Source organism: Desnuesiella massiliensis (assembly GCF_001403615.1).
GTDB classification, from domain to species: Bacteria; Bacillota; Clostridia; order Clostridiales; family Clostridiaceae; genus Desnuesiella; species Desnuesiella massiliensis.
This window is the reverse complement of record NZ_LN879456.1, coordinates 1-461,373: the sequence shown is the minus strand read 5'-3', so window position 1 is coordinate 461,373 and position 461,373 is coordinate 1. Positions and strand designations below refer to the sequence as shown.

The following is a 461,373-nucleotide window of genomic DNA, read 5'->3' as shown; positions in this document are numbered from 1 at the left end:
ATGGATAAAATCAAATCTGGTTCCTTAAAGCAAGGTGCTGAAGTAATTCGTGATTTAACAAGAATGAATAGTATAAAAACTTTAAATTCAAGTGAAAAACAGATGTTGATGAATGCAAAAAGATTTTTAATTAGTGAGATGATTTTAATAAAAGGATTTACGGAAGAACAAGCAGATGACTTATTAAATGCCTGTTTTAATTAAAAACACTAATATATATGACCAAAGTAACTTGGAAATTACTATGAGAAATAACCCCTTTAGTAATTTTTAATTTTTTTATATTCTATTTCTATAGAAATTCCTGATTAATTGGCGGACTTTAAGATATTCATAGTTGCAAAATATGACAGAACTTTTGCAGGATATATAAAAGACCGTAGACTAATTTGCATTTATGCAAATAATCTACGGTTCTTCTTAATTAAGAAATAAGATTAAATCTTTTTAGAATCACTTCAACCATTATGTTAAAGTTCAAAAATATACTTTTTCTAAATTATAGTACAACTACGTTTGCAGCTTGATCTCCACGAGGACCTTGAGTTATATCAAAGCTTACTTTTTGACCTTCTTGAAGAGATTTATATCCATCACCTGCAATAGCTGAGAAATGTACGAATACATCCTTTCCATTATCAGCTTCTATAAAGCCAAATCCTTTTTCTGAGTTAAACCATTTTACTGTACCTTTATTCATATAAAAATACCTCCTAAAAATATCATTTAATATGTCAATTAATATTTTAAAATAAAAAATTCACATTTTATTATGAATTATATGTTACAAAATATAATTCCTAGTAAAATGTGAATTATAAATATCATTGCATACATTGAGGTCATTATAACACCTTTTTTTTAATAAGGCAACACTTTTATTTATATTATTTTAAAACATATATTATTTAGCATTTGGCTCTTTCATAAAAATCTACTCAGCACTCGCTAAAATCTTGTAACCATTAATATTAAGTTCACATATGATACTATTAGGTTTTCCCTAACCTAATATAAGCAACAACATTTTTCTCAACCCTACAAAATGGCTCAAACATTTTAAGCCTTAGTATTATATAATACTAGGGCTTAAAATATTTTAATTAATATCTATTATATATAATTATAGTATCTTGCTTTAAAGGATTTCTATTATAAATGTTGAATAAATTCAATTAAGGTGTAAAGAGGTAATATTTTTTATGAGGTGATATAAATGGAAAATAAAATTGGTAAAAATTTCGATAATCTTTCCCAACGTATAATATATAGTTACGTTGGAACATTTCCAAAATTTATACCAGTTAAATCTGAGGCAGCTACAGAGCATTCGCAGTATCAATTTTATAGCTTTATGAAGAACATTTTATTAAAGCTTTATAATAATCCTGAGCTGCTGGATATTTCTATGGTACCAGATGACTATTATGAGGATTGGGAGTTTCAAAATCGAAAACCTGAATTAATTGAAACCATGAGAAAATATAAGAAAAAAATTGATGATTTTTATATACTACTATTCAAGATTGGGGAGCATGGAGTAGCAAAAAATAATAAGCTATATGTTAGCAAAATTCATATGAAGGTTATAAGTAAAACACTTTCAAAACTTGATAACCTGGGATTAAAAAGTGAAAATCGTAAAGATGAATTTGTCTTTTGGAGTGATGAATATCCGGATATGATTTATGCTTGGAAGTTGCTTGTAGGTACCTCTTTGAAAAGTAATAAAGATTCACTACTTCTGTTTTCACGCTGTATGTTTGATAGTACATATTCTTATACTAGTGATATCTTTAAGAACCTATTAGAAAATAAATCTGCATTTCAAGTTCTGGAGGATTTCTTTGAGCAAAATGGCTATGAGCGCGTGGATATCAGGGGCAATGAAATTTCACTAGATTGGGTGAAGAATTATGGCAAAAAGGATGAACCCCTCAAAGCCTCTTGCTTAGAAAAGACATATGGTGGTATTTCAATTTATTATGATTATAAAAAGAAAAATCAAATTGTATTTGGATTAAGAATTCCAAGGTTTAAAGACCTACTGCTTCACTTTAATGAAATGGATAGTGAATTAAAGGATTTTGTGATTTTAAATACAAAAAAATGTAACAGTTGCGGATATTGCACACAAACAGATAAAACAGGCACAAGAAAGCCACAATTTCTTACTGTTATCTATAATGGTGAATATAATCTGTGTCAGCTTTTTCCAGGATACAGCTTTACCTGGACTTATGTCGATGATAAAGCTGCTTTGAATATTATTAAAATGCTTTCCTTTATGGATTTGATGCTTGAAAAAAGTAACACCGCTTAAAGAAATGCGTTATAAAAATATAAAGAAAGGAATCTAACTAAATTATTTGGCTAGATTCCTTGTTACTTTGGCTATTTCATTTTTTACAACATTTTTTATGGAGATAGTTTTGGTAGCCTTCGGCCTTACATATTTCATCTCCTTGGTATATTCCCTTTTTACAAAAATCACAGATATTATTATACATTGCTGTCTTTTCAGTGCCTTCAATGATCATAGGCTTAGTCTTCTCTATTTCCCTTTCTTTTTTCCATAAAAGATTTTTTACATTGTTTTTATTATTACTGCATATTAGCCAATTAATATAATTGTCCATATTCCCTTTAAACAAAATCTTTGCTTTTTCCTCTGCAATTTTAATAATATCTTCATCTAAATTTACTGATAGCCTTTTTATTCTAGAATGTTCCATTAAACTTCTCCTGCTAAACTGTTTTCTACTAGCAGAATATGCTTATATATTGAAATTTGTTACTAAATCTCTTTTCTCCATCTTCTTTTAAAATAACTTCTGGTAGCTTTGTCTATGATAGCTTTAAAATAGCTTCTTAATTCTTCATCAATAAATTTAGCAATGTTTTGTTCCGAAATAAAACCTTTATAGGCCAATATTCCCTGAAGATATTCATAGGCCATATCTGTAAGTTCTTCATGGGTAAAGCCTTTTATATAAAAGCAGGCTGTTATATCTTTAATCAAATAACTATATTCATAAATAAATATACCTTGATTCTTCTTTAACACATTATTACTTTCACCCATTTTTATTCCCCTTTCAGCATTACACAAACGTTAGTTCCTTCATTATTATTTTACCATAAATATCCATAATTGTTAAGCAATTTTATTTCATTGATGTTTTTGTTTGTGGGGAAACTAAGTGAAGGTAATACTTTGTTAAAAAAAGAAAAGATGCAGTAAGGTTATCTTTGTTAATTTACTACATCTTTTTAAAGACTAAACGTAAATTTGGGTAAATTAAATCTGTGTATATCTTATGTTAGCTACTTATGTAACAGTTCATAGTTTCTCATCAAAACTCCTCTTCCTCTCCAACTAAAAGCTCTATTTCTATATCTTCTTATGAATTCCTTATTAGATATTTGATCTAACTCCTCATAATCCATACTGTACATTAAATTTTCCTTGAACTCTTCTAATAAGGTTTTTTCTATCTTTAGATTATGGGGGCATACTTCTTGGCAAATATCGCAACCCCATACTAAATTATTCTTTTTTAATATTTCTATGTCCACAGTAGAAAGTTCCCGCTTTTTTTGGGTTATATAGGACCTACATTTTAAAGGGTTTATAGTAAAGTCCCCTAATATACACTGACCAGGGCACTTTCTTACACAGTTAAAGCACTGATAACAGGTTCGTTCCTGTGGCTTATCATGCTCAAAAGGATAATTGTTTAAAATATAGCCTATGAACACATAAGAGCCATATTTATCTGTTATTATATGGTTATTAATTCCCCAAAAACCGAGTCCCGCTTTATATGCTAAGTATCTATCGCTTAAAGGTCCTGTATCTACAAAAGCTCTATAATTAAAACCTTCTATTTTCTCACATAAAAATTTCCCTATATCTTCAAGCTTACTCCTTATTATTATATGATAATCTATGCTATAAGCATATTTAGATATAGTAGCTTCCTCTACATTCCCTATATAATAAGGAAATAGGCAAACTATCACTGATTTTACATCTTCTAAGGTTAAGCTGGGATGAATCCTTTTTTCAACATGCTTTTCCTCGAACCCCGATATATATCCTTTTTCAATCTGCCTTCTCCAGACTTTTTCAAAATCATAGTATGGTTCTGAAGGCGCTATTCCCACATATTCTATTTTTATAGAATTACAAAATCTTAATAGTTCGTCTTTCATATATATCCTTCCAATCACTGATTTATTTTAAAGTTTATATTATAATATTTTGTCTAGAAAAATCAGAACTATTCTTTGTTATTTATAGCAGTAAATCTTATCAAACCGCCCTCCTAGCCTGCTTAATATCTCATTTGTAATAGTATGAGCTTGTTCCGCAATTTCTCCCGCTGTTATTTCTAAGTCTCCAGATTTTCCAAGAATAGTAGCTATATCATTTTGTTTTACATTGCATATACTGGAAACATCAATAATCATTTGATCCATACAAATACGTCCAATAATAGGTGCCTTTTCTCCATTGATAAGTACATTACCAACCCCACAGGATAGACTGCGTGGAATACCGTCTGCGTAGCCTATGGATATAATTGCAATTGTCATGTTTTTAAAGGCTGTGAATTGTAGTCCATATCCAACAGTTTCCCCTTGTAACAGTTCTTTAATGGCCGCAACCCTCGCCTTAATTGACAAGATAGGTTTTAAATCCACAGCATATTTTGTTTTATCCCTTGAACTGCTTAATACCCCGTACATGGCTATTCCAATTCTTGCATAATTGCATTCTAATTCAGGATAATTCAATACGCCATAACTGCTTTGAATATGCTTTTTAGAACACTTGAATCCAATTTTTTCTAATTCTTCTATCATTCTATAAAATCTATCAATTTGTAAATGTGTAAAATCCTCATCCGATTTAATAAGGCTATCGGCCACACATAAATAAGTAAAAATTCCATCAATGATTAAGTTATGGCATTGGAACATCTTTGCAACATAAGTAATATTTTCAGCACGCTCTCCTAAACGATGCATACCGGTATCAATTTTAATATGTACTTTCACTTTCTTTCCATATCTATTGAGCATTTGAGCGTATTCATAATCAACCACTGTCTGCATAAGTCGAAACTGTTTCAGTAAGAAAAATTGCGATGGATGTGTATAGCCTAAAATCAAAATTTCCCCTTTAACACCGCCTTTACGCAAGTTTACACCTTCTATTATAGAAGCCACACAAAAGGCTCTTATTCCCAGCGCATTCAGTTCCTTTGATATTCTAACAGCCCCATGCCCGTAGGCATCACCTTTAACCGCTGGCATAAGTTCGCAGGTCGCCGGCAATAAGTTCTGTAAAACCTGAATATTATGACGTAAACTGTTCAAATCAATCTCCATCCACGCTCTACCTTTACAAAAGTTATATTTCTTTCTTAGGATACTCATAAGAGCAGTCTTCATTGAAAATAATCTCATGTTTATGCCTCCATATTGTAGCAATGAGCCCCTCTATGCTGTTGCCCTATAGCCATATGCCCCAATAATAAAATTTTCATTTTCTCACCGCCAATTCAATAAGTTTCCTAATGATTTCCTCAAAAGAAAATCCAATGCTTTTCAACATATTTGGATAGCGACTATGAGAGGTAAAACCAGGGATTGTATTTACCTCATTAAAGACAATATCTCCATCCAATGTTAAAAACATATCTACTCTTGCAAATCCACTGCATCCTAAGACTTTGTAGATTGCAGTAGCGGTCTTTTTAATTTCCTCTGCTTTTTCATAGGAAATTCTCGCTGGAACATGAATATGAGAGGTCTTCATGGTATATTTTTCTGTGTAATCGAAAAAGCCTTGTGATAACTCTATTTCATCAACATTTCCGATGATAAGTTCATCCGTACCCAAAACAGCGCACCCAACCTCGAAACCATTAATACTTTCTTCAATAATTACCCGATTATCATATTCAAATGCTATTTTGATTGCCTGAGGAAGTGTATTCTTACTGCTAACTTTCGTTATACCAAAGGACGATCCAGCCTTTACAGGCTTGACAAAAAGTGGATAACCAAGGTCTTCTGCTTCTGCCAATGCTATACCTATATCCATTTTATTTTGCAGAACATAGGAACGAGGTGTTTTTATACCTGCAGCATGCACAACTCTATGTGCCATATCTTTATCCATGCAAAGAGCTGAACAAAGACTATCACAGCCAACAATAGGAATACTGGCCAATTGCAATATTCCCTGTACTGTACCATCCTCTCCATTTTTCCCATGTAATACCGGAAAAGCAGCATCTAATTGGATGATATTAACTTCCTCTTTTCCAAAAGTCACAATGCCATGCAAGTGTTTACTAGGAGAGAAGACCGCCGGGATACAAGTTTCTACCGAAAACCATGTATCATTAGGTATATTATCAACTTTTCCCTTATAAAGATACCATTCGCCGTTTTTAGTAATACCGATTAAGACAGGATCATATAAATTTTTGTCCATATGAGTAATTATGGCATGAGCAGATTGAAGTGAAATTTCATATTCAGTAGAACAGCCTCCAAATAAAACTGCAACTTTCTTTTTCCTGTGCAGGCTACCTTTAATTCTATTCTCTTTCCTGTAACTGAAATCAGGCCATACCGAAACCTCATTTGTAATGCCTTTAAAAGTACTCTCGAATATCATCTCAAACTCTTTTGATTTATTCATTACCTTTTCCTCCTTATTGCTTCATATCATGTGATTATGCGATACAACTACATATTGCATTCTGTTTTTTCTTATATTTTTTATGGAACCTTTAATATCTAATGACTCACTTGTCCTATTTGGTTATAGATATTAAACGCATCTAGAATATGGAATTGCTTTGTCTTGTGATTTCCATTTGCACCGGCAGTTACCATGATGTATTCCTTTCCATTCACAACTGCTAAGCTGGCAAGACACAACCCTGCTTCTTCTGTATACCCTGTTTTTCCTCCCAATATTTTTCCTCCAGTTACATCTGTACGATCCATATATTTAAACATGGTATTGTAAAAAGTTATTCCATGGGGATTCAGGTTTGTTGGTTTGGTGCTATACCTATTACTGGTATAGATCTTACGGAACACATTGTTTTGAAGTGCATACTGTAGTAAAATAGCCATATCCTTTACGGTGGTATAATGCTGACTATCCTGTAATCCTGTTGAGTTACGAAAATGTGTACCTTTCATCCCTAATTTAACTGCTTTTTCGTTCATCATCTTCACGAAGTTTTCTTCTGAACCCGCAATTTCGTTAGCTAATCCAAGACAGGCCTCTGCACCAGAGGGCAGCAATACTCCATACAGTAAATCAATAACTTTCACTTTCTCATTAGGCAAAAATCCAGCCATTGAAGCATCTGAAGCATATAATCCTGGGAAAATATCAGATGAAAGTTTTATGGTCTGATTAACATCTGATACAGTATCAATTACAAGAATGGCAGTCATTATTTTGGTTAATGAGGCTGGATATATTTTTCCATTAGAGTTCTTTTCCATTAGCACTTGATTACCCTTTAAATCTGACAAAATGGCATTTGGACTATACAGTTTATTTGTCTTAATATCAATGGCTTCTTGCTTCTGATTTTTTTTAGGATCTTGATTTTTTTCTAGTATTTTATCATCATACTCTTTTTTAGCCGTATCTACTTCTCTAGGTAAATATGTTTTGTTAAACAGCACTGTCTTCCATTGAAGTAATAAAATTGCTATACAAGCGAACATAAAAATAAATAGACTGACTTTTAAATAACTACTTTTTTTCTTTATTTTTCTTAACATATTAAATTCCTTTCTTCTAAACTAATACTTTTTAGTGGAGTCGGCTTTCAATTTAATGACTATAATAACAGCTTGTTTCAAACAGGTCGAAGTGCAGCTTAATAAAGAAAAGCCTGTTCATATCGATAAAATCATTCTACCGAAAATGAACAGGCTAAACTTTAATATGAAATTGTTTAATTATTAAGAAAAGATAAAGATAAAATTGATATTCTATTAAGACTAATAACTTTATATATTTATGCTTTTTCTGGCTCATGCTGCTTAATGGGTAAAGCAACGTTAAAAACAGTGACCCCATTACTGCTTTCCGCAGAAATTGTTCCACCATGTAATGTGATAATTTCTTTTGCTATGGCCAATCCTAAGCCAGAGCCACCAGTATTTGTTGTTCGGGCTTCATCCAACCTAAAAAATTTTTCAAATATGTAGGTAAGCTTTTCTTTAGGAATTGTTTTTCCTGTATTTTTAAAAGATATTACAATATTATGCTTTTGAACTTCCGCCGAAATGTCAATAGTACTGTTATCGTCACTATAAGCCACGGCGTTTTTTAAAATATTATTAAATACTCTTGCTAATTTAATTGGATCTCCATATATGGTTATATTTTCATCAGCATGGATTACAGCTTTCTTTCCGTGTGGTTCAAGCAAGGGATAGAATTCATCTGTCATTTGAACCAGCATATAGTACAGGTCAATGGTTTCTTTTTCTAAAGTAATTGTTTGAAAATTGTATCGTGTAATTTCAAAAAACTCGTTGATCAGTTTTTCTAAACCATATGCTTTTTCTAAGGTAATTCCTATATATTTTGCCTTTTGTTCAATGGGCATATCCGGGGCCTCATCAAGCAAACTCAAATACCCAATGACAGAAGTTAAGGGTGTCTTTATATCGTGAGCTAAATACATTACCAAATCATTTTTTCTCTGTTCCGCTTGCTGTGCATTATGTTCCCTTATTTCCAAGGTTTGTTTTAAGGCATTTAACTTGTTTTCCATAAAACCCATCTCTGGTGACATCTCAATGTCTTTGTTTTCCCCTCTTATTAAAGCGTCAATACTATCATTCATTTCATCGAAATATTTTGTAAACCAGGAAAGAGACAAACGAAAGAATATGAGAAAAAATATGATAATTGTTATAAATATAAAAATATTTAAATTATTACGGAAAGTGTAGTGATAAATTTTAAATGCATCCTCATAATCTAGTAAAAAAGTCTTTTCTAAAAATCGAACAATCCACTCTCCAATATTCCCTCTCCATAAAGAACGTAAAAGCAAAACAGCAAAAACCGAAGCTAATATGATGAATAGCATCTGAAAAAATATTTTACGTTTTAATTTTAAATAATCAGGTCTTTTTCTTTTATTTTTCAATTTTATATCCTACTCCCCATATGGTTTTAATGTATTTTGGATTTTCCACGGAATCATTCATTTTTTCTCTTAAATGCCTGATATGGACGGTGATAGTATTATTGCTTTTGCTAAAATACTCATCGCCCCAGATTTCATGGAATAATTCTTCTGCGCTGACAGCATTACCTTTTCGCTGACACAGTATCCTCAATATAGAAAATTCAGTAGGGGTAAGTGTTAATGGTTTTTCATTCAACAGACACTGATGTGTATCTATATTGAGGACTAATCCAGAGTGAATAATGATATTTTCATCTTGTTCTGGAGCTATATTATATTTCAAATATCTGCGTAACTGCGCCTTAACTCTTGCCACTAATTCTAATGGACGAAAAGGCTTTGTAATATAGTCATCTGCACCCAGTGTCAATCCAGTAATTTTGTCAATTTCTTCTTCCTTTGCCGTAAGCATAATCACTGGATAAGTATATTTTTCTCTGATCTTTTGGCAAATTGTAAAACCGCTTATTTCAGGAAGCATAACATCTAAAATAGCAAGGTCGATTTTATTCTTTGAAATACAATCTAAAGCGTCTTTCGCAGAATAAAATTTATAAACAATATAATTTTCATTTTTTAAATATAACTCTACCAAATCTGCAATTTCCTGTTCATCATCTACCACAAGTACTCTTCCGTTCACAGTATTCACCTCTCTTATCTGCAATATATTATTTTACCACTAAATCTCATAGAGAATATTATTTTATTCTTGATAAATTATTAAGATTTTCCTAAGCTGGACTTCTTCTTGTATCAATAGACTTCAAAGATAAAGTATTCCGCTATTCATAATGTCCTCTGCTTTCTAAAGCTTGTATAAACATTTCACTATTACTGACCATTTTTCTTCCCCCTATATAAAGCTTTGTAAATATATCGGTTTTCTAGTTGTATATTTACATTAATTATACATAATATTCTATTGATTTAAAATACTTATGTATACATAGAAAAAGAAGTATTCAACTTTAGGTTTATTGAATACTCCTTTTGAATTTTGTATGTGGGTTTTCATTTCAGTAATATAACGTGCTTATTTATAAGATTCGTAGTTTTTGGTAATCTCCTCTACAAGTGCTTTATTTTCAAAGAGTGCACATCCTCCTTTATGCTCCTTTAGCAGTCCATGCATACTTTTTATTTCATTTAATAGTGGCGATTTTAATGCCTCTTTAAGAGTTAAGCTTTTTAAATTAACATCTGAATAAGGGGCAAAGGGGCATGGTTCCACTGCTCCTATTGAATTAATATGAATAAACCCTCTGCCAGCAGCTAAGCATCCACCAAATTCCTTCTCATCTCCTGGAAAAGCTATAAATATGCCCTTATATTTTTCTCTTAATTCTCTGAGTTTACCATCAAGGAATATCCTTTGAGCTTCAGATAACACTAGATTTTCTGTACTAGAATCAAAAGGAATATATTCGATAAAGAAGAATACCCTACAACCCTTATTTATATGATTTTTTATAAACCCTTCCTCCATAACACTTTCTATATTTTCTGAGGTAAGAGTTATTGATATTCCATAGAATATACTTCTCTCTTTAAGCAAATCAAAACTTTGAGAAATTTTTTCAAAAACCTTTTCGCCTCTTCGGTTATTGGTTTGATTTCTATCTCCTTCTATGCTTATTACAGGTATTAAATTTCTACAGGAAGCAAAAAAATCAACCCACTCTTTATTGATTAAAAGTCCATTTGTAAACATGGGAAAGATGATTTCAGGAAACTTTATGCACTCTTTGATGATGTTACTTTTCATAAGTGGCTCTCCACCTGCTAACAGTATAAAAGCTATTCCTAACTCCCTTGCCTGGAGAAAAATATCTCTCCACTGCTCTTCATTGAGTTCTGAAGAACAAGGATGATCTTTGATTCTATCATAACATCCCTTACATTTTAGATTGCAGGTACTTGTAATAGATGCTATCATAAAAGGCGGCACATGCAGTCCATTTTCTTCAAATTCATTTCTTATGCGCTCTGTATTTTTTTGTTTTAGCGCTATAGTGATGATACTTTTAGCTGAAGAAAAATCTTTAAGAGCTATTTTTATAAAGTCTTCAATAAGAAGGGCTATTGACTTGTTTAACATTTTTGTTAAGGTGCTATTTGATATTTCAGAATAATTTACCCTCTCCATTCTCATTCCTCCAAAACTATTTATTAGTAATGCTATCCCAGAAAAAGTCTATATGCTCGCTTATCTGCTTTTGAAGTCCATCCATATCAATATTATTCATATTCTTTAGCATAAATTCTTCATACATTTTATAAATTGAAAAAGCATGAAATTCCTGCGAAAGTAAATGGGGATCTCCTTTTTTAATAAGGCCTTTTTCCATAAGCTCCACAAGAAAATTTTCCATAAAGCTTCTTGGCTTTTGAATAAATTCTTCCCAAAAAAACTCTCTAATCTTTTGATTTTTAAATTGTTCCTTGATGATAATATTTAAAATATTAGTGATTTCTGGCTTTTTAAGAGTAGCTACAACACTATATAGCCCTTGTTTTAGCATAGCGGGGATTGAATTTTCTTTAATATGACCTTTATTTATATCAAATACCCTTTCACCTTGATAAAAATTTTTTCTATAATATTTAAATATCTCCTCAAGAATCTCTTCTTTGCTATTGAAATGATTATATATGGAGCTCCCTTTAATACCTACAATCTCAGCTATTTTTCGTATTGATGCATTATCATAACCTTTAGTTGCAAACTCCTGTATAGATACAGTTATTATTTTCTCCTTTGTATTAGCCTGTTTTAAATTTTCATCAAAAACTCTCTTCAAGTTCCACCCTCCTAACTAACAATGTTAGCATACCTTTATAATAAACTAACAACGTTAGTTTGTCAATAAATAGTAATTGCAAAGAATATTTTTTCAATACAAAAAAGTCTTTACTATAACGTTAATAAAGGAACATCCTTAAATTTACGTAAATAAATCTATGAATGTTCCTTTATTTATTGAATGTACCCTTTTATCCTTTTTAATAACTGCATGAGTTATTTCCACATCTGACTATAACCTATTACTTCATTACATCCCTTATTACCCTCAAAGCATTTTTATTGAATATTTTTTCTATATCATCATCACTAAAATCTTTTTTATGAAGAGCCCATGCTAATTTTCCCATTTCAGAAGCATCATTAATTTCTACTTTATTACCAATTCCATCAAAATCGCTACCTAAGGAGATTACATCTATGCCTCCAACCTTCACCATACGTTCTATATGCTTTACCATATGATCAAGAGTGGTAATATCACCTTGTCCCATAAAACTTAAGCAAAAGTTAAGTCCAGCCACTCCTCCAGCTTCACTAAGCTTTTTTATCATGTCATCAGTGAGATTCCTAGAAGCACCCCAGACTTCTCTTGAATTTGAGTGTGATGCAATAAAGGGCTTTGAAGAGTGCTTTATGACATCATAGAATCCATTGTCATTTAAATGAGATACATCTATTACCATACCTAGTCTGTTCATTTCCCTTACTACCTCTATGCCAAAATCCTTTAATCCTCTTGTAGCAGGCTCAGCAATTTTATGTGGAAATCCAATTTCATTTTCATAATTCCAAGTTAAAGTTATGAGTCTTACTCCTATATCATAAAATTCCTTTAACTTATCTAAACTACCTTCTATAGCTCCCCCTTCTTCTATGGTAAGAAAAGCTCCTATCTTTCCTGACTTTCCAGTGGCCATAAGTTCATTATAGTTTCTTACATGTTCTATATATTCAGTATTTTTATCTATCTGTTCTTTGAATTTTTTATAAAGCTTCATGGTTGTTTCATAAGCACTTGAAACTTCTTTTAATGGAAAAAACAAAGCAAAAAACTGAGCCATGGCCTCTCCCTTTATTAGTTTTTCTATATCCACCGATAAAGAATTGCTATAAAGCTCCTGCTCCTCTTGGTTTAGTAATATGCTTATAGTATCACAATGCAAATCAATAAATTTCATACTGGTATCCCCCTTAAATATTATATTATCTAAAACATTTCTGGTATGTAAGCTTCTGTTACGATAAACTATTTCTCTACAATCGTATATGCTCCTTAATAATATATTACCATATATAATTTCGTTTAAATATAAGGCATCTTCAAAAACATCCTTATGAGACATTTCAATGTTCCATATAAGTAGATACTGAAGAATAAAAAAGGGCTATTAATTAAGCCCTTTTTCATATAAGAGTTTTTTTTATTTCTCATTATTTTTCGTATTAGGTACCGCAAAAGGTTCGATAAGGACGATCCGATTTCGCAGGTAGTGTAGAATACTCTATCTGTTCAGAGGAATATGCATAGGGGCATGCGAGAACAGCAAGAAGCCTTTCCATTACACTGTAGTCTCCATATTTCACTGCGGCTTCTAATGCCTCTTCTACCCGGTGGTTGCGAGGGATTACAGCAGGATTGCTACTTTTCATAAGCTCATAGGAGCGCTCTTTTGATTCCTTCTGTCTACTTATTCTATCCTGCCATATCTCGTACCACTGAGCAAACTCCTTAGTCCCAAATAGAGCCGTATCTTCCAACTTGTCAAAAGTTAATGCGCGGAAGGTATTAGTATAGTCCGCACCATACTTCTTCATCATGCCTAAAAGGTCTTCAATAAGGCTTTCATCCTGTTGCTCTTGGTTAAACATTCCTAGTTTTGCCCTCATACCTTCTAACCAATTGCTGTGATATAGTTCATCAAAATCTGAAATGGCATCCTCAGCAATTTTCACAGCCTGTGATTCATCGTGATGAAGCAGTGGTAATAGAGCTTCAGCAAATCTTGCCAAATTCCATGCTGCAATATGGGGCTGATTGCCATAGGCATAACGACCATGAGCATCAATGGAACTGAACACTGTGGCTGGGTCATAGGTATCCATAAAGGCACAAGGACCATAATCAATGGTTTCTCCACTAATAGTCATGTTATCCGTATTCATAACTCCATGGATAAAGCCCACCAACTGCCATTTTGCAATGAGCAAGGCCTGACCCTTAATCACTTCCTTAAGCAAGAGAAGATATGGATTATCACCTGCCGCAGCCTCTGGAAAATGTCTTTGTAATGTGTAATCAGCCAGAGCCTGAAGTTCCTGGACAGTACCCCATTTTGAAGCATATTGAAAAGTTCCCACTCTAATATGGCTAGCAGCCACTCGGGTAAGAATTGCACCAGTTTGCTCAGTTTCACGGATTACTGACTCACCAGTTGTTACCACAGCTAGGCTGCGAGTGGTAGGAATACCGAGCCCATGCATTGCTTCGCTGATGATATATTCACGCAGCATAGGTCCAAGGGCTGCTCTTCCATCCCCTCCTCGAGAATAGGGGGTTTTGCCTGGGCCTTTAAGCTGAATATCAAATCGCTGACCTTGGGGAGTAATCTGTTCTCCAAGGAGCAAAGCCCTGCCATCCCCTAACATTGTAAAATACCCAAATTGATGGCCAGCATAAGCTTGTGCCAGGGGTAACGCAGCTTCAGGAATGTCATTGCCAGCAAACACAGCAACTCCATCGTTGCTTTGCAAAGACTGGACGTTTAACCCTAAGGATGTTGCTAAAGCATCATTGAGAATGATCAACCTCGGTGAAGGCACAGGGGTTGGGCTCAAGTTGGTAAAAAATAATTTAGGTAGACGAGCGTAACTGTTGTCTAAGTTCCATCCTGTTTCTATTATTCCTTTTCTTTCTACCATGTTATTTCCTTTCTTCTTCTATATTTTTATCCCTAACTTTTTTACATAAAACCAAAATCATAGATATTCCATGATAATTTTAGTCATCTTATTTATATATTAAAATAAGGTTTCTCTTTTATTATCTACTTGTGCTAGTTTATTATACCTTTCTAGTATAATTGTATAATTTCATTAGTCCTATTATTCTATCATTTGTCCCATGCATTAATAAGATAATAGATTAAGAATTTTCTATTTTGAAAATGAAAAGACTATTGCATTTATTTGTAGTCTTTAAATTTAAGCTGCAACAACCTTATTCGCAAACTTTTCCATATGTAATTCATATTAAAAATATAACTAGTACTATGGAGGGGGATTTCATGAGAAAAGTACTAATTACACTTGTTATTCTTATGCTAGCTATTCTTGTTTGGTATGGTAATAAAGATAAAGGGAAAATATTTTTAGATTTGACTACAGATAAAATTGAGGAGGCAGTGGTCACTTCTCCTGGCAAACAGATAAACAGGATATTAGACCATGAAGAAGTAACCTTTATTGTAAATCTGCTAAATAAATTAGATAAGAATTCTATTAAGGAATATAAAGGACCAAAATAACGCCTTTTACCTTAAATTTTTTATTCAAATATTACTATAATCCCGTTATTCTTCAACATCTTTTTACCCTTAACTAGTGCTGTTTCGGATTTATGTTTTGGTATATTTTTATCTATAAATTTTAAAATTTCAACTAATCCTGCTGTGAAGTTTCCAAATGCTATTTTAGAATTATCCCCTTTAAAAACAAGTCCTTTAAAATTAGAAAATATGATTGTTTCTATGTCAGACAACTTTATAGTTCTTGTAGAAAACATCTTTTTTGAAGTTATCTTATCCTTAGAAAGTATTATTTTATACTTAAAAAACATTATGATTAGTTTGATACCTATCAATACAAACAGTACTGTTAATGAATATCCACAAATATATAAGATATCTGTCATATTACTATTAATTCCATTTTCTTCAATAATTTCAGTAACATAATAATCCATAAAAATGGCACACAGAGAAAATATTAAAACAAGAAATATTCCTGAAAATAAAAGCAGTCGAGTTTTTTCGAAAACCATATCACCATCTTCATTGATCTTTGGTTTCTTAGTATACATATTAATTGTAAATTCATGCGATAATTTTGAAGTTATCATTGCTGTAGACAATCTGTTCACGCATCCTCTCTTGTTTATTATTGTTATTATTTTAACATAATGTTTATTATTTGTCATCAAGTGTAATAATTGGTTAAAGGTTCTTAAGAAACTTTTACTTCAATTCAAAAATCCCCTAAAGGCATTCTATGCATTAGGAGATTTCTACTTAAATTAAAAATACTTTTCTAATCCTTCTAATATCTCATCGCAATAAATCTTTTTACATAAAAAGTAATAACAAAATTGTATAAGTAAAAATGTAGCTGAAACTATTATATTAGAGTATATAAAATACTTTTTTAAATCGACAGAAGCATCTTTGTTAAATACTGTAGTATAAGCAAAAGCTAATACTATTCCAAGAATTGTTCCTATGAAAAGCAAGGGTTTAAGCTCACTGCCTATGAGCCTTCTTATTTCTTCCTCCGTAATTCCTATTCTATATAGACTCTTAAATTTTCTTTTATCAATGTCTACGTCTGCTAGTAATTTTAAAAATAGCACTATAGCTATGGCCAGGAAAAAGAATATTCCTAAATATGAGCAAGTAACTAATAGTAATATACTTCCTTGTTTATTATAAGTATAATGTTCTATTCTTGATGCAACCTTTAACAGTCTATCCTCGCTTTCATTTAAATACTTGGCATTAAAAGGTTTTGTATTTTTATTTGCTATAGACAACTCTTCTGTTAGTTCATCAACTATAGCTTTAGTATCCTTCCAGTTATTAAAATTATATAATTGAAATCTTCCAATCTCATAGCATTGCTTTTGTGCCTTAATAATATTATAATCCTCCTCATTTAAAACCATAATATGATTATAACTATAATTATTGCTATTGAATACGGCCTTAAAAACATTCTCCTGATTATATAACTCATATATTTCATTATAAAACGAAAGTCTAAGATTAAAGTTTTTAAAATTTTTCTTTTCACTTTCATTCATTTTTTCAAACTGATTTAAAAATATATATTTACCTTTAGTAACATTAAGATTAGTTTTTCCTAATTTATTTATTTCTTTATCCGTCATTATAATTTCATCATTTGGTCTTTCAATAGTTCCATAGTAATATAAGAATTCTAAGGCTTCGTGATTTATTATTTTCTCATCATTTTTTTCAGCTATAGTCTTTAACCTATCTGGAACTATTATATTTTTATCTCTAATTTCAGCATAAGATAAGTGATAAATATTTTCATCCACCGCAGCCTTTTCAGAGGTTACATAAAAGCTTAGCATAGTTCCTGTATAAAATATTACTACAGCAACTAAAAGAGAAAGCATGAATACTATTTTTTTGATCTGTCTAAACTTACTATTTAAGCTAGTTATAAATAAAAGTTCTTTATAATATATACCTTTTCTTCTTTTAAAATAATCTATTAAAAAACCTCCTAGTTGCGATATGAAGATGTATAAAGCTATTGATATTATGATGGTTATCAATAATAATATATCTCCATTTCCCTCATTAAATTTTCTATATAAAAAAATAAATGAACCTATAATTACAACTAGTGACATTATTGATAAAATAACACTATTAAATCTATTTTTTTGAATCTTTCTTTCAGCTTTTAAAAGATTAATTACTTCAAATTTATAGGTAGATATTATGGTAGTTATTAAATTTGCTAAGTAAATAGCGCTAAATATACCTATTGAAAATGCAAAATTCTTAAAGCTTATGATATAACTAATACTCTTTACTCCTAATAAGGATGTTATAATTATGAAAAATAATCTTGAAAAAACAAGGCCAGTTATGCACCCTAGCAATATTGAACCTATAGCTACTATTATATTTTCATAGATGATTATTTTTCTTACGTCTCCCACTGTCATACCTAGGGTCATATACACGCCAAACTCTTTTTTTCTCCACCTTATAAAGGAGGAATGAGCATAGCTTATAAAAAACAAAGAAAATAGAGCTAAAGCCACATTAGGTATAACTAGCACCTGCAAAACTCCCTTTTCTACTTGAGAACTTGTCCATAGGTTTTCATTAAAAATTAATACTGAGTACATAAAAAAGGTTGCTACTATGAAGCTATTGCATAAATAATAAACTAAATATTTTTTAATATTTCCCTTAAAATTTTTAATGGCAATATCCTTAAACCTCATAGCCCTCACCTCCAAGCAAAGCTAAGGAGTTAAAAATGCTGTCTAAGAATTCTTTTCTTGTACCTTTTTTAATTATTTCCGAATGAATCTCCCCGTCCTTAATAAATATAACCCTATTGCAAAAGCTGGCTGCAAAGACATCATGAGTTACTATTAAAATAGTGGCTTCAAGCTCTTTATTCATCTTTTCAAAGCATTCCATAATGCCTTTTGAAGACTTTGAATCTAGGTTCCCTGTAGGCTCGTCTCCAAAGATTATGGAAGGACTGTTCATAAGGGCCCTGCACACAGCGGTTCTCTGTTGTTGTCCTCCGGATATATTATAAGGATATTTATTACTTATATCATATATCTCAAAAAGCTTCATAAGCTCCTTAGCCTTTTTCTCCATATCCTCTGGTGACTTTTCATCTAAAATCATTGGCAGCATTATATTTTCTTGTAAGGTTAAGCTATCTAAAAGATTAAAGTCTTGAAATATATAGCCTATTTCCCTTCTTCTAAATAAAGCTAGCTCTTTTTTGCTCATTTTATATATATCCTTATTATTTATCTCTACTTTTCCTGAGGTTCCTCTGTCAATGCCGCTTAATATATTGAGCAAGGTTGTTTTTCCACTGCCTGAAGGCCCCATGATCCCTACAAATTCACCTTGTCTTACTGCAAAGGATATTCCATTTAATGCTCTTGTAGATTCCTCACCATTTTCACTGCCATATATCTTCGTTAAATTCTTTGCCTCTAAAATCTCCATAAAAGTCATCTCCTTTCAAGTATAATATTAAGATTATTTATTCCATATAAAAATTCATTTAAGTGAAAATAACCTTACATTTTTGAAAGGTATTTAAGAGTTACCTCTGTGCCTATGTTAACTTTTGACTCAGCAGATATTTCATGGTTAAGCTTCCAGGCTACTTCTCTAGCTATATACAATCCTATCCCTGTAGAATTTCTTAATTTTCTTCCATTTTCTCCTGTAAAAAAAGGCTCAAATACCTTTTTCAAATCATAGTCGGATATTCCAACCCCTTCATCTTTTATAGTTAAGAATGTATTATTCCCTTGCTTTTTAATATTAAAATATATGCTTTTATTACCCTTCTTTAGTGAACTGTATTTAATTGCATTTGTTATGATTTGCTCTATTACTACTCTGTTCCACTTTTTATCAGTCAATATTATGGTGCTTCTATCTTCACACTCTAACACTGGAAACACATTATTATTTATAAAAGCATTTCTATTGGTATTTATTATGCTTTTTATCTCATCATATAGATTAATTCTAGCAAGGTCAAAATCATTACTAAAGCTATCAAGTCTTATATAATTTAAAACTTGCTCTAAAGAATCATATAAATTATCATTTTCATAGGCTATATCCTTTAAAACTAATTGCAATTCTTCGTTCTTACTCTTGTTTTTTTCTATAATAAGTCCAATTACAGAAATATAATTTTTAAATTTATGTATGGCGCCACTTAAAAAATATATTTTATTTTTATATTCAGCTAAAAGCTCCTGCTCCTTTTCTTCATGTTTTAAAGTAATATATTTGATAGCTTTTGCCATCTCCTTCTGCTCTCTTGTCCATGCTCTTAGCCTATGATGTCTATCCAGTTGTATTGCTTGTATATCTTTATAAAAGCCACTATACCTAAACCAATCAATAATTAACAAAGAGGTCATAAGAAATAAGGTTATTATAAAAGGATATATAATTTCCACCTTCTGGCCTATGGTAAAGCTATAGAAGGCTGTCAGTAATAAAGAATTTACAACCATAAATATTATGTATACAAGTCTATCTATTAAAAAGCTTTTAATTCTGTTCCTCATTATTCTCTAACCCCTTTATTACATTATGGTCAAAAATATATCCTACTCCTCTTTTAGTTTTTATAATATTATAAATTCCTAGCTCTTTAAATATGTTCTTAGCTCTGGTTATATTCACCGTAAGTGTATTTTCATCAATAAAACACTCTTCATCCCAAAGCTCCTGAAAAAGCTCTCCTCTTTTAATTACCTTTCCTGGGTTTAATAGAAACTTATTAATGAGCTTAAATTCATTTTTAGTAAGCTCTATAGCTTTATCTTTAAAATGAACAGTAAAATCTTTTTCCTCTAAATACAATACCTTTTCTTTTGTCTCCTTTGAGGTATATGCGTATTCTCCATAGGTTCTCCTTAAAACAGCCTTAATTTTTGAATGTAGTATTTCTAACTTAAAAGGCTTAGTCACAAAATCGTCAGCACCTAAATCAATAGCTAAAACCTGATCCCGTTCCCCGCTTCTAGCAGAGATTATTATTATGGGAATATTAGACTTACTTCTAATATCCCGGCAGACATAATAACCATCAAAATAAGGTAGATTTATATCTAACAATATTAAATCTGGCTTTTCTCTATTTATTTCTTCTGCGATATTGATAAAATCCTCTACTATATGTACATCATATCCACTCTCTTCTAAATAACCTTTAATTAATTCACATAGTTTAAAATCATCTTCAATTATGCATAGCTTACTCATTTTTCCTCCTAATTCCAATAAACTTCCCCTAGCTTTTATGACTTACTACATATAAAAAACTAGAGAAACTTTTCTTTTAGCCTCTCTACAAAAGGAACATCTGCTGGGGCAAAGTTGTAACTATCTAGCTGCTCTCTTCTTACCCAAACACAGTTATCATGATCCACCAGCTTTATAGTCCCTGACATTATTTTGCATTTGAAGGCTATAAGTTTAATAATTCCTCTATCATATTGATGTATGTTTTCTCCAAAAAATTCTTTAACTTCTATCAAAACATCCATTTCTTCTTTTAGTTCTCTTACTAAGCTTTCCTCAGGTTTTTCTCCCTTATCTACTTTTCCTCCTGGAAACTCCCAGAAACCGCCTAATTGTTTCTCCTGTTTTCTTCTTGCTATGAGTATCTCTCCACTTCCATTTTCAATTATAGCAGCTACTACATCTATCATAATTACACTCCCTATCCTATTATAAAATATTTTCGCATTATATTGATAACCGAGACTTTCTCGTTCTATACTAATATTACCATATCTAAATTTATTTTTGCAAAAATACCCCATAGTGAACTTTATAAACTTCATAAAATTACTAAGCGGGAAGAAATTATGTTAAGTAAAAAAAATAAAAGAACAGACATCAATCTGTTCTTTCGCATATACTTTTATTTATCTATAAAAATAAATCAATAGAATTTTATATATTAGTGAAAATCACACTACTATTCCTTAATTCATTACACTCTCATAGTGCTATCTAAATAATCCCACATCTTTATATCTCAATAATCCATCTTCTCCTAAGGTATTAACCTCGCCTGTGATAAGGGGCTTTATGTAATTTATCATATCTTCTGTAACCCCATTTTTATACTCATTTATCCAATGTGCAGGTACACATTTTACCTTATTACAAACATCTTCAAGCTTAGAAAGCTTTGTAATACAATTATATTCTTCATGATTTTCTCTCTGTAGTGCAGCCATATATCCGGTATATCCTTCTAGTGCATAGTTTACTGAAGCTCTTCCAACCATTTCAGCCTCACTTAAATCAGTTTTAGATATACAGTGCATTGCACATCTTTGTATTACACCAATTTCTGATAACTTTACACTGCTGGTAATATTATTTTTTACTATTTGCTGAAGATATTTTCCTATACCTCCAAGCTGTTTATGTCCAAAAGCATCAGTTTCATAACAGTTATCATCTATATTTATATATTGTCCATTTTTTCCTTTAAGACCTTCCGAGGTTACTATTAAAAGTTTATTGTTATTTCTAAGACTTTTGTGTACATCTTCTAAAAATTTATTTCTATCAAAGATGACTTCAGGTAAGTATATAAGCTGATTCATGTTTGGTACTAATTTTTGCAATATGCCGGTGGATGCAGCTATCCATCCTGCGTCTCTTCCCATAACTTCCATTATCATAATGGAATCTTTTTCGTATGTATTTATATCAAACCACATTTCTAGACCAACATTAGACACATATTTAGCCGCACTTCCGAAACCTGGACAATGATCCGTTTCTACAAGATCGTTATCTATGGTTTTAGGAACTCCTATTACCTTTATATCATATCCTAAAATCTCTGCATACTTGCTTATTTTGTAGGCTGCGTCCATAGAATCATTTCCACCAATATAAAAGAAATATCTTATATCTAACTCTTTAAAAATTTCTATAAGTCTTATATAATCTTCATCATTATCCTCATAATTAGCAAGTTTGTATCTACAAGAACCTAAGGCTGAGGAAGGCATATACCTTAAAGCTTCTATTGAATCTTTAGAAAACTCCTCAATGTTAACTATCTTTCTATCTAGAATACCTTTTATGCCGTATAACCCTACGAAAGCTTTAAAAGGACTATCTAACGATAAAAACTCCTTTATTACACCATAAGCTGAAGAATTTATTACACTGCTGGGTCCTCCTGATTGGGCCACTAAGCAGTTCCCTTTAATATCCTTCACTTTAATACCTCCCTTTATATAGCTCAAAAGCCAACATTTTAAAAGTTGGCTTTTACAATTTTAAATAAATTTATAGCTTGTTTCTAAAATTTTATTCTTAATCCTTTTTGATATAGGTTGCAGCAATATCCTTCCCAGCTATTACTTTCTTTCCAAGGTTTGCTTCTATTGATTTATAAGTTGATTGATTGGTAAAAATAACTGGTGTAGTTAAATCATAACCCTTATCTAATAGGTATTCACGGTCGATCTCAATTATAGGTGTACCTGCTTCCACCTGTTCTCCCTCAGACACTAATGCTTTAAACCCAGTTCCTTTTTCCTTTACAGTATCCAATCCTATATGCACTAATATTTCTACTCCATTACTTAGCGTCATTCCATATGCATGCTTTGTCTCAAAAATCATAGTGATTACTCCACTATCACAAGCTACAAAGGTAGATCCTGTGGTATCAATGGCAAAACCATCCCCCATCATTTTCTCTGAAAATACGGAATCCTTTACCTCTTCTATTGCAATTACAGTACCACTCACTGGTGCAAGTAAATCAACACTATTTTTCTTTTTTAAAAAATTAAACATATAAACGCCTCTCTTTACTTTTCTACCTTTTCCCAGTCTTCTTTGAAAGTCTTTAATCCACTAGTAGTTAAGGGATGATTTAGAGATTTAATGAGCAGGTCATATGGGATAGCAGCGTAATCAATATGGTACATGGCTAATTGCTCTAATTGATAAAGATTTTTTATTGAAGCTGCTACCACCTTTGTTTTATAATTCTGATCTTTTATAATTTGTTGTATTTCATGAATTATTTGTAGTCCATCATTACCGATTTCTTCATTTCTCCCAACAAAAGGGAAAATATAATCAGCTCCTGCATTAATGGCTGCAATAGCTTGTCTTATATCAAATATCAATGTAATTGCTACCTTAATCCCAAGATTTTTTAAATATTTACAGAGTTTTAATCCCTCGGTAGAGAAATTTACTTTTATTACAATGTTCTTATTAATACATAAGATTTTATTAACCTCTTCTTTCATTTCTTCAAAGGTGTCTCCCATTACTTCACCACTTAAAAATTCTAGTTCTAGTGAAGAATACCTTTTTAGAAATCCGTAAAAATCCACGTTGTTTTTTAAATACATAGATGGATTAGCCGTTACTCCGCAAACACCCATGCTTAATGCAGCTTGTATTTGTTCTTCATTTGCAGTATCAATAATATATCTCATTGGAATTCTCCTTTTCTATATGAGCAATGAGTAAAATAATTTATGAAGTACTATAATCCCAATTTAGCAACTGATTCATCAATTGCTTTTCTGCATTTTTGAACACCAGCTGTAATTCCATCTTTTTCTCTGAATATAGCTGATGAAAGTACTATTACATCTGGATTGCATTCTATTAATGGTTCTAGATTATCTGAACGTAGCCCTCCATCTATGGCTAATTCACATTTAGGGTTTTTTTCATCGATCATTTTTCTTGCTCTTTTAACCATATCGATTACACTTCTTCTCCAGCCCCAGTTCTCTTGACCATCTGTTTCGTCAACTCCATGAGTAACTATGTGTAATCTATCTATATCATATATAGCCTCATCTACAAAGCATAATGGTGTATAGCAACCTACTGTTAATCCTACTTTCATTCCAAATTCTCTGCAGTAATTAATTATATAAGCTAAAGGCGCCCCTAAAAATTGCTCTGCTGGAATTATTAACATGTTACATCCTACTTTAGCTAATTTTTCTATAAATAATCTATCACATTCAGTTGTATATATATGACATTCAATCATCTTATCAGTTACTGGTCTTATGCCTTCTATTATTTGATGGCCTCCCATTAACTGCATATTCTTTAAATTGTACATATCAGCTGCATCTGAATGAACATAATCTGCTCCGGCATCCATTGCTTCCTTAACCACTGCTGCTATATTTCCATAGTTAACATGTGCTAATCCTGCTGCTATCTTAATATGTTTCATATATGACCCTCCTAGACTTTTTATTTAATTATTGTTTTATTGTTAATTATAAGAATTGAATTATAATGAGTTTTGAATCTAAACTCATCTTTATGTTACCTCCGTCAAAGCCTGTAGTCAATGGATTTACCACCTACAAAATCTACCTTTACATTGTGGCAAATTATAAATAATACTATGAATCTTCATTGATTATGAACTTTAAAATAGCCTTTGCCACCCCAGCATTATCGTTAGTATCAGTGATATAATCAGCCACTGCCTTTATTTCATCGCTGCCATTGCCCATAGCCACTCCTAATGCGGCATAATCTATCATCGATATATCATTTTCATTATCACCTATGCACATAATTTCACTTTTATCAATTTTAAGATAGCTGCTCAGTATTTTTATGGCTTCCGCCTTAGATGTACCAGCATTCATCACTTCAAAATTAAGTTCGTTAGAGCTTACTACTTCTAAATCACTATATTGTTTTAGCTCTTCCTTAGCATTTTTAACCATACCTATAAAATCCCTATTTCTATTAAAGGATATAGCCTTAAATATATCTCCATTATCTGCATCCAATAGATTATCTATTGATGCATTTTCAACAAATTGAATTCTATCTTCTTCTTTAAGCATAGGATTTACTCTCTTATAAGGATGATCTATTTCTACAGGCACATTACTAATAAGCTTATTGTATCCTTTGAAGTGAACTGTTAAATCATATTTAGATATGACCTCGTAAATCTTCTTTATTTGCTCCCTATTTAAATTCTTTTCATAGGATACATTCTTATACCTAAAATATGTTCCATTAGTTCCTATAACATGAACTTGGGGAGCTATAATATTTGCAAAGTATTTTCCAATATTATATGGCCTACCAGAAACTAATGCTATCTCTGTTCCTTTTTTTATAGCTTCTCGTAAAACTCTTATGTTTTCCGCTGGAATAGTAAAGTTACTGTCTAAAAGAGTGCCATCCATATCTATACAAACTAATTTATACATTAAGGTCTCCTCCTGATTTAATATGAGCTTCTGATAATATCTTGTAACTCTTCCTTACTTCCAAAAGGTAAGAATCCCAAAATTGGACACTGCAAAATCTCTTCTAATTGTTTCTCTGTTACACCAAAATCCTTTAAAGTTTTGTATAAACCAATAATCTTTAAGAACTTAACTAATTCATCATATAAAGCTTCCGCTGCCTCTCTATCCTCTGCCTTATATAGTTCCTTATTAAATTGTCTGGCAACCTTAGCAAACTTAGTTATATTATTGTTCCATGACCACTTAACAAAGGCTGGGAAAACTACTGCTAAACTTTCTCCATGTGATATGTTGGTTATGCCTCCTATAATTTCACTTAAAGGATGCGGAGTTGATGCACCTGAATTGGCTAAGCTGCATCCTGCTAAACTATCTGCTATTGCAAGGTTTTCTCTATATTCTAAGTTTTGCCCGTCCATAACAGCTTTTGGTAGGTTTTCTATTACCAGTTTCATGGCCTTAATTCCTTGAATATCTGTAAATACAGATGCTCTTTTATTTATATAGCTTTCAAAAGCATGGGTGAATGCATCAAATCCAGTAGAAGCAGTTATCTTTAGCGGAAGTGTCTTCATCAGCTCTGGATCTATTATACATTCATTTGAGAAGTTATTCGGATGAAATATTGTATTTTTTTCCAAACCTTTAGTAATCACTGCCGCTTGAGTAACCTGACTTCCAGTTCCTGATGTAGTGGGTACTACAATTAAAGGTAGTTTATATTCACTTAATGGCGAATAATTTTCAAAGGGATTTGTATAATTTGAAAATAAATTATCCCAATCTATGGATTCTAAGCCATTAGTTAAGGCTATTATCTTAGCTGTATCTATACTGGAGCCGCCCCCTACTGCTAAAATAAAATCCACCTTATGTTCTGCTGCTAACTTAAATCCTTCGTTAACAATCTCTACAGTTGGATTAGGTAATACCTTATCAAAATGAATTACTTCAATACCCTCTGAAGATAATAGATTCTTCACTCTTCCAAAAAGTTTATCTAATGGTTCCACATTTGGAGTTGTAACCAACATACATCTGTCCCCATACTTTGAAGATATTTTTGCTAGTTTTTCTAGCATACCTTGTCCAAAATGAATTTTTGATGGTTGAAAATAGTTAAACATCATTTTCCTCCCTTAATATTATTTTGATTGATTTAACATTATAACTTAATTATAATTAGCTCATATATAGCATTCAACATAGTTGACAGCAACAAAACTTAACTAAAAGATGTGGCAATTTATAGACAATATTGATTAAATTATTCTTGTCATCTTGATTTGTAAGGATACCCTTCAGTAGTTCTTTCCACCTTATTGTGGTAAATTAAACATTTAATGACCTTCGTAAAATAAATGTATTTTGTGTATAATAGTCCTAAAGATACTTTAATCTTCATAAACCTAGCACTTTCAAGGAGGTTGAATATGAACAAAAGAATAATATCGGAAGCTGAACTTTTGCTCAGTAAAAATGCTTATATGACAGTAAATACTATTGCAACCGCATTGAACTGCAGTAATAAAACAATTAGGAATGATTTATTGATTCTTGAAGAATGGCTTAAAGAATTTAATTTGACTTTAGATAAAAAGATAGGTGTAGGAATTGCCATTCGCGGAGATGAAAGCGTTAAACTTAAAGTTTTAAATAGCCTTGCTATAAAGTCAAACTTTATAGAAGAATATTCTCCAGAGGATAGAATAAACTACATTCTTGCAAAACTCTTTGTAAGTAATTCAAAACTTAGAATAAGGGATCTATCCAGTAGTCTTTATGTCAGTCGTGCTACCATACACAAAGATTTACTTGCTGTAGAAAAATGGCTAAAGAAATACAATATTAGGTTAGTTAGAAAAACTAATTATGGTACAGAAATAGATGCAAATGAAGAAAACCTAAGAGAAGCCATGTTCTATCTTATTTGTTCAAATAAAAGCTATCTAGAACTTTTAGATGTTTTAAACAATGGAGGGAAAGAAACCGGTATATCCTATACCCCTTTAAAAATTTTCAAAGATTTTATTGATATCGATTTTATTAAATTAAAAGATGCTGTGCTTTCTACAGAAAGTATTGTAAATTACAATCTATCAGACGAGTCCCTATTAGCTCTTTTAGTCAGTGTAATTATAATCTTTATCAGGGTATCATCAAATAAATATATTAATATTTCTGAAGAATATAAAGAAAAATTAAAGGGAACTTCAGAGTTTAATATCGCAACAGAATTATTTAGAAATTTAGAAGCAGCCTTTAACATAAATTTTCCAGAAGATGAGATATATAATTTAGTGCTGCACCTTCTATGTTCTAAAACAAATAATTTTATTAATAGTATGCTTAATATGGATAATGCAGATAATAATGAAGCTACAGAGGTTATAGCCATTGCTAAGGCTTTGATTCTTCACTGGGAAAACACAATTAGGGTTCCACTAAGTCAAGATAGTGAGCTTTTGGCATCTTTGGTGACTCATTTAAAACCAGTTATCAATGGCATTAAGTATGGAATATTCACCTCTAATCCAATTTTAGATGAGATTTTTAAATACTATCCAAACACCTTTAAGGTTGTAAAGGATTCTATATATATCCTTGAAGCATTTTTAGATGTTAAGATTAATGACGATGAAATCGGATATATAACGCTTCACCTAGCTTCGGCAATCGATAGAGCGAAGAAACCCCTTAAAACCCTGTTGGTTTGCCATGGTGGCACAGGTGAAACTATGTTTTTAAGAAACAAGCTCCGTCATGAGATTGGTGAATTAGATATAGTGATTACCAAATCCTCCTCCTTTATAAAGATAAGCGACTTAGAAGATATTGATATAATTATAAGTACTGTCCCCCTAAAGTTAAACATAGAGGTAGATATAATAAATATCTCACCAGTACTAAATAAACAAGACATCGTAAGATTGCGTTCCATTGTTAAAAATATATATACTATAAAAAATACTTTATCTATAAATAAATAATTTATATTATTAAATTTAGCAGCTTACTTTTATCAAGTAAGCTGCTAAAAACTTCTAACTAATTAAAATTAAGTTTAAATTTAGTGGTAATAAAGCTTACACTCTTCACTATTACTAATAAAGAAAGCAAAGAGTAAATTGATACCATATAATTTTTACTAATAAATCCTGAGGCAACTACCACAGTTCCATCTAATAAAAATAATATTACAGGCAGTTTTAAAAATTTGATCACTTTATTTATTAACATTGCAAGTAAATCAGTTCCTCCTGTAGCACATTCTCTTGTTAAAGCTATGCCGATAGCAGTTCCTACAAGTAATCCCCCGAAAATTCCAGCTATTAAAAGGTTATTCGTTATATGAACTTGTGGAATTAACTTTAAAAATATTGGAGTAGTTAATGTTATATATAAAGTTTTAATACCGAAGCTTTTTCCTAAGAATATTATTCCCATTATTAATAATGGCCCTGATATACCAAAGGATACATACTCCAAAGGTAGTCCTGTAATAGCATTTACAACTATGGACATTCCTGTTATACCACCCGGTGCTAATGTATGTTCTTTAAAAAAGAAGTTTACTGCAACAGCCATCAATAAACTTGATAGTGTTATTAAAAGATAATCCTTTACCAATTCCCTATTTTTCATTTTGTCACTCCTCGTATTTAGTTTTTAGCTTTTAGGTTTAGGCATCTCCAAAAAGATAACTAGTCAGTCTACTCGTATATTTGACTAGTTATTTTTTTACGATGCCTTATTCCTAAACTCTTTTTTATATTATCTTCACTAATACTTGCAGTCAATGGATTCAGCCCTCATAAAATCTACCTTTACAATGTGGTAAATTATAAATAATACTGCCTATTATTACTTATCTATAAGATTTATAGACGTAATATTGCCTCAAGATATATCTCTAAAGCCTTAAAGAAGCTCTCAACACTCATACACTCATTTTCTTTATGAGAATTTGGAGTTTCCCCTGCAAAAGTTGGCCCAAATCCTACACAATTAGGAATTGCCCTTGAATAGCTAGCGCCTCCTTTTGTTACTGGAGCAGGATGCTCACCCATGACGGTCTCATATGAGTCAAGAAGAGTTTTTACAAGATAACTGTCTGAAGGTATATATAAGCGTTCTCTTCTTTGAATAACCTGTACTGAAAGTTTGTCCTCCTCAGCCTGTAAAGAAAGTTTTTTTAGAATATAATCTTCTTCAATGCCCGCAGGATATCTAATATCAAAGCCCATAGCGAGCTCTCCTAAGCTATAAGAAAGGTAACAAAGGGCCATTGTAAGATATCCAGTTTCTTGGTGAGTATAGGATATTCCTATAGATTCACCAAAAGGCTTTTGTGGAAACCATTTGCCTATAATATAAAGTATATTTTTCAAAGCTTCATCTATATTTGAAAGATGAGAAAAATCTTCAAAAAAATCACACGCAGCATGAGGAGACCTTTGAGGGTTCCTCGAAAGATTTTTATTAGAAATATATTCAACTGTAGCGATATCTCCATCAAGACATACTCTTGAGGCTCCTTTTGCACATATTTCAATAGCTGCGTAGTCCTTTGTTTCTATCTCTACAACAATATGATTTAAAGCAAAGTCATGACTCTTATAGCATTGAATACCTACTAGCTTATGAGTTGAAGCTTTCGAAATCTTTATGTTTTTTCGTAATTCCCCACGTAATATTCCTTTCTCACAATTTACTACTGGAAAATCACAATCTGGAGAAAAAGCTATATCTGGGGGAGAATTTTTACTTAAATAATATTTCATGCACTCCCAAGTGGTTTCTTCTGCACCACCCACTATAAGCCTTATTTTCTTTTGGGGTTTATATCCTGCCTCCTTTAAAATTCTCATGATATACATTAAACCTATTATTGAAGCCTTATCATCATTAACCCCTCTTCCATACATAAATCCATCTCTTAAATCAAGCACATAGGGGTCTGATTCCCACTTTGAGATTTCTCCACAAGGTACAATATCTGTGTGGGTAAGAATGCCTACCACCTTTGTTGACTCACCATACTCTATATGAAGAGCATAGCCATCAAAAATCTCGCACTTTAATGAGAATTCATCAGCAATTTCTTTGATTAGATCAAAGGCTCTGCTTATCTCCTCTCCAAAGGGCATATTTTTCTTAATAGTGTTTTCATCTCTCACAGATGGCATAGCTACAAGCCTTCCAATATCTCTGATTATACATTCTTTGTAAAAATCTAACCTCTCTAAAAAGTACTTTTTTATCACTTCTCTATTTTCATCATGAGGCATTATCGGTTCCTCCCAAATAATTAGTAAATTTCTTTGGTAAAAAATTGAGTGATAGATTATTACTATCACTCAATTCAAATAACTTAAATTTATTAAATATTTTCTAATACATCTTTGACCTTTGTAGTCAACGTAGTGACACGAGTACCATAAATTATTTGAAAATATTTATTATTTCGCACAACTCCTAATGCCTCTAAATCATTTTTCCATACTTTTTCATCCGCAACTAGAGCTACATCCTTAACTGTTACACGAAGACGAGTGGCACAGCATGTTACTTCTTCAATATTAGAAGCACCCCCAAAAGCTTCTACAATAGCTTCTGGTAATTTATTTTTATTATCTGCCTTAGACTTTTCACCTTTTTTTATTTCATTATATTCTTTTTTACTCATAAATTTAATATCTCCCTCTTCATCGCTTTGACGTCCAGGAGTTTTAAGATTAAATTTCTCTATAAGGAATTTAAAAACGAAGAAATAAACTGCAAAAGTCAATGGTAAAAGGTAAATCAGTGCCATTGCATGAACCTTTTGTGGTTGTAAAAGGTTAGGTATCATAAAAAAGAGTGCATTTCCATTAATAGATACATTTGCCAACTCTGCAATTACATAGCACAAACCACAAAGGGGAGCATATACTGCGAAGTAAAGTGCTGGAGCAATGAACAGGAACGTATACTCTATTGGTTCTGAAATACCAACCAACATAAGTGTAAGAACAGCTGGTAATACTATTGAAAGAACTTTTTTCCTGTTTTCTTTTTTTGCCGTAAAGTACATAGCCGCTCCAACACCAGGAATACCAGCAAGTTGGAATAAAATACGACCAGTTGTAAAGTTTCTTGTTATATAACCTGTTGCACCAGCGGAGCCAGCCTGTCCATTAATTATATTTCTAACACCTTCAAATAAAGTTCCATCTATCATCATAGTACCACCAACACGTGTATACTCAATAGGGAATGCTATAAGATGATGTATACCAAATGGAAGTAGCATTTTATCCAAAGTTCCGAATACAAATGTTCCAAAAAGACCTGTGGATGTTATAAAATTAGTAAGGTATTGTAATAAGCTTGCAATTATAGGCCATACATAATAAGTGATAATAGAAAGAGGTACAGCCAAAAGAGAAACCATGATAATTACATATTTAGCTCCCGAAAAGAAAGAGAAAAGCATTGGCAATTCTTTTTCACACCATCTATTATTGGCCCATGCTGCCACAAGACCGCAAATAATACCGCTGAATATTCCCATATCAAAAGTGAATATTCCCGCAAAGTTTGTCCAAAGCGAATTAAAGTTCATAGCTTTTTCTTGAGTGTAGCCAGCTTTTATAAGATTATCTACAGTTACTGAACTTTCAGTCCATCCCATGTATCCTGCAAATTTGGAGATGGCTGTTATATATGCAAAGAATAAGAAAAGTCCTGCTAAAGCACCCCATCCCTTTTCTTTTTTAGAAAGGGTAAAGGCTATACCTACTGCAAACCATAAAGGTAGATAACGCATGATCATGAAACCGATTCCAGTTATGATATCAAAAATAGCATAGAGAATGTTTCCTTTTGGAAGGATATAATTTGTAAATGCACTACCAACACCTACATAAAAACCTACTATTACAAGGAGAATAACAGGAACCATCATAGCTCCAGAAAAAGTTTGAAGTTTACCTCTAATTGATTTCTTATTGTTCATTTTTCTTCCTCCTATAATTCAATATAATTCCTTTAAATAAAACTAAATTATAATTCAATTCTTAAATTAATTATATTTTAATAGTTTTTACAATTCAATAATGCTTATGTTTATAAAAAATACCATTATAAAATAGCAAATTGTAATCATCACTATTAAGCTTTAACATACCGATACAGTAAAAAAATTCCCTAAGGCTCACTTTCGCCTTAAGGAATTTTACTGTTTAAAGTTCTTTTCTTCGTTTAATCTTTTGGAATCTCTCCACGAATACACAGTTGGACATGACCTCAATATCCTCTTACTTCGGATAATGGAATTGCTCTTTCTGTAACCATAGCCATTACTTTTTCATTATTAACTAAATTAAAACAATCTTTAAAATCTTCCTTTAATGGGAATTTTTGTATATAAATTCTACTCATCATATAAACTCCTCTATTTCCATGAAATCACTATGAATTATTCACTCGTTATCTTATTTTTATTAATTCTACTACTTATACTAGCCAATTTATAGCTTATAAATCCTACTAATGGAACCAGTATTACATTATATAAAATACTATTCATAGCGCTAGGTGATATTTTAATTGAAAGCATTTGAACAAAAGATATGGCAATAGTATGAATTAAATAGATGCTTAAAGATTTTCCCCCCATTTTAACAAATATATTGTTCTTCTTAAAGCCTCTATAATTTAAAGCAAACTTAAAGAGATAGTATATCATTGGTATAGTAAATATATAATAATCTCCCCAAGTAGCATTAAATTTATATACTAAAATCCATCTTTCTAAAAGCATCAATATAGAAAATAATATAGAAAAGCCTAAATACTTTATTGAATAGTTTTTCTGTGGATTTTCTTCTTTTTGTGTGGCAATATATGAACCTAAGGATAGATAAAATAAAGCAAAATGTAATGTTTCCCTGGTCGTTAATGATGGATATTTTAAAAGCACATTATAAGATTGACCTGTTCCAAACAAGCCTAGTATATTTAGCGTAAAAGATATTAAAAGCACCCACTTTATTCTTGAAACATCTTTTCTGCATATAAAATATATTATGATTATCCCATATATAAAAGATAGTATATACCACATGGCATAGGAAGAAAAAGATAATCCTCCTATGAAGAAAGCAATGAATATTATCTCTAGTATATTTATCCTCCCCGAATTGATTTCTGATAAAAATATTGGCATTCCGGGTGCAGCCCCCCTAAATATTAAGTCTATACCTAAGTAAGCAATTAGAGAAAATATATATATCTTTATTAGTTTCACTATATATTTCTTAAAATAGCCTTCTTTTTTAATATTTTTAAAAAAGAAATAACCAGATACCGTAAAAAATATAGGCACCGCAAATCTTGCCAAGGTATTAATTATAAAATTTATGTCTTTGCTCACTCCAATGAACACAGCCGAATGAATACATATTATACCTATACAGCCCAATCCTTTCAAAAAGTCAAAAGAATAATTTCTCTCTCTCATATAAAACCCTTCCCTCATATAATATTGAATAGAAAGTTCTCACCCCAGTTTCTACTCTGTTAGAATGACTTAAATAATTTATGCTTAAGCCCCTATGAAGAAGTTATCATGGCTTAATACTCAAACCATGAATATGCTAGGTTTTTATCCAAATCTCTCTTTTTCACTTTTTTATTTTACTATAGCGATATAAACTCCTCCAAAATAAGATAAAACTAAATCCCAATTTTCATAAATCACCGAAGTATCCTTTATAAACAATCTAGGAACTGGTTCCATAGCAATAGTAGCTACTTTAACAGCTAATTCCTTTGCCTTTTGCGCATCTTTAACTCCATTAGTAAGTTTAGTGAACTCTTCAATAAACCAGTCTTTCTCATTCCTTATTCTTTCTCCTACAGCATAGCCCATTTCAGTCAAATTAACTTCTAATTCTTTTTTAATATTAGTAACTCCTTTCTCTATTATGATTTTATTGCCTTCTAAGGTTATCTCAATGTCTCTTTCATCCTTTGTTATTTTAAGGATCTCCAGAAAAGCAGCAGGAATTACTACTTTTCCACTTACAGAGCCACTACCGCTCCTATTAAAAGTCACTTTTGATTTCATCTTAGCTCCTTTAAAAATTACTTTTACAATTACATCATATGCTGCTTTTAGAATTACGTTACATTTTTATAAAATAATTTGCATCTTTTCTACCCAGATAGCCTATTCAACTATAGACTTTATTAGATATGAATGGTCATCCCTGTTTTTAACTCATCTAAATTGTTTATACTTTCTCTTAAGTAATTATAAACTTCTTCACCAGTACAATGACAGGTATAATACTTACTCACATTGCTGCTATTTAGAATATTCGAAAGTTTATCCAAAAAATCCTTATCATCTGAATTTTTAACCTTTATTCCCATCAAATGAAATCCACCGATTACTGCCCTCAAATTGCTATTTGTAATATTCTTAGCTCTATCAATTATATTAATGATACCCTTATGGGCACATCCGCAAAATAAACTATAGTTGTTACTTTCATTAATTAGTAAATTTATTTCATGTTCAAAATCATCTTTCTTAACTGAGCCATCATTATATTTTTTTAGTAATTTTTCATTACCTTTAGGTATAAATTCCTCACCTTTAACATTTCCAAATAAAATTAACTCATCATCTATTTTTTCTATTTCCTCTACAAATACAAATCTATTACTATTCAGTAGTTCTTTTCTCAATCCTATATCATACTTAATGAAACCTAATAATCTTATTAGATGATTGCCAAAAGCTCCTTTTCCAATATAAATCTTTGCTTTATTATTGATTCTTAAAAATTCTTCCAGCCCACCACCATGATCATAATGACCATGAGACACTACTGCTATGTCTATATCTTCTAATTTAATACCCAATTTAGAAGCATTATGGGCAAAGGATTCATCTGTTCCTGTATCAAATAATATCTTATGATTGTCTGTTTCTATATATAATGATAATCCATGCTTATGCTTATACTCTTTAGATATAGTTCTATTCTCTAACAGTGTTATAATCTCCATAAATATCCCCTTTCAAAGTTCCTATACCAATTATAACACTTACTTCCAATAATATGTGAGCTACTAATATATATTAAAATCTACAAATAAAAAATGGCTTATCAATGATGATAAACCATTTTTTATATCTACTTATATTCAATTTTCCTTCGTTGTCTGTTGCAAATTCTTAACTGTGCATTACCCCAATATCGCTTCTATAATACATATTCTCGAAATTAACCTCTTTTAATTCTTTATAGGCATTACTTTTAGCTTCTTCTAAGTTATCTCCAAGACTTACTAAGGATAGTACTCTTCCTCCAGTGGTTTTTAGAACATTATTCTTAAGCTCTGCCCCTGCTATAAATACTTTACCCTTTAGGCTTTTTTCTATATTTATAGGAAAACCTTTCTCATAAATCCCTGGATAGCCCGAGGAAGCTGCTACCACACAGCAAGCACTTTTTGACTTCCACTGAAGCTTGTAACTGCTTAAATTTCCTTCTAGGCAGGTTTCTATAAGCTCTAGCAGGTCATTTTTCATAAGGCTTAAAATTGCTTGGGTTTCAGGGTCTCCTAATCTCACATTATATTCAAGCAAGTAGGTTCCCTTTGAAGTTATCATAATTCCAAAGAAAATGATGCCTTTAAAATCCATATTTTCTGCTTTCAAGCCTCTTAGAGTAGGTTCCACTACATTTATATTAAAATCTTTCATAACTTCTTCATTTACATAAGGATTAGGGGCAATAACTCCCATTCCTCCTGTGTTTGGTCCTTTGTCTCCATCTAAAATTTGCTTGTGATCCTTAGCAGAGATAAAAGGTAGTATGGTTTCTCCATCTGTAATTGAGAGTATGGAGGCTTCTACTCCTTGAAGGAACTCTTCAATTACAATATCTTTTCCAGAGCCTTTAAATATATCCTCTAGCATAAAGGCATTTATGGTTTCTTCAGCCATAGCTTGGTTATCACAAATTACTACTCCCTTCCCAGCTGCTAATCCATCTGCTTTTATCACTATGGGATATTCACAATTTTTTATATACTGAAGTGCTGAACTAGCTTCTTTGAAGCTTTCATATGCTGCTGTCTTCACTCCATATTTTTTCATAAAGTCCTTAGCATATACCTTACTGCCTTCAAGCTTAGCTCCTGATAGTGCTGGTCCAAATATGTTTAAACCCTGACTTTTAAATTTATCTACAATACCCTTGGTTAAGGGCTCTTCAGGTCCTACTACGGTTAAATCTATTTGATTTTTCTTTGAGAAAGCCAGTAATTCGTCTATATCCAAAATATTTATATTTTCACATTTATCTTCTAAGGCGCTACCTCCATTGCCTGGAGCACAGTAAATCTTTTTTACAGAAGGATTTTGTGATATCTTCCACGCTAGGGCATGCTCTCTTCCACCGGAGCCTATAATCAAAATTTTCATAGGATATCCTCCTCTTTTTAATGTTTAAAGTGTCTTATACCTGTAAAAATCATGCTTATGCCAAGCTCGTTGCAAGCTCTTATGGATTCTTCATCTCTTACGGAGCCACCTGGTTGAATTATAGCCTTTATATCATGAGCTGAAGCTTCTTGTACTACATCTTCAAAGGGAAAGAAGGCATCTGAAGCTAAAACTAGTGCTCCTTCTCCTCTTTCTAAGGCTTCTTTTGCAGCCCATATTCTGTTTACTTGACCCCCTCCAATACCCAGAGCTTTTTTATCCTTAGCTACTACTATGGCATTGGATTTTACATATTTAACTACTTTCATAGCAAAAATAAGATCTGACATTTCTTCTTGTGTGGGTGCCTTTTCTGTTACTACCTTTAATTCTTTTATTAATTCTCTATCTTCATCTTGAACTAATATACCACCATCTACGGATACTAAGGCTTTATTATTTAATGGCTTCTTAAGACACTTTATTACCCTTAAATTTTTCTTCTTCTTTAAAATCTCTAAGGCCTCTTCATCGAAGTCTGGAGCTGCTACTATTTCTAAAAATATTTTATTCATCTCTTCAGCAGTAGCCTTATCTATTTTTCTGTTTACGGCTACTATGCCGCCATAAATAGATATTTCATCACATTCATAGGCCTTTGAATAGCTTTCTAGTATAGTGCTTCCAATAGCCACACCACAAGGTGTATTATGCTTTACAGCACAACAAGCTATTTCCTCAAACTCACATGCTACCTTCCAAGCTATGTCTAAATCCTTTATATTATTGTAGGAAAGCTCTTTTCCATTTAATACTTCTAAGTTATTCATAGCTCCTTCTTCTGTGGTAGACACATAATAAGCAGCGCTTTGGTGCGGATTTTCTCCATATCTTAAATCTTGGGATTTTTTGTAGCTTAAGCTTAGGTAATCTGGATAATAGTTTTCTTCCTGCTCTAATAAGAAGTTAGCAATGGCTCCATCATAGGCGCTCATTAAATTAAAAACCTTAGCTGCTAATATTTTTCTTTTTTCATAGCTTACTTTATTACTTTCTCTTAGTTCTTCCATAACAGGCTCGTAATCTTCAGGTTTTGTAATCACTAAAACATCCTTGAAGTTTTTAGCTGAGGACCTAAGCATGGTTGGCCCACCGATATCTATAAACTCTACCTTTTCCTCAAAGCTTAAATCTTCCTTATACTTTTCAAAGAAAGGATATAAATTTACCACTACTATATCTATAGGAGTAATATTCATTTTTTCTAAGGTTTCCATATGTTCTTTGCTATCTCTAATAGCTAGTATGCCCCCATGTATATTAGGATGTAGAGTTTTTACTCTGCCTTCTAGCATCTCTGGAAAATTAGTTGCGGAGCTTACCTCTATAACTTTAACTCCATTTTCCTTTAAATATTTATAGGTACCTCCAGTGGATAGTATCTCCACTCCTCTTTCCTCTAAAAATCTTGCAAATTCTAAAACTCCCTGTTTATTAAAAACGCTGATTAAAGCTCTTTTCATTTTTTCCTCCCTTTCCTCTCTTAAGAGATATACAGAAAATAAGGGTATATATATTTTTTAGATGATTTCCGTCCTGCCATTTATTATATTAGCCCTGCCCTGACTTATTAGTTTTATAGCCTCCGGCAGTAAATTATGTTCTTCCTTAAGCACTCTTTTTTGAAGTTCCTCTGGAGTGTCTTTAAACTTTACTTCCACTGGCCTCTGAAGGATTATGGCTCCTCCATCTATTTCCTCATTGACAAAATGTACTGAACAGCCCGTTATCTTAACCCCTGCTTTTATTACAGCTTCATGAACCTTTATGCCATACATGCCTTTGCCACAAAAGCTTGGAATTAGAGAAGGATGTATATTAATTATTTTATTATTGAACTTGCTTAATATTTTTCCTTTTAAAATAGAGAAAAACCCTGCTAGCACAATTAAATCCACACGTCCATCTATTATCTCCAGTACCTTGTCTCCAAAATTCTCACTATAGCTGTTTTTATCTAACACATAAGTAGGAATTCCTTTTTTACTAGCCCTTTCTACAGCCTGTGCTTTTTCATTATCACTTATTACTGCTTCAATAGAACAATTTAAGTGTCCTTTTTCTATGCTATCTATTATGGCCTGCAGATTACTACCTCCTCCAGAAACCAGCACCGCTATTTTAAACAAATGCCTTCACCTCCAGAGGTTATATAGCCTATTTCATAAGCCTTTTCTCCTAGAGAGTTTAAAGCTTCCATAACTTTTTCTTTAATTGAAGGCTCTACGCATAATACAAAACCTATTCCCATATTAAAGGTGTTGTACATATGATCATAATCTACTCCTAGACTATTTAAATAATCATATATGGCTGGTATTTCATAGCTGTGCTTATTAATCACTGAGGTTAATCCTTTAGGAAGCATTCTAGGTATATTTTCTATGAAACCTCCCCCAGTTATATGAGCCATACCCTTTATTTCAAAGCTCTTCATAAGCTCTAGTATAGGTTTTACATAGATTTTTGTAGGAGTCAATAAAATTTCGCCTAAGGTTTTTCCTTGAAATTCTAAGTTTAAATCTGGCATTGCCTTTCTTAAAAGAGAGTAGCCATTGCTGTGAAAGCCTGAGGAAGCTAGTCCTATTAAAACATCTCCCTCTTTAATGCTCTTACCATCAATTATGTTTTCCTTATCTACAATGCCTACAGCAAAACCTGCAATATCATATTCTCCTTCTTTATAAAAGCCAGGCATCTCCGCAGTTTCCCCACCTATTAAGGATGCATAGGACTGAATGCACCCTTCTGAAACTCCCTTTACTAGGTCAGAGGCCACCTCTGCTTCTAGTCTGCCGCAAGCTATATAGTCTAGAAAGAATAGTGGCTTCGCTCCGTGGCATAGAATATCATTAACACACATGGCCACGCAGTCTATGCCCACAGTATCATACTTTTTAGTTCTGAAGGCAATTTCAAGCTTGGTACCTACTCCATCAGTGCCAGACACAAGTACTGGTTTCTTATAGCCCTCTGGCAGTTCCATCATAGCTCCAAAGCTTCCAATATCATTTATTACTAAGGAACTCATAGTTTTCATGGCATATTCTTTAATGAGCTTTACGGATTTATATCCCTCTTCTATATTCACTCCAGCATCCTTGTAAGTTATCATAAAAACACTACCTTTCTAAATGATCTTTTGATGTTTCCATAGGAGTTGCCACAGGATAAACGCCCTTAAAGCAACCTAAGCAAAATCTTTTTTCTCCGCCAAAGGACTTTAATAATCCTTCCATGCTTATATACCCAAGGCTGTCTGCACCTATCTCTTCCCTTATCTCTTCTAAGGTCATATTCGCTCCAATTAAATCTTTTCTATAAGGTGTATCTATTCCAAAATAGCAAGGATACTTTACTACTGGAGAGGATACTCTAAAATGTACTTCCTTAGCTCCTACTTTTCGAAGTTGTTCCACTAGTCTTCTGCTGGTGGTTCCTCTTACGATAGAATCATCTATTAAAACCACTCTCTTGCCTTCAATGTTGCTTTTGAGAGGATTTAACTTTACTGATACAGCTCTTTCCCTCATTTCTTGATTAGGAGTGATGAAGGTTCTGCCCACATATCTGTTTTTTACAAATCCTATACCATAGGGTATATTAGAAGCCTTAGCATAACCAACCGCAGCAGATATACCTGAATCCGGTACTCCTACAACTATATCTGCTTCTGCTGGGCATTCCTTATAAAGCTCTTCTCCCATTCTTACTCTAGATTCATAAACATTAATGCCATCTATAGTGCTATCTGGTCTTGCAAAATATATATACTCAAAGGCGCAGGTTTCACATTGGGTTTTCTCTGCCCTATTTAAGCTTCTTAGCCCATCCTTATCTATAACTACTATCTCTCCTGGGTTTACATCTCTTACAAACTCTGCTCCTACTGCATCTAAGGCACAGCTTTCTGAGCATAATATATAACTTTCATTAATCCTTCCAATGCATAAAGGTCTAATACCATTATGGTCTCTTACTCCTATCAGTTTATCTTCTGTTAATATAACTATGGCATAGGATCCTTTTATGGCTTGTATAGCATCAAATACTGCTGTCTCAATGCCTTTTTTTGCATTTCTTGCTATAAGACTTAGCACCACTTCAGAGTCTATAGAGGTTTGAAAAATGCAGCCTCCATCCTCTAAAAGCTCTCTTATCACATCAGCATTTACTAAATTCCCATTGTGAGCTATGGCCATGGAACCTAGCTTGTACTTAGTTAATAAAGGCTGAGCATTCACTACATTGCTGGAACCCGTGGTGGAATATCTTACATGACCTATGGCTGAAATCCCCTTTAGACTATTTAATATTCCTTCATTAAAAGCTTCCGTTACCAAACCCATAGCTTTATGGCAAGTCACTTCTTCTCCATTGGATACTGCAATACCAGCACTTTCTTGCCCTCTATGCTGAAGGGCATAAAGTCCATAATAGGTAAGAGTTGATACATCTAAGCCCTCGGGAGAATATATACCAAATACTCCGCATTCTTCTTTGAACTTATCAATAATTGGATTTTTCATCTATTTAATCCTCACTTATTAATTAATTAGGCTTCTATTCTGTTTAAAATTTCTACATAGGCTTCTTTAACATCGCCCATGTCTCTTCTGAATCTATCCTTGTCCAATTTTTCATTGGTTTTTGAATCCCAAAATCTGCAGGTATCTGGTGATATTTCATCTGCTAATAATATTTCTCCCTCTGCTCTTCCAAACTCTAATTTGAAATCTATAAGCTTTATGCCTTGCTTTAAAAAGAACTCTTTTAATACTTCATTAACCTTAGCTGTAACCTCATAAATCTTTTCTAGCTCTTCAAAGGTAGTTAATCCTATAGCCACAGCATGATGATCATTTATAAGCGGATCTCCTAAATCATCATTCTTGTAGCATATCTCAAATACTGTGGTTTTTAATTCATAGCCTTCTTCTAGTCCTAATCTTTTGGCCATGCTTCCTGCTGCTAAATTTCTTACTATTACTTCCACAGGAACTATTTCCACTCTCTTACATAATTGTTCTCTCTCATTTAATTTTTTTATAAAATGAGTTTTGATTCCTTTGCTTTCTAAAAGCTCAAATAATTTTGAAGTTATGCTATTGTTAAGCATACCCTTGCTCTCTATTTGACCTTTCTTTTCTCCGTTAAAAGCTGTGGCATCATCTTTATAATAAACAATTACTTCCTTATCATTATCTGTTTCAAATATCTTCTTAGCTTTTCCTTCATATAACATTTCTCTTTTTTCCATTACAATTCCACTCCTTCACTATTTTCTTTTATAAATTTTTCTTTCATGTTTTTTCTATATTGCTTTAAAGCTTCTTTTAAGCTCTCATACTTTGTAGAAAGGATTTGCACCGCTAGCATACCTGCATTAAAGCTATTGTTGATTCCCACAGTGGCTACAGGTATGGATTTCGGCATTTGTACTATGGAGTAAAGGGCATCTAACCCGTTCAGTTCTGCCTTTACTGGTACTCCTATCACTGGTAATGTTGTGTGTGAGGCAATAACTCCTGGCAAATGAGCCGCTAAACCAGCACCAGCTATTATGCACTCATAGCCCTCTTCTTCTAAGGAATGTAAAACCTCCATAAGCTTTTCTGGCACTCTATGAGCAGACAGTATAAATGCTTTATATTCTACATTAAACTCCTTAAGAGCCTCTGCAGCGCCCTTCATCACATCTTTATCAGACTTACTTCCAAAAATTATAGCTACTTTCATATATTCATCCTCCTACACAATTCATTTATTTGAAATATTTTACCCCTGATCTAAACAAACCTTGATCAAAGTTTCCTGTTATATTTTTATATAAATTATTACCAATCCTTTCACTATGTCCCATCTTACCAAAAACTCTTCCATCGGGACTAGTTATGCCTTCTATGCCGTAGGCTGATCCATTAGGATTATAAGGCATATTTAAGGTTACTCTTCCTTCTAAATCCACATATTGAGTGGCTATTTGTCCATTATCCACTAGCTTTTTAATTAAATCCTCTGAGGCTATAATCCTACCCTCTCCATGGGATACTGGTATGTCGTAAACCCCACCTAATTCTGCTTCCATTAGCCAAGGTGAAAGCTTAGAGGATACCTTAGTTTTTACTATAGAAGACACATGCCGTCCTATACTATTATAGGTTAGGGTAGCCATAGGCTCTTCTATATCAAGGATCTCTCCGTAGGGCACCAATCCTAGCTTTATCAGTGCTTGAAAGCCGTTGCATATCCCTAAAACCAAGCCATCTCTCACCTTTAATAGCTCCATCACAGCTTCCTTTAGCTGTGGATTTCTAAACACCGTAGCTATAAACTTTCCTGAGCCTTCTGGTTCGTCCCCAGCACTAAAGCCCCCTGGCAGCATCATGATCTGACACTGATTTATTTCTTTTTTCATCAATTCAAGGGATTCCTTTAGTGTTTCCTTAGTTAGATTCCTAAACACTAAGCTGCTTACCTTGCTACCTTCTTTTTCAAAGGCTTTTATAGAGTCATATTCGCAATTAGTACCTGGGAATACAGGAATGAATACTCTAGGCTCAGCCTTTTTGTTAAATATGCTATAGCTTTTTCCACTAAATAATTTAGCTTCGAGACTATTTGTTTTTTCTAGCTCACTCTTTGAAGGAAAAACTCCTTCTAATGGCGCCTCCCAAAGCTTTATAAGCTCCTCTATATCTAATCTGTTTTCATTTATGATTATTGTTTCATCCTCTTGGGTACAGCCTAAGATTTCATAATCTATAGCTTCCATAAAATCTAAGGATAAGTTTGAAGGTATCTCCACTATAAAGGAACCATAACTTGGTTTAAACAGCTCTCTATAAGCTTTCTTCCAAGTAATATTAGCTCCTATTTTGTTACCAAAGCTCATCTTGCATAGTGCTTCAGCTACGCCGCCTTCCCTCAAGCTAAAGGCTGATATAATCCTCTTTTGATCTATAAGTCTCTTAATAGAATTTAAATTATTTCTTAAAACTTCAAAATTTGGTGTAAGATCTTCAAGTATTTCTGTTTTTATTAAAACTATTTTACTTCCTAAGTCCTTAAATTCTGGTGAAACTACATTCTTTGATTTATCTAAGGCTAGAGCAAAGGAAACTAAAGTTGGTGGTACTGTTATTTCCTCAAAAGTACCAGACATGCTGTCCTTTCCTCCAATGGCTGCTATGTTTAATTCTTCCTGAGCACATAGAGCACCTAGTAAAGCTGCAAAGGGTTTTCCCCATTTTTCTTTATGTTTTCCTAGCTTTTCAAAGTATTCTTGGAAGGTTAATCTTATGTTAGTATAATCTCCACCCATAGCTACAATTTTACAAACAGATTCTATCACAGCATATAGGGCTCCATGGAAGGGACTCCACTTAGCTATATCAGCGTTATAACCATAGCTCATTAAGGAACAATGATCCGTTTCACCTTGAAGCACAGGAATTTTAGCTGCCATACCTTCTGCCGGCGTAAGCTGATACTTACCTCCAAATGGCATAAGCACAGTTCCGCTTCCTATGGTGCTGTCAAATCTTTCTACCAATCCCTTCTGACTGCTTATATTTAAATCAGATAACATTAGCTTTACATTATCTTTTAAATCCTCACTATACTTAGCCTTGGCTTTTAAGAAGTAGTTATTTTCCTTAGAGGGTGCTTTAATAAAAGCCTCTGCGTAGCTTTTGGCTCCATTGGTGTTTAAGAAGTCTCTATTTATATCTACAATAGCTTCTTCTCTCCATAACATTCTTAACCTATTATTATCAGTAACCTGAGCTATTATAGTAGCCTCTAAATTTTCTTCTAAGGCTAAGTTTATAAACTTTTCAGCTTCGCTATTTTTTATAACCACAGCCATTCTCTCTTGAGACTCTGATATGGCTAGCTCCGTGCCATCAAGTCCCTCGTATTTCTTAGGTACTAAGTCAAGATTTATATCCAAACCATCACAAAGCTCTCCTACAGCTACTGCCACTCCCCCTGCTCCAAAATCGTTACATTTTTTAATTAATCTGCTCACCTCTGGATTTCTAAAAAATCTTTGTATTTTTCTTTCCGTTGGGGCATTTCCCTTTTGCACCTCGGCACCGCATAGATTTATGGATTCCTCAGTGTGTTCTTTGGAAGAACCAGTGGCACCACCGCAGCCATCTCTACCTGTTCTGCCTCCAAGAAGTATAACCACATCTCCTAAGGATGGTTTTTCCCTAACTACATTTTCCTTTGGTACAGCTCCAATTACTGCTCCTATCTCCATCCTCTTAGCTTTAAAACCCTCATCATAAATTTCTGCAACTTGTCCTGTAGCTAGGCCTATTTGGTTCCCATAAGAGCTATAACCCTTTGCCGCCCCTAAGGTGATTTTTCTCTGAGGCAACTTTCCTTTTAGAGTGGATTCTACATCCTCCCTCGGATCTCCACTTCCTGTTACTCTCATAGCTTGATACACATAAGCTCTTCCTGAAAGAGGATCTCTTATAGCTCCTCCAAGACAGGTAGCTGCTCCACCAAAAGGTTCTATTTCTGTAGGGTGGTTATGTGTTTCATTTTTAAATAATATTAGATACTCCTTAATTCCCTCTGTGGTTTCTATATCCGCCTTTATCGTGCAAGCATTTATTTCATCGGATAAATCTAAGTCTTCTAGTAATCCTCTTTTTCTCATTTCCTTCATAGCTATAGTAGCTATATCCATGAGAGTTATATCTCTAGGTTCCTTATAAACTAAGGATCTCAAACTTATATATTTGTCATAGGCTTTTTTTATAGGCCTTGAGTATAAATCTTCTTCAATATTTATGTTTTTAATAGTTGTTAGGAAGGTGGTGTGTCTGCAATGATCGGACCAATAAGTATCAATCACAGCTATTTCTGTGTAGCTAGGGTTTCTTTTCTCCTCTTTAAAGTAGCTTTGGCAAAGCTTTAAGTCCTCTAAAGTCATAGCTAATCCTAGCTTATTATGAAGTTTAATAAGTTCTCCCTCTTCCATAGTTATAAAGCCAGATACTTTTTCTATGGATCTTGGAGCCTCAAAAACATTTTCTATGGATAGGTTATTTAGAGATGCTTCTCTTGAATCTACAGGGTTTATATAGTAATTCTTAATTTTATCTACCTGATTATCATTTAAATTTCCTTTTAGAGCAATTATCTTAGAGCACTTAACTTCCGCTTTTTCTCCTTGGGTTAATATCTCTATACATTCCTCTGCAGCATCTGCTCTCTGGTCGTATTGACCTGGCAGATACTCCACCCCAAAGGCTATGTAATTTGAATCTAACTCTAACTTTTCATAAACCACATCCTGAGTTTTCTCAGAAAAAACAGTAAATAACGCTTTTTCATATACCTCTTCACTGATGCCTTTAACAATGTATCTATTTACAACTCTTACTTCCTCTAATTCCTTTATCAATAGGTTTTCTTTAAAATCTTTTAATAATTCTTTAGCTTCTACATCAAAGTTTTCTTCCTTTTCTACATAAACAACTCTGATATTATTATTCATTGCAAAATCTCTCCTTTATAAAAAATAAAATACCACTAAAAGATTATAGGCAAATCTTATAGCGGTATTTTATAGAGAAACAACTTCAGCTCAAGCTTATACATGCTTCTCTATAGTATGGCAAACAAATCTTTAATGCTTTTAAAGACTATATATGCTAAAGATTTACCCATAGACAGAAGGTTTGAGGCCTCCTCGTAGAAACTCCCGGACCCTATTACCAGGATTATATGGATAAAATTTATTCAATTAATCTACTTATAGATTAACATTGAAAATATATATAGTCAACAATATTTTTATATTTTATTCCATCATTCGTTATAATCCGAATAATACAAGATAATTTTTAGCCTCAAATTCGTGATTATTCAAACTTTTCCCTTTTATATTTATACTATACATAGTTTTACAAAAAAATATAGAAGCATTCATAGAATTGATTTTAACAAATCTATGAACGCTTCCATTTTAATCAGCTAAACCATAATCTCTAATAAAATACACTAGTTTATTAATCCAATCTTTTGTAAATCAGCTATATTTAAGTAAATCACAAAGGATTTTTTTGGTTTAGGAACAATATTCAATTTTTTAAGGTCTTCAAAGTTAAAATAATTTATACCATCCTCCCTCTTTACGCGGAGACCATCTATATTTACTTCCTTCTGATTATCAGCATCCTGCCAATTTGCTGGCCATTGACCTTTAAAAAGCTTTGATCTTACAAAGGTTTTCATATCATAAGGAGCATAGAATTGAAATTCTTCTATAAGTAGGTAGATACTTGTAGTTCTTCATACTATTCTATGGGCTCATTTAATTTCAATGACTTATTACTATCATTACCTGATTGGTCACAACAGCTTGACTTTTTATTATGGTTAAACATCATTGGTATCATTGAAATCATCATTATTGGACATAAAAATGGAGCTATTAATCCTAACACCTTAACAGCATTGGGACTAAATCTTGTTATTAAAGGCAAACTTCCTATAATGACTATAGGCAATCCACAACAGAGAATCATGTGCAGCATATGTTTTAATGGGCTGTGTTTATGATTACCTTTATTTCCTTTGTTATTTTCATGACAATTCATATACTTATCCCTCCAACAACCTTTCTTTTATTTAGAAAGCCTTTATATTTAACTGAAGTGCATAATATTTATATAATAAGATTATAATTATAACTCTATGAGTTAATATCCAAGAATAATGAATCTAAAACAACTTATCTTCTCATCATGGAGTTGTGCATATTCACCATATCTTGTCGGCTTATAGATTCCATCATTTTAGCCATACCTTCATAGCCATTGTTTTTCATTATATCTGTCATTTGATTATATTGCTCCTCTGTAATATTTCTCATAAAGTTATCCATTTCATCAAAATTTCTATTTTCCATAGCTTTAGACGCAGCCGCAAGATTATTATTTCTCATTACGCCTACTATGGGACTATACATTTCACTATTATTTTTATTTACATTATCCTGGTACATCGTATACTTGTCTAAGGCAACCTTATTTGAATTATTATTTTCCTTAGCATATACTACAGTCACTGCTCCTATAGTTAATACGGTAGTTGTTATTATTGCTAATATTTTTTTATTCATTAAAATCTCTCCTCTTTTTTATTTAATTTGCTTCTATGCCTATATTACCTTTAGAATGTGTAGGAATTATGAAAATTTAAAAACTACTATAATTACTACATCTGTTTCTTTATTTTATATTTCTATATTAGAAAAGAGGCAGATTTTCTGCCTCTTCACCTTATAATATCTATAATTATATGTATTTTTTTTGTATAGAGCTATCTGCTAATATAGGGGTTATATCTATCTTTAATTCTTTATTCTTATCAATACCTTCAGCATTGATAATGGTTATATTCATATTAGGTTTACCTATTATTTCAACTCCCTTTCCTTCACTGAATATAACAGGTCTCTTAACTAAATGATTATAAACCACCTTTAATAAGTCATAAAATATATTATGCTTTACATCCTTATTAAAGCCAAAATGCTCAATATTTCCAAATCCTAGTATACCTAGGGTTATGTCTTTTTTAGCTTTATATGTACTACCATAACCAATACGTTGGCCCTTTTTTACTTTATAAGTATTTATGATATGAGCCTTATAACAAAATATTTTTTTTAGTCCCATAATCTGTCCATCATATCCATATAATATGTTACCTACCCTAGTTATGTTGGTAAAATCACAGCACTTTCTATACTCTTCATTTAAAAAGCCACTGGAGTTTAAACAATGAATATGAGGAATTATCCCTATGTACTTAGACACAGCTTCTTTGAATATTTTTATTTGTTTTAAGGTAGCTTTTCTATTTTTAGTATTATGAAGATGAGTATATACCCCATCTACAGTTATATTATGGAACTCTTCTTTAATTCTTTTAAAAATCTTGTCCAATTCTTCAGTCTTAATACCCATACGATTCATACCTGTATCTATATATAGATGCACCTTATAGTTTAAATCCTTATCTATATACTCTAGTACATCTTCATTATCTATAGTATAGATAAGATTTTCCCTAGGATCTTTAAAATCCTCTTTATCTACTAAAGGGCTTAACAGCAATATCTCTTTATCCCCCTGCACTCTTTCCACCTCAGACAAGTCTGATACTGCAAAGTAGTCTACCTTGTCCTTTAAAAATTCAGTAATTCCCTCTATACCTAAACCGTAGGCATTTCCTTTTACTACTGCCATGACTTTTCCTTCAGTGTTTTTTCTGATTATATCTAAATTATTTTGTAATTTTTCTAGACTAATTTCACACCAAAACTTTTTCATAATTTCCTCCATATGTTACTCATCTTAAATTGTGCATATAGTATTTTTTAAATACTATATAAATTATATCAAAAAAATAGCCATCGGAAAATTCCAATAGCTAAAAAATAAAAATCCCTACGTATAAAAATCAAATATCTCTATTCCGGATATTTTAATTATTACCTTAAATAATAAAAAATATGCTATTTTTTTTGGAGACGCCTTATTTATTTCCTTCCCATTCTTCAAAAAATTCTTTTAAGAAGCCTTCCATGTACTTATGCCTTTCTTCTGCCATGGCTTTAGCGGTTTTAGTATTCATCATATCCTTTAAAAATAAAAGCTTCTCATAAAAATGATTTATTGTATTGGAATTGCTATTCTTATATGCTTCAAAGCTTTCATGAATCTCAGGTTTTATATCTGGGTTATACATCTCCCTTTGCTTAAATCCACCATATGCAAAAGTTCTAGCTATTCCTATAGCTCCGATGGCATCTAATCTATCTGCATCTTGTACAATCATTCCCTCTAAGCCCTTCATAGTGTTTTCTACCTTAGCTCCTTTAAAGGATACATTATCTACTATGAAGGCTACCTCATCATATATCGTCTCAGTTACTCCTATACTTTGAAGCCACTTTTTAGCCTCTCTGCCTCCTGCCTTCTCATCACCCTCATTAAATTTCCAATCTGCTATATCGTGTAATAAGGCTCCTAGCTCTACTTTAAAAGTATCAGCACCTTCCTTCATTGATATATGCTTTGCTAGCTGCCATACCCTGTATATATGCCACCAATCATGGCCAGAGCCTTCCCCTTCTAATTTATCTTTAATGTAATCAGCTGTATCTTTGATTATTTGTTCTTCATAGCTAGTCATATTTTATCCCACCTTTAAATTTAAATAAGTATGCTGCAAATTATGCCCATCTGCGCTATTACATAAGTTAGCCATATTAAAAACTCTGAATGTTTAATATTTTTATGTGCAATATCTTTTAGGGCAATTATGCCATCTGAAATCATAAATATTATAGCAGATAAAGTGGTCATCCACCAGCGTCCTCCCAAGGTTATATATAATAAAAACGAAGACAAGAACATATTAAAAATAATTCCGCCATAAATAATAGAATATTTTTTGTTTTTAAGCTCTTTACTATTTTCCTGTTCATTTTGTTTCTGCAAAGAGCTATAAATCATTCTACATATTAGCAAAATCAAAACTAATATTGCTATATAAAATCCTATTAAGTAGCTGCTATTTGTGTTATTCCATATGACAGCTAAATAGGCTATAGTATAACTAATATGAGTAAAACTGAACAAAAACATACCATAAGCTAATCTATTTTTTGTTTTGATTATAGCCGCCATTACTAGATCTCCAAAAAAAGAAAATAACATTCCTATAAAAATCATTATATTGGATCTTTGAAAGCTTGTTTGATTTAAAAACAATATTCCCGCCGTAATGACCATGGATAAGCTTAATAGGATTCTAGGGATTTTTCCAAAACCAAGTCCCTTATTTCTGTAATCCTTCCACTGAGCAATAGCTGTTATTAAAAATATACCTGCTTGAAAAATAATAATAAGATTTAGTACTAATAAATTCATGTATATCCCCCTTAAAAATACTTTCTATATGTTTATTATCTACAGTTAATATTTATAACTTTAGAAAATATTGTATCCTTTAATTAGGTTATACGTAATTGCTCTTTATACAGTATAAATTTTTTAGAAAAAAATTTGTCACGTAACAAGTACGTGACAAATTCTAATCAAAGTAAGCTATTTCTTTTCTACTAATTTAAATTTTTGCCATGGCTCTATATAGTCTAATAAGAAGATCTCTTCATCTATAATCTTTCCTACTACATTGGTTTTTCCTGAGTTTTTCATTTCTTTTCTAGCCAACTGCATTTCTCCTGCATATAAGGCATAAAGAGAAGTTTCTACCAATACATCTCCTTTTTTCATGTCTGGAGTATTAAAGGGATCAAATTGATGTCCTTTATATTTTACCCTGCTTTGAGTGGATCTTATTAAATAATCTGAAACGTCTCCTCTGTTGAAGTGGAACTCTTCTAATACTATCTTTCTTTCCAATGCTGGTGTATCTGGATGTAATTCTACTTCTAAGGTTAAAATTTCTGGATCTATTTCACTTAGGGCTTTAAGCTCCTCTTCTGAAGCAAAAGCATTTGCGATTATTACATCATCTATTAATCCTGTAGCAAAAAGATGTTTAGCTTGTACAGTTATAGGTAGTTCTCTATGCATTTCTAGAGAGCATAACCCTTCACTTACAGGCCATGGACCGAATTTTGCAGCAGATGAAGAAACAAAGGCCGCAGTAGTAATTCCTAAATCTTTAAATTGTTTGCTGGTTTTTATAAAATGTTCATAACTAAGTCCAGCATATCTATGAGGGTAGAAGTTTTGGCTAGCCAATATGTTATTCATATTAGGTTTGTAGCTAATCACATTATCTATATATTTTGTTCCAGAGCCCATGTTAAATTCAATTTTTAATCCATAAGGATTAAAGGTCATTATAGACTCTTCACTACCTGTAAAGCCCATGTCTAGTCTTAAGCCATAGGCTCCGATTTCATGGAAAAAGGATAGGTCATTATATTTTATTCCCAATTCATTGAAAACTCTTGGACTAACATCTAATATTACTTCCATGCCAAACTTATTAGCATGACCTATTATATCTTTAAATTCGCTAACTACTTTTTCCTTATCTCCATCTACAGATAGAAGGCAAGTAAATAATCTTTTATAGCCATACTTTGCCGCTAACTCTATATATGCTTTATTTTCTTCTACAGATGTGTGCATTGGATAAACTGATATTCCTAGTTTTCTCATAATTTAGCCTCCGTATAATTATTATTTTGGTATAATCACTATTTTCCTCTTGGAACCGGTGTTATATTACCTAAAATTACTCTTTCTTTTGCTCCTGTGGCATTTAATACATTGCCCGAATTTCCATTTAAGGTTTCATTAGCTAAAACCGCAAAGGCTATAGCCTCCTTAGCATCGGAAGAGTATCCTAAATCTTCTTGAATCATAACCTTACATTCTGGAAGCAGCTCTTTTATCATGGAAACTAAGGTATTATTATAGCTTCCTCCTCCTCCAAGAATTATCTCTTCAATTTTTGTTTTAGGAAAAATAAATTTTCTGTAATTATGCTCAATGGACTTAGCGGTAAACATTGTCACTGTAGCTATGATATCCTCTGCCTTTAGATTTCCATACTTTTCTATAAGTTTATCTACAAATTGACTTCCAAAAAGCTCTCTGCCTGTAGTCTTTGGCGGCACTCTATCCATGTATTCTTCAGCCATAAGCTCCTTAAGCATTTCCTCTATGATGGTTCCCTGAGCTGCGAAGGCCCCACCCTTATCATAGGATACTCCTTTAAGCCTCTTTGTAACCTCGTCTATTATCATATTTCCTGGGCCTGTATCAAAGGCGCTCATATCATCTAAACTGCAATGAGCTGGGATAACCGTTACATTGCCTATGCCTCCTATATTTTGAAGAGCTCTATTCTTATCGCCTTTATAAAGAAGATATTCTGTATATGGCACTAGGGGAGCACCCTCTCCTAATGCCGCCATATCCATAGTTCTAAAATTTGATACTACTAAAGTATTGGTTTCATAAGCAATTACCGCTGGCTCTCCTATTTGTAAAGTAGATTTTGCAAAGTTTTTATAAGGTACAGGTATATGGAAGGAAGTTTGTCCGTGTGATCCTATGAAATCTAAGTTCTTTATATCAAATTTTGCTTTTTCACAAACCGCTTTTGCAGCCTCTGCAAACAAATAACCTAGTTTAAAATTAAGGCTGCAAATAAGCTCCACATTAGATCTTTCTATGCTAAAGCTATCTCTTATTTCATTTTTTATATCCTCTGGTATTTGCATATTTAAGAATTCTACCAGATGAGCCTTTATGTTTTCTCCGTACCCCTTTATTTTAACTAGGGCTGCATCTACTCCATCTAGAGAGGTGCCGGACATAAGTCCTACTACATATTTTTCTTCTTTATCCTTATAATAAATACTCATATTAATTCCTCTCCTTTAAGGCGAAATAATAGGCACCCTTAGCCGCTGAAACATCTTCATCATGGATTTGAAGGTTCTTTATGGCTTTGCTTAAGTACTCCTTAAAGCTTTCCTTTACTAAATCGATTTTTGTGATGATGCTTCCCTTTAGGCCTATATGAGTAACACCCTTAATATCTAATTTCTTATATACCATTTCTGTTATTCTAGCTAATTCTGTTCCTGCAGTTTTTAGGATGTTTGTAGCTATTTCATCCCCAGCTTTAGCAGCATTAACCACTACGGGCGCTAGAGATGCTACTTCTGCTTTGCTCTTAGAATATATAAATCCTTTAATCTGATCTATCTCTTTAAAATTCAATGCTTTTAACATCTCTTTCGTTAGGGTGCTCCAAGGTAAATCTAGATCTTGTTCCTTAGTCATGTTTTTAAATGCCTCTATTGCTACATAATACCCGCTGCCTTCATCACCCAAAAGATGTCCCCAACCTCCTGCTCTAGCTTTTTTATTATTATATCTTCCAAAGCAAATTGATCCTGTTCCCGCAATGGTTAGGATTCCTTCTTCACCTTTTAAAAGTGCAGATAGTGCAATATCTGCATCATTCATAACCTTAACTTCACCTTTAAAGAAGGCTTCCACATATTCTCTTATCAGTTCTTTGTTATTACCTGAGTCCGCTCCAGCTAAACCTAAATATATAGTCTTACACTCTTGAGACTTTAATTCCTCTAAAAGACTTTTTATACATAGTCCTATGTTCCCTAAAGCTTCATCCTTATTCACTACTAAGTTACCAAAACCAGTGGTACACTGAGCTAATACATTGCCTTGAAAATCATAAGCCACTCCTTCAGTTTTGGTTCCTCCTCCATCTATTCCAATAACATAATCCAAAGATATCACCTCATATCCCTACATGTTTATTAATATTTCTAATATATTACCAATGTCATCTTGAGAGAAGTTTATATCGAGCTTCTCCTTTACGCCTCTAAGACTTCCTTCTAAATAAGCATATAAATCATAATGTCTAGAAAGTATAGTATTTATATTCCTACATTTTGGTCTTTCCTCTCTATTCACTAACTTTTGAACTAGACAACCAAAATGCATTAAAAGTCCATTTAGCTTTTCTCCATCTAAGTGTATTCCGTATATATACTTCATGGTACTTATGGCTTGCATAAACTCCTCTGCCACAAAATCTCCATGAGGCAGATCTAAATAATCTTTATAAACAGTCTTTATATTTTTTAATATAACTGCATTGTTTTCACTTTCTTCAAAGTCTTCTCCCAAAAAGTCTTTAAAGAATTTTTCCATGGAGATGTAATTAATTCCCTCTATTTTTAGATCAAAAGCACTTATGATTGAAACCACATTGCAATCTTTTCTTATGTTTTCTACCGCCCTTATAAATTCATTTTTATCCTTCATGCTTAGGTTAATCACATCATATTTCTCTTCACTATATTTTTTAAATATCATCTCTTTAATCTTTTGAGCGGTACCTTCTCCTGTGGTGCAGGCAGTTATTATAACATCTTTCTTATGCTTTATGTTATCACTTAAAAAATTTCCTAGATATTTGCTCTCTAAATCTACGGATTTTACAATCTCTTCAAGGCTTTGGAACATTATGGCCTTCCTCGTAGCTTCAATGACAGTAGCAGTAGTTACCATGTCTATGGCTTTAACTTTAATACCAGTGTTTTCAGTTATCATTTTATCAAAGAACTTTAAGGAACCCATATCTACCAGCAATATAGCTCCCATGCCTTCATTCTTCTCTTTAATGATATGCTGTATCTTATAAAGTGCTTCTTCTGGCTTCATAGATAGTGGCATATCAAAGCCTATGGCATGAGTGGTATTTAATAATGTATTTGTGACTTCTGCCATAGAACTAGCTGTAGATTTTCCATGCATAGCTACTAATACAGCTACTCTGCCTTTTTCCTCTTCTTCCTCTGCTGCAAAAAACATTGTAATAAAGCCAATTTCATCTATAGGTACATCTATATCATATTTTTGTTCTAGCTTATCTGATAGCACTATGGCTAATTTAAATTCCTTAGGATATTTTTTTCTTATTTCATCTATTTTAGGATTTTCAATTATCTTATTATCACCAATTCTTCCCAAAAACGTATCTATGTGAATAAGTAAGCCTAAAAAGGTATTTTTAGATATTTTTCTTCCTAATTTATATTCTGCGAAATATATAAAACTACTTAAAAAATCGTAAAGTTCATTGTTTACGATTCTCTTAATTTCGTCTTCTTTGTTGCTGCTTTTTATATGAGTTAAATAATTATTTATATAGCTTTCAACTTCATCGGACAATTTATTTTGTATTTGTTTTTCTTCTAAGCCTCTGCCTTTAAGGTACTCTTTCCTCTTTTCAATGAAGTCATAGATATTATTAGTTAAGCTATACTTATCCTCAAACTCTTCTTCATCCTCGTTGAATATATCATTATTGATTTCTAAGTTTAAGTAAACAGGCTTAACCTTCTTGGCTATTAGCAATCCACTTTTCACTTCATCAGGAAAGTCTCCTAATTCTACTTTTACTAAATTCTTTTCAAACATGCTTCTTAAATAGGCTTTTGCGCAAGCTATTTGTATATCGCTTTTCAATTGACCTATATTATTTAGGCATTCATAGTTTAAAAGTGCAGTAATGGAATCCTCACTTATATCTATTCTCTTCATTACTCTTTTTGATTCTTCTTCAAAGAAGCTCTCAATTAAACACATTCTTTCTTCTACAGTTCTTTCTCTGAGAGCGGGAAGAGAGATGGTTACTGGAATTCTTCTTGTAAAAGTTTTTAAAAGAGTTGAATTGATATCCTCTGTAGTAGCACATACTATCATTATGCTTATAGGAATATCCTTTGTACTGCCTAAAGGAGTATATTTTCCTTCATCTATTAAGGTAAACAGCATCTCCTGACCTTCCGGAGGAAGTCTGTGAACTTCATCTAAAAATAATACTCCGTCTCTTGCCTTTTCTATTATTCCCTCTCTATCCTCTACAGCACCGGTATAAGCGCCTTTTTTAACTCCAAATAGATGAGATATGAGCAGATGTGGATTATTAGCATAATCAGCGCAGTTAAAAACTGCAAATCCGTTGATATCCTTTATTCTGTTTATCTCAATAGCATATTTAAACATACATTTTGCAAAAAATGATTTACCTACTCCTGTCTCTCCCACTATTAGGGTATGGAGCCCCCTAGGAGGATATACAATAGCAGCCTTAGCTAAGGAAATAGGATGCTTTAAACTTGTATCTTTACCTATGATCTTATCAAAAACTGATAAGGGGCCTTCCATAGACCTTTCCACATTAAGTTTTTCAGGATTAATAAAATATAATACAGGTCTACCCTCTTTTTTGTCTACAAGTCCCAATTCTACAAGTTTTTTAAACTCTCTTAAGACATTGGGTCTTTTCATATTTAAAGCTTCGGCAACCTCTTCTGCGGAAATACCTATAACCTGGCCCTTCGCTTTTTGCTGCTCTATACATTGATGCTTTAAAATTTCATATACTTCATCTTGTTTCAAAAGGTAGTCCCCCTTTGTTTTATATAATAGTATTTATATATATTATACTATTTTTTGGGTTTATCAAACCTAACAATTCCTTTGATTTGATTGTTTTCAAACATATTCTTTGTTATTTCAAAAAACATGATGCATAATACACAGAATATAAGAATTAAAGCATTCCAAATTATACTGCTCATATTAGGAAAAGCTATTGCTGGTACTATTAATATAAGAAATGCTGTAAAAGCAACAATCCATCTATTTAATTTTACCTTCTTTAATAGAAACCTAGTAAAGGCTATGGAGCCTATTACCATTAACACAACAAATACTATATAAAGCAGCCTAATCATAATAACTACTCCTCACTTTATAGTTTATTTATTCTTTTTAATCTCTTTATACATTTCCACCATTTGTTCTATCAAGTTTTTTTCAGCTATGGCTGTCATCAATTGATCTTGTGCATGTACCATAAGTAAACTCATCTTTAAATCTTGTCCATTTATTTCTGCTTGTATTAATTTTGTCTGAGTATTATGGGCTAAGGTCATTTCCTCTTCACTTTTATCTAGTAATTCCTTTGCTTTTTCAAAATCTCCTTCTTTGGCAGCCTTTAATGCCTCGTAAGCAAACCCTCTTGCATCTCCACCATGAGATATTATTTCAAAAATTTCATTTTCCATTTTTTATTCCTCCAATTGCTTTATTTAAATTGTGTTAAATATTCCTTGTTTATCTCTAATAGATCTCTTAATAAATCTTTTGCCACACTTACAGAAGGCACTAAAGGATGCACTGATAGGGCTAGGAGCGCCTTTTGCTTATCACCTTTTACCGCTGCTTCTGCAGCTAAAACCTCATAGGACTTTACAGCCTGCATAAGTCCTAGAATTTCTGCTGGTACTTCTTCTTTTATATTTAAAGGAGTGGCTCCTCTTCTGTCTATTAAACAATTTGTCTCAATTACTGAATCATAAGGAAGTTCCTTAACAGTGCCTTTATTTAGCGTATTTACTGTATGGATCTCTTTCTTATCATTGTATATAGCACTTATTAAAGATACCGCAGCATCAGAATAATATGCCCCTCCTCTTTTTTCTAGTTCTTTAGGCTTTTCTTGTAAATTTTCATCTTTATATAATTCAAATAATCTTTCTTCTACTTTTTTTACTATTTCCGCTCTTGTTCCGCCAGCACCTTGCTTAGCTGCTTCTTTTTCTTCCTTTAATAATCTATCTGTCATATAAAAATATCTGTGATATGGACATGGTATCATACCAAGAGCATTTAAAAAATCTCCATCCCATTTTAAGTCTGAAATATTTTTCATACTCAAGCTAGCTCCATCTTGAAGCTTTTCTATAACTAATTTTGTTACATCTTTCTCTTTAACATAGGCTTTTCTGCCCCAGACTAGATGGTTCAATCCTATAAAATCTACATATACATCCTTGCTGTCTACATCTAACATGGCAGCAATATCCATCTTCATGTGTATTGGCACATTGCATAATCCTATACACTTTATATCAGTATACTTGTTTATGGCTTCAGTTACTAGTCCTGATGGATTCGTAAAGTTTATTAGCCAAGCTTCCGGACTTAATTCCTTAATATCCTTGCATATATTCATCATTACAGGTATGGTTCTTAAGGCCTTTGCAAAACCTCCTGGTCCCGTGGTTTCTTGTCCTAAAACATCATACTTTAGTGGAAACCTCTCATCCCTAGCTCTAGCTTCCAGACCTCCTACCCTAAATTGAGTAACTACAAAGTCTGCACCTTTTATAGCTTCTCTTCTGTCTAAAGTAAGCACTACATCTATATCAAGGCCTGCTTTTTTAACCATTCTTTTTGCTAGGCTTCCCACTATGTTTAGTTTTTCTTCTCCTGCTTCGATATCTACCAAATATATCTCTCCAAGGGGTAACTCATCTTTTCTTTTTATAAAGCCTTCTATTATTTCTGGTGTATAACTACTTCCCCCACCTATTATTGCTATTTTTAATTTCTTCATATTATCACCTCTCAAATCTTAACCTATAGTTAAAAGGGCCTTAATTTATTAGGAGTGGCACCATAGTGCCACTCTTTTTTTAATTAAGCTTAAACTCCGTTTTAAGCATCAGCATTTAATTTTTCTTCTTGAATCATCTTTCTTTCATACATCTTGAAGAAAGGATAGTAAATCAAGCCAGTTAATGCGATGTTGAATAATACTAAGAATACTACTCTTATATCACCATTAGTAGCTACATAAGCTCCTACTGGTGCTGGTAATGTCCAAGGTGCATTAACTGAGAATCTTCCAACCCATCCTGCAGATACAGCAATGTATGAAATTACAGCAGTTATTGTTGGTCCAACTATAAATGGTATTGCTAATATTGGGTTCATTACTAATGGAACACCAAATATCATTGGCTCGTTTATATTGAATATTCCTGGTACTATAGAGAATCTTCCAACCTTCTTTAAGTATTCTGATTTTGAGAAGCACATTAGTATACATAATGATAAAGTAGCACCGGATCCACCAATCCAGATTAACCATTGGAAGAATTGCTCTGGAGCAACATGTGGTAATGGCTGTCCTGCCGCAACTGCTGCTGCGTTAGCATCTAATAATACTAACCAGAATGGTCTAAGTATTGAACCTACAACAGATACACCATGGATACCCGCCGCCCATAATAGAGTTATTAATAGAACTGGAACTACAACTCCACCTAAAGAATCAGTACCCTTTAATAATGGTTTAAAGAAGTTCATAATTACAGCATGTACGTCTATGTTTAACCATACCCTTACAAACCAAACAAGAGTTATTATAACTGCTGCTGGTATTAAAGCTTCGAAAGATCTAGCCACAGATTCTGGCACTTGTTCTGGCATTTTTAATGTTATCTTGTATTTCTTTAATAACCTTAAGATTTCAACGGATAATATCATACAAAGTATTGCAACGAACATTCCTGCTCCACCAAGGTTACCCATTGGAAGAACCCATCCCATACCTGCAGCGCCTTTAACACCGGCTTTAGTAGCTGCTGCCAAAACACCATCAATATTTAGTGGTATAGTAGTTAATAAGAATGCTGATAAAGAAAGCACTCCACCACTTACTCCATCTAGCTTATAGGACTTAGCTAGTGAGTAACCCATACCATACACCGCATACACTGACATCAAACCGAAAGTAATTCTGTAAGGAATTAATATCTTAGCCTGAGCTCCTGATGCAGCTAAAGCATTTTTCCATGCATCTACTGGTGGCATAGCGATAATTAAGAAGAAACTACCTACGATAATTAATGGTAATGTAGAAATAATACCATCTCTTATAGCTCTTAAATGTCTTTGCTCCGCCAGCTTAGCCATTGGAGGCATGAACTTTTCTTCAAGCCATTTTAAAAATCTTTCCATATTAAATTTTCCCCCTTATTTTAATATTAATAAAATGATTGCCTATTAATTATTTTGCATGTTTTTTAATTTGCTCCAATACCTTAGGTGCTCCTATTGGAGTGTATCCCATAGGCACTATTAATTCTATTGGCACATTAGCTGCTGCTGCTTGCTCTTCAAACACTTTCATTCTGTGTTTTACTTGAGGTGCAACTATAGCTAAATCATAGGAACCTTCTTTTAATTCATCTTCAAATTCAGTAGTTCCTACTGCTTTGATTTCAAGTGGAAAACCTTGCTTATCAGCTTCTTGCTTTATAGCTTTAACAACTATAGCACTAGACATCCCACCTGAGCATACCATTAATACCTTCATATTTATTCCTCCTATCTATTTGTATTTGTTTTATCAACTACACTTTTATATAGCAAGTATCATGCCAACTCTTAAAAAGCTTTAAATAGCGCAGATAAAAAAACAGTGTATCATTTACTTGATAAATGATACACTGTTTTTGATACACTGTCAGTTACTTTTCTTTTTCCTTTAATATATCTGCTAAGGCAGCTATACTTCCTAAAGAAGAAACAGCTTCACTAGGTAATATTAGCTTATTAGCTGGTCCTTTAGCCATTTCTTTTAAGGCTTCTACTTGTTTTAAGGCTATAACCACTTCATTGGTGCCTGAGGCTATGATAGATTTATTAACCTTTGAAATAGCTTCTGCTTCCGCCTGTGCTATGGCCTCTATAGCTCTAGCTTTACCTTCTGCCTCTAAGAGTTGAGATTCTTTTAAACCTTCAGCTCTTCTTATATTAGCTTCTTTCTCAGCTTCTGCTTGAAGGATTTTAGCCTGCTTTTCTCCTTCTGCTCTTGCTATCTCACTTTGCTTTTGACCTTCTGCCTGTAATATTATAGCTCTCTTATCTCTTTCAGCCTTCATTTGCTTTTCCATTGCCTGTTGAATTTCTGCTGGTGGTATAATATTCTTTATTTCTACAGATAGAATTTTAATTCCATAAGCATCGGTGATTTCATCCACTACCATTAGCAATTCTGAATTTATTTTATCTCTTCCAGAAAGTACTTCATCTAAGGTCATATTACCTACAATGTTTCTCATATTAGTAATTGTAGAATAAACTATACCAGATTTATAATTCTCTATGTTATAAACTGCATCTTTTGCATTAAGTACTCTGTAAAATATAACATTATCAATAGATATTTTAACATTATCTTTAGTGATAACATTTTGAGGTTCAATGTCTAGTATTTGTTGCTTTGTTGATACTTTTTTTCTTATAAAGTCAGCAAAAGGTATTGTAAAATGCCAACCTGGTTCTAGCACCTTATAAAACTGTCCGAATCTTTCTAGAATATATACATATCCTGTATTAACAATTTTTATTGAAGATAATATAGCTATTATCACCACCAATAAAAATATTACAAATAATATTTGACCAATATCCATAATAATTCCCTCCTAATAAATATATATTATAAATAAGATTTTCTTATAATAATTTTGTTTCCTGAGATTCCTGTTACAATTACCTTATCTCCCTTTTTTATCATTTCACCCTCATTTTTTATAGTCCAATAAATACCATCAATTTTTATCATAGACTTTTCTATAATCTCTTCGTCTACAATTAATTCTCTACCCAAATACCCCTCTTCCACAGTTGAAAGCTTTTTTACATCTCTTTTGATAATCTTCTTTGCCAGTGGATAGCCTGCTGCAAATCCTATAGCACTGACTACCAAAAATACTAAAACCTGAACAACAAAACTAGCCTCTAGCATTAAAGCTGTAATTGCTCCTAAGCTTCCTAAGGTAAACCAAACAAATAATAATGTACTGGTAGCTATATCAAGCACTAGAGTTATTACTCCAATAATTATCCACATAATAAAATAATTCACATAGCCCCCTCCTTTCTCTACACTTATATTATACATCAAATTTACCCATAATTTAATGCATTCTAAAATTAATTAATTTTGGTTTATTTAAGGAATCTTATATCCTCATTATATGGTATATGTAAAAATTAATAAAGTTTATTTTATACCTATAATAGGTTATTTTATACCGTATTTTCTCTTTTAATACTCTATTACTATATATTTCATTGATTTTCTATTCATTTCATTTTATTATTTAATTAGAAAATGAGCAAAATAAATTATAACTATATAATTAAGGAAGTGAAACTATGAATTTCATCAGAGTTGGAGCCGCTTGTCCTGTAACAAAAGTGGCAGATATACACTATAATATTGAAAATATAAAAAAATGTATTGAAGAATCTTTGGCAAAGCATTGCAAAATTGTTGTTTTCCCTGAACTTTCTATTACTTCCTATACCTGCGGAGACTTATTTACTCAAAATCATTTAATAGAACAATCTATTAAAGCTATAGAAGAACTAGCACAATTTTCTAAAGATAAGGACATATTAATTGCCCTAGGTGCTCCTTTAGTACATAAGTATTCTCTTTATAACTGTGCATATATCCTACATAAAGGAAGAGTTTTAGGTATTTTACCTAAAAATTTTATTCCTAATTATACTGAGTTCTACGAAAAAAGATGGTTTACAGAAGGCAATGCCCTGTCAGAAGAATCTATAGACTTATATTTCCAAAAGGAAATACCCTTTGGAAGTAATTTGATTTTTAGTGATGGTATCAATAAAATCGCTTTTGAAATCTGTGAGGATCTTTGGGTTACAATCCCCCCTAGTTCTTTCTTATCTCTAGGTGGCGCAAATATCATTTGTAATCTCTCTGCCTCTAACGAATTAGTTAGCAAATATGAGTATAGACGAAACCTAGTAGCCTCTCAAAGTGCTAGATGCATGGCGGCCTACATTTATTCTTCTTCTGGAGTTTTTGAGTCTACTACGGATTTAGTTTTCAGCGGTCATTTAATGATTAGTGAAAATGGATCTATGCTAAAAGAAAATCATAGATTCCAAAGAGAAAATGAAGTGATATGTTCAATTATTGATATTGATAAGCTAAACAGTGAACGATTGAAAAATGTAAGCTTTAGAGATAGCACTAAAATCTACAATTATAATGTAAGGGAAATAAAATTTAGTTTTGATGACCTCAATTATGGTGAATTTGATAGATATGTGGATAAGCATCCCTTTGTGCCTTCAGGAGAAAAGCAGCGTGAAGAAAGATGCAAAGAGATATTTAATATACAAAGCGCTGCCTTAGCTAAGAGAATCAGTCATACTGGTTTAAATAAAGCTGTTATAGGAATTTCAGGAGGTCTTGATTCCACATTAGCCCTATTAGTTATCATTAAAACCTTTGACATGCTTAAAATACCAAGGAAAAATATATTAACCATTACTATGCCTGGTTTTGGCACTACGGATAGAACTTATAATAACGCAGTTTCCCTATGCAAAGCCTTAGATACCACCTTTAAGGAAATAAATATTGTTGATGCCTGCTTGCAGCACTTTAAGGACATAAATCATCCTATAGAAAACCATGATATAACCTATGAAAATGTTCAAGCAAGAGAAAGAACTCAAATTTTAATGGATATTGCAAATAAAGAGGGTGGACTTCTTATAGGCACAGGGGACTTGTCAGAACTAGCCTTGGGCTGGTGTACTTATAATGGAGATCATATGTCTATGTATTCCGTTAATTGTTCCATACCAAAAACCTTAGTTAGATATTTAGTAAATTATGTAGCAGAGCATGAAATGGAGAAGGAAGCCTCAGATATACTATTGGACATTCTTGATACTCCCGTAAGTCCTGAACTTTTGCCCAAGGATAAAAATGGAGACATTGTTCAAAAAACCGAAGATATTGTGGGTCCTTATGAGCTTCATGATTTCTTCTTGTATTATTTTATTAGGCAAGGTGCTACACTAGAAAAAATAGCCTTTCTCGCAAAAGTAGCCTTTAAAAATGAATATGATGACGCTACCATAGATAAATGGCTAGATAAATTTGTTAAGAGATTTTTCACTCAGCAATTTAAACGTTCAGCACTTCCAGATGGCCCTAAGGTAGGAACCATAAGTTTATCCCCTAGAGGTGATTGGAGAATGCCATCTGATGCAAGCTATAATTTGTGGGTTAAATAAATAAAAAGCGACCAACGTCGCTTTTTACTTATATATGTCCACAATAAGTCCTTGTATTTCATCAATAGTAGCTGCAATATTTAAATTTTCTTTTTCTTCACCTAGCAGCAGCTGTGTTAGCTCTTCAAGCTTTGCATCTACAGTATCCACAGTGATAAAATACTGAGTCTGCCAAAAACTAATATCCTTTCTAACACTATACATATAATTTAATACAGATTCTAAATATTCTTTTATGAGCCTCTTATAAGCCCTTACGTCAGCATAACACTTAGTAATGACTAACCTATTCCCTTTTTTCTTTATATCTTCAAAGAGTTCCTTAAGTTGCTCTTCATTTTTTCTATCTCTAGCAAAATTAAAATTTTGAGAAAAATCTTTTCTAGACTCAACCTTCTTTCTATCTGAGGTCACTGTGGTGCTTTTCCTAACTCTTGATATTTCCATCTAAACACCTTCCTATAATTTAAAGTTATAATTAAAGTCTTCAATAGATTTTTTAATGGACTGCAGAGTATCACTAAAAATAATACCCTGTTTGCTTAGCTTACCATTGCTAATTCTTATATCCCTAGCCTTATGCTTATACTTTTCTTCATCCTTTAAAATATACTGCTTAGCCACTTCTTCTAACTTCATATTTCTACATACTTCCAAGGCAATATCATAAGTGCTTAAATTATTTTCACTGCCAGTATGATATATTCCATAAGGCAATTCTAAAATTCTGGGGAAATTATCTAATAATTCGTAAACATAAGTCATGCCTCTATATTCATTAGTTGGAAAATATCTTTTTTCATTCTTTAAGAGAACGCTCGTTACATTCCATACTATATTAGCATTAACTTTTTTCTTATATTCTGGAAAACCAAAAAGCCAAGTTAATCTAATTATCCATAGCCTATCAATTATCTTTGAAATTTCTTTTTCAGCCTGAAGTTTATGTTTTCCGTAAACAGTATTAGGGTTAGGTATAGTCTCCTCTGTATAAGGACCACTTTCCTCATTTCCATTAAATATTTGCTCTGTACTTAGAAAAACCATTTTACATAAGCTTTCCTTGCAAGCCTCTGCTACATTTACTGTTCCTGTGACATTTACTCTATAAGATTCTTCTGGATTATCTTCGCATAACCCCGTATCTGCTATAGCAGCAGTATGTATCACTATATCTGGCCTTATATTATCTATCTTTTTCAAAACCTCTTCTCTATTAGTAATATCTAGTTCTTTTCTTCCTAATAAAGTTATATTATATTTATCCTTATATTGCTCATAAAATCTTGTGGCAAAAAAACCTTGTCCACCAGTTATAACAATTTTCAATACGCTCACCTCAATAATAAAAATAAACATTGTAAAATATACTTTATTATATCATATATTTTAATTTTATATAAACTAAATCATAGTCTAAATTATTATTTGTTTACTATGGAATAATTCTGTAAAAAATGTTAATTTATCTTTTTTTGTTGACATCTTATAGTAAGGCTTCTATAATAGTGTTATTAACTGAATAAAGTTTAAGCATAAGGGAGTAGCTTGCAGGACTGTTCCTGTTGCAAAGTCAACAACCGATGCATATTCATCTGGCTTTGTATTAAATAGTAAGACTTATGTATAACGATAAACCGTTATACATAAGTCTTTTTTAATATATATGATTAAGGAATGTTAAAAAACATAATAATATATTTAAGAATATTTAAGAATAAATAACTTTGTTGTTTATTTAAAATATATAATTTTATTACATAAATGAAAGGAGATTTTATAATGTGGTTTAATAAAAACCCCGAAGAAGTTGTTTCTGAGCTTCAAGTAGATGCCCTAAATGGACTTTCTACAGAAGAAGTAGGAAGGCGTATTGAAAAGTATGGCTATAACAAATTAGCGACTAAGAAAAAGAAAACCATACTTCAGATCTTTTTATCTCAATTAAACGATGCAATGATATTTATTTTAATTGGGGCTGCAATTATTTCTGGATTAGCTGGAGAAATCAGCGATTCAATAATTATCTTATTAGTTATTTTAATTAATGCCGTAGTAGGTGTTGTGCAAGAATCCAAGGCTGAAAAAGCTTTAGAGGCTTTAAAAAAGCTTTCTACTCCTAGAGCTATTGTTAAAAGAGATGGGGAGTTAAAAGAAATTGCTTCTGAGGAGGTAGTGCCTGGAGATATTGTAATAATCGATGCTGGAAGATATATTCCAGCAGATTTAAGGCTCATAGAAAGTGCAAATTTAAAGATTGAAGAATCTGCCTTAACGGGAGAATCTGTGCCTTCTGATAAGGAGTCAAATATTACTTTAGAAAGCTCCGACACTCCATTAGGTGATCAAAAGAATATGGCGTTTATGTCCACCTTAGCTACTTACGGTAGAGGTGTGGGTATAGCTGTAGGCACAGGAATGAACACAGAAATAGGTAAAATAGCAAAAATGCTTGATGAATCTGAAACCGAACTTACACCTCTTCAAAAGAGATTAGCAGAGCTTGGGAAGGTACTAGGTTTTGGTGCTTTAATCATTTGTGCTCTTATGTTTGTGGTTTCATTATTCCAAGGAAGAGATCTTTTTGAAATGTTCCTTACTTCTATAAGCTTAGCTGTAGCCGCTATTCCTGAAGGACTTCCTGCTATTGTGGCCATAGTACTTGCTATGGGTGTTCAAAGGATGATAAAGGAAAATGCTATTGTTAGGAAGCTACCCGCGGTAGAAACCTTAGGTTCTGTAAATATAATCTGTTCAGACAAAACAGGAACCTTAACTCAAAATAAAATGACTGTTACTAAGCTTTATGCAAATAATTCTTTAAATACTATTGATAAGCTAGATATAAAGGATAAAACCCATCAATTATTAATAGAAAATCTTATTTTATGTAATGATGCCACTTATTCTGAAGCTTCAAAAACTGGCGATCCTACAGAGATTGCATTGTTAGAAGCTGGTTTTAAAATTAATTTATTTAAAGATGCTCTTCAAAATGAACATGCTAGAGTCAATGAAGTGCCTTTTGATTCCGATAGAAAATTAATGACTACTGTTAATAAATACAATGAAGAATATTATGTATTTACAAAAGGAGCCATTGATAACTTATTAAAAATATGTAGTAAGGCTTTTATAAATGGAGAAATCTTAACTTTAGATGATGAAGTTAAAGATAATATTATGAAAGCTTCCAACAGCATGTCTGATGATGCTCTTAGGGTTTTAGGCGCAGCTTATAAAACTATAGCTTCTCCTCATGTTGAAATAGATAGTCTTGAAAACGACCTGATCTTCATTGGTCTAGTAGGAATGATTGACCCTCCAAGGCTAGAGGTTAAGGATTCTATAGCTACTTGTAAAAAATCCGGTATTAAAACTATTATGATCACTGGAGACCATAAAAACACAGCCTTTGCTATAGCTAAGGAATTAGGCATTGCAGAGAGCAATGAACAAGCAATTTCTGGTGCTGAGCTGGATAAATTTACTCAAGAAGAGCTAAATGGCCAAATAAGTAACTTCAGAGTTTTTGCTAGAGTTTCCCCTGAACATAAGGTTAAAATCGTTAAAGCCTTTAAATCAAAAGGAAATATAGTTTCTATGACTGGTGATGGTGTTAACGACGCTCCTTCCCTAAAGATCGCGGATATAGGAGTTGCTATGGGGATAACTGGTACTGACGTTGCTAAGGGTGCTTCAGATATGATTTTAACTGATGATAATTTTTCAACTATAGTTTCTGCAATTGAGGAAGGTAGAAACATTTATAACAATATTAAAAAATCTATAATGTTCCTCTTATCCTGTAATCTAGGTGAGATTATAGCATTGTTCTTTGCAATTTTATTAAGCTGGACTACACCTCTTAGACCTATTCATATTTTGTGGGTAAATTTAATCACAGATACCCTGCCCGCTCTGTCATTAGGAGTTGATCCTGGAGATAAGAATGTAATGGACAATGAACCGAGAGATCCTAAAGAAAGCTTGTTTGGAAAGGGCGCAGGAGTAAGCTTAGTTTTAAACGGTATTTTAATTGGAGTTCTAACTTTAATTGCCTTTAAAATAGGCGAATATACTTATGGTGTAGGAACTAATCATGCTCAAACTATGGCTTTCGTAGTTTTAAGCGTATCTCAATTGTTCCACTCATTAAATATGAGACACCCTGAAAAATCTATATTCCAATTAGGCCTATTCTCAAATAAGTACTTGATTCTATCAATTATAGCAGGTATATTCTTACAAAATATTGTTATTACTGTACCTGCCTTAGCTTCAGTATTTAAGGTTTATCCTCTAACCTTTAATGATTGGCTATTCGTAGGAGCTTTATCTATAATGCCATTAGTACTTAATGAAATAGCTAAAGTATTTATTAGAGCAAGAAAAAATAAATAAGAATTTATAAAATAAGGACCGCCATGAAGCGGTCCTTTAAACTTTATTCTATATATATTTTTTAATTTTTTCAACAACTTTAATCAGGTAAGCTTCTTCTAATTCTGTGAACCTATTTAGCTCTGGACTGTCTATGTCTAATACCCCAATAATACTATGATTTTTTACTATAGGAACCACTATTTCCGATCTTGAGGCTGAATCGCAGGCTATATGACCTGGAAATTTCTCCACATCTCCCACTCTTAATACCTTATTTTCTTCTATGGCAGTACCGCAAACGCCCTTTCCTATAGCAATTCTATTACAAGCTGGAAGTCCTTGAAAAGGTCCTAATACCAATTCTCCCTCTTTATATAAATAGAAGCCTACCCAATTACATCTATCTATAGCTGCATTAATTATAGCGGATATATTAGATAGATTAGCTATAAAATCCTTTTCTGAGCTTAACTGGCCTTCTGTTAAAATTAACATATATTTATATTTTTCTTCTTCACTCATTTTTTTCATAACATCTACTTTTATCATTTTCTCCCCCCTAGTGTATCTTTACTGCTTAGTTTATTCTAGCATGTTTTCTGCTTTTATTTCAATATTCTTATAATCCCTTCCCCTTATTATAATTGCGCCCTGCTTATCGGTTCTATATACCTTGCAATTCAATCTCTCTAAGTTTTTAATTACTCTGCTATCGGGACTTTCTTTTCCATCGCAGGTTATTAAAGCTATTTTAGGCTTTAATAGCTTTAGTAGATATCTAGAAGTACTAGTATCGAGTCCATGGTGCCCTATTTTTAATATATCACAAGGCTTAATTTCTACTTCTTTAAGAGTTCTCTCTTCTTCCTTCTCTGCATCTCCCATAAACATATAATTAATTCCTTCTATGGTTCCCTGCAGCACTATAGAATTATTGTTTTCTATTTTTTCATCTACTTTTATAGGAAGTATTGCTTTTAACTTTATCTCTTCATTATTAAGTTCCCAATTATTATAAATAAATTTCACTTTGATATTTTTATTAAAAAGCTCTTTATAAAGAATATCTCTATTTTTATTTTTGTGCATAGGTAGCAATACATTTTTAACCTCCATCCTATCACAAATATCTATAAGACTTCCATAATGATCATCATGATAATGGGTAATGATAATATAGTCTATGTCTTCCACATTATTCTGCTTTAAATAATTCATGATATAATTTCCCAATCCTATAGCTCCTGTATCAATCAATATGTTTTCTCTTCCCTTAATCAATATACAATCACTTTGACCAGTATCTAAAATATGTACTTCAGTGCTCTGTGCATCTCTAGCTAAAACATTAGAGCTTATGGAAAGCAAAAACATTAAGCTAAAAATAAAGGTAATAACAAATAACTTTTTAATTTTCATAGCTTCACCTTCTTTAAAATATATATCTAGTATTTACTATTAAATTTAAAATAGGCATAAAAATAAAAAACTGATAGAATTTTATATGCAAATTCTACCAGTTTTTTTATTACTTATATTTTCTTGAAAGCTCTATATAGCGTCTTGCAGACTCTAATAACTCTGCTTTATCTGCTTCGGAAAGTTCTCTTACCACCTTAGCTGGTGATCCCATACAAAGTACTCCTGAGGGTATCTTCTTTCCTGGAGAAACTACACTGCCTGCAGCTATAATGGTGTTCTCTCCTATTTCTGCTCCATCTAAAATTATGGATCCCATGCCAATTAAGCAATTATTACCTACAGTGCAGGCATGAACTATGGCACCATGACCTATGGTTACATTTTCTCCTATAATTGTTGGATAGGCTTTATCTGTTATATGTACTACAGAATTATCTTGAATATTTGTACCTTTCTTTACTATTATTGGTTCACCATCACTTCTTAATACAGCACCGAACCAAATATTCACATCTTCTTCTAGGGTTACATCTCCTATTATATCAGCACTTTGAGCTACGAAAGTATTATCATGTATTTTAGGATATTTATCTTCAAATTTATAAATCATTAGTTATCCTCCTTTTACTAATCCTACGGTATATTGTATCATAATTTAAAAAATTTAAAATAGTTTTGGTAATTTTATAGTCTCCAAAAATACTAAAAATAATTTAAATACTATAGATTGAGTTAATAAAATAAAGTTTGAAGAACTTCACCATAGATAAAATTAAATATTGATGGATAAGTTTTATTGATTATTATAATAATTTCTTATATAATAACAACATCACTATATATAGTATATTTTTCCTATGCACGATACTATATGTGGTACAAATCATCACACTCATAACAAGTAATAAATTTATAATATTTTGCAAATTTAGGTACTGTAATTATTGTATAGTATCTTACATATTGAATAGGGGGTTTCTTAATGAATTCATTAAAAGAAATTTTTAAACGTTATTATACAAAAGAACTAGAAAAAGATAAATCTAAATCTGTTTATGATCTTTTTTCCTGGAAAAAAGTTGACGTAATTCTAAAAGACCATAAATCCGGGAAAACTCTTGTAGATATGAAAGACTTAGAGTTCCCTTCTCATTATTCTCAAAATGCTTGCGACATTATAGCCTCAAAGTATTTTAGAAAAGCTGGAGTACCTACTCCTAGCGGCTCAGAAACTAGTATGAAAATGGTAGCTCATAGAATGGTTAATTTTTGGACTGAAGCCCTAAAAGATGAGGGTATAATAAAGAGTGCTGAAGATGCTCAAATCTTCTATGACGAAATGGTATTTGGCCTTTTAAACCAAATGTATGCTCCAAATTCTCCACAATGGTTTAATACAGGGTTAGCCTTAAGTTATGACATAAAGGGTTCTCCTCAAGGAAACTACTACTATGATGAGTCAAAAGAAAGGGTAGTAGAATCCTCAGATGCATATACTAGAACCCAAGCTTCTGCATGCTTCATAGTTTCTATAGAAGATAAATTACTAGGAGATCACTCTATTTCAGAACAATATATAACAGAAACCAAATTATTTAAATTTGGTTCTGGTACAGGAACTAATTTCTCCACCCTTAGAGCGGAAGGAGAAAAGCTTTCTGGTGGAGGCTATTCTTCAGGATTAATGAGCTTTTTAAAAGGCTTTGATAGAAATGCCGGAGCCATAAAATCTGGTGGAACTACTAGAAGAGCTGCTAAGATGGTATGCTTAGATATAGATCATCCTGAAATTGAAGAATTCATATCTTGGAAGGCTAAAGAGGAAGATAAGGTTAGAGCCCTAGCTAAAATGGGATATGATGCAGATTTCGAAGGTGAGGCCTATGCTACGGTTTCAGGACAAAACAGCAATAATTCCTTAAGAATCACAGATGAGTTCATGAAAAAGGTTTGTGAACTAGATAAGCATCCTGAGGAAACTATTGAACTTAAGGGAAGAATTGACTCAAGAGTAAACAAAAAAATAAAAGTTAAGGATCTTTGGGAATTATTTAATGAATCGGCGTGGAAATGCGCAGACCCTGCACCACAATTTTCTGATACCTTTAATGCTTGGCATACATGCCCTGCTGGAGAAGACGGCAATGTAAATGCCCCTTATAACAGACTTAACTCTACAAATCCTTGCGGAGAATATGCCTTTTTAGATAATACCTCTTGTAATCTTTCTTCTATAAATATTTTTAAATTTTACGATGAAGATAGAAAATTCTTTGATTTAGACGGTTTTTTACATATGATAAGCTTTAATCAGCTATTATTAGAAGCTTCAATACACTGGGGACAATATCCAACTGAAGATATTGCAAGAAGAACCTATTTGTTTAGAACTACTGGTCTGGGCATCGCTAATATAGCTTCCCTATTTATGATAATGGGCTATCCCTATGATTCAGAAGAAGCTAGGAATCTTGCCTCTTCTCTAACTGGTATTCTAACAGCTAGATCCTATGTGATCTCCTCTTTAATGTCAAAGGAAATAGGACCCTTTGCTAAATATGATATTAATAAGAAATTCATGTTAAAAGTTATGAGGAACCATGCTAGGGTATCAGGAGCTTTAAAGTCCTCTTATGAAGGTTTAGAATATACTCCTATGGAAGTAGATCACAATCTATTAATAGATAATAAATTAAAATTTCTAAGCGATAGTTTGAAAAAAGAATGGCAAAAGGTTCTAGAGTTTGGTGAAAAATATGGATATAGAAATGCCCAAGTTTCTGTAATAGCTCCAACAGGTACTATTTCCTTTGCTATGGATTGCGGTGCTACCTCTATAGAACCATTCTTTAGTCACATAGTTTATAAAAAGCTATCTGGCGGCGGCTATATGACTCTAGGTAACCCCGTTATAGAAAGCTCACTAAGAAATTTAGGTTATACTGATATAGAAATTAAGGATATTATTGAGTATATCACTAGAAAAGAAAAAGTATCTACTGGAGAATTTGAATACGAAAAAATTGTTGATGGAAAAATAGAGGGAGTTCCTCATTTAAAGGAAGAGCATCTAGCTATATTCGACACTGCTAATATTTGTGGCAGTGGCAAGAGATTTATCTCCCCTGAGGGTCATGTAAAGATGGTAGCGGCTATTACTCCTCTAATATCAGGAGCAATTTCAAAAACTGTAAATCTGCCCAAAAATGCTACTGTAGGAGATTTTAAGAATATAGCTTTACTATCATGGAAATTAGGAGTTAAAGGTATTGCTCTTTATAGAGACTCTTCTAAAGCTAGTCAGCCGCTAAATACTAATTTAGATGGTGACTCTTCCGTGAATTTAGAAAATATGAATTATCAACAATTATTAGAAAAAGCAAAAGAACTTCAATCCCTAGTCAACGTCTCTAGGAGAGATAAACCTCAAGGAATACGATATGGCACTACTCATCCTGCACAGATCGATGATGTAAAAATATATACTACAGTAAACAGAAATGTTGATGGCGATATATGTGAGATATATATTACTACGGACAGAGAAGGAACTATAATAACTGGTTTACTAAATTCCTTATCAAAATCCATCTCTGTTATGCTGCAATATCATGTTCCTGCTCAGGATATTGCTAGGATGCTTAGAGGGCAAAAATATGAACCTTATGGTTTTGTACAAAAACATCCATATATAAAATACGTATCATCTATTTCAGACTTAATCAGCAAGGTTATAGATATAGAAATGGGAGACTATTCAAGATGTCAGGTTAAGCCCGATATATATCAAAGTGTATCTCCCGCTAAAGATATTGCTCTAACCAGCTTATCTTCCTCCAACGCCGTTGATGCCTCACCTCATATACATGGTGGAGAAAGAATCTATGGCAGCACTTGCCCTACTTGCTCTAGCACTAGGATGGTTAAGAATGGCACTTGCATGGTTTGCCTAGATTGCGGTTCTACCACTGGTTGCAGCTAATATACTACTTAAAGTTCTATAACAAAATAAATTTATATTTACATTTAACCCTCTAGAGGCAGTTCTAGAGGGTTTTATTTTTTAAATAAATATAAATCTTTTGTTGCTAATTTCAGGATAACAAATATTATGTATTATAAGAGAAATTAATTATTTTTAAAGGATTGAAAACTTATGGGTAAACATAGTAAACATAAAAGCAAAAATGAAAATGAGATAAAAAAATATAGATATTATTGTGGCATTCCTCATTGCCACAGTATGTATTCCACTGGTGAAGGAAATCCTAGTGATGTTTTTAAATATGCCAAATCTAAAGGCTTAGATTTTATTATACTTACGGATCACAGTAGTTATCTAGATCAAAATACTAAATATAAAAGCAAAAATATTATTAAATGGGAATCCTCATTGAAGCACGCTGAATATTTTAATAAAAAAAACGAAAATTTCTTAGCTTTAGTAGGCTTTGAAGCTGATACTACCTGGGGGCATATGAATGTTATAAACAGCAGCAATTTTTTTAAAGGAACGGTAAAAGATATAGATAAACTTATACTCTGGTCCATAAGTAATTCTTCTATTATATGTATAAATCATCCTCAATCAAATATTTTAAAATTAAAGCATACCCCTATTATAAATGATAATATATGTCTAGCAGAAATAGCTAATGGTTCTTTTGATCATAAGTATAATAGATATGAAAAGTTATTTTATAAGCTTTTAGATGGTGGTTGGAGATTAGGTGCTATAAACGGCCAGGACAACCATAAAATGAATTTTGGAGATAGTGAAAATGTAACTATTATATTAAGTTTAAGTGATAAACTAGATAGAAATTCTTTAGTAGAAGCCTTAAGAAATAGGAGAATTTATTCTTCTGATTCAAAGACTCTTCAGCTTTCTTTTGCTATAAATAATACCATAATGGGTGGAATTCTTAAGGCAGAAAATAAAAGTAACTTAAGTTTTAACATCAATGCAAAAGACGAAAAAAATCCTATAGAAAAAATTGAAATCATAACCTCTGAAGGCAAAGTAGTAAAAGATATGAGCTTTCCTAAACAGGAGAAGGTTCGCTATTATTTCAATATAAAAGCATGCAATAAGGAAAGATGGTATTTGGTTAAAATAACCATGTTAAACAAAAAATACGCATACTCCTCCCCTATTTTTTTAGAATAGAGACCAGGTAAAGGTCAAAAAAATAATTCCCTATATATGGGGAATTATTTTTTATTTTCATTGCTTTTAGCTCTATTCGGTTTAGCTTTTGGTTTAATTTTTATCTTCTTTGTTTTATTTTTTCTATCCTCTGTAAACATATCAAAGAACCATAAAAATAATATAACAAATATTAGGGATTGAATTGGAATCATAATAGTCGGATTAAAATTAAAAATTGGTAAAGCAGGTACAAAAAAAACTAATACTGCAATAGTGAGTACTATCCATTTATTTATTTTAATTTTAGGCAGTACAAATATTTTTAATAGGTTATAAACCATCATGGCTATTAAGGCAAAGGCCACTATGTACAGTATCTCTTTAGCTAATGTCATATGTCTGTCACCCCTTTTAAAATTACATTACAAATACTATATTATTCTATATTAATATATATTTCAAGGATATTTTGATTATGCCCTGATTTTTTAAACATATTTTCAAAAATAATAAAACTCCTAATCCTAAGATTAAGAGTTTTATCACAAGTTGGTGGGGTACCAATTTGACAGCAATATACAATAGAATTAAACTTTGATATGCTATTAATAATATAATATTACTTTAATCCAAAAAATGCAATATAATTAATAAAAATATTTATTTTTTATTAATACCTCAATATAAAACCACATTTTTTTTAAAAAAATATTTTTTTTAAAAAAAATTGATTAATTTTTAATAATTTATTATGATTTTCTGATATAATAATATCAGAAAAAATTTTTTGCATAATTTAATAATACTTTATGCATTCAACATATAAATCAATAGAAAATGCCAGCTATATTTAATAAAATATAAGGCATAGTTTCTCATAATAGTTCTTACTGTTATGAAGTTCTGTGTAAATGGTATTGTAAACGAATTATGCAATTTTATTTTCATAAAAATTACATATGCATGGGGTGATTTTGTGTCTCTAGTATTAAATTCCCAATTAGACGAATTAGATCTACAGATTCTAGATATTCTTATTAAAGATTCTAGAACTCCCTACTTAGAAATTGCTAGGATTTGTCATGTAAGCGGAGGAACCATTCATGTTAGAATGAAGAAAATGGAAGACATGGGTATTATCAAAGGTACTAAAATCTTGCTAGATATGCCCAAGCTTGGTTATGATGTATGCTGCTTTGTGGGAATATATGTAGATAAATCCTCTTCTTTTGCTTACGTTAGTGAAGAAATGACAAAGATAAAAGAGGTTGTGGAACTACATTATACTACTGGTGATTATTCTATCTTTGCCAAAGTGATTTGTAAGAGTATTTCTGATCTCCAAGATTTATTGATGAATAGCATCAATACCATTACAGGAATTCAAAGAACAGATACTTTTATATCTTTATCACAGCCTATAGATAGAAACATTCAATTGTAATTTTAGCTTTATACAGCTTATAGTTTATACTATAGGCTGTATTTTATTATCTCATAAAAAATCTTCCTTTAAACACTTAACCATAGGTTTCTGTTACGAAACTTAACTTATATATGTCATAAAATAGGCAGCATTAAGCCTTTTTAGGGCATGTATAAGTTAATAGTTGAGTTAGAAACCCTATAGATAAATTTTTAAATATAAAAGCAAACAAAAAAATACTTATAAAATAATTAATTTTGCAAATAATAAATTTGTAAAGTCAAATTAAAGGAGATGGTGTTTAAATGAGAGCACTAGACGTTATTGCGCTTTTATTAGTTGTAATCGGTGCAATAAACTGGGGTTTAATTGGATTTTTCCAATTTGATTTAGTATCAGCTTTATTTGGTGAAATGTCTGCATTAACCAGAATAATCTTTTCCCTAGTTGGAATCGCCGGTCTTTATGCTATATCTTTCTTCGCTAAGGATAGATATAGAGATGTAGAATAATATCTAAGTAACATAATTAAGGGGGCTGTCGCATTAGCGGTTAAAAACCGCTAATGCTCAGCTCCTATTTTGTACTGTTTTATAGCAATTTTAAAGAGATTTGCAAATAAATTCATCTCTATACCTTAAAAATGGCGCACTTTAATAAGCCCTTTCGCTTAAGACTTTTTTCAGAATACTTGTTTTTTAAAAGTCTAAAATTAGGCAGTGCTTTTTAACAAAAAAAGGTGTGTTCCAGTTCTGTTTGACTGAATTTTGTTATGTAGTTTGTTTATGTTATGTGCCATAGCCAAAAGGATACTTTCGGACAAAACATTCTGCTTTCCTTTGCACAGAAATCTTCGAAATCCCATATCTTGCTTAATCTCTCCAAAAGAACCTTCAGCTTGTATGCTTCGATTCATTCTGAGTTCACAACCTTCTTTGCTTACAATTCTTTCGAGATCCTTTTTCCTCAGCATGTTAAATAACTTTGATGTTTCAAGATTTTTTAATCTTTCTTCTAATGGAGTTTTGCAGTTGTTTCCTTTTATACATCTACTTTTGTGTGAACAGTTACTGCAATCCTCGCAGATATATATGGTTTTCTCACTTTGATATCCAGTTTTACTTTTTCTTTTTATCGTTTTGCTAACTGTTAACTTTTTATTATTTTCACAAGTATAGTAATCACCAGCTTCATTGTATTCCATGTTTTCTATTCGACTGATGTCATTCTTGTATTTTCTTGTTTTAGATATTTCATAGTTTGATGGTTTGATAAATGCCAGTTGTCCATTTTCTTCAAGATACACATAATTCTCTTCGCTTTCATATCCAGCATCTGCAACCACTTTTTTATATCTAAATGTTAGGAACGCCTCCATACTTTTGAGAAATGGAATTATGGTGTTGGTATCTGTGGGCTGGTCGCCCACGGTAAGCCACACTATATATTCAGAGTCCACACCATGCTGCACATTATAGCCTGCTTTTAGTTGACCATTTCCCATAGCATCTTCCTTCATTCTCATAAAGGTTGCATCATTATCTGTTTTTGAATAGCTGTTACGATCACCACAAATATATATTTTCTGGGTGTATTCTTTTAATTTATCAAGGTATTCCTCAAGTTTTTCAATGGATCGCTGCAATGAAGTTTTTCTTTTTCCACATCCATGTACAAACTCTATCTTTTCTTTATGTTTCAGAGTATAAAGTTTTTTTCGCAGCTTTTTTACGTGTTTCATTTTTACTTTATTCTGATAAACAAGCTTGATGCCGTATAATTCCTCGCATTCAGCCACTAAATCTGCTAATTTAATTAGTAGCTTTTCTAAGTTTTTTGTAACAGCTTTTTTCCAAACAAAAGTATATTTGTTTGCACAAGCCTCAATTTTTGTGCCATCAATGAAAACAGCATCTCCAGATATCTCTCCTATGTTAAGAAGAAACTTTGTCATTTCAGCTAGAATTCTTTCAGCACAGGGTGCAAAGTGCAAGCTTCTAAATCTTGCAAAAGTTGAATGATCAGGTTTTGGTGAATTTTCAAGAAGGTACATGAAGTTAATATCACGATGACATGCTGTTTCCATGGCACGAGATGAATAACTATGATTCATGTAAGAATAGAGTACAATCTTCAGCATCTGACGTGGTGTTGCTTGATCTTCCCTAACTCGGGAATAAGTCGAATATAAATCTTCTAAATCCATCTCCTCTACAAATTGACTTAGCAAACGCACTGAATCATTTTCTGGGATCATACAATCGATATTTATTGGAAGTTTTAATTGAAAATATCTTTGATTAAGTGTATAATTTTTTTGTAAAATGTTATGTTTTAGCATACTAATATTTTACCATAAATCCCTTACTTCTCGAAGTTCGGGATTTATTTTTTTGCACAAAAAAGGAGCTACGCACTAATCACTTAGTGCGACAGCCCCTTTTTACGTTATATAGAATTATTATTTATAATTTCCATATGATATAATCATACTTGAAAGGAAGTGTTATCATGAAAGATTATAGTAAAGAAAGATATTTCCTTAAAAGCTTTACTTTCACTGACTTAGAGGAAATAGAAACAGATCAAGGGAAAAAGATCCCTGAACCACCTTTACAAAAAAGCTGTAATGATAAAAAGCTTATAGAGCTAATTACCCCACAAGATTTTCAATGTGGAACTATGGATTTATTAACTATACTGAAAAAACGTAAAAGCAGAAGAGTATTTTCTAAGGAGGCACTTACTCTAGAAGAGCTATCCTATTTACTTTGGAGTGCCCAAGGAGTAAAGAAAATAGTAAAGAATGGCTACGCCACTTTAAGAACAACTCCTTCTGCTGGAGCCCGTCATCCTTTTGAAACCTATATAATTGTATTTAATGTCCTTGAGTTAGAAAAGGGATTATATCGATATTTGCCCTTAGAGCATAAAATGGTTTTTGAAAAAAGCATAGATAATCTTGAATACAAACTAAACAAAGCCACCTTTGATCAAAATTTTGTTTCTAGAGGAGCTGCTACATTTGTTTTTACAGCTATACCTTATAGAAGCGAATGGAGATATGATACTGCTGCACATAAATGTATCGCCCTAGATGCTGGACATCTTTGTGAAAATCTATATCTTGCTGCCGAGTCCATTGATTGTGGCACCTGTGCAATAGCGGCCTATGATCAGGAATTGATGGACGAACTTTTAGGAGTTGATGGTGAAGAGGAATTTACAATCTATCTTGCTCCCATAGGAAAGCAAAATAGCGATTAAGCTTAAGGAGTTCTATGGATATATTGTATAAATTATTATTTTATTTTGTCATATACGCATTTTTAGGTTGGTGTGCAGAAGTTTTATATGCTTATTATAGGAAAGGTGTTTTTGTTAACCGTGGGTTTTTAAATGGTCCCTTTTGCCCTATTTACGGTTTTGGATGTCTTATTTTAGTAGTGGTTCTATATAGTTATAGGAATAATTTATTTTTACTATTTATTTTATCAGTTTTACTTACCTCTCTTTTAGAATATATCACTGGTTTTATATTAGAAAAAGCTTTCAATGCTAAATGGTGGGATTATAGTGACAATGCTTTTAATATCAAAGGAAGAATTTGCTTAAGCTTTTCTATATTATGGGGTGCTGCTTCTTTAATTGTGGTTAAATTTGTTCATCCAACTGTTGAAAATATAGTGTCTAACATCACTGGCATTTACGCATTAGTTTTAACATATGTGATAATTTTATATTTTTCTCTAGATTTCATAATTACTTTAAATTCAATCATGAAGCTTAATAATTTAATGCATCAATTAAATGAAATTTCAAAGGAAATTAAAACAAAGTACTCTTATATTAAGGGCTTAGCCATAGAAAGAGCCGAAGATATTAAAGATGCTGCTTTAGAAAAGGCTGAAGACATTAAAGGTGTAGCTTTAGAAAAAGCTGAAGATCTTGAAATAAGTATTAAGGAATTAAGACAAAGATATGAGCATTTGTTGGAGAATATTAATCTAAATCACGTTAGAATTATAAAGGCTTTCCCTACCATGACTTCTAAAAAATTTGATACTATTTTAAAAGAAATTCAAAATAAAATAAAGATAAAAAAATAACTGCCTTAAGGCAGTTATTTTTTTAGGTTTCTTATTATTTCGAAAAGTTCAATAGCCGCATTCCTAGGTCCTTCCTTTTCTAATCCAGAAATCCCTAAGCATGTTCTTATTTGACCTACTTTTACTTCGTGCTTAAATAAATTATTAAAGTAAGTTTCTAATAACACATCAGTTTCTCTTTGCTTTTGTGCTGGTCCAAAAGGGTTTGCAAAGTAAGAGGTAACTAAGCCTTTTTCACTAGTAGTTCCTTTAGCCATTCTAGCTCCAGACTTAAATACTTTAATAGCTTCTTCAGAGTTATTAAAATACTCTACAGCTTTCATGCCTGCCTCTACTTCTTCATAGTTATTTGCATATAAGAACAAGTCAACCTTATAGCCTTTAACTATCTCTTTATAGGTGGCTACAGGCATTACTAATCTAGCATTAGTTTTGTCAGGATTCATAAAAATACTTCTATCAATCTCTTTAAAAGCATAGCCTTGATCTAAATCATCCAATCTTACAAAGGCACCAATTTCAGTTCCATAACCTAATATCTCACCAGAATCCTTACATTTTAATACTCCCATATCATCGAAAACAATGGTCATATCACTTATATAATTTTCACTTAATCCTCTAAAAGCTTCTAAGCTTTCTGATTTACCAGCACCACTATCCCCTACTATTACTACATTAGCAGATTTTCCATTCTTCATCACAATATTTACCATTGCACCATGGATTGGTAGATATCCACGCTTAATCATAACTAGATTATGCAAAGTTAAGGTCATTTTCTTCATGTATCCAAAATAATCAATAGCCTCTCCATAACTTACATAACCTAACATTATATTATTTTTAACATCATCATAAAATACAGTTCTAACCTCTCCGCTTTCATCTTTCGCTCCAAATACATAAACTAAGTCTGGTTTCTTACCTTTATATTCTTCCTCTCTGGCCATTTCAAACAGATTACATAAACTTATTCCATGAGCCATAAAATCCCTATGGAAGAATATATAAGCTAGAAGTTCACCAACCTTAGCTGGATAGCAAAACCAATGGTCCTTATTAATAGCACAGTTTTTTAGCGGATTATTATGACTCTCTTTAAACATCCCATCTCTTGTATTCTTTTTAGGGTAAGTGATAAAAGGAGTCTCTAAGGCAATAGTATCAATAAAAGGTATATCCTTTAGAATTTCATATTCTATTGGGTAAGGCCAAATAGTATTATTTAGAATAATACCTGCATTTCCTCCAGCTGGAAGTTGTCTGTACACTTTTGGTTCATAGCCTAGTACACTTTCCTCTATCTTTCTGTATAGGCTTAAAATTAATTTAGTAAATCTACTATTTGCTTCTGTGAAACTTACATAAGCAAGGCCTTTATTAACTCTAGTTCTCTGTACTATGGTATACCTTTCCAATTTCCTCCAATAAGAGTATAAATCTTCAATGAAATCAATAAATTTATCTTTATCCTTTAATAACTTTTCATATTTTGAGTTTAATTTAATTATTTCATTACTATTAAATATGGTCAATAACTCAAATAAGCTAGTTATAGTATTAGATAATTCCTTTTCATTTTCTATGCTATTATATAAAAATTTAAAAATATTAGAGTTACGATTTTGCACCTTATTTAAGTATGCTTCTAATATCCTTTTGAAACCTTCACTTTCAAGTAAGTCCTCAAAGGTATCACAATATTTCGCGGTAAAATTCATCATTGCTTTTTCATTACTTAAAGAAAATTCTTTTTTCATTTAGCTTCCTCCATCTGCAGTAATTAAAGTTTATTTGTTTCATTTTATATTATGTACATAAACAATAAATACATTGTATCATAAAATTTGAAATTTTTCATTTTAATTTATTGCAATTTGTTATGAATTTAAAAATTTTTAAATTTTTACTTTATTATAACGTTTACATAATATTTATAGAATAATACTACTTAAGTTATATTTTAAAAATATGATAATATAATAATTAATCCATTTTAATATGAACTTTTTTATCTTTATAGTAGTTTAATATAATAGAAAGAGGTGATAGGTTGGAAGACTTGGAGCTAATTCTTGCAGCACAGCGTGGAGATAAGGCTGCGCTAAATAATTTATTAACTAATAATTTAGATATACTTAAAGGTTTTACTTTAAAACTAACAGGTGATATCCATTTAGCTAGCGATATTATTCAAGACACTATGCTAAAAGCCATAGTAAGTATTAATAAATTTACTCCTAAAGCAAAATTTTCAACTTGGCTAATTAAGATAGCTACTAATCAATATTTTGATTACTTAAGAAAAAATAAAAAATATGTTTCTGTAGAAGAATTACCGGAAGCCTCTGAAGCCATAAGTTTAGAGGATACAGTAATATGTAGACTTGAATATAAACAGGTTTTGGAAGTATTACAATCCTTAAATGAAGAAAAAAGACTTGTTTTTATTCTTAAGCATTATTATGGGTATAGCTACGAAGAAATTGCTGCTATAGTAAATTGTCCTATAGGTACAGTGCGTTCAAGGCTTCATTATTCTATTAAGCATATGCTTTCTGAATTAGAAAAAAGGAGGTTATTATGATAGAAGAAAAAAGAGAAAAGGATTTAGTTGATTATTACTATAACGAAAAGAAAAAAATTGAACTAAAATACGAAGATAAAATATTTTTAGATAATTTAGAAGCTTTATCTTCAAAAATGAATGCCTTAGATGATGAACTTCAAAAAATAAGCTTGGATGTTGATTTATCAAGTATAATAGAGAAAGCTGAACATAAAAACAGAAAAAGAAATTTTATTGAAGTCTTCGGCTTTGTGTCAATATCTTCAATACTGATAACAAGTATAGTATTTCTTATATTAAAAAGCAATCCCTCAATGTTCTTATATCTTCAAGTAGTTCTCTCTATGCTGCTTTCTTTTTCTTTGATTCCTTTTGCTTATTTTAATAAAAAAAAGGAGGAATTAAACTAAATGATGGAGAAAAAGTTAATTATAGCTTTAATAGCAGTAATTCCTATTTTGATAATTCAGGGTACCTGGATTTTCATAGATGCAAAAAAAAGAGGAGAAAAACATTACTGGTTATGGGGACTATTTGGCATAATACATGTTCCCTTTTCATTAATAATTTATTTAGTGGTAACTAGGATTATATATGACAAAAAATAAGTAGAGAGACCTTTTTATCTCTCTACTTCTTATCTATTTACTTAACTCTATAGCTTTTGCTATATATCCATCACTATCTTTTAGTAATTGTTCAGCTTTTTCTTTATTTAAGCCTGAAACTATCATTAAAATACTTAGCTTTACATTGAAATTTGTCTCTTCTAAAACCTTTGTAGCTTCCTCTTCACTCACTTCTGTAGCTAACATTACAATTCTCTTAGCTCTAGTAACAAGCTTTTCATTAGAAGCTTTAACATCCACCATTAAATTACTATACACTTTTCCAAGTTTAATCATAGTAGCTGTAGTTAGCATATTTAATACTAACTTTTGAGCTGTTCCTGCCTTCATTCTAGTAGAGCCCATAATTACTTCAGGTCCTACTACTACAGAAATCGGAACATCTGCTATGGCAGCCATATCACTTTGAGGATTCATTGTAACACATAAAACCGCAGCTCCTACGCTCTTAGCATATTTCATTCCGCCTATTGCATATGGCGTTCTTCCTGAAGCTGCTATTCCGCAAACCACATCATTAGCAGTTAAATTCTTATCTATTAAATCCTGTTTTCCAAGCTCTGCATTATCCTCAGCACCTTCTGCGGCTTTAAAAATTGCTGTATTTCCTCCTGCCATTAGACCTTGAACTAGTTCAAAGCTAACACCATAAGTTGGAGGACATTCTGAAGCATCTAGTATACCAAGTCTGCCACTAGTGCCTGCTCCCATATATAATAACCTTCCCCCTCTTTTTATCCTTTCAGTGATTACATCTACAGCCTTTACTATGGATTCCTTAGCTTCCTCTACTGCATAAGCCACCTTTTTATCTTCATTATTTATTTTTTCTATAATTTCTAAAGTTGATAATCTATCAATATCTAAAGTATTTTCATTTCTGCCTTCTGTTACTAGATTTTCTAATTTTTTAATCTCCATGACAATCCTCCTAATTAATTTGCGTTTTATACGACTTTTTATCATATGTCTAAGTATAGCATTTAATTTCATACTTATCAATATTATCTGAAATTTTTTTTCAAACACTCCAACAATATAAAGAAACAAACTCAAAGATTATATTTATGCATAGTAAAAAACCACTTAAAATTCAAGTGGTTTTATGTCTACTCTTCCATATTATTTTTTATAATTTCTCTTATAATTTCGGATAGGTTATTCTGATCTTCCCTAGAGAAGTCCTTTGGGTCTATAGGCTCACCTATAGTAACTTTAACTTTAGTTCTTTTTAAAGTTCCTGTCTCTTCAAGAGCTTTAAAGGTTCCATCTATAGATACAGGTATAACCTTAGTTCCTGATTTTGTAGCTAATTTTAAACTTCCTTTTTTAAAATCCATAACCTCATGGCTTTTACTTCTTGTTCCCTCTGGGAAAATGGCCATAGAATATCCCTTATTTAAATTATCTATGCCTTCATTGATCGACTTTATAGCTTCCCTAGGATTTTCTCTATCCATTAGAATGCAATGGAATTTTTTCATCCACCATCTTAGCACTGGTACCTTCTCTAGTTCTTTTTTAGCTATAAACCCTACAGGTTTTCCAACTATATGCAATAAAACTGGTATATCAAAATAACTTTGATGATTGGCTACAAATAGATAGGTTTCATCTTTAATATTTTCTTTACCCCTAACTTCTACATCTAACCCCATAGTTTTTATTGTGAACTTTGACCAGTTCATTACTATTTTTTCAATATATTTATTGGCTTCAGCCTCTCCTTTATATTTAAACAAATATTTTAATTTTATCCCTTTAATTCCTAGACCTATCATGTATAATATAAAATAGGCTGCTAAAAAAAATGTTCTCATAAGTATACCACCTTAATAATATTATAAGCATATTCATTATACTAAAAACCACTAACATAGTTCAAGCTTATAATTATGCATAAATTTATATTTTTAGGAAGGAGAGCTCCAATGAAACTAAACAAAATTAAATCATTCTATGCAGTTATAATCACAGTTTTTCTAATGCTGACGCTTACCGCCTGTGACTCTTCAACTGTGAATAGCCCTAACTCTAATGAAAATAAGAATGTTAAAATACATTATATTGACGTAGGCCAAGGGGATTCTACCCTAATTCAAGTAAGAGATAAAAATATATTAATAGATGCAGGTCCAAGAAGCAGTGCAGAGGATTTAGTTAAGTATTTAAAAGATATAAATATACAAAAACTAGATTACGTAATTGCTACCCATCCTCACGAAGATCATATTGGTGGTATGGTATCCATAATAAAAACCTTCAAAATTGGAGAGTTTTATGCTCCTAAGAAAACAGCTACCACAAAAACCTTTGAAAATATGATAAAGGAGCTTCAAAATAAGAAGTTAAAAATTCAGGTTGCCAAGGCAGGTAATGAAATTTCATTAAATAGCAATTCAAAACTTGAATTCCTAGCTCCAAATAGTTCTGATTATGAAGAGATAAATGACTATTCAGCAGTTACAAAATTAACTTATGAGGATAACAGCTTTATTTTTATGGGAGATGCTGAAAGGCTATCTGAAAAAGAAATATTGCAGAAGGGTTCCAACGTAAAGGCACAGGTTATAAAACTTGGACATCATGGAAGCAGTACCTCTTCTTCAAAAGAATTTTTAGATAAAGTAGACCCTAAGTACGCCATAATAAGCTGTGGTAAAAATAACGATTACGGGCACCCCCATAAAGAAACTATTAATGAATTAAAAAATAGAAATATTAAATATTTTAGAACAGATACTAATGGTACTATTGTTCTTTATAGCGATGGAAAAAATATTGAGTTTAAGAATAATAGATAAAAGTTGCCACGCAACTTTTATTAAATTCACAACGCACAGTGCACAATTTACAGTGAAGGAAATTTTTTCTCAGCTGATGCTGCAAACAAATTGAGAATTTATAAGGCGTGGCTAATGCTTAGCCACAGCTTTTTTCTTATATATCCAACCAATACATACCTTATCCCTATTTCATGTCCTTTTTATAAATCCCCATGCTATCAGACTTTAATCTTATATAATAGGTGCTTGTATATTCTTTTAATTCTTCCTTTTCTTCATTAAGCTTGTATTTCTCCTTTGCCACTACCTTTACCTCATTATGGTTTTCTAAATCCGTAATACTTTTTATTTCTAACAGCTCAAGATTTATAGAAGCATTTTTTTCTCTTAATCTTTTAATATCCTCAGTTATGTATTTATAAAACTCACTGTCTTTAATCACTACAGAATTTAAGTAGGATAAAGGAACTTCTTTATCCTTTACTAACTGACTATAAATAAAGTTAAAATTATTTATAATTTCTTCAACATAAGTTTTATCACTCTTTTCATTAGTTCCTTCTACAAAGCTAGTATCTTTTTTAGATTGGATTTCTTGTGACTTATTTTCCTCTAAATTATCTTTGTTACTTTCTACCTTTTCCTTATCTTTAACTTCTTTTTTTTCTTGTTCTAAGGCTGCATTAGAATTACCCCTTTTGTTATTTAAATTATTTAATATTAAAAAGGAGCTCAAAAATAATATTATAAAGACTATTAAATAAACTATGTTTTTCTTTTTCATTTTTCCTCCTTAATAAAATCAAAAGCGCAACCCCTTTGGTTTATGCGCTTTTTAATCTTTTATTTTATCCCAATTAATAAAAATATGAAATAAATTCACCACATCCTGTTCATTATAAAGAAGGATTCTTTCTATCTTCTCCTCAGGCATCCTTTTTATATAATCATTATCCTTCATGACCTTGCTAAAAGTTTTAGCTAGATTTGAGCCACTTACCAATTCACCTTCCCTAATGATACCAATCTTTTTTTCTAAGGATTTTAATCCTATATTTTCTTTCGTAGATTTTTCATATTCCTTTTGCAGATCCACTTCTTGAAATTGCTCTTTTAAATTTATTTTTATCCCATATTTATTAAAAAGATAGTTTATTACTGTAAAATCATTGTTTCCGGAAAAGGTAACAATATACTTCTTATTTTTATTTACAAGCATATCATTAAAGTACTGTGCTGCCATAATTAAAATATCCACAGATTCCTTCCTATTTTCGATCATATACTGCCTTACATTAATAGAAGAGGTAGCCTCATCAAAATAACCGCATCCAAATACGCCTACGCAAATGGGCTTTTTATAAACATAATGCTCTAAATCAAAAAAAATTGCTTCTTTAAACCTATCCCTTTCTCCTGATACTTCCAGAGAATTATCTAATGGTACATCTAATACTTCTATGGTGTTTTCTCTAATAATCACATTACCACTCTTTCCTATAAAATCTGCAGATTTTTGGGGTTGATGCTATATATAACATCTTTTCTTTCTACTACTATTTGGACCTTTTCACTTACAATTTCGTTGTCCAGGACCTTATTGATAAGCTCTCTTGTAGGATTTACACAAATAGGATTTCCAACTAACCCCAACATAGTAAAATCTCCTGCTGTATCTCCATAGGCGTAACTAGAGTTTAAATCTATATCATAAAGCTTTTGAAAATCATTTACTGCTTTTTCTTTACTTATGCTATCCCACATTGCTATGACTTCTCCAGTATATATATCGTCTTCGTTTATTGTATACACTGCTCCCATAAAATCATCAAATCCATATTTTTCGGCCATCTCCTTTACTAGTTCCTGAGGACTGCCTGATATTATAATGATTTTATGTCCTTGTTCCTTATGCCATTTTATTCTATCCCTAGTAAAAGTATATACTCTATCGCCCTTTTGATTTACAACCCTTTTAGCTATAAACTCCACCTGTGATTTATGAAGACCTTTTACGGCCTCGATATAAATCCCCGCCATTTTTAAAAGATAATTATCATAATTTCCCTGTCTTTTATCCCATTTTTGATATTCAGGTCTAACATCATTATACCACTTTTCAGGCTCTATAATTTCATATTTAACTAATTTTTTAAAAATCTCTGCAATCAATCCTTCTCTATACAAGGTTCCATCTATATCAAAAAAAGCTCCTATATTTTTCATATCTTCCTCCTATATAAATATTATTAATATAAAATATGCTTTATTTTTATATTATTCCATTATAAATAAAAAATAAAAAAAATAAAATACCCCTAAAATTTAGAGGTACATTTGCGCATCGATAAAGCTTCTTATTTTTTCAACTTGATTTTGATTTAATAAGAAAAATTCACAACCTACTATTTGCAGCTTTTCAAAATCTCTTATCCATCTTACTTGGCTTAGACACCAGAATGAAGGATTATTTCCTATTTTATTTAAAAAAGAAATAAAGTCTCCTTCTTTAAGGGAAATTCTACTTACAAAACAAATACCAGTTTCAGAAATATTTATTGCCTTTAATAAAGGTTCTAAATTATTATATTTAGTATAAACACTCTCATTATTTACGCAAGGATAGTATATATCCAAGCTAAAATCTTTTCTTTCTTTAAATCTTTTATTTAAAAAACACCCCACATCAATCATATTCATAAATCCCCTCCCCAATGATTATATACCAAAAAGTAACTAAATTCTATACTATGTTATTTTATTAACATGTATAAAAAACTATTGACTTATATATAACGAGGTGGTAATATATAATTGAAAATGATTTTCAATGCGAGGTGTTAATTATGTGCATTTGCGATTTAAAAATTGGTCAAAAAGGTCTTGTTATGAATGTACAAGGTAATGAAAAATTAGCTAAAAGACTTTTAGCCTTAGGTTGTATTGAAGGAACTGAAATCTTAATAAAAAGAGCTGCTCCTCTAGGAGATCCTATAGTAGTAAATTTTAGAGGCTTTGACATGGCTATCAGAAAAAATGATGCAAAAAATATAATAATAAGAGCTGCAGTATAATATTGTAGCTATTAAACAATTTATTTGTAAGGGGGACGAAAATGATTACTGCTGCTTTACTTGGTAATCCTAATGTAGGTAAAACTACGCTATTTAACGCCTTAACTGGATCTAATCAGTATGTAGGTAATTGGCCTGGTGTTACTGTTGAAAAGAAAGAAGGTTTTGCTAACAAATCTATAAAGGTAGTAGACTTACCTGGTATATATGCCATGGATACCTTCTCTAATGAGGAGAAAATTTCTAAAGAATTCTTAGAACACGGAAATGTAGATGTTATCATCAATATAGTAGATGCGTCTAATCTAAATAGAAATCTATATCTAACTACTCAATTAAAGCAATTTCATAAACCTATGATATTAGTTTTAAATATGCTGGATGTAGCTGAAGCAAAAAAAATTAATATAGACTTTAATGCGCTTGCTGAGAAGCTTAAAGTGACTATTATTCCTATAGTGGCAAGCAAATCTAAAGGAGTAAATGACCTTGTAAAAAATATAGAAAACAAGGATTTTTTAGGAGTAATTGATGATAATGATTATCATTTTCCTAACGAAAAGGCAACTTATGATTACATAGATAGTATTTTAAGTACTTGCGTAAAACTAGATAATAACACTAAAAAAATAGAATCTTCCACTGAGAAGATTGATAAAATTGTTTTAAATCCTATTTTATCTTATATTTTATTTATTGCCATCATGTTTTTGATGTTTAAAATAACCTTTAATTGGGTCGGACAACCTCTTTCAGATTTACTTGACGGTTTCATAGCAGAAAAGCTTTCTCCTTTTGTAGCTGGATTGCTTGAGAATTCAAGTCCTTGGTTTAATTCCTTAATAGTTGAAGGAATTATTGGTGGTGTAGGTAGCGTTATTGTTTTCGCACCTATAATCATGACTTTATTTCTTTTCATATCTATTTTAGAAGATAGCGGATACATGTCTAGAGTAGCCTTAATAATGGATAAGCTCATGAGAAAAATAGGTCTTTCAGGAAAGGCATTTATACCATTTGTGGTAGGCTTCGGTTGTTCTGTTCCAGCCATAATGTCTGCTAGAACCTTAGAAAGCGAGAAGGATAGAAAATTAACTGCTTTATTAGTTCCCTTAATGTCTTGTAACGCAAGACTACCCATATATGCCGTATTCACTGCAGCATTTTTCCCAAAGAATGCTGACCTAATTGTATTTGCTTTATACTTCCTTGGTATATTTATTGCATTTTTAATGGGATTATTATTTAAAAACACATTATTTAAGAAGGATGAAGAACCTTTCATTATAGAATTACCTGAATATAAAGTGCCTGAATTAAAAAATGTGGTTAGACATACTTGGGATAAGGGTAAAGGCTTCCTTAAAAAAGCTGGAACCATAATTTTTGCTATGGCTATAATAATATGGCTATTATCTAAATTTAATTTTGCAGGCTATACAGAAGAAATATCCGAAAGCTTATTAGCTTCTATTGGTTCTATTTTAGCTCCTTTATTTAAACCTCTAGGCTTTGGCGGTTGGGAAGCCTCAGTTTCATTGATTACTGGTTTTGTAGCTAAGGAATCTGTAGTATCTACTATGGGAGTAATATTCGGCAGTGAACTAGAAACTATATTGACCTCTCATTTTACTACTGTAGCAGCTTTATCTTTCCTAGTATTTACTTTACTATATACGCCTTGCATGGCCACAGTTGCAACTATAAAGAAGGAATATGGAAGTAAAATGGCTTGGTTTTCAGTTGGATATCAGTTAGTACTAGCGTGGATAGTTTCATTCCTAGTGTACAATATAAGTGCTATGATAATATAATTTAAATATATAAAGAAGGTGTTTTTATGATAATAGAAATATTAATTACTGCTTCTATATTTGCTTTCGCTGGATTTATGTTATATAAAAATTTTAAGAAATCTAAGTCAGGTAGTTGCGGTTGTGATGGTTGCTCATCTTCAACCAATTGCAGTGGATGCTCAAGCAATTTAATTTCTATAAATAAAAAGTAATAAAAGCTATAAATTAGCCTTAGGCTAATTTATAGCTTTTATTTTAAATATCATAAAAAAACTGCTCAGTATTCTTAATTATTTTCTTAAAGAAAATTTATTCTCTAATTTTTATAAAATAATCTAATAAATCTTCAATACTTACAATACCTTTTACTTTGAGATTATCATCAATTACAGGTAATGCAATAACATCATTTCTTCTAATTTTTTTAGCTACCTCCAGTACATCATCATTTTCACTGCAGGTAACGACTTTCCTATTCATCATATTCTCTACCGGATAAGTATCGTAATGACCTTCATCTCTTAAAAATCTATATATATCAGCTTTTACTATTATGCCTAATAGCTTATTATGTTCATCCACCACAGGTGCACCATTAATCTTATTACTTGTCATTATACTCAAGGCAGTTTTTATAGTATCCATATAGTTTATATTTATAACATTACTACTCATAATATTTACTACCTCCATGACTACACCTCCTAAATATTTTAAGCTTTTATTTAATTTAATTATATACAAATTAAAATCCTTAGTAAACCTTTCAGAAGAATTTTTTCAAAATATTCAAACTTCGTTTATTGTAATAGCTTTCACTATTTTTCTTTCTTATATTATAAAATAAAGATATCAAGGTACACACCCTGATATCTTTATTTTAGTAATCTTTATTTTTGTGTATATAATTTGCCTACATTCTTTCTACAGTTTCTATTCCCAATAAAGCAAGACCATTTTTAATTACTTGGCAAGTAGCTTCTACCAGCTTAATTCTTGTAGCTTTTAATGCTAAATCCTCTACATTTAATACGGAATGGGAATTATAAAATTTATTAAAGGCCTTAGCTACATTGATAATATATCTAGTTATCACTGAAGGTTCTAGCTTTTCTATAGCAGCCAAAACAGCTTTATTAAAGCTTTCTAATTCTTTTACAAGCTCAAACTCTTCCTTTGAATTTAATAATGAAAAGTCTACTTCTTTACTAATATCCCCAGCTTTTCTTAATACACTCTTACCTCTTGCATAGGTATATTGAACATAAGGTCCAGTTTCTCCCTCAAAGCTTAGCATATCATTCCAATCAAAAACAATATCTCTTTCTCTGCTATTTTTTAAGTAAGCAAATATAACTGCTCCTATACCAACCTTATTAGCCACTTCCTCTTTATTTTCTAATGTTGGATTCTTTTCATTAATTATCTCTAAAGTCTTTGCTACCGCTTCTCTTAATAAATCCTCTAGTAAGACTACATCACCTTTTCTAGTAGATAGCTTTTTATCTCCAAAAGTAACCAATCCAAAACCTACATGTTTGCAGTCATCAGCCCACTGATTTCCCATCAGCTTAAGAGTGGTAAATACCTGTTTAAAATGAAGAGCTTGCGGTGTTCCTACTACATATATATTTTGATAAAAGTCATAGGTTTTCTTTCTATATATAGCTGCTGCTAAATCTCTTGTAGCATATATAGTAGCTCCATCTGCCTTTTTAATGATGCATGGTGGCATGTTATATTCTTCTAACATAACTACCTTTGCTCCATTACTCTCTACTAAAAGCCCCTTACTTTCAAGGTCCTCTACTACGGAATCCATCTTATCACCATAGAAGCTTTCACCAGCATAGGAGTCAAATTTAACATTAAGCTTATCATATACTTTTTCAAATTCCTTTAAGCTTAGATCTTTAAACCTCTTCCATAGCTTAGTTTCTTCTTCGCATCCATCTTCCAGACGTTTAAAGTGCATTCTAGCTTCGTCTTCCAAGGAAGGATCTTTTTCCGCTTCATCATGGAACATTACATATATTCTTAGCAATTCTGCTATAGGATCCTTTTCTAAAGCTTCTTCATTAATCCATCTCTTATAAGCTGATATTAACTTTCCAAATTGAGTACCCCAATCACCTAAATGATTAATTCCAATACAATTATAGCCCTCAAAGGAGAGAATCTTATATAAAGAGTTTCCTATAGATGTACTAAATAAGTGTCCTATATGAAAAGGCTTTGCTATATTAGGAGAAGAATACTCCACTATAACATTTTTTCCATTACCTAAATCCGAGGATCCATAAGCCTCTTTTTCTGTTAATATTTTCTCTAATGTACTTTTTACAAACATAGATTTATCTACAAAAAAGTTTAAATAAGGTCCTAAGTTCTCAATAGTTTCAAAACCAGTAACATCTATTTTTGCCTTTAGCTCTGTAGCTATCATAACAGGAGCCTTTCTTAAAGCTTTGGATAGCTGGAAACAAGGGAAGGCATAATCCCCCATTTCAGGTTTAGGAGGAATCTCAATAAGTTTTTCAATGGTGTCTAAATCTAATTCCACATGGCATTTTATTCTTTCTGCAATTATCTTTTTATAATTCATATTAAATCTCCTCTCACTAAATTTACTCTAGCTTTTAAATAAAGTTATTATGATTTCTTAAAGAGTCATGTACCACCAGCTGAGCTGGTGGCTTGATTAAGCCCTATAAGGGCATGGTACTGGCGGCGCTACTCGCGCTCTGAAAAAACCGCCAATCGCAAAACTTTTACAGCGGCCACCCTCGTTGGGTGGCTTTTTTATTTGCTACCTTTTGCTGGCTCGCCCGTGAACGGGTCAATATATTCTTTCATACTTATCTGTTCTGCTGTTTGATCTTCTTGAAGTTGATTTTGTATATATTTTGCAACTGCAGTTTTATTTCTTCCAACTGTATCTACATAATATCCTCTGCACCAAAAATGTCTGTTACCATATTTATATTTTAAATTTGCAAATCTATCAAAAATCATCAAGCTACTTTTCCCTTTTAATATTCCCATGAATTTTGATACACTCATTTTTGGTGGAATACTTACCAGCATATGTACATGATCTGGACATGCATTTGCTTCTATTATCTCTACTCCATTTCTTATACATATCTCTCGTAGTATCTTGCCGATTTCTGCTTTATATTTCCCATATATTATCTGTCTTCTATACTTTGGCGCAAATACTATATGATATTGACACCTCCATTTTGTATGTGTTAAGCTTTCTATGTCGTTACCCATACGACACACCTCCTATGATATTTTGTTTTGCGATTGTCAGTCGCTTTCATTTTATCATAGGAGTTTTTTTGTTCAGAGCTAAAGCCATTTTATCCACTGGCATAGCCAGTGGTTATCAAAGCAATATAAAAAATCCGTCTCTTAGCAAAAGAGACGGATATATTCCGCGGTACCACTCCAATTGATTTATTTAAAGTATATAAATAAATCCCCTTTTCAATATAACGCTTTCTAGCGGCACTCCTTACTTTATTATATTTCAGAAGGCTTCTCTGAGACTCTCTTCCTTATATATATTCTTATAGGGCTTTCACTCTATCCCTACTCGCTTAAAGAAATCTATACAGTACTCTTCTCTTCTTTGAATTTCACTATTAAGTTGTTACATTTTATTATATATAAAATATGTTTAAAATGTCAATATTAAATAAAAACTATTTACAGGGTAATGTAAACCAAATCAATAATCCTTCTCCAACCTTACTTTTAGCACCAATGTCGCCACCATGAAGATTTATTATGGTTTTGCATATAGATAACCCTAGGCCTGTTCCTCCTTTTTCTCTCGATCTAGATCCATCTACTCTATAGAATCTATCAAAAATTTTATCAATATATGATTCTGACACTCCTATGCCATTATCTTTTATTTCAAAGCATACTTTATTATTGCTTTTAAAACAATTCATTTCTATATGAATATTCTCCCCTGCATATTTTATACTATTACTTATTATGTTCTGAAAAACTCTTTTAATTTTTTTATCATCCATAGGCAATTTAAAATCTTCTTCAATATTATGATATAAAGTTATATCTATTCCATACTCTTGTAGTTCCCGCTTAAAATCTTCATGCAGCTTTTTAAGAAAGTCCTTTACATTAATACTCTTAATATTTAACAAGGTATTTGAGTTAATATCTACATAATCCTCCAGTTCAAGTATTAAAGACTCTAGATCCAAGGACTTTTTTAATATAATACTATGGTATTCCTCTATTCTTTCTGACTTTACCTTTCTCTCAGTAAGTCTTTTCGAATAACCAAGTATTGAGGTTAGAGGAGTTTTAATATCATGCGAAATTGCTTGTATAAGCTCTTTTTGATTCTCTTCTGATATTTTTAGGCGCCTCCCCATTTCCTCGAAATTTCTGCATAGCATACCAAATTCATCATCTCCGTAATAAGGGATGCTGACTTCAGTATTTCCGTAGTTAATATTTTTCACCGCTCTACTCAATTTCTTTAATGGATCCGTTAATATTCTATAAATTATAAAAAATACTATAGAAGACACAAGCAAAAATATTAAAATAGCAATAATTCTCTTTCTGCTATTTATCATATTATCTATTTCCTCTAATTTTGTAGGAAAATAAGCATACATGATATGAGGATTTTTTCCGTTGCCTTTTATATATACCTGCTCCTGCACTTTATTTCTTTCAATGCTACTATAATCCTTTGTACTGTATATTACTTCTCCATCTATTTTTTTTATAATAAAATCAATATCATACCTTGTACTATACACCTTTATTATTTTTTCCATTCCAACTATATCATTTTTTGTTTTTTGCATTTTATTACTGATTTCTTTTAGCAGATATTGTCTCTTGTCGCCCTCTTTATTGATTTCTACTAAAACCTTACTCACCACTACTTGTCTATAGAATAGTCCTACAATGAAAATCTCAACAACAAAAGATGCTATTAAAACTAAAGAAATCTTTTTATAAATGCTATTCATTTTTTCTCTCACCTATAAACTTATAGCCTACTCCCCACACAGTTTTTATATATTTATCTTCTTTATCTAATTTTTCCCTTAGCTTTTTTATATGAACGGTTACGGTGTTTATGTCACCATAGTCCTCATGACCCCAAACACCGTTATATATCTGTTCTCTAGATAACACCCTATTTGAGTTTTCAGCTAAAAAAAGCAGTATCTGAAACTCTCTAGTGGAGAGCTCTATTTTGGTTTCACCTAAAGAAACCTCATAAGAGTTTTTATTTAAAACTAAATCTCCATATTCTATTACATTATTATTTTGAATTTCTACTGATATTTTATTGCGTTTTTCTCTTCTTAAATGTGCTTTAACCCTTGCCACAATTTCGCTATCATCAAAGGGTTTCGTTATATAGTCATCTCCACCGATCTCTAACCCTATAACCTTATCTAAATTCTTACTTTTTGCTGTTAAAAATATAATAGGTATAGTTACTTTATCTCTCACCTTTCTACAAAGCTCAAATCCATCTATATCTGGCAACATAACATCCAAAATTATAAGATCATACTTGTTATTGTTAATCTTATACAAAGCATCTTTTCCATTGTAGCAATGATCTGTTTTATACCCTTCGTCTTCTAATATATCCTTTAATAGATTTACAATATCCTTATCATCATCAACAATTAAAATATGATCCTTTTCCAAAACCCTTTCCTCCTCTTCATGAATCAATTGATCAAAGTAATAGGTCTAAACTCCTCCATATTGCTTTTAAGCTTTTTTAAGCTTTTAATATCTTCTATGATCTTGCTATAAAAATACTCTTGGCTATTTATATAATCTTCATCTTTAACTTCAGGTTTTATATATTTACCATCCTTGTTTAATACACGAGCCTTAACATTATCTTTTAGATAAACACTCAATATTTCTTTTAATACTTTAGCATTCTTTTTATCCTCTATAGGAAATAATATTTCTACCCTTCTGTCTAAATTCCTGCTCATCCAATCTGCACTGCTTAAGTAAATTACGTCATCACCATTATTATAAAAATAATATATTCTGCTATGTTCTAAAAATCTCCCAACTATGCTCCTAACCACAATATTTTCACTTAGCCCAGGCACACCTGGTTTCAAACAACATATTCCTCTAACTATAAGCTCAACGGTTACTCCTGCGTTAGAGGCCTTATATAGAGCATCAATTATTTCAACATCCACCAGTGAATTCATCTTTGCAATTATCTTTGCTTTTTTCCCATTACGAGAGTTCTCTGCCTCTCTATTGATTAAATATAAAAATTTCTTCCTTAAATTTGTTGGTGCAATATTTATTTTATTTAAATCCCTAATTTGAGAATATCCTGAAAGCATATTAAACAATGTAGATGCATCTGCTCCAAAATAGGGATTGGAAGTTATAAATCCAATATCAGTATATATATTAGCTGTAACATCATTGTAATTTCCAGTGCTCATATGTACATATCTTTTAATGCCATCCTCTTCTCGCCTTACAATTAAAAGTATCTTTCCATGAGTCTTTAAACCTACTAGACCATAAATAACATGGCAGCCAGCTTGCTCTAGCCTTTTAGCCCAATTGATATTATTTTCTTCATCAAATCTAGCCTTTAGCTCTAAAAGTGCTGTAACTTGCTTACCATTATCCGCTGCCTCTGCTAAAGCCTCTACAATAGGAGATTTCCCACTAACCCTATACAAGGTTTGCTTAATAGCTAAAACCTTAGGATCTTTGGCGGCAGCTTTTATTAGTTCCACAACAGAATCAAAACTTTCATAGGGATGATGCAAAACAATATCTTTATTAGAAATCACCTGAAATATATCATCACTTTGCAACAGCTCACTTGATATTACAGGTTTTATATCATCAAACTTTAATTGAGCATAACCTTCAATCGAATATATCTTAAATAGAAAAGTTAAATCCAAGGGTCCCTTTATTTCATATAAACTTTTATCTTCTATCTCCTCCTCTTCTTTAATAATAGCTAAAATTCTATCATCTAGTTCTTTTTCATATTCAAGCTTTATGGTAGCTCCCCAACGTCTTAATCTTATGCTTTGCTCTATGGTTTCTAATAAATCTTCTGCTCCTTCTTCATCAATGCTTAAATCCGCATTTCTTGTTAATCTATAGGCACCCATAGCCATAACCTTATAACCAACAAAAAGAGAATTTATATTTAACTTAATTATATCTTCTAATAGCACAAACTTCTTAGAATTATCTTCTGCAGGTATTTCTACTAATCTTTTTAAAACAGAGGGGACCTGCACCGTAGCAAATATAGTCTCTTCCTTGTTCTCACTATACTCTAAGAGTAGAGCTATATTTAAGCTTTTATTTAAAATTAATGGAAAAGGTCTGCTTTTATCTACCACCATGGGAGTCAACACAGGAAATACATAGCTATTATAGTATTTTTCTATATATAATTTATCTTCTTGGCTAAGTTCATTCAAACTCAATATGTAAATATGTTCCTTCCTTAAACAAGGTAATAGGGTATTGTTATAGCACTCCTGCTGCTCAACACTCATCTTATGAGCTCTATGCCCTATGCTTTCTAATTGCTCTATGGGAGTTAGCCCGGAAGGATCCTTTTCCTTAAAATTTGCCTGAACTTGATCCCAAATTGAACCTACCCTTACCATAAAAAACTCATCTAAATTTGAAGCAGTTATGGCTAAAAACTTCAATCTTTCTAGAAGGGGATTACTTTCATCCTTAGCTTCGTCTAATACTCTTTGGTTAAACTCTAACCAGCTTAGCTCACGGTTTAAATAATTATGATTATTCTTTTTATTCTTCATAATAGTCCTCACCTTTTTTAAAAGTCTCTATGTATTTTTAAAATTGCTTTGCAGCCCATTACCTCCTCAAAAAATTCACTCTTTGAGGAGAAAGACCATTCCTCTAGTAAAATATCATTCTTTACATATACATTTATGAAAATGCTTCTATGTTCTTCCATGCTAATGATTATTTTGCTAATTTTGTTCCGTCTTGACACATCTAAGGCCTCTGATAATTTTAAAATAGCTGCAAGTTTTGAAACTATAATTCTCTCATTAGAGTTTAAGGCATTATACTTTTTATCATTGCTGCTAGGAATTCTATTTCCATAATATTTTGCTATATTTGCTACTACTAATAATTCTCTATCAGAAAGCCCCATGATATCTTCAGATTTAATAATATTAAAACAATAATCTTCATGATTATTTAAATTAATATACTTACCTACATCATGCAAAATGGCAGATATCTGAAGGTATAGTTTTTCTCTTTCTCCAAGCTTATGTATAGGAACTGTGCTATCAAATAAAGTTATAGCTAAATTCTCTACAACTTTAGCATGATTTTCATCTACCCCATATTTGCTAGCTATGTATCTTACAGAACTTAATATGTCATTTAAAAACTCTTTTTTTCTAGGAGTATTAAGCTTTTCATCGATCATATCCACTAATACCCCATGTTTTAAAGATGCTCTAGGAGCAAATATGCCCTCTGCCTTTGTCATATTTAAAAATTTTATAAAAATTATCAAAGAAGGTAATATCAGTTCTGCTTTAACTAAGGGTATGCTATATTCTAACGATAATATTTCAACGTTCATGTTTTTAATCTTATCATATAGCTTTAAAAGAGCGTCCTTAGGTATAAAATTAGGATTTTTGTTATATTTGTTCTTTATGCACATGGAGGAAATAATAGAGAGGTCTCCTCCTAAACCGATATAATTTTTAATATTCAGCTTCTCTATATTATCTTTTAATACATATATTTTGCTATCTACGTATTCGCTAATAATATCAGGAAAATCCAAAGTTTTTGGCTTCATCTGAGATAGAAACTCATAAAGCCTCAAGGCACCAACCTTTACATAACGTGTAAATTTCAAATTACCTTCGCTATAAACTGAAGCTTCAACCCCTCCAGAACCTACATTGATAATCATAGCACTCTTATTAAATATAATTTCTCTTCCATTTGTTAAGTGCTCATCCAAAGCCTTGTGAATGTAAAATCTCTCTTCTGCATTATTTATATCTTTAACTTCTATGCCAGTTTTTAATCTCACTTGGTCTAAAATGTAGTGCTTATTTTCCGCCTCTCTTATACCACTAGTAGAAACAGCTCTGTAATTCTTTACTCGATATTCTTTCATCAACTTTGAAAAACCTTTTAGTGTTTCACAAGTGTTTTGTATGGTTTCAACTCTTATTTTTCCTAAAGTAAAGGTATCTTTCCCCACATCTGTAGGTTTCTCTAATTCCTCCAATATAAAGTATTCACCATTAGGCATTATCTGTGCAATTATAAGTCTGATAGCATTAGAACCTAAGTCTATAGCCGCCATAGTTTCCATGTTTGTAGGACCCATAAATACTCCCCTTTACAAAGCGATATGTATTATTTAAATGAATTATATCATATTTAATATAAAATAATTATTCCTATTATATTATTTAACATTTCTTAATCAATAAATATTCTCTGACATTTTAACATTATTTATTTATAAACCTTTAAATTCTTAACATTATTAGCGGAAGTACATAGTTTTTTTATTATATTCTTGTAAAACAGGTGTTAATTAAAGCTTGATTAAAATGTATAATTTAAATATGATTAAATTATACTTATGTTAGGTATTTATATATTTGACTTTTTAAAATATATACATGCCTTAACCAAAATAAAAGGAGTTTTTAGAAATGAAAAGATTAGGGGTAATAGACATTGGGTCTAATTCTGTAAGACTAGTTATATGTGAAATTACGGAGGCAGGTACTTTTAAAATAATAGATGATTTAAAAGAATCCTTGAGGCTTGGAGAGGATGTTGAGGATTTAGGTGTTATAGGAGAAGAGAAAATCCATAACACCTTAAGTACTCTAAAAACCTTTAAAGTTCTTTGTGATACTTTAAAGGTGGATGATATTTTAGCTGTAGCTACAGAAGCCTTAAGAAAAGCAGAAAATAGCTTAAGCTTTATAGAGAAAATTAAAGATTATACTGGAATATCTATTAGAGTTTTATCTGGAGAAGAGGAAGCTAGATACGACGCTTCTGCAGTAATGCATAGCATGTATACTTCTAACTCTATAATTGTGGATATTGGTGGAGCCAGCACTGAGCTAGTATGGGTTTATAATAATAAGATTATGGAATTTATAAGCTTACCTTTCGGTTCAGTAAATTTGACAAAGAGATATAATTTAGGAGATATTATTACCACTGATAATGAAGAAAGTTTGAAGAGTTTTCTTATAAATTCTTTTAAGAAAGTACCTTGGCTATTTAAAGCTAATTTCGATAATATGATAATTGTTGGAGGTTCTGCTAGAAACATAGGTAAAATTGATAGAAAAGTAAAACGATATCCTTTAGATATATCGCATAACTATATTTTAAATGACTATGATCTACAAGATATATATCATATGGTTAAAAGCAAAAACTTAAAGCAAAGGAAAAAAATCGAAGGGCTATCTAAGGATAGAGCTGATATATTTGTAGCTTCAGCTACTGTATTATACACTTTAACAGACATGCTTAAAATAAAAGAAATAAAAGTAAGTGGCAAGGGCTTAAGAGAAGGTTTGATTTACGAATACATGTATCAAAAGCCAAACTCTGAGGAAGATATCCTTGATTTTTCTATTAAAGGCATTCTTAAAAGTCATAATATTAATGAAAGTCATGCAGAAAACGTATATAATATATCTTTAAAGCTTTTTAGCTATTTAAAAGATCTTCATGAATTAGATGATTCTTTTATAAATATCATTAAAACCGCTGCTTACTTACATGATGCCGGTATCAGTATTAGATACTACGATCATCATAAACACTCTTTCTACATTATTTTAAATTCAGAGATAAATGGGCTTACTCATAAGGAATTGGTAATGAGTGCTTATATTGCGGCTTTTCATAGAAACAATGACTTTGATGTTAACCTATGTCAATTCAGTGGAATCATCAATAAGCTAGACTTGATAAATATTAAAAAGATAGGTGTGCTTTTAAAGATAGCAGAGAGTCTTGATAGGAGTATGACAGGCTCCGTAAAAGACTTCCAGTGCAATATTAATGAAGAAACTGTGGATATTAAAATTATAGCTGATAAGGAGATGGCTTTAGAATTAAACGACGCTGCAAAATCTGCTGGGAAGTTTAAAGAGATTTACAATAAAGAACTGAATATTTATATGTAAATTAGTAAAAAAGCGACGAAAGTCGCTTTTTATTAGTTTGTAGTATTTAGCTTTCCTATAAGAAACATGGTCTTCATTCCAAGGCTAGTAAACTTTTCTTCGTATTCTGTCATTATATTTTTATCAAATCCAGATTGATGTAAGTCATAGGTAACAAATTCTAAGCTAAAGCTATTGTCTTTAAAGTAGTCTAAAGAAGCTTCAAACAAATCTACATCATCGGTTTTAAACCAAATCTCTGTTTCTGGTTTTATAAACTTTTTATACTCTGTCAAAAGCTTAGTATGAGTTAGCCTTCTCTTGTTATGGCTTTTCTTAGGCCAAGGATTGCAGAAATTTATATATATTTTGCTTATTTCATCCTTATCAAACACATCTGCTATGAAACCTATGTTCATAGGTATAAATCTTACATTACTTAATTCGGCTTCTTGTACCTTTCTAACTCCGTACACCAAAACCTCATCCTTTAAATCTATTGCAATATAGTTGATATTAGGATTTTCCTTAGCCTTTTCGCAGATAAACTTTCCTCTCCCGCAGCCTAACTCTAAGTGGATAGGATTACTATTACCAAATTCCTCTTTCCATAAACCTTTCTTATCAAAAGGTCTTGTTATTACTATAGAACTAGCTTCCATCTCCGGTCTAGCCCACCATTTCTTTCTTAATCTCATAGAGTCTCCTCCTAGGTTGTTAAATTAAATTTTAGCAATTAAAGAAGTTATTTTTAGCAATTTTTCTAGAACAAATTCCGTTGGATAACCAATAAGTACATTTGATATAGGTGTCATTATAAATATTATTAGTATAACCATTTGATATCTATAAATAAAATCACCGAATTGATAAAATACTTTAGGAAATAAATCTCTTAAAATATGAAATCCATCTAGACCTGGAAGTGGTATCAAATTAAAAAAGAATAATATTATATTTATATAAATCACATTAAAAATTATTTTCCACAATATTGAGGCAAGGGAAGCATTAGGTATATAGTTACCAAATTTTAAATATATGCCAAATATAATAGAGAATACTAGAGCTACAATTAAATTAGCTAAAGGTCCTGCAAAGGAAACCTTTAAATCATCCTTATAATAACGCTTGTATGCACTAGGATTAGTCTGTACTGGTTTCGCCCAACCAAAGCCTGCAACTAATATCAGTAAAAAACCTATAGGGTCGATGTGTGCTATAGGATTAAAGGTTAGCCTTCCCTGAAATCTTGGAGTTTTATCTCCAAGTTTATCCGCCATGTAGGCATGAGCATATTCATGAAAGGTAAAAGCAATCAAAATTGCTGGTATTTTTAACACTATACCCTGTATATCCATTGAAAGTAAATTTCTCACGTTTTTTCCTCCTTGAAGCAAAGTATTTAGAAATATTATATCATTAAAATAATATAATTTAAAAGGAGCAAACTAAAAGCTGCCCCTTAGAATTTAGTTTTTATAAGTTTTCCTCCATTTATGCTAGCAATTCCGCCATTATACATATGCAAGAATTTGCCTTCATAAGAAACCTCTTTGCCAGAACTTAGCTCCTTAACTATACCTTTTAAATTGTCATTAATAAATATTTTCCCATCTAAGGATACATACACATCACTTAAGGTAACAGTTTCAGAATTTATCTCGCTTACTGACCATTTTTCAGTGCTATCCTTTAAGGTGCCATAGTGGATTTTCTTCACCTTATCACCATCCATTTGAGCTAGATAAATAACGTCCTCAGAATCTACGGATACCAAAGACAATTTATTTGCACCAGTTATAGTTATAGGATTTTTTACATTGGTAACGTGTATTTTATTATAAGTTAAATCCTCATAAACTAATTTATCCTCATGAGGTATCACTTCTATATTGCCAATTAAATAAGATTTTGTTTCTATCTTTCTCATATCTTCCATTATATTAAGCCAATATATACTGCTTCTATTTCCTGAATGAGCTACTTTTATATATTTTACATTAGTTAAAGTTGAGGCTTTAATATCTACCACTTCAGACTTTTGGTCTATGGATGCTAAATCTTTTATTTCCACCTTTTCTTTTCTATCTACATCATAATAAGAAAGCTTTAATGTAATTCCATTATTTTTAGTTGGAGCCTTTTCAGCTATGAGCATTCTATTTCTGTCATTCAACCATCTGTAAAAAGATATCTTTACTCCATCTTCAAAATTAACCTTTTGTATTTCTCCGTTATCTGTGTTTACCACATCTAGAATATCTCCATCATAATAAGATAAATACTTACCATCATAAGATAAATTAACATGTTTAGCATTTTGTGGTACGGAAATATCTATGGTTTTTTTTGGCTCAGGCTTTTTATTTTCTACCTTTTTAGCCTTAATGTCAGAAACATTATTAGACAAATAATAATTGTTTATATAAAACAGACCTAATAGCTGAAGAGATAGGGAAACTAAAATCCATATTAATATTCTTTTTAAATGCTTCATTTAATTCTCTCCTTTGTTACTTTACATAGACTACAGATGCCACGCTTCTTTCTCCCAAACTATCGGAAGGTCTATTTACAATCTCTCCGTCATAGTACATTGTAGTTGAAGAACCTCCATCTAGGTTAGTAGCGTTATAGGCCCCATATTGTATTAACACATCCTGTACTTCCTTTAATGAAGCCCCTACACTATACAAAGGTTGTCTGCCATCTATTACAAGTAGCAGCATAGCACCATCTTTTCTTTGTCCAATAGCAGTTCTAGGTGCAATACCCCATCCTCCATCTCCATTCTTAATAGTTGGTTGTCCATTTATTACTAAAGGAGGGCCAAAGGATATAGCTTCCATGGTTTTTAACTCCATTAATTCATTTACACTATATTTCCCTACCAGTAATCTTCCTTCTTTAGTTAGAGCCATCATTTCTCGCTTCTCATTATTATTAGCTAAATCACTAAAAACTAATTCCCCTTGAGACATTATTAGACCTGTAGGAGTGCCCCCAGTGCCAGTCCATTTACCATCAGAAGAAATATCTGTAAAGCCACCGCCATTTACTGCCGCAATAGCATCATTATCTTTGGCAATTTGGCTTGTTAATTGTCCTTCCCTTTTCATCTTTTTAGTGTATCCTACCTTAACTCTAGTAGGATCATTTATAACCAGTATATGTCCTTTAAACTTTTTACCACTTATATCATATCTCTCAATACTGCTGTCATGCTTTTTAGGTAGCTTTATATCATCTTGCTTTACTTGCTCAACCGATTCTACACTATCTTTGTTTAATATTGCATTAATTTTCTCTTCAGAAAGAAAAATCTTAGCAATATACTGATGACTTAATGTGGTCATGGCTGCTCCTACTATGGTAGTTTTTACATTTTCAAAAGGTCCATAAAAAACTAAAAGTGGAGCTGTAATTCCTGTAAACATAATTTCAAATACCAAAAAACATATTAACATCTTCCAAGAAAGCTTTTTCTTCCTTGGCTTCTTCTTCGTTTCTATATTAGGAGTTGAATTCATTCCTATATCGATCCTTTCTATTTTCACATTATATCAATTTGAACCCACTGTATATTTTACAATAATTAAGTACGTTTTTAAATAGATTTAAGTTATTAAATTTTTATAAATTTATTCATAAAAAGCAGATAAGTCACCTTATCTGCTTAATTATATAATCTTATACCTAAATTGTAAATCATATATTTATGATGCTAAAGTCTCTTAGCAGCTTCGTAGGCAAGAACAGATCTTTCACATTCGTCGAATTTTAAAGTAACTTGATAGCATAAAGGACTGCCTTTCATTTTTTCAGATGCGTAACATAATCCATTGGATCTAGAATCTAGAAAAGGTTGGTCTATTTGATCTGGATCTCCAATGAGAATAAGCTTGCTTCCTTCCCCTACTCTGGTAATAATAGACTTAACCTGCTTAGGAGTTAAATTTTGTGCTTCATCTATAATCACCCAATTTTTCACTATAGATCTTCCTCTAAGATAGGCCACCGCTTCTGTAGTAATAATCCTTCTCTGAAAAAGTTCATTTACCTTATCATCTAATTCCTTTTCATTTTTATATCTCTCTTTTTCATCAGAGTCAACTAATATCTGTAGATTATCATATACTGGTCTCATAAAGGGTGCAATCTTTTCTTGTTCCGTACCGGGTAAAAACCCTATCTCCTCATCCATAGTTACATTAGGTCTACAGATTAGTATCTTTCTATATTCTCCGCTTTCTTCTTCTATTATTTTATGCAATCCCGCAGCCAAGGAAAATAAGGTTTTAGCTGTACCTGCTGGTCCTTTTATTATCACTAAGGGTGCCTTTTCTGCATTACTGCACAAGCATTCAAGCATGAATCTTTGTCCTACATTTCTAGGGTTTATTCCCATAAGATTCATATCCTTAAATATTAGAGGTACTATATCCTTACCGTCAAATCTGCCTAAAGCCGTTTGCTTTGGATTATCCATATTATGCAAAATGACAAATTGATTAACCTCTAGCGTTGGTACTGAATACTTTTGATCTTCCTCTGAATAAAATAAAAGCTTCTCTAAAGATATTTTTTTTTCGTGAAAAAATTTTTCCAAGCTTTCCGAAGATAGATATACCTCAATTCTTCCAGTATATTGATTATCATACTCTGGCACTACTTTCTCATAAAAATCTTCTACTTTAATATTTACTATATCAGCTTTTATTCGTTCAAAGGTGTCCTTAGTTATTAAATATACATCTTCTCCTTTTTCCTTTAGGCCCTTACAAACTTGTATTATTCTATTATCAGCCTTTTTTTTGTCCCAGGTTATTGGAAGTTCTGTATCATAGTGGTTCATTTCTACCCTGAGTTTTCCTCCACCTGGCAAATCAACCCCTGTATTTAAATTTCCTAATTTCCTCAATCTATCAATTAGTCTTGCTGCATATCTAGCATTAGCACCTAAATCAGTTTTATCTTTTTTGAATGAATCTAATTCTTCTAAAACCACCTCTGGTATTACTACATCATTATCTCCAAAGGACATCAACGCTGCCGGGGAATAAAGAATAACATTAGTATCCAGTACATAAGTCCTCTTCAATGCCAAAAACCTCCTTCCCTTTGCTTATATAATATGTCTTCATATAAAAATTGTTAATTATATAGAATATAGTTATTTATATTTATTCCTTCTAATGATTTCATATGCTTTTAAAAATAAAAATAACCTATAACTTAAGATTTATAAAATCTAAAATTATAGGTTATTTTTATTTAATTTATGCCAATTCCAAAGCTACCTCAATCATTTTAGTAAAGGTTTCTTGTCTTTCCTTAGCACTAGTTTCCTCACCAGTAACAATGCTATCACTGACAGTTAAAATAGATAAAGCATTTACACCAAACTTAGCTGCTAAAGTATATAGAGCAGCTGTTTCCATCTCAATAGCTAGCACTCCAAATCTAGCCCATCTTTTCCAAGCATCTTGTTCGTCTTGATAGAAAGTATCCGAGGTCAAAACACTGCCCGCCTTCATATTTAAGTATTTCTCCATACCATAATCATAAGCTTTTTTTAACAACTCAAAATTAGCAGTAGGTGCAAAATCCATACCATTAAATCTTAATTTATTGATGCTAGAATCAGTACACGCACTCATAGCCAAGATTACATCTCTTACCTTAATATCTTCTTGTATTGAACCACAAGTTCCTACTCTTATAAGATTTTTTGCTCCATAGCTTTGAATAAGCTCATTAGCATAAATAGATATAGAGGGTACGCCCATACCAGTACCTTGAACAGAAACTGCCTTACCTTTATAATTTCCTGTAAAACCGTACATTCCTCTTACTTCATTATAACAAACTACATTATCAAGGAAGGTGTCCGCTATGAATTTAGCCCTTAATGGATCCCCAGGAAGCAACACTGTTTTTGCAATAGCATTATCTTTTGCTCCAATATGTATACTCATATAAATTCCTCCTATAAATTTCTTAACTACGATGTAAATATAATGATATTATATATATGCACTTATTTAAAGAGATTTTTTTAATTTTATACTTTATATATAAAAAATAACTAGTCACTATACTAATTACGGACTAGCTATTTAAGGTATCTTATTCTATTCCTCAGATAAATCATAGTCGTCATGTTCTTCGTCATTATGCTGCAATTTATCATTATTTCTCTGAGGAGCTTTATTCATATTATCTTCTCTTTTAATAATCTTCTTGGCACTTTTATTAGATGCTTTTTTATCATAATTTTTATATTGACTTATAATGTTTTTAAATGCATTATAATCATAGTCTTTTTTATCTATTATTTTATCATTATATATAAAATTATTTAATATATTGCTATTCTGCTTTTTATCCATTATTATAACCCAGCTACCTTTATAATTGCCACCTTCACATAACTCGCTTACTGGTATTTGCAATTGTTCAATGGTCATAGGTTTTATTTTAGAAACGGTATATCCATAATTAATAATAGTCATAGGTTCTATATTAGTTTTTATATAATTAGAAATTTTACTCACCATAGAAGGATAATTCCAAAAATTCATTGCTAATATTCTTTCACTTAAAAGCATCATCACTTCTCTCTGTCTCCTATTTCTTTCAAAGGATCCATCCCCAACTTTTCTTATTCTAGTATAAGCTAGTACTTGCTGACCATCTAAATGCTGCAAACCACTCTTTATAATCCTAGGTGATTTTTTTTCATTGACCTCGCCTATATACTTATTTATCTCATCAACCTCATAATCCTTTATACTAATATCAAGACCTCCCAAACTATCTACTATATCTTGGAATCCCCAAAAGTTTACCACCATATATTTTTCAATTTTTATATTAAGATTACTTTCTAAGGTCTTTAACAATAATTGAGCCCCTCCTAATGCAAAAGCTGTATTTATTTTCTGCTGTCCATGGCCTGGTATATTTACATAAGTGTCTCGCATTATAGATGTAAATTTTAACTTCTTGTTATTTTCATCAATAGTAGCTATAATCATGGAATCGGATCTGCTATTTTCATTTACTTCTCTAGCATCTAGGCCTATGAAAAGTATATTGGTAATTCCCTTTTGATATTGAAAGTTACTCTCCTCTTCTTCTGCATGCTCTGTCTTTTGTTCCATATTTCCTTTAATTTTTACTTCAATTTCATTTTCTTTAGGTGTAGCCTCATATATATTATTACGAATATTGCTATATAAACTATAAAAATAACTAAAAATACCTATAAAGAGAATTAGAAAAAGAATAATAATCTTCTTGAAAATTGATAATTTCTTCATAATTATGCCTTCTTCCGTAAAATAAAAACTATAATCTTATTATGTTCACTTTTTAAGCTTTTATATTATGTTTTTTATTCCATGAGAAGAAGCTTTTTATATTTTATTAACTATAAGTAAAAGAACCAGTTCTTAAAAAACTGGTTCTCAAAGGATTATCCTAATATTTCTTTTATGTCATTTTCAGCATTAGTTATTGGCGCAATTCCAAAATTGTCTACTAATACTTGTAAAACATTTGGAGATATAAAAGCTGGTAATGATGGTCCTAATTTTATATTCTTAATATTTAAGGACAATAATGTTAGTAGTATACATACAGCTTTTTGTTCATACCATGACAATATCATTGAAAGTGGAAGATCATTTACTCCGCAATTAAAGGCTTCTGCTAAAGCTAATGCTATCTTAATTGCTGAATAAGCATCATTACATTGTCCCACATCTAATAACCTTGGCAATCCAGCAACAGTTCCAAAATCAAGCTTGTTGAATCTATATTTACCGCAAGCCAATGTCAGTATTACTGTATCTTGTGGCAAGCTAGTAGCTAACTCTGTATAATAATTTCTTCCTGATTTAGCTCCATCACAACCACCTATTAAGAAGAAATGTTTTATAGCACCAGCTTTAACTGCTTCTATAATCTCGCCAGCATGGCTTAAAGTTGCATTTCTTCCAAAGCCAACTAGTATAGTCTTTTCTTCCTCAGTTTCTGACCATCCGCCTAGTTCAAGAGCTTTTTCAACTACAGCTGTAAAATCCTTAACTCCATTTACATCATCAATATGAACTACATCTGGCCAAGCCACTACACCTGAAGTGAAGATTCTATCTTTATAGTTATCTCTTGGTTTTTGTATGCAGTTTGTAGTCATTAAAACTGCTCCTGGTAAGTTATCAAATTCCTTTTGTTGATCTTGCCATGCTCCGCCATAGTTTCCAGCTAAATGACTATATTTTTTAAGTTCTGGATAAGCATGAGCTGGTAGCATTTCACCATGAGTATAAATATTTATTCCTTTTCCTTCTGTTTGTTCAAGTAATTGTTTTAAATCTTTAAGATCATGACCTGAAACCACTATGAAAGGTCCTTTTTTCTTTGTAATGGCAACTGGTGTTGGTTCTGGATGTCCATAAGTATCAGTATTAGCCTTGTCCAACAATTCCATAACTTTAAAGTTAACGGAACCTAATTCCATATTTAATCCAACCCACTGCTCTAGGGTTACACTTTGGTCTAAAGTTTTGCTTAAAGCTTTAAAGAAGAAGTTATTAACTTCTGAATTTTGGTATCCTAAAACATAAGCATGATGACCATAAGCTGCCATACCTTTTAATCCATAGATAGCTAATTCCTTTAGGGATCTTATATCTTCATTAAGGGAAGCATCTGACATAATATTAAAGGCCTTTGCATCTTCCATCATAGCGTCTATGTTTTCTGGAGCCACGTAGTCAGCACCTTCAAACACATTTTCTACTGCACCTACCATATTCTTAAGCTCTGCTTTTACTTTATTTCCCTCTAATACTATAGCTGCAATCTTTTCAGCATCAAAGCTTACATTAGTTAAGGTAGTGAATAATCCATCCATAACAAAGCTATTTATTTTATCACTAATGGTTAAACCATTTTCTATAGCAATATTACCATAGAATCCAATGCCCTTTAATTGATGTACTAATAAGTCTTGTAATGCAGCAACCCTTGAATCCTTACCACATACCCCTACCTTTACACAGCCTTTACCGCCAGCAGTTTGTTCACATTGATAGCAGAACATTTCATAGTTAGAACCTGTTTGAATATCCTTATTTAAATCCTTTAATAATTCATTTACATCTATACCATGGATTTGAGCTGCTTCTTCTAGAGACTCCATTTGTGAAGATGGACATCCAATGCATCCTAACCCTTTTGACATCAAAATTTCTGCTGCTTTTGGGTTTAATTTTAAAGCTTCTCCTATAAGAGTTTTAGCAGTTATCATTTATTTACTCCTCCTTAAAGTCATATTTATTAATTAATTTTTATTTTTTCGAACTTACAAGCTTATTGTACTAAAAATAACTTTCAATATCGGTAACATTGGTTACAGATAGAAAATTTTTATAGTTAATGTTATAATTATATGAATTAAAATCATAAAGGATGATAGCTATGAAAAGCATAATACTTGATCTATTAAAAAAAAGTTCAGATAGTCACATATCTGGTGAAGAACTAAGTAAAAGTTTAGGGGTAACTAGAGCTGCTATATGGAAATATATTAAAGCCCTTAAAGAAGAAGGTTATGAAATAAGCTCTGTATCAAATAAAGGCTATAAGCTTATTAGCAGTCCTGACCTGTTAACCTATGAAGAAATAAGCCCTCATTTAAAAACAAATATTATAGGAAGAAATATTTACTATTTTCAAAGTATAGATTCCACTAATGCTAAAGCTAAAGAACTAGCTAGACAAGGCGAAAAAGAAGGAACCTTAATAATTAGTGAAAGTCAAAGCTCTGGTAAGGGAAGATTGGGCAGAGCATGGACCTCTCCAAAAGATAAGGGAATTTGGATGTCTTTAATTCTAAGGCCTGATGTAGAGCCCTCCTATGCCTCTAAAATAACCTTAATTGCTGCTGCAGCAGTACATAAAGCCATAAAAGAATATTGTAATATCAATTGTGGAATAAAATGGCCTAATGACATAATTATAAATAACAAAAAGGTTTGCGGTATACTTACTGAAATGAGTGGTGAATTAACTAAAATAAATTATATTATCATGGGTATAGGAATAAATGCAAATTTAAATCTAGAGGATTTTCCAGAAGAAATTAGGGATATTGCGACTTCTATTAAACTAGAAAAAGGTGAATCTATAATAAGAAAAAATTTAATAGCTAAGATAATGAATGAATTTGAGCCTCTATACAACGAAATGATTAATTACAGCAATATAAATTCTACTATAGAGATATGTAGGGCTAATTCTATATTTATAGGAAAAGAGGTTAAACTCATAAATAAAAATGAAGTTATAATTGCAAAGGTAATAGATATTGATGACCAGGGAGAACTTATAATCGAGAAAGAGGATGGAACTATACTTCCCATAATATCTGGAGAGGTTTCTATGCGAGGACTTTATGGATACATATAAGAAAAAAGCGACAGAAGTCGCTTTTTATTTTTTAACTATAAAGTGAACATGCTCCGTAGCATCTCTATACTGAGGAAGTTCGCAATATTCCACAGCCTTTTGAACAAAATTATCATAAATCCCTGGCAGGGAGATAGATAAATCTGATAATTGTTTACCCATACCGCTTAAAAAACCCTCTGCTCCTGCATAAGATATAATATTGAATCCGCCATCCTCTATCTCATTCATAGCTAACTTTGGAGTGGTAAAGTAAGTAGCTGTGAAGCTTTCTTCTGGTGAAAACTTTAAATCACCTTTTATATATCTTTCAAAATGCTCTAAATCTTCAAAGACCTCTGGAAACTCACTAACTCCTGCTCTTAAGCATCCCCAAGTGTTAATATATGAGAACAAAGCAATTCCACCTTTTTTTAGTATTCTATAAACATCTTTTATAACCCTCAGCCTATCTTCTCTATGGTGCAAATGGTATAAAGGTCCCATTATTAAAATTCCATCATAAGTTTCGTCTTCAAAAATCTCTAATTCTAAGGCACTTCTACAATAATAGTTCCCAGCCTTTAACCCTGCTTCCTCTATTTTTGTCTTTGCTATTTCAAGCTCCTTAATAGAAATATCTAATAGGTGTGTGTCAAAACCTCTTTTTATTAATTCTAAAGAATATCTTCCTGGACCTGAGCCAATGTCAAGAATAGAACCCTCCTTAGGAAAATATTTATCCATTAAATACAAAGTACTTCTAAACTCTATTGTAGAATAAGGATTATTTAATCTATCCCACTCCACCTCAGCCATACTGTCATAATACTCTCTTACTTCATCAACCATGATTTTTCCCCCTCATAATATGATACTTCCTATAATAAGGCTATTCCATTGTTCTCACAAATATCTATCATTTTTTCAGGCCATATGGAAGCTTGAACCTCTCCAATATGCGCTTTCCTTAAAAAGTACATACAAATTCTTGATTGTCCTATACCACCTCCGATGGTAAAAGGCAGTTCTTCACTTAAAAGCATTTTATGAAAGGGCAATTCTTTCCTTTCAATGCACTCACTTACAGCTAATTGTTTTTCTAAAGCCTTCTTATCTACCCTAATTCCCATGGAGGATAGTTCAAGAGCTCTATCTAATACAGGATACCAAAGCAATAAGTCCCCATTTAATGTCCAATCATCATAGTCAGGAGAACGCCCATCATGCTTCTCTCCAGATCTTAGTTCTCCTCCTATTTGCATTAGAAAAACAGCTCCTTTTTCTTTGCAAATAGCATCTTCTCTTTCTTTTGGGCACAGTGATGGATATAAATCCTCTAATTCTTGCGAGGTTATAAAAAATATCTCTTCTGGAAGAATTTTATCTATTAAAGAATATTCCTTAGAAATATAGTCTTCCGTAGATTTAAACACCTTAAATATTTCAGTGACAATCTCCTTTAGGAACTCAATATTCCTTTGTTCTTTTATGATCACTTTTTCCCAATCCCATTGATCTACATAAATAGAATGAATATTATCCAAATCTTCATCTCTTCTTATAGCATTCATATCAGTATATAGTCCTTCTCCTGGTATGAAGGCATATCTATGAAGAGCCATTCTCTTCCACTTAGCTAAAGAATGTACTATCTCTGCCTTTTCTTCCTCTAAGGCTTTAATACTAAAATCTACTGGCCTTTCAACACCATTTAGGTTATCGTTTAATCCTGTTTCACCTTTTACAAATAAAGGTGCTGACACTCTTGTCAAGCTTAGAGACTTAGCTAATGCTTTTTCGAAAAAATCTTTTACTTTCTTGATTGCAATCTCTGTTTCCTTAAGATCTAATATAGTTTTGTAATCTTGTGGTATTATTAAGTCCAATTTTTGCATTTTATATCTCTCCTTTTTCTGCATAAATGGACTATCAATTTGGCCAAACCATAGTCATTTTTTTAATAAATTTTAAAAATAAAAAAAGCCCTTCATCCTATGAATAGGACGAAAGGCTATACTTCCGCGGTGCCACCTAAATTAACTTAAAAATAAGTTCTCTTAAATCAGTACAGAAAAAACACTATATACTGTCCTAGTTTTAACGGTAAGGCTCCGTCCAAGACTACTATCAATAATGAGTTCGTTTGGAAACTCCAGGCTGTTCTTCCTTATAAGCTTCGTATAGGCCTTTCACCCTCACCTACTCGCTGAAACTACTTCATATAAGTACTCTTCCTATCACTGTTTGTAACTTATTGTTTTTTATGATTATATATCAGCTTATGATAACTGTCAATACTAAATATCAGATTTTAAAATATATTCTTTAAGTATACCAGCAGACTCATGCAATTTACTTGATTCTTCCTCATTTAAACTAACTTCTAATATATTTTTAGCTCCTGCTTTTCCTACTACTGTTGGAATTCCCAAATATACATCGTCTATACCATATTGGCCTGTAAAAAGACTAGATATGGTTAAAATAGCATTTTCATCTCTCAAAATAGCCTCCACAATTCTTCTTACTGCTAAGGCTACAGCATAATTAGTATATCCTTTTCTATTTAATATTTCATAAGCTGCATTTTTTACTGCTTCTGGGATAGAATTTTTAAAACTACTATCACAATTTGCACACATCTTTAAACAATATTCATCCGCAGACATGCCAGCAATATTAGTTAAACTCCAAGCAGCAATCTCAGAATCTCCATGTTCTCCTATTATATAAGTATGAATATTCCTAGCATCTATGTTAAAATGTTCGCTTAGCATATATCTAAATCTAGAAGTATCTAGTACAGTTCCTGAACCTATAACCCTTGAACTTGGAAAGCCTGACAGCTTATAAGTTATATAGGTTAATACGTCTACTGGATTTGATACTACTAAAAGAATGGCATTAGGGTTATATTTAACTATCTGTGGAATCATGGTTTTAAAAATACTAATATTTTTGTTTATAATATCAAGCCTTGTTTCTCCTGGTTTTGGTCCAATACCTGCAGTGATAATAACTATATCTGAATCTTTTGTATCTTCATATTCGCCAGATATAATATTTACAGGTTTTACAAAGGCAGCTCCATGAGAAAGGTCCATAGCTTCTGCCATTGCTTTATCTTTATTAATATCTACTATAACTATTTCAGAAGCCAATCCCTCTAGCATTAAGGCATAAGCAGTAGTAGAGCCTACGAATCCTGCCCCTATTATAGAAATTTTAGTTCTTTTATCCATTATGTTAACCTCCAAGCATTAAATTTTGCATCATTATAATAATATTTTATTTCATTTGATAATAATTATCAATAAATTTATTGTAATTATTTCAATTTGTAAAATCATAATATTTTTTATTATTTATTATTATATTAATTTATTATTCATATATTTTTATCATTTTTATAAATAAAATTCTTAAATAGATACAACATAATATTATATAGAGTATTTTCAGAATATTTTTAATTATACATATTTTCATAAACCTCTTATATTTTTTTATAATTAATATATAATTATTTATTGTGCAAAATAAAAAATAGATATCAATTTCTATGAATAAGCTTTTTAAATAGTAGCTATAGAATTGTAATCTTTAGTATTGGAGGTGCTTCCCATGAATATAAATCTAATTGGCGTTCCACTTTTCTTTGGTTGTGATAAAGAAGGTGTTCAATTCGGTCCAAATACCCTAAGAGAAAACAATTTAATAAGTTTAGTACAAAAGTATAATCACAGAGCTTTTGATTTAGGTAACTTATATGTGCCTAAAACTGAAACTAAAGATAAATATTCTTCCCATGAAAAGATGAAATATTTATCACCTATTGTAGAAGTAAACAAAAATTTAGCTCATCAGGTTTATAGTTCTCTAGAATGTGGAAATTTCCCCTTCGTAATTGGTGGTGATCACTCATTAGGTTTAGGAAGCATTTCTGGAGCTAGTAAATTTTTAGACAATCTAGCCGTTATATGGATTGATGCTCACGGCGATATAAATACCCATGAAACCTCTCCTACTGGAAATGTTCATGGTATGCCTTTAGCTGCTGCTATGGGATTGGGTCATGAAGTTCTTACAGATCTTTATTATCAAGGTAGGAAGATAAATCCTGAAAATGTATATATAATAGGAGCTAGAGACCTTGATGAAGGAGAACAAGATATTATTAGAGAGTTTCATTTAAACGTATGGACAACTGAAGATGTAAAAAATCAAGGTGTTCATTCTATATTAAACAAAGTATTGCATAAATTAAATATGGATGGCATAAAAAATGTTCATTTAAGCTTCGATATAGATTCTTTAGATGCAAATCTAGTGCCTGGTACTGGAACTCCTGTGCAGGAAGGTATGGATTTGGATGAAGTAAAGGCTATATTAGAAATATTGTTAAATTCCGGACTTATAAGATCTATGGATTTTGTGGAATTTAACCCCTTAATTGATAAAAATAATAAGACATTAGAAATTGCTTTAGATTTATTAAATTTAATTTTTAGTAACCTTAAGTAACAAAGTGCTCTACAGTCATTTAGGTATAAGCATTATTATTGCGCCTATATGCCCGTAGGGCACTTTAGTCATCTTCAAAAAATTTATTTGAATTTCTTTATGCATTTATATTATTATATTAGTATGTACTAATCATAGGAGGAAAATAGATGAAACTTGTTTTTTTTGATACCGAAACTACGGGCATAAAACCAGGTAGTATTTGTCAACTAAGCTATATAATAGTGGATACAAGCGTGAAACCTAATAGCACCATGGGAAAAAATTTTTTCTTTACAGTAGATGAAATGGAGCCTAGTGCTGAAGAAGTTCATGGATTTTCTTTAGAAAAACTATATGAAATCAGTAATGGATTGTATTTTGAAGATCAGGTTGAGGAATTTCTAGAAGATTTCTTTACCGCAGATGTTGTTATAGGTCATAATGTAAGCTTTGATATTAAATTCCTAAAGCATGAGTTAGAAGGAATTGGGGAAGAATTTATCCCTAAGAATCAATTTTGTACTATGAGCTATTATAAAAATATTTGTAAGTTTTTAAATGGTCGCGGAGAATATAAAAATCCTAGATTGGAAGAGGTTATAAAATTTTTAGCTATTGATAAAAATGTTATTGATGCTGCCAGCAAGAAATTTTTTAGCGGCAGTGGAGATTACCATGATGCTAGATTTGACACCACAGCTACTTATTTAATTGTTACAGAAGGAATAAAAAAAGGATACATCCCAAAGCAGTACTTTAGTAATATGATTTCCAAAAAGTAAAAGATGTACTTTAGCTTAAGAAGAAACTCTTTTTTCAAAGAAAAACTTCTTAAGCCGAAGTACATTTTTATTGCACTACACTTCTAATCCACTTTTTTGATTTTACTCTCCATATTCCTATAAAAACTTTTACTACTTCCTCTAGCATTACCAAGGATACCACCATATAAACAGGCCACTTTAACAATAAAGCCCCTAGAAAAGCCAAAGGAACCCCTACAAGCCATACTGTACCCGTTTCTAAAAATAGTGAGAATTTAGTATCTCCCCCAGATCTTAATATTCCAACTACTAATAATGCATTAAAGGCTTTGATAGGCATGATTATTCCTATAATTCTTAATACTTTAATAGCGTCACTATAGGTTTCCGCTCTGACACTAAAGGCTTTCAGTATTAAAGGAGAAGCAATTATTAAAAGTAATCCCATAACTGCCCCCAATATTGGTACTATATATGAAAACTTTTTAGAATACTCTATAGCTCTGTGCTGTTTGCCCTCTCCAATTTTATTTCCTATCATTACTGCACAAGCATTAGATATTCCCATATTCATTACCATAAAAATGTTCTGAACCGTATTAGAAATTTGAACTGTAGCAATAGCTTCTGTACTTATCCTAGCATAAGCCATAGAGTACATGGTCATGCCTAAAGCCCAAAATCCTTCATTTAGGATAACAGGTATAGTTATTTTAAAGAAATTTGCAATAAATTCTTTTGATAAATCAAATAATTGCTTAAGGGGAGCTGCTAAGATGTTCTTAGTTGAATATACATAACCTAATATACATAAAAATTCAACAATTCTAGCAATAAGGGTTGCAATAGCCGCCCCTTCTATGCCTAAAAAAGGAAATCCAAACTTACCGAAAATAAGAAGATAATTTAAAATTGTGTTAGTCAATAATGCAATTATACTAATAAACATTGGAATCTTAGCTTGTCTTGTACTTCTCAAGGCGAAAGCATAGCTTAAAGATATAGCATTAATAACATAACTTAATCCCACAATCCTTAAATATTTGCTTCCTTGAATTACCACCATACTATCCTTAGAGAATGCTGACAATATAGATTTCGGAAATAGTACTGCTCCTAAAGTAAATATCAAAGCGATGCTACAACTTGTTATGAGACCAATTCCCTGAACTCTATGAATGTTTTTTATATCCTTTTTCCCAAAATATTGTGCAATAAAAATTCCAGAACCACTATTAATTCCAAAGAGAATAAGCACAAATAAAAAAAACAGTTGATTAGCTAATCCTGAAGCAGCAATATCTCTTTCCCCTAGAGCCCCTATCATAACAGTATCTACCATATTTAAAGATGAAGATACTAAATTTTGAAATGCTATAGGAATAGCTAAATGAATTAAAGTTTTATAAAAATTACGATCCTTTGCTCCTACCCCAAAGTTGTCTCCCTCCTACATAAATATTTAGTTTTTAATTATAATTTATCATAGCAAACTAAAATTTAAAACCGCTAGGAAAGATTATACCATACTTCTTAGTCTTTAATATAGTCTAAAGTTTTAAATTCATATCCTCTTTTTCTCCATTCTGTAATTAGTTCTTCCAATATCTCTGTATTGGTTTTAGAAATAGCATGTAATAATAATATGGCACCATTATGAGTATTTTTTAAAATATGATTTTTTGCATAGACTTTTTCTGGTTGTTTATTTACATCATAATCACCATAAGCAAAGCTCCAAAAAATATTTTTATAACCTAGCTTTTTTGCATAATACAAAGATAATTCACTGTACTTACCCATAGGTGGTCTAAAAAATTTAGCTATTTCCTTACCAGTTACATTTTTAAACTCTTTTTCTACATTAATTAATTCTAAAGAGAACTTCTCATAACCAGTTAAGGCCACCGATGCCATGGAGGGATGAGTGTCAGAATGATTTGCTACCAGATGTCCTTCTTTTACTATATTTTGTACTAAGGTCTTGTTGCTACTTATATAAGGCTTTGTAACAAAAAAAGTAGCTTTCACATTCATTCGTTTTAATACTTCTAATATCTTAGAAGTGTATCCATTTTCGTAGCCTTCATCAAAAGTTAGATATAATACTTTTTCATTCCCTCCCCCAGTAAAGTAAGCTAATCCGTTTGATATATAAGATTTTGCTTCTTTTGGCGGCTCTGGCAAATTTCCTTCTCCCTTAAATTTAAAGTACCAATCCTTTTCTCTTGTATCCATAGCTTTAATATCTGTATTATTTAACTCCGATTTTTCTTCTTTTTTAGGTTCCTCACTCTGCTTTTTTTCCTCTTCTTTTTTTTCCTCTTCCTTTTTTTCAGGGGCTGTGATCTGGTCTGTTACTGTAAAGGGTTCCTTCTTATCTATACTTTCAAGAGTATCCTCTTCTTTGTTTTCTGTTTTTGTGACCATAGTTATCTTATCTTTCCTAATAAATATTTTATAAAATACTAAAAAAGATATTGAGAATAAAAAAATTAGTAACAAAGAAAAAATTATTTTTTTTCTTCTATTCATGCTTTTCACCTCCAGCACTGTAAAATATTATATTTTAAATAGTAAAATTAATAAAAATGTACAGCTTAATTATACCTTTTATTAATGAAATGATTAAAATAATTATTTATATTTATAATACGTTAATATATTTTTAAAGTCTTTAATATATATAGCTACGACAAGATAATAATAGCTTTCTAATGAAAATATATCAATACTAGTATAAAATTACAATATTTGAAATGTAATTATTCTTAACCGAATTTGCGTTATACAATACCACATAATATAATTTAATTCATAATATATGAAGGGGGTTTTAAATCATGACAATTTCAGTTCAAATCATTATTGGGGTAGTTGTTACTCTAATAGCTCTTGTGTTACTTCTTTGGGTTATAGGCATAAGAATAATTCCCAATGACAAAGTAGCCATAGTTGAAAAATGGTGGTCCAGTAAAGGCTCCTTAAAAGAACAAATCATAGCTCTAAATGGGGAAGCAGGATATCAACCTGAGGTTCTTAGAGGTGGATTACACTTTCTAACTCCTTTACTATACAAAGTGCATATAGTACCTCTTGTAACCATCCCTCAAGGTAAAATAGCCTATGTTTTTGCTAGAGATGGTATGCCTCTTGAGCCTACTCAAACTCTAGGTACAATCATTTATGAATGTAATAACTTCCAAAATGTAAGAGCCTTTTTATCAAATGGTGGGCAAAAGGGACCACAAAGAGGTATTGTACGTGAAGGTACCTACGCCTTCAACTTAGCTCAATTTGTTATCATTACTGAAAACAAAACCTATTATCTTCCTATGGGAAATAAATCTGAGCAGGATTCTATTCTTGAGATGTCTAGAATTATCACCGAAAGAAAAGGTTTTGAGCCTGTTATTATAGAAGGTGTTAGCGATTTAGTAGGCATAGTAACTGTCCATGATGGACCTTCTTTAGGTAAGGACAATATTATTTGTCCTACGGTAGGAGATGATCCTGCTTCTGATAATTATCATAATAACTTCCAAGATCCCGAAAGATTTTTATTAGCTGGTGGGTATAGAGGTAGACAATATCAGGTGCTTGCAGATGGAACCTACTTTATAAACAGGTTATTTGCTACAGTAGAATTCATCAAGAAAATAGTTATACCTGTGGGTTTTGTTGGAGTAGTAGTTTCTTATACAGGCTCTAAAGGTGAAGATTCTTCTGGAGAAGATTATAAGCACGGCGAATTAGTAAAGCCTGGTTTTAGAGGAGTATGGAGTGAATCCTTAATGCCTGGAAAGTATGCTTTTAACACCTATGCAGGTAATATAATTCAAGTGCCTACTACTAATGTTATATTAAAATGGATCAGTAATCAGACTGGAAATCATAAGTACGATGAAAATCTTAAGGAAGTAAGTTTAATTACAAAAGATGCTTTTGAACCTTCACTTCCTCTATCAGTGGTATTTCATATAGATTACAAAAAGGCGCCTATGGTTATTCAAAGATTTGGTGATATTAAGATGTTAGTTGATCAAACTCTAGATCCTATGGTCTCTGCTTACTTTAAAAATATTGGTCAAACTAAAACCTTAATTGAATTAATTCAACAAAGAAATGAAATTCAAATACTATCCTCTAATGAAATGAAATCAAAGTTTAATCATTATAATTTAGAGTTGGAGGAAGTTTTAATCGGTACTCCTGCCAGTTCAAAAGCAGATACAAATATTGAGCAGATATTGACCCAATTAAGATCAAGGCAATTAGCAAGAGAACAGCTTGAAACCTATGCTACCCAACAGACTGCTGCTGAAAAAGAAAAGGAATTAAGGGAAGCTGAAGCAGTAGCAAAACAACAAACAAAACTTACAGAATCAGATATAAATATTAAAATCCAGGAAAATCAAGGTAAAGCTGAGCTTATGAAATCTAAACAGGATGCTGAAAAAATCCAAAGGTTATCTGAAGCAGATGCCTACAAAATTAAACAACAATCAGAAGCTGAGGCTTATAGGACCAGGATGTCAGCTGAAGCTCTAGCTTTCCAAACTAAACAACAAGCTGAAGCTGAGGCTTATAAGCTTAGACAGACTGGTGAAGCTGAAGCTATTAAAATTAAGAATATAGGTGAAGCTGATGCAGATAAGGAAGCTAGAATAGGTATATCAAAGGCCATTGCTGCCAAAGAACAAGTAAATGCCTATGGTGGTTCTCAATATAAGATAATACAAGATGTAATGAACAACTTTGCAGAAGCTATTAAAACCTCCAAGGTGGATATTGTTCCAAAAACTGTAATCACTGCTGGCAACAAAGAAGACAGTGGAAATATCCCTAATGCCTTTGAAAGTTTAATTATGCTACTATTAAGTGAAAAATTGAATTTTAATCTTCATGAAGTAAAGGAACTTTCTCCAGAGGTAGAAAAAATCAGAAATGAAATAATAAAGAATATATCTAAAGATAAAATAGATATTCAATCTTAGTTAAATAGAGGTTTGTCTTGTATGGCAAACCTCCGTTATTTATAAGCTTATTAATGATTCTGCGTATATTATGGATAAACATTACGTAAACTTAGTATATATGCGTTCTATATAAAGTATAACTAAACTTACTATAAAATTTGGTATTTAAACAATAAAATTAATTTTATAGTAACCAATTAAATTTTATGCTATAAAATACTTGTAAAGATATTTATTTTTATGTATAATAATAGTACATAATAAATGTTAATAAATATGTATTATTATTAAATAAATATTATTCATGTGTTATAAGGAGGAATTAAAATGCAAAAGTACATTTGTGTAGTATGTGGATATGTATATGATCCAGAAATAGGTGATGAAGATAACGGAGTAGCTCCAGGAACAGCTTTTGAAAATATACCTGAAGATTGGTTATGCCCACTATGCGGAGTAGGTAAAGATCAATTTGAACCAACTGAATAATATAAAAATGCAGTATCTCAATACTGCATTTTTTAATATATAGGTTGCAAGAATCTATATATATTCTATGATAGATAAATATTATCTTCAGCTTCGCAGATAATACTGATATTTTTGCCAGATAGATTTGTATTTAATATAATTTTGTTTCCCCAGAGTCTATAAATATATTTTAAGGTAGCCTTAGCATAATCTATGTTTAACTCCCTGCCGTCAAATACCTGCTCTAAGTGTAAACTTCTATCTTTTTTATCCATTTCAATTATTTTGATATGAGGAACTAAATTCAAGCCACAATTCTTACATATAAGATCTCTTATATCCTTCCATCCCTCTTCATCTGCTACATCTTTTACCAAATAATCACTGCCGATTTTTTCATAACTAAATAAGTTTAATTCATTACATAGCTCTTTCGTCAAATATCTTCTAATAAAAGATTCATCCCGTTCCAGTGCCCTTACTTCAAATATCTTCTCCGTGCCAAATCTTTTTTCTATATCTTCAAAAATCTTAAATCCTAAAAAATATGGATTAAGCATTCCTTTCATAGGCGCTATTACTGAGTTATGGACCTTTATAAACTCTAGATGTGATCCTTGATCCAGCTCTAAATTGTTTAATATTCTATAATGCCAAAAACTGGCCCAACCTTCATTCATGATTTTTGTTTCTATTTGAGGCATAAAATAATTTGTCTCTTCTTTTACTATTTCTATAATATTTTTTTCCCACTCTTGAAGTTCTCCGTATTCCAAAATAAAATATAGTAAATCTTCTTCATCCTCCAAAGGAATTTTACTTATATCCGGCATTACAATATTCTCTTTATCTTCATACCATTGTATTTTTTCTGCAGCCTTTTTATAATCCTCAATTATATTGTTTTTTTGCTTCTCATAAGGAATTCTTTTTTCTCCTATTACCCTTGAAGTCTGCAGCTTTATTGCATGAGCTGCATCTAATATTTTTTCCACGCTGCTATATCCAATACTTGGATCCCTTACATACTCTCTTATAGTGTCTCCATGACTTTTGAACATAGATAATACATACTTAGCTTCTAGTCCATTCTTAAATAATCTATTGTTTTTAAAAAAATCATTATGTCCAAATACATGAGCTATAGTAAGAATCTGAACTAATTTTGTATTTTCTTTCATCAAATAAGCTAAGCAAGGACTGGAGTTTATAACCATCTCATAAGGCAATCCTGTCAAATTATATCTATAAAGAGTTTTATTTTTTTCATAAGCCTTGCCAAAGCTCCAATGAGGATATCTAGAGGGCATCCCTAAATAGGCTTCATAAGATAACATATCCTTATAATTAATAATCTCAAATTCTTGTTCATAGCAATCTAATCCAAATTTACTTACTAACTCCTCTATATTAGAGCACCAAGCTTCTAGTTCTCCTATGGTGTATTCCATATTACACCTCCTTTATATCTTTTTTTAGCATGGCTTTTAATGCGGGCCATAGCTCACTTTTTTTCTTAACAGTCACTGCAGTAAAGTTTGGAAGATTTATTTCAGTTAAAAATCTTTCCTTTATGGTATTAGAATAATAAGCTGGCATCAGTTCTGCATAGCCTAACATATTACACAATTTGCACAATTCCTTTCCCTTACTTATAGCCTTTTCATTATCTTCAGACCAATTATCACCATCACTGACATAGAAAGAGTACACATTCCATAAGGAAGGATTATATTTTTCATTTATCAGTTCTATAGCCTTATTATAGCCACTAGATATATAAGTCCCTCCTGATTCACCTTTGTGAAAAAACTCTTCCTGACTAACTACTTTAGCTGTAGTAGTGTGAGCAATAAATTCAACCTTTACATTAGAATATTTTCTTCTTATAAACTTTGATAACACGAAGAAAAAAGATCTAGCTAAATATTTTTTCGTAGTATCCATAGAACCTGAGGTGTCCATGATACATATTATAACTGCATTGGACTCTCTTTTCAGAGTTTTTTTAACTCTAGAGTATCTCAAATCTTCTTGTTTAAATGGAAATCTTTTATTATCCCCTAAAGTTAACCTAATAAGGCTAACTCTTTTATAAGCTTGTTTTCTTTTGATTTTCTCCATTACTGTTCTCTTTTTAGAAAGTCTAGGTCTTATGCCATACTTTTGATATCCTCTTTTTCGCTTGGAGCTTTGTGTCAATATTTCAGAATATCGTTTTTTATCTAAATTGGGAAGTTCTAAATCCTCAATTAAGTAATTCATAATATCATCAATAGTGACCTCAGTTTCGTAAATATCTTCACCTTCTTCGCTACCAGCCATGCTGCCTTTTCCTGTACCACTTTCTTTATCACTACCTATCTTTTGCCCTCTTTTCTCATCACCTTCACCTGTAGTAGTTCCGTTATTATTTTTACCATATATGAATTGATACTCCTTTAGTCCTCTTATAGGAATTTTAAATTTCCTGTCCTTTCCTTCTCCTATAATACTCTCTTCAGACAATATATCTCCTAAATTTTCTTTTATAGATTTTTCCACTAATTCTTTATGACGTCTTCTATCTTCAATGGCCCTATCGTGATCCACAGGATTAAAATCCTTAAAAATAGCCATTAGTTAATCCCTCCATAAGTTATTGGCTGCATATTTTAGTATTACATCACAGCAATAATCACAATACCCCTTGGATTTCATTTCTTCTACCATAGCATTATATTTTTTATCTTGCTCCTTATCTCTAACCTTTGATTTTGTAATAATCCTTGAAATCTCTTTCACAGAAGCCATTAATTTCTTTTCTATAGCTTCTTTTAAGGGTTCATATGACTCATAGTTTAATTTGCCGCCATTTCTAACTAGGTAGAACATATAAGAGGTCACATCCGTTCTAAAGCCTTTAGCTGAACTTTCAAATACTCCTATTTGTTCTTCAATAGATTTCATAAATCTTTCATCCGGATAGAGCTCTTCTCCAGTGGATCTATCCTTTAGTTTAGTTTTATTTACATAGGCTTCTGCATTATCAATATAATTATTAAATAAAGATTCTGCCTGCTCTCTGAAACTATGAATAAAGGCTTTTGTTATTTCTTTTTCTAGAATCTTATTGTATTCCTTTCTAACATTATCTTGAACAAAATTTAAATATCTTTTCTTTTCTTCTTCTGCAATATCTAATTCCTTCACTGCTTTTATAATGCTTTCCATTATGCTTAATGGATTTATACAATGTTGCTCAGAACTAGATAATGCAGTATCTATAGCTTTAATAATAAACCTTGTAGATATGCCATTCATACCTTCTCTAAGTCCTGCTTCTTCTCTAAGCTCAGTGATATCTATCCTTTTAGTAGTACCCTTTTCTACTATCTCTTCACCATTATATATTTTAAGCTTAGTGATAGAATCCACTTTACTAGAAGGGCTCAGCCTGGTTAAGATAGCGAACATCGCCGCTGCTTCAATAGTATGGGGTGCAATATGAGCTTTAAAATTACTTTTATTTAATATCTTTTTATAGATTTTTATTTCTTCATTAAGCTCTAGGCAATAAGGTACCTCTACTTTTACAATTCTATCTAATATGGCTTCATTAGTATGGTCAGATTTAAATTTGCTCCACTCCGCTTCATTAGAGTGAGCTATAATTACGCCGTCAAAATAAATCATGGCACCTTTTCCTGGTGAAGGTATGGACTTTTCTTGTGTAGCAGTGATTATAGTATGAAGATATTCTACATCATTTTTGAATACTTCTATAAATTCAACAATTCCCCTATTCCCTACATTAAAAGCTCCATTTAAGGAAAAAATTCTTGGATCATCTTCGGAGTATAAATCCATTTTTGAAATATCTATGGATCCAGTTAATATGGATGTATCTTGATTATTCGGGTCCACAGGAGGCACTACTCCTATTCCCTTTCTTGATCTTATAGAAAAACCTTGCCTTATTACAGGAAATTTTTCATATTCGCCGTTAAATTCGTGCTGTAATCTATATTTACATACTGGGCAAAGATCCCCTTCTATTTGAATTCCTAGTAAATCTTCAAAATCTGCTCTAAGATGCTTAGGTATAAGATGAAGTGGCTCTTCTCTCATTGGGCAATCTTTTATCACATATATCGGAGGACATTGCTCCAATAATTTTTTTAAAGCTTCTACTAGAGAAGATTTTCCTGCACCTACAGGACCAACCAAATATAAAACCTGCCTTGCCTCTTCCCCCTTCATAGCAGCGGAATAGAAGTAGTTCATAATTTTCATTAGCACCTTTTCTATTCCAAAAAAATCTTCTTTAAAAAAATTATATTTTTTAATTATCTCGTTGCCAAAAAGCTTTCTCACTCTAACATTTTCTTCTGGCCTTAATATTTCTAAGTCTTTTTCCATTATTAAATCATAAATTCTTTTATGAGATAATTTAGAAGCTTCCTTATCCTCTTTAATTATTTCCAAATAGTCCAAAAGGGTTCCCTCAAATTTGTTGCTGCGCTCTTTTTCTCTATCTTCCAAAATCATTTTTTTAAAATCCATAAACTCAACCCCTAAATAATTATTTTAATATATATATATATTCCAAAATCAAAAAAAATGTAACGAGGTTTATCTTAAATAATAATTATTTAAAATAAACCTCGTTATCATCCATGTTATTCAATTATTTTATTCTTAAGAATAGTTTCTAACCTTTTACATTCTTCTCTATCCATAGGTTCTAAATCTTTTAACCTATAGGGTATACTCATAGTATCATATTTATTTACACCTAAAGTATGATAAGGCAGGAGTTCTATCTTTTCAACGTTTTTTATTTTCTTTATTATGTCAGCTAATTTTTCAATATGGTCTTGTTCACTAGTTATTCCTGGAACAACCACATGTCTTATCCAAAGCTTAGTTCCTTGCTTTTGGGCGGCCTCAAGAAATCTCCAGGACTCACTTCCATCTTGCCCAGTTAGGGATTTATAACCTTCTTTTGTTATATGTTTTATATCAAAAAGAATCAAATCCGTATATTTTAAAATTTCCTCATAATGTCCTTTTCCATATCCTGATGTATCTAAAGTAGTATGAATGCCATTGTCTTTACATAATTTAAGTATTTCTATTAAAAATTCAGGCTGCATTAAAGGATCTCCTCCAGAAAAGGTCACTCCTCCACCGGATTTTTGAAAATATGGCCTATATTTTAAAATCTTTTTTAATAAATCTTCAGGGGTATATTCTTCCCCTCCACTAAAACTCCAAGTATCTGGATTGTGACAATAGGCGCATCTTAATGCACAACCTTGGAAAAATACCACTACTCTTATACCTGGACCATCAACAAGTCCCATACTTTCTATAGAGTGAATTCTTCCTTTCATATAAACATTAACTCCTCTCATCTATCTTAATCTATAAGGTGTAAAGGAAGCCCATCTTATTCAAAGAGAGCTTCCCCTATTTAATTAATAAATATTACATTTTATCATGGAAAGTTCTGCTTATTACTTCTAATTGTTGTTCTCTTGATAATCTGTTGAAGTTAACAGCATATCCAGAAACTCTTATTGTTAATGTTGGGTATTTTTCAGGATGTTCCATAGCATCCATTAGTGTAGCTCTTTGAAGCACGTTAACATTTAAGTGATGTGCTCCTTGACCAAAGTATCCATCTAATACAGAAACTAAGTTATTTATTTGAGTTTCCCCGTCTTTTCCTAAAGCTTCTGGAACTATAGAGAAGGTATTTGAAACTCCGTCTTCACAACATGGTGAATATGGTACCTTAGCTACTGAGTTCAATGAAGCAAGTGCTCCTTCTAAATCTCTTCCGTGCATTGGGTTTGCTCCTGGGGCAAATGGCACTCCAGCATCTCTTCCATCTGGTGTAGCTCCAGTCTTTTTACCATATACTACATTTGAAGTTATTGTTAATACTGATAGAGTATGTTTAGCATTTCTGTAAGTTGGATGTTTCTTTAACTCACTAGAGAACTTTTTAACTAATTCGATAGCTATATCGTCAACTCTATCATCGTCATTACCATACTTAGGGAATTCTCCTTCGACTTCAAAGTCTACTGCTATCCCATTTTCTCTTATTGGTTTTACTTTTGCATATTTTATAGCACTTAAAGAGTCAGAAACAACGGATAATCCAGCGATACCGAAAGCCATTAATCTGCCTACTTCAGTATCATGTAAAGCCATTTGTCCTGCTTCATAAGCATACTTATCGTGCATATAATGAATTACATTCATTGTATTTACATATAGTCCCGCTACATATTCCATAGCTTTAAATAAGCTAGCTTTTACAGTTTCAAAGTCAAGAACTTCATCTTCTATTTTAGCTAATCCTGGAACAACTAACTTGCCTTTCTTTTCGTCCACTCCTCCATTTATTGCATATAGAAGAGTTTTACCTAAATTACATCTAGCTCCAAAGAATTGCATTTGCTTTCCAACTTCCATTGCAGATACGCAGCAAGCAATTGCATAGTCATCTCCGTATATTGGTCTCATAACATCATCATTTTCATATTGAATTGAGTCTGTTAATATAGACATTTCAGCGCAGAACTTCTTGAAGTTTTCTGGTAATTTTTCTGACCATAACACTGTCATATTTGGTTCTGGAGCTGGTCCTAAGTTAACTAATGTGTGTAAGAATCTAAAGGAGTTCTTTGTTACAAGTGCCTTACCATTTACACTAACTCCAGCTAAAGATTCTGTAACCCAAGTTGGGTCTCCAGCAAATAGTTCATTGTATTCAGGAGTTCTTAAGTGTCTTACTAATCTTAGTTTTATTACAAATTGATCAATGATTTCTTGTGCTTCTGCTTCTGTTATAGCTCCGCTTTGAAGATCTCTTTCAATGTATATATCTAAGAAAGTACTTGTTCTTCCTAAGGACATAGCTGCACCATTATTTTCTTTAACAGCAGCAAGATATCCAAAATATAAGAATTGAACAGCTTCTCTTGCATTTGCAGCAGGAACTGATATATCTACTCCATATTTAGCAGCCATAGATTTCATAGCAGCTAATGCCCTAATCTGCTCATTTAACTCTTCTCTTCTCCTTATTAAATCATCAAGCATATCGCCTTTTAATTCTTTTAAATCTTTTTTCTTTTGCTCTATTAAATAGTCAACTCCATATAGAGCTATTCTTCTGTAGTCGCCTATGATTCTTCCTCTACCGTAAGCATCTGGAAGACCTGTGATTAATCCTGCAGATCTAGCAGCTTTTATTTCATCAGTGTATGCATCGAAAACTCCTTCATTATGAGTTTTTCTGTATTTAGGGAAATATTCTGCTATATCTTTATCTAAAGTATATCCATAAGCTTCTAGAGATTGCTCAACCATTCTCCATCCACCAAATGGGTTAACTATTCTTTTTAATGGAGCATCTGTTTGTAAACCAACTATTACTTCATTTGCTTCATCTATATATCCTGCCTCATAGCTGTCAATTCCAGATATTCTATCCGTAGCTACATCCATTACACCTTTTTTAATTTCTTCTATTATAAGAGCGCTTGATTTTTCCCAAACCTTCTTTGTTCTTTCTGTAGTCTCAGCTAAGAAACTCTTATCACCTTCGTATAATGTATAGTTCTTTTGTATAAAGGTTCTTACATCTATAGCTTCTTGCCAAGAACCGCCTTTAAAACCTTCCCATTGTTTAAACATAATTTTTCCTCCTTTAGCCTCTGATTATTTATGCTAATCATCAGCACATTTATTTTTGAATTTTTAAGTATTTATCATTATATGTATATTGATTAAGTTTTCTATGTTTTTATTATACAATAACATTTCATATTTGTTAATACTTTAACGCAAAGTTTAAATATTCTGAATTTTGTCGTTATTATAAATACTTGTTGACACCCTATCTTCTATGTGATAACCTATATTAGGCTGTATAACAGTTTCGTCACAAAAATAATACAGTTATTATATTTTTATAAGCTATTTTTTATATCTGTTTATAACAAGCATAAATATTGTTTGTTAAAAAACTACTAATCCTCACTAATTTTTTTACATTAAAACAATGAAATGAAATTTCTATTTTTTTCATTATATGTCCTAAATTCTTCTATATTCGACCTTCTGTGGAGGGTATAATTCGTTATTTTTTTAACAATATTATTAAAAGGAGTATGCATTATGGAGAAAAGAATGTTAAAACCTATGGAAATTTGTGATGAAATTATTGAAGCTTATACGAAAAAGGCAGAATATCCTGTTATAAAGTCAATTATTTTAGGATTTTTATCCGGTGCTTTTATAGCTCTAGGCGGCTACGCTTCTTCTTTAGCTTCCCACAGCATCGACAATGTAGGATTAAGCAAATTTATTGCTGGCGTCATATTTCCTACAGGATTAATACTAGTAATACTATGCGGAACAGACTTATTTACGGGTAATATCTTACTTTCGGTGCCTTTAGTAGATGGCAAAATAACTATTAAGCAAGTTATAAAAAACTGGATTATAATTTATTTTTCAAATTTATTAGGTGCAATTTTTATTTCCTTCCTTATATATAATAGCGGTCTTTTAGAAACTAATTCATTTAAATTAGGCGGATATGCCTTAAAGGTAGCAGCCACCAAAGGCTCTCTTCCTTTTATGAAAGCCTTAAGCAGTGGTATTTTATGTAATATGATAGTTTGCCTAGCAGTATGGATATCCTTTGCAGCAAAAGATGTGGCAGGTAAGATTTTAGCAATCTGGTTCCCTATAATGGCCTTTGTGGTTGCAGGCTTTGAGCATAGCGTAGCTAATATGTACTATTTCTCTATAGCAATGTTTGCAAAGGGCAATCCAGCTTTTGCAGAAGCTATAAAATTGCCTGCTGAAAAATTACATTATATAGACTTAAATCATATTGTTTCTAACCTAGTACCCGTTACATTAGGCAATATAATAGGTGGCTCCTTATTTGTAGGAATAGCTTTCTGGGCGGCTTTTAAATATTCTCATAAATTCGATTCTCATAGTACACACAATAGTTCAAATAATACAAATAAAACAAATAAAGCTGTATAAATAAAAAAACTAAAGCTTACACTAAAAATATTTAGATGTAAGCTTTAATTTTATGTTTAAATATTATATATTGTAGATTTTTCTATCTTATAGAATGCGCTCTGCCTTTATGTCAATTTATCCATCGATTATTTTATAGCTCTACTTCCTGGCTTTACATAAGGAATTCCTTCCTTACATAGCGGACAATTCTCTTTTTCAAAGCTATCTATATTTAATTTAACAGCACTATATAAAGGATAATCTACTACTGCTCCATTACTTCTATCTACTACACAAGCTACTGCCACCACTTCTCCTCCATGAGCTTTTATTACCTCAGCTGCTTCTTTAAAGGATTTTCCTGTAGTTACTACGTCTTCAGTGATTATTACCTTTTGACCCTTCTTTATTTCAAAGCCCCTTCTTAAACACATTTCACCATTTTCTCTTTCAGTAAATATGGCAGGCTTACCTAATTGTCTTCCTAATTCATAGGCTACTATTATCCCCCCCATGGCAGGACCTACTACTAAATCAAAATCTAAAGCTTTTAATTCTTCCGCTACTACCTTTAAAACTTTTTCCGCTTTATCAGGATATTGTAATAACTTAGCACATTGACAGTATTTATTACTGTGTTTTCCTGAGGATAATAAAAAATGTCCTTCCAATAGCGCTTCACATTGTTTAAGTATATCTATTAGCATAATATATTCACCTCATACTATTTATTTAATTTTAATCATTATGAGCTATTCCTATTAGCTCTTTCATATCTTTTACACCTTGGTTCTTCATAAATTCTTCTATACCTTCTATCATTTCCTTACCTGCTATAGGATTTATAAAATTCACTGTACCAATTTGCACTGCTGTTGCTCCAGCCATAATAAATTCAATAGCATCCTGCCAATTCATTATGCCTCCGAGCCCTATGATGGGTACCTTTACTATATTATAAACTTCATAAACCATTCTAAGAGCTATAGGCTTTATAGCCGGTCCAGATAAGCCTGCAAAGATATTATTAAAAACAGGCTTTTTAGCTTTTATGTCTATGGCCATACCTTTTACTGTGTTTATTAATGAAAGGCTATCAGCCCCAGCTTCACAACATTTATAAGCCATTTCTAATATATTTTCTGCATTAGGAGATAGTTTAACCATAAGAGGTTTTTTACTTACTTTTCTTACCTTAGATACTACCTCATAGGCCACCTCTGATTTAATACCAAAAGCCATACCTCCACATTTAACATTAGGGCAAGATATATTAAGTTCCACCATTTGTATATCTGTAGAGTTTAATTTTTCAATAGCCTCTTCATATTCCTCTATAGTAGCTCCCCCTACATTAGCTATAATATTTGTGTTTAGCTCTTGCATTTTTGGAAGCTCTATTTTTATAAAATCTTCTACTCCTGGGTTTTGGAGCCCTACACTATTTAACATGCCTGAAGGAGTTTCAAATACTCTTAATCCTGCATTTCCGTCTCTAGGATTTAAAGTAAGACCTTTTGTACAGATTCCCCCAAGCTTACTAACCGAGTAAAAATCATTATATTCTTGTCCAAAACCAAAGGTACCAGAGGCTGCTATTATAGGATTTTTAAATTCTATTCCATTTATATCAATTTTCATATGTTCCTCCTATGAAGAAATTAATTAAAATACAATGTGTTCTCCTAAGAACACAGGACCGTCCTTACAGCTTCTTTTATTACCAAATTTGGTCTTGCAGGTGCAAACTAAGCACGCACCAACTCCGCAAGCCATATGCTTTTCTGTAGATACATATACTTTTACAGCTTTACTTTTACACGTTTCTACTACATTTTTCATCATTAATTCTGGTCCACAGCAAAATACTACATCATACTTACTAGGATCAAATATATCTGTAACAAAACCCTTATGTCCTCTGCTTCCAGTGTCTGTAGATATAGAAACCTTATTTACATAGGGTTTTATGTCATCAATAAGATAAATCTCATCTCTAAATCCTGAATATAAATCTACATTACTGTGAAGCCCTGCTTTATTTATGGATTTTGCTAGTTCCTTCATAGGGGCTATGCCAATCCCCCCTGACACTATTGCAATGTTTCCTACTGCCTCTCGAAGGTCAAAGCCGTTGCCTAAAGGTCCAAGTACATTGATATAATCTCCAGATTTTAATTTACTAAATATTTCAGTACCTTTTCCATATACCTGATATATAAATTCCAATCTGTCTTTGTCATAGCTGCATAAGCTGATAGGTCTTCCTAGTAGAGGTTCCATAACCTCTGCTTTCAACATATAAAACTGTCCTGGATTAATATCCATAGCCTCTTCTCTCTCTAATACCATCTTATAAATTCCGCTGCATAATTCTATATTTTCATATATTCTTAACTTTTTGTAATCAGGTTTCATCTTATGCCTCCATCTGTATATTAAGTAGTTATCTTGCTCATTATTTCATCATTCATTCTTATAGCTTCTTCTCTGGCACAGAGGGCAAAATCCCTACTGTTACGCTCTTTATAAGCTAAAAGAATTTTTCTTGATGAATTTACTACTCCGCCATTACCTGCCTTTAGATATAAAGCTACATCCTCTGCTTTACCACCTTGAGCTCCATAACCAGGTATTAGAAAAAATGTGCTATTGAGTTCTTCTCTAATTTGTTTTGCTTCTTCTACATGCGTACATCCTATTACTGCTCCTATAGAGCTATAGCCTTTTTCGCCTATCAAACCTTCACCTAACTTTTGAATCTTTTTACCTACAGTATTATATATTTTTTCACCCTGCGCATGTTCAATATACTGTATATCCTCGGCACCCTTGTTTGAGGTTCTTACTAGAACAAACACGCCCTTTTCCTTATTCTTTAAATAATCTACATAGGGCTCTATACTATCTAACCCCATATAAGGACTTAAAGTTATAATATCCGCTTCGAAATCCCCTTGGAAATGAGCTCTCGCGTACATTCTTGCAGTATCCGCAATATCTCCTCTTTTGATATCCGCTATGGTTATTGACCCTATTTCCTTTAAATACTTAAGAGTCCTTGAGTAGGCTTTTAATCCACTTAGCCCTAAAGCTTCGTAGTATGCTATTTGCACCTTAAAGCAAGCTACCTTATCCTCTGTAGCATCTATTATTTTTTTATTAAATTCAAATAATAAATCTTCTATATTATGAAAACTATTTTTTAACTCTTGTGGTATATAATCCAAACTAGTATCTAACCCTAGGCATACTATTCCTTTCCTTGATACGCTTTCATATAATCTATCCATTACATGCATTAAACTCCATCTCCTCTGTAAAGTATTCTACCTGCTTTTATGGTGGCCATAATCTTTCCATAACCTTCATATCCTATAAATGGACTATTGTGGCTTTTAGATCTAATATTATCAATATCAAACTTATACTTATTTTCTGTATCTACTAAAACAAAGTCTCCAGCATAGCCTATACTTATTTGTCCTTTGTTTAATCCCATTATTCTGCTGGGGTTATAGGACATAATTTTAGATAAAGCTTTGATATCTATATGTCCTTTTTTCACTAATTCAGTGTAGCATACCATAAAGGCACTTTCTAATCCAATCATTCCTGGGGCACCCTTGGCTTTATCTTCTTCGCTATGTGGTGCATGATCCGTAGCTATAGCATCTACATATCCTAGCTTAATAGCCTTTATTAAGAAATCCCTGTCCTCTTCCTTTCTTAAGGGAGGATTTACCCTATAACTATAGTCTTCAGTAAATGCTATATGATGAGGAGTAACTTCACAGGTTATATTCGTCCCTTCATCCTTTGCATCTATAATATATTTCATAGCTTCTTTGGTACTTACATGAGCCAGATGTAATTTAGCTCCAGTAAACTTTGAAAGCATTATATCTCTCCAAGTCATAGTGTTTTCAGCTAATCTCATATCTATCTCTGAAAGCTCTGGACTTTCAGCATGAGAAATAATTGTTATATTTTTTTCCTTAGCTTTATTCATAGCATCTATCATTACTTTAGTATCTGCAACACCTTTACCATCATCGGATATAAATTTCACATGAAAATCCTTTGAAATTTTATCTAAATGTGATATTTCACTTCCCTGCAAGTTCTCTGTTATAGAAACACATTGATGTATATCCACAAGATCATATTCTTTACTTTTATCCATTACAAGTTTTAAAACTTCGTTATTACTGCATATAGGATTAGTGTTAGCCATTAAGTTAACTGCTGTAAAACCTCCTTTTAAAGCTGCTAGGCTCCCAGTGTATATATCCTCTTTATAGGTATACCCAGGTTCTCTAAAGTGGCTGTGAAGATCCACAAAAGCTGGAAGAAGCTTTAATCCCCTTCCTTCTATGACTTCACAATTTTTATTTAGTTCTCTACCCATTTCCATTATTTTACCAAATTTTATATAAACATCCCCTATAAAATCCTGTGCATGGTCAATAACCTGTACATCTTTTATCAAAAGTTCCATAGTGCTACCTCCAAACTGCTTATTTTACTTTTTATATTTCTGATATCATTGCGACTTCATCACAGTAGCAGCATCTATATTCAACTTTCTCTCTATCTGCTAAATAAAATTCCTGTGAAATATTAGATTCTATAGTTGTTACACATCTTGGGTTCTTGCATTTTATTATATTTTCTACCTTACTAGGCAGCTCTAACTTTAGCTTTTCAACTATATTTTCCCTGTCTATAATATTTATAGTTATAGAAGGATCTAATAATCCTAGTACCGTATAATCTATATCTAGTTCATTCTCTATTTTTATTATGTCTTTTTTACCTAGCTTTGAACTAGGTGCATTCATTATCAGAGCCACAGTATAATTAGCCTTATCCAATTTGAGATAATTAAAGATCTTAATTCCTAATCCCGCTTGAATATGATCTATGACTATACCCTTTTTTATGCTATTAATGGTAACCATATTATTTCACCCCCAAGAGTTTTAGTATCAAAGCCATTCTAACATACATTCCATATTTAGCTTGTTTAAAATAGCAAGCTCTAGGATCTACATCTACTTCGTATGCTATTTCATTAACCCTAGGTAGGGGGTGTAATATCATCATATCCTCTTTTGCATTCTTCATTTTTGCGGCATCTAATATATAGCTGTCCTTAAGCCTTAAATATTCTTCTTCATTAAAAAATCTTTCCCTTTGAACTCTTGTCATATATAAAATATCCAGTTGTCCTATAACATCATCAATCTTTTCAACTTCTAAAAACTCTATGTTATTCTTTGTTAATATTTCTTTTGTTATATAATCTGGAACGCTCAATTCTTTAGGCGAGATGAGGATAAATTTATTATTTTCATACCTTGACATTGCTTTTATTAATGAATGAACTGTTCTACCAAACTTTAAATCTCCACACACACCAATTACTTTATTAGATAAATCTCCTTTTACGCAATTTATAGTCAATAAATCCGTTAAGGTTTGAGTAGGATGTTGGTGTCCTCCATCCCCTGCATTAATTACTGGAACTTCTGAATATAGAGAGGCTACTCTTGCAGAGCCTTCTTTAGGATGTCTCATAGCCACAATATCTGCATAGCACGCAACAGTTCTAATGGTATCAGCAATGCTTTCACCTTTGGCTACAGAGCTAGAGCTCGGCTCAGAAAAGCCTATGACACTACCGCCTAGTCTAAGCATTGCTGCCTCGAAACTAAATCTGGTACGAGTGCTTGGTTCATAGAAGAGTGTGGCTAAAATTTTGCCATCACAGAGATGAGTAAATTTTTCAGGATTGTTTGAAATTTCTTTTCCTAATTTAAGAACTTCATAAGTCTCTTGGATTGAAAAATCCATAGGATCTAATAAATGTCTACCTTTTAACATAAAATCACTCCTTTTTAACATCACAGTGTTAAATTTAAAGGGCATATAAAAAATGCCTTCCTTATTTAAGGAAGGCATAATTGTACCAACATGAAATAACAATCTAGCATCATTATACATTCCTTATTGACCTCTCAGGATCAAATTAAAGGCTTTCTTGCTATATAGCATAGCATTTAATATAATAGCTGTCAATATTTTTTATTTCCAATCATTATTTATTATATCCCAAACCATTTTACCGCACTTGGCCACAGTAACATTTCCGTAAACATTATTAGGAACACCTTTTGACATTACTGTAAAAGCAAAATTCCCCTTAGGGATTTGAATTATAGAAGTATCATTTTCTATCCCTTCTAAATCTCCTGATTTACTAGCTATAGTTTGCTTAAAATTCTCAGGTATATAGAAAGCTACTTTATTTTTTAGTTGTTGTCTTCTTAATATATCTATTAATTTATTGCTATGCTCTTCACTTAAATATGTATGTTTATATAAGTGTTTCCAGCATTTACATAAATCAAAGCTACTAGTTAAATTTTCTACTACATCTCTTACATTCTTTTCGTCCATTGTTTTTCTGTTTAACTCAGTATTACTTAATCCCATGTCTTTAATTATCTCATTAATTCTCTCAATGCCAAGCACGTCAATGATCTTATTTGCAGCTGTATTATCACTCTGAATTAGCATAGCTATTACTAGCTCTAAAACTGTATAATCTCTCTCACAAAACTCATGAATTATTCCTGTTCCAAATACCTTATCATCTCCGCAAATACTTAGCTTTGTATCTAAACTTATTTTATTATTTTCTATCTCTTTAAATAACGCCATGGCTACTGGGAGCTTCATACAACCTGCAGAAGTCATTTTAACGTTTTCATTAAAACCATAAATATATCCACCATCTAAATCTTCAAAGTAAAAACTATATTGTCCTATTCTGGATTCCAAGTATCTCTTAATTTCCTTCATTTTTACCTCCAGCTTTCTCTTTTATATTACTAAGATAATAATATCACAAAATATGCAATTGTTAAACATTGCTTTCAAAAATATTCAAAAACTATGAATATTTTCTTGCAGAACATTTCCTAATTAAAGGCACTAATTCTATAAGAATTAGTGCCTAAATATTAATCCCCGAAAGATATTCCAATTTTTCTAGCCACAGTTACTATTTCACCATTTGGATCTACATTTTTTGTATGTCCAATAACATTCTCTAAGCTTTCATAGGATATGGAATTTCCTTTTAAGCATACCATATTTCCAAATTTACCTTCATTTATTAACTCAACAGCGGCTACTCCATATCTGGTAGATAATATTCTATCATAAGTTGAAGTATTTCCACCTCTTTGAATATGACCTAAAATAGTGCTTCTTATTTCATTATCTTTTATCAATTGTTCTAAATCATAAGCTAATTTATTTGCAATACCACCTAATCTTATAGGATCTGGACTATCGGCCACCACTTTATTTACAACCACTTCACCATCTAGAGATTTAGCTCCTTCTGCTACTACTATAATACTAAATACCTTACCTTGTTTTTGTCTCTCTTTTATTTTTGCCACTATTTTATTTATGTCATAAGGTATTTCAGGAAGTAAGATTACGTCAGCTGAACCCGCAATACCAGCTTCTAAAGCTATCCATCCAGCATTTCTTCCCATAACTTCACATATCATTATTCTATGATGGGACTCTGCTGTAGTATGCAATCTATCTAAAGCTTCTGTAGCAACATCTATAGCTGTATTAAAGCCGAAAGTTACATCAGTAGCTGCCAAATCATTATCTATAGTTTTAGGAACACCGACAACATTTACACCTTTTCTGCCAAAATCTCTCGCACTAGTAAGGGTTCCATCCCCTCCAATAACTACTAGAGCATCTATTCCTTCTTTCTTCAAATTCTCTACCGCCACGTCTGAAACGTCTTTCTTTACAGAAACACCGTTTTCTTCTACAGTATAATCAAATAGATTATCTTTATTAGAGCTATAGAGTATTGTTCCGCCTCTATGAAGTATACCTGAAACTGTATCCAAAGTTAATGGAATTAGCTCATTATTATAAAGTCCTCTATAACCAAATTTATATCCTACAACCTCATATCCATACTGCAAAATCGCTGTTCTTGTTACCGCTCTTATAACTGCGTTTAAACCTGGGCAATCTCCGCCACCGGTCAATAGTGCTATTTTTTTTATCTTTTCTGCCATATCCAAATCCCTCCAAGCTCTATTTTATTTAATTATACACTCAAAATTCACTATATTGAACAAGGTCTGTGAAAATTTGTTATTCTTCTAAATATGACTATTTTTTTAAAAATATGATATATTTTTTAGTCTTATCTCCTCCTTTAGTGTAGCATATATATTGTTATCCAAAAGTATTTTTCAATAATAGTTTCTTCAACATTTATAAATTTATTTAAAAATATTTTAGAATTATATATAAGTATAAGCAAAAACTCTTTAGATTTACCAATCTAAAGAGTTTTAGAAAATAAATTATTGTACATAAGAAATTACTTTTGTAGATATTAAAATAATCAAGATAATTCCTATAAAAATTCTATATATAGCAAAAATCCTCATAGGCTTTCTTTTTAGGAAGGCGATAAACTTGTCTACTACTATTAAAGCTACTAAAAAAGCTACCACAAAACCTACTGCCAGTGCTATATAATGCGAACTATTAAAACCTGAGAAATCTGTTTTTATTAACTCTAACCCTGAAGCAGCTACCATAGTTGGAAGAGCTAAAAAAAACGAAAACTCTGCTGCTGCTGCATTAGATAATCCACTTATCCAGGCTCCCATTATTGTAGAAGCTGATCTTGACATACCTGGCCATAAAGCCAAGCATTGGAATAATCCAATTTTTATCGCTTGTTTCACATTAACATCCTCAATTTTTTTAGTGACAGCTCTTTTTCTGTAGGTCTTTTCAAAATAAATCATCATAAATCCTCCAAAAACAAGAGCTAGAGCTACAGTCAAAGAGTTAAACAACTTAGCCTTTATGGTACTATGAAGTAAAAGTCCTATAACTGCCGATGGTATAAAGGCTACTATTATCGATGTCCAAAGCTTAAAGCCGTATTCGCTAAAATGTTTCAAAGAATCCATGATCTTTTTCCAATAAAGCACCACAATGGCTAAAATGGCTCCCAATTGAATTACCACGTCAAACATTTCAACAAAGGCTTCCCCTGCTGTAGCTTTATAATTAATAATATCCCCAACAATAATCATATGTCCTGTTGAAGAAACTGGCAAAAACTCAGTAATTCCTTCTACTATTGCTATAATTATGGCATGTAATAATAACATTCTTATTCACTCACTTTCTGTTTTCCACTTAGTACTACCTATCCATTATAAAAGTCTCCTAGTCTAATGTCTATGCTTCTAAATAAAATTTATGAAATCTTTAAGAATTGCACTGGTAATGAAGGTTATTTTTCCTTATATAATATATTGTAAAGTCTACTTATATATTCCTCAAACTCAAATAGATCTATGAATCTGGCTTGTCTTAATCCCTCACTACCTTCTGTAAAAACTAATAAAGCTGGAAAAGTAAAAACTGAGTAGTTAGCTAATATTGATATATTTTCATTATGTTCTTCAATATTTATGTATTTTAGGTTAGGATATTTCTTTAAAACCTCCACTAGCTTAGGTCTTATCACTTTACAAACTCCGCAGTTTTTTGAAGAAAAATATAGTACCACTATTCTATTAGTTTTAATTTCATTATCAATAAAGTTAATATCCATATAGATACCTTCCTTTCTTTGTTGTTAAATGTATAGGTCTATAAGTCCATTAATATTTTTAAAATAATTTTATTAAAAAATCTCTGTATACCAATCATATCTATTTTATATCAACATATATATTAATAACAAATACTTTAATAGGTGGTATACATGTTAAAAAATAATTTAATCTCATTTATTATACATCTTTCCGTTGGGTTTATCACTTTTTACTCTTTTCTTTTTCTCGGTATACTTTTTGGTAACTTTGAAAGCAAAGTTTATGGAAGCATATTTTTTCTAGCTTCCTTAATTTTATATTGCTCCTTGATATATAAATTTACTTCTCCAGAAGCAAGCATCTATAAAAACCTTCAAAAGCAAATTTCTGTGTTCTCCGTAAACATCATTATATGGCTTGCTACTTTAATGTTTTTTTCAAAAGGATTATATGATATAAGCCTAAATATCAATTGGATTCCCTTTTATGTTTTTAATGCTTATAGCTTTCCACTAATAGCTTGTTTTAATATATCCAATGCCCTGGTATTAATATCATTTATTTTAATTCCTTTAGTAGTCTCTGTAGTGACCTTAGAAGCAAAAAAGCATATGTCTTCAAAATCTGTTTCCTCATAAATATACAAAAAATCCTGCAAAGAATTTCTATGCAGGATTAAAAATTATTCATTTTATAAATTTTGTGAAACTATATCCCAATCAATCACATTCCACCATGCGGATATATAATCTGGTCTTCTATTTTGATATTTTAAATAATAAGCATGCTCCCAAACATCTAATCCTAGAATAGGCTTGAATCCTTCTGAAAGAGGAGTATCTTGATTTGCAGTAGAAAGAACCTTTAACTCACCTTCTTTATCTACTACCAGCCAAGCCCAACCACTTCCAAACCTAGTAGCTGCTGCTTTATTAAATTCATTCTTGAAGTTTTCAAAACTTCCAAAGGCCTTATTAATTTTATCTAGTAGTATACCCTTTGGTTCCTCTCCTTTGTTTGGACCAAGTATATTCCAGAATAAGCTATGGTTAAAATGTCCTCCTCCATTATTTCTAACTATAGTTCTTATTTCCTCTGGTATCAGTTCTAAGGATGTTAATAATTCTTCTATGGATTTCTCTTGTAACTCAGGATATTTCTCCAACGCTGAGTTTAAGTTGTTTACATAGGCTGCATGATGCTTGCTATGATGTATATTCATTGTCATCTCATCTATATGTGGTTCTAAAGCATTATATTCATATTTTAGTTTTGGTAGTTCGTGTTTCATTATTATTACCTCCAAATTTAATCACTTATTTAATATGTAGTTCTTACATGTCATCTTTTATTAGTATTTTTCTTTGACAATTATTTCTTATCTATATACTATCACAATTGATATTAATAATCAATATTAATTAATATATTTTTTTAATTATTACCAATATATTAATATAGTATCCGATAAAAACCCTTTAATAGTAGACCCTTTAACGCTTTCAGATTGTTCTCTTATTTCAAATGATGCTGCTGCAGTAGTTTTATCCACCTTAGATTTTGCTAGATACGTAAAAGACGAAATTAAACTGATCCATAAAATATACCCTAGAGTGATAATTAAATCACTCTAGGGTATATATATTATATTAAATATTATTTTTTATATTCTATTATAATTTGTCTTACTATAGTTTTCCCGTCTTCCGATAAGACTATGATATTTTTACCCTCTTTAATAGCTACATCAATATACTTATTTACCTTGGACATTTCTGAGCCATTAATACTTACATAATACTCCTTTATCATAGCACTATCTTTAAACGCTCCTAAAACAAAATTCAAATTGCCATCCTTATCTTCCTTAGGATCCTTCTTCATTAGAATTAAAGTAGCTAAAGTATCGCTTTTATCATCTTTATACTCTATTTTAGGAGAACCTTTAAATATATCAAGCTTATTAACAAATATGGTAGGCTCTACATACTTATTGAGTATTTTTATTTCAGGTAATGTATTAGATGGAATATAGGTAATAAAGGAGTTGCTTTTTTTATTTATAGCTTTAGTATTATCTATAGAAATAGTATAGGAATAGAAAAATTTATTATTTTTAGATATATATTTCTTAGCATCTTTAACTCCTATAAGCTTAGCTCCTCCTAGACCTTTGTCCATTACCTCCGCTGCACTTAAAAAGCCATCCTTGCCTTCATAATAGCAATTGTTTGCTATATCTATGGCCATCCATTTTTTCTGAGCCTCGTTCCATACTTCACATATGTACAAAGATCCTTCCTTTTGAAATTGACTATCCTTAGCTCTAAACTCTCCTATTCTACTATAAACTCCTATGGAACTTAAAGTCTCAGAATATACTATAGCAAAATCCCTATCAGAGGCTTTTTTTGAGTCCTTAGTAGCTTCTAATATAGAAATAGCATCTTCTTTCCCTATAAAAGTCCCCTTGTTATATTGAAGTAATGTATGAACCCATTCCTTAATCTTTAGTGCTTTTTCAAGGTCATCCTTACTGTCTTTAACTTTATTATCCAGATCATATTTTGTATTTAAATTTTGCATATATGTACTTTTTGAATCTTCATAATAAAATCTTATATTCTTTCCTTCATAGATGTTATTCCATTGTGTAACAAACATACCTTTATCTTTACTTATGCCATTTTTGCAGCTAACCATTGTTATAGCAAAAATCATGATAAAAATTATAAATATAAATTTTCTAAGCCCTGCTTTAGCCATGATACGACCTCTTTTCTTAAAAAATTCTAACTATATTTAATTATACACTATAATAGAAGCAAAGTCATTAATCCTATAGAAAAAGAGCCTGCAATCTGAACTGCTCCCTGTCAAGTAGACAGTGAAAAAAATAAAAAAATTAGTAAAGTGCCAACCAAGAAGGTTGGTACTTTTTTATGATGAGATACCAAGAAGATACCTACGGTATTCCAGCGGTGTCATACAGTTTAAGCGCTTCTGGTAACGCTTATTATTATAGTAGTCTATGTATGCTTCAATAGCTTTCTTCAAACTCTCATAGTCATTAAACTTATGCAAGTAGTACATCTCAGATTTTAAAATTCCCCAGAATCCCTCCATAGGGCCATTATCTATGCAGCGAGATACCCTTGACATACTTTGTATCATTCCAGCCTTATCTAGCTTTGACTTAAATATTTTGCTGGTATATTGGAATCCACGATCGCTATGAAAGATGGGTTTTACATTAGGATAGGCTGCAACTGCTAAGTCAAAGGTTTCAAACACAAGAGCATTATTGTTTGAATGACCAATGACATAAGATACTATGCTTCTATCCCCAAGGTCAAGGATTGCACTTAAGTATGCTTTTTTTCCATCACCATACTTGAATTCTGTTATATCCGTGAGCCATTTCTCAAAGATATTTTCTGCCTTAAAATCTCGGTTTAGTACATTTTCAGCTGTAACTTCAGGAGTTGATTTTAGGTAGTTATATTTCTTTTTCCTACATACTGATTTCAGCCCAACTATTTTCATAAGACGATATATGCGTTTATAGTTTACCTTAAGGTTATGTTCACGACGAAGTTTTATAGTTATCTGCCTGTAACCAAGTATACCGTCTTTCTCCTCATAAGCTTCCTTAATAAGAATAAGGAGATTTTCGTTTTGAAGTTCATTCTGGCTTTTCTTCCTATGAAGCCATTTATAGTAAGCTGATCTGTTGATTTTAGCAATCTCACACAAAACCGAAACAGGATAGTGGCTTTGTTTTGAAAGCATCTTAATAGCCATGTATACTGTCTCCTGTTTAACCAGGCTCAGAACCGCCCCCTTTCTATTTCCTTGAGTTTTTTTAAGAAATCTATCTCCATCTGTTGCCTTTTATTCTCAGCTTCAAGAAGCTTGTTCTGCGCTCTTAACTTCTCAAGTTCAGACATTTCACCCTCAGGCTTTCTTTTACCCCTTCTGTCCAGAAGCGCTTCTATGCCATCTTTCTCATATTTTGTTGTCCATGCATAAACTTGCTGATATGATACCTTATATTTCTGCGCTGTCTCTGCGTAATTGCTATTGTTCTCAATACAGTATTTAACTATTTCAATTCTTTCATTGTAAGTTGTTTTGCGTCCTTTGGTCATGATAGTTCCTCCTGTTCCAGAAGCCTTTAACTCCTCATGACCATTATACTTCATAACCCATTGCCTGACAGTATCTTGACCTGGAATTTTGTATTTTACGGCAATATCTTGGAGTGAACCTTCTCCACTTAAGTAGGATTGAACAACCATTTCTTTAAACGCAGAAGAATATGAGTTATTTCTCTCATTGTTAATAAATGCCGTTTCACCTTGAGCCTTATATTTAGCAACCCATTTACGAAAAGGTGTACGACTTACACCATATTTACGAGCAATTGACTGAAACGAGCCATCGCCATTCATATACTCTATTACTGCCTGTATTTTTAATTCAGGTGATATTTTATCTTTTCTTCCCATAAAAAATACGCTCCCCTCTGTGGTAAACAGTTTTTATTACTTAAACTGTCTACTACAAGGGGAGCATATCAATCTGCAAGCTCTTATACCATAGCGTATTCTAATAAATCTTTATTTGCTTCTGGACCAGCATTTCTTATATCCTCTGTAACAGCCTTAAATTTTTTAAAGTTTTCATTAAATTTATTTGCTAATTCTAAGGCCTTGCTATTATAATTTTCTTTATTTTCCCAAAGGTTAACTGGATTTAGCAGTTCCGATGGAACTCCTTCACATTCTTCAGGCATTAAAACCTTAAATATTGGATGCTCAGTCCACTGAACATTTTCAAGCTTTCCTTCAATAGCAGCAGTTACCATGGCTCTTGTATAAGGTATATTTATTCTCTTTCCAATTCCATAAGGACCACCAATCCATCCTGTATTTATTAAGTATACTTGAGTATTGTGTTTTTCAATTTTCTCTCCTAATAGCTTAGCGTACACAGAAGGATTCATTAACATAAAAGGTTCTCCAAAACAAGCTGAGAAAGTTGCTTGAGGCTCCTTTATTCCTCTTTCTGTTCCTGCTACTTTGCTAGTATACCCTGACATAAAATGATACATTGCAGAGTTTTTATCTAATTTTGATATAGGAGGCAATACCCCAAAGGCATCTGCAGTTAAAAATATTATGATATTTGGTACTCCACCCTTACCACTTATCTCTATATTAGTTATATGATTTATAGGATACGCTGCTCTTGTATTTTCTGTTAAAGTACCATCCTCATAATCTGGACATCTATTTTCATCAAGAACCACATTTTCTAGAACTGTTCCAAACTTTATTGCATTATAAATATCTTTTTCTTTCTCAGGATCTAAATTAATAGCTTTTGCATAACATCCACCTTCAAAATTAAACACTCCATCTTCATGCCAACCATGTTCGTCATCCCCGATTAATCTCCTTTGAGGGTCTGCTGATAAGGTGGTTTTGCCTGTTCCAGATAGTCCAAAGAAAACTGCTACATCATTTTCTTTTCCTATGTTAGCCGAACAATGCATTGGAAATACACCTTTTAAAGGTAATAGAAAGTTCATAATTGAGAACATAGACTTTTTAATTTCTCCTGAATATTGAGTTCCACCTATTAAAACAATTTTCTTATCAAAATTTATTATAATAAAAGCTTCTGAATTAATTCCATCTGCTTTTCCTTCAGCTTTAAATCCTGGAGCAGATATAACTGTAAACTCTGCAACATGTTTTTCATTCTTATCTTTTCTTATAAACATTTGATTTGAAAACAATGCTTGAGAGGCATATTCACAAACAACCTTAATAGGCAATCTATATTTTTCTTCTGCTCCTACATATCCTTGAAATACAAAAAGTTCTTTATCTTGTAAGTATTTTGTTACTTTACCATACAAGTTGTCAAAAACTTCTTCGGATATTGCGATATTAACATCACCCCAGTTGATATTTTCTTCAATACTGCTTTGTTTAACTATAAATCTATCCTTAGGTGACCTTCCAGTATATTTTCCTGTATGAATTACTAAAGCTCCATTATCGCTTAGAATTCCTTCTCCTCTTTGTAGCGCATGTTCTACTAATTCTGATACTGTTAAATTCGTATAGATTTCTTTCGCTTTAATATTCAAATTATCCCCCATGATTTTCCCCCCAAAATATATTATCTGAATAAATTCCTTCATTTTCTCATGAAATCCTTTACTCAGTGCTCTTATTTCATTATGCCATATTATGCAGAAAATTGCAAGAAATATTTTATACTTCCGTAGTTTTGAGTCATTTTAGAATGCTTTCTTTCATAAGTATACACTTTAAATGTATATAGAGTATATTATTTATATTAAAAGTTATATAATTTGCATTTCCCACAATTATGAAATTCAAAAGAGCATAATGCTCTTTGAAGCATTATGCTCTTATATTTTGCTTTGATAACCACTGGCTATGCCAGTGGATAAAATGGCTTTAGCTCTGAACAAAAAAACTCCTATGATAAAATGAAAGCGACTGACAATCGCAAAACAAAATATCATAGGAGGTGTGTCGTATGGGTAACGACATAGAAAGCTTAACACATACAAAATGGAGGTGTCAATATCATATAGTATTTGCACCAAAGTATAGAAGACAGATAATATATGGGAAATATAAAGGAGAAATCGGCAAGATACTACGAGAGATATGTATAAGAAATGGAGTAGAGATAATAGAAGCAAATGCATGTCCAGATCATGTACATATGCTGGTAAGTATTCCACCAAAAATGAGTGTATCAAAATTCATGGGAATATTAAAAGGGAAAAGTAGCTTGATGATTTTTGATAGATTTGCAAATTTAAAATATAAATATGGTAACAGACATTTTTGGTGCAGAGGATATTATGTAGATACAGTTGGAAGAAATAAAACTGCAGTTGCAAAATATATACAAAATCAACTTCAAGAAGATCAAATAGCAGAACAGATAAGTATGAAAGAATATATTGACCCGTTCACGGGCGAGCCAGCAAAAGGTAGCAAATAAAAAAGCCACCCAACGAGGGTGGCCGCTGTAAAAGTTTTGCGATTGGCGGTTTTTTTAGAGCGCGAGTAGCGCCGCCAGTACCATGCCCTTATAGGGCTTAATCAAGCCACCAGCTCAGCTGGTGGTACATGACTCTAAAATTTCTTTTTCTACTTTTTCAATATTAGGCACATAACTCTTTAAAACTGATAAATTTCCTTTTATACTATACTGACCAAGAGTTGCAGGTATTAACACACTCTCTCCCTTTACTATGTTGAGTTCACCTTCATCATATACTATTTTTCCATGTCCTTCAGTACAAGTAAGTATATAAAAACGTTCTTTATCACTTATATCTTTTAAATTATTAGTTATATCAAATTTTTCTAGTGCAAAATGTTCACAGAGACAAAAATAAGTTTTAGTGTACCCAGGATATTCTACTTTAATACCTTTGCTCTTTCCTCCCTTTAATGAGAAATCTATGGTTTCTAATGCCTTATCTATATGTAATTCTCTCCCTCTATTATAGTCATATACCCTATAGGTTGTATCACTATTTTGCTGTATTTCAGCAATTATTACTCCTTCACCGATAGCATGTACTAACCCACTTTTAACAAAAAAAACCTCTCCTTTCTTAACCTCTATTCTATTCATATATTGGTCAAAGGAGCCTTTTTTAATAGCTTCTACAAACTGTTCTTTAGTACAATCCTTTGTTCCCACAACCAAGTTAGCTCCTTCAAAGGCTTCTAACACATACCACACTTCTGTTTTCCCAGGTTCTCCCTCTACCCTATAGCCATACTCATCATCAGGATGCACTTGAACAGAAAGCTTATCCTTTGCATTAATCAATTTTACTAAAAGCGGAAATCTATCTAAAGATATTTCAGTACCTACAACTTTTTCCTTCTCTTTTTCAATTAATTCTTTTAAAGATTTACCTTTATAATCCCCATTTGAAACTATGCCTGTACCATGAGGATGGCAAGCAATATCCCAGCTTTCTCCTATGTTACCTTCAGGCAGATTATCTCTAAATATTTCTAAATCTCTACCTCCCCAAATTTTATCAAAATAAATATTATTAAATTTTAAAGGATACATTAATATCACTCTCCTATAATTAGTGTAACTTATATATTATCAACTATATGACTTTTTATGGTATATTTTAAAAAGCCTAATGGTTCAAATTTAAAATCCCTCACTAAAGCTGCAAGGGATTTATAATCTCTAAATTTTATATTATAATCATATTCTTTCAGCCATAACCAATAAACATCAATAGAACAAAGTAAAATCAGGTACCTTTAAATTTTCATTTCCACTGCTGTTATTAAAGGAATCAACTAAAGTCTTAGCTTTATTATAATTTTCAGTTATTACATCCTTAGTATATTTATCTGTTTCTTCCACTATGCTTTCATAAGCTCTTTTTATATTATAGAAACCTCTATCTAAGTTTTCTTCAACAGTAATATAATATATACCTGCATTATTTAAATTTAATATGTCATTCTTATCTGCTTGATAAGCAGCTCTGGTCTCTTTAATTCCCTCATTCATATTGCCTTTAATCATATATAATGTACCTAAGGTCCTATGATATTTTGGTACAGACTCATCTATCTTTATACACTCTTTTAACAAGCTAATAGCATCATCTTCTCTTTTATTATTGATATGAATCATTGCCATATTATATTTTACTTCACCATCGTTAGGCTTTATCATTTCTGCAAATTTAAAATACTCTAGAGCTTTGTCACTATCTTGAGTAGTGTGCCAATAATAATTTGCTATGTTAACCATAATATTGTAATTATAGGGTTCTTTTCTCATGGCTGTCCTAAAATAAGGCTCTCCTTCATGACTTTTATTCATAGCCTTCATGATCTCTGGCATTAAAAAACCATAATTGTCTGGATAGTTCTTATTTTTTAATATAGATTGTTTACAATAATTTAAGGCCACCGTGTAATTTTTTTTATTAAAATAATACCAGGCTGCAGTATGAAGGACTCTGTAATCTGAATTATTATCAGAAATAATCCTATCTATCATTTCATCTGCCGCTTCAGGTTCCTTTGTGTTTTGAAGTATTGAAGCTCTAATAAGACTAGGTTCTATCTTCCCTATATCCCTATCTTTTACCTCTTCCAATATCTTAGTAGCCTCTTCTGAGGTTTCGCTTTTCATTGAATAAATCTTAGCTAACCACATTTTATAGGAGGTCTCAGAAGGATTTTTATTAATTAAGGTTGTTATTTTCTCAATCAAAGAATCCTTATTGTAAGCAGCAATTTGAGCAATAAAATCAAAAACCTTATATTCATCCTTATCTTTGTTCCAAGCCTCTTTCAAATAATCAAAAGCTTCATTCCATTTATCAACTATAGTAAGCATTCTAGCGTATTCTGCCATGTCATAGGCTGATTCTTTATCCAAAGGATAAGATGAAATTAAAGCCTTAGCTTTATCTATTTGCTTATTAGCCATATATACAGTAAACATAGTCTTGATTATATTCTTATTTGTTGGATAAAGATTTAAGGCTTCCTCACCATCCTTTAATGAAGCTTCATAATCCTTATTCATAAATTCAGTAAAAATAATATAATTTAATAAATCAGAATCCTTTTCTTTGAAATCTTCTTTCTTAGTTACAATACCATCTTTTATCTGATTATTTCTTAATTCTTTAGCTCTAGAAATAAAATTTCTAGAGTCTTCTAAGGATGCTTGTACAGAATATATTTCAGATATTTTTACTAACCATATTGGAGAATCATCAATTTCTAAAAGCTTTTCATACTCCTCTATAGCTTTGGTATAATTTACTTCATAAAAATATTGCTCTGCTACATTATCAGCAATAGTAATCTTCTCTTCTCTAACCCTATTACTGCTCATGTAAATAGTTGGTAAACTCACAGTACAGGCTAGTACTATTCCTGCTAATGGGAATAAAATCTTTGATTTAAACAATCCTCTATGCTTTATATCATTAAAATATTTTTTAATCATATTACACCTCATTAAATATGTAAAACAACCTAATATAAATAAATATAAAATTGTCAATAATTTAAAATAGTCATAAAAATATATATGACCATTTTATCAAATAATCCTCTTAAATGCTATAGTATAAATTTCTTAGAAAGCGAATTTTTTCTACATATAGTATTAAATTTTCCCATAGGATCCATTATGCATTGTGCATTAGTTTGTGGTATACTTATTAAATGATTCTCTATGTAAATAATATGAGGATGCACAATAAGAATACTGGAAGCGCGACAATTGATAATTGTTGCGTGCCAATAAGGAATGCAGGAGGGTACTTAAGTGAAGAAAAGGAAAACCTTAATTCTCCTTTTTATTCTAGCTTTAATTCTGTTTTTTTCTCTTGGATTTTATAGTGCAAAAAAGGATTTTAAGGGTAAATATCTGCTAGAAAATCTAAGTATATTTTTTAAAAAGTATTCCTATGAGCTTTCTAACAAATTCTCAAACACTAAAGAAAAAAGTACATCTCCCTTATCTGAAATATTCATAACTCTAGGTGGTAATATCAATTATAATTCTAAATCACCCTTGGATGAAGGTTTCTTATATGGTATAAATGGACTTAACGAAATATCTCAAATTTTATCAAATGATACCATTTCCTTGTCCTCTATGATTTTTTATGGCGAGGATAATAAGTATCAAAACACCTCTGTATTATTTAAATATTTAAAGGATCAATCTATTGACCTTTTAAACTTTTTAAATACAGATAACAAAGAGTTTATTAACATAAAAGAGACTTTAGAAAGCAATGGTACTAACTATTTACTCAGTAATTATAATTGGGGAATCCAAAGTAATGGCAGCAAATTAAAATTTATTACTTTTGACTTTTTAAATTATACTTATGAATTTATTGATAAATTGTCTAAGGATATAAACGAATCCAAAAAAAATAACGATGCTATTATAGTTATTTTTAATGCTAAAAATTTTTCAGAGGATGCTGATATTGAAAAAATCTTAAAGTATTCTATTGACATCGGCAGCGATGTAGTTATATTAAATAATTATAAAAACAACTCTATCGAAAAATATAAAAATAGGTTTATAATTAAATCTAACAATACAATTTTTAGTAATATAAAAAATTCTTATATGAATATTAATGAAAATTACTTATATCAATTAAGCTTTGTGTTTTCTGGTAAAAACTTAGTTTCTATTGGAATAAAAGCTTACCCTTATAGGCTTAATGAAAACAAAGGAGTATTTTATCCTTCTCTACTATTAGGGGATGAAATGAAAAAAGCTCTGGACAAACTAAGCACAGACAATTTTAAAGTAAGTGATAAATTTAATTTTATTCAATTAAGGCATCGTAAAAAAAATAACTAGTCAAAGATGCGAAGATATTTTGCGTAAGACAAGGACACAGGTTCCATTAATAGTGGAGCTATTAGTGGGTTCTAATATTAATTTGCATTAATATAGAGTTACTTTTGCGCGGAACGCAGGTGTCCTGCGGAAAGAGCGCAACTTTATAGTAACTCTTTTAATGCAAATTAATAGTGGACGCAGTATTACGCAAAATAGACGAGTAAACTGACTAGCTATTTTTGGGGAGATGCCAAAGTAAATTCTCTAAGGTGGTGTCTAAAATAAATATTAGAACGATATTTAGCATAATAGTTTCAAAAACGGTGTTAAGGATTTCTCAAAAATTTTTAAAAGGTGGAAGCAATTTTCCAGGAAGGGTTGCATTAAAATTGTCACCTAGCATACTAAAAGATATAAGTAAAAAGTATAAAGTTATACTTATAACCGGCACTAATGGTAAAACCACTACTACCAGTATGATATATAATATTTTTAAAGAAAATGGATTTAACACTATTACCAATAGCACTGGAGCAAATATGCTGCCAGGCATTGTTAGTTGTTTTATAGAAAATTATAGCTTCAATAAAAAAGAAATAAAGTATGCAGTAATAGAGGTAGATGAGGCTAATGTTAAGTTTATTACAGAGTATTTGTATCCTGAAGTAATAACCATCACTAATCTATTTAGAGATCAGCTAGATAGGTATGGAGAAGTATACACTACTCTAAATAAAATATTGGAGGGTATTAATAAATCACCAAGCTCCAAATTAGTACTTAATGGCGATGAGTCCTTATTAGGCAATTTAGAGCTCAAAAATCAAAGCTTTTATTATGGATTCGAAACACCTATAAATGATTCTAAGGAAGTAGAGATAAACGCTGATGCGAAATTTTGCAAATGCTGCAAAGCTCCTTATGATTACGAGTTTGTTACTTATAATCATCTAGGAAACTTTTACTGCTCCAATTGCGGATATAAGAGACCTTTACTGAATTTTTCAGTAAACTCTATAAAGGATATTAATGCTGAATTTTCTGAGGTAAAAATAAATCACAGAGAATTTTTAATAAACCAGCCTGGAGTTTATAACATATATAACGCCTTATGCGCTTATTCTATTGCAAAGATATATAATATAGATGATAAAATTATCTATTCTGCTTTAGAAAACCAAAAATCCAGCTTTGGAAGGCAAGAAACTATACATATAGATGGTAAGGAAGTAAAAATCGTTCTTGTAAAAAATCCTGCCGGTTATAACCAAGCCATCGATACTCTATGCCTAAATGATAAAAAAATAGGAGCTGCTTTTATGTTAAATGATAATTATGCAGATGGCAGGGATGTTTCTTGGATTTGGGATGTTAACTTTGAAAAGATCAAAAATTTAAATATAGACCAAATATTCATATCTGGATTAAGGACTTATGATATGGCTGTAAGACTTAAAATAGCTGGTCTTGAAGAAAGCAAATTTATAATCAAAGAAGATTTTGATGACCTTTTAGACTCTATAAAAAGTTCTTCTAACCAAACTATATATATACTTGCAACTTATACTGCAATGATTAATTTTAGAAAATCATTATATTCAAAGGGATATATACAAAAATTGTGGTAATTAAAGGAGTTGTTTTAATGGAAATAAATATTTGTCACTTATATCCTGATCTGTTAAATGTATATGGAGATCTAGGAAATATATTAGTATTAAAGCATAGATGTGAAAAAAGAGACATAAAAGTAAACATTCATAACCTTTCTCTTGGAGAGTATTTTGATGAAACTCTGTATGATATAGTATTTTTCGGCGGAGGACAAGACTACGAACAATCTATTGTTTCTGCTGATTTGGCACAGTATAAAAGAGAGTCCATAAAAAAATATATTGAGTCTGACAAAGTATTTTTAGCAATTTGTGGTGGATATCAGCTTTTAGGAAAATACTATACCACTCCTGCAGGGGAAAAGTTAGAAGGTCTAAATATCCTGGATATATATTCTGAGGGTGGAGATACTCGATTTATAGGAAATACAGTTATATATAATGAAGAGTTCAACGAAACTTATGTAGGCTTTGAAAACCACTCTGGCAGAACTTATATAGGAACCTTAAAGCCCCTTGGAAAATGCATTCATGGTTACGGAAATAATGGAGAAGATGGCTACGAAGGTTGTATATATAAGAATACTTATTGCAGCTATTTCCACGGTTCTTTACTGTCAAAAAATCCTGAATTAGCAGACAGACTTATATCTCAAGCTTTAACACTGAAATATTCTGAAATAAAATTACCTTCTTTAGATGATACTTTAGAAAAAAAAGCTAAGGAAGTAATTGTTAATAGGTTGAAAGAAAAATAACCTTATAAGAAAAAAGCGACGGAGGTTTTAAATGTTGCATTAAGACAATTTTTGAAAACATGATAGCAGCTTATTAGCAAAGGATGGAAAGTTATTTTTCCATCCTTTGTTTTTTAATTATGATATGTGGTTTATATTGAAAAATCAACCAAGATATACGCATATAGATTCCCCCTCCCCAAAGAAGAATTTTTTTAAGCGTTAACCTGTACGGAAATATACTACTGTATATTCATCAAAATCTTCGAGTAAGTTTGATCTTATAATACGCGTTAAGGTAAGCATCGAGTACTTAAGAACAGTAGTATCACAGCATAAGTATATAAGCATATAAGAAATGAGTGCTGAAAATACTTGTATTTTTATAGCATTTTCATTGTAGCCAATGAGTTTTTTTATTTTAAGGTTTTGCTTAATCCATTTGAAGAATAATTCTATTTCCCATCTATGCTTATAGATCTTTATTATGTCTGAAGCTGGTAAATCAAAAATATTAGTTATAAAGGTCACTGCCTCTCCTTCTTCATTAAAAGTCATGATTTCTCTATAACTTTTAGTAGTAAGATTCTTAGAATAGCTTGTACCCATAATAACTTCAGTATCATATATATCTTTAGAAAGATCTGATGATATCATTCGTTCCTCCATGACTATGGAATGCTTAGTAGCTCTTGTAACAAATTTTATTTCTTTCTTACTAAGCTCATCGTACCATTTATAGTCGTAATAACCTCTATCAAAAACATAGATGCAGCTGTTATGCTCAAAGAGGCCATCAATACATTTTCTATCATTTACCTTACCTTTAACTATGTTAATTTTCTCTGGAAATTCACCATTGAATAAAGTGCTTATCTTTATACCCGCTCTACTATTGTCCATTTGGAAATGTGGAGCAAGCTTTAGAGCAACTAAGATTACTGATGAATCAATAATTTTGATAGGAGGAATGTCCTTCATAAGCCTAACGGCTCCGCGTCTTCTTTTAGCCTTATCTACCAAATGATAAAATATATCTTCAAAAATTCTATAATCTCTCGCAGAATTTTTCCTGGAAAACTGGGAGACACTTGGTACATTAATAAGATTTTTAAGCTTTTTATTTGAAGAAATCTCACTTTCAGCTTCTCTAAGACTTTTGCAACCACGTATATTTAAATAAATCATTGAGTTTATATGAGAGCGTGTATCAAAATGCTGGCTTCTATAATCACCATTGTATTTTTTTATAGTATGCTTAACAAAACTTCCACCGATTTCCGCTATTAATTTATGAAAAACTAGTTTATTATTTTTATTAGATAACATAAATAAACCTCCTTGTGAATGGTTGCTTGTCACTTCCATTTAACCACAAGGAGGTTTTCTCTTTCATTATTAAATTTCTACCAATTAAAATGTGTCAATATAAAATTATTTCTTTAATGCAACAGTAGAAGACGGAGGTCGCTTTTTTCGATTCACGCAATTTTTATTTATTAAGTATTTTATATTTCTTTAACCTGCATAACTCTTCTTCTGAAATATCAGATAAGGTTTTAAAGGTATACCCTTCATTTTTTAGGTATGTTATTATATCCTGCAGCGCTTCTACTGTACTTCCTTTTGTTTCTGAGTCATGCATAAGTATTACAGGTATATCCCAGTATTTACATTGATTTATTACTGTTTTTTTTATGTCTTTAGCGTTTATATGGTAATTACCGGCATCCATAGAGCTTACATTCCAATCTAAATACTGTATTCCTTGCAATTGGAGCTTTTGCTTAATAGAATTTAAAACACTTGCACTACCCATCTCATTATCGGCCCCTCCCGGAAGTCTTATGAAGTTCATTGCTTTCATAGAGGTATTATCCTTTATAACAGAAATGCATTGATTTAAATCCTTAAAATATTCCTCTTCACTTTTATATATTCTTTTATAATCGTGACTGTAGGTATGAGGTAATATGCACATACCGCTATTCTCCATTTGATTTATAAGCTTCTTATTAACCTCCGCTTTTCTCCCTATCACAAAGAAGGTAGCCTTCACATTATTTGAATTTAAAATATTTAACACCTTAGGAGTATTATTATAGGAGGGTCCATCATCAAAGGTTAAAAATACCACCTTGGGGCTTGGAGCAGAATTATTAGATGCAATATCTAAAACTTCTCCTCCTCTTATCAATTCCTTTTGTTTGGGGTGATAAGACATATCCCAGCAAAAAGCTATTTTATTAACAGAAATAATAAAAAAAATTATACCAATACATATCTTGGAAAAATGCTTCAAACTTATCACCTTCTATCTTATATTTAATATTAGCATATCCATTTGTAAAGTTTTTAAGTATGGTAATTTATATATAGATTGATTATTTTTCTCAGCATAATTACAATAAAATTAAGAATAAAAAATGCTCTAAGGAAGAAACATAATAAATATTAGCTTTAAGACGAGGAGAGAAAGCCTATGAAAGACTGGCATAAGCCTAAACTATTTATAAGTAGATGCTTATTAAATATACCCTGCAGATATAATGGTATAGGGGCCCCAGACAAGATAATCGATAAATTAGAACCATATATAGAAATTGTAGAAACATGTCCTGAACAAGCTATAGGGCTTCCTACCCCTAGGGAAACCCTTCGTTTAGTTAAAATAGAAGAAGGTATTAGGCTACTAAAATCTAATAATGATGAAGATTTAACTGAGTCTATGAGTAATTTTTCAAAGGATTATTTGTGCAATTTGGGGGAAGTTGATGGCTTTTTGTTAAAAGGTAAGTCTCCTTCTTGCGGATTAAAAGAGGTTAGAGTATATACTTCCATTAAAAAAGGCTCTATCAGCACAAAAGGTAATGGCCTATTTGCTTCCGAAGTGATTAAGCTATATAATGGGATACCTATTGAAGATGAAGGACGGTTAAAAAATTTTAATATCAGAGAACACTTTTTTAATAGAATTTTCACCTTATCTCATTTTAGATATGTAAAATCACTTAGGAATATAACCTACTTAATCCGGTTCCACAGTAATAATAAGCTTCTTTTTATGGCATACAACCAAAAAGAACTTAAGAAGCTAGGCAATATAGTAGCCAATCATGACAAAAAGGAAATCAATGAATTGTTAAAGGATTATGAAATGCAATTGCTAAAGGTATTATCGAAAACTCCAAGATACACTTCAAATATTAATATGCTCATGCATGCCTTTGGATATTTAAGCAAAGGGTTATCAAAAGAAGAAAAGGCTTTTATCTTAGAACTTATTGAAAAATACAGGATAGGAAAAGTTCCCTTAAGCGTTCCAACCAATGTCATCAAAGCTCAAGCTATAAGATTTAAAGAAAACTACTTGCTTTCTCAAAGCTTTTTGGAGCCTTATCCTGAGGAATTAATGGATATCTCTGATTCTGGAAAAGGAGTATCGCATTAATGAAGGTCGGAGAAAATATTAATTGTATTAAATGTAAACATTATTACATAACCTGGGATAGTAAATTCCCTAAAGGTTGTAAGGCTTATGGTTTTAAATGCGCTGAGTTTCCATCTGCCATAGTTTATAGATCCACTAGTGAGAGATGTATAAGCTTTACTCCTAAAAAATAAATTTATAAAAATAGAAGTAAGAGCCTACGCCCTTACTTCTATTTTTATCTTAAAAAACTTTAAGCTAATAAATATTCTGCTAAATAAATTTATATTAATTAAAATAACTAATTTAAATTATAGCTCTTTATCCTTTATATTATTTACCCAGTTTTCTATTACTGATATCACAGATTTAATACTTTCTTCCTCAAAAGGAGAGGCTAAATTGGCTACCTTCACTAACTTTAGGAAGGATTTACTTCCTCCTTCCTTACATAACGCTACATAATCCTTCCACGCATCCTCCCTGTTTTCTAAAGATTTTTTCCAGAATTGGAAGGCACATATCTGAGCTAAAGTATAGTCAATATAATAGAAAGGAGTTGAGAATATATGTGACTGCTGATACCAATACCCTCCTCTTTCTAAATAATCATTCCCATCATAGTCTCTCTGAGGCAAGTATTTCTTTTCTATTTCTCTCCATTGACTTTTTCTCTCATCTGGAGTAGCCTCTGGATTTTCATATACAAAATGCTGGAATTCATCTACTAGCACTCCATAAGGAATAAAAGTTAGACTCTCTGTTAAATGAGTAAACTTATACTTATTCGTATCTTCTTTAAAAAACAAGTTCATCCAGGGCCAAGTAAAAAACTCCATACTCATTGAATGTATTTCACAAGCTTCATAGGTTGGGAACTCATACTCCGGCACCTCATATCCTCTGCTGCTATAAACCTGAAATGCGTGTCCCGCTTCATGAGTCAATACATCAATATCACCAGAAGTTCCATTAAAATTGGAGAATATAAAAGGCGACCTATATTTGCTTATATAAGTGCAGTAGCCTCCTCCAGCCTTGCCTTTTTTAGTAACTAAGTCCATTAATTCATTATCTACCATGAAATTAAAGAATTCTTTTGTTTCCTCAGAAAGCTCTGAGTACATAGTTAGTCCATTTTCTACTATCCATTCCGGATTTCCCTTTGGTACAGCATTACCATTTAAAAAAGTTAGTTTTTCATCATAGAATTTAAGTCTATTTAATCCTAGTCTTTCCCTTTGACGCTCATATAATTTAGAAGACAGAGGAACAATATAGGATAATACTGCCTTCCTAAAATTCGCTACCATGACGGCATTATAGTCCGTTCTTAACATTCTAGCATATCCTAATTCAACAAAGTTATTAAATCCTAGTTTTTTAGCAATTTTAGTTCTTACCTTTACTAGCTCATCATAAATCCTGTCAAATTCCTTTTCGTTCTCTGTAAAGAAATTATATCTAGCTTCATGAGCTTTCTTTCTCATTTCTCTATCTTTAGACAATTGGAAAGGTACCAATCCTGATAGATTTCTTTCCTCTCCTTCAAACATAATCTTTGCAGAAGCAATTAATTTTCTATATTCGCTGGATAATTTATTTTCTAATTGGAGATCCTCCACTATTTCTGGTGAAAAAGTTTTAACTGTTAATTCAGCAATATCAAAAAGCTGCTTACCCCATTTTACCTCTAATTCTTTTCTGAATTTGGATTTTGCTAGAGATTCATAATATTCAGACAGCATCCCTTGATATAGTGGAGTCACTTCATCAAAGTAATTTTGCTCTTTTTCATAAAATTCATCTCTAGTATTAACTGTGTGTCTTATAGAAACTATGTTATCCATACTTTCAAAGTCGCTTCTTAAAGTATTTATCTCTTTCATCAGCCTATCTTGTTCTTCAAAAGATATTGCTTCGTTAAAGGATTTAATTAAACCCTTAAGACTCTTTTCTAATGCTTCCATGTCTGGTCTTTCATATTTAAATTCGTTAAATTTCATTTAGTAGCCCCCTTTTTTAAATTATTGCTTCAAACTTCCCCACTGAAGCCTTCTATAAATTTATTATAAGTCTTTAAAATTTAACTTCAATGGCTTTTATATTGTTACAATACAGATTATTTTAAATTCTTATCCTTCATATAATTGAGCCAGCTTTCTATGGATTTTATCATAGTTTTTATGCTCTCTTCTTGGAAAGGAGAATCTAAGTTTGCTACTTCTATTAGTTTTAGAAAGGATTTACTCCCTCCTTCTTTGCATAGATTAACATAATCTTTCCATGACTCCTCTCTATTATCTATAGACTTTTTCCAAAATTGAAAGGCACATATCTGAGCTAAGGCGTAGTCAATATAATAAAAGGGTGTATAGAATATATGGGACTGTTGATGCCAATATCCGCCTCTTTCTAAATAATCATTGCCATCATAATCTCTATGAGGCAAATATTTCTTCTCCAAATCCCGCCATCTACTCTTTCTTTCTTCTGAGGTAGCCTCTGGATTTTCATATACAAAGTGCTGAAATTCATCCACCAATACTTGATAAGGTATAAGAAGCAAATTCTCTGTTAAGTGGGCAAACTTATATTTATTTGTATCCTCTTTAAAAAACAAATTCATCCATGGCCAAGTAAAAAACTCCATGGCCATAGAATGTATTTCAGAAGACTCGAAGGTAGGAAAATTATATTCTGGTATTTCAAATTCTCTACTGCTATAAACCTGAAAAGCATGTCCTGCCTCATGCGTTAACACATCTATATCTTCTGAAGTTCCATTAAAATTAGAAAATATAAAAGGTGCCTTATACTTGCTTATATAGGTACAATATCCCCCATCTTCCTTCCCCTTCTTACTAACCAAATCCATGAGCTCACTGTCTAACATAAAATTGAAGAACTCTTTTGTATCTTCTGACAACTCAGAATACATTATCTTTCCATTTTCAATTATCCACTGCACATCACCTTTTGGAGATGCATTTCCGCTTAAGAAAGTCAATTTCTCATCGTAGAACTTAAGCTCCTTTAATTCAAGTCTTTCCCTTTGACCTTCATATAGCTTTGAGGCTAAAGGAACTATATAGTCTAATACTGCCTTTCTAAAATTCGTTACCATAGCAGCATTAAAATCTGTTCTTAACATTCTGGCATAACCTAGTTTAACAAAGTTATTAAATCCTAACTTTTTAGCAATTTTAGTTCTCACTTTTACTAGCTCATCATAAATTTTATCAAATTCTCCTTCCTTATCTTTAAAGAAGTTATATCTAGCTTCATGAGCTTTTTTTCTCATTTCTCTATCCTTAGATAACTGGAAAGGTGCTAATTCTGATAGATTTCTCTCTTCACCTTCAAACATGATCTTAGCCGAAGCAATGATCTTTGTATACTCACTTGATAATTTATTTTCTAATTGAAGATCTTCTACTATTTCTGTTGAAAAAGTTTTAACCGTTAGTTCTGCTATATTAAAAAATTGCTGACCCCATTTAGCTTCTAATTCCGTTCTAAATTTTGATTTTGCGAGGATCTCATAGTATCTAGACACCTGACCTTGATATAATGCAATAGCTTCATTAAAATAATTCTGTTCCTTTTCATAAAATTCATCTTTGGTATCAATAGTATGCCTTATGAACACAATATTTGCCATGCTTTCAAATTCTCTTCTCAAATTATTTATTTCTCTCATTATTTTATCTTGTTCTTCAAAAGAATTTGCTTCATTAAAGGAATTAAATAAAAAATCAAACTTCTTTTCTAATTGATCCATACAAGGCCTCTCGTATTTAAATTCACTGAATTTCATATAAATACCCCCTTAAATGATAAAAGTATAGCTTCAAAACAAAATTTTGAAGCTATACCTTAATTATATATTATCATATAGTAAGTTCAATGGATTTCTCTTTGTTGCAATACAGATTATTTAATTATTTACCCCATCCTTTAAAAACTTCCAAGCTAATTTATCACCCTTTTTTAGCACATAGCTAGCCGCACCTACTCCTGGTTTATTATCATTTACATAATAACACCATCCACTAGCCTTTCCAGCACTCCTCTCCTTTAATCCAGCTATACTAGAGAAATATCCTGAGTTAGCCATATAAGATATTTTTTTAGATTGAAGTAACTGCAAGGTAGCCTGTTCTGCTGTAATTCCCTCTATATTCACAAAACCAGAAGCTAAAACCTCTCCTGTTATTTGGTTGACTACTATTATATTAGGCTCCTCTTTCTTTTCTGGGGTAACATTATCTTTTTTTTCATCCTTAGAAGTTTTTTCGGGCGGTGTACTAGTTTTGTTTTCTACTTTAGAAGTCTCCTTTTGAATTTTATCTTTGTTATCATCAGCTTTTGCTTTCTCAGGCTCCTTTTTAACCTCTTCTACCTTCGAGGTTTCACCACCAGATTTTTCTTCTTTCATTTCTTCTTTATTTTTGCTCTTATCTTCCTCATTACCTTGAGAAATGCTTTCTCCACTGGAAGCATAAAGCTTCTTTTGCTGAATTTTGTTAAATATAAAAATAGAGCTCATAGATATTAATAGCACAAAGGCTATTAATATAATTTTCTTTTTCATACTTTAATACCTCTGTTCTACTTATTTCTTTTAAGTAAAAGAACTGCACCTAATACTATAGAAATTATAGCTACACCTGTTAAAGAATTCATATTTATATTTGAACCTGTTTCAGGCAGAATCTTAGTAGGCTCAGTTTTATCTTCTTTATTATCCTTATTTTCAACAATATAATTTGGCAAGGCTTTAGCATCGATGTTACTAGCATAATAGTTATAAGCTCCAGTATTCTTAAATTCTTTTAATGACACTAAAGCTCTTAAAGCTTGTTCTGTAGCTATAGGATTATTTAATATGGTTTTATCATGGTTGAACATTCCACTGTTTCCTTTATAAGATAACAGTGCAGAAACCAAATCTCCTTTAGCTTTTGTAAATAAATCTCCCTGCGGATCAACACCTACAGAAACTAATCCTACAATTACAAAAGCATCTGTTTCACTAGCAGGTCCATATTGACCTAGAATATCTCCATTTTCGCTTTGCATAAAGGATAAGGTTTTTACAGCAGAATCCACAGCTTCTTTTACTTTGGAGTTATCTATGCCTTGAACTTTTTTGCCATTATAATAAGGAGATAATGCATTGATAGCTGCTGCGGTCATATCTGGGTCTATCTTATCACCAAACCAAGTCCAACCTTCTACCTTTTTTCCTTCTACTTCATAGCTTAACTTGTTTTTCAAAAGTTCGTTTACCAGCTTAGCCTCACTTATCTTATAGTCTCCTTGTATATTAGCATAGTTATACACAAATAAGGTAAATACGATCTCATTGTAATAAAAATCTTCTACATTCCTATTTAACAATTCTTCTACAAAATTATTTCCTTTAAAATTATAAGGGGAGTAACCTGAGGATACTAAACCCATAATCTTAGTAACTAATTCGCTGGCATATAGATCTTTCATTGACTTATTATCTAGTTCAGTAATCCATTTTGCTAAAAAATCATCCTTACCCTTAATCCCCAATTTACTTAAAGATACTTGAGCCCAAGGGTCTGATATATTGTTTTTCACATAGGCAGAGGTAGACTCTAATTCTTTTCCAATGTTCTTTACTATATTTAAATTATTATTTTCATTATATTTCTTATCGTTATAGTAAATACTTGGGGCCTTTTCGTTATCTATGATAAAAGTTCCTTTATCCATTATGACCTTAGAAATTTTACTTTTTTCATAACCGCTGATCTTATAAGTATGTTCACCTTTTCCTAGAGCTTCTACAGTAATGTAACCTTTATCATCAGTGGTATATGACTTCTCATCTATATTTACTATAGCATTTTTAATTGGAGAGATTACTTCTTTATTTGCTGTAAAATCAAAGCTTTTAAAGCTAAATTTCATCTTAAAACTTTGATTTTCTTTTACAATGTTAGGCTCGAAGGTTATATCATTTACATAAGGAGTATCAAAATTTCCATAGTAAACTATTATATTATCTCCTGGCTTTAACACATAGTTGTCAATGGAAGTAGCAGCTGCTTCTACATTACCAGCATTCTTTATATAATATAGCCATCCATCCCAGCCTCCAAAGGTTCCTCCTTTAATTCCACCAATACTTTCCATATACTTACCATACTGGCTATCTTTAAAGTTATATTTTATACTATTTTTCTTTAAAATATTTTCTAAAGCTTCATAAGCTGTATTAGCCTTTTCATTACCCTCTACTAGAGTTTTATCTAACCCTTCTACCCTAATGTATACCTCTTTTAAATTGTCAGCATGTACAATTTTATTAGATAGTGATAAAAATAAAATATTAAATGTAAATATTAGAATTAAACTATAGCATAATTTTTTTAAATTTTTCATTATAAATCCCCCTTATTTTAAATAGGTCACACTGAGCCTATTTTTAAATCTTAAAAATATCTTTAAAAATTTTTCATAAAATATCATAGCAAATATAAAATTACCTGTAGCATGAAGAATATCAAAGGTTATACCTGTTAAATAAGCTGCTCCAATAGTTTTTAAATTTATAGGTCTTACAAAGCCTATAATATGCCATAGGTTCATTATCCAATCAAATAAAAAACCGTAAGCAAAGCATATTAAAGCAAAAGTTTCAGCTTTAAGAAATTTTTTTCTTATTCTTAAAGCTCCAGATATAATGCCAACTACTCCCCACCCTAGCATTTGCCATGGAGTCCAAGGTCCTTGGCCTAGGAATATATTAGATATGAAGGCGGTGGTAGCACCTACTAAAAAACCCTCATAACATCCAAAAACATAACCTGCTAAAGCTACTACAAAAGTAGTAGGCTGCACATTTGGTATAGCAGCAAAAGGCACCCTAGCTGCTGCAGCAAAAGCACTTAAGGTAGCTATGAGAGCTATTTCCTTAGTTCCCATTTCTCCTTTTTCAAAATAGAAATAACTTAAAAACAGCATAAATAGAAGGCATAAGGTAATCACCAAAGATAACCTGTCATAGTCCTTTAATGAATAGTTAATATAAATCAATAGAATCATCATGAACACTAAAATAAAAGCTATTATTTTTTTCATAGGATGTTCTCCCTAATTAACAATATTTTTTAAATCCTCAAGAGAAATAAACGGGGCTTTGTTCCAAAATAGCTTGCTTACAGAGGACTTATAATATATTCCGTTTAAAAAAATCTCTCTAGGACTCCCTTCTGATACAATTCTACCGTTAATCATAATTACTATTTTATTTCCATACTCTGAAGCAAAATCCACATCATGAGTGATTACTAGAATTGTTTTTCCCCTTTGTTTTAATTCTCTTAATATATTTCCTAAATTTACTTTAGCTTGCCAATCTAACCCTCTGGTAGGTTCATCTAGTAGAATTACCTCAGGCTTAAGTACTAAAATAGAGGCAATAGCAACTCTTTGTCTTTCTCCTCCACTCAAATCTCTAGGATTCATCTTTGCTAAGTGTTCAATACCTAGCTCTTTTAATATAGCGTTAACCCTATTCTCTTCCACTTCCATACCATGATTATTTAAAGTAAACACAAGCTCATCATATACTGTATCCTTAGATATATAATCATTAGGATTTTGTGATACATAGCCAATATGCCTTGAAATTTCGTAAGTAGCTAAATCATTGTGATTTCCTAAAGGAGATTTTATAGTTCCTTCAAAAGGTACCAAGTTCATTATAGCTTTAAATAAGGAGCTTTTTCCCGATCCATTGGCCCCTAGTATGAAACAAAAATCATTCTTTTCTAATACAAAGCTCAATTGATCAACAGCTTTAATATCACCATAGTTCACCTTAAGTTTCTCTATTTGAAGCAAGCTTTTAGCATTATTTCTTTCCTTCATAGTTAACCTATGAAAAAAATTGCTCTCTTTTTTTATGACATTATCTTCAAAAGCTTTAGATTTAATATTTAAGCTTGAAATTATACCTCTGCATTTTTTAAAGTTCTCTGGAAAGACTTCACAGCCTAAGGCCTTATAGGCCTTTAAATAATTTGGAAAATAACTAACATGATTTTTTTCAAAAAGTTCTTTTTGAGTTCCTACAAAACCTAATCTTCCCTCTTCCATAATCACTATTCTATCTGCAAAGTCAAACCACTTATCTATCCTTTGTTCAATAATAATTATAGTAATCCCCAGCTCCTCGTTTACTTTTTTTATAAGTGAAATAATTTCTTCTGCTACAATAGGATCTAGCTGAGAAAGAGGTTCATCTAATACAATACAATTAGTGAGTACTGCTAAAGCCGAGGCAATAGCAACCTTTTGCTTTTGTCCGCCAGATAAGGTATTTATATCTCTATACCAAATATCTAATATATTACAAAACTGCATTGATTCCCATACTCTTCTCTTTATATGTTCTGAGTCTATTCCAATGTTTTCTAATCCAAAGGCTATCTCTCTATGTACTTTATTCATAAAAAGCTGTTTTTCCGGATCTTGAAACACCATAGTTGTTTCCTTTGCTCTTTCGTAATGAGTTAGATCCTTAAGGCTTCTATTATTAATCTTTATATCTCCCTTGATTTTACCACCATAGAAATTAGGGACAGCTCCTGTTAGTGCTCTAGCTAGGGTAGACTTCCCTGAACCAGACTTTCCTAATATAAATATAAGTTCTCCTTTTTCTATCTTTAGATTAATACTATCTAAGGATTTTTTATTGCTATTTGCATAGTAATAATCCAAATCTTCAATACTTATATATGCCATAGATAAAATCCTTCCTATTTATACTCTTTTGCTTTTACATCTTAATATCATAAAAATTATTATAAATTCTATAGCCAACAGCATAAGGAAAATTAAAGTTTTTAAATTCATTAAGCTTTCCAATTTATAATTTAAGGCTATACTATCCGTAGTTATAGAATTATAGCTCATAAAAAAGTATGTTAATCCCGTAATTATATTTATAATAAAAAATGTATCTATTAACTTAAAAGTAGTTTTTTCATAGATACTTCTTTTATTACTTAAAAAGCCTCTTACATAAGCAGACTCTGCTATGTCAAAAGAACCCTCTAAAGAATCTTCCAGTAATATTGATAGTAATGGCACAGAATTTATTATATTCTCTTTAATTCCCTTAGCGTCATAGTTTACCCCTCTCACCCTATAAACATCTTTCAATTCCTTTATTCTATTCTTCATGTTTGGAAGGAGTTTAAGTGCAATTAATATGGTCAAGGTAGCTTTAGGCATTATTTTTGAAAAAAAAGAAACCGCCTGATCCGAATCTATTATGAAATCAAAAACTTGAAAAGAAAGTAATATTAATAAAATCTTAAAACTCATTAAAAGAGCATAAATTAGTGTCTCTAAAGTAAAGGCTTTACTTCCAATAAAAAACAATATAGTACTTCCCATTTGAGAGAATATCATATTGATAATAGTGGTAATAATAGCTAAAGGAATAAAAAACTTAATACTATTTTTTAAATTTTTAACGCTATTGCACAATATGAAAATTTCAACAAGCCCTACAAATATAGCTAGTAATACTGCCAGATTATTTATAGATAATATCATTATTACTAAACTTATAATAAAAAAGATTGCTGGTACTATATGGAGCCCTTCAAAACTATTTCTCATAAAAATACCTTTCTTATAAAAAACTTTTCTATAGAATAACAAAAGCCAGACCGAAGTCTGGCAAAGATTTTTCTTTAAAAAGCAGTTTTCTGCATTAAACCTTTACCTTCCCTCCGAAGGCAGTTTCATAAATAAGAATTCTCATAAGATATCCTGGCTTGAGCTTCGTCCTCTAGATAACCTTCCCCAAAGATTTGAGTGGTTATAAGCATCCTTCGTCAGCTCTTACAGTAGCGGGGGCTGCTGCGGCCTTGAACCGCATTCCCTCATAAAAATTCATTTATTTAATTCTCTAGATTTAGGTTAACACTTTTTATCACTATTTTCAACTTAAAGTTTTATCAAACTATATTCCAAATAACACCTAATACCCTAAAGTTTCTCCTACAATTAAAACTGTCATATCATTTTTCATAGGTCTTCTCTTGAAAACAGAATATATCCTGCAAATCCTAGATTCACCTTTGCAGTCCATGCATATTCCTGTTTTAGTACAAGGATTTGGCATGTTTAATCTTATGTTATTTTTAGGACAGGCAATTTGCTTCAATCTTTCAAAGGCTTGGTCTTCATTCTTGCAAAGTTTATTTATGCCCACTACCACTATAACCCTCTTAGGACCAAAGGTCATAGCAGCTACTCTATTTCCTGATCCATCTATATTTATCAATGACCCTTCATCTATAGTTACTGCATTAGTGCTGCATAAAAATAAATCACTAGTTAATTGTGCTCTCATCACCTCTAGCTTTTCATCAGCATTTAAATTTGCATCTCCATGATCTAAAACTACAGCACCTTTTTCCTTAACCTTATTCTGCATATCCATAGCCTTTATGGTCATAGATCCGCCGAAACCAACTTTATCACCAGCTTTTACAAAATTAAGTATATAATCACTGGCTTCTTCCTTGCTATTAAAATATAGTGCTTCAAATCCATTTCTCTTTAAGGTTTCCACAGTTCTTTGTGCTATTAGTTCATTATGAAGAGTATTAACATCCATTTTATCTCCTCCATCCAATCAATGTATTATATGCATTATAATATAATTTTAACTAGTATTTTTATTTATATCAAGTTATATAATATTTCAATGTGGATATACTAATAACCATAAAATCTTTTTATTGGTGGTGATATTATGCAAATAACAAGTATATCCATGTCCTATTTCTTTTTAGTTGTGGGAGTTCTTTCTTTAATATTTTTTATTTATTTCAAATTTATAGTTATAAAAACTTCTTCTCATAGTGATAATAGAAGTAAAATTGTTGGAAATATGAAAGATCCAGATAGTTGGAGAAATTCCAACAATAAAATGTCCTATGTTTCTTTATTTTGGGCAATAGTATCCATTGGCGCTTTTATTTATTTAAAATTTTTTATAAGCGCCACCTTGATATCTATATTTATTCCTTTTATCTACTTGGCTGCAATAATAATCTCCTCATTTATTTTTAGTTCGAAAAAACATAAAGCATCTTAAGAAAAATAACTAGTCAGAAATACGAGTAACCTGGCTAGTTATTTTTTCATTACCTAAAAGCTCCTTAAGAAGTTTTTATTATTCATAACACAATTCTAATATTTTTAGAATATCTTCTTTATATAATTTTTTCATGCTTCCTATGGGAGATAATAGTGCTGCATTTTCTGCTAGCTTATTTAAATCTTCTCTTGGAATTTCAACTTCTTTTAAAGATATAGGCGCTCCAATCTCCTTATAAAACTCTTTTAGCTTTTCAATAGCCTTAATACCTTTTTCTTCTGGACTTCCTTCTTTAATATCAAAAATTCTTTCTGCAAATCTTTCAAACTTCTCCACATGACAATGCTGAACATATTTCATCCAAGCTGGGAATACTATGGCTAATCCTGCCCCATGAGAAATATCATAAAAAGCACTTAAAGAATGTTCTATCTGGTGACTTGACCAATCTCCTACTCTTCCTGTACCATTCATGCCATTTAAAGCTAAAGTTGAGCTCCATGTAAACTCACATCTAGATTCGTAATTTTCTTTGTCCTTTAAAAGAATCTTTACATGCTTCATCATAGTTCTAATTATGCCTTCTGACAATTCATCCATCATATCCGTATTTCTTGTTCCATCAAAATATAGTTCAAATACATGGCTTAAAGTATCTACTGCACCATTAACAGTTTGATTTTCAGGTAATGTAAATTGTATAGTAGGGTCAATTATTGATACCTTAGGATATAATAAAGGAGATCCGAAAGACCATTTTTTATTTTCTGCTTCATTTGTGATTACTCCTCCAGAATTCATTTCTGATCCTGTAGCAGAAATAGTTAGTACAGTGAATATAGGTAGCGCCTTATTTACCATAGCTTTTCTCTCAAATAGGTCCCATACATCACCCTCATAGTAAAATCCTGCTGCTGCAGCTTTAGCAGAATCAATAACACTTCCACCACCTAGTGCTAAGATAGCTTCCACAGAATTATCCTTCATAGCCTTTATGGCTTCTTTAACCGTTGAGAGAACTGGATTAGGTTTAACTCCCGAAAAATCTACATGCTGAACTCCACTGCTTTTTAAGGATTCCACCACTTTATCATAAACTCCATTTTTAATAACAGATCCCTTACCATACAATAACAACACCTTATTAATACCTTGCTCTTTTATCTGTTTTCCAATTTGAGATATGGTGTCCTTACCAAAAATCATCTTAGTGGGATTATAATAAGTGAAATTATTCATATTTTTCTCCTTTCAAATTATTAATTTTAAGTAATATAGTAAAACTTAACATATAGCTACCAAGATTTCAATATGGTATTTATATATCAACCTCCTTATTTTTTAATATATCCATAAAGGACTTTATTATCAAGGCCGTAAATCCCCATATAACGTATTGGTTATACTCATAAAAAAATTGATTCAAAGTTCCGTTAGAAAAATTATAATCCTTCCCTTTCTTTATTAGATGAAAAGGAAAATCCTCCATAAATCTTGGACCTATATTCATAGGATAACATTTAGGTTCTACTTCCATAAAATAGGTCAATGGCACTTTAAATATATGGTCTACCTCTGAAGGATTAGGCTTTATATCTTTCTTCTTTAGTAAGGCTATATGCGGATACATTATAGAGCCATAAGGACTTATAAAGTAATCCATAGGACCAATGTATTCCATATCTTCTCTCACTAGATTTAATTCCTCTAAGGTTTCTCTAACGGCAGTTTCCTCTGAGGTTTCATTTTCTTCCATTTTGCCCCCAGGTAAGCAAATATCTCCTGGCTGATGCCTTAAAGTTTTAGCTCTCACCTCGAAAATAATATAAATTTCCTCCTGGCACTTCTCTAATAAAATCATTACAGCACTTTTTCTAAATTTGCCTATTATACCAGGAGTTCTTCCTAAAAATACTCTCTTTATGTTATTTAAATCCAATTCCATCACCTCAAAATTAAATATAACTAAAAAATAATAACAAAGGTTGTTCTAGCTCTTTATTAATGTTATACTATACATTGTAATTCTATTAAAGTATAACATTCAATAATATTTTATTAAATGGAGAGATGCACTTTGAAGAGAAAAATTATATCAACTTTAGTTTTAACCTTAACCTTATCTTTTATAAATCCACTGTTAACTCTAGATGCTAAAGCAGAGGCTGCACCGCCAACTCTTAGTGGAAAGGCAGCTATTTCTATAGATGGACAAACCGGAGAAATAATATATGCTCAAAATATAGATCAAAAAATGTATCCTGCTAGCACCACCAAACTCATGACTGCACTACTCTTTGCTGAAAATAAGAAAAAAGAGGACGTAATACCCTACACAGAAAGTGCAAAAAAGCAGCCCCAGTATTCTCTTAATACCAATTTTAAACCTATAGCCATAGGCGAAACCATGAGTGCTCAAGATGTAATGAAAGCATTAATGCTTTTTTCTGCTAATGACTCTGCATATATGATAGCAGATAGTGTAGCAAATAACTCTGCAGAATTTATAAAATTAATGAATGAAAAAGCAAAAGCTTTAAATTTAAAAGGTACAAATTTCGTAACCCCTAATGGTCTTCATGATGATAATCATTATACCACAGCCTACGATTTAGCTCTTATACAAAAGGCTGCTTATGAAAATCCTTGGGTTAAAGAAACTATTGGAATAAAAAAAGATTCCATAAGAACCTCTGCCGGTACTGTGATTATCGTTGAAAATAGAAATAAGCTTTTAGGTAAGGATGGTAATATAGGCGGAAAAACAGGTTCTACAACCCCCGCAGGAAAGTGCCTGACATCAGTTTATGAAAGAGATGGAAGAACTATTATAGGTGTTGTGCTAAAATCAGTTTATGACAAGGATGACACCTTTGTATTTAATGATATGGAAAAGCTTGTTAACTGGAGTTTTGAAGCTAAACCAACTACTCTATTTAAAAAAGATACTGCTATAAAAACTGTTCCTCTAGAATATAAATTATTCAGATTCTTTGGGCCTACTAAAACTATTGAAGTTCCTTTAGTGCTTAAAGAAGATATGGTATATTATGACAACGAAATAAATAAAAAAGAAACTACTAAGGATGTACAATTAAATAATCTCAACCCATGGAAATTAACTAAGGATGCAAAAGCTGCTACCCTTGTAGTTTCAGAGAGAAATACTACAAAAAAAGCTGACCTTTACTCTGAGATCTCCTCTAAGGAAATTATTAAAGCTAATAGACTTGTATATATTGTTTCCTCTTTAGGTGCAATTATAGTTTTAATAGTTTTAGCTTTATTAATAGCAAAGATAAGCACAATGAGTAGAAGAAGAAGACGTAGAAGATATTAGTCATGTTAAAAAATCCCCTTCAGTCATTAAACTTCCTATGACTAAGGGGATTTTATATAATTTATAAATTATACTTTTCTAAAATTTCATTTATAAAATTACCATTCTCATAGAATAATTCACCATCAGCATAGATTTTACCACCATTTCTCATATCGCAAAGCATATCCCAGTGGATTGAGGACCTATTTTTTCCACCTGCTTCTGGCATAGAATCTCCTATGGCCATATGGATGGTGCCTCCTATCTTTTCATCGAATAGCATATTCTTCGTAAATTTTTTGATTCCATAATTTGTACCTATAGCTACTTCTCCAAAGGTTGAGGCTCCTTCATCAGTATTCAATATCGCTTTTAAAAGTTCTTCCCCTTTTTTAGCTTCACTTCTGATTACCTTTCCATTTTCTATTTCTAATCTTATTCCCTCTATTTCTTTACCCATATATATTCCCGGAAAACTAAAGGTAATATATCCATTTACTCCATCTTCTACAGGGGATGTAAATATCTCTCCGTCTGGAAAGTTTTCCTTACCGTCACAATTAATCCACTTTCTTTTTTCTATATTAACTTTAATATCTGTACCTTCAGATATTATATGAAGCTCTTTTTTGGTATCTAAATATTTTACCCATCTCTCTTGCTCTTTACTTATCTTTTTCCATTCAGATACTGGATCTTCCTTGTCTAAAAGCCCTGCCTCATATACAAATTCTTCATAGTCAGATAAACTCATGGAAGCTTCTTGAGCATCTGCATAAGTTGGAAATTGAGTGCCGCACCATCTAAGAGTACCATTACCCATCTTTTCTGAGTATATTTTTCTCCAGCTAGCTGCTCCTTTAGCAGAATACTGTAATTTTTCTACTGGTATATTAGAATTTACTTTTGTGTTCCTGTTTCCCCAAGCAGTTATCCAAACATCTGACTTTTCAAGGGTGGTTTTTAAAATAAAATTTTCCTCCTGTAATTGTTCTGGAGAACTATACTTAAGCTTAATTTCATTAATTTCACTAGAGTTTAGTAATGTTTCTACGTGCCCTCCTGCTTTTATGGCTTCTTTTACTACCTCAATAGCCCAAGGAGTTGTTACTTCATCTCCCATTACAAACACAAAATCTCCTGGCTTTACTTCTGTTGAATAATTAACCAACAGCTTCGCAAGTTTATTTAGTCTTTGGTCTGCCATATTTTCTCCCACCTTCCTATTTAATCTTCTTAATTTTATCAATTTTCAAACAACTATACAATAACATAAGAAATCTTTTTAATACTTACTATAAAATATTAAATTTTTTCTTGAAAAACTTCTTTATTAAACTTTCCATCCATATTTACAAGAAATACACCAGCTATTATTACTAAGCTGCCAATAACCTGCCAAAGAGTTACATTTTCTTTTAAAATTAATGCTGCTGCAGTAAGGCTTATAATAGGCTGTAAATTAATATAAGTAGTAATCACCGTAGCCCCTAGATTCTTTAAACAATAAATATATAAGATATAAGCAATAAAAGAACAGAGTAAAGAAAGGTATAGTATATTTAAGGCCGCTGGCAAAGATGGGACTTTAAGTTTACTGAAGAAAATAGAAGGACTTAAAAATAAAGTTCCCCACATAGCTTGATAAGCCGTTATGGTTATACTTTTATATTCTCCTTTAAACTTACTTGTGATAATATTGTAAATTACCCAGCTTAAAGCTGCTCCTAATGCCATTAGATCTCCTATAGTCCCTGAAGAAAACAGACTTATTCTATCTTTGGAAAGTACAACTATTATAATTCCAGTAAAGCTAAGCAGAGCTCCAAGAGTTTTAAATAGAGTAAACTTTTCTTTAAATACAATCCTTTGAGAGATCAATGTAAATACTGGTATAGAAGATATTAGTATTGATACATTAGAAGCTGAAGTAAAGGCTACTGAATAATTCTCAAAAAAGAAATATAAGGCTACTCCAAAAAACCCTCCTAAAGCCATTCTTAATTTATCTTCCTTAAGCACCTTCTCTTGGGGATATTTAGTTTTCATTAAAAAGAATAAAACTATAGAGGCTATAAAGAATCTGTAAAATGCGGTTAAGGTTGGCTCTACCTCTTCAACTACCACTTTTATACTTAAATAAGATACTCCCCATATAAACATAAGCAAAATCGCTAGTAAATGCGCTGTTCTTTTATTTTTCATCTTCTCCTCCTACATTACCTCATATTGTCTAGTACTTTTATATATTTAGGGAATAATAATGACAACAGATAATACTTTTTCATAATTCCCCTCCCCAAATACTACTTATATATTATAAGGTATCCTGAGAAAAATAACCAGCCAAGGTACCACGGAAAAATAGCCTGTAAATTTAATTTAAAATCCTAAAAAATACTATTGAAAATTTCTTATAACTATGATAACATTTTAGTAAGCTAATGTTTATTTAATAAGCAAATATTAAGGAGTATATTATGACAAGCAGAGAAAAAGAAATATTAGAGATTATAAAATCAAATCCCATGATTTCACAAAATGAATTAGCTGATAGCCTTGGAATAACCCGCTCCTCTGTAGCAGTTCATATTACAAACCTATTAAAAAAAGGCTACATCCTAGGCAAAGGATATATTGTGAAAGAAGAATCTTATGTTTGCATCTTAGGTGGAACAAACATGGATATTCAAGGATTTCCAAAATCAAATCTAATTTTAAAGGATTCCAATCCTGGAGAAGTTAAAGTCTCTTTAGGAGGTGTAGGGCGAAATATAGGCGAAAACCTTACTAAACTTGGGATAAATACAAATTTAATTACGGTTATAGGTGATGATGTATATGGCAACAAAATACTAGAAGAGAGTAGAAAATTAGGTATGAATATGGAGCATAGCTTAATACTTCAGGGTTATCCAACCTCTACCTACCTTTCTATACTAGATGACAAAGGTGATATGCAGGTAGCCATATCGCATATGGATATTTATGATAAACTAACTGTGGATTTTATAAAATCTAAAAAGCATGTCATTGATAACTCCAAGCTATGTATATTAGACACCAATATACCAAAAGAAGTAATAGAATATACAGTAAACAATCACAAAGATACCGTTTTTTTTCTAGATACTGTATCTACCACAAAAGCAAAAAAAATAAAGGATTTAGTTCATTACTTCCATACTATTAAACCAAACAAGTATGAGGCCGAAATGCTGTCAGGCATAGAAATAAATTCTGAAAAAGATTTTAAAAAAGCAGCGGAATTCTTTATAAATAAGGGTGTGAAACAAGTATTCATTAGCCTAGGAGAAAAAGGATTGTTTTATGCTAATGAAGATATCTCAAGTTTTATAAATAACCCCTCTGTGAAAGTAGTAAATGCTACGGGAGCAGGAGATGCTTTTGTGGCTGGTCTTGCTTACAGTTATTACAACGAATTTGATATAGAAACCACTGCAAAGACAGCAATGACCGCAGCTATTTTAGCTCTATCCCATGAAAATACCATAAATCCAAATATGTCAGTTAATAATATTAATAATAAAATGGAGGAATTAGGATTATGTTAGAAAAATACTTAGATATTAACCCAGAAGTTAAGGAAGCTTTAGAATCTGGAAAGGCGGTAGTAGCTTTAGAATCTACCATAATATCTCATGGAATGCCTTATCCTAAAAATGTGGAAATGGCAAGAAATGTTGAAAATATTATTAGAAGCAAAGGAGCAGTGCCTGCTACCATTGCAATTTTAAATGGAGTTTTAAAAGTAGGTCTTACAGCAGAGGAAATAGAATATCTAGGAAAAACTAAAAATATTATTAAAACCAGCAGAAGAGATATACCCTTTATTGCAGCAAATAAGTTAGATGGTGCTACTACAGTGGCTTCAACCATGATAATAGCTGCCCTAGCCGGTATAAAAGTCTTTGCTACTGGAGGTATAGGAGGGGTTCATAGAGGTGCTGCAGAAACCTTTGATATCTCCGCGGATTTACAAGAATTAGCTCAAACCAATGTAGCTGTAGTATGTGCAGGAGCTAAGTCTATATTAGATATAGGTCTTACTTTAGAATATCTAGAAACTCAGGGTGTTCCAGTAGTAGGCTTTAAAACTGAAGAATTACCAGCCTTCTATACAAGAAAAAGCGGTTTTAAAGTAGATTACAAGGTAGATTCTGCTGAGGAAATAGCAGCTGCAATAAAAGCTAAATGGGATCTTGGACTTAAAGGTGGTTTATTAGTAACTAATCCAATTCCTGAGCAATATCAAATGGATTATGATACTATAAATAAGGCTATTGAAGATGCAGTAAAAGAAGCTGACGAAAAAGGCATAAAAGGAAAAGAAAGTACGCCTTTCCTACTAGCAAAGGTAAAAGAAATAACTGGTGGTGCAAGCTTAGAAGCAAACATTCAATTGGTTTACAATAATGCTAGCCTAGGTGCTGATTTAGCTCTAGAACTTTCAAAATTAAAATAAAGATAACAAAGCATTGCGAAAAATTTTAATTCGCAATGCTTTTTTGTTATATCATAATTCCACTTTAAAACATAAAAGTATTTATATTTTATACCATAAGCTTTATAATTTATATATGCTAAAAATCAAATATCTAGTCAGAGATTGGTGGTAAAGAATATATTATGGAGCTTAAAAGAGTTTTTATAACTGTAAAAGGCATAGTTCAAGGAGTAGGTTTTAGACCCTTTGTTTACAATTTAGCTTTAAACAATAATTTAAAAGGCTGGGTAAACAATAATTCCGAAGGCGTTTATATAGATATTGAAGGAAGAGATGAAGATATAAATAATTTTATTTTTAACCTTAAACATACCCCTCCCCCTTTATCAAAAATAGAGAGCCTTGAAATTGAAGAAAGACAAATTATTCATTTTAAGGAATTCTCTATAAAAGAAAGTGAAAAAAATTCAGGTAAAATCACATTAATTTCCCCTGATATTGCTCTTTGCAAGGATTGTGAAGAGGATATTTTAAATCCCAAAAACAAAAGATACTCCTATCCTTTTACTAACTGCACTAACTGCGGTCCTAGGTTTTCTATTATTAAATCCATTCCCTATGATAGGGATAAAACCACCATGGAAAGCTTTAAAATGTGTAGTGACTGTAGAATGGAATATGAGAATCCTTTAAATAGAAGATTTCATGCTCAACCCAATGCTTGTGGTAGTTGTGGACCTAATATATATGTAACAGATAAAAATGGTGAGAAATTAAAAATGGCATCGGATCATATAGTAAACAGTAGTGAATATAATCAAGCCTTAATTAACTGGGTTGAAAAGAAATTAGAAGAAGGCAGTATTTTCGCTATTAAAGGACTTACAGGTTTTCATTTAGTTTGTGATGGTAAAAATGAAAATGCAGTGACCTTGCTTAGAGAGAGAAAAAGAAGACCGGCTAAACCCTTTGCGCTAATGATGAAGGATATTAATGTTATAAATCGATATTGTTATGTAGATAACAAGGAAGAAGAAGTGCTTACAGGTATGAGAAAACCTATAGTACTACTTAGTAAGAAAAATAATTTACTTCCCGAGACTATAGCCCCTACCCAGAATACCTTGGGTGTTATGCTTCCCTATACTCCATTACATAAACTTCTTTTTCAAGGCAATCTAGAAGTTTTAATTATGACCAGCGCAAATATTAGCGGCTTACCTTTAGAGCATGATAATAATTCCGCCTTAAATAATCTTAATGATTTGATTGATTACTATTTAATGCATAATAGAGATATTCATATTCCAGTGGATGATTCAGTAGCAAGAGTGCTTCAGGGAGAAGAGGCTATTATAAGAAGAGCTAGAGGCTATGCTCCAGAACCTTTAAAAATAAAGGATATTAAACCCATACTAGCCTGCGGAGCTAATATGAAAAATACCTTTGCCATTGCCAAGGAAGAGTTTGTATTCATAAGTTCTCATAATGGAGATTTAGAAAATTTAGAAACCATAGAGCATTATGAAAGAAATATAAAACATTTTCAAACTATATTTGAATTTGAGCCAAAATTTATAGCTTGTGACCTCCATCCTCACTATGGCTCCACCAGATATGCTAAATCTTTAAACCTACCTATAGTAGAAGTTCAGCATCATCATGCACACATTGTAAGCTGTATGGTAGATAATGATTACAAGGAGCCCGTAATAGGAGTAGCCTTTGATGGTACTGGCTATGGTACTGATGGTAGAATATGGGGAGGAGAATTCTTAATTTGCGATGAAAAAAGCTTTAACAGAATTGCTCATTTCGATTATATTACTATGGTAGGTGGTGATAAGGCCATAGTGGAACCTTGGCGTCTAGCAGTATCTTATCTGTATGCCACTGCAAAGGAATTAGTTTTTAAAGAAGAAGTTATCGAAAAAATACTATTAAAAATCATTGGAGACAAAGCTTTAAGCTTATTACCTATAATCAGAAAGAATATAAACACCATTGAAAATTCCAGCGTAGGTAGACTTTTTGATGCAGTTTCTGCTATTTTGGGTTTTAACCATAATATTACCTACGAAGGCCAAGCTGCCATAGAATTAGAAAATTTACTTTATCATTCTGATCCTTGTTCTTCTTACTATAATTTTAAAATAATAAAAAATGATGAAACTTTTATAGTAAAACCTCAAGGTATCATCTTTGATATACTTAAAGATATTCAAAACAATACAGATAAAGCTCTTATATCTAGAAAATTTCATAATACTATAGTAAAAATAGTGTATGATATTTGTATAAAGATTAGAGATATAAAAAATATAAATACTGTGGCTCTAAGCGGCGGTGTTTTCCAAAACAATTATCTTTTGAATAAGACAATTGAAATTCTTAATAATGAAGGCTTTAAAGTATTATTCCATAAGAAAGTTCCTACCAATGATGGTGGAATAGCTCTAGGTCAAATTATCATTGCTAATAATAATTTATAAGGGGAGAAGGATAATATGGATTATATTGATTTAAGAAGTGATACGGTAACCCATCCTACTGCTGAAATGAGAGAGGCTATGTTTAAAGCTGTAGTAGGTGACGATGTTTATGGTGATGATCCCACAGTTTTAGAGCTTGAAGCTTTAGCCGCTGAAATTTGTGGTAAGGAAGCTGCTTTACTGGTTCCCAGTGGTACCTTTGGTAATCAATTAGCATTATTCACTCATTGTCCAAGAGGAAGTGAGGTTATATTAGGAGATGATTGCCACATAGTAGTCCACGAGGTTGGTGCCGCTTCAGTAATTGCTGGAGTACAGCTTAGAACCCTAGCTAGTCAAAAAGGATTATTAAGCGCTTCTGACATAGAAAAAAGAATTAGAATAGGTGAAGATATACATTATCCAGCTACTTCCCTTATTTGTCTTGAAAATGCTCACTCTAGTGGAAGGGTTATACCCATTGAAAAAATGTCAGAAATCCGTACAGTTGCAAATAAACATAATATTCCTATTCATTTGGATGGTGCTAGATTATTTAATGCAGCTACTGCTTTAAATGTAGATGTAAAAGAAATAGCTAAGTATTGTGATTCCATAATGTTTTGTTTATCAAAGGGACTTTGTGCTCCTATAGGTTCAATGCTAGTAGGTAATAAAGCCTTTATTGAGAAAGCTAGAAAGAACAGAAAGCTTATGGGTGGTGGCTTGAGGCAAGCTGGCTTTATAGCTGCTGCTGGTATTATTGCGCTAAAGCATATGACTACAAGACTGCAAGAGGATCATACTAATGCTAAGATTCTAGCAGAAGAATTAAGCAAGCTTACAAGTGTTGAAGTAAATAAGGAAGATGTTCAAATTAATATGGTTTTCTTTAAGATCTTAAAAGATATAGACTCTGAACACTTAGTAAATTATTTCCATAAAAATGGTGTTAAAATAAATCCACCGGAAAATGGTGATATGCGTTTTGTAACAAATTATTGGATTAAAGAGAACCATATTCATCATGCAATAAATCTACTAAGAGACTATTTAAATTAAAATAGAAAAGGTGAACTCAAATAGAAATACAGTATAATAGTAAACAGGAGATTAGCTATGAATAAATTAAATTTTAAAGGCAGTGTTATGTTGAATCCTACTCCAGTAGTACTTGTTACTTCAATTAGCAAAGAAGGTAAAACTAATGTTTTTACAGTAGGATGGGTGAGCACTGTCTGCACTAAGGAACCTATTATAGCCATGGGTGTTAGACCTGAAAGACTTTCCTATGAATATATTAAGGAAAGTGGTGAATGTGTCATAAACCTGCCCACTGTAAATATGGTTAAAGTTGTTGATTACTGTGGAGTTGTTTCAGGTAAAAAAGTAGATAAAATTAAACATTTCAATTTACAACTTAGCGAAGGGGTGTCTGTTTCAACTCCCTCATTACAAAGCTCTCCAATAGCCCTAGAATGTAAAGTAAAGTCAATTACGCCACTTGGAACACACGACCTTTTTCTGCTGGAAGTTTTGAATGTTAAAGTAGATGAAAGTTTATTAGATTCAAATAATAAAATATGCTTCAATAAGGCGAAGCTTATATGCTATAACCATGGCGAATATTATGGTTTAAATTCAAAACCACTTGGGTCCTTTGGATATTCAGTTAAAAAGAGAAGCAAGTCAAAATCAACACTACAATAAGGAAGAACAACCTCTTTAAGAGCGGTGTACATAGTTCCATATTATTTATTGCATAAAAAAGTCGTGGCTAGCATCTAGCCACGACTTTACTTTGCAAATTATAATTTTTTATCAATTGCAATTGTTCACTGTGGATTAAAAAAGCTCCCCGTTCCAACCCCAGCTCCCATCTGGTATTTCCTCAAATATAACATAAATATTCTCCTTTGGAATATACAGCTCTTGCTCAAAGATTTCAGAAATCTTACTGGTGAATTTATCCTTACATCTTATATCTAGGCTTCCTAAAATCTTAACTTCTATGACCGCCGCAGCCTCCTGCTCAACTCCTCTAAAATATAAGGTTTGATTATCATGAAAACTTACCATTAAATAACTTTCATCTTTTCCAGGTAATTCATTTATTAAATCTCCAATAAATATTTTAAGCCTTTGTTCCATGGGCTTATCTAGTTCTATAGTTATTACGGATTTAACGTATGGCATAACCTACACTCCTTCATTGTAAAATTTAGTAGCTTACACCGCTTCTTCCTTTTCATTAAAATCACTTACTATCTTAACTAGCTCCATAATATTATGGACAAAATAATCTGGATTATGGCTTTTTAATAGCTCCAAAGGAAGTTCGCTGTAATTTACTGCACATGTAAAGCAACCTGCACTTTTTCCGCATAAAATATCATAATGACTGTCTCCTACCATTATAGCCTCCACAGGGTTTATACCTAGCATCTCGCAGGCTTTCAAGGCAGGTTCTCCATCTGGTTTATGCTTTTCAGTATTTTCTGGGGTTACCATTACATCTATATATACGTCAATACCTAAAAATTTAAGACCCCTTTGAGCCATGTTCTCTCTTTTAGAAGTAACCACAGCTATTTTTAATCCTTTTTCCTTAATGGCTATTAATGCTTCTTCTATACCTTCAAAGCCTTTGCATAAAGTATCATGATTTTCTTCGTTAAAGGCCTTATATGTAACTATCATTTCAGAAACATTATTTTCATCATATCTAGATAAAGTTTTTATTAAAGGTTCTCCAAAATATTTTGCCACATCTGATGGTGTTATTTCCATGTTTAAATGTTTTTTCAATGTATATTGATATGACTTTATTATAAGGTCATTTGTATTTATAAGGGTTCCATCTAAATCAAATAAAATTGCTTTAATCATCTGCTAATTCCTTTCTTCTATAGCTTATTTATTTGATTATAACAGAAACGTGTTATATTATCCAGTAACCCTCCTTTTTCTTAGAGATATAAAACAATTATCTATGTTTTTCAATATCTGATAAAAACACAAATTTAATCCCTTTGTTCTCAAGCTCTTTATACTTATTCTTAATCGCCTGTACTGTTATACTGCCTCCTTCTACACCTACATGACCTATGGCAATAGCATAGCCTTTTTCCAAGGCAACCTTGCCTGCTTTATCTAATTGTTTTTCAATAGACTTTACATCTTTTACATTATCTAAAAAAATGTCTCTACTATAATATTTTACTCCTTTGCTCTTACAACTTTCTCCTGCAATAGTTTTAGCCGTAGTCTTACTATCTAAAAAAAATAGATTATTACTAGCTGCAATCTCAATTATACTATCCATTACTCGCCTATCTTGAATTGCTTTTGATCCCATATGATTATTTATTCCCTTAGCCTTATCTAGCTCCTTTACCGCATCTTTTACTCTATTTTTTATCTCTTCATCACTTAGGGTCGTAACAATACCTCGAGGTCCAAGCCAACTAGCCTTACCTACTTCTGGCTCCATAGGCAAATGTATTATTGCTTCTTTTTTACTTTTTATAGTTTTTTCCATATCCTCTTTGGAGGTAGGCATAAAAGGCATTATAGCAGCAGTTATAGGTATATCCAAAGCAAGCATTGCCTCTGTTCCTTCGCTGTGATTTCCAAAATCATCTATCACTATGGCAATGACCCCTTGCTTAGACTCCCCCTTTGCATAGGTGTAATCACTGGATATTAATAGATTTATTAATATAAAGTATATGGCTAATAAATACAACAAATTTTTAAAGGTTGACTTTCTCATGAATATCATCTCCTAAAATATTATTTGTCTTATTTTAACCATTAGAAAATAAAAAAATGTAAGCTCTAATGCTTACAAACATCAGAGCTTACATTTTATTTAATAGTGTTATTAAGCAGCTTCGTTTTGTTTTCTCTTCTTATCATTTAAGAATAACGCAGCACCAACTATAGCTACTAACGAACCAAAGCTAACCATGGTAGTTGTGTTAACCATTGAACCAGTCTTCGGTAAATCACCTGGATTTTTAGTTGTGTCTTTTCCAGCAATTAGAGATGGTTCAAAAGTGAAAGAAACTTTCTTAGTGTTTCTTAATTCTTTAATTATAGCATCTCTAATTGGCTCTCCAGTATCTACAACCTTTCTAGCACCGGTAAAGTCATAGTTATCACCCTTAGCATACATAAAGTCATTAGTAACTACTGTATAATACTTATCCATTTCAACCTTAGTTCCATCTAAAAGTCTCATGGAAGTGATTCTATTACCTGCCTGTGCATCTTTGTCATAGTATACCTTTAATCCATAGAATTGAACCCATCCAATACTTTGGTTCATGATACCATTTTCTAATACTCTCTTAAGATCTGAACCTTTTAGTTCCATGGTTACTAGAGTATTGTCAAAAGGCATTAATTCATACATTGTACCTACAGTGATATCACCTTTAGCTATTGGTCTTCTTAAACCTCCGCCATTAGTAATACCAATTTGAGTTCCAGTAACTTTTGCCATTAACATAGTGGACCATTGTCCCATTACTGAAAGCCCTTCAAATCTATCATGAGTTAAGTCAACTTCTGTAGTTGCTATAACCTCATCAAGTATTGGTTTTAATTTATTATTATACTCATCAAATATAGTCTTTACAGCTGGGTCCTGAGATAATTTGTCTACTCTTTTATATAATTCATCTACTGAAGGTGTTATTCCCAATAACTTCCCTTCTAGATTAAAGTTAATAGATAATTTTGCTAAGGCTCTTCCATTGTACATGCCTTGAACAACAGGTATGCCATTAACGGTTCCACTTATTAATTGGTGAGTATGTGCTGTTATAACAGCATCTATCCCTTTAACAGCCTTTGCGAAGTCGGCACCTTCTCCAGTTATCTCCTTGGTTTTTGTATCCTGGAAGGTTCCTAGGTGAGTTAAAGCTATTACAAAATCAACTTTCTCTTGATTCTTTAAATAATTTGTCCAATATGAACCTGCTTCTACAGGATCTTTAAAATCAAAATTCTTAACTAAATCAGGTTTAGTTTTGAAAGCTGTTTCTGGTGTAGCTATTCCGATAAATCCTATTTTCTTTCCACCAACTTCAACAACTTTATATGGTTTAGCCCAAGCTACAGGTTTTCCTGTAGTTTTGTCATAAATATTTGATGCTAAGAAATCAAAATTTCCATCCTTAGCCCATTTAGCTATTTTATCTGAACCCCAGTCGAATTCATGGTTTCCTATAGCTGAAGCAGTGATTCCTATGGAAGCTAAGAATTTTGATACTGGCTCTCCATAAGTAAGATTTGACATAGCGCTTCCTTGATAAATATCTCCTGCTGAAACCACTACAGTATTAGGATTTAATCCTTTTAACCTATTTATTTCAGCAGCTAATTTAGAAACACCAATATTTTTTCCATCTTCCTTTAATTGACCATGGAAATCGTTGAAGGACAAAATATCTATAGATTTAGCTGATGCTTTTTGAACATCATCCCATGTTATGGATCTAACATTAGGAGTTCTTCCATCTTGTGATGTAGGTAAAGCTAACTTTCCTTCATTAACAAGTTTTACTACAGTATCTCTCTTAGTTTGATCCCAATTATAACCAATAAGCTTCCAGTTATTATCTAGCTCAGGTTTAATAATTTTTTGTTCTTCTATATATACTTTAATCATATCTCTTACTTGAGCAAGAGGTTCATTTGTAGAGTCATAAACCACTTCAACCTTTGCTAAGTCATCTTTAAACAAACCAGAATCTTTATTTAATAGAGTTGTATTCCCTCTATAGTTGTTTACAGTTAAATAAATCTCATCATCTTCTTTAACTGCTGTACCGTCCATATAAGTCAGATTTTCTATTCTTGATCCAGGATCTTTTGATATATTTACTTCATATTTAACTCCTGAGAACATATCGTAGTTATACATTCTTACATTTTCATTAAAGGAAATAGTCAAATCTCCTGGCTTAAAAGTATTATAATAGCTTGCTGACCATTCCATGTATTTCTTTAATTGCTTTCCATTTACCTTTAAAGTCATTAAAGTATTATCATATTGATATATATTTGAAGTTCCTGCCTTTGTTATATCTCCAACTTTAATGTTAGCTTTTGCATTAAATATAGCAGCTGCGGCTACATGATGTTTTGCTCCATCTACTTTTCCATACTTAAGTTGTACTTTATTTATTAAATCTACTAGAGCAGTATCCTTTACTTGTGCTTCTGGTATTCCATTAATTTCACTAACTGGAGTTAAATCTCCTTCAATAAGCTTACCAATCACTATTCTTGAATCTACTACTGCTTTTTCATGATACGGCTTAAGATCATTTAATAATTCCTGATCAGGTTGTGTATCTTTAAGTGCTATATTTGAAGAAATAACATCTGTATCGTTATTAGCTATTACAAATTTTCCATCTTTCTTAGTCAACTTAATATTTATTTTTGATAAAGTATCTCCACCATTTTTAGGCTCTATTATATTAGTTGTTCCTTCTTTATGATTAGCAAACTCATCATGCTTGTGACCTGCCACTATAGCAGCAAGTTCTGGAACAGCCTTCGCAATTTCTCTTGCGCTATCTCCGTTACCATATTCCTCATACTCTCCCATATGAACTACTGCAATCATTACATCAACTTTGTCTTTTATTTGATCTGCAACTTTTCTAGTTTCTTCTACAGGATTTTTTACGTCATAATTTACAAGATTTGGACCATCCCATTTTGTTATATGAGGTGATACCATACCTATAATACCAACTTTAACTACAGAACCATCCTTTTGTTTTAACTCAACAATCTTATAAGGTTGTCCTAATGTTTTACCTGTAGTTTTATCAAATACATTACCACAAAGCACTGTGCCATTAAACTTTGATGCTATTTGTTGAATCTTTGGCACACCCCAGTTAAATTCATGATTTCCAAATGTCCAAGTGTCATATCCTATTTTATTCATTGCTAATACCATAGGTTGTATCTCTTCATTAGAGAACACAGCATTAGAATTACCCTGTATTGTATCTCCGTTGTCCACCACTATAGTATTAGGATTAGCAGCTTTTAACTCCTTAACCTTTGTAGCAACATGAGCTAAACTTCCCTTAGTGTAAGCTGAATCAGTTGCGTAATCATAAGGATAAAATCTGCCGTGAAGGTCAGAGGTAGCTAATATCTGTACTTCTACAGATTCTTCTGCCGCCTTTGCGATATCAAAAGGCGTGATGATTGAAAAAAACATCATAAATGTTAAAAACAAAGATGTCCAATTTCTTCTTGATTTTAATTTTTTAATCAAGCATTTCTCCTCCTTTTATAAATTATTGGTTAATGCTTTTTAACATAAAAACGCTTACATAAATCTAATTGCTATAATTACATTAAAAAGCCTGTAGAGTTATTATATGCCTTTTTTCCTAGTTTGTAAATATAGAGTGAACATTTTTAATTTTCTTATAATAATATTTAAACCGATTTTTATAAACTTTACATAGATTTTTCTTGAAATTTAGAAATTATGCGGACACATTCCGTAAAAACTAATTTTATACAGTACTTTACCATAACTAGAATTTTTGAAAACGTTTAAAAGGCTGGAATTAAATTATATTATAAATATTGGTTAATGTAAATATATATTGCAAATATTTTTCCTATATTCCATTACTGTAAGCGGTTACCTATATATTTAAGTAATTATGAGATTCAATAAAGGATTAAAACTTTTTATACAGATTCAAAGGCCTTATTAATTGCACAAATTTAATATTAATGAACTTTTATTGCATTAAAATAAAGAAATATCTAGCTATTATGTTGTCTAGTTATTTCTTTATTTTCTAAATTAATTAGTGTATACTGCCGCCAGAATATTATCTTTTCTAAAATGTCTTATGCCATGTCTTAAATAGCAATAAGCTTTAATATCACTATTATTTATTTTTAAAACTCTTATCTTACGTAAAGTAATTTCTTCTCCTTTTAGGTACATAATATTAATTATCTTATGCTCACTCAAAGACGTTTTTAGTTCGTAATCAAACATTCTAATTCCCTCTTTCTAATAGAGCTTACAAGATAATTATACTACTACTCTTAAGGATATGCAAACATTTGTTCTGGTGCGTTATATTTTTTGGGCAAAGGCTAGTACATGTCCATCTAAGTCTAAGCCATAAGAAACATAGTCCCCCCAATTTCTAGACTCTCCTTTACTTATTCCGTTCCCTCCTGCATTTATTAATCTTCTATAATATTCATCTGGATCATCTACAAATATATAAATTTCACATCTTGGAATACCACTAGCTTTATTAGGATTAGGTATTTTACTTTCAAGAACTCTCATAATTCCTTCCTCTGGCATGATACCTAGTTTAGTGCTAGAAGACAACTGAAATTCAGTCATACCTGGAACATGTAATATGGGTTCTATTCCTAATAGCTCTTCATAAAACACTTTAGATTTTTCTTGATTCTCCACATAAATAATCATTATCATTTCCTGTTCTTTAGAAGTACTCATAGCATTATAACCTGCCTTTCTTTATTACTTATTATTATAAATATCTTATGACCCCTATTAAAATAAAAAATGGGTAACTAAGGGCTATATTCTACTTAAGCCTCCGTTACCCTGTAAACATTTATTATTTATATATATTGATCCATATTACATATTATTTAGCTTCAATTTTTCCTACAGGTGCTACATAAATTACAAACTCATTTTCCCCATCAAGCTTTAAAAAATTATCCATAGCCTTTTGATTATAAGCACCTATAGCTACGGTACCACAGCCTATAGCTTCGCAAGCTAAGTATAGATTTTGACATAGATGTCCGGAGTCCTGAAGAATGGTTTTATGTGCTGCTACACTATATCTCCACTCTGTTCTATAAGGAATACAGCTCCATATAAATGTTACTGGTGCAGAAGCCACAAATTTTTGTCCTTCACTGGCCTCTGTTACCTTTTCATCCATAGCCTCTTCATTAAATAGATAAACAAGCTTATGTTCTAAAGCTAGATATCTATATACTCCTTTTTTAAGTCCCTCTACTCTATTTATTACCAAATAAGTTTCAAAAGGATGTCTCGCTCCACCAGAGGGTACAGTTCTAAAGGTGGCAAAATTAGTTTTACCAACTACCTTTTTAACCCCTTGAGTAGCCCATAATAAAAAAGAAAGCTCTTCTAAAGAAATATCCTCTTCTTTGTAAACTCTATTGCTTTTCCTATCCATGAAGCAGTCAAAGACATCATTTTTCTTTATTACGTTTTTATTCACCTCTGGAAGGTCAATAATTTCTTCATGTTCTTCATAGGATTTTTGTATTGGTGGTTGAGGCAATTTTTTACCCTGATCTGTGTCCTCAGAATCTACTATGTCAAAATTAGATTTTAACCATTGCCTCTGTATTTTAATACTATCCATATTAGTTCCCCGCTTTCCATAATCTTATAATTATTAATATCATTTTCTTAGAAATAAAGCAATACTTTTAAAAAACTATACTTATGGAATATTATGAACCAGTGGATTTATAATGTCTAACACCAAAGCGCCATAAAACATAGCTTGGAAATAGAAATAAAATTGAGATTATTGGGGACAACATATAAAAAATGTCATACCCTTTATTTTTACCTATAATATATAAAAATGGGTAATAATTTATAAAGGCTAGGGGTACCACAAAAGTAAAAAATTTCACTACCCAATCCTTATATATATCTAAGGGATATTGAGCTAACTCTCTGCCACCATCTGTAAAAATATTCATAAATTCTAGCCCCTCCAAGGTAAAGAAGCATATAGCTGCATATATCATAAATAATGCGAAAAACAGGCAAATGCCACCTAAAATCATTAACGTAAGAGTTATTATCTTATCAAAGCTCCATTGGATACCGCAGGTTATAATAGCGTATATAAATACCATAAGGGCCTGAACAAGTCTTCCCATCCTTGAAAGCTCAAGTCGCGATCCTATAACCTGTAATACTTCACTTTGTGGCCTTACCATAATTCTATCAAATTCCCCATTAGATATAATTCCGGAAAAGGCATCAAAGCCTCTTCCAAAGCACTCTGCTAAAGCAAAAGACATAAATATGGTACTAAAGCATAGCAATACCTCATTAAAACTATAGCCTTTAACACTTCCAAATCTATGGAATAAAAAATACATACTTAAAAATGCAAAAAAAGTAGTGAAGCCCTGGCCTAAGGCCGTAATGAAAAATGAGGTTTTATATTCCATAGCGGAACGTAAATGCATGGAAAAATATTTAAAATATAATCTCATTGTCCTAACCCCCTTGTACTATTACACGTTTCAGAGCCTTGCCCATTAAGTACTTACCCAAGAAAACTAGTATTATGCTCCAAGCAATTTGTAAAAATATAGCCTTAATTGCCTGCTCCATAGGAATATTCCCGCTATATATTCTAAAAGGAATGTTCTGCATAGCCCCAAAGGGTGAAAGATAGATATATTTAGTAAGCCAATGCGGTAGAAAAGGCAGCGGCACAAGAGCTCCAGAAAGAAAGTCTGCGGTCATCACCAGTGCCATACGCACTCCCATGGATGATATAGTATAAAAGGTAAATATATATACTAACATACAGTAGGAAACCACTACTATAAATGCTAGCAGCATTGTGATAATAAACAAAATAAAAGTTATAAATGAGCTAGGTAAATTAAACTTATAAGGCTCCGGTAGAAGAAAGGCTATAAGGAGTATAGGAAAGCATCTTAAGATTGCTTTTGAAAGTCTAATAGCACAGTTTTTAGCAAACCATATATTATATACATCAAGAGGTCTACAAAGCTCATAAGCCACATTTCCACTGCTTATCAATGCAAAAATATCGTTATCTAAAAACCAAGTCATAAAAAGTGCTAAAAATGCTTGTTGAAGCCATATATAGCTTGAAAGCTGAGAAAATTCCATGGGCGCCATAGTAATATTGCTATTATAAAAGGTGTGGTACAGCATTATATACATGAAGCCCCAAGCAAATTGAGTGGCAATACCAGCATAGGCTGCAGCCCTATATTGAAGTCCATTTATAAATCTGATTTTAAAAAAACTCAAATAAGCCTTCATATTCTATACTCCTTATAAAGTCCCACTACTACGTCATCTACCGTTACAGAATCTACGGTAAAATCATTAATTTCAACCCTTTCAGCTAAATAAGCTATAGCTTTCGAAATTGACACTATCTCCGTATCCACAGAAATCACTGCACGGCTAGAGTACTTTTCAGCAAAGGTTAATCCAGGGCATAACTCTGTTATGTTACCTGAATAATCTATAGTTATAGTTCTGATCTTATTAAACTTTTGTTTTAAGTCTTCTAAGTTTCCGTCTAGTAGGACTCTTCCCTTTCCAATGAGGATAATGCGTTTTGTAAGCGCTTCTATGTCTTGTGTATCATGAGTTGTAAGTATAACTGTAGTTTTATTTTCCTTATTTATATTTTTTATAAAATCCCTAACAGCAATTTTTGATACTGCATCAAGGCCTATGGTGGGTTCATCCAAAAATAATATCTTAGGATTATGTAATAGCGAAGCTGCTATTTCGCATCTCATTCTTTGTCCAAGACTAAGCTGCCTTGCTGGAACCTTTATAATATCTTCAATATTAAGCAAATCCGTAAGCATTCTCATATTACTTTTGAAATCCCTATCTGATATTTTATAAATTTCCTTTATAAGCTCAAAGGAATCTGCCACAGGCACATCCCACCAAAGCTGCGATCGTTGTCCAAAAACTACTCCGATGTCCTTCACATGATTTATCCTGTTCCTCCATGGTACCTTGCCATTGATAATACATTCCCCACGGTCTGGATTCAAAATACCACTCATGATTTTTATGGTGGTACTTTTCCCTGCTCCATTAGGACCTATATATCCAACCATTTCTCCTTCATCAATGGTAAAAGAAACATCTTCAAGAGCTTTTATAACTTCGTACTCTCGCTTAAATAGCGACTTAAAGGCCCTTCCTAACCCTGCATTTCGTTTAGAGACTTTAAAGGATTTACAGATGTTCTTCATTTCAATCATTTTTGTTCACCTCCAGATTTCAAATAGGCATAAATAAAATTTTACCATATAATCTTTTAAAAACAAATTGCCCTAGTATAAAAATCCATAAAATCAATTAACTTACCTCCGTTAAAAGATTTATCAATATAAAGTTATAAATATTTGTACTATTTGCAAAGTAATTGGTTTAAGTCTATGGGATAATTACTTTGGTAAATTTTTACCTAAAATATAAATTATATATAACTATTGGGGGATGTATTTATGAAAAAATACGTTGGAGGTTCCAGTTCAAAAACACTGAAATTTCTATGGTCTTTTATCAAAAATTATAGGCTTTGCTTTATTATCACTATTGTTGCAGCTGCTCTTAATGCCTTATGCAATGTATTTCAAGCCTATCTAATCCAGGGGATGATCGATGGTGCTTTAAAGGGGGAAACCCAATCTATCCTAGTCTTTGCTTTGCTGATAGTATTGCTTATTGTAGTGGGTATGATTTCACAGTATGCTATAACCTATTCCTCTTCAAAGTTTGGCAGTTTTGGCATAAAGGATATGCGTGAATGCTTATCTAAGCACATACTAAACACAAAGGTATCCTATTTAGAAAAAACTCACTCTGCAGACTTGATGTCAAGGATGACTAGCGACGTAAATTCTTTAGAAGGCTTTATGACAGGAGACTTTTGGATGTTTATCTACATACCTCTTCTCTTCCTTTTTTCATTTATTTCTATGCTTTTTATAAATTGGAGGCTGCTCTTGGCTAGCTTTATAATAACTCCCTTCGCCGCCGCTGGAATGAGTAAGCTCTATAGACCTCTAAAGGAAGGACATAAAGAAATACATGAAAGCTTAGGAAAATCCAATATTATAGTGCAGGATGCTGTAAGCGGCATAAACATATTAAAAGCCTTTAATCTAGAAGGAATTCTATATGATAAATATAAAAATTCACAGCAAGAACTTATTAAAAACACCTTAAAGGTTCAAAGGTATGCATCCTTAGTTCATCCCTTTGGGATTTTAATGTACAGGCTTCCCAGTATTATATGTATATTCTATGGTGGATACTTAGCCATTAACGGTGTTATTAAACCAGGTGAACTAGTAGCCTTTCTTAGATTGTTAGGCTATGTAGTTGCTACCACCTTAAGCTTTCCTCAAAAGATAGGTGCTCTAAAGGCCATAGAGGGCATAGCCATTAGGCTCTTTGAAATATTAGATTATCCCACAGAACCTATTGGTACAGTGTGTTCCTTTGATAAGCTGAAAGATTCAGTAATAGAGTTTAAAAATGTAGAATTTTTTTATGATAAAGATAAGAAGGTCTTGGAGAATGTGAGCTTTAATGTTAATAAAGGACATACTGTAGCTTTAGTAGGCTCTAGCGGTTCAGGAAAAAGTACTATATTAAATCTGCTCTGTAATTTTTATGATATAAAAGGTGGACATATATCTGTTTATGGAAAAAACCTTTATGAGTATGATCTTAAAACTATACGCAATGAATTTTCTCTAGTATCTCAAGATAGCTACTTATTCCCTGTATCTGTAGAAGAGAATATCAGATTAGGTGCCTTAGAGGCTACAAAAGAGGAGATCATAGCTGCGGCTAAAGCTGCTAACGCTCATGATTTTATTTTAGAATTACCTGAAGGCTATGATACTTTAGTTGGAGAAAGAGGAATGAAGCTATCTGGAGGACAAAAGCAGAGAATTGCAATAGCTAGGGCTATACTTAAAAATGCTCCTATTCTTCTCTTGGATGAACCCACCTCTGCCTTAGATACACAATCTGAAGCTTTAGTACAGCAAGCCTTAAACAATCTAGGTAGAGATAAAACCGTGCTAGTTATAGCACACCGTCTATCTACTATTAAAGAGGCAGATGAAGTACTGGTTTTAGATAATGGAAGCATAGTGGAAAGAGGTAGTCATAGCTATCTCATGGAAAATGGCAGCTTATATAAACAGCTTTATCTAAAGCAATTTGCATTAAATTCAGAAGATGATTCAAAGGAAGAGGAGGGTTAACTATGTTTAAAAAGTTAGGATTTAAAGAATTCTTTCGTATGCTTTCACTAATGAAAAGAAGAAAATGGATGTATATATTCTGTTTATTAGGGCTCTGCTTAACCATAGCAGCTTTTGAAATTGCCTATGCTTTAGTAGATAAGGATATGATAAATGGTGCCATTAATATGCAAAGAAATCTTTTATATAGAGCAACCATTTTAATGGTAATCGCAGTAGGAGCTTCCTGTATAATCGAGCCTGCCTTCGATTATTTTCTTTCAAAGTGCATATGCCTTACTATGAGCGATATAAGATTAGCAGTATTTTCTCAGGTAGAAAAATTGCCTATAGATTATTATGACAAAAATCACAGCGCTGATATTATCTCTAGGCTTACCAGCGATATAAATGCTATGGAGCAGGCCATTGGCCGTAATATAGTTCTCATAATCATGAGGCTTATTGGAGGGATAGCAGCCCTTATAACCATGATGATTTTAAATCTTTACCTAGCTACCTTTACCATTATACTAGGTATTTCTATTACCATTTTAAATACTCTATACACAAAACCTGTAAGAAAAATTAGCGATGCCATACAAAAACATATATCCTTATCTGGTCAAAGGTTTTCTGACATGGTAGCCGGATTTAGAGTAATAAAAATGTTCTCCATGAAGGACTATGTACTTAAAAAGTATATGGATGAAAATCAAGCTATAGCTCAGTACACTTTAGATAGAGCATCTAAAAATGCTGAAATGAATGGATTAAATTATACCATAGGTACCTTAAGCTATGCTGGTCTTATAGCTCTAGGCTCCTTTCTAGTTACTAAAGGAATGGCAGATTTAGGTAGCGTAGTTGCTATAATATCTGTTCAAAGAGCTGTAACTAATCTATTTACCCAGATCGGAAACTTTGTAGTTCAACTACAGAACTCCTTAGCAGGAGCAGCTAGAGTATTTGAAATATTAGATGCCCCCTTAGAATTAAAAAGATATACCTTATGTGGAGAAGCTAATATAGAAAATATGATTCAGATAAGGGATATATGCTTTAAATATAATTCTGATAATCTAGCCTTAGATCATATAAATATCTCTGTTCCAAAAGGTCAAGTAGCAGCACTGGTCGGCGCCAGCGGAGGAGGCAAAAGTACTGTTCTCAAACTACTTCTAGGCTTCTATAAGGCAGAAGCCGGTGAAATATCCCTTAATGGAAAAGCTATGAGAGAATATGATTTAGAAGGCATAAGGAAACTGATAGCCTACGTACCTCAGGAATCCTATTTATTTCATGGCACCATCAAAGAAAACCTATTATATGGAAAGCCCTCTGCTTCAAAAGAGGAAATTATAAATGCTGCAAAAATGGCTAATGCTCATGATTTTATTTTAGAAATGCCTAAGGGATATGACACTGAAGTTGGGGAAAGAGGAAACAAATTATCTGGCGGTCAAAGACAAAGAATAGCCATAGCTAGAGCACTTTTGAAGGATGCACCCATTCTTCTTTTAGATGAAGCTACCTCTTCTCTAGACTCCGAAAGCGAACAACTTGTACAAGATGCCTTAAAGGTACTTATGAAAGGACGAACCGTTATGGTAGTGGCTCATCGACTGTCTACCATAGAAAATGCAGATATCATCTATGTTATTGAGGATGGAAAAGTAAAGGAACAAGGAAAGCATAAAGAACTCTTAGAATTAAAAGGGATCTATAATAAGTTGTTTAATATACAATTCAGTAACGGCATAAAAGAAAATGCTATGTAAATCATTTGACTGTTTTGTATCGTATTTAAGCAGAATAATCAAAAAACTTACTACCCGATTAACGGCAGTAAGTTTTTTTGATTTTATTCCCTATACATTACTTCTAAATAATCCTGAAGTCTTATTAACCTCCATAGAAAACATTATCCCCTTACCAGGCTCACTAATGTGTATAGTTTTATTTATAGACTCAATTACTAAATCCGCCTTTTCTTTCTCTATTAGTATCATAACTATTTCTTTTTCTGGTTCAATAGGCATTGAAAAAAACATACTGTTCTCATGTATCCCTGCTCCTCTTGCATTAATTATAGTTCCACCCTCTGCTCCAGCTGAAACAGCTGCATCTACTACTTCTTCTGCAAGCCCCCTATCTACTATAGTAAAAACTACTTCATATCCCATTTGATCCCTACCTCCTGTTTTTACTTCACTACTACCTGTACCACATTTTCTTGCTCCTAAAATCTTGTTGACAGGTAAAGAAAAGGCTATGCCATGATTAGGTTTATTAAGATAAAATTTTTCGGTTAGCTTTTCATGAATTTGATCTTCAAGCTTACTTTCTGAAATCATTAATACTATTTCTTTTTTTATTTCATCAAGACCTAGCACTTCTAAAACGTGATTTTTAGCTGCCCCTTTTCCTAAAAAAATTGTTCCTCCGGATACTCCTATATTCTTTGCTTCTTTTAAAACTTTACTTCCTGTACCAAAATTCACAACAACAAAAAATATAGTATATTCTTTTCTAATTCCCCCTAACTCCACTTACCTCAACTCCTTGTTTTATAGCTTTACGCTTATATATTAATCCTAAAACCTGTATGGCAATTAAAGGTATCAGCGCTACCATAGCAATTATTCCAAAGGCATCTATTAAAACATTAGCACCATCAATGGCCTCTGCGGCCCCTTGTGCAAAAGCTAAAATAAAAGTTGCAGTCATAGGCCCTGAAGCAACTCCTCCTGAGTCAAAGGCTATGCCAACAAATATTTTAGGCACAAAATATGACATAAGAATTGATAGTATATACCCTGGCAAAAGATAATGCCACAATTTAATCCAAGGTACCATTATCCTTATCATAGAAAGAGCTACTGCAAAGGCAACTCCAAGGGAAAGGGTATATAATATAACCTTCTTTTTTATGTGTCCGCTTGTAACGGTTTCAACTTGCTCATTTAAAACATATACTGCTGGTTCTGCAAATATCACTGTGAAACCAAGAATAAAACCTATGGGTACAAGGATCCAATTATGCTCAAGAACTGCAACTGCATATCCTGTAGCACTTCCCGCTTCCATAAAACCTGCATTAACTCCTGTTAAGAATAAAACTAACCCTATAAATGTATAACCTAAACCTTTTAGTATCTTAGTAAATTTCTTTTTTGATAATTTAAAAAAGAATATTTGAAATATACAGAACATTATTAATAAAGGAAGTAAAGCTATTGTTACTTCGAACAACATTTTAGGTATTTCTTCTATGAATGGATGTATTATACCTTTTGTAGTTGTAGAATCATAGGCTAGATTTCCCGTTAATACTTCTACTTTAGACAATATACTCATTATGAGTACTGATATGATCGGCCCTGTTGAGGCTATTGCAACCAACCCAAAGCTATCTTCTTCTGACTCTTTCCCCCCTTTAACTGAGGATACCCCTAAACCTAGAGCTAATATAAAGGGAACAGTCATTGAACCTGTGGTAGCTCCCGCTGCATCAAAAGATATGGCTAGAAAGCCTGATGAAGTAAATATGGATAATAAAAATATTCCTCCATATACTATAGTTAAAAGTTTAGATAAAGATTTGTTGAATACTATTCGCATTAATCCTACTACAAGTAATACCCCTACTCCCATTGAAACCACTAGTAATAGGCTAAATTTTGATATGGCTCCTGAGGTTACCCCACTTACCTGCCCTGCTAGCACTTGTAAATCTGGTTCTGCAATAGTTATGAGGAATCCAAGAACAAATCCAAAAACTATCATTATCCACATTTTCTTTTTTTTCGTAAGCGAGGATCCCATGAGAGAACCTATAGGCTGTATTCCTATATCAGCTCCAAATAAAAATATAGCTAATCCAATTATTATGAGCACTGCTCCCACAATAAATCTCCACACCAGATCTGTTTCTATAGGAGCCACAGTGAAGTTAAGTATTAATACTATAAGTGTAATTGGAAGTACAGCTAATATAACTTCTTTAAATTTGTTAAAAAGTACATTCAAATAGTATCAGCTTCCTTTCTGTATTAGATTAGAGTTACAATATAAACCATAACTGCACGTTCATTATAGCCTACTATTTAACTTTATGTAAACCCAAATACAAATATTGTTTAATAATTCAAAGAATTTTAAAAAAATTTTTATAAAAAATTTAAAGATAGCTTAAAGATCTCTCTTTAAGCTAATTATAAAACTAATCCTCTTTAATGCTAAAAAATAAAGTTCCAAGTTTTTCTTTAAGCTCTACAGCTTTATTGTAATCCATGTACTCCGTCTCAATCCAAATACCTTTAGCATCATTTCTCAAATAAACCTTTGTTCCAATAAAATTAGTATTTAATATACTATTTATATCTATTCCAGCATATCCCTCCCAAGCTGCTGAAAGATAATTTGTGACTACATAGTACTTTTTTTCATCAACTACTTGCTGGCCAGTTACTCCTTCAGCTATAGCTTTAGCTATATTATAAGCATTATATCTGTGACTATCTTCTTTGCTATCTACAAAGCCACATTCTGCTAATATAGCAGGTGCTGTGGTGTATTTAAGCACATAAAGATTGGCTACTTTTATACCTCTATTTACATAACCTAATCCAGCCAATTTGTTTTGAACCTTATCAGCAAACTCCGCTGCCTTTCCTCCATAGGATACTATATAAGTTTCTACACCCTGTCCTCCGCCAGAATTTAAGTGTATTGATATATACAAATCTAGATTATTGGCATTAGCTATATCAACACGTTTTGCTAAACTTTCAGCCACGCTATTGGCAGTATCTACAGTACAATCAATGACTTCATGTCCAAGAGATGATAAAAAATTCTTTAGGTGCTTTCCTATTTCTCTAGTACATTCTGACTCTTTTAATATTCCCACTGAACCGTAATCAGGTCCTGAAACCGTATGCCCCATATCTACACCTATCTTCATAAACCTTTACCTCCAAAACTATATATTTTATTAAATATATATACTTCTAAAGAATTAATTTATTTATAATATTTTATTTTTTCATAATTCGTTATACTTATTTTGTCACAGACAATATTAAATTTTCATATATATAAATTAAGAGTAATCTTATTTAGGAGCAACCCCTAAAATCCACAGGATAAGATTCGAATCTTGTATACTCAGAAACAAAAAAATCATGGGTTAGCACAACACTAATCCATGTTTTTTCATAAGGTTTAATATTAATAGATTTATTTATAAATTTATAATATCCAGATCATCAGGAACTAGAATATTTCCCTCAAAAAATTCCATCCCTTCCTCTGTGTATAGTTTTTTTCTATTTTCTATATTTTTGTCCTCAGTATGATACATAATTATAGTTTTTGCATTTAATCTAGTTGCATTTTCACAGGCATCCTTAACGGTAACATGATGTTTTTCATAAGGCTTAAAAATATCCTTTTGCGAATATAAACAAAACGCCTCATGAAGAAGGTAATCAGCATTATTAGCATATTCAAACAGCTCCTCTCTATAGGGCTCATCTCCTAGAAAGGTTATTTTCTTACCATTTGCAAGCATAGTAGTAAACCCAAATTGAAGCTGTTTTGTACTTCTAATATCAAAAAATTCTATATCCCACTTTAATATTGTAGTTTTACACCTATCATAAATTTCATTAAATATTATTCTCTCCCCAAAGCACTTTGTAAATTTCTTTTCTAAGAGAAGGCTTGCTATAGTCTTTATAGCCTCAATATTATCCTTATGACAGTATATTATTAAGCTTCCTTCATATTTATTATTTATAATTTGCTGAGCTACTGCCCGTATAATCCATATAACACCCATAATATGGTCATTATGTCTATGAGATACAAAAACATGGTGAATTTTGTTAATATCTATATTCAATTTTTCAAGATTTGAGAGAACAGTATTACCTCCACCTGTATCTACCAAAAAATGTTCATGTCCATCCGAAATAGTAAAGCATGTATTATAGCATTTTGTAACCATAGCACAGCCTGTGCCTAAAATATTAAGTGTTTCCATAATATCCTCCAACATATATCTTTTAATTTGTAAAGTCAACAACCTTAATACTATACTATTATACATGATTTTCAAAATATTTCATATTTCTAAGCTCAATATTCTAAGCTTTTATATCTTCAAGCTTATCTATCATATCTAAACACTTTCCTGCGCCAAGAGCCACACATTCAAGAGGTGATTCTGCAATATATACGGGTATATGCATTTCACTAAATATAAGCTTATCTAAACCCTTTAAAAGAGCTCCACCACCTGAAAGCGTTATCCCTTTGTCCATTATATCTGCTGCAAGTTCTGGATCCGTTTTTTCTAGTGTAGTTCTAATGGCTTCAATTACTAAAGCTACTGATTCTTTTAAAGCATCCCTTATCTCACTGTCCGTAATGGTAATAACCCTCGGAAGACCAGTCATTAAATCTCGTCCCTTTATCTCTATAGAATTTTCTTCATAATCTTCATCCTTATATGCAGATCCTATTTCAATTTTAATATTTTCAGCTGTTCTTTCCCCTATCATTAGGTTAAATTCTTTTTTTATATAGTTAATAATTGCCTCGTCTAGCTCATCTCCTGCAACTCTTAAGGTTTTACTTGTAACAACTCCTCCAAGAGAAATAACGGCTATCTCTGTGGTACCACCGCCAATATCAATAATCATACTACCAATAGGTTCGTTTACAGGAAGACCTGCTCCTATAGCAGCAGCCACAGGCTCTTCAATCAGCATAATTTTGCGTACTCCAGTTTCTCTGATTGCTTCATGAATTGCTCTCTTTTCTACCTCCGTAATTCCTGAAGGATGGCAAATTACAACTCTAGAACTTGCAAAAGAAGCTTTTCCTGTAACCCTTTCAATAAATTTTTTAAGCATTTGTTGGGTCATATCAAAATTAGCAATTACACCATCCTTTATAGGCCTAATAGTTATAATGTCTTCTGGCGTTCTTCCTATCATTTTCTTTGCTTCTGATCCAACGGCTAAAACTTTTCTATCGCTAACTTTTATAGCTACAACCGAAGGTTCCATTAGCGAAATACCTTTTCCTTTAACATATAATAAAGTGTTCGATGTGCCTAAATCTATTCCTATATCCTTAGAGGTTATAAAAAATTTCATCAAATTTCTCCTTTCAAATTTACAATATACCCTTCTTTTTAAGACTGAAAGTGCTGAAGGTAATATACCGAAAAGTGGATTTACATTTTTCATAAAGACTTCCTCTTAGATAAAAAGTAACTTTGCATTAGTATATATTTGATTACTCTATTTTTCAACGCATAAATAATCCCTCTAATTCTATAATTTATTAAAAATATAAAATTTAAGAACTATTTTTCCTAAAAAATTACATACAACCTAAAGCAAAAAGGCATGATTGGTTCTTTTTCCAAACATGCCTTTAAAATTATTAATGTTCATGAGTATGATGTATATCTGGTATATACTTGCGCCTATGAACTATTTCTTCATGACTATGAACATGGATATGTTCTCCATATTTCCTATTCTAGAATTCCTTCAAAAAAAGAGCTTTAACAAGAGCTCTTTTTACCTTATGTTTTGATACCTCATAATAATCTTTTCAATTAATTCATCATTAATATCTTCTTTTAGGTAATATTTTTTCTTATTCCTACAATCAAATTCAATTTCAATACAATCAATACGGTAACTCACAATAATTATATTTTTATTCCTCATACCCCTTTCAGCCCTACCGTCTTCTATTAACGATGATGGTACGAAAGTTATTGACTTGTCCCCTCTTTCTTGAATCATACAATCAATAATTTCTCTCATTTTAATCTTTTTAATCAAATGTTCTAGCAGAATTCTTATAACCTTAGGATGATTAGAATAATTCTGACTTTTGAAATAATCATTTAATGTTAAAAATTTATAACATATTTTCCTTGCGCCATTCAAAACTCTCACTCCCATAATATAACGCATTTCTTTGTATTACATAATAATATCAAATTATACCTACTTGTCAACCTATGAGATAATTACTTAACCTCCTTTTAACAAAGGTTTAAATTTTAAAGTAACAATTTTCTTTTAATTACATATAATAGTATTAGGGCTAAAGCCCGCCTAAACGCCACTCCTATATTAGCAATATGGGATATATAAAAAGCCATAGATTAGAACAAAACTAATCTATGGCTTTTCCATTTATACTTCAATGTTTCTAATTCTAACAATGAAATAAGCTTCCATTAACTTCTTCTAAGCTATCATCCAATAAATTTTGTCAGTTCCATATTGAATTTATCACGTTCTTCCCAGAATAATCCATGACCGCTGTTTTCAAAGGGAACAAGTTTAGAGTTTTTAATTCCCTCCTTTTGCGCTATAGCAAGTTGGAATGGGCAAACTTTATCATGAACTCCATGAAGAATTAAAGTGGGAACGCATATTTTTCCAAGATCAGAAAATAAGCTTTCGTCTCTAAGGGCCTCTGCAAGCTTTCCAGTGGAGTAACCTGCTGCCTGCAATCCAAGTTGAAAGAACCAATCTGAGAAAGCGCCAGTTATATGTTGGAAGAAGAACATATCTCCAAATCCCTGTAACATTTTTGGACGATCATTATAGGTCTCTTCAATGATTTTACTTACATCTTCTTTAGTTAACCCATAAGGAAAGTCTGGACGTTTGGTAAAGCTAGGTGCCGCAGCAGCAAAAAGCGCAAGTTTAGATACGCCATATCCGTTGTGGCGAGCCATGTATCTAATTGAAATGGCTCCTCCTACCGAGTGCCCTCCAAGGGTGAAGTTTTGCAATTTGAGTGTTTCAACTACCTTTCGAACATCGTCTGCTAATCTATCGTAAGAATATCCTCTCCAAGGCTTATCTGAATTACCGAAGCCTCTTATGTCAATGCCAATACATCTATAACCCATTTTAGGTAACTGATCAAATTGATATTCAAACAATTTGTGATTTGCTGGCCAGCCGTGTATAAACAATATCGTCTTACTGCATTCAGGATTAACATCTTCTACATATATTTTTACGTCAGGTTCTACTCTAACATAGTATCCCAATTACATTCCTCCATTAATAAAATTGTATTCATTAACATGTTATGCATCCTAAAATAAATAGGTGAATTCTTTATTTATTTCCATAAATCAATCTTTTAGCACTATACTTAATCTTTTTTTAATCACCCTAAATAATTCTTCACACTCTTCATTAATATCATATATCAAACTAATTGTATCTTTAAGCTCTGATCTTTTGGGATGTACTATAGAAGAAAGAGTTAAATAGTTAACTGAAGTTGATAAATTAAGAGAAGCTGTAGAAACCAAATATAATGTATTTACCAATGGAAAAACGCTATTATTAATATATTCAAGTTCACAGGGGTTTAAAGGTAATTTACATAGCTCATCTTTTATGGAATTTATATTTTTTAATGTATCTGCTGTTTGATTGATAGTATCGTTTATAGAGACCTGAGGGCAGTTTTCATCATCTGCTTTGCCTTTTATTAATATATCATTTATTTTTTTAGAATTCTCTATATCCGAAATTATATTACAAATACTTTGATTGCTTGCTTTTGCATCTTTACTTTCTGCCTTATCATCTAAATGCTTGCTTTGTAAATTAATATTTGAGGACTCATTGATAGGATTCTCTCCAGAAGGCTCAACTATGGAATTATTCATTGAAATACTATCACTATTCATTGTTACCTCCTTTGATATAGTCTGCCATAGCACTTAGCATTTGCAAGATATCTATACTTTTGCCAATTATATACTTATTTTATATTCAATAATTTTTTTAAAATTCCTTAAAAAATAAAAAATAAAGCAAAATGAAAAGACCTGTTACGGTCCTTTATCTTTCTTAATATTTTATAAATTCATTTTTACAGTTATTGCAATGTGACTTGCTATATTGCACTTATTAATATAGGGAAACAACTTCGACTATTAACTTATACATCTAAATCTTCCACAAAACCCATTTGCAGGTTGATAATTCATATTTAATTTCAAAAGTTTTTTCTATTCTATTAATCACACTTTGACATCTGAAAACAAGCATATTATTACCTGCAAGCTTCTCTTTTTGACATGCTATTATTTTATTTATAATTATTACATTATAAGTTTCATCGCTATTAACAATTTTAAATCTCACTGGATTAGGAGTCCCATCTTCCTTAAACCATGCAACCATTTGTATCGGTCTTGCCACTATTTTCATCTTGCACCACCCCAATTATAAAATACTTGTCATTACTGGATATTCCTCTTCTCCTACACCACCACTAAGTCCCTTAATCCCAGAGTTTATAAAAGCAGCTCTTATTATGGTTTTTGATCCAAACTTTTGTCTTAGCTCATCTATTGCTCTATCAATGGCCCTATCTTTTTCACTATTCTTCTCATCAAAGATGCTACTCTGACAATATTCATTGGTACAAAGCTCGCTAACTCTAACACCTAAATGCCTTACAGGTTCTCCTTTCCACACCTCATCAAAAAGGTCACAGGCTACCTTCGCAATTTTCCTAGTATTATCTGTTGGGTTATATATTTTTCTTTGGTGAGAATAGTTTATAAATTCATTGCTCCTAATGTTAATAGATATCAACTTACAACAATTTTGGCTATGCCTTAGCCTCATTCCTACCATCTCTGTAAGAGATAAAATAACTTTATGAGCTGTATCTCTGTCCTCTACATCAAATCTAATAGTGGTTGAATTGCCCATACCTTTCATTTCTATATGATTGCTTTTACGTACCTCAGAACTATCTATTCCATTGGATTATCATGAAAACTCCTAGTGTACCAGAATATAACTTTATAGATTAACATATATGGAGGTAATGTAACCAATGGGTTAAATCAAAGTTATGCTATTCGTTTGGGAATAAGTAAATGCAAGTCAATAAATTATTTAACAGAATAATACGCACTTTTCTTATAAATCGTCATTACTTTATATAGCATTTATTTTGAAAAACCATGCTTAATAACATTACAAAGCTTACCATTTTTTTAAGCACTACAAATTCTTTTATAGCAACGCCTTCAACTCCAAAAATTTACTTTCAACTGAAAGGGAATTAAAATCTCCATTTGCTAAAGGCATTGCTACTTTTCGTTTTACTTCTCCTAATTCTTTCCCAAGAGTATCTTTAGAAACTTCTGTGCCTGATATTCCGTAAATTATCCCATTCTACTACACTTGGATACACACCTGTACTTGTTTTGTTTTTACAGCCCACAAATGCAACTGTGAATATTAATAACAAACAAAGTGTTATTATAGAGTATTGGCATTCAGAGATCTATAATAATTAAGCCACTGAATGCTCATCAAAACTTTAGTTTATAATTTTGATAATATCTTAGAATTCGGATAATACTCTAGGAAAATATCCTTAGTCTCATCGTCTAGCTGCTCCCCTAACGTCTTTTTATTCCTTCTTAGTAATCCTGAATCTTTTTGTTCTATCAACCATTTCATTATATCTCTTTTATATGCTATCCTGTTAGCAGCTATTGCAACTAATAATAAATTATCATTAAATTTTTGCTTATTTTCTTGAGCTATGGAATTGGCTACTGCTTCCTTATTCTCTAGTATTACATTTACCGCACCTTCAATATTATTCACTATGCTTTTATATATAAACTCTAGTATATCTTCAAATAATATATCGTCAATAAAAGTTACTATCTGATAAGCTATTCGTCCTACCTGTTCATTGTTAGATTTACCTGAAAAAACCAAACTTATTAAGTTTGATATTGTAGATTTATTTATCTTTATCCAGTTATTTAACCCAAAATCATTCGCATCATTTTTAGGATACGATAATAAACACCTAATAACTTCATTACATTCTTCTATATCCATATCTTGAGATAAGTATCTCCATGTGAAAAGTAAAGCTTCTTTACTATTTTGTTCATCTATAGATGTAACTTTATATAATTCAGCAATTTGAGCTGGATTTAATTTAATACTATATTTTCTTATTAACTCTCCAACTTCGATACTATGATAACTCCATATTTTTAATGCAAGGTTTTTTATAACCTCTTGCTTATTTGCATCTGATGCTTTATTAGATACTAGGGTAATAAATGATTCAAATATTTTTGCTGAATACTCAGACGAATAATAGGAATTAAGATGATTTACAAAACTGTTATATATATTATTTGCCTCACTATCATCAATGCTGACAGTATCCCACCTACCAAGCAATGCTCTTGAAATTAGTTCGAAGTTCTTTGGATTGCTAGTATACTCCCCATGTGTGAATAAGTAATTTAAAAGTACATTAACTTCACTTTGAGAGACAAATCTTAACTTTGATGCTACTATTAGCATTAAACTAGAGATATACCTTACGTTAGAATAATTGTTATACATAACATTTATTACTCGCGCTAAATAAGAATTCACTGCAGATATTTTATAATCATCATCTTTAATATTATTTATAATTGTATCAAATATACTAAGTTCTCTTTCAGAATACTCGACATAATAATTATGAAAAATATTTAGTTTTGTAAATATTTTAGTATGTATATTGGCCGGTAATATACTGATATTTTTGCAAATCCACAAGATACATTCTTTTTCTAATTTTTCAAAAATACCTTCTATCCAAATATCCAACACTTGAGAAGCCTTATTCGTGTCATTATTCCAAACTATATCTATTGCCTTACAAGCTAGTTCTCCATAATTTTGTTGCTCAGCCCATATTATAGCCAATTTTTTTATTGAGTCAATTGAATTTTCATCTATACTATTGGCTTTGCTTAACACATAAATGAGTTTATAAGATAAATCCTTACACTTTTCAAGCCGCCATGAATCCTCTATTAATCCTTTTTCTATTCTACTTGAGAATGCCCTAATAAGTTTATTTACTTGAACACTGTCAAAGTAAGATATCTTTTCAATCAAATAATCTGTAGATAAATCTATTATGTCTTCACATTTTACGGCAAAAGATTCATCTAGCATATCGCAAACTATACTTCTACTTTCTTCTCCCCTTGACCAGGTATACTCAATAATATCTTTATAATTATCATGAAAATCATCTAGTTTAACATCTTCGTGGGCCTTCATATACTTTAGTCCTTCAATAGCATATGTAATTCCAATTGGCTTAAACAATACCTCCTTAAACTCTCCATACCATTCATATAATTTCGAAAAGTCAATATAATCTTCATCAATGCCATTATTAACTCTACGTTCTTTTAACCAATTAATTAATTTATTTTCGTGCACCTCAGTTAATCCTTCTTCGAAGTAAACTTTTAATACTACGGGAATTACTCTCTCAATTATGTCTTCTATATCATCATATGAGTAGGTTTCCCCCTCAGGAGTTTTAAAATCTATTTTGCCATTAGATATAATAAATTCATTAATTAATGCAGCTACAAGATCTTTCTTTTCTTCTTTTGAACACAACTTCATTATTTCAAATATCGTATCTATAGACATTCTCCATCTTAATATGTTAGACTCTACTAACTTTGATACGATAAAACTAATTATACTTTCAGTACCTTCTTCAAACATATTATTAAGTTTACCTAACACATATGCAGCATTTTCTACTCTGCTTGTAGTATCCCCCCCAATCTCCTCAATAATATCTTTTATCATATGAACATGTTCATAACTAAACACATTTTGGATTGAGTGCACATGTATTTCATCTAAGAATCCATTAACATCGCCCGAAACTAGTGCATCATATACACGAGTATTATCGCCAACTTTTCTAGATACAGAATCCTGAGATAATAATATAAACGGTTGCAATGTCTTTGGCATCTTAATTCCCTGAATACTTGCAAGATATTGTCTTAAATCTTTATAATTATCTTTTAGCTGACATTTTTCCAAGCTTCCGTATTTTTCTAACAAAATGCTTGACTTTGAAGAAGATAAATCGTTATTGTTATTCTGTATAAATACCTTCTTAAAATCATTTAAAATATTTGGTTCTTCTATCAAGTCATTATAAAAAAAATGATAATCAATTTTTAATACGGTAATAACTGCCAGAATTATCGGATAATTAGTTATTGTGCCTTGTAACAAACCTCCTGGACGATTTGACCCAGAACCTTCCCACTCCCTATGTTTAGCTATCCACCACGATTGCGCATAAGCATTTATTAGTTGCACTGCGTTTCTCGGATTTTGAACCTTTATATGAATTAATCGGTCTATTAAATCAGATAACTTACAATTACATTCCTCCAATTCTTTTTCAAACCCAGGCATTACTTCTAGTATTTTTTTGCTTGCATAATTACGCATATCTCTTTTAGGCATTGGTGGAACTTCTAACCGGAATTGAAATATCCTATCTAAATATCTTCTAGCTTCCTGTGGATCAATTTCTTTACCATTCTTTTTATTTGCTAAAGCATTAGCCACCTTATCTTCATCGCAAGATATAACAAATACAACACCTATCCCTTGAGGAATGTATTCCTTAGGTATGTCCATAAAAACTCTAACCGCATCCAATGCTGAAACCATTTCTTCTGATGTTAGTCTATCTAAGTCATCAATAAATATTACAATACGTTCGCAGCCATGATTTTCTTGCTTAAATTCTCTCAATTGTGCTATCAAATAATCTATGTACTGTTCAGCATTTGTGCTAGGAGGATATACTTTTGTAACAGTTGAATATAAAGGCACTAAAGGAGGCTTGTAAGAAGAAATTTGCTTCCAAATTAAAGTTGTTGCTAAAACAAAACCTCCTGTTATTGCGCTCGCCCACTTTAAATCTTTAATAAACCACATTAAAATAACAAAGCATATTATAAATACCAGAAGTATTAATAAAAGCTGTGCTGGATACCAAACAAAAGCTTGAAAAAAATCTTTTCCTATTTCTCTCCATGTTCTTTTTTTATTGAGATTTTCAGTAGTTTGATTATATAGTTTTCCTGTTAAATCGTCTTCTTTTCCCCCCAATGAAATGTATACATGTCTCAAAAGCACTCTTTTTATATCAAGACCACCATATCTCCATGCATTAAAAGTTACTGTATGTATTTTTTTCTTTCTATTTTTCCTATTATCATTGAATGTAGAATCTTTTAATTCCTCCAAATACATTTGCTTAATAGAACTTTTTCCAACTCCCCAAGAACCTAAAAGTCCTATAGAATATGGCGGATCATGTCCTTCTATTAAATTGGTTAATGCCTTCGCAATATGCCTATGACCAAAAGCGTCTTCTTTTGAGTTAGAAATTTCTCTATCAAGCAAAGACGGCATCTTATCTTGAGGTATATCCATAAACACTCCTCCTAGATATATTTTATATACTATATATTATAGTAATATAGACTCAAACAAACAATATAACTTAGTAAAATCCTTGATTAATTGGTAAAATAAAATAACTTTTATATAATAAATGAAAAGCTATCAGGCTATAACAGTATGACTTTATAGTGAATGCAACCTACATGCATATGTTGGTTGCACACACTACAGACTATGCTTTACTAAAACACTAACTAATAATCTGTTATTATAATTTATTCATAATATATAAGATTTTTATATTCAATTAATATATAATGCATATTATGTATCAATGAAGTTCGTTACCCCACTAATATCTAATTAGTAATTACTAAAAAATAAAAACAACGTTATTATATAATGTGTTCAATTTTTTATTGATAACAATTAAGCTTTTTATTAGCAAGTTACTCTCCCAATTTGCCTTTTTTCCAACGTATTAGTTAAGTGTTTTAGTTCTATAATAGGTATAATCTTCTGCGCTCCATGCTTAAGTACCCAATTATTATCTTCTTTGATTAAGCTCAATATTGTTCCATCCTTCAGTGTTTTTTTCTCATTTATATCAAGATCAACTAACCAGCATACAATATAATCAAAAGTCTCATAAGGATGCTCATGTTTAAATATATTGCTTAATTTATATTCTATTTCAACCAAAACTTTCTTTCCGCTATCACCAAAGCAAATCATATCAGTTGTTGAGTTATGTGAATAATGACCGATTTTTTCAATATGTTCTATATATTTTTTTGTTCCTGGGTTTGACATAATAGCAGTGCAACTTGCGATTCATTATCTGGACGTTTTGATATTGGAATCTCATCCAACAATAGGTCTTCTATTTTATCAAAACTATCAAGTCTGTTTTCTAATTGTTTCTGCTTTTCTCTTACCATATATTCAATTTCCTCAGATTTTCTTAAACTAAAATATCCCTCGTCAGCCAAAGGAATGATATCTTCAATAATTATTTTTCTTGCCTCATCAAAGACCCATTTAACCTTTTGGTCACTCTGATTTGATAAATCGTTTCTATCAGCAGTTAATTCAAAAGCTTGAGAGTTTATTAATAAGTGATAGTGGTTAAAGTTTAAATCTGGCATTAAATTTACCTTTTTAGTAAAGGGAATGAAATCTTTTGATAAATAGACACCAAATCTAGACCTTAGACTTTCACCTTGCTTTAATTTCACAACTTTCCTTCTACAATTTGTTCCAGAAACTGTACCATACATTTGAAACGAAACATATTCTCCATTAATATTTGTTGCTCTATGATAAGGACCGAAGTGCCTACAGTAATTTACAGATCTTTTGTAAATAAGCTCACATGGGTCAATTCTAGGTTTTTCTTGTGGCGGATGAAATTGATGTGTACCTGCAATTTCTTCTTTTATATTATTAATTTTGTCTTCAATAAAAATTCGAGGTGCTATCTGCATATTATGTATATACTTATGTAGTTCTGTGCAATTTGCAAAGTATGTTTTAAAGCTTCCTGCTGCAGTAAACCACAATACATAATCCTTAATTGTTTCAAAATTAAAGTATTTCTCTGGGTTATTAATCCTATACCCTTCAATCACTACACAAGTCCCTGCCCTACCAGTTTTGGGTAAGATTGTTTCAACCTCATATTCTGGTAATGTATTATTACACAAGAGCTCCCATGGGTGTTCCATTGTTACTTTATACGCCTCGCCACTTCGTGTTTGTGTTTGAAGTATTATTTTATCACTCTTAAAATATATTTTCGTTCCTAATCCTTTTTCCCCAATGCCTAATTTACCCTTATTAGAATCTCCTAAGTTAAAAAATCTATGAACATCACTTTTACTTAATCCCTTGCCATCGTCATAAATTTCAATAATAAATTTGCCTATGTTATTTCTATAAACAATTATTGAAATTGCTTTAGCTTCTGCATCATGACAATTACTAATAGCTTCTCTGAGAAGTTCCATCGGGTTAACCATATTCTGAGCTATTTCTCTAAACATTGAAATGTCTTTTACTTGAGGCCTAAACTTTTCCAAGATGTTCACCTACCTTCCATAATAATAATATTTGCACAAAATTTAAAAATATGCTAATCTAGCATATTTTTATAGGTTTTTTCTATTAAAATCATTACATAACATTTTTAGTTTTAAGGATGATAGTTATGTTAGTAAAAAATATTACTGGAAAGAGAATCAAAAAACTTAGACGATATAAGAAGGTGACTCAACTTCAATTAGCTGCTCGTCTAAATCTCCTTGGTATAGACTTTGATCAAACAACTATCTCTAAAATTGAAAATCAAACAAGAGTTCTTCTAGATTACGAAATTAAAGCAATAGCTCAAGCTCTTGGAGTTGATATAAACGATCTTTTTGATTAGATAATAGAACAATATTATAAAAATATAAAGGATAGTTAGTACACCTATCCTTTTATAAATTTCGATTTGTGTTTAACATATTCTTACCATAGTTTAAATAACTATCACTGTAAGTAATGTATAGAAAAATAAAGTCTGATTTCTATACCTTTCTTCTTGTCTACCTTCAATATTTGCTCTTCTTTCCTTAACATCTTTAATAATATCTTTTGCTCTTTTTTTATTTTTTCCCAAAATAATCTTAGTAAATGAATAACTACATAACATACAGTAATTTCATTTAAATCAGCCTTTATCTAAGAATCTTAAATAATTTTAGTGACTAAAGCAATCTAATCATTGATAAAATTAATTCTTAATACTAAGAATGTTGTTGCATTAGCTAAAATTAGTGTAATGGTAAATCCTATCTTTGTAATATATTTAATTTTTTAAAATTTTTAATTACGCTTGTAGTAATATAACTATTTCATTATGTAAAGCATATCTAAAATAGTTTTTATGGCAACATCTATTATCTGCTACTCTAGATTTTCTATTTTATCAAGATAGAAAATAATATAACTTTTTATTAGTATATATAATTGGCAGTTATGTTTTTATTTTATATAATATAATTATTAGTTATATTTATTTATAAACGCTTATATTAAAGGGGATTATTATTATGTTATCATTATCGCTTGAGCAAATAAAAGAAAATATTTCATATGCAAGAAAGAAAGCAGGAATGACACAAGAAGAAATGTATAAATTATTAGATATTACTCAACCCGCATATTCCTACTATGAAAAGGGTGAAAAACCTATCCCATTAAACAAAATCCAAAAAATTTGCGAGATATTATCTATTCCCATAAAATCAATACTTAGAGATATATCTCTTGATGAAAGTAATGAGGATACATTACTAAAAATTAGTAATAATTTAGAACGTATAGCTAACACTCTCGATAAACTATATGATTTTATTGCTAATAAGCAGTAAAACTCCTTTATAAAACTGATATTGTAGTTGTTTAACTAAATACTATATCAGCTGTTTATATTATAATTTATCAGAATTTAAATAGCTTTCATTAATCTTCTATCCTTCTTTTGAAGGTTACTGCATTCGTATATGAATTAGAAATCCCTACCTTTTCATTGTGTTGTGGCTGTAAAACACCTACAACCTTCCACCCTTCAGTTCCATAATCATTAAGTTCTTTTGGCAGCTCTACAGAATCTTTTAAACCCTCATATTTTTCAATTTGTATAACTTTATATTCCCACTTCATTTAAGTTTCCTCCTTTATTTTTTTCATTTTTGGAGTAATTTAATACTATTCTACGCTAATAAACTGTCTATCTAAATCTAGTACATAATATATAGCGTTCTGTGAACAATAACTTGGCACTTAGTACATTGCCAAATGTACTCCTTAGGATAATCCACTGAACTAAGAATTTTAAATCTTCGCATGTAAAGCATTCATAGATCTCTACATTATACCACGTTCCATCTTTACAGATTTTAGTTATTTCATCTTTTATTTTTTCTATAATTCCAATATAGTTCATTACTAATTGTCCTAGAATATATTTTCCATTTAAATTAGTAAAAGATATCTTCTCTTAAAAGACCATAAAAATATTTTTTAATATCATGTTTACACTTTTTCATTATTATACTCTTTAATTAATGTAAGATCTTTCAAGTGCACAAGAAAATTTCTTATAAAAATATAATTTAAGGAGGATTTTATTAAAATGTACGCATCAACTGCAAAACAAATATTATCAGAAGGAATAACATATCCTGGTGAAAGGTATTATGCTAATAATGGGTCAGGAGAATATGTTCAACTTATGAGTCATTACGCTGGTGCTACTATGTGGCAAACATGTGCTCAAGTATGCACTGATGGATGTGGATCTACACAAAGTCCAACGCATCAATCCACTACAACAATGGGCAACAAAATAAATGCAGATATACACCCTTATATAGTGTTACCCATGAACCATAATAGCAACATTAAGATTGGAGATTTAGGAGTTGTCATAGACACTGTAACAGATAGATCAGTATATGTAATATACGCTGAAAACGGTCCAAGTGGTAGAATAGGTGAAATGTCAGTTGCTGTTTTTAACAAGCTAGGTCTAGGCTATAGAAATGCCAATGGAACTTTTTATGGGTACAATGAGAAAAGATTTATTACAATTATGTTTCCTGGTTCAGGTAAAAGATATGGATATAATGTTTATAACAATGTACCAACTCCTAGTGAATTAATAACAAATGCAATAATAGAAACTCAAAACTTTCTTAACACTAGAGATAATATGCCACCAATCCAATAAATATTTTTGTATAAACTAAGTAAAATGGCTGTTGTTAAAATAATATTCTAAAAATCACTTTTAACAACAGCCACTTTTGCTTTAAATATTCTTAAATATTAAGTTAACTTTTGATTATAATAATGTTAACTATATCATCTTAAAAGCTCAATTTATAAAGTAATTGCAATATTGATCTAAAAATCTTTTTCTTCCAAATTTTTATAATACGATTCTACATAACTATAATCTTCTATTGGATTTCCTTTAAGTTTCAATTTTTTAAGATTTATAAGATTTTTTAAAGCTTGTATATTAGATATGTTATTATAATCAATCCATAATTCTTCCATAGAAACCAAATTTAATAAAGCATCAATGTTTTTTATTTTATTCGAAGTTAAAACTAATACTGTCAAGGCTTTTAAATTTCCCAATATTTCTATATTCTCTATTTGATTATAATATAAATTTAAATGTTTTAAATTAGTTAATTCCTCTAATCCCTTTAAATTATTTAATTTACCGTAGGCTATGTCTAAATGATTTAACGTTTTCATGTTTTTTATAGGCTCTAAATTTCTAATATTATTTTTTCCTATAATTAATTTTTCTAAATTAACCAATTGTTTTAAATGCGTTATATCACTTATTTTATTATCATACAAATTTAATTCTTTTAAATTTACTAAATTATATATGGATTTAACAGAGCGTATTTCCACATTATTTGCTAAATCTAATGTTTTTAGTTCAGTGAGTTTATATAAAGGCGATAGGTCGCTTATTTTATTTGCACAAAGGTTTAAATATTCTAAATTAGCCAAATCACTTAATGCTTCTAAATTACTTATATTATTTCTTCCTAAATTTAAATCCTTCAAGGAAATCAGCTTACTTAGTGATGTAATATCAGATATATTATAATTACCAAACAAATTTAAATAAGTTATATTGGTCAAATTTTTTAATGGTGTTATATCTTCTATGGTTCCATTGCTTAAATCTAAATAAGTTAGCTTTGTTAAGTTTTCTAATGGTATTAAATCATTTATCCTACAATTACCCATTGTTAGCTTTTCTAAATTGATTAAATTCTCAATACCCTTAAGATTTTCTATTCTTCCTGAACCTCCATAAGTATATTCAGTTATTTTTGCAACATCACTTTTTAAAATATTTCCTTTAGGCTTTTTGATTATTTTTCTTATGTCTTCTGTTAAATTTTCGTCTTCAAATGTAACTATTTCACCTTTTAAAGCTCCTAAAGCTTCCTCACTAACAAGTTGCGATTGACTAACGGTAGTTATACTTATATTATTTTCTATTGTCTTTCCACCACAGCCTACTAAAAATATAGATAATATAATTAAGCTAATAATTTTTTTCACCTAACTCTCTCCTTTTCTAAATATTGTATATTAATAATTATATAGGAAAATTTTCCTTCTTCATACTTATAAATACAAGTTTATATATAAATATTTTATTATTAATATTTTCAAGTATACACTCCCATAGTAACATGGTGGTTAAAATTATATATATAAATTCTTGTTTCCTACTTAAAACCTCATTTAGCACCTTAATGAATCAACTATTTTCAATAACTTTAATAACTTTTAGGTTATATAATCACCTCACATATTTGAAAAAATATGTGAGCACCTCCCTTATCCTTACGATTTTTATTTATGAATCATCAGCCATATCTATAAATAAAATTTGTATTTTAATTAAGTATTAGACAATAGTCATGTATTCCAATGAACTCAATCTTAAGATGTTTTATGGTATTTCTAACTCAATAAAATTTCATTAAAAAGTCTCTCATGAAATCGAATTAGTTTTATTATATAACTTCATCTTCTTAAATCATTTTTAATAGTTCTGTATTCTTTCTTGAACATTTGCTAGTTCACAATAGCTAGTCGCTATTCATTGTTTAATGATATCTACTAACATTGTATAGAGCTATCATCAGCATTTCGGCTACATCCTGTGATATTTGAGTAAATTCTTTCCTTTGCTCTAGCCTTAATAATTATCTAACTTTTAAATTCATATAAATTACCTAGTTTTTTCAGATATAGTTTGTACAGCATTTCTAAGATCATTGCTGCTTGATTAGCTATAGCGTCTTGTCATTTCTAGATTTTCATGTTCAGCTAAATATGCGATACGTTCTAACCTTACTCCTTTATCAACTAGATTCTTACAAAATCTATGTCTAAGAGCATAAGGAGATACATCTTCCAATCGTGCCATTTTTGTATATTTAACTACTATACGATAAGTGGAACGAGATGTTAACCTAGTATTTTTTTCACTAATAAATAAAGGATCTTCTTTATTTATTTCTCTCCTAAATTTAAGCCAATTTTATAAACTTTCTTTAACATCATTATTAAAAGGAACAATTCGAAATTTATTACCTTTACCATTCCGAACTATTACATCTTCTCTTTGTTTTTTTAGACATATATCATATATATTCAAGTCTGAAGCTTCTTGTAATCTTAATCAAGCACTCTCCAATATCTACATATGGCAAGATCTGACCCTTACCCACTTTGGTAGACACGAGGAACTCGTGTTATACTAAAAGTGAAGGGAATGATTTTAATGAATAACCATTATAGTGCAGAATTTAAATTAGAAGCAGTAAAGAGAATAGAGAGAACTAAGGAACCCGTTTCAAAGGTAGCAGCAGATCTAGGGATAAAACCTACAACACTTCAAGGGTGGGTAAAAAAATATAAACAATCTCCTAATGCTCCTTTCCCTGGTAGTGGTAATTTAAGTCCTGAAGATGAAAAACTCAGAAAGCTAGAAAGAGAGAATCGAGAGCTTAAAGAGGAAATTGAGATACTAAAAAAAGCGGCAGCTTTCTTCGCCAAGAACCTAAAGTAAAAAGGTTTGAATTTATCAAAGCTAACTGCAATAAATATCGTATAGCGAAGCTGTGTGAAGTCCTCTGTGTTTCTAGAAGCAGTTACTATGCATGGGATAAAAGACCTCAAAGTAAAAGAGAAATAGAAAATAGAAGTCTATTAAGAAAAATCCAAACTATCCACAATAAAAGCGGCAAGGTTTTTGGGTCTATTAAGATTACTCAAATTATAAATAAAGAAGAACCTAAGCCTATTAACCATAAAAGAGTAGAACGACTAATGAGTGAGAATGGTATAAGATCAAGGGTTTCTAAGAAATTTAGGGCAACCACTAAATCTAATCATAAGCTTCCAGTTGCAGAAAATATCCTTAATCGCGGTTTCTCTGTAGACAAACCTAATGTAAAAATGGTTAGCGATATAACCTACCTGTGGACAGATGAGGGCTGGCTATACATAGCTGGGGTTATGGATTTATGTGGACAGAAGATTGTTGGATTATCAATGAGTGAAAGAATGACTAAAGAACTAGTAATTAATGCCTTAAATGATGCTTATCAACGCGCTGGAAAGCCTAACGGCGTCATTTTACACTCTGATAGAGGGTCTCAGTACTGTTCTTATGACTATCAAAATCTTATAAAAAAGTATGGATTTATATGTAGCATGTCACGCAAAGGTAACTGCTGGGACAACGCTCCTATGGAGTCCTTTTGGGGTAAACTTAAGTGCGAATGGCTCTATGGAAAGCACTTTAAAACCCGTGATGAAGCTAGAGCAGCTGTTTTTGAATATGTTCAGATATTTTATAACAGACAGAGAATCCATGCTTCTAATGGCTATTTAACTCCAGATGAGTTTTATAATAGAGCAAATAAAAAAGTAACTGCAGCTTAAAAATGAAATAACTAGTTATTCTACGAGAAAATGAGATATAACGAGTTTAGTGTGTCTATTTTATTGGGGAAAGGGCAATCCTTAGCTTTTCGTTTTTCATTCTTGTTTTGTTCAATATCATGAAAGAATTTAGTGTTATCCTGCTTATACAACCATCTTGGAGCTGTATATTGAGCCATTATCCTTTTCATGGTTACTTTGCTCATTGGATTATATATTGTTAATTGAGTATCCATGGCGAATTTGAAATATTTTTTTAATGCAGCTATTATTTTATTTATTGTTGGTGCTTCCATTTTTTATATCTTATCACTTCAATCAGGATATTAATTTTTTAACTACATTTATATAATCCTTATTGTATTTTCACTTTTACTTTCATTTTTTAGTCAAGTAATATAATTATTAATCATAGTCATTAAATTAGTTTCCACTACAATCACCGTCTTATTAAAAATATGTAAAATATTAAAAGATAGAGCTTATGTATTCTCAGATATTATATGCATTACAATTATATCGTATCCTCGGTCTCTAATTAACTATTAAAAACAAAAACATGGCCGAAAATTCTATTTCTCAGTCATATTTTCATTGATTTTTAGAGTAATAAATTTTTCATATTTTTATATTAACAGATTCTTCAGCATATAAGAATAACAGCCTAATAATACTAAGTTATTTAAATAATGATATATTTGTTTTATACTTAATGTGTTTATTTTAATAAAATCGTGGTATAATAATGGTAGAGAACAGCACGCATGCGTTACTAAAATGAGTATCATTTGAGGTCAGGAAAATGCCGCCAAGCTATTTTTCCTGACTTTTGCTTTTTTGTTTAATATTTTTATTATTATTTACGTCTATACTAATCTCAGCATCTAATCCGCTTTTTCCAATCTTTGCTCCTCTGTCCATAGCTATATTCTTATTTTTACCTTTACCTGATGCATACAAAAGTACCATTCCCATTCCTAGCGATGCCACAGAGACTACTGCTAAGATGGCGATTATAATAATTGCATTACTCATAACCATAACATCCTGGCTCCGGCTTACTGGTGGGACTAATCCAGGAAAATGTTAACTCATTAAGTTTCCTAATTCATTATTTTTTTATCATAACATATTTTTCCGTATAAGAAGTAAAATATAAGGCAGATATGTAGTTTTTAATAGTCTTATTAATTATAAATTAAATACTTAAACTTTCTATTAAAATTTAAATTATGAATCTTTAAGATACGATTTTTGAATTAATTCAAAGGCCCTTGTCATCTTAGAATGTGTTTCATCATCCATATGGGTTAGTTCATTGTGCATAATATAATAAAATTTATCAAAACCAGATGAAAGCAACTCATGTTCTGTAACCGATCTTTCTGAAATGATTAATGCTCTAATGTCATTAATATTATTTTTTGTCTTATATGTAAGCCTATGGTTTCCATCAATAACAAGAATCCTATGCTTACCATTAAAAAAAAGAAACCATAACTATTGGTTTTTTAAAATTTGAATAAGAATTAACGTTTGTATCCACTGTTGCCTAGTTAATAGTACCATTTTCATTTACAAACTCTTCAATATCCTCCTTGTGTCATCATCTATATCTCAAAGTCCTGAATTAACTTTAATTATGCTTAATAAAATTCATATTTTCACATTCACTTACCTTTCTATAAAAAGTGTTAGTTTTTAAATTTAATATTCTCATAGCCTTTACAGCGGTTATTCGACAGGTCTTCAATCTAGTATATACTTCGGGAAACTGCCTTTCTGGTTCTTTTTTCTTTTTACCCAATTTAACCTCCCTTTTACGAGCTGATTCGATACCTTCTAATTGGAGCTCTCTTATTTTGTTTCGCTTATCTTCTACCATATAAGTTAGCAGCTGCAATACTAAATCTTTTATTAAAATCTCTAGACCGTGTATATTTTATATTTTAGTGTATCTAGTAGTGGCATACCTAATACTACTATATCCACTTGTTTTTTGTGTAATTTTAGCCCATTCTTCTAAGATTATTTGTTTATTTCTTCCTAATCTATCTAATGATTTAATATAAAGAACCTCCTATCTCTAAGCATAAGTTTCATGAGTTGGTATCTAGGTCCTAAAAAGTCTCTTCCACTTGCAACTTCTATAAATATATATTCCTTACTTATGTTGAGCTCCTAGACTACAATAATTTGTTTATCTGTATCTTCATCTCTACCACTACTCTAGCATAAAAAAATTCTCTCATTAGTTAATTACTCTCTATATGTAAATTATGCCTGTTCTTTTTTCAAAAGTACAATATACAATTTTGAAATGTCTTAATTTAATTAAGTAATACTTTTGAAAGCATTGTTTCAGAATATATAAACTCTTTCGAAATGTATACATTTTGGAAAAATTAATTGTAATTTTGAAACATATATGGAATTTATATATATATCTTCATATTAATATATTTATTACCACTATTTTTTATATTAAGGTTTACATTATTACATTTTTTCCATTTCTAATATAAAAATGGTGTTAAATTGGAGGTTTAATATGAAAAGTTTATACGAATCTATACATTTGTGTAAAGATGGTAATAAAGATATATTATTAGAAATTATTAATAAATTTAATCCTTTATTAAATAAGTATTCTAGGCTACTTAATTATGAAGATGCAAAATCCGATTTTACTTTATTTTTCATAGAACTTGTATATAAATTTCCTATTAATAATGAGGCCTTCATTCAAGATGCATATATAGTATCATACATAAACAAAGCTATAAAAAATAAATACATACATTTATCTAAGAAAAAGATGAATATAGAAAAATGTGAGGTAGAGCTTAATTTAGATATTGCTAATAATTTTTCTTACAATAATTCCTTAGATGATAAATTATACATTAATGATTTATTTAAATGCATTACTAAAAAAGAAAAGGAAATATTAGTGCTAAAGTATATAAAAGGTTATAGTGATGTAGAAATATCAAAAATATATAAGATTTCTAGACAAGCTGTAAATAGAATGAAAATTAGGGCATTTAATAAAATTGTATGTTTATATGGCAATTCGGAATCATATTTTACTGATCAATTTAAAAAACTTAATTAAACTTTATTAGTTTTATTAGCTTTTAATAAATTAAATAGGATTAATTAATAAAACACTTTATATTAAGTTTACAAATTTAAGATAAAAATCTTTTTATTAATTGTAATATTTCTTAACCGGTAAAGAGATATAAAATATAAAATTATTTTTAGGAGGATGTATATATGGCTACAGTAACAAAACCTTATATCAAACCAAGAAGTAGTTGGAACGCAAGTGCACCTACTTCATCTATGACAAGAATGTATAGCGTTAATAACTTAGTAATCCATCACTCAGAAGCTGTTCAACATGAAGGAACAGGGGATGCTGCCGCTAGATCAGTAAAAAGTATCCAAGAATGGCATCAAGGTTCGTCAAATGGTTGGGCTGATATTGGATACCATTATCTTATATCAGTTGATGGACAAATTTTTGAAGGAAGAGATATAAATTATCAAGGTGCTCATGTGGAAAATAATAATCAAAACAAAATAGGAATTTGTTGTTTAGGTAACTATATGAGTAAACCAATATCAGGTCTCCAACACAACAGCCTAGTAAAATTATTAGCTTGGCTTTTACAACAATATGGCGGTACCATTGTTGGTCATAGGGATGTAGGAAGTTCTAACTGCCCTGGTGATTCTTTATATGCTCAAAAGCCTCAAATTATCAAAGATGCTTTTGCATTACTTGGAATATATGAGTCATAAATAGAAGTTAATAGAAACAAAAGTTATGAATCGTTTAGATTCATAACTTTTGTTTTTGTTATTAATAAGTATATAAATTATTATATGAAGTTCCTAAAGCTACTCAAAGTATATATGACTTTTATTTAGCTGGATTATTAAAAATATCTGGTATACTAGAGTAATGCAAACCATTAAAGTCGTCAATTTTATATTTGATCACTAAATTATCTTTAAAAATTATAGTCAAAGCAGAATTATCAGCATTAGCTTCACTAGAATCTGGTAAATATATAAAAGCCTTATGTGAAGGTTCAATATCTTTAGGGCTTTTTAAATAAGCTATTTCATAAAACGGTTTTTTATATATATTAATTACCTGCTCCTCACTTTTACCTATCAGATCTTCTTTAGCATCTTTATTATAACTTTTTAAAAAAGCTTTATCAATAGGAGCTTTAGTTTTAGAACTATTTTCTTTTAATATATATATATTATTTACAACGGAAGTCTCTTTTTCATTTAAATTAGTACTTAGTACATTGCTTTTTTTATCACATCCTATATAAAATACGCTTAACAATAAAACTATTAATAATGATACTATTTTTTTCATTAATTTGCCTCCCTTTAATATTTTTTAAGTATGTAAGGTAACCTTTTATTATCAAGAAAGTCACCTTCTATTAAGGAAATACTTGGTTTTAATAAAATAGAACACGCTTTAAAGCCACATATCCAATATATCCCTTTATATATTATATATGTAAAATAACTAATCTTCAAGAAAAATTTAACAATCAAATCTTAAAGATCATCACAATTTTAACCCTAACTTACTTCTTTAAAATAGATTTAGTAGGTTTACAAATGCATCTAAATTTAATTTATTTATATTAAGATTAGATACTATTTAAAGGAGGTAAAGTATGGAGGCTGAGATGTTTAAAATTATGGCTACCCAAGGAGTATTTGCTCTATTGTTTTGTTATCTTTTGCTTTATGTATTAAAAGAAAACAGTAAAAGAGAATCTAACTACCAAGCAATAATAAAAGAGCTAACTAATGTTCTGCCAATTATTAAGGATGATATAGAAGAAATAAAAAAGCAATTATTTAAGTAATACTAATATATAATATTTAGACAATCATACATCATATCTACATTCTTATTCATTCAAATGCACAAATACAAGCTAAAATAAGAAGTTCTATTTCGTTTATAGGGGATGTTGCACAACTAACTAAACTAAATAGTTAGCTGCGCAGCAGCTTCTTTTTTTGTTCGAAAAATTAAAATGCGGTGCCCGTGGGCACCGCAAGTGTTGTATAATTATAGTATGCAAAAACCAAATTATCAACATAAAAATTATACTTCATCAAATGGATATTATCAACTGGTTCTTCCATTTGATTTTGAAATGTTGATACCTGAGGATGATTCAGTCCGCCTGCTTAGCCAAATATTGGAGGGATTAAATTACGAAAAATTATACAAGGCGTACTCTTCCGTTGGAAGAAAACCGGCAGTGGAACCTAAAATCCTATTTAAGGTATTAACATATGCTTATTCAAACAACATATATTCGAGTAGAAAGATTGAAACAGCATGCAGAAGGGATATTAACTTCATGTGGTTACTTCAAGGCGCGAAAGCACCGGATCACGCTACAATTGCTAGGTTTAGAAAAGAATATTTATCAGAAGCAGTGGAAGACTTGTTTTATCAGCTAGTTCAATATCTTCATAGTATAGGAGAAATCAATTTTGAGAATCTTTTTGTAGATGGAACGAAAATTGAAGCAAATGCTAATCGCTACACTTTTGTATGGAAAAAAGTTGTTAATAAAAATGAAAGCAAGATGTTTGAGAAGATACAGTCTTGCATTGAAGCTGTTAACTTAAGCTTTATGACAAACTTTGCTGTCGCAAAGGATAACACTGCTCAGGATATTAAGAAAGTACTTGACTTTATTAATCAAAAGATAAATGAAGAAAATATAGAGCTAGTTCATGGTATTGGTAAGCGCAAATCAAAGCTTCAGAAATTCAAAGAGGAGCTAGAATGTTACTATGAGCGTCAAGAGAAATACAACATGCATAATGGGATATTCAATGGAAGAAATAGTTATTCGAAGACTGACCATGATGCAACTTTTATGCACATGAAAGATGATCATATGCGCAACTCACAGCTAAAACCAGGTTATAATGTTCAAATAGGAGTAGAAAGTGAATATGTAACTGGTGTTGGTATATTTCAGGATAGAGCTGATATTACTACACTAATACCATTTCTAGATGATATGAAATCAAACTTAGGAGTTAAATATAAAAATATAATTGCTGATTCTGGTTATGAAAGTGAAGAGAATTATATTTACCTAGAAAATCAAGGGCAAAAATACTACATAAAACCTCAGACCTATGAAAAGTGGAAGAAGAAAAGCTTTAAGAAGGATATTAGCAAGCGTGAAAATATGACCTATAACGAAGAAAAAGATGAGTATACCTGCCATAATGGGAAGCATTTGAAAAAGATAGGTATAGCCCATAGAACTTCAGCTACTGGCTATAGTTCAGAGACAACTGTTTATGAATGTGAAGATTGCAGTAACTGCCAGTTTAAAGCAAAATGTACAAAAGCACGAGGAAATAGGAAAATGCAGGTATCTAAAACATTTGTAGCAAAGCGTCAGATATCCCTTGAAAACATAACATCCTCAGAGGGTATTATGTTAAGGATAAACCGTTCAATTCAAGTAGAAGGAGCTTTTGGAGTACTAAAAAATGACTACCAATTCAATCGTTTCTTAACACGTGGCAAAAATAGTGTTAAGAATGAGTTCCTTCTTCTTTGTTTTGGTTTCAATATAAATAAATTGCATTCAAAAATACAAAATGATAGGTGCAAAAAACATCTTCATGAAGTAAAAATAGCCTAAGAGTAAGACAAAATTTCTCAAAAAAGTGTTAGGCTTATTTAAGTGCATCAAAAAATCAAGAATCCATAAAAATTTGGGGTAATGGCCCTGTTTTTATAATCGATTTTTATTTGAATACAAAAAAGGAGTGGAGCAAACTACTTTTTAAAGTAGTTTTGCGACACTCCCTATAAAATTTAAATTCAGATTTATCAATCTTTTACTTTCTCTTCCCAATCCTCACATCTATCATTATTACCATATTCACATTAACCATGTTTCATATGAATACAATTAATACAATCTCCATCTAAAATATTAAATCTTTCTTCTTTCATATTTCTCATCCTGCTATTTAAATTCATTTATAGAATATTCAAAGTCTTTTCTAAAATATGCCTTTACTCCAGATTCACTCCAATCTTTAGGTAGGAATATAGTATCGTAAAGATAAATTTCTTTTTTAAACTCATTCTCAACCTCCTTGAATAATTCTTTATAATTTTTTACTCATAATCCACACTCTAAACATATGTAAGTATCTATTTCTTCGATATAATGATAAATAAAAATGGTATGAAAAAATGAAGGAGTAAAGGCAAAAATATGTGAAAAAAATTTTGGAAGCGGAGTTTAGATATAAACTAGATTTATATTAAGAGTCCAATATTGTCCAATAAATTCCTTTAAAATCCTTTACCTTTCTGCCTTAATATAATATAATATAATTTAGAACCTAGAACTTCGCCAATTCTTAATCCAGACTCATACATTATGCGTACAATAAGTTCATCTCTACGGGTGTAATCTTTCCTTATCACCGTAAGGATTCTATTCATCTCATCAACAGATATGTACCGAGGTACTTCTATAACTTCCTTTGGTTTTTTCTCATTATGTTTTTGTATATCTTTTGTGACATGAACATTCACATCATTTATGGTTATGGCAAAATTCTTTGTAGTTACATCATGTAAAAAATGATTGGTGCAACCTAAAAAGTTAAAATAATCTCTATAAGCCAACAAATAATTGTTTATTGTCTCAGGTCCTCTCCGTGTCTTTAGCTCAAAAGAGAACACTGCTCCAGATATACTTATTCCTTTTAGAAATGCCTTAAACCTTGTGAATTCATCCTGAGAAAATTTTCTTAGATCCTTTTTTATCATGTCCTGATAACAGAATAGTAACTTCAACGCCTGCATATGCTGTTTCTTTGTGTTAGGCTTCAATTCATCTATACGATGGTAATTTAAAAAATCAAATGCAGTTTCAATCACTCTCATATTGCTATCGAACAGTATCCAATAGGTCTTACCATCAACCTCTTTAGAAGCTGATTTACAATAATATTCGTTTATTGCTGTATCCTTGCCTGTTTCGTCAATTAAGTGTAACTTGTAATAAGTTTCATTACCTCTTTTGTATTCTCTTAAAACTATCACTAGAGTAGTCTCCTTCCAAGAAAAATAGCACACTCTTAAAATCATGATAGTAATATTATACATCTCAAGGTAAAAAAATACAAGAACATTCGTTCTCACTGTCTTATCACATCTAAATATTTTTTCAAAAAACTGTACCATTTTAAATATTGATTACAAAATAAAAAAGTCCTTATGTATCAAGGTCTTAACTCTGTGGTACATAATATCAGTTCATGATAAATTGGCATACTCCCAAATTAATTTACCTTGGCTTTTTAATGCTACCATTAAAACATTTAAATCATATGTTGCTAAATCACCTATAGAGTATATATTAAGCTTATTTAACTTAGGTAAAGTAGCTCTTCCTACCATGAACAAGTCCTGAACTGATAGAGTCCACATTTTTTCTTTTATCTCTTCAGGAAAAAGTGTATGAACCATATCTGGCTTCTTTAAATCTCCTGCCATTTTAGCCAAAAGTTTATTTGAAGAGATTCCTATATTTACTGTAAATCCAAGTTCCTTTTTTATTCTATCTTTTATTTTATGAGCCAAATCTACAGGGCCGGAATGTAAATGTTTAGTGTTGCTAAGATCTAAAAAGCTTTCATCTATAGAAAATCTTTGTATTAATGGAGTGTATTCCTGTAATATCTCATGCATTGCAGAACTGCACATCATATATAAGTCATAACGTGGTGGTACTATTATTAATCCGGGGCACTTTTGCTTTGCTGAATATATAGCTTCTCCAGTCTTTATATTATACTTTTTTGCTAGTGTACTTTTTGCTAGGACTATTCCATGCCTAGTTACAGGGTCTCCACCTATTACTGAAGGCAGTGTTCTTAAATCAATCTTATCTCCATGCTGCAACCTATAGGTAGATTCCCATGACAAATATGCAGAATTAGCATCAATGTGAAATATTAGATTTCTATGCTTATAATTCATAATAAACATTCCTTTTCCACAAGTATTTAATAATATAATATGACGAACTTATGTTTGTGTCAATATAATTATACGCACATTTGTTTGGTTTTATTCAAATCACAATTTATTTTTTATGGTGACTTTTATAAATTCCTCTTATCTTTAAGGTTATTTCACATTTTTACAAGCACCGCATATTCTAATATTGTAGCTAAATTACTCGGAGGTATATAAATGTATTATGAAAACGATAGTCTAAACAATAGTGATGACCTAGCTGAGGAACGTAATAAGTACCGTGATAATTATAAGGATTTTAACTCTTATCCTTTCGTGCATTACTGTCCAATGATGTCACCTTACGGAATGTATCCCTATATGAATCGTGAAGAAGAAAATATGGCTAGGTCCGATTATAGACCTGTTGGCGGTCATGGCGGCGGTTTTGGACATGGTGGAGGTTTCGGCGGCGGCTTTGGACACGGTGGAGGCTTTGGTCATGGTGGTTTCGGACCTGGCCACGGAGGATTTGGTCATGGCCACGGAGGATTTTTCCCAGGACATGGAGGATTCTTCCCAGGGCATGGTCGTCGTCCTTTCTTTAGACCATTCTTCTTCTTCGGTCCAGGTCCATGGCCTTATTACGATGACTTTTATGATGATTATGATGATTATGATGATTATGACGATGACTATTATGATGATTTCTACTAAACCATATAAAATAAATAATAACTGCAGTTTTTCTGCAGTTATTATTTATTTTATATAAGAGTTTTAAAAAAAGTCAAATGGATAATTCCTATATGCTTTCACCTTCACAGGTTGTATTGTAGAAATGCATTTTTTGAATCTATCATTTAGCACTCCCCAATTTATATTTTGAATGAATGTGGAAATATATTTTGCTTTGTCTGTTCCAAAGTCCATGAAATATGCATGTTCATAAAGATCCATGACCAATATTGGATAAGAGAGCCACACAGCCCCGGTATCATGCAAATCGCTTCCTATTATGTGTAACTTGTTATCAATTGAATCAATGGAAAGAACTGCCCATCCTCTCATAGATAATCCCACATTTGTAAGGTAACTGAGAAAATTATCATAGGAAGAAAATTGTTCTACTATGGCGTTAAGTACTGCACCGTGAGGAGTATTATTTCCACCAGTCATATTCTGAAAATAAAGCTCATGAAGCTTTGCTCCGTTTAGTGCATATGTTTCTCCAAGCTTTAAGCTACGCATTTTAGAATAAGTGGTATTGCTATCAGTATAATTACTAGGTATATATGGGGTATTCCAAATTTCATTTAATTTATTTACGTATCCAACATACAATTTGTAATGATCATCAAGCTGCCTCTTAGAAATACCTTTTATTGATTTTAAGTCAAAAATTTCAGGCTTAATATTACTCATTAAATCACCTCTCTTAAATATACTATTACATAATATGATAATATCTCTTCGAAGGTTCAGCTTTTAACTATCAAGTAATTATTTTTCGCTTAGAAGATAAAAATATAAAAAATAGCAGCAACAAAAATGCTGCTACTATTTTTACTATACAAACTTTTATGTTTATAATTATTAACTTAAATACCAGTAATCCTTATTTGCTTCCATTAAGTCATCTAATACAGCTTTAGCCTTTTCTGGGTTTACTACTGTCCTATTTAAGGTTAGAGCCTGTAAAGCCTTCGTATAGTTCTTTTCTAAAAATGCTTCAACGGTTAAGAGTTCGTAAGCATGCTGAGCCTCCATCAATCCCTTATAAAAAGGCTTTATGTTTCCATATTTGTAAGGGTTAGCCCCATCTTTACCTACTGTACCTGCAACCTCAACAATAGCATCTTTACTAAAGTTTGTTATAATGTCGTTATTTCTGCTCATAAGTATAAATTCATTGTGTAAATCGTAGGCTATAGATTCCGCTAGCTCTACCATTAAATCTCCAAAGACGCTGTTTGTTATTATTTCAATATCTTCGATAGAGTCAGTTCCTATAGCTTTTGAACATATGTCCCAAACTTCTTTTTCTCTACTGTCCTTTGCTTCATCAGCCCTTGTATAATTAGGATCGCTTTCTGCTACTATTTCCTCTGAAAAGAAATAATATTGTAAATAGGTAGTTGGTATATACTCATCAAAGAAATTCATATATTTATTTACTCTTAAATAAGTGTCAAGCCAAGATTTTGAGCGTTGCTCTGCATTATAAGGCTTAAAATCATAATCTCTTAAATAGGTTTTTAGACTTTCATAGTAATCCACTCCATCAGTGCCTTTAAGCTCTGTAAACCATCCAAAATGATTAAGTCCAAAGTAGGTGGCTCTTAAAATACTTTGCTCTACACCTAAAATTTTTGCAAAGGATCTCATAAGGGAGTATGGCTGATCGCATAGATTTAAAATTCTTTTATCATCAGGAAACACCTTATCTAGACCTAAAGCTACTATAGCCGCCGGATTCGTATAATTTAATATCCAGGTATCCTTTGAATGTTTACGTACCTGATTAACCATTTCTATCATATCACCTAAGGATCTCATGCCATAGGCGAAGCCTCCTGGTCCGCAGGTTTCCTGACCTACTAGTCCATACTTTAATGGAATCTTCTCATCTAGACTCCTCATCTCATTTTTTCCAACACGCATCTGACAGAATACAAAGTCAGTATTTTTATATGCCACATCTGGATCTGTAGTGAATAAAACCTCTGTTTCTGGAAAATATGTCTTTAAAACTAATCTTATATAGTCCTCCATCTTTGAGGTTCTTTCCATATCTATATCATAAAAAATAATCTTCTTTAAAGGAAATCTTTCCTTTAATTTAACTAAACTTCCCACTAATGCTGGAGTTCTAGCACTTCCTGCTCCTGTTATGGTTATTATATTGCTGCTTCTCATGTGTTCCTCCTTATACGTTTACTGCTAGCTTCTATGATCTTTGTAGCACTTCATCAACTTCATTTCTAACAAACTCAACCAATGGTCCATAAACTATATGAATATGCTTAGCTGCTGGGAAAAATACTCCTGTGCATCCTGAAGTTTCTAAAAGCTTACGATCAACTAGCTTAACATCTTCTAAATCTATTCTTAAACGAGTTATACAGTTATCAACATTGCTTATATTTGATTTTCCACCCAAAGCTTGTACTACTATTTTTGCTATTTCATTATATTTCTTTTCTCTTATAAGAGCATTATCTGTTGATGGAGAATCTTCCCTTCCTGGAGTTTTCAAATCAAATTTTATAATTGCCCAGGTGAATACAAAGTAAATTACCACCGCTAAAATTAAACCAATGATTATAAAACTTATCCAATTTGTTTTTTCATATAGCAATCCAAAGATTGCAAAGTCAAATATAGTTCCTCTTATATATCCTATGGCTACCCCTGCAAAGGAAAGAGCCACAGCGCCTAAACCTATGATTACTGCATAAATTACATATAATAATGGCGCAATAAAAACAAAAGAGAATTCTAATGGTTCTGTAACATTACCTAATAATGCCGTTAATACACATGTAACCATTAAAGATTTAACTAATTTCTTGTTTTCCTTGTAAGAGGTTTTATACATCGCTAAAGCTATAGCTGGAAATGCGAATAAAGTACAAAGCATTTGCTGCTGAGCCATGAATCTTGTTAAAGAAGGCATCATGCTCCAATATTCGCTACTAGGACCTAGTTTAAATAATACTTGATTTAATGTTGGAACTACACCAACAAAATTTTGTCCATCTATTACGTAAGTTCCTCCAGCCTCAGTAAATCTAAACAATGCATTCCATAGATGATGAAGACCAAAAGGTATAAATAATCTCTCTCCTGCCGCCGTAAAGAAAGGACCTACAGGGCTTAAAATTACCACTGATAGCTTAGTTAATAAGGCCACAAATATTTCCCATATAAATGGTATTACTAATCCTATAGCCATCATTATGCCCATTGTAATTATAGGTACTGATTTCTTACCAGAGAAGAATGCAAAAGCAATAGGTAGCTCAAGCTTGTAAAATTTATCTGTAGCCCAAGCAGCAACTAGACCAGTAATAATCCCGCCTAGTGCGTTTATATTCATTGTCTGTATTCCTAGAACCTTTATTTGTCCATACTGGCTCATAACTGCTGGATCCGCTAGTTTTCCAGTAACAACTAACCACACGTTCATAGATATTATTAAAATAAGATATCCGATAACTGATGCAAATACTGATATTCCCTTGTCTTTTTTAGACATACCATAGGCAACACCCATAGCAAACATTAATGGAATATTATCAAAAATTGCACTAGCTATAGTCCTTAAATTAACTAAAATAGTATTTAGGACATGATTCCCTAAAAACGGAAATCTAGCTATCATATAGGATTGAACTAAAGCACCTGTTATACCTAATATCATTCCCACAGGAGCCATAACAGCAATTGGCAGCAATAGCGTTCTACCAAATCTTTGTATCTTTTGACTAAAATCTTTTGACATTTCACTTCCCCCATTAATCAATTTAAATTTATTAACTTATGAATACGTTTAATAAAAGAGCACTCTTTACAAAAACTATTTTACATATATTTAAATCGCCTTACAATAATTCTGCATGATACTATTTTCCTTTATATATCCCTAGGTCACAAGAAATGAACTAGGTCATAAAAAATAACCCACCTATAAAAGTGAGTTATTTTTATTAAATTCTTTAATGGAGTTGACTAAAATCTCAATTACTACAAACATGCCTATTCTAGACAAGCTATCATTAAACTTTGTTTTTGTATCATCTGATACGCAGTGTAGGGTATAATCACTAAGCTTCTCTAGTTCATTAGCTCCAAAAGAAGTTATGGATATTATCTTAGCCCCTTTTACCTTTGCAATATTAGCTACTTCCAAAATTTTTTCAGTATTTCCAGACAAAGAAATCAAAATAACGGCCTCTTGACTACTAAGTGAATTGCTCACTAATGTAATCAAATTATAGTCTCTAATAAAGATACATTTTATACCTATTGTCAAAAGCAGGTGGTTTAAATAATCTGCAGTAGCTTTGCTTGTTCCTCTAGCAAAAACGTAAACGATATTTGCCTTAATAATCTCTTCAGAAATTTTCTTATATTTATCAATATCTATTACAGCAAAGGTTTTATCAATATTTTGCTTTATATTATATTGTAGATCCTCTGCAAATTTTATATCTTTATCTTTATTACTATTTGACTTCAAATAATACTTTAAATCTGAAAAACCTTCAAACCCCAGCTTTTGAGATAGATTAATAATCACAGTTTTAGAGGTATAGGTTTTTTTAGCCAAATCACTTATCTTCATTTTTATTATTTCTTCTTGATGTGAATAAACATAGGTAAATACCTTTTGTTCACTATTGGTTAATGTACTGAATCTTTTAGCTAAATTCTCCATATAATCCCTACTCTCTAAAAGTTAACATAAATGCTTTATTAAAAATATTTTACTATATTAAAAAGAAAAAGCAATGTTTTTTAAATCTTTTAAAAGCTCATCTTCTATATAGCCCTCGGTAAATATATAAAAGTCTGGTGAAATAAATTTTATTGTGCCATGTTCTAGGTGTATAAGTCTCAGATTTATAGCCGCTGTATCATACATATTTACAAAACCATAGCTTATTGTTTCATCCTTATTCGAATAAAGCTGTATTTTATCTTTTAAGTTGTTAGTTCCATATAATAATGATGAAGATGCCAAAATATCCATAGCCTCTCCGCCTACTTTATATTTATCAAAGGTTCCTTTTGAATTCTTTAATTTTACCCAATTGTTCTTAGGGCTTTCATCAAAATTAAAGAAGGATAAACATTCAAAAGGCTCAAAGCTTATAAGCTTACCCGTATTTTGCACTATTTCTGCGGTATGACATAATACTGGAACTCCTGGCAGCATTAAATAATATTGATTCACCTCTAATCCCTTAAAGTATTCATTGCTTTTTATTTGAAGTTTTACTTTAATACCTTCCCATTTATTTTTGAAGTTATCTTCAATGGCCACAAAATCTGCCTGTATATTTTCCTCTAAAACTGACCTAAAACTTAGCTCTTCTGGTAAGGTTACAATTCCCCCAAGCCAAGGATTAAACCAGGATTTTGGTTTTGGCGTGGGGAAGGAACTTTCAAGCCATTCATGATTATTATATTTTAAGGAATATAGTACAGGACTAAAGGTATCACAGACTTTAATTTCCATAATACCGTTACTTACAGTGTATATTTTATGCCCCTGCTCTTGAATTATTTTTGAATTACAGGAATTGTTCACAATTTTAAATATCATCTTATTCTCTTCTGAATAAATATTGTCAGTGTCTATTTCTAAATTTAAAATATCTCTTTCAACTTCCTTGTTTAAAGCAGGTTGAAACTCTGTTTCGAAAGCTTTATTTTCTTCACTTATAATATTAGTAATTTTTTCGAAGTTTTTATTCTTGGAGCTTATAGAGTACTCACCTTCTAAATAATAAGCTTCGTGCTGAGAAACCTTAACCCTAAAGCTTTCTTTTACAAAAGGATTGCCTTCATTAACGATCATTTCAAGAGAGTTGCTTAATACTAAATTATTTTCATCACTTTTCTCTAAAGCAAAGCTTCTAAAGGCCTTCCAATGCCTAAAGGCATCCAGTGCCATAAATATTGGCTTTGTAATCTTTTTCTCTTTAGGCTTCATTTTCCCAAGCTCATGTTCAAATACTATCTGCCGTCCATTTGATTTAACTTGTAAGTCCTTATGCCAGCATAGTCCTAAGCTTTCCCCTATATTTCTTACATATACCCAGTTTTCTGTTAAGTCATCAAAATTGAAATCTTCTATCCATTCAGAACTAGAATCTGTACTTTCAATAAACTTATGCTTTAATGGTAAAATAGCTCTAGTCAATTTCATAAATAAATTTTGAGATAAGCAAATTTCATTAGCCGTTTCGTATATTCCATCATTATAGACTTCATAATAATGCTCTGCTATGCCATTTTGAGAAAGCTTTAATATTGATTCTATCCTGATATCTTTGTAGGTCTCAGAGACAAAAGTTGTTTTTAATAGAATTTTATCCTTTTCCTCATAATGTTCTATACTATTAGGACTTATATTTGAAAACTCCTCTGAAAAAGGCCTTCCCAGCATTGGATAACATATATGGCTGCCTCTTTCATGCATCCCAAAGGCTTGTATTGATATTTTATTTTCTTCGTTTAGCTTTGCTGAGTATAAGCCATTGGCCACTATATAGAATTCCTCTGTTTTTCCGCCAAATCTTCCCTCTCTTCCTTTCAAAGGCGCTGTCAGTTCTTTTTCAAATAATACCTCTTTTCCATTCTTAAGCTTTACTTTTACTTGAATTACTTCATTGTAAAAATTAAAATTACTTAAGATATACTCAAGCCTTACAGACTTTCTTTTTACCATTCATATTATCAGGATTTAATTCTACTGACTTCCTGTAACTATCTAAAGCTAATTCCTTATGTCCACTTTCCAGATACATATCTCCTAAAGCATGGTATAGACCTGATTTTTCTGGGAACAGCATAATTGATATTTTTAATAATTCAATAGCCTCTTTAATTTTCTTCCTCTCTAATAGTTCATAAGCAATATAATAAAAACTATCTGCATTAACATAATAAGCTTCCAATGCTGCTTCTTTTATTAAACTACATTCCTTCATTGCAGTTTCAAAATCTTTATTAAGCATTATTTCTAGAGTATAATTAGCAAGATTCTCTTTTATACCTGAAGCTTTATGGCCTAAAACTATGTCCATAATGTTTGAGCCTATATAATTAATTGGACCATAATCACAGTTCATCATTAGAGCTACTGCTGCTTTAATTTCAGGTAAAATAACTAAATTGCTTAAAAATCCCGTGTCACAACCACTATGAGATCTAGCTTTAACCCCTTTATATTCTCCTAAAAACCAGGCTAATCCAACTTCTGATGTATATCCAGCCCAGCCTGTAGCTGCTTGTTCTCTCCATAGTTCTGAGTAACTTTGAGGTTCTAATATCTTAGTTTCTTGAAATCTTCCTTCATTTATATAAGCAATGGCATAATTACACAATTCCACTACGTTTGAGCATAAAGTAGAGCTCGGACCATGTGCACGATTATAAGGAAAAACTTCACTAACTTTTACTCTATATCCCTTCTCAAAATCTAAAACATGAGGAGCTGTAAGTAACTCTTTTGAAACTAAAGGCTTTAAAAAATTACTTTCTTTCATTTGAAGAACATTTAAAATATGCTCCTTCATATAATCTTCAAAGGACATTCCGGAAGCCTTTGCAATAGCATCTCCTAATATTTCAAAGGCAATATTGCTGTAAGCAAATTTTTCTCCTGGTTCCCACATCAACCCTTTATCTTTTAAATTTCTAACATATCTTTCTAGTGCCTCCTCATCATACTGTGGCTTATTCCATTCATAGCCCTCTTCATCCGGCATACCTGATATATGGTTTAGCATCTGACGAATAGTGATTTTCTTATACCTATCATCTTTAAGTTCAAAATAAGGTAAATACTCTATGAGGTATGAGTCTAGCTTAATTTTACCTTGCTCTACTAATTGCATTATTCCTGTAGCCACAAAGGTTTTTGATACTGAGGCCATATGGAATAGTGAGTATTCATTTACTGGCTCTTTAGTTTCTATGTTTTTTACACCAAATCCCTTTGTATAAATGACTTCATTATCATAAACCACACCCACGGCTAAGCCTGGAATAGGCTGTTTTGCCATATATTCATTGATTACTTTATCTAAATTTTCTATTATTTGATTTTTGGTTTCCATATATAATCTCCCCTTTTACATCTATTAATTTATTAAATAAAGCTTATTAAGCACACCTAATTAATCCCACTGAAGCATATTCTCAATAATTTTAGTTCCTATGCCTTGACCTTGATATTCTTTATGAACTAGCAACCTTAAAATATAGGCATGTTTAATTCCATCTGAAAGTATTTGAACGAAGCCTATTAAGTTATTATTTTCATCACGTGCTGTTATCCATCCCCAGGACAGCTTTAAGGAATTCTCTAATTTATCTACGTCTTTTATTCCCCAGCCTAGGGTACTCAATAATTCATTTAATTCTATTAAATCTATTTTTTCATTTCTTTCAATCCTCATAATTTTCGCTCCTTACTTATGTTTATCTTTAATTTTGCATATAATCTTTCTTTAAAATTGCCATTATTATCCCATCTTCTAATTTACCTTTTATTAAGTCACGTTCTCTCACAATGCCCTCCTGCGTAAAATTGACCTTTCTTAAAACCCTCACAGATGCATCATTTCCTGGCGTTATAAATGCCTCTATCCTATTTAAATTCATAGTTTTAAATGCAAAATCTACAATTGCTTTTATGGCTTCTGCAGCATATCCTTTATTCCATTGTGATCTCATTATGTCATAACCTATTTCGCACCTCCTAGCCTCCTCCACAAAGTCACCTAAGCAGCAAATACCAATTAGTTTATTGTTTTCTTTTAATGCAATGCCCCAAGTTATCTCTTCTTGCTGCTGAAATTCATCACTATATCTAGAAATAAATTTCATTGCATCATGCTGAGATTTTATTGGATAAAACCAATCATATTTTGCCACCTCAGCATCACTGAGTATTTCAAAGATATTTTTCACATCCCATGGATTGATTTCACGAAGAAATAACCTTTCTGTTTCAATCACCGGAAAAACCTCAAAACAGCTTTTATTCATATTCATCCCCCTTATTAAAATACTTATCAACTAATGTTATTCATTTTTCCTGCTCAATCCTCAAAATTTATAAACTTCCTCCCCTTCAAAAAAATTAAGGATGCAGATGAACATACTTCCATCTACATCCTTTTAAATTCCATTGTTATATATGGTTTTATCCAAATTTTTTTAGTAAAACTAAGGGCTGCTTCTTTAATTAAATATTAATTTATATATGTCCATAATCTCTTGAAGATTGGCATTTTGGAACATGTATAAGTTAAGTTTCACCTTTATTTCCCTGTAGAAGCCACTAATATAGTATTACTATGGATAAATATCTACCATATATTGATCTAAAATAAAAAGTTGTGTTATCAAAAACAACACAACTTTCCTTTCAAACTATTATTAAGCAAGACAAAGCTAAGGTGCAATTAAATATACAAGTAGATATATTTAATTATAACCACTCTAATCACTACCTATCGCTTTTATAACTTACTGTAATATTAATGAAAATTAAAGAATTGTAATTGATGTTGTTCATACTCTATATAATTAAAATCCTAGAAGTCATAATAAATAAACCTAAATAGATAGTTTACAAAAACATTTCTACTTAAAGTATTTTCACTATGATTTTATTATTAGACTTTTAATTTATTAGTATTGAAACAACATAATCATTCTTCCTATCTCCTTTAATATTAAGTATTTTTTTGTAACGACTTTTTAATGTCGTTATATTGATAATATTATATATTTTTACAATAGTCAATAATTTTTAGAAATTTCTAGATATTTAGAATTCGCTAATACTATATATCTTTAGCAATAAATATCAGTTAATAGTTACTATTATTTTTAATTTACTATTCACACATATCTTTTATATTAACATTTCAACTCCTCTTCACATATTATAAACTAAATTACATTTACAGGAGGAATTTGAATGAAAAACAAATTTATTAGTATTCTTGTTTTAGTATTAGCGTTAATTCTACCTCTATCCCTAATTTCCTGCAAGAAAGATACTAAACAAAAGGACCTTGTAAAAATTAGACTTAACGAAGTGACTAGATCCGTATTTTATGCCCCTATGTACGCAGCTATAAATAAGGGCTTTTTTAAAGAAGAGGGGTTAGATATAGATCTTTCCACAGGTCAGGGTGCAGATAAAACCATACAGCAAGTTATAAGTGGTGGTGCGGAAATAGGCTTCTGCGGCCCTGAGCAAGTTATATATATCTATAATCAACAAAGGGAAAACTATCCTATAGTATTTGCACAGCTTACTCAGAAGGATGGTTCTTTTATAGTTGGTAGGCAGCCTGAAACAAACTTTAAATGGGAAAGTCTTAAAGGCAAAACTCTAGTAGGTGGAAGACCTGGTGGAATGCCTGAAATGTCCTTAGAATATGTGCTAAGAAGCAAAGGATTAGAGCCTGGAAAAGATGTGGATGTAATAACCAACATTGCTTTTGCAGCTACTACCGGAGCCTTTAAAGGGGGAACTGGAGATTATGTTGCCCTATTCGAACCTAATGGCAGTATGCTAACTAAGGAAAAAGCTGGCTATATAGTAGAATCTGTAGGTAAGTCCGCAGGCACTATTCCTTATACTTGCTTTATGGCTACAAAAGAGTATATTGATAAAAATCCAGATTTAATTGAAAAATTCACTAGAGCTATATACAAGGGCCAAAAATGGGTACTAAGCGCTAGCGATGAAGAAGTAGCTAAAGCCATCATCAGCTTCTTTCCTGGAACCGATGAAGATATTTTAATTAATGTAACTAAAAACTATCGCTCTATAGACGCTTTTGCTCCTACTCCCTCTATTAAAGAGCAAGATTTTATTAGATTGATGGACATAATTCAATCCTATAAAGCAGATTTAATTCCTCAAAGACCACCTTTTAATAATATAGTTACTAACAAATTTGCAGATAAGGTTGTCAAGGATTTAAAGTAACCGAAAAAGTAGGTGAAAAAGATGCACAAATTAGAAATAAAGGATATCAATATGAATTATCACTCTTTAAAAGGTGAGACGGAGGCTATTAAAAATCTATGCTTTTATGTAGATGAAGGAGATTTTGTAAGTATAGTGGGACCTTCAGGCTGCGGTAAGTCTACTCTTCTTAATATTATTTGCGGTCTTATTAAGCCCTCTAGCGGAGAAATCTACTTAGATGGTGAAGAGATAAAAGGCATAAACCCCAAAATCGGTTATATGTTTCAAAAGGATCATCTTTTTGAATGGCTTACAGTTTGGGATAACATTCGCCTAGGGTTAAAGATAAAGCACCAATATACAAAAGAATCTGAAGTAAGAATCAAGGCTCTGCTAAATTCCTATGGCTTGTATCAATTTAGACTTCATCATCCCTCAGAATTATCCGGTGGCATGAGGCAGAGGGTAGCTCTTATACGAACCCTAGCCTTGAATCCTGAAGTACTGTTATTAGATGAACCCTTTTCTGCCCTTGATTATCAAAGTCGTTTAAAGGTTAGTGATGAAATTTATGAAATAATCAAGAAGGAAGGAAAAACTGCACTGATGGTAACTCATGATATTTCCGAAGCCATATCTACCTCTTCAAAAATTATCGTTATGTCAAAACGTCCTGCTTATTTAAAAAGAGAGCTAGATATAAGCTTTGATAATGGTTTTACTAGTCCTTTAAAACGAAGAGAAGCTCCTGACTTTAGAGTATACTTTAATACTATATGGAAGGAGTTGGATACAAATGAATAATTATAGTTTAGAACATAAGAATTATTTAAAGAAAATAAAAAGAGATAAGATAAAAGTAGCTTTAGCAAGATTTTTAATTCTAGTGCTATTCATTTTAATATGGGAGATATCAGGACATTACAAGTGGATAGATCCTTTCTTAACCAGTACTCCTTCTAGAATTATAAAAAGTATAGGTAGATTCTATGCTGAAGGTACACTTTTTAAGCATATATTAATTACTTGCTACGAAACTATATTGGGTTTTGTTTTAGGAACTTTATTAGGCACTTTAATATCCATTATACTATGGTGGTGGGACTTTGTCGAAAAAGTATTAGACCCCTATTTAGTTGTGTTAAACGCTCTTCCTAAAGTAGCTTTAGGTCCCATTATAATCTTTTGGGTAGGCAATGGAATGAGCGCTATTATCATCATGGCTCTTTTGATTTCCATTATTGTAACCATCATAAGTGTGCTTTCTGGCTTCAAGGAAGTAGATATAGATAAAATAAAGCTGATGCAAACCTTTGGTGCAAATAAGCTTCAAATTTTAAGATATTTAATCATTCCTTCCTCCGTACCTACTTTAGTATCCGCTCTTAAAATTAATGTGGGACTATCTTGGGTAGGGGTAATCATGGGAGAATTCCTCGTAGCTAAGGATGGTTTAGGTTTCTTAATAGTGTACGGCGGCCAAATTTCTCAACTAGATATGGTAATGATGAGTATAATCATATTATTAATTTTAGCCTATGCTATGTACAAAGGAGTATCCTTATTAGAAAATAAGCTAAGAAAAAAATATTAATCTTATTATTTAGAGGGAGCAGAATCCCTCTAAATTTTTTGTGCAGGGAAACATAATTTTAATTATATTGAAACAATTTTAAGTTGTTTAAGAATTCCTTTTCATAGTATAATATCCTTAGTACATACATTGCATTTATGAAAGAAATAATATTGACGGAGGAACTAAAATGATTAAGATGTCTAAACCCTTTTTAGAATTCATTTTTGTGTTGGCAGTAGCTGTATTAATTTATAGCTTTAATCTAGGCTTATTGGGTAATCTATTTTTATTATCCTACTTTGCCTATAAGGTTTATTCTATGAGGTATTTTGTTTACTCTATTAAAGGTAACAAGCTATATAGCCAAAGAAATACAGAGGAAGCCTTAAAATGGTTTAAAAAAGCTGCAGAGGTTAGAACCTGTAGACCTAGGGTTATAAGTGGCTATGGCTATTTGTTGTTAAGAGAGGGTCGTGTGGAAGAGGCTTCTAAAGTTATAGGCAAAGTTCTAAAGATGAATTTAGATCCTATGGAGAAATCTAATACAAAAATGACCTTAGCTTTAATTCATTGGAAAAACAACGATTTACAAGGCGCTATTGACATATTGGAAGAGATTTATAATACATATAAAAGTGTTACTCTTTATGAAAGCTTAGGATACTTACTAATTTTAACTGGGGACTATGATAAGGCTTTAAAATTTAACTTAGAAGCTCAGGATTATGATAGTTCAAATAATATAATATTAGATAATCTAGGTGAAACCTACTATTTCCTTGGTGAAAAGGATAAGGCCTTTAATATATATAAAGACTTAGTAGAAAAACCTATCACTTTTGCTGAACCCTTTTATTTTTATGGCTTAATTTTAAGTGAAAGAGATCGTAAGGAAGAAGCTAAAGAGATGTTTGAAAAGGCTTTAAGCTGCCGAGAAAGCTTTTTAAGCAACCTAAATAAGGATAAGATATCACAAGAGTTAGATAAGCTATCTAACGAAATAAATGATTAAAATTTATAAGGCTAAAAGCAATAAAGGTGCTTCCTCTTCATACAGGAAACACCTTTATTGCTTTTTATTTTATAAAGTTTTAGCTATAGCTACCTTCGCAATTTCATTTAAGTTATTTTTTTCATCTAAATTCAATGTTTTGTAAGCATCTTTGCTATAAGCTTTTGTTAACCCTAATACAAATGAAATAATATTTTTCATATCCTTTATGTCCTTACAAGAGTATATACTTTCTGATTCTATATATCTCTTTTCTCTTATAAGCTCCTCTAATTTAGTCTCAGCTTCTAATGCACTTTGATTATACTTAGGCTTTACTATATCATCCTCTAGGGCAAGTTTTAGGGTAATAAGAGAAAGTGCTGTAATCCTTTCATCAAACATAGCTCTGTCATTATCTAAATAGTCTATCATGAATTTTAAGGATTTATTTATTTGATTGATGTATATATTTATATCTTCATCACCCAATAGAAATGCTAATAAGGATAATACATTAGAGTTTAACTTTTTATATGCCTGCTTTTCTCCAAAATTATAGAATCCTCCATCTACAGATTGATATTTGGCTATAATTCTTAATAGATTTTCCCTATCATATTTTATTTTCTCTTTTGCTACATATTTATCTAAACCTTCCTCCTCCATAATTTCTCTTAAGTCTACTTCATATAAAAAGCTTGGAGAATCTAAGAAGTAAGCATCTGAAATATCTTGCATTGCTTCTTCCGTAATATTAACAGGTATTAGATTATTTATACTCATCCCTAGCACAGGCTCCTCAATTTGCTCTAACATTATAAAAGAAGTTTCTGAGCTTATTATGCTGGATTCCTTAGATATCTCTATAATTTTGCTTCTCATAGCCTCCGCTTTATCACCTTTTTCACCCATCATATGTTCTCTTATGGATTCAATTCTCTTGCGGCTCCAAGCTTTTTCTATTAATTCTATGCTTCCTTCTAAATCTATTTTATCCAGGTCTATGGCCTTTTCATAATCTCTTTCTCCAACCTTACCTTTAATTATTACCTTTCCGCCTATATCTCCTCTTACTTTGGCAAAGAAGGTAAAAGGTTCCCTATCATATAAGTACTCAATAGTTCTTGGATAGGTTTGCTCCACCTTTAGAGCTCCCCAATCTATAGACAATACATCTAATTGAGGGTTATTTATTCTATTAAATTGTCTTAAAATCATATCATCTATTCTTTCACCAGGATATATAAACTCTGGCTTTCCATAGCCTATATGAGCTAGCTTATTTATAAAATAACTATTTACAGAAGTGTCTATACCTATAGGGAAAATACGATTTTCTCCTAAATTAGCTTCAACAAAATCTAGTATTTCATTTTCATTTTCCACCATATCATCGGTAAATAATATTATGGTTCCCTGTTCATTGCTCTTTAGCGCTACCTTTATAGCCTCAAATATATTGGCTTCCTTACCTAAAATTAAGTTATTAATCCATTCTGTAGCCCTATATACATTATCTTCGCTATATTCTACATTTCCATCTTCAGAAAATATATTTAAATTTTCACTAAAAGCAATTAAGTTAAAGGTATCACCCTGATCTAAATTCTTTATACATAATTCTAAAGCATCTTTAGCCTCTTCAAATTTGTACCCTTCCATAGACTCTGATAAATCCATTAAAAAAATATAATTTTTACTGCTATCCTCAGAGGCTGCTTCTAATTTAGGTATTATTCTTAGATATAAAATCCCCTTATCATCCTCATCATATCTATATAGCATTCCGCTATATTCATTATTTTTACTTTCTTCCATTATCAAAGTAAAGTTTTTATCTAATTTTTCTTCCTTATGTAAGGTAACTCTATATAGAGTATCATTCTCACTCTGAATATTGATTATATGACTTGGAGAACTTATATTTAGTTTGCTTAAGGATTCAATCAACATATTAAAATTAAATTTATAATCCTTACTTTCTATATTAGTTTCTTCCTCCTCATTGATATTTTTAGGGGGAGTTATAGCAGGAAGATATAATTTGAATTTATTGTTTTCAAACAATAATTGGTCTAAATAAGATACAGTTATCTTCACCGTTTCTCCAGGCATTATGCTGCCAATGGAGATCTTAAATATATTTTCTTCATAACTTTCTATAGTAATAGGGTTCAAACCGTTTTGCACCCCTTCAAGAAACATTTTTTCTGTCTCTCTTCTATCCTCCACTAAAGCTTTTAAGGTTTTTCCCCCAAGCATAGCTTCAAAGCCAGTAATTACAGCCGTATCAGGTATTGGAAATATATAAACTCCGTCGATATGACTTTCTCCTTTATTTTCATACATTTGTGCAATAGAAAACTCTACAAACTCTCCACACACACTTCCGTTTATAGAAACCTGCCTTAAAATAACATCAGAATCTTGAATTTCTTGCCCATTGTATAATCCATATTTAACCATAACTAATTCTCCTTTCAACGCTCTGAAATTTGAAATTATTTGAATATTTTATATTTTAAATATTCTACGCATTATTTATTCTTTCCTCTTTTAAAAGCTAATGTTAATTAAATATTTACTATTTATTATATTGTTTAAATTTTCTTTATATTTTACCTTTTCAATTAAATAAAGATTTAACAAAAAAAGATGATACATTATAAGTATAGACTTTTTTAATTTGAGGTGAAAAATGAAAATATTAAGAGAGCTTTCAATCATATTATTTTTATACTTTATAGGTGAATTTATTCATAACTTGTTTAAACTACCTATTCCAGGCAACATAATAGCTATGATATTGTTGCTTTTATGTCTTAGCACAAAAATAATAAAAGTTGAGGCTATAGAAAATATAACTAATTTTTTATTAGATCATCTAGCCTTTTTCTTTGTACCTGCTGGAGTTGGCTTAATAACAGCTCTAGGTATACTAAGAGGGAACTGGATTAAAATTTTAATAGTTTGTTTTATAACTACTATAATAGTTATGGTAGTTTCAGGCCTAGTTGTGCAAGCTCTTAAAAAAACTGAATAAGGATGTGTTTAAATGCTAAAGATAATCGACTCTCCTCTGTTTGGCATATTACTTTCATTAATATGTTTTGAAATTGGCTGTTATTTAAATAAGAAATATAAAATAGCTATTTTAAATCCCCTTCTTATAAGTCAGCTATTAATAATATTTGTACTTTTAAAATTTAACATAAGCTACGAAAGTTATAGTAAGGGAGGAGATTTTATTTCCTTTTTCCTAGGACCTGCTACCGTTATTTTAGCAGTGCCTCTTTACAAAAAGCTAGCTTTATTAAAAAGGAATGCTTTGGCTATAATTCTCGGAATAGTAGCTGGTAGTTTCACTGGAATTATATGCATAATATTGTTATCTTATGCTCTAGGCTTAGATATGACTATAGTAAAATCCTTAGCCCCTAAATCCGTTACCGTGCCTATAGGTGTAGAAATTACTAAGCAGTTAAATGGAATACCTTCTATTACTGTAGTATCAATTATAATTACTGGAATCATAGGTTCTATAATAGCTCCTTTTATTTGTAAAGTATTTAAAATTAAAGACAAGGTATCCATGGGGATTGCCATAGGTACCGCTTCTCATGCCTTAGGTACTACAAAAGCTATGGAGCTTGGGGAAACTGAAGGGGCCATGAGTTCCTTATCCATAGGACTGGCAGGACTTATTACGGTTTTTCTTGTGCCAATTGTTATAAAGATATTGGGATTTTTTATTAATATATAATAAGAAAAAAGCGACGGAAGTCGCTTTTTTTGAATTCACAGTTCACAATGCACAATGCACAATTATGGAGGATTTTTCTCCGCTTCTCTACGAAAAATCTATAATTATATTTTTAGTGGCTTATCCACTCTAAAAGTCGTGGCTAAGCATTAGCCACACTTTATAAATTATTATTTTTTCTACGCTACGCGGAGAAAAAAATTTCCTTCATTGTGAATTGTGCATTAAAAAAGGCTAAAGAATAGACTTTTAAATAAAAGTTGCATCACAACTTTTATTCATAACTAACATTACTAATTCTCCAACTAAAATTATTACTATCTTTACTTTTTTCATAACTTAAATCTGCACTAAATTTCTTACCATTTTTGTCCGTTAATCCTTTTGATGATACTTTTCCATCTTTAAGCAGCTTTTTAACCATGGTTTTTGTAATTTTCTTTTTTAGTGTCTCCAAATATTTGTCTTCTTTCCATAGTACAAATTTGCATCCACTTTTCCAGTTGCTACAGCCAAAGCCCTTCTTTCCTTCTATGATATCATTGCCACATAAGGGGCATTTTCCTAGGGATTCTAAGGTTGATTTGTCCACTTTAGCTTTGCTTGCTTCCCTAGGTTTAACCTCACTAGTATTAGCGTAGATCAATTTATTCTTATCATTTTTTATATTCATCACTGCATTATAGGTAAATTTACAAATATGACTGAGAAATTGTGTCTTCTGAACTTTACCCTTTTCCATATCATAGAGTATTTTCTCTAATCTACCTGTGTATTCTAAGTCTAATAGATCTTTTACTGGAAAAATCTCAATAAGCTTTTTTCCTAATTCTGTACACATGAGATTTTTTTCCTTGCTATAAATATAGCCTACATCCTTTAATTTCTTAATAGTTTCTGCTCTGGTGGCAGGTGTGCCAATACTAAAACCGCTTAGTATGGCATTCATCATATCTTCACTTTCTACCTCTTCATTTTCTTCATCCTTATAGCTCTTTCCGCAAGTCTCCATAACTCTTAACAAGGTTTTTTCCGTATGGTATTTTGGTGGCTTTGTAGTGTGTTTAGATATCTTGCTTTGAACTAAATCAACCTTTTCATTGATTTGCACCAAGGGAAGTATGGTGTCTTTAGATTCTATTTTCTCAACCTTTTTCCATCCCTCCACTAACTGTACTTTTCCCTTAGAACTAAACACTCCTTTAATCTCTGCTTCAATAACTTTTGTAATAATAACGGTTTCCTCAAACTCAGCCACGGGCATAAACTGCATTATAAACCTACTTTTTATGGCTGTATAAACTATGAGTTCATCTGCTGTCAATCCTTTTGGCATCATATAAGTAGGAGTTATAGCGCTATGGCTCTCAACTTTAGAGTTATCAAATATACGCTTTGTAACTTGAAATCTTACTTCCTTTTCATAAGGTAGTCCCATCTTAAGCAAATTAAGCACCTTCTCTGCTCTTTCTGCTAAACTCTCTTCTAATACCACGCTAGCTGTTCTAGGGTAGGTTATAAACTTTTTTTCATATAGGGATTGTGCTACTTTTAGTACCTTGTCCGATGTCCACCCTTTATACTTACTAGTGACATAGCCCTGAAGATTAGAAAGGTTGAATAAATAAGGAGGATACTCCTTTTTCTTTTCAACTTGTTTGTCAACTATAATTCCGTTTTTACCTTCTATAAGCTTTTTAATATGGTCCAGTTTACTTTTATCCTCAAACTTTTCTACATTATCTTCAATATAGGTTCCTTCATATTCTTTATTAGCAGCAGTTTTAAACTCTGCAGATAATTTAAAGTAATTTTCTGGTATAAAGTTTTGAATTTCTTTATCTCTATCATATATTATTTTTAAAGTGGGTAATAATACTCTTCCAATGTTTAAAGGTCCATTTTTACCAGTTTGAAATTTTAATGTGGTCACAGTGGTTAAATTAATACCTAAAATCCAATCAGCCCATTGTCTGCTTATACCTGCATCTCTAAGACATTGCATTTGTTCATTGGGTTTAATGCTTTTTAGCCCTTTAAGCACTTCCTCTGCTGTCCATTCATTAAGCAATAGTCTATATACAGGCTTATTTGTTCCTAGATATTTAATTAGTATATCTCCAATTATTTGCCCTTCCCTATCAAAGTCACAGGCAGAGATAATGCCTTCTACCTCTTCTCTATTCACTAAAGACTTTATAATAGAAATCTGCTTTTCTGCTCCTTTATCATTTTTATCCTTGTGAGCAGGGTCGCATTTAACCTTATATTTAAATTGCTTCGGTATAAAAGGAAAGTTATTCATTTGCCATTTTGCCATTTTACTGTCATAATCCTTAGCATCATATAGCTGAAGCAAATGTCCAAAGGCCCAAGTAACAATAAAGTCCTTTCCCTCATAATACCCATCTTTCCTTTGATTAATTTTTAGGGCATCGGAAATATTCTTCGCTACTGAAGGCTTTTCTGCTATTATAAGTTTCGTCATAGAGCACCTCTTTTTAAGTTGTTGTTTTATAGGAGGATGTGAAAAACATAGGTATTCTTTTTCACGGGCCGCTGGTGGGGCTCCACGCGCGGTGTAGAGAAACCTATAGAATACCTTTTTTCACATCCTCCTATAGATAATTATGTACTTATACCTTTTATTCTAATACATATAGGTGTAAACTTTCAACTTTATGTATTAAAAACCTATCAAATGCAATATTTATAGTAAAGCATCGTAAAAAAACTGCCTCAAAAAGAAGCAGTCTTAAAATTCTTACTAAAACTATTGATTTGTAATATCATATACTATGTTTCCATCTATTATAGTATATAGAGTTTTTGTAAATACCTCCATAGGATTTCCATCAAATATTGCTATATCTGCGTCCTTGCCTACTTCTAAGCTACCAACTCTATCTGCTATATTAGCTATCTCCGCTGCATTTATAGTTATTGCCTTTAACCCGTCTTCTAAGCTTAAACCTTCTTTTACCGCTAGTCCTGCACAGACAGGAAGATATTGCTGCTCAATTACTGGGTGGTCTGTCATAATGGCTACCTTAACCCCTGCCTTTATTAACTCTGCCGGAGTTGTAAAGGACTTATTAGTTAACTCAATTTTAGAATTAAAGCTCATAGTGGGACCTACAATAGCATTGAAGCCTGAAGCTTTAATATGCTCTGCTATTAAGTGTCCTTCTGTGCAGTGATCTAATGTCATCCATAAATCAAACTCTTTAGCTATTCTTATAGCAGTTAATATATCATCTGCTCTATGAGCATGAGCCTTTAAAGGAATTTGCTTTTCCATTACAGGAATTAAGGATTCCATCTTTAAGTTTGCTTCAAAAAATTCTCCTTTTTCTAAAGCTCTCTCCTTCTTCTCTTTATAATTTTTTGCTTCTAGAAGAGTTTGTCTCAATAAAGCTGCAGTGGCCATTCTTGTGCTAGGCATCTTTCCTTTTCCATTGTAAACTCTCTTAGGGTTCTCTCCAAAAGCCACTTTCACAGCAGCAGGAGCTTTTATAACCATTTGGTCTATGCATTTACCATAGGTCTTCATGGCCACAAATTGTCCGCCCATCACATTAGCACTGCCTGGGCCTGTCATCACAGAAGTTATACCGCCCTTTATAGCCTTTTGAAAAGCCTCATCCATAGGATTTACCGCATCTAGAGCTCTAAGTTGAGGAGTTATTGGATCTGTCATTTCGTTGATATCACTGCCTTCAAAGCCCATATTAGCTTCAATAGCACCAATATGACTATGAGCATCTATTATTCCTGGTAAAATCCATCCTCCCTTAGCATCAATTATTTCTTCTCCTTCTAAGGGTTCTATGTTTTCACCTAGAGCTTTGATTCTTCCATTTTCAATAGAGATACAACCATTGTCATATATTTTTCCTGTCATGGTATATACTTTACCATTTTTAATTAACATTTGTATTCCCCCTTTTTATAAATGTTGTTATAGGAATTTATTCTATTATAACATTTGTTTTCCTCTTACTTTTTTATCCAATAGCACTAATTCTGTACTGCATCAGTGCAAATACTATTATCACTTTGCAATGCATACTACATTATTCTACATTTCATTAAACACCCAAATAAAATAGTTTAATACCGCTGCAAAGGCTACCCATAGAGTATAAGGAAGCATTAAAATTCCCGATATTTTGTCCACTTTAAAAAATTCTATGGTAGTGAGTATTATAAATATTAAAAGGAATAAAATTTCTATAAAGGCTAGCCCAAAAAGCTGATATTGAAAGAATATAAAGGTGCATAAAAAATTTAATATTAATTGAATAGTATATAAAACCAAAGCTTTCCTTACATTCTTCCCTTCCTTTCCCTTAAGCCAAATTCGGTAAGCTGCAATAGCCATTAAAGCATATAATATAGGCCACACTACTCCAAAAACCAAAGTAGGTGGAGAAAAAAAAGGTTTTGCTAAGTTTTTATAAATTTCACTAGAGTTAGGTGTAAACTTCCTTGCTACAAATCCCAATCCTTCTGAAATTAACAAGCTTATTATTAAGGCTCCAATATCATATTTCCCATTTGCCTTAAAGATATTTTTCATTATAATCGCCCCCATGCTCAAATATCTATTACTAATAATATGATTTTTATAATATTTTATACTTACTATGAAATTTATCGAACGGAAATCTTATATAGTGTACAATTCCCTTGTACCAATAAGTTTATTATCTCTTTCCTTTTAATACAAAAAACTATATAATAAAAATTATTATGATTTCTACACTAAAATTAAGAGGTGATTTTATGAATATTTTAATTGCAGAAGATGAACAGGATATAAGAGATTTAGTGGCTCTCCACTTAAATAAGGAAGGCTTTAACGTTTTTCAGGCAGCTGATGGAATAGAAGCTTTAAATATACTTTCTGGAGAAAAAATAGATATAGCTATATTAGATGTGATGATGCCTAAATTAGATGGATTTACTGTAGTAAGAAAGATTAGAGAAAGTAGTGATATTCCTGTAATATTCTTAACTGCCAGAAGTGAGGATAATGATAAAATACTAGGTCTGGGCTTAGGTGCAGATGATTACATGGTAAAGCCTTTTAGCCCCATTGAGCTTATGGCAAGAGTTCAGGCACAATTGAGAAGATATTATAGATACACCAATGGCAAGAACAATAATTTGCTTTCACTAGGAGATTTAACTTTAAACAAAGAAAGCTTTACAATACATAAGGGTGAGGTTCTCCTTGAACTTAATGCTAAGGAATATAGAATTCTAGAGCTGCTAATGGAAAATGTAGGCAAAGTATATACAAAAAAGCAATTATATGAAATAGTGTGGCAGGAGCCCTATTATGGTGATGATAATACTATCATGGTTCATATTAGCCATATAAGGGAAAAGATCGAAGATAACCCTAGAAACCCTACCTATTTAAAAACTATAAGAGGTATAGGCTATAAGCTGGAAAAGGTATAGTATGAGAGGTATATTTAAAAGAAAAAAAAGAGGAACTTTAGCTAATGTACTGCTAAAAAACTATATACTGTCCTACTTCATAATAACTCTTATATTAATAATTGGTATAACTATAACTATTATATTATCTATAGTCCTGTATTTTAACATTGAGATGGCTTCCTTAGAAAATGCTTATAATATTATGAAGGATGATTACACCGCTATTGACACCTCGGAAATAGAAAAGCTTAATGGATATATAGAGGTTATAGATAAAAATCATAATGTTATATATCAAAAGGGAGGTATACCTAATAAAAAAGAAAAATATCTCATAGAAGATTACAACAAAATTTTTGAATCTAACAGCATGATGTCTAAAAAGGACGAAGGACCATCAATTAATTTTGATTTAAATCCCGAAACCTACACTAAAAATGATAATGCTGCAAAAGATGCTTCCTTTATTTATAGGTTAGCATACAATAAAAACAAGGATTTCTTGCTTGTGGTGGCAATACCTAAGGCTGCCTATGAAAATTCTAATATAAAACTTCATTCATTAAAGCCTAAGCATTTTTTCTTAGTAGCTCTATTTACTGGAATTTTTATCTTAGTATTAGTCTTCATAATTTTCTCTAGAGTATCCTCTAAGAATTTTATTGTTCCTTTAAAAATATTAACTCAGGGTGCAAAAAAATTGTCTGAGGGCGATTTTAGTACAAGAATAATGCTAAAATCTGAAAATGAATTCGGTGAATTAAGAGACGCCTTTAATACCATGGCAGAAAAAATAGAATTGGAAAGAAACCTTAAAGAGAAATCAGAAGAAAATAGAAGAAGATTAATTCTCGATATCTCTCATGATCTAAAAAATCCATTATCAAGCATTATGGGATATTCGGATTTGCTTACTAAAAATCCTGATATAGAAATAGAAGAAAGACTAAAGTATTTAAATGTTATACATAGCAATAGTGTAAGGGCTAATAATCTTATTACAGATTTATTTGAGTTTTCAAAATTACAAAGTAACGACTTTCAGTTAAAGCTAAAGAGCAGTGACATTTGCGAGTTTATCCGTGAATTAATTGCTTCTTATATACCCTTAATTGAGGAAAAGAATTTTATTTATGACTTTAATATCCCTGAAGAGAGTTTTTACATAGCCTTTGACGAAAAACATTTAGATAGGGCCTTAAGTAATATAATATTAAATTCTATTAAATACAATCCTCAAGGTACTAAGTTACTTATTAGAGCTATTATTAAAGAACCCTACTTTGAATTAATTATTGAAGATGACGGCATAGGTATCCCAGAAGAATTAAAAGAAGAAATATTCAGCCCTTTTGTAAGAGTGGATAGTGCCCGTAATTCTAAAAGCGGAGGCACAGGCTTAGGCTTAGCTATAAGCAAATCAATCATCAATAAGCATGGTGGAGAATTATGCTTAGAGAGCTCCTCAAATCTTGGTTCTAAATTTACTATTATTTTAAAAAGTTAATGAAGCATGAGTTTTCGTTATGATTTTATAACGAAAACTTTTTTATTTTGATGAGTAATTTTATTTACTTTTAGTAACTATATATTTAAGTTCTATTTAAGATATGCATAAGAGCCATTTAAGAAAAGGCTGTTATTCTTAAATAGTAGTAAAAAGCTTAAATAAAACAATGGAGGAATTAACATGATTAAAGTAGTAAATGCTTTTAAAACCTATAATATGGGTAATGAAAGACTTACAGTACTAAATAACGTAAGTGTAAATATAGAAAAAGGCGAATTCGTTGCCATAGTAGGTCCTTCTGGCTCCGGCAAGTCAACCTTGATGAATTTAATAGGCGGCTTAGATACACCTACAAAAGGCTCTGTAATAATTGATGGTGAAGACATAAGTAAATTGAAGGATAGTAAAATGTCAAAGTTTAGAAATGAAAAAATCGGTTTTGTTTTTCAATCCTTTAACCTAGAGCCCACTTTAACTGCCTTAGAAAATATAATGATGCCCATGATGTTTTCAGGAGTTGGACAAAAGGAAAGAAAGATTCAGGCTTTTGAAACATTAAAGCTAGTAGATTTATCTGACAGAGCAAATCATAAGCCCACAGAGATGTCAGGTGGACAAAAGCAAAGAGTAAGTATAGCTAGGGCTTTAGTGAATAAACCTAAAATAATACTTGCTGATGAACCTACAGGAAATCTAGATTCTAAAACTGGTAAGAATATTATGGATATATTACAGAACTTCAAAAAGCAAGGTTATACCATCGTTATGGTAACTCACAATATGAACGAGGCCCGTTATGCAGATAGAGTAATAAAAATCAAAGATGGTTTAATTGAGGAGGCATAAAAACATGAAATTTAAGGATTATATAAATACAGCTTTTAAAAATCTAAAAAGGAGAAAAACCAGAACTTTTTTAACTGCCTTTGCAGTATCTATTGGTACTATGTTAATCATATTAATGGTAAGCCTAGGAGTAGGCGTTCAAAAGATAGTGATAGATGCTTTAAAAGCAAATACTCCTGGCACCTCTATAACTGTAAGCCCTTATAAGGTAGATGAGAATGCTAAGATTTCCACTGATTTAGATGATGAAGAGTCTCTAGAAGCCTTTGAGCCTAAATTTAAGTTCATAGATAAAAGTACCATCGAAGCTATAAAAGCCCTACCTAAGGTAGATGAAATAAGTGTTATGAGTAAGTTTGCTAAAGCAAATGTTGAAATAGACGGAGTTATAAAGAAAACCTCTTCTCTGCTTGGAATAGACTTAGATTATTCTATATTTCAAAAATCACAAATCGATACTGTAAGGTTAAAAGAGAAAAACAATTCACTTAACCCTATCACCTTTGGAAGAAATCTAGAAAAATCCGATGCTGCCACTGCTTTAGTTGGTGAAAAATTTTTAGAGAAGAGGGGCATAAAAGACTTTAATTCAGTAATTAATAAGGAATTAACCATATCACTTCCATTAAATGAGGATATGGGAGTAAAGAATACTAGTAATCAGACCTTTAAATTTAAAATTGTTGGAATTATTAATAGTAAATTTGATCTTGGCGATAAGATAGTTATACCAATAAAAGAAGCCTATAAAATTCAATCCTATTTTACAGCAGAAAAAGATTATGAGTCCACTAAAGGTCCTGATACTATTGAAGTTAACGTAAAGGACATAGTAGATGTAGCCCCAACTAGCGATGCCATTTCTAATATGGGTTATGGTGTCACCAGTATTCAATCCATGATAAAAGGAATAAAATCAATTTTCTCCATTATTCAAGCAGTATTATCAGTAATAGGTATAATAATTATTTTCGTTGCTTCCATAGGTGTAATAAATACCATGACCATGTCCATATATGAAAGAACTCGCTCTATAGGTATTATGAAGGCTATCGGTGCTTCAAGCAAAGATATTAAATTATTATTTATAACCGAATCTGGAGCTATTGGCTTTCTAGGCGGTATCCTTGGATTATTCTTTAGCTTTGTAAACGCTAAAATCATAAAAATAGCTTTAGACATATATCTTAAATCTAAAGGAGTAAAAGATATCCCAAACTTTTTCTCTACACCTCTATGGTTGATTTTAATTACCATTGGCTTCGCCATATTAATCTCTGTGTTAGCTGGACTTTACCCTGCTTCAAAGGCCTCTAAATTAGATCCTGTAGAATCTTTAAGATACGAATAATAAGAAAAAAGCGACGGTGGTCGCTTTTTTCATTTAAGCTTAAGTAATGTGCTCGTGATCCCTTAAGTGCTCACTGCAATACTCATGATGTCCATTACACTTAGAGCAATATCTAAATTCCATATCTGGATCAACCTTTTCTGTAATGCCGCATACTGTACATTTATGTATACTGCTGCTTTTAGTTATAGTCTTGCTTACAAATCTAGCTTTATTGTTTAAGGCCTTTGATCTAAAAAACCATTGCTGTATCAATTCTTTCCCAAAGAATATTAAGAAGTTAATCACCGGTGCTAAAGCTATAAGTCTAATATGCCAATTAGATGCAGTGACTACAGCGTATACTATATAAATCCAGTTTAAATAGGCCATATACTTTACTTTAATAGGTAAAACAAAAAACAAAAGTATTTCATAATCTGGATATATCCTTGCAAAAGCTAAGAATAGGGAAAGATTAATATAGGCTGAATTAGCACTCTCTTTAGTTATAAATGAAATTGCTATAGTAGCTAATACACCAAAAAGATAATATATATTAAACTTAAAACTTCCCCAAGCCTGCTCCAATCCTTTCCCTGCTAGATAGTAAAAATATAAAGTAAATACTATCCAAAAGGGAGATACTAGTGGTGGAATAAACACAAAGGTAAAAAGTCTCCACACCTCTCCTTGCATTACTAAATCCGGTTTAAGCAATAGCATATGATAATATGCCTCTTGACCTCCCATAGCTACAATTATATATACAAAGGCATTCATCATTACAATGAAAGTTATCAGATTACTTATAGCAAACTTTCCAAGCTTTCTTTCTAATTTATCTAGCCATCTCAAAATTATCAGCCCCTTTAAAATGTAATAGTCATCTCTATATTATAACATAGAAATAATTTCTAATACACATAAAATATTGCTAGACTAATTTATTTGCTAGCGCAATATATTTTTCTATATCTTTATTAACCATTTCCATGGAGCTTTTCCAAAAGTCCAAGTCATTTAGATCAATGTTCATAACCCTACCTAGATCCTCAATGGAAGATTTTCCAGTGAAAGATAATAATTTATCATATTGTTCCACAAAAGAGCTTTCTTTTATACAATATTCTCTATATAATCCTTTGGCAAATAATAATCCGAAAGCATAAGGAAAATTATAATAATTTCTTTCAGCATAATAATAATGAGGCTTATTTATCCAAGCATATGGATTTAATGTGCTAGAATCTATAGCATCCCCATAGGCTTCTTTTTGAGCCCAAAGCATTAATTCATTAATTTCTTTTGATGATAATGAGCTATGTTCTCTTCTTCTGAATAATTCATCTTCAAATAAAAATCTACTATAAATATCTACTATAACTTGTCCACAATTAGTCAACTCACCATCTAAAATACTGAAGGCTGTTTTTTCATCACAGTTTTTTATAGCAGCATTTCTTACTATGGTTTCGCAAAATAAAGATGCAGTTTCAGCAATAGGCATTGGATATTTACTATTTAAATAACTTTCATTCTTCAAAATATGACCATGATATCCATGCCCTAATTCATGAGCCAAAGTAGATATATTTTTAAAGCTTCCGGTAAAGGTACATAAAATTCTGCTTTCTCCTATGGAATGAAGATTATTGCAAAAGGCTCCTCCTCTTTTTCCCCTTCTTGGTTCTGCATCTATCCATCTTTTTTCAAAAGCGTTTTTTGCAAAGTCCCCTAGTTTTTTTGAGTAAGAGTTAAAGTTTTCTACTATAAACTCCTTAGCTTCCTCATAACTATATTTCTTTTGGCTGTTTCCTATAGGAGCAAAGACATCATAATAGGCCAAAGGACCATCATAACCCAAAACCTTTGCTTTGGTTAAATAATACTTTCTAAAATTAACTAAACTTTCTCTCATGACAGTTAACATAGCTTCTAGATTCTTTTCACTCATCCTTGAACTCTCTAGGGTATAGTGAAGAGGAGATTTATAGCCTTTTAGATTACATATAGTAATAACTTCCCCCTTTATGCCATTCAAAGCCGCTGCTATAGGTTCCTCTATAGCCTTATAGCTGTTAAGCTCCGCTTCATAAGCCCTTTTTCTTAGCTCCCTCTCTCCTTCGAATAACATGTTTTTTATTACGGTTAAGGGTAATTTTTTCTCTACACCATCAATATCAATGTCTACTAAATGATTAGAAGTTAAGTTTTTTTGTAGCTTCTCCCAAGAATTAGATCCGGTTAGCTTCATCTTCGTTAATACTATCTCTTCCGCTTCCTCTAGCATATACTTACTATTTTTTGATACTTCCTTTAAATAAAATTCATGCATTTTTAATGGTTCAGAGCTCTTTATTATCTCCTCTAAATTATCTATACCTCTTAGCCATTTATTAAAGCTTACTAAGGTCTTTACTATTTTTGTGTGTTTATTTTGAAGAATCTCCATAGCCTTCTGGGCTTCACCGTTAGCAGCATCCGCCGAGGAAGTTAAACTTGCAAATCCCCATAATTTATTATATAGCTTATAAAAATTATTTTGTATATTAATAAACTCTTCTATTTTAATGTTACTATTAGAATAGTCAGTAAAATTAATTTTGCTGTAATCATTAAGTGTATTAATAACTGCTTCTAGAGTATTTAAGTCTTGCTGAAACTCCTTGCAATTAAACCCGTCATAAAGTTCCTTTAGACTCCAAGTCATATTTAAAACATTACTTTCCATATAATACCTCCATTATCAATAGGAGGATGTGAAAAACATAGGCGATCTTTTTCGCAGGCCGCTGGTGGGACCCCACGTGCGGTGTAGCGAAACCTATAGAGTACCTTTTTTCACAGCCTCTTATAAAATTTAATACTAAGAACATGTTTTTCATTTAAGGCATCGTAAAAAAAATAACTAGTCAAAGATGCAAAGTATATTTTGCGTAAGACAAGGACACAGGTTCCATTGATAGTGGGGCTATTAGTGGGTTCTGTGGACGCAGTATTACACAAAATAGACGAGTAGACTGACTAGTTATTTTTTTGGAGATGCCTAAAATATCCACTGGTAAAACATCAAATATAAAAAATGTTTTACCAATGGATAAAGAAAAATCTTATTTAATGGCTTTTAATACCTCTATTAAGTAGTTCCACATTCTCTCAACGGAAGAGATGCTTACATGCTCATCAGGAGTATGAACATCATAAAGATTTGGTCCAAAAGAAATCATATCAATTTGGCCAAATTTCTCTTTAAATAATCCACACTCAACCCCAGCATGAATAGCTACTATTTCTGGAGTTTCACCTGTTAAATCTTCATATACTTTTTCGAATATCTTTCTTATCTTTGAGTTAGCATCATATTGCCATTCTGGATAAGCTGATTGAGTAGAAATTTTTGCTCCCATGAGCTCTGCAGTAAGTTTTGATTGAGCTAATATATCCTCCTTTAAAGTACCTATAGAACTTCTTATAGCGCTATCATAAGTAACTTCATTTTCATCAGTAGTTACTACTCCTAAGTTAGTAGAGCTTTGTACTAACCCCTTTATTTCTATGCTCATAGTTTGAATTCCATTAGGAATTAAATAAAGCAATTTTACAGCCTTTTCTGTGCTGTCCTTTGAGAATGCCTTTTGTGATTTATGTTCTAAAACTTCTAACTCTATTTTTATCTCTGGATCAGAAGCCTTAAGCTCATTTTTCAAAGTTTTATTCCAATGTTGAATCCTGTCTTTTAGTACATCTATTTTATCTTCCAATAACATAAGTCTAGCATCAAATTCTCTTGGAATAGCATTATTCTTTGAACCACCATTTAGAGAAATTACTCTATAATCTATTTCTTCTAATAAGTCAACTAATACTCTTCCCATGATTTTATTAGAGTTTCCTCTTTCTTTATTAATGTCCATTCCTGAATGGCCACCTTTTAATCCTCTAACCTTTAGTACTACTTCATCGCCCTTAGCACTAATCTCCTCATATTGAATAGGTAAAGTTATTTTATCCCTCAATCCACCTGCGCAGCTAACTAGAAGCTTTCCTTCTTCCTCTGAGTCGATATTTATTAACATTCTTCCCTTTATATCTTCAGGGTTTAAATTCATTGCTCCACCCATTCCAGTTTCTTCATCAGTGGTTAAAAGCACCTCTATAGCAGGATGAGCTATATCCTTTGAAGCTAATAATGCCATACCATAAGCTATAGCTATTCCATTATCAGCACCTAAAGTTGTACCTGTAGCATAAACATAATCTCCCTCAACTCTTAGACTTAAAGGATCCTTTTCAAAATCATGATCAGTACCTATATTTTTTTCACAAACCATGTCCAAGTGACCTTGAATAATTACAGTGGGCGCATTTTCATATCCTAAAGTTGCTGGCTTCTTAATAATTACATTTAAGGCTGAATCTTGAATTACCTCTAAGCCTAACTCTTTTGCAAAGCTAACTAAATAATCACTTATGCCCTTTTCATTTCCTGAGCCTCTAGGAATTTGAGATATTTCCTCAAAGTACTTAAATACTTCATAAGGTCTTAAATCTTTTAAAACTGATGTAGACATATACTTTACCTTCCTTTCAAAAACACTGTTTAAGGCATCTTTCAATAGTTATTTCTTCAAGACGCCTAATTTGAATTTTTCAAGTAAGTATTCTATTTTTATTGATAAAAATCCTTCAATAAAACATACTACTTTTACATTTATATATACAGTTTTTTTAATTCATATCCTCTTTAGTATTTTACAATTTTTAAAATTTATATAATATGGTACAATAAATATTAATATTTTAAATAAAATTTTTGGAATGAGGTAATTATATGATTTTTTACATAATTGACGCTTTTGCAGAAGAAGTATTTGAAGGAAATCCTGCTGGAGTATTGATTTATGAAAATTTAGATGAAAGTACTATGCAAAAATTTGCTAGAGAAATGAATTTTTCAGAGACAGTTTTTGTAAAGCTTGGTTATAATAATAATTTTAATGTTAGATATTTTACTCCGACTTCTGAAATAGATTTTTGTGGTCATGCTACCTTAGCAGCCTACCATGCCTTACTAGATTGCGGTTTAACAGAAGAAAAACCCTGCCACTTTCTCAATAACTCAGCCTCTCAATACTCAATTTTTAGAATGAAGGATTATATTATGATGGAACAGGCTCTTCCAAGTATTAGAGAAACTTTATATGATGAAAAAGAAATTTTAGAGCTTTGTGATTGTCTAAATATTTCAATAAACGATATAGGAGATAGAACTCATACTTTAAGCCCTCAGATTGTTTACACTGGGTTATATGATATAATCTTTCCCGTAAAAGATAAAAAAACCCTAAATAATATAAATCCTGACTTTAATAGATTAACTAATTTTTCTCAAAAGAAAAAAGTTGTTGGAGTTCATGCCTTTACTTTAGATGATAATAATTTTACCGCAAGCTGTAGAAATTTTGCCCCACTTTATGGCATTAATGAAGAATCCGCCACAGGTTCTTCTTCCGGAGCATTAGCCTATTATCTTCTTAAAAATAAAATTATTGATAGTGGAAAGGAATATATTTTTTCTCAAGGAGAAATCATGGATAGACCCTCAAAAATTCTTTGTAAGATTCTTAGTGATAGGAATAACTATAAGGTATTGGTGGGAGGAAAATGTAAGACTCTTCTTAAATGCAATGTAACCTTATAAGAAAAAGACGACTTCCGTCGTCTTTTTGAGTTCACAATTTTTATTTATTATGCTCTACGTCTAGCCTTGCTCTTTTGATCACTTTCTGCTTGGTTATCAGATTTTATTTGTTTCTGCTTAATATTTTCCTTCATTTTTTCGGTAATCTTATCCAATATCTCTTCAGCATTATTTCCATCATCTGGGAAGGTTACAGTTACAGAATCAAAAAAATAATTAGTAGCTACTGAATCTATATCCTTCAAATGGTTAATTTTTAACATTATATCTTTATTAAATTTATCCATCTGCTCCTTGTCACAGAAGGGATATACACCTAAAAAGGTCCTAGATCCATATTTACAGAAACGTCCTCCTTCTGGCATTGCCCCTTTTAATTTATTGTACATATAATCTGTTACTACCATATTATCATTATCATTCTGCAAATCTATAGTTACATCTTTTAGTGACTTAAAGAAAATTGTCATTATAACTGAAAGCTTATATGCTCCATTTCGAGCTTTGTTAATCTCTTCCTCAAAGTATTCATTAAAAGGTAATTCTTTAATATCCTTTTGTATAGCTTTTGAGGATTCAATAGAGTTATCCCCCTCTGCATGTCTAGTTACTCTATCTAAGAAAATCCTATCATCAAAAGGTTTTAGAAAATAATCTATAGCTCCCTCTTTAACTGCCCTGATAAAAGCATCTCTTGTATTTAAAGAGGTCAATACCATAAACGGGATATTTAAATTCTTTTTTTTAAGATTTCTCATAATCTCTAGCCCATCTTCGTCTTTTAAATTTATTTCAACGATAAGCAGATCTACCTCATTTTTCAACTCATTCAATTTAGTGTATAGTTGAGAAGAGTTGGACACTTCATGGACTAATATATCGTTTTTGGTAGCAATATCTCTTACTCTATATCTAATATAAGGTTTATTATCTAATATTATAATATTTTTCATATTTTATACCTCTCAAAACATTACCCTAAGTATTTGGGAGTTACTATTAAAATTTACTCGCTATATATATTTCGTCCATCTATAGCAAACTCTTTAATATTTTATAAAATTTTATTAAATTTATAGATAAACAACTTCAACTATTAATTTATACATGTCCCATAATGTCGTGAAAATTAACATTTTGGAACATGTATAAATTAAGTTTACGTATTGTTTATCTATAAATACAAAACTAAATATCTGAAAGTTCTATATTAACTTTTTCTTCGCCAATTCTATTGGTATCGACATCATTTAGAACTATCTGTTGTCCCTTTATAGTCTTAATTGGCATTTTTATGACAAATTCAGCTCCTTTATTTAGATCGCTATTCACTGCTATATTACCTTCATGTAGCTCTACTAGGGATTTTACAATTGATAGTCCTATACCACTACCGTTGCTATTATTAACATAGGGGTTATGAACTTGAGAAAATCTATTGAATATATCTTCTAATTTATCCTTAGGTATACCTACGCCAGTATCCCTAATCTTTATATAAACATGCCTATCCATTTCATACAAACCTACAGAAATTTTTCCTCCGCTAGGGGTAAACTTTATAGAATTAGAAAGTAGGTTCAGCATTATTCTTTCTATCTTGTCACTGTCACAAGCCATGATTAATTCCTCTACCTCAGTATCAAATTCTAACCTTATGCCTTTACTTTCCGTATATTCTTTTATAGATAAGGTTATATCCTCTACTACACTTACTATATTATAATTCTTTAATTGTAAACTATAAAATCCAGATTCTATTTTTGTTAAATCAATTAAATTATTAAAAAGTTTCATCAGTCTATAAGAATTTTGCTTCATTATCTTAATATATTTGGTTAGGTTTTCAGGATTTTCTTTAAAAAATGAGCTTTTATTATAAGATTCTAGCAGCTGTATAGTAGCACTTATAACGTTCAATGGCGTCCTTAATTCATGAGATACATTAGCAAAAAATTCAGTTTTAAATTTATCATATTCCATTACTTCTTCTAAAATCTTGTTATTTGTAATGTCTCTTATAGATCCTACTGCACCTGTAAAAATCCCATACTCATTATAGTTAAGTTTCCAATTTATATTTAAATATATCTTATTTCCTTCTTTAGTGACTCCAGTAGTTTCTACATAATCATATATCTTACTATTATTGAAAAAGTATTTCTCTATATCAATATCAACATACCTATAAATAAATTTATCTAACATTTCTGTGGAGTTATACCCAAAGATATCCTTGCTAGATTCACTAATAAATATGAATCTGCAATGGTTATTAATCTCAAAAATACTATCCTTTTGATTTTTTATAATTGTGCTTAATTTATTTTCATTTTCTATTAAATTATTTTGAATTATAATTAAATCCTTTTTTGACTTCTCAAAATACATTAATAGAAAATTTATGGCCACTAAAAACTCAAGACCTGTGGCAATAATAAATCCCCAAGGAGCAAAACCTTTAAAACTCTTAAGCCAAGGATAGTTAAATAGGTGCACTCCCCAAAGTATAAAACCTAATTTAAAACCATAGAAAGATAAGGTTTTAACTTTCCAATTATCTATAACTTTTATACCAAACCATATAAAAACTAAAGATATTAATGTAAAGGTAGGAACTGCAATTATAAAGCTCGAAAGGTTAAATAAAGTTCCAATTACTAACCAAGCAATTGCAAAAAAAACTAAAACCATATTTCTACTTTCAGCTTTTTTTTCTAAGAATCTATAGGCGCCTTTAATAACTAACATACTGCTGATGATCACAGAAAGCTGATGTATAAAAAATAAAATCTTTTCATTTTCAGGGCTTCTAAGCATAAAAAGTGTTGCCACTAATCCAATCAAAAATACTCCCCAACTTAAAGCCCATATACCTATAAAATCTTTATTCTCAAGAGTATATAAATATATATATATTATAATTAAAATAGTTGTCCCCCACATAGCAATTGCTATAGAAGGAATAAGCAAATCCATGTAAACGCCTCCCCAACAGCAAATATATACAAAATAATTACTTTAACTTTTTTATTATATCATATTTTTCATAATATTTAACATTTACATGACAAAAAAAATAAAAATTTGTCTAATTTTATACATAGATTTTTAATTTTTTAATTTATCTTGTAAAAATTTGCTTTTAGGAAAAAGCTTTAATAATTCTTCATAGAGCTCTTTGGCTTTTTTGCCCTCTCCTAATTCCTCATAGGCCTTACCTAATTTTAGTTTAACATCTATATCCTGTACTTTTTTACGTCCTTCTAACTCTTCCATAGTTTTTATAAATAATTCATAATCCTTTGTATAATAATAGCATAAGGCTAACATAATACTACAATTATAATTACTTTGCTTTTCTAAAATCTCTAGGCAGTGTTTTTTACAAGTTATATAATCTTCAGCTTTAAAATAGTTTATGGCCTTTTCCAAACATTGTCCTTCATAACTTTTATAATATTTAACCTTATTGAATAAATATAGGAGATATGCAACTAATATAATTAAGAATAGAGGATTTGCTATAGATAATAATATTATAATTAAAGCTGTTGCAATGTCGCGTCTCATGTTGTTCTTAGGACTCTTCAAATAAAATGGTTCTGCCTTGTTCATATTTATTCCTCCTAGAATTTTTGCTAGATAAATTATATCATATTAATATAGGTAGGTTTTACATAATCGATATAAATAATTTTTATAATATTATACAGACTAAAATAATGGTGGTGAAAATTATGAGATATGTTATTGTATGCTTAATCAGAGGGGAAGCCTTAAAGTTTCATGAAAAATTAGTTGAAGAAGTATGTGAAAAATTTCAAGTAAGACCTCAAAAGCTACCTGCCCATTTTACTATAAAGGCCCCTTTTAAAATTGAAGATGCTAATGAAATAATAAATTTAACAAAAAGTTTTTGTTCAAAACAAAACAGCGCTCCTATGAGCATAAAAGGCTTTGGATACTTTAGAAAAAATGTATTATATATGAAAGTTAATATGTCTGATGAAGGAAAACATATAGTAGACACCTACATGAAAGAGTTGCTAAAAATACCCAATTTGGAGTGGAAGGCAAATGAAAAAAAGGAAAAGGTATATCATTGTACTATTGTATCAAAACTTGAAGAAGCTACTTTTGACCAGATATATACTGATGTAAATAAACAACTTTGTAATTTTGACTTACTTTTTGATAATATAAGCATTTTAAAATGGGAAAAATATCGTTGGGTAACCTTTAAAGAGTTTAAATTAAAGTGAGGATGTCTATGCAGACATCCTCATCTTAATTATATTATATTTTATTCCTCAAATTTTAATCCTTTGAATTTGTCCTTTAATAAGTCTCCTAGGGTTACTCCATTATCGTTGTCATTATATTCGCTATAATCTATTTGAGGTTTTTCTATAGCTTCCTTAATGCTTAAGGATAGCTTTTTATTTTTAACATCTATCCCTAATATCTTTACTTTTACCTTATCGCCCACATTGACTATATCTGAAGCTTTAATTACTCTTTCTTCAGATAGCTCTGATAAATGCACTAATCCTTCTAAGCCAGCGCTAACTTCAACAAAGGCTCCAAAGTTCATTAATTTTGTTACTACACCTTCTACTATATCATTTACTTTTAATGTGGAAGATGCAAGATTCCAAGGATCCTCTTCTACAGACTTAAGGCCTAAGGATACTCTATTTCTCTCCTTATCAAAATCTATAACATAAACCTCTACTTTATCCCCTACAGATACTATTTCTGCTGGATCCATGACCCTCTTCCAGGATAAATCATTTAAATGGATTAATCCTTCTAAGCCGCCTAAATCTGCAAAAGCTCCAAATTTAGCTAACCTTGTAATTACTGCACTCCTTTTTTCTCCCCTACTTAATTCTGACCATATTTTATCTTTTGCATCTTGAGCCTGTTCTTTCTCAATTATCTTTCTTGACAATATTATCTTGTTATCATTTTCATTTACTTCAATAACCTTAACTTCTAATTCTTTACCTACAAAATCCTCTAGATTTTCAACATGATTCAAGCTTAATTGTGAAGCTGGAATAAAGGCTCTTATGCCCTTTATCATGGCTACAGCTCCCCCTTTAACAGCTTCTTTTACCTTAACTTTAATAATTGTACCTAGCTCTTTACTACTTTCCATCTCTTCCCAGACCTTAATAGCATCTGCTTGTTTCTTTGAAACCAGAACATTGCCCTCTCCATCATCGGTACTTAGCACTATAACATCAATCTCTTGTCCTTCACTTAAAATATCTCTAGGATCCAATTCTAGGTCATCGGTAAGTTCTTCTTTTGGAATAATTCCATCAGATATATAATTAATATTTACAAAAGCCTCTTTATCTGTAATCTTAATAATTTTACCCTTTATAATATCTCCCCTACGTATTCTCTTAAAATCATAGGCACCTTTAAATAAATCTTCCATTGACTTCTCTTCAAAATTTTCTATAGTCATTAATTCCCTCTCCTTTTGCAGTTATAGATTATTTGCTTTAAGGCATCTCTTGCATACCTAATAACTTTATTTTACATAAACCTTAGCAGTAAAGCAAGTTTCACTATGCTTTGAATAACTTAAATATATTATTTATTTTTGAATACAATATTATTATAAAATTAATATAACATAGTCATATTATTATGGTAGAATATTGATAATGAAAGGAGGAAAGCTTAAGATAATGTGCTTTGTAGGTCATATATTTTTATAAGTTTAATATGATAAGAAATCCTACAATCCATATAATATATAGTTCAGCATTAAACAGTATAAAATAACACTTAATCCAATATTCTTTTCTTTTAAACTCTTTGAAAAATGATGATATATAAAGATACATAGAGATATTTGAAGTTCTAGTAATTTATACTAATAAAATAGTATGAATTTACCTAAAACGAGTTAATTTATAGTTTGTAATATAGTATATTATAACTTATAATTAATTCATGGTTAATTCTTATTTACATAAATGATTATTTATATGTGGGGGTGAGAAAAATAAATAAAAAGCGCTTTTTATTTTCAATACTATTAGCTTTTACTTTTATGATAACTAGCTTTTATGGAGATAATCTATTAAATTTTGCAGGATATGAGCAATCTTATATGGTAGCAACTGCAGCTCCAAAAGCTTCTTCTGGTGGTTTTAAATCGGGTTCCTTTAAAAGTAGCACTCCTAAGAGTTCTACCCCTAAGACTACTTCCCCTTCAAAACCATCAGGCTGGTCAAATAATAGCTCCTCTAAGTCTTCTGGAAGTACTTCAAAATCTTCTTCTGGAGGGTTTAAATCTGGCAGCTTTTCTAATACACCAGCAGGAAATAAGAATAACAGCAGCTCCTCCAGCCAAAACAATAGTTCAAACAGTGGGAGCAGTTCCTCTAATAAAAATTATGGAAACCAGTATGATAAGCCTAAATCCTCATGGATTCCAATACCTATACCTATTCCATGGGGTGGGAGCAGATATAATAGCTCTGGGGGATATGTATCCTCAGGCTTTAGCTTAATCGGTTCAATCATTAGATTTATAATTTTTATAATCATACTTGTTTTGATTATAAAATTTTTAAAAAATTTATTTAGAAGAAAATAACAAAAATTTAGGAGGTTGTATTATGGGAATTTTCAACAGAATATCAAATATGTTTAGAGCAAAGGTCAATGACACATTAGACAACATGGAGAATCCAGTAGAACTACTAGATCAAAAAATAAGGGATATGGAAGAGAGTTTAAACAAAGCAAAATTATCTTCTGCTCAAATTTTAGGTAATGTGCATGAAATTGAAAAGAAGATGGAAGCTTCTATTAAGGAGTCAAAAGAATTTGATGAAAAAGTTAGATTTGCCATGGGCAAGGGAAATGAAGAATTAGCTAAGAAGGCCCTTGAAAAGAAATTAGAGGCAGATAAAAAACATGAGTCCTTAAAAGCTAGCTATGAGGAAGCTTCAAAGAAAGCCGAAGTCATCAAGAAAAATCTTAGAGATTTAGAAGAAGAAATAGAAAAAACAAGAAACTATAGAGATGAAGCAGCTGCAAGATATAACAATGCAGAAGCTAGCAAGAAAGTAAATGAAATATTAGCTAATGTTCAAACTAGCAATAACAGAATAAATATAGACGATATAGAAAGAAAGATTCAAAAGAAAGAAGCTATGGCTGAAGGTCTTGAAGACTTAAGAACCGATAACTCCTTAGATAAGGAATTTGAAAAGCTTAAGGAATTAGATCTAGATGCAGAATTAGAAAAATATAAACAACAATAGGTGACAGTATGGATAAGATGGAGGGGTTTTTAAATTCAGAAAGGGAGCGTTATGGTAAGCTCTTTGTAGATATAAACTATGCCATAGATAACGTATCTCCCTTTCTTGAAAAGCAAGATTTATCTAACAGAAAATATATAACAAAGTTACCAGTGTTAAAAAAATATATGGAATTACTAGATTCAGCTGAAAGGGATAGCAAAAAAGAGGGCTTTTTCTCAAAGCTTTTCAATAATGATAAATATTCTGGACTTTTAGAATCCTATAAAGCTGATAATCTAGATAATTTTAACCAACTTGAAAAATGTGGTAAATGTGCCTGCTTAAATTGTACCGCTACCTGCAAGTTTGATAGTTGTCTTGGCTGTAGACCTGGCTCAAAGATAGTTTATTGTGACCACGAAAAAATTAACGCTACCTTCCACGACAACTATATTTTAAACTTGACTAATGATAGAACTGGCGCTGAAGATAGGTATAAGGTACTGGCTACATTGCAAGATTGTGAGTTAGACAGAAAGTATATAATCATTCAAAGTCTCATGAGTAAAGACGAGAAGTTCATACTATATTACTATCCTGGAATCTCAGAAGATAACTTTGGAGAGATTAGTGACGAACAGGAATTTGACTTTATAGCTTCAGTTTATGAAAGTATAAATAAATAAATATAAGCTGTACCTATGATTATTAGGTACAGCTTATATTATTAGGGAGTAATATTGTAAATTTAGTTCCTTTTCCAACTTCGCTTTCTACCTTAATGCTTCCATTATGTGCTTCCACTATAGATTTTGTAATGGCTAAGCCTATTCCTGCTCCTCCAGTAAATCTATTTCTTGATTTGTCAACCCTATAAAATCTTTCAAAAATAAATGGCAAGTCCTCCTTAGAAATACCAATACCACTATCCTTTATTTCAATAATTCCAACATTATTTAATCTATAGCTTTTTATTAAAATATCACCTTTATCTTCTGTATATTTTATAGCATTTGAAATCACATTAATTAACACCTGGCTTATCTTATCCTTATCAGCACATAATGTAAAATCTTCAACGGAGGTCACTATTTTTATGTTTTTTGTTAAGGCCATTCCCTGAAAATTAATATTTATCTTATTTATTAATTCGCTAATATTAAAATTACTTCTGTTAAGTATTATATTATCTGCTTCATACTTAGCTAACTTTTCTAGGCTTCCTACCAAGCCCTTTAGCCTCACCACTTCTTCATAGCAGCATTCTATTCTTTCTTTCGTGGGCTCCCACACACCATCTATCATAGCCTCCATATGGCTCTGTAATGTGGTTAAAGGAGTTCTCAATTCATGAGATATATCTTCTGTTAGCCTTTTTCTTAAAAGCTCCTGTCTATTTAAAGTTGCAGCTAGATCGTTAATACTATTACTCAAACTGTTAAGCTCATTTATATTAGATTCTGAATCTACCCTACTTTTATACTTACCTTTCGATATATTATCCGTAGCACCTACCACGGTTAATATAGGTTTGCTCAAAGTTCTGCTCATGCCAATTCCGGCTAATATAGCTAGCAGCAGTGATATTATCTCTACCACAATAAATATATTATTTAAGGTCTTAAGAAATAGCAAATCATTATCATTATAATAATAAGGACCATAATAACCTATAGTAGCTGAACCTATCACAGTATTTCCTTTTTTTAAATCATATATTTTACTTACATATCCCCCTTTCCAAGTAGGATATCTTTCCATCATATTCTCAGCCATATGGGCAATCATAGCCTCGCATTTTCCATTGTTATGCTCTCTAGCATCCCATATTCTATTACCCTGAGCATCTTGAACCCTTAGTATTAACCCATTTTCTAAAGCACTCATGCCTACCCTTTCAATGATAGCCTTATTCCAGGTTCCACTATTGTACTGCTCCTCTACGGCTGTAGCAACGCTTCTGCTTTTATTCTCCAAATTATTTATTACATAATCTTTAAATTGTTTTTCCAAAAAAAAGTTTACTAATATGCCTATTAATAATATTGTTAAGGTTACTATAAATATATAGGAAAGGGTTAAATAATTTCTCAAGCTTATTTTCATCTATTCACCACCAAATTTGTATCCTACTCCATGAACAGTTTTAATATACTTGGGGCATTTCGTATCCTCTTCAAGCTTCTGCCTTAAATTCTTTACGTGAGTATCTATAACTCTGTCAAAGCCGTCATAATCATCTCCCATAGTCAAAAGAACCAATTCTTCTCTAGTAAAGGCCTTCTTAGGATATTTGGCCATGGTAATTAATATTTTGTATTCTGTATTTGTTAAATTGACTAAATTATCATTTTTCCTAACTTCGTGCCTAAAATTATCTATGATAAGCTCATTATCATTATAACTGCTTATATCACTTAATGTCATAATATCATCTTCACTGCGTCTTAATAGGGCTTTTACTCTAGCAATCAATTGTCTTGGGCTAAAGGGTTTAGTTACGTAATCGTCTGCCCCTAGGTTAAAGCCTTGAATTACATTATCTTCTTCAACCTTTGCAGTTAGCATGATAATTGGCACCCGGCTCTTCTTTCTAATAGTTTTGCATAGCTCTTCCCCTGATAAATCTGGAAGCATTAAATCTAAAATTACTAATGCGGGGTTAACTTCATCAAAAATCTGCAAAGCTTTTTTTCCATCCATAGCTTCATATACTTTATAGCCTTCTTTATTTAAGTAAGACTTAACTACCTCAATAATTTTAAGCTCATCGTCTACAATCAATATTTTTATATCCATTTATCCTCCTAAATGAAAAAATAAGCTTATAGGAGGATGTGAAAAAAGGTGTTCTATAGGTTTCCCTATACCGTACATGGAGCCCCACCAGCGGCCCGTGAAAAAGAACACCTATGTTTTTTACATCCTCTTATAGGGAAACAACCTTACAGATTACTGTAAGGTTGAATTTTATTATATATTTTCTATAGAAACTACTTCATAGCCTGCATCTTCTACAGCAAATTTAATCTTATCTTCGGATACTTCTCCTTCAAGTATTGCTGATTTGGATGCTAGATCTACATCCACTGAGCTTACGCCTTCCAATTCACTTAGAGCCTCTTTAACATGTTTTACGCAGTGTCCGCAGCTCATTCCTTCTATTAATAATTTTTTCTTCATAATACAATTACTCCTCTCTATTTGTAGATTTTATATTAAACAATTTTTCATTGTTTAAATTCTTAGTTTAATGGCTTAAAGGTTTTTAATCTTAATGCATTTAATAAAACTGATACTGAACTAAAACTCATGGCAAGAGCTGCAATCATTGGATTTAATAGATGTCCACCTAAAGCATACCATATGCCCATAGCTACTGGTATTCCTAAAGTATTATAACCAAAGGCCCAAAATAGATTCTGTTTTATATTTCTTATGGTGTTTTTACTAAGTTGTATAGCTGTGGGAACATCCATCAAATCACTTCTCATCAACACTATATCTGCCGATTCCATAGCCACGTCGGTACCAGAACCTATGGCAATACCTACATCTGCCATAGCTAGGGCTGGAGCGTCATTAATACCATCTCCCACCATAGCAACCTTGTATCCTTGTTCCTGAAGTTTTTTTACTTCATTAGCTTTATCCTGTGGTAATACCTCTGAAATTATGACATCAATACCTACTTGCTTACCTATGGCCTCCGCAGTTCTCTTATTATCTCCTGTGAGCATAGCTACCTTTATGCCCATGGAGTGCAGCTTTTCAATGGCTCTTTTACTGCTTTCTTTTACTGTATCTGCCACAGCAATTATACCTGCTAGCTTACCTTCTATAGAAATAAACATAGGGGTTTTACCTTCTAAAGCTATGGTAACGGATTTATCTTCTAGGCTGCTTATATCTATATTTCTCTCCGCCATTAATTTCCTATTTCCTAATAGAGTATTCTTATTTTTCACTATTCCTTCAATACCTTTACCTGCAATAGCATTAAAGCTTTCTACAGCCAAGAACTGGATTTGCTTTTCCTCTGCATATTTAACAATAGCCTCTCCTAAAGGATGCTCTGAAGCCTTCTCAATACTTGCTGCAATCTGTAATATTTCATTTTCATCCCCTAAATTAGTCACAATATCTGTAACCTTTGGCTTGCCTTCAGTTATAGTACCTGTCTTATCAAAAACAATAGTATTTATTTTATGAGAGGTTTCTAGGGCCTCTCCACTCTTAATAAGCACTCCATATTCTGCTCCTTTACCTGTACCCACCATTATGGCTGTAGGTGTAGCTAATCCTAGGGCACAAGGACAAGCAATGACTAATACTGATATAAAAATAGTTAATGCAAATACCGGAGTTTCTCCTACAAAGAACCAAACTAAAGCTGAAATTATAGCTAAGGATATTACTATTGGTACAAAATATCCAGATATGATATCTGCTAGTTTTGCTATAGGCGCCTTAGATCCTTGAGCTTCCTCCACCAGTTTGATTATTTGCGCTAAAGCAGTATCTTTTCCAACCTTGGTAGCCTTATACTTTATATAACCTGTTTTGTTTATACTTGCACCAATTACTTTATGACCTGGAGTTTTTTCTACAGGGATACTTTCTCCTGTTAGCATGGATTCATCAATGGAAGTCATACCTTCAATGACCTCACCATCTACAGGTAATTTTTCTCCTGGTTTTACTACTAATATGTCCCCTACCATAACGTCATCTATAGGAATAACGGCTTCTTTACCCTCTTTTATTATAGTTGCAGTTTTAGGGGCTAATCCCATAAGCTTTTTAATAGCTTCTGAAGTCTTACCTTTAGTAACTGATTCTAAATACTTTCCTAAGGTTATCAAGGTTAATATGGTGGCAGCAGATTCAAAATATAATTTATATGCATAATCTACATTTCCAATTATGATTTGATATACTGCAAATAGGCCATATAAGAATGCTGCCCAGGTTCCTATAGAAATTAATGAGTCCATATTAGGATTCTTCATATATAAAGACTTAAATCCAACTTTAAAGAACTTCTTTCCTTCATACATTACAGGTATTACTAATATCAATTGAACTATAGCAAAATTCATGGGGCTTGTCATGGGATCCAATATATCTGGCAAATGATATCCCAGCATATGTCCCATAGATATTACTAATAGAGGAACTGTAAATAGGGCAGATATGATAAATCTTTTCCATAAAGCTTTAATATCAGCTTCTTTTTTTAATTTATCCTTATCAATGGATTCTTCCTCTGAAGCTTTGTATCCGGCCTTTAATACTGCTTGTTTTATATCTTGTATATTTACCTTTGAAGGCTCAAAGGATACATTTAATTTTTCTGTAGCTAAATTTACATTAGCTTCTACAATGCCATCTAATTTCTTTACTGCTCTTTCTACAGCCCTAACGCAAGCTGCGCAGGTCATTCCTTCTATCTTTAACACTACATTAGAAGTATCTAGGAGAGCCTTGTATCCTGCTTTATCCACAGCCTTTTGAATATCCTCAATAGTCACTTGACTTTCATCAAAAGTTATATTAAGTTTCTCCGTAGCTAAATTAACCTCTGCACTTTCTACTCCAGTTACCTTTTTACAGGTTCTCTCCACAGCCTTCACACAAGCTGCACAAGTCATCCCTTCTATTTTTAGAATTTTATTCAAATGCATCACTCCTTATTTTTCCAGCAGCTTTTGAAATACATTCATTATCTCATCAACCTTTTCCTCACCAGTATCATTTAAAAAAGCTTCTTTTACACAGTGATTCATATGCTGCCTGAGAATCAACATATTGGCCTTTTTTAATAACCCTTGAGCAGCAATTATTTGATTAGAGATGTCAACACAATATCTTTCTTCCTCTAACATCTTTATTATTCCTTCTATCTGTCCTTTGCTAGTCTTTAAAGCTTGCAAAGCCTTTTTTCTTTCTTCGTTCATCTCGCACCTCCATACACCCCCTCCGGGGGGTATTATGGTATTATAATATACCTACCTGGGGTTATTGTCAATAGTTATTTTTTTATGATATATTTTTTACTTAACTTTTCCATACCAGCACTTTTTTCTATACTCCAGCCCGTTTCATCCATATTATTTCTATCTAATCCAGCCTTAAACAGAGGCTCTGGGTCTATATAAAAAATTACTTCTGCACTTTTGTCTTCTTCTTGGTATTTCCATTTAACCTCAAAAGAGCTTCCTAAGTCTAACTTATAATAATTATCTTCTCCCTTTATATTTGTTTTATCCATTTTAAAAAGCCTTCTTATAGCATCCTCTGCTCCATCAGAATTTTGTCTTTTATCACTAATATTTAAGGGTCTTATGAGCAAGTTGGAGTTCTCCATATTACCTTCCTTAGATGCTTTCTTAAATATAATCTCCTTACTATCTAGTTTATTTGTATCTAATCCAGCTTTTATGAAAGGATCCGCTAAAATTACCATGGCAAAGTCAGCTTCATTAGAAGAAGGATCCTTAGTCCATTCAAATTTTTCCTCCCCCTGCAGGCTTAAACCCCAATGAGACATTTCCGCATGAAAGCCTACTTTATCTCTATTTTCCTTAATTATAGAGTTAATGGACTTATATGCATTGTCATTAGCCGATGAGTTTCCTTTGCTGCAAGCTGATAACAAGACTATGCTAATTGTTACAGCAGCTAATAATGTTATGATTTTATTTTTCTTCATACCTATCCTCCTTAAACAATATATATCACTAATTTTGTATATAAGGCCTATGTTTCTAAGATTAAACTATCAATTTTTTATGTATTTTTTATGAAGAAAATAAAAAGACAGAGAATTTATTTATCCCTGTCTTAAAAATTTAAATTACTGTAAATTGATTTTTTTCTTCACTATAAACATATCCAATTTCTTTCATCTTATCTTTAATTTTTTCTTTAGATACATTAAAATCTTCACAAAGCATATCTAAGCTGCTAAACTCATCTCTAAGCTTCATATTCAATATACTTAAAACCATATTTGCATCCATTGATAGTATTTCTTCATAATTCATTTCAATCACCTATTCCGTCTGATTTCTTGTAAATATAAACTCTCCTTTAGAGGATAGCACTTCGTTATATCCATAGCCCTCTAAATCAAAGTTCTTAAGTTCTTCTAAATTTTCTATTCTATTTTTAATTATGTAAGAAGCCATAAGCCCTCTAGCTCTTTTGGCATATATAGCTATTATCTTATATTTCCCTCCCCTATATTCTTTAAATACTGGAGCAATGGTAGTTATACCTGACGTTAACTTTTTAAAATCTATGGCCTTGGAATACTCTTCTGATGCAAGATTTACAAGAACCTTAGAACTTTGCCTTTGAAGCTGTTCTAATAAATTTAATGTGAGTTTATGCTTCCAAAAGCTATATAGGTTATCACCCATATTATTCTTAACCTTAATCCCCATTTCTAACCTATAGGGTTTTATTAAATCTAAAGGCTTAAGCAGACCGTATAGTCCAGATAATATTCTTAAGTGTTCTTGAGCAAATAAATAATCCTCTTCCCCAAAATCCTGAACATTAATCCCTCTATAAACATCTCCGGTGAAAGCTATTATAGCTTGTTTAGCACTTTGATCTATATCCTTGCTCCAATTTTGAAATCTAAAAAAATTTTTTTCTCCTAATTCTTTACTAATACCCATAAGCTCACATAAATCCTCAGGACTATATTGCTTCAATATGGATGAAATTTCATGTGCTTCCTCTAGAAACTCAGGAATAGAATATTCACCTATTGCAAGCTTTCTGTCAAAGTCCATGGTTTTTGATGGAGAAATTATACATATCATATTATCACCTCTTTCAAGAAAAAAGCGACATAAGTCGCTTTTTTAATGTTTGTTTATTTTTTCGCTTCACACATACCATTATAGCAATAGTTAATTATATCACTTCTTTTAATTATGCCAATGAAGATACCGTTATCATCTATTACTGGCACAAAGTTCTGACTTACAGCTAAAGATATAAGGCTCTCAATATCAGAATTTATTGTTACTGCCTTATGCTTTATTTTTCTTGGTATCTCTTCTAATTTAACCTTCTCAGTATTTTTAAAATTAAGTTCTGGTGTATTTTTTAACTTCCAAAGCAAGTCTCCCTCTGTCAACGTACCCACATATCTTCCTTTATTATCAATAATTGGTATGGCAGAGTACCCGTGATATTCCATCCTCTCTAATACTTGTCTCATTGTAGCTTCTAAATTTTCAAAAATAACTTCACTCTTGGGTGTAAGAAAAAACGCTATATTCATACCTAATCCTTTCCACCTATAGGTTTCCAAACTAAACTTTTATGTACTCGGAACCTAAATAATAATATTTTATTTTCATTTGTTACACATATATATTTTATCATATTTATTTAAAAATAGAGTGGATGGTTTTCAAAATTCACAAATACTTAAAAAAGAATAATCTAATTCATAAGATATAATAAATACCACAGTTTAACTTGTTTCTATGCAATAATAAAATTCATAAAAATATACTAATTTTTTGTCAAAATTTATGATATAATTGTATTACAACATATATGAAAAAAAGCTAATCTATGGAGTATATACTATGAGTTTTAAATCTACGCAAATACCTTTATTTTTTAATAATAATTTTAATAATTTAATTTATAAAGAATTTTATCCTTGTGATAATCTAAATGACCAAGTATTCTGCTATTGGTATTTGAGGTCTAATCAAAGACTTAATCAGCCTTTTTCATTAGGTGTTATTCCTGATGGCTGCTTTAATATAGTTTTTGATTTAAATGAACATAATATTGAAAACAGCACTTTTATTCTAGGTGCAATTAATAAATCTTTTATAATGCCTGTGGATAGTGATATAAATCTTTTTGGAATAAGACTTTTGCCAGGAAGAAATTATAGTATGCTTAACCTTCCTGCAGATGGCTTTATCAATAAATTTACGCCATTAAAAAACTATGTACAAGATTTTCCAAAGTATGTTCCTCTTAATTTAATAGATATTGAAAATATCAATAATTATACAGATATAATTGATACTCATATTTTAGAATTTGTAAATGATAAGAATTGTAAATTTGAAAATTCCTTTGTAACTTTAAGCTTAGATTATATATATCAAAAAAAAGGTCAGATTACTGTAAATGAAATATGCGAGACTATGGATACATCCTTAAAAATGCTCCATAGAAAATACAATAAAATAATTGGTATTTCTCCTAAAACCTTTTGTAGAATAGTTCGTTTTCAAAATACTTTATATTCAATCAATGCATCTAATATGGTGGATTGGCTTGACATAGCCATTGACAATGGCTACTACGACCAATCTCACTTTATAAAAGAGTTTAAAGAATTTGTTGGACAAGTTCCTACAAATATCTTTAATTAGTGTCCATTTTTTACAATACAAGTAGCCTTTTTTATGATATATAATATATTATATTATATCTAAAAAATCATTTATTATGGAGGAGGATTAATTATGAGCCTTAAATCAATTTTAGAACAAAGAAGATTAGAAAAAGAGAGAAAATTAAAAATTAGAACTGCAAAAAAAGTTGCTACAGGAGCTGCAGCTGGAATTTTAGCTGGAATTGCAGGTGGCTTGCTTTTTGCGCCTAAGTCTGGAAAAGAGACCAGAGAAGATATATCAAATAAAGCTAAGGAAGTAAATGATTCAATTAAAACTAAAGCTGATGAAGCAAAAAAAGCTTTAGAAGAAAAAACTGAAGAAGTTAAAACTAACTACCAAGAAGCTAAAGAAAAAATAGTTACTTATTTAAATGAAAAAAAGGGTAAAAAATGTTGTGAGGGTTCTTGTGAAGAGAAGGAAGCTGAAATTAATAGCTGCGAAGAAGAAAAAGTTTGTGAAGAAAGCAAGTAGAGAGGTTTAATATGACTATACAGGTGTCTACACTAGGCTATCTTTTATTAGGAACTTTAGGCGCTGTAGCTATGGTATACTTAATTATAACACTGCATAAAGTATCTCAAGTTCTAACAAAGGTAAATAAGATCATTGATGATAATGAATCGAATATAAACAAACTAGCTACTTCATTACCTAAAGCCTCAGAAAATATTGTGTCCTTAAGTGAAAATCTAAAGGATGTAAGTGAGGTCATAACAGAAACCACTGCTAGTGCTATAGAAACTAAAGAGCATATAGGTGATTATGTAGAAACTATAAAAGATATAGTTGAAATCATAAGAAAAGTGTTCTTTAAATGGGGCTGTCGCACTAAGTGATTAGTGCGTAGCTCCTTTTTTGTGCAAAAAAATAAATCCCGAACTTCGAGAAGTAAGGGATTTATGGTAAAATATTAGTATGCTAAAACATAACATTTTACAAAAAAATTATACACTTAATCAAAGATATTTTCAATTAAAACTTCCAATAAATATCGATTGTATGATCCCAGAAAATGATTCAGTGCGTTTGCTAAGTCAATTTGTAGAGGAGATGGATTTAGAAGATTTATATTCGACTTATTCACGAGTTCGGGAAAATAAAGCAACACCACGTCAGATGCTGAAGATTGTACTCTATTCTTACATGAATCATAGTTATTCATCTCGTGCCATGGAAACAGCATGTCATCGTGATATTAACTTCATGTACCTTCTTGAAAATTCACCAAAACCTGATCATTCAACTTTTGCAAGATTTAGAAGCTTGCACTTTGCACCCTGTGCTGAAAGAATTCTAGCTGAAATGACAAAGTTTCTTCTTAACATAGGAGAGATATCTGGAGATGCTGTTTTCATTGATGGCACAAAAATTGAGGCTTGTGCAAACAAATATACTTTTGTTTGGAAAAAAGCTGTTACAAAAAACTTAGAAAAGCTACTAATTAAATTAGCAGATTTAGTGGCTGAATGCGAGGAATTATACGGCATCAAGCTTGTTTATCAGAATAAAGTAAAAATGAAACACGTAAAAAAGCTGCGAAAAAAACTTTATACTCTGAAACATAAAGAAAAGATAGAGTTTGTACATGGATGTGGAAAAAGAAAAACTTCATTGCAGCGATCCATTGAAAAACTTGAGGAATACCTTGATAAATTAAAAGAATACACCCAGAAAATATATATTTGTGGTGATCGTAACAGCTATTCAAAAACAGATAATGATGCAACCTTTATGAGAATGAAGGAAGATGCTATGGGAAATGGTCAACTAAAAGCAGGCTATAATGTGCAGCATGGTGTGGACTCTGAATATATAGTGTGGCTTACCGTGGGCGACCAGCCCACAGATACCAACACCATAATTCCATTTCTCAAAAGTATGGAGGCGTTCCTAACATTTAGATATAAAAAAGTGGTTGCAGATGCTGGATATGAAAGCGAAGAGAATTATGTGTATCTTGAAGAAAATGGACAACTGGCATTTATCAAACCATCAAACTATGAAATATCTAAAACAAGAAAATACAAGAATGACATCAGTCGAATAGAAAACATGGAATACAATGAAGCTGGTGATTACTATACTTGTGAAAATAATAAAAAGTTAACAGTTAGCAAAACGATAAAAAGAAAAAGTAAAACTGGATATCAAAGTGAGAAAACCATATATATCTGCGAGGATTGCAGTAACTGTTCACACAAAAGTAGATGTATAAAAGGAAACAACTGCAAAACTCCATTAGAAGAAAGATTAAAAAATCTTGAAACATCAAAGTTATTTAACATGCTGAGGAAAAAGGATCTCGAAAGAATTGTAAGCAAAGAAGGTTGTGAACTCAGAATGAATCGAAGCATACAAGCTGAAGGTTCTTTTGGAGAGATTAAGCAAGATATGGGATTTCGAAGATTTCTGTGCAAAGGAAAGCAGAATGTTTTGTCCGAAAGTATCCTTTTGGCTATGGCACATAACATAAACAAACTACATAACAAAATTCAGTCAAACAGAACTGGAACACACCTTTTTTTGTTAAAAAGCACTGCCTAATTTTAGACTTTTAAAAAACAAGTATTCTGAAAAAAGTCTTAAGCGAAAGGGCTTATTAAAGTGCGCCATTTTTAAGGTATAGAGATGAATTTATTTGCAAATCTCTTTAAAATTGCTATAAAACAGTACAAAATAGGAGCTGAGCATTAGCGGTTTTTAACCGCTAATGCGACAGCCCCTTCATTACTTTCTTCATCTTCACATTTGCAAACTTCTTTAGTCTTTTTATCTTTACTGATTATGGATACCATTGCCGCTATGGCTGCAATAGTAATAGCAATTTTAGACTTTTTCTTCATAACGTTCAACTCCTATACAAAAATACATTATTATTGTAACATATATCTCCAGGATATATCCATTTTTTTATTAAAAACATTTTACTTATAAATAAGATATTGCTCTCTCTGACGTTTGAAGTTGTCTAGCCCTTCCTTAAAGTAGTCTTCAATGTATGAAGGATCATATCCCTTTTCAAGGAACTCTCCAATTTTATCCGTACCCATTATTTTATCAAACATAACAATATCCTTGCCACTTTTAGGTATTTTAAAATCACTGATTTTTTTCGCATAATAAAGTATGCTTATTCCAGCCTCAAAAGGCTTAAATTCCTCATAGTTTATGATTTGCACTCTTACCCCTTCTGTATTATTAATATTCATGGGCACAAAGTAAACACCTTTTAAATTAGCGCTATTGAGCTTATCAGCTAATACCTTAGAGTTTATATTTTCTCCTCCGATAAAGCTAAAAAATTCCTTTTGAGTTATCCCTGTACCTTCTCCTAAGCCAGTAGCGCAATACAGGAATACGGATTTAATGTCTGGAATATTAGGAGAGCTCTGAACCCATTTTAACCCCGTATCTTCATATATCATTGAACGATTATAACCCTCCATGGGAATTACCTTGAGATTAGATCCTAAATTTCTGTTAAAAAACTTAGCTAATTCCCCAATGGTCATGCCGTGTATCATAGGGAGGTTATCTACTCCTACAAAGGATTTAAAGGAGTCTTCTAGTACTGGACCTTCTACTAACATTCCTCCTAAGGGGTTAGGTCTGTCTAATACCATAATAGGAATATTGTACTTCGCAGCTTCTGCCATGCAATAATTTAGCGTAGATATATAGGTATAAGTTCTAACTCCTATATCTTGCATATCATAAATCAATAAATCTATATTTTTTAACATATCCTTAGTTGGCCTTCTAGTATCACCATATAAGCTATAAACTGGTATATTGTACTTAGGATGAGTATAGGTCTTTACTGGTAAGCCGGCCTTCGCTTTTCCATCGATGCCGTGTTCTGGGGCATAGAGAGCTACTAATTTAGAGGATTTATAATTATAAAGCATATCTATGATGCTTTCACCTTTAGAATTTACCCCTGTTTGATTTGTTATAAGGCCTATTTTCTTCCCTTCTATAAGAGAGCTATATTTTTCAAACAATACTTCATTTCCTAACTTAAATTTTTCTTTATTTGCCATACTACTGACTTGCTTATCTGTTAATTCACTATTATTTTCTGTTCTATCTGATTTGTTAAGATAATCCTCTGTTATGATGAAAGATAGTACATATAGTAAAGTGTATAGAAAAACTATTGCTAACTTCTTATGGTTTACCTTCATGTAAAAATACTCCTTTCATGCCTATATATACATATATTATAGCCATTTTTCACAATAATAATGTTTCTATAATAAAAAAAATTGCTGAAGCATAAATAATTAAAATGTCTATCGTAACTAAAACGTCTATCTATGCCTCAACAAGTATAAAATTTAAATTTCCACTCTATTTCTACCCTTTTGTTTAGCTTTATAAAGCTTAATATCTGCTCTTGATATAATTTCATCAAAGCTTTCATTATAGCTTATAATTTCACATACACCAAAGCTGGCGGTTAGCTTTAATTGAAACTCCTCATAGTTAAAAGCTGTATTTTCCACTACCGCTCTAATATTTTCAGCCATTTGGAATGCCTTTGTCTCATTAGTGTCATTTAACACAACTACAAATTCTTCTCCTCCGTATCTGGCTACCCACGCAGTTTCCTTTGGCACATTTTCAATGATAATTTTAGAAAATTCTTTTAGAATGTAATCTCCCGCTATATGCCCATAGGTATCATTAATTTTTTTAAAATGATCTATATCTAGGAGCACTATAGAGATAGGCTTAAGATTAATTTTATTATTAACTATATCTACAGGAAGCTTTTCATTGATATACCTTCTATTATAAATACCTGTAAGTTCATCCTTTACTACTAAATTGTTCATATCCCTTATTGTTGTGCTTATCTCTTCTATAGACTTTGTTTCTATATTCTTTATTATACCAGTATTGGTTATATCCTTAAAAGTTTCCATTATATAGGTTTTATCCTTTATTATTATAGGTGTAGCCATCACCATATATATTTTCTCTTTATCATACTCAATCTTTACAAAAGTATCTTCTTCTACCATAGCTCTCATAGCCACACAATTTTCACAATGAGAACCTATCCTCCAAATCCCAAAACAGCTTTCTTTAGATATGTTAATCTGTTCCTCTTTATAATGTATTATTTTTTTGCTAAGAGGGTCCACTACTCTTATAACATCATATAAGTTTTTTAAAATCGATAAACTAGATAGCAATAAATCTTTTTCTTCCAAAATTCATTCCTCCAAATAAGCTGTTTAAGATAATTACTTATTTTATATTTAATACAATAATTATACACTAAAACCTATATTATAACAAAAAAGTTGTGCTAAATATTTACACAACTTTATAAGCTATCCTATATCCTTATATTTATAAGCATAATCTAAGTATTCCACTTCATTTACTATACTTCTACTTACTTTATACACCTTTTGCCCAGTTAGGGTTTTCCTTACTGTTATTTCATTGATAATTCTGCTTCTGCATCTTTTACAATAACATAAGGATATAAATCTCCAGTTAAACAATTTTAAAGGATACTCTACATTAACCTCGCTGCTGCATTTAGGGCAAATCAACTCTATTTTATCTTCTTCCAACTTAAAATTTTCATAATTTTTTATTGCAATAGCTGGCATATTTAATATATCTGTTATGATGTAGTTTTTAAGTATCCTGTGATTAAAAATTCTTCTAAATACTTCAGCAGTATAAAGGGCATCATTTAGAGCATCGTGAAGTTTTTCTTCTTCTAATCTTATTTTTAATTTTTCCAAAGCATTTTTTAAGCTTAAAGTTTTTCTTTCTCCTAAAACCTTAGTACAATATTCCTGCAAATCTATGTACTGCTTGATCCATTGAACATCTTGTATATCATGATAATTTGAATTTCTAATTATTTCAGCGATATCATCCTTTGCCCAAGAGCATAGGATATCATCATCACCTAGAAACTTTTTCAATTCTTCTAAGGCCTCATTAAAGCATACTCCATCTTTTAATCTCTCTTCCTCAATACCAGTTATCTCTGTTATTCTTGGATTTAATACTTTAAATATAGTAGGCTTTACATAAATCATAATTCTATCTAATTCCTTTAGGTACTTGTCCAATTTAACTGCACCTATCTGAATTATTTCATTAGGACATTCATTATTCAATATATTTGGATTTTCAACATAGAACTCTGGAAAGTATTTAGTTATCTCCATGGCATTATTAAATTCTAAATCAATTATGACATAACCCATAGTTCGCATCTCCTTAATATAGACTACATTTATATTATGCCATAAAAAAAATAATAAAAAAACAACCAAACTAAAATTAATCTGGTTATTTTCTATCTATCATATATATTTTCGAAGGTTATTAAGCTAATATTTCAACAAATTCTAGCTTCTCCCCGTCTGGTCCCTGGAAAAAGAATATCTTCTTCTTTCCGACAATATAAGGCTCTCCAGAAATTAGAGTTACATTGCATTCTTTTAATTTATTTACTTTCTCCTCCATATTTTCTACGGTAAAAGCTATATGCTCAACTACCCCTCTAGGCAGCACTTCTTCTACATTCTTTTTTTCTATCAATTCAATGGTCCCTTGTCCTGCTTTAAGAAATGTAAGAATAACTCTCTCATCTTCATGGATTCCTTCTAATTCCAATCCAAGAACCTCTAAATAAAACTTTCTAGATATTATTGAATCCTTTACAATTATTCCCACATGATTCATATGTAACATATAAACACCCCTTATTATACTTTAAATTTAGAAATAGAATCTAAAAGCCTATTCACACTTTTCTTAGCATTATTACTTTCTAAGCTAGCATTATTAGAATTCTCTCTAGCAATCAATGTGCTTTCCGCTATGTTAGAGGTATTATTAGCACTATCTCCGGCACTAGCAGTTATAGCATCAATAGCTTTATTTAAATTTTCTAAGGATTTGGCTACTTCCTTTGATACATGACTGAAATTAACCATGATAGACTTTACGAACTGGGCATCCTCACTATATTTAACTCCAATGTCCACCATATCCCTATAGTCCTTATTTACCTTTTCACTAATGAAGGATAATAATTCAGTAGACTCCTTTGATAAATTATCTACAGAAATTGTTACACCATTAATCAGCCTTTGAATTTCACTTACAGCGTTATTAGACTGTTCAGCTAATTTCTTAATCTCTTCAGCTACTACAGCAAAACCTTTTCCTGCTTCACCAGCTCGAGCTGCTTCAATGGAGGCATTAAGGGCTAAAAGATTGGTCTGACCTGCTATTTCAGCAATGGTATCTGAGAAAAGATTTATCTTTTCTACTACTTTACATTCTTCTATAGCTTTTTCTAAATTAATCTTAGAGCTTGTATATATATTTGAGGCTTCTCTTTGTGAAAACTGTGCTTTATCCTTGAGTTCTTCCGCCCTTTTACTTATGTTTATGGATGCATTAGCTCCTTCTTCAGCTTTATCATTTATTCTATTTAGAGAGGCATAGATATCATTAGCGGTAGCATTCATTTCTTCTGTGGAAGCAGCATTCTCCTCCATAGCTGCGGATAATTCCTCTGTAGATATATTTATATCATTAATTTTCATGTCTAAGGATCCTATGTTCATAGTTATCTTATCTATACTATCTACTGTAACAGCCATGGCTCCATAAACCTCTACCATAATTGTCCTTAAATTATCTGTAAATTTATTTACTATTGAAGCCAGCTCTCCTAATTCATCCTTTGATTTGATTACTATTTGCTTTGTTAAATCTCCTCCGCTTTGTGCCAAAGAATTAAATTCTTTTTTTAATATATTTATAGGCTTTAATATGCTTTTTAATATTAAAAATATTATGAATAAAGTTATGAGGAAAGCTGACACATTAATCCCTAATAATATATTTTTTGAAAGGTTATAATCTTTCTTACTGCTATTCATAGCCTCTTCTGCCTTAGCTTCATCGTACTGGACCAATTTAGTAATCTCATCATTAACTTTGTTAAATTTCTCCTTAGACTCAATGTTCATAACAGCTACAGCCTCATTAATGTGGTTTCTTCTGCTTATATCAATAACTGTTTTATTTACCTCTAAATATTCCTTCCATTTTGATACTATACTATCATATAGTTCTTTCTCTCCAGCTTCATTTATTAGGTTCTCGTAAAGCAAAATATGCTGCCTCAAACCTTCATCTAATTTTTGAATATCCTTTTCTGCCCAATCCTTAATTTCTGCTGAATCTGAAACTATATGCTCATATTCTAGTATTCTATAGTCCGATACTAAAGTGCTAATAGCCTGTGAAAGTTTAACTTTTTTAAGCCAATTTTCTGTTATATTTTCTGAACTTCTATTTATACTTTTAAGAATAGATTGGGAGTAAATGCACATGGATGTAATAATGATTATAAAGAATACCCCCAATGCTATAACCTTACTTTTTATTGTTAATCTCATGAATTTCTCTCCTATAATTTAATAAAGCTAATAATGTATGAATTTAAAAATTCTGCTACCTAGGCTTTACCACAGCTAAAGCTATACCTATGATAGAGGCATTATTATCTTCTATTACTATAGGAGAATATTTGGTATTTTCAGGCATTAATCTTACCAATCCTTTTCTTAAAGACAATCTTTTTAAGGTAGCACTTCCATCTAAGTCTACAGCTACAATATCATTATTTTGCGCAGAACTTTGCTTCCTTATTATTACATAGTCTCCATCTTGAATATTAGCTCCTATCATACTGTCACCTTTTACCTTAAGCATAAAGCAATTTCTCATATTCTTAATCCAGTATTTAGGCAAATAAAAACTATCTTGCAGCTCTGGATTAATGAGCAAGGGCTCACCAGCAGCTATATCCGTATACATAGGCAGTATGTCTAACTCATCCTGAGAATACACTTCATTTATTCCATCTTCTTTTACAATAATCTCATCAGCCTTGTTATTATCCCTTATAAAATTAAATCGCTTATTAAATCTTAAATCTTGGAATATATAGCTCTCCATAGAAAACGCTTTTAAATCCTGTTGCATAGGTGTCACTTCTCCAAAATTATATTTTAATATATTAATTTTAGGTCTTTCAGGAAAGCCTTTTAAATTTAATTTTCCGTTTTTCACAAAATAAGAATTTGACTCTTTATTATAAGTAAAATTATCATATATAAAAGTAAAAGTAGAATAATCCCTTTTTATACCTAGAGAAATCAAAAAATCAAACTGACATTTATTAAGCTTTTGAATACTATCAATTACAATATGAGTATATCCCTTTCCATAAAATCTAAGACTTTGTTCCAAAGCGAAAAGGCATTTATCCTCATGGTCTATAAAACCTTTTTCTCCTAGTTTTATGTTATACAAAAGCATTAATTCAAATATTATCTCTCTATAATTAGAATTCTTAACTATCCTTTGTGGACCTTGACCTTTATTTACCTTTCTCCCAGTTCTTTCAGCACATTGATACTCTGCTAATTCTGTTAAATTCATAGCCTTTATCCAGCTTATTTCTTCCAAGAAAAATTCTGCGTACTTAGTGTTTAATAATTTAGGCACATTGTATAAAGAATTTAACTCTATTATAGCTTCTTCAACCAGCCTTAATTTCTCTTCTTTTAGCGTTAATAATTTAAAATTCAATTCCTGAGCTAACATATATTTTTTGCAATATAAGTCTACAAGTTCATCTATAGAAAAAATATGTACATCCTTATCTTCCGAAGAAAACAAACTCAAATATTCTGATTTACTCTCAGTTAAAACTGTATCATATTTGTTTATTACATCAGTTTTATTTTCCGAAGCAGTGACGATTAGGATTCTATCCTCTTCATATAAACAATAGTTATTTTTTAAATAAAGAGCTCTATGTAAAGAAGTTGTAGTTTTTCCTGTATTTAAACTTCCCTTTAGCAAACTATATTTACAAGGTTTTGAATTAATAATTTTTCTTTGCTGTGTATTTAGTATCATATAAAATCCCCCCTTACAACAAAATACAGTACACCAAATTATATTTTTAATCCTACTTAATTATATAAAAATAATATAGATATGTATACCTTAATAGCTATATTTAGATAAATAAGATTTTAACAATGTTCCTAATAAATCTAAGTTTTCGTAGTGTTTATCTATAGGAGGATTTGAAAAACATAGGTGTTCTTTTTCACGGGCCGCTCGTGGGGCTCCACGCGCGGTGTAGGGAAACCCATAGAATACCTTTTTTCACATCCTCCTATACTATCCAAAGCCCTAATCCTTTTTCTTTACAGAGCTGTTTAATGACATGTATCTTTTCATCATCTCTTCTTTTTATATTTAATTCATCTGGGGGCAGCACCATAATAACACCCTTACCATTGTTAAGGACAAAAAAAATATCAACTAACATGATGCTTTCTTTCATTTTAACCTTAAAGGGATAATTTACATAGAAAATAACTTCGTCACATTTTTCTAATAGCAGAAGATAATCCTTTTGCAAAAGTCCTTTATAAAACACTTCCTTATTAAGCTTATGACTATAGTAACTAAATCCTTTGCTTCTCAAAGCCTCTTCAACGAAACTTAAGGTATTTATATTAGTATAATCAGTACTATGGAGGTTTTTAACCTTTAATGGCCATACTATGCTGCTATTTATTTTATTATAAAGCTCCTTTTGTTCAGCTATACTTTGTAAACTATTAATATGCTTATTATAGGAAGCATATATGGACTCAGCCTTCCATTCTACGTTTCTACCGTATAGTATTAAAACTATCACATGAATTATTAGCTTAGCATGTGTATCTGGGAATCCATATTTCACAAACAAAACTGTTCTTTCAATGAAATCTTTCTTATCATAAAAACTTAAGGTTTCATAAAGATAAAAATATATATTCAGTATATCATTATTATAATCAGCTCTTTTTAAGCTGCTATGTATTTTCCTCCCTATTCTGCTAAGAAGTTTATTTATGGATAATTCTACTTGTTCCCTAGGTATATTGTACTCACCACTAATAAAGGCCAGGGTGTAGAACTTTTCATTTATGCTATATCTCATTTTCAGCATTGCTGCCCATTGCTTTTCTAAAGCCTCTTTTTCAGCAATTTCATTTAATAGTATAATAAATTTCTCTCCATATTCCTTATAGATTTTACATAAACTATTGCTAATTAATATTTCTCCTCTAAATAGTTTCATTACATAGTCACTATCCATATCTCCTAGGGGGTTTTTAAAATTTTTACTTAATTGTTCTCTTCTTTCCTGCAATATATTATTTAATAGATTATCATCAATATCTTTGCAGTACTTTAAGTATTGCAGGTTATTTACTAACATATAATACTTCAGCATAATGCTTTTCTTTGTAGAAAAATCATTATAAATCTTATTTATATTGACCTTCCCCAAATCTTTCATATAGGCAATTCCCATTTCATCACATTTCTCAAGAAGAGCTGCATATCTTTTTTCTTTATAAATATCCTTTATTTTTATAGTATTAAGAATCTCCATATTTTCATTTGATCGGCTTTCATCAGCATTAACCTGTTGATTTACGCAATTTTCTTCTTTATTGTAGTTGCTTAATATTTCCTTGGCAATAGCTCTGTTATATTCTTTTATGTCATTATTCTTAATGCGCTCAATTATATTCATACTTTGCTCTGGAATATCTAGTTTTAACAGAGCCTTCAGAGAATATTGTGTAACCTGCGGTCCCATATGCTGAAGATTTTTCAAAAGGTAGGGCACCGCTTCATTACATTGCTCTTTATGTTTCTCTGAAAGTTTTCTTATGGCTGAAGCCGCTAAGCGTTTTTCATTGCCATTACCTTTGTTTAAATATTGTATTAAATAAGGTATAGCTTCAGCAGCTTCCGTTTCTCCTAATTCGTAGGGTGTCATATCTATTAAAGATTTCATAATTTTATCACCTTTATGCATAGAGATATTAAAACTTTAAAGTTTAGTAGCTTTATTTATGAATATTATATAAAAGCTTTTAATGATATACAATAGAAAGAGAGAATAGAAAAAATATGCATAGATAAAAGACCTTTTAAGCAATCTTTATCTATGCATAATATATTTTTTCATTAATTTTTTTATTGAGGTAAAAGCACAAATCTAACTATAAATAGCTTGTTAAAAGTTAACTACATATATATGTTGCATTAAAAATCTTACATTTCTTAGATTCAAAATTCCACCACTTAATAGGTTAGACCCTAGGAATTTTGAAGCTAAAGAAATGTACTTAGATTTTTGCAACCTATATAATAAAAAACCATTGGATACGAGCAAATCCAATGGTTTAAACTTCTAAATGCTTCCTTAATATATAATTTTGATTTAAGGAATTTGGATTCACCCATAGCTAGAGAATTTACGGTTCTCTTGTAGAAACTTCTGACCCTATATCAGATCTATATGGATGCATATTAAATTTCACATTTAGAGATAATACCACTTCATAATTTAAATGTCAATATAATATAATTCTAATAAGGATACTTTAGACTTTCTAAATTACAGCTACATGCTTTTTTTGATAGCCACCTATATTAACGCTAATCTTAGAATCATGTTTTACAACATGTCCTATATTTACAAACATCATATAACCATATCTGCCTTTATAGTCTTTTCGAGTTATCATTTTCCCAAATTTCGGGAGACTTAGTAAAGATAATTTTATTCCAGTTTCCTCATCTATAATGTGAATTTTGCTAATCTCTTTAGTAATAATACCAGTTTTGTTAATTTTAAAGCTAATGTTAATAATGTTATTATCAGCTGTTAGAACACAACCTATTACTTCAAAGGGCCTGTTCTTAGGAATCCAAAAATGATAATAATATACAAAGATAAGTGAAATAGTTATGGCTATTAACACACCTATAGTTACTAATATTGTAATCATATCCTACCTCATTGGAATATCTGCATCCAACAAAAGACATCCCTTTTAATTATTTTTAAATCTCAAAGCAAGTCCGTAATTTTAGAAACTGCTCATCTGCCTTTAGATCAGTGTTCTCCCCACAAGTCTGTACTTTGAAAAACTTATCATCTACCTCCTGATTAGTCTTAGGTCCACAAGGAGGATAAGGTCTCTCCTTTGGCAAATCAGTTTGAATGAATATTAATTGTCCTCCAGGATATACGCCATTATTGGTAACCTTGTAATCATCGTGGTTATGAGCAATATAAAACTGCGGAAAGAATAATCTATCTGAGGTACCGTAGTTCTGAACTTTGAAGTTTCCCGGGAACGGACATAATGTAGTACCACCTGCCTCTGGAGTGTTCGCCCATAGGGTGTCTGAATCACCAAATCCCGGCATAAAAGTACCTTCAGCTTTAGATTCTTTAGTTGCATCATCAACTTGAGTCATTAATGGTGGAAATCCACTTTTACCGCAGAAAATATAATCTTCATAATTCAACCGTTTATCTTCAGCAATAAATAGAAGATCATAGCTTTCTCCAGAGCCAACTAATTGAGTGAAGACCTTTTCCATATGCATATTCGGATGTGCGTCCTTATTAACTATCATTCCATGCCAACCATGAGTATGCCATGGAACTGGCTGATACCCCATATTAATGAGGCGAAGCAGGAATTTTTGCCCATTCTTAATATGAACATAAGAATCGTATCCTGCAGGAATTTTATAAGCCCCGCCACCTACAGCAGTTCCTGAAGGTAAGAGTGTATCAGGAAAAGCACGGCCATTTACTAGCCACCAGTCAGGTCTAAATTCCACAGGGTTAAAGCCAGTTTGATTTTGAACAGCATCGTGCCACCTAGAATCAATATCAGATAAGAGTATTACATATTCTTTATCGAAAAAACTGCTAGGCTCCGAGTTTGCAAAATTCCTATTGGTGATACCCTTTGAATTAATAAATTTGCGGACATCTGCAGCAGCTGGATATACTATTAGTCCCCCATACATTCCCATCTGAACATGCTCTGCAGCTTCTTGATGGCAGTGATAAAAATAACTTCCAGGAGTTTCTGGTTTGAAGTAATAAGTTATACTGATTGAAGGCTTACCTATAGGAGTTACCGGTACTCCGAAGGAAGTTTCCGGTACACCATCAAGCTGTGTTGCCACATGTCCACCATGAATATGAATACTATGAACATCTAAAATTGGTTCTTTAGCTCTTAGCAAACCCAAGTTAGTAAATGTTATAAACAGTTCATCATCCACATCCATTTTTATTAATGGGGATGGGATTACAGCTGTTCCTCTTAACTCATCTCGTTTTGTTATATTTGAAGGATCTAAGTCTGAATCACAAATTGTATATTTTCCTGTACATTTATCTTGAAATTTCCATAAACCTCCTACAAAACCAAAAACGTATATATTTCTACGTTCTAAGCATCCCGTTGGGTCAGTTGGGAGGTCAATAAAACCGTCAGTAGCATATAAGCTATAAAAAAGTTTCTTTGCCATAATACTTTTAACCTCCTAATTTTTGTTTATATTAATACTATATAGTATAAAATATTCAGTAATAAAACAAATGGTTACAAAATCTTTATTATTGCTAACTATTTATACAAAATTAAACATTACACAATTTCACTAAAAAATACCTGTACTAACAAAATAGGAGCTTTACTCGTTATAACTTTTAAAAATCAAAATAAAATAGATAATAAGGACTTTTTATTTTTAAACTTCCGACATGTTACGAAATTTGATGTTTATTTACTTTAAGCTTTTATTTAAGAATGCCACTACCAAAAAATAAAAAAAGGTAGCTCCTAGGCTTTGCCCTAAGAACTACCTTAAAAATTATTCTTCACTAATACTCCAAAATAACCTGCCTAACTTATCTTTAAGCTCCAAGCACTTAGAATAATCTAAGTATTGAGTCTCTATCCAAATTCCCTTCTCATTATATTTTAAATAGAATCTAACTCCCTTAAATAAAGCTACTATTGACTCCATATTCATGTAGCCCTTTGAATCTCTTTCTAGATAATTTGTGACTATATAATATTTTTTATTTATAACTGTAACTTGCTCAGTTATTCCTTCAGCTATGGCTTTAGCTATATTATGAGCATTATATCTATTGCTGTCTTCCTCACTATCTACAAAGCCACATTCTATCAATATAGCTGGTGCTAAAGTATTTTTAAGAACATAAAAATTGGCAGTCTTTACTCCCCTATCTTTATAGCCTAACTCTACTAGCTTACTCTGTACTTTACCAGCGAATTTTTCTGCCTGCCCTCCCCTAGCTACTATATAGGTCTCTGCTCCATGTCCTCCCCCAGAATTTAAGTGGATGGAGATAAATAAGTCTAAGTTATGACCATTAGCTAGGTTCACTCTTTTTGATAGACTTTCATTTATGCTGCTAGCATAATCTATAGTACAGTCTATAACTTCATTGCCAAGAAATAATAAAAGTTTCTTTAAGTGGGCACCTATGTCTCTAGTACATTGAGCTTCCTTTAATAATCCTTCTGCTCCATAGTCTGCTCCTGAAAGAGTATGTCCCATATCTATCCCTATTCTCATAATCTATTACCTCTTATATAAATCCTTTTTATTTCCCTCTTTAAGCTGGGATAATATTTCTATTAGCTTATCAGGTAGTGGCAAGCCTAACCTGCCAGCATTCTCTAATATACTTATGCCTTCATTAGCTATATAAAAATAACACGCTATAGTCCTAAAGACGCAAGTGCCTTGATTAATTAATCTATCAAGGAGCACTGAAACAATCAATACAATTATAATGGTAAACTTTCTAAGCAATCCATTAAAACCTATAGCACTGCTTAAATTCTTTTGAACTATGCCGCTTATGACCCCAGTGACATAATCAAGACTCATAAAGGCTACCAGCACTTGAAGTGATATATCCCAGGATCCGAATATATAAGTAAAAAAGGTTGCTGCTCCTGCTATAGCTACACTAAATATTTCTTTTTTGTCCAATTACTGCTCCTCCCTTCCTGGAAATTAAAGAAAGGCAAAATAAAAAGACCTGATGTTGGTCTATATTTCGCCTTTTAGCTTAGTTATATTTATTGAGCTAATTCTTTAAGCATCTCATATTCCTCATTTGATATTATTTCTAATGCCCATTCCTTAGGAATATGCATTTCGAATCTATTATCTATATTATGCTTTCTAAACAGTCTGTTCCAATGATATATATTAGCTAGCGTTCTAGCTTTATGCATAATACATATGAAAGTAGCTCTTTTACTTACTGTACCAAAAATTTGATAGTTATAAGCTGAACACCAGGCACATCCTTTTGCTATCGGACAATTAAAACACTCCACTGTGGATTGAGATTTCCTAGTTATACACTTTAGCTCGCAAATCTTACATTTTTGAGTTTCATTATACGCAATTCCATTATCAACATCCCCTATCACTATTGGTGGAACACCTGTCCCTAGCGAAGACTCCATATATCTTAGACAAGGGTATAGATTACCATTAGGGCTACATGCTAACATATTTCCAGTGCCTCCACACCAATTTTCATTATCTTCATTACTCATAGGCATAGATATATTTGTTTCAAATAGACTTAAATATATTTTTGAATATAATTCATTCTCTATTATATAATCTGATATTTTCTTTAACTCATTATAAAATATTTTTGAGTGTTGTACATTCCATCCTTTTTCAAATACACAGTTTGAAAATATGTCTTTATATCCAATATTTATTAAGTTTATGACTGCGTCAAAAGTATGTTGAACATTCTCTGGTGATAATGTCATTTTTGTTCCTATATTCCCATAATTCTCTTTAAAATGTTGAAATGCTTTTATGACAATTTCATAAGAACCTTCTCCGTTAGGAAATACTCTACAAGAGTCATGGAGTTGTTTATTTCCATCTATAGACAGAGAGAAACTTAATTTATTTAAGTTCTTTTTAATAAATTCTTGTACTTTAGGTTGAAAATAATTAACTCCATTAGATATTAATGAAATCATATAAGTTTTAGCCCATATATGTTTTAATGATATAGCTTTAAATTTAAAATATTCTACAAGATTATCTATTAATTCTATTTCTAGTAATGGCTCTCCACCTATAAATTCTAGAACTATACCTGGATTTTTATCTGAATTTATATATTCAGTATTTAATGACTGCGAGTCAAATAGCAAGTCTATAAGCTTTTTACCTGTTTCGAAACTCATTCTATTTTTTCCCTTATTTTGTTGATAACAGTATTTACATCTCAACTGACAATCATCTGTAACTTGAAAAGTTATTGTTTTAGCAAGTTTATCTTCATTCTTAATATATAATAATTTGTATAGCCGTCCAATCATATCCTGGTATTGTTCAGCTCTTATAAGAGATGGTTCAAAGATTAATTTTGTTGAATCCTTCTTCACAGCAATCACCCTTCTTAAAAAATTTAGCTAATCTAAAAGAAAATGTTATATTTACGTTCACATTTTTACCTATAAACTCTGGTGCGTATTTATTAAATAAAGCACTTATAGCTAAATCATACTCCATGCTAGCTTTTCTATAATCTTCTATATATTTATTATAAGTTTCTATATTATAGTTAAATTTATTATTTTCTTTTAATATAGATATCATTATATTTTCATATGATTTAAAATCAAAGAATAGAAATTCTATATATAGACATTCTTCTTCATCTAGTATAACTTCTTTTAAAACTTCTTCTTTCATATAAGTATCTCCTTTATTATAATTTTAAGCCTTCTAATACTACTTTATATAATGGAGAAAGCTTTTTTAATTTTTCATTGGTATTGGGTATTTTGTCTATAGATTTACTTACGTCATCTAAATATAACCTTAATAAACAATTTAAAAACTCTGTGGAATATATAACATCGTATGGCACAATTTTATCTATTATAAAGCAATCTTCTAATGCATTAACTTTTTCATCTATAGGAGTTAAAGGATCATTTATATCAAATATTATAATCGTAAAATATTTAGTATAGAAATCAACTTCTAATTGTTTTATATTATTAGATATTGAATTTAAATTTTTTTCTAATATAAATTTTACTTCTTCTCTTGATTTAAACTTAGATAATCCTACGCAAACCTCCCTTAATTTCATAAGTATTTTTGTACAAATGTTATCCTCATATTTATTAAATTCCTCTATTTGTAAAAATTTTGTCTTATAAGACTCCAGCAGTTCTCTTGGTGCAACTTCTCCTTTAGAAACTATTAAACAAAAGTCTGCAATAATAATATCTAGTTCTTGTTTTAAAAAATTCATCATATTTGTTTACCTCCATATTTATTAGTCTGCATTATTGTATCCACAACATCCATTTAAGCAACTATTAGCACAGTATCCTCCGCACCCAGTGCATCCACTGCAAGTACCAGTACATCCTCCCGTGCATCCAGTACATGCATCCCTACATCCAGTACATCCATCACAATTACCAGTGCAAGATGTAGAGCATGCGCCGCCACATCCAGAGCACCCATCACACCCTCCAGTACAAGATGTTGAGCATACACCCCCACATCCAGAACATCCATTACATCCTCCAGTGCATGACGTTGTACATGTATTAATGCACATTCCACTACATGCTGAAGCACAATCATTATTAGATCTTTCACCTCTAGGCTGAGCTTCAAAAGTTGTCATATTAGCTTCTAGTAAAACCATATAAGGCACGCTCTGCGAAAACTTTTTCGAAGGTAAGGCTACCTTAGCAGGATTAATTGCAGCCATTACATCTCGTATTTTAGAGTAATGCTCAATACTTATGGTATTTCCCTTCTTAGGGCTTTTACTGAAATCATATGACGCAGAAGCATATTGGGTTAAACTTCCATTTCCATTTCTTCTATTCATTTCATTTTTTACTCTATTTTTAAGATTTATAAAATCTTGAGGATTAAATGTACTTGATAATTTCATAGACATGCTAAACACCTCCTAAGCAAAATCAAATAAACCTATAGTCATAGGTATTATCTGAATATAATCTAAATTAATTTCGTACGCGCTAGATTGTTGTAAAAGTGTAATAACTATTTTTAATTGATTATTAGTAGCTTTTCCATTTTTATATTCAAATCCTAAGTAAAAGCACTGATAATCTGAAGTAGAAGAAAAGTCATTTAACTTTAAAGTTCCTGACTTTATGCTGGAGTAAGTTCCATTATTGTTTTTTTGTATGTCAAATTTTATAGCATCTGTAGTTCCAGTATTATTTGATGACTTAAGTCTAAACATAATACAATAATTTCCTAGCTTTAAATTATCTATAACTTTTTCTGTTAAAATCTTTTGTCCAGAAGCTAAAAAGGTATCAAATATACATTGAGAAAATTCTGTTAAATTATCTAATTTCTTATTTCCTGGTAAATTGCTATTATTTAATAAAGTTGATAAATGAGAATTTGTTTTAATATCATTAGAGTTATTAAAAAGTTGTTCAAAGTCACGTTGATCAAGAATTTTTCTCCAGCTTCCCCATGTTGTACTTTGGGATGTTCTATAATAACGACTTTCTCCATCATTATTTAACGGAGTCGCTATTTGCATACCGTGACCATTATTGTCAAAATGTCTTCCAATCTGTACATGCCACCAACCTGATTTAAATATTTGTGTTTCATCAACTTGAAATAAGCCATCGCCACTATTTGTATAAAATCCTGCTTCTAGCTTAGTATTTTGAAGTTGAATAGCAGTTAGTCTTTTTGTATTCGCCTTTTCTCCCAATTGCGTCGTAACACCCGCTATTTTTGTATCAGTATAAGCCTTTGCACTGCTCTCAGCAGTATTAGCTTTTGCTTGAGCTGCTGAAGGCGTTTCAGCCCCTAAATCGCTAGCTGTTAAGGTTACTGCACCAGTTTTGTTGTTTACGCTGATTACTGGTACCATAATATTACTAGCTTTATTATCTACTTCTTTTATCTTCTGATCTATGATATCCGCGTTATAATTAAGATCTTCTATATTTACTACATCTGTGCCCTCTGGCTTTTTTAAGCCATAATTTGCTGTAGTTTTCAAGCTTATCATCTCCTTATCCAAATACTCTTAAGGCATCCCAGATTTTAGAATTATTCCAGAGTAAGTTATTTTGATATAGCATATTCCAAGTAGTGTAAGTGAATTTAAAATCATAAGCTAAGTGAGCCGGCTTTATTGTATCTATCATATCTTTAAAATCTGTCAGATTTTTAGGAATACCTTTAACTCCTACAAATTTTACTGTGAAAGCATACTCTTCTGGGTGTTCTATAATATCTACTTCTCCACCACTAAAGGCTTCTGCGGTTTCCTTCAGCATTTTAGGAGTTACGGTTCCTTGTCCTCTCTTTTTAGCTTTTAATATCTCTCTTCTCTCTTCATAAGATTTATTACTATCGATTTTCACACCATATGAATCCTCCCATAGTGCTAACCCCCATGCAGAAGTATCTATGAAGCATTGCTCAAGAATGCTTTTGATATTCAATCTTAAAAGAACAATTTCATCCTCTACGATACTATATAAAGTTCTAAACTCTCTTACCTCTCTTAGAACTTGGGGTAAATAATATAATAAATTTGGTCTACATAATTTTGTCTCCTGGCTATCTCTCATGCTATTATCTCCATATTCTAATGAAGAATATTTTTCTGTATCATACAAGCATCATCCCTCCCTTAATGCCAATCCTCTGGATACATTTCTTACGCCTCCAATGCTAAAGCTTCTAACACTGGTATTTCATCCTCTTCTAAGCCCACGTTAGAGGTTACTCCATTTATACTTAGATTTTGATAATCCAAAACCCCAGGGGTATTTAAAAGAATATTTCCTACTTTGGCTATGCTTACATAGGAAAGTTCAAAGGCTATATCCTTTAGATAATCTTCAATTAACTTAGTGAATTCTTGCTGAACCTGAGCTATATTAAATCCATTGGCTAATATTACTTTGGAAGATACATTAATTTGCTTTTCTATAGCTCCAGCCACAGTAACCTTAGGACCTATAGGTTTAAGATTTTGTATGTGATTAAACACATTATTTATTAGTTCATCACTGGGAGCCGTTCTATTAGAATCAACTATAACAATCTTTACAGTTCCTTCACCCTTCCAAAGAGGAAAAACTTTTGCTTTTCCCACTCCGTTCACCTCTAAGGCCCATTGCTTATAATGATTAGAATTTCCCGAGGTTGTTGGGTTCTTTATCTTATTAGAAAGCCTATTGAATAGATCTTCTGCCGATTCGATGTCCTTTCCTCTCTCTAAAACCTCCCCGAGCTCTGCTACAGCTAAGCCTTCAATATAATCTATAGGAATTAACCTGCCTTCATATTCATTACCTATAGCTCCTTTTACTTCGCATTGTAGCTTATAGATACCCATAGATATTTTTTCTATAGCTTTAAAGTTTAAGCCTTCTATGGAAAATCTGTTGTCTATAGGTATATCCATAAGGTTATTTTTATCATCGAAAAACATAGCTTTTCTTAAGGAAAAGGTAGCTTGCTTTCTTTCTATACCTACTTCTAGGGCTCTCTTTTCAATATATTCTTCCGGTACCTCTAAATTAGGAAAAGCATATTCTAAGTATCTGTCTAAATCTGAATAGGCTCTTGCTAATTCTAAGGCTATAGGAGCCAATATATTAAATGCTACACTGCTTTCCCTCTTATCTTGATCTTCTAGCTTATCAAGCATTCTTCTTAAAATTTCATCCTCTTTATTGCCTTCTTGGAACAACTATATCACCACCTTTTCTTCGTTAAATTCTCCGTAAATAGAAAAGATAGTGAATTTTATCAAAACACTATCTTTATAATATTCAAATATAAAATCATTCACATCTTCTATCCTATCATCCTGCAGCAAGGCTTCTTTAATCCTTCTCTTTAACTCATTCTCTGCTATAGCTTTGTCCATGCCTATTAAGGTTTTAAGCTCACTGCCGTAGCTCCAGCTATATATAGGGTGTTCATATCTTTCTGTATTTAGGATTAAATAAGCAGCTTGTTTTACTGCATCTAACCCCTCTGCAAAGCCAGATATTTTATTATTTTTAAAATCTACTCTATAGGTTTTGCTAGGTTCTTTAAGTCTTATTAACTGCGAATTATTTAATTCTCCTTTAGGCAGAATACTCATTGTTACACCACCTTATCCAAAATTACATATTGCTGTCCACCCTGTACTCTCAATAGCAATAGCTTATCCCCTTGTTTAAGACCTTCTCTGATTACCAATTTAAACAAAGCTTTACCACTTACTCCAGGTTCGCAGCTATGGTCATGGGTTAAATCAACGTCATATCTTGTTAAACTTTCTGGTATAATAAGAAACTCCTTGGTCAGTATAAATCTTTGATCTATCCTTACTTCTAAAGGATCTAGACTTATCATTTCACCAAAGAGTATATTTACTGGATTGGCAGCTCCTACGGCCTCCATGCCAGCCTTTTTCATTATCTCTATCATGCCCATAATTACACCACCTTTAAATCCAAGCTCATGGTGTGGGTGTTTTGCGAAAATACGTGTGAGGCCTCTTCTATGAGGAAAATTTGCTTAAATCCTAATTCATCAATATCTACAAATACACCTGTACCAGCCCTGAGCTTTATATCATTAGCTAAATCATTCCCTATTAGCTCCAACTTAAAGGTCTTGCTTTCCTTATTTTTAAGTTTCATGATCTGATCCGCCATTTCCTTTATTTGAGCGGAATTCATATTTTCTTCAGCCTTATGATAGTATTGAAGCAGTCCCCACTTAGCAATATTTTTGCTGTCCTGAACAACATAAATATCTCTTTTTTTACTTTCTTTGTTATCCTTAACTACTTTTATTTTATTATAAGTATCATTATCTATGCTCTTTTTATAGTCAAAGTCACTCAAATTACTACTTGCATCTACTACCACTGTTTGTCTTAAATTGTTTATATTTTTAAGTGCTAGGCTACCAAAATCATCATAGAAAACATAATTCTTGCCTGTAGCTATAAGTGTCTTATCTAGTGCACTATAAATGATATCCAAAAGCTTTTTATTATCTTCAACCAAAGATGGAATCACATAGCCTGTATTCTCTAGATCACCTAGAGCTAATTGAAAATTCTTTGCTATGGTTTCAATAATTTGTGTTGCAGTTTTATTGGTAAATACATAAGTATCATTAGATAGTAAATATCTCATTTGATCATAGGCTGTTATACTTTTTTTATCCTCTTTTTTTGAGTAGCTTTCCGTAAAAATATATCCGTAAAATATATTATTGCCAGCTACGCTAAACCTTATGGGGTTCCCATTATTAGCTTTAAACTCATTAGCATTTATATAATTAAACTCTAAGCTAGCTGGTTTTCCTATACGCTTAGTCTTCCAGGTTATCTCTCCTGCTAGCTCACTAATGTTGAAAACATTACCATCTCTATTATCTACTAGTAACTCAATCATCTAATCACCTTCTATGGCAATATTATTATTTGTCCAACATAAATTAAGTCTGGATTTTTTATATTGTTTAGCTTAGCTATTTCTGGATATCTGCTGCCGTTACCTAAATATTTTTTCGCTATACCCCATAAGCTATCTCCTGATCTTACCACATGCTGTTTTGGAGCTGGTCTTTCAACTGGCCTTTGAGAGGTGCTTTCAGCTATTACTTTAATTTGTTCTTTATTTTCTGCTATAGATATACTATTTTGAAATACTACTTTCTTGGCTGCATAGAGCACATAGGTCTTAAGCTTTATTTCAAATTCAATATCTCCTACTGCTCCACCAACTTCACCATATTTAAAATCTTCTATACTAAATAAATCATTAATCTCTATAGGACCGCCTATGAATATGAATCTTATATATTTTTTATCCACTCTCCACTTTTCTATCAAGTTAATGTAAAAAGCTGGAGTAAATACCTTATCTGTATTGACATAAGGACCAGTGTGTAAAGGAAAATAGCTCTTAAAGGATATCTCTTTAGGCTTTGGAAGCTGTAATTTAGTTATCTCCCCTAAATTAATCACCTCAAAATTTTTGTTGTTGCTAGATGAGTCCATTCTGATTTCCTCAGGATTCACGGGGAGGATAAAACCTTCCTCCCCACCATTAACTCCTAGGTACATCTTGTAATCAGCCATTAAGCATACACCCCCTCAGCTTGTATAGCAAGCTCATTTTGCATGTAATTTTCAATTTTAGTTATTATTTTATTTATATCAGCTTCTTCCTTTATATCTCCAGTAGTCACTTGAACGGTAGGGGTTAAGGTTACAAAGTTTTGTATGCTCTCCTGCTCTGCTAAATCCCTTAAGAACTGTAGATTTTCATTACTAATACCTATGTTGTCATTTACTTTATCTAATTTGTCGTTGCCCATATTGAAATTATCTGTTTGCTGTGTATTCCAATCCTTTAGCAAATTGCTTTGGTCTTTTATTAAGGAAGATGTATCAGGCATTTTAGGCATCTTAAAACTGAATTTATCCTCTAAATTTTTACCAAAATTATACCCTGAATTGTATGCATCACCATAATCTACCCTTGCGTCAATTGTAGGCGCTTTTCTATCAAGTGTTATTGCCTTATCGTTTTTCCCCCATTCAAGCACATTATCTTGCAGAGAAGAAAGTGCTGATGTCCAACTTGTACCAAATATTGCATCAATAATTTTAGTGACTATTTTTCCAAGTGATAAAAACCATGAAATAATTTGACCAATTAGGTTGGCAACAGCATCACCAAAACTATTAAATCCACCATTTGCCACATTTAAGACCCATTCAATGATTCCAATAAATGGTTCAACAAAACGTGTCCAAAGATATTGAATTACCGCGTTAATTACACCTATAATGGTGTTCCAAATAAATGCACCTACAAATGCAATTGCGCCGACAATCATTCCTGTTGCGGATAAACTGGTTCCAGCAAAATGATTCACCGCTGCTACAGCAGCATAAAATAATGTAATCAGTATAATTATAGCAATTATAATCCAGGTTATAGGGCATGCTGCCAATGCAGCATTTAAGCCATCTTGAGCCACTATCAGCGCAAATATAGCCGCCGTTTCTGCCCAAGACACAACAGTACGCCAAATTTTAACAGCAATATCTTTCATGGTTGTTAACCAAGCAATCCCCATTGTGGCATTATAAACAATCATAGCAGCTGCAATCCCTAAGATTATTGGAGCTATAATGTCTAAATTATCAACCACTAAACTTGCTATCTTCATAAATATATCTGCCACACCTACTCCTAAATTTATTATTGTACTTAATCCAGCACTCATTATACTTATAAACCTTTGGAAATTGCTGCTTGAAAAGCCTTCATTTAACCTTATCATTAGTGGCGTTAAAGCTTGTAACCCAACTTCACCTATTTCTGCTAAAGAGGAGCTATAATTTTCCTTAAGTTGATCCAGCTGAGGCATAGGCAATCTATTGTACTCCGCTAATCTTTCCTCTGTAAGTCCCTTTTTATTAAGCAAAATATCAAATTTCCCTATAAAATCCTCCGTACTTTTAGAGGCTTTAAGTATCCCTGTATCCGTCTCATCAAAGCCAAAGTTCTCTTTGAGAGAGGAAAAATTTCCTGACATAGCTTCCTTTAAACTATCTCCTGAACCCTGAAGTCCTTGATTTGGATTATATAAGGTTAACCTTTCCGATAAATTTTCAAGCTTATCTAGACTATTTGTATTCTTAGTAATCTCCATAAAATTACGAGCATTGCTGGCAAAATCTTCAAAAGCAAAGGCACTACTATTAGCATGTTTCTTTAAATTATCAAAATAAGCTTTTCCAACCTCTTTGTTTCCCAGGGCTGTTTGAATATTAAATAGATCTTGCTCAGCTTTAGCTGCCCCTTCTATGCTTAACTTCATGCCTGATTTTAAATTATCAAAACCTAGGAAGCCACTTACTAAGCCCTTAACTTCCCCCAACAATTTCTTAATAGGATTAGAGCTTTTTTCAACTGAATCATTAACATTCTTTTGCCCCTTAGCAGCCTTGTCCTGAGCTCCAGATAGGATATTTAAAGATTCTACATAGGTATTGAAGTTACTATTAATAGCACTCATATCTATGTTTATATAGTTAACAAAGTTTTTAGTAATATTCTTAGTTAAACTTAAACTTTTATTAACTTGTTGGATAGAGCTACCTATATTATCAAAGATTACTAAAGAATTTTCTAATGAAGATATATTTATCACCTCTCTTTCATCTATCTCTTTGCTTTGTTCATAGCCTTTGCTTCTTTTTCCACATGCAAGTCTATGGAAGCATAAATAAAGGCTCTTTCTCTGTTATCTATTGGCTCTAGCGGGGATTTACCAGCTAATACCCCTGGTCTTATCTTTAATCTATGGAGGGCGTAGTGGGCATAATTAGCCTCACCATCGCCCTCCTTTATTAATTTTTTGCTTCTTCTATTAGCTCCTGCATGCTTAGATCATAGCCATTTACTTCTGATACTAGGTTAGTTAACACTGAATATTCTCCATCCACCATCTTTATTTTCATGGCCTTTAGGAGTTCTTCTGCTCCTATAACTCCCCAGGACTTCTGTAATTCTGCACTTTTAAAATCAGGGTATACCGTTGTCTCTATGATCAAATTAGCAATATACTTATCCTGATCTGTCTCTATCATCTTTTGTCCTTTTACCACAGAGACTTTTCTGCATTTTTTCCTTAGCTCATCGCCACGAGCAGCAGATATAGGCTTAAATTTCATAGGCCTGTCCTTTCCGCCGATTTTCAGAGTTCTTTCTATTACCTCTACTTCATCAAAGCTTTCCATTAAAAAATCTTGAAAATTACTCATTATTAATACCTCCTACTTCTATCCTAAGGTTGGATTGTTAAATTTATTTAGTAAATCTATGTCTGAGAAAGTAAATGCCATATCTTCTGATAAGAAATCTGCATCTGTGTCAAAAGCAGCCACAGTAACGTCATTGAAATTACAATGCTTTAATACCACCGTTTGTTTTCCTAAGGAACTTGTAGGATCCTCATTTATAACCATTATATCGAAATAGGTGTCTACCCCTGTTTTTACATATTTAAGCATAAGGTCTATAAACAAAGAAGTAGCATAATAAATAGTAAGAGTTCCAGTGCCCTTCCATCCTTTAGCCTTACTTTGAGTACCTCTTTTTCCTAAGGTTTTTCCTTCAGCTTTTTCTTTTTCTATTTTTGCTTCTATTTTCTTTGCATAGAACAGTTCTTCGTTCCTTCCATCAATTGTTATATAAGCTCTGGCCTCTTGACCGCTAATAGCATCTTCAAATTTAAAAAATCCCATAATATTATCGAACCTCCACTTCCATATATAATTTTTCCATAGAATCTACGGGTTGAGCAGCAATCTGAACAAACACAGAGTCTTTATCAATACCTGACAAAATTCCTACATCCTCTGCCACCACATTCTGCAAAGCGTTAACAGCCTGCATGCTTTCTAGTAATTTAATGATATCTTTCTTAAATAGATTTCTTCCATCTTCATTATTATGACCTTTGCCTACATATCTTGTGTCCCAAAGCCATTTGATCTCTTTATTTATTCCATCAAGTACTCTAAGTACTCTGTTTTTTCTAAAGTCTTTATTTCTCTCTTCTGTGAAAGTCTTTAGAGTATTAATATCCTGTTCAATAACCACCTTACCATTGTTTATAGTAAATACTATCTCTCCATTTTTAAGGGCACTTTCTATTTCAGCATTGGTATATCTAGTATCTACATCCATAGCTCCCTCATAGCTAACGTAAGTATTGGATTGATTTATATCAGCTCCTGCCGTAGCTCCAGCTACAAAGGCAACTGCTTTATCAGAGGTTATGATGGTGTTGTCACTTAGAATGACCCCGTTCTTTACACTTATTACCCCTTCATAATCAGCTTCAGGATATTTTTCTAGTACTACTTGTATTTTTCTTCCCTCTTGTTCTCTAAGCCTTTTCACAAAATTTACAGCTACAGCCTTTAAACTTGAGTCTGTAGTAGCTATACCCATGGTATTAAATTCATATAGCTCTATAGCCTCAAAATACTCAGTATAGTTTTGGTTAGTAATAGTTCCATCGGTACCACCTGTTAGATTTATTCCTGCTGTAGCTGCTAAAGTTCCTGTACCACTAAAAGTAACGAATTGATTGGCCTTCAAATCTGCTATAGTTTTTACAGCACTTTGCTTATCAATTTGCATATTTCCTGCCATGGTTATTACATCAAAGGCTGTATTATCAACTATATTAGTCTGAATTATGATCTTCACATTATTACCCTTAGTTCCGCTATATTTAGCCTCTATAGTTAAATTTTCATGAGTAGCCTTGGCTCTTTCCCCTGAGTTTAATCTATACAGTAATACTTTATTAGCTCTTTTTAATGCTTCACGGATTAATAATGCTGAACTATCATTTATATCAATGCCTACAACATCAAAGATATTAGTGCCTGTATTGACTTCCAGCACCTTTTTCTCAGGACCAAAGGGCAGAATTAAAGGTAAGGTAACTATCCCTCTCTCTCCTGAAATGTTTTCACCTTTCTTTTCAGATTTAAAATTTATATATGCTCCTGGTCTTACTTTATTTTGCTTTGTCCAATTGCCTCCAGCCATCTATTTTACCTCCTTATTATTAAAATTATCTAAAATTCCCTTAACTTCATGTAAAGTATATTGTTTATCCTCTAATAAAGCATTTAATATATCTCTTTCAATAAGCGAAAATTTATCTGAGGATACTATTTGTTCTTTACTAAACGCAGCCTGATTTTCAATGCTATTATTAACCTGTATTTTAAGATCCATTTTTTACACCAGCTTTCTGTGTTAATTTATTCATAAGCTCTGAAGTTTCAGCCTTCTTTATAAAATGATAACTATATTGAAGCGTAAAATGTAAAACATCCTCTACCACCTTATAATTCATGGCTGTAGTCCTATATAAACTATTATCTATGGGTAAATACTCAAGCACCTCATAAAGCTTGTCCCCAGTATCATTAAAATCTGAGTTTATACTTTCTTTATTGCTAAAATAACTAATGTCAAAAGTTAAGCTCCTAGTATATTTGCTGCTCAGCTCTTTACTTTGACTAGAGTTTAATACCTTAACAAAAAAGCAAGGCTTATTAAATCCCTGCTCTGTTCCTTCATCATATACACTTGTATTTGGAAACTCTATCGCTAGTACTTCCTTGATTTGTTTCTTAAAATCATTTGCGCTTATCATGTACTATATACAACCTCCAATTTAATGTTGCACTAATAAAGCAGTCATCTTTCTAATTTAACTATTTATTACAGGACCCAATTATTAAATCATCTAATCTGCCTTATGGCGCCACCCTTGCTGCGCTTATAGCACCTCTGAGACATAAGTTCTATTATATCTCTTTCTTTTAGCTCATCCTCCTTTTGCTGGTAGTACTTTACCTTAGATTTTTCTAAAGTGCTTTCAATATTTTGTTTTATATCCATTCCTACCATATCTCTTATTTGCATGCCCTCACCTCCCTCATATAATGAAATAACCATTCTTTAGATGTAATAAATAGTTGAAATGTAAAAAGACATCTAGTGAACTAGATGCCTTTAATATAGAATTATTTAATAAGGATTAGAAGCCCTAGCTCCGTTACCCTTATTTTCTATGATACTATACTAACACATGGTTTCTGTAAATGTTATAGAATTTTTAAGACTTCTTTCTGGATTTTTTACGGAATTAATTTGCATATTTATTGAAGACCCATACCAAAGGTATTATTTTATTTATAGCAGCTCTCTTAATTCTACAGCAATAATCCCCATCCATATTAAGTATCATACCAACCTTATTCCAGTTATATCCTTCAAAGCACCTTAATTCAATTATTCTCTTCTCTGTTTCTTCTAAGGTGCCCATGGCATTATCTATTTTAGATATAAGTCTTTTCTTACTTTCCATTTCTCTAGATAGCTTTTCCACTACTTTTATTTTATTTAAAACCTCATTTTCTACGCTAGAATTAAATTTATTTGTAGCTCCAGTTTTTTCTCCGTATGTAATATCACTTACTCCTTTATATTCAGCTTCCACTTCTTCTATTTCTAATAACAAATTATTAATTTCAGCTTTAATGGTTTTATAATTTAAAAGTACTCCTTCAGTTTTTTTAAGTAAATCTTTATTTATCATTTATATACCCCCTATGTACCTTCTCAAAATTAATTTTTATTAATCATTTTATGTGATTATATTATCATTTAAAATGATTGATGTCACATCATAAAAAATCATGTTATACATCATTTAAAATAAATAAACCAGTATTGCTAAATTTTTCTTGTAAATTCTTTAAATTATCATTGATTTTATCATTTAAAATGATAAAATATTGATAGAGGTGATTAATTTGTTGGGCGGTAAAATAAAAAAGCTTAGAGAAAGCAAGAGATTAACCCAAAAGCAGCTTGCTGATGTAATAGGAGTTGGTCAATCTACCATAGGTATGATTGAAAGCGGTAAAAATAAAGGCAGTAATGAAACCTTATTTAAATTATCTAAATACTTTAATGTATCCATTGATTACTTACTTAATTCAGAAGAAAAATCTGAGAATCAAGCCTATCCCTTAAGTAATAGAAATTATTCAGTTAAAGAGGAATACGAAAAATCTTCTATAGAAAAGCCTATTGATAGAATATCAAAGGTAGCTGCAGAAAATAAAATCCAGACCTTAGCAGCACATTTTAAAGGCGAAGAGTTTACAGACGAAGACGTAGAGGATATAGAGAACTTTATTAAGTTTATACTGTCTAAGAAAAAAAAGTAGAGTAAAGGGAATTGAGGGGTTTATATGACATATGACGAACTTTTATATGAAGCTGAAAAACAGGGCATAGAAGTAGTTGAAATGAAATTCAAGGGTAAAAGCAGCGGGTTATATGCAGATAATACAATAGCTTTAAATAAAAATATAGAAACAGTAAATGAAAAACGCTGCGTACTTGCAGAAGAGCTAGGACACCACTATACTTCTAGTGGAAATATCTTAGATGCTGCAAATATAGTTAGCCTAAAGCAAGAAAGGCGAGCTCGGTATTGGGCTTATAAAAGGTTGATTGGAATTATTGATTTGGTAAATGGATATAAATCCGGAGCAAAAAATAGATATGAATTAGCCGAATATTTAAATGTTACAGAAGAGTTTCTTGAGAATGCCCTAATAAATTATAAAGAAAAATATGGTCTATATTGTGAAATAGATAACTATGTAGTATATTTTGATCCATTGATTGTTTTAGAGATGTTTTAGTTCAATCCTTACAAAAATGTAAGATTAAAATCTTATTTTGTAATGTAATCATCTTTAACTATTAAGAATAATATTCTATAATAAAGTAGAGCCCTTAATAAGATATTTTTTTAACTAACTGTGCAGATATTTGTATTATATGAACTTTTGTTATATAATATATATTTGAATATTAATTAACAGGGGGATGTTATTATGAAAAACTTAAAAAATTCAATACCCAATCTGCTGACTTTAAGCAATCTATCCTGTGGAATAATATCTCTTATAATGACTTTTGAAGGTAATTATGCTTTAGCAAGCTTATTTATAATATTTGCAGGTATTATTGATAGGTATGATGGAAGAATAGCTAGGGCCCTCAATGTTTCTAGCGAAATAGGAAAAGAATTAGACTCTTTAAGCGATCTTGTATCCTTTGGAGTTGCTCCCGCAGTTTTAATCTTTAACATTTATAGTTTAAGAAATTTTGGGTTGATGGGATTTTTACCTCTATTGCTATTCCCTATAGCAGGAGCTTATAGGTTAGCTAGATATAATATTTCAAGCTTTGATGGAGTATTTACTGGAATACCAATAACCATAGCTGGAACCTTTCTTGCTCTTTATGCTTTGATACCAGCTAGAAAGCCTTTAATATGCAACTTTGGTATAATATTAGCCTTCGTACTGTCTTATTTGATGATTTCCAAGCTAAAATTAAGAAAGAGATAATTCTTTAAAAAGAGATCTTATGTAAAGGTCTCTTTTTATTATATATATAAATAATTAATTGCACTTCTTCATAGTTTCTACACATATACTTAATATACTATACATTGGATTAAACTTATTAAAGTTTTGGAGGTATTTTATGAGTGTTAGAAAAGTTAATGTAAAAGTATATGATATGACTTGTAACTCCTGTGAAAAAAAAGTTGAAAATGAAATTAAAAAAAATAAGGGCGTTATAAACGCCATGGCCAGTCACAAAGAAAGCAAGGTGCTAGTAGAATATGAAGATGATTCATGCAGCTTAGATCAAATCAAGAACTCTATTAAGAAATCTGGATATTCTCTTAATGATTCTAAAGAATTTAAGTTTTTAGGAATTTTAATTATTGCCCTTGCAATCATTATGCTTAGCAGAATTACCCAAGGCTTTGATATGGAATCAAAACTGAGTGGAGCAGGTTATATAATGCTTTTTATCATAGGAGCACTTACCTCTATCCACTGTGTAGGAATGTGCGGCGGAATAATGCTTTCTCAAAGCTTATCCTATAAGGGAGAAAATAAATTTCAAGCGATGATACCAGCCCTTCAATACAATATAGGCAGAATTGTATCTTATACTATTTTAGGGGGATTAATAGGTGCTTTAGGCTCTGTTTTTTCTTTATCAATTTTTACTAAGGGTATTATTCAGCTTGTCGCTGGGATTTTCATGGTTATCATGGGACTAAATCTTTATGGCTTTAAATTCTTTAAATCTATAAGCATAAAGCTTCCCTGGTCCTCTTGTTCTATGAAGAAAAACTCTAAAGCTCCCTTTGTAGTAGGTCTACTTAATGGCCTTATGCCCTGCGGACCCTTGCAAACCATGCAATTATATGCTTTAGGTACTGGAAGTGCCTTAAAGGGCGCTCTTTCAATGTTTCTCTTCTCCTTAGGTACCGTACCTTTAATGCTAACCTTCGGAGCTATTTCTGGATTGTTAGCAAAAGGCTATACTAAAAAAATATTGAAATTCAGTGGAATTCTTGTGATTATATTAGGTATTATAATGAGTAATAGAGGTTTTGCCCTATTTGGTATAAATTTAAACCCAATGGTTGCTATGGCTTCTTTAAAAAGTAATAATTCTCTTTCTTCAAATAAGTCTCCTTCTGGATATAAGGCTACATTACAAGACGGTGTGCAAATAGTTAATATGACCGCAGACAATAGAGGCTATACTCCAAATGTGATATATGTAAAGAAGAATACTCCTGTAAAATGGGTTATTGACGGCAAACAGCTTAATTCTTGTAACAATGCCATAGTTGTCCCTGCTTTAAATAAACAGCAAAAGTTAAAGAGCGGAGAAAATATAATAGAATTTACTCCTAAAGATCAGGATATTAACTTTAGTTGTTGGATGGGAATGATCAGAGGAGTTATTAAAGTAGTAGATAATCTGGATACTGTTGATACCTCTAAATCTGAAGATATACCCCCTTCCCAGGGAGGGAGCTGCTGCAGCACAGGAGGAAGTATGTTTTCTCCCGCTCCAGAAAATGATAAGAAAAGCATCTATGGAGATGATATTACAAAGGCCCCCACTGAAAAACTAGTTAAACTCGCAAAGATAGATAAAGATGGACAGTCTATTTCAATAAAAGGTCAAGGATATGAATTTGATCCTATAGTCACTGTGCTTAACAAAGGTTTAAATACAAAGCTGACTATAGACTTACGTAACTTTGATAATGTAGAAGGAACCTACTATTTATTTGATATTGATTCATCAAAAAACATCCTTTCCTTTAAAGGAAAGAAAGATATAATTAATTTAAATTTCACAAGAGATATTACAAGCACCTTAGGGATTATTAAGGATGGTCAATTACTTGGAATCTTAGAGGTGGTGGATGATTTAAATAAAGTTAATTTAGATGATGTTAGAAGGAAGTTTATTTACTAATTATCTCTTAACATAATTTAAGAAAAAAGCGACGTTGGTCGCTTTTTTCAATTCACAGTTCACAATTAAAGTAGTTTTTATTTATTATAAAGTAATTTTTAAGAAATTCTTCTTCCCTACCTGTAAAATACACTCTTCTTCTATTTGCATATTTTCAGTGATTTTTTCATTATTTAACTTTATTGCTCCTTGAGATAATAATCTTCTTGCCTCACTTTTACTTCCTGTTAACCCTGTTGAGGTTATGATATTTATTATATCTCTCACATCCCCTATATTGCTTTGAGATAGACTAATACTTGGAAGCTCTTTAGGTATCTCCTTACATTGAAATACCTTTTTAAAATACTCTTCAGCTGCTTCTGCCTGTTCTTCTCCATGGTACAACTTAACTACTTCCTTTGCTAATTCCATTTTAATATCCCTAGGATTAGCTTTACCATTTTCTAGCCTATTTTTTATTTCATTTATTGTATCTGGATGTATATCTGTGGTTAATTCAAAGTACTTTATTATCATAGAATCTGGAATAGACATGGCCTTACCGTATATGTCTTTAGGATCCTCATTAATTCCTATATAGTTTCCTAAGCTCTTGCTCATTTTTTCTTTGCCATCGGTACCCTCAAGCAAAGGCATGAATAATGCTACTTGGCTTTCCATTCCATAATCCTTTTGAATGGTTCTTCCCATTAAAACATTAAATCTTTGGTCAGTGCCTCCTAATTCAATATCAGCTTTAATACACACAGAGTCATAAGCTTGCATTAAGGGATAGAAAAATTCATGTATGCCTACACTTAAATTATTGTCAAATCTATTCTTAAAATCCTCTCTTTCAAGCATTCTTGCTACAGTATACTTTGAAGCTAAATCTATGACATCTCTAAAATTCATCTTAGATAACCATTCGCTGTTAAATCTCACTTCTGTGCTATCTTTGCGCAGTATTTTAAATATCTGTTCTTCGTAGGTCTTAGCATTTATTAAAACTTCTTCTTTGCTTAGCTGCTTTCTAGCCTTGGATTTACCTGTGGGATCCCCTATCATTCCGGTGAAATCCCCTATTATAATAATAGCCTTATGGCCTAAATCCTGCATTTGTCTTATCTTTCTTAAAACCACGGAATGACCTAAGTGAATATCAGGGGCTGTAGGATCTAATCCTAATTTTACTGTTAAGGGTCTATTTTCTTTAATTGATTGTTCTAATTTTTTCCTTAAATCCTGAATATCTATTATTTCCGCTGCTCCTTTTGAAATTATTTTTATTTGTTCATCTATACTAATCATTAAAATTCCTCCTAAAAATAGCGATTTATTTATATTGTTTATCTATGCTTATAATTTTTAAATTATATAAAACATTATAATAGGTCAGCTGCAGTCTGACCTATTATTTGTTATAAAATAAAAAACTCCCGCCCTCAAACTTACGTTTGAGGACGAGAGAATAACTTCGCGGTACCACCTCAGTTTATTAATACTTCACAGTACTAACCTTTTTAAGTACAGTGCTATTGCACGATACTCTAGCATTATAACGGATGCAAGGCAACCGAAATCAGCCTACTACTTCCTAAGGAAGGTTTGGTGAACAGCTCAGAGATGTATTCAAAAGGTTTCTCAATGCCCCTCTCAGCTAACGGGTGCTCTCTGTAAAAGAAAATACATTTTTACTCTTCTCATCATCGCTTTTTAATATATTAGCTTTTAATATACCGTATCATACTATACAATACTTGTCAACACTTTAAATGCCAATAAATTTTTAACTTATCTTTTTGGCTACTAAAACTAAATCAAATATATCAATAGCATTATCATTATTTAAGTCTAAAGTTTTATTCCAATTAGGATGTGTGCTATTTATATTAAAATTAGCTGCTATAGCAGTTAAATCTAGAATATCTACTTTACCATCCTTATTTACATCCTCACTGCCTATATTAAAGTATTCTTTTACTCCACTAACAATGGATGAAACGATCTTATCCTGATAGCTATCAGTCTTAATCTTTCCTTCTTCTTGCTCATTAGTTATAAAACCGCACTCTACAAGTATAGCAGGCATTTTAGTTTCTCTAAGTACTACAAAATTAGCAGTTTTTACTCCTCTATTTCTAGCCCCAGTATTTTTAATTAGATTATCTTGCACCTTATCGGCCAAGGCCTGTCCTTTATTATTACCAGAATAATGGTAAGTCTCTATACCATTAGCATTAGGATCTGAAAAGGAATTTTGATGTATGGATATAAAAATATCTGCATTGTTGCTGTTAGCCATAGAAGCTATATCACTTAATTCCACGAAGAGGTCATCACTTCTAGACATTAAAACCTCAAAGCCATAGCCTGAAAGAGTATTGTATAGCTTTTTTGCTATAGATAGATTTAAATCCTTCTCCTGAGTCTTGCTAAAACCTATAGAGCCTGGATCTTTACCTCCATGACCAGGGTCTATAAATATTTTTATATCTCCTTGAACATAATAATTTAATATCATGCTTGCATCATAATCTTTAGTAGATCCACCTTCTTTTACATCAACTTTAATGGTATAATTACCTGGTTTTGAAGGTGTCCATTTATAATTTGCAGAGGTTGAATAAGGCTGAACTACATTCCAGGAACTACCATCAGAAATAGAGAATCTATAGGATAAATTTTTTCCTGTAGCATTAGCATTAATATTTATATTAGTATAGGTTCTCTGAGGAGACGGTTTGTCCGCATTTATAGAATTTATAGTTACACTGCTATTTGAAGAAATATTGCTAGGATTACTTTCTACATCGGCTCTATTTACTGCAGCAACAGCATAATTATATAACTTATTGGACTCTATTTTAGTATCCAAAAATTTTAAAGAAGATAAACTATCTTTTCTTAATAGAGCTAAAATATGAGCAGGATTTTCCGTATCTAAAGACTGTCCTACTTCGCTTCTGTAGATAACATAATAATCCGTATTAGCATTATCATCTTTCCAGCTTAACTCTATACCGTTACCTGTTGTTAAAACAGCATTTAAATTAGGAGAGGTTGGCTTTTGAGAGCTAATATTGCTTACATTTGGAACAAGGGAAGGATATTTATACAAATCATTTTTTAATTTGTCCTTAATCCCTAGTTTATTTAAAGTCAAATCTTTTACACTGAAAAAGGCGCTTCCTTTAATCACATCGAAGGTTCTGTTATATCTTATTTGATTTGGAATTTCCTCCTCATTTAACCAAGGTTGTCCCGAAGATCCGTCCCCTATTTTATAGGCTGCATGTCCAATATAAAGTTGAGTTTTCTTATCTTTTAATTGCTGAGTCCACCAATTTATTAGTTTCTCATAATCAGCAATAGAGTAGCCAAAACTCCAATATATTTGAGGTATTATGTAATCTATATAATTTTCATTTACCCATTTTAAAGAATCTGCGTAGGTAGCATTATAACTGGTAAGCCCATTAGTCTCTGATCCATTAGGAGCCTCAGCGTTTTTATTTCTCCAGATACCAAAGGGACTAACTCCAAATTTCACCTGGGATTTTTGCTGCTTTATTTTTGATGAAAGTTCCTTTAAAAAGTTGTTTATATTATCTCTTCTCCAATCTCCTATATCTTTATAGCCACTGCCATAAGTGCTAAATTCTTTTTCATCAGGAAATTGAACATTATTTTTAGGATAGGGATAAAAATAATCATCCAAGTGCACTGCATCTATGTTATAATTATTAACTACCTCTAAAATGGTATCTATAACATATTGCCTAGCTTCAGGAATACCTGGATTTATCCAATGATATCCTTCATAATTTACAATCCATTCACCGTGGTTCTTTAAAGGACTTCCTGAAGGTAATGCACTTAAATATAGGTTTTTGTCAAAATTAGATTCTGTGGCGATTCTAAAGGGATTAAACCAAGCATGGAATTCTAGATTCCTTTTATGTGCTTCCTCTAAAGCAAACTTAAGAGGATCATAGCCCGGATTATTTCCCAAGGTTCCAGTTAAATACTTAGACCAAGGCGCATAATTAGAGGGATAAAAAGCATCTCCCTTAGCTCTAACTTGAAAAATTACAGCATTCATTGACATGTTCTTAATTTCATCATACATGGCACTAAGCTCTTGCTTCTGTGTTGTTGAACTTAATCCAGCCTTTGACGGCCAATTCACATTGTCCACTGTAGCTATCCAAACTCCTCTAAATTCATTCTTCTTAAAAATTGTATCCTTAGGAATAGTCAAGGCATTGACTTTTAAATTTATGCTTGGACTAAATATATTTAAAAATAATATTACTCCTAAAGTAATTGCAATTAAGCTTCTTTTATAGTTCATTTATACACCCACCTTACCATAATATGATTAAATATATTAAATTCACAATTAAATTCTACCATATAGTATAGCAATAAACAATTTTATATGAAAAAATACTAAGAAAAAATAAATTTCCTAATTTTCCTTATGATTCCTTAAAAGTTTTATATATCCTCTAAGCTCTCTCCTCTTATAATTGCTATATTCGATTTTTTTTGATAAAATAAACTAGAAAATGCCTTAAGGCATCGTAAAAAATAACTAGTTATTTTTTTGGAGGTGCCTAAATTTAAGGAGGATATTATGTTAGAAATAATTAATAAAGCCGAGAATACTCATGATTTAGAAAAAAGTGAACTAGTTGCTTTATTATCCTATAATGAATTTGATGAAGAGATTTTTAAAGCTGCAGATAGGGTTAGAAAAAAGTATGTTGGTGATGAGGTTCATCTTAGAGGTCTCATTGAATTCACTAATATATGTAAGAGAAATTGCCTTTATTGTGGCTTGAGAAGAGACAATAAAAACCTTAGTAGATATAGATTAACAGAAGAGGAAATTATAAATTTTGCTAGTAAGGCCGTTAGTTATGGCTACAAAACCCTTGTGCTCCAAGGGGGAGAAGATGATTATTTTACAAAGGAAAGACTTATAAACATTTTAAAAGAGATAAAAAAGCTTGATGTAGCCGTAACCTTGAGCATTGGAGAGAGACCATATGAAGAATATAAAGCCTTTAAAGAAGCGGGTGGGGACAGATTTTTAATTAGAATTGAAACCACAGATAAAAATTTATATGAGGACCTTGACCCTGGCATGAGTCATGATGAAAGAAAAAGATGCTTAAAGGATCTAAAAGAACTAGGTTATGAGGTAGGTACAGGCTCCTTAGTAGGCTTACCTAATCAGACTATTGACTCCTTAGCTGAAGACATTTTGTTTTTTAAAAGCATAGACGCAGATATGGTAGGTATTGGCCCTTTTATACCTAATGAAGATACTCCATTATCCAAGGAAGCTGGTGGTACCTTTGATATGGCAAGAAAGGTAATGGCCTTAACTAGACTGCTTCTTCCAGACTCTAATATTCCAGCTACCACCGCTATGGAAACCTTAAATAAAAACGGCAGACTATTAGCTTTGCAAAGTGGAGCCAATGTAGTTATGCCTAATGTAACTGAAGGTGAGTATAGAAAATTATATGCCCTTTACCCAGGAAAGATTTGTACTGGCGATACCCCTGCCCATTGTAGAGGCTGTATTACTGGTAAAATCAAAAGTATTAATCGTACCATAGGTGAGGATAAAGGATTTAGAAAATCACATAGATAACTAATATGTTTAAGGCTTAAGGAAATATCAGTATTCCTTAAGCTTTTTATACATAGCTTAATAAGTTCACCCGGAACCCTCTGAGCAAGTATTTCATAAATTATATTAGGCATCTCAAAATAATAAACCAAAGGTTAGTGGTATATTTTTAGAGATGCATTAATCAAATGTAGTCTATCCTATATAAAGGGAGTGATTATGAAATGCATTCAGATGAAGAGTGGTTTCACAGCATTTATTTGTATACTAAAAAGAAAATAAGAAAAAAATTTGTATACTTAGGTCAAGGTATCAGCAGAAAAGTATATGCTATAAATGATGATTATGTTATTAAAGTTGCTAAGGGCCATGATGGTTTATATCAAAATAAAGTAGAATACTATATATTTACTAACGCTTCTAACAACCTTAAAAAATATCTTTGTCCCATAATCTGGTTCAAACCTAGAATGATAGTTATGAAAAGAGCGGTGCCTTTAAGTGACTTAACTAATAATAAAGATATTGACTTAAAAATTATAAGAACTGAAAAAAACGCTTTCGAGGAACTAACAGAACTCTATGAAAAATTTTTTTTACTTTATGAAGATATAATATCTACTAGTTCTTGGGGAATATTAAATGGAGAAAAAGTTTTGATTGATTATGGCTGTACCAATGATTTAGGGGATTTATTCTATGATATTAAATTTTCTCTTATGAATGATAAAAATAAAGGCATTAGTTTTAACAATTAATGCCTTTATAAATGATCAAATATTTTATTCTTCTTATATTTTTGCTCAAATTCTCTTAAGTAATTTAAGAGAGTATCCTGTTTAGAACTTAGATTCTTATTGATAGTATCATTATTATTACATATGGTGTTCTCATTTAACAAGGATATGAAACTTAATACTGGAAAAATTGAATCTAATTCCAGCTGAAATGAAAGCTTTGCAAGTTCATAAGCTAGCTCTTCTTCTTGTATGTCATAGTCTAAATCCCTAACCAACTGAGTGATAAGATTATATTTTTGAAAATGCTTCTTTTCACTATTAATCACCACATCTTCTTTTCTCTCTAAGGCTAAAAGAAATTCTTTGGCAATTGCCTCAAGTTCTTTACAGGATTTTTCAATATCTATTTGTGACTTTAAATCTTCATATAACCGTTTATCCTTAAAGCCATCTCCAAAAACCTTTCTTTTGGATTTCCACTCTTTATATAACTGTGAGCCTAACAAAATTTCTCTTGCTTCTTCTACAGATTTTTCCTCTTTTAAAAGCTTTATAGCATATTTCATTATTTCATTATGATTTTTTTTGTCTTCCTTGAAGTTACCTTTCTCCTTAAATATATTCATCTCAATACCTCACAAAACACTATTTTTATAGATAAAGACTGCCATAAGGCATCGTAAAAAAATAGCTAGTCAAAGATGCGAAGTATATTTTGCGTAAGACAAGGACACAGGTTCCATTAATAGTGGGGCTATTAGTGGGTTCTAATATTAATTTGCATTAATTATAGAGTTACTTTTGCGCGGAACGCAGGTGTCCTGCGGAAAGAGCGCAACTTTATAGTAACTCTTTTAATGCAAATTAATAGTGGACGCAGTATTACGCAAAATAGACGAGTAGATTGACTAGTTATTTTTTTGGAGATGCCTAAAGCAGCCTTCATCCCTGTTGTTATTTTTCTATTTTGAAAGAACTCTTTAATGAGACTATTCTATTAAATACTAGTCTTTGCTCTGAAGTATATTTACTATCCACATTAAAATACCCATGTCTAAAGAATTGGAACTTATCTTGAATCTTTGCATCCTTTATATTACCTTCAATAAAACCTTGAAGTACTTCTAAGGAATTAGGATTTATTTGATTTAAGAAGGTCTTACCTTCCTCATTCTCTTCATCTAATATTAAGGGTTCATATAGTCTAAACTCCGCAGGAACAGCGCTCTTTGCATCAACCCAGTGTATTGTTCCTTTAACCTTTCTTCCAGTAAAGCCACTGCCGCTCTTTGTTTCTGGATCATAGGTGCAATGAACCTCTACAACTCTTCCCTCTTTATCCTTAATAAAATTTTCGCATTTAACGAAATAAGCGCCCTTTAATCTCACTTCGTTTCCAGGGAATAATCTAAAATATTTTTTAGGTGGGTTTTCCATGAAATCTTCTTCTTCTATATACAGTTCTCTTGAAAAAGGCACTAATCTCTTACCCATAGATGGGTCATCTGGACTGTTTTCTATCTCTAACATTTCCACCTTATCCTCTGGATAGTTGGTAATTATAATCTTTATAGGTCTTAAAACCCCCATAGTTCTTGGTGCTTTTAGATTTAAATCTTCCCTTATAAAATGTTCTAACATTTGACCATCTACAGTACTATTGCTTTTCGCTACTCCTATGGCTCTGCAGAAATTTCTAATAGCCTCTGGAGTATATCCTCTTCTTCTAAGTCCAGCAATAGTAGGCATACGTGGATCATCCCATCCATCTACTACATTTTCATCCACTAAAAGCTTAAGCTTTCTTTTACTCATAACGGTATTAGTTATATTTAATCTTGCGAATTCAATCTGTCTTGGTTTGCTTTCCATTTCACACTCATTTATTACCCAATCATATAAAGGGCGGTGGTCTTCAAACTCTAGAGTACAAATTGAATGAGTAACTCCCTCTATAGCATCCTCAATAGGATGAGCGAAATCATACATAGGATAAATACACCATTTATCTCCTGTGTTATGATGAGAAGCGTGAGCAATACGATATATTATAGGATCTCTCATATTAATGTTTGGTGATGCCATATCGATTTTAGCTCTTAACACCTTTTCACCATCTTTAAACTCACCTTTTTTCATTCTTTCAAAAAGCTCTAAATTCTCTTCTATAGTTCTCTTTCTATAAGGACTTTCTTTACCTGGCTCTGTTAAAGTTCCTCTATGTTCTTTTATCTCATCTGCATTTAAATCACATACATAAGCTTTCCCTTTCTTTATTAGAAGTAGAGCTCTATTATACATTTCCTCAAAGTAATTAGATGCAAAATATAAGCCTTCCCATTGAAAGCCTAACCATCTTACATCTTCTTCGATAGATTCCACATATTCAGTATCTTCTTTTATAGGATTTGTATCATCAAATCTAAGGTTTGTTTTACCTTTAAATTCATCTGCTAATTCAAAATTTAAAACTATTGATTTTGCATGACCTATATGTAAATATCCATTAGGCTCTGGAGGGAAACGAGTCACTATTTCCTGATGTTTTCCAGACTTTAGATCCTCAATTACTATATTTTTTATAAAGTTAGATGAAGTCGTTATATTTTCCATTGTTCACCATTCCTTTTCTGCCGCTAAATTTTCATATGAAAATACTATACCACAATACTTCATTTTTTTCTATATTATAGGTGTCAAATATTTTACTATATACATTAATTATTCCATATTTTGCTCATAATAATTCTCTAAATATAAAAGATCCCTTAACCTGAAGATAAAGTTATAATTAAATAACTTATGCTATCTCTCCTTGGTTAAAGGACTTTTTATAATTAATATTATTATAATTTAGCTTCAAATATTTCTTTAGACTTTCTTATATAAATGAATGCTATTATGGCCATTAAGAAAAATATAAACTCCACTACAAAAACATTATTTACCATCTTTAATTGATATAAAGCCGCTGGTACATCCATAATAGCATGTAAGATTACCGCTAATAATAGATATATTTTCTTTCTGCTTCTTATTGCATATAAAACCAATAGAGTAAATGCAATTTGAACAGTCATAGCAAAAACCCTTTCAAATCCTATGAGTAGAGATTCAGTTAAAGTAGTATTAATAATAGAATTCTTTAATTGTTCTCCTAATTCGCTAGGGAGCTTTTGTGTTAAAGTCTCAAAGGTTCCGTTATTTATCATAGAAGCATAAACTAATTTTTGTACTCCTGCCATACCAGCTAAAAGAATAGCTTCTATACCACCATGGCCTAAGCCAAAAGCTAATCCATCTTCCCACTGCCTTTTATCCTTTAAAAACAGATTAAAGAATATATATCTTCCCACTTCTTCAAAAATCCCTGCAGCAAGGGCTCCATAGGCTGCAAAGGCTATGTTATTTGTAAAAATATTATTGCTTATAACATATACATGAAGTATCTTTTCTAATATTTGAGAAAAGAAAATAAAAGTTGCAGCTCCAATAATTACAGGCTTAATGGAAATTCTATATCTCTTTCTTAAGAATATGCCTAATAGTATAGGCAAAAGAAATCCAATAATTGCTGAAAAGGCTATTGCCATCATAGCTGAATTTGATACCATATTTAATCACCCCTATTTAAATATATTTACATAGCTTAAACGTTATTCAATGAAAAAAGTTCATTAAAATATTAAGGAGTGCTCAAAATATTTTTAAGCACCCTTTGTTTAATATATTACTTACGCATTTTCTAAACCAATATTTATTTCAATAGGTATATTATTTACTGTTAGAGAAACAGATATTATTTTATCAATATTCATTTTCATTTCAAAATCTTCACCGAACATTAAAGTAGGTGTAGAAATATTTATGTTTGTTCCTATATTAGCAAAATTCATACTAGCTGTGGCGGTGAGCATATTGGTTAGCTCGGAAACTGCGCTTTGTGCCATGTCGTCAAAATCATTTACCGGAAAACCCATCATCATAACAGAAGCTATTTTTTTAGCACTATCTACATCTAGAGAGTAAACTACATTTCCTTTTACATCTCCCACTATGCCCAGTATAACCATTACTCCATTGCTTCTTATGTTTTTTTCTTTTAACACTAAAGATTGCTTTTTAACCTCTGAAAAACCTAGTTGAGGCATTACTGATAAAAAAGCATCTAAAAAGGGATTAATGTATTTTACGTCCATTCCTCTTCACCTCTTTTAAATCCTACATTGAGATATAGTTCACCGAACTCTGTACTTGCTGTTACTGAGGTTGTTTTCATCATAGCTTTAGATATACTTAAGGAACTTCCATGAAATATAGTAGGTGGAGCAACTCTTAATCCAAAGGCCTTATTATGACGATTTAAAATAGAACAAGCATTCCCAGATACTATATTAGCAAACTCTCCAAACATAGCTAAAACCTGTTCTTTAGTAGCAGAATCCTTCCTTAACATTTTGCAGGTCATGGTTTCTGCTGTTTTATAGGATACATCTAGTATCATTCTTCCAACAAATTTTCCAATTATACCTACAACTATAGAAATACCTTGAGAGGAATGCGCCTCATCAACTTCTAATTCCTCACCAAAATTTGTAGGAAGCTTAATCATTCTATTTACATTATCACTTAGGGCTTCTTTAAAAACATCAAAATATATATTTTGTAGCTCCTCCAATAAATCATCAGAGGCCATTAACCTCTTTATAACGGTGTATATTTCTTCAGCGTCTACAGGTTTTTGTACATAGGCAGAGGCTTTATTCTCCTTAGCCTTCTTCACAATTTCATCATCCATCATAGAGCTTACAATAACCACTTTTATATTAGGATTTAAGGTATGAATAGCCCTTGTGCACTCTAACCCATCTGTACCTGGCATAGTCATATCCATAGTGACAAGATCCGGCTTTTTATCTTTTATTACTTGAATGGTTTCTTCTAAATTAGATGCACTTCCCACTACTTCAAAACCTTTTTCAGTAAGGATATCTGTTAGCAAGGCGATGGAAAAAGGAGAGTCATCTACAATAACAATTCTAACATTTTTCATAATTCTACACCATCTTTCATTTCTTTGTGCTTTATAACAATAAATTTAACATTTCTTATTTTGAATTGTGTATATTAAAATTTTACCATAATTCGATTTCAATCGTCAAACAATATTATATATATTTACATTAATATGTAAATATATTAATAAAGTAATACTTAAAATAAGAAAGGTTGGAAGCACTTTTAATGCCTCCAACCTTTTAAAATTTACATTATTAGCTTATTGTAATTATTTATGAAAATCTCAATATTTGAAAAAATATTTTCTACTCCATCTTCAATATCACTTTCAATATTTAAAGCAAGTAAAGGTTCATGAAGAGATACTCTAAGTAAAAACCAGCCTTTTTCTTTATTGCAGTTTATCTTTATTCCTTCATAGTTTTTAGGCTCTATACTCCATCCCTCAATTTTAGAAACATATTCTTTTAAGTCTTCTATGACAGCCTGTCCGTAAGTTCTAAAATCTTCACACTTAATCTTTATTCTTTTTTCTTCGCTTTCTAAAGGATGCTTTAACTCTTTTATTAAGTAGGCTATATCCTTATCTTCTTTTTTTAGTCTCGACATCTCTATGAGGATTTTTACTATAAGATAAGCTCCATCATCTAAAAAATAATTCTCCTTTAAAGCTGCATGTCCTGAAGTTTCTATAGCAAGTGGACACACAATGTCTTCTCCATTCAATCTTTTAGCTTCATTTATAACATTTTTATATCCTCTTTTAAATCTATAGTGAACTCCACCTAAGTTACTTATAAATTCTGTTAGTCCTGTGGAGGTTATTGAGTCAGTAACTATGGTAGCTCCTTTATTCTCCTTTATAATTATACAAGATATTAGTGCTATAAGAGCATTTTTATTTATCTCTTCTCCAGTTTTAGAAACTATTGCGGCTCTATCTACATCAGTGTCAAAAATTATTCCAAGGTCTGCCTTAGAATTTAATACTGCATTTTTTATAGATTCCATAGCCTCCTTATTTTCTGGATTGGGTATATGATTTGGAAAGGTTCCATCTGGCTCTAAAAATTGACTTCCTTCTATGTTAGCGCCAAGACTCTTTAATACCTTAGTTGCAAAAAATCCTCCTGCGCCATTTCCTGCGTCTACTATTATCTTTGTTCCTTCTAGTGGTTTTTCAGAACCTACTGCTTCTCTTACCTTATTGACTAAAAGTTTTGAATAATCCTCTACTAAATCAGCTTTTCTTACTATTCCCTCTGCATTTTTTATAGAAGTTAAATTCTCTTCTAGGGCTAAATTAATTATTTCTTCTATATCCTCTTTTTCACATCCGCCAATGGATGTAAAGAATTTAAGTCCATTATAATAGTAAGGAAGATGGCTTGCTGTAATCATTATTGCACCATCACATTTATAATCTTCTAAAATTGTGGTCATAAACATAGATGGGGTAGTTGTAAGTCCACAATCATATACATTTATTCCTTCTTTAGTTAAAGCTTCTATTAATGAATCTTTTAATTTAGGACCTGATAATCTTGAATCCATACCTAGAGCTACTTTTAAAAATTCCTTATTATTTGTTCTGTTCTTAAGCCACTTTGAAAAACCAACTCCAAGTAATTTTACAATTTCGGGGCTTAGGGTTTCTTTATACTCTTTAGTTTCTATTGCTATTCCCCTTATATCTGTACCATTTTTCAGCTTTTTTAATGTAAGTTTTATATCATTTTCTACATTACATAAAATTGTGCTCATGGCTATTCCCCTCCTTAGTAATTACTTCTATTTATGAAATTCAAATTAGTTAGAAGTACAATTCCTGAAGTTGTCTATGATTTCACGAATCTTTCTCGCGTTTTCAGCGATATCTTCAGAACTGCCTTTGGTTAATAAGCCCCCAAAGCCACAAACATCAACGCCGTTTTCTAGCCACACATGCAAGTTGTCAAGAGTAATTCCACCACTTGCTAAAATCGGCATATCAGGAATTGGTGTCTTGAATACTTTTACTAGTTTTGGTCCATAGAAGTCTGAGATTGGGAATGCTTTGATGAAAGCAGCACCTAAGCTTAATGCATCAACTGCTTCAGTCAATGATGTGCATCCTGGTGCATAAGGAATCTGATATCTATTACAGATTTTTGCTACATCTTCATTGTAGTTTGGTGCAATAATGAACTGAGCTCCATGTAAAATAGCATGACGAGCTGTTTCACTATCTAAAACTGTTCCTGCTCCTACACAAAGTTCTTTACCATACTTCTTGCTGAGTCCTTCAATGATTTCTCCTGCATTATTCAATGTATAGCTCATTTCCATAACAGGGATTCCACCTTTAATACAGCCTTCAGCAATTTCAGATGCACGATCGAGTGTTTCTACTCTTACGATTGCAAGTGCTCCGATTTCTGCCATTCTATTTGTTATATTCATCTTTTTCATATCATTCACCTCTGTATTAGTATAAACCTTTATCAAATGTAGCTTTGTAAGCTTCAACCACACGTTTGATTTCTTCAAGTTTTTCACCAGTTGGCTGAGTTACAGGAAGACGTGCAGGGCCAACATTAATACCGTTCAAGACAACGGTTTGTTTAATTACTGATGGTATGGTTCCAAGCTTTAGGATACTGCGAAGCTCTTCAATACTGCTTTGTGCCTTTTGAGCCGCTTCAAGATCACCTTTAATGAAGTTATCATAAATTGCAACATCAATTTCTGCAAGGAAGTTTGCTGTTGCTGCAACTGCACCATGTCCTCCAGCCTTAAGGATATCAAGAATAAGTGAATCTGAGCCTGAGAATACACCAAAGTCTTCCCCTTTAGTTACTTCAAGATAAGCTTTCATGTTGTCCAATTTACCGCCGCTGTCTTTAATTCCGACAATGTTCTTAACCTTCGCCAACTCACGTACTGATTCAGGTTCAATATTAATTCCAGTTTTACCTGGCATGTTATACATCATGATTGGTAAAGTAACTTCAGCAGCAACAGCTTTGTAGTGTTCAATTAATTCTTGTTGTGTTGGCGGCACAAAGTATGGGGTTATAATGGATAACGCACTTGCACCTATTGCTTCCATTCTTTTAGATAAATTAATAACTTCACGTGTTGAATTACCACCTGTTCCAACAAAAACTGGTACACGATTATTGGTGTGTTCTATAACAATTTTTGCAAATTCAACTTTTTCATCATCTGTAAGTACATGGCATTCACCATTTGTACCTAAAATAAATAATCCATAAACACCTCTATCAAGCAAATAGTCAATTAATTCACGTGTTGCCTGTGGATTGATATTCTGATTTTCATCAAGTGGTGTAATCATTGCACATATAATACCTTTATATTCCATACAATTACTTCCCTTCTCTAATAGATTGTCCAAGACTTCCGCCTGGATGCCACTTTAAATACTGCTCAGCATTAAGTCCTTTAGCATATTGTAATGCAACACTTAACGACTGTAAGGCAATAGTTTCTGCAAGAATTGAGGCACGAGGAGCCTTATTAAGGTCATCGCCTTCCTGTTTAACTCCTGCAAATAAGAATGTATCAGAAGCGTTCTTTAACCAAGAATCAGCATTACCGCTCACCCCGATGATTTTTGCTCCATTTGCTTTTAAAGTTTCAATAGTTGCTTTTAGCTCTTGGGTTTCACCACTATTTGATATTGCAATAACCACATCGCCAGCAACCACTTGTCCACTTGAGCCATGCACTGCTTCTGTACCATGTAATGTGTATGCTGGTGTTCCAGTTGATGAAAGCAATGAAGAAATATATCCTGATACATGACCTGGTTTACCAATACCAGTTATGTGCACACGACCATGATTCTTTTCTGATTCAAGAATTAAATCACGTGCTTGATTAATAGCAGATTCATCGATTGAAGAAATAAATGTTGATACTTCATTAGACAGGATGTCTAAAAATGCAGGTAGTGTCTTTTCGATCATAGTTTGTCCTCCTTAAAGTTATAAGAGCCATATCTATGGCTCTTATATAATATTAATGCAGCTTAGATAGGTTTTATAAGTTGTAAAATCTTATGCAATATAGTTCCCACTACGTTATAGTCGATATTAGGGAATGTTGCACCTTCTATACCAAGTGTTCCATAAACTGGGTATAGTATTGTTGGTAAGAATGCAAGCAATAATCCAGCAACAAATGATCCTAAAATAGCACCTCTCCATCCACCTGATGAGTTACCGAATACTGCAGCTGTACCACCTGAGAAGAAGCAAATATGAGCAGCTGGAATAATGACTACAGGAAATACACTAGGTAATGCTGCCATAACAACGATTGCTAATAGACCAGCAGCATATGATGTTATAAATCCAAGAATTACTGCATTTGGTGCATATGGAAATACTGTTGGAACATCTAATGCAGGACGTGATCCAGGAATGTATTTTTCTGAAATAACAACGAACGCAGCAGTTATTTCAGCTAAGAACATACGAACACCTGTCATTAATACTGACATACCAGCTACGAAAGTAAACGCCTGCACAAGAGGGAAAACTAACCAGTGTTGTGAGCCAGCAATCTTTTGAGTAAATTCTTGACCAGCCTTTAATGTAGCGACATAGAATAAGATTAGCATAACTATTGATAGTCCCATTAAGAAATCTCTAAAAACTGATAACCATTTAGGGAATTTAATGGATTCTGTTGTTTCTTCTTTATGCTTTGAGAATAAACGACCTAGATAACCTGACAATCCATAACCAATCATGTTGAAGTGACCAATTGCTTGCTCATCTCCACCTGTCATTTCCCTCATAAATGGTTGGCAGAATTGAGGTAATGCCGCAGACATAAAGCCTAAAATAGTACCACCTACTAAAATTGTAGTTATATTACCGAATCCGTGTGCTTGCATAATTAATACTAGTACACAAGAAAAGAATAAACTATGACCTGTTGTAAAGAATATGTTCTTGAATCTTGTAATACGTGCAAAGACTAAATTCAATACGAATCCGAGAATCAACGTACATGAAACTGCGAAACCGTATTTACCTTGTGCAAGTGCTGTAGCAGCTTCAGGTGAAGCTATAACCCCTTTTATTCCAAAACCATATTGGAATAGTTTGTTAAAGTTTTGTAATGCCCCGGTCATAGCAGAAGCGCCAATACCAAATACTAAGAAACCGATAAGTGTTTTTGAAGCACCAGTGAATACTTCAGTAGCTGATTTCTTTTGAAGAATCAGACCTATACATGCAACTACACCAAGCAAAACAGCAGGCGTACTTAATAAACTTATAATAAAATTCATATATATTCCCCCTTATCCTATTGAGTTTTATTACTTTACTAAATTTTATTTTTGTTTTGAAGCAAGAAATTGTTCTAATGCTGTTTTAATTTCATTACGATCAACAATATTGTGAATTCCAATTACATCGAATTTTAAATTTTTCTTTTTTAATTCTTCTGCAACATCGATCAATGTTTCTACTGCATCTCCATTAAATCCATTTAATGAATCTAAAGAACCATGCTCCACTTCAATTGGAAAATTATTTTCTTTGATAACTTGTTGGGTTTTGATTTTTAACATTAAACTTGATCCAACCCCTGCTCTACATGCGATTAAAAGTTTATACATAACTAAATCCTCCTTTTATGATTCCTGTGATTTTATAAAATCAATAATTTCCTTAGGATCCTTAGCGCTATCCAAAGCTGCAAAGAACTCATCCATTTCAAATAATTCAACTAGCTCAGACATAGCACGTAAATGACTGTTATTGTCTATGGCACTTAGGCAAAATACATACTTTACAGGATCATTTTCTTCATTTCCAAACTCAATAGGATTTTCTAAAGTCGCAATTCCTATTGCAATTTCTTTTGCCCCTGCTTCTGGTCTAGCATGTGGAAGTGCCACATGTTTTGTAATTACAATGTAAGGGCCAGATTCTTTTGCTGTAGTAACTATAGCATCTACATATGCTTCAGTTGCTTTATTATTTTCAACTAAAACAGAAGCTGACTGTCTAATAGCATCCTCCCAATCTTTAGCTGGCACCTTTAGTTTTATGAGTGTCTCATTTGTAATATCACTTAACATAAGTCCTTCCTCTCCTTTAGACGTAAAATTCTCTATTTGTGTAAAATAGGATAATAATTCACTTGAAAGCGTACTTTCAGAAGTTACTTTCGCGTATTTTTTTATTATATCCATAACTTCATCTATTTTTGGTTGTCTTAAAAAAATATCACCTAATTGAATGTACACTTCACGTGTAATCCTATATTTTTCCTTTTGGGTCATAACAGGACTAACTTTAATTACTGGTACATCTATTTCTAAACCCTCTGCTTTATAATTAGTAGTAAACACAATATCTACAGGTCCAACGAAATCTTTTAGTTTAGAGGATTCTAATGGTGGTAAAAAGTGTAGTTCTGGAAATAAATTTGTAAGTTCTGCATGTAAGATAGCTGAACTACCAACACCGTTTGAACAAACTATTAGAGCTGTCCTTTTTCTAAGAATATCAAATTCTTTTCTATTTGAGAAAATAGCTGCAAAATGCATTGTTAAATATGCTAATTCCTCTTCTTGAATTTCCTCTCCAAATAGACCGCAGAATTCTTTCATTGCATTACTTACAATTCTGTATACTAATCGGTATTCTTCTTTTACCTTTTCACAAAGTGGATTGTAAACAGGTAATTTAAATAAAAGTCTGTAATAAGCTGGCCTAAAATGAGAGTATAGTTGTTTAAATATTTTTTCTTGACTTATATAATAAACCCCACTTAAATATTCAAACTTTGTCATCATTTTATCTACAATTTCTGAAATTACAGTCCTGTCTTTTGTATCTTCTTCATCATTTCCTACTGATATGCCCAAAATCCAAGCACTAATATACATTACGTCGTGAGATTTTATCTTATCTTTGCTATCATATACTTCTAATAATTCTTCAGCAAATTTATATTCCTTCATGGAGTTCATAACTGCAATATTAGGGATATCTACATTTTCTGAAGTAATCATTTTCTTTGAAAACATTCTTGCTTTTAAAAAAATGAATATATAGATAAATTCTACTAATCTGTTTTCAACAAAAGTAATTTCATGTTTTTTTACAAGCTTTGATATAATTTTTTTAGTTTTTTCAAAACTATCTAGTTTATACTCCTCAATAAAAATGTCAAAAACTCTTGAACCTTCTTCATTTGATAGGGTCTCTATAATATTTTTAATAAGTACTCTTCTAATTTCCATTTCAGACCCAACTAAATAATAGCCGTTTTTACGATTGTGCTTAATTTTAATACCTTTTTTCTCAATATCCGGTATCAAATCTTTAAAATCAAGATTTACAGTGGATCTACTTACCTTTAGAGAATATATAAAATGATTAATTGAAATATCCTCCATGTTAATAAAAAGCATTAAATACATATATAGAAGTCGTTCTGTTTTGCTAAAGTAGTAAGTATTTTTAGAATAGTTTTTTTCTAAAATTTCTTTTATGGCATCCTTTGTCTCTTTTTGAACAATAATATCTTTATTAGTTCCTAGAGATATAAGTGGTGCTCTTTTTACTTTAAACATATCATTAATTTTGTTCAGCCTGTAAGTAACTTGTCTCTTTGAAGAATTAGTTTCTTCTTGCAATCTTTTTGTAGTAATTAATGTACTATTTAATAAAATCTGAAGAATTGATACAATTTCTTTATCCATTTATAATAATCCCACTTCCCTATTAAGATTAGTTATAATCTCATCCTTGGATTTTATTTTTCCTCCCCTCCTCAATGTTTATTCTATTTGAAAAGTTTATCGTTTTCAATTTCATTTGAGTTCAACTTTTGTTTTAGCTTAAGACAAAAGTTGAACTTATCTGAAACAAAGAAGTGATGTTTCAAAATAGAATATCTTTATGAAATAAGAGTAACTTTGAATTAGTGCAAGTTACAGTAGAACCAAAAGAATACCTAGAGGAACTAGATAAAGATATAATGAAGATAGAGAGGCTCATGGTAAAACTCCGCTAAAAAAAAGACCAACCACCAGAAAAAGGGTTGGCTTTGATATAAATTTCATTGGATTAGATGCAGGGTATTTTACTAATTTAGTTCTAAAGAAATTAATAGCTAGAAATATTAAGCCAGCAGTAGCATATAGACTAGGGCCACATACAAATTGAGCGTAGTTTTGCGGATTCAAAAAATATCCATGGACTATGCTACGCTTATTTTCGCGGTCTAAGTAAAGTTCTAGAGCAGTGCTTTATAATTTACGCTACAAGCCCCAGCCTATTAGAAATAAGCTGGGGCTTGTAAGCAACCTGACGTTAAATTCTAATAGAATTTAGCGCTTTTCCTTTTTACTTATTATAATTTTTGCTCCTTATAATTTTCCAAGGCTTTTAACCACAATTCTTTTGGAGCAAATTTAACTGCTTCTTCTATTCCTAAGTTATAAAGTAGCAGTGCAAACATCTTAGCTAACTCTTCTCTTCCACCATATAATTTGCCTTCAGTCAATTGTGGTTTCTCTGGTGAAAGAGACCTAAATAAGGAATCGCTTATATCTTGTGGTTCAAGTTTCGGTTCTAATTTATAGCCTTCACTAGATTCATCATTAAATAGACCGCCTACGCCTTTAAGGCTATCTATATATTTTTTCATCAAATCATCATTTTTCATATAATACACACCTCTCTAAATTACTTAATTATTATCCGTTCATTAATATTATATTCTTGTTCTTCCTATATATATAAATATATCATAAATAATTAAAAAAATACATAATTTCTCTTACTATTTAATAATTATTATTAAATATTTTTATATTATCACATTGCTACTAATGATAGTTACTAAATCAGATACATTTTCATAAGCTTCCTTCAAATCTTCTTGCTCATCTACAATCTCAAACTCTTCTTCTCTTTCTTCAATAACCCATAATAGCTTGACCTTAACTCGCTCCAAAAAATTCATATAATTCACCTCTTAATGTAATTTTCGTTGTCTTTTATAATTACATTATATATAAAATTAAATTTTAAATTTGACATTATTTTAGATTAATATAGAATATTATTAGTGATAAATCTATTATTGGATTAATATAGTTTACTATATCTTATTTATGAGAGGGGGAATTATAGCTTAATATATTAAGCTATTTATTATTATGAAAGAATCAAAGAAGATTTTTAGCCACATTCAATTATGGGAAAGTTTATTTATACTTTTATCTTGTTGTGCACTAGTATTTTTTATTATTAATAAAAACTCATTTTATGCTTTTTATTCTATATTAACTATAGCAACAATGATTAGTCTTAGTATATATGTAAAAAAGATCAACTGTAATATTAATGAAGAACTATATTTATTAGTTTTACTATTTATTTTTTTATCTATGTTTTTAGGTAAATTATGTGATTTTTATTCTATCTTTCCATGGTGGGATAAAATGCTTCATACTCTATCAGGAGTATTACTATCTATTATAGCTTTATACTTATATAAATCCTTACGTGGAAGTGATGAATTACAAGTAAAAGATTCTTTATTAATTATTACTTTTATCCTTTGTTTTGCTATAGCTATGGGAGCATTGTGGGAAATCTTTGAATTTACCACAGATCTTCTTTTCAACTTAAATTCTCAAAAGGGCAGCTTACAGGATACTATGGGAGACTTGATAGCAGATACTGCTGGAGCTTTATTTACTTCTATTATTACTTATGCCTATATAAAAGGCTACAATATAAAAATATTAAATAAGCTATTAAGAGCTAGTGACAAAAATAGTTATAGAATAAAAGCTTCTAATGAATCATTTGTTCATCACCATAAATGAGTTTAAAGCATTTATGGTGATGGCTTTTAATAATGTTTTATATTTAGTCATATCTTAAAATCTTCTTAAATTTTAGGTTTAGGTATTTATTAATGAACCCACATAAATTATTATTTAATTATCGCTACTTAGTTTTTATTTTAGGAGATACCAATGAATACCAAACTTAAAACTACAAAAATAATGAAAAATTCTATGATTAATTTTAAAAAATGTTTTTATAGATCTTTTATCTTTGAAACCTTTTTTAAACTTATATCCTTTATCTTTATAATACCTTCTACAATGTTTATGTTTAAACTATTGACAAGGGTTCTAGGCCTTAAAGCCATAATAAATGCTGATTTTTTAAAATTTATCACAAAAATAAGAGGGCTCCTTTCAGTAATCATAATAGGCATTATCGCGTCCTTAATTATTTTCTTAGAATTTGGTGGTCTTATAAGTCTATCTCTTCAAAGCCATTCAACGGATGAGATAAGCATTTTAAAAGCTTTAAAGGCCTGTCGTTCTAAGCTCAGAAATATATTAAAGCCTAGCGCTTTAATATTAGTTTTATATATTATGATAATACTTCCGTTTATAAACATAGGTTTAAATTCAAGTGTGATTAAAAGTCTTTCCATACCTAAATTTATTATGGACTCTTTATATAGCCACCCTATGTACACAGTATTATATTTTATTTTTATCATAGGGGTATATTATTTATCTATAAGATTGATTTTTTCTATTCATCTTATTCTATGCAACAACCTTTCGGTGTCTCAGGCTATAAAGGAAAGTATTAAAATTACAAGAAAAAGAGTAATTAAAATAAGCTGGATACTTTTGATCTGGAAGCTAATTCTTTTATTTATAACGATTATAATACCCCTAGTTATATTAGGTTTAATATTTTTAATTTTAAGTGAATTAAACTTCAATATTTCCAGTATTATTAATATTATGGTCCCTTTAATAAGCTTCGGCAATGAATTATTCCTGATTTTATCCATTGCTTATGTACCTTCAAATATAATGCTATTAACGGAAATATTTACTGAATTACACCCTATTGAATATTCCGATTTATCACAAGAAAAGATATATATAAGCAAATATAGATTAGAAAAAAATTTTTTTAGATTTATTAAGAAAAATAAAAGTATACTTCTTCTTATTTCAACAATTATATTAGCACTAACTACCGCCTATACTGCTTCTAATATTAAAAAGGTACTTTATCCATCAAAGGTTAAAATAATAGCTCATAGAGGCTATAGCTTTAAAGCTCCTGAAAACTCCATCAGTTCTGTTAAGTCTGCCATAGATGCTGGAGCTGATATAGTTGAAATTGATGTTCAAGAAACAAAGGATGGAGAAATTGTATTAATGCACGATAAAAGCCTCAAAAGATTGACAGGTACTAATAAATCCATAAATGAATTGACATACAATGAGCTTATCACCCAGGATATAGGCAGTAGTTTTTCAGAGGATTTCTCCGGAGAAAAAATTCCTAAATTAGAAGAGATTATTAATATAACTAAAGGAAAAGTTAAACTATTGATTGAGCTTAAATCCTATGATAACAATTGGGACAGCCTATCAGAAAAGGTGGTTAAATTAATAGAAAAATATAACTTGGAGGATTCTTGTTTAATACACTCTTTAAACTATGATTCTATTAAAAAGGTTAAATCTCTTAACCACAATATAAAGGTAGGTTATATAGTTTATGCGGCTCTTGGAGATTTAAATTCAATGGACAATGTAGACTTTTATAGCTTAGAACAGTCAATTATAAGTGATAAGATCGTTAGAAACCTTCATTTAAAAAATAAGAAAGTATATGTGTGGACTCTAAATGAGGAAGAGGATATCTATGATACTATGAATTATAATATTGATGGTATTATCACTGACGATCCAACTTTAGTTAAAAGTCTATATACTGATTCTTTTAACTATGTTGATAACTTATTAAGATTAATTAATTAATTTTGTTATATATTTGTATAGGTAAACATAAATATAAGGAGCTGAATAAAATCAGCTCCTTGCTTTTATACTATTGTTCCTTATTTCCTTCAAAAGTATTTATATACATTTGCTTAATTTCGCTTATTAAAGGATATCTTGGATTAGCTCCTGTACATTGATCATCAAAAGCTTGCTCGCACATTTCATCTAAGGTTGCATAGAACTTTTCCTTTGAAACTCCAGCTTCACTTATAGTCTTTGGCATATTTACCTTTGCTTTCAATTCATCTATAGCTTCCATTAACAACTCGACTTTTTCAGCCTCTGTATTTCCACCTAAGTTAAGATAATCTGCTATTCTTGCATATCTAAATATAGAATTTGGATATTTGTATTGAGGGAAAGCAGTTTGTTTTCTTGGATTCCCTACTGCATTAAATTTAATAACTTCATTTATTAATAGAGCGTTTGCTACACCATGTGGTATATGATGCATTGCACCTAGTTTGTGAGCCATGGAGTGACACACTCCTAAGAAGGCGTTAGCAAAAGCCATTCCTGCCATAGTAGAAGCATGAGCCATCTTCTCTCTGGCCTTAATATTTGTAGTACCTTCGTTATAGGCCTGTGGTAAATACTTAAATATCAGTCTTATAGCTTCTAAAGCTAAACCATTAGTATATTCTGAAGCTAAAACAGAGACATAAGCTTCTATGGCATGAGTTAAAGCATCTACTCCTGAAGCAGCAGTTAATCCCTTAGGCATAGCAACCATAAGTTCAGCATCTACTATAGCCATATCTGGTGTCAATTCATAATCAGCTAAAGGATATTTTATTCCTGTCTTTTCATCAGTAATAACTGCAAAAGGCGTTACCTCGGAACCTGTGCCTGCTGAGGTTGGAATAGCTATCATCATAGCTTTTTCTCCCATCTTAGGGAAAGGATAAACTCTCTTTCTTATATCCATAAATCTCATAGCTAGGTCTTCAAACTTAACATCTGGATGTTCATATAATACCCACATGATTTTTGCGGCATCCATAGGTGATCCTCCACCAAGGGCAATTATGGTATCTGGCTTAAAGCTATGCATTTCTTCCGCACCTTTTCTTGCTGTAGCTAAGGTTGGATCTGGGGCTACATCTGAGAATATCTTAAAATCTACATCATTTTCTTCTAACACTCTTGTTACCATATCTACAAAGCCTAAATCATATAATACCTTGTCTGTAACAATAAAGGCTCTTTTCTTATTCATATCTCTTAATTCATTTAAAGCCACTGGTAGGCTGCCATATTTAAAATAAATCTTTTCTGGAACTCTAAACCAAAGCATATTTTCTCTCCTCTCAGCCACACTCTTCATATTCAATAAATGCTTAGGTCCTACGTTCTCAGAAACAGAGTTTCCTCCCCAAGAACCACAGCCAAGAGTTAGTGATGGAGCTAATCTAAAGTTATAGATATCGCCAATAGCTCCTTGTGAAGCAGGCATATTGATTATAGTTCTTGCAGTTTTCATTGCTGCACCGAAAGCTTCAATCTTGTCTCTGGCAGTTATTTGATCAGCGTATAATACTGAAGTATGACCAAATCCGCCTAATTCAATTAATCTAGATGCCTTTTTTAAAGCTTCTTCAAAGGTTTTAGCTTTATACATACCTAAAATTGGAGATAGCTTTTCATGAGAGAAAGGCTCTTCTAATTCTACAGAATCCACTTCTCCTATGAGCACTTTAGTTTCCTCCGGTACTTTTACCCCTGCCATCTCTGCGATTTTATAAGCTGTTTGACCAACTATTTTTGCATTTAGTGCCCCATTGATTAAAATTATATCTCTTACTTTATCTAATTCTGCGCCTTTTAAGAAATAAGCTCCTCTTTCCTTAAATTCTGACTTAACCTCTTTATATATCTTATCCATAACAATTATTGATTGCTCAGAAGCACATATAACTCCGTTGTCAAAGGTTTTAGATAATAATATAGAGCTTACTGCCATTCTAATATGAGCGCTTTCATCTATTATTGCTGGAGTATTACCTGCACCAACACCTATAGCTGGTTTACCGGAAGAGTATGCTGCTTTAACCATAGCTGGTCCTCCAGTAGCTAAAATTATATCCGCCTCTCTCATTACTACTTGTGAAAGCTCTACAGAAGGTTCATCGATCCATGCTATAATACCCTCAGGCGCTCCCGCTTTAACTGCCGCCTCCAATACTGTTCTAGCAGCCTCTACAGTAGACTTCTTAGCTCTTGGATGTGGTGAAAATATAATACCATTTCTTGTTTTTAAAGCTATTAATGCTTTAAATATCGCTGTGGAAGTAGGATTTGTGGTTGGAACTACTGCTGCTACCACGCCTATAGGTTCTGCTACTTTTGTAATACCAAAGGATTTATCCTCTTCAATAACTCCACAAGTTTTTTCATCTTTGTATTTGTTATATATATATTCTGATGCGAAATGATTCTTTATTACTTTATCTTCAACAACTCCCATACCAGTCTCTTCAACAGCCATCTTTGAGAGTCTTATTCTAGAATTATTTGCTGCCATAGCCGCCTGCCTAAATATTTCATCTACTTGGTGTTGTGTATAAGAAGCAAACTTTTTCTGCGCTTCCCTGACCTCAGATAATTTTTTCATTAATTGTTCTACATTTGTTACTGGCATACATTGCACCTCTTTACAAATTATTTTTTGTTAGTTAATTTATTAACAATGTAACTATAATATAACTTTGTTAAAATTTCAACATACTTTTTATATTTTTTTGAACTTTTTTTGCTTATATATGTTTTATTAAATGTTTACAATAGCATGAATGCTAGTTTTTTAACTGTAAAAATATTTTTGAATTCCTTGAATCCGCAACGTTTACAATGACATACTTATAAAAAAATATATTCACTTGCTATCCAAACAATCTATTCATTATAATTTCATAAATAGGTTATTTTTTTAACATTCTTTTTTTTGCTTAAAGCTTCCTCCTTTTACTTTGTTTTTATAATATTCATATTTAGTATTAGCATTTTTCTTAAACTTATAATTATTTTTTGGAGATGTCTTATATAAATAAAAAAAGAACTGCTAATGAGCAGCTCCCTTTTAATCTATAAATCTTTTAATCTTTCAAATATCTTAACCATAGCGTAGCTATCTAAACTACAGTATTTTACCAATTCCTTTTTTATGTTATTTTGTTCTTCTTTACTCTTGAGCCATAGCAATGTGTATATATTATTAGCCATCTCTCCATTTTTTATTTTTAACCCTTCATAGTTTAGCTTCGTATCATTAGGAAATAGAGCTGGTAATACATTCTTTATAGAATGACTACCCTTCATAGCTCTTACATAATAATATCTCCTTTGAAATATTATCATCATATCTTTTATATTTTCTCTTATTTTCATAAGATTAGAGCTCAGATCCTGAAACTGTAAAGCTAAATCCTTTATCACAGCTTTTTCTAAAGATTTATTATAAACAATTACAGAACCCTTAGTTGAAATATTATTTATTAAAGCTTCAGCTAAAGGCCTTCTAGGATCCTTACCTACACTAGCTATAAAATAATTATGCTTAAGTTCTCCTTCTGGTGCATCTATAGTATGCAGCGAATATAAGAAAGGAATTTGCTCATAGGGTTTAACCTTTTCAAACTGTGGAATAGGACTGCTAAAGGTTTCAAAATCTAAAAAGTAAAGCGGGTACTTTATTTCATTTAAAAAATTATGAATCTTATCCCTATCAATAACCTCTTCATCCTTAAGCTCACACAAAATTTGCATTTTCTGATTATCATTTAATTTTACTTTTCCCATAGCCTGCTCAAAGCTTATAATTCCTTCATTAAAATATTTAAACTTTAAATCTAAGGGGAAAGAGGTAATATCAAATATGGAGTTTTGAGGCACATGCCGCCAGCAGATGCTTTTAAACTCACAAACATAGGGCTTTAAACAATATTCTCCTAAAGGCTTATAAGGAGCTTTACAATCTTTGCTGTAGGCCCTGAGGCTTTTCATTGTATCCATATAATCTTCTTGAAACTTACATATATGCTCCGTTACTTCTTCAATATTAAAAAGAGCATGATAATCTAACTCATCTGTTCTTTCATAATCAGCATTGATATATATTATAAATACCTTTTCTATGGATATTCCAACCTGCTTTAAAAGAAATTTTTCATAGACTGCCTCTTCAATATGCTCTATCTTTACTCTATTAGAGGATTTAACAGCATAAAGCTTGTTACCCTCATGACTAAATTCTAAAATATCGCAAGTAAAAAATACGCCTTTAGTTTCAAAACCTGCATTGAATATGACATTATTATTTTCCCCTATTGCTTTTTTACTATCTTCAATAACTTCATCCCTTGTTTTTCCACGGGCATAAATTCTTTTCCCTTGAGGAAATAAATTAAAAGCACATTCTACTACCCAATCTTCTATTTCAAATTTTATAGGATTATTATTTTCTTTATTTTGCTCTCTAGCATGTAGCTGAAACCAAAGAGCTTTCTCGCATTTTTTGCCACTCAACAGCTGAGCCTTTGATATTTTCATTTCTTACACTCCTAAAATCCTAAAGAAAACCAATTGCAAAGATAAAATTAGCAATTGGTTTATAATATGGACCCTATTAACATATTTATGTATTCTTCTCTTTGACCTTTTTCACTTATATTTAAAATATGATTTTTATTTCCATAAGTTAAGGATACTACCTCACCGATGATAGGTCCTAATATACCTGAAAAGATTTGAAGATATTTATACTTCAAAATTCGTTCCTCTCTTATGCCAGTACTTTCCTTGATAAGCAGTGTAATAACATTCTCAAGCTCCTCATTTAAATAGACCTTTTGAATTAATATTGGATTATATTCTCTATCTTCTGTAGCTAAATTTGCTATTAATGCAATTAGTGCTGGATATTTAAACATGAATTCCATAAGACTATTAGTCCAGAGCACTAATTTCTCCTTAGGATTACTCCCTTCTCTTAATAATACATCCTTCATCATATTATATAAAATTTCAGCATAATAATTTTCTACTTCCTTAAGCAAATTATTCTTACTGCCAAAATGATAATTTATAGCTGCCACATTAACTCCAGCCTTTTCTGAAATTTGTCTTACGGTGATTTCGCCCCTTAGCCCCACTGCATCTATGGCTACCTGTAATATTTTACTTCTTGTATCTAATGAATTATTCATAAGCATCCCTCATATTAATTATTAACAATATACAATAATAATATCATATTAAACCCATATAATCATCATAATCAAACAATAAAATTTATTATTCTATGCCAAAATTTGACCTTTTTTATTCACCTTCTATAGCAATCAAAATATAATGATTGTAGGAGGTGATTTTATGATAACGTCGCTATTAATTACCTTCAGAGAGAGCCTTGAAATCTATATTTTTATATTACCCCTAATAATGTATATGTATAAGATAGGCAAACCTCAAGAAAGCAAAAGAATATATCTTGGATTAGCTACTGGTTTACTATTAACTGTTTTAACGGGTATAGGGCTAAATATGTTTTTCAGCACTCTTGAAGGAGGGGCTATCGACCTTGTAGAGGCAGGTTTACAACTATTTTTATCCATGCTTATAATTTATGCTCTAGTCATACTTCAAAATTTAAGTAAAAACTACGATTTCCTTAAGGTAGATGAAAATATCTCAATTAAATCTACGAGTTTATTTATATTAGCTTTAATCACTGTTTTTAGGGAAGGTTTAGAAGTTGTGGTATTCACCTTACCTAATATCATTACCAGCCCACTTTTAACTATATCAGGCATGGTTATAGGAGTAGCTGCTTCCACTATAATAATGCTTTTAATATTTAAAACCACTTTAAAAATAAATATAAATATAATATTTGTATTATCAGCTTTATTCCTTATTTATATAGGAGCGGAATGCTTTGGGGAAGCCTTGACGTATTTCTTCCCTAATCTCGGTATCTCTGTTATGGCAGGTGAAATATTATATGCTCTACCTCTGCTATATTTATTTATAAAGGCTCAGCTTAAAAGATATATTAAAAAAAATTTAAAATAAAATACATGGAGAAGGGTTCCCTTCTCCATGTATTTTATCTAAGATGTAAAAGCTTTAGTAAATTTATAGTTCTTACCCTTATAAGTAAAATTCACTTCCGCTGTGCCCTTTGTCCCTTTTTTAACAGCAGCTTTTGGTTGAAACCACCTATTTTCGTCTCCCGAAGTGTATTTTTCAGTTTTACTCTCTCCATTGTATTTTATGGTGATTGAATAACTTATATTTCTCGGACCATCTCCACTGGTGACTACTCTATAATTAAAAGCAGTAGGTTTAGAAGAAAGCTTAAAGGAATCTGGTACAAAGGATACTGTAAACCCCTTTACCGTTGATGTACCTTTGTCTTGAGCTTCGTTTTCAATTATCTGTATCATGCCATCTTTATTAACAACCTTAGGATAAGTAACCTTTGGCTTCTCTACTCCAGATGCACTACCTGTATTGGATTTACTAGCGTTACTAGAGGGCTTTTTAGCTTCTTCTTTTTCCTTGGCCATAGAAAGCTCTCTTTCATATAACTCCTTTAAATTCATAGCTTCAGTGTGTTTATCATCAATCTTAACTACTTCCGCTAATAGAGCTATAGCTTCTCCATACTTTCCATTAGCAGCTTCTTTCTTAGATGCTTCTATACTGGCATTTACATATTCTTCTTTGCACTTGCTTGTCCTCTCCTGCGCTATATCATAGAGATTGCTATACTTTTTAGACACATTTTTATAAGCTTCTAAGGCTTCTAAATACTTTTGTCCTTTATATAGCTCATCTGCCTTCCCCAGGTCCTCTTTAGCTTTATTATATTCTTCCATATCTTTTTTCATTGTATTAATCTTTTTCGAGCTTAATTTACTATAAAAGCTACCTTCAATTCCTTGTAAAAGAGTATAGGCTTCATCATACTTCTGGTCTTTATATAGAGTTGATAGCTCTTTAAAATCTTGTTTATAAAGCACATATCCATAAGAAAAAGCTCCGGAAGGAATAGCCACCACCGCTATTATTATTATTGGAATTATTATTTCTTTAACTACACTGTTTTTGGACACCATTCCACAACCTTTCATTTCTTGTTACTTATAGATAATAATATCATAATATATATGCACATTGAATACTTTTTCGAAAAAATACCTGTTATTTATTCCTTTTTTTATCTTTATATTCATATTTTTCAAATATTAATCTAAAAATCTTTTAAAAATTTATCGGATTTTGCAACTTCAAATTCTATTATATATTATATCTTCAATTAACCAAGGCAAATTATTTTCATATTGATAATTTTTTTTCCTTGTGATAAAATTTTACCATAAGAAACTCGTAAACAATTACATGAGGGGGATTTAAAATGAAAAAAGAAGTTATATCAACAAATAATGCACCAGGTGCCATAGGACCATACTCTCAAGCTATTAAAGTTGGAGATTTTGTTTACACTTCTGGTCAACTTCCTATAGATCCAATAAAGGGTGAAATGCCTGAAACCATAGAGGAGCAAACAAAGCAAGCTTTAGAAAATTGCAAGGCTATTCTTGAAGCCGCTGGTTCTTCTTTAGATAACGCTGTAAAGGCTACAGTTTACTTAAAGGATATTAAAGATTTTGATAACATGAATGAAGTATATAAGAATTACTTCCCAAGTAATCCTCCTGCTAGGAGCGCTTTCCAAGTGGCAGCACTTCCTAAAGATGCAAGAGTTGAAATTGAAATAGTAGCTATAATTAATAATTAACTAACTACTAAGATGGGGGATGAATTTTGTGGACAAGCAAAAAATATTATGCTTGCTTAAAAGAGAGATCGTACCAGCATTAGGTTGTACTGATCCTATAGCAGTAGCTTATGCTGTGAGCAAAGCCAGTGAAGTATTGGAAAAGAAACCTGAATTCATAGAGTTATATTTAAGTATAAATATCATAAAGAATTCATTAGGAGTAGGTATCCCTGGCACGGATATGATCGGTGTAGAAATCGCCGCTGCTCTTGGCGCCATAGCTGGAGATTCTAATAAAGGCTTAGAAGTGTTAAAAGGTGCCACTGCTGAACAGGTAACCTTAGCTAAGGAAATGGTAAATAACAAGAATATAAAAACCTGTTTGAAAGAAATTGAGGATAAGCTATACATAGAAGCTATTTGCAGAGCTGATAATGAATACTCAAAGGTTATAGTAAGAGGCGGTCATAGCAATATAGTGCACATAGAAAAAAATGACAACATTCTATATGAAGCTGAGTGTTGCATTAATTCTGGTAATGAAGAAATAACGCTCACCATAAAAGATATTTATGACTTCGCTCTATCCATAGACTTTAAAGATATTGAATTCTTATTAGAATCAGCAGAAATGAATAAAAATGTATCACAAGAAGGCTTAAAAGGTGATTATGGCCTAAAGGTTGGTAAAATGTTAAAGGAATCAGGAGCCTTTGCCTTAATGTCTAACGATTTAGCTAACGAAATTGTAGCTGCTACTGCCGCTGCCTCAGATGCTAGAATGTCTGGATGCCCACTACCTATAATGACTACGGCTGGCAGCGGAAATCAAGGCATAACCACAACACTACCTTCTGTAGTTCTTTCAGAATCCTTAGGAAAATCAAAGGAAGAGTTAGCTAGAGCTCTTGTTATAAGCAATCTAGTAACAATTCACTTAAAATCCTATTTGGGCAGGCTTTCTCCTTTATGTGGCGCCGGCATTGCAGCCTCCACTGGTTCATGCTGTGCTATGACTTATCTTTTAGGAGGAGAGCTTAAAAACATAGAATATGCAATAAAAAACATGATCGCTAATGTATCTGGTATGATTTGTGATGGTGCAAAAACTACCTGCGCTCTAAAAATAGCTACTGCTGTAAATGCTGCTATTCAATGTTCTTTATTAGCACTAAAAGGAATGCGCCCCTCAAATACAGATGGCATAATACACGAAGATGTTGAAATTACTATACAAAACCTTGGAAAATTAGGTATGGAAGGCATGAATAAAACAGACGAGTCAATATTGCAAATGATGCTTACCAAATAAAAAAGCGACTTTGGTCGCTTTTTCTATTTAATCTTACTTATATATCTATAAATCGTGGTTTCTGAAGTTTTCAAGCTCTTAGCTACTTCCCCTACTCCACCCTTTAATAAAAATACTCCTTTATCATTTAACTTTTTTACCACTTCCTGCTTTTCCTCTAGAGACATTCTTTCTGGAGATATAGGATATTCAGATAATACCTTTTGTATTAAGGAGCTTATCAAATCCTCTATATTTTCTGCAAAACTCTCAAATACTGCTATAGCATCTTCTGGTGTGCTATCCTTTTTCTCCTCTTTACAGGGCGGTATTTTCACAAAATCATCGATAAAGTCTCTTGCTCTTATCATGTCCGATATGTCTATATTAATGCAAAGCATGCCAATTATTTCATTATCATCATCTTTTATAAAATAACTTGAGGAACGCATTACTCTATCATCTTTAGAGGTTCCTTTATAATTACAAATATAATCCTTATTCTTATAAGTTTTTTCCTGAAGCACCTTTAAGGCTAAATCTGTTAAGGGACCATTCATTTCCCTACCGCTTATATGCCCATTGGCTATTTTCACAATAGACTTGTCCGGACTCATTAAGTCATGCAGCACCACTTCGCAATTATTCCCCAGTACTTGAGCTAAAAAATCTACTAAAGGCTTATATTGTTCCAACTTGTCAATTCTATTCATTGCTCTTCTCCTTGAATGATAACTTATAATTCATTTTACCATCCAATTATTTTTTAGTAAACTTATAAATACTAAGACATATTTTTCAACTTGCATATGCCTTGAGTCATAGTTCCCATAGGGCAATAAACACACCAAGAGCGGGGTTTATATAATAACATTGTTATTATTCCTAAAATTGTAGAAGTAACCATAATACTAAAGAATCCAAAGGCAAATTGAGCTATAGCTGGAGATACCATGCTGGTATTAACCCAATTCCAAGGAAGCTTCCATGTCCATAATAAAGTGATTACTTTTTTTAACCCCTTGGCTCCTGATAAGACCATATAAGTATTAAATATCATTAAAGAAAACATAGTCATGAAAAAGGTTAAAAAGCCATACCTAAACCACTTACTCCTTATAAATTTAGGAATACTCTTATTTCTAGAGAATTTGAGCTTGTGCCCTAATAAATCTAATAGCTGGCCTCTTCCGCAATATTTGTTGCAATAAGCCTTTCCCCCTCCTGTAATAGAAATGATTAAAGGGACTAGGAAACAAATCATGCCAAGCCATGCAAACAATATATTGAAAAGTCCTAATAATAAATAAACTAAAGAAAAAATCCACATATAATCATACCAATACTTTTTCTTACTTGACATTTATATGTCCTCCTCTCTTGCATTAATAGAAATTACAGAAGCTGGACAAATTTTTTCACACTTTCCACAGCCTACGCACCTATCTTCATCTACCTTAGCAAAAATGCCCTTTTCAATGGTTATAGCCTTTAAAGGACAGACCTTGACACAGGAGCCGCAAGCTACACATTCTTCTAATAATACCGATGCTTTTTTCTTTAAAAATTTCTTATCCAAAATCATCCCTCCTAAAAAATATACCCACCCTAGGTATTATATAGTATACATATAATATATTCAAGTACCCCGTTGGGGTATATTGCTTTTTTATTATTTATTTTAGTTTTTTTTATTTTACTATTGCAATATTTTAAAATATGTAATATCATTTATATGATAAATAAAGCACTAAAACTTAATATCTCATATAGAACCTTTAAATATGATCCAGTGAGGTCATCAAGGCGTATATAAAGTGTGTTTTTAATTGCGTTAATACGTCCATGCTCTCACGGGTATGGACTTTTTTATATTCTTATAAATATAAACAAAAATACTTTTAAATTAGTCCCGAGAGACTATAAAGGAGGATTATTAATGAAAAGATCTATAGGTGTAGAAGAAAGACTTCCTCTTCTCAAAACCATTCCATTAAGTTTTCAACATTTATTTGCCATGGTAGGTGCCACAATACTTGTACCTATAATAACAGGTATGAGTCCATCTATAGCACTATTTTGCAGCGGCGTAGGTACACTTTTATACATCATTTGTACAAAAGCAAAGCTACCTGCATATATAGGTTCATCCTTTGCATTTATCGCCCCCATGATGGTAGCATCCAAGAACTATGGTGCAGCTTCAATGCTTTCTGGTATTATAGCCGCTGGTTTAGTTTATGTTATAGTAGCAATTATAATTAAATTCTTTGGTATAAAGTGGCTAAACAAAGCATTACCACCAGTAGTAGTAGGTTCTATAGTTATAGTTATAGGCTTAGGCCTAGCAGGAGTTGCTATAAACTGGGCAGGACTTAACACTTCTTATGTAGATGCTTCCATGCAGCATGTTCCAAGATGGGCTTGGATAACAGTTTCCGTGTTAACTTTAGGGATAGGAATATTAGGTAGTATGTACTTTAAAGGATTCTTTGGAGTAATACCTATACTTATATCCATGGTAACAGGATATGTGGCAGCTTTAGCTTTAGGAGTTATTCCTCAATCTGCTATAGATGCTATATTATCAGCAAAGTTATTTAGACTTCCACCATTTCTTATGCCAGAGTTCAATTTAAGTGCAATGCTGCTTATGGCTCCTGTAGCCTTTGTAACTCTTGCAGAGCATATAGGTCACGTATATGTTACTAACAATGTAGTAGGAAGAGATTTTACAGTGGAACCAGGTCTTCATAGATCTATATTAGGAGATGGAGTAGCCACTATATTCGCAGGCTTAGTAGGAGGCCCTCCTAACACAACCTACGGTGAAAATATAGGTGTTATGGCTATCACAAGAGTTTATAGTGTATGGGTAATAGGTGTAGCGGGAGTTATAGCGATAGTACTATCCTTCATAGGACCAGTAGCTGCAATTATTGAACACATGCCTCTACCAGTAATGGGTGGAGTTAGTATACTACTATTTGGTATAATAGCTTCTTCAGGCTTTAGAATATTCGTAGAAGATAAAATTGATTTTAGCAAGAAGAAGAACTTGATTCTTTCTTCTGTAATCATAGTAATAGGCATAGGTGGTGCTGCAGTTAAATTTAAATTTAACGGTGCAGATGTAGAAATTGCTGGAGTAGCCCTAGCTACTATAGTAGGAATGGTTTTAAATGTTATACTTCCTGATGTAAGTGCTACAGAAGTAGATGAAGATACAGAAGAAGAAAATATCGTAAATCAAAAGGCTAAGGCCGTTTAAATGAAATTTAGATAAATAAAAATCCTGTTAGTCATAAGATTATAACTAACAGGATTTTTATTATTCACAAAGGTTTATTTTAAAAGTTTCTATTTTCGTTTTTTCTTTCTGTATCTTCCTTTTATTAATTTATGGTCTAACTGATTTTCCACCCTAGCTTCTCAATCTGATTATACTTAGCATACCATCCCTCTTTACCCTCTAATTCTTTGGGCGTTCCAGTTTCAATTATTCTTCCTCTTTGTAAAATTACAACTTCATCCGCATCTATGATCCCAGATATTCTATGACTTATGGTTAATAGGGTTCTGTTTTTAGATACCTCTCTTAATACCTTAAAGATTTTTTGCTCTGTGACAGCATCTAATCCTGAAGTTACTTCATCAAGCAATAATATAGGTGGATCACATACTATGGCACAAGCCAAAGCTAATAATTGATATTGACCGTGGGAGAGCTGTACTTCTCCCTCACCTATTATAGTATCATAACCCTTAGGAAGCATCATAATTTCATCATGTAATCCTACTGTCTTTGATGCTCTTATAATTTGCTCTTCAGTTATAGTTTTATCATATAAGGTTATAGCATCTCTAATAGTACCATCGTATATATTAAAGTTTTGAGGAACTATGCCCATAATTCTACGGCGTAAATTAGCAGGTATTTTAAAGGGATTAAAATCTCCTACTTTTATGGTGCCTTTACTAGGTTCATAAAGACCAGCTACTAGATTTAGTATTGTGCTCTTTCCAGCCCCAGTTTTTCCAATAAGGGCGACCTTTGTGCCCGGTTTAATAGTAAAAGATATATCCTTTACTACTTCTGTTCCATTTTCATAAGCAAAGGAAAGAGAATCTACCCTTATATTTAAAGTATCTTTTTCTTCATAGTTTATATGTTCTTGTATATGTCTTTGTTCTTCTTGTAAGCTATCAAACTCCTGTATCCTCTTTAAGCCTGATATAGCCTCTTGTATAGTTTGAAATTCCATAGCTATGGATTCAATAGGTGCTAGCATCCTAGATACAAGCTCCACACAAGCCGCAAGGGAACCAATGGTTATGTCCATGGCTCCTAATCCAGCAGGTGCAGAAATAATAACCACTAAGGCTATTATTATTGCTCTAAGTACCTGCATTACGCATGGGAATACGGAATCAAAGATACTAGTCTTATTTACTGCCTTTATATTTTCATTCAGTGGCTCCTGAAATCTGTCTACAAAGTCCTTTTCTCTATTGAATATCTTTATTGTTCTTATACCTGTAAATAATTCTTGAATGTATCCATTTATTTTACCCACAGCTTTTCTTGCTTCTATTTGTGCCTTTAAGGTAGCTTTTTTAAATTTTCTTGTTATTACATATATTATTGGGACTAATATTAATACATATAAAACTAAGATGGGACTCAACATATATATGGATACTATAATACCTAGCATTTTTAATCCATCAGCCATTATGCCTATTACTCCAGAAGTTAAGAGAGTTCCCACCACATCTACATCAGAAGTAAAATAACTCATTATAGCCCCTGCAGAATTATTTGAAAAATAGGAAATAGGAAGCTTTGATAATTTTTTAGCCATGTTATATCTTATATTAGCAAGAGTATTCTGCCCTACTATGGACATGGTTAGCTCACGGATAAAATCCGCTACTCCACTTACTATTACAGATAATAAATAGAAATATGCCAAAGTCCATAGGCCCTCTGTAATACCTTTTGAAATATACCCATCTATTATATTTCTCAAAATTTGAGGTGGTATGAGCTGCATAGCTATACCTGTAATAGCTGAAATAATTAAGGTGATCACAATAAGAATATTATTTTTACAAGTTTCTTTAAAAGCCTGAAATACTAATCTATTACTGCTCATAATTTTCACCTCTCATAAATTCTTGAGAATCAATAATCTTGCTATATATACCTTGTGATCTAGCTAGTTCTTCATGAGTGCCTTGCTGCACAATGCTACCCTTGTCTAATACTAAGACTTTATCAGTGTATTTAAAAGCCTCTAGTCTATGAGAAAAAATGAATAAAATTTTATTTCCTACGTTTTTACGCAGTTCTTCTATAATATGGGCTTCTGTACCTATATCCACCGCTGAAAAGGGGTCATCTAATATAATAACCTTTGCATCCTTGTACAAAGCTCTAGCTAAAGCAATTCTTTGCTTTTGCCCTCCTGAAACCTTCATGCCCTTTTCTCCTACCTGAGTTTTTGCCCCATATTCAAATTTTTTTATATCTTCTTTTAAAGAAGCTATATCTAATACCTTCTCTAAACTTTCTTTACCTCTGTCCCCCCAGGTAATATTGTTTTCTAAAGTTTCTGAAAAAAGTAGGGGATTATGTCCCATGTAACTTATGGTAGACAGCTTTTTATTATATGGAATGTTACGAAATTCTTTATTACCCCAATAAATGCTTCCGTTATAATCATACAGACCTGTTAATACAAGCCCTAAAGCACTTTTACCAGAACCCACCGCTCCTGTGACACCGACTATCATACCTTCTTCTACATCAAAAGAGAGATCCCTAATTGCATATTTATCCCCCGTAGGATATTTAAAAGAAAGCTTTTCTATTTTTATTGTCTCTGGTTTTAAACCCTCTACGTCCTTTTCATTCTGCAGCTTAGAGTTTCCTATTAGGTACTTAACCCGTTCCCAAGAAGCCTTAGCTCCTTGTTGAATATTAAAGACCTTAGCTGCCGTAGTAGTTCTAGTTGCCAAAGCTGAAAATATGGTTATAAATGCAGTGAAAGTTCCTAGGGTCCAACTGTCTTCAATAACCTTATTGCTTCCTAAAGCCACTACTAAAAGAATACCTATGGTAGCTACAGAAGAATAAATAGGGCCAAGTCCATTCTTTAATACAGAAGCTTTAGCTGTTTCTCTAGCCTGGACTTTTAATTTTTCTTCCAAACGTTTAAGTTCTGACTCTTCTCTTCCATATAGTCTTAAAAGGTTAACCTCCAAAATCATCTTTCTAATTTGAGAGGTTGTCTTAGAATTAGCTTTTCTAGCAGTTTTTGATGTTGATTGAACTAAACCCTTCATAAGCTGAGCTAAAACTATAGCCAGAGGAATTGGAATGAAGGAAATTAAAGTTATCTTCACATCATAAATCATCAAAGTGATGAAATAGGCAAGCATCAGTACCCAGGTATCCCATAGCTCTGTTATAGTTTTTCTTATTGCCTCTACCACAATATCTACATCTCCAATAGTTCTAGACATCATATCTCCAACTTTTTGCTTTTCCATTGTATTTAAATCTGTACCTAATAAGGATTGTATTATCCCAACTCTCATATCCCCGCTGATCCTATTAGCCATATCCCTAACGAAATAGCGTTTAAAAAACCTGGCAACTTGAAATCCTAAGGTTATTAAAATAAATTCTATACCAACTCTTACAATAGTATTTATATCCTTTGAAGTAAGCGCTGCATCTAATAATTTTCCTTGAAAAATAGGTCCAAGCACCATAGCAGAATTAAAAAGTATTCCCGTCAGGGCTGTAATAAAAAATTGCTTCTTGTATTTTATAATATACGATGATATCTTTTGTGAGCTCTTAGGTGGTTCAAACAATATTTTTATACTTCCATCCCCCATAATTCCGCCTCCTGATTAATTTAAAATCCTTCTATTCTATTGTACCACCCATTCCAATTTAAGGCAAAATCTAATGCTCTAAGAATAACTTTTTTATTTATGTTTTACATAATTTAAGGATACCAATGGTATCCTTATTTAAATATATATTATAGATTGGCATATATCCATTTAATCATGTCATTTCTATTTTTTAATGAAACTTCATGGCCAGCAGCATATGAAACAAAACTTACTTTATCGCTTCGCTCCTTAAAAAAATCATGATTTTCTTTACCGATATTCAATGGAAAAACTAGGTCTGCTTCTCCATGCGAAATAAATATTGACATATCCTCAACGGATTTGATCTGGTATTCTTCTTTTACAAATTTAGGTATATATCCGCTTAAAGCCACAATACCCTTGATTTTATTTCCCATAACAAGAGCTAAAGTCATAGATAATATGGCACCCTGGCTAAAGCCTAATAGGTATTGATTATTCACATCTATAGGATATTCCTTTGAAGCATCATTAATGAATTGCTCTAAGCTATTTACCGCCTTATCAAAGGACTCTCTATGTGGATTTCCATAGCCTTTTATAGAAAAATAAGCAAACCCATTTCCCTGATGAAGGGAACCTCTTATTCCTATAATTATAAAATCCTTCTTAAGCTCTTCTATTAAACTGATTATATTCTCCTCATTGCTTCCCATTCCATGCATAGCATAGATTACAGGATACCTCTTTCCTTCCTCCATGTTTAAAGGAAGAGAAACTTTATATGAAAACTGGCTGTTCATAATATTTCCTCCTCAATCCTAATCTATTAAATAAGCTCTCTATGCTTATAGAGCTCATTTTTTCTCATCCAGTTCTTTTCTATAATAGTTACTTATGAAAATATATTACTAAAATTATTATATACTTGTGGGATTATTATATACTTACAGGTGTCAAAGATCAATTTAACTAACCTCACTATAAAAAGCCTCTCGGATTTCTCCAAAAGGCTTATATTTTTAAAGGTTTATATTTTTATTTCATTAATTTGCAAATATTATTAGTAAAGTCCACAGGATCTTCTATAGACAAACCTTCTATAAGTAAAGCTTGATTGTATAATAAGTTAGCAAACATTTTTAACTTATCTTTATCCTGCTCAAAGGAAGCTTTTAGAGTATTGAATATCTCATGGTTAATATTGATCTCTAAAACCTTATCTGCCTTAACATCTGCATTGTTTGGCATGGTTTTTAATATTTTTTCCATTTCTATGGATAGCTCTCCATCACTAGATAGGCAAACTGGATGGTTCTTTAATCTCTTTGAAGCTCTAACATCCTTAACCTTTCCGGCTAAAGCCTCTTTCATATAATCAAAGAGTTCTTTATTCTGCTCCTTTTCTTCCTTTGAATCTGAATTTTGTTCCTCAGCTTCAATACCTAAATCTCCGCTGGAAACAGACTTAAATTCTTTCTCTTTATAATTCATAAGTATACGAATAGCGAACTCATCAATATCATCAGTAAAGTATAAAATGTCGAAGCCTTTTTCAGCTACTAGTTCTGTTTGTGGCAGTTTATCTATTCTTTCTTTAGACTCTCCGCATGCGTAGTAAATGTACTTTTGATCCTTATCCATAGCATTTACATATTCATCTAGGGTTATCATTTTCTTTTGCTTTGAAGAGTAGAACATCAATAAATCTTGTAAATCTTCTTTGTTCATTCCAAAATCGCTATAAACGCCATACTTAAGCTGTCTTCCAAAGCTTTCATAAAACTCTTCATACTTTTCTCTTTGATTCTTAATTAATAGCAATAATTCGCTCTTTATTTTTTCTTTTATCTTTTTAGCAATAAGCTTTACTTGTTTGTCTTGTTGCAGCATTTCTCTTGAAATGTTTAAAGATAAATCTTCAGAATCTACTAAACCTTGAACAAAGCTAAAATAGTCTGGCAACAAGTCACCACACTTGCTCATTATAAGAACTCCATTAGAATATAGCTCTAATCCCTTTTCAAACTCCTTTGTGTAGAAATCAAAGGCTGGCTTTGATGGTATGTATAATATAGAGTTAAATCTTACAGCACCATCTACACTAACATGTATAGATTTTAATGGAGTACTATAGCCAAAATGCTTCTCAGAATAGAATTTTTCATAGTCCTCTTCCTTAAGTTCATTTTTATTTTTTCTCCATATTGGAACCATGCTATTAACTACTTCATATTCTTTATATTCCTCATATTCATTTTCAGAACCTTCTTTAGCCTTTGACTTAGTAACTAGCATTTTAATAGGGTATCTGATGAAATCGGAGTATTTTTTAATAATAGACTTAAGTCTATACTCTTCTAAGAATTCATCAAATTTTTCATCCTCAGTATTCTCTTTAATTTTAAGGATGATATCTGTTCCTACAGTAGTTTTGCTATAAGGTTCTAGGGTGTATCCCTCTGCTCCTTCTGACTCCCACTTATACCCCTCTTCACTTCCTAAGGCCTTGCTTATAACAGTTACGCAGTCTGCCGCCATAAAGGCAGAATAAAATCCAACTCCGAATTGACCTATAATATCAAAGCCATCCTTTAATTCATTTTCCTTTTTAAAAGCTAAGGAACCACTCTTGGCTATAATTCCAAGGTTTTCTTCTAACTCTTCTTTGGTCATACCTATACCTGTATCAGATATAGTTAAGAGTCTATTGTCTTTATCCATAGTGATTTGGATATAGTAATTATCTTTATTAAAAGTGATGTTTTCATCCGTCAAGGCTTTATAATAAATTTTATCAATAGCATCACTAGAATTTGAAATGAGCTCCCTTAAAAAAATCTCCTTTTGAGTGTAAATTGAATTAATCATTAAATCTAATAATCGTTTTGATTCCGCTTTAAATTGTTTTTTCTCCATAAAAGCATACTCCTCTCGCAATAGTAATGAAATATCATTTTATTGTTAGCACTCTCAATCAATGAGTGCTAATTAAAATTTACCAAATCTATAATATTTGTCAACCATCTTCCCCCTATTGATTTGTAACTTTTTTGTTAACATTTATTAGTGTCGCTAATTCGCCTATTGTAATAAAATTTTTCATTCATATCGTCCTTTCACTAGCAAAACCCTCTGCTCTATAAATTTATAGCAGAGGGCTTTCTTTAAATTTCTCCTAGCTCTTCTGTAAGCTTGATTATTTCATCAATCATATTTCCTATGTGCTCTATGGTATCTAATAATGGCTTTTCTGTAGTTATGTCTACTCCCGCCATCTTAGCAAGTTCCACTGGTGTTTTAGTTCCTCCTGCCTTTAAAACAGCTCTCCAATCCTCTATGGCAGGTTGTCCTTCTTTTAATATTCTCTTGCTCACCTCTGTAGCTATAGTAAGTCCTGCGCTATAGGTATAAGGATAAAGTCCCATATAATAATGAGGCTGTCTCATCCAAGTGAGCTCTGCTCCATCAATTATATTCACAGTATCTCCCCAGAATTTTTGAAGCACGTCCTTTTTAATGGAGCTTAGCTTTGAAGCCTGCACACTTCCGCCCTCATCTATTATTCTGTATACTTCTCTCTGGTAAGCTGCTTCTAATAGATGAGTGACAAAGTTATGATAATAAGTACGGCTTATCATAGAAGATAAAACCCATCTTCTGAATCTAAGATCATCATTGGTTTTCATGAGATAATTAGCCATAAGCATTTCATTCATAGTAGAAGGTGATTCTATAAAGTATAAAGATGGTCTTGTATCAAATATATTTTGATTTTCATGGGCTAAATAAAAATGGCCTGCATGTCCCAGTTCGTGAGCTAACACAAATACCTCTCTCATCCTTTCTGTCCAAGATATTAATATGAAAGGATGGGTTCCATAGGGGCTAGAACAAAAGGCTCCTGTGGACTTACCTTTATTTTGGACAAAATCAATCCATCTTTCGTCATAACTTCTTTTAACTACTTGTAAATAGTCTTCACCTAAAATCGATAGAGCTCCCTCAATATACTTCTTTGATTCTTCTACAGATATACTAGGCTCATATTCTGGATCTACCGTTAGCTTTAAGTCTGCAAAGGTCATTTCATCTAATTTATGGATCTTCTGAAGGAGCTTTGCATACTTTCTCATGTGAGGTGCTAATTTTTCCATGATTATATCTATCTGCCTATTATATAATTCTCTATCTACCTTTTGAGGAAATAATAAGCTGTCTATTACAGAATCAAAGCCTCTTAGCTTTGATAGAGTCTTTTCTTTTTGAACTTGAGCCTGGTAGGCGGCTGCTACAGTATGCTGATATTCCTTTAGTTTCGATGAAAAGGCTTTAAAGGCTGCTCTTCTAAGCTCTGTATCATTTTCAAATTCCCATTCGTTTTCAAAAAGCACAAAGCTAAGAGGATATTCCTTGCCTTCTACATTAAAATTACCAAAATCCATATCAGCTAACTTTGCTTGATTGTATATGCCATAGAAAGAATTTAATGTGCCTGATAAAGCCGAAAGAACTCTTTCTACCTCAGGATGAAGAGTATGCTTCTTAGACCTTTTTATCTCTCTTAAGTAATTAGAATTTTCCTTAGATGCTTTCATGGTCTTTTCTATAACATCTTCTTCTAATTCTAGGATTTCGCTTCTAATAAAGCTTAATTTGCTCTCTACTTGAGATAGCACATTCATCATCCTCATATAACGAGCTTGATTTTCCACATTAGTCTGATCTACTGAAACAGAAAGGTTAGCATAAGTTGCTGAAAGATTCATAATGCCCATTACTTTCTTTAACTTGTCTAAGCATTCATTGATTATATCTGGAGAGTTTAATTTTCCTTTATAGATTTTATAGATTTCCTCTACCTGCTCTTGTACTGATTTTACAGCAGCATTGTAGTCCTCCTCAGTCTTATATATTGCAGACAAATCCCAGGTTAAGGATACATCCACATCCTTTCTTTCCTTTAATGCTTTTTTCATTTTATAGCCCCCCTTTTATTTAAATTACCGAATATTGAAAATACTCTTTTTATTATTTCTACATTATACTAAAATTTCCTGCAATAACTTTACCATAGTATTTATGGAGCTAAGTACAAACTTGTTAATTGTTTTGGATTAAAGCCCAAGAATCCATAATCAGCTTCAAAACCTAACTTAATATATATAGATTGTACTGAAAGCATTTTTTCAAATTCCTCTAGGGTTAAATAAAACTCATGAATATTATTATCTTTTTTTATACCATCACTGAATACTTTCCCTATTATATCCCCTTCTGGAGGATTGAAAAAACTAAGCCCCATATCTTCAGTGCTAGTATAATTTAATGTGAATTTTATTTTATCATTTTCCCTGTGGGCCTTGAAAGAATTGATTTGAATTACATCTTCATTACAATATCCGCTTAACTTAATATTCCCATAAAAAGGCTCCTCTTCCGTAATATTTGGTGAAAAAACCTCCTTACCTTTAACCTCCCAGTTTTCTAATAATCCTAAATAATGATAGGATAACACATTATGCATATTAAATTGATAGTTTGCATTCTGAAGCATATCAGTATTTTTTAATATTTCTTTTGCGTATTCTTTTTGAGCTCTATAAAAGCTATAGCTTCTTGTATTACCTGCGGATCTATTATATAAATAATTTAAATAGAAGTAATAAAAGTTATTGTTTTGCATATCACCAATATAAGCTTTATTATTTACTCCATTATTAGATATTATAGAAGATGCGGCTATGGCACTTATACACTTACCTTTCATAGCAGTATTCACAAGGTTTTCACTGCTTAAATTATAAGCATTAAGGCAAGTCCATAAATCTAAGTCATAATAATTATGAGAGAGTGTTTCATTTATATTTTTTCGATTTAAAAAGAAGATCCTTTTTTCTGACTGCTTGTGACTATCTGTGAATATGCATTGATCTATATTGTCCCACTGTCCATGAGCATTTATTATAAATTCTTTTATACCCTCTTTATTTTCCTTAATTAGGTTTTCTCTAGTAAAATCTCCTAGCACCTCTGTATTTACTGGATAATGTCCTTGTTTATTGCCATATAATTTGTATTCTTCAGAACTTAATATATTAAATTCTTTATCTATTCTTTCCTTTAGAAAATATCCCATATCATCTGAATGTTCCTTTAAGGGAAAAATAGGATTAGAAAAATTAACAAAATTTCCAAAAGGCATTTTTGATAATTCTTTTGCATACTTATCCTTTTTTTTCATATACTCTTTAAATTCACCCTTATTAAGAGGTAACCTTGCCACAGGCCATTGAGCTATGAAATTTACATTTTCCTTATTTTCAAATGCATCATAAAGGTTAAATTTTTCATTTAAATATTTTTCTTCGCTTTGAAAATTAGAATAAAAAAAGTCACTTTTAAAATCTTCACCTTCATCTATAGAGTCTTTCATTTTTATTTTATACTTAACATTGAAAGCTGGTACATCCTCTGAAGTACCAAAAATCTGTACTCCTTTTAACTTACCTACTCTTTCAGAAGCTTCTGCTTTTAGCATTGCATAAATTTCCGTAGCATTTTTATAGGAAGAAACATCTTTTAATATGCTGTCTGCTCCATCCTTAAAATTGCCTATATATTCTTTTATATATCTAAGATCTTCCTCATTTACTTTATCTTTATTATATAAAAAGTATCTATAATCTTTATCCTTAGAAATATCTCTAGGGTTAGTACAATTAGCTCTTACCATTTCTAGGAAACCCTTAGGATTTATAAAATCGCCACCTAAATGATTATAGGCACTTTTGTGTAGATATTCAAAAGCTTCCTTCTCTGTAAGGTTAGGATTTATTTGAAGCCCCATAGCTATAACCCCAGTTATAAATGGAACTCCCCAGCTAAAACCACCCTCGCTCCAATATGCGTAATGACTAATATCATTATCATATCCCATAGCTGTAGTCCTAAAATCTGCAGGTACTATTAGTCTACCCTTTAATTGGGCCTCGTTCCATTTCTTTTCCCAATTACTTAATTCATAATTTCTGTAGTCATTTCTGTCCTTAAAACCCATTACCCCAGCTGTAGCCATGTTGCAGGTAACATCTATTACTATTATCCCAGACTTTCTAGCCTCTTCTTGAGCTTTCCTTAAATGTTCTGCATATTCCTTATTTACGAAATCATCTGCTGCATGGGACATACCTACAACTCTTATTTTTTTATTTTCTGGAAGAGTTTTGTTGATCTCCACTATTTTCTCAAAAGATATAGCTTCATACTTATTATTATCTTTACCTCCACTATTTCCAAAAAAGTACACCTCTGAATTAGGTGCAATACCTATATCTTTTCCTGAAAGGAGGCTAAGAACAGCAGGCCCATGCATAGTAGGTGAAGAATCCTTTACAACATAATTATGTAGCTTTACATTTTCATAAGCATCGTGTTTTAAAAGAAGATTTTGATCCACATAGGCAATAGTAACTCCAGCACCAGTATAACCAAGTTTTTGAAGTTCCCTTATACCTAAGCCGGGATCCTTTCCCTGTTCTAATAACTCGTAGGGATTAAATTGCTTTGGAAGTTTATCCTTGGAAGGCCATTTTGTCTTATTGTCGAAGGTCAAAGTAAAAAGCAACTCTTCTTTATCCCTAAGGTCAACACCACTTAAGTCCATTCCTCTAACGTCTTGAAATTCCTCTAAATTGATGTTTGGTAAAACGGTCTCACCCTTAGCTTCAATAGAATTAGTAAGAAAAGCAAAATTCGTAAAAACTACAGCTAAGGATAAAAAGAAAGAAATTAACCTCTTCAAAATAATCACTCCCTATTATTAGTTTTCAATGTAACATATTCTACATTTGTATCAGATTTCCTTTTATTTTATCTTATTTTGCTACTCTTAACTTACTCTATTAGATTCTACTATGCTGAATTCTACAATATCTGCCAGATTCAAAGGGCTGTCCATTCCAATTAGACAGCCCTTTATTATTAAAATTTTTACAGACTAAAAAACGAATTATAAGCTCTATAGCCTTCATAGATATCTGCTTTGCTGGCAATTTCCCAAGGAGCATGCATGCTTAGTAGTGCTATGCCGCAATCCACCACATCCATGCCATACTCAGCAAGTATATAGGCTATAGTACCGCCACCGCCTTGATCCACCTTGCCTAATTCAGTGGTTTGCCAAATAATTTTATTTTTATTAAATACCTCTCGAACCTGTCCTAAAAATTCTGCGTTAGCATCATTACAACCACCCTTGCCGCCGTTTCCAGTATATTTAACCATAACTATACCTTTACCTAAATAAGAAGTATTTTTCTTCTCATGTACTGCAGGGTATAGTGGATCGAAGGCGGCCACTACGTCTGCTGAAAGCATTTTAGAATTGGCTAAGGCTCTGTTAACCTTTAAGCTAGAATATTCTTCAGTTAAATTTATCAATTCTGAAATTGTATTCATAAAAAATTTAGACTTCATTCCAGTAGAACCTATGCTGCCAACCTCTTCCTTATCTACAAATAGAGCTACAGCAGTTTTCTTAGGAGCTTTCGCTTCTATTAGAGCGCGAAGAGAGGTATAAGCACATATCTTATCATCATGTCCATAAGCTGCAACCATGCTTCTATCAAAGCCTACATCTCTTGCTTTTCCAGAAGGAACTATTTCAAGCTCAGCGGATATAAAATCCTCCTCTGTTATTCCGTATTTATCATTTAAAAGCTTCAAGATGTTTAATTTAATTCTACTTTTAGCTTCCTTATCCTCTACAGGAATGCTGCCCACTAAGATATTTAAATTCTCTCCTTCTATGGCTTCCTTAATTTTTTTATCGTATTGATCCTTTGATAGGTGTGGTAAAAGATCCGTGATAAACAAAACAGGGTCCTGTTCATCTTCCCCGATGGTTACGTTAATCTTCTTTCCATCTTCAGTAACTATAACCCCGTGGATAGCTAGTGGTATGGTCACCCATTGATAATTTTTGATTCCACCGTAATAATGAGTATCTAAATATGCAAATCCCTCTTCTTCGTATAAAGGGTTTTGCTTTAAATCTATTCTTGGTGTATCTAAGTGGGATCCAATTATATTCATTCCCTGTTCGAGAGCTTCTGCGCCTAGAGTGATTAATACTACGCATTTATCCTTATGAGTGGCATATATTTTATCCCCCGGAACTAATTTCTTGTTAGTTTTAATGGCTTCAGCTAAATCAATAAATCCATTAGCTTCAGCTATAGCCACTATATTTTCTACCGCTTCTCTTTCAGTTTTTGAAGCACTGATAAAGCTTTTATAATCCTGGCAAAAGTCATTCATTTCCTTAAAATATTTTTCAGAACCCTTATCCCAGATTGTTATACTTTCTCTTAATAAATTACTCATAAATTCTACACCACCTATATAAATATATTGTAATATCATTATAGTTTAATATAATTAAACTTGTCAATATTTTCTATGCGCTTTAGTTTATTATTTTTAAACTTTTGTCAATAAACATGAATCTTACTGATAAATATTTTTTATATTTTTCATTTATAGTTATTGAAGGTTGAATAATATTATACTATAATATTGTTAACATATTTATCCTTAAAAAGGAGCGAGTTAAATGAGTAAATCCATAGGAGAAAAAATAAAGGAGTTAAGGAAGGAACTTAAGATGACTCAAAGCGAGCTATCAGAACCGGAAATGACAAAAAGCATGCTTAGTCACATAGAAAATGGCACTGCAAATCCTTCTATGAAAAATTTGCAGCATATAGCTCTAAAGTTGAACAAACCTCTATCCTATTTTCTTGATGAATTTGAAAATGGGAATAAAAATAGCAAAGTGGAAAACATTTTACCCTTAGATAAAATAATCAAAGTATTAAACAAAATTGATATATTAATTAAAGATAAAGAATATGAAGATGCAAAAAAAGAGTTAAATACCCTTTTAAGCTCTTATAATTTTAATGACAAAGGCAAAGTATATGCAGATATTTTAAGCAGATTAGGGGCTTGCCATATAGAACTAAAGGAATTTGATGAAGGAGAAGGATATATTAATCAGTGTTGTGAAATCTATATTTCAAACATGCTTTATATAGAGGCCACAAGAGCTTATATAAAACTTCTTAGGAAACCTATAAGCAGTTACAATTATAAAGAGGCATTACAGCTTTTAGATAGAGCTAAGGAACTGTATAGTAAATCAAGCAGCCAAGATGTTTTTCTTGAAATAGAGCTTCTTGTAAAGGAGCCTCTTATAACTGTAGCCCAAGGAGATTTTGATAAAACCATCACTATATGCGAGAAGGCTATTGCGCTATCAAGGGAAAACAATATTTATTATCTAACAGATCTATGTTATAGAAACATTGCCATAGCCTACCTGCTTCAGGATGATTTAAATAAATTCGTTGAAAATATTGAGAAAGCTAAAAAATATGTTGAGTTTACTAACAACAAATATGTTCTGGCCAGGATATATCAAAGCTATGCCATATATGCTAATAGGATAAATAAACCTCTAGAGGCTTTAAATTATCTTAAATTTTATGAAGACAATACTAATGAAAGAGCCTTCTACTATTACTTAGAGCTTTCAAGAGCAAAGTATCTATTAGGCAAATATGATGAGGCTATGGAAGCTTTAGATAAAATAGACTACAAAGAAAATATTGTTTACTTAATTGACTGTATTTATATTTTAAACGGGAAGGTTTTAAAAGGTTTAATCTTAAATAAATTAAATCGATATGATGAAGCAATTCTGTCCATAGAAGAGGCCATTAAGGAAATTGAGCCTTACTGCGAAGTGGAATACAAAGGCTTTGTAAAATATGCCTACAAAGAATTAAGCAGTGCCTTTGAAGCCTTAAGCGAGGCATATTCTTTGAAAAATGAATATGAAAAAGCTTTTAGAGCTTTAAAGAAATCTAATGAGTTTAAATCCATGGCAAATTTATAATATAAGAGGGGGCTATAAAAATGTATACAATTAGAAAACTATCATCAGGACAAGAATTCCTAAACTTTTCGGATATAGCAGCTAACGCTTATCCAGGCTTTAAAATTCAAACCTCAGAAGAAAAAAAAGCTTTTGTTGAAAACTCAATGAAAGCCCAGACAGAAAGTCCCATTGTGAAATTCTACGGGGTATTTAAAAATGAAAATCTCTATGGGGGCATGAGATTTCATGATTTTAAAATGAATTTATTATCCGCTAAGATTAAAGTGGGTGGAGTAGGTCTTATAGCTGTGGATATTTTGCATAAGAAAGAAAAGGTAGCAAAAGCCATAGTTACTGAGTTTATTAACCACTATAAAAATAAAGGTGCCTCTATGGTTGCCCTATATCCCTTTAGACCTGATTTTTATAAAAAAATGGGCTTTGGCTTTGGTACCAGTATGAATCAATATAAGGTAAAGCCTTGTAACCTTCCAAAGGGAAACTCAAAATCAAATATTATATTTGCAAAAGAAGCAGATATAAATAAGCTTTTAGAATGCTATACAAGAATGTATGAAAAAACCAATGGCTTAATAGAAAAATATGAAAGAGATTTTATGCTTTTATTGAAAAATCCTAGGGCTAGAGTTATTGCCTTTAAAAAACAGGATCAAATTCAAGGTTATATGAGCTTTGAATTCAAGTCTGGCAGTGAAAAGAGCACTATGATAAATGACATCATAGTGAATGATTTAGTCTTTGAAAATGTAGAAGCCTTAAAAGAAATCATGACCTTCTTAAATAGCCAAAGTGATCAGATACGATATGTAGTATTTAATGTGCAGGATGAAGATTTTAGATTCTTACTAGAAGATCCAAGGAATGATTCCGACCACCTGTTTACCCCAGTATACCATGAATGCAGCATTCAAGGCACCGGTATAATGTATCGGGTAATAAACATACCTGCTCTTTTAAACAAACTAAAGGATCACAATTTTAATAATGAAAGCTGCAGGTTGAAGATTACGGTAAGAGATAGTTTCATTGAAGACAATGATGGAAGCATCACTGTGGACTTTAAAGATGGTATGTCTACAATAAGCACTGAAGCAGATTACGATGTGGAAATCGCTCTTGATATAGCAGACTTTTCTTCCCTCATAACCTGTGCTGTTAATTTTAAAAGCTTATATAAGTATGGAAGAGCAACTATTTCAAAGGAAGAATATATCGATAAGGTAAATAATATTTTTTCCTCCTGTTCAAAGCCAATATGCATGACTATTTTTTAAATAAAGTAGGATAATCTATGAATCATCTATAGGGTTTCTGTATGGAGACCCTATAAAATTCTCCCCTTCCTGTTCCCTTTTGGAAAACTCTTTGATAGCAGCGCAAGTTTTTATTGACATCAATGTCTAAAAAGACTACCATAATAAATAACAAATACTTATGTTAGGAGGAAAATAATGCCTAAGATTGTTGAAATAGATGAAATGAAAAAAAATATATTAGACAATGCTATAGAAGTGTTTGATACTTTAGGTTACAGCAATACTACTCTAAAGGACATAGCAGATAAATGCCATATGGGCAGAACCACACTTTACAAATATTATAAGAACAAGGATGAAATTTTTATTCTCTACTTAGACTATTGTACTGAAAATATAAAATCAAGCATAGACATTATTGTAGCCCAAAATCAGGTTAATTCTATAGAAAGAATTAAAGATATTATAGAAATATTTCTTGTAAAAAAGGAGTACAAAAATTTAATTTTTTCACTATCAGAATTTCTACATAACAATAATAAAGATAGCCTAGATAAACTATTCACACAATTTGAAAAAAAAGAGCAGGACCTTAAACATATTTTTGAAGACCTACTCCTAGAAGGAATTAATAAAAAAGAGATTAAACCAGTGAACTGTAAATTAACCTCTATAATATTATTCAACTTAATTGAAGGGGCCTTAATGTATTTTGATAGGAAAAGCCCTATAGATTTAAAAGAATACCTAAACATTATAATGACAATGATAACCGGTCTAAAAAACTAATTTTTTTTATATTTAATTAGACATATATGTCTATAAAAACATTAGTGTCTAAATATTAGGAGGGAGTAAAATGTCTGAAAAAAGTATTAAAGCAAAAGTAGTAACAGTAAAAGGTAAGATTGCCACTATAGCAGTAGACAAGGTTCTAAATTATTTGGACAAAGATCCTATAAATAATTTAGAAAAAGCTTTTAAAACAGGTAAAAAACTAGATATAGGCAATGATTATAAGGATGCTATTGACAATATAGAAAAAATGATAAATGACAAAGAATCTAATGGTTATAAAATTATAGAGAGATTCTTAACAGATATAAATAAAGAAACAAGAAATAAATTTCTATCTAATTTCATGGTATCAACTACCTTCATTTCTTCTCAAATAAGAAGGATCACTGAAGAAAAGACTAAGGTGCACATACCTTGGGCTATCCTTATGGATCCAACTTCAGCCTGTAACTTAAAATGTAAAGGTTGCTGGGCTGCTGAATATGATAAAACTACTTCCATGAACAATGAATTGCTTGATAGGATAATTACTGAAGGAAAACAACTCGGTATTTATATGTATATATATTCCGGTGGTGAACCCCTAATGAGGAAAAAAGATCTTATAGATTTGGCAGAAAAACATAGTGATTGTATGTTCTTAGCCTTTACAAATGCCACCTTAGTAGATGAAGAATTTGCAAAAGAATTAAAAAGAGTAGGAAACTTTGCTCTAGCTATAAGTGTGGAAGGTTTTGAAGAAGAAACGGATATGCGAAGAGGCCAAGGAACTTTTAAAAAAATCATACAGGCCATGGACATTCTAAAGAAAGAGAAATTAATCTATGGCTTCTCCACTTGTTATCACAGTAAAAATACAGAAGCTATTGGCAGCGATGAATATATTGACTTAATGATAGAAAAAGGTTGCACCTTTGGATGGTATTTTACCTATATGCCTATTGGGAAGGATGCGCTTCCTGAATTAGTAGCTGCCCCAGAACAAAGGGAAAAAATGTATCACTTTATAAGAGATACCAGAGCTAGCAAACCTATATTTGTTCTTGACTTTTGGAATGATGGAGAATATGTACAAGGTTGCATTGCTGGTGGCAGGAACTATATTCATATAAATTCTAATGGAGACGTAGAGCCTTGTGCCTTTATACATTACTCCAATAAATAATTCATTATTAGATTGTTTAAATCAGCCTATTTTCTTAAGCTATCAAAAGCATCAACCTTTTAATAAAAATCATTTAAGACCTTGTCCTATGTTTGATAACCCTGAAATGTTAAGGAGAATAGTTAAAGAATCCGGTGCCCTACCTACTCAGCAAGTAGATAGTGAGTCTGTAGAAGAACTCACCGCTAAAACTGAAATGCCATCAAAGCGATGGGCTCCTGTCGCAGACAAGCTTTGGATTGAAGGTCATTAATTATAAAATATAATTTAATGCTTTATAATGGTTTAATGAGCATCTATATCTTTACGGGATGCTCATTAAATTTCAATTCTAATTCTAATTTCAAGTCACCTCTTTCCTATACTTAAATATTAATAAATTTTTAAGGATATTTTAAGGTAATAACTCTAGCGTTTTAATAATAAATATGTCAATATATAATTATACTTGTTATATTTTCTCATCTGTAAATTTAAAGGAGTGTCTCATGAATAAGGAATATGTTATAGACAAACAAAAAATCAAAAAATTTCTCTTTAGTTTACTTGGTATAGCAGTGATACTTTTCGCTATATATAAGTCACTTTATTATTTGACTCCATTTATTATAGCGCTTATTTTGTCATTCCTTATGGAACCGGCAGTAAGGCTGATGATAAATAAGCTCAACCTGCCGAGAAGACTTGCCTCAGCCATAAGCCTTATTGTGGTTTTATTGGCCCTTGGCTTTGTAGTATCTCTATTAATATCTAGATTGATTATAGAGATAAAAGGTGTGTTATTAATACTGCCTTCCGTTGTCAATGACTTATATAAAAACATTGCAGAGTTAAGCAGCAGCAGTAGTAATTTAATAATCGGTCTTCCCGAAGATTTAACTAAACACCTTGGCGACCTTTTAGCTACGCTCTTAAGTTATTTGGGCGGTTTTCTAAATGGCATTGGTAAAGGTCTTGTTAATACGGCTTTCTCGCTGCCAGCAGCACTTGTTTTTATACTTATTACCATATTATCAACTTACTTTTTATCTAGTGATCGTGAAACTTTATGTAATATATTTAAATCGCAGCTGCCTGAAAATTGGGTTGATAGAATAGTTTACATCAAAAGAGATGTGTTTTCTTCTGTGTTTAAGCTATTAAGGGCTTACCTCATAATAATGTCCATAACCTTCACAGAGCTACTTATAGGTTTTTCTTTTATAGGCATAAAGTATGCTCTCGTCCTGGCAGCCATTGTATGCATTATTGATATACTGCCTGTACTAGGTACTGGAACTGTGCTCATTCCTTGGGCTATATATGAAACCATAACAAACAATCCTAAGATGGGTATAGCTCTTTTCATACTTTACATAGTCATATTGATTGTAAGGCAGATTATAGAACCTAAAATCATTGGCCATCACATAGGAATTCATCCACTTTTTACACTTATGTCCATGTATGTAGGCTTAAAGCTTCTTGGAGCTGCAGGGTTAATATTAGGACCAATTGTGATGCTTGTTTTAAAGAGTATATTTTCTAGCCTTTATAAAGGTAAGAACCTGAAAGATTTATTATTTAAACCTATATCATAAAAAAAGCTGCAGATATACTGCAGTTTTTATTTTTACTTTATTTTAGATGCTATTTCATCGATTATTGCTTTTCTATCTTCCCCTATGATACTGATTAAGCTTGAAGGCATGAATCCATTCTTATAAATTCTATCTTCATTCTTTTCTATCATTATAATTATGGTTTCTTCAAGCTTTTCATAAGAGATTAAACCTTCATGATATGTGTCAACTAAATCCTTAATCTTAGTTCCTAGTTCTTTAGGATTTTTATATACTGCTTTCATGTTTTGCTCCTTTTCCCATTATAAATATAATTTTATATTTAATTAAATATTCCTAATATATTATATACCATATTATTGTTTATTTAAACTTTAAAGCTCTAAGAATTTATCAATACTATGTTCTCAGTTTAATTTTTGAGCCTGTGGCAGAGGAAACATCCCCTTGCCACGGTGGTAAGGGGACGTTTCCTCTACCACCTATTCCTCAAATAATCCAAATATCTCTTCCTCGCTTAAAGCTGAAAAGCCTTCTCCACTGGATAATTCATCTCCCATAAGGGCTGATATGAGCTTTTTCTTCTCCTCTTGCAAAGACAAGATCTTCTCCTCAATGGTGCCTTTAGCTATGATTTTTATAACCTCTACCACGTTTTCTTGACCTATTCTGTGAGCTCTGTCCGTGGCCTGTTCCTCCACTGCCGGGTTCCACCAAGGGTCAAAATGGATTACTACATCTGCAGAGGTTAGATTAAGCCCTGTTCCTCCAGCCTTTAAGCTTATTAGAAATACTGAGTTTTCTCCCTCATTAAAGTCCTTTACCAGGCTCATTCTCTTTTCTGAAGCTATGGAGCCATCAAGGTAGCTAAAGGATATTCCCTCTGCCTTAAGTCTTTCCTTTATATTCTTTAAAACAGAGGTAAACTGAGAGAACAGCAATATTTTATGTCCTTCTTCTATGGTGTCATGAAGGATTTCTACTAGAGCTTCCAGCTTACCACTTCCTCCATCATATTCATTCATTACCACAGCGGGATCTAGACATATTTGTCTTAGTTTTGTTATGTAAGAAAGTATTTCTATTTTGCTGTTTTGGAATTCATCCTCTTTTACTTTCTTTTCAATCAATTCCATAGCATAATTGGCATAGATTTTATAAATTTTCTTTTGCTCCTCCTCTAAGGTTACCATTAGAGTTTTTTCTATTTTGTCAGGCAATTCCTTTATAACGTCCTTTTTTCTTCTTCTTAAAATAAAGGGTTTTATAAGCCTATTTAGCTCTTCTAGCACCTCTGGACTCTCCCTAAGCTTTTTATGATATCTTACGCTAAATCTCTTTTCATCATATAGATACCCTGGCATTATAAAATCAAATATGGACCAAAGCTCCATGAGGGAGTTTTCTATAGGAGTACCGGACAGAGCAAATCTTGTCTTTGCTTTTATTTCCTTTGCCGAAATAGCATTTTGAGAGTTTGGGTTTTTTATAGCCTGGGCTTCATCCAATATACAATAATCAAACTCCATGGCAGTATAGCTTTCCAAATCCCTCTTAAGCAGATTATAAGTTGTTATGAGCACATCATAGCTTTCTATATGCTTAAATATCTCTTCCCGCTGTTCCTTTGACCCATTTACAGGGGCCACCCTTACAGTAGGAGCGAATTTTTCAAATTCGCTTACCCAGTTATATATTAAAGAGGTAGGTGCTACAATCAAAGATTTACTTCCTTTGTTAGATAATATAAAAGTGATGGTTTGAAGGGTTTTTCCAAGGCCCATCTCATCCCCTAAAATTCCTCCAAAGCCTAAATAGTCTAAGGTTTTAAACCAGTTAAACCCTACCTTTTGATATTCTCTTAGGTTACCCTTTAAGTCCATAGGAGCTTTAAATTTTAGTTTTTCAATATTCTTAAGCTTATCTCTTATTTCCTTTAACTCTGACTTTCCTTTTATATATCTGATTTCATTTTCCTCTAAATAACTATGAAGAAAAGCACCTTTGCTCTTTGCTATTTCAATGTGATTGCCCTTCATATCTTTAGATGCAACTACATCTAATAGCTTTAAAAACTTCTTCAGCTCTAGTTCCTCTAAATCAAGATACTCTCCGCTCTTTAGCTTATAATATTTAAGATTATCTCTAAAGGCTCTTAATATACTCACCGTGTCCTGTGGTGGTATGTCTCCTATTTTAAAATCCATGTCAAAGTAATTATATTTACCTGTTCTAATGTCTCCAGAGATACCTTTTGTACCAATGGACTTTATACCCTTGAAGTTTTCAGAATAGTATACCTCTCCTATTTCCTGAAGCTGACCTATTTCACTCTTTAAGAACCTGAATACATATTCATCTTCCAGCATGAAATAAAATTTGCCTTTTATCTCCTCAAAGCCTAAGGTTTTAAGTCTAGAAATTACTTCTCTTTCCTTCTTAGAATCTCTATAAATTATCTTTTCATTATAGTCCTCAAAGATATTAAACTCATAATTTCCATATTTAACCTTTGTTATCAGTGTAATATTCATACCTTCTCGATGAAAATAAAAATTAAACTCACAATTTTCCATTACAATTTTTTCTTTTATGGTCTTAGATAAAGTAACCCTAGGCGTCAAGGTATTAAGCTCTGGAATTAACCTTCTTAATATGTCTTCCTCCTGGGAGTTTCCCAGATTCACCACCCTTGCTTCATTAAAGACTTGAAGGTATGGACCTATCTTATAACAAAACTCATAGTCTGGAAGGTATATGGTTGAACCATATAAGAAAACATCCTTCTTAGAACCTAAAACCATGGGCATCCCCTCTAAGGATTTAAGAACATAATCCTGTTTTATTATTTTCAAATCAAAGTCTATAGGTGGATTCTCATACAAAAATTCCACCTCCACAGGTCTATAAAAAAATCCTTCATTTAAATAAACCCTATGATTTTTTATAATCTCAAAAAATTCTCTCACTAAATATTCAGGAATAGTAATATATTTTCCCTCCACCAGCAGATTTTCACTTCTGCTCAAGTACTTATACTTACCTTCCATAACCTTTAACATCTCGATAAAATCAATAAGCCTTTTATCCTTGGTGCTGAACTTTTGACTTTTTATATTAAAAGTAAAGTTTTTGCTATAGCTTATTGGAATTCCATTATAAAAAGCTGCTAGAAACTGATTCATATCCTTTAAGATATAAAGATTGCTAGAACTCATGGATTTAATCCCTATTTTAAACTCCGCTGTAAGCTTATGATTCCATTCATTTTTATTTATGTAAACCTCTATTTTTAGCTCATCCTTATTTCTTTCATCCATCAAGAGCATAGATAACAAATTGCTATTACTTTTAAATATACCTTCCTCTAAGGCCTCTTCTTCATTAAAAAGAGGATTGTTAGCCAGCTCATCTAAAGCCTTATAAAAGGTAGCCACCAAATGCTTACAACAGTAATTTGTTTTTTTAAGCTCATTCTGTTCAAAATCAGCACAGCTGCAAAAGGTGGATAAAATACTTCTCTGCTTTCCATCCATCTCAATCTTAGTATTATATTCATTAAAAAGATTTTCAGAAATCACATTGCCATCTATACAAATAAATCCTTCTTCATTAGTAATATGTACAGAGGAAACCAGATCATTATTCAGAACTCTTTGACCCTTAGCATGATTCTTACCACTGGTTCCCTCATTAAATATCTGTAATAACATATCTTCTCTTAGCATATCTTCTCCATCTCTCTAACCAAAAGTATTTTACGTTTAAGGCATTCATAAATTTGCTTATCCTTATATTATAACATAAATTGGAGAAATGTGTGTTTTTGAATAAGGAGTTTATTCTACAGCTTTTATTCTTCCACCAAAGGACCAGTAATTTCTCTTAAGAGAAGAGATCACGTATTTGTTTAGCTATAACAATATATTGAAATTAATGTTATAATTAGCATGTAATCAAACTATATGCAATACATAATTGTAATAAAATATGAAAATCATTTATATTATGGGCTTTTAGTGGGGGGTATCACGATGAATGATATAGAAGTAATGGTATGGCTGTTCCCTATACTTTTTATTTTTCACGACTTTGAAGAAATAATTTTCTTGCAAGCATGGATAAAGAAGAATAGAGGCTATTTATGTGAAAGATTTCCTAAATTATCAAAAAAGTTACTACCTCATTTCGATAGTATTACAACATCATCTTTCGCACTTGGTGTAGCAGAAGAATTTATTTTGATTAGCATAATTACAGTTATTTCTTATGTGACGAATTGGTATATCTTATGGGTAGGCTTGTTTATTGCCTTTACTTTACATTTAGTAATACATTGTTTTCAAGCATTGATAGTAAGAAAATATGTCCCTGCTGTCATTACTAGTGTCCTTTGTTTGCCTATCTGCATTTATATTATTAAGCATGTAGTGAAATTGTTTCAGTTAGATACTGTTATCCTGTATTCTATTTTAGCCTTTATAATTATGGTGGTGAATTTAGGTATTATTCACAAAGGTATGGATCTATTCAGCAGATGGTTAACCCAGTATGAACAACAGATCAAATGACATAGCCTTATTTTTCTATTCATAGTATAAGCTTCTTAGCTCCAAAGACATGAGCTATAGTATAGTTTCATAATAAAAAAGCGATTCCTAATGAACCGCTTTTTTAAATATAGTTGAATACTTACTGATGATAATCACTAAATTATTAATCTATACGTTGTAGAGCACCTTTATAGAAAAATTCACTATGCCTGCAACATGGACATACATATACTTCGAATATAAGATGCTCCTCCACATCAAACATAGCACTAAATAATCCTCTGTTATTATCTTGAGAATCGAATCTATACTCCTTCAAATAACTCATAGAGTGTCCACATCTTAAACAATTAATATTTTCCATACTATATCCCCCTAAATTTTTTATAATAAGGCGTTTAATATAACTACTTCTAACGCTATGGTTCCTATGCACAACATAATAAATATACCTAGCTTTAACTCTGCAAAATAGTCTTTAAAATATTCTCCTCGAAATAATGAGAATATATCTGGCCTAATACTATATTTTAAAGAATTATTGAAGTCTTCCTCATCTCGGAAGATACACCTGTAAAAAAATTTAAAGAGCTTTATATCTGCCCAAATTATAAATGGTGCCATTATTAATGCTATTAACCACATAATTTTCCCCCCTCACATTAATATAAACTTATTTTTTATTGTTTTAGATTAATGAGTTCAGTATAACCTTTAAGACAGTATTTATTATCACTTTATCTTGTATCTAATATTACGCTCTTTTTAATTAGTATTCAATAATCTCTTGTGGTGAAAGAATCATTAATAAGCTCATTATTTTAACTTAGCTCTTAAATTCTTAACTTTTCTTATGTTTTCCAGATTTCTCCCTTGGCGCCATTATGTTTTAGTAGTTCAAACATTTCTCCTCTCGTTATCTCAGACCACATATGAGAGGCCACTGTTTTATTATCATATTTTTTTAATAACATTATCTAATCTTAAAATATATCTTTTGTACAAATAAAAATCTTCCTATCCAAAGATAAGAAGATTTATTATATAACAACACTCTAAATTGTGTTAAATTTAATCACTTTTTTTCTTAATTAATATTTCTGTAGGTATAGTCAAAAGAACATTCTCCTACATCTTTTGCAGTCACTACATCAAAATAATCTTTCAGGGTTTCCACAAGATGTAAAGAGCGACAATACTGAATATTTACTTTCGGCTTCTTAAACTCAGCTCTATGCTGTTCAACTATATAATACATATAATCTAATATATTTTCATAAGCTTTTGAATTTATGTCAATTCCATCCTTAGTAGACCATACAGGTAATTTTTTAATATTATCTCCTTCAATAATTACCTCTCCTACAAACTTCTCATAACTGCAACCTCTCGTTATTAGTTTTTTTCTCCATAGCGTTTTTTCGGATTTATCCCTCTCAATAACTACCCTTCCATTTATAACAATATCCCATCCATTTGCTTTAGTAAATACATTATTATATAAGATTATTTTAACGTTCATGCTGTTAATAACTTTGTACGATGTTTCAGTAACTTTGTCTCCCTCTATAGATGAAAGCTTAGCAAATTGACCATTAATTATAATATTAAATCCTGACTGAAGTTTATATCTGTATCTTACTTCGATTTCTCTTATTAAATTATTTATAAAAGTATTATTTGAAAAATTTCTTTTTATGTCGTCATATAAATTGCTTACATTTATGATAAGTCCTTGTGGTAAATCTTTATTATACTTAACTTCATTTATGTCAATATCCCAATTGTTTCTTTTTCCCCACAGCTCAACATCAATATTTACTCTACAAGAATAATCATTTCTATTAGACAGAATTTTGATATCTTTGCCAAACTTTAAAAAAGCCCTTTTGAGTCCTATTCCATGTCCACCTGTATAGGCATCGCTACTTCCTATTTTAAGAGCATCACCCCATACCTTGTCTTTTGAAATTCCACCACAGTTATCACTTATTTCAAATTCTGAGTTATTGATTTTTAATGAAACATAGTATTGATGTAATCTTTTAGGGTTTGCTAGAGTTTCAGCTGCATTTATTGAAATATCTATTAAGTCAAATATTGCTGCCTCAATCCTTATGTCTTTTGTAATTGTTTTAACAATAAAATCTCTAGTTGGACCTGCATCGATTTTTTTACCTCTCATAATCATACTTAAATAAAATTGTTTTCTATTTAAAATATTAAACTCACAAAGAAAATATAACCATTTTTTATTTCATGAAATATTAGTACCTAACATTTTTCAAAAATTAAAATCAAAACGATAATTTTTTGCTATAAAATAGTTTAATATATAAATAGTTGCTAAATATGTCCTTGATTGTATTGATCTAGTTCGCCAGCTTTTTCTAAAGCATTTTCATACAATTTTTTTGATATTCTATAATTGGAATCTATAAGAAGGTCTAAGTACTTCTTAATCTCTTCAATCTTTTTTCTTCTCTTTGAAATTAGCAATATACCTATAATACCTATAGTTTGTAAAAGCATAGCTTCAGCAAAACTTCTAGCTGCTCTTTCATCTATAACAACATCTGTTATTTTTAATTCTCTAGCAGCTACTATAACTTCAAGTTCTCCTTTGTGGAGCTTTCCATACAACTCATTAACTAATTCTTTATTTTTCACCTTATAAATTGATATATTCCCTGATTCAATAGCATTTTTAAGTTCTTTAGCACCATAATTATCTTTTGAATTAGCCTCTACAATTTCTCTATAAACCTCTTCTGGAATTATAACTTCATCAAATATTTCCCACAGTAAATTTAACTTTCCTATAGCTGACAGGCCTATTATAGGACTAGAATTGCATACTATTTTAATCATCTAGATTCTCCATCCTATTAAGCAAGTTTTTCATAGCCATGTCATCCATTCTTTCTTGATCCTCTGTATATTCTCCCCAAGGAATTCCTCTATCTTTCAAAACATCCATAAATTCAGCTAGAGAAAGCTTTGCAAGCTCAGCAGCACGTGCTAATGTAACCATTTTCCCCGCAAATAAACCAACAGCTATTGAAACATTGACCTTTTCATCAATAGTTTTGCCACCATTTAACATACTAACTATTGGGATTATATCATCATAAATTTTCACGTTTCTATATTCCATAGCCATTATTATCACATCCTTATATGCTATTATTTTATTAATATTATACCATAATAGAACTATACTATGATATTGAAATTCGTATTAATAATAATGATATAAAAAACACCAACTCAGAAATTTTACCCCTGAGTCGGTGTTATATAGGGAAACACTACGTAAACTTAATTTATACATGTTCCAAAATCACAGCTTTAAGTGATTATGGTGCATGTATAAATTAATAGTTGAAGTTGTTTCCCTACAGGTTTATGTTTTTTATAAAATTACTTCATCGATTCTATAATGCTATCAGCAAGATCCTCCATTGAATCCTCGTCATTCTCCTTCATGCTGGAGGTCAATGTGATTTCATTTTCTAAGATCGTCATATCTTTCATATCCTCCAAAAGCTCACGCATAAGCTTTCCTGATTGAGGAGCCCAAGAGCCATTTTCTATAAGAGCAACGGTACGCTTTTGAAGATTTAATGCCTTCATATCCATTATATAACCCAGCATAGGTGGGTAAATATTTAAGTTGTAAGTTACGCAAGCAAGAATCACATGACTATATTTGAAGGTCTCAGATATCAAATAGGACACATGAGTTTTTGAAACATCATACATAACCACATTGGTCATGCCTTTTTTCACTAACCTGGTTGCTAAATCGCTAGCAGCGGCCTCTGTATTTCCATACATGGTGCCATAAACTATCATTACGCCCTTCTCCTCTGGTTCATATCGGCTCCACTTGTCATATTTATCTATAAAGTACCCTAAATCGCTGCGCCATACTGGTCCATGCAGTGGGCAGATCATCTTTATGTCCAACCCTCCAGCCTTCTTAAGTAAGGACTGTACATGAGGACCATACTTGCCTACAATGTTTGTATAATACCTTCTGGCATCATCAATCCAATCTCTATCAAAGTTCATCTCGTCATTAAACATCTTACCATCTAAAGCTCCAAAAGAACCAAAGGCATCAGCGGAAAATAATACACCATTAGTAGTATCATAGGTCACCATAGCTTCTGGCCAATGCACCATAGGAGCTTCTACAAATACAACTTCATGCTTTCCAAAGGACATAGTATCTCCTTCTTTAACCTCTATGACCTTGCCATCTATATGAAAGCCAAATTGCTGCATAAAGAGCAACGCTTTTGGCGTACATATAATATTTACATTAGGATAACGAAGAACAATTTCCTCAATGCAAGCCGCATGGTCAGGCTCCATATGGTTTATCACCATATAATCTAAAGGTCTGTCCCCTAAAACCCCTTTAATATTCTCAAGAAATTGACGACAAATTGACCAGTCCACCGTATCAAAGAGCACGGTTTTTTCATCTAAAAGCAGATAAGAATTATAGGAAACCCCTCGTGGTATAGGGTGAATATTTTCAAAGAGGGCAAGGCGATGATCATTACCGCCAACCCAATAAAGATTCTCAGCTATTTCTCTAACACAATACATAAATTCACTCCTCCTTTACGTTAAACAAATCATTAGGTTCGGTTATTACAAAAATCAGATTTCTATGAACATATCCTTCTCTTCACCGCAAGCGGGGCAAGTCCACTCTTCTGGCAGCTTTTCAAATAGTGTGCCTGGAGCTACTTCACCTTCTAGATCACCTAAGCCAGGGTCATATTCATAGCCGCATCCGTTGCATACATAATGTTTCCAAGTGGGAACTACTTTCTTAGGAACAGCTCTCTTCATCTTCTTCATTGGTGGTGCCTCCTTCTTTGGCTCTCCATTATCTAGGGCTTCAGTAAGCAATGGCAATATTTCCATCAAATCTCCCACTATACCATAATCCGCATTCTTGAAGATTTTTGCATTGGGGTTGATATTTATAGCTACAATGGTGGTAGCATCCTTTATGCCTTTCAAATGCTGACCTGCTCCTGAAATCCCGCAAGCAATATATAGATTTCCATTGAATTTTTGACCAGACATACCAACATAACGATTTAATGGTAAGTATTTAAGAGTTTCAGCTACTGGACGAGAAGAACCTATAGCAGCACCAGCTTGAACCGCCAAGTCTTCTATAAGCTTCATATTTTCTTTTTCACCTATGCCTAGTCCCACACTAACCACTCTTTCAGCCTTGCTAATAGGTGTATCTATAGGGATTCCCACGGTGAAATCATAACCCTCTGTCTTAAGGGCTTCCACAAGAGCGTCAACCTTTTCCTTAGCAGTTCCGTTTTTAAAAACAATTTTCTTACGATAACCTGTAGCAGGGTCTTGCTTAGAACCTTTATCCATAGTTTGCTCCTTTGGCATCTTGCCGATGATATGAGAAGATATTACTAAACGCTGAATTTCATTAGTTCCTTCGTATATAGTACAAATCTTAGCATCCCTATAAGCACGTTCTACTTCCATTCCTTTCAAATACCCACTTCCTCCAAATATCTGAAGGGCATCGTTGACAACCTCAAGGCAAATATCGGAGGCGTATTGCTTAGCCATAGCTGCTTCCATACTATAAGATTCATGATTTTCTTTAAGCTCTGCTGCACTATAAACAAGAAATCTAGCTGCTCTAAGCTTCGTAGCCATATCAGCCAATTTAAAAGCTATAATCTGTTGCTGACAGATAGGCTTTCCAAATTGAACTCTTTCCTTTGAATAGGCCAAAGCATTCTCATAAGCACCTTGAGCTATACCAAGAGCCTGAGCTGCAATACCAATACGACCGCCATCTAAGGTTCCCATAGCAATCTTGAAGCCCTCTCCTTCTTTACCCAATAGATTTTCTTTAGGCACCTTCACATCATTGAAAATCAACTCTGCAGTGGCAGAAGAACGAATTCCCATCTTGTCATAGTGTTTTCCAAAGGTAAAGCCTTCCCAGCCCTTCTCTACAATAAAGGCACTGATACCACGAGTACCTATGTTAGGTGTAGTAACTGCAAAGATAACGTAAATATCAGCCTCTCCTCCATTGGTTATGAAGATCTTTTCTCCATTTAAAATATAATAATCTCCATCTAAAACAGCAGTGGTCTCAGTACCTCCAGCATCACTACCAGCATTCTCTTCAGTAAGACCAAAGGCCCCAAGCTTTTCTCCTGTTGCTAGTGGAACTAAGTACTTCTGCTTCTGCTCTTCAGTGCCGTAGGCAGCAATGGGGTATGCACCTAAAGATGTATGCGCTGAAAGAATTACCCCTGTACCACCATCTACTCTTGATAATTCCTCCACAGCTATAGCATAGCTTATTACATCAAGCCCTGCTCCGCCGTACTCTTTCCCATAGGGTATTCCCATCATTCCCAGGTCAGCCAATTTATGAATCGCCTCCGAAGGGAATTTATTTTCCAGATCCAACATAAAGGCAATAGGCTTAATCTCTTCTTCCGCAAACTCTCTGATTTTCATCCTCAAATTTTCATGTTGTGTGGTAGTGTTAAAAAGCATATTTGTCCCTCCTTCAATTAATACGTTTACATAAATATTGTAAATAAAATATATTTGAAACATGTTTCTTAAATGTATATCTAAATGGTATACATTTATTATATGCCTTAAAAATCTGAGATACAACTTTAAACCCAGTACGTTTTCCTAACTATCCTAAAGTAAATGATTGAATAAATTCTTTTATATTGGTTTTTTAACCTAATATATGTTTTTTTGACTTATTTTATATGCATTACTATATTGACTTTTTATTTCTTTTGGTTTATAGCTGCCATCATTGTTTACCATTATCAGTAAGAGACTACGCAAAATCAAACTTAACATAAACTTTCAAGAAATGAATACTAATACTATCATCACCAAAAAAATCATTATGTATTTTTATAATTTATAAAATAGGTTATAATCTCAATATAACTAAAGTTAGACAATGGAGGATTTTATGAAAAGTCTTAAATATGTATTCTTAATAATAATTTTCCTTCTCCTATTCATAGTACTAAATTACTATGTAGGAAAACGTACTTTTTCAAGGCTTTCTGAAATACATAAGATAAATAACAAGGTCTTTTGGGCTTTATTTTGGTTTACAGCCTTTTCTTATATAATTTACGGCATGTTAAATAAGTACTTTCCTAAATACTTATCTAGTCCAATCATGTACATAGGAATTTATTATATGGCTATAGCTCTCTACCTTTTAATGCTTTTTGCTATTACAGATATATTACTAATCATAAATAAAAAGTTCAACTTTTTCCCTAATATTAAGGATAGGAGCCTGCTTTTCACCATAATATTTTTTATTTTAATAATAGGCTTAATAGCTATGGGCAGCTTCAATGCAAATAACTCCTACGTTAAAAAGTATGATATTAAAATAGATAAAGCTCTGAAAGAAGAAAAGCTTAATATAGTGTTAATATCTGATATACATCTTGGAGATATCGTAGGCAATGCTAGACTTAAAAAGATGGTTAATGAAATAAACCGGCTAAATCCCGACCTAGTATTAATTGCCGGTGATTTAATAGATAGTTCCATGAAGCCCTTTATTGAAAACAACATGGCTTTGGAATTAGGCAATATTAAAAGTAAATACGGGACATTTTTTGCCCTAGGCAACCACGACCTCTTTGACAATAAGGTGGAAGAGCTGTGCTCTTTACTTCAAAATCAGGGAATTACGGTTTTAAGAAATGATTATAAGCTCATTAATAATAGCTTCTATGTAGTAGGTAGAGATGATGTATCCGCCAGCAGAATTAAGGCTACAACAAAGGAGCTAAAAGATATAACTAAGGATATAGATAGCACCAAGCCTATAATTGTAATTGATCACAATCCTAGCAGAATAAACGAAAGCGCAGAGGCAAATATTGATTTACAAGTATCCGGTCATACCCATAGAGGCCAGCTATTTCCCTTTAACCTTATAACTAAAGGCATTTTTGAAGACCATTATGGATATATGAAAAAAAATAGCTTTAACATAGTAGTTTCCTCTGGCTACGGAACCTGGGGACCTCCGTTAAGAATAGGCAGTCGATCTGAAATAGTTAATATAACTCTTCAAAAAGGGACACCTTAAAATTAGGTGCCCCTTTGTTATAGCCGTGAGAAACAGCTTTGAACTTTTTACTAATTGCTTTATAAGGATTCCAGCCTTACCTTTTTTTCCATCTAAAGATTAGGATAAATATTTTCCCATATGCAGTCTTTAATGGCTTGTGAATTTTTCTCATTTGAATTTACAGCAATAACAGCATTTTTATCTTCTAAAATAATACATGTTTGCCCCAACATCCCACTAGCACGGTATGAATTATGACTGCCTCTCCAAAAGAAATAACCATATCCAAAACTGTTATCTAAAGAAGCATTAGCTGTGTCTATTTGCTTTTTTGTAGCCTGTTCAACCCATTCCTTAGAAATTAATTGTTTTCCGTTGTATTCACCCTTTTGTAAATATAATTGCCCAAATTTACTAAGCTCATTTGCTGCTAACATTAGGTCACTGCCTCCAAATACATGTCCTAATGGGCATAATTCATAGCCAGGACGTTGTATTCCAAGTGGCTCAAATAATCTTGGCATAAGATAATCAATTAATGAGCAACCTGTAACTTTTTCCACAATGACACCAGCCAAATAGGAGGTACAATTGGTATATGTAAATTGTTTTTTTGCCTCAAAGATAAGTGGTGTTGATAAAGCCACTTGAATCCAATTTTTATTTTTTAAGCTTCTCCTATCATCCATTAAATTTGCTTCTCCATAGCCTGCGCTCATGGTTAAAAGATCCTCTATGGTTAATTTCTTCAATCGTTGTAACTGAAGTTTTGGTAAATTTTCAGGAATATCCTTTCGAAAATAGTCAATAACTTTATCCTGCAAAGTTAGAAGTCCCTGGTCAATTGCCATGCCCACTGCTGTAGAAGTAAAGCTTTTTGTAACAGAATATTGATTTCTCCTTATTTCTTCTGCCCAATGATATTCATCAATTTTTTCTCAATTTTGCAATACCACAATACTGTATAGATTTAGATGATTAGATTTTTCAATAAATTTATTAAGTATATTTTACGCCTTGCCTTTCTACAAAAATTTTTAAAGTACAAATAAATTATAGCACTAATAACATACCTATACTTATTTATGTTATAATCTACATATCATTACAATTACTGTAATATAAATCATATAGGAGTGTGTTAATCAATGGTAGGTATTATAGCTTTAGTCATCATTGTTTTATTCTTATTGTTGGGCGTAAATGAATTTAGAAAGATGCGTATAAAGAAAGATAATATGTATAAAGTATTGGGTGTTAGCAAAGGTGATGTTAAATGCAATCATAATTTTCTGATTATGTACGGTATAAATGCCCACATGAATACAAAATGTACATTAATAATGCATAAGGATTATTTATTTATTGTTTTACCAACAATCAATTATAGAATTTCGAAAGAACAATTATTAGGAGCTTCTACGTTTACTAATGATGAACTTATACAAAAGGAAAATACTGAATCATTAGCGGAGCATTTTATAGGTAACTCTATTTACGGAAGACAAACAGAGGCAATTCTCGATGCACTTCGTCCTGCTACTAAAACGGTTAAATTTAAAAGAAACTTCATGGTTATTAGTTTTAATTCAAATGAAGGCCAAGGAGAGTCCATTGTTTTAGCCCCAGAAACCGATAGTGATAATAATTTTATTAGACTAGCAGCTGGGGCATTTAACTCAATTTATAAAACAAAGCCAAAACCTGTAAATTCAGAAGTTATCAGTTCAGAAACTGTGGATTTATAATGCAAAAACCCTCGACATCCGTCGAGGGTTTTAATGTTGGAGGCGAGGCACGGTGTGCTAAATCCACAAAAGGTTAAGTTATATTTTTTACTCTCCATTTCCCCAATGCTTTTCCTAGTTCACCACGAATAGCTCTAACTAATAATGTTTTATCAGAATCAGATACTACCTAAAAATCTATTAATTAATTCGGCATACTAGAAGATTTCGCATTATGTTCAATCAGGGTTATATTAACTTTACAGATAATTTTTTTAGCTTATATCTAATTTCATTAGTAATATCTGAATCAGTAATTATAGCACTAAATTCTTCTAAGTCTGCAAATCTATAAGTACTATCTACATCGAATTTTTCCTTTTCAACAAGTAAAAATACTTCCTTGCTATTGGAAATTATTAGTTCCTTAACATTACCATCTTCTAGCGTTACAGTATGTGCGCTATTTGTAATTAAATTTACACCTGCACTTCCCACAAAGCCTTTATTAAAGATGTATTTGGATATACTCTTAATAACCTCTGAGCCTAAAACGCCACCCGACTTGTTATCATATATGCCACCTATACATAGTAGTTTTACAGTTTCATTATTATTAAATAGTGGAGGTATTATGGACATATTAGTTATTAAAGTTATTTGCTTAGTGCTATTTGCTATTAATTTTGCTAGAAAAAAATTAATACTTGAAGATTCTAAAAAAACTACATCTCCATCCATTATAAGAGCAAAAGCTTTCTCAGCAATTAACTCCTTGGTATCTAAATTAGCTTTTATCCTAGTGTCAATAGGGATACTTTCGGAAAACCTTCTATTCAAAATAGCTCCACCATATGTTCTTTGAATAGCACCTTCAGCTTCTAACCTTTGCAAATCCTTTCTTATCATGCTTTCTGAAACATTAAACAGTTCACTAAGTTCTTTTACTTTAACTCTACCGTTTTTATTAAGTATATTTAAAATTTGTTCCAGTCTTTCTTCAGTAAACATCTAGACACCTCATCAATCATTATCATTTATTACTATTCTTGATTATTATCATAACATAATTGCTTAGGCATTACAAAATAACTTGAATAATAGTGCTAAATGATATAAAATAGTAATAAACACGAACAAATGATAATATATATTAACTAGAATTATTCCAATTGTCATATAATTTAGCGTAATAGGGTAAAGCCTAGCGTAATATTTTATATGTTTAGGTATCCTTATAATTAGTCGAATCAGCAGCTATTTTAAGGATACCTAATTTTTTGATTACAACAATATATTAATAGGAAGAAAAATAGGTACTTAACAGCACCAATTTAGACGTAATTGTAGTATATACTTATTAAATTTTAATAATGGAGGGTAACATGTATAACTATATTATATTTGATATTGACGGTACGATTCTAGACACCGAAATCGCAGTTCTTTCATCACTTCAAAAATTAGTATTTGAAGAACTTAATAAAAATTTGAGTTTTGATGAATTAAGATTTGCTTTAGGTATCCCTGGAGAAGTAACATTAAGTAAACTTGGAATAACTAATATTTTAGATTGCAATGTGAAATGGAATAGATACTTAAAAGAATATTTTCATCATGTGAAAGTTTTTGATGACATTAAGGATACTTTGATTAAGCTAAATGAAATTGGAATTTTAACTGGTATAGTTACTTCAAAAACTAAAGAAGAATTTCTAAATGATTTTGTACCGTTTGAGTTGAATAATTATTTTAAGTTAGTAGTTTGCGCAGATGATACAGAAAAACATAAACCTAATCCAGACCCAATTTTAAAATTTATTGAACTTTCAGGTGCAGATAAATCAAAGACAATATATATCGGTGACACTAAATATGATATGGATTGTGCATTTGGTGCTGACATAGATTTCGCACTAGCGTTATGGGGTGCTAAATCATCAGTAGGAATTAATGCTAATTATATTCTTGAAAATCCTAAACAAGTATTAGAACTTATAAAAGTTTAAATCATCTTCTTCTAGTAAGACGAATCAAGGACTTACTTTTAATAGTAAGTCCTACAGGTTGCTTACAAACCCCAGCTTATTTTTAATAGGCTGGGGTTTGTAGCGTAAATTATATATATTAAGCTAGCAATTAAGTTATACATATGGAAACTAATACTGAATTTAGTTAGGGCTAACGCCCTAGCTATCTTTTTCATATTCTGAACAGCAGCTGTTAATAAACACTGCTCTAGAACTTTACGTAGACCGCGAAAACGAGCGTAGCGTAGTCCATGGATATTTTTTGAATCCGCAAAACTACGCTCAATGGTCTCTTTTCTTCTCTTGTAAATTTGTTTTCCTTGATTTGTTCTCATAAACTCAACAGTTATATCTTTAGCCTCCTCCCAAACATGCCTTCTAATAACTCTTATTTGAGATTTAGGAGACAAGCTTTTTTCACTTAAAGAACAGTAGCTACAGTTCCTAGCGTTGGATATATATTCTCTGTATCCCTGTCGAGTAGTGGTTTTATATTTTAAACACATATTGTTAGGGCAATAATATATATCTTCATCTTTATCATAGCGAAAGAAGGTTTTAGTATATATCCCTTTTGTATGTGGTCCTAATCTATATGCTACTGCTGGCTTAATATTTCTAGCTATTAGTTTCTTTAAAACTAAATTGGTAAAGTACCCTGCATCTAACCCAATAAAGTTTATATCAAAGCCAAACTTTTTCTTCTGAACATCTACGCGAGACATTATAGGCTGTCTATTATAAACATTTCCAGGAGTTACATGTACATCTGTAATTATATTTTCTCTGCTATCAACAGTTCTATGGTCAAGATAGAAAAAACCTTTTGGTTTATTGTCTCTAACCATATACCCACTTTCAGGATCTGTTTTGCTAACTTTTATAGATTTATTTTCTGGTATTTGGTCTTTTTTTTAGCGGAGTTTTACCATGAGCCTCTCTATCTTCATTTATATCTTTATCTAATTCCTCTAGGTATTCTTTTGGTTCTACTGTAACTTGCACTAATTCAAATTTGTTCTTATTGGCGTTAGCTTTTATATGGGTAGAGTCAGCATAAAGTATTTTTCCACTTACTAATCCATATTTTATAGCTTGGCGCACAATTTCATCAAATATTTGCTGATCTATATCGCTATCGCGAAAACGCCTTCTACGATTTTGACTAATAGTTGAAGCATTTGGTATAGGTTCAGTTAAAGAATAACCTAAGAACCATCTATAAGCTACATTAACTTCTATTTCTCTTACAAGCTGGCGCTCTGAGCGAATTCCATATAAGTATCCAATGAATAGCATTTTAAATAAAACTACTGGATCGATTGCTGGTCTTCCGTTATCTAAGCAATAAAGCTTATTTGCAATATTTCTTATGAACGAAAAGTCTATATATTTATCTATTTGTCTCAAAAGATGATCTTTAGGAACTAAGTTTTCTAGTATAACTACTTCAATTTCACCTTGCGAATTATTTCTTTCATTTATCATTGTATCTACCCCTACTATTATTTATTACTATAAATATAATTCGCTGTGAATATTAAAAATCCTTTTTGCTCAAAGAAAAAACTGCTGACAAAATATGTTTGTCAGCAGTCTGAAGGACTTACTTTTAATAGTAAGTCCTATTTAAAAAATCTGCATCACTTACAGTACATTTCTCCCCAAAACATTTAATCCAAATTTAGTAAAAACCTCATTTATATTTATGGTACGATTCACCATGAAGGTTGTAACGTAGACTTTTTAGTTGTTACTAGAAATAAGTATAGAATTGTACTCTTTTTAGGTATCCCATTTTCTCAACTTATTAAAATTAAGACTATGTTAAAGAATAATGTTGATATTATAACAAAATAAAAGAAACCTATATACAATTATGCTGATTTTCAAACTTTCTGGCTGCATAACCCAAGACACTGGGGCAAAGCAGCCCATGGATTATTATGCCAGTTGAAGTTATCATAATTAATATCATTTTCTTCAAATAAGTAATTACAGTCTGGAATATCGTCAATAACACTATGAAATTCTTCCATCCTCTCAATAATAAAGCCTGACTTAGTTAAAGCGTTGACGTAATCTTGTATTCGCCAAGCGAAAGTTGGAACTTCTCCAAACGGGCCCACGTCTTCATAGCGTTTAACAACTTTAAAAATTCCCTTATATACTTTTTGGTCAAAAGGCCGAGCAAAGGGATGTGTATCAAAAAGCATATATTTACCTCCTTTTTTTAATATGCGGTAAATATTGCTATACATCGCATTTAAATCATTAATCCAAACATGAACACCATTAGAAGTATAAACTAAATCATAGGTACTGTCTGCGAGTTCATTCAGTTTCATGCTGTCACAGACATAATACTTTACGTTAAAATTTCTTTTTTCTGCGATTTTCTGTGCATTTTCAATTTGCTTGTAAGAAATATCCGTAGCTGTCACCTTTGCTCCCAAAGCACAAAAGCTAAATACTGCTGTATTGTCACCACAGGACGGAACACAAACATTTTTTCCTTTTAAGTCGGGATAATATTCTTTTATCATTGTAGCCATTGCATGAGGAAAACCCTTGTAGGGGTCTTTCTCAAGAGCCAAAAATAGTTCATCAAATTTGGTTTTGCTAAAATACTCATCAGAATGATTATTCCAATCATCAATTATTTTATCTTGTCTGAACATAACTTACCTCCGAAAATATAAATAATTTTAAGTTCATACTTTTGCGCAATTATAAATTAATATTATTGTTATTAAAGGATACGCTAAATCAATAAAAGTCGAGCCCTTACCAAATCATGTTTAGCTATATTGTAAATTATATTTTTTCACAGTAAAAGGTAAACAATCACTATAGTTATTTTATGCACAAAACCTCTGCAAGCTTTAAGCCTGCAGAGGTTTTGTATGTTAATACTATTTTAAATACACAATTTTTTTAATTGTATCATAAGAAAGATTGTATTTTATCATAAGTTCCTCAATACTTCTACCATTTTCTTTTTCTAATTTAATTTGTTTGTTTCTAGTTATAATTTCTTGTCTTGTACCATTTCTACTTCCCCAGGGATTCTTTCTCCCCTCTGGTTGCGGTATATATAATATCTCACCAGCTATATATTTCTGAATTTCACTAAGTAAGTCAAAAGGTAATACTTCTGTCGCATTTATATATTTCATTCTAATTTGCTCCTTCACTTCATAAATAATTAAGTAAAAGATGCAAAATCAGGCTTATTGACATTTCAAAATTAGAATGAAAAGGCGATTAAAAGATTCTCTATGCAGTTATCGCCATTATCTATAAGACTGATTCTGCATAGAGCTTTTTTCCTGATTCTACATTACCTCTGAAAAAACCTAGATTCAAACGAATCATCATCATTTTTTCCACCCCCAATATTAATTACATGATACTTACATTGTAAATAAATTTTGAAAATTAAGCATCTAAATGTGATAGATTAATGTGTAATATGTACAATTGTAGCATATAAATCCAGATTATATCTATGAATATTAATTATAAGTTTAATATTTTCAACCTACTATATCCTAATAATAAAAAATGAAAAAGAAGAATCCTATTATCTGAGGATTCCCCTTCTTTATTATTTATAAAATATCTCTGTACTTTCTCATCGATTTCTATCCGTCCCATATTCGGTGTCTAGTAGCTGCAATATACCTTGAATAGTTTCTTGTATCTCCTTTGGTAAGGGTTTTACATATTTTATTACAAATTTATTATTTGAGAACATTACGTATTAGCTGGAAACAAATGCTCCTTTAAAATATATGATTATCACATATTTGTAAAATAGTTAAGCTTTCATCTATATTCACTTCTTTTGCAACTAATGGTAAATCTATAGATTCAACTATATCCGAGGCCAAGGTTTCTTCACAGATACTCCTATGGTATCTTTTAATTACCTCATCAATTCTCATGCTGTTACTCTTTATGCCAAGAACTATTTTTTGTTCCACTCTTAGTCCAGCCTCTTTTCTCAGCAGTTGGCATTGACGTAAAAGTTCCCGATAAAAACCTTCTAAAATAAGGTCTTCACTGAGTGTTAAAAGCAGTGCTATTTCTATGTTTCCATCATTCCCAACAGCAAAATCATCATTGTATATGGTTTTTTCTAAAAATAGTTTACTTTCCAATGGTTTATCCCATTTAGGTATTTTCACCCGAGCTCCTGAGTCGAACTGATTTACCATTTCAAACATTTCATACTCAGTAGTCTCTTCTAAGAGTCTCTTTACCTCCTTGAGATTCTCTTTAAGTTCAGTTCCTGCATTTTTAAAGTTCAAAGTAAGGTATCTCTTTTTCAAGCTACAGAAATCCTCTAGAAAAACTATTTCTTTTATATTAAGCTCATCCCTAATTATATTCATCATTTTATTTATAATTTCTTTATTATCATAATCTGTCCTTATATACATAGCTGACAAAGGCTGCTTAACCTTAAGTTGTTTCTCATTTCGTAATTTTAGAGCCAAGCCTACTAATTTTCTTACAATCTCCATTTCCTTCAATATCTTACTATCTTCCACTTGCAGCCCTTGCGGCCAATTGCTTAAGTGTATAGATTCCTCTGAAGAACTTTCAAAGCATCTCACCATATTCTGCCACATTTGCTCAGTCATAAAAGGTATAATTGGCGCCATTATCTGCATAGTGGCTTTTAAAGCATGATATAAGCACCAATATGCAGCAAGCTTATTTTCAGTTTGTTCTTGTTTCCAGAATCTGCGCCTATTTATTCTTACATACCAGTTTGACATATCATCAGTAAAGACTTCAAAAGCTCTTATAACCTCTGAGGTCTTATAATTTTCTAACGCGCTTGTCGTCTCTTCTATAAAGCGGTTAGTTCTTGCAACCAACCACCTATCAGTTATATCAAGCTTTGTATCAGCCTTAAAATTCTTAAGCTCAGGTTTTTCAATAGTTGCATAGGTCATAAAGAAACTATATACATTCCAAAAAGCAAGCAGCTTTCTCCTAGCTTCCTCCCCTAAATTGTAACCAAACCTTACCTCACTGGCTACATTTGTACCGGCAAAAAGATATCTTATAGCATCTGAACCAATATTCTCAGCAGCCTCATCAAATTTTATCATAAAGCCAGTTTTTGAAAACTTAGAACCATCTTCTCCTACAACACTGCCATAGGCAAGCACTCTTTCATAAGGTGCTTTTCCTGTAAGAGTAACGCTCATAAATAGAAGAGAATAAAACCACAGTCTTACTTGTTCTATCATCTCTGTTACCCATTCTGCCGGAAAATTTTTTTCCCACTTGTCTCTATCATCAAAGTATCCCATAGTCGAGAAAGGAGTTATTCCAGCATCCAACCATACATCACCAACTTCAATAATCCTTGTTACTTCACTTCCACAATATGGACACTTTATTTTTATATTATCTATCCATGGTCTATGAAGCTCTGGTAGTTTGTCAACCTTACTTCCTCCAAGTTCTCTCAGTTCCTCTTTTGACCCTACCACAGTAAGCTTGCCACATTTCTTACAAGGATAAAAAGGTAGTGGTAATCCATAAAAACGCTTCCTTGAAATGCTCCAATCTCCCATATTTGCAAGCCAATCCTGCATTCTCTTTCCAACATGTTCAGGCTCCCATTTCACAGTACTTGCAGCATCCTTAAGTTTTGGTTTGATTTCTTCCGTAGCTATATACCATTCCTGTACAAGTCTAAATATAACTTCTGACTTACACCTCCAACATATGGGATAGCTGTGCTTATGGCTATGAGTCACAAATAGTTTGCCCTGCTCTTCTAATTTTGAAAACACACTCTCTGAAACTTCTGATACATTTTTCCCTATTAGCCAATAATATCCTTCTAAAAAGTTTCCATATTCATCTACTGGACATATTGAAGGTAATCCAAGCTTTTGTCCTAACTCAAAATCCTCTACTCCACATCCTGGAGCTATATGAACTACTCCGGAGCCATCCTCTGAGGAAACCATATCCCACGATACTATTTTGTGACTAAGCTCCTTTTGGGCAGGCAAGAAGGGGAAACAGGTTTCGTAACCCAAACCTTCAAGTTCACTTCCCTTTACATCCTGCAGTATAGTCTTTTTTTCTTTTATAAATCTCAAAGCACTTTTAGCTAATAGTACAGGTCTTTTATCGCCATAATCAACAACACAATAATCTATTTCCGGATTAACTGCCAATGCAACATTAGCACATAATGTCCAAGGTGTAGTTGTCCATACTAATATATCCCAAGGCTTTTCTTTCAAAGGGAGTTTAAAAAGCACTGCATTATGCTCAAGCTCTTTATAAGATCCTGTCATTTCGTGTTCAGAAAGAGAAGTGCCGCATCTAGGGCACCAAGGCATTGGACGATGGGTCTGTTTTATCCATTTATTTTCATGACACTTTTTAAGAAAGTTCCATATACCAGCTATATTTTCATCGGTATTTGTATAATAAGAATTTTCCCAATCCATCCACTGTCCTAGACGTTTTGACTGTTCAGTTATAACTCTAGAAAATCTTTCTACTCTTTCAACACATTTATCAGTGAAATTGTCCATTCCAAAGTGTTCAATATCTTTCTTATTTTTAAAACCAAGCTCCTTCTCAACTTCCACCTCTACCCATAATCCCTGTGCATCGAAGCCATTTCTATAAAGGCAGGAATGACCTTGCATAGCTTTATATCTCAAGAAAATATCCTTTGTTGTCCTTCCCCAAGCATGGTGTATCCCCATGGGATTATTAGCAGTTATAGGACCATCTAGAAATCTAAAAGGTTTTTTATCCTTATTCTTTATCTTAAGCTTTTCAAAACATTTATTTTCTTCCCAAAAGTTCATTACCTCATGTTCAAGCTCTATAAAATCATTCATTTTTATCCTCCTTTATTTAACAATAATTGATGAGTTTCTTTTTTAATGTCTTCAATATCGCTGCTAATGTCTCCTTCACTCATGCCAATCACCACCTTCCAAAATTACATTGGAATGTCTTGGTGTTAAAGAGGATATAAAACAAAAAGACCTTCGCCCCTATAACAGGACAAAAGTCTATACTTCTTCTATACCACCTGATACGACATACCAACATATGCGCTCCATATAACGGTGGAACCCGTCAGAACCTACTCCTAGTGTTTCGGTCTAAAACTCTGGAGGGATATTCGATAATTTTCTAATCGTATCAGGCTTTCACTATCCCCGACTCGCTTTGTCTTTCAAAAATTATTTACTGTCTCCATCATAGCTTATAACAATATATAACGTTATTGGTATAATATCATACGATCAATAATTTGTAAAGTGTGTAAATAAGAGGTTGACGTCCGTATCAGCAAGAATATTTCTATAACAAAAATGCTTTTTTCTTTTATATCATTTAATTGGCCACTTCAAACTGACTGTAATAAAGGGAAGCATAGAAACCATTTTGCGCTAGAAGACTCTCATGGTTTCCTCTCTCTACAATATCTCCATCTTTAACAACCAAAATCATGTCTGCATTTTGGATAGTTGACAGTCTATGAGCTATGACAAAACTTGTTTTATCCTTCATAAGCCTTGATAAAGCTTTTTGAATTTCTATTTCTGTTCTTGTATCTACACTTGAAGTAGCCTCATCTAATATCATAATTGTTGGATTAGTCAGCATAGCACGAGCAATAGTTAAGAGCTGCATTTGTCCTTGAGAAACATTAGATGTCTCACTAGATATTACAGTATCATATCCTTCTGGGAGTGTACGAATAAAATGGTCGCAGCAGGCTGCTTTTGCAGCAGCTATAATTTCTTCTCGTGTAGCATCCATCTTACCATAAGCAATATTTTCAGCTATTGTACCTTTAAACAGCCATGTATCTTGAAGTACCATACCAATTTGTCTACGCAATGTGCTTCTAGAAATTTCAGTAATGTTAACCCCATCAATTGATATAGATCCTCCATTCAATTCATAAAAACGCATAATCAAGTTAATTAATGTAGTTTTTCCTCCACCTGTTGGGCCAACAATAGCTACTATTTCGTTAGGCTTTACTTCCAAATTTAAACTCTTTATTAAAGTTCTATCTTGTGTGTAACCAAACTTTACATTCTTAAAAGTCACTCTACCATTAGATTTTGGGAATGTACTAGCCGTATTATCTATAGCTTCTTCCTCTTCATCTAATAGTTCAAAAACTCTCTCAGCTCCAGCAATAGCAGATTGTAGAGACATAATAACATAAGATGCTTGAGTAATAGGCTCGGAAACTTGATTTACATATTGTAAAAACGCCTGAATTCCACCTAAGGAAATTTGTCCACTAAGTGTCATTATTCCTCCTACAATAGCTGTAACAACGAAACCTAATTGATTTAATAGCCTTATAGTTGGATATATAGCAAAATCAATGAATTGTGCTTTTCTATTTGCTTCAAGCTGCTTTTTGTTAAGCTTAGAAATCTCTTCAATCATATCAGATTGTTGGTTAAATACCTTTATAATACGATTTCCAGAATATACTTCTTCAATTTTTCCACTCAAATCACCCATGGCAGCAAAATTATCTGCATAATAACGTTGACTCAATTTTGATACAAAATTTGTTGCAATAGCACTGATTCCAATGGATATAAAAATTAAAAAAGATAACTTTGGATTTAAGATAACCATCGCAATAATGGTAAATACAATTGTAAAGCAAGAAGATATAAACTGCATAAATCCGACTTGCATTACTAAAGATACTTTTTCAAGGTCAGTTGTTACTCTACTCATAACATCCCCTGTTTTATGTGAATCAAAGTATTTCAGCGGAAGCTTATTTATTTTTTCGCTAATGTCTTTACGTAGTGATAGGGTTAAATTTTCACCAATGCTAGATATTATATATTGCTGAATATAAGAAAGCAAACTGTTAACAATAGATGTTAGTACTAACATCAAAACTGGCATAGCTAGTGCCTGTGTCACCATTGATAAAACACTTACAGATCTATCATAACTACGAATTGCATTTACTAGATTATTAATAGCTGCTCCAACCATAAGTGGCATAATTGCATAAAATGCACTGCTAAGTAATGCCGATATACCTACAATTATCAGCTTTTTATTTTGCGTTTTTAATCTTATCATTAGTCTTTTAATAGTCTTTTTTGTATTTTGAGGAATATCCTCGCTAAACACCATTGTATTTTTATTTTTATCCTTCTTCATAAAATCAAGCCTCCTTTATATTCATCTGACTTTTAGCAATTGCTTGATATACAGGACAGTTTTTCATTAGGTCAATATGTTTTCCAATACCAACTAGTTTTCCTTCATCTAATACAAGGATTTGATCTGCATCCATAATTGTACTTACTCTCTGAGCAATTATTATCTTAGCTGCATCTGTCATATTTTCTTTAAGTGATTTACGAAGTGCTGAATCTGTTTTTAAATCCAAAGCAGAAAAGCTATCATCGAAAATATAAATTGGTACCTTTCTTATAAGGGCCCTTGCAATAGACAAACGTTGCTTCTGTCCACCTGAAAAATTTGATCCACCTTGAGAAACTTCAGATTTTAATCCCATAGGTAATTTATCTACAAAAGAATCTGCTTGAGAAATACTTAATGCTCTCTTCATATCTTCCTTAGTTGCCTCTTTATATCCCATTCTTAGGTTATCTTCAATTGTCCCACTAAATAAGAAAGCTTTCTGAGGAACGTAACCAATTGTGTCCCTTAATTCCTTTTGTGAAAGGCATCTTATATCCACACCATTTATACGAATTTCTCCTTGGTCTATGTCATGTAATCTTAAAATAAGATTAGCAATAGTGCTCTTACCAGAACCTGTACTTCCAATAATGGCTGTTGTCTGACCTTCATTACATGAGAATGATAAGTTTCTTATAACTGGTTCCTCTGCTCCATGATAAAAGAAAGATATATTTTCAAATTCAACGACTGCAGGGTTATCCCTTATATATTCTTTTTCTATGTTTAAATCCTGAATCTCTGGATTAATTTCCAAAACTTCCTCTATACGGTCAAGACATGATTTCATTTTAGGAAGAGTAACACTCGTTGTTGTAGCCAACATTATATAGCTCAATGTAATAATAGAGTATTCAATAACAGCAGTTATTTGTCCAATTTCCATTGTCCCCTTCATAGAAAGTACTCCACCTATCCAAACTATAAGAGCTATAGATAAGCCAATTATAAGCCATATTGTAGGATTTAATACAGCAAATAGCTTATTTAGCTTTATCATATCTGTAGCATATCCCTTAAAAGCTTTGCCTGCTCTACCTTCCTCGTATTTTTCATTTCCGAAAGCACGAATAACACGGATTCCAGTAATAGATTCCCTTATTACCTGATTAATATTATCTAATTTAGTCTGAACCCTTTTAGAAATAAATATTGATTTCTTAAGTACTAATCCAGCAAAAGCCATAAATATTACCACAGATAAAATAAGCATTAAGGCTAAAGTAAAACTAGTGTATGCTGTCATAACAATAGATGTACTAATAAAAAGTGGGGCTGGAACTATAAGCTGCAAGACCAATCCAAAAGTCTGTTGCAGATTAGAAATATCTGAAGTTGTACGTGTAATCATAGAAGAAACCCCAATAGTGTCAAATTCATGAATAGATAACTCCTGACTCTTACTTAAAATCTTATCTCTCATGTAGTATCCAAAAACTGCAGCAAGGTCTGCAGAATAGTAACTTCCTAACACAGCTGCCACTGTTGTTATTAAAAGAACTAATATCATTTGAACTCCTATACGAAGAATCTCATTCATATCACTTTTTAAAATTCCATTGTCTACAATTCCTGCTATCAGAAATGGAATGAGTAATGTTCCTACTACTTGTCCTAAAAGCATAACTAATGTTATTCCTACTTTGCCTTTTCTTTCTTTTAGGAATAGTTTTAAATACTTCATAGTTTACCTCCGTTATGTAAGTAATTTTGCAAAATTTATTTTCAGTGGTATTATAAAGCTTAAAGTAACTTTAATGTCAATAGTTTATTTAAAACTTGGAGGTTATTATGAAAGATAAATCTTATATGCCAATAAAAGAATTTTCCCTTCTCACTGGTATTAAGCGTGAAAACCTAAGATATTATGATCAAATTGGATTGCTCTCTCCAGAATTTCGTGGCGAAAATGATTATCGCTATTATACTCGAAGCCAGCTTACTACAGCATATTTAATCATTTCTCTTAGAGAGATTGGCATTAGTATAGACGAAATCAAGAAGTATATAGATATACGTAGTCCTGAGCAGATGTTTTCTTTATTTAGCGCACAGAAAAAACATATTTTGACGGAAATAAAAAAACTTAAACGTATTCTAGAAATCATGCAATTATATGTGGATATGGCAGAAGATGCTATTAGATATGAGGAAAACAGCATAAATATTGAATATAAAAAGAAAGAGCCTATTTTTTTAGGACCTATGCTTTCTAATGATCCTCTAGATAATTCTACTATTTCATTTTATAATTTCGCTGCTGAAAATGGAATTGATGTAGGTTATCCCCTTGGTGCTATTATTAATACAGAAAGCATTGAGTCTGGAGAGCCTTTATTACTAATGCACTACTATTTTAAGGTGAAAAATGGCCAAAATTCATATAAGCCAGAAGGTAAGTATGCAGTGTTCTATGGTAGATGTGCTTATGGAGAATCCGATGATCTTTATGAAAAGTTATTTACATTTATTAAAGAAAATAATCTACGTATTTGTAGTAATGCCTATGAGGAATATCCCCTAAATGAACTTACTACTAAAGATGAAAAACAATACTGTGTAAAGATAGAAGTTATGGTAGAAGATATTTGATATTCTCCTAATTTCTCTACGCTATAGATGCAAATAAAACACGTTGGCGAGAAATATCAGCTTTAATCAAAACATTAAGATACAAAATAGCTTTGTTTTTGTTCCATAGAACTTCCGATCTTCATTGCTCTTCCGATTTAGACAGATAAAAAGGGTAGTCATTCCACTACCCCCTTTAACATACCCTGATCCATAAAGCTAAAGTTCAAAAATCTTTGTTGCAATATTTTTGCAAAATTCACTGTCATGTTCCACAAACAGTAAAGTTGGCGAGTATTCAAGCAATAACTCTTCTATTTGCATACGTGAGATAACATCAATAAAGTTAAGAGGTTCATCCCAAATATGCAAATGAGCTTTCTCACAAAGACTTTTTGCAATGAGCACTTTTTTCTTTTGGCCGCCGCTGAAGGATGACATATCTTTTTCAAATTGATCTCTGGAAAAATCAAGCTTTCTTAAAATGGCTTTAAAAAGACTTTCATCAATATTGTTATTTGAAGCATAGTCAGTCAGATTGCCCTGAAGATGCGATGTATCCTGGGACACATAGGATATTTTAAGCTGACTTCCCCTGTTGAAATTACCTGTGTAGTTTATATCCTCGCCACAAATAAGTTTGATAAGACTCGACTTTCCTGAACCATTTTTACCTTTAAGTGCAATTCGGTCACCTTGCTCAATACTAAAGCTAACATCTTTACACACCATGGTATCGTCATAAAAAATCGAAACATTCTCAAGTTCCACAAGTTTGCTTTTATGATAAACAAGTTGGGAAATCTTCAAGCTGTCGGAGCTTTCAATATTTTTGAGAAGCTTAGACTTTTCTTCAATAGCAGCTTGCTGTCTGCTTTCAATTGACTTAGAACGTTTCATCATTTTAGCAGCTTTATGTCCAACATAACCTTTATCCAGCTTAGAGCCAGAGTTTGTTGTTCCTTTCTTGGATTTTTCTACTTCATGGGACCAATTACCTGTTCGTTTAGCCGACTCCGATAAGCGATTAATATCTTTTTTAAGCTTCTCGTTTTCTGCAAGCTCAAAGTTATCCTGCCTTTGTTTATTTTCCCACCAGCCGGAAAAGTTACCTTTTTGTATTTCTATATTTGTCTTATTTATTGAAAGGACATGGTCAATACAGTTATCTAAAAAATACCTATCATGTGAAATCAGAATAAATCCTTTCTTTTTTCTAAGGTAATTACTCAGCTTTTTTCTAGCTTCAGCATCCAAATGATTTGTAGGTTCATCAATAAGTAAGAAGGAATTCTCCTTCAAAAACATAGCAGCAAGCAATGCCTTGGTCTGTTCTCCTTTTGATAGCGTACAAAACTGTCTATATAAAACATCATCGTCTATATCTAAAAGCGATAATTCTTTCATTATTTCCCAGTCCATTGAGTTTGGACTGATTTCTCTTATAATATCTATAGTGAAATATTCTTGTTCCTGAACCTCATAAGGAAAATATTCAAACGCTACATTGGCTGAAATATTTCCAGCATATTCATATTTACCGAGTAAAAGATTCAGAAAGGTAGTTTTTCCTCGTCCATTTCTTCCGGTAAAACCCAATTTCCAATCGGTATCTATTTGAAAGTTTACATTTTCAAAAATATTATCATAACTGCCTTCATAAGCGAAGGTCAGGTTTGTTACATTTATTAAAGACATATTTTTATCCTCCTTTGTGATTAAAAGTACAAATAACAAAGTCGGAACATAGGCGACTGGTATTACTCCATATAAATGTCGCCCGAAGTATCCGGCTCTATATGAAGATTATCATGTGTTAACGAAGTATCTTTATTATCCATTATATAATCCCTCCTACTTATTCTCATGATTTGTAAAAAAATAAGAGCCGCAAGAAATTATTATTCTTACAGCTCATAAACATATCAAATCTAACCCTCTATTAAGGGCAGGTCGAGTATATATTTTCTGAGTGAAAAAACAATTAACTTTCTTGCATAAGCACAACAAAAAAATGACATTATAGGAACTCACAATTTTGTTATGCTTTGTTAAACTAGCAAGAAAAATTAATCATCTTTTCAACTCCAATCATCATATTTGCTCAAATTATATCATACTAACTTTCATAATGCAACAAACAAATCAATTATCTATTAAAGTTTATTTAATAAAGGTACCCGCTATCACTGTAGTCCACTCTGTTATTGGACCAGGATACAATCCCATTAGTAGAATCATTACTATTGAAACAATCATCACAACTCTTAGTGAAAAAGGAACCTCTATAGGTGTACTATCATAGTCTCCATCCATAAGCATTACTCTAATTACAACTATATAATAGTAAATAGAGACTACACTCATGCCCATAGCTATAAAAGCGAGCCATATATAGCCTTGCTTCACAGCTTCTGAAAACAAATAAAACTTTCCTATAAATCCAGCAGCCGGTGGTATACCCGCTAAACATAGAAGACTTATCAATAGTGACGCTGTAAGTAATGGTGAGCGCTTCCACATTCCACTAAAGTCCTTTATATCTTCTTTACCGGTTTGATTGTAGAAGGTTGTAATAGATGCAAAAGCACCCATATTAGCAAAAATATAAAGTAGTATATAATACAGCATCGCCCCTACGCTAGTCTTGGTATATGCAATTATCCCAATGAGTATATAACCCGCATGAGCAATACTTGAATAGGCCAACATTCTCTTAATATTAGTCTGTGGTATTGCCAATATATTACCTAGTATAATGGATAGTACTGCTAATACAACAATTAAAGTTAAAAGTATGCTGTGATTTGGCTGCATCACTTGCATCAGTAGCTTTATCAATACTGCGAAAGCTGCTATTTTCGACCCACCAGCCAAAAATGCTGTAATTGGCGTAGGGGCCCCTTCATAAACATCCGGTGACCACATATGAAAAGGAACTACCGATATTTTAAAACCAAAGCCCGCTATCAGTAATATACTTCCTAGCATTACTAAAGGCTTATTATTACCTGTTGCTAAATAACTAACTATATCTGCAAATGAAACTGACCCACTGAGGCCATAAAGTAAGCTCATTCCATATAAAAGACCTGCGGTGGACATGGCACTCAATAATACATACTTGGTTGCTGCTACTGTTGATTTTATATTTTTCTTATCATAAGCTGTAAGTATGATAAAAGATATAGACATTAATTCAAGTCCAATATAAAGTGTAATCAAGTCGTTAGCTGATGCCATGACCATCATGCCCAAAACAGCGAAAATAATAATAGTAAAATATTCACTTCTGCTGTCTGATAACTTTTTAACGTAATTTATAGATATTAAGGTTACTAAAATAGCAGATATTATAAAAAGCTGCTTAAAGTAGACTGTCATACTATCGCTTACAAATAATCCCTTATAAAAGCTTGAGCCTTGTCCGAAATCATATATAAAGCTGAAAAGTAATATACCTAAAAGACCTAAAGCTGAAAAATATCCTATTATATATTTTTTAGTACGGGGAAGCACTAAACCCATTACAAGAAGTAATAAGCCCAGAGAAGCAATAAGTATCTCAAGTAAAACTGAATTAAAATTCATTAAAAAATCCCCCCTATACCAAATAAGATAAACTTCTGAGCTATAGGAACTATTCCACTGGTAATCATATCCATAATAAGTTTCGGGAAAATTCCAAGTGTTATTAAGGTTCCACTTAATAGTATTATAGGTATCATTTCAACACCCTTCGCATCTTCTAATCCATCCCAATTTGTGTTCCGTGGTCCAAAAAATACTTGTTGTATAACTCTTAGTACATATATTGCCGTTATTACTATTGCAAACATAGAAATTACAGCAAGTACAGGATATACTTGAATTGCACCTACAAACACCGAGAATTCTGCTACAAAATTAAATAATCCAGGTAATCCTAAGGAAGCTAGCCCTGCAATCATAAATGCTGCAGCCACTCTTGGCATTTGATGAGCCAGTCCACCAAAATCGGAAATAGTTCTCGTATGTGTCTTTTCATAGATTAATCCTACTAGAGCAAAGAACAATGCCGCCATGATTCCATGAGCAAACATCTGTGCCGCAGCACCGCTTATTGAAACTGTATTAAGTGAAGCTACACCAATAAGTACATAGCCCATATGACTTACCGATGAATTAGCCACCACATATTTGATATCCTTTTGCACCATAGCTACAAAGGCTACATACACAGCATTTACAGTAGCAAGTACTGCAATTAAAGGAGCCCAATAGGCTGCGCCTTCCGGAAAGAAGTTTATACCTACACGTATAAGTGCATAACCTCCAAGCTTCATAATAACACCCGCAAGGAGCATACTTATTGCTGTTGGAGCTGCTGAGTGTCCATCCGGTGTCCATCTATGAAGAGGAAACATAGGAACAAGAACTCCAAAACCTAACATCAACACAAAGAATGCGAATTTTTGAAATTGAACATCATATTTAACAGAAGCAAGCTTTACAATATCAAGGGTGTATTGCCCAAGTCCTGCTACCGAATCCCCTGCATATGCGTATATAGCCATAATTCCCACAAGTGCTACCGCGCTGCCTCCAAGTAGATATAATGTATATTTCATCCCAGCATATTCCTTATTCTTACTTCCCCAAACGTTGATAAGTATGAACTTAGGTATAACTGCCATTTCCATAAATAAGAACATTAGCAGTAAATCTCTTGAGATGAAAACACCAAATACTCCTCCTACCAGTAAAAGCATATAGAAGAAAAATTCTTTTACTCTGTTTTCGAGCTTCCAGGAAACAAAAACTCCACTGAATAGTATTATTGATGTAAGAAGCACCAATGGCATACTTAATCCATCAACACCTAAGTCAAAATTTATCCCAAATTGGGGCACCCATTCATAGTGTTCAAGGAATTGCATTCCCCCCATAGCACTATCATAGTTAAAGTAAGCAACAAAGGATAATATTAAAGCAGCGGAAGCAGCAAATAACGATATTACTTTTACAGCCTTGTTGTTTTTCTGAGGAACAAATAAAAGCAGCAATGCTCCTATTATTGGTGATAAAAATATTAGAAAAAGTATATGAAATCCCATTATTTAAATACACCTCCCAGTAAAGGAGTGGACATAACTATTACAATTATAACCACTGCAGTAAATATTACTAAAGCATAACTTTGTAAATAGCCTGTCTGAATAACCCGAGCCTTTTTTCCCGTAAATCCTAATAATTTAGCAAATCCATCAAATATCTCATCTATTAGCTTATGGTCTATCCAATCTAATATTTTCCCTACAACAATCATTACATTGTTGAAAATCCAAGAATATATCTCATCTACATAGAATTTGTTGTATAAAAGATTATATAAACCATTCCATCTCTTGACAATATCTTTAGTGTCTACAACCTCTTTATAATATAGAAGCCATGCTGTAAAAATTCCAGAAAGTGCAGCTATGGTAGATATACTAGCTACAATCATATTGATCTGTGGAATCTCAGCTTCACCAAAGAAGATAAACGTACCAAAGCTTTGTCCAAAAGTATTATAGAACCAGGGCGAATTTATAAATCCACTAAATATGGACAATATCGCTAATATTATAAGCGGAAGAGTCATAACCCAACCGGATTCATGGGCATGATATTCTGAACGTTTCTTTCCAAAGAAAGCTACAAAAATCAGCCTGAACATATAAAAGGCAGTCATAAAAGCTACTACGGTTCCTATAATGTATAAGCCTATATGTCCATTTGATAATGCCGCACTTAATATTTCATCCTTACTCCAGAACCCTGACAGAGGAAAAATACCTGCCAGCGCAAAAGATCCTATCACAAAGGTCCAGGTAGTAATGGGCATTTTTTTCTTCAGTGCACCCATTTTAAAGATATTCTGCTCTTCAACTGCATGAATGACACTTCCTGCTCCAAGAAACAACAGTGCTTTAAAAAAAGCATGGGTTGTAAGGTGGAACATTCCAGCAGTTAAACTTCCAAGCCCCATAGCCATAACCATATATCCAAGTTGACTTAGGGTTGAAAAGGCAAGAATTCTCTTTATGTCCTTCTGCACAATAGCTATTGAGGCTGCAAAAATTGCAGTAAATCCTCCTATATATGCCATTGCAAGAAGTATGGTATTAGCACTTTCAAATAAAATAAATCCTCTGGCTATAAGATACACACCTGCTGCAACCATTGTTGCCGCATGAATGAGCGCACTTACCGGAGTTGGACCTTCCATTGCGTCCGGAAGCCATACATGCAGTGGAAACTGAGCGGATTTTCCGATAGGCCCTATAAATATCAGCGCAGCTATAAGAATTAGAGAAACTGTTCCCTTTGATCCTTCTATCAATGCCGCAAGTTCTCCAAAATTAAAAGTTCCAAACTTAACAAATAATAAAATTATACCGATCATAAATCCAAAATCTGCCCATCGGTTAGTTATAAATGCCTTTTTGCTTGCATTAGCAGCAGCGGGCTTATGAAACCAAAAGCCTATTAAAAGATAGGAACAAAGCCCTACCAGCTCCCAACCTGCAAACATCTGGAAGTAATTACTTGATATAACAAGAACCAACATTGAAAAAGTAAACAGGGATATATATGCGAAATAACGGGAAAATCCATTGTCTCCCTTCATATATCCTATGGAATATAGAATTACCAGTGTTGCAACAAAGGTAACTATCACAAGCATCAGTGAAGAAAGTGGATCTACCAGAATTCCCATCTGTATTTTAAGTCCCTTAAATGCTCCCATCGATGGAATATTTAGCCAATCAACTGACAATTCCTGCGGTTTTGCTCCGCGTAACATATTAATCAGAACTCTTACTGAAAGCAGTGCAGAGGTACCTACTGCAGTTAATGCTACCAACGCACTTACCATTTTAGCCCTTTTTGTTAAAAAGACAATTATGATAAAAGACAAAAGTGGCAGCAGCGTTATAAATAATGCATTTTCAGCCATTAATATTCACCTACCTTATTATAATCTACCATTTCAATAAATCTATATCGTCAACAGTAGTTGATTTTCGGTGGCGATACAGCGATAAAATGATTGCCAGACCTACTGCTACTTCTGAAGCTGCCACCGCAATTATAAAAATCGCAAAGGTATGCCCTGTCAATATGTCCGGTTTTAAAAAATGATTAAAGGCTATAAGATTAATATTTACTGAATTCAACATGAGTTCTATTCCCATAAAAACTGCTATGGCATTCTTTTTTGCTACTGCACCGTATAAACCTATACAAAAAAGCGCAGCACTTAATATTAGATAATGATATAAAGTGATCATTTAGATTGTTTCACTCCTTTCCCAATTACAATTGCCCCTACTGTTGCCACAAGCAATAATATACCTGCTATCTCAAAGGCAACGGAGTAATCATTAAGTAAGAGTGATGCAATATCCATTATTGTGGATTCAGGTGCTGTACCGGCTACTGGTGCAAATTCTGATGAAATTATAATCCGTGCAAATGCTAGAAATATTGCTAGTGCAGTAAATGCACCATACACTTTATACCTGTTAAAGCCACTGCTCTCTCCCATATCTCCTCTTTTAGTGAGCATAACGCCGAAAACAAAGAGTATTGATATAGCACCAACATAGACCATTATCTGAACTACGGCTAAATAGTCAGCATTTAGCAGCAAATAGATCATTGCAATGCCTATAAAGGTAGCAGCCATAAACAGTGCGCTGTGCACAAGATTTGTAGATAGCACCATTTTCAACGCGGCAAAAATAATAAAAGCACTAATAATATAAAACAATATAGAAGCAACCATTAATTACACCACCATGCCTTTCTGCCCGTTCTCAGCCTGCATACTAATATCCGCTGCAGCTTCCTTTTCGCTGTTTTCATGTGTCTTCTTTTTCCATTTATAAATTGTATCTTTCCTATGATAACATACCAGATCAAACTCAGTTTCAAAGTGAATTGCTTTTGTAGGACAAGCTTTTGTGCAAAGCCCACAGAATAAGCAATATCCAAGATTCATTTTATATTCCTGTAAAGTCCTTTTACCTGTATCATTTTTTACAAAGTCAACTTTGATTACCCCATTAGGACAGGCATCTGCGCACATATTACAAGATATACATTTATCAAAATCAAAGCCAAAGGATCCATGTGAACGTGGAGGCAATTTAGGCTTTACTTCCGGATATTGCACAGTAACTTTCTTCTTAAGGAATCTTTTCATTGTTATTCGCATTCCTTTAATCAAACCAATACCAAGCATATTTACACCTCCAATTATCTTATAAACTGAAACAATTTTATTCCAAGTCCCGTAATAAATACATTTGCTATAGCTACCGGAATAAGGTATTTCCAGTTAAACTGCATCATCTTGTCAATCCTTGCTCTCGGTAAAGTCCATCTCAGCCACAACAGGAAGAAAATCATAATATAGGTTTTAATCATAAACCATGCCCAAGAAGGTAAAAAGGGCCCTTGCCAGCCTCCAAAGAACAGAGTCACTCCAAGAGCTGCCATAACAAATAAGTTTGCATATTCTGCCATAAAAAAGAGTGCAAAACGCATGCCTGTATATTCAGTGTGGTAGCCTGCTACAATTTCCTGCTCAGCCTCCATCATGTCAAAAGGAGACTTATTAAGTTCTGCCAGCGCTGCTATGACGAATATTATAAAAGCAACAGGTTGAAATAGGATGTACCATACTTTATTCTGCGAAGCTACGATCTCATTTAAATTTAAAGTTCCTGCCAGCATAACTATTCCAAGCATTGAAAAGCAAAGAGGTATTTCATAGCTTATAATCTGTGCAACAGTCCTCATACCCCCAAGCAGCGAGTATTTATTATTTGATCCCCAGCCTGCCATAAGTATTGCCAATGTAGATGTAGATGATATAGCAGTAAAATACAAAACTCCAACATTAATGTTCACTGCTGATAGATTTTTACCATAGGGAAGTACAGCATAGAGCATAATAGTAACGGTAAAAATAAATATCGGTGCCACTTTATAAACAATTTTATCCACCGCTGCCGGTATTATAGATTCTTTTCCAATAAGCTTCACAGCGTCATTAATTGGCTGCAGGAGTCCTAAAGGACCAACTCTGTTAGGGCCAACCCTCTCTTGAAAAAATGCGGAAACACGGCGGTCTATCCACAAAATCATTATTATATTGAAAGTAACTACCGCTGCAACCGCTACAAAATATACAACAGACATTATCAGATTAATAAAAAAACTATTGAATCCTATAAAGCTTAAAATATTTCTTATTAATTCCGCTCCATTCTGAAAAATATTATTTATCATATCCATTTAAAATTCCCCTTTTTTAACGCCATATTTTTTAAGTTAGCGGTCAATCTCACCTAGGCAGATATCAAAGGATGCAAGCGTTGCTATAAAGTCCTGCAAGGTTTGTCCAATAGCCAATTCCGGGAAGATACCTATATTTACAAAAGAAGGTGAGTGAACATGTACACGATAAGGCTTTGAGCTTCCGTCACTAACCAAATAATAACCCAGTATTCCCTTAGCACTTTCAATCTGTCCATATGCCTCTCCTGGGGCCGGTTTAATGATTCTTGGTACTTTTGCAGTAATTGGCCCTTCTGGCAGAGATTCTACTGCCTGCTCTATTATCCTTATACTTTGACGTATCTCGAGAATACGGATGTAAAAACGATCATAGGCGTCTCCATTTTTAAGTACTGGAACTTCAAAATCAAACTTATCATAAACACTATAGGGTGCAACTTTCCTTAAGTCATAAGGTATCCCTGTTATTCTGATATTAGGGCCAGTAATACTGTATTCCATCGCCTTTTCAGCAGTTATCACTCCCACACCTTTTGTTCTTGCCTGAAATATCTCATTTCCTAAAATCATTTCCTCTATATCATTAAGCCTGTCATGAAGTTCCTCTATATTGTTCTTTAACCTAGGGAAAAATTCTTCCGGTAAATCGTCCATTACTCCACCTATAGTGTAATAATTAGGCGTCATCCTTGAACCTGTAACCATTTCTATCAAGTCAAGCATACCTTCCCTCGCTGTGAAACCATACATCCATCCGGTAACCGCGTTTAAATCTATAGCGGTACTTGATAATAGTACAAGATGACTTGCAATTCTCTGTAATTCGCCTATTATAACACGGAGATATTCTGCTCTTTCAGGAACTTCAATTCCCATTAGTTTTTCAACTGCTACCGCGTACCCCCAGTTATTTAAAGCACCTGCCAAATAATCCAGTCTCGGAGTTAACGCAGCAAACTGAGCATAAGTACGGCTTTCCCCAAGCTTTTCTATTCCTCTATGAAGATAACCTATATGATTTTCACATTTTACAATACTCTCCCCATTTAAGGTAAGCGCTGCTCTAAAGACACCATGAGTACTGGGATGCTGTGGCCCCAAGTTTATTTTAAATTCTTCCGTCTCAAAGCTTTCTTCTATAAACGACATCCAAACTCCCTCCTATTTTTATCCGTCTCAGAAAAACTATCTTTCACTTATTTTTTTCTTTTAGAATCTGCTAACGGGATTAAGTTTATAGCTCTTTTGAAGAGGATGTCCTACAAAATCCTCCGGGCATAGAATTCTCTTCAAATTTCCATGTCCATCAAAAAATATACCCATCAAGTCAAAAATTTCTCTTTCCTGCGGATCTGCTGCTTTCCAAAGAGAAGAAATGGAAGGTATTGAAGGCGTTACGTTATCCACTTTCTCGATCTTTATTTTTATACATAATAACTCAGCGTTATCATTCAACAAATGATACACAACTTCATACCAGCCCTCATAATCAGCGGATGTTATGTCCGCAAGCATCCAGTATTTAAAATCCTCTTTCAACGTTTTCATCAGCACAACAAGCTGTTCCTTTTTCACCTGAATTGCTTGTCCGTTTTCTGAAAGTGATAATTGTCCCCCTAAGGTATTATTTAATTTCTCAAGCAAATGAGTCATATCAATCATTTTTTCTCACCTTCGCAATCTCTGGATTTCTGAGCTTAGCCTTTAATTTTAAAAATCCCTCTATAAGAGCTTCTGGCCTTGGAGGACATCCAGGTATTACAACATCAACTGGAACAATTTGATCTACTCCCCTTATTACTGAGTAGGAATCCGCAAAGGGTCCTCCTGAAATTGCGCAGCTCCCCATAGCCATTACATATTTCGGTTCCGGCATCTGTTCATATAGACGCTTTAAAAGCGGAGCCATCTTTTCAGTTACAGTTCCAGCCACAATCATCACATCCGCATGCCGTGGTGATGGACGAAATACCTCATACCCGAAACGGGATATATCATACCTTGCTCCACCGGAGGCCATCATCTCAATAGCACAACAGGCAAGACCAAAAGAAACAGGCCATAGCGAATTGGAACGGCAGAAATCTATTGCCTTCTCTAAACTAGTAAAAATTACATGATTATTCAAAAGCTCTCTTAAGGTTTCATCATCTTCTTGGAGCATTTTCATTTCTTTTTCGAAAAGTTCACAGTCAAACACTTCTTTATTTTCACTTGCTGTGTCTTTATTATTTATTTCCATTCTAAAGCTCCTTTCTTCCATGCATACCATAGTCCTAATACAAGTATTCCAACAAATATGCACATTTCAACAAAGACAAAAAGACCTAAGGATTTAAAGGCAACTGCCCATGGGTATAAGAAAACCGTTTCTACATCGAAAATCACGAATATCAATGCGTATAGAAAATAACTTATTTTAAACTGCACCCAGGTAGGTCCTTGTGTATCCATACCGCACTCATAGGTTTTCTCTTTTTCGCTGTTTGGTCTTTTGGGTCGAACAAGCCAATTAGTAATAATAATAATAAATCCGAAAGCAATTCCACCCAATAAAAAAATTCCTAATGTACCATAATCCCGATTCATATTTTTTCTCCTTCCTTAACAAATTAAATAAAATTTCTATTCAAATACTAAGGTCTTCTCTTACGTCTTTATGGGATAGGTAATTGGAATTTGTTCATCTTCAAAGTAAATGACATAAACTTTGTCTCGGACTGCGGTTGTATTATAACAGCCGGGGTCGTCGAAGAACATCCATGTTAATTCTTTACCATTAGTCACTAGTTCTCCCCCCTTACTTATTAATTTTTCTATATTTTTTTCTTATCAGTGTTATATAGATATTAAAATTGATATATCTTTACCTATTGTAATTCTTTAAATGTTATATTTCAATATATGGCAATTTAATTATTTATTTCACATATTTCCAGATATGTGTTATACAACAGATGTAGCTGTATCATTGTTTTTTACTACAGTTAATTTATTTAACCTTTGATTATTCACATATTCATCGCAGATTTTTAATAGCTTCTTTAATACATTTAAATTTTATATTTCGTTAACTTTATCACAAATATCATCATTTTATAACTATATCTGACATTTTTATCTTAAAATGTATAAATATTTTTTAAACTTTTAATTCTTTTAAGTATTACCGTGTTTTTTTATACACCGCAAACTATCATAATTTGCACATTAAAAAACTCTATCAGCATATTAACCGATAGAGTTAATTTTCTATTCGTTAAAAGTTTTCCTCACCTTTTTCAACATGGTTCTTATAGGCAAGTTATATGGACACCTATTTTCACATACTCCACATTCTATACAATCCTTCGCTCTATTTTGCAGTGAAAAATATCTTTCCTCACCCCAGGCTGCAAGGTTATATCTTTCCTTATAGCCACTTAACACAAACATACTCGGGATATCAATATTTTGAGTACATGGAGCGCAATATCCGCATCGTCTGCAAAACTCCTTACCCAATCCATCAATTATCTTATTTATATTTTGTTTCTCATCTGCTGTTAATGGGGTAACGTTGTCAGCCACTCTTGCATTCTCTTCTACTTCACTTATCTCAGCCATTCCAGGTATTGCAGTAGTAATACACTGATTTTCTAAAATATACTTTAATGCTAAAGTTCCGTTCTCTATTGCTCCACCAGCCATTGGTTTCATTGCAATCACACCAATATTCAATTCCATAGCTCTTCTAAATAGCTCTTCACCTTGATTCTCCACTATATTGTAAGGATACATTATGGTTTCAAATTTTCCGGTTTCTACGGCAATTTTAAGTAAGTCTACACTATGAGAAGTAATTCCTATATGTCCAATCTTTCCTGCAGCTTTAGCTTCTAAAAGAGCTGTATAAGCACCGTCTTCACTTAACACCTTGTCCAGGTCAGCTTTAGTTCTTATATTATGAAATTGATATAGATCGATATAATCAGTTTTAAAATTCTTTAAACTTATCTCTATATCTCTTGCCATGGATGCTTTATCTCTTGCCATACTTTTAGTTGCGATAATCCATTTTCCTCTTCTGTCAACTAAAGCTTCACCAATAAATTCCTCAGAAACAGAATAACCTCTTGCACTGTCTAAAAAGTTGACTCCTGTTTCTTCTGCCTTTAAGATTACCCTTTTTGCCTCTTCTGTACTAATTCTTTGTACAGGTATTCCTCCAAATCCTATTACAGAAACCCTTAGTCCGGTCCTTCCCAATATTCTATACTGCATACTGCTAGCTCCTTTGCTCTTTTCTATATTAATTTATATTTACATACTACTTCGAAAATTTTTAGTAAGGTAACATGACATGATCATTTTCATTTAAAAAAATCTATATTTCCGCAATATCCATCATCTTTATGTGTTAAACAGAAGAAAAGCTGAGCTCCTAACATAATAGAATCCAGCTTTTCTTCTATTTATTGTTATTGACAAAAACACTTATTAAACATGTTCTACAAACCATTGAAGATTTTGTTCCATTATTGCTTTATGGAGCCCTGGTTTATGAGGACTGTGCTCCATTCCCTTAAATACTACAAGTTCACTTTCTACTCCTAAGTCTTGTAATCCTCTGTAGAGTTCATATGCGTTTGGAACAGGTACCCTTTTATCGTTATCACCATGTTGGATAAGCGTTGGTGTACAAGCAGTTTTTATATAGGTCATAGGAGAAGTTTTTGCATATATTTCTGGATCATCCCAGGGTGTCGCTCCTAGGTATGATCTAGTAAAGGTTGTTATGTCCGTATTTACATAGTAGGTAATCCAGTTACTTATTCCTGCTCCTACAGAGATTGCTTTGAATCGGTTGCTAAAGGTTGAGCAGAAGGCTGAGATGTATCCCCCTTGGCTCCAACCCATTACTCCAACTCTTTCACTGTCTGCAATGCCCTTTTCTATTAGGTAATCTACCCCTGAAATAACATCCTCATAGTCTCCTACCCCAAGCATTCTAAAATTACTTGTCAAGAACTTGTTCCCATAGCCTGAGCTTCCCCTATAATTTGGCTCAAGAACAATAAAGCCTCTCTCTACAAACTGCTCAACTGGATAGAGCTTATTCATATTATGAAAGGGGAATGATGCCCAGGTTGGTCCACCATGTATAACTACTAAAAGCGGATACTTTTTATTAGAATCATAATCATGAGGCTTGGATAAAACTCCTTCTATCTCAAGACCATCCTTGGTTCTCCAGATTAGAACTTGTTTTTTACTCAATAGTTTATTCTCGTATACCCTGCTTTCATTGGTTATTTGTACTGCGTTCATGTAAACTTCAGCTGCCTTATTTTTTTCTGTTTTAATATAGGCTATATTTTCACCGTCAGAGGTACTATCTGCATCGGCTATATAACATTCATCCTGGCTATAGATTGAAGAGATTTCACCCTTTTCAGAAACCATTCCAATTCGATAGTTCGCGCGATCCTGCCAGGTTACAAGGATTCCTTTACTTGTCCATTTAATAGGTGTAACACTTCTGTCAAATTCAGATAACCTCATTATGATTTCTTCTTTTTCAAGATCATATATCTCCAAAACCACGTCTTCCCAAACCTTCCATTTATAATCCTCTGACTCTCTTGGAGTTTTAGCAAATACAATCCTGTTTCCATCTGGAGAGAAGGAAATATTTGAACTAAAGATTCCAGTAATATTGAGTTTTCTAAACTTTTTAGTGGAGATATCCAATAGGTATAACTTTGCTTCTTCATCTCTTATATCCCCTGTGGGAGTACATATAAGTGCAGCTTTTTTCCCATCCGGCGATATATCAAAACCCCTTATGCTAAAATCCCTGGGATTTGTTATGTCCACTTTAACATCCTTTGGTTCTTCCTTTTTACCTTTTTTCTCATTACTTAGTTCTTTAAAGGCTTCAATAGCTTCCTCTATTCCTACATAGCATAAATAGTCATTCTTATATTCTTTATCAACATATTCAAATTCTCCATAAGTCTCTTTACGTTTCCTTAACTCCTCTGAATCAGCTTCCGTAGTGGTATAGTATATTCCCTTGCCGTCAGGAGACCAGATAAAGCTGTTTACACCTTCTTTGGAGCTTGTGATCTGAATTCCATTGAACTCGTCAAAGGTTTTCAAAATAATTTGCTTTCGAAGCTTTTCTTTTCCACCCACCTCTGAAATATAGGCTAAATAGTTCTTATCCGGCGCCCATGCAGGACTGCTGCTTTCAGATTTGCCTGTTGTGATGGGATAATGCTTTTGACCATCCTTTTCATAAATCCATACATGATTTCTGTATGTATTTTCAGCTAAATCAGAGGTCCTTTTAACATATGAAACAACCTTTCCTTCCTTACCAATACTTATTGATTGAAGCCATGGTAGTTGTACTAACTCCTCAATTGAAGTATAGCTTGTCTTATTCATAAATTCCTCAATCCTTTCATTATCCTAGGTTTTGTGCTGTAACAAACAATATTTAGTAATTTTAGCACTTGCTTTGATTATATAGCATATTTTAGATTTTTTAAACTATTCAATTTTGTTATTTATATATTCTTGAAAAACATAACCACCACCTGTAAGTAGCTATTTAAGCTACCTACAGGTGGTGGTTACTATAGTATATATTCTAAATTTTCTTTATATACAACTACCTTCAGTTTTTCTTTTTGTATATTTTAAAATAGTGATACCATCTTCTATGCTATACTCATCTAGATGTAGCTTTATTGTGGGATTATCTCCTAAAAACAAAGGTCTTCCTTTACCTAATATTATAGGAATTATTCCAATTATATATTCATCAACAATATCAGCTTTAATAAAGCTATCTACAAGCCCTCCACCACCAAACAGGAATATGTCCTTACCCTCCTTCTCTTTTTCTTCTTGAATTATCTTACATATATCTCCACTGATAAAATGAAGATTGTCTTGATTTTGAATTTTTTGTGATGTTGCTACGTATACCTTTTTATTTTTAAAATCATTATGCATATTTTGGACATAACAATTTTTACCCATAACTACTATATCTATATCTTCTAGAAATTTATCAAAATTGAATTTACTTTTAGTATTTAATGTGTTGTCCCCATCTCCAACTATCCAATCAAATCCGCCATCTTCTGACGCAATATATCCATCAAGGCTTATTGCTAAATTTAAAATTATTTTTCTTTTCATATTAAATTCCTCCTTATTATTTAAAATGTTATTTTATTTTCACACATTTTATAATTATTATTGTTTGATACATAATTAATTATAAGTTATAATAGTTGACATCCTATGTCATATAACAGGAGGAAAATAATGAGAGCAGACAGATTAATTTCTATACTAATGTTATTGCAGATATATAAAAAATTAACTGCTTCTGAATTATCAAAAAAACTTGAGGTCTCTGTAAGAACTATTTACAGAGATATTGATACACTTAGCGGTATTGGAGTACCCATTGTTGCTGATAAAGGTATAAATGGCGGAATAAAGCTTCTAGGAGACTATAAAACATCCCTTACAGGAATAAACAAAAATGAACTTCTATCTTTATTCATTCCAACTGGTGATAAAATTTTAGAGGATTTAGGTGTTGAAAATCTTAAATATTCTACAATGCTTAAAATTTTAGGAAACTCTGCAACTAATGAAGTAAAAGAATTTGAAAATATTCAAAACTATATTTATATAGATATGTATACTTGGAACGAGTCTAACACTATAGTAAATACAGATATTCTTTCTGTATTACAAAATGCTATATGGAACTCAAAATCATTAAGGATATTGTACAGAAAAATAGATGAAACAAAAGAAGTAGAGTTAAACCCACTTGGCTTGGTTTGCAAACGAAGTATTTGGTATTTAGTTGCAGTAAATAATGAAATTATTAAAACATATAAAGTAGCTTCTATTGAGTCTGCTTTGTTAATGCATGATACGTTTATTAGACCATATGACTTTAATCTAAAAAGTTACTGGAGAAATTCTACTAGTAATTTTAAAAGCTTAATTCCTAAACATACTTTTACCTTTAAAATTAGACCCTATATCTTAAATCATATAAAAGAAAGACAATTTATAACTATCAGTGAAACTATGATTAAAGAAAATGAAATTTATCTTAAAATAAAATTTGATGCAATATGGCAAGGTATAGAATTTGCCTTTGGATATGGTAAGGATATTGAAATTATTGAACCCATTGAGGCTATCTCTGAAATTAAGAGAAAAGCATTGGAAGTGATTGATTTGTATTAAAACCACCCTAAAATGTACGATTCATCGTAACGATTATACCGTAGACTTTTACAGAATAATATATATAAATAAAAATAAGAAGATGGATTATCTACTTTTATCTATCCATCTTTCTCATTATATAAGCTCCGAAATTTAAGGTATATTATTTAATCTGAAATATGTCATGCTTCTAATAGGCTTTCCATCCTTCTCATACCTTCCACAGCCCCAATAATCATCTCTATCCATAAAAACTTTAAAAACTATTAAACCGAAAAATTGAGCAGCTATATCTATACTTCTACCACAGGCGTAATAAATTGGTTCAAAAACAGTACCAGTCCAATCATGCCCTGGTATCCATCCAGCAGTATGCACTTCATCACTGTCTATTCTTTTATTCAATTCATCTACAATTATATTATAATCGTTATCTCCTATTCTTTTTCGCCATGTTTTGAAGTCTTTTTCATGAGGTAATTTAGTAATTAGTTCTCCTTGTTCAATTGAATATATCATTCTAATCTCCCCCCTATAACATTTTAGATAATTTGTTTTGAGTACTGTAGTAATCCCAACGCAGCCTTTACTCTGATTTCCTCATTTTCTGATTGAAGTGCAATATTTAGTACCTGTATTGCTCTGGTAAGTATCTCTTCATCAATTTTTATATTAGTACTTTTAGCTGGATTATTTTCCAAAGCTTTATCTAATTCTGCAATGTCTGCTGGATGCTTGAACTTAGTAACAATACTTCTATTCCTAAGTAACTCTCTAACATATTCGTTGAGACTATCTCTTTTAACCTTACCAATCCATGTTACATTTCTTCTATGGCACATTCCTTCTGACTCAAAATTAGAATCATACTTATAATCATCAAGTTTACCAATATGAACCCATTCATTTTCATTTATCAGAACGCTATCATCCTTTTTCATAGTATTTACAAAAGCATTAACAATTCCTAAATGATTTCCTAGCTGACTCCCAGTCCATTTATATTGTTGCTGTAATCTATCTCTTATTTCGTCTTTATCAACATTTGTCAAATCTCCTATTCCAGGATAACCAATACAAACAAAGTCTTGTTTAATGAATAAATCAATCCTTTCTGTTCCATGTGGCTGTGTTTTAATTTGAAATATATTCATAACCATACCTCCTAAAATTTCGTTACGGTTCGTAACGGTTATAAATAAATTATAGGCAATAAAACCCTATTTGTAAACCCTAATCATTCGTCAATATTCGTTACGAGTATTTACAGTTTTATATTTTAATTGTAAACAAAATAAAAGAAGAAGAACCCCCATCATCTGGAGATTCCCCCTCATTGATTATTTGTGAAATACTTCTGTAGTAAGATCCAACTCTGATCTTTTATAACAACAGTTTTCCTCATTGTATTCCCAATACGGCGCCTGTGAATTATTTCACTTTTAGCTAAGGGATTGGTATTGGATATGTTTGATACTTTTATAAAGTGTATATCGATTATTTATGTTATTAAATTTGTTTTAAAACATAATCTTTTTATACATCATTTAAAAATTAAGATTAAATTCCTTTGTCTTGATATATAAGTTAAAAGTAAAGAAAAAAGTGCCCATTCTGCAAAGAGTAGCACTTTTTCTTAATTAATCTTCAATTAATTTCATCCAATAGCCCTAAAACAAAATAAATGTTCTAAGGATTGCTTAGTGTTAGCGCACTAAGTTTTTCTTATTTATATTATATCAAATTTCCATAAAAAATAAACCTAAGTAATTGTTATATTTAAAAACGTCTATCTTAGTAACATATAAATTAGAATTTATCAGACTCCTATAATCTAAAATCTATTAACTAAATTACTATTTATTGTTAATTAGTTAATACTAATATGTTTACATTCGCTTATCAAAATATCTTAATGCAAACAATTCTATCGCATTGCGCAAACCGATGAATAATACGCCATAAATTAAAACGCGATTCAAGGTAAGGGTTATTTGAATATCAGAAAATAGCAATACCAATTCTCCGACAGCTAAAAATACTATCAAGATATAGTTTAAATAATTCGCCGCATTATTCGCTTTGTTCTGGATGAATTGCCAACGTTCATCTTTTTTGTAATCAATATGCTTTTTAGCCTTCCATAGATAAAGAAAAAGAGTAATGCTAGTACCAACAATAAGGAAAAATAAAATAATAGTTTGTTCATTCATCGTTTTCACCCTCCTTGTGTTCAAAAACTTCATTGATTGAAACATTAAAAACTTCTGCAATTTTGAAAGCTAATTCTAATGAGGGAGTATATTTATACTTCTCAATTGATATAACCGCTTGGCGGGAAATACCTACCTTTTCAGCTAAATCAGCTTGCGTCCAATCACGCTCTGCTCTCAAAACCTTAATTCGATTCTGTATCAAGGTATTACCTCCTTAACAAAATGTAATCCGTTGTTTACATTTGTATTGTAATCTACTAATTACATTTTGTCAATAGAGGAATACTTTTTTACACATTAATATCCAGGTAAATGTTTTCTACGATACAAAAGGTTCGTTTTGACACATTCGCCTTTGTCCACCATTGCGAATGATTAGAAAATTATTCGAGGTTGAGCATGAAAAAGCCGATAGATAAATTTCAGGTACCGGCTTAAGTTTTACCATAACCTCGTGCTCTACCGTCTAACAGATACTCGCAAAATTCATAATTTATCTTATATAAGAGGTATATTAACACTACATCATCTACTATTAATTATATATTTTTTGTAAATATTGTATATTAAAATCATTTTATCATATTACTTATGATACAGTATTTCCACTTATAAAACTAATCTTAGGCAAGTCATATCAATACCTAAAGCTATTTTTCGCATTTATTTATGGTATGGTTCTCCGTATCAGTAGTAAGTGAGGTTCTTCCATTTTATTACCTTATACATACTACATAATTATGGTATAATTCTAAAGTATTATTTAGTAAATTCTTAATGGGTGCCTATGGTCAGGAAGTTAATGCAAAAGAAAAGAAAAGAAGCACCCATCCCTTAAAAATTAGTGCTTCATTCTTAATTAATATCCTACAAAAATAAATTTATATATTATATTTTAAAATAGAAACTCATTTTCCCAATCAAAATCTCCAGATTCTTCACAACATAATGGCCAACGGCTGCACCATTCTGGAACACTAGCCTTTTCTACTCTGTCCACGCTTGGAGTATAAGGTTTCAAATCTAAAATACTACTATCATTCATTGCATCAATATAAGTAATATAAACTATCCCTTTTTCATAATCTATATGTGTTACTTGAGTAATAGACAACGCTATCGGATTAGGTCTTTCAGGCGATCTAGTTGAAAAAACCCCCAACTTTTTAGGAGCCTTTTTATAAGGCTTATTCACTTCTAAAATGCTTCTGCTGCTACTATTATCACATTTATCAAGCTACCACAATACATCAATGTGACTAAAAGATTCTAATCCCTGCAATCCTTTTATATACTCCTTATTAATTTGAAGAAACATATTTTCTCCTTCAACTTAGAAACTGCTTATTCTTTACGGATTTATTTCGCCGTTTTATTGATAAAATCAATTTCATACTGATGTTCACCGTATTTTTTCTCGTTGTCAATAATCGTACCCTCTGTGAGAGAGATACGCAGAACGATTGAGTTCGGATTGTCTTCGTCGCCAACTTCATCGAACCAATCGAAAACTTTTTTAAATTTCGCTCTGATTTCCGCATTCTTCTCGTCCTTGACCCAACCGAGATTTTCAGCCGTACCTTGGAAAGCGTACCAACCTAAACCACCAACGGAAACCTCATTGTTCTTCTCAATTTGCAGCATTTTATTTTTTTTCGCGTCCGTAGAAACATAAAATACGCCGTCTTCATAATAAGCGCATACCATACGGACAGCAGGACGAGGATTACCGGCAGCGTTGGAGGATAGTGATATTGTCGCAAGGGCAATAACTTCCTCTTTGCCATTTCCGCAACGTTCCTCCATAAGTTTCATTGCATTTTCATATTTGCTCATTTTAATTCTCCTTTAAATTTAATTATTTTATGCTGTAATTATAGTCAAACCACTTTAAAAGTGACCCAAGATTTACAATTCTAGCTTTACCCACAAAGCAGGACGAACGCCGCCTGTACATTTGCCATCGCTGATGTTGCCTTTTAATATATTGTTGCCTTGGATACCTATATTACCATCAGTTCCGAAGATGTACACGGCTTTTACATTAACGCGGCCGGGCGACCGAAGCCACCACCACCAAGCCCATTCTTTACCCTGAAGTCTTGCTATTCGCTTACTGTTGTTTTCATCTTTTCTTTCAAACCAATATCTTTGATTTTTTCCTCGGTTTTGCAGTTTTGAACGGCTATCACCGAAATATTTGCACACTTCCTCAATGCTTAATAAAAATATACTGTCTTGCGTATCTGCTCCGCCTTTTGAACCATACCACTGATTGTCAGGATTTTTATTTATTACCGGGATTATTCTTGACTTATCAGTTGCGTTGAATTTGTCATAAAATTCACCATTAAGATATTTTCTTAAAGCGCAGTCAGCCCATGTTATATCTTTATAAGCATCATGGTAAGGGCGTTGTTCTATAATCTCTTCGGTTATAATCAAAGCCGTATTGTTTTGTATGTCAAGCACACGCCAATTATAACCGCCGAATGATAATGATGAGTGGATTTTAATAGCTTCCATTTAACCACTTCTTTCTTTGTAATAGGTAATCTGCCTTACTCTTCGTTATTATTAATCCTTCTCCTTAATCGGAAACAATAAATCAAGCTGTAAACCTTCCATTTTACTACCTTTTTGTATAAAATTATAAAAATTCAACGTTTCTTCAAAACCTTGCCCCGCAACCGTTTCTGGCGATGTCCAACGTGGGGGATCCCAGTCATTATCATATTTATCGCTTGCGTCAACCCATTCTTTTAATAAACGCCAGTCCTGGAAGTCCCACGCCCTCAACACATGTGCGGCATATAACCCACCGTCAAAAGTTCGTTTTACTAACGCTTATACTATACAAATGACAATTCCGTGTCAAGCCAAGTTTCGATAGCATTTCTTATATCAATGATTGAGTCATCCAGTGAAAAACGAAACCCTTGGCAACCTCCATTACAATGATCGCTTATCCCTCTTTTTATTCCACAGCCATAACCTTTTTCAATCATTTCTTGTATAAATGAAGGGAATTTTTCGATGGTATCAGCGTATTTATGCGTGTTTTTCGCTTTGATGTTTATTTGATAACCATTATTAAGTGATACATTAATTCCCCATATCTCTTTACTTTTATAAGAATATTTAATCTTTATCCATAAATCTTTTACATCCACATTGCATTTAAGCCCTTTATCCAAATAACGCTTATGTAGCTGCAATATAAAATCTTGCACATTGACGGACAAAGGTTTTATAGTATCTTTTAAAACAGAAATCACTTCGATTCCATCATTTTTCAATACTCTGTAATCACATCGCAATAAAATATCGGAGAAGCGGCTATAGCTGATTGCATTGAATTTATTGACCTCGAGTTTGTAAACGTTTGCAGAAAATTCTATCTCGGCTATTGCCATTACCTTCAATCCCGTCAACATGGCAGGATTATCAGGATACGAAATTTTTATTCCTTCAGCTTTTGATAAATCCGGTTTTTTGTCGTTCAAGTCTATACCGTCAATCAATATGCCGCAAGTAGTCAAGAATCGCAAGCATTCAATGCTTTTTGAAACGGGGATTTTCGTGTTGAATATATTGTTTCCGACGGTAAGAGATTGAGCGCTTTCTGTTAGTACACCATGAAAACCTATATTCAATAATAAGCATTTCACATTGTGCAGGAATGGAAAATATACCGAAATAGTAACGCGGTCATCAAATAAGTGAGCATTCTTTTTATGATTGTCATACGAATCACCTTCAACAATCAAAACATCGCAAAGCTGATACAAAAAGTTTCTGAACGCAAGAACTCCTTTTCGAATATCCTCCTCGTTTGAAATATTTTCAAACATTGGATTAATTGCATATATTTCAGGTATTTCTGGCGTAATAACATTTTTTAAGTGTTTTGCCATATCTTTGAGTGTCTTTCGCATTTATTTCACTTCTTTCTTCGCAAAGTCAACTTTATACTGCCATTCACCGTATTTTTTGTCGTTATCAGTTATCGTTCCTTCCGTAAGGGTGATACGCAGAACGATTGAGTCAGGGTTATCTTCGCCGCCATGTGCATCGAACCATGTGAAGATTTTTTCATCTTCGCTCTTATTTCCGCGTTCCTCTCGTCCTTTACCCAACCGAGATTTTCAGCCGTTCCTTGAGCAACAAACAAGTCTAGCTCACAGATGGAAATCTCGTTGTTTTTCCCAATTTCCAGCATTTTATTTTTATTGGCGTCTGTAGAAACATAAAACACGCCGTCTTCATAATAAGCATCAACCATACGGACAGCAGGGCTGGGATTACCGACGGCGTTCGGGGACAATGCAATAGTTGCAAGAGCAATAAGGTTGTCCTTTCCGTTTCCGCAGTATTCTTCCATAAGCTTCATCGCGTTTTCATACTTGTTTATGATAATTCCTCCATTTATTTTTTATTTCCCTATGGGTTCTGTCATACTTTGCATTTCGCAACTACCTAAATAATACATGGGAAATTTCTTGTATTTTTATATTCCTTCTTTTAGCTTAATGGGAAAATATCTTTGCATTTGTTTATAGCCAAGTCCCTTTTCTATGTCTTTATAGGCAATATCTCTTCCATCTTCATATAAATAAGGCATATTGAACATAACATTGCGGCCTTTGTCAAGCTCAAAATTTGTGCTTTCAATCCATCGGCGAACTTTATCTTCCACTTTTTGTATGCTCTCGTTATCTTCGTCAATACTGACTGCCATAGCGTATAAGCCTCCCGGAAAATCGAACAATTTAAAAGGGCTTACATCCGCATTGGTAACACCATCTTTAACGGCACATATCCATTCAGCTTTGTCATTTTTAGACAGCAAAAAATCAAAACAATCGAAAATCACACTCTTATACAAATGACAATACTGCCACAATTGGTACATATATCCTCCTTCTTTGAACATTTCCCCCCACGGTTGGTTGCCGCACGTTACCGCTTTGAATTCCGGTATCCTGACAACCATTATATCAGGAATTTTTTTATCTAATTTTTCCGTTATTTCAATCAAGCGGTTTACATTGGAGGGCTTGCCGATATAGTCAACGCTTATCAACTGTGTTTCAATCTCTTTAGCCTTGTTATACAGCAGTTTTATGTCGGAGTTGTCTGCAAAGTTCACTTGTTCGATTTCGCGTATAAAATCAAGCACGATTTCTTTCAACTCATGCAAAAGCGCAACCTCGTCGTCTATACTCTGTACTTTTTTCCCCAGCACTTCTAAAACTACATCGGAACCGGAAGTGTTGAAAACACGTTGAATGTCTTTTATGCTGATATTCAGCTTGCGTAAAATGAGTATTTGTTCAAGCCGCCTAACAGCGTTTTCGTCGTACATTCTATATGTGTAGTCATCACTTCGGGTGCTGGACAGCAATCCCATGTCCTCATAATAACGCAGTGTACGGGCTGTAATGTCATATTTGCTTGACACATCTTTGATTTTGATTAGGTTGTTCATTTGTTTCGACCTCTTTTCTAAATTATCAGGGATAAACTTAGTATAAAGGATTCCCCAAAGGAAGAGTCAAGAGGGTAATGCTATTTTTCTGTAGAAAATATAAATTTTCTCTCTTATTGAGAAACGGCATAACACCGTAGATAACATTTTCTATCTGCTACAAGCAGAATTTACTAACATTCTTTGAAAATTATAAAGGTAATTCTAATAAGCATTGAATATGATTTGCGTAAAATTATTCTTTAATTTTATCTTCGCTATAATTACCTTCAATATCACTTTTTATCTTAGTTGCTATATCAGAAACATTGTTTATTATACGGTTATAAGTATTTCTTAATTGAGTTAAGGAATTTACCTTTCTATGATTTTTTTTCTTCCTATACATCTCTATTTCCTGTGAAATTCTTTTATTCTCTGCTCTAAGTGTCCAAGCAATTAATGTAGCTGTATCATGCTGCTTTTGATACTTAATTGTATATGATCCCGAAAACTTTATTCTATTATCTTTGACATTTGTTTTTTCTACTGTTTTTTCTAGTGTTTTTCCTAGAATATTAGCAGCATTCTCCAATGAGTCTTTAAATGCATTATCCAGTAATGTCATATATTTTTTTGTATCTTTTCCATACTTACCAGAAGCAATTTCACCTTTAATTTTTTCGTATTCTGAAGCATACTTTTCCATGAAATGGGCCTTATTACCATCTCTAAATGAAGCTTCAATACGACTCAAAAATTCGTAGCCTATTACAGCATCCTCTGATATAACTGAATTATTTGTCTCCTTATAAACTTCATCATTAGATTTTTTTTCTATATTATTATCTTTAGTTTTATGTTCATTAACAGCTGAATTTATTGGGTAGGACATTGTTTTATTAATTTTAATTGAACCCATAATAATTACCTCTCATTTATTGAATATACTTTATATATCGAAGAATAACTTGAATGCTATAGGTTTAATTTTCCATACCTGACAAAGGGAGTATTAATGTAACTTTAACTCTTTTTTTTACATCTGGTTGTCTTCACAGATTAAATTAGATAAAATATAGTTGCTAATACAAATAAGGAGATATATAACTATGATAGATCTACATATACATACCACTACATCTGATGGTTCTGATGAGCCCATAGATATTCTTATCAAGGCACAGCAATTAGGACTAAAATGCATATCTATTACAGATCATGATTCCATTGGGGCTTATAAAAAGCTGAAGAATACTAATATTCTTAACCACTTTAAGGGTAAGCTTATTCCTGGCTGTGAATTTTCTGCTGTCCATAACGGAAAACCAATTGAAATATTAGGGTATGGTATAGATATTGATATAATAAGTTCAACAGGAATAGTTTCAGACGATAAATTTTATGAAAGAGAAAATGCTTATCTGAAAAAAATGATGGATGTATGCCGAAATCTCAACCTTAAATATAGTGATAATTTATCAATTAAAGGAAAATATTTTTCAACACAGATATTGCATGCTGATCTTAGAAAATATCCTGAAAATGAAAAATATTTTACTAAAGAAATATGGGAAAGTCTTAATGCCTTTTATAGGACTTGTGTGAATAATCCAGACAGTCCATTTTTTCTTGACCAAGCAAAAGATTACCTCACAGTACAGGAAGCTGCTGCTCTCATAAAAAAAGCAGGAGGCAAATCATTTCTTGCTCACCTTTATGGATATTTCGTAGATGATCATGAAGATTTTTTAAATTCAATAGTGTCGTTAAATGCACTTGATGGCATAGAATGCTATCATTCACTTCATTCAATGGACAAAACAAAGTATCTGCTTAATTATTGCAATGAACACAGGCTTTATGCATCAGGTGGAAGTGACTATCATGGAACACTGAAGCCTAATGTAAAAATGGGAGAGAGTATAACCAATACAAAAATACCTTATGATATATTGAAGCCGTGGCTTCCAAGTAATGTGACATAAGAAAGCCTACATTATTAATGGTAAGCTTCACCGTAACGATTATATCCTATAAGTGTATGGTGGAACTGATTCACCCGCAAAAAAAGCACAACCGCCTGTAAGAATCTGATTAAGCCAGCTACAGGCGGTTGTGGATACATATGGTGAATATAAAGCACAATCTTTAAAATCAACCACTTCTTCACTCTTTCATCCAAATATTGTCAACTGCAACTAGTCTCTAGCTTTCAGACTTTCTGCCATATTAACCTTCAAAACCTTCTTTTTACATATTCCTAAGGTTACATAGTTCACTAGCAAAATAATCGCTAAAGCTATTATCATTTGTAAAGTTTCTAACTTTGCCACAAAGTCAAAATACATATTGGAAGTTAAGCTGTCAAAAAATTGTTGTATTATACTATTTGTTAATGGTATTGCAACTAAAAATCCAAGCCATACTAATACTGATGTGAAATTCAAAATTAACTTTGATATTTCTTTGTTATGATATCCTACTACTTTTAGCATTGAAATATTCTTTCTATTTTCCTCCACCAACATAGATGTGACTATATACACTACAATTACTCCTATAATAGCAGATACTACTGCCATTATATAAAGAAAAACTTTAAAAGCTGCTATAGAAGTTTCTAACCCAGCCTTACTATCCTTCGCAGTTAAAACATTCATTACCTTATTAGAATTTATATTTAACTCTTCATCGCTATATAAACCAATATAAGTGTTTTTAGGGATATCTAACATTTCATTTAGTTTATCAATTGGCAAATATATATCATCGCTATATTGTATATTACATATATCATCAATAGTAATATCATAATATTTAAGGTTTGAATTGTTTCTTATTTTAATAATATCTCCCTTTTTCAAGTTTAATCTTTTAGCTACAGCACTTGTTATAACTACTTTATCTTCACCTATAGCATTTTTATCTTTATCATAAAGCTTAATATACTTACTGTTTCTAGTAACACCATTTAAACTTAGGCTGAATATTTCTTCATTTTTCCTATATTGAAAACTTGATATCATATATGGCTCTCCATCAGTACTATTTTCATACAAGGGTTCCTTTAGCACATATTGATATTCATATCCAAATAATTGATGAAAGTTACTATTAAATAAAAATTCTAAAGAATTATCAAATGAGAGTCCTGCAAGCATAAATAATGAAGCTGCCACCATTCCAACAAACATTAAAAAGCTTCTAGATAAATTTGATGTGATTTCTTTCAACTTAAATCTTAGCTTAAAGGATCCCTTTTTATGAGGAATTAATTTAGTTAATCTTCCTTTTTTCATTTTACCTGCATTAGCTTTTAAAATCGAAACTATATTTAGGTTCATTCCTTCCCTTAAAGAAATAAGTGTAGCAAAATAATTTAACATTGTCGGAACAATAATTAAAAACGCAATGTCCATAATATTAAAATGATAAACAGGTTTTGGTATATTATATTCTACTGATGAAATTGCTGAAAATAATCTAGTAGTTGCAATTCCTGTTATTCCTCCAATAACCGTTCCTGTTACTGATAAATATAAAGGTAGTCTCATATAATGCTTAGCAATTTCCCACTTGGTATATCCCATGGAAAGAAGTGTTCCTATATAAACATATTCCTTCTTAAGCATACGACCATTAACTACCGCCATAATGATACTAGATAAAACCAAAATAAATAAAGGCACTATTTTACTTGCCATAATAAGAGATTCAATCTCTCCATCAAAAGTGGATATCCTAGAATTTGTATCTTTATCTGTCCACTCTAACACAATTCCATTTTTGCCAAGTTCTTTTCTAAATTCCTCTTCATTATTTTCATTAAAAATAACACTATAGTATGTCTTTATATTTTTCTTATCTATATTATTAAAAGTGGTTTTATCTATCATACATAATCCGAACTTTGTTCCATCACACATAAAATCACTTTCATTTTTTTTGACACTGAGATAATCTGGTGTAACAAATACTCCACAGACAGTATATTCAGTTTCATCTATAATCATCTTATCTCCAAAACTTAAATTTTGAGCTTCAAAAAAATATCTATCCACCATTATATCATTAGGATTCTTAAGTTCTTCCCCCTCATATAAAACTGGTTTATTTATTTCCTCAGATTTTTGTCTTATACGCAAGGTAGCTTTATTATATTCAGTTTCCATATAGATATTTTCTTCTAATATTAAATTATAATTTTTTTCATATTCTTTTATTTCTTTCTGTGATAATTTTTTAGAATAATAGAAGTTAGCATCCTCTAAAGATTGGTCTATTCTATTATCTTGAACATTTTTCTTAATACTTGTGCTGGCTGTCTTTAATCCTAAAAAAGTTGATGTGGATAATATAATTAATATAAGCATGCCTATATAAGTAGCTTTATGCTGAAGAAAAATTCTTTTTATTCTTTTATTTATACTCATTTTCATAGCTACCACTTAATCCTTTCTACTGGAATTGGCTGGCTATTAACATCATTATGAGTAACTTTTCCATCACTTATTTTTACCACTCTATGACTCATTTCAGCGATAGAGCTATTATGAGTTATTATTAAAATAGTTGTACTATACTTTTCATTTATTTCTTTTATAAGTTTTAGAATATCAAGGGAAGATTTGTAATCTAATGCCCAGTTGGTTCATCACATAACAATAATTTTGGATTTTTTACAAATGCCCTAGCTATAGCAACCCGTTGTTGTTGTCCTCCTGATAACTCAACTGGATACCTTTTAGCTAAATCTGCTATACCTAGATTCTCAAGAATTTCATCAATACATAAAGGATCTTTACATATATCAGCTACTACCTCCACATTCTCATAAACGGTTAAATTAGAAATAAGATTATAAAACTGAAATACAAAGCCAATGCTATTACGTCTATAATTTGTTAAATCCTTAGATTTTAAAGAAGTAATTTCTTCACCATCAACATATACTTTGCCTTCATCACTACTATCAATTCCACCAATTATATTTACAAGAGTAGATTTTCCAGAACCTGATGGTCCCAGTATAGTAACTATTTCTCCTTTAGATATTTTAAGGTCTACGTTGTCAACTGCTTTTATGCACTGGCCCCCAGATTGATAGATTTTAGATAAGCCTTTAATTTCAATAAAGCTTTTTGAGTTGTTTAAACTTCCCTCTCCATTAATATTTTTTTGATTTGTCATAGTAAGTTACCTCCAATTATTTATAATTAAGATAGCTCTATGGCAGTGCAAAGATCTAATGGCATATGTTCCATTTTAGGCATAAAAAATACCTGTGGAACATATGCTACTGTCCCACAGGTTTAAATTTCATACCTGTTGCCCTATGCAGAAGGGCCCGACCTCAGAAACTTTTTACAAGTTCATAGTCTGCTCAGTTTGTACTGTAGATATTACGTAATTTAAGTGAAACCTCAAATTTTCCATTTGGATAATAGAACTTACTCAAGGACTTGTTCCTTGAATTTTATTTCAACAAATAAATTACCTTTTTGCAGTGCAAAGAGTTTAAAGTTATTATATATTATATTGTATTGATTGTAAATAGTTTCCTATGAACAGAAAATTTATGAGTATAAAGTAAAGCACTAACTTTATTGTTAGTCAATCATTTCTCTGGTGCTTTTAACTCTTCTACCATCTTTCTGAGTTTTATATACTGGTCAACTGAACGACAAATTGGAATTTAGTGTTTAAGTTTATCGAAACAGAATTGCAAATATTCTTTAACTGATATTTCCTTATTGTAAGGGACTGCTAAGACAATAAATATAATTTGAGCTATTGATAAATAACAGTCTTTTAAGTCAAAAGTAAATAAGTTAGGAATTTGTATAAAATCTAAACTTCCACCCCAAAACACCTTATCAATCAAACTACACAGGCATCCAGTCATACCACAAATCATGATTGCTTTTACAGAAATACTAGTGCATTTCCTTTTTTGTTTATACAATAAATAGCCTGATATAAAAAGAAAAATCACTAGTACATTTAGTAGTATCATAACCCACATATTAGAGAGGACACCAATGAAATTACCACCATAAGACAAATTAGTATTTTGCACTGGTTTAAATCTTATAAGATTACCAATAATATCAAAATCATATATCATAAAAAAATGAGCAATTACCAATTTGACAATCTGGTCTATAAACACCAAACATATCGTAGGGAAAACATAAGGCTTAAAATTTTTTATATTAGCACCTCCCTTACAAATTACTATTTATTGAGTTGTTTTACATCTTTCATAAGTCGTATAATTGAACTTACACCGCTTAATTTGAATAATGCGTAAGCACTTAAAGGTCTTGGTGAATAGGTTACACATAAGCCTTATCAATTAACAATTCACTATTTTTTATATAGTTGTAATTATAGTTCTTTTTTACATTTTACCATTATAAATTTAAATGGAGGTTTATTTTCCGCATTCTTATGTGGCTCAACAATTTCTGAAAATTCTATTAGCCCATATTCCCCAAATTCTTGTTTTACCGAGTCAGAATCATAAAAAAACATTTTTACCCCTTCCATTATCTCGAAATAGTCTTTACCTAGCTGTTTGCCCTTTCCAAACATTGGGGCTTCTTTTGAAATAGTAGTAAAAATCATATATCCCTTTGGCTTTAACTGATTATAGCAATCTTTAATAAACTTCTCTCTCTCTCGGTTATTCAATAAGTGAATTAGTGCATGACAAAATATACCGTCATAAAGTTTGTTATCAAAAGGCATATCAGTTACTGACCCATGAAAAATACTAATATCAAGCTCATTTTGCTTTGCCAAATCAATAGCTGTTTTTGAAATTTCAATACCTGTTACATGTATTCCATTGTCAATAAAAACCTTTGCGTTTCTACCATATCCAATACCAGGTATCAATATATCTTTAACTTTCTTTTCAATGAAAAAGTCCTTTGTCAAGATTGCTGAGTCCGAAGGTTCAAATCCCCACATCATTTGATTTTCTATAAAACTTGATTCCCAGAATTCTGTCATACCTCTATCTCCTTTATATTTTATTTTAAGTATATGCTATTTACTTCGTATTTTTTTCAAAAGCGGCGTAAGATTGAACTTACACCGCTTAATAAGAATGTTAAGTCATATCTATCTCATTCAGAATATTCCTGAGCTTCAGCCATACAATGTACTTTAAAGTAAAGTCTAATTCATTTATAACCAAATTCTACAATGTTTTGAAAACACTTGACTAAATTATAAAATGTTCTTTACATCTTCCCATATTAACTCTCTTAGTTCATCCCAATTATTTTCATTAACAGTATATTGTAAACACTTTATAAATCCGCGGGATATTACTTCTTGTTCAATTTTTGCTCTTGTTGAAAAATACTTAATCATGCCATCAAATCCTTCTAGTTTATGAGCTATTCCATAAGGTGTCTTAGAAATCAATTCAGCAACACGATTTGTCCATACTTCTCCTTTTGCATAACGTGCAAATTTAATCGTTTCATCTGAATTATTTCGTTTTAAATAAATACAGTTAAGGTTATACTTTTTTAACATTTCCGCGAATGAAGAACAATATTTTATTATTGTTTCATTATCTACATTTCTTGAAAGGAGCTCATTTATGGGATTCTGAAGCCACACACTATCAAATATTATGCTATCACCATTTTGTTCTAATTGAGTAAAGCGATTTTTTAAAAATTCTAAACTACATGGAATATAATGTGAAAGTGTCATATATGGATTAAATTCGTCTCCTATATCCCATTCCGATAATATATTTAATAATTTATATTGATTTGGAAAACAATTTCTTACTTCTTCAATATTTACATATGTATACATACCATGTTGCTCAACAAAATCAGATAACATTGAAAAATTGCAGCAAATTTTATTATAAACATCTAATGGAATACCTGCTATTTTGTATAAATCATTAGGATAATTTAGTCCATTTTCTAAAATACATTTTGCACCTGTTTTTTCATGTATCCACTCACAAATAGTTGTTTTTCCAACACCAGGTAATCCCTCGATAAAGTATAGTGTCTTATTTGTACACATATTAATCTCCTTCTCTAACAAACTAACTTCGTAAATAATAAAGCCAATTCAAAAATCTGCAGGCAATAAATTACAGAGTTGTATTAAACCTTTAATTTATTAATTTCTTCATTGATTTTCTTCTACGATTTTTATTTTTGATTTCATATATTATTTTCTCCTTTTCAATTTCTAGTATGATCATAACTCTACTAAGTGTTTACTTTTGTATATCTCTATGTGCTAATGCTCTCGAATAACCACCTTCGCCACACCCCAAATCAAGAATATATTTGCCTTTGACATCCCTCAATTTTTCTAATGTGTAGGACATTGAGTAATATATCCTGAAATCATTTGTTTGAGCTTTATCAATCCATTCGTCTATATTCACCTGATTCCAACATTCGGTTGAACTATCTTTTATCATTTTTTTATTCCTCCATAAATTACTATTCTGTAAGGTTAGATACTCTCTTTTCTGATCTATTTTTTCTTTAACCAATCAATTGCATGTTTGCCATCCTTATTAGTAATAAAATAAACATCTTTTTCTATTTCCTCTATCTGCATTTCTGCCTTAAGTTTAAGCCCCAATTCAAAAAATTTTTTTAGTGAATTAGCAAAAACTTTTTTGTCATTCTCATCTCTTCCAAAATTAATAATTTGTCCAATTGTACCATTAATATCTGGATCTAAATCAATGCCAAAATAGTTTGAAGAACAGTCATGTGCAATTGGTATCCATAAAGGATTTGTGTAACGGCATTTAATTGCTTTTTGTGGGAGTGATGAGTAATATTGTTGGTCATTCAATTCTTTATCTTCATCAAACTTTCTCCATAATTTCCATGTAGTATACATTTCCTCTACAGAAAGCATATTCAATCCAAGAACAAATCCAAAAGCATGCTTATTATCTCCATTAATTATCATGTATAATTGTTTTAAATCTTCTGGAAATTTTATATTCATCTGTTCTTCAATCTTATTTACAATTTCAACAGTAGTTCCAGGATTCTTTAATTCATCAAATCTAGGAAATATTTTTTTTATCCAATTAATATACTCAATAATAACTTTTTCAAACTCAGCAGTTGTTGCTCCAATTTTCTTATTCATTACAAAAGTCCTCCTAAACTTCTATTTATATTACTAAACCTTAAATTGGAATTTAAAAGACATAGAGTAAGATTGTTTTTCGAAGTTATTTTATAACTAGCTCCATTTCCATACCAGCCCCTTCGTATTCATGGGGGCGGGTACGAAATCCCAATTTCTCATAGAAGACCTCCTTACCTTTCGCACACATAAGACATACTGAAACTTCCGTTCCCGACAAACTACTTTCTTTGACATATTGAAGCAGTCTACTAACAATTTCTCTCCCAATACCACATCCTTGATATTCAGTTAGGACAAAAACATCGTTTATATACCAATATATTGCTGCATCACCAAGCAGCCTACCCATTGCAACAATTTCATTATCTTTTATTGCAACAATAGAATAAATTGTATTTAGCAATGATTTTTCCCATTGTGCCTTTGGGTCTTCAACCCAATTCATTTTCCTTTGAAACAAAATCACATCTTCCGATGTAAGTATATTCTCTTTATAGGTAAGATTCATATATATCCTCCTAGCTTAATATAAATAATCTTCACGTTGCTTCTCAACGTAAAATTAAGATTTAGCATTTTCTTTATTCTCATAAAAATTTTTAAGTTCATCTTTCTAAATTGCTCTTTTAATTTTCTATAATTTTATCTCTAAAGTTGTTGATAAAAAGCTCATCTATAAATAATTTTACTGATTTTACATGGCTGGTGGAGCCATCCCCACTGCTCAAAAAACACAACCGCCTGTAAATATCTATTTAAGGCATCTACAAGCGGTTCGTGGATATGTATGGTAGATGCGAAGCGTTACCTTTAAAGTCCACTACTAATATCTACAACCTTTTCTGGTATCATACTGATTCTTTTATTTTTGGTGGCTCTCATTTGAACTGCCCACTTTTTTATGAAAATCACTTACTACAAATCCAAGGCATAAAATTTGTACTTTTACTCCATTATACCCAGTTTCAATAAATTATTAACGCTTTATATTTTACCCTAAATTTACAATAATATCAAGCTACTGGTTTTCTTATATGTTAAACAATTGAAGGTGCTTTCAATTACGCTCATTACTCTAAATCTGTTTTTAACAATGTAAATACAAGCTCATCATTCCATTTTCCTTCAATAAGTCTTGCTTCACGCATATGCCCCTCTTGTACCATCCCTATGCGTTTCGCTAAAGCAACGCTTCTTTTATTTTCATAGTTTATAAATGCCATTAACTTATGAATGGATAGTTCTTTAAATGCAAACTCAATCACCTTACACATTGCTTCTGAAGCATAACCATTGCCCCAGTACTCAATAAGAAATTTATATCCAATTTCCCACTCCTTTGTTTTCTCCCAATTACAATGCAAAGAAACAAAACCAAACATTTCTCCTTTTTTGTTGCAGACAATGAATTTTATTGCTCCACATTCAGGCAACTTCTTTGCTTTTTCAACAAACCATTTGCAGCCTTCAATAACATTATCCTTTTCAGACATACCTCCCATTTCATGCTTATAACTTTCAGTTCTTCTTTCTAATTCAAGAATAAAATCAAAATCTTCCTCAGTTAGTTCACGTAATAACAATCTCTCTGTTTCTAAAACCCACTTCAATTGATAATCCTCCCTTCATTAAGCTTAGCTATCATTTTAGTTCTGTCCATTTTCACTTCTTATCAATTTTCCTAAATTTATGATTAAAGTATAAAGGAAAACATGAAGCAATAATATGTAAAGTTTAATTATAGATTTAAATACACAAAAGCAGCCAGTTTATCAACCGACTGCCTCCCTCTATTTTTTTTCTATAAATTATACCCTTGATTGTATCATAGGACAGATGATATTCAGCCATAAGCTCATCTATTGTTGCGCATTCTTCTTCTTTTTCTTGATTTCATTGTTTCGTTCTATAATTTCATTTCTACAGTTCGTAGAAGTGCCCCATGATTTTTTATAATTATTCTTTTGAGGTATGTAAATTATACTACCACAGACATATTCTTGTATCTGAAGAATTAATGTTTTTGGCAAAATATCTTCCGCATTTATATATTGCACCATAATCCTGCTCCTTTTTATTATAATTCACAAGATTGCAGGTTCGTCATATATAAATGAAACAGCGATTATCTTTTACGCTCTATACAATTAACCGCTGAATTATATGACTAATCCTGCATAGAGCAAAAATCCGTTTTTATTCTTCATAACTACACTCCCTAGCTAACAAAATACTCTATTTTATGCATCAAATCATTATGACAAAAAATAACAGTATCTATCTTTTCTATATTTTATCATATTGATCTACAGTAAACAATTGCCTTATTTTCATGTATATCACTATATATAATTATAGATAATACTAGAATCATAAGATATCATTGACATTTTGTACACTGAATGTTAATATATGTTTATAAAAAAAGAAAGTGAGGTAGACAATATGACAATTAATATTAAATTAAAAATGATAATTTCAGATCATGTTTTGTCTGCCGATATTAGGACTTTCTAATATAAAAGCAGACTATTATTTGAGGTAATTTCTCATTGATTAAAACACTTCTGATTTTATCAGAGGTGTTTTATTTTTTCTTAATATGATTGTCATTTATTTTTAAAACTGAACAAAACAATTTATATTATTGAAAGAGGTGTTACCTATAGACCGTTTAAAAAAAATATTATTAGAAATCGATGATTGCAATGTATCCTATTACCGTAAAGTTTACGAAGATAACGCTCATATTATGTCTCGTAAATTAGGCGCTACTCCTCAGGCAAGTGCCTTTAAAAGAAAAGAGGCTTTACAAGCACTTGTTAAAGGACCTTATTATTATCATAATGATATAGAATTTAAATTTGATATTACTCATAAACTTTTACTTGAAAAGCCAACTATAACAATTAAAATTCCTTTATCCCATTTGAGTCTTAAAGATACAGACTCATATTCATCAATTGAGAAATTATCTATTGAAGATTATTGTCTAAGAAACCTTAGTCATTATATAAATCTGAAAAATACAGAATATTATAGTCGTACCAAGGAAGCAAAGGTTACAGGAATGCTCTATATTCATAATCCAGGCCAGGAGATACTAAAACGTAATTGTTCCTTTTTAAAGGATGATAATTATTTATGTATAATGATACAAGCCCTATTGCCTATATATAAAGATAAAGAAAAGAAGTTAACCATCAATGGAAAGAAAGCTACTAAAATGATGACCAGGGATTTACCAGAAATACTTGATGACTTTATAGATAACTTTGATAATACAGCCTTAAATAAATGCCTTGAAACGGCTTCAATTCAAGAGCAAATCCGTAAGTTCTTGAGTGAAAACTCTTACTGCTCATTTGTGGCTAATGGAAGCATTTTACCTCGTTTAAAAGGAACCGAACTTCCTCAGAAAAATTCCTTGCCATTTATAAGTCCCACAAAAGATGAGGTAAAAATTCCACTTAATGATGGCAGCTCAATTATAGGTATGGGTGTTAAAAAGGGAGTAACTATTATCACTGGCGGAGGATATTCTGGAAAAAGTACATTGCTAGATGCTATATCTGTAGGAGTTTATAATCATATTCCTGGAGATGGACGTGAATTTGTAATAACAGATGAAACTGCTATAAACATATCAGCAGAAGATGGTAGGTCAATCCAAAATCTAGACTTATCACCTTTTATAAAGTCTCTATCTATGGTGAATGTAAAATCATTCTCAACTGAACGTGCAAGTGGAAGCACATCACAAGCGGCTAATATTATTGAAGCTATTAACTATGGCTCAAAGTTATTCTTAATTGATGAGGATAAGAGTGCTACAAACTTTATGATAAAGGACTCTAGAATGAAGCAGCTTATAAAAAAAGAACCTATCACACCATTTACTGATAGGATACGTCAAATGTTCAATGAAACTGGAGCATCAACCATACTTGTTATTGGCGGCAGCAGTGAATATCTTGATATTGCTGATAATGTAATCCTTATGGAGGACTTTGTAGCATATAACGTAACGGAAGAAACAAAACTAATGTGCCTTAGTTCTAGAGAGGTTGCTGCTTATGAAAGCTTAGAGCCTGTAAATTGGTGTCATAATCGTAAATTATATGGCAAAGGCTTTACTCCTTATCCTAATGAACAAGTCTCAGAAAAGTTTGATGTTATAGAAAAAGAAGCTATTCATATAGGTGATGAGAAGCTTGATTTACGTATGCTATCTGGAATAATATCACATGCACAACTAAATGCGTTAGCATATATATTAAGATTTATAGAGATTAAATCAACCTCACAAACCGTTGATATTGAAAAGGCTATTTCTGAGGCATACAGCCAAATTGAATCTAATGGCTTAGATTCAATTTTCCCAAATATTTTCCTAACTGAACGTTGGCTTGAATTACCTAGGAAAATAGAATTAGCCGCAGCAATAAATCGTATGAGAACTGTTGAGTTTTTATAATTTCAGAATACACGCCCCACACACCAAACCGCCTATAAGTAGCTATTTAAGCCACTTACAGGCGGTTCGCAGATTTCATGGCAGAGGCGAAGTGTCATGTGCATCTATAATTCTTAATAACTGATTTAATTTTTATCATCTATAACCTTTAATATAGAATCAGCTGCTTTCTTTGCACCCCCAGCATTTTTAAAACTCTGCGCTAATTTATTTGCATTTTTCTTATAATCATCATTACCCATAACCTGTAATACTGCATCTTTTATAGATTTAGGATTATTACCTTTTAAAAAGATCCCTGCTTCCAAATCAGCAACTCGTCTCGCTACCATTCCTTGCTCTTCATGCTGTGGATATAACACCATAGGAACTCCATAATATAAGCTTTCATTAACACTATTCATGCCACAATGAGTAATAAATACATCTGTATTTTGAAGTACAATAATTTGTTCAACAATATTTCTCACCTCAAAATTGTCTGGTATATATCCTAATTCTTCAATTACAGTATCTTTTCCAACTGACATAACTACATCAAAATCGCAAGTTTCAAATGCTTTTATACAGCTTTTATAAAACTTTATATTTTTATTATTTACCGTTCCCAATGAGATATATATTTTTTTACGTTTTCTTTCTTTACATTCAGCCTTCACATTAGATACTGAAGGACCTACAAATGAATATTTATCTGAAAAAGTCTCTATAATTGGTTGAAAATCCTTTGAAGTATATACAATAGTATTCGTATCATTATCATTTTGAATTATAGAAACAAAATTCTTAACATTATATCCATGCTTTCGTAAAAGCTCTATTTTCTTATTAATACGATTCATACCTAAAATCATACGTATAACTTCATTAAAACTTCTCTTCATCATCTTTGCTGTATACTTATTAAATGCAAAGGTTGTTGTAGAACATACATAGGTAATATTTAGTTTTTCTGCAAATAGCTTACCCCAAAAACATAAGGAGTCCGATACAATACAGTCTGGATTAAACGCTTTAAGTTCACTACACACCTTTTCATCTAAAGCTATAGTAGTATCTGCTATCATCTCAATTAAAGCAGCAAAATCCTTTCCAATTTTTTTCTCATCTCCAGGCTTTAATTCTGGAAGATACTGATTACAACTAATAAATTTTGCACCTGCTCTTTCAATCTTTTCTTTAAATTCATCAAAAGAATAGTACCATACTTCATGACCTCTACACGATAATTCACGCACTACCTCAATTGTAGGATTGGTATGTCCATGTGCAGGAATACAGAAAAATACTATTTTACTCATATTGGAATCATCCTCCTTCTAACCCGTCTACTTAAAAGTTATTATTCCTTTGTTGCTACTCCAATTTTCCCCACAAAATTTATAAGGTCACGTTGATGTACAATGGCAATGCCTCTATCTTCGTCTCCCAGTATTAATAATTTATCACCAGACTTAATATCAAATAATTCTCTTGCTTTTTTAGGAATAACAATCTGACCACGTTCTCCAACTACAACTGATCCAAAGAAATGTTTTCCTTTAGGCGGCACCACAACTCCTGACTCTTCTTCTGAATGATTAACTAAATCATCTATAGTAACGTTATACAAATTTGCAAGTGCAATACAACTATTTATATCCGGAGTTGACTCTCCATTTTCCCATTTAGCCACAGCTTGCCTAGAAACATTAATCTTTTCAGCTATCTCTTCCTGAGTATATTGATTCAATTTCCTTAATCTTTTCAAATTTATATTAATCATATTTATCATACCTTTCATATTTATTATATTTTTCTTACCTTTCCATGTCTATCAACCAATATTAACATTCATGTATATATTTATATTGTTATTATAAATTACTACTTCTAGAAATGGCAGGTACACAGATGAATTACTTACTAAGAAAGATTTTTTATATAAAGATTTCATAAATAAAAAAATAGCTACATAAGTTTAAACTTACATAGCTATTTTTCACTGGTGGAGGCGAAGCGTGACTACTAGTACCCTCTAATTTTCTATAAATTTCTTAAAATCTCCAAATCTTTATCATCATATATCATAACCAAAATCCTTTAACAAGGCTATGTCCTTTGTTACTGACTTTCTTTCTCCACTTATGCCCAAATTGCAAAGTCTTTCCTCAATATCCTTCATTGTAAGGATATTTTCCTCGTCAGATTCTTTATTTAAAATATCTAAAATATGTAATATTTTTAGCTTTGGATTTCTTTTCCTCATATCCTTTTATTTTTTATAAACTATTCAAAAGTCACCAGCATTCTTACTCATTATAAAAATAAAATTGACTAAGTTCATACCAGCTAGCCTTAAAATTAATACATAATTGGTTCTTCTACCCTCTTACCTGCTACATATCTCTCTGCAATGTTTCTGCCATCACCAGTGTAGATAAACTTTTGCAATCTTTGTTCAACTGATAGTGGTCGAAATGCAGGTAAAGAACTATCATCAATGACAAGGGCATCAAATTCATAACCTTCTTCAAAGCTTCCTACCTTACCAAAGAATTGACCACCACCCTTTGTTGCTAAATAGAAGAGTTCAGCTGTTGTAAATGGCTTCTCTACCCTATGTGATTTAATCCACTTTAAATTAGCTACTTGAGCACTATTAACAATAACATCCAGCATTGAAGTACTATGTCCACCAGAAATATCGCTTGCCAGCCCCACGGGAACCCCTCTTGATATAAGTCTTCTTATAGGTGCAATACCACTTGAAAGGTTACAGTTGGAATTAGGGCTATGAGCAACAAATACTTTATTTTTAGCCATAAGTTCAATTTCATCTTCATCGACCAATACGCAGTGAGCCATAACAGTAGGAGTTTGGCCGAAAAGGCCTGCCTCTTCATATACATTTGCATAATTCCTTGATTCTGGGTGTAATTCTTTCACAAAGGAAATTTCACCTTGATTTTCACTTAAGTGCGATTGAACTGGAACATTAAATTCTTTAGCCAAATCACCAAGAGCTTTTAATAATTCCATATTGCAAGTAGGAACAAATCTTGGAGTAATTATTGGCTTTACAAGATCATATTTTTTTGAATACTCTTCAAGAATTTCACGTGTATCATTAATAGAATCTTCAGTAGTTTCTATCAAAAATTCTGGAGAGTTTCTATTCATGTTTACTTTACCTACAAAGGCTGATAATCCTGCTTCAGCGAACATCTCCATCAACAATTTAGAACTGTTTTTATGGATTGTAGCAAAAACACAAGCTCTGGTCGTACCATTCTTCCAAAGCTCTCTTATAAAAGCTGAATACACTTTCCTTGCATAGTCTACATCTGAAAACTTTGCCTCCTCTGGGAATGTGTATGCTTCAAGCCAAGGCATTAATTCTTTATCAAGGCCTAATCCTAAATTCCCAAACTGAGGTGCATGTAAATGAAGATCAACAAAACCAGGTATGATTAAAGAATCACCATGGTCTTCTACTCTTATTTCCCTATATTCTTCCGTAAGTTCTTTATAAACGCCTATAATACTTTTTCCACGGACAACAATATATCCATTTTCAAATATCTCGTATTTGCCAAACTCCTTAGTAAATATAATATTGCCTTTAACAGCAAAAATTTTTTGCATAAAAATCCTCCTTTATAAATCCCTCTATTAAATTAAATTAGCTAAATATACTAATCCATCAGTGTATACACCTTCATTACAAGGTAATTAAAATATAAAAACCGGGCAGCCAACTAAAAAAGACTATAGAATAATCTAAGGCTAAATCGAATAAACTTTAGATTATTCTTGTAGTCAGGTAATTCACGGCAACCCGGTAGATACAATTAGACCAAACTTCTAATTATATACAAGATAATACTTACATATTTTATAATATTATATAACCCACAAAATGGGCGCTGCATAGATCTTCTAACAGTAATCTTTCCATCATTATAGTCTTCAAGCTTTTCATTGCTTTTCACCACTGATTAGAATATGTTATCACATGCAATAAGCAGCCTAACTTTTAAACAACAAAAAAGGCAGCCAACTAAAAAAGACTACAGAATAATCTAAAGCTAAATCGAATAAACTTTAGATCATTCTTGTAGTCAGGTAATTCACGGTAACCCGGTAGATACAATTAGACCAATTTCTAATTATATACAAGATAATACTCACATATTTTATAATTTTACATAAACATAATAAGGACACTGCATAAATCCTCTAGCAGTAATTTTACCATCATATTTCATTGGTTTCAAGAGAAAATTTCAGAAACAAATTTAACTTTTTATTAAGTTTCTTTTATTTACTGCGATTTTTTGCTCCCCACTCACACAACTCTTCCAAAACGGGTAATAGAGTTATTGCTTTATCTGTCAGACTGTACTCTACTTTAGGGGGGATTTGAGGATACTCTTTTCGTTTTACCAAACCATCCGCTTCCAATTCTTTTAATTGAGAACTCAATATTTTAAAAGTAATAGTTCCTATTTGTCTTTTCAGTTCATTAAAGCGAACTGGTTGGTTTTCTGCTAAAAGGTAAATAATAACCATCTTCCATTTACCGCCAATCACTGACATTGTATAACCAAATGGTGTATCTTGAATATTTTTAACTTTACCATTAAAATCAGCCATACCCATACTTACACTATCCTTTCGAATAGTACCTATTAATAAAGTGCGTACTATTTTTCTATTTGAACTTAGTATATACTAAGCTTACTTTAAAGTAAAGGAGTGATAATAATGACTAATACTAAAACCTACAGCCACGGTCTTCCATGGGAAGATGAACACGGCATCGCCCAAGGCTACTGCGTTAACGGCACCATATACATTTCGGGTCAATTCTCTCATGATATGCAGGGCACGTTTGTTGGCGAGGGCGATATCGAAGCACAGACCAGACAAACGCTTGAGAATCTTGATCGCGTACTGGCGGGATTTAATGCTACGAGGTCGAACATCGCTGAGATGGAGATTTTTCTGACAGACCCACAAGAACATTTTGAAAAATGCATCAGTATTTTCAAAGAGTATGTGGGCGACCATCGACCAGCCGGCACCCTCGTCGGTGTATCGGGTATGGCGTTCCCTGGCCAGCTGATTGAAATTCGTGCAGTTGCACACATCGGCTAACTCGGATACAGTGGTCAACGAGGTGCCAGGAGATCAGTCATCGAAAAGGCACGATTGCTATTAGCACAAAGTGACAGTACATCTAGAGTTTTCAAGCCATATTATCAATAAAGAGGACAGCCAAGCGATAGTTAAATCTTGCATGTCCTCTTTGCTGATAACAATAAATACCGGTTATTATAAATTACTACTTCTAGAAATGGCAGGTACACAGATGAATTACTTACTAAGAAAGAATTTTTATATAAAGATTTCATAAATAAAAAAATAGCTACATAAATTTAAGCTTACATAGCTATTTTTCACTGGTGGAGGCGAAGCGTGACCTTTAAAATCCACAGAATTAATCTAATTTAAATCTGAAAAATTTGGTATCAAATTTTATATTAATAAATATTGTAATATTAGTACTTATTAATAAGGAAGGTATTATTATGAAAGTCATAATTATTGGTGGTGGTTGGTCTGGTTGTGCTGCTGCGATTACTGCAAAAAAAGCTGGAGCGGATGTAATCTTATATGAAAAAACAGACTTACTTTTAGGTCTTGGAAACGTAGGAGGAATATTTAGAAACAATGGTAGATATACTGCAGCAGAAGAATTAATTAACCTAGGTGCAGGAGACTTAATTCATTTAATGGATGATAATGCTAGGCATAAGAATATAAACTTTCCTGAACACAATCATGCATCCCTTTATGATGTAACTAAAGTTGAACCAGCTGTAAGAAATTACTTAGTAGATTTAGGTATAGAATTAAACCTAATTAGCAGGGTTGCTACAATTGAAAAAGATGATAATAAGATCAAGTATGTAAAACTTCAAGATGGTAGTTTGGTAGAAGGAGATGTGTTTATAGATGCTACTGGTTCTACAGGTGCTATGGATAATTGCTCAAAGTACGGTAATGGCTGTGTAATGTGCATTCTAAGATGTCCCACCTTTGGTTCGAGAGTAAGTATTAGCGCTAAAGCTGGAGTAAAAGATTTATTTTCGATACGTGAAGATGAAACTCCTGGCGCTTTTAGTGGATCTTGCGAGATTCCAAAGGATAGTTTATCCGATGATATTGTTCGTGAACTAGATAAAAAAGGTGTAGTTGTTCTAAAGATTCCTTCAGAGGACATAAATCCTCAAAAGCTTAGAATTAAGGTTTGCCAACAATATGCTCTTGATCAGTTTGCAGAAAACCTTGTATTTCTTGATACTGGTCACATAAAGCTTATGACTCCTTTCTATCCTATTGATAAACTTAGAAAAATTCATGGATTAGAGAAGGTTAGATTTATGGATCCCTATTCTGGCGGTAAGGGTAATTCTATAAGATATCTAGCTGCAGCTCCAAGAACCAATGATTTGAAAGTAATAGGCGTGGATAACTTATTCTGTGCTGGTGAAAAATCGGGATTCTTCATAGGCCATACGGAAGCAATTTGTACTGGTTCTTTAGCTGGCCATAATTCGGTTAGATTTTTACTCAATATGCCTTTATTAACTTTACCAAATTCAACAACTATTGGCGATATTATTTATTATTCTAATTACAGATTAACAACGCCTGATGGCAAGAAGATTAGACATACTTTTTCTGGAGCAGAATATTTCAAAAGAATGAAAAGTTTAGGGCTTTATTCAACTGATAATGAAGAAATTAAGAATAGAATTGAAACTTTAGGGTTAATTGATGTTTTTGCGAAAAAACTAGGGTAGAATGTTATAAAATCGGTGAAAGTCCGACATGGAGGTTCACATGTTATCAATTAGTTAATAATAATTTAAAATGGGTGCAGGCGCCAATGCAGCCTTAAGTGCCTTCGATTTCCTAATACGTAACTAATTTTTAAAGTCCCTTTGCTATCTTAAACTTACCAATTGCAAAGGGGCTTCTCTATTCTCATTTCTGCTTACGAGCGAAGCGTTTAATATACCTCATAATTTCTCACTTACTAAAAGGCACTTATTCTTTCCTTTAAATGTTAAGAACTTATTATTGACATATAGAGTGCTAGAGAATAATAAAAAAATTATTCTTGCAATATAGAATTTTTAACTTTAAATAATTCTAAACTTATACATAGGAAAATCCTCGACTAATCATATTAGTCGAGGGCTTCAATGGTGGAGGCGAAGCACGACCTTCTATTTAAATTTTCATGGAGGGGTAGCGTCATAAAATTGAGCATTAAGCTCATTTAATGAAAGATATTCTACTCCTTCCTTAAAATTTGACATGTTTACTTTTACATAATTAAAATCTACAAGAATTAATTTACCTACCCCTATTCGAGCAAGTTAGGCTGCAATATTGGAACCCAGACCTCCAAGCCCAGCAACCCCTACAGTGGCCTTTTTTAAGGTTTCATGTATTCCTGGATTATGCCTTGATCTCATAAGAATCTCCAACAGCTCTTTTGAAGGAACTTCACCTTTTTTATATAATCCTTGCTTCATTAAAAATACATATTACATCAATTTGCTAGTTTAATCTAGCTTTTACCTATTAACTTTAAAAAATCATCTTCAGACAATATTTCAATTCCTAACTCTTGGGCTTTAGTTAACTTACTGCCTGGATTTTCACCTACAACTAATATATCTGTTTTTTTGCTTACGCTGCTTTTTACAATACCACCATATTGTATGGCAAGCTCAGATATTTCTACTCTACTTTTTAAAGTATCTCCTGTAAATACTATACTCTTACTATTTAATATGTTTTCAATGATATTTTCTTTAGCTAGCTCTAATCTTACCTTATCTTCTTCTTGTTTTTTCTTATCTACTATATAGTTTCTTTTTATTATATTGTTATCACTACTGATTCCTAATTTACTCCATTTTTTAGGCTTTACTACTTTTAATAATTCTAATAAATCAAACACATCTTGTATCGCTGTATGTTTTTGAGTATCTTTTATATTATAATGATTTAATAAGTCTTTTAATTTATAACTATTTAATTTTTCTGTTGCTTTTATTGTATTCATACTACAATAAAATGTTTGATCTTTATCTACCCAATTCCAATAGCTTAAAAAGCTTCTTTCAAAGCTAGCATTATGAGCTACTATTGGATACTTATATTTAGAAATTAGGTTCCTAAATTCTTCTCTTAGCTCTTCGTTTTCTTCTATGTTATCTAATCCCGAGCCATATCCCTTTTTATACTCATCTTCATTATTAATGATGGCTAGATGTAATTCATCTACAATCTCATAGTCTTCTACAACTATAGCTGCTACTTCCCTTATTCCATCTTTAGGTGAAAAACTAAAGGGTGTTTCTATATCCACTATTATTAATTTCTCTTTTTTATTTACTCTTTCTTTTTTGGGACTCTTATCTAAATCTCTATCTTTTTCTTCAACTGAAATATCTTCAGAAAAGTCCTTCTTTTGCATGTCTAAAAAATAATCCGGATGAATACTATGCAAATTTCCATTAACATATAGTATTATCTCGTTATTATCAACAAATCCTGTCACCTTACATTCCACAGACTTGTCCGTATATGCACCTTTATAATAAAATTGTTTTACTTCCGTAGACTTTGAGGATATAAGCTTCCATTCTCTTAATTTTTCTAATTCTTCTTCTATAGATTCAAATGTTTTCCACGCTCTTTTAGGCTCTAACATATTTCTTCTCCAATCTTCACCATGTGAAATACTAACAATTTATCAATAGTTTTTTCAATAATATGCTTTTCAGCTTTTACTCTTCTGAGCTGTCAAATAATAATTTTTCTCTATCCAAAGTACTGCTCTAAGTCCTCAATTTTTTCTAAATCAAATATATCCATTGCAATCACATCAATAGTATCTTCTGGCAAATTATTTATTTTGTCCTTTACTTTATTTTTAGTTATTTTTAATACCTTCAAATGCGTAATTTATTATATTTTTTATAAAAGCCTCATCTACCATATCCCCTGTTATTAATAATCTATAAAATAATGGTCCAAAAATCAAATCCATAACTAATTCTATATCCAGACCTTCCTTTAGTTCTCCTCTTGAAATTCCACGTTCTAAAATATATCGTGAATCAAGTCTACGAGGTTTAAAATATATCATACGATAAGTTTCAGCTAGCTTTTGATCAAATTGGCCTTCGGCTATTATTTCATTGATCACTTTCCCCTCTTGGCTAATTAAAAATTTTGCTAAATTATTTACTTGAATTATCATATCATTAATAGTTGATCCTGTATCAGGTATTGGAAGTTTCACAACAGCAGCATCAAAAAAAGCATCCATAACAACAGCAGCCTTGTTGGGCCACCATTTGTAAATAGTAGCTTTACTAACTCCGGCTCTTTCAGCAATTTTTTCAATTGTAACAGTTCCAAAACCATTTTCAAGCAATAACTCATATGCAGCGGAAAGAATAGCCTTCTTAGTCTTTTCGCTACGCGGACGCCCCAATTTTTTCTCCATTATAATTACCTCCATCTGTATTTAATCTATAATAATACACTTAATAAACTATACGTATATTATACTATATATTTTTTTGTTTTAAAGATAAAAAAACTATTTACAATACTAAACGTTTAGTATATTATATATTTATAAACTAAACGTTCAGTTTACTAATTAGTTTAATTATTTTAATGAAAAGCTTAAATTACTGAGATGCCTAATTGGTACAAGAACTCCCTCAGTTAAATCAATACCTACCATATTAATAAAATGTGTAAATATTATTAAATATATAAGGAGGAAAAATTAATGAAAGTTGTAGCTTTTAACGGAAGTCCCAATAAAGAGGGTAATACTTACCATGGAATAAAAATAGTTGCTGCCGAACTAGAAAAAGAAGGAATAGAAACAGAAATAATTCACGTAGGGAATAAACCTATTAGAGGATGTATTGCTTGTGGATACTGTACAAAAAATAAAAATGGAAAATGTGTTATTACTACTGATCCTGTTAATGATTGGATTGAAAAGATGAAATATGCCGACGGAATAATCTTAGGATCACCAGTACACTATTCAGCAATTGCTGGAACAATGAAGTCATTTTTAGATAGAGCTTTTCGTGTGGCAGAGGCCAATGATAGTATGCTAAGACATAAAGTTGGAGTTGCAGTAGTAGCAGTAAGACGTGCAGGTGGAATTCCAACCTTCGATCAGTTAAATAATTACATTAATCATTCTGAAATGCTCATTCCTACTTCAAACTATTGGAATATTCTTAATGGAAGATTGCCTGGTGAAGCAATGCAGGATGAAGAGGGAATACAAATAATGAGGATATTAGGTAAAAATATGGCCTGGCTTATGAAGCTTGTTGAAAATGGACAAGGAGTTATCAAAAAGCCAGAAAGGGAAGAAAAGATTTTTACTAATTTTATTCGATAAAATGTATTATTATAATCTAAGGAAGTGCTTTATAAATGTATCATTCAAATAACAACCTTATAAAAACAAATTCATCAATAAATAATCTTGAAGCTAAACCCATATTGACTAATTTATTAATTTTAGTCATGTCCATAGCTTGCGGACTTACTATAGCAAACATATATTATATCCAGCCCCTTTTAGCTGATATAGCAAAAACCTTTCATGTTGATCAATTAAGCATAGGCTTTGCAGCTATGCTTACACAAATAGGTTATGCAATTGGAATGATATTTATATTGCCTTTGGGAGATATAAAAGAAAAGAGAAACTTAATAGTAATAATGCTTTTGTGTTCAACAATCTCACTTATGAGTATGTTCTTCTCTCCAAATATATATATTCTAATAATTTCTTCCTTTGCTGTTGGATTTACTTCTATTATTCCTCAACTTATTATACCTTTAGCAGCACAACTATCAAATCCACAGCAAAGAGGACAAACCATTGGTACAATAATGAGCGGCTTGTTAATTGGAATATTACTTTCTCGTACAGTCAGCGGCATCTTAGACAGCTACTTTGGCTGGAGAACAGTTTATCTTATTGCAGCCATTATGATGCTTACTCTCATGATTATCCTTAGGAAGCTGCTACCTTTATGCGAACCTATCTCTGACATTAAATATACTCAACTGTTAAAATCAATGATACACTTAATAAAAACTGAACCAATTTTAATAGAAGCCTCTATTAACGGTTCATTAATGTTCTCAGCTTTTAGCATCTTTTGGACATCACTTATATTTTTACTTGAAAGTTCTCATTACAATATGGGAGCTGAAGCGGCAGGTTTGTTTGGATTAGTTGGTATTAGCGGTGCTCTTGCTGCCCCAATAGTGGGAAAAGCAGCAGATAAAAAAGGGACAAGATTTGCTATAAGTATATGTATAATAGTAGTTATAATTGCTTATTTATTCTTCTTTCTATTTGGCTTTAAAATTTGGGGACTTATTTTAGGAATTATTCTTCTGGATTTAGGAGTACAATCTTGTAATGTTTCTAATCAGGCAAGAGTACATTCCTTAGACGAAAAAACACGTAATAGGCTTAATACTATTTATATGGTCAGCTTTTTTCTTGGAGGAGCATTAGGTTCATTTTTAGGTCCCTATAGCTATTCCCACTTTGGATGGTATGGAGTTTGCATTTTTGGAATTGCAACTCAAATCCTAGCAATTATTCTACACAAGGTTGGAAAAAAAGAAATATAGATAAACAACTTAAATAAATTAAATAACAGCTCAGAAGTTTTTAATCTTCTGAGCTGTGAAATAATTATCTTTCTCTATTCAAAGTATTACTTATTTAAATATTCCAAAGGGTTTTCCTACAGGTAAAAAGGTTCTTCCGAAATGTTGATTTAACACTGAAGCAGCAAAACCATAAAAGGATAATATTGATATAATTAGTTCAGAATAAGCTGCTAGCTTATGTGGAAATTCACCCATTATGCCAAAACTGTCTAGGGTAAGTCCAATAAACAGAAAATTAATAAAAAAGAAAATAAAAAATAATACCTTATGAGTCTCCATAGCACCTATTGTCATAAATAAGGTGAATATTAAATACCCTAAAAATGCAAACCCCAATTGTTTTGGATCAACATTTGAGGCTAATTCCTTACCGAATACCCCCATTTTTATCAACCATGATGCAGCAGTTCCCATCCAAAAGAATGCATAACCTCCAAAGGCAGTTGTACCAAAGGTATTGTTTCTCTTAGAATCATTGATACAAGCAAATAGCTGAGCAAAGGCACCTAAAAATATTGCCCATGGAATTACAAAGGACAATCCTGTTGTTAAGCCTAACTTTTGTGACGATGCAACTAATGTTACCATTGCTAGTCCAAAAAGTCCTAATGCAGAAGGATCTGCATTAATAATTTTTACGTTACTAACTTGATTTTTTTCCATAATTTCCTCCTTAAACGACATAATCCACATAATCATATCACATTTTATCGCTTTTTGTATACTTTAATCTTTATATTATGCAAATTATATAAATAAGTTTGCTGTACCATTGTGAAAGGCTGTGGCTTTTTCATATTTAATCAGCTTCAATTCCAATTTTAGAAACTCAAGTACTACAATTTTTAGGCATAAAAACCAAGCCCTCCTGAGCAATTTAGGAGGGCAAAAATTTATATTTTCCTTATTCCTTTTTCAAAATATCTAAGGTATGTGCGCTTGCTCCTAGCAAATCTGGTCTTTCACAGGTAGAAAAATGATACTTAATAAAAATTTGAAAGGTCTCTTCATCCATAGCATTCAAAATAGGTCGCATATAATTAGCAGGTCCATCTGCTGCAATTAATTTTATCCTTTGCAGTCTTACTTCCTCATTTAACTTATTAATATCTTCAATCCTTACATAATCATATAAATCTTCTGGTTCCGATATAACATGAAAATCCTCACTTAGTTTCCCATTATCAATACATGCTCGAATATTATTTTCCTTAAAACCATAGGTTAATACACTATATTCGTTCATACAATATGCTACTAAGATAACACCGCCAACTTTGGTTACTCTCTTTGCCTCTTGTAGCGCTTTTACTTTATCCTCAAATTTATATAAATGATACATTGGTCCAAACACCAAGGTCATATCAAAAGTATTTTCTGGAAATCTTGATAAATCTAAGGCTGTTCCCTGCATTGCTTTTACTGTACTTCCTTTTGACTTTAAAACTCCTAAATTGTGCTTCACAAGTTCAATTGCAGTAACATCATAGCCTTCATTGGCTAATTGTACAGAGTATCTCCCTGTGCCTGCTCCAACGTCTAAGATTTTTGCCTTATCATTATTTTCTAGATACTCATGAATATACTTCATGGAAGTTAGGTATTCAACTTGTCCATATTTTCTCGTTAATCTTTTATCTTCACAAAATTTATTGTAGTATTTTTCTAATTCTATTGTCATATCTTTATCTTCCTCATCTGTTCTACTATATTTTAGAAATTATTAAATGCAAAAATTGTTCTTTGTACATAAAGCAAACTTAATCATTCTTTTGGTACTTCATATTCTCCCCATTATGCTCCCTTTACGTTCTAACAAATATTATACTATATATAATGAAAATTTCTATAGAGTTGTCTCACTAAATAATTAGAAATAGAGCTGCTGTTACATTTTTTCTTTTATCTAACTCTTCTTTTGTAATTCTAAATTTCCTTACAAATGGGGAAAACCCACCACATTTCTGTAGTGAGTTTTATTATAGTGGAGGCAAATCGCACCTAACCACCAACTATAGCACTATAACCCTTTAGATTCCCTACGGTTTTCTCTAACCAAAGTATTTCTCTAAGTCCTTAATTTTTTCTAAATCAAATATATCTGTGGCTATAATCTCTATGGTTTCCTCTGGTAATTTTTTTATCTTTTCTTTATATTCTTCTGGTACAGACTTAAACTTTTTAATAATTAATTTTATAAGTATTTCAGCCTTTCCCTCTGCTTTTCCTTTTTTTTCACCTTCTTTTATTCCTTCTTTTATACCTTCCTTTATTCCTTCATCTCTTATCATTTTTCCTATTTCAGTCATACTAATAACCTCCTTAAACTTTTTTATAGAAAGTTCATCTCCAAACTTTTCAAATAATGCGTATAATAAAGTTAAACACTGCAACTTCTCATTGCTTTCTGGCATTTTATCAGCTAGTTCTATACTTTCTAAGGCCCTTTTACTTCTACTTTCTTTTCCACTCATCAAAGGAATAAAGCTTAAAGTTAAAATATCTTCAGCTGTAAAATGTTCTCCTTTGCTAATTTTACTTCTTAAATATTCTAGCTTTTCATCACCGTTTAAATTTTTCATATAAAAAGCCTCTACCTCGTATCTTATAGTACCTGCATCTACATAAGTTTCCACATTATTTATATCTGAGGAATAAATCACTATAGTCCTTACTTTTCTCTTATCCTTGTAAAATAATGACGCATCATAATATAAAAATCTTTTAATATCGTCTTTTTTATCGGTAGTTTGGAATTCAAAATGAAGATAATTCCCATCTTCAGTATAGAATAAATAATCTGTGTAATTACTCTTTATTTCTATATTTTTTATTTCAGTCTCCGCCGGAGCTATTATCTTTGCATCAATTCCGAAGAACTTTACTGCATTATCCTTAAAAAACTCCATTGCTTTCTTTAAAACTGCATCTTCTATTTTATTATAATCCATAGTCATCCTCTCTTTCTAGTTCTTTATACTAGTTATTATTACCAAGGAAATAAAATTTGTGCAAACATTTGTTCGCATATCGTAGATTATATATTTTTATCGACTAACAGAAGAACCACCCAATGTTGTATATGTGGCTTTCCCACTTACTTAGCCTCTGCATAAGTAAATCTAAAAGAAGAAAAAATAATAGAATTACTAAATAAATTTATTTACTATGGAAAAATACTTTATAATAAAGAAACTGAAAGGTAAAAAAACAAACACCCCAGCAGGTCATCTATATTATAACCTGCTAAGGCGTTCTATTACTCTTCTGATATTGTTTTAACTTTTAAATACTTATAATGAGTATGCGATCCGCTAAGAGTTGAAAATCCTACTTGACCCTTAAAGTAAGGGTTACAAGTATCAGTGTAGTCTATCATTCTCTTTTCATCTACATATACTGTAAATTTGTTTTTATGGGCAGTAATACGTAATTTATATGCCTGCTCATATTGCCACTTAAAGCTTATAGAAGCAAGCTCAATGTAGTTACCATTGACATTCTTATATAAGATTAACTTATTTTCTTCACCAAGTCCTGCAGCATAGGAACGCATTGCGCCCCAAACCCTGAAATTAAGATTATGTTTTTTCCCCCATACAGGTATTAATTCACATTCCGCCTCATAATCAATCCACTTCCTGCTGCCGGTATAACTCTCAGAGTTTCCAAAACCGCTGCCGCTTAGATAGCCCTGTTCAAGATCCCATATACCTCTTAAATAGGTTAACTGTGATGGTGTTTTACGAATGGGGCTCCATTTATGCACACACTCTTTTGAAAAATCCAAAACATAATTTGGTGATGCTTTAAATTCTACTTTGTTTATATAAACATTATAATTAATTAGAGCATCAGAATAAAGTTCTACTCCCATTTCATCTAAACATGCTGCTTTTAGTTTCGGGATGCTAAATACCAGGTTGCTCCATTCTTTCTTGGAGACTTCTGTTTTATCCCCGTATATATATGTGTTTGAATTCCCATCCTTAACATATAATCTGGCAGCAATTCTACAGTCTCCCTCAGCTTTTACTTCCGCCGATATAGTGTAGCCTGGGTAGATTATTGGAGAAAAATCTGGTGAATATCTATCATCTTCAAAATCTGAAGGCCTGTAATAAGTTTTTCTGAAAATTTTAACTGAACTTTCGTTACTGATACAAACCTTAAGACAGTCATTAACATTTTCTAATATGACGTTTTCTTTTAATGCTTTAAAGCCATGGGTGGATCCTGGCAAACTAAAGTTATAGATTTCACCAGTTTCATCTAAAGATTTTATCTCATATGGAATTTCTTCTTTGGCTAGTATATATCCAAATCTAGCTAAGTAGGCAGATAAAAGAGGTATATCAGCTATATTTAGATCTCCAATCAAGGATGAACTTACAAAAACATCATTTATTGGTTTTCTCCAAAAGTGTGGAATACCTTCAATTCCGCCTCTTACTCCCATAATGCAGCCTACGTTGCCTACGTTACAGTCCGTATCCCAACCACAAAAATTGCAGATACGTATTGTTTCAGAGAAGTCGCCCTCACCGTACAATAGAGATAGAATTATAACTGCTGCATTAGGGATTATATGACAACCACCTTCATACTTGTCATAGCCAAAATTATCATATATATACTGAAAACACTTTCTCCAATCCGAGGGGTTTTCATCATAAAATCTCATTATTTCTCTTGTGACTTTTGCATATTCACAATTCTCTGGTATTACAGAGAGCCCTTTATTAATTATTTTTCTTATATCTTTTTCTACGAAGGCTTCGGAAATACATGCTGCTATAAACATTCCGCCATATTTTCCATTTCCGTCATGAGATACACTAGCTGCTTTTTCTGCATATTGTGCAGCCAGTGAAGGATTACCTGGAGCTATAAGGCCCCATACATCAATGAATATTTGTCCACCGATTTGTTCTGAAACCGTTAGACCGTTCACCTCTATGGAACCAGAAAGAGGAGCTTTAATGCCATGCTGGAGATTCATATACGCTGTGTGCTCAGTGGATACTCCATAACCACCCCACCAGAACATGCCATGGGTATCTCCTATATAATTTAGCCATGTATCACCAATCTCATGGGCAGCAGCATCTATTGAGTAATCCTCTAAAGCTCTTATAAATACCATTGGTCCATTTGTATCATCATCTGCCGCAAACATTTTGTAATCATGAATATATCCCTCAGGTTCACCTATCTCCTCTTTTATTCTTTCATAAGTCCAGTTTTCAATGGGAGCTCCAAGCCTAACTCCTATAGCTTTTCCAAGCCATCCTGAATAAACTCTTTCAATATAATCTCTTTGAATCATATAATTCTTACTCCTACTGTTTTAATCTTTCATCTAATATTTCCAGACTTTCAACAAAAAACTTGATAAACTCCACTCTTTGAACTTCAGTGAGCACTAAAGTATTTGGAGTTTTATCAGGAACAGGCCTTTTATCTCCAACAGTCATTCCTCTAGTTAACTCTCCATAGGTTTCAATATCTACATGGTACTTAACACCTTTGAACAAATCCGGTCTTAGTAAATATACTATGGTACAAAGATCGTGCAGGGCGCTTCCTTCAAATCCAAATCTCTTACTGGCTTTAGAGTAAAACTGCAATAGCTCCCAGGTCAGTCTAGAGGCTTTCCCCTTATTCTTTAAGAGTTCAATTTCATCATCCATCATCATGGCTGCTTCAGTTACATCCAAACCAGCCATTACAATCTCTACTCCCGAATTAAAAACTATCTTTGCAGCTTCCGGGTCTACATATATATTAAACTCTGCAGTAGGAGTCCGATTACCTCTATCTACTCCTCCACCCATCAAACATATTTCCTCTATTTTATCTTTTACTTCTGGAAAGGTTCTAAGTAAAAGGGCTATATTAGTAAGAGGCCCTATAGCCACGATTGTAACTTTTTCTTCTGAAGCTGAAATCAAATCATGCATATACTTTACCGCATTGGTGCTTGAAATTTTATAATTATACTCATGAAAATTAGGGCCATCCATCCCTGACTCCCCATGAGCATCCTCTCCTGTATGAATTGGTTTTATTAAAGGAGTAGCTTGTCCAACCGCAAGGGGCATATCTTCTTTTATATAAGAAAGTATCTTCTGAGCATTAGCTGTAACCTTATCTAATACTTGATTACCGCCCACAGTAGTTACTGCCAGTGTGTCAAGTTTATCTCTGTGAGCTGAAGCCGTCATTATTGCAAATGCATCATCATGTCCTGGATCACAATCTATTATTATTTTTCTCATCAAACTATTCCCTTCTCTTTTTTCTTCTTAGTTTCTCTTATAGCGTAAATTACAAGTCCTATTACAGTAGCTACATATGGAATAATTGAGACTAATTCAACAGGCATATTTACAAGTTGAAGTACATTTGATAGCGCAGAAGCGGCTCCAAAAAGTATTGATGTTAGAATAGTTCCAACCACGGAACCTAGCCCCATAGCTTCAGCTGCTATGGCTATCCATCCTCTTCCTGCTGTCATATCTCTTGAAAACCATGATACATAGCCCATAGAAAGAAAGGCTCCTCCAAGTCCCGCTAGAACGCCACTCATAATTAGAGCAATATATCGATTTTTATTTACATTTATACCTACAGATTCTGCAGCATTAGGGTTTTCCCCCACTGCCTTTAGTCTTAAGCCCAGAGCTGTATGTTTAAACATATACCATACCGCTATAGCCAGCACTATCAGAAGATAGGTTAACACATTATGCCCTGATACTATTTGTCCAATCACGGGTATATCCTTAATTATTGGAATATTTATATTAGGAAGAACCTTACTAGGCAGAGAAGCTGATGTTCCTTTGTCACCTGTCAAGTAATATAAAATGAAGATGGTTGCACCAGAGGAAAAAAGATTCAGCGCTATACCCCCTAATATTACATCCGTCTTCAGCTTAAGTGTGAAATATGCTAGAAAGTAGGACATAAGTATAGCTGCTGCTATAGCTGAAAGTAATCCTACTAGAGCACTTCCTGAAAAGTAACTGCCCACTACTCCTGCAAGGGCAGACATCAGCATAATGCCTTCTAAGCCTATATTAGGTATACCGGCCCTATCAGCAATTACAGAGCCTAAGGCTGGATAAAGTATTGGTGTTGTAACTCTTATTATGGAAAAAACAAAACTTGATGAAAATATAAGATCCATAATTTTATCCATTTGACTTTACCCCCTTTAGAAGCATTCTGTTTCTATAGCCCTCCATAAACTTTCTTCCTGAAATAAGAAGTATTATCAGTCCTTGCATTATTCCAACCATTTCCGCTGGAACATTTGTCATTCTGGCCATTAAATCTGCTCCAATTCTTATATAAGCTAAAAATAAGGCTGAAAAAATAACATTTGAAGGTTTGTTTTTGGCAAGCATGGCTATCAATGCTCCATCAAAGCCCAGCCCAGGAAGAGCTGCCCATTTGAATCTATCGTACATTCCTATTATCTCAACAGAACCACCAATTCCAGCAACACCTCCTGCAACTAGGCTAGCAATGATTATTGCCTTGGTAGCATTAATTCCCGAGTAATTTGCAAACTCTTTATTAAAACCTGTCATTCTTAGAGCATATCCCCACTTAGTTCTATACATGAATAAATGGATCACAAGAACTACCAATAGAGCAATTATAAGCCCACTGTGAATTCTTGTACCTGGAACTATTTTGTCAAGTAACACCGTATCTTGCATCTTTACTGATTGAAGAGAAGTTGTATTGACTTCCTTAAAATAGTGGTTAAGTATATATAAACCAATTCCATATAATATACTATTAAACATTAATGATATTACAAGTTCGCTGGCATTCCATTTAGCTTTAAAAAACCCTATTATAACCATTACAGCTGCACCAGCAGCGCCCCCTACTATAATTGCAACTACAGGATGTATAAAACCTGGTAAAGATAACTTAATACCTACTATGGCTGCTAAGAGACCACTAAAATAATATATACCCTCCGCACCAAGGTTGAATAACCCTGTCTGAAATAATATAGCTGTAGCCACCCCGGAAAATATTAGCGGAATAGCCTGCTCAATTACATTCCCCATATATCTGCTCTTTAAAAGTGGTCCTATAACAAAGTATTTTATTGTAGAAATAGGCTTATCACTTACGAATAAAATTATTATAAAAGCTATAATTGTGGCAATTAAAACTGCTGTAATGGTTCTGATCATCTCAAATCTTGATTCTTTATCCACAACATGACCTCCTTATTTCTTCCGGACTTTGTCTTTTTATACCCAACATATATTCACCTAATTCTTCTTCAGAAATGGAGGATGGATTATCAATAAAGGCTACTATTTCTCCTCCGTACATAACCATCAAGTAATCACTTACTTCCATAGCCTCCGATATATCTGCACTCACTAGCAAAATTCCAGTTTCATTATCTCTCATATTTATAAGTTTTTTGTGTATTGCCTCCGCAGCTCCCATGTCAACTCCACGGGTAGGCTGTTCAGCTACAAGTACCTTCGGAGCAACAGAACATTCTCTGGCAACCACCACTTTCTGAATGTTTCCTCCGGATAAATGTTCAATTAACTGGCTTTCATTCTTACAAGCAACCTCATACTCTTTAATGAGATTCACTGTAATTTCATCTACCTTCTTTTTATTGGTCAGTATCTTTCCATTTATGTCTTTTGATTTATATCTATTACTAATAATATTCTCACTTATTTTAGCTGCCCCAGCAATTCCAAGGCTCATTCTATCTTCTGTAATATAAGATAATCCTTTGCTTCTAAGCTCCGCTATAGATAGCTGTCTTATATCTGCATTATCCAGCAAAACCTGTCCAGTATACCCTTGTCTTCTTCCTGTGATTATATCTATGAGCTCACCTTGCCCATTGCCTTCAACACCAGCTATTCCAAGTATTGTTCCTTTTCTTAAGGAAAAACTTACGTCATTAAGAACCTTATTTCCTTCCTGTGAACTGGCGAAAATAGATTCTACCTTTAAAACCACATCACCAGGTGAGGCTTCCTTTTTATCGTATTTTAAGACTACATCTCTTCCTACCATAAGATTTGATATCTGTCTTTCCGTAACATCTGAAATATTATATACTCCCTTGCTTTCACCTTTTCTCATGATGGTGATTCTATCACATATGGCTTTAACTTCTTTCAGTTTATGAGATATAAAAATGATTGTATGCCCCTCATTTTTAAGAAGTTTTAACTGCTCAAATAACTCTGCGGTTTCCTGTGGAGTTAATACCGCTGTGGGCTCATCTAGTATTAATACTTCAGCTCCTCTAATCAATGCTTTTACTATTTCTACCTTTTGTTTCATACCTATAGATAAATCTTTTACTTTATCATTTGGTTTTATTCTGAAATTGTACTTTTCTGCAAATTCACTTACCATTTTTTCAGCTTTTGCATAATCTATTTTTATTCCCTTTTTAGGTTCCATTCCTAAGATTATATTTTGGGTAACAGTAAAGCTAGGCAAAAGCATAAAGTGCTGATGTACCATTCCTATTCCTAATTCAATAGCCTTGTTTGCATTGTCAATTTTTATTTTCTGTCCTTTTAAATAAATGCTTCCTTCATTGGGCTGCTCCATACCAAATATTATTTTCATTAAGGTAGACTTACCTGCTCCATTCTCACCTACGATAGCATGGATTTCGCCTTTTTTTATGTCTAGATTGACGCCATTGTTAGCTAATACGCCGTTTCCATAGATTTTTGTGATATTTTCCAGCCTCAATATACTATTATCCATAGTTACCCTCCTAAAATAATTGGGTAGGTGATTTCTCTCCTACCCTTTATCTGTTATCAAAGAAAAGTTAATCCGTTATGGTTTTACAGAGTTTCTAAAAGCCTCTATTTCCCCTGCACTCATGGTAAATCCAGACTTAACCTTTATTTCACCACTAGAAACCTTTGTTGTTAATTCATCTAATTTATCCTTTATATTTTGTGGAAGAGCATTATAGTATTCATTCTTTGCAAGTCCTACAGCATTTTCCTTTAATCCAAGAGAATCATTTACTCCATATTTTAAAGTTCCAGCCTGATATCTCTTCACTGCATCTAATACTGCTTTATCTATATTCTTTACCGCAGAAGAAACAATATGACTTGCTTTGTTAGCATCTGTTGCTTTGTAAATCATTGCCTGATCAGAGTCAACACCGATAGCATACTTGTTATTTTCTGTAGCTGAATCTATTAGTCCAAGTCCTGTGCCTCCAGCCACGTTGAAGCTTATGTCTGCCTTAGAACTATACTGAGCATTGCTTATCTCTTTTCCCTTTGCTGGATCAGTAAAGCTTCCTGCATAAGAAGTAATAACCTTTACATAGGGGTTCACATTTTGTGCTCCCTGAATGTATGCTACAAGGAAGTCATTGATTCCAGGGATATCCATTCCACCTAAGAATCCTATTACATTATCTTTATTAGCTAAGGGCATATCGGATTTTGTAACCAGTCCTGCTAAAGCACCAGCTAAGAATGACACCTCGTTAGTCTTATATGACATTGCATACACATTCTTTGAAGCCTTATCTGTTGCATTATCAAAGTTTATATATTTCTTATCTGGATACTTATCTGCAATTGTGTTAAGAAGCTCACTGGCTGAGTTTCCAGATATTATTATGTCCCAGTCACCTTCAGAAATATCCTGTAAAGTAGGCTCCCATTTTGTTTGGTCAGTTCCCATTTCAACAACTTTAGTTTCAGCGCCTAATTCACTTTTTATTAACTTTATTCCGTTATTTGCAGCATCAAAGAAGGACTTATCTCCAAGATTTCCTGGTATAAGTAAAGCAACCTTTAAAGTCTTCTTAGATGTTTCCGAACCCTTTGAACCATCTGAGTTACTTGCTGGAGTTTTTGCGCAGCCTGCAAATAACACCGTACAAAATACTAATGAAACAATTAATGATAATATCTTTTTCACAATCTTTCACCTCATTATTTTTATTTTATAATTTGGGTCAATTTTCTTATAATGTCCTTTCACTTACCTAAAATGTTTTCAACCTATGACATAGTAAGTAATGGCTTCTATGCATAGCCAACTGATATTTCAAATTATAGACTAGACAAATAATTCAGTAAAGGACACTTGTCGCTATCTAAATTATTTTGCTCATATATATTATAAAAAGGCATGAAAGCCTATCATCGACCTTCACGCCCTATAAATAATTATCATAGAAAGCTATTTAGTTATTTTTTTATGATGCCTTACAGAAAAACCTTCATATCCTCAAGATTTTTAAGTAATTTTTTATGCTGCTCTTTTGATATCATGATTCTTTTTTTTACGGAGGAAATTTCATTTAAATCTTTCAAAATCTTTATGCTGCGGACTACTGTGCGGATATTGACACCAATATTATTAGCGATGGTCTGATACTGAGTTTCTACAAGTACATCTTCATCATTATTCTTATTCATTTCATAATAGTTTGCAAGATAAAACCGTACTCTATTCACTCCATCCAAATAATAAAGTATTCCATCATTGCCAGATCGCTTATACAGATCCTGTGAAACCAATGTAATGCATCTATGAAGCATTTCATTATTAGACATGATAAAGTCATATACAGCAGCTGCTTCGATACGAAGAACATGAACCTCACTAATAGCTACTATGGTAGCAATATAACTATCTTTGCGCGCCATTATTTCCAAAAGCCCTATACTGCCATTACTTTCATTTATCTGAAAATAATCATACACATTTCCATTTTCATAACTTCTTGTGCCAAGAGCACTTCCTGACTTAATAAAATAAATATACCTTGGAAAGTCACCCCGTGTTACAATGCTGCTATTGGGCTGATATTTAATCTCAATGCCTTGGCTTGTAATGAAATCCGGAAGAACGGAAAGATTAAACTCTTTTTCATTTTCATACTTTTTCCACATCTCTCGCAAGTTCATATCTGCTTTCCTCCTATGGCTGTGAGTTGATTTCTTAAACCTTCTCTCCATATTTCTGGCTTCCTTTATAATTATTATAACCTAACTTGCTACCTATTTAAACTCATAAAAATTAAAAACTACCAAACTGGCTATGCTCATATAGTTTAATTATATCATTTTTGTGCTACCGCCTCATGATGTTAGCATTTTCACATTTGTGGCAAGGGAAACGTCCCCTTGCACTACACCCAAACCTTTTGACACTGCCCTTTCCACTTGAGCCTTGCAGTGCCTACTTCTCCATTCCTGTTTTTAGCTATGATGCATTCAATAATGCCAGGCTTGTCAGTATCTGCATTATAGTACTCGTCTCTGTATAAAAACATAACTATATCCGCATCTTGTTCTATGGCTCCTGATTCCCTTAAGTCTGACAGCATTGGTCTGTGATCTGATCTTGTTTCAGGGGCACGGGACAGCTGAGAAAGTGCTATAACCGTTATGTCAAACTCTTTTGCCATAAGCTTTAAGCTTCTGGATATCTTTGAAATATCCTGAGTTCTGTTTTCAGCTTTTTCTTCACTGTTTATAAGTTGTAGATAATCGATAAACACCACATCAAGGCCTCCTTGAAGCTTAAGCCTTTTACATTCTTCTCTTATGCCCTGAAGGGTAAAAATTTTATCGTATATTTTTAGTCCGCTAGTAATAATAGTATTGCTAGCTTTAGCTATGCTTACAAAAGCATCATCCTCAAAAATACCGTTTTTAATACTTTTCAGTGGTATGTCGGTCATTGAAGCAATAGCCCTTTCGATGATCTGCTGCTTTCCCATTTCAAGATTAAAAAATGCAGTATTAGCCTTGGATTCAATACTTACCTTCAAGGCTAAATTCAGTGCCACAGCTGTTTTCCCCATGGAGGGTCTGGCAGCTAGAATAATAAAATCCTGGCGCATAAGTCCTCCAAGGGCCTTGTCCAAATTCTTAAAGCCACATTTAATTCCCTCAGTATCCCCGCCATTTTTATACCTTTCTTCAAGCCTGCTTAAAAAACTCACCATAGGCTCCTCAAGGCTTCCATCTTCTAAGCTCTTAAAAAATTTAATATTAATAAGCTTATGCTGCATATCATCAATAAGTATATTGCTCTTAATATCTCTTTTATTTATATCCTCCATAGAAGCCTTCATAATATCCATAAGCCTTCTCTTATTTGATTTTTCCTTTACTATCTCCCCATAAGCAGCAACACTAACAGCGGATAGACAGCTTGCACAAATCTCGCTTAGATAGGTAATTCCTCCTACCTCCTGAAGCTTATTTGAAAGCCTGTCAGCTAAAGTTGTTAAATCAATGTTCTCATTGTTTTTGTACATGTCCACCATAGTCTTATATATAATGCTGTTCCTTGGATTATAAAAGTCCTCATAGTGTAAAAAATCTATGATGCTGCAAATACTGTTATTATCTATGAGGATAGCCCCTAGTACCTGAAGTTCTGCTTCTAAATTATAAATACTAGTTACCAGCATATCCACTATCCTCCTCATCCAAAAGCTTATAGGCCTTAGCATTAGGCTTATAATCAGAATCCTTAGAGCTATGCTTTTTCTGCTTTTTAAAATCCCTCTTATAGGCATTAACTGCCTTCACAGTTCTATGCCCCAGGTCATGCCAATTATTAAGCACTCTTTCTATATATACAAAATTCCTTGCATTGTGCTTTACTGCTTCCTCTATGGCTAAAATAATAACCCCAGGCTCTACATCCTCAGCCCAATCCAATATTTTTTCATACTCCATTGGTGTCATAGGGTGAATATTATTGTTAAAAGCATCAATAACCTCCCTGAGCTTCCCTTTAACTTTTAAATCAGCCTTGGCAGCCTCCGTATATTCTTCTACTTCTTCTTCTATTTCTTTTTCTTCTTTTTCTTCTTCTTCTTCCCCAGGCCATAGTTTCGTTTCACCGCTATGGGGCTGTCGCACTAAGTGATTAGTGCGTAGCTCCTTTTTGCTTTGATAACCACTGGCTATGCCAGTGGATAAAATGGCTTTAGCTCTGAACAAAAAAACTCCTATGATAAAATGAAAGCGACTGAAAATCGCAAAACAAAATATCATAGGAGGTGTGTCGTATGGGTAACGACATAGAAAGCTTAACACATACAAAATGGAGGTGTCAATATCATATAGTATTTGCACCAAAGTATAGAAGACAGATAATATATGGGAAATATAAAGGAGAAATCGGCAAGATACTACGAGAGATATGTATAAGAAATGGAGTAGAGATAATAGAAGCAAATGCATGTCCAGATCATGTACATATGCTGGTAAGTATTCCACCAAAAATGAGTGTATCAAAATTC

419 protein-coding genes, 4 pseudogenes, 6 riboswitches and 3 other annotated features (1 of these 432 only partly in view) are annotated in these 461,373 nt (G+C 31.9%); of the genes and pseudogenes, 100 read left to right on the top strand and 323 right to left on the bottom strand.

Annotation, left to right across the window (positions count from 1 at the left end; all coding sequences use genetic code 11):
• On the top strand, nucleotides 1–204 hold the 3' portion of the coding sequence (locus BN2665_RS12840) for a CarD family transcriptional regulator (RefSeq protein ID WP_074042308.1). Its footprint begins 279 nt before the window's first position; the window shows 204 of its 483 coding nt (coding positions 280–483); the start codon falls outside the window, past its left edge; its stop codon occupies nucleotides 202–204.
• Nucleotides 205–499: 295 nt separating this feature from the next.
• On the opposite strand, the gene BN2665_RS12835 is transcribed toward BN2665_RS12840, so the two are convergent.
• Nucleotides 500–700, bottom strand: a complete 201-nt coding sequence (locus tag BN2665_RS12835) for a cold-shock protein (RefSeq protein WP_055667509.1) — start codon at nucleotides 698–700, stop codon at nucleotides 500–502.
• 516 nt (nucleotides 701–1,216) lie between these two features.
• On the opposite strand from BN2665_RS12835, the gene BN2665_RS12830 reads away from it, so the two are divergent.
• Nucleotides 1,217–2,323, top strand: a complete 1,107-nt coding sequence (locus tag BN2665_RS12830) for a hypothetical protein (protein WP_055667508.1) — start codon at nucleotides 1,217–1,219, stop codon at nucleotides 2,321–2,323.
• A 76-nt stretch (nucleotides 2,324–2,399) separates the two neighbouring features.
• Here BN2665_RS12830 and BN2665_RS12825 read toward each other — a convergent pair whose 3' ends face one another.
• From BN2665_RS12825 to BN2665_RS12770, 12 genes are all read right to left on the bottom strand, one after another.
• Nucleotides 2,400–2,735 (bottom strand): hypothetical protein, encoded by a 336-nt coding sequence (locus tag BN2665_RS12825; RefSeq protein ID WP_055667507.1) that lies wholly within the window; start codon nucleotides 2,733–2,735, stop codon nucleotides 2,400–2,402.
• Between the two features lie 62 nt (nucleotides 2,736–2,797).
• A complete protein-coding gene (locus tag BN2665_RS12820; protein WP_055667506.1) occupies nucleotides 2,798–3,085 on the bottom strand; it encodes a hypothetical protein in 288 nt (95 codons plus the stop codon).
• 242 nt (nucleotides 3,086–3,327) lie between these two features.
• Nucleotides 3,328–4,218 carry a tRNA epoxyqueuosine(34) reductase QueG gene (queG, locus tag BN2665_RS12815; RefSeq protein WP_055667505.1) on the bottom strand — a complete coding sequence of 297 codons (891 nt, stop codon included), beginning with the start codon at nucleotides 4,216–4,218 and terminating at the stop codon, nucleotides 3,328–3,330.
• A 78-nt stretch (nucleotides 4,219–4,296) separates the two neighbouring features.
• Entirely contained in the window at nucleotides 4,297–5,478 is a 1,182-nt protein-coding gene (gene vanT, locus BN2665_RS12810) for a serine racemase VanT catalytic subunit (protein WP_154674940.1), read from the bottom strand.
• 76 nt (nucleotides 5,479–5,554) lie between these two features.
• On the bottom strand, nucleotides 5,555–6,724 hold the full coding sequence (gene vanG, locus BN2665_RS12805; protein ID WP_242865948.1) for a D-alanine--D-serine ligase VanG: 1,170 nt from the start codon (nucleotides 6,722–6,724) through the stop codon (nucleotides 5,555–5,557).
• Nucleotides 6,725–6,822: 98 nt separating this feature from the next.
• Nucleotides 6,823–7,833, bottom strand: a complete 1,011-nt coding sequence (locus BN2665_RS12800; protein WP_055667504.1) for a D-alanyl-D-alanine carboxypeptidase family protein — start codon at nucleotides 7,831–7,833, stop codon at nucleotides 6,823–6,825.
• 239 nt (nucleotides 7,834–8,072) lie between these two features.
• Entirely contained in the window at nucleotides 8,073–9,224 is a 1,152-nt protein-coding gene (gene vanS / locus BN2665_RS12795) for a vancomycin resistance histidine kinase VanS (RefSeq protein WP_055667503.1), read from the bottom strand.
• On the bottom strand, nucleotides 9,208–9,903 hold the full coding sequence (gene vanR / locus BN2665_RS12790) for a VanR-ABDEGLN family response regulator transcription factor (RefSeq protein ID WP_055667502.1): 696 nt from the start codon (nucleotides 9,901–9,903) through the stop codon (nucleotides 9,208–9,210). The genes vanS and vanR overlap by 17 nt, the downstream gene beginning before the upstream one ends.
• Nucleotides 9,904–10,296: 393 nt before the next feature.
• Nucleotides 10,297–11,409: a radical SAM protein gene (locus BN2665_RS12785; RefSeq protein WP_055667501.1), complete on the bottom strand. Its 1,113-nt coding sequence runs from the start codon at nucleotides 11,407–11,409 to the stop codon at nucleotides 10,297–10,299.
• A 16-nt stretch (nucleotides 11,410–11,425) separates the two neighbouring features.
• A complete protein-coding gene (locus tag BN2665_RS12780) occupies nucleotides 11,426–12,064 on the bottom strand; it encodes a TetR/AcrR family transcriptional regulator (protein ID WP_055667500.1) in 639 nt (212 codons plus the stop codon).
• 244 nt (nucleotides 12,065–12,308) lie between these two features.
• Nucleotides 12,309–13,247: a dipeptidase gene (locus BN2665_RS12775; protein ID WP_055668394.1), complete on the bottom strand. Its 939-nt coding sequence runs from the start codon at nucleotides 13,245–13,247 to the stop codon at nucleotides 12,309–12,311.
• A gap of 265 nt (nucleotides 13,248–13,512) precedes the next feature.
• Nucleotides 13,513–14,988 (bottom strand): protein adenylyltransferase SelO, encoded by a 1,476-nt coding sequence (locus BN2665_RS12770; RefSeq protein ID WP_055667499.1) that lies wholly within the window; start codon nucleotides 14,986–14,988, stop codon nucleotides 13,513–13,515.
• A 365-nt stretch (nucleotides 14,989–15,353) separates the two neighbouring features.
• Between BN2665_RS12770 and BN2665_RS12765 the strand changes: the two genes are divergently transcribed.
• The gene (locus BN2665_RS12765; protein ID WP_055667498.1) at nucleotides 15,354–15,593 is read left to right on the top strand and encodes a hypothetical protein; all 240 of its coding nucleotides are present in this window, start codon (nucleotides 15,354–15,356) and stop codon (nucleotides 15,591–15,593) included.
• A gap of 20 nt (nucleotides 15,594–15,613) precedes the next feature.
• Here the strand turns inward: BN2665_RS12765 and BN2665_RS12760 are convergent, their stop codons facing one another.
• From BN2665_RS12760 to BN2665_RS12705, 12 genes are all read right to left on the bottom strand, one after another.
• Nucleotides 15,614–16,207 (bottom strand): hypothetical protein, encoded by a 594-nt coding sequence (locus BN2665_RS12760; RefSeq protein ID WP_154674939.1) that lies wholly within the window; start codon nucleotides 16,205–16,207, stop codon nucleotides 15,614–15,616.
• Between the two features lie 153 nt (nucleotides 16,208–16,360).
• On the bottom strand, nucleotides 16,361–18,331 hold the full coding sequence (locus BN2665_RS12755; protein ID WP_055667496.1) for an FtsX-like permease family protein: 1,971 nt from the start codon (nucleotides 18,329–18,331) through the stop codon (nucleotides 16,361–16,363).
• The gene (locus tag BN2665_RS12750; protein ID WP_055667495.1) at nucleotides 18,321–19,085 is read right to left on the bottom strand and encodes an ABC transporter ATP-binding protein; all 765 of its coding nucleotides are present in this window, start codon (nucleotides 19,083–19,085) and stop codon (nucleotides 18,321–18,323) included. The genes BN2665_RS12755 and BN2665_RS12750 overlap by 11 nt, the downstream gene beginning before the upstream one ends.
• Before the next feature lie 74 nt (nucleotides 19,086–19,159).
• Complete coding sequence (locus tag BN2665_RS12745; RefSeq protein ID WP_055667494.1) at nucleotides 19,160–20,173, bottom strand: sensor histidine kinase; 1,014 nt, start codon at nucleotides 20,171–20,173, stop codon at nucleotides 19,160–19,162.
• Nucleotides 20,157–20,873: a response regulator transcription factor gene (locus BN2665_RS12740; RefSeq protein ID WP_055668393.1), complete on the bottom strand. Its 717-nt coding sequence runs from the start codon at nucleotides 20,871–20,873 to the stop codon at nucleotides 20,157–20,159. The genes BN2665_RS12745 and BN2665_RS12740 overlap by 17 nt, the downstream gene beginning before the upstream one ends.
• A 59-nt stretch (nucleotides 20,874–20,932) precedes the next feature.
• Entirely contained in the window at nucleotides 20,933–21,322 is a 390-nt protein-coding gene (locus tag BN2665_RS12735) for a (deoxy)nucleoside triphosphate pyrophosphohydrolase (protein WP_055667493.1), read from the bottom strand.
• Nucleotides 21,323–21,625: 303 nt separating this feature from the next.
• The gene (locus BN2665_RS12730; RefSeq protein WP_055667492.1) at nucleotides 21,626–22,861 is read right to left on the bottom strand and encodes a 6-phosphofructokinase; all 1,236 of its coding nucleotides are present in this window, start codon (nucleotides 22,859–22,861) and stop codon (nucleotides 21,626–21,628) included.
• A gap of 97 nt (nucleotides 22,862–22,958) precedes the next feature.
• The gene (locus BN2665_RS12725) at nucleotides 22,959–23,447 is read right to left on the bottom strand and encodes a PTS sugar transporter subunit IIA (protein WP_055667491.1); all 489 of its coding nucleotides are present in this window, start codon (nucleotides 23,445–23,447) and stop codon (nucleotides 22,959–22,961) included.
• Nucleotides 23,448–23,461: 14 nt separating this feature from the next.
• The gene (locus tag BN2665_RS12720) at nucleotides 23,462–24,103 is read right to left on the bottom strand and encodes a transaldolase family protein (protein WP_055667490.1); all 642 of its coding nucleotides are present in this window, start codon (nucleotides 24,101–24,103) and stop codon (nucleotides 23,462–23,464) included.
• Nucleotides 24,104–24,153: 50 nt separating this feature from the next.
• Nucleotides 24,154–24,867, bottom strand: coding sequence for a ribulose-phosphate 3-epimerase (locus tag BN2665_RS12715; RefSeq protein WP_055667489.1), 714 nt, complete (start codon nucleotides 24,865–24,867; stop codon nucleotides 24,154–24,156).
• Between the two features lie 175 nt (nucleotides 24,868–25,042).
• Nucleotides 25,043–25,873, bottom strand: coding sequence for a Cof-type HAD-IIB family hydrolase (locus tag BN2665_RS12710; protein ID WP_074042305.1), 831 nt, complete (start codon nucleotides 25,871–25,873; stop codon nucleotides 25,043–25,045).
• A 17-nt stretch (nucleotides 25,874–25,890) separates the two neighbouring features.
• On the bottom strand, nucleotides 25,891–27,042 hold the full coding sequence (locus BN2665_RS12705) for an iron-containing alcohol dehydrogenase (protein WP_055667488.1): 1,152 nt from the start codon (nucleotides 27,040–27,042) through the stop codon (nucleotides 25,891–25,893).
• A gap of 306 nt (nucleotides 27,043–27,348) precedes the next feature.
• Here BN2665_RS12705 and BN2665_RS12700 point away from each other — a divergent pair, with 306 nt between their 5' ends.
• The gene (locus tag BN2665_RS12700; RefSeq protein WP_055667487.1) at nucleotides 27,349–28,905 is read left to right on the top strand and encodes a BglG family transcription antiterminator; all 1,557 of its coding nucleotides are present in this window, start codon (nucleotides 27,349–27,351) and stop codon (nucleotides 28,903–28,905) included.
• 58 nt (nucleotides 28,906–28,963) lie between these two features.
• Here BN2665_RS12700 and BN2665_RS12695 read toward each other — a convergent pair whose 3' ends face one another.
• From BN2665_RS12695 to BN2665_RS12545, 32 genes are all read right to left on the bottom strand, one after another.
• Complete coding sequence (locus BN2665_RS12695) at nucleotides 28,964–29,560, bottom strand: YitT family protein (protein ID WP_055667486.1); 597 nt, start codon at nucleotides 29,558–29,560, stop codon at nucleotides 28,964–28,966.
• A 236-nt stretch (nucleotides 29,561–29,796) separates the two neighbouring features.
• Nucleotides 29,797–31,206: a Sapep family Mn(2+)-dependent dipeptidase gene (locus tag BN2665_RS12690; protein ID WP_055667485.1), complete on the bottom strand. Its 1,410-nt coding sequence runs from the start codon at nucleotides 31,204–31,206 to the stop codon at nucleotides 29,797–29,799.
• A 92-nt stretch (nucleotides 31,207–31,298) separates the two neighbouring features.
• Complete coding sequence (locus tag BN2665_RS12685) at nucleotides 31,299–32,915, bottom strand: PTS transporter subunit EIIC (protein WP_082435905.1); 1,617 nt, start codon at nucleotides 32,913–32,915, stop codon at nucleotides 31,299–31,301.
• Nucleotides 32,916–33,205: 290 nt separating this feature from the next.
• Nucleotides 33,206–33,340, bottom strand: coding sequence for a hypothetical protein (locus BN2665_RS27740; protein ID WP_278335895.1), 135 nt, complete (start codon nucleotides 33,338–33,340; stop codon nucleotides 33,206–33,208).
• Nucleotides 33,341–33,377: 37 nt separating this feature from the next.
• Complete coding sequence (locus BN2665_RS12680) at nucleotides 33,378–34,421, bottom strand: acyltransferase family protein (protein ID WP_055667484.1); 1,044 nt, start codon at nucleotides 34,419–34,421, stop codon at nucleotides 33,378–33,380.
• A gap of 171 nt (nucleotides 34,422–34,592) precedes the next feature.
• A complete protein-coding gene (locus BN2665_RS27340) occupies nucleotides 34,593–35,030 on the bottom strand; it encodes an AbrB/MazE/SpoVT family DNA-binding domain-containing protein (RefSeq protein WP_055667483.1) in 438 nt (145 codons plus the stop codon).
• A gap of 122 nt (nucleotides 35,031–35,152) precedes the next feature.
• Entirely contained in the window at nucleotides 35,153–35,980 is an 828-nt protein-coding gene (locus BN2665_RS12670; RefSeq protein WP_055667482.1) for an MBL fold metallo-hydrolase, read from the bottom strand.
• A gap of 169 nt (nucleotides 35,981–36,149) precedes the next feature.
• The gene (gene purD, locus BN2665_RS12665; protein WP_055667481.1) at nucleotides 36,150–37,403 is read right to left on the bottom strand and encodes a phosphoribosylamine--glycine ligase; all 1,254 of its coding nucleotides are present in this window, start codon (nucleotides 37,401–37,403) and stop codon (nucleotides 36,150–36,152) included.
• A gap of 17 nt (nucleotides 37,404–37,420) precedes the next feature.
• A complete protein-coding gene (purH, locus tag BN2665_RS12660) occupies nucleotides 37,421–38,926 on the bottom strand; it encodes a bifunctional phosphoribosylaminoimidazolecarboxamide formyltransferase/IMP cyclohydrolase (RefSeq protein WP_055667480.1) in 1,506 nt (501 codons plus the stop codon).
• Between the two features lie 57 nt (nucleotides 38,927–38,983).
• Nucleotides 38,984–39,592 carry a phosphoribosylglycinamide formyltransferase gene (purN, locus tag BN2665_RS12655; protein ID WP_055667479.1) on the bottom strand — a complete coding sequence of 203 codons (609 nt, stop codon included), beginning with the start codon at nucleotides 39,590–39,592 and terminating at the stop codon, nucleotides 38,984–38,986.
• Nucleotides 39,580–40,578 carry a phosphoribosylformylglycinamidine cyclo-ligase gene (purM, locus tag BN2665_RS12650; RefSeq protein ID WP_055667478.1) on the bottom strand — a complete coding sequence of 333 codons (999 nt, stop codon included), beginning with the start codon at nucleotides 40,576–40,578 and terminating at the stop codon, nucleotides 39,580–39,582. Before purM ends, purN begins: the two co-directional genes overlap by 13 nt.
• Nucleotides 40,579–40,585: 7 nt before the next feature.
• Nucleotides 40,586–41,992: an amidophosphoribosyltransferase gene (gene purF / locus BN2665_RS12645; protein ID WP_055667477.1), complete on the bottom strand. Its 1,407-nt coding sequence runs from the start codon at nucleotides 41,990–41,992 to the stop codon at nucleotides 40,586–40,588.
• 26 nt (nucleotides 41,993–42,018) lie between these two features.
• Complete coding sequence (purC, locus tag BN2665_RS12640; protein WP_055667476.1) at nucleotides 42,019–42,723, bottom strand: phosphoribosylaminoimidazolesuccinocarboxamide synthase; 705 nt, start codon at nucleotides 42,721–42,723, stop codon at nucleotides 42,019–42,021.
• Nucleotides 42,723–43,202, bottom strand: coding sequence for a 5-(carboxyamino)imidazole ribonucleotide mutase (purE, locus tag BN2665_RS12635; RefSeq protein ID WP_055667475.1), 480 nt, complete (start codon nucleotides 43,200–43,202; stop codon nucleotides 42,723–42,725). Before purE ends, purC begins: the two co-directional genes overlap by 1 nt.
• A 25-nt stretch (nucleotides 43,203–43,227) precedes the next feature.
• Complete coding sequence (locus tag BN2665_RS12630) at nucleotides 43,228–46,983, bottom strand: phosphoribosylformylglycinamidine synthase (protein WP_055667474.1); 3,756 nt, start codon at nucleotides 46,981–46,983, stop codon at nucleotides 43,228–43,230.
• Between the two features lie 152 nt (nucleotides 46,984–47,135).
• Nucleotides 47,136–47,237, bottom strand: a riboswitch (purine riboswitch).
• Nucleotides 47,238–47,489: 252 nt separating this feature from the next.
• Nucleotides 47,490–47,723, bottom strand: coding sequence for a hypothetical protein (locus BN2665_RS12625; RefSeq protein ID WP_055667473.1), 234 nt, complete (start codon nucleotides 47,721–47,723; stop codon nucleotides 47,490–47,492).
• A gap of 62 nt (nucleotides 47,724–47,785) precedes the next feature.
• Nucleotides 47,786–48,088, bottom strand: a complete 303-nt coding sequence (locus BN2665_RS12620) for a hypothetical protein (protein ID WP_055667472.1) — start codon at nucleotides 48,086–48,088, stop codon at nucleotides 47,786–47,788.
• Nucleotides 48,089–48,222: 134 nt separating this feature from the next.
• Nucleotides 48,223–48,612 carry a hypothetical protein gene (locus BN2665_RS12615; RefSeq protein ID WP_055667471.1) on the bottom strand — a complete coding sequence of 130 codons (390 nt, stop codon included), beginning with the start codon at nucleotides 48,610–48,612 and terminating at the stop codon, nucleotides 48,223–48,225.
• 175 nt (nucleotides 48,613–48,787) lie between these two features.
• Nucleotides 48,788–49,828: an alanine racemase gene (locus BN2665_RS12610; RefSeq protein WP_055667470.1), complete on the bottom strand. Its 1,041-nt coding sequence runs from the start codon at nucleotides 49,826–49,828 to the stop codon at nucleotides 48,788–48,790.
• 205 nt (nucleotides 49,829–50,033) lie between these two features.
• Entirely contained in the window at nucleotides 50,034–50,693 is a 660-nt protein-coding gene (locus BN2665_RS12605; RefSeq protein WP_055667469.1) for an HD domain-containing protein, read from the bottom strand.
• A gap of 20 nt (nucleotides 50,694–50,713) precedes the next feature.
• Nucleotides 50,714–51,433 carry a lysoplasmalogenase family protein gene (locus BN2665_RS12600; RefSeq protein ID WP_055667468.1) on the bottom strand — a complete coding sequence of 240 codons (720 nt, stop codon included), beginning with the start codon at nucleotides 51,431–51,433 and terminating at the stop codon, nucleotides 50,714–50,716.
• Nucleotides 51,434–51,610: 177 nt separating this feature from the next.
• Nucleotides 51,611–52,699 (bottom strand): DUF871 domain-containing protein, encoded by a 1,089-nt coding sequence (locus BN2665_RS12595; protein ID WP_055667467.1) that lies wholly within the window; start codon nucleotides 52,697–52,699, stop codon nucleotides 51,611–51,613.
• A gap of 38 nt (nucleotides 52,700–52,737) precedes the next feature.
• A complete protein-coding gene (gene anmK, locus BN2665_RS12590; protein ID WP_055667466.1) occupies nucleotides 52,738–53,913 on the bottom strand; it encodes an anhydro-N-acetylmuramic acid kinase AnmK in 1,176 nt (391 codons plus the stop codon).
• A gap of 1 nt (nucleotide 53,914) precedes the next feature.
• The gene (locus BN2665_RS12585; protein WP_423229855.1) at nucleotides 53,915–54,820 is read right to left on the bottom strand and encodes an N-acetylglucosamine kinase; all 906 of its coding nucleotides are present in this window, start codon (nucleotides 54,818–54,820) and stop codon (nucleotides 53,915–53,917) included.
• Between the two features lie 9 nt (nucleotides 54,821–54,829).
• Nucleotides 54,830–57,496: a sigma-54-dependent transcriptional regulator gene (locus BN2665_RS12580; protein WP_055667464.1), complete on the bottom strand. Its 2,667-nt coding sequence runs from the start codon at nucleotides 57,494–57,496 to the stop codon at nucleotides 54,830–54,832.
• A gap of 47 nt (nucleotides 57,497–57,543) precedes the next feature.
• Complete coding sequence (locus tag BN2665_RS12575) at nucleotides 57,544–57,834, bottom strand: hypothetical protein (RefSeq protein ID WP_055667463.1); 291 nt, start codon at nucleotides 57,832–57,834, stop codon at nucleotides 57,544–57,546.
• A 24-nt stretch (nucleotides 57,835–57,858) separates the two neighbouring features.
• Entirely contained in the window at nucleotides 57,859–58,167 is a 309-nt protein-coding gene (locus tag BN2665_RS12570) for a PTS lactose/cellobiose transporter subunit IIA (RefSeq protein ID WP_055667462.1), read from the bottom strand.
• Between the two features lie 20 nt (nucleotides 58,168–58,187).
• Nucleotides 58,188–59,501 (bottom strand): 6-phospho-beta-glucosidase, encoded by a 1,314-nt coding sequence (locus tag BN2665_RS12565; protein ID WP_055667461.1) that lies wholly within the window; start codon nucleotides 59,499–59,501, stop codon nucleotides 58,188–58,190.
• Nucleotides 59,502–59,602: 101 nt separating this feature from the next.
• Nucleotides 59,603–60,910 (bottom strand): PTS sugar transporter subunit IIC, encoded by a 1,308-nt coding sequence (locus BN2665_RS12560; protein WP_055667460.1) that lies wholly within the window; start codon nucleotides 60,908–60,910, stop codon nucleotides 59,603–59,605.
• Between the two features lie 49 nt (nucleotides 60,911–60,959).
• Nucleotides 60,960–61,268 (bottom strand): PTS sugar transporter subunit IIB, encoded by a 309-nt coding sequence (locus BN2665_RS12555; protein ID WP_055667459.1) that lies wholly within the window; start codon nucleotides 61,266–61,268, stop codon nucleotides 60,960–60,962.
• A 154-nt stretch (nucleotides 61,269–61,422) separates the two neighbouring features.
• Nucleotides 61,423–62,370: an SPFH domain-containing protein gene (locus tag BN2665_RS12550; protein ID WP_055667458.1), complete on the bottom strand. Its 948-nt coding sequence runs from the start codon at nucleotides 62,368–62,370 to the stop codon at nucleotides 61,423–61,425.
• Between the two features lie 26 nt (nucleotides 62,371–62,396).
• A complete protein-coding gene (locus tag BN2665_RS12545; RefSeq protein ID WP_242865947.1) occupies nucleotides 62,397–62,825 on the bottom strand; it encodes an NfeD family protein in 429 nt (142 codons plus the stop codon).
• A gap of 293 nt (nucleotides 62,826–63,118) precedes the next feature.
• Between BN2665_RS12545 and BN2665_RS12540 the strand changes: the two genes are divergently transcribed.
• A complete protein-coding gene (locus BN2665_RS12540) occupies nucleotides 63,119–65,026 on the top strand; it encodes an NAD(+) synthase (RefSeq protein WP_055667456.1) in 1,908 nt (635 codons plus the stop codon).
• A 24-nt stretch (nucleotides 65,027–65,050) separates the two neighbouring features.
• Here BN2665_RS12540 and BN2665_RS12535 read toward each other — a convergent pair whose 3' ends face one another.
• Complete coding sequence (locus BN2665_RS12535; RefSeq protein WP_055667455.1) at nucleotides 65,051–65,473, bottom strand: YaaR family protein; 423 nt, start codon at nucleotides 65,471–65,473, stop codon at nucleotides 65,051–65,053.
• A 12-nt stretch (nucleotides 65,474–65,485) separates the two neighbouring features.
• Nucleotides 65,486–66,355 (bottom strand): SDR family oxidoreductase, encoded by an 870-nt coding sequence (locus BN2665_RS12530; RefSeq protein WP_423229854.1) that lies wholly within the window; start codon nucleotides 66,353–66,355, stop codon nucleotides 65,486–65,488.
• 453 nt (nucleotides 66,356–66,808) lie between these two features.
• Between BN2665_RS12530 and BN2665_RS12525 the strand changes: the two genes are divergently transcribed.
• Nucleotides 66,809–69,430: a calcium-transporting P-type ATPase, PMR1-type gene (locus BN2665_RS12525; RefSeq protein ID WP_055667453.1), complete on the top strand. Its 2,622-nt coding sequence runs from the start codon at nucleotides 66,809–66,811 to the stop codon at nucleotides 69,428–69,430.
• Between the two features lie 48 nt (nucleotides 69,431–69,478).
• Here BN2665_RS12525 and BN2665_RS12520 read toward each other — a convergent pair whose 3' ends face one another.
• From BN2665_RS12520 to BN2665_RS12510, 3 genes are all read right to left on the bottom strand, one after another.
• Nucleotides 69,479–69,961: a GAF domain-containing protein gene (locus BN2665_RS12520; RefSeq protein WP_055667452.1), complete on the bottom strand. Its 483-nt coding sequence runs from the start codon at nucleotides 69,959–69,961 to the stop codon at nucleotides 69,479–69,481.
• A 33-nt stretch (nucleotides 69,962–69,994) separates the two neighbouring features.
• Nucleotides 69,995–70,831 (bottom strand): ComEC/Rec2 family competence protein, encoded by an 837-nt coding sequence (locus BN2665_RS12515; RefSeq protein WP_055667451.1) that lies wholly within the window; start codon nucleotides 70,829–70,831, stop codon nucleotides 69,995–69,997.
• Nucleotides 70,832–70,940: 109 nt separating this feature from the next.
• Nucleotides 70,941–71,444 carry a gamma carbonic anhydrase family protein gene (locus BN2665_RS12510; protein WP_055667450.1) on the bottom strand — a complete coding sequence of 168 codons (504 nt, stop codon included), beginning with the start codon at nucleotides 71,442–71,444 and terminating at the stop codon, nucleotides 70,941–70,943.
• Between the two features lie 372 nt (nucleotides 71,445–71,816).
• On the opposite strand from BN2665_RS12510, the gene BN2665_RS12505 reads away from it, so the two are divergent.
• Nucleotides 71,817–74,816: a vitamin B12-dependent ribonucleotide reductase gene (locus BN2665_RS12505; protein WP_055667449.1), complete on the top strand. Its 3,000-nt coding sequence runs from the start codon at nucleotides 71,817–71,819 to the stop codon at nucleotides 74,814–74,816.
• 174 nt (nucleotides 74,817–74,990) lie between these two features.
• Nucleotides 74,991–76,004: a CehA/McbA family metallohydrolase gene (locus tag BN2665_RS12500; RefSeq protein ID WP_055667448.1), complete on the top strand. Its 1,014-nt coding sequence runs from the start codon at nucleotides 74,991–74,993 to the stop codon at nucleotides 76,002–76,004.
• Nucleotides 76,005–76,048: 44 nt separating this feature from the next.
• On the opposite strand, the gene BN2665_RS12495 is transcribed toward BN2665_RS12500, so the two are convergent.
• Nucleotides 76,049–76,381, bottom strand: a complete 333-nt coding sequence (locus BN2665_RS12495; RefSeq protein WP_055667447.1) for a hypothetical protein — start codon at nucleotides 76,379–76,381, stop codon at nucleotides 76,049–76,051.
• 581 nt (nucleotides 76,382–76,962) lie between these two features.
• Here BN2665_RS12495 and BN2665_RS12490 point away from each other — a divergent pair.
• Complete coding sequence (locus tag BN2665_RS12490) at nucleotides 76,963–77,430, top strand: Lrp/AsnC ligand binding domain-containing protein (RefSeq protein ID WP_055667446.1); 468 nt, start codon at nucleotides 76,963–76,965, stop codon at nucleotides 77,428–77,430.
• A gap of 287 nt (nucleotides 77,431–77,717) precedes the next feature.
• Nucleotides 77,718–77,924 (top strand): DUF378 domain-containing protein, encoded by a 207-nt coding sequence (locus BN2665_RS12485; protein ID WP_055667445.1) that lies wholly within the window; start codon nucleotides 77,718–77,720, stop codon nucleotides 77,922–77,924.
• A 200-nt stretch (nucleotides 77,925–78,124) separates the two neighbouring features.
• On the opposite strand, the gene BN2665_RS12480 is transcribed toward BN2665_RS12485, so the two are convergent.
• Nucleotides 78,125–79,753: an IS1182 family transposase gene (locus tag BN2665_RS12480; protein WP_055667444.1), complete on the bottom strand. Its 1,629-nt coding sequence runs from the start codon at nucleotides 79,751–79,753 to the stop codon at nucleotides 78,125–78,127.
• A 170-nt stretch (nucleotides 79,754–79,923) separates the two neighbouring features.
• Between BN2665_RS12480 and BN2665_RS12475 the strand changes: the two genes are divergently transcribed.
• Together BN2665_RS12475 and BN2665_RS12470 are read left to right on the top strand one after the other, a co-directional pair.
• The gene (locus BN2665_RS12475; RefSeq protein WP_055667443.1) at nucleotides 79,924–80,679 is read left to right on the top strand and encodes a SagB/ThcOx family dehydrogenase; all 756 of its coding nucleotides are present in this window, start codon (nucleotides 79,924–79,926) and stop codon (nucleotides 80,677–80,679) included.
• Nucleotides 80,680–80,702: 23 nt separating this feature from the next.
• Nucleotides 80,703–81,521, top strand: a complete 819-nt coding sequence (locus tag BN2665_RS12470; protein ID WP_195892695.1) for a putative ABC transporter permease — start codon at nucleotides 80,703–80,705, stop codon at nucleotides 81,519–81,521.
• Nucleotides 81,522–81,535: 14 nt separating this feature from the next.
• Here BN2665_RS12470 and BN2665_RS12465 read toward each other — a convergent pair whose 3' ends face one another.
• Entirely contained in the window at nucleotides 81,536–83,284 is a 1,749-nt protein-coding gene (locus tag BN2665_RS12465; RefSeq protein WP_055667441.1) for a hypothetical protein, read from the bottom strand.
• A 293-nt stretch (nucleotides 83,285–83,577) separates the two neighbouring features.
• Here BN2665_RS12465 and sigY point away from each other — a divergent pair, with 293 nt between their 5' ends.
• From sigY to BN2665_RS12450, 3 genes are read left to right on the top strand one after another with little or no spacing between them, the layout of a single operon-like run.
• Nucleotides 83,578–84,111, top strand: coding sequence for an RNA polymerase sigma factor SigY (gene sigY / locus BN2665_RS12460; protein WP_055667440.1), 534 nt, complete (start codon nucleotides 83,578–83,580; stop codon nucleotides 84,109–84,111).
• Nucleotides 84,108–84,503, top strand: coding sequence for a DUF5345 family protein (locus BN2665_RS26700; protein ID WP_055667439.1), 396 nt, complete (start codon nucleotides 84,108–84,110; stop codon nucleotides 84,501–84,503). Before sigY ends, BN2665_RS26700 begins: the two co-directional genes overlap by 4 nt.
• Nucleotides 84,504–84,701 carry a hypothetical protein gene (locus tag BN2665_RS12450; protein ID WP_055667438.1) on the top strand — a complete coding sequence of 66 codons (198 nt, stop codon included), beginning with the start codon at nucleotides 84,504–84,506 and terminating at the stop codon, nucleotides 84,699–84,701. It abuts the gene before it with no gap.
• Between the two features lie 33 nt (nucleotides 84,702–84,734).
• Here BN2665_RS12450 and murQ read toward each other — a convergent pair whose 3' ends face one another.
• Both murQ and BN2665_RS12440 read right to left on the bottom strand, forming a co-directional pair.
• Nucleotides 84,735–85,643 (bottom strand): N-acetylmuramic acid 6-phosphate etherase, encoded by a 909-nt coding sequence (murQ, locus tag BN2665_RS12445; protein WP_055667437.1) that lies wholly within the window; start codon nucleotides 85,641–85,643, stop codon nucleotides 84,735–84,737.
• A 188-nt stretch (nucleotides 85,644–85,831) separates the two neighbouring features.
• Nucleotides 85,832–86,542: a lysophospholipid acyltransferase family protein gene (locus BN2665_RS12440; RefSeq protein ID WP_055667436.1), complete on the bottom strand. Its 711-nt coding sequence runs from the start codon at nucleotides 86,540–86,542 to the stop codon at nucleotides 85,832–85,834.
• 111 nt (nucleotides 86,543–86,653) lie between these two features.
• Here BN2665_RS12440 and BN2665_RS12435 point away from each other — a divergent pair, with 111 nt between their 5' ends.
• Nucleotides 86,654–87,526: a ComEC/Rec2 family competence protein gene (locus BN2665_RS12435; RefSeq protein ID WP_055667435.1), complete on the top strand. Its 873-nt coding sequence runs from the start codon at nucleotides 86,654–86,656 to the stop codon at nucleotides 87,524–87,526.
• Nucleotides 87,527–87,692: 166 nt separating this feature from the next.
• Here the strand turns inward: BN2665_RS12435 and BN2665_RS12430 are convergent, their stop codons facing one another.
• The 4 genes from BN2665_RS12430 to BN2665_RS12415 all read right to left on the bottom strand — a co-directional run bounded on the left by BN2665_RS12430 (nucleotide 87,693) and on the right by BN2665_RS12415 (nucleotide 90,208).
• Entirely contained in the window at nucleotides 87,693–88,292 is a 600-nt protein-coding gene (locus tag BN2665_RS12430) for a TcaA NTF2-like domain-containing protein (protein WP_055667434.1), read from the bottom strand.
• A 51-nt stretch (nucleotides 88,293–88,343) separates the two neighbouring features.
• Nucleotides 88,344–88,991: a ribonuclease H-like domain-containing protein gene (locus BN2665_RS12425; RefSeq protein WP_055667433.1), complete on the bottom strand. Its 648-nt coding sequence runs from the start codon at nucleotides 88,989–88,991 to the stop codon at nucleotides 88,344–88,346.
• A gap of 14 nt (nucleotides 88,992–89,005) precedes the next feature.
• Nucleotides 89,006–89,734 (bottom strand): HAD-IB family hydrolase, encoded by a 729-nt coding sequence (locus BN2665_RS12420; protein ID WP_055667432.1) that lies wholly within the window; start codon nucleotides 89,732–89,734, stop codon nucleotides 89,006–89,008.
• Nucleotides 89,735–89,833: 99 nt separating this feature from the next.
• Entirely contained in the window at nucleotides 89,834–90,208 is a 375-nt protein-coding gene (locus BN2665_RS12415) for a PilZ domain-containing protein (RefSeq protein WP_055667431.1), read from the bottom strand.
• A gap of 146 nt (nucleotides 90,209–90,354) precedes the next feature.
• Here BN2665_RS12415 and BN2665_RS12410 point away from each other — a divergent pair, with 146 nt between their 5' ends.
• From BN2665_RS12410 to BN2665_RS26295, 3 genes are read left to right on the top strand one after another with little or no spacing between them, the layout of a single operon-like run.
• Nucleotides 90,355–90,582, top strand: a complete 228-nt coding sequence (locus BN2665_RS12410; protein WP_055667430.1) for a FeoA family protein — start codon at nucleotides 90,355–90,357, stop codon at nucleotides 90,580–90,582.
• 41 nt (nucleotides 90,583–90,623) lie between these two features.
• Entirely contained in the window at nucleotides 90,624–92,396 is a 1,773-nt protein-coding gene (gene feoB / locus BN2665_RS12405) for a ferrous iron transport protein B (RefSeq protein WP_055667429.1), read from the top strand.
• 26 nt (nucleotides 92,397–92,422) lie between these two features.
• Nucleotides 92,423–92,590 (top strand): FeoB-associated Cys-rich membrane protein, encoded by a 168-nt coding sequence (locus BN2665_RS26295; RefSeq protein ID WP_074042303.1) that lies wholly within the window; start codon nucleotides 92,423–92,425, stop codon nucleotides 92,588–92,590.
• Nucleotides 92,591–92,687: 97 nt separating this feature from the next.
• Here the strand turns inward: BN2665_RS26295 and BN2665_RS12400 are convergent, their stop codons facing one another.
• The 7 genes from BN2665_RS12400 to BN2665_RS12370 form a co-directional block, all read right to left on the bottom strand.
• Nucleotides 92,688–93,071, bottom strand: a complete 384-nt coding sequence (locus BN2665_RS12400; protein ID WP_055667428.1) for a CBS domain-containing protein — start codon at nucleotides 93,069–93,071, stop codon at nucleotides 92,688–92,690.
• 220 nt (nucleotides 93,072–93,291) lie between these two features.
• Complete coding sequence (gene argS, locus BN2665_RS12395) at nucleotides 93,292–94,983, bottom strand: arginine--tRNA ligase (RefSeq protein WP_055667427.1); 1,692 nt, start codon at nucleotides 94,981–94,983, stop codon at nucleotides 93,292–93,294.
• A gap of 197 nt (nucleotides 94,984–95,180) precedes the next feature.
• A complete protein-coding gene (gene tnpA / locus BN2665_RS12390) occupies nucleotides 95,181–95,657 on the bottom strand; it encodes an IS200/IS605 family transposase (protein ID WP_055667426.1) in 477 nt (158 codons plus the stop codon).
• Nucleotides 95,658–95,803: 146 nt separating this feature from the next.
• Nucleotides 95,804–96,028: a binding site (T-box leader), on the bottom strand.
• Between the two features lie 63 nt (nucleotides 96,029–96,091).
• Nucleotides 96,092–97,408 (bottom strand): sensor histidine kinase, encoded by a 1,317-nt coding sequence (locus tag BN2665_RS12385; RefSeq protein WP_055667425.1) that lies wholly within the window; start codon nucleotides 97,406–97,408, stop codon nucleotides 96,092–96,094.
• Nucleotides 97,401–98,105, bottom strand: coding sequence for a response regulator transcription factor (locus BN2665_RS12380; RefSeq protein ID WP_055668390.1), 705 nt, complete (start codon nucleotides 98,103–98,105; stop codon nucleotides 97,401–97,403). The genes BN2665_RS12385 and BN2665_RS12380 overlap by 8 nt, the downstream gene beginning before the upstream one ends.
• 23 nt (nucleotides 98,106–98,128) lie before the next feature.
• On the bottom strand, nucleotides 98,129–100,246 hold the full coding sequence (locus tag BN2665_RS12375; protein WP_055667424.1) for an RNA degradosome polyphosphate kinase: 2,118 nt from the start codon (nucleotides 100,244–100,246) through the stop codon (nucleotides 98,129–98,131).
• Nucleotides 100,247–100,263: 17 nt separating this feature from the next.
• A complete protein-coding gene (locus BN2665_RS12370; protein ID WP_055667423.1) occupies nucleotides 100,264–101,823 on the bottom strand; it encodes a Ppx/GppA phosphatase family protein in 1,560 nt (519 codons plus the stop codon).
• Between the two features lie 334 nt (nucleotides 101,824–102,157).
• On the opposite strand from BN2665_RS12370, the gene ppx reads away from it, so the two are divergent.
• Nucleotides 102,158–103,663, top strand: coding sequence for an exopolyphosphatase (gene ppx / locus BN2665_RS12365; protein ID WP_055667422.1), 1,506 nt, complete (start codon nucleotides 102,158–102,160; stop codon nucleotides 103,661–103,663).
• 32 nt (nucleotides 103,664–103,695) lie between these two features.
• On the opposite strand, the gene trmB is transcribed toward ppx, so the two are convergent.
• The 8 genes from trmB to hcp form a co-directional block, all read right to left on the bottom strand.
• Nucleotides 103,696–104,340: a tRNA (guanosine(46)-N7)-methyltransferase TrmB gene (gene trmB, locus BN2665_RS12360; RefSeq protein ID WP_055667421.1), complete on the bottom strand. Its 645-nt coding sequence runs from the start codon at nucleotides 104,338–104,340 to the stop codon at nucleotides 103,696–103,698.
• 24 nt (nucleotides 104,341–104,364) lie between these two features.
• Entirely contained in the window at nucleotides 104,365–105,003 is a 639-nt protein-coding gene (locus BN2665_RS12355) for a site-2 protease family protein (protein ID WP_055668389.1), read from the bottom strand.
• A gap of 104 nt (nucleotides 105,004–105,107) precedes the next feature.
• Complete coding sequence (locus BN2665_RS12350; protein WP_055667420.1) at nucleotides 105,108–106,142, bottom strand: hypothetical protein; 1,035 nt, start codon at nucleotides 106,140–106,142, stop codon at nucleotides 105,108–105,110.
• Nucleotides 106,143–106,158: 16 nt separating this feature from the next.
• On the bottom strand, nucleotides 106,159–107,175 hold the full coding sequence (locus BN2665_RS12345) for a phosphodiester glycosidase family protein (RefSeq protein WP_055667419.1): 1,017 nt from the start codon (nucleotides 107,173–107,175) through the stop codon (nucleotides 106,159–106,161).
• Between the two features lie 194 nt (nucleotides 107,176–107,369).
• Nucleotides 107,370–108,746, bottom strand: a complete 1,377-nt coding sequence (locus BN2665_RS12340; protein ID WP_055667418.1) for a PhoH family protein — start codon at nucleotides 108,744–108,746, stop codon at nucleotides 107,370–107,372.
• Nucleotides 108,747–108,924: 178 nt separating this feature from the next.
• Nucleotides 108,925–109,623 (bottom strand): purine-nucleoside phosphorylase, encoded by a 699-nt coding sequence (gene deoD, locus BN2665_RS12335; RefSeq protein WP_055667417.1) that lies wholly within the window; start codon nucleotides 109,621–109,623, stop codon nucleotides 108,925–108,927.
• Nucleotides 109,624–109,779: 156 nt separating this feature from the next.
• Entirely contained in the window at nucleotides 109,780–110,970 is a 1,191-nt protein-coding gene (locus BN2665_RS12330) for an LCP family protein (protein ID WP_055667416.1), read from the bottom strand.
• 155 nt (nucleotides 110,971–111,125) lie between these two features.
• Nucleotides 111,126–112,964: a hydroxylamine reductase gene (gene hcp / locus BN2665_RS12325; RefSeq protein ID WP_074042302.1), complete on the bottom strand. Its 1,839-nt coding sequence runs from the start codon at nucleotides 112,962–112,964 to the stop codon at nucleotides 111,126–111,128.
• A gap of 170 nt (nucleotides 112,965–113,134) precedes the next feature.
• Here hcp and BN2665_RS12320 point away from each other — a divergent pair, with 170 nt between their 5' ends.
• Nucleotides 113,135–114,124 carry a biotin--[acetyl-CoA-carboxylase] ligase gene (locus BN2665_RS12320; protein ID WP_055667415.1) on the top strand — a complete coding sequence of 330 codons (990 nt, stop codon included), beginning with the start codon at nucleotides 113,135–113,137 and terminating at the stop codon, nucleotides 114,122–114,124.
• Between the two features lie 24 nt (nucleotides 114,125–114,148).
• On the opposite strand, the gene BN2665_RS12315 is transcribed toward BN2665_RS12320, so the two are convergent.
• From BN2665_RS12315 to BN2665_RS12305, 3 genes are all read right to left on the bottom strand, one after another.
• A complete protein-coding gene (locus BN2665_RS12315) occupies nucleotides 114,149–114,955 on the bottom strand; it encodes a class I SAM-dependent methyltransferase (protein ID WP_055667414.1) in 807 nt (268 codons plus the stop codon).
• A 29-nt stretch (nucleotides 114,956–114,984) separates the two neighbouring features.
• Entirely contained in the window at nucleotides 114,985–116,001 is a 1,017-nt protein-coding gene (asnA, locus tag BN2665_RS12310) for an aspartate--ammonia ligase (RefSeq protein ID WP_055667413.1), read from the bottom strand.
• A gap of 101 nt (nucleotides 116,002–116,102) precedes the next feature.
• Nucleotides 116,103–116,356: a binding site (T-box leader), on the bottom strand.
• Between the two features lie 47 nt (nucleotides 116,357–116,403).
• The gene (locus tag BN2665_RS12305) at nucleotides 116,404–117,348 is read right to left on the bottom strand and encodes an L-lactate dehydrogenase (protein WP_055667412.1); all 945 of its coding nucleotides are present in this window, start codon (nucleotides 117,346–117,348) and stop codon (nucleotides 116,404–116,406) included.
• A 382-nt stretch (nucleotides 117,349–117,730) separates the two neighbouring features.
• Here BN2665_RS12305 and rocF point away from each other — a divergent pair, with 382 nt between their 5' ends.
• Together rocF and BN2665_RS12295 are read left to right on the top strand one after the other, a co-directional pair.
• The gene (rocF, locus tag BN2665_RS12300; RefSeq protein WP_055667411.1) at nucleotides 117,731–118,630 is read left to right on the top strand and encodes an arginase; all 900 of its coding nucleotides are present in this window, start codon (nucleotides 117,731–117,733) and stop codon (nucleotides 118,628–118,630) included.
• A gap of 149 nt (nucleotides 118,631–118,779) precedes the next feature.
• On the top strand, nucleotides 118,780–119,394 hold the full coding sequence (locus BN2665_RS12295) for a 3'-5' exonuclease (protein WP_055667410.1): 615 nt from the start codon (nucleotides 118,780–118,782) through the stop codon (nucleotides 119,392–119,394).
• 67 nt (nucleotides 119,395–119,461) lie between these two features.
• On the opposite strand, the gene BN2665_RS12290 is transcribed toward BN2665_RS12295, so the two are convergent.
• The gene (locus BN2665_RS12290) at nucleotides 119,462–120,760 is read right to left on the bottom strand and encodes an MATE family efflux transporter (protein WP_278335905.1); all 1,299 of its coding nucleotides are present in this window, start codon (nucleotides 120,758–120,760) and stop codon (nucleotides 119,462–119,464) included.
• 149 nt (nucleotides 120,761–120,909) lie between these two features.
• Nucleotides 120,910–121,911, bottom strand: coding sequence for a delta-lactam-biosynthetic de-N-acetylase (pdaA, locus tag BN2665_RS12285; RefSeq protein WP_074042301.1), 1,002 nt, complete (start codon nucleotides 121,909–121,911; stop codon nucleotides 120,910–120,912).
• A gap of 308 nt (nucleotides 121,912–122,219) precedes the next feature.
• Here pdaA and BN2665_RS12280 point away from each other — a divergent pair, with 308 nt between their 5' ends.
• Nucleotides 122,220–124,373 carry an SPFH domain-containing protein gene (locus BN2665_RS12280; RefSeq protein ID WP_055667408.1) on the top strand — a complete coding sequence of 718 codons (2,154 nt, stop codon included), beginning with the start codon at nucleotides 122,220–122,222 and terminating at the stop codon, nucleotides 124,371–124,373.
• A gap of 309 nt (nucleotides 124,374–124,682) precedes the next feature.
• Nucleotides 124,683–124,844 (top strand): rubredoxin, encoded by a 162-nt coding sequence (gene rd, locus BN2665_RS26290; protein ID WP_074042300.1) that lies wholly within the window; start codon nucleotides 124,683–124,685, stop codon nucleotides 124,842–124,844.
• Between the two features lie 65 nt (nucleotides 124,845–124,909).
• Here the strand turns inward: rd and BN2665_RS12275 are convergent, their stop codons facing one another.
• The 5 genes from BN2665_RS12275 to pflB form a co-directional block, all read right to left on the bottom strand.
• Nucleotides 124,910–126,277 (bottom strand): SpoVR family protein, encoded by a 1,368-nt coding sequence (locus BN2665_RS12275; RefSeq protein WP_055667407.1) that lies wholly within the window; start codon nucleotides 126,275–126,277, stop codon nucleotides 124,910–124,912.
• 1 nt (nucleotide 126,278) lies between these two features.
• Nucleotides 126,279–127,445, bottom strand: coding sequence for a sporulation protein YhbH (gene yhbH / locus BN2665_RS12270; RefSeq protein WP_055667406.1), 1,167 nt, complete (start codon nucleotides 127,443–127,445; stop codon nucleotides 126,279–126,281).
• Nucleotides 127,446–127,448: 3 nt separating this feature from the next.
• Nucleotides 127,449–129,371 (bottom strand): PrkA family serine protein kinase, encoded by a 1,923-nt coding sequence (locus BN2665_RS12265; protein WP_055667405.1) that lies wholly within the window; start codon nucleotides 129,369–129,371, stop codon nucleotides 127,449–127,451.
• Nucleotides 129,372–129,487: 116 nt separating this feature from the next.
• On the bottom strand, nucleotides 129,488–130,204 hold the full coding sequence (gene pflA / locus BN2665_RS12260; protein WP_055667404.1) for a pyruvate formate-lyase-activating protein: 717 nt from the start codon (nucleotides 130,202–130,204) through the stop codon (nucleotides 129,488–129,490).
• 94 nt (nucleotides 130,205–130,298) lie between these two features.
• Nucleotides 130,299–132,524, bottom strand: coding sequence for a formate C-acetyltransferase (pflB, locus tag BN2665_RS12255; RefSeq protein WP_055667403.1), 2,226 nt, complete (start codon nucleotides 132,522–132,524; stop codon nucleotides 130,299–130,301).
• Nucleotides 132,525–133,007: 483 nt separating this feature from the next.
• On the opposite strand from pflB, the gene BN2665_RS12250 reads away from it, so the two are divergent.
• Entirely contained in the window at nucleotides 133,008–133,892 is an 885-nt protein-coding gene (locus BN2665_RS12250; protein ID WP_074042299.1) for a formate/nitrite transporter family protein, read from the top strand.
• 128 nt (nucleotides 133,893–134,020) lie between these two features.
• Here the strand turns inward: BN2665_RS12250 and pyrE are convergent, their stop codons facing one another.
• The 17 genes from pyrE to pckA all read right to left on the bottom strand — a co-directional run bounded on the left by pyrE (nucleotide 134,021) and on the right by pckA (nucleotide 149,729).
• Nucleotides 134,021–134,581 carry an orotate phosphoribosyltransferase gene (gene pyrE, locus BN2665_RS12245; RefSeq protein WP_055667402.1) on the bottom strand — a complete coding sequence of 187 codons (561 nt, stop codon included), beginning with the start codon at nucleotides 134,579–134,581 and terminating at the stop codon, nucleotides 134,021–134,023.
• A gap of 31 nt (nucleotides 134,582–134,612) precedes the next feature.
• On the bottom strand, nucleotides 134,613–135,515 hold the full coding sequence (locus BN2665_RS12240) for a dihydroorotate dehydrogenase (protein ID WP_055667401.1): 903 nt from the start codon (nucleotides 135,513–135,515) through the stop codon (nucleotides 134,613–134,615).
• A 24-nt stretch (nucleotides 135,516–135,539) separates the two neighbouring features.
• Complete coding sequence (locus BN2665_RS12235) at nucleotides 135,540–136,292, bottom strand: dihydroorotate dehydrogenase electron transfer subunit (protein WP_055667400.1); 753 nt, start codon at nucleotides 136,290–136,292, stop codon at nucleotides 135,540–135,542.
• A gap of 20 nt (nucleotides 136,293–136,312) precedes the next feature.
• Nucleotides 136,313–137,176 (bottom strand): orotidine-5'-phosphate decarboxylase, encoded by an 864-nt coding sequence (gene pyrF, locus BN2665_RS12230; protein WP_055667399.1) that lies wholly within the window; start codon nucleotides 137,174–137,176, stop codon nucleotides 136,313–136,315.
• Nucleotides 137,176–138,375: a dihydroorotase gene (locus BN2665_RS12225; protein WP_055667398.1), complete on the bottom strand. Its 1,200-nt coding sequence runs from the start codon at nucleotides 138,373–138,375 to the stop codon at nucleotides 137,176–137,178. Before BN2665_RS12225 ends, pyrF begins: the two co-directional genes overlap by 1 nt.
• Nucleotides 138,376–138,406: 31 nt before the next feature.
• On the bottom strand, nucleotides 138,407–138,838 hold the full coding sequence (locus BN2665_RS12220) for an aspartate carbamoyltransferase regulatory subunit (RefSeq protein WP_055667397.1): 432 nt from the start codon (nucleotides 138,836–138,838) through the stop codon (nucleotides 138,407–138,409).
• A 1-nt stretch (nucleotide 138,839) separates the two neighbouring features.
• Entirely contained in the window at nucleotides 138,840–139,763 is a 924-nt protein-coding gene (gene pyrB / locus BN2665_RS12215) for an aspartate carbamoyltransferase (RefSeq protein WP_055668386.1), read from the bottom strand.
• Between the two features lie 201 nt (nucleotides 139,764–139,964).
• Nucleotides 139,965–140,744: a serine hydrolase gene (locus BN2665_RS12210; RefSeq protein ID WP_055667396.1), complete on the bottom strand. Its 780-nt coding sequence runs from the start codon at nucleotides 140,742–140,744 to the stop codon at nucleotides 139,965–139,967.
• A 161-nt stretch (nucleotides 140,745–140,905) separates the two neighbouring features.
• Entirely contained in the window at nucleotides 140,906–142,003 is a 1,098-nt protein-coding gene (locus BN2665_RS12205) for a 6-phosphofructokinase (protein ID WP_055667395.1), read from the bottom strand.
• Between the two features lie 294 nt (nucleotides 142,004–142,297).
• Nucleotides 142,298–143,122, bottom strand: coding sequence for an undecaprenyl-diphosphate phosphatase (locus BN2665_RS12200; RefSeq protein ID WP_055667394.1), 825 nt, complete (start codon nucleotides 143,120–143,122; stop codon nucleotides 142,298–142,300).
• Between the two features lie 125 nt (nucleotides 143,123–143,247).
• Nucleotides 143,248–143,571, bottom strand: a complete 324-nt coding sequence (locus BN2665_RS12195) for a thioredoxin family protein (protein WP_055667393.1) — start codon at nucleotides 143,569–143,571, stop codon at nucleotides 143,248–143,250.
• A 482-nt stretch (nucleotides 143,572–144,053) separates the two neighbouring features.
• Entirely contained in the window at nucleotides 144,054–144,200 is a 147-nt protein-coding gene (locus BN2665_RS27020) for a hypothetical protein (RefSeq protein ID WP_154674938.1), read from the bottom strand.
• Between the two features lie 45 nt (nucleotides 144,201–144,245).
• Nucleotides 144,246–144,845 carry a superoxide dismutase gene (locus tag BN2665_RS12185; protein ID WP_055667391.1) on the bottom strand — a complete coding sequence of 200 codons (600 nt, stop codon included), beginning with the start codon at nucleotides 144,843–144,845 and terminating at the stop codon, nucleotides 144,246–144,248.
• Nucleotides 144,846–145,210: 365 nt separating this feature from the next.
• Nucleotides 145,211–146,320: a transglutaminase domain-containing protein gene (locus BN2665_RS12180; RefSeq protein ID WP_055667390.1), complete on the bottom strand. Its 1,110-nt coding sequence runs from the start codon at nucleotides 146,318–146,320 to the stop codon at nucleotides 145,211–145,213.
• Nucleotides 146,321–146,494: 174 nt separating this feature from the next.
• Nucleotides 146,495–147,382 (bottom strand): IS3 family transposase, encoded by an 888-nt coding sequence (locus BN2665_RS12175; RefSeq protein ID WP_242865871.1) that lies wholly within the window; start codon nucleotides 147,380–147,382, stop codon nucleotides 146,495–146,497.
• 2 nt (nucleotides 147,383–147,384) lie between these two features.
• Nucleotides 147,385–148,065, bottom strand: a complete 681-nt coding sequence (locus tag BN2665_RS12170; RefSeq protein ID WP_055665086.1) for a helix-turn-helix domain-containing protein — start codon at nucleotides 148,063–148,065, stop codon at nucleotides 147,385–147,387.
• A gap of 83 nt (nucleotides 148,066–148,148) precedes the next feature.
• Nucleotides 148,149–149,729: a phosphoenolpyruvate carboxykinase (ATP) gene (gene pckA, locus BN2665_RS12165; protein ID WP_055667389.1), complete on the bottom strand. Its 1,581-nt coding sequence runs from the start codon at nucleotides 149,727–149,729 to the stop codon at nucleotides 148,149–148,151.
• A 407-nt stretch (nucleotides 149,730–150,136) separates the two neighbouring features.
• Here pckA and tnpA (BN2665_RS12160) point away from each other — a divergent pair, with 407 nt between their 5' ends.
• Nucleotides 150,137–150,613 (top strand): IS200/IS605 family transposase, encoded by a 477-nt coding sequence (gene tnpA, locus BN2665_RS12160; RefSeq protein WP_055667388.1) that lies wholly within the window; start codon nucleotides 150,137–150,139, stop codon nucleotides 150,611–150,613.
• A 114-nt stretch (nucleotides 150,614–150,727) separates the two neighbouring features.
• On the opposite strand, the gene manA is transcribed toward tnpA (BN2665_RS12160), so the two are convergent.
• Complete coding sequence (manA, locus tag BN2665_RS12155) at nucleotides 150,728–151,708, bottom strand: mannose-6-phosphate isomerase, class I (protein WP_055667387.1); 981 nt, start codon at nucleotides 151,706–151,708, stop codon at nucleotides 150,728–150,730.
• A 177-nt stretch (nucleotides 151,709–151,885) separates the two neighbouring features.
• On the bottom strand, nucleotides 151,886–153,631 hold the full coding sequence (locus tag BN2665_RS12150; RefSeq protein ID WP_055667386.1) for a tetratricopeptide repeat protein: 1,746 nt from the start codon (nucleotides 153,629–153,631) through the stop codon (nucleotides 151,886–151,888).
• A 324-nt stretch (nucleotides 153,632–153,955) separates the two neighbouring features.
• Here BN2665_RS12150 and BN2665_RS12145 point away from each other — a divergent pair, with 324 nt between their 5' ends.
• The 3 genes from BN2665_RS12145 to BN2665_RS12135 all read left to right on the top strand — a co-directional run bounded on the left by BN2665_RS12145 (nucleotide 153,956) and on the right by BN2665_RS12135 (nucleotide 157,370).
• Complete coding sequence (locus BN2665_RS12145; protein WP_055667385.1) at nucleotides 153,956–155,017, top strand: metallophosphoesterase family protein; 1,062 nt, start codon at nucleotides 153,956–153,958, stop codon at nucleotides 155,015–155,017.
• A 254-nt stretch (nucleotides 155,018–155,271) separates the two neighbouring features.
• On the top strand, nucleotides 155,272–156,627 hold the full coding sequence (locus BN2665_RS12140) for a Mur ligase family protein (protein WP_055667384.1): 1,356 nt from the start codon (nucleotides 155,272–155,274) through the stop codon (nucleotides 156,625–156,627).
• Between the two features lie 17 nt (nucleotides 156,628–156,644).
• Nucleotides 156,645–157,370, top strand: coding sequence for a type 1 glutamine amidotransferase (locus BN2665_RS12135; protein ID WP_055667383.1), 726 nt, complete (start codon nucleotides 156,645–156,647; stop codon nucleotides 157,368–157,370).
• A 201-nt stretch (nucleotides 157,371–157,571) separates the two neighbouring features.
• Here BN2665_RS12135 and BN2665_RS12130 read toward each other — a convergent pair whose 3' ends face one another.
• Nucleotides 157,572–158,678 carry an IS4 family transposase gene (locus BN2665_RS12130; protein WP_055667382.1) on the bottom strand — a complete coding sequence of 369 codons (1,107 nt, stop codon included), beginning with the start codon at nucleotides 158,676–158,678 and terminating at the stop codon, nucleotides 157,572–157,574.
• Nucleotides 158,679–158,841: 163 nt separating this feature from the next.
• Nucleotides 158,842–159,651, bottom strand: a complete 810-nt coding sequence (locus tag BN2665_RS12125; RefSeq protein WP_082435900.1) for a polysaccharide deacetylase family protein — start codon at nucleotides 159,649–159,651, stop codon at nucleotides 158,842–158,844.
• 180 nt (nucleotides 159,652–159,831) lie between these two features.
• On the opposite strand from BN2665_RS12125, the gene BN2665_RS12120 reads away from it, so the two are divergent.
• Together BN2665_RS12120 and BN2665_RS12115 are read left to right on the top strand one after the other, a co-directional pair.
• The gene (locus tag BN2665_RS12120) at nucleotides 159,832–160,800 is read left to right on the top strand and encodes a YbgA family protein (RefSeq protein WP_055667381.1); all 969 of its coding nucleotides are present in this window, start codon (nucleotides 159,832–159,834) and stop codon (nucleotides 160,798–160,800) included.
• The gene (locus BN2665_RS12115; RefSeq protein WP_055667380.1) at nucleotides 160,800–160,973 is read left to right on the top strand and encodes a hypothetical protein; all 174 of its coding nucleotides are present in this window, start codon (nucleotides 160,800–160,802) and stop codon (nucleotides 160,971–160,973) included. The genes BN2665_RS12120 and BN2665_RS12115 overlap by 1 nt, the downstream gene beginning before the upstream one ends.
• Nucleotides 160,974–161,090: 117 nt before the next feature.
• On the opposite strand, the gene BN2665_RS12110 is transcribed toward BN2665_RS12115, so the two are convergent.
• The 8 genes from BN2665_RS12110 to BN2665_RS12075 form a co-directional block, all read right to left on the bottom strand.
• Nucleotides 161,091–162,785 carry a M3 family oligoendopeptidase gene (locus BN2665_RS12110; protein ID WP_055667379.1) on the bottom strand — a complete coding sequence of 565 codons (1,695 nt, stop codon included), beginning with the start codon at nucleotides 162,783–162,785 and terminating at the stop codon, nucleotides 161,091–161,093.
• A gap of 116 nt (nucleotides 162,786–162,901) precedes the next feature.
• Nucleotides 162,902–164,599 (bottom strand): M3 family oligoendopeptidase, encoded by a 1,698-nt coding sequence (locus tag BN2665_RS12105; RefSeq protein ID WP_055667378.1) that lies wholly within the window; start codon nucleotides 164,597–164,599, stop codon nucleotides 162,902–162,904.
• Nucleotides 164,600–164,719: 120 nt separating this feature from the next.
• Nucleotides 164,720–165,376: a DUF4430 domain-containing protein gene (locus BN2665_RS12100; protein WP_055667377.1), complete on the bottom strand. Its 657-nt coding sequence runs from the start codon at nucleotides 165,374–165,376 to the stop codon at nucleotides 164,720–164,722.
• Between the two features lie 17 nt (nucleotides 165,377–165,393).
• Nucleotides 165,394–167,205 (bottom strand): DUF4430 domain-containing protein, encoded by a 1,812-nt coding sequence (locus BN2665_RS12095; RefSeq protein WP_055667376.1) that lies wholly within the window; start codon nucleotides 167,203–167,205, stop codon nucleotides 165,394–165,396.
• A gap of 12 nt (nucleotides 167,206–167,217) precedes the next feature.
• Nucleotides 167,218–167,904, bottom strand: coding sequence for an ECF transporter S component (locus tag BN2665_RS12090; protein ID WP_055667375.1), 687 nt, complete (start codon nucleotides 167,902–167,904; stop codon nucleotides 167,218–167,220).
• A 12-nt stretch (nucleotides 167,905–167,916) separates the two neighbouring features.
• A complete protein-coding gene (locus BN2665_RS12085; RefSeq protein WP_055667374.1) occupies nucleotides 167,917–169,572 on the bottom strand; it encodes an ABC transporter ATP-binding protein in 1,656 nt (551 codons plus the stop codon).
• A gap of 18 nt (nucleotides 169,573–169,590) precedes the next feature.
• Complete coding sequence (locus BN2665_RS12080) at nucleotides 169,591–170,457, bottom strand: energy-coupling factor transporter transmembrane component T (RefSeq protein ID WP_055667373.1); 867 nt, start codon at nucleotides 170,455–170,457, stop codon at nucleotides 169,591–169,593.
• 126 nt (nucleotides 170,458–170,583) lie between these two features.
• A riboswitch (cobalamin riboswitch) is annotated at nucleotides 170,584–170,758 on the bottom strand.
• Nucleotides 170,759–170,821: 63 nt separating this feature from the next.
• The gene (locus BN2665_RS12075; RefSeq protein ID WP_055667372.1) at nucleotides 170,822–171,463 is read right to left on the bottom strand and encodes a lactate utilization protein; all 642 of its coding nucleotides are present in this window, start codon (nucleotides 171,461–171,463) and stop codon (nucleotides 170,822–170,824) included.
• A 138-nt stretch (nucleotides 171,464–171,601) separates the two neighbouring features.
• On the opposite strand from BN2665_RS12075, the gene BN2665_RS12070 reads away from it, so the two are divergent.
• Nucleotides 171,602–171,946 carry a hypothetical protein gene (locus BN2665_RS12070; RefSeq protein ID WP_055667371.1) on the top strand — a complete coding sequence of 115 codons (345 nt, stop codon included), beginning with the start codon at nucleotides 171,602–171,604 and terminating at the stop codon, nucleotides 171,944–171,946.
• A 78-nt stretch (nucleotides 171,947–172,024) separates the two neighbouring features.
• Here the strand turns inward: BN2665_RS12070 and BN2665_RS12065 are convergent, their stop codons facing one another.
• Nucleotides 172,025–173,188 (bottom strand): iron-containing alcohol dehydrogenase, encoded by a 1,164-nt coding sequence (locus BN2665_RS12065; protein ID WP_055667370.1) that lies wholly within the window; start codon nucleotides 173,186–173,188, stop codon nucleotides 172,025–172,027.
• Between the two features lie 79 nt (nucleotides 173,189–173,267).
• Nucleotides 173,268–173,888, bottom strand: a complete 621-nt coding sequence (locus BN2665_RS12060; RefSeq protein ID WP_242865945.1) for an NUDIX hydrolase — start codon at nucleotides 173,886–173,888, stop codon at nucleotides 173,268–173,270.
• A gap of 123 nt (nucleotides 173,889–174,011) precedes the next feature.
• Between BN2665_RS12060 and BN2665_RS12055 the strand changes: the two genes are divergently transcribed.
• The gene (locus tag BN2665_RS12055) at nucleotides 174,012–175,289 is read left to right on the top strand and encodes a D-alanyl-D-alanine carboxypeptidase family protein (protein ID WP_055667368.1); all 1,278 of its coding nucleotides are present in this window, start codon (nucleotides 174,012–174,014) and stop codon (nucleotides 175,287–175,289) included.
• Nucleotides 175,290–175,350: 61 nt separating this feature from the next.
• Here BN2665_RS12055 and BN2665_RS12050 read toward each other — a convergent pair whose 3' ends face one another.
• Nucleotides 175,351–176,478, bottom strand: coding sequence for an aminopeptidase (locus BN2665_RS12050; RefSeq protein WP_055667367.1), 1,128 nt, complete (start codon nucleotides 176,476–176,478; stop codon nucleotides 175,351–175,353).
• Between the two features lie 98 nt (nucleotides 176,479–176,576).
• Entirely contained in the window at nucleotides 176,577–177,476 is a 900-nt protein-coding gene (locus BN2665_RS12045) for a DMT family transporter (RefSeq protein WP_055667366.1), read from the bottom strand.
• Between the two features lie 275 nt (nucleotides 177,477–177,751).
• Here BN2665_RS12045 and BN2665_RS12040 point away from each other — a divergent pair, with 275 nt between their 5' ends.
• From BN2665_RS12040 to BN2665_RS12020, 5 genes are all read left to right on the top strand, one after another.
• Nucleotides 177,752–178,846: a PfkB family carbohydrate kinase gene (locus BN2665_RS12040; RefSeq protein WP_055667365.1), complete on the top strand. Its 1,095-nt coding sequence runs from the start codon at nucleotides 177,752–177,754 to the stop codon at nucleotides 178,844–178,846.
• Nucleotides 178,840–179,757, top strand: coding sequence for a pseudouridine-5'-phosphate glycosidase (locus BN2665_RS12035; protein WP_055667364.1), 918 nt, complete (start codon nucleotides 178,840–178,842; stop codon nucleotides 179,755–179,757). The genes BN2665_RS12040 and BN2665_RS12035 overlap by 7 nt, the downstream gene beginning before the upstream one ends.
• Before the next feature lie 164 nt (nucleotides 179,758–179,921).
• Complete coding sequence (gene hypF / locus BN2665_RS12030) at nucleotides 179,922–182,231, top strand: carbamoyltransferase HypF (protein WP_055667363.1); 2,310 nt, start codon at nucleotides 179,922–179,924, stop codon at nucleotides 182,229–182,231.
• 15 nt (nucleotides 182,232–182,246) lie between these two features.
• A complete protein-coding gene (ltaE, locus tag BN2665_RS12025; protein WP_055667362.1) occupies nucleotides 182,247–183,272 on the top strand; it encodes a low-specificity L-threonine aldolase in 1,026 nt (341 codons plus the stop codon).
• A gap of 57 nt (nucleotides 183,273–183,329) precedes the next feature.
• Entirely contained in the window at nucleotides 183,330–183,920 is a 591-nt protein-coding gene (locus tag BN2665_RS12020; RefSeq protein WP_055667361.1) for a flavin reductase family protein, read from the top strand.
• Between the two features lie 135 nt (nucleotides 183,921–184,055).
• Here the strand turns inward: BN2665_RS12020 and BN2665_RS12015 are convergent, their stop codons facing one another.
• The 10 genes from BN2665_RS12015 to BN2665_RS11970 form a co-directional block, all read right to left on the bottom strand.
• On the bottom strand, nucleotides 184,056–184,406 hold the full coding sequence (locus BN2665_RS12015; protein ID WP_055667360.1) for a phenylpyruvate tautomerase MIF-related protein: 351 nt from the start codon (nucleotides 184,404–184,406) through the stop codon (nucleotides 184,056–184,058).
• Between the two features lie 33 nt (nucleotides 184,407–184,439).
• Nucleotides 184,440–185,099 (bottom strand): pyrophosphatase PpaX, encoded by a 660-nt coding sequence (gene ppaX / locus BN2665_RS12010; RefSeq protein WP_055667359.1) that lies wholly within the window; start codon nucleotides 185,097–185,099, stop codon nucleotides 184,440–184,442.
• Nucleotides 185,100–185,196: 97 nt separating this feature from the next.
• On the bottom strand, nucleotides 185,197–185,985 hold the full coding sequence (locus BN2665_RS12005; RefSeq protein ID WP_055667358.1) for a divergent polysaccharide deacetylase family protein: 789 nt from the start codon (nucleotides 185,983–185,985) through the stop codon (nucleotides 185,197–185,199).
• Nucleotides 185,986–186,096: 111 nt separating this feature from the next.
• Nucleotides 186,097–189,525 carry a 5'-nucleotidase C-terminal domain-containing protein gene (locus BN2665_RS12000; protein ID WP_055667357.1) on the bottom strand — a complete coding sequence of 1,143 codons (3,429 nt, stop codon included), beginning with the start codon at nucleotides 189,523–189,525 and terminating at the stop codon, nucleotides 186,097–186,099.
• A 546-nt stretch (nucleotides 189,526–190,071) separates the two neighbouring features.
• Entirely contained in the window at nucleotides 190,072–190,272 is a 201-nt protein-coding gene (locus BN2665_RS11995) for a hypothetical protein (protein ID WP_055667356.1), read from the bottom strand.
• An 81-nt stretch (nucleotides 190,273–190,353) separates the two neighbouring features.
• The gene (locus BN2665_RS11990; protein WP_055667355.1) at nucleotides 190,354–190,752 is read right to left on the bottom strand and encodes a VOC family protein; all 399 of its coding nucleotides are present in this window, start codon (nucleotides 190,750–190,752) and stop codon (nucleotides 190,354–190,356) included.
• A 154-nt stretch (nucleotides 190,753–190,906) separates the two neighbouring features.
• Nucleotides 190,907–191,665, bottom strand: a complete 759-nt coding sequence (locus BN2665_RS11985) for a SagB/ThcOx family dehydrogenase (protein ID WP_055667354.1) — start codon at nucleotides 191,663–191,665, stop codon at nucleotides 190,907–190,909.
• Between the two features lie 91 nt (nucleotides 191,666–191,756).
• Entirely contained in the window at nucleotides 191,757–192,539 is a 783-nt protein-coding gene (locus BN2665_RS11980) for an ABC transporter permease (RefSeq protein ID WP_055667353.1), read from the bottom strand.
• Between the two features lie 4 nt (nucleotides 192,540–192,543).
• Nucleotides 192,544–193,347: an ABC transporter permease gene (locus BN2665_RS11975; RefSeq protein ID WP_055667352.1), complete on the bottom strand. Its 804-nt coding sequence runs from the start codon at nucleotides 193,345–193,347 to the stop codon at nucleotides 192,544–192,546.
• Entirely contained in the window at nucleotides 193,344–194,318 is a 975-nt protein-coding gene (locus BN2665_RS11970; RefSeq protein ID WP_055667351.1) for an ABC transporter ATP-binding protein, read from the bottom strand. The genes BN2665_RS11975 and BN2665_RS11970 overlap by 4 nt, the downstream gene beginning before the upstream one ends.
• Before the next feature lie 246 nt (nucleotides 194,319–194,564).
• On the opposite strand from BN2665_RS11970, the gene BN2665_RS11965 reads away from it, so the two are divergent.
• Nucleotides 194,565–196,340: an ABC transporter ATP-binding protein gene (locus tag BN2665_RS11965; protein ID WP_055667350.1), complete on the top strand. Its 1,776-nt coding sequence runs from the start codon at nucleotides 194,565–194,567 to the stop codon at nucleotides 196,338–196,340.
• Between the two features lie 2 nt (nucleotides 196,341–196,342).
• Nucleotides 196,343–198,100: an ABC transporter ATP-binding protein gene (locus BN2665_RS11960; RefSeq protein ID WP_055667349.1), complete on the top strand. Its 1,758-nt coding sequence runs from the start codon at nucleotides 196,343–196,345 to the stop codon at nucleotides 198,098–198,100.
• A gap of 90 nt (nucleotides 198,101–198,190) precedes the next feature.
• On the opposite strand, the gene BN2665_RS11955 is transcribed toward BN2665_RS11960, so the two are convergent.
• From BN2665_RS11955 to BN2665_RS11895, 13 genes are all read right to left on the bottom strand, one after another.
• Nucleotides 198,191–198,871, bottom strand: a complete 681-nt coding sequence (locus BN2665_RS11955) for a P-II family nitrogen regulator (protein WP_055667348.1) — start codon at nucleotides 198,869–198,871, stop codon at nucleotides 198,191–198,193.
• Entirely contained in the window at nucleotides 198,852–200,351 is a 1,500-nt protein-coding gene (locus tag BN2665_RS11950) for a DUF1538 domain-containing protein (RefSeq protein ID WP_055667347.1), read from the bottom strand. The genes BN2665_RS11955 and BN2665_RS11950 overlap by 20 nt, the downstream gene beginning before the upstream one ends.
• A gap of 193 nt (nucleotides 200,352–200,544) precedes the next feature.
• Nucleotides 200,545–201,288: an N-acetylmuramoyl-L-alanine amidase gene (locus BN2665_RS11945; protein ID WP_055667346.1), complete on the bottom strand. Its 744-nt coding sequence runs from the start codon at nucleotides 201,286–201,288 to the stop codon at nucleotides 200,545–200,547.
• A 279-nt stretch (nucleotides 201,289–201,567) separates the two neighbouring features.
• Nucleotides 201,568–202,371 (bottom strand): MBL fold metallo-hydrolase, encoded by an 804-nt coding sequence (locus BN2665_RS11940; protein ID WP_055667345.1) that lies wholly within the window; start codon nucleotides 202,369–202,371, stop codon nucleotides 201,568–201,570.
• Nucleotides 202,372–202,474: 103 nt separating this feature from the next.
• Nucleotides 202,475–203,491, bottom strand: coding sequence for a rod shape-determining protein (gene mreB, locus BN2665_RS11935; RefSeq protein WP_055668384.1), 1,017 nt, complete (start codon nucleotides 203,489–203,491; stop codon nucleotides 202,475–202,477).
• Between the two features lie 432 nt (nucleotides 203,492–203,923).
• Nucleotides 203,924–204,301, bottom strand: a complete 378-nt coding sequence (locus BN2665_RS11930) for a hypothetical protein (protein WP_055667344.1) — start codon at nucleotides 204,299–204,301, stop codon at nucleotides 203,924–203,926.
• Between the two features lie 314 nt (nucleotides 204,302–204,615).
• Nucleotides 204,616–205,425 (bottom strand): alpha/beta fold hydrolase, encoded by an 810-nt coding sequence (locus BN2665_RS11925; protein ID WP_055667343.1) that lies wholly within the window; start codon nucleotides 205,423–205,425, stop codon nucleotides 204,616–204,618.
• Between the two features lie 87 nt (nucleotides 205,426–205,512).
• Entirely contained in the window at nucleotides 205,513–206,079 is a 567-nt protein-coding gene (locus tag BN2665_RS11920) for a hypothetical protein (RefSeq protein ID WP_082435898.1), read from the bottom strand.
• Nucleotides 206,080–206,341: 262 nt separating this feature from the next.
• Nucleotides 206,342–206,605, bottom strand: a complete 264-nt coding sequence (locus BN2665_RS11915; protein ID WP_055667342.1) for a hypothetical protein — start codon at nucleotides 206,603–206,605, stop codon at nucleotides 206,342–206,344.
• Between the two features lie 15 nt (nucleotides 206,606–206,620).
• On the bottom strand, nucleotides 206,621–207,115 hold the full coding sequence (locus tag BN2665_RS11910; protein WP_195892694.1) for a DinB/UmuC family translesion DNA polymerase: 495 nt from the start codon (nucleotides 207,113–207,115) through the stop codon (nucleotides 206,621–206,623).
• 624 nt (nucleotides 207,116–207,739) lie between these two features.
• Nucleotides 207,740–211,714 (bottom strand): KAP family P-loop NTPase fold protein, encoded by a 3,975-nt coding sequence (locus BN2665_RS11905; RefSeq protein WP_055667340.1) that lies wholly within the window; start codon nucleotides 211,712–211,714, stop codon nucleotides 207,740–207,742.
• Nucleotides 211,715–212,125: 411 nt separating this feature from the next.
• Nucleotides 212,126–212,497 carry a hypothetical protein gene (locus BN2665_RS27585; RefSeq protein ID WP_055667339.1) on the bottom strand — a complete coding sequence of 124 codons (372 nt, stop codon included), beginning with the start codon at nucleotides 212,495–212,497 and terminating at the stop codon, nucleotides 212,126–212,128.
• Complete coding sequence (locus tag BN2665_RS11895) at nucleotides 212,467–213,765, bottom strand: ATP-binding protein (protein WP_055667338.1); 1,299 nt, start codon at nucleotides 213,763–213,765, stop codon at nucleotides 212,467–212,469. The genes BN2665_RS27585 and BN2665_RS11895 overlap by 31 nt, the downstream gene beginning before the upstream one ends.
• A gap of 128 nt (nucleotides 213,766–213,893) precedes the next feature.
• On the opposite strand from BN2665_RS11895, the gene BN2665_RS11890 reads away from it, so the two are divergent.
• Together BN2665_RS11890 and BN2665_RS11885 are read left to right on the top strand one after the other, a co-directional pair.
• The gene (locus BN2665_RS11890) at nucleotides 213,894–214,112 is read left to right on the top strand and encodes a helix-turn-helix domain-containing protein (RefSeq protein ID WP_074042298.1); all 219 of its coding nucleotides are present in this window, start codon (nucleotides 213,894–213,896) and stop codon (nucleotides 214,110–214,112) included.
• Nucleotides 214,113–214,779: 667 nt separating this feature from the next.
• The gene (locus BN2665_RS11885; RefSeq protein WP_055667336.1) at nucleotides 214,780–215,100 is read left to right on the top strand and encodes a helix-turn-helix domain-containing protein; all 321 of its coding nucleotides are present in this window, start codon (nucleotides 214,780–214,782) and stop codon (nucleotides 215,098–215,100) included.
• A gap of 91 nt (nucleotides 215,101–215,191) precedes the next feature.
• On the opposite strand, the gene BN2665_RS11880 is transcribed toward BN2665_RS11885, so the two are convergent.
• Nucleotides 215,192–215,392, bottom strand: coding sequence for a DUF4177 domain-containing protein (locus tag BN2665_RS11880; protein WP_055667335.1), 201 nt, complete (start codon nucleotides 215,390–215,392; stop codon nucleotides 215,192–215,194).
• Nucleotides 215,393–215,459: 67 nt separating this feature from the next.
• Entirely contained in the window at nucleotides 215,460–215,675 is a 216-nt protein-coding gene (locus tag BN2665_RS27010; protein ID WP_154674936.1) for a hypothetical protein, read from the bottom strand.
• Between the two features lie 189 nt (nucleotides 215,676–215,864).
• Between BN2665_RS27010 and BN2665_RS11875 the strand changes: the two genes are divergently transcribed.
• The gene (locus BN2665_RS11875) at nucleotides 215,865–216,461 is read left to right on the top strand and encodes a glycoside hydrolase family 75 protein (protein WP_055667334.1); all 597 of its coding nucleotides are present in this window, start codon (nucleotides 215,865–215,867) and stop codon (nucleotides 216,459–216,461) included.
• Nucleotides 216,462–216,637: 176 nt separating this feature from the next.
• On the opposite strand, the gene BN2665_RS11870 is transcribed toward BN2665_RS11875, so the two are convergent.
• Nucleotides 216,638–217,831 carry a leucine-rich repeat domain-containing protein gene (locus BN2665_RS11870; RefSeq protein ID WP_055667333.1) on the bottom strand — a complete coding sequence of 398 codons (1,194 nt, stop codon included), beginning with the start codon at nucleotides 217,829–217,831 and terminating at the stop codon, nucleotides 216,638–216,640.
• Between the two features lie 736 nt (nucleotides 217,832–218,567).
• Nucleotides 218,568–218,807 (bottom strand): annotated as a pseudogene (locus BN2665_RS26285) (tyrosine-type recombinase/integrase); the annotation flags it as partial.
• A 249-nt stretch (nucleotides 218,808–219,056) separates the two neighbouring features.
• Between BN2665_RS26285 and BN2665_RS11860 the strand changes: the two are divergent.
• A protein-coding gene (locus BN2665_RS11860; RefSeq protein WP_154674979.1) for an IS3 family transposase occupies nucleotides 219,057–220,231 on the top strand; the annotation gives its coding sequence in 2 pieces (ribosomal slippage) (nucleotides 219,057–219,324 and nucleotides 219,324–220,231; 1,176 coding nt in all).
• A gap of 20 nt (nucleotides 220,232–220,251) precedes the next feature.
• On the opposite strand, the gene BN2665_RS11855 is transcribed toward BN2665_RS11860, so the two are convergent.
• From BN2665_RS11855 to BN2665_RS27580, 3 genes are all read right to left on the bottom strand, one after another.
• Complete coding sequence (locus BN2665_RS11855; RefSeq protein WP_055667331.1) at nucleotides 220,252–220,527, bottom strand: hypothetical protein; 276 nt, start codon at nucleotides 220,525–220,527, stop codon at nucleotides 220,252–220,254.
• 517 nt (nucleotides 220,528–221,044) lie between these two features.
• Complete coding sequence (locus tag BN2665_RS11850) at nucleotides 221,045–221,266, bottom strand: hypothetical protein (RefSeq protein ID WP_055667330.1); 222 nt, start codon at nucleotides 221,264–221,266, stop codon at nucleotides 221,045–221,047.
• Nucleotides 221,267–221,867: 601 nt separating this feature from the next.
• The gene (locus BN2665_RS27580; protein ID WP_242865943.1) at nucleotides 221,868–222,038 is read right to left on the bottom strand and encodes a hypothetical protein; all 171 of its coding nucleotides are present in this window, start codon (nucleotides 222,036–222,038) and stop codon (nucleotides 221,868–221,870) included.
• A 744-nt stretch (nucleotides 222,039–222,782) separates the two neighbouring features.
• Between BN2665_RS27580 and BN2665_RS11840 the strand changes: the two genes are divergently transcribed.
• Together BN2665_RS11840 and BN2665_RS11835 are read left to right on the top strand one after the other, a co-directional pair.
• A complete protein-coding gene (locus BN2665_RS11840) occupies nucleotides 222,783–223,349 on the top strand; it encodes a sigma-70 family RNA polymerase sigma factor (protein ID WP_055667329.1) in 567 nt (188 codons plus the stop codon).
• Between the two features lie 164 nt (nucleotides 223,350–223,513).
• On the top strand, nucleotides 223,514–224,044 hold the full coding sequence (locus BN2665_RS11835; protein WP_055667328.1) for an N-acetylmuramoyl-L-alanine amidase: 531 nt from the start codon (nucleotides 223,514–223,516) through the stop codon (nucleotides 224,042–224,044).
• A 121-nt stretch (nucleotides 224,045–224,165) separates the two neighbouring features.
• Here BN2665_RS11835 and BN2665_RS11830 read toward each other — a convergent pair whose 3' ends face one another.
• Nucleotides 224,166–224,639 (bottom strand): hypothetical protein, encoded by a 474-nt coding sequence (locus BN2665_RS11830; protein ID WP_055667327.1) that lies wholly within the window; start codon nucleotides 224,637–224,639, stop codon nucleotides 224,166–224,168.
• A 313-nt stretch (nucleotides 224,640–224,952) separates the two neighbouring features.
• On the opposite strand from BN2665_RS11830, the gene BN2665_RS11825 reads away from it, so the two are divergent.
• Both BN2665_RS11825 and BN2665_RS11820 read left to right on the top strand, forming a co-directional pair.
• A complete protein-coding gene (locus BN2665_RS11825; protein ID WP_055667326.1) occupies nucleotides 224,953–225,147 on the top strand; it encodes a BhlA/UviB family holin-like peptide in 195 nt (64 codons plus the stop codon).
• 216 nt (nucleotides 225,148–225,363) lie between these two features.
• Nucleotides 225,364–226,968 (top strand): IS1182 family transposase, encoded by a 1,605-nt coding sequence (locus BN2665_RS11820; protein ID WP_055668382.1) that lies wholly within the window; start codon nucleotides 225,364–225,366, stop codon nucleotides 226,966–226,968.
• Nucleotides 226,969–227,633: 665 nt separating this feature from the next.
• Here BN2665_RS11820 and BN2665_RS11815 read toward each other — a convergent pair.
• Together BN2665_RS11815 and BN2665_RS11810 are read right to left on the bottom strand one after the other, a co-directional pair.
• Nucleotides 227,634–228,392 (bottom strand): site-specific integrase, encoded by a 759-nt coding sequence (locus BN2665_RS11815; protein WP_055667325.1) that lies wholly within the window; start codon nucleotides 228,390–228,392, stop codon nucleotides 227,634–227,636.
• Nucleotides 228,393–228,614: 222 nt separating this feature from the next.
• Nucleotides 228,615–229,331 (bottom strand): annotated as a pseudogene (locus BN2665_RS11810) (DNA polymerase Y family protein); the annotation flags it as partial.
• A 216-nt stretch (nucleotides 229,332–229,547) separates the two neighbouring features.
• Here BN2665_RS11810 and BN2665_RS27005 point away from each other — a divergent pair.
• Nucleotides 229,548–230,027 (top strand): hypothetical protein, encoded by a 480-nt coding sequence (locus BN2665_RS27005; RefSeq protein WP_154674934.1) that lies wholly within the window; start codon nucleotides 229,548–229,550, stop codon nucleotides 230,025–230,027.
• 63 nt (nucleotides 230,028–230,090) lie between these two features.
• On the opposite strand, the gene BN2665_RS11800 is transcribed toward BN2665_RS27005, so the two are convergent.
• The 8 genes from BN2665_RS11800 to BN2665_RS11765 form a co-directional block, all read right to left on the bottom strand.
• Nucleotides 230,091–230,735, bottom strand: a complete 645-nt coding sequence (locus BN2665_RS11800; protein WP_055667324.1) for a superoxide dismutase — start codon at nucleotides 230,733–230,735, stop codon at nucleotides 230,091–230,093.
• Nucleotides 230,736–230,906: 171 nt separating this feature from the next.
• Nucleotides 230,907–232,229 (bottom strand): family 4 glycosyl hydrolase, encoded by a 1,323-nt coding sequence (locus BN2665_RS11795; RefSeq protein WP_055667323.1) that lies wholly within the window; start codon nucleotides 232,227–232,229, stop codon nucleotides 230,907–230,909.
• Between the two features lie 31 nt (nucleotides 232,230–232,260).
• Entirely contained in the window at nucleotides 232,261–233,817 is a 1,557-nt protein-coding gene (locus BN2665_RS11790; protein WP_055667322.1) for a PTS transporter subunit EIIC, read from the bottom strand.
• 183 nt (nucleotides 233,818–234,000) lie between these two features.
• Entirely contained in the window at nucleotides 234,001–234,753 is a 753-nt protein-coding gene (locus BN2665_RS11785; RefSeq protein WP_055667321.1) for a MurR/RpiR family transcriptional regulator, read from the bottom strand.
• 57 nt (nucleotides 234,754–234,810) lie between these two features.
• Nucleotides 234,811–236,772: a hypothetical protein gene (locus tag BN2665_RS11780; RefSeq protein ID WP_055667320.1), complete on the bottom strand. Its 1,962-nt coding sequence runs from the start codon at nucleotides 236,770–236,772 to the stop codon at nucleotides 234,811–234,813.
• Nucleotides 236,744–238,165: a serine hydrolase domain-containing protein gene (locus BN2665_RS11775; protein ID WP_055667319.1), complete on the bottom strand. Its 1,422-nt coding sequence runs from the start codon at nucleotides 238,163–238,165 to the stop codon at nucleotides 236,744–236,746. The genes BN2665_RS11780 and BN2665_RS11775 overlap by 29 nt, the downstream gene beginning before the upstream one ends.
• 60 nt (nucleotides 238,166–238,225) lie before the next feature.
• On the bottom strand, nucleotides 238,226–238,507 hold the full coding sequence (locus tag BN2665_RS11770; RefSeq protein WP_055667318.1) for a GNAT family N-acetyltransferase: 282 nt from the start codon (nucleotides 238,505–238,507) through the stop codon (nucleotides 238,226–238,228).
• A 28-nt stretch (nucleotides 238,508–238,535) separates the two neighbouring features.
• Nucleotides 238,536–239,099: a GNAT family N-acetyltransferase gene (locus BN2665_RS11765; protein ID WP_055667317.1), complete on the bottom strand. Its 564-nt coding sequence runs from the start codon at nucleotides 239,097–239,099 to the stop codon at nucleotides 238,536–238,538.
• Nucleotides 239,100–240,039: 940 nt separating this feature from the next.
• Between BN2665_RS11765 and BN2665_RS11760 the strand changes: the two genes are divergently transcribed.
• From BN2665_RS11760 to BN2665_RS11745, 4 genes are all read left to right on the top strand, one after another.
• A complete protein-coding gene (locus BN2665_RS11760; protein WP_055667316.1) occupies nucleotides 240,040–241,062 on the top strand; it encodes an ABC transporter substrate-binding protein in 1,023 nt (340 codons plus the stop codon).
• Between the two features lie 21 nt (nucleotides 241,063–241,083).
• Nucleotides 241,084–241,848 (top strand): ABC transporter ATP-binding protein, encoded by a 765-nt coding sequence (locus BN2665_RS11755; protein ID WP_055667315.1) that lies wholly within the window; start codon nucleotides 241,084–241,086, stop codon nucleotides 241,846–241,848.
• Complete coding sequence (locus tag BN2665_RS11750; RefSeq protein ID WP_055667314.1) at nucleotides 241,841–242,638, top strand: ABC transporter permease; 798 nt, start codon at nucleotides 241,841–241,843, stop codon at nucleotides 242,636–242,638. Before BN2665_RS11755 ends, BN2665_RS11750 begins: the two co-directional genes overlap by 8 nt.
• Nucleotides 242,639–242,807: 169 nt before the next feature.
• A complete protein-coding gene (locus BN2665_RS11745; protein ID WP_055667313.1) occupies nucleotides 242,808–243,632 on the top strand; it encodes a tetratricopeptide repeat protein in 825 nt (274 codons plus the stop codon).
• Nucleotides 243,633–243,701: 69 nt separating this feature from the next.
• On the opposite strand, the gene BN2665_RS11740 is transcribed toward BN2665_RS11745, so the two are convergent.
• Complete coding sequence (locus BN2665_RS11740; RefSeq protein WP_055667312.1) at nucleotides 243,702–246,080, bottom strand: VIT and vWA domain-containing protein; 2,379 nt, start codon at nucleotides 246,078–246,080, stop codon at nucleotides 243,702–243,704.
• A gap of 232 nt (nucleotides 246,081–246,312) precedes the next feature.
• On the opposite strand from BN2665_RS11740, the gene BN2665_RS11735 reads away from it, so the two are divergent.
• Together BN2665_RS11735 and BN2665_RS11730 are read left to right on the top strand one after the other, a co-directional pair.
• The gene (locus BN2665_RS11735; RefSeq protein ID WP_055667311.1) at nucleotides 246,313–246,657 is read left to right on the top strand and encodes a CidA/LrgA family protein; all 345 of its coding nucleotides are present in this window, start codon (nucleotides 246,313–246,315) and stop codon (nucleotides 246,655–246,657) included.
• A 12-nt stretch (nucleotides 246,658–246,669) separates the two neighbouring features.
• A complete protein-coding gene (locus BN2665_RS11730; RefSeq protein WP_055667310.1) occupies nucleotides 246,670–247,377 on the top strand; it encodes an LrgB family protein in 708 nt (235 codons plus the stop codon).
• Nucleotides 247,378–247,651: 274 nt separating this feature from the next.
• Here the strand turns inward: BN2665_RS11730 and BN2665_RS11725 are convergent, their stop codons facing one another.
• The 3 genes from BN2665_RS11725 to BN2665_RS11715 all read right to left on the bottom strand — a co-directional run bounded on the left by BN2665_RS11725 (nucleotide 247,652) and on the right by BN2665_RS11715 (nucleotide 251,959).
• On the bottom strand, nucleotides 247,652–249,865 hold the full coding sequence (locus BN2665_RS11725) for a type IA DNA topoisomerase (RefSeq protein ID WP_055667309.1): 2,214 nt from the start codon (nucleotides 249,863–249,865) through the stop codon (nucleotides 247,652–247,654).
• Nucleotides 249,866–250,150: 285 nt separating this feature from the next.
• The gene (locus BN2665_RS11720) at nucleotides 250,151–251,311 is read right to left on the bottom strand and encodes an amidohydrolase (RefSeq protein WP_055667308.1); all 1,161 of its coding nucleotides are present in this window, start codon (nucleotides 251,309–251,311) and stop codon (nucleotides 250,151–250,153) included.
• A gap of 147 nt (nucleotides 251,312–251,458) precedes the next feature.
• On the bottom strand, nucleotides 251,459–251,959 hold the full coding sequence (locus BN2665_RS11715) for a TspO/MBR family protein (RefSeq protein WP_055667307.1): 501 nt from the start codon (nucleotides 251,957–251,959) through the stop codon (nucleotides 251,459–251,461).
• 206 nt (nucleotides 251,960–252,165) lie between these two features.
• Here BN2665_RS11715 and BN2665_RS11710 point away from each other — a divergent pair, with 206 nt between their 5' ends.
• The 4 genes from BN2665_RS11710 to BN2665_RS11695 all read left to right on the top strand — a co-directional run bounded on the left by BN2665_RS11710 (nucleotide 252,166) and on the right by BN2665_RS11695 (nucleotide 256,538).
• On the top strand, nucleotides 252,166–252,849 hold the full coding sequence (locus BN2665_RS11710; protein WP_055667306.1) for a response regulator transcription factor: 684 nt from the start codon (nucleotides 252,166–252,168) through the stop codon (nucleotides 252,847–252,849).
• Between the two features lies 1 nt (nucleotide 252,850).
• Nucleotides 252,851–254,338 carry a sensor histidine kinase gene (locus BN2665_RS11705; RefSeq protein WP_055667305.1) on the top strand — a complete coding sequence of 496 codons (1,488 nt, stop codon included), beginning with the start codon at nucleotides 252,851–252,853 and terminating at the stop codon, nucleotides 254,336–254,338.
• A 183-nt stretch (nucleotides 254,339–254,521) separates the two neighbouring features.
• A complete protein-coding gene (locus BN2665_RS11700; protein ID WP_055667304.1) occupies nucleotides 254,522–255,187 on the top strand; it encodes an ABC transporter ATP-binding protein in 666 nt (221 codons plus the stop codon).
• Nucleotides 255,188–255,191: 4 nt separating this feature from the next.
• The gene (locus tag BN2665_RS11695) at nucleotides 255,192–256,538 is read left to right on the top strand and encodes an ABC transporter permease (protein WP_055667303.1); all 1,347 of its coding nucleotides are present in this window, start codon (nucleotides 255,192–255,194) and stop codon (nucleotides 256,536–256,538) included.
• Between the two features lie 39 nt (nucleotides 256,539–256,577).
• Here BN2665_RS11695 and BN2665_RS11690 read toward each other — a convergent pair whose 3' ends face one another.
• The 3 genes from BN2665_RS11690 to BN2665_RS11680 all read right to left on the bottom strand — a co-directional run bounded on the left by BN2665_RS11690 (nucleotide 256,578) and on the right by BN2665_RS11680 (nucleotide 261,091).
• Complete coding sequence (locus tag BN2665_RS11690) at nucleotides 256,578–257,375, bottom strand: rhomboid family intramembrane serine protease (RefSeq protein ID WP_055667302.1); 798 nt, start codon at nucleotides 257,373–257,375, stop codon at nucleotides 256,578–256,580.
• A gap of 79 nt (nucleotides 257,376–257,454) precedes the next feature.
• Nucleotides 257,455–259,251, bottom strand: coding sequence for a M3 family oligoendopeptidase (locus BN2665_RS11685; RefSeq protein WP_242865942.1), 1,797 nt, complete (start codon nucleotides 259,249–259,251; stop codon nucleotides 257,455–257,457).
• A 379-nt stretch (nucleotides 259,252–259,630) separates the two neighbouring features.
• The gene (locus tag BN2665_RS11680; protein ID WP_055667301.1) at nucleotides 259,631–261,091 is read right to left on the bottom strand and encodes an aminoacyl-histidine dipeptidase; all 1,461 of its coding nucleotides are present in this window, start codon (nucleotides 261,089–261,091) and stop codon (nucleotides 259,631–259,633) included.
• 260 nt (nucleotides 261,092–261,351) lie between these two features.
• Between BN2665_RS11680 and BN2665_RS11675 the strand changes: the two genes are divergently transcribed.
• Entirely contained in the window at nucleotides 261,352–262,221 is an 870-nt protein-coding gene (locus BN2665_RS11675; protein ID WP_055667300.1) for a PhzF family phenazine biosynthesis protein, read from the top strand.
• A gap of 47 nt (nucleotides 262,222–262,268) precedes the next feature.
• On the opposite strand, the gene BN2665_RS11670 is transcribed toward BN2665_RS11675, so the two are convergent.
• The 3 genes from BN2665_RS11670 to BN2665_RS11660 form a co-directional block, all read right to left on the bottom strand.
• A complete protein-coding gene (locus BN2665_RS11670) occupies nucleotides 262,269–263,174 on the bottom strand; it encodes a response regulator (protein WP_055667299.1) in 906 nt (301 codons plus the stop codon).
• 235 nt (nucleotides 263,175–263,409) lie between these two features.
• Nucleotides 263,410–265,200 (bottom strand): PAS domain-containing sensor histidine kinase, encoded by a 1,791-nt coding sequence (locus BN2665_RS11665; RefSeq protein WP_055667298.1) that lies wholly within the window; start codon nucleotides 265,198–265,200, stop codon nucleotides 263,410–263,412.
• A 132-nt stretch (nucleotides 265,201–265,332) separates the two neighbouring features.
• Nucleotides 265,333–265,839, bottom strand: a complete 507-nt coding sequence (locus BN2665_RS11660) for a tetratricopeptide repeat protein (RefSeq protein WP_055667297.1) — start codon at nucleotides 265,837–265,839, stop codon at nucleotides 265,333–265,335.
• A 122-nt stretch (nucleotides 265,840–265,961) separates the two neighbouring features.
• Between BN2665_RS11660 and BN2665_RS11655 the strand changes: the two genes are divergently transcribed.
• Entirely contained in the window at nucleotides 265,962–266,486 is a 525-nt protein-coding gene (locus tag BN2665_RS11655) for a 2'-5' RNA ligase family protein (protein WP_055667296.1), read from the top strand.
• Between the two features lie 41 nt (nucleotides 266,487–266,527).
• Here the strand turns inward: BN2665_RS11655 and rpsA are convergent, their stop codons facing one another.
• Nucleotides 266,528–267,706: a 30S ribosomal protein S1 gene (gene rpsA, locus BN2665_RS11650; protein WP_055667295.1), complete on the bottom strand. Its 1,179-nt coding sequence runs from the start codon at nucleotides 267,704–267,706 to the stop codon at nucleotides 266,528–266,530.
• A gap of 537 nt (nucleotides 267,707–268,243) precedes the next feature.
• On the opposite strand from rpsA, the gene BN2665_RS27335 reads away from it, so the two are divergent.
• The 3 genes from BN2665_RS27335 to BN2665_RS11635 are packed head-to-tail and all read left to right on the top strand — an operon-like array spanning nucleotide 268,244 to nucleotide 270,190.
• Nucleotides 268,244–268,849: a hypothetical protein gene (locus tag BN2665_RS27335; protein ID WP_055667294.1), complete on the top strand. Its 606-nt coding sequence runs from the start codon at nucleotides 268,244–268,246 to the stop codon at nucleotides 268,847–268,849.
• 22 nt (nucleotides 268,850–268,871) lie between these two features.
• On the top strand, nucleotides 268,872–269,522 hold the full coding sequence (locus BN2665_RS11640; protein ID WP_055667293.1) for a PspA/IM30 family protein: 651 nt from the start codon (nucleotides 268,872–268,874) through the stop codon (nucleotides 269,520–269,522).
• 8 nt (nucleotides 269,523–269,530) lie between these two features.
• Entirely contained in the window at nucleotides 269,531–270,190 is a 660-nt protein-coding gene (locus BN2665_RS11635) for a hypothetical protein (RefSeq protein WP_055667292.1), read from the top strand.
• Nucleotides 270,191–270,212: 22 nt separating this feature from the next.
• On the opposite strand, the gene BN2665_RS11630 is transcribed toward BN2665_RS11635, so the two are convergent.
• From BN2665_RS11630 to BN2665_RS11590, 9 genes are all read right to left on the bottom strand, one after another.
• Nucleotides 270,213–271,610 carry a sensor histidine kinase gene (locus tag BN2665_RS11630; protein ID WP_055667291.1) on the bottom strand — a complete coding sequence of 466 codons (1,398 nt, stop codon included), beginning with the start codon at nucleotides 271,608–271,610 and terminating at the stop codon, nucleotides 270,213–270,215.
• On the bottom strand, nucleotides 271,611–272,303 hold the full coding sequence (locus tag BN2665_RS11625) for a response regulator transcription factor (protein ID WP_055667290.1): 693 nt from the start codon (nucleotides 272,301–272,303) through the stop codon (nucleotides 271,611–271,613). It lies immediately after the preceding gene.
• Between the two features lie 174 nt (nucleotides 272,304–272,477).
• A complete protein-coding gene (locus BN2665_RS11620) occupies nucleotides 272,478–272,687 on the bottom strand; it encodes a heavy-metal-associated domain-containing protein (protein ID WP_055667289.1) in 210 nt (69 codons plus the stop codon).
• Between the two features lie 62 nt (nucleotides 272,688–272,749).
• Complete coding sequence (locus BN2665_RS11615; protein ID WP_055667288.1) at nucleotides 272,750–275,191, bottom strand: heavy metal translocating P-type ATPase; 2,442 nt, start codon at nucleotides 275,189–275,191, stop codon at nucleotides 272,750–272,752.
• Between the two features lie 6 nt (nucleotides 275,192–275,197).
• Nucleotides 275,198–275,464: a metal-sensing transcriptional repressor gene (locus tag BN2665_RS11610; RefSeq protein WP_055667287.1), complete on the bottom strand. Its 267-nt coding sequence runs from the start codon at nucleotides 275,462–275,464 to the stop codon at nucleotides 275,198–275,200.
• Between the two features lie 74 nt (nucleotides 275,465–275,538).
• Nucleotides 275,539–276,219 carry a hypothetical protein gene (locus BN2665_RS11605; RefSeq protein ID WP_055667286.1) on the bottom strand — a complete coding sequence of 227 codons (681 nt, stop codon included), beginning with the start codon at nucleotides 276,217–276,219 and terminating at the stop codon, nucleotides 275,539–275,541.
• A gap of 139 nt (nucleotides 276,220–276,358) precedes the next feature.
• Entirely contained in the window at nucleotides 276,359–276,553 is a 195-nt protein-coding gene (locus BN2665_RS11600; RefSeq protein ID WP_055668380.1) for a DUF4250 domain-containing protein, read from the bottom strand.
• A gap of 9 nt (nucleotides 276,554–276,562) precedes the next feature.
• Nucleotides 276,563–277,342: a peroxide stress protein YaaA gene (yaaA, locus tag BN2665_RS11595; RefSeq protein ID WP_055667285.1), complete on the bottom strand. Its 780-nt coding sequence runs from the start codon at nucleotides 277,340–277,342 to the stop codon at nucleotides 276,563–276,565.
• A 53-nt stretch (nucleotides 277,343–277,395) separates the two neighbouring features.
• The gene (locus BN2665_RS11590) at nucleotides 277,396–277,809 is read right to left on the bottom strand and encodes a CBS domain-containing protein (protein ID WP_055667284.1); all 414 of its coding nucleotides are present in this window, start codon (nucleotides 277,807–277,809) and stop codon (nucleotides 277,396–277,398) included.
• 313 nt (nucleotides 277,810–278,122) lie between these two features.
• Here BN2665_RS11590 and BN2665_RS11585 point away from each other — a divergent pair, with 313 nt between their 5' ends.
• From BN2665_RS11585 to BN2665_RS11570, 4 genes are all read left to right on the top strand, one after another.
• Nucleotides 278,123–278,932, top strand: a complete 810-nt coding sequence (locus tag BN2665_RS11585; protein WP_055667283.1) for a helix-turn-helix domain-containing protein — start codon at nucleotides 278,123–278,125, stop codon at nucleotides 278,930–278,932.
• A 93-nt stretch (nucleotides 278,933–279,025) separates the two neighbouring features.
• Complete coding sequence (locus BN2665_RS11580; RefSeq protein ID WP_055667282.1) at nucleotides 279,026–279,427, top strand: YtxH domain-containing protein; 402 nt, start codon at nucleotides 279,026–279,028, stop codon at nucleotides 279,425–279,427.
• An 11-nt stretch (nucleotides 279,428–279,438) separates the two neighbouring features.
• A complete protein-coding gene (locus BN2665_RS11575; protein ID WP_055667281.1) occupies nucleotides 279,439–279,792 on the top strand; it encodes a hypothetical protein in 354 nt (117 codons plus the stop codon).
• A 79-nt stretch (nucleotides 279,793–279,871) separates the two neighbouring features.
• Complete coding sequence (locus BN2665_RS11570) at nucleotides 279,872–281,500, top strand: IS1182 family transposase (protein WP_055667280.1); 1,629 nt, start codon at nucleotides 279,872–279,874, stop codon at nucleotides 281,498–281,500.
• A 146-nt stretch (nucleotides 281,501–281,646) separates the two neighbouring features.
• Here BN2665_RS11570 and BN2665_RS26995 read toward each other — a convergent pair whose 3' ends face one another.
• From BN2665_RS26995 to BN2665_RS11420, 31 genes are all read right to left on the bottom strand, one after another.
• Nucleotides 281,647–281,799 (bottom strand): hypothetical protein, encoded by a 153-nt coding sequence (locus BN2665_RS26995; RefSeq protein ID WP_154674932.1) that lies wholly within the window; start codon nucleotides 281,797–281,799, stop codon nucleotides 281,647–281,649.
• A gap of 81 nt (nucleotides 281,800–281,880) precedes the next feature.
• On the bottom strand, nucleotides 281,881–283,143 hold the full coding sequence (locus BN2665_RS11565) for a DUF1343 domain-containing protein (protein WP_055667279.1): 1,263 nt from the start codon (nucleotides 283,141–283,143) through the stop codon (nucleotides 281,881–281,883).
• Nucleotides 283,144–283,296: 153 nt separating this feature from the next.
• Entirely contained in the window at nucleotides 283,297–284,178 is an 882-nt protein-coding gene (locus BN2665_RS11560) for a GGDEF domain-containing protein (protein WP_055667278.1), read from the bottom strand.
• Nucleotides 284,179–284,301: 123 nt separating this feature from the next.
• A complete protein-coding gene (locus tag BN2665_RS11555; RefSeq protein ID WP_055667277.1) occupies nucleotides 284,302–285,201 on the bottom strand; it encodes a 3'-5' exonuclease in 900 nt (299 codons plus the stop codon).
• A 121-nt stretch (nucleotides 285,202–285,322) separates the two neighbouring features.
• The gene (locus tag BN2665_RS11550; protein ID WP_055667276.1) at nucleotides 285,323–285,691 is read right to left on the bottom strand and encodes a VOC family protein; all 369 of its coding nucleotides are present in this window, start codon (nucleotides 285,689–285,691) and stop codon (nucleotides 285,323–285,325) included.
• A 14-nt stretch (nucleotides 285,692–285,705) separates the two neighbouring features.
• The gene (locus BN2665_RS11545) at nucleotides 285,706–287,415 is read right to left on the bottom strand and encodes a methyl-accepting chemotaxis protein (RefSeq protein ID WP_055667275.1); all 1,710 of its coding nucleotides are present in this window, start codon (nucleotides 287,413–287,415) and stop codon (nucleotides 285,706–285,708) included.
• Between the two features lie 55 nt (nucleotides 287,416–287,470).
• A complete protein-coding gene (locus tag BN2665_RS11540) occupies nucleotides 287,471–288,946 on the bottom strand; it encodes a S24 family peptidase (RefSeq protein ID WP_055667274.1) in 1,476 nt (491 codons plus the stop codon).
• Between the two features lie 265 nt (nucleotides 288,947–289,211).
• Nucleotides 289,212–290,897, bottom strand: coding sequence for a HEAT repeat domain-containing protein (locus tag BN2665_RS11535; protein WP_055667273.1), 1,686 nt, complete (start codon nucleotides 290,895–290,897; stop codon nucleotides 289,212–289,214).
• Nucleotides 290,898–291,328: 431 nt separating this feature from the next.
• Nucleotides 291,329–291,428: riboswitch (purine riboswitch) on the bottom strand.
• 70 nt (nucleotides 291,429–291,498) lie between these two features.
• The gene (locus BN2665_RS11530) at nucleotides 291,499–291,897 is read right to left on the bottom strand and encodes a hypothetical protein (RefSeq protein ID WP_055667272.1); all 399 of its coding nucleotides are present in this window, start codon (nucleotides 291,895–291,897) and stop codon (nucleotides 291,499–291,501) included.
• A 55-nt stretch (nucleotides 291,898–291,952) separates the two neighbouring features.
• Nucleotides 291,953–293,446: a multicopper oxidase domain-containing protein gene (locus BN2665_RS11525; RefSeq protein ID WP_082435893.1), complete on the bottom strand. Its 1,494-nt coding sequence runs from the start codon at nucleotides 293,444–293,446 to the stop codon at nucleotides 291,953–291,955.
• 345 nt (nucleotides 293,447–293,791) lie between these two features.
• Nucleotides 293,792–294,526 (bottom strand): N-acetylmuramoyl-L-alanine amidase, encoded by a 735-nt coding sequence (locus BN2665_RS11520; protein WP_055667271.1) that lies wholly within the window; start codon nucleotides 294,524–294,526, stop codon nucleotides 293,792–293,794.
• Nucleotides 294,527–294,532: 6 nt separating this feature from the next.
• Entirely contained in the window at nucleotides 294,533–294,949 is a 417-nt protein-coding gene (locus tag BN2665_RS11515; protein WP_055667270.1) for a phage holin family protein, read from the bottom strand.
• A gap of 89 nt (nucleotides 294,950–295,038) precedes the next feature.
• On the bottom strand, nucleotides 295,039–296,385 hold the full coding sequence (locus BN2665_RS11510) for a radical SAM peptide maturase, CXXX-repeat target family (RefSeq protein WP_055667269.1): 1,347 nt from the start codon (nucleotides 296,383–296,385) through the stop codon (nucleotides 295,039–295,041).
• Nucleotides 296,354–296,695: a hypothetical protein gene (locus BN2665_RS11505; RefSeq protein ID WP_055667268.1), complete on the bottom strand. Its 342-nt coding sequence runs from the start codon at nucleotides 296,693–296,695 to the stop codon at nucleotides 296,354–296,356. Before BN2665_RS11505 ends, BN2665_RS11510 begins: the two co-directional genes overlap by 32 nt.
• Before the next feature lie 16 nt (nucleotides 296,696–296,711).
• Nucleotides 296,712–297,269, bottom strand: coding sequence for a hypothetical protein (locus BN2665_RS11500; RefSeq protein WP_055667267.1), 558 nt, complete (start codon nucleotides 297,267–297,269; stop codon nucleotides 296,712–296,714).
• Between the two features lie 21 nt (nucleotides 297,270–297,290).
• Entirely contained in the window at nucleotides 297,291–297,932 is a 642-nt protein-coding gene (locus BN2665_RS11495; RefSeq protein WP_055667266.1) for a hypothetical protein, read from the bottom strand.
• 12 nt (nucleotides 297,933–297,944) lie between these two features.
• A complete protein-coding gene (locus tag BN2665_RS11490; RefSeq protein WP_055667265.1) occupies nucleotides 297,945–299,030 on the bottom strand; it encodes a pyocin knob domain-containing protein in 1,086 nt (361 codons plus the stop codon).
• 13 nt (nucleotides 299,031–299,043) lie between these two features.
• Nucleotides 299,044–299,655 carry a YmfQ family protein gene (locus BN2665_RS11485; RefSeq protein ID WP_055667264.1) on the bottom strand — a complete coding sequence of 204 codons (612 nt, stop codon included), beginning with the start codon at nucleotides 299,653–299,655 and terminating at the stop codon, nucleotides 299,044–299,046.
• Between the two features lie 41 nt (nucleotides 299,656–299,696).
• Complete coding sequence (locus BN2665_RS11480; protein ID WP_055667263.1) at nucleotides 299,697–300,737, bottom strand: baseplate J/gp47 family protein; 1,041 nt, start codon at nucleotides 300,735–300,737, stop codon at nucleotides 299,697–299,699.
• On the bottom strand, nucleotides 300,738–301,139 hold the full coding sequence (locus BN2665_RS11475) for a DUF2634 domain-containing protein (RefSeq protein ID WP_055667262.1): 402 nt from the start codon (nucleotides 301,137–301,139) through the stop codon (nucleotides 300,738–300,740). It abuts the gene before it with no gap.
• A 2-nt stretch (nucleotides 301,140–301,141) separates the two neighbouring features.
• The gene (locus tag BN2665_RS11470; protein ID WP_055667261.1) at nucleotides 301,142–301,474 is read right to left on the bottom strand and encodes a DUF2577 domain-containing protein; all 333 of its coding nucleotides are present in this window, start codon (nucleotides 301,472–301,474) and stop codon (nucleotides 301,142–301,144) included.
• 2 nt (nucleotides 301,475–301,476) lie between these two features.
• Entirely contained in the window at nucleotides 301,477–302,448 is a 972-nt protein-coding gene (locus BN2665_RS11465; RefSeq protein ID WP_055667260.1) for an XkdQ/YqbQ family protein, read from the bottom strand.
• Between the two features lie 11 nt (nucleotides 302,449–302,459).
• Nucleotides 302,460–303,137: a LysM peptidoglycan-binding domain-containing protein gene (locus BN2665_RS11460; protein ID WP_055667259.1), complete on the bottom strand. Its 678-nt coding sequence runs from the start codon at nucleotides 303,135–303,137 to the stop codon at nucleotides 302,460–302,462.
• Nucleotides 303,137–305,224: a hypothetical protein gene (locus tag BN2665_RS11455; RefSeq protein WP_055667258.1), complete on the bottom strand. Its 2,088-nt coding sequence runs from the start codon at nucleotides 305,222–305,224 to the stop codon at nucleotides 303,137–303,139. The genes BN2665_RS11460 and BN2665_RS11455 overlap by 1 nt, the downstream gene beginning before the upstream one ends.
• A gap of 199 nt (nucleotides 305,225–305,423) precedes the next feature.
• Entirely contained in the window at nucleotides 305,424–305,837 is a 414-nt protein-coding gene (locus tag BN2665_RS11450) for a phage tail assembly chaperone (protein ID WP_055667257.1), read from the bottom strand.
• Between the two features lie 18 nt (nucleotides 305,838–305,855).
• Nucleotides 305,856–306,320: a phage tail tube protein gene (locus BN2665_RS11445; protein WP_055667256.1), complete on the bottom strand. Its 465-nt coding sequence runs from the start codon at nucleotides 306,318–306,320 to the stop codon at nucleotides 305,856–305,858.
• Between the two features lie 4 nt (nucleotides 306,321–306,324).
• Nucleotides 306,325–307,641 (bottom strand): phage tail sheath family protein, encoded by a 1,317-nt coding sequence (locus tag BN2665_RS11440; protein ID WP_055667255.1) that lies wholly within the window; start codon nucleotides 307,639–307,641, stop codon nucleotides 306,325–306,327.
• Nucleotides 307,642–307,833 carry a hypothetical protein gene (locus tag BN2665_RS11435; protein WP_055667254.1) on the bottom strand — a complete coding sequence of 64 codons (192 nt, stop codon included), beginning with the start codon at nucleotides 307,831–307,833 and terminating at the stop codon, nucleotides 307,642–307,644. It lies immediately after the preceding gene.
• Nucleotides 307,823–308,257, bottom strand: coding sequence for a phage tail terminator family protein (locus tag BN2665_RS11430; RefSeq protein ID WP_055667253.1), 435 nt, complete (start codon nucleotides 308,255–308,257; stop codon nucleotides 307,823–307,825). The genes BN2665_RS11435 and BN2665_RS11430 overlap by 11 nt, the downstream gene beginning before the upstream one ends.
• A gap of 89 nt (nucleotides 308,258–308,346) precedes the next feature.
• Complete coding sequence (locus tag BN2665_RS11425; protein ID WP_055667252.1) at nucleotides 308,347–308,529, bottom strand: hypothetical protein; 183 nt, start codon at nucleotides 308,527–308,529, stop codon at nucleotides 308,347–308,349.
• Between the two features lie 223 nt (nucleotides 308,530–308,752).
• Nucleotides 308,753–309,205, bottom strand: a complete 453-nt coding sequence (locus BN2665_RS11420) for a DUF722 domain-containing protein (protein WP_055667251.1) — start codon at nucleotides 309,203–309,205, stop codon at nucleotides 308,753–308,755.
• 217 nt (nucleotides 309,206–309,422) lie between these two features.
• Between BN2665_RS11420 and BN2665_RS11415 the strand changes: the two genes are divergently transcribed.
• The 4 genes from BN2665_RS11415 to BN2665_RS11400 all read left to right on the top strand — a co-directional run bounded on the left by BN2665_RS11415 (nucleotide 309,423) and on the right by BN2665_RS11400 (nucleotide 312,990).
• Nucleotides 309,423–309,842, top strand: a complete 420-nt coding sequence (locus BN2665_RS11415) for a helix-turn-helix domain-containing protein (RefSeq protein ID WP_055667250.1) — start codon at nucleotides 309,423–309,425, stop codon at nucleotides 309,840–309,842.
• A 24-nt stretch (nucleotides 309,843–309,866) separates the two neighbouring features.
• Nucleotides 309,867–310,325 carry an ImmA/IrrE family metallo-endopeptidase gene (locus BN2665_RS11410; protein ID WP_055667249.1) on the top strand — a complete coding sequence of 153 codons (459 nt, stop codon included), beginning with the start codon at nucleotides 309,867–309,869 and terminating at the stop codon, nucleotides 310,323–310,325.
• Between the two features lie 192 nt (nucleotides 310,326–310,517).
• Nucleotides 310,518–311,039 carry a CDP-diacylglycerol--serine O-phosphatidyltransferase gene (gene pssA / locus BN2665_RS11405; RefSeq protein ID WP_154674931.1) on the top strand — a complete coding sequence of 174 codons (522 nt, stop codon included), beginning with the start codon at nucleotides 310,518–310,520 and terminating at the stop codon, nucleotides 311,037–311,039.
• A 139-nt stretch (nucleotides 311,040–311,178) separates the two neighbouring features.
• Complete coding sequence (locus BN2665_RS11400; protein WP_055667247.1) at nucleotides 311,179–312,990, top strand: urease accessory protein UreH domain-containing protein; 1,812 nt, start codon at nucleotides 311,179–311,181, stop codon at nucleotides 312,988–312,990.
• 84 nt (nucleotides 312,991–313,074) lie between these two features.
• Here BN2665_RS11400 and tyrS read toward each other — a convergent pair whose 3' ends face one another.
• On the bottom strand, nucleotides 313,075–314,283 hold the full coding sequence (tyrS, locus tag BN2665_RS11395; protein ID WP_055667246.1) for a tyrosine--tRNA ligase: 1,209 nt from the start codon (nucleotides 314,281–314,283) through the stop codon (nucleotides 313,075–313,077).
• A gap of 145 nt (nucleotides 314,284–314,428) precedes the next feature.
• Nucleotides 314,429–314,691: a binding site (T-box leader), on the bottom strand.
• A gap of 70 nt (nucleotides 314,692–314,761) precedes the next feature.
• Complete coding sequence (locus BN2665_RS11390; protein WP_055667245.1) at nucleotides 314,762–317,329, bottom strand: family 10 glycosylhydrolase; 2,568 nt, start codon at nucleotides 317,327–317,329, stop codon at nucleotides 314,762–314,764.
• Between the two features lie 285 nt (nucleotides 317,330–317,614).
• Between BN2665_RS11390 and hydE the strand changes: the two genes are divergently transcribed.
• Both hydE and BN2665_RS11380 read left to right on the top strand, forming a co-directional pair.
• On the top strand, nucleotides 317,615–318,643 hold the full coding sequence (gene hydE, locus BN2665_RS11385) for a [FeFe] hydrogenase H-cluster radical SAM maturase HydE (protein ID WP_055667244.1): 1,029 nt from the start codon (nucleotides 317,615–317,617) through the stop codon (nucleotides 318,641–318,643).
• A gap of 203 nt (nucleotides 318,644–318,846) precedes the next feature.
• On the top strand, nucleotides 318,847–319,380 hold the full coding sequence (locus BN2665_RS11380) for a hypothetical protein (RefSeq protein WP_055667243.1): 534 nt from the start codon (nucleotides 318,847–318,849) through the stop codon (nucleotides 319,378–319,380).
• 5 nt (nucleotides 319,381–319,385) lie between these two features.
• Here BN2665_RS11380 and BN2665_RS11375 read toward each other — a convergent pair whose 3' ends face one another.
• From BN2665_RS11375 to BN2665_RS26990, 14 genes are all read right to left on the bottom strand, one after another.
• Nucleotides 319,386–319,988 (bottom strand): hypothetical protein, encoded by a 603-nt coding sequence (locus BN2665_RS11375; RefSeq protein ID WP_055667242.1) that lies wholly within the window; start codon nucleotides 319,986–319,988, stop codon nucleotides 319,386–319,388.
• A gap of 328 nt (nucleotides 319,989–320,316) precedes the next feature.
• Nucleotides 320,317–321,975 carry a glutamine--tRNA ligase/YqeY domain fusion protein gene (locus BN2665_RS11370; RefSeq protein ID WP_055667241.1) on the bottom strand — a complete coding sequence of 553 codons (1,659 nt, stop codon included), beginning with the start codon at nucleotides 321,973–321,975 and terminating at the stop codon, nucleotides 320,317–320,319.
• A 233-nt stretch (nucleotides 321,976–322,208) separates the two neighbouring features.
• Complete coding sequence (locus BN2665_RS11365; RefSeq protein ID WP_055667240.1) at nucleotides 322,209–322,976, bottom strand: YhfC family intramembrane metalloprotease; 768 nt, start codon at nucleotides 322,974–322,976, stop codon at nucleotides 322,209–322,211.
• A gap of 120 nt (nucleotides 322,977–323,096) precedes the next feature.
• Nucleotides 323,097–323,561, bottom strand: coding sequence for a chemotaxis protein CheX (locus BN2665_RS11360; protein ID WP_055667239.1), 465 nt, complete (start codon nucleotides 323,559–323,561; stop codon nucleotides 323,097–323,099).
• Nucleotides 323,552–324,415 (bottom strand): response regulator, encoded by an 864-nt coding sequence (locus BN2665_RS11355; RefSeq protein ID WP_055667238.1) that lies wholly within the window; start codon nucleotides 324,413–324,415, stop codon nucleotides 323,552–323,554. Before BN2665_RS11355 ends, BN2665_RS11360 begins: the two co-directional genes overlap by 10 nt.
• A 212-nt stretch (nucleotides 324,416–324,627) precedes the next feature.
• Nucleotides 324,628–326,145 carry a phosphohexomutase domain-containing protein gene (locus BN2665_RS11350; protein WP_055667237.1) on the bottom strand — a complete coding sequence of 506 codons (1,518 nt, stop codon included), beginning with the start codon at nucleotides 326,143–326,145 and terminating at the stop codon, nucleotides 324,628–324,630.
• A 45-nt stretch (nucleotides 326,146–326,190) separates the two neighbouring features.
• Nucleotides 326,191–326,832 (bottom strand): beta/alpha barrel domain-containing protein, encoded by a 642-nt coding sequence (locus tag BN2665_RS11345; RefSeq protein WP_055667236.1) that lies wholly within the window; start codon nucleotides 326,830–326,832, stop codon nucleotides 326,191–326,193.
• Between the two features lie 16 nt (nucleotides 326,833–326,848).
• The gene (dapA, locus tag BN2665_RS11340; RefSeq protein ID WP_055667235.1) at nucleotides 326,849–327,748 is read right to left on the bottom strand and encodes a 4-hydroxy-tetrahydrodipicolinate synthase; all 900 of its coding nucleotides are present in this window, start codon (nucleotides 327,746–327,748) and stop codon (nucleotides 326,849–326,851) included.
• A gap of 4 nt (nucleotides 327,749–327,752) precedes the next feature.
• Nucleotides 327,753–328,355 carry an SIS domain-containing protein gene (locus tag BN2665_RS11335; protein ID WP_082435892.1) on the bottom strand — a complete coding sequence of 201 codons (603 nt, stop codon included), beginning with the start codon at nucleotides 328,353–328,355 and terminating at the stop codon, nucleotides 327,753–327,755.
• Nucleotides 328,356–328,417: 62 nt separating this feature from the next.
• Nucleotides 328,418–329,689 carry a PTS ascorbate transporter subunit IIC gene (locus BN2665_RS11330; RefSeq protein ID WP_055667234.1) on the bottom strand — a complete coding sequence of 424 codons (1,272 nt, stop codon included), beginning with the start codon at nucleotides 329,687–329,689 and terminating at the stop codon, nucleotides 328,418–328,420.
• A 45-nt stretch (nucleotides 329,690–329,734) separates the two neighbouring features.
• Nucleotides 329,735–330,022 (bottom strand): PTS sugar transporter subunit IIB, encoded by a 288-nt coding sequence (locus BN2665_RS11325; protein ID WP_055667233.1) that lies wholly within the window; start codon nucleotides 330,020–330,022, stop codon nucleotides 329,735–329,737.
• Nucleotides 330,023–330,037: 15 nt separating this feature from the next.
• Nucleotides 330,038–332,119, bottom strand: coding sequence for a BglG family transcription antiterminator (locus tag BN2665_RS11320; RefSeq protein ID WP_055667232.1), 2,082 nt, complete (start codon nucleotides 332,117–332,119; stop codon nucleotides 330,038–330,040).
• Between the two features lie 653 nt (nucleotides 332,120–332,772).
• Nucleotides 332,773–333,087 carry a hypothetical protein gene (locus tag BN2665_RS11315; protein WP_055667231.1) on the bottom strand — a complete coding sequence of 105 codons (315 nt, stop codon included), beginning with the start codon at nucleotides 333,085–333,087 and terminating at the stop codon, nucleotides 332,773–332,775.
• A gap of 144 nt (nucleotides 333,088–333,231) precedes the next feature.
• The gene (locus BN2665_RS26990; protein WP_154674930.1) at nucleotides 333,232–333,387 is read right to left on the bottom strand and encodes a hypothetical protein; all 156 of its coding nucleotides are present in this window, start codon (nucleotides 333,385–333,387) and stop codon (nucleotides 333,232–333,234) included.
• Between the two features lie 196 nt (nucleotides 333,388–333,583).
• Here BN2665_RS26990 and BN2665_RS27960 point away from each other — a divergent pair, with 196 nt between their 5' ends.
• Complete coding sequence (locus BN2665_RS27960) at nucleotides 333,584–334,258, top strand: DUF2238 domain-containing protein (RefSeq protein ID WP_055667230.1); 675 nt, start codon at nucleotides 333,584–333,586, stop codon at nucleotides 334,256–334,258.
• A gap of 153 nt (nucleotides 334,259–334,411) precedes the next feature.
• Nucleotides 334,412–336,241, top strand: coding sequence for a glycerophosphodiester phosphodiesterase (locus BN2665_RS11305; protein ID WP_055667229.1), 1,830 nt, complete (start codon nucleotides 334,412–334,414; stop codon nucleotides 336,239–336,241).
• A 70-nt stretch (nucleotides 336,242–336,311) separates the two neighbouring features.
• On the opposite strand, the gene adhE is transcribed toward BN2665_RS11305, so the two are convergent.
• The 3 genes from adhE to BN2665_RS11290 form a co-directional block, all read right to left on the bottom strand.
• A complete protein-coding gene (gene adhE, locus BN2665_RS11300; protein ID WP_055667228.1) occupies nucleotides 336,312–338,906 on the bottom strand; it encodes a bifunctional acetaldehyde-CoA/alcohol dehydrogenase in 2,595 nt (864 codons plus the stop codon).
• Between the two features lie 443 nt (nucleotides 338,907–339,349).
• Complete coding sequence (locus BN2665_RS11295; RefSeq protein ID WP_055667227.1) at nucleotides 339,350–340,813, bottom strand: DUF2779 domain-containing protein; 1,464 nt, start codon at nucleotides 340,811–340,813, stop codon at nucleotides 339,350–339,352.
• Between the two features lie 59 nt (nucleotides 340,814–340,872).
• The gene (locus BN2665_RS11290; RefSeq protein WP_055667226.1) at nucleotides 340,873–341,469 is read right to left on the bottom strand and encodes a TetR/AcrR family transcriptional regulator; all 597 of its coding nucleotides are present in this window, start codon (nucleotides 341,467–341,469) and stop codon (nucleotides 340,873–340,875) included.
• A gap of 166 nt (nucleotides 341,470–341,635) precedes the next feature.
• On the opposite strand from BN2665_RS11290, the gene BN2665_RS11285 reads away from it, so the two are divergent.
• Nucleotides 341,636–342,337, top strand: coding sequence for an FTR1 family protein (locus BN2665_RS11285; protein WP_055667225.1), 702 nt, complete (start codon nucleotides 341,636–341,638; stop codon nucleotides 342,335–342,337).
• A gap of 38 nt (nucleotides 342,338–342,375) precedes the next feature.
• On the opposite strand, the gene BN2665_RS11280 is transcribed toward BN2665_RS11285, so the two are convergent.
• Nucleotides 342,376–343,383: a tetratricopeptide repeat protein gene (locus BN2665_RS11280; protein WP_055667224.1), complete on the bottom strand. Its 1,008-nt coding sequence runs from the start codon at nucleotides 343,381–343,383 to the stop codon at nucleotides 342,376–342,378.
• Nucleotides 343,384–343,685: 302 nt separating this feature from the next.
• On the opposite strand from BN2665_RS11280, the gene BN2665_RS11275 reads away from it, so the two are divergent.
• Nucleotides 343,686–344,069 (top strand): RidA family protein, encoded by a 384-nt coding sequence (locus tag BN2665_RS11275; RefSeq protein ID WP_055667223.1) that lies wholly within the window; start codon nucleotides 343,686–343,688, stop codon nucleotides 344,067–344,069.
• A 28-nt stretch (nucleotides 344,070–344,097) separates the two neighbouring features.
• The gene (locus tag BN2665_RS11270; protein ID WP_242865941.1) at nucleotides 344,098–345,363 is read left to right on the top strand and encodes an L-cysteine desulfidase family protein; all 1,266 of its coding nucleotides are present in this window, start codon (nucleotides 344,098–344,100) and stop codon (nucleotides 345,361–345,363) included.
• A gap of 23 nt (nucleotides 345,364–345,386) precedes the next feature.
• Here BN2665_RS11270 and BN2665_RS11265 read toward each other — a convergent pair whose 3' ends face one another.
• The 3 genes from BN2665_RS11265 to BN2665_RS11255 form a co-directional block, all read right to left on the bottom strand.
• Entirely contained in the window at nucleotides 345,387–346,055 is a 669-nt protein-coding gene (locus BN2665_RS11265) for a helix-turn-helix transcriptional regulator (protein WP_055667221.1), read from the bottom strand.
• A gap of 71 nt (nucleotides 346,056–346,126) precedes the next feature.
• Nucleotides 346,127–346,705 (bottom strand): 4Fe-4S binding protein, encoded by a 579-nt coding sequence (locus BN2665_RS11260; protein WP_055667220.1) that lies wholly within the window; start codon nucleotides 346,703–346,705, stop codon nucleotides 346,127–346,129.
• Nucleotides 346,706–346,927: a 4Fe-4S dicluster domain-containing protein gene (locus BN2665_RS11255; RefSeq protein WP_154674929.1), complete on the bottom strand. Its 222-nt coding sequence runs from the start codon at nucleotides 346,925–346,927 to the stop codon at nucleotides 346,706–346,708.
• Nucleotides 346,928–347,281: 354 nt separating this feature from the next.
• Between BN2665_RS11255 and uraA the strand changes: the two genes are divergently transcribed.
• Nucleotides 347,282–348,613 (top strand): uracil permease, encoded by a 1,332-nt coding sequence (gene uraA / locus BN2665_RS11250; protein WP_055667218.1) that lies wholly within the window; start codon nucleotides 347,282–347,284, stop codon nucleotides 348,611–348,613.
• 136 nt (nucleotides 348,614–348,749) lie between these two features.
• On the opposite strand, the gene BN2665_RS11245 is transcribed toward uraA, so the two are convergent.
• The 7 genes from BN2665_RS11245 to BN2665_RS11215 all read right to left on the bottom strand — a co-directional run bounded on the left by BN2665_RS11245 (nucleotide 348,750) and on the right by BN2665_RS11215 (nucleotide 361,626).
• Complete coding sequence (locus BN2665_RS11245) at nucleotides 348,750–350,501, bottom strand: ABC transporter ATP-binding protein (protein ID WP_055667217.1); 1,752 nt, start codon at nucleotides 350,499–350,501, stop codon at nucleotides 348,750–348,752.
• Nucleotides 350,491–352,254 carry an ABC transporter ATP-binding protein gene (locus BN2665_RS11240; RefSeq protein ID WP_055667216.1) on the bottom strand — a complete coding sequence of 588 codons (1,764 nt, stop codon included), beginning with the start codon at nucleotides 352,252–352,254 and terminating at the stop codon, nucleotides 350,491–350,493. The genes BN2665_RS11245 and BN2665_RS11240 overlap by 11 nt, the downstream gene beginning before the upstream one ends.
• Nucleotides 352,255–352,403: 149 nt before the next feature.
• The gene (locus BN2665_RS11235) at nucleotides 352,404–353,042 is read right to left on the bottom strand and encodes an alpha/beta hydrolase (protein ID WP_055667215.1); all 639 of its coding nucleotides are present in this window, start codon (nucleotides 353,040–353,042) and stop codon (nucleotides 352,404–352,406) included.
• A gap of 235 nt (nucleotides 353,043–353,277) precedes the next feature.
• Nucleotides 353,278–355,158, bottom strand: a complete 1,881-nt coding sequence (htpG, locus tag BN2665_RS11230) for a molecular chaperone HtpG (RefSeq protein ID WP_055667214.1) — start codon at nucleotides 355,156–355,158, stop codon at nucleotides 353,278–353,280.
• Between the two features lie 248 nt (nucleotides 355,159–355,406).
• Complete coding sequence (pepF, locus tag BN2665_RS11225; RefSeq protein WP_055667213.1) at nucleotides 355,407–357,218, bottom strand: oligoendopeptidase F; 1,812 nt, start codon at nucleotides 357,216–357,218, stop codon at nucleotides 355,407–355,409.
• A 101-nt stretch (nucleotides 357,219–357,319) separates the two neighbouring features.
• Nucleotides 357,320–360,043, bottom strand: a complete 2,724-nt coding sequence (locus BN2665_RS11220; RefSeq protein ID WP_055667212.1) for a S8/S53 family peptidase — start codon at nucleotides 360,041–360,043, stop codon at nucleotides 357,320–357,322.
• Nucleotides 360,044–360,231: 188 nt separating this feature from the next.
• Nucleotides 360,232–361,626, bottom strand: a complete 1,395-nt coding sequence (locus BN2665_RS11215; protein WP_055667211.1) for an aminopeptidase — start codon at nucleotides 361,624–361,626, stop codon at nucleotides 360,232–360,234.
• Between the two features lie 229 nt (nucleotides 361,627–361,855).
• On the opposite strand from BN2665_RS11215, the gene BN2665_RS11210 reads away from it, so the two are divergent.
• From BN2665_RS11210 to ytvI, 6 genes are all read left to right on the top strand, one after another.
• Nucleotides 361,856–363,202, top strand: a complete 1,347-nt coding sequence (locus tag BN2665_RS11210; protein WP_055667210.1) for a helix-turn-helix domain-containing protein — start codon at nucleotides 361,856–361,858, stop codon at nucleotides 363,200–363,202.
• A 20-nt stretch (nucleotides 363,203–363,222) separates the two neighbouring features.
• The gene (locus BN2665_RS11205) at nucleotides 363,223–364,479 is read left to right on the top strand and encodes a GNAT family N-acetyltransferase (protein WP_055667209.1); all 1,257 of its coding nucleotides are present in this window, start codon (nucleotides 363,223–363,225) and stop codon (nucleotides 364,477–364,479) included.
• A gap of 177 nt (nucleotides 364,480–364,656) precedes the next feature.
• Nucleotides 364,657–365,250, top strand: a complete 594-nt coding sequence (locus tag BN2665_RS11200) for a TetR/AcrR family transcriptional regulator (protein ID WP_055667208.1) — start codon at nucleotides 364,657–364,659, stop codon at nucleotides 365,248–365,250.
• A 70-nt stretch (nucleotides 365,251–365,320) separates the two neighbouring features.
• Complete coding sequence (locus tag BN2665_RS11195; protein WP_341452629.1) at nucleotides 365,321–366,424, top strand: radical SAM/SPASM domain-containing protein; 1,104 nt, start codon at nucleotides 365,321–365,323, stop codon at nucleotides 366,422–366,424.
• Nucleotides 366,396–366,677 carry an SPASM domain-containing protein gene (locus BN2665_RS27810; RefSeq protein WP_341452628.1) on the top strand — a complete coding sequence of 94 codons (282 nt, stop codon included), beginning with the start codon at nucleotides 366,396–366,398 and terminating at the stop codon, nucleotides 366,675–366,677. The genes BN2665_RS11195 and BN2665_RS27810 overlap by 29 nt, the downstream gene beginning before the upstream one ends.
• Before the next feature lie 235 nt (nucleotides 366,678–366,912).
• Nucleotides 366,913–368,004: a sporulation integral membrane protein YtvI gene (gene ytvI, locus BN2665_RS11190; RefSeq protein WP_074042297.1), complete on the top strand. Its 1,092-nt coding sequence runs from the start codon at nucleotides 366,913–366,915 to the stop codon at nucleotides 368,002–368,004.
• Between the two features lie 32 nt (nucleotides 368,005–368,036).
• Here the strand turns inward: ytvI and BN2665_RS11185 are convergent, their stop codons facing one another.
• Together BN2665_RS11185 and BN2665_RS11180 are read right to left on the bottom strand one after the other, a co-directional pair.
• Nucleotides 368,037–368,270: a TIGR04540 family protein gene (locus BN2665_RS11185; RefSeq protein ID WP_055667207.1), complete on the bottom strand. Its 234-nt coding sequence runs from the start codon at nucleotides 368,268–368,270 to the stop codon at nucleotides 368,037–368,039.
• A 198-nt stretch (nucleotides 368,271–368,468) separates the two neighbouring features.
• On the bottom strand, nucleotides 368,469–371,714 hold the full coding sequence (locus BN2665_RS11180) for an SNF2 helicase associated domain-containing protein (RefSeq protein ID WP_055667206.1): 3,246 nt from the start codon (nucleotides 371,712–371,714) through the stop codon (nucleotides 368,469–368,471).
• A gap of 306 nt (nucleotides 371,715–372,020) precedes the next feature.
• On the opposite strand from BN2665_RS11180, the gene BN2665_RS11175 reads away from it, so the two are divergent.
• Complete coding sequence (locus tag BN2665_RS11175; protein WP_055667205.1) at nucleotides 372,021–372,557, top strand: HXXEE domain-containing protein; 537 nt, start codon at nucleotides 372,021–372,023, stop codon at nucleotides 372,555–372,557.
• A 145-nt stretch (nucleotides 372,558–372,702) separates the two neighbouring features.
• Here BN2665_RS11175 and BN2665_RS11170 read toward each other — a convergent pair whose 3' ends face one another.
• The 7 genes from BN2665_RS11170 to BN2665_RS26270 form a co-directional block, all read right to left on the bottom strand.
• Entirely contained in the window at nucleotides 372,703–372,903 is a 201-nt protein-coding gene (locus tag BN2665_RS11170) for a zinc ribbon domain-containing protein (RefSeq protein WP_195892691.1), read from the bottom strand.
• Nucleotides 372,904–372,923: 20 nt separating this feature from the next.
• Nucleotides 372,924–373,184: a hypothetical protein gene (locus BN2665_RS11165; protein ID WP_055667204.1), complete on the bottom strand. Its 261-nt coding sequence runs from the start codon at nucleotides 373,182–373,184 to the stop codon at nucleotides 372,924–372,926.
• Between the two features lie 442 nt (nucleotides 373,185–373,626).
• Nucleotides 373,627–374,724, bottom strand: a complete 1,098-nt coding sequence (locus tag BN2665_RS11160) for an ATP-binding protein (protein WP_055667203.1) — start codon at nucleotides 374,722–374,724, stop codon at nucleotides 373,627–373,629.
• Nucleotides 374,725–374,885: 161 nt separating this feature from the next.
• Entirely contained in the window at nucleotides 374,886–375,410 is a 525-nt protein-coding gene (locus BN2665_RS11155; protein ID WP_055667202.1) for a PIN domain-containing protein, read from the bottom strand.
• Nucleotides 375,403–375,702 (bottom strand): UPF0175 family protein, encoded by a 300-nt coding sequence (locus tag BN2665_RS11150; RefSeq protein ID WP_055667201.1) that lies wholly within the window; start codon nucleotides 375,700–375,702, stop codon nucleotides 375,403–375,405. The genes BN2665_RS11155 and BN2665_RS11150 overlap by 8 nt, the downstream gene beginning before the upstream one ends.
• 260 nt (nucleotides 375,703–375,962) lie before the next feature.
• The gene (locus tag BN2665_RS11145; RefSeq protein ID WP_055667200.1) at nucleotides 375,963–377,162 is read right to left on the bottom strand and encodes an FprA family A-type flavoprotein; all 1,200 of its coding nucleotides are present in this window, start codon (nucleotides 377,160–377,162) and stop codon (nucleotides 375,963–375,965) included.
• A 54-nt stretch (nucleotides 377,163–377,216) separates the two neighbouring features.
• Nucleotides 377,217–379,124, bottom strand: coding sequence for an acyl-CoA dehydrogenase family protein (locus BN2665_RS26270; protein ID WP_074042296.1), 1,908 nt, complete (start codon nucleotides 379,122–379,124; stop codon nucleotides 377,217–377,219).
• A 445-nt stretch (nucleotides 379,125–379,569) separates the two neighbouring features.
• Between BN2665_RS26270 and BN2665_RS11135 the strand changes: the two genes are divergently transcribed.
• Nucleotides 379,570–380,718 carry a metallophosphoesterase gene (locus BN2665_RS11135; protein WP_055667199.1) on the top strand — a complete coding sequence of 383 codons (1,149 nt, stop codon included), beginning with the start codon at nucleotides 379,570–379,572 and terminating at the stop codon, nucleotides 380,716–380,718.
• Between the two features lie 92 nt (nucleotides 380,719–380,810).
• Here the strand turns inward: BN2665_RS11135 and BN2665_RS11130 are convergent, their stop codons facing one another.
• Complete coding sequence (locus BN2665_RS11130; protein ID WP_278335904.1) at nucleotides 380,811–381,605, bottom strand: serine hydrolase domain-containing protein; 795 nt, start codon at nucleotides 381,603–381,605, stop codon at nucleotides 380,811–380,813.
• A 243-nt stretch (nucleotides 381,606–381,848) separates the two neighbouring features.
• Between BN2665_RS11130 and BN2665_RS11125 the strand changes: the two genes are divergently transcribed.
• Nucleotides 381,849–382,448 (top strand): hypothetical protein, encoded by a 600-nt coding sequence (locus BN2665_RS11125; RefSeq protein WP_055667197.1) that lies wholly within the window; start codon nucleotides 381,849–381,851, stop codon nucleotides 382,446–382,448.
• A gap of 228 nt (nucleotides 382,449–382,676) precedes the next feature.
• On the opposite strand, the gene BN2665_RS11120 is transcribed toward BN2665_RS11125, so the two are convergent.
• The gene (locus tag BN2665_RS11120) at nucleotides 382,677–383,438 is read right to left on the bottom strand and encodes a DeoR/GlpR family DNA-binding transcription regulator (RefSeq protein WP_055667196.1); all 762 of its coding nucleotides are present in this window, start codon (nucleotides 383,436–383,438) and stop codon (nucleotides 382,677–382,679) included.
• A 374-nt stretch (nucleotides 383,439–383,812) separates the two neighbouring features.
• Between BN2665_RS11120 and BN2665_RS11115 the strand changes: the two genes are divergently transcribed.
• Entirely contained in the window at nucleotides 383,813–384,436 is a 624-nt protein-coding gene (locus BN2665_RS11115; protein WP_055667195.1) for an HAD family hydrolase, read from the top strand.
• Nucleotides 384,437–384,498: 62 nt separating this feature from the next.
• On the opposite strand, the gene BN2665_RS26690 is transcribed toward BN2665_RS11115, so the two are convergent.
• The 6 genes from BN2665_RS26690 to BN2665_RS11085 all read right to left on the bottom strand — a co-directional run bounded on the left by BN2665_RS26690 (nucleotide 384,499) and on the right by BN2665_RS11085 (nucleotide 395,411).
• Nucleotides 384,499–385,945 (bottom strand): IS1182 family transposase gene (locus BN2665_RS26690; protein WP_423229853.1). Its coding sequence is split into 2 segments (ribosomal slippage): nucleotides 384,499–385,363 and nucleotides 385,362–385,945, totalling 1,449 coding nucleotides; the frame shifts between segments, so codons are not numbered across the junction.
• 401 nt (nucleotides 385,946–386,346) lie between these two features.
• Nucleotides 386,347–387,138 (bottom strand): class I SAM-dependent methyltransferase, encoded by a 792-nt coding sequence (locus BN2665_RS11105; RefSeq protein ID WP_055667194.1) that lies wholly within the window; start codon nucleotides 387,136–387,138, stop codon nucleotides 386,347–386,349.
• A 234-nt stretch (nucleotides 387,139–387,372) separates the two neighbouring features.
• Complete coding sequence (locus BN2665_RS11100) at nucleotides 387,373–387,636, bottom strand: CD3324 family protein (protein ID WP_055667193.1); 264 nt, start codon at nucleotides 387,634–387,636, stop codon at nucleotides 387,373–387,375.
• A gap of 609 nt (nucleotides 387,637–388,245) precedes the next feature.
• Entirely contained in the window at nucleotides 388,246–391,353 is a 3,108-nt protein-coding gene (gene ileS, locus BN2665_RS11095; protein WP_055667192.1) for an isoleucine--tRNA ligase, read from the bottom strand.
• Between the two features lie 505 nt (nucleotides 391,354–391,858).
• Nucleotides 391,859–393,679, bottom strand: coding sequence for an ABC transporter ATP-binding protein (locus tag BN2665_RS11090; protein ID WP_055667191.1), 1,821 nt, complete (start codon nucleotides 393,677–393,679; stop codon nucleotides 391,859–391,861).
• A 4-nt stretch (nucleotides 393,680–393,683) separates the two neighbouring features.
• Entirely contained in the window at nucleotides 393,684–395,411 is a 1,728-nt protein-coding gene (locus tag BN2665_RS11085) for an ABC transporter ATP-binding protein (protein ID WP_055667190.1), read from the bottom strand.
• A gap of 107 nt (nucleotides 395,412–395,518) precedes the next feature.
• Between BN2665_RS11085 and BN2665_RS11080 the strand changes: the two genes are divergently transcribed.
• Entirely contained in the window at nucleotides 395,519–396,319 is an 801-nt protein-coding gene (locus tag BN2665_RS11080) for a MerR family transcriptional regulator (protein WP_055667189.1), read from the top strand.
• 198 nt (nucleotides 396,320–396,517) lie between these two features.
• Here BN2665_RS11080 and BN2665_RS11075 read toward each other — a convergent pair whose 3' ends face one another.
• The 15 genes from BN2665_RS11075 to BN2665_RS11005 all read right to left on the bottom strand — a co-directional run bounded on the left by BN2665_RS11075 (nucleotide 396,518) and on the right by BN2665_RS11005 (nucleotide 412,831).
• A complete protein-coding gene (locus BN2665_RS11075) occupies nucleotides 396,518–397,996 on the bottom strand; it encodes an Lsa family ABC-F type ribosomal protection protein (RefSeq protein WP_055667188.1) in 1,479 nt (492 codons plus the stop codon).
• Between the two features lie 465 nt (nucleotides 397,997–398,461).
• Complete coding sequence (locus BN2665_RS11070; protein ID WP_055667187.1) at nucleotides 398,462–399,889, bottom strand: NADH-quinone oxidoreductase subunit N; 1,428 nt, start codon at nucleotides 399,887–399,889, stop codon at nucleotides 398,462–398,464.
• A complete protein-coding gene (locus tag BN2665_RS11065) occupies nucleotides 399,889–401,394 on the bottom strand; it encodes a complex I subunit 4 family protein (protein WP_055667186.1) in 1,506 nt (501 codons plus the stop codon). Before BN2665_RS11065 ends, BN2665_RS11070 begins: the two co-directional genes overlap by 1 nt.
• Nucleotides 401,394–403,283, bottom strand: coding sequence for an NADH-quinone oxidoreductase subunit L (gene nuoL, locus BN2665_RS11060; RefSeq protein ID WP_055667185.1), 1,890 nt, complete (start codon nucleotides 403,281–403,283; stop codon nucleotides 401,394–401,396). Before nuoL ends, BN2665_RS11065 begins: the two co-directional genes overlap by 1 nt.
• Nucleotides 403,284–403,308: 25 nt before the next feature.
• Nucleotides 403,309–403,617 (bottom strand): NADH-quinone oxidoreductase subunit NuoK, encoded by a 309-nt coding sequence (gene nuoK, locus BN2665_RS11055; RefSeq protein WP_055667184.1) that lies wholly within the window; start codon nucleotides 403,615–403,617, stop codon nucleotides 403,309–403,311.
• Nucleotides 403,614–404,114 (bottom strand): NADH-quinone oxidoreductase subunit J family protein, encoded by a 501-nt coding sequence (locus tag BN2665_RS11050; protein WP_055667183.1) that lies wholly within the window; start codon nucleotides 404,112–404,114, stop codon nucleotides 403,614–403,616. Before BN2665_RS11050 ends, nuoK begins: the two co-directional genes overlap by 4 nt.
• Before the next feature lie 3 nt (nucleotides 404,115–404,117).
• Nucleotides 404,118–404,573, bottom strand: a complete 456-nt coding sequence (locus tag BN2665_RS11045) for a NuoI/complex I 23 kDa subunit family protein (protein WP_074042293.1) — start codon at nucleotides 404,571–404,573, stop codon at nucleotides 404,118–404,120.
• Nucleotides 404,574–404,587: 14 nt separating this feature from the next.
• Nucleotides 404,588–405,631 carry an NADH-quinone oxidoreductase subunit NuoH gene (gene nuoH, locus BN2665_RS11040; RefSeq protein WP_195892690.1) on the bottom strand — a complete coding sequence of 348 codons (1,044 nt, stop codon included), beginning with the start codon at nucleotides 405,629–405,631 and terminating at the stop codon, nucleotides 404,588–404,590.
• A gap of 36 nt (nucleotides 405,632–405,667) precedes the next feature.
• Nucleotides 405,668–406,783, bottom strand: a complete 1,116-nt coding sequence (locus tag BN2665_RS11035; RefSeq protein WP_055667182.1) for an NADH-quinone oxidoreductase subunit D — start codon at nucleotides 406,781–406,783, stop codon at nucleotides 405,668–405,670.
• A 60-nt stretch (nucleotides 406,784–406,843) separates the two neighbouring features.
• Entirely contained in the window at nucleotides 406,844–407,296 is a 453-nt protein-coding gene (locus BN2665_RS11030; RefSeq protein ID WP_055667181.1) for an NADH-quinone oxidoreductase subunit C, read from the bottom strand.
• The gene (locus BN2665_RS11025) at nucleotides 407,289–407,798 is read right to left on the bottom strand and encodes an NADH-quinone oxidoreductase subunit B (RefSeq protein WP_423229865.1); all 510 of its coding nucleotides are present in this window, start codon (nucleotides 407,796–407,798) and stop codon (nucleotides 407,289–407,291) included. Before BN2665_RS11025 ends, BN2665_RS11030 begins: the two co-directional genes overlap by 8 nt.
• Nucleotides 407,799–407,866: 68 nt before the next feature.
• Entirely contained in the window at nucleotides 407,867–408,223 is a 357-nt protein-coding gene (locus tag BN2665_RS11020) for an NADH-quinone oxidoreductase subunit A (protein ID WP_055667180.1), read from the bottom strand.
• 663 nt (nucleotides 408,224–408,886) lie between these two features.
• Complete coding sequence (locus tag BN2665_RS11015) at nucleotides 408,887–409,897, bottom strand: aldo/keto reductase (RefSeq protein ID WP_055667179.1); 1,011 nt, start codon at nucleotides 409,895–409,897, stop codon at nucleotides 408,887–408,889.
• A gap of 216 nt (nucleotides 409,898–410,113) precedes the next feature.
• Nucleotides 410,114–412,069, bottom strand: coding sequence for a S9 family peptidase (locus BN2665_RS11010; protein ID WP_055667178.1), 1,956 nt, complete (start codon nucleotides 412,067–412,069; stop codon nucleotides 410,114–410,116).
• Nucleotides 412,070–412,285: 216 nt separating this feature from the next.
• Nucleotides 412,286–412,831, bottom strand: coding sequence for a dihydrofolate reductase family protein (locus BN2665_RS11005; RefSeq protein ID WP_055667177.1), 546 nt, complete (start codon nucleotides 412,829–412,831; stop codon nucleotides 412,286–412,288).
• A 129-nt stretch (nucleotides 412,832–412,960) separates the two neighbouring features.
• Between BN2665_RS11005 and BN2665_RS11000 the strand changes: the two genes are divergently transcribed.
• Nucleotides 412,961–413,908, top strand: a complete 948-nt coding sequence (locus BN2665_RS11000) for a helix-turn-helix transcriptional regulator (RefSeq protein WP_055667176.1) — start codon at nucleotides 412,961–412,963, stop codon at nucleotides 413,906–413,908.
• Between the two features lie 135 nt (nucleotides 413,909–414,043).
• Here the strand turns inward: BN2665_RS11000 and BN2665_RS10995 are convergent, their stop codons facing one another.
• The 11 genes and pseudogenes from BN2665_RS10995 to BN2665_RS10940 form a co-directional block, all read right to left on the bottom strand.
• Nucleotides 414,044–414,409, bottom strand: coding sequence for a hypothetical protein (locus BN2665_RS10995; RefSeq protein WP_055667175.1), 366 nt, complete (start codon nucleotides 414,407–414,409; stop codon nucleotides 414,044–414,046).
• A gap of 23 nt (nucleotides 414,410–414,432) precedes the next feature.
• A complete protein-coding gene (locus BN2665_RS10990; protein ID WP_055667174.1) occupies nucleotides 414,433–415,044 on the bottom strand; it encodes a hypothetical protein in 612 nt (203 codons plus the stop codon).
• 735 nt (nucleotides 415,045–415,779) lie between these two features.
• On the bottom strand, nucleotides 415,780–416,103 hold the full coding sequence (locus BN2665_RS10985) for a hypothetical protein (RefSeq protein ID WP_055667173.1): 324 nt from the start codon (nucleotides 416,101–416,103) through the stop codon (nucleotides 415,780–415,782).
• Nucleotides 416,096–416,308, bottom strand: coding sequence for a helix-turn-helix transcriptional regulator (locus BN2665_RS10980; RefSeq protein WP_055667172.1), 213 nt, complete (start codon nucleotides 416,306–416,308; stop codon nucleotides 416,096–416,098). The genes BN2665_RS10985 and BN2665_RS10980 overlap by 8 nt, the downstream gene beginning before the upstream one ends.
• A gap of 693 nt (nucleotides 416,309–417,001) precedes the next feature.
• Nucleotides 417,002–417,424, bottom strand: a pseudogene (locus BN2665_RS10975) (TrmO family methyltransferase domain-containing protein).
• Nucleotides 417,425–417,465: 41 nt separating this feature from the next.
• Nucleotides 417,466–417,942: a pyridoxamine 5'-phosphate oxidase family protein gene (locus BN2665_RS10970; protein WP_055667171.1), complete on the bottom strand. Its 477-nt coding sequence runs from the start codon at nucleotides 417,940–417,942 to the stop codon at nucleotides 417,466–417,468.
• Nucleotides 417,943–418,014: 72 nt separating this feature from the next.
• Nucleotides 418,015–418,632: a DUF6273 domain-containing protein gene (locus tag BN2665_RS10965; RefSeq protein WP_055667170.1), complete on the bottom strand. Its 618-nt coding sequence runs from the start codon at nucleotides 418,630–418,632 to the stop codon at nucleotides 418,015–418,017.
• 326 nt (nucleotides 418,633–418,958) lie between these two features.
• Complete coding sequence (locus BN2665_RS10955) at nucleotides 418,959–420,044, bottom strand: hypothetical protein (protein WP_055667168.1); 1,086 nt, start codon at nucleotides 420,042–420,044, stop codon at nucleotides 418,959–418,961.
• Between the two features lie 68 nt (nucleotides 420,045–420,112).
• Entirely contained in the window at nucleotides 420,113–420,499 is a 387-nt protein-coding gene (locus tag BN2665_RS10950) for a pyridoxamine 5'-phosphate oxidase family protein (RefSeq protein ID WP_242865939.1), read from the bottom strand.
• A 117-nt stretch (nucleotides 420,500–420,616) separates the two neighbouring features.
• A complete protein-coding gene (locus tag BN2665_RS10945) occupies nucleotides 420,617–421,597 on the bottom strand; it encodes a helix-turn-helix domain-containing protein (RefSeq protein ID WP_055667167.1) in 981 nt (326 codons plus the stop codon).
• A 235-nt stretch (nucleotides 421,598–421,832) separates the two neighbouring features.
• Nucleotides 421,833–422,498, bottom strand: coding sequence for a hypothetical protein (locus BN2665_RS10940; protein WP_055667166.1), 666 nt, complete (start codon nucleotides 422,496–422,498; stop codon nucleotides 421,833–421,835).
• A 190-nt stretch (nucleotides 422,499–422,688) separates the two neighbouring features.
• Here BN2665_RS10940 and BN2665_RS10935 point away from each other — a divergent pair, with 190 nt between their 5' ends.
• Entirely contained in the window at nucleotides 422,689–423,564 is an 876-nt protein-coding gene (locus tag BN2665_RS10935) for a PHP domain-containing protein (protein WP_055667165.1), read from the top strand.
• Nucleotides 423,565–423,777: 213 nt separating this feature from the next.
• On the opposite strand, the gene BN2665_RS10930 is transcribed toward BN2665_RS10935, so the two are convergent.
• The 10 genes and pseudogenes from BN2665_RS10930 to BN2665_RS27575 form a co-directional block, all read right to left on the bottom strand.
• Complete coding sequence (locus BN2665_RS10930; protein WP_055667164.1) at nucleotides 423,778–426,018, bottom strand: ABC transporter permease; 2,241 nt, start codon at nucleotides 426,016–426,018, stop codon at nucleotides 423,778–423,780.
• A 2-nt stretch (nucleotides 426,019–426,020) separates the two neighbouring features.
• Nucleotides 426,021–426,769 (bottom strand): annotated as a pseudogene (locus BN2665_RS10925) (ABC transporter ATP-binding protein).
• A 107-nt stretch (nucleotides 426,770–426,876) separates the two neighbouring features.
• Nucleotides 426,877–426,976, bottom strand: a riboswitch (NiCo riboswitch).
• Nucleotides 426,977–427,274: 298 nt separating this feature from the next.
• Complete coding sequence (locus BN2665_RS10920) at nucleotides 427,275–427,751, bottom strand: signal peptidase II (protein ID WP_278335888.1); 477 nt, start codon at nucleotides 427,749–427,751, stop codon at nucleotides 427,275–427,277.
• Nucleotides 427,752–427,969: 218 nt separating this feature from the next.
• On the bottom strand, nucleotides 427,970–428,599 hold the full coding sequence (locus tag BN2665_RS10915; protein ID WP_055667162.1) for a class I SAM-dependent methyltransferase: 630 nt from the start codon (nucleotides 428,597–428,599) through the stop codon (nucleotides 427,970–427,972).
• A gap of 219 nt (nucleotides 428,600–428,818) precedes the next feature.
• On the bottom strand, nucleotides 428,819–429,646 hold the full coding sequence (locus tag BN2665_RS10910; protein WP_055667161.1) for a P-loop NTPase family protein: 828 nt from the start codon (nucleotides 429,644–429,646) through the stop codon (nucleotides 428,819–428,821).
• Nucleotides 429,647–429,845: 199 nt separating this feature from the next.
• Nucleotides 429,846–430,055 carry a class I SAM-dependent methyltransferase gene (locus BN2665_RS10905; RefSeq protein ID WP_055667160.1) on the bottom strand — a complete coding sequence of 70 codons (210 nt, stop codon included), beginning with the start codon at nucleotides 430,053–430,055 and terminating at the stop codon, nucleotides 429,846–429,848.
• Nucleotides 430,056–430,111: 56 nt separating this feature from the next.
• The gene (locus BN2665_RS10900) at nucleotides 430,112–430,747 is read right to left on the bottom strand and encodes an SMI1/KNR4 family protein (RefSeq protein ID WP_055667159.1); all 636 of its coding nucleotides are present in this window, start codon (nucleotides 430,745–430,747) and stop codon (nucleotides 430,112–430,114) included.
• An 85-nt stretch (nucleotides 430,748–430,832) separates the two neighbouring features.
• Nucleotides 430,833–431,258: a GNAT family N-acetyltransferase gene (locus BN2665_RS10895; protein WP_055667158.1), complete on the bottom strand. Its 426-nt coding sequence runs from the start codon at nucleotides 431,256–431,258 to the stop codon at nucleotides 430,833–430,835.
• A 562-nt stretch (nucleotides 431,259–431,820) separates the two neighbouring features.
• Nucleotides 431,821–432,360, bottom strand: a complete 540-nt coding sequence (locus BN2665_RS10890) for a GNAT family N-acetyltransferase (RefSeq protein WP_055667157.1) — start codon at nucleotides 432,358–432,360, stop codon at nucleotides 431,821–431,823.
• A gap of 249 nt (nucleotides 432,361–432,609) precedes the next feature.
• The gene (locus tag BN2665_RS27575; protein WP_055667156.1) at nucleotides 432,610–432,810 is read right to left on the bottom strand and encodes a CD3324 family protein; all 201 of its coding nucleotides are present in this window, start codon (nucleotides 432,808–432,810) and stop codon (nucleotides 432,610–432,612) included.
• A 692-nt stretch (nucleotides 432,811–433,502) separates the two neighbouring features.
• On the opposite strand from BN2665_RS27575, the gene BN2665_RS10880 reads away from it, so the two are divergent.
• On the top strand, nucleotides 433,503–435,227 hold the full coding sequence (locus BN2665_RS10880) for a P-loop domain-containing protein (protein ID WP_055667155.1): 1,725 nt from the start codon (nucleotides 433,503–433,505) through the stop codon (nucleotides 435,225–435,227).
• A 125-nt stretch (nucleotides 435,228–435,352) separates the two neighbouring features.
• Here BN2665_RS10880 and BN2665_RS10875 read toward each other — a convergent pair whose 3' ends face one another.
• From BN2665_RS10875 to BN2665_RS10855, 5 genes are all read right to left on the bottom strand, one after another.
• Nucleotides 435,353–436,528: a macrolide family glycosyltransferase gene (locus BN2665_RS10875; RefSeq protein WP_055667154.1), complete on the bottom strand. Its 1,176-nt coding sequence runs from the start codon at nucleotides 436,526–436,528 to the stop codon at nucleotides 435,353–435,355.
• Nucleotides 436,529–436,569: 41 nt separating this feature from the next.
• Nucleotides 436,570–436,992 carry a helix-turn-helix domain-containing protein gene (locus BN2665_RS10870; protein WP_055668374.1) on the bottom strand — a complete coding sequence of 141 codons (423 nt, stop codon included), beginning with the start codon at nucleotides 436,990–436,992 and terminating at the stop codon, nucleotides 436,570–436,572.
• Between the two features lie 294 nt (nucleotides 436,993–437,286).
• A complete protein-coding gene (locus BN2665_RS10865; RefSeq protein ID WP_055667153.1) occupies nucleotides 437,287–437,475 on the bottom strand; it encodes a hypothetical protein in 189 nt (62 codons plus the stop codon).
• A 95-nt stretch (nucleotides 437,476–437,570) separates the two neighbouring features.
• Nucleotides 437,571–438,854: a guanine deaminase gene (gene guaD, locus BN2665_RS10860; RefSeq protein WP_055667152.1), complete on the bottom strand. Its 1,284-nt coding sequence runs from the start codon at nucleotides 438,852–438,854 to the stop codon at nucleotides 437,571–437,573.
• 151 nt (nucleotides 438,855–439,005) lie between these two features.
• Nucleotides 439,006–439,107, bottom strand: a riboswitch (purine riboswitch).
• 200 nt (nucleotides 439,108–439,307) lie between these two features.
• A riboswitch (purine riboswitch) is annotated at nucleotides 439,308–439,408 on the bottom strand.
• A 121-nt stretch (nucleotides 439,409–439,529) separates the two neighbouring features.
• Nucleotides 439,530–439,871 carry a winged helix-turn-helix transcriptional regulator gene (locus tag BN2665_RS10855; protein WP_055667151.1) on the bottom strand — a complete coding sequence of 114 codons (342 nt, stop codon included), beginning with the start codon at nucleotides 439,869–439,871 and terminating at the stop codon, nucleotides 439,530–439,532.
• A 105-nt stretch (nucleotides 439,872–439,976) separates the two neighbouring features.
• On the opposite strand from BN2665_RS10855, the gene BN2665_RS10850 reads away from it, so the two are divergent.
• Nucleotides 439,977–440,369: a RidA family protein gene (locus tag BN2665_RS10850; RefSeq protein WP_055667150.1), complete on the top strand. Its 393-nt coding sequence runs from the start codon at nucleotides 439,977–439,979 to the stop codon at nucleotides 440,367–440,369.
• Between the two features lie 434 nt (nucleotides 440,370–440,803).
• A complete protein-coding gene (locus BN2665_RS10845) occupies nucleotides 440,804–442,081 on the top strand; it encodes an FAD-dependent oxidoreductase (RefSeq protein ID WP_055667149.1) in 1,278 nt (425 codons plus the stop codon).
• Nucleotides 442,082–442,857: 776 nt separating this feature from the next.
• On the opposite strand, the gene BN2665_RS27465 is transcribed toward BN2665_RS10845, so the two are convergent.
• Both BN2665_RS27465 and BN2665_RS10835 read right to left on the bottom strand, forming a co-directional pair.
• Nucleotides 442,858–444,009 (bottom strand): BRCT domain-containing protein, encoded by a 1,152-nt coding sequence (locus BN2665_RS27465; RefSeq protein ID WP_055667148.1) that lies wholly within the window; start codon nucleotides 444,007–444,009, stop codon nucleotides 442,858–442,860.
• Nucleotides 444,010–444,231: 222 nt separating this feature from the next.
• Nucleotides 444,232–444,810: a TetR/AcrR family transcriptional regulator gene (locus tag BN2665_RS10835; RefSeq protein ID WP_055667147.1), complete on the bottom strand. Its 579-nt coding sequence runs from the start codon at nucleotides 444,808–444,810 to the stop codon at nucleotides 444,232–444,234.
• A 294-nt stretch (nucleotides 444,811–445,104) separates the two neighbouring features.
• Here BN2665_RS10835 and BN2665_RS10830 point away from each other — a divergent pair, with 294 nt between their 5' ends.
• Both BN2665_RS10830 and BN2665_RS10825 read left to right on the top strand, forming a co-directional pair.
• Nucleotides 445,105–445,740, top strand: coding sequence for a flavodoxin family protein (locus BN2665_RS10830; RefSeq protein ID WP_055667146.1), 636 nt, complete (start codon nucleotides 445,105–445,107; stop codon nucleotides 445,738–445,740).
• 35 nt (nucleotides 445,741–445,775) lie between these two features.
• Entirely contained in the window at nucleotides 445,776–446,996 is a 1,221-nt protein-coding gene (locus tag BN2665_RS10825) for an MFS transporter (RefSeq protein ID WP_055667145.1), read from the top strand.
• A 90-nt stretch (nucleotides 446,997–447,086) separates the two neighbouring features.
• Here the strand turns inward: BN2665_RS10825 and BN2665_RS10820 are convergent, their stop codons facing one another.
• The 12 genes from BN2665_RS10820 to BN2665_RS10765 form a co-directional block, all read right to left on the bottom strand.
• Complete coding sequence (locus BN2665_RS10820) at nucleotides 447,087–447,701, bottom strand: acetate uptake transporter (protein WP_055667144.1); 615 nt, start codon at nucleotides 447,699–447,701, stop codon at nucleotides 447,087–447,089.
• A gap of 241 nt (nucleotides 447,702–447,942) precedes the next feature.
• Nucleotides 447,943–448,719, bottom strand: coding sequence for a class I SAM-dependent methyltransferase (locus BN2665_RS10815; protein WP_055667143.1), 777 nt, complete (start codon nucleotides 448,717–448,719; stop codon nucleotides 447,943–447,945).
• Between the two features lie 370 nt (nucleotides 448,720–449,089).
• The gene (locus tag BN2665_RS10810) at nucleotides 449,090–449,989 is read right to left on the bottom strand and encodes a DUF4351 domain-containing protein (protein WP_055667142.1); all 900 of its coding nucleotides are present in this window, start codon (nucleotides 449,987–449,989) and stop codon (nucleotides 449,090–449,092) included.
• A 308-nt stretch (nucleotides 449,990–450,297) separates the two neighbouring features.
• A complete protein-coding gene (locus BN2665_RS10805; protein ID WP_055667141.1) occupies nucleotides 450,298–452,367 on the bottom strand; it encodes an ADP-ribosylglycohydrolase family protein in 2,070 nt (689 codons plus the stop codon).
• A gap of 13 nt (nucleotides 452,368–452,380) precedes the next feature.
• Nucleotides 452,381–453,319, bottom strand: coding sequence for a nucleoside hydrolase (locus BN2665_RS10800; protein ID WP_055667140.1), 939 nt, complete (start codon nucleotides 453,317–453,319; stop codon nucleotides 452,381–452,383).
• Nucleotides 453,319–454,245 carry an ABC transporter permease gene (locus BN2665_RS10795; RefSeq protein ID WP_055667139.1) on the bottom strand — a complete coding sequence of 309 codons (927 nt, stop codon included), beginning with the start codon at nucleotides 454,243–454,245 and terminating at the stop codon, nucleotides 453,319–453,321. The genes BN2665_RS10800 and BN2665_RS10795 overlap by 1 nt, the downstream gene beginning before the upstream one ends.
• The gene (locus BN2665_RS10790) at nucleotides 454,238–455,287 is read right to left on the bottom strand and encodes an ABC transporter permease (RefSeq protein WP_207643691.1); all 1,050 of its coding nucleotides are present in this window, start codon (nucleotides 455,285–455,287) and stop codon (nucleotides 454,238–454,240) included. Before BN2665_RS10790 ends, BN2665_RS10795 begins: the two co-directional genes overlap by 8 nt.
• Entirely contained in the window at nucleotides 455,280–456,833 is a 1,554-nt protein-coding gene (locus BN2665_RS10785) for an ABC transporter ATP-binding protein (RefSeq protein WP_055667138.1), read from the bottom strand. Before BN2665_RS10785 ends, BN2665_RS10790 begins: the two co-directional genes overlap by 8 nt.
• A 75-nt stretch (nucleotides 456,834–456,908) precedes the next feature.
• Nucleotides 456,909–458,021: a BMP family ABC transporter substrate-binding protein gene (locus BN2665_RS10780; protein ID WP_207643690.1), complete on the bottom strand. Its 1,113-nt coding sequence runs from the start codon at nucleotides 458,019–458,021 to the stop codon at nucleotides 456,909–456,911.
• A 290-nt stretch (nucleotides 458,022–458,311) separates the two neighbouring features.
• On the bottom strand, nucleotides 458,312–459,016 hold the full coding sequence (locus tag BN2665_RS10775; RefSeq protein WP_055667136.1) for a Crp/Fnr family transcriptional regulator: 705 nt from the start codon (nucleotides 459,014–459,016) through the stop codon (nucleotides 458,312–458,314).
• A 224-nt stretch (nucleotides 459,017–459,240) separates the two neighbouring features.
• Nucleotides 459,241–460,533, bottom strand: a complete 1,293-nt coding sequence (gene dnaB / locus BN2665_RS10770; protein WP_055667135.1) for a replicative DNA helicase — start codon at nucleotides 460,531–460,533, stop codon at nucleotides 459,241–459,243.
• Nucleotides 460,520–461,071, bottom strand: coding sequence for a DnaD domain-containing protein (locus tag BN2665_RS10765; protein WP_055667134.1), 552 nt, complete (start codon nucleotides 461,069–461,071; stop codon nucleotides 460,520–460,522). The genes dnaB and BN2665_RS10765 overlap by 14 nt, the downstream gene beginning before the upstream one ends.
• Before the next feature lie 68 nt (nucleotides 461,072–461,139).
• On the opposite strand from BN2665_RS10765, the gene tnpA (BN2665_RS10760) reads away from it, so the two are divergent.
• Nucleotides 461,140–461,373, top strand: a 234-nt coding sequence (gene tnpA / locus BN2665_RS10760; protein ID WP_154674924.1) for an IS200/IS605 family transposase, incomplete at its 3' end; no start/stop codon positions are given.

What these genes read in the sequence shown, in the direction of transcription:
- BN2665_RS11255 (WP_154674929.1), bottom strand. Translation starts at nt 346,927, where the DNA reads ATGATTTTGGATAAGAAATTTTTAAAGAAAAAAGCATCGGTATTATTA.
- BN2665_RS12515 (WP_055667451.1), bottom strand. Translation starts at nt 70,831, where the DNA reads ATGAAAATTAAAAAGTTATTTGTTATTACCTTTATTTTTAGCTTAATG.
- BN2665_RS11705 (WP_055667305.1), top strand. Translation starts at nt 252,851, where the DNA reads ATGAGAGGTATATTTAAAAGAAAAAAAAGAGGAACTTTAGCTAATGTA.
- BN2665_RS12090 (WP_055667375.1), bottom strand. Translation starts at nt 167,904, where the DNA reads ATGAAAAAAATAATAGCTTTTATTTTAGTGTTCATGATGATTCTATTG.
- BN2665_RS11170 (WP_195892691.1), bottom strand. Translation starts at nt 372,903, where the DNA reads ATGGAAAATATTAATTGTTTAAGATGTGGACACTCTATGAGTTATTTG.
- BN2665_RS27740 (WP_278335895.1), bottom strand. Translation starts at nt 33,340, where the DNA reads ATGAGTAGAATTTATATACAAAAATTCCCATTAAAGGAAGATTTTAAA.
- BN2665_RS11565 (WP_055667279.1), bottom strand. Translation starts at nt 283,143, where the DNA reads ATGAAGGTAAACCATAAGAAGTTAGCAATAGTTTTTCTATACACTTTA.
- BN2665_RS12420 (WP_055667432.1), bottom strand. Translation starts at nt 89,734, where the DNA reads ATGAAAAATATAGGAGCTTTTTTTGATATAGATGGAACCTTGTATAGA.
- manA (WP_055667387.1), bottom strand. Translation starts at nt 151,708, where the DNA reads ATGTATCCTTTAAAATTTAATAATATTTATTTTGATAAAATTTGGGGA.
- feoB (WP_055667429.1), top strand. Translation starts at nt 90,624, where the DNA reads ATGATTACTGCTGCTTTACTTGGTAATCCTAATGTAGGTAAAACTACG.
- BN2665_RS11400 (WP_055667247.1), top strand. Translation starts at nt 311,179, where the DNA reads ATGAGTGTTAGAAAAGTTAATGTAAAAGTATATGATATGACTTGTAAC.
- rpsA (WP_055667295.1), bottom strand. Translation starts at nt 267,706, where the DNA reads ATGACTATAGAAAATTTTGAAGAGAAGTCAATGGAAGATTTATTTAAA.
- BN2665_RS12240 (WP_055667401.1), bottom strand. Translation starts at nt 135,515, where the DNA reads ATGAAAATTGATATAAATGGAATAGAATTTAAAAATCCTATAATAGCA.
- BN2665_RS11990 (WP_055667355.1), bottom strand. Translation starts at nt 190,752, where the DNA reads ATGAGTACTTCTAAAGAACAGGAAATGATAATGATTATTTATGTGGAG.
- BN2665_RS26270 (WP_074042296.1), bottom strand. Translation starts at nt 379,124, where the DNA reads ATGCTTTTTAACACTACCACACAACATGAAAATTTGAGGATGAAAATC.
- BN2665_RS11965 (WP_055667350.1), top strand. Translation starts at nt 194,565, where the DNA reads ATGAAAAAATACGTTGGAGGTTCCAGTTCAAAAACACTGAAATTTCTA.
- BN2665_RS12745 (WP_055667494.1), bottom strand. Translation starts at nt 20,173, where the DNA reads ATGAGGAACAGAATTAAAAGCTTTTTAATAGATAGACTTGTATACATA.
- BN2665_RS12505 (WP_055667449.1), top strand. Translation starts at nt 71,817, where the DNA reads ATGAATTCATTAAAAGAAATTTTTAAACGTTATTATACAAAAGAACTA.
- BN2665_RS11235 (WP_055667215.1), bottom strand. Translation starts at nt 353,042, where the DNA reads ATGAACAGCCAGTTTTCATATAAAGTTTCTCTTCCTTTAAACATGGAG.
- pepF (WP_055667213.1), bottom strand. Translation starts at nt 357,218, where the DNA reads ATGAAAAAAGCATTAAAGGAAAGAAAGGATGTGGATGTATCCTTAACC.
- BN2665_RS11615 (WP_055667288.1), bottom strand. Translation starts at nt 275,191, where the DNA reads ATGCATTTGAATAAAATTCTAAAAATAGAAGGGATGACTTGTGCAGCT.
- BN2665_RS12605 (WP_055667469.1), bottom strand. Translation starts at nt 50,693, where the DNA reads ATGACTAGCTATGAAGAACAAATAATCAAAGATACAGCTGATTACATT.
- BN2665_RS11740 (WP_055667312.1), bottom strand. Translation starts at nt 246,080, where the DNA reads ATGGTTAAATATGGATTATACAATGGGCAAGAAATTCAAGATTCTGAT.
- BN2665_RS12315 (WP_055667414.1), bottom strand. Translation starts at nt 114,955, where the DNA reads ATGGTTGATGAAGTAAGAGAGTATTATGACAGTATGGCTGAGGTGGAG.
- BN2665_RS12785 (WP_055667501.1), bottom strand. Translation starts at nt 11,409, where the DNA reads ATGGAGAGGGTAAATTATTCTGAAATATCAAATAGCACCTTAACAAAA.
- BN2665_RS12560 (WP_055667460.1), bottom strand. Translation starts at nt 60,910, where the DNA reads ATGGAAAGATTTTTAAAATGGCTTGAAGAAAAGTTCATGCCTCCAATG.
- BN2665_RS26995 (WP_154674932.1), bottom strand. Translation starts at nt 281,799, where the DNA reads ATGAAGAAAAAGTCTAAAATTGCTATTACTATTGCAGCCATAGCGGCA.
- BN2665_RS10990 (WP_055667174.1), bottom strand. Translation starts at nt 415,044, where the DNA reads ATGAATATATTTCAAATTAAAACACAGCCACATGGAACAGAAAGGATT.
- BN2665_RS11285 (WP_055667225.1), top strand. Translation starts at nt 341,636, where the DNA reads ATGATAACGTCGCTATTAATTACCTTCAGAGAGAGCCTTGAAATCTAT.
- BN2665_RS10855 (WP_055667151.1), bottom strand. Translation starts at nt 439,871, where the DNA reads ATGGGTATGGCTGATTTTAATGGTAAAGTTAAAAATATTCAAGATACA.
- BN2665_RS12500 (WP_055667448.1), top strand. Translation starts at nt 74,991, where the DNA reads ATGGGTAAACATAGTAAACATAAAAGCAAAAATGAAAATGAGATAAAA.
- BN2665_RS11995 (WP_055667356.1), bottom strand. Translation starts at nt 190,272, where the DNA reads ATGTTTGATTACGAACTAAAAACGTCTTTGAGTGAGCATAAGATAATT.
- BN2665_RS12835 (WP_055667509.1), bottom strand. Translation starts at nt 700, where the DNA reads ATGAATAAAGGTACAGTAAAATGGTTTAACTCAGAAAAAGGATTTGGC.
- BN2665_RS12375 (WP_055667424.1), bottom strand. Translation starts at nt 100,246, where the DNA reads ATGAAGAATAAAAAGAATAATCATAATTATTTAAACCGTGAGCTAAGC.
- pckA (WP_055667389.1), bottom strand. Translation starts at nt 149,729, where the DNA reads ATGGGGGATAATTTGAATATTAAAGCGAAAGAAATCTATACGAATTTA.
- BN2665_RS11360 (WP_055667239.1), bottom strand. Translation starts at nt 323,561, where the DNA reads ATGGACGTAAAATACATTAATCCCTTTTTAGATGCTTTTTTATCAGTA.
- BN2665_RS12250 (WP_074042299.1), top strand. Translation starts at nt 133,008, where the DNA reads ATGGAGAAAAGAATGTTAAAACCTATGGAAATTTGTGATGAAATTATT.
- BN2665_RS11195 (WP_341452629.1), top strand. Translation starts at nt 365,321, where the DNA reads ATGTCTGAAAAAAGTATTAAAGCAAAAGTAGTAACAGTAAAAGGTAAG.
- BN2665_RS11575 (WP_055667281.1), top strand. Translation starts at nt 279,439, where the DNA reads ATGACTATACAGGTGTCTACACTAGGCTATCTTTTATTAGGAACTTTA.
- BN2665_RS12440 (WP_055667436.1), bottom strand. Translation starts at nt 86,542, where the DNA reads ATGAGAACATTTTTTTTAGCAGCCTATTTTATATTATACATGATAGGT.
- tnpA (WP_055667426.1), bottom strand. Translation starts at nt 95,657, where the DNA reads ATGGGTAACGACATAGAAAGCTTAACACATACAAAATGGAGGTGTCAA.
- BN2665_RS11185 (WP_055667207.1), bottom strand. Translation starts at nt 368,270, where the DNA reads ATGAAAGCAGTATATAAAAATCCTAAAGAACTAGGAACTAAGATTAAG.
- BN2665_RS11610 (WP_055667287.1), bottom strand. Translation starts at nt 275,464, where the DNA reads ATGAACGAAGAAAGAAAAAAGGCTTTGCAAGCTTTAAAGACTAGCAAA.
- BN2665_RS11920 (WP_082435898.1), bottom strand. Translation starts at nt 206,079, where the DNA reads ATGAATAGTGATAGTATTTCAATGAATAATTCCATAGTTGAGCCTTCT.
- BN2665_RS11885 (WP_055667336.1), top strand. Translation starts at nt 214,780, where the DNA reads ATGTTATCATTATCGCTTGAGCAAATAAAAGAAAATATTTCATATGCA.
- BN2665_RS11875 (WP_055667334.1), top strand. Translation starts at nt 215,865, where the DNA reads ATGTACGCATCAACTGCAAAACAAATATTATCAGAAGGAATAACATAT.
- BN2665_RS10930 (WP_055667164.1), bottom strand. Translation starts at nt 426,018, where the DNA reads ATGAAAATGAGTATAAATAAAAGAATAAAAAGAATTTTTCTTCAGCAT.
- BN2665_RS11505 (WP_055667268.1), bottom strand. Translation starts at nt 296,695, where the DNA reads ATGAAAGAAGAAGTTTTAAAAGAAGTTATACTAGATGAAGAAGAATGT.
- BN2665_RS11535 (WP_055667273.1), bottom strand. Translation starts at nt 290,897, where the DNA reads ATGAAATCTTTAATAGATATGACACCCTACGAATTAGGAGAAACGGAA.
- BN2665_RS11085 (WP_055667190.1), bottom strand. Translation starts at nt 395,411, where the DNA reads ATGAAGTATTTAAAACTATTCCTAAAAGAAAGAAAAGGCAAAGTAGGA.
- BN2665_RS12330 (WP_055667416.1), bottom strand. Translation starts at nt 110,970, where the DNA reads ATGAAGAAATTATCAATTTTCAAGAAGATTATTATTCTTTTTCTAATT.
- BN2665_RS12480 (WP_055667444.1), bottom strand. Translation starts at nt 79,753, where the DNA reads ATGCTAAAACATAACATTTTACAAAAAAATTATACACTTAATCAAAGA.
- BN2665_RS11765 (WP_055667317.1), bottom strand. Translation starts at nt 239,099, where the DNA reads ATGAATAAAAGCTGTTTTGAGGTTTTTCCGGTGATTGAAACAGAAAGG.
- BN2665_RS11160 (WP_055667203.1), bottom strand. Translation starts at nt 374,724, where the DNA reads ATGAGAGGTAAAAAAATCGATGCAGGTCCAACTAGAGATTTTATTGTT.
- nuoK (WP_055667184.1), bottom strand. Translation starts at nt 403,617, where the DNA reads ATGATCACTTTATATCATTATCTAATATTAAGTGCTGCGCTTTTTTGT.
- BN2665_RS12740 (WP_055668393.1), bottom strand. Translation starts at nt 20,873, where the DNA reads ATGAGTAAGCTATGCATAATTGAAGATGATTTTAAACTATGTGAATTA.
- BN2665_RS12225 (WP_055667398.1), bottom strand. Translation starts at nt 138,375, where the DNA reads ATGGAACTTTTGATAAAAGATGTACAGGTTATTGACCATGCACAGGAT.
- BN2665_RS12150 (WP_055667386.1), bottom strand. Translation starts at nt 153,631, where the DNA reads ATGATTAAAAAATATTTTAATGATATAAAGCATAGAGGATTGTTTAAA.
- BN2665_RS11905 (WP_055667340.1), bottom strand. Translation starts at nt 211,714, where the DNA reads ATGGATATACCTCAAGATAAGATGCCGTCTTTGCTTGATAGAGAAATT.
- BN2665_RS11780 (WP_055667320.1), bottom strand. Translation starts at nt 236,772, where the DNA reads ATGGTAAAAAGAAAGTCTGTAAGGCTTGAGTATATCTTAAGTAATTTT.
- BN2665_RS12085 (WP_055667374.1), bottom strand. Translation starts at nt 169,572, where the DNA reads ATGGCATATATAAGTATTGAAGATTTGGATTATTACTATGCAAATAGC.
- BN2665_RS11570 (WP_055667280.1), top strand. Translation starts at nt 279,872, where the DNA reads ATGCTAAAACATAACATTTTACAAAAAAATTATACACTTAATCAAAGA.
- BN2665_RS12385 (WP_055667425.1), bottom strand. Translation starts at nt 97,408, where the DNA reads ATGAATAGCATTTATAAAAAGATTTCTTTAGTTTTAATAGCATCTTTT.
- BN2665_RS12715 (WP_055667489.1), bottom strand. Translation starts at nt 24,867, where the DNA reads ATGAAACATATTAAGATAGCAGCAGGATTAGCACATGTTAACTATGGA.
- BN2665_RS11670 (WP_055667299.1), bottom strand. Translation starts at nt 263,174, where the DNA reads ATGAAAAATATTATAATATTAGATAATAAACCTTATATTAGATATAGA.
- BN2665_RS12485 (WP_055667445.1), top strand. Translation starts at nt 77,718, where the DNA reads ATGAGAGCACTAGACGTTATTGCGCTTTTATTAGTTGTAATCGGTGCA.
- BN2665_RS12195 (WP_055667393.1), bottom strand. Translation starts at nt 143,571, where the DNA reads ATGGATATTAACTTTATTGATAATGAAATTAAAACTAATAGAATAGTG.
- purM (WP_055667478.1), bottom strand. Translation starts at nt 40,578, where the DNA reads ATGATAACTTACAAGGATGCTGGAGTGAATATAGAAGAGGGATATAAA.
- BN2665_RS11655 (WP_055667296.1), top strand. Translation starts at nt 265,962, where the DNA reads ATGAGATATGTTATTGTATGCTTAATCAGAGGGGAAGCCTTAAAGTTT.
- BN2665_RS12755 (WP_055667496.1), bottom strand. Translation starts at nt 18,331, where the DNA reads ATGAGGTTTAAGGATATTGCCATTAAAAATTTTAAGGGAAATATTAAA.
- BN2665_RS11015 (WP_055667179.1), bottom strand. Translation starts at nt 409,897, where the DNA reads ATGCAGTATAGAATATTGGGAAGGACCGGACTAAGGGTTTCTGTAATA.
- htpG (WP_055667214.1), bottom strand. Translation starts at nt 355,158, where the DNA reads ATGGAGAAAAAACAATTTAAAGCGGAATCAAAACGATTATTAGATTTA.
- BN2665_RS11700 (WP_055667304.1), top strand. Translation starts at nt 254,522, where the DNA reads ATGATTAAAGTAGTAAATGCTTTTAAAACCTATAATATGGGTAATGAA.
- BN2665_RS11855 (WP_055667331.1), bottom strand. Translation starts at nt 220,527, where the DNA reads ATGGAAGCACCAACAATAAATAAAATAATAGCTGCATTAAAAAAATAT.
- BN2665_RS12690 (WP_055667485.1), bottom strand. Translation starts at nt 31,206, where the DNA reads ATGCCTCATGATGAAAATAGAGAAGTGATAAAAAAGTACTTTTTAGAG.
- BN2665_RS11960 (WP_055667349.1), top strand. Translation starts at nt 196,343, where the DNA reads ATGTTTAAAAAGTTAGGATTTAAAGAATTCTTTCGTATGCTTTCACTA.
- BN2665_RS11155 (WP_055667202.1), bottom strand. Translation starts at nt 375,410, where the DNA reads ATGATTAAAATAGTATGCAATTCTAGTCCTATAATAGGCCTGTCAGCT.
- BN2665_RS12510 (WP_055667450.1), bottom strand. Translation starts at nt 71,444, where the DNA reads ATGATTTATAAATTTGAAGATAAATATCCTAAAATACATGATAATACT.
- purD (WP_055667481.1), bottom strand. Translation starts at nt 37,403, where the DNA reads ATGAAAATTTTGATTATAGGCTCCGGTGGAAGAGAGCATGCCCTAGCG.
- BN2665_RS11355 (WP_055667238.1), bottom strand. Translation starts at nt 324,415, where the DNA reads ATGAAAAATGTTAGAATTGTTATTGTAGATGACTCTCCTTTTTCCATC.
- BN2665_RS12410 (WP_055667430.1), top strand. Translation starts at nt 90,355, where the DNA reads ATGTGCATTTGCGATTTAAAAATTGGTCAAAAAGGTCTTGTTATGAAT.
- BN2665_RS11365 (WP_055667240.1), bottom strand. Translation starts at nt 322,976, where the DNA reads ATGGTATCAAATTCAGCTATGATGGCAATAGCCTTTTCAGCAATTATT.
- BN2665_RS12205 (WP_055667395.1), bottom strand. Translation starts at nt 142,003, where the DNA reads ATGGCAGAAAAGATAAAAAAAATAGCACTATTGACCGGTGGCGGAGAT.
- BN2665_RS10985 (WP_055667173.1), bottom strand. Translation starts at nt 416,103, where the DNA reads ATGAATGAACAAACTATTATTTTATTTTTCCTTATTGTTGGTACTAGC.
- BN2665_RS10795 (WP_055667139.1), bottom strand. Translation starts at nt 454,245, where the DNA reads ATGGATAAAATTATGGATCTTATATTTTCATCAAGTTTTGTTTTTTCC.
- BN2665_RS12080 (WP_055667373.1), bottom strand. Translation starts at nt 170,457, where the DNA reads ATGAGAAATAGTTTTGAAGGGCTCCATATAGTACCAGCAATCTTTTTT.
- BN2665_RS11735 (WP_055667311.1), top strand. Translation starts at nt 246,313, where the DNA reads ATGAAAATATTAAGAGAGCTTTCAATCATATTATTTTTATACTTTATA.
- BN2665_RS11275 (WP_055667223.1), top strand. Translation starts at nt 343,686, where the DNA reads ATGAAAAAAGAAGTTATATCAACAAATAATGCACCAGGTGCCATAGGA.
- BN2665_RS12450 (WP_055667438.1), top strand. Translation starts at nt 84,504, where the DNA reads ATGATGGAGAAAAAGTTAATTATAGCTTTAATAGCAGTAATTCCTATT.
- BN2665_RS11345 (WP_055667236.1), bottom strand. Translation starts at nt 326,832, where the DNA reads ATGAAAAAGATGAATATAACAAATAGAATGGCAGAAATCGGAGCACTT.
- BN2665_RS11240 (WP_055667216.1), bottom strand. Translation starts at nt 352,254, where the DNA reads ATGGGGGATGGAAGTATAAAAATATTGTTTGAACCACCTAAGAGCTCA.
- BN2665_RS11530 (WP_055667272.1), bottom strand. Translation starts at nt 291,897, where the DNA reads ATGATTACAATATTAGTAACTATAGGTGTGTTAATAGCCATAACTATT.
- BN2665_RS12345 (WP_055667419.1), bottom strand. Translation starts at nt 107,175, where the DNA reads ATGAATTCAACTCCTAATATAGAAACGAAGAAGAAGCCAAGGAAGAAA.
- BN2665_RS11590 (WP_055667284.1), bottom strand. Translation starts at nt 277,809, where the DNA reads ATGAATATAGCGTTTTTTCTTACACCCAAGAGTGAAGTTATTTTTGAA.
- BN2665_RS11830 (WP_055667327.1), bottom strand. Translation starts at nt 224,639, where the DNA reads ATGAAAAAAATAGTATCATTATTAATAGTTTTATTGTTAAGCGTATTT.
- BN2665_RS11725 (WP_055667309.1), bottom strand. Translation starts at nt 249,865, where the DNA reads ATGACGAAACTTATAATAGCAGAAAAGCCTTCAGTAGCGAAGAATATT.
- BN2665_RS12625 (WP_055667473.1), bottom strand. Translation starts at nt 47,723, where the DNA reads ATGAAAACCTTTGTAAGATCAAAGCTTTTTAAAGGTCAATGGCCAGCA.
- BN2665_RS11625 (WP_055667290.1), bottom strand. Translation starts at nt 272,303, where the DNA reads ATGGATATAAAAATATTGATTGTAGACGATGAGCTTAAAATTATTGAG.
- BN2665_RS11555 (WP_055667277.1), bottom strand. Translation starts at nt 285,201, where the DNA reads ATGGGTTATGTCATAATTGATTTAGAATTTAATAATGCCATGGAGATA.
- BN2665_RS11665 (WP_055667298.1), bottom strand. Translation starts at nt 265,200, where the DNA reads ATGGATTTGCTTATTCCTTCTATAGCAATTGCTATGTGGGGGACAACT.
- ppx (WP_055667422.1), top strand. Translation starts at nt 102,158, where the DNA reads ATGAAAAGATTAGGGGTAATAGACATTGGGTCTAATTCTGTAAGACTA.
- purF (WP_055667477.1), bottom strand. Translation starts at nt 41,992, where the DNA reads ATGAAAAATCCAATTATTGATAAGTTCAAAGAAGAATGCGGAGTATTT.
- vanT (WP_154674940.1), bottom strand. Translation starts at nt 5,478, where the DNA reads ATGAGATTATTTTCAATGAAGACTGCTCTTATGAGTATCCTAAGAAAG.
- BN2665_RS11540 (WP_055667274.1), bottom strand. Translation starts at nt 288,946, where the DNA reads ATGATACTAAATACACAGCAAAGAAAAATTATTAATTCAAAACCTTGT.
- BN2665_RS11410 (WP_055667249.1), top strand. Translation starts at nt 309,867, where the DNA reads ATGACATATGACGAACTTTTATATGAAGCTGAAAAACAGGGCATAGAA.
- BN2665_RS11825 (WP_055667326.1), top strand. Translation starts at nt 224,953, where the DNA reads ATGGAGGCTGAGATGTTTAAAATTATGGCTACCCAAGGAGTATTTGCT.
- BN2665_RS10945 (WP_055667167.1), bottom strand. Translation starts at nt 421,597, where the DNA reads ATGAACAACCTAATCAAAATCAAAGATGTGTCAAGCAAATATGACATT.
- BN2665_RS11320 (WP_055667232.1), bottom strand. Translation starts at nt 332,119, where the DNA reads ATGGATAAAGAAATTGTATCAATTCTTCAGATTTTATTAAATAGTACA.
- pyrB (WP_055668386.1), bottom strand. Translation starts at nt 139,763, where the DNA reads ATGTTAAAAGGTAGACATTTATTAGATCCTATGGATTTTTCAATCCAA.
- BN2665_RS12465 (WP_055667441.1), bottom strand. Translation starts at nt 83,284, where the DNA reads ATGAAAAAAGAATTTTCTTTAAGTAATGAAAAAGCAATGATGAATTTT.
- BN2665_RS12035 (WP_055667364.1), top strand. Translation starts at nt 178,840, where the DNA reads ATGTTAGAAAAATACTTAGATATTAACCCAGAAGTTAAGGAAGCTTTA.
- BN2665_RS12800 (WP_055667504.1), bottom strand. Translation starts at nt 7,833, where the DNA reads ATGTTAAGAAAAATAAAGAAAAAAAGTAGTTATTTAAAAGTCAGTCTA.
- BN2665_RS11450 (WP_055667257.1), bottom strand. Translation starts at nt 305,837, where the DNA reads ATGAGTAATTTTCAAGATTTTTTAATGGAAAGCTTTGATGAAGTAGAG.
- BN2665_RS11525 (WP_082435893.1), bottom strand. Translation starts at nt 293,446, where the DNA reads ATGGCAAAGAAACTTTTTTATAGCTTATATGCTACTGACGGTTTTATT.
- BN2665_RS12170 (WP_055665086.1), bottom strand. Translation starts at nt 148,065, where the DNA reads ATGGGAAGAAAAGATAAAATATCACCTGAATTAAAAATACAGGCAGTA.
- BN2665_RS12685 (WP_082435905.1), bottom strand. Translation starts at nt 32,915, where the DNA reads ATGAACAATAAGAAATCAATTAGAGGTAAACTTCAAACTTTTTCTGGA.
- BN2665_RS12355 (WP_055668389.1), bottom strand. Translation starts at nt 105,003, where the DNA reads ATGGATATACAGGGTATAGTGTTAAAAATACCAGCAATTTTGATTGCT.
- vanG (WP_242865948.1), bottom strand. Translation starts at nt 6,724, where the DNA reads ATGAATAAATCAAAAGAGTTTGAGATGATATTCGAGAGTACTTTTAAA.
- BN2665_RS11760 (WP_055667316.1), top strand. Translation starts at nt 240,040, where the DNA reads ATGAAAAACAAATTTATTAGTATTCTTGTTTTAGTATTAGCGTTAATT.
- BN2665_RS10845 (WP_055667149.1), top strand. Translation starts at nt 440,804, where the DNA reads ATGAAAGTCATAATTATTGGTGGTGGTTGGTCTGGTTGTGCTGCTGCG.
- BN2665_RS11050 (WP_055667183.1), bottom strand. Translation starts at nt 404,114, where the DNA reads ATGGTTGCTTCTATATTGTTTTATATTATTAGTGCTTTTATTATTTTT.
- BN2665_RS12220 (WP_055667397.1), bottom strand. Translation starts at nt 138,838, where the DNA reads ATGGTTACCATTAATAGCATAAAAAAGGGTATAGTCATAGATCATATT.
- BN2665_RS11265 (WP_055667221.1), bottom strand. Translation starts at nt 346,055, where the DNA reads ATGAATAGAATTGACAAGTTGGAACAATATAAGCCTTTAGTAGATTTT.
- BN2665_RS11350 (WP_055667237.1), bottom strand. Translation starts at nt 326,145, where the DNA reads ATGAGCACAATTTTATGTAATGTAGAAAATGATATAAAACTTACATTA.
- BN2665_RS12275 (WP_055667407.1), bottom strand. Translation starts at nt 126,277, where the DNA reads ATGGAATACACCATAGGAGAACTAGAAGCTTGGTGCTCTAATATAGAG.
- hydE (WP_055667244.1), top strand. Translation starts at nt 317,615, where the DNA reads ATGTTAGAAATAATTAATAAAGCCGAGAATACTCATGATTTAGAAAAA.
- BN2665_RS10850 (WP_055667150.1), top strand. Translation starts at nt 439,977, where the DNA reads ATGACTAATACTAAAACCTACAGCCACGGTCTTCCATGGGAAGATGAA.
- BN2665_RS10910 (WP_055667161.1), bottom strand. Translation starts at nt 429,646, where the DNA reads ATGTGTACAAATAAGACACTATACTTTATCGAGGGATTACCTGGTGTT.
- BN2665_RS11210 (WP_055667210.1), top strand. Translation starts at nt 361,856, where the DNA reads ATGAGTAAATCCATAGGAGAAAAAATAAAGGAGTTAAGGAAGGAACTT.
- argS (WP_055667427.1), bottom strand. Translation starts at nt 94,983, where the DNA reads ATGAATTATAAAAAGATAATTGCAGAAAGAATAAAATGCCATGTGGAA.
- BN2665_RS11730 (WP_055667310.1), top strand. Translation starts at nt 246,670, where the DNA reads ATGCTAAAGATAATCGACTCTCCTCTGTTTGGCATATTACTTTCATTA.
- BN2665_RS11720 (WP_055667308.1), bottom strand. Translation starts at nt 251,311, where the DNA reads ATGTTAATTAAAAATGGTAAAGTATATACCATGACAGGAAAAATATAT.
- BN2665_RS11890 (WP_074042298.1), top strand. Translation starts at nt 213,894, where the DNA reads ATGTTAGTAAAAAATATTACTGGAAAGAGAATCAAAAAACTTAGACGA.
- BN2665_RS27575 (WP_055667156.1), bottom strand. Translation starts at nt 432,810, where the DNA reads ATGGTGCAATATATAAATGCGGAAGATATTTTGCCAAAAACATTAATT.
- anmK (WP_055667466.1), bottom strand. Translation starts at nt 53,913, where the DNA reads ATGAGTATTTATTATAAGGATAAAGAAGAAAAATATGTAGTAGGACTT.
- BN2665_RS10965 (WP_055667170.1), bottom strand. Translation starts at nt 418,632, where the DNA reads ATGGAAGCTATTAAAATCCACTCATCATTATCATTCGGCGGTTATAAT.
- BN2665_RS11150 (WP_055667201.1), bottom strand. Translation starts at nt 375,702, where the DNA reads ATGGCTATGGAATATAGAAACGTGAAAATTTATGATGATATAATCCCA.
- BN2665_RS11260 (WP_055667220.1), bottom strand. Translation starts at nt 346,705, where the DNA reads ATGTCAAGTAAGAAAAAGTATTGGTATGATTATATGTGGATTTTTTCT.
- BN2665_RS11695 (WP_055667303.1), top strand. Translation starts at nt 255,192, where the DNA reads ATGAAATTTAAGGATTATATAAATACAGCTTTTAAAAATCTAAAAAGG.
- BN2665_RS26990 (WP_154674930.1), bottom strand. Translation starts at nt 333,387, where the DNA reads ATGAATTTTTTGGAGCGAGTTAAGGTCAAGCTATTATGGGTTATTGAA.
- BN2665_RS11090 (WP_055667191.1), bottom strand. Translation starts at nt 393,679, where the DNA reads ATGAAGAAGGATAAAAATAAAAATACAATGGTGTTTAGCGAGGATATT.
- BN2665_RS12830 (WP_055667508.1), top strand. Translation starts at nt 1,217, where the DNA reads ATGGAAAATAAAATTGGTAAAAATTTCGATAATCTTTCCCAACGTATA.
- BN2665_RS11790 (WP_055667322.1), bottom strand. Translation starts at nt 233,817, where the DNA reads ATGTCAAAAGATTTTAGTCAAAAGATACAAAGATTTGGTAGAACGCTA.
- BN2665_RS12040 (WP_055667365.1), top strand. Translation starts at nt 177,752, where the DNA reads ATGACAAGCAGAGAAAAAGAAATATTAGAGATTATAAAATCAAATCCC.
- BN2665_RS11200 (WP_055667208.1), top strand. Translation starts at nt 364,657, where the DNA reads ATGCCTAAGATTGTTGAAATAGATGAAATGAAAAAAAATATATTAGAC.
- BN2665_RS11970 (WP_055667351.1), bottom strand. Translation starts at nt 194,318, where the DNA reads ATGATTGAAATGAAGAACATCTGTAAATCCTTTAAAGTCTCTAAACGA.
- BN2665_RS11945 (WP_055667346.1), bottom strand. Translation starts at nt 201,288, where the DNA reads ATGAAGATAGGTGTAGATATGGGGCATACGGTTTCAGGACCTGATTAC.
- BN2665_RS10835 (WP_055667147.1), bottom strand. Translation starts at nt 444,810, where the DNA reads ATGGAGAAAAAATTGGGGCGTCCGCGTAGCGAAAAGACTAAGAAGGCT.
- BN2665_RS11460 (WP_055667259.1), bottom strand. Translation starts at nt 303,137, where the DNA reads ATGGCTGATTACAAGATGTACCTAGGAGTTAATGGTGGGGAGGAAGGT.
- BN2665_RS10935 (WP_055667165.1), top strand. Translation starts at nt 422,689, where the DNA reads ATGATAGATCTACATATACATACCACTACATCTGATGGTTCTGATGAG.
- BN2665_RS11910 (WP_195892694.1), bottom strand. Translation starts at nt 207,115, where the DNA reads ATGGGCAATTCAACCACTATTAGATTTGATGTAGAGGACAGAGATACA.
- pflA (WP_055667404.1), bottom strand. Translation starts at nt 130,204, where the DNA reads ATGAAAGGAAGAATTCACTCTATAGAAAGTATGGGACTTGTTGATGGT.
- BN2665_RS11785 (WP_055667321.1), bottom strand. Translation starts at nt 234,753, where the DNA reads ATGGAGAATTTAGCTAAAAGATTCAGTACATTAACCAATAGTGAACAA.
- BN2665_RS10865 (WP_055667153.1), bottom strand. Translation starts at nt 437,475, where the DNA reads ATGAGGAAAAGAAATCCAAAGCTAAAAATATTACATATTTTAGATATT.
- pyrF (WP_055667399.1), bottom strand. Translation starts at nt 137,176, where the DNA reads ATGCATGTAATGGATAGATTATATGAAAGCGTATCAAGGAAAGGAATA.
- guaD (WP_055667152.1), bottom strand. Translation starts at nt 438,854, where the DNA reads ATGCAAAAAATTTTTGCTGTTAAAGGCAATATTATATTTACTAAGGAG.
- BN2665_RS12475 (WP_055667443.1), top strand. Translation starts at nt 79,924, where the DNA reads ATGAAAGATTATAGTAAAGAAAGATATTTCCTTAAAAGCTTTACTTTC.
- BN2665_RS11295 (WP_055667227.1), bottom strand. Translation starts at nt 340,813, where the DNA reads ATGAAAATATCAAAGGCTCAGCTGTTGAGTGGCAAAAAATGCGAGAAA.
- BN2665_RS12005 (WP_055667358.1), bottom strand. Translation starts at nt 185,985, where the DNA reads ATGAGAAAGTCAACCTTTAAAAATTTGTTGTATTTATTAGCCATATAC.
- BN2665_RS11520 (WP_055667271.1), bottom strand. Translation starts at nt 294,526, where the DNA reads ATGAGAATAGGGATAGATATGGGACATACTCTTTCAGGAGCAGACTAT.
- BN2665_RS11445 (WP_055667256.1), bottom strand. Translation starts at nt 306,320, where the DNA reads ATGGGATTTTTTAAATTTGAAGATGCTATTAGCGGTCAAGAGGCCAGA.
- BN2665_RS11390 (WP_055667245.1), bottom strand. Translation starts at nt 317,329, where the DNA reads ATGAACTATAAAAGAAGCTTAATTGCAATTACTTTAGGAGTAATATTA.
- BN2665_RS12265 (WP_055667405.1), bottom strand. Translation starts at nt 129,371, where the DNA reads ATGGATTTTAAAAAAATGATTTTGGAAGATAGAGAAAAAGAGCGCAGC.
- BN2665_RS12110 (WP_055667379.1), bottom strand. Translation starts at nt 162,785, where the DNA reads ATGAAATTTAACGAATTTAAATATGAAAGACCAGACATGGAAGCATTA.
- BN2665_RS12065 (WP_055667370.1), bottom strand. Translation starts at nt 173,188, where the DNA reads ATGAATAATTTCACTTATTATAATCCCACTAAGATGATTTTTGGTAAG.
- BN2665_RS11985 (WP_055667354.1), bottom strand. Translation starts at nt 191,665, where the DNA reads ATGGATAGTATTAAAATACAGAGGCAATGGTTAAAATCTAATTTTGAC.
- BN2665_RS12400 (WP_055667428.1), bottom strand. Translation starts at nt 93,071, where the DNA reads ATGGAGGTAGTAAATATTATGAGTAGTAATGTTATAAATATAAACTAT.
- BN2665_RS12115 (WP_055667380.1), top strand. Translation starts at nt 160,800, where the DNA reads ATGAAGGTCGGAGAAAATATTAATTGTATTAAATGTAAACATTATTAC.
- BN2665_RS11325 (WP_055667233.1), bottom strand. Translation starts at nt 330,022, where the DNA reads ATGTATAAACTTTTAATCGCATGTAGAGCAGGGGTTGGATCAAGTTTA.
- BN2665_RS10775 (WP_055667136.1), bottom strand. Translation starts at nt 459,016, where the DNA reads ATGAACTTGCGAGAGATGTGGAAAAAGTATGAAAATGAAAAAGAGTTT.
- BN2665_RS11000 (WP_055667176.1), top strand. Translation starts at nt 412,961, where the DNA reads ATGAGAGCAGACAGATTAATTTCTATACTAATGTTATTGCAGATATAT.
- BN2665_RS10995 (WP_055667175.1), bottom strand. Translation starts at nt 414,409, where the DNA reads ATGATATATTCAATTGAACAAGGAGAACTAATTACTAAATTACCTCAT.
- BN2665_RS12320 (WP_055667415.1), top strand. Translation starts at nt 113,135, where the DNA reads ATGAAAAGCATAATACTTGATCTATTAAAAAAAAGTTCAGATAGTCAC.
- BN2665_RS11685 (WP_242865942.1), bottom strand. Translation starts at nt 259,251, where the DNA reads ATGGAAAGTAATGTTTTAAATATGACTTGGAGTCTAAAGGAACTTTAT.
- BN2665_RS11850 (WP_055667330.1), bottom strand. Translation starts at nt 221,266, where the DNA reads ATGAGTAATGCAATTATTATAATCGCCATCTTAGCAGTAGTCTCTGTG.
- ppaX (WP_055667359.1), bottom strand. Translation starts at nt 185,099, where the DNA reads ATGATTAAAGCAATTTTATTTGATTTAGATGGAACCCTTATAAATACA.
- BN2665_RS10800 (WP_055667140.1), bottom strand. Translation starts at nt 453,319, where the DNA reads ATGAGAAAAATAATAATAGATTGTGATCCAGGACATGATGATGCATTT.
- BN2665_RS11750 (WP_055667314.1), top strand. Translation starts at nt 241,841, where the DNA reads ATGAATAATTATAGTTTAGAACATAAGAATTATTTAAAGAAAATAAAA.
- BN2665_RS12695 (WP_055667486.1), bottom strand. Translation starts at nt 29,560, where the DNA reads ATGAAAAATAGGGAATTGGTAAAGGATTATCTTTTAATAACACTATCA.
- BN2665_RS10905 (WP_055667160.1), bottom strand. Translation starts at nt 430,055, where the DNA reads ATGATAAAAGATAGTTCAACCGAATGTTGGAATCAGGTGAATATAGAC.
- BN2665_RS12540 (WP_055667456.1), top strand. Translation starts at nt 63,119, where the DNA reads ATGAATTTCATCAGAGTTGGAGCCGCTTGTCCTGTAACAAAAGTGGCA.
- purC (WP_055667476.1), bottom strand. Translation starts at nt 42,723, where the DNA reads ATGGAAAAAAGAGAAATGTTATATGAAGGAAAAGCTAAGAAGATATTT.
- BN2665_RS11795 (WP_055667323.1), bottom strand. Translation starts at nt 232,229, where the DNA reads ATGAGAAGCAGCAATATAATAACCATAACAGGAGCAGGAAGTGCTAGA.
- BN2665_RS12435 (WP_055667435.1), top strand. Translation starts at nt 86,654, where the DNA reads ATGAAACTAAACAAAATTAAATCATTCTATGCAGTTATAATCACAGTT.
- BN2665_RS11635 (WP_055667292.1), top strand. Translation starts at nt 269,531, where the DNA reads ATGGATAAGATGGAGGGGTTTTTAAATTCAGAAAGGGAGCGTTATGGT.
- BN2665_RS11715 (WP_055667307.1), bottom strand. Translation starts at nt 251,959, where the DNA reads ATGAAAAATATCTTTAAGGCAAATGGGAAATATGATATTGGAGCCTTA.
- BN2665_RS11820 (WP_055668382.1), top strand. Translation starts at nt 225,364, where the DNA reads ATGCAAAAACCAAATTATCAACATAAAAATTATACTTCATCAAATGGA.
- BN2665_RS12130 (WP_055667382.1), bottom strand. Translation starts at nt 158,678, where the DNA reads ATGTTATCTAATAAAAATAATAAACTAGTTTTTCATAAATTAATAGCG.
- BN2665_RS12680 (WP_055667484.1), bottom strand. Translation starts at nt 34,421, where the DNA reads ATGAGAGAGAGAAATTATTCTTTTGACTTTTTGAAAGGATTGGGCTGT.
- BN2665_RS27340 (WP_055667483.1), bottom strand. Translation starts at nt 35,030, where the DNA reads ATGAAATCAAAAGTGACTTTTAATAGGAGCGGTAGTGGCTCTGTAAGT.
- BN2665_RS11175 (WP_055667205.1), top strand. Translation starts at nt 372,021, where the DNA reads ATGAATGATATAGAAGTAATGGTATGGCTGTTCCCTATACTTTTTATT.
- BN2665_RS10815 (WP_055667143.1), bottom strand. Translation starts at nt 448,719, where the DNA reads ATGACAATAGAATTAGAAAAATACTACAATAAATTTTGTGAAGATAAA.
- BN2665_RS10955 (WP_055667168.1), bottom strand. Translation starts at nt 420,044, where the DNA reads ATGCGAAAGACACTCAAAGATATGGCAAAACACTTAAAAAATGTTATT.
- purE (WP_055667475.1), bottom strand. Translation starts at nt 43,202, where the DNA reads ATGAAAGTAGCTATAATTTTTGGAAGTAAGTCTGATAAAGATGTGATG.
- ileS (WP_055667192.1), bottom strand. Translation starts at nt 391,353, where the DNA reads ATGAATGATTTTATAGAGCTTGAACATGAGGTAATGAACTTTTGGGAA.
- yaaA (WP_055667285.1), bottom strand. Translation starts at nt 277,342, where the DNA reads ATGATATGTATAATTTCTCCATCAAAAACCATGGACTTTGACAGAAAG.
- BN2665_RS10900 (WP_055667159.1), bottom strand. Translation starts at nt 430,747, where the DNA reads ATGAATAAGAAAATTGGAGCAACAACTGCTGAGTTTGAAAAAGTTATT.
- BN2665_RS12765 (WP_055667498.1), top strand. Translation starts at nt 15,354, where the DNA reads ATGAGAAAAGTACTAATTACACTTGTTATTCTTATGCTAGCTATTCTT.
- tyrS (WP_055667246.1), bottom strand. Translation starts at nt 314,283, where the DNA reads ATGATTAGTATAGATGAACAAATAAAAATAATTTCAAAAGGAGCAGCG.
- BN2665_RS11005 (WP_055667177.1), bottom strand. Translation starts at nt 412,831, where the DNA reads ATGAAAAGAAAAATAATTTTAAATTTAGCAATAAGCCTTGATGGATAT.
- BN2665_RS12015 (WP_055667360.1), bottom strand. Translation starts at nt 184,406, where the DNA reads ATGCCATACGTTAAATCCGTAATAACTATAGAACTAGATAAGCCCATG.
- pflB (WP_055667403.1), bottom strand. Translation starts at nt 132,524, where the DNA reads ATGTTTAAACAATGGGAAGGTTTTAAAGGCGGTTCTTGGCAAGAAGCT.
- BN2665_RS11035 (WP_055667182.1), bottom strand. Translation starts at nt 406,783, where the DNA reads ATGTCGTTTATAGAAGAAAGCTTTGAGACGGAAGAATTTAAAATAAAC.
- BN2665_RS12565 (WP_055667461.1), bottom strand. Translation starts at nt 59,501, where the DNA reads ATGAAGAAATTAAAAATAGCAATAATAGGTGGGGGAAGTAGTTATACA.
- BN2665_RS11940 (WP_055667345.1), bottom strand. Translation starts at nt 202,371, where the DNA reads ATGGAAACACTTAATATTTTAGGCACAGGCTGTGCTATGGTTACAAAA.
- BN2665_RS12055 (WP_055667368.1), top strand. Translation starts at nt 174,012, where the DNA reads ATGGAGAGATGCACTTTGAAGAGAAAAATTATATCAACTTTAGTTTTA.
- nuoL (WP_055667185.1), bottom strand. Translation starts at nt 403,283, where the DNA reads ATGGCTGAAAATGCATTATTTATAACGCTGCTGCCACTTTTGTCTTTT.
- BN2665_RS11215 (WP_055667211.1), bottom strand. Translation starts at nt 361,626, where the DNA reads ATGAGTAATTTATTAAGAGAAAGTATAACAATCTGGGATAAGGGTTCT.
- BN2665_RS12180 (WP_055667390.1), bottom strand. Translation starts at nt 146,320, where the DNA reads ATGGCTAAAGCAGGGCTTAGAAAATTTATATTTATAATTTTTATCATG.
- BN2665_RS12430 (WP_055667434.1), bottom strand. Translation starts at nt 88,292, where the DNA reads ATGAAAAAGAAAAACATAGTTTATTTAATAGTCTTTATAATATTATTT.
- BN2665_RS12570 (WP_055667462.1), bottom strand. Translation starts at nt 58,167, where the DNA reads ATGGAAAATGAAATTTTTGAAATAATATCTCATGGTGGAGATGCAAGA.
- BN2665_RS12575 (WP_055667463.1), bottom strand. Translation starts at nt 57,834, where the DNA reads ATGATTAGGCTGCTTTATATAGTATTTGTTGTGTTAATGGTAATAGGC.
- BN2665_RS12735 (WP_055667493.1), bottom strand. Translation starts at nt 21,322, where the DNA reads ATGATAGATGTAGTAGCTGCTATAATTGAAAATGGAAGTGGAGAGATA.
- BN2665_RS10875 (WP_055667154.1), bottom strand. Translation starts at nt 436,528, where the DNA reads ATGAGTAAAATAGTATTTTTCTGTATTCCTGCACATGGACATACCAAT.
- BN2665_RS11475 (WP_055667262.1), bottom strand. Translation starts at nt 301,139, where the DNA reads ATGAGTATTCTGCCTAAAGGAGAATTAAATAATTCGCAGTTAATAAGA.
- BN2665_RS12020 (WP_055667361.1), top strand. Translation starts at nt 183,330, where the DNA reads ATGAATAAATTAAATTTTAAAGGCAGTGTTATGTTGAATCCTACTCCA.
- BN2665_RS10950 (WP_242865939.1), bottom strand. Translation starts at nt 420,499, where the DNA reads ATGAAGCTTATGGAAGAATACTGCGGAAACGGAAAGGACAACCTTATT.
- BN2665_RS11495 (WP_055667266.1), bottom strand. Translation starts at nt 297,932, where the DNA reads ATGTCTATGAAATTATCAAGTACATTTAATCCTCAAGATTTTATAAAT.
- BN2665_RS12210 (WP_055667396.1), bottom strand. Translation starts at nt 140,744, where the DNA reads ATGAAGGAAATTAAGAGATACTTGGAATCCAGAATAGGACAATATAGT.
- rd (WP_074042300.1), top strand. Translation starts at nt 124,683, where the DNA reads ATGCAAAAGTACATTTGTGTAGTATGTGGATATGTATATGATCCAGAA.
- pyrE (WP_055667402.1), bottom strand. Translation starts at nt 134,581, where the DNA reads ATGCTAATAGATATACTTAAACAATGTGAAGCGCTATTGGAAGGACAT.
- BN2665_RS10825 (WP_055667145.1), top strand. Translation starts at nt 445,776, where the DNA reads ATGTATCATTCAAATAACAACCTTATAAAAACAAATTCATCAATAAAT.
- BN2665_RS11980 (WP_055667353.1), bottom strand. Translation starts at nt 192,539, where the DNA reads ATGAGATTATATTTTAAATATTTTTCCATGCATTTACGTTCCGCTATG.
- BN2665_RS11080 (WP_055667189.1), top strand. Translation starts at nt 395,519, where the DNA reads ATGAAAGATAAATCTTATATGCCAATAAAAGAATTTTCCCTTCTCACT.
- BN2665_RS12295 (WP_055667410.1), top strand. Translation starts at nt 118,780, where the DNA reads ATGAAACTTGTTTTTTTTGATACCGAAACTACGGGCATAAAACCAGGT.
- BN2665_RS12280 (WP_055667408.1), top strand. Translation starts at nt 122,220, where the DNA reads ATGACAATTTCAGTTCAAATCATTATTGGGGTAGTTGTTACTCTAATA.
- rocF (WP_055667411.1), top strand. Translation starts at nt 117,731, where the DNA reads ATGAATATAAATCTAATTGGCGTTCCACTTTTCTTTGGTTGTGATAAA.
- BN2665_RS12825 (WP_055667507.1), bottom strand. Translation starts at nt 2,735, where the DNA reads ATGGAACATTCTAGAATAAAAAGGCTATCAGTAAATTTAGATGAAGAT.
- BN2665_RS12620 (WP_055667472.1), bottom strand. Translation starts at nt 48,088, where the DNA reads ATGAATTGTCATGAAAATAACAAAGGAAATAAAGGTAATCATAAACAC.
- BN2665_RS11245 (WP_055667217.1), bottom strand. Translation starts at nt 350,501, where the DNA reads ATGAGCAGTAATAGATTAGTATTTCAGGCTTTTAAAGAAACTTGTAAA.
- BN2665_RS11840 (WP_055667329.1), top strand. Translation starts at nt 222,783, where the DNA reads ATGAAAAGTTTATACGAATCTATACATTTGTGTAAAGATGGTAATAAA.
- BN2665_RS11500 (WP_055667267.1), bottom strand. Translation starts at nt 297,269, where the DNA reads ATGATGAATTTTTTAAAACAAGAACTAGATATTATTATTGCAGACTTT.
- BN2665_RS11115 (WP_055667195.1), top strand. Translation starts at nt 383,813, where the DNA reads ATGTATAACTATATTATATTTGATATTGACGGTACGATTCTAGACACC.
- BN2665_RS12710 (WP_074042305.1), bottom strand. Translation starts at nt 25,873, where the DNA reads ATGTATAAATTAGTTTGTATAGATATGGATGGCACTCTTTTAGACAGT.
- deoD (WP_055667417.1), bottom strand. Translation starts at nt 109,623, where the DNA reads ATGAGTATACATATTGGAGCAAAAGATAATGCTATTGCAAAAACAGTG.
- BN2665_RS11465 (WP_055667260.1), bottom strand. Translation starts at nt 302,448, where the DNA reads ATGATTGAGTTACTAGTAGATAATAGAGATGGTAATGTTTTCAACATT.
- BN2665_RS27465 (WP_055667148.1), bottom strand. Translation starts at nt 444,009, where the DNA reads ATGTTAGAGCCTAAAAGAGCGTGGAAAACATTTGAATCTATAGAAGAA.
- dapA (WP_055667235.1), bottom strand. Translation starts at nt 327,748, where the DNA reads ATGGAATATAAAGGTATTATATGTGCAATGATTACACCACTTGATGAA.
- BN2665_RS10870 (WP_055668374.1), bottom strand. Translation starts at nt 436,992, where the DNA reads ATGATTAATATAAATTTGAAAAGATTAAGGAAATTGAATCAATATACT.
- BN2665_RS11075 (WP_055667188.1), bottom strand. Translation starts at nt 397,996, where the DNA reads ATGTCTTTAATAAATGTAACAAACCTGACCTTCGCTTATGAAGGCAGT.
- BN2665_RS12135 (WP_055667383.1), top strand. Translation starts at nt 156,645, where the DNA reads ATGGAAATAAATATTTGTCACTTATATCCTGATCTGTTAAATGTATAT.
- BN2665_RS11880 (WP_055667335.1), bottom strand. Translation starts at nt 215,392, where the DNA reads ATGAAGTGGGAATATAAAGTTATACAAATTGAAAAATATGAGGGTTTA.
- BN2665_RS11600 (WP_055668380.1), bottom strand. Translation starts at nt 276,553, where the DNA reads ATGAATTATGAAGAAATACTATCAATGGATGCAAATATGGTTTTAAGT.
- queG (WP_055667505.1), bottom strand. Translation starts at nt 4,218, where the DNA reads ATGAAAGACGAACTATTAAGATTTTGTAATTCTATAAAAATAGAATAT.
- BN2665_RS12610 (WP_055667470.1), bottom strand. Translation starts at nt 49,828, where the DNA reads ATGAAAAAGTTTTGGTGTGAAATTAGTCTAGAAAAATTACAAAATAAT.
- BN2665_RS12600 (WP_055667468.1), bottom strand. Translation starts at nt 51,433, where the DNA reads ATGAATTTATTAGTACTAAATCTTATTATTATTTTTCAAGCAGGTATA.
- BN2665_RS27960 (WP_055667230.1), top strand. Translation starts at nt 333,584, where the DNA reads ATGAAAGAATCAAAGAAGATTTTTAGCCACATTCAATTATGGGAAAGT.
- BN2665_RS10880 (WP_055667155.1), top strand. Translation starts at nt 433,503, where the DNA reads ATGTCTCGTAAATTAGGCGCTACTCCTCAGGCAAGTGCCTTTAAAAGA.
- BN2665_RS12200 (WP_055667394.1), bottom strand. Translation starts at nt 143,122, where the DNA reads ATGTTATTATTACATGCCATAATTATAGCAATAGTAGAAGGAATTACT.
- BN2665_RS12670 (WP_055667482.1), bottom strand. Translation starts at nt 35,980, where the DNA reads ATGGAGATTATAACACTGTTAGAGAATAGAACTATATCTAAAGAGTAT.
- BN2665_RS11380 (WP_055667243.1), top strand. Translation starts at nt 318,847, where the DNA reads ATGCATTCAGATGAAGAGTGGTTTCACAGCATTTATTTGTATACTAAA.
- BN2665_RS12770 (WP_055667499.1), bottom strand. Translation starts at nt 14,988, where the DNA reads ATGGTAGAAAGAAAAGGAATAATAGAAACAGGATGGAACTTAGACAAC.
- BN2665_RS10940 (WP_055667166.1), bottom strand. Translation starts at nt 422,498, where the DNA reads ATGGGTTCAATTAAAATTAATAAAACAATGTCCTACCCAATAAATTCA.
- BN2665_RS12520 (WP_055667452.1), bottom strand. Translation starts at nt 69,961, where the DNA reads ATGATAAAAGTAGATGTTATGAAAAAAATGAGTGAAGAAGAAAAATAT.
- BN2665_RS10820 (WP_055667144.1), bottom strand. Translation starts at nt 447,701, where the DNA reads ATGGAAAAAAATCAAGTTAGTAACGTAAAAATTATTAATGCAGATCCT.
- BN2665_RS12075 (WP_055667372.1), bottom strand. Translation starts at nt 171,463, where the DNA reads ATGGATGTTAATACTCTTCATAATGAACTAATAGCACAAAGAACTGTG.
- BN2665_RS11120 (WP_055667196.1), bottom strand. Translation starts at nt 383,438, where the DNA reads ATGTTTACTGAAGAAAGACTGGAACAAATTTTAAATATACTTAATAAA.
- BN2665_RS11045 (WP_074042293.1), bottom strand. Translation starts at nt 404,573, where the DNA reads ATGCTTGGTATTGGTTTGATTAAAGGAATGCGAATAACAATGAAAAGA.
- BN2665_RS11800 (WP_055667324.1), bottom strand. Translation starts at nt 230,735, where the DNA reads ATGAGTAATATTAAGCCTGAAATTTTTGACTTAAAATCAATAAAAGGT.
- BN2665_RS12095 (WP_055667376.1), bottom strand. Translation starts at nt 167,205, where the DNA reads ATGAAAAATTTAAAAAAATTATGCTATAGTTTAATTCTAATATTTACA.
- BN2665_RS12615 (WP_055667471.1), bottom strand. Translation starts at nt 48,612, where the DNA reads ATGAATAAAAAAATATTAGCAATAATAACAACTACCGTATTAACTATA.
- BN2665_RS11290 (WP_055667226.1), bottom strand. Translation starts at nt 341,469, where the DNA reads ATGAATAATTCATTAGATACAAGAAGTAAAATATTACAGGTAGCCATA.
- BN2665_RS11660 (WP_055667297.1), bottom strand. Translation starts at nt 265,839, where the DNA reads ATGAACAAGGCAGAACCATTTTATTTGAAGAGTCCTAAGAACAACATG.
- BN2665_RS12185 (WP_055667391.1), bottom strand. Translation starts at nt 144,845, where the DNA reads ATGAAACACGAACTACCAAAACTAAAATATGAATATAATGCTTTAGAA.
- BN2665_RS11605 (WP_055667286.1), bottom strand. Translation starts at nt 276,219, where the DNA reads ATGAAGAAAAATAAAATCATAACATTATTAGCTGCTGTAACAATTAGC.
- BN2665_RS11835 (WP_055667328.1), top strand. Translation starts at nt 223,514, where the DNA reads ATGGCTACAGTAACAAAACCTTATATCAAACCAAGAAGTAGTTGGAAC.
- BN2665_RS12630 (WP_055667474.1), bottom strand. Translation starts at nt 46,983, where the DNA reads ATGAATAATAATATCAGAGTTGTTTATGTAGAAAAGGAAGAAAACTTT.
- BN2665_RS11620 (WP_055667289.1), bottom strand. Translation starts at nt 272,687, where the DNA reads ATGAAGAAAAAATTATTAATAGAAGGAATGAGCTGCGGACACTGCGTA.
- BN2665_RS11305 (WP_055667229.1), top strand. Translation starts at nt 334,412, where the DNA reads ATGAATACCAAACTTAAAACTACAAAAATAATGAAAAATTCTATGATT.
- BN2665_RS11470 (WP_055667261.1), bottom strand. Translation starts at nt 301,474, where the DNA reads ATGGGCATGATAGAGATAATGAAAAAGGCTGGCATGGAGGCCGTAGGA.
- BN2665_RS12555 (WP_055667459.1), bottom strand. Translation starts at nt 61,268, where the DNA reads ATGAAGGTATTAATGGTATGCTCAGGTGGGATGTCTAGTGCTATAGTT.
- BN2665_RS11180 (WP_055667206.1), bottom strand. Translation starts at nt 371,714, where the DNA reads ATGCTAAGAGAAGATATGTTATTACAGATATTTAATGAGGGAACCAGT.
- BN2665_RS12550 (WP_055667458.1), bottom strand. Translation starts at nt 62,370, where the DNA reads ATGGATATTGGTCAAATATTATTTGTAATATTTTTATTGGTGGTGATA.
- BN2665_RS27010 (WP_154674936.1), bottom strand. Translation starts at nt 215,675, where the DNA reads ATGAACTATATTGGAATTATAGAAAAAATAAAAGATGAAATAACTAAA.
- BN2665_RS11135 (WP_055667199.1), top strand. Translation starts at nt 379,570, where the DNA reads ATGAAAAGTCTTAAATATGTATTCTTAATAATAATTTTCCTTCTCCTA.
- BN2665_RS11070 (WP_055667187.1), bottom strand. Translation starts at nt 399,889, where the DNA reads ATGAATTTTAATTCAGTTTTACTTGAGATACTTATTGCTTCTCTGGGC.
- nuoH (WP_195892690.1), bottom strand. Translation starts at nt 405,631, where the DNA reads ATGGATATGATAAATAATATTTTTCAGAATGGAGCGGAATTAATAAGA.
- pdaA (WP_074042301.1), bottom strand. Translation starts at nt 121,911, where the DNA reads ATGAATAGAAGAAAAAAAATAATTTTTTCTTTGTTACTAATTTTTTTA.
- BN2665_RS11030 (WP_055667181.1), bottom strand. Translation starts at nt 407,296, where the DNA reads ATGATTGATATGACTCATTTGCTTGAGAAATTAAATAATACCTTAGGG.
- BN2665_RS12705 (WP_055667488.1), bottom strand. Translation starts at nt 27,042, where the DNA reads ATGTTTAACTATTTTCAACCATCAAAAATTCATTTTGGACAAGGTATG.
- BN2665_RS12070 (WP_055667371.1), top strand. Translation starts at nt 171,602, where the DNA reads ATGCAAATAACAAGTATATCCATGTCCTATTTCTTTTTAGTTGTGGGA.
- BN2665_RS12100 (WP_055667377.1), bottom strand. Translation starts at nt 165,376, where the DNA reads ATGAAAAAGAAAATTATATTAATAGCCTTTGTGCTATTAATATCTATG.
- hypF (WP_055667363.1), top strand. Translation starts at nt 179,922, where the DNA reads ATGGAGCTTAAAAGAGTTTTTATAACTGTAAAAGGCATAGTTCAAGGA.
- BN2665_RS12045 (WP_055667366.1), bottom strand. Translation starts at nt 177,476, where the DNA reads ATGAAAAATAAAAGAACAGCGCATTTACTAGCGATTTTGCTTATGTTT.
- BN2665_RS12370 (WP_055667423.1), bottom strand. Translation starts at nt 101,823, where the DNA reads ATGGGTCCTACAAACATGGAAACTATGGCGGCTATAGACTTAGGTTCT.
- BN2665_RS26700 (WP_055667439.1), top strand. Translation starts at nt 84,108, where the DNA reads ATGATAGAAGAAAAAAGAGAAAAGGATTTAGTTGATTATTACTATAAC.
- BN2665_RS12535 (WP_055667455.1), bottom strand. Translation starts at nt 65,473, where the DNA reads ATGGAAATATCAAGAGTTAGGAAAAGCACCACAGTGACCTCAGATAGA.
- BN2665_RS12725 (WP_055667491.1), bottom strand. Translation starts at nt 23,447, where the DNA reads ATGTTTAATTTTTTAAAAAAGAAAAATAGTGTTGATTTACTTGCACCA.
- BN2665_RS11315 (WP_055667231.1), bottom strand. Translation starts at nt 333,087, where the DNA reads ATGAAAAATGATGATTTGATGAAAAAATATATAGATAGCCTTAAAGGC.
- BN2665_RS11710 (WP_055667306.1), top strand. Translation starts at nt 252,166, where the DNA reads ATGAATATTTTAATTGCAGAAGATGAACAGGATATAAGAGATTTAGTG.
- BN2665_RS11585 (WP_055667283.1), top strand. Translation starts at nt 278,123, where the DNA reads ATGAGTTTTAAATCTACGCAAATACCTTTATTTTTTAATAATAATTTT.
- mreB (WP_055668384.1), bottom strand. Translation starts at nt 203,491, where the DNA reads ATGAAATTTTTTATAACCTCTAAGGATATAGGAATAGATTTAGGCACA.
- BN2665_RS11770 (WP_055667318.1), bottom strand. Translation starts at nt 238,507, where the DNA reads ATGAGGATTGAAAGAAATGAAAAAATAGATTTAATAGAATTAAATGAA.
- BN2665_RS10970 (WP_055667171.1), bottom strand. Translation starts at nt 417,942, where the DNA reads ATGAGCAAATATGAAAATGCAATGAAACTTATGGAGGAACGTTGCGGA.
- BN2665_RS11680 (WP_055667301.1), bottom strand. Translation starts at nt 261,091, where the DNA reads ATGTCTACATCAGTTTTAAAAGATTTAAGACCTTATGAAGTATTTAAG.
- BN2665_RS27005 (WP_154674934.1), top strand. Translation starts at nt 229,548, where the DNA reads ATGTATTATGAAAACGATAGTCTAAACAATAGTGATGACCTAGCTGAG.
- BN2665_RS12525 (WP_055667453.1), top strand. Translation starts at nt 66,809, where the DNA reads ATGTGGTTTAATAAAAACCCCGAAGAAGTTGTTTCTGAGCTTCAAGTA.
- BN2665_RS11580 (WP_055667282.1), top strand. Translation starts at nt 279,026, where the DNA reads ATGAGCCTTAAATCAATTTTAGAACAAAGAAGATTAGAAAAAGAGAGA.
- asnA (WP_055667413.1), bottom strand. Translation starts at nt 116,001, where the DNA reads ATGCAAAAATTGGACTTAATAATACCACAAGATTACAAAACTATATTA.
- ytvI (WP_074042297.1), top strand. Translation starts at nt 366,913, where the DNA reads ATGAATAAGGAATATGTTATAGACAAACAAAAAATCAAAAAATTTCTC.
- BN2665_RS11430 (WP_055667253.1), bottom strand. Translation starts at nt 308,257, where the DNA reads ATGATAAGCGCAAATGATTTTAAGAAACAAATCAAGGAAGTACTAGCG.
- BN2665_RS12235 (WP_055667400.1), bottom strand. Translation starts at nt 136,292, where the DNA reads ATGAAACCTGATTACAAAAAGTTAAGAATATATGAAAATATAGAATTA.
- BN2665_RS12105 (WP_055667378.1), bottom strand. Translation starts at nt 164,599, where the DNA reads ATGAAATTCAGTGAATTTAAATACGAGAGGCCTTGTATGGATCAATTA.
- BN2665_RS11425 (WP_055667252.1), bottom strand. Translation starts at nt 308,529, where the DNA reads ATGCAAATAAGAGATATGGTAGGAATGGATATAAAACAAAATATTGAA.
- BN2665_RS11370 (WP_055667241.1), bottom strand. Translation starts at nt 321,975, where the DNA reads ATGGAAAATATAACGACTTCATCTAACTTTATAAAAAATATAGTAATT.
- BN2665_RS11420 (WP_055667251.1), bottom strand. Translation starts at nt 309,205, where the DNA reads ATGATAAATAAAGATTTACTTAAAAAAACTGAAGGAGTACTTTTAAAT.
- BN2665_RS12120 (WP_055667381.1), top strand. Translation starts at nt 159,832, where the DNA reads ATGAAAGACTGGCATAAGCCTAAACTATTTATAAGTAGATGCTTATTA.
- BN2665_RS27585 (WP_055667339.1), bottom strand. Translation starts at nt 212,497, where the DNA reads ATGTCAAACCCAGGAACAAAAAAATATATAGAACATATTGAAAAAATC.
- BN2665_RS11755 (WP_055667315.1), top strand. Translation starts at nt 241,084, where the DNA reads ATGCACAAATTAGAAATAAAGGATATCAATATGAATTATCACTCTTTA.
- BN2665_RS12350 (WP_055667420.1), bottom strand. Translation starts at nt 106,142, where the DNA reads ATGAAGCATTTAAAAAGAATATTAATATGGATTTTAGTTTCCCTATCT.
- BN2665_RS10830 (WP_055667146.1), top strand. Translation starts at nt 445,105, where the DNA reads ATGAAAGTTGTAGCTTTTAACGGAAGTCCCAATAAAGAGGGTAATACT.
- BN2665_RS11105 (WP_055667194.1), bottom strand. Translation starts at nt 387,138, where the DNA reads ATGTTCAGACAAGATAAAATAATTGATGATTGGAATAATCATTCTGAT.
- BN2665_RS11205 (WP_055667209.1), top strand. Translation starts at nt 363,223, where the DNA reads ATGTATACAATTAGAAAACTATCATCAGGACAAGAATTCCTAAACTTT.
- uraA (WP_055667218.1), top strand. Translation starts at nt 347,282, where the DNA reads ATGAAAAGATCTATAGGTGTAGAAGAAAGACTTCCTCTTCTCAAAACC.
- BN2665_RS11335 (WP_082435892.1), bottom strand. Translation starts at nt 328,355, where the DNA reads ATGATCGAAAAGACACTACCTGCATTTTTAGACATCCTGTCTAATGAA.
- BN2665_RS12050 (WP_055667367.1), bottom strand. Translation starts at nt 176,478, where the DNA reads ATGGCAGACCAAAGACTAAATAAACTTGCGAAGCTGTTGGTTAATTAT.
- purH (WP_055667480.1), bottom strand. Translation starts at nt 38,926, where the DNA reads ATGAAAAGAGCTTTAATCAGCGTTTTTAATAAACAGGGAGTTTTAGAA.
- BN2665_RS11915 (WP_055667342.1), bottom strand. Translation starts at nt 206,605, where the DNA reads ATGAAAATAGTGGCAAGACCGATACAAATGGTTGCATGGTTTAAGGAA.
- BN2665_RS12305 (WP_055667412.1), bottom strand. Translation starts at nt 117,348, where the DNA reads ATGGATAAAAGAACTAAAATTTCTATAATAGGGGCAGGATTCGTAGGC.
- trmB (WP_055667421.1), bottom strand. Translation starts at nt 104,340, where the DNA reads ATGAGATTAAGAAAGAAATGGTGGGCTAGACCGGAGATGGAAGCTAGT.
- BN2665_RS11550 (WP_055667276.1), bottom strand. Translation starts at nt 285,691, where the DNA reads ATGTTACATATGAATCATGTGGGAATAATTGTAAAGGATTCAATAATA.
- BN2665_RS11165 (WP_055667204.1), bottom strand. Translation starts at nt 373,184, where the DNA reads ATGTGGTTAATAGCATTAATAATGGCACCATTTATAATTTGGGCAGAT.
- hcp (WP_074042302.1), bottom strand. Translation starts at nt 112,964, where the DNA reads ATGATAACTGCTAAAACTCTTATAGGAGAAGCTTTAAAATTAAACCCA.
- BN2665_RS11065 (WP_055667186.1), bottom strand. Translation starts at nt 401,394, where the DNA reads ATGGGATTTCATATACTTTTTCTAATATTTTTATCACCAATAATAGGA.
- dnaB (WP_055667135.1), bottom strand. Translation starts at nt 460,533, where the DNA reads ATGCTGGTAACTAGTATTTATAATTTAGAAGCAGAACTTCAGGTACTA.
- BN2665_RS10785 (WP_055667138.1), bottom strand. Translation starts at nt 456,833, where the DNA reads ATGGATAATAGTATATTGAGGCTGGAAAATATCACAAAAATCTATGGA.
- BN2665_RS11100 (WP_055667193.1), bottom strand. Translation starts at nt 387,636, where the DNA reads ATGAAATATATAAATGCGACAGAAGTATTACCTTTTGACTTACTTAGT.
- BN2665_RS11020 (WP_055667180.1), bottom strand. Translation starts at nt 408,223, where the DNA reads ATGAATCGGGATTATGGTACATTAGGAATTTTTTTATTGGGTGGAATT.
- ltaE (WP_055667362.1), top strand. Translation starts at nt 182,247, where the DNA reads ATGGATTATATTGATTTAAGAAGTGATACGGTAACCCATCCTACTGCT.
- BN2665_RS26295 (WP_074042303.1), top strand. Translation starts at nt 92,423, where the DNA reads ATGATAATAGAAATATTAATTACTGCTTCTATATTTGCTTTCGCTGGA.
- BN2665_RS11975 (WP_055667352.1), bottom strand. Translation starts at nt 193,347, where the DNA reads ATGAAGGCTTATTTGAGTTTTTTTAAAATCAGATTTATAAATGGACTT.
- tnpA (WP_055667388.1), top strand. Translation starts at nt 150,137, where the DNA reads ATGGGTAACGACATAGAAAGCTTAACACATACAAAATGGAGGTGTCAA.
- BN2665_RS11630 (WP_055667291.1), bottom strand. Translation starts at nt 271,610, where the DNA reads ATGAAAATAAGCTTGAGAAATTATTTAACCCTTTCCTATATATTTATA.
- BN2665_RS11640 (WP_055667293.1), top strand. Translation starts at nt 268,872, where the DNA reads ATGGGAATTTTCAACAGAATATCAAATATGTTTAGAGCAAAGGTCAAT.
- BN2665_RS10810 (WP_055667142.1), bottom strand. Translation starts at nt 449,989, where the DNA reads ATGGATTATAATAAAATAGAAGATGCAGTTTTAAAGAAAGCAATGGAG.
- BN2665_RS11440 (WP_055667255.1), bottom strand. Translation starts at nt 307,641, where the DNA reads ATGGCTGGAGGCAATTGGACAAAGCAAAATAAAGTAAGACCAGGAGCA.
- BN2665_RS11375 (WP_055667242.1), bottom strand. Translation starts at nt 319,988, where the DNA reads ATGAATATATTTAAGGAGAAAGGTAACTTCAAGGAAGACAAAAAAAAT.
- BN2665_RS10805 (WP_055667141.1), bottom strand. Translation starts at nt 452,367, where the DNA reads ATGATTCAAAGAGATTATATTGAAAGAGTTTATTCAGGATGGCTTGGA.
- BN2665_RS10895 (WP_055667158.1), bottom strand. Translation starts at nt 431,258, where the DNA reads ATGAATCTTACCTATAAAGAGAATATACTTACATCGGAAGATGTGATT.
- BN2665_RS11545 (WP_055667275.1), bottom strand. Translation starts at nt 287,415, where the DNA reads ATGAGATTAACAATAAAAAGTAAGGTTATAGCATTGGGGGTATTCTTT.
- BN2665_RS12720 (WP_055667490.1), bottom strand. Translation starts at nt 24,103, where the DNA reads ATGAGATATATTATTGATACTGCAAATGAAGAACAAATACAAGCTGCA.
- BN2665_RS12750 (WP_055667495.1), bottom strand. Translation starts at nt 19,085, where the DNA reads ATGGAGATTTTAGAGGCAAAGAATTTAACGAAGATATATGGCAGTGAA.
- BN2665_RS12820 (WP_055667506.1), bottom strand. Translation starts at nt 3,085, where the DNA reads ATGGGTGAAAGTAATAATGTGTTAAAGAAGAATCAAGGTATATTTATT.
- BN2665_RS11435 (WP_055667254.1), bottom strand. Translation starts at nt 307,833, where the DNA reads ATGGATCTTAAAATACAGGTTAATAATAGCATTGAAAATCAGGCTGCG.
- BN2665_RS12595 (WP_055667467.1), bottom strand. Translation starts at nt 52,699, where the DNA reads ATGAGAAAACTAGGAATATCAGTTTATCCAATGCACACATCTGTAGAA.
- BN2665_RS11330 (WP_055667234.1), bottom strand. Translation starts at nt 329,689, where the DNA reads ATGAATTTTATTATAAGTTTATTAAGTACGCCTGCTGTTTTGCTTGGT.
- BN2665_RS11010 (WP_055667178.1), bottom strand. Translation starts at nt 412,069, where the DNA reads ATGAATAAGACAAGCTATACTTCAATTGAGGAGTTAGTACAACTACCA.
- BN2665_RS11025 (WP_423229865.1), bottom strand. Translation starts at nt 407,798, where the DNA reads ATGCTCCAAGAAGATGATGAAACCTTAAGAGAGCTTTTGAATAATCAT.
- BN2665_RS10915 (WP_055667162.1), bottom strand. Translation starts at nt 428,599, where the DNA reads ATGACAGAATTCTGGGAATCAAGTTTTATAGAAAATCAAATGATGTGG.
- BN2665_RS12495 (WP_055667447.1), bottom strand. Translation starts at nt 76,381, where the DNA reads ATGACATTAGCTAAAGAGATACTGTACATAGTGGCCTTTGCCTTAATA.
- BN2665_RS12775 (WP_055668394.1), bottom strand. Translation starts at nt 13,247, where the DNA reads ATGAAATTTATTGATTTGCATTGTGATACTATAAGCATATTACTAAAC.
- murQ (WP_055667437.1), bottom strand. Translation starts at nt 85,643, where the DNA reads ATGGAGATTAAAAAATTAGAAAATCTAGTAACAGAAGGCAGAAATGAA.
- BN2665_RS11145 (WP_055667200.1), bottom strand. Translation starts at nt 377,162, where the DNA reads ATGTATTGTGTTAGAGAAATAGCTGAGAATCTTTATTGGGTTGGCGGT.
- BN2665_RS12700 (WP_055667487.1), top strand. Translation starts at nt 27,349, where the DNA reads ATGAACAAAAGAATAATATCGGAAGCTGAACTTTTGCTCAGTAAAAAT.
- BN2665_RS12415 (WP_055667431.1), bottom strand. Translation starts at nt 90,208, where the DNA reads ATGAATATGATTGATGTGGGGTGTTTTTTAAATAAAAGATTTAAAGAA.
- BN2665_RS11775 (WP_055667319.1), bottom strand. Translation starts at nt 238,165, where the DNA reads ATGGAAACCAAAAATCAAATAATAGAAAATTTAGATAAAGTAATCAAT.
- yhbH (WP_055667406.1), bottom strand. Translation starts at nt 127,445, where the DNA reads ATGGCTATTTTTAAGGATTTTAATCCTGTGGATCACGATAGGGCCATT.
- BN2665_RS11745 (WP_055667313.1), top strand. Translation starts at nt 242,808, where the DNA reads ATGATTAAGATGTCTAAACCCTTTTTAGAATTCATTTTTGTGTTGGCA.
- BN2665_RS11125 (WP_055667197.1), top strand. Translation starts at nt 381,849, where the DNA reads ATGGTAGGTATTATAGCTTTAGTCATCATTGTTTTATTCTTATTGTTG.
- adhE (WP_055667228.1), bottom strand. Translation starts at nt 338,906, where the DNA reads ATGCCAGTAACAAATGTAGAACAATTAATGAAAAAATTATCTGAGGTC.
- BN2665_RS11675 (WP_055667300.1), top strand. Translation starts at nt 261,352, where the DNA reads ATGATTTTTTACATAATTGACGCTTTTGCAGAAGAAGTATTTGAAGGA.